The sequence below is a fragment of the Nocardioides sp. LMS-CY genome, assembly GCF_018732145.1.
GTDB classification, from domain to species: domain Bacteria; phylum Actinomycetota; class Actinomycetes; order Propionibacteriales; family Nocardioidaceae; genus Nocardioides; species Nocardioides soli.
Genome location: NZ_CP076104.1, coordinates 4,717,672 through 5,179,044, shown reverse-complemented (window position 1 = coordinate 5,179,044; position 461,373 = coordinate 4,717,672). Strand labels below are relative to the sequence as shown.

The window sequence follows — 461,373 nt, the reverse complement described above, 5'->3', positions numbered from 1 at the left end:
CGACGAGGGTGACACGATCGAGTACTCGTTCCGCGTCACCAACACCGGCAACGTGAGACTCGACCCGGTGACGGTCTCCGACCCGAAGGTCGGCCCGGTCACCTGCCCGAGCGGTGCCCTCGACCCGGGCGAGTCGTTCGACTGCACCCCGGTGACCTACACCATCACCGCGGCCGACCAGGGCCTCGGCCGTGTGGACAACACCGCCACCGCGACCGGGACGGCGCCCAGCGGCGGCACCGTGCAGGACACCGACTCCACCACGACGCCGGTGCAGCCGACGGTCACCAACGTGAAGGTCACCAAGACCGTCGACGACGCCGCGCCGCGCGAGGGCGACGTCGTGACCTACACGCTCGCCGTCACCAACACCGGTGCCGCCGCGGCTCGCGACGTGGTCGTCGTGGACGTGCTGCCGGCCGGCGTCACGCTGGTCTCCGCCGACGCGCCGTGCACGACCTCGGGGGTGACGGTCCGCTGTGAGCTGGGCACCGTGCCCGCCGGCCAGACCCGGTCGGTCGACGTCCGGGTGAAGGTCGCGCCGCTGCCGACCTCGGGGGCCGACCACCAGCACCTCTTCGACGTGCAGAAGACCGAGGTGCAGGTGGACGTCGAGCCCGGCGCCCAGGCGACCGGCACGGTCACCTGCCCGAGCGGGTACGTCGTGACCGACGGCTCGGGCCGCGTCGACCACGTCGACCAGGGCACCGGCACGCTCGCCGACGTCGCGATGACCGAGAACCACGCGGTCGGCGACGACGGCTGGACCGCGCGGTTCCTCAGCGAGGCGACCGGTCGCGCGCAGGCGAAGGTCTTCGCGGTCTGCGTCGCGCGTGACAGCGAGGTCGTCTCCGGACACCGGCACTCGCTGGTGATCGACGGCCAGCAGTCCGAGACCCGGAGCCTGCCGACCGGCCGCACCACCATCGCGATGGGCTGCGTCTCCGGCCAGGTGCCGATCCAGCCGGGCTACGCGCTCGACGACGCGGCGCCCGTCGTGACGACGTACCCCGACGGCGAGCACGGCTGGACCTTCGCCGTCGACAACCCGGGCGGGGCCTCGGCGGGCACGTTCACGCTCCGCTGTCTCGACGTCCTGGTCGGCTCCGCCCACGGGCACCAGCACCGGCTCGCGCTCGACGAGGTCCGGCAGACGGCCACGGTCCAGCCGGGCGAGGTCGCCGAGGTCACGCTGAGCTGCGCGGCCGACGCCAAGGGCATCGTGGCGGGGTACGACGTGGACCCGGGCCTGGTCGTCCTCGGCAACGACCCGCGGCCGATCGTCCGGGTGTTCAAGCTCTACAACCCGACCGCCGAGCCGCTCGACGCCCGTCTCTACCTGCTCTGCCTGGCCAACCGCACCGAGCGTGGCGCCGACGCGGACGGCACGGTGGTCAACACCGCGACGGTGTCGACGAGCACGACGGAGACCTCCACGACGGACAACGCCTCGAGCGTGACCTTCCAGGTGGACACCTCGCCGGCGAGCACCCCGCCGGCGCCGTCGACGCCGGCCGGGCCGAGCGGCCCGTCGGTGCCGCCCACGGTGATCCCCGGCCTGACCCCGGTGGTGCCGAGGGCACTGGTGGCGCGCGCTGCCGTGACCGCGACCGTCGGCTGCGCGGGCACCACCGCCTGCACCGGCCGGGCCACGCTGGTGGCCGCGAAGCGGGTGAAGGTCCGCGGCACCGTCGTGCGGAAGGGTGCGGTGCTGGCCAAGGCGTCGTACTCCGTCGAGGCGGGCTCGCAGACCAAGCTGCGGCTGGCCAAGACCCGCCTCGGGAAGGTCGCGCTGAAGGGTGCGAAGGTACGCCGCGCCGCCCTGCGCGTCGGTGGCGAGAGCTTCACGGTGCGGCTCCACCGCTGAGCCCGGCCCCGAGCTCGGGCATGCGGCAGGATGAGCCGCATGCCCGAGCTCGTGCACTACCGGGTGGCCGACGCGGTCGCCACCATCACCCTCGACTCCGAGCACAACCGCAACGCGCTCTCCCGCCGGCTGGTCTCCGAGCTGTTCGAGTGCCTGGAGCGGGCCGAGTCGGACGCCGAGGCGACGGTCGTGCTGATCACCTCGGCCGGCCGGGTGTTCTGCTCCGGCGCCGACCTCTCCGAGGCCGCCGACGGCGGCATGGACGAGGGCGCCCGCAGGATCGTCGCGCTGCAGCGCCTGATCGTGAGCATGGACAAGCCGGTCGTGACCCGGCTGGCCGGACCCGTGCGGGCCGGCGGCATCGGCATCGTGGCCGCCTCCGACATCGTGGTCGCGAGCGAGGACGCGACGTTCGCGCTCACCGAGGTCAAGCTCGGCCTGGCCGCGGCGATCATCTCGCTCACCGTGCACGCCCGGATGAACCCCCGCGCGGCGTCCCTGACGACGCTCGGCGGCGAGGTCTTCACCGGCGCCGAGGCCGCGGCGTACGGCCTGGTCACGACGGCCGTGCCCTCCGACCGGCTCGACGAGGAGGTGGGGAGGGTCTGCGCGTCGCTCGCGACCGGGGCGGCCCAGGGCCTGCGCGAGTCCAAGCGCATCCTCAACCGCGACCTGCTCGCCCGGATCGACGCACACGGCGAGGAGATGGCCGAGCTGTCCGCCCGTCTGTTCGCCTCCGACGAGGCGCGTGCCGCGATGACGGCGTTCCTGTCCCGCAAGCGGTAGCCGGCCGGGTAGGCTAGTCGACTCGCTGCAAGAGGGGACAGGCGTGTCGGAAGAGCTGGTCGAGAGGGAGATCGCGACCGAGCAGGGGTTCGTGGACCGGGTCTATCGACAGCTGGAGGTGTCGGCCCGGGCCGCGCAGGAGCTCGCCCGCGAGGGCCACAGCCGGGGCCGGCTCGGTCACGAGGGCGGGCTCGTCGAGCGCGACGCGATGGTGTTCCAGGCCGCGCGCCGGATCGCCCAGCTCGACGCCGCCCACGAGGGCCTGGTCTTCGGCCGCCTCGACATGCTGCCCGACCTCGACCCGGAGCCGCGCTACATCGGCCGCATCGGCCTGCGCGACGACAACCGCGACTCGCTGCTGATCGACTGGCGCGCCCCGGCCGCAGCGGTGTTCTACCAGGCCACCGCGGCCGAGCCGCAGCGCGTCGTACGCCGCCGCGTGCTGCGCGCCGCCGGCCGCACGGTCGTGGGCGTCGAGGACGAGCTGCTCGACGCCGAGGTCGAGACCGACCTCCCGATCGTCGGCGAGGGCGCGCTGATGGCCCAGCTCTCGCGGGCCCGCGACCGCTCCATGCACTCGATCGTCGCGACCATCCAGGCCGAGCAGGACCGGGCGATCCGGGCGCCCGGCCGCGGCGTCGTCTCGATCTCCGGGGGCCCCGGCACCGGCAAGACCGTGGTCGCGCTGCACCGCGCGGCGTACCTCCTCTACAGCGACCGGCGCCGCTACGAGACCGGCGGCGTGCTGGTCGTCGGGCCGAGCGGCGTGTTCATGCGCTACATCGAGCGGGTGCTGCCCAGCCTCGGCGAGACGGCGGTCGCGCTGCGCTCGCTGGGCGAGGTCGTCGACGGCGTCCGGGCGACCCGGCACGACGAGCCGGCGGTCGCCGACGTCAAGGGCGCGGCCGTGATGGCCGAGCTGATGCGGCGCACGGCCCGGCAGCAGGCGCCCGGCAGCCCGCGGGAGTTCCGGATCTTCTGGCGTGACGACACGATCGTGCTCGACCGCGGCCAGCTCGGCGCGATCCGGCGCAACCTGATGTCCCAGGGCCACCGCAACCGCCAGCTGCCGCGGGTGGCCGGTGCGCTGCTCGACGCGATGTGGCGCCAGGTGCGCGGCGAGCGCGGCCGGGAGCGCGGCCGCGAGGCCTTCGACGACGACCTGCTCTCCGACCACTCGTTCGTCGACTTCGTGGCGGCCTGGTGGCCGCCGCTCGACGCGAGCCAGGTCTTCGGGTGGCTGCGCGAGCCGGAGTTCCTGGCCCGGGTGGGCGACGGCGTCGTCGGTCCGGAGGAGCAGCGGCTGCTCTCGAAGTCGTGGGCCGACGCCACCGGCTTCTCCGTCGAGGACATCCCGCTGCTCGACGAGCTCCGCTACGCCATCGGCGACGTCCCCGCCCGCACCGACGACGAGGGCACCCTCGACGACACCGGCCTGCTCGAGGGCGGCATCGACGTCCAGGAGCTCTTCACCGCGGCCGACCGCGAGTTCGCGCCGTCGGGCCGGGCCTGGGCGCCGCCAACGCACAAGATCGAGGACGACCCCTACGCGCACGTGCTCGTCGACGAGGCCCAGGACCTCACCCCGATGCAGTGGCGGATGGTCGGCCGGCGCGGGCGCACGGCGTCGTGGACGATCGTCGGCGACCCGGCCCAGTCCTCGTGGCCGGTGCCCGCCGAGGCCGAGGCCGCGCGGGCCGCCGCCCTCGAGGGCAAGGAGCGCCACGAGTTCCACCTCTCCACGAACTACCGCAACTCCGCCGAGATCTACGCCCACGCCGCGGCGTACGCCGAGCGGGTCGGCCTCGACGCCGACCTCCCCACCGCCGTCCGTTCCACCGGCGTCGAGCCCGAGGTGCGCACCGGCGTCCCCGAGGGCGACCTCGAGGCGGCCGCCCGCGCGGCCGTCACCGACATCGCCGCCCGCGTCGAGGGCACCGTCGGCATCGTCGTCCCCGTCGCCCGCCGCTCCGAGGTCAACGCCTGGCTGGCGTCGTGGCCGGAGGTCGCCGCCGACGCGTCCGGCGCCCGCGCCGCCATCGACTCCGCGGTCACGCCCTCGGGCGACGACCGGATCGTCGTGCTCACCGGCCTGGACACGAAGGGCCTGGAGTTCGACGGCATCGTCGTGGTCCGCCCCCAGGAGATCGAGGACGAGTCCGCCACCGGGCGGGCGACGCTGTACGTCGTGCTCACCCGGGCGACCCAGCTGCTGACCACCCTGGGGTGAGCGAGGGCGGTTCCGAGGCTCGGGCCTCGGTCGGCCGTGTCTCCGCGCCGCCGTAGAGTTCCGGCATGAACGCCACGACCTCTGCCCGGGAAGCCATCGCGGCCGTCCAGGAGCACGAGGCCTGGGCGATCATCCGGCGCTCCACGCGGGCCGGTGACCGCGACACCGTCGGTGTGGTCGGCGGCCGCCGCAGCGTGGTCGAGTCGATCCTCGACGTACCCCTGGCCGAGGGGGTGCCGGACGACGGACACATCGCCGACCGCCTGGTCGCGATCCCCTTCCGGCAGGTCGCCGAGCGCGGCTTCGAGGCCCACGACGACGGCACGCCGCTCGTGGTCGTCGACGTCGAGTCCGAGCTGGAGTTCACCGTCGCCGAGGTGATCGACGCGATCGACGACACGGGGGTGGAGTTCGCCGACCGGGGCGGCTTCGAGACCGACGACGACGACTACGCCAAGCTGGTCTCGTCGATCATCACCGACGAGATCGGCCAGGGCGAGGGCGCCAACCTCGTCATCGGGCGCCACTACCGCGCGACCGTCGCCGACTGGGGCGCCGACCGGGCGCTCACGGTGTTCCGCCGGCTGCTCGAGCGCGAGCGCGGGTCGTACTGGACCTACGTCTTCTTCACCGGCGACCGCTACCTGATCGGCGCGAGCCCGGAGCGGCACGTCTCCATCCACGGCGGCGACGTGCGGATGAACCCGATCAGCGGCACGTTCCGGATCCCGCGCGAGGGCGACGTCCGCGGCGCCGGGCTCAAGGGCCAGCTCCTCGACTTCCTCCACGACGAGAAGGAGATCTTCGAGCTCTTCATGGTCGTCGACGAGGAGCTCAAGATGATGTGCGACATCTGCAACGAGGGCGGCCAGGTGCTCGGCCCGTTCCTCAAGCCGATGAGCCGCCTGATCCACACCGAGTACCTCCTCGCCGGCCGCACCAGCCGCGACCCGCGCGAGGTGCTGCGCGACACGATGTACGCCGCCACCGTCACGGGCTCGCCGGTCGAGAACGCCTGTCGCCTGATCAAGCAGTACGAGTCGGAGGGCCGCGGCTACTACGGCGCGGCGCTCGCGATCCTCGGCCGCGACGACGAGGGTGGTCCCGTCGTCGACAGCCCGATCGTGATCCGCACCGCCGACGTCGGGCTCGACGGCCGGCTGACGGTCACCGCCGGGGCGACGCTGGTGCGCGACTCCGACCCGGCGTACGAGGTCGCGGAGACGCACGCCAAGGCCGGCGGCATCCTCAGCGCCTTCGGGCTGGTGCCGCCCGCACCGACGCCGAGCGTGAACGTCGCGGAGCTCGTCAACGACGAGGACGTGCTGCTCGCGCTGAACGCGCGCAACCGGCGGCTCTCGACGTTCTGGCTCACCGACCAGGGCGGCGCCGCGCCGGACCCGCGGCTAGCGGGCAGGTCGGTGGTGATCCTCGACGGCGAGGACGACTTCGTGAACATGCTGCGCCACGTGCTCGGCGTCGTCGGCATGACCAGCGAGGTCGTGCGGCACGAGGACTACACGCCCGGGTGCCTCGACGGCTTCGACCTCGCGATCATCGGACCCGGCCCGGGCGACCCGCGCGACGGCGACGACCCGAAGATGGCCAATCTGCGCGCGGCCGTCGCCGAGCTGATGGCCGCCGAGCGGCCGTTCCTCGCGGTGTGCCTGGGGCACCAGGCACTGTGCCACCACCTCGGGATCCCGCTGGCCTACAAGGACATCGTCTTCCAGGGCACCCAGTCGCCGGTGTCGATCGGCGGGCGGACGGAGCGTGTCGGCTTCTACAACACCTTCGTCGGCCGCCTCGGTGCTTCCGGGGCGCCCGACGGGGTCGAGGTCGAGGCGGACGTCCAGACCGGTGACATCCACCTGGTCCGGGGCCCGCACTACCGCGGCATCCAGTTCCACGCGGAGTCCATCCTCACCGAGCACGGTTTCGAGGTGCTCCACGAACTGGTGGCCAGCCTTCTCGTGGATCCCGACCACAACGCGTCGGCCCGAGGCTAGGCTGTGCAACCACGGCGGAGCCGTTCGTGGGCCCGGTGAAGACTGCCCCCCAGCTTCATCGGGCCCTCCGTCACTCCGGCCGCGGGGCGCTCGCTTGCGAGCGGCCCGCGTTGCCGGAGGGAGGTTGAGGAGCGTCGGCGGGGCCGCGCTTGCGCGGGACCGCGACGCGTCTCGAAACCCAGTCGGATGTCCTTGATGAATCGCCTTCTCGACGTAGTCGTGGTCGACCACCACGACTCCTACACGTGGAACCTGGTCCACCTCGTCGCCGCCGTCACCGGGTCGCTGCCGGCCGTCGTGCAGCACGACGAGGTGTCGGCCGCCGAGGTGCTCGCGTTCTCCCACGTCGTGCTGTCGCCGGGCCCGGGGCACCCGGCCTCGCCCGCGGACTTCTCCGTCGGCCGCGAGGTGCTGCGCCGCGCGACCCGGCCCGTGCTCGGCGTCTGCCTGGGGATGCAGGGGCTGGTCACGACGTACGGCGGCACCGTCGACCGGGTCCGCCCCGCGCACGGCGACGTGGCGTCGGTGACCCATGACGGCCGGGGTGTCTTCGCCGGCCTGCCGTCGCCGCTGGCGGCGGTGCGCTACCACTCGCTCGCGGTGCTGGAGGTCCCCGCGTGCCTCGAGGTCACCGCGCGGTCGGAGGACGGCGTCGTGATGGGGGTGCGGCACCGGACCCTGCCTCTGGAGGGCGTGCAGTTCCACCCCGAGTCGGTGCTCTCCGAGCACGGCGAGCGGCTGGTCGCGAACTTCCTGGGTGCCGCATGACCGACCCGGTCCCCGACTTCCGCGCGGTCGCCGCCGCGCACGCCCGGTGCTTCTGGCTCGACGGCGGCGGGGCCCGGGAGTGGTCGGGCCGCCGCTCGATCCTCGGGTGGCTCGACGACGACGACGTCTCCCTCACCTACGACGCGGGCGCGCGGGTCGTCCGCCGGCACGTAGGTGGCCGCTCGGAGGTCGTGGGCGACGACGTGTTCGACGTCCTCGCCGCGGAGCTCGCCGCCGGGCCGGCCGACGCCTCCTGGTTCGGCTACCTCGGCTATGCCTGCCGCCCCGACCTCCCCGCCGCGACCGGCGGCGAGCTGCCCGACGCCGTCTGGATGCGGCCGAGCCACGTGCAAATGTTCGAGCATGAGGTCGACGGGGATGGTGGTTTCGAGGCTCAGGCGCGGGGCGCCTTCGCACCTCAACCACCGATGAGGGTGGTTGAGGTGCGAGGAGCGCCAGCGACGAACCTCGAAACCGCCACTCCCGCCACCTACCGCACCGGCTTCGCCCGGGTCCAGGAGCAGCTCCACGCCGGCAACACCTACGAGGTCAACCTGACCTACCGGATGGCGACCGAGAGCGACCTCGACCCGGTGTCGGCGTACCTGCGGCTGCGCGGGCTCAACCCCGCGCCGTACGCCGGCTTCCTGCAGCACGACGTGCCGGGGGCACGGGCGTGGCTGCTCAGCTCCAGCCCGGAGCGGTACGCGCTGGTGTCGACCGACCGGACGCTGGAGACCAGGCCGATCAAGGGCACCACGCCCCGGGGGGCGACCGCGGCGCAGGACGAGGAGGCGCGGGAGCGGCTGCGCACCGACCCGAGGTTCCGCGCCGAGAACCTGATGATCGTCGACCTGCTGCGCAACGACCTGTCGATGGTCTGCGAGCCGGGCACGGTCACCGTGCCGACGCTGATGGACGTCGAGTCCTACGAGTCCGTGCACCAGCTGGTCAGCACGGTCCGCGGGCGCCTGCGCGACGAGGTCTCGACGATCGACGCGCTGCGGGTGCTCTTCCCCGCGGGGTCGATGACGGGCGCGCCGAAGCTGCGCACGATGCAGGTGATCGAGCAGGTGGAGCAGACGCCGCGGGGTCCGTACGCCGGCGCGTTCGGCTGGATCGGTGCCGACGGCCGGGCCGACCTCGGGGTGGTGATCCGCAGCCTGGCGACCGCCGGCGACGGGCGCTACCTGCTGGGGACCGGTGGCGGCATCACGGTCCGCTCCGACGTCGACGAGGAGTGGGCGGAGTCGCGCTGGAAGGCCGAGCGGCTGCTCCGGGTCTTCGATCGCCCGTAGGCATCGATCCGCCGCGGACGGCTACCGTGGCGGCATGGAGAACGGACACGTCATCGTGCTGTTCGGGGCCACCGGCGACCTGTCCCGGCGCAAGCTGCTGCCGGGCCTCATGCACCTCTGGCAGGCCGGCCTCATCGACGACTCGCGGATCGTCGGCACCTCGCTCGAGGACATCGACACGGCCGAGTTCGTCCGGATCGCGCGCGGTGCCTGCGACGAGTTCAGCCACCGCGGCCTGACCGCCCAGGAGTGGAACGAGTTCGCGGGACTGCTCAGCTACGTGCCGCAGTCCGCCGGCCCGCCCGCGCTCGCCGAGGCGGTCCGTGCCGCCGAGGCCGACCTGGCCCGGGGCGGCCGGCCGGTCGACTTCCTGCACTACCTGAGCGTCCCGCCCAAGGCGGCGCTCGACGTCGTGCGCCAGCTCGACGAGGCCGGGCTGGTCAAGCAGTCGCGGATCGTGATGGAGAAGCCCTTCGGCACCGACCTCGAGAGCGCGCGCCGGCTCAACGACCGGCTGCACCAGGTCTTCGACGAGAGCCAGATCTTCCGCATCGACCACTTCCTCGGCAAGGAGGCGGCCCAGAACATCCTGGCGTTCCGCTTCGCCAACGGCCTCTTCGAGCCGATCTGGAACCGCAACTTCATCGACCACGTGCAGATCGACGTGCCGGAGACCCTCGGGCTCGAGGGCCGCACCAAGTTCTACGAGACCACCGGCGCCTACCGCGACATGGTCGTCACCCACCTGATGCAGGTGCTGGCGTTCATGGCGATGGAGCCGCCGACCTCGCTTGCGCCCGACCCGATCAGCGACGAGAAGCTCAAGGTGTTCCGCTCGATGCGCCCGATCGAGCCGCACCACGTCGTCCGGGGCCAGTACGCCGGGTACCGCGAGCATCGGGACACCGCCGACGACTCCGACACCGAGACGTTCGTGGCGCTCAAGGTCGAGATCGACAACTGGCGCTGGGCGGGGGTGCCGTTCTACCTGCGCACCGGCAAGAAGCTCGCCGAGGGCGCCCGGATCATCTCGATCGCGTTCAAGGAGCCGCCGCTCGCGATGTTCCCGGCCGGCTCCAACGCCGGCACCCAGGGGCCCGACCACCTCACCTTCGACCTCGCCGACCAGTCGCGGATGTCGCTCTCGTTCTACGGCAAGCGCCCCGGGCCGGGGATGAAGCTGGAGAAGCTGTCGATGCAGTTCGCGACCCACGAGACCTCCTCGGCGTACGCCGTGCTCGAGGCCTACGAGCGGCTCATCTACGACGCGCTGCGCGGCGACCACACGCTCTTCACCACCGCGGCCGGCATCGAGACGCTCTGGGAGCGGTCGACGCCGCTGCTGCAGAACCCGCCGCCCGTGCGCACCTACACGCCCGGCTCGTGGGGCCCGAACGCGATCCATCAGCTGGTCGCGCCGCACGCCTGGCGGCTCCCCTTCGAGCGCTCCTGGCGCGAGCAGCAGGCCGCCCGCCCGTAGCTGCGGCTTCATCAAGGGATGCAGACGAGGCGGCACTTCCCTGGGTGCGCACGTCGTGGGGAGCGCGGATCCGCCCCCATCCCTTGATGAAGCGCCGGGCGACGGGCAGCGGCCGCCCGGGCGTCAGCCGGCGGAGCGGGTCCGGTGGCCCTGGTCGGTGTAGGTGACCGACCCGAGGTCGACGGTCCGGCGGGCATTGGCGAGGGCGGCCACCATCACGGTGCCGAGCGGTCCGCGCCGGTCGAAGATGGCGGCGCTGCCGACGGCGATGCCGTCGTGCTCGACCCGGTCCGTCGCGAGCAGGCCGATCTCGACGCCCTCGGGCTCGCGGGCGAGCGTCATCGTGATGTCGGTGTTGATGTACTCGACGCCGCGGGTGCCCCAGTTGATGACCATGCTGGTGCCGTCGGCGCTGGCGGCCGCAGCCTGGAAGCCGGTCAGCGGCTCGTCGGGGAGGATCGGCACCGCGGTGCTCCAGGTCGCCTTGCGGTCGGCGTTCTGGTGCTCGAGGAAGTTCTGCGACCAGCCGACCGACGAGCGCACGAACGGCGCCCGCGGCTCGGTCGCCGGCGGCACCACGTCGACCGGCGGCGGCGACGGGCGCTCGTTCGGCGCCCAGATCTCGCCGTCCGTGGACTCGGACGGCTTGAGGAACGTCGCGGTGCCCCGCGCCACCCGCTCCCCGCCCTGCGAGAGGATCACGTCGACCAGGCAGATCCGCCGGCCCTCGCGCTCGATCTCGGTCGTCAGGGTGCACGGCACCATCCGGGCCGGCTTGAAGAGGTCGACCGCCCACCGCGCTGGCCGCAGGTCGGAGCGTCCCGCCTCGGCCAGCGCGCCCTCGGCCGCCCAGGCCAGCGCGCCGCTGAGGGCCACGCCGTGCATCTGGTCGTCGCTCCACATGCTGCAGGCGAGCGGCTCGGGGACCAGGGCCGCACCGGACCGGGTGAAGAACGAGATCGTGTCGGTCACCGGCTCATTGTCGGGGTAGTCCGTCACGAAATGGCTGTCGTTCGGTGTGAGGTTCGACCATTCCGTGACGGACTATCGCGGCCGCGAGGTCGGTGCCTGTCGCACCAGCTCCGCCATCAGCGCCTGCGTGCCCGCGACGACCGCGTCCTCGTCGTACGGCGTGACCTGGACCGCGTTGACGTTCTGCACGAGGCCGGCGGTCTGCACGAAGCCGGTGACCAGGACGCCGGACTTCTGGGTCCGCACGACCATCCGCGCCGACTCCGCGCCGTCGATGTCGACCGGCTCGAGCTGGGCGCCCGCGGCGCCCATCGTGTCGAGGGCGTCGTCGAGCCCGCCGGCGAACCACTGATAGTTGACGTCGTACGCCGCGCCGCCCTTGCGCTCGGGGGTGAACGTGCACTGCGGCGCGGTGATGCTCCCGGTGCGCTCGGTCACGGGTGCGCCGACCAGTCGGCCGACCGTCTCGGCGGTGAGCCCGTCGCACGGGCTCCAGGCGACGTTCGCCGCCGCGGACTCGGCCGCGGACGGCGTACCGGAGGATCCGCCGGAGCAGCCGGACAGGGCAAGTGTGAGGGTGGCCGCGGTCATCGCGGCGAGCGGAAGCGCGCGCATCAGGCCGGGGTCCAGTCCGGGACCGGGCTCGCCGAGCCGGGCAGCCACATCGTCAACTGGGCGCCACCACCGGGGGCCACGCCGACCTCGGCGGTGCCGGCGTGCCGCTCCGCGACCTGCCGCACGATCGACAGGCCCAGGCCGGAGCCCGACATGCCGCGCGACTCCGGAGACCGGTAGAAGCGGTCGAAGACGTGGGGTCGGTCGGCCTCCGCGATGCCGGGCCCCTCGTCGGCGACCGTGAGCGTGCCGTCCACGAGCGTGACCGTGACCGTGCCGCCCTCGGGGCTCCACTTGGCGGCGTTGTCGAGCAGGTTGGTCACCGCCCGCTCGATGCCGGGGTCCTCGCCGACGACGTACCACGGCGCGAGGTCGACCTCGAAGGTCAGCCCCGACGCCCGACGCCGCACCCGCGCGATCGCGCGCTCGACCACCTCGGGCAGGTCGACGGGCTCCACGACGTGGGTGAGGGGCTCGTCGCGGGCCAGCTCGACCAGGTCGCCGATCAACGTGGTGAGCTCCTCGATCTGGGCGCGGACGTCGTCGAGCAGCTCGGCCTTGGCGTCGGGGGGCAGCTCCATGCCGCTCGCGCCGTCGGCCTGGGTGAGCAGGTCGATGTTGGTGCGCAGCGACGTCAGCGGCGTGCGCAGCTCGTGGCCGGCGTCGGCGACCAGCTGGCGCTGCCGGTCGCGGGAGGCGGCCAGCGCCGCGAGCATCTGGTTGAACGCCGAGGCCAGCCGGGCGATCTCGTCGTCCCCTTCGACCGGGAGCGGGCGCAGGTCCTCGGTGCGCGCGATCTCCTCGACGGACGCGGTGAGCCGGCGCACCGGGCGCAGGCCGTTGCGGGCGACGGCCCAGCCCGCCAGGCCCGCGCCGATGACGCCGGCGCCGCCGAAGAGGAACATCACGGTGCCGAGCTTGGCGAGCAGCGTCTCCTGGGAGTCCAGCGACTGCCCGATCACCATCGTGCTGCCGTCGTCGCGATGCACCGCGGCGATCCGCCAGCGGGTGCCCTCGCCGCTGACGGTGCGGACCGACGTGCTCTTCTCGCCCCGGGAGACCGCGATCTCGGGCCCGCCGATCAGCTGCTGCGGCTGGTCGGCCTCCTTGCCGCGGATCAGGCCGCTGCCGCTGCCGTCGAGGCAGGCGACCCAGACGTTGGTGGCGCCGAAGTAGTCGGCCGGGAACGTGAAGTTGCGGTCGCAGAGGGTCTGGGTCGGGGTGCTCTCGGCCCGGTGCAGCAACGAGTCGTCGAGGGTGGCCTGGAGCTGCATCCGCACGGTGACGTAGGCGCCGAACGCCACCAGGGCCACGGTGGCGCCGGCGGCGAGCGTGGTCAGGATCGTCACCCGAGAGGCGAGCGACCTGCGGTAGTGCCAGCGGCCGTCGGTGCCGGCCGGGGGAAGAACGGTCACGATTCCTTCAGCACGTAGCCGACACCGCGCACGGTGTGGATCAGCCGGGGCTCGCCCTCGGCCTCGGTCTTGCGGCGCAGGTAGCCGACGTAGACCTCCAGCGAGTTGGCGGTCGTCGGGAAGTCGTAGCCCCACACCTCCTCGAGGATGAACGACCGCTCCAGCACCCGGCGCGGCCGGCGCAGGAACATCTCGAGCAGGGTGAACTCGGTGCGGGTCAGCTCGATCCGGCGTCCGCCGCGGGTCACCTCGCGGGTGGCGATGTCCATGGAGAGGTCGGAGAACGCGAGCACCTCGTCATCGTGCTCGTCGCGGGGGACGACCCGGCGCAGCAGCGCCCGCAGCCGGGCCAGCAGCTCCTGCAGGGCGAAGGGCTTGGTGAGGTAGTCGTCGGCGCCGGCGTCGAGCCCCTCGACCCGGTCGCCGACGGCGTCGCGGGCGGTGAGCACGAGGATCGGCAGGTCGTTGCCCGCCTGGCGCAGCGCCTTGGTCGCCTCGAGCCCGTCGAGGCGCGGCATCATCACGTCCATGACGACGACGTCGGGGTCGGTGGCCGCGATCGCGGCCAGCGCCTCGGCGCCGTCGGAGGCGAGGGCGACGTCGTACCCGTTGAACTCCAGCGACCGGCGCAGCGACTCGCGGACCGCCTTGTCGTCGTCGACGACGAGGACGCGCGGCTTGGGCACGGACTTGCTGCTCACGACGCTACTCTGCCAGTCGAGCCTGAGCCGGTACTGAGAACCGCCGGGTCAGAGGTACGCCGCGGCGGCGCGGGCCGCCCGGGCGGCGTACCCGCCGCCGAAGTGGCAGGCGTGCACGAGCAGCGGGAAGATCTGGTGCAGCTCGGCGCGCTCCTGCCAGCCGTCGGCCAGCGGGGTCGTCTCCTGGTAGGCGTCGAGCACCCGAGGCAGGTGGGGGAGCCCGAAGAGCGACAGCATCGCCAGGTCGACCTCGCGGTGGCCGCCGTACGCCGCCGGGTCGATCAGCCAGGCCCGGCCGTCGACGCCCCAGAGCACGTTGCCGTTCCACAGGTCGCCGTGCAGCCGGGCGGGCGGCTCGTCGGGGACCAGGTCGGGCAGCCGCGCGACGACCGCCTCGATCGTGGCGGCCTGCTCCCCGTCGGCGTGGCCGCGGTCGCGGGCGAGCTTGAGGTAGGGGAGCACGCGGCGCACGGCGTAGAACTCGGCCCAGGTGTCGGCGGTCCGGTTGGGCAGCGGCAGCCTGCCGATGTAGCCGTCGTGGTCCGCGCCGAAGCGCTCCGCCCCGGCGGCGTGGGTGGCGGCCAGCTCGCGGCCGAAGGCGAGGGCGGCGTCGACGGAGTTCTTGCCCGGCTCGATCCACTGGACGATCAGGCACTCGTGGTCGGCGCCCAGCACCTCGGGCACCGCGGCCCCGCCCGCGGCGGCGAGCCAACGCAGGCCCTCCGCCTCGTCGGTGAAGAAGTCCTCCGGTGCGTGCGGCAGCGTCTTCATCAGCGCGGAGCTGCCGTCGCTGAGGCGCAGGCGGGTCGCGGTCGCGATGTCGCCGCCGGCGACCGGGGCGGTCGCGATGACCGACGTGCCGAGGAGCTCCTCGGCACGCCGGGCGATCAGCGGTTGCCGGGTCACGGCTCGGTGGTGTCCCAGGGTCGCTCGCGTCGCAGGGCCTCGACCAGCGCGGTCGCCGTGAGCTCCACCATCGCCAGCACCTCCTCGAAGCCGTCGTCCCCACCGTAGTACGGGTCTGGTACGTCGTCGCCGGGGTGCAGCGGATCGAGGTCGCGGAACATCCGGATCCGGCCCCCCGGTCCGCCGATGTTCGCGAGGTTGTCGGCGTCCATCGCGAGGTAGAGGTCGGCGTCGTCGGGGCCGGCCCACTGCCGCGCCCGGTGCCGGGTCGCGTCGTACCCCGCCGCGGTCAGGGTGGCGGCCGCGCGCCGGTCCATCGGGTTGCCGACGTGCCAGTCACCGGTGCCCGAGCTGGTCACCTCCACCAGGTCTGCGAGCCCGGCGTCGGCCAGTCGCTGCTCGAGCACGACGTGGGCCATCGGGGAGCGGCAGATGTTGCCGAGGCAGACCAGCTCGACGCGGTAGCGGCCGGGCTCGCGGCTCGCGGGCAGACTGCTCATGCTTCCCGCTCAGGCCTCCGCCGCGTCGCCGAAGATGAGCCCGACGATCCAGGTGACGATGGTGATCACGATCGCGCCACCGACGGCGTTCCAGAACCCGTCGACGTAGAAGTCGATGTCGAAGAGCCCGACCAGCCACTCGGTGAAGAGCAGCATCAGCGCGTTGATCAGCAGCAGGAACAGCCCGAGCGTGATGATGATGAACGGGATCGACAGGATCTTGATCACCGGGCTCACGAACGAGTTGACGATGCCCAGGATCAGCGCGACGAACACGAGTGGCCAGAAGTTGTCGCTGATCTCGTCCCAGCCCGACGAGCCGGTGAAGCCGATGCCGTCGAAGATCAGGCACGCGGCGCCGAGCGCGACCAGGTTGGTGGCGAGCCAGCCGATGAACTTGAGGAGTCCCACGGGGCCCACCCTAGATGGGTGCGAGTCCGAGGGCCTGGAGGATCGAGGTCTCGGCGTCCTCGAGGTGGCGCACCAGGAAGGCCGATGCGGCCTCGACGTCGCCGCGCTCGAGCAGCATCACCAGCTGGGTGTGGCTGTCGGCCTGGTCGTGGGCGTTGCGGCGGATCCGGTCGACCTGGGCCAGCGCGAGGCGGAGCTCGACCATCAGGCCCTCGGCCATCGCGACCAGCCGCGGCGAGTCGGTGAGGCCGACCAGCGAGACGTGGAAGGCGAGGTGCCGCTCGTTGAGCTCCTGGTACGACGCACCGGCGCGGACCGCGCCGGTGTAGCTGACCAGCGAGGTGCGGACGCCGTCGCGGAGCGCCTCGTCGGCGTCCGGCCAGCGGCGTACTCCGGCGCCCTCGAGCACCTGCCGGGTCCGGCAGATGTCGCGCACCGAGTCGGGGTCGGTGGCGGCGACCGAGACGCCCCGGTTGGGCTCCCGGACGGCCAGCCCCTCGGCGACCAGCACGCCGAGCGCCTCGCGCACGGTCGGTCGGGAGACGCCGAGCGACTCGGCGAGCGCGACCTCGCGCAGCGGGGTGCCCGACTCGAGCTCGCCGTCGAACACCGCCCGCCGCAGCTCGTCGGCCACGCGGTCGACGGTCGAGGCGAGCTCGACGTGGAGGGTGCTGAACGGCCCGGGTGCGGACATGGCGCCCATTCTGCTCTACACTCCGCTTGTCATATTGTCCGACAATCAGGCAATACGAGGATCGGGGGATCTCAGTGGAGGGACTGGCCTGGGGCCGCAGGTACGTCATGGTCGAGCCGACCCACTTCCGGGTCGAGTACGTCATCAATCCGTTCATGGATCCCGCCGACCAGCCCGACCCGGCGCGGGCGATGGCGCAGTGGCGCGGCCTGGTCGCCGCGATCGAGCGGCACGGCGGCGTCGTCGAGGCGCTGCCGCAGCGCGCCGACGCCCCCGACATGGTCTACGCGATGAACCTCGGCCTCGGCCTGGAGCGGGCCGGCGGCGCCCCACACGTGGTGCTGTCGCACATGCGGTACGCCGAGCGCCGGATGGAGACCCGCTCGGCGCAGCCGTGGTTCGCGGCGCACGGCTTCGCCACGTCGTACGTCGGGAGCGACGGGGTCGGCCCGCACCTCGAGGCGGGCGACGCGTTCGCGTTCGGCGACGCGCTGATCGTCGGCTACGGACCGCGCACCGAGGAGCTCGCGCTCAAGCACCTCGCCATCGAGCTCGGGGTGCGGGTCCGCGGCGTGCGGATCACCCACCCCGGCATGTACCACCTCGACCTGGCCTTCTGCCCGCTCGACGAGCACCGCGCCCTGGTCTGCCCGGCCGCCCTCGACGAGGCGTCGGCGGCGGCCCTGCTCGACCTGGTGCCCGAGCCGCTGGTGCTGACCGAGGAGGAGGCGCTGACGACCTTCTGCGCCAACTCGATCGTGATCGGCTCGACGGTCGTGATGCCCGCCTGTCCCGACCGGGTCCGCGCGCAGCTGGAGGAGTGGGGCTTCGAGATCGTGCTCGTCGACGTGTCGGAGTTCCACAAGGGCGGTGGCTCGATCCGCTGCCTGACCAACCCGGTCGACGTCCGGATCGGCCGCGACCTGCCGGCCGTGCCGGGTGGTGAGGTGGTGCTGGCGTAGGGGCCGCCGTTTCCCCGGTCGGCCGGGGAAGCGGTGGCGACACGCCGGTGGTGTACGGCGTGTCGCCGCCGTTTCCCCTGACCACCCCGCGCGGGACCGCCCGCTACGGTCGAGGCGTGTTTCCGGTGGGTGGGGTGGGGGTGATGCTGGCCCTGATCGCGGTGGCCGGTGCGCTCTGCGCGCTGCTGGCGCTGGCCCTGCAGCGGCGGCTGGGCTGGCTGACCGCGTGGTCGATCGCGGGCTTCCTGTGGTCGCTGGCGATCATCGCCTCGGTGACGCTGATCCCGGCCCACGGGGCGCCCGGCATCGTCGCGGCCGAGGGGCGGCTCGAGACCTGCTCGTGGGACCTCGGCGGCCCGGCCCCGGACGGCTTCTGGATCTTCGCCGGCGGGCAGCGGATGCTCAACACGCTGATCTTCGTCCCGGCCGGCGCCCTGCTGGTGCTGGCCGTCGCGCGCTGGCGGGCGGCGTGGGTGCTGGTGCCGCTCGGGCTCGCCGGACTCGCGGCGTACTCCGTCGCGATCGAGGGCACCCAGCTCGCGCTGGCCCGGATCGACCGGGCCTGCGACGTCACCGACGTCGTCGACAACGTCACCGGGGCGGCCCTCGGCGTCGGCATCGGGATCGTGCTGGCGCTGGTGCTCCGGCCCTGGAGGTACCGCCGCCGGGCCTAGCCCGGGCATAGCCTGACGGCCATGAGCGCCCCCCAGCCCCGAGCGAACGTGGCGGAGATCCCGCCGTACGTCGCGGGCAAGCCGCCGACGGTCCGACCCGGGATGACGTCGTACAAGCTGTCCTCCAACGAGAACCCCTACCCGCCGCTGCCCGGCGTGATCGAGGCCGTCCAGGCCGGCGTCGGCGCGATGAACCGCTACCCCGACATGGGCAGCGCCGCGCTCTACGCCGCGCTCGCCGAGACCTTCGACGTGCCGGTCGAGCACCTCTCGGTGGCGACCGGGTCGGTGGGGCTGATCTACCAGCTGGTGCAGGCCTTCTGCGATCCCGGCGACGAGGTCGTCTTCGCCTGGCGGTCCTTCGAGGCCTACCCGATCGCGGTCACCGCCGCGGCCGCGACGGCGGTCACGGTGCCGGTGCTCGCCGACGGCCGCCACGACCTCGACGCGATGGCCGCCGCGGTCACCGAGCGCACCAAGGTCGTCCTCGTCTGCACGCCCAACAACCCGACCGGGCCGGCCGTCACCCAGGCCGAGCTCGACGCGTTCCTGGCGCAGGTGCCGTCGCACGTGCTGGTGGTGGTCGACGAGGCGTACGTCGAGTTCGTGCGGATGGCCGACCCCGTCGACGGAGTCGCGACGTACCGCCGCCACCAGAACGTCGTGCTGACCCGCACCTTCTCCAAGGCCTACGGGCTCGCGGGCTTCCGGGTCGGGTACGCCGTGGCGCCGGCCCCGATCGCGGCCGCGCTGCGGGCGGTGTCGCTGCCCTTCGGCGTCTCGACCGTCGCCCAGGCCGCGGCGATCGCCTCGCTCGAGCGCCGCGACGAGCTCCTCGAGCGCGTCGACGCGCTCGTCGTCGAGCGCACCCGGGTGGTCGCGGCGCTGCGGGCCGCGGGCTGGGAGGTGCCGGAGGCGCAGGGCAACTTCGTGTGGTTCGACCTCGGCGAGCGCACCCTCGACTTCGCGGCCGCGGCGGACGCGGCCGGCATCGTCGTCCGCCCCTTCGTCGGGGACGGCTGCCGGGTGTCGATCGGTGAGACCGAGGCCAACGACCGGCTGGTCGCGGTCGCCGCGGCGTTCAGGCGCTGACGGCCGCCGGCTCCCGTGCCGGCCGGCGGTCGATCTCGCGCCAGCGGCGGTCGACGGCCGGCAGCATCGTCACGGCGAAGTACGCCGCGCCGGTGATCAGCAGCGCCGGCGACAGTCCGAGCCCGGCGACCAGCAGGCCGCCCAGGAGCCCGCCGAACGGCATCAGCGCGAAACCCATCGCGGTGCTCAGGGAGGTGACCCGGCCCACGAGGGCGTCGGGGATCCGCTCGTACATCACCGCACCCAGGATCGGGTTGATGAAGCCCGAGGCGAACCCGCTCGCCGCGCACACGGCGAGCACCGTCCACAGCGGCACGTCGAGCGCCAGCACCACGTAGCGCGGCGCACCGCAGATCAGGAACGCGAGCAGGTAGGTGCGGTAGCGGGGCAGTCGGTCGGCCCAGGCGGACGCGCAGACCGCGCCGATGGCCGCCGCGCCCCCGAACGTGGCGAACAGCAGCCCCACCGTCGCCGCGCTGCCGGTGGTCGCCTTCGCCCAGACCGGTACCAGGACCGCGGCGTTCGCCAGGTCGAGCAGGTTCGTCAGCGAGACCATGATCGCGATGCCGAGCAGGATCCGGTCGCCGCGCAGGTGGCTCCATCCCTCGCGGAGCCTGGTGGCGTACGCCGCCGGAGGCTGGTCGACCACCGTGGCGGCCGGTCGGGCGAGTGTGGACGTCGACCAGGCGAGCACCGCGGCCGAGACGCCGAAGCTGAGCGCGTCGACGACCAGCGCGTCGGCCGCGCCGACGAGAGCGACCAGCCCGCCGGCCGCCGCGGCCCCCAGCAGGCTGGCGGTCCGCTCGACCGTGGAGTGCAGGCCGGTCGCCCGTTCCAGGGGCACGCCCGCCTCGGTGACCAGCGCGGGGGTGAGCGCGGCCTTGGCGGCGTCGCCCGGGCCGCGGAGGCCGCCCGCGACGGCGACCAGCAGCAGGAACAGGGGGAACGGCAGCCACCCCGACTCGTGGAGCAGCGGGATCGCGCCGACCGCCACCACGGAGAGCAGGTCGCAGGTGATCGCGACCCGGCGGGCGCCGAGCCGGTCGATGACGGGTCCGCCGAGCACCTTGAGCACGACCAGGGGGAGCATCTCCGCGAGCGCCACCAGGCCGGTCCGCGTCGCGCTCCCGGTCGTCGTCAGCACGAGCCACGGCAGCGCGACCATCGAGATCCGGGTGCCGGTGAGCGAGACCGCCTCGGAGACCAGCCAGCCGTAGAGCGGGCGCCTCACGGTGCCAGGCTCCGTGGGTGGCGGTAGGTGTTCACGTTGACCATGAACGGCGCCGCCTCCGGGTCGTCGTCGTCCTCGACCTCGTCCAGGATCGCGAGCAGGCGGTCCGTCAGCGCGCTCGCCCGGGCCGGGGTCAGCCGGAACACCCGGTCGCTCATCGTGCCGGCCTCGCGCCACGGCGCGGGCAACAGCGACAACTGCTCGACGGAGGCCTGGAGATTGCCCGCGTAGTTGATCGCGACCGCCTGGAGGTAGGCGTCGTACGTCTCGTGCTCCTCAGGGGTGGTCGCCGATGCGGTGTCGACCTCCGTCAGCTGGTGCCGCGCGCGCCACCACCGCTCACGCCCGTTGCCGCGCTCGGGGTCGTCGACCACGAAGCCGTGCTCGGCGAGCTGCCGCAGGTGGTACGACGTCGTCCCGGTGTTCAGCCCGAGCCGTCCCGCCAGGGTCGTCGCCGTCGCCGGCCCGTCGAGGCGCAGCAGGCCGAGCATCCGCAGGCGGACGGGGTGGGCCAGCGCCTTGAGCGCCTGGGGGGACGGGGTGACCGAGCTGACGTCCATGCGATCACGGTACGACTGCAGAGGTCTCTTTGCAAAGAGATCTCTGCAATTAAGGCGGTCCCGCTCCCACGTGGCCTGCCCGGTACCGTCGTCCGAGATGCACCTCCGAGAGCACGCGATCGTCCTCCTGCTGACGCTGGTGCTCGGAGTCGGTCTCGCCGCCGCGGGGAGCGCGAGCGCCGAGACCGTGCTGCCGGGCGGCACGCTCGCGCCCGGGGCCGTGGCGCCGGAGCCGACGGCGGCCGAGCGGGTGCTCGACCGGATGACGCTCCGGCAGCAGGTCGGCCAGCTCTTCATGGTCGGCACGGCCGCGGACCGAGCCGACCCGCGCACCCGCGCCCAGGTCCGCCGCTTCCACGTCGGCAACGTGATGCTGACCGGGCGCAGCTACCACGGCGTCCGTCCCCCGGCCCGGGTCTCCCGCGCGATGCGCGCCCAGGTCTCCGAGCGGAGCACGGCCGGGGTGGGCCTCTTCGTCGGCACCGACCAGGAGGGCGGCCTGGTCCGGGTGCTCCAGGGGCCCGGGTTCGCCCCGATGCCGACCGCGCTGGTGCAGGGCGGCTGGGCGCCCGCACGACTGCGGTCCGCGGCGTACCGCTGGGCGCGCGAGCTGGGCCGGGCCGGGGTGAACCTCGACCTCGCGCCGGTCCTCGACACCGTCCCGAGCCCCCGGGCCGCGCGGCACAACCCGCCGATCGGCGTCTACGACCGGCAGTTCGGCTACACCCCGCGGGTCGTCTCGCGGCACGGCGTCGCCTTCGTGCGCGGCATGGACCGCGGGCGGGTGGCGACCGCGGTCAAGCACTTCCCGGGTCTCGGCCGGGTGCGCGCGAACACCGACACCAGCGCCGACGTCGTCGACCGGGTCACCCGTCGCCACGACCCGTACCTCGCGCCGTTCCAGGACGCCGTCGACGCCGGTGCGCCGTTCGTGATGATGTCCACCGCGCGCTACGCCCGGCTCGACCCGACCCAGCCGGCGGCGTTCTCGCCGTACGTCGTCACCACGATGCTGCGCGGCGACCTCGGCTTCGAGGGCGTGGTGATCTCCGACGACCTCGCCCACGCCCGTCAGGTGGCGCGGGTCCCGCCCGGCCGGCGCGCGCTGCGCTTCGTCGCGGCCGGCGGCGACATGGTGCTCACCGTCGACCCGGCGCCGCTGCCGGCGATGTACGGGGCCGTCCTCGCCCGGGCCCGCACGCACTCCGGCTTCCGTGCGCTGGTCCGGGCCGCCGCCCTCCGCGTGCTCACCGCCAAGGAGCGGCAGGGGCTGCTGCCGCACGCACGGGGTACCGGTCGCTCATGAAGCTGATGAGGACCGTGGCCTTGGCCGGCATCGCCAAGAAGCTGTACGACGAGTCGCGCAAGCCCGAGAACCAGGCCCGCATCCGCGCCGCCGCCGAGCGGCTCCGCGAGCGGCGCGGCCGCCGGCGCTGAGGTGGTCCGGCGGCTGCGGGGGTGGTTTCGAGGCTCGGGCCTGGCGGCCCTCGCACCTCGACCACCGTGGGCGGGGCCTGGCGGTCCTCGCGCCTCGACCACCGTGGGCGGGGCCTGGCGGTCCTCGCGCCTCGACCACCGTGGGCGGGGCCTGGCGGTCCTCGCGCCTCGACCACCGTGGGCGGGGCCTGGCGGTCCTCGCGCCTCGACCACCGTGGGCGGGGCCTGGCGGTCCTCGCGCCTCGACCACCGTGGGCGGGGCCTGGCGGTCCTCGCGCCTCGACCACCGTGGGCGGGGCCTGGCGGCCCTCGCGCCTCGACCACCGTGGGCGGGGCCTGGCGGCCCTCGCACCTCAACCACCGACGGTGGTTGAGGAGGTTGCGCTAGCAACCGTCTCGAAACCCCGTGGGCCGGGCGCTACAGCGACAGCTCCGGCTTGATCCGGGCGATCGACCAGCGACGCCGGCGCCGGGCGGCCACCGACGTCAGCGCGAGGGCGAGCACCAGCCAGCCGACGAGCACCAGGACGTCGTACCAGGCGAGCCCGGAGAGGCCGCCGTACATGAGCTGGCGGAGCCCGTCGACGGCGTACGACATCGGCAGTACGTGGTGGACGCCGTGCAACGGGGTCGGGATCGTCTGCCATGGGAACGTGCCGCCGGCGGTGACCAGCTGCAGCACCATCAGCGCGAGGCCGAGGAACTGGCCGGCGGGGCCGAGCCAGGCGTTGAGCGCGTGCACGATCGCGATGAACGTGATCGAGACCAGCATCATGAACAGCAGGGTCGGCACCACGTGGGCGGGCTCGATGCCGACGCCCAGGGTCACCACGGTGAGGACGACGGCCATCTGCGCGAGGCCGAGCAGGGCGGGCGGGTACCAGCCGCCGAGGGCGACCCGGAGCGGCGCCTGGTTCGCGGCGATCGCGCGGTCGGAGAGCGGGCGGACCAGCAGGAACAGCACGTAGCCGCCGATCCACGCGGCGAGGGCGAGGAAGAACGGCGCGAGGCCGGCGCCGTACGAGCCGGCCTCGGCGCGGGCCCGGTCCACGATGCCCACCGGGTCGGCCAGGGTGCCGGCCGTGGAGGCGACCGTCGTGTCGGACAGGTCGGGGATCTGGTCGACGCCGTCGGTGAGACCGGACGCCAGCCGGTCGGCGCCCTGGTCGAGCCGCACGAGGCCGCGGCGCAGCGACTCCGAGCCCGACGCGAGCCGGCCGGAGCCCGTGTGGGCCTGGGCGATCCCCGACGTGAGCGCCGGCGTCGCGTCGGCCAGCCGGTCCGCGCCGTCGGCCACCTGACCGGCGCCGGAGGCGAGTTGGTCGAGCCGCGCGGACGCCGTGCGGACCTTCCCGGTCACAGTGGCCAGCGGCACGTTCAGGTCGTCGTAGACGGCGAGGATCGCCTGGCGCTGCTGGGCGTCGAGTCCCTGCTCGCGCATCCGCTGCACCAGGTCGCGTCGGCCGTTGCGGTAGAGCGCCGACACGTCGCCGGCGACGGTCGCGGCCTCCCGGCCGAGCTGCGCGATCTCGTCGTTCCCCGCGGCCACCCGGGCCGCGCCGTCGGCGAGCCGGCGGGTCTGCGAGGGCAGCGCGGAGGTACGCCGCTCCAGCGTGCCGAGACCCTGGTCGAGCCGGTCGGCGCCGCGGGCCAGCTGCCGGGCTCCGGAGCGCGCCGTGTCCAGTCCGTCGGCGAGTCGTTGGGCGCCGTCGGCCGCGTCGACCAGCCGGGCGCGGATGTCGCCGAGACTCCGCAGGAACGTCGTCGCCGCGCGCTCGGTGACCTGGCTCGAGATCGCCGCGCGCACCTTGGTGGTGACCGTGTCGGCGATGGTGCCGGCGAGGTAGGAGTTGGCGTCGTTGGTGGTCATCACCAGCCGCGCCTGCTCCGGATCGAACCGGGCCGGGCTGGTCAGCGCGGCCGAGAATCCCGCCGGGATCGTCAGCGCGAAGTCGTAGCTGCCGTCCTCGACGCCGGAGGCCGCCTCGTCGGCCGACACCTCGTGCCACTCGAAGTCGCCGGAGTCGATCAGCTGGTCGGCGATGTCGCGGCCGAAGCGCACCTCCTCGCCCTCGAGCCGGGCGCCGGTGTCGGCGACCACCAGCGCGGCCGGGACGCGGGTCAGCCCGCCGTACGGATCGTGGTTGGCGTAGAGGTAGAGCCCGGCGTAGAGCGTCGGGATCAGGATCATCGCGAGCACGGCCAGGCGCGGCAGCCGGCCCGAGGTGATCCGGCGCAGCTCGGTGAAGGCGATCCGGAAGGAGGTCACTCCGCGCCTCCGATCGTCCCGGCCGGCACCGAGAGCAGGTGCCGCGAGGTCTCGCCGACCGTGACGAGCACGCCGTACCCGCGCCGGGCCAGCTCCGCCGTCACCGGCTCCCACTGGGCAGGTGTGACCCCCCAGCGGTCCGGCAGGGTCAGCACCAGGAACCGGACGCCGGTGCGCAGCGCGGCCGAGCGCAGCAGCAGCGCGGTCCGGCGATCCGCCGGCACGTCCTCGGTCCGGCGGCCCAGCTCGACGTCGGGCGCCCAGGCCCGCACCGCCCGGCGCCGGGCCGGCTGCCCGGCCATCGCGAGCTCCTCGCCGAGGATGGTGCCGAAGGGCACCTGCTCGTCGGGTTCGCTCACCCCGGGGACGTCCACGAGCGCCACCCCGGTCTGGCGGGTGCGGTCCAGGACGGAGGAGTCGAGCGTGGCCGTGCCCGCGTCGGGCCGGAACCGCCCGGCGAGCACGAGGGCGAGGGCGGTGTGGGCGTGGCCCGGCTCGCCGACCAGGGCCCGCACCTCGCCGGAGCGGAGCTCCACGTCGGTGGCGGGGAGCAGCGGCCGGGGCCGACCGCGGACGAGGATGCCGGACGCGCGCAGCACGTGCTGGGTCATGGCATGACGCTACGTCCGGGTGGACGCACGCGGAGTGGTTGAGAGTTCATCTACCATGGGTCGCATGGCCTATGCGAGCGAGGGTGAGTTCAAGCGCGACGCGACGTACATCCCGGACCGGATCACCAAGAACGCGCGCCGGCCCGAGCACGGCCCGGTCGACGGTGAGCTGTGGCCGGTCGAGGCGGGCCGCTACCGGCTGGTCGCGGCGAAGGCCTGCCCGTGGGCGACCCGCACGATCATCGTGCGGGAGCTGCTCGGGCTCGAGGACGTGATCTCGCTCGGCACCCCCGGGCCGACCCACGACGAGCGCAGCTGGACCTTCGACCTCGACCCCGGCGGGGTCGACCCGGTGCTCGGCATCGAGCGGATCCAGGAGGCCTACCTCGAGCGCTTCCCGGACTACCCGCGCGGCATCACCGTGCCGGCGATCGTGGACGTCCCGACCGGCCAGGTCGTCACCAACGACTTCCCGTGGATCACCCACGACTTCTTCTTCGAATGGCGGGAGTTCCACCGGGCCGACGCGCCGAACCTGTGGCCGGCCGAGCTCCGCGAGGAGATGGAGCAGGTCATGCGGCGCATCTACACCGAGGTGAACAACGGGGTCTACCGCTGCGGCTTCGCCGGCTCGCAGGAGGCCTACGACGCGGCGTACGACCGGCTCTGGACCGCCCTGGACTGGCTCGAGGAGCGGCTCGCCTCCCGTCGCTACCTGATGGGCGACGCGCTGACCGAGGCCGACGTGCGGCTGTGGACCACGCTGGCCCGCTTCGACGCGGTCTACCACGGCCACTTCAAGTGCAACCGCCAGAAGCTCACCGAGCTGCCCCACCTCTGGGGCTACGCCCGCGAGCTCTACGCGATCCCGGCCCTCGGCGGCAACACCGACTTCGAGCAGATCAAGCGGCACTACTACGTCGTGCACAGCGACATCAACCCCACCCAGGTCGTGCCGAAGGGGCCCGACCCCGCCGTCTGGCTGGAGCCCCACGGGCGCGGCTGAGTCCGCCTCGGGGCGCCGGCCGTCGCGGACGTTGTCAGGCGAAGCGAGCGCGACGCGCCGGTGTGCGTCGGCGTGTCGCGCTCGTTTCCCCGGGCGACCGGGGAAACGAGGGGCCTGCGGAGGCGCCGGTCAGGCGCGGTCGGCCACGTCCGACTCCGCCGCGGCGCGCAGGTTGTCGAGGGTCCGCTCGATGGAGCGGGCGTGCACCTTCGGGTAGCCGAGGGCGCCGAGGACCCAGCGGGTCGGGGCGTTGCAGTGACTGACGTCCCAGGTCTCGGTGACCCGCGTGCCGCCGCCGTCGCTCTCGGGCAGCGGCTCGAGCTCGTAGCGCCAGCGGTGCGTGCCGAGGTGCCGCCAGGCGATCAGCCGGTCGGCCTCGAACTCGACGACCCGGTTGCGGATCCGGTACGGCGCGCCGATCCGCATGCTCATGCCGAACGTCGAGCCCAGCGCCAGCCGCTCGGGCCCCGCGAGCGACCCTCGCACGGTGCCGGACCCGTCGATCCGGGCGTGCTGGCGCGGGTCGGCGAGGATGTCGAACACGGTCGCCGCCGGTGCGGCGACCGTGATCGAGCGCGTGACGTTGGAGGCGGTCATGCCCCTGACCCTAGGCCGGACCGGCTGGCCTAGGGTCGGGTTGGTCAAGTGGGCGCCGTCGCGAGCGGCGCGGAGTTGATCAACACGGCCTGGGGTCAGAGTCCTAGGGCGTCCGAGTGGATTGGCGGGCTCGTCGGAGGCGCGGGTAGTTTTGCTGTGCACGATGTGCCCCGGGTCACAGGCGCACCACCCCCGCGTCCGCGCCCGGAGCGCCTGACCTCGGCGCACGGAGATCCCGTCCATGCCGACGACCTCGAAGGAGTGCACGTGACCCAACGCAGCAGCGAAGTAGGGGCCGGGGACGGCTTCGGCCCGGACCTCGCCGAGGTCTTCGGTCCGTCCCAGCAGGACGGCGGCCCGGAACTGGTGCAGCTCCTGACCCCCGAGGGTGAGCGCGTCGACCACCCCGGGTTCCGTTTCGACACCGAAGAGCGGGCCGAGGACGAGGTCATCCGCGGGTTCTACCGCGACATGGTGCTGACCCGGCGCATCGACGTCGAGGCCACCGCGCTCCAGCGCCACGGCGAGCTCGGCATCTGGGCCCAGCTGCTGGGCCAGGAGGCCGCCCAGGTGGGCGCCGGGCGCGCGCTGCGCCCCCAGGACTTCGTGTTCCCGACCTACCGCGAGCACGGCGTCGCCTGGTGCCGCGGCGTCGACCCGCTCGACCTGCTCGGCCTCTTCCGCGGGGTCGACCAGGGTGGCTGGGACCCCGACGACAAGAACTTCGGGCTCTACACGATCGTGATCGGCGCGCAGACCCTGCACGCCACCGGCTACGCGATGGGCATGCAGCGCGACGGCGTGGTCGGCACCGGCGACCCCGACCGGGACGCCGCGGTGATCGCGCACTTCGGCGACGGCGCCTCCTCGCAGGGCGACGTCAACGAGGCCTTCGTGTTCGCCGCGTCCTACAACGCCCCGGTCGTGTTCTTCTGCCAGAACAACCAGTGGGCGATCTCCGAGCCGTTCGAGCGCCAGAGTCGGATCCCGCTCTACCAGCGGGCCCTGGGCTTCGGCTTCCCGGGCGTCCGCGTCGACGGCAACGACGTGCTCGCGACGTACGCCGTGACGCAGGCGGCCCTGCAGCGCGCCCGCGAGGGCCAGGGCCCGACGTTCGTGGAGGCCTACACCTACCGGATGGGCGCGCACACCACGACCGACGACCCGACCCGCTACCGGCTCTCCGACGACCTGGAGCGCTGGAAGCTCAAGGACCCGATCGCCCGGGTCGAGGCCTACCTGCGCCGCAACGGGCTCGCCGACGACGACTTCTTCGGCGCCGTGCAGGCGGAGGCCGACGACCTCGGTGTCCGCCTGCGGGAGGGCTGCCGGGCCCTGCCCGATCCGTCGCCACTGTCGATCTTCGACCACGTGTACGCCGAGCTGACCGAGGAGCTCGAGGTGCAGCGCGACGGCTTCGCGGCCTACCTCGAGAGCTTCGAGGGGGTGCGCTGAGATGGCTCAGACTCAGAAGGTGACCCTCGCGAAGGCGCTCAACATGGGCCTGCGCAAGGCGATGGAGGACGACCCCAAGGTCGTGCTCATGGGCGAGGACATCGGCAAGCTCGGCGGCGTCTTCCGGATCACCGACGGGCTGCAGAAGGACTTCGGCGAGGACCGGGTCATCGACTCGCCGCTCGCGGAGTCCGGCATCGTCGGCACCGCCGTCGGCCTCGCGATGCGCGGCTACCGCCCGGTCGTGGAGATCCAGTTCGACGGGTTCGTCTACCCGGCGTACGACCAGATCGTCTGCCAGGTCGCGAAGATCCAGTTCCGCTCGCAGGGCAAGCTCAAGATGCCGATGGTCATCCGGATCCCCTTCGGCGGCGGCATCGGCGCGGTCGAGCACCACAGCGAGTCGCCGGAGGCGCAGTTCGCGCACACACCCGGGCTCAAGGTGGTGGCCTGCTCCAACCCGGTCGACGGCTACTGGATGATCCAGCAGGCCATCGCCTCCGACGACCCGGTGATCTTCCTGGAGCCGAAGCGGCAGTACCACGCCGACAAGGCCGATCTCGACGACACCGCCACCCCGGAGCCGCTCTTCACCTCGCGGGTGGTGCGGGCGGGCAGCGACGTCACCGTGCTCGCCTACGGCCCCACGGTGAAGACCGCGCTCAAGGCCGCCGAGGCGGCCGCCGGCGAAGGACGCTCGCTCGAGGTGATCGACCTGCGCACGCTGTCGCCGCTCGACATGGCGCCCGTCTACGAGTCGGTACGCCGGACCGGCCGGGTGGTCGTGACCCACGAGGCGCACGTCAACCTCGGCATGGGCGCCGAGCTCACGGCCCGGATCACCGAGGAGTGCTTCTACTCGCTGGAGGCGCCGGTGCTGCGGGTGGGCGCGTTCGACACGCCGTACCCGCCCTCGCGGATCGAGGAGGACTACCTCCCCGACCTCGACCGGGTGCTCGACGCCGTCGACCGATCGATGGGGTTCTGATCCGTGGCCGAGTACCTGCTCCCCGACGTGGGTGAGGGCCTCACCGAGGCCGAGATCGTCAGCTGGAAGGTCAAGGTCGGCGACGAGGTCGCCGTCAACGACGTCGTCGTCGAGATCGAGACCGCGAAGTCGATCGTCGAGCTGCCGTCGCCGTACGCCGGCACCGTGACCGCGCTGCTCGTGCCCGAGGGCGAGACCGTGCCCGTGGGCACCCCGATCATCGCGATCGGCGCCGAGGCGTCGGCGGCCGAGCCCGCCGCTGTCCCCGAGCCGCCGGCGGAGATCGACCTGTCCAACCCGGCCGCCTCCGGCGGTGGCGAGGGCGAGTCGCTCGTGGGCCGCAACAAGGCCGACCGCGGTCCGGTCCGGCGCGCACGCAAGGTGTCGTCGGGCGCGGCGGCCGCGCAGCTGCAGGCGCAGGCGGCCTTCGGCCCCGGTGCCGCGCCGATGGTCGAGGCCGAGCCGGCGCCCGAGCCGGTGCCGGCGCAGTCCGTGGCGCGGGCGTCCTCGGCCGACGTACGGGTGCTGGCCAAGCCGCCCGTGCGCAAGCTCGCCAAGGACCTCGGCGTCGACCTGGCCACGCTGGCCCCGTCCGGCCCGAACGGCACGGTCTCTCGTGAGGACGTCGAGGCGGCTGCGGCGGCCGGGACGTCATACGGTGAGAGCCAGGGGACACACCGTCCGTATGACGTCCCGCAGGGCGAGCGGGAGTGGCGCGAGCCGGTCAAGGGCGTGCGCAAGATGATGGCCCAGGCGATGAGCCAGTCGGCGTTCACCAGCCCGCACGTCACCGAGTGGGTCACCGTCGACGTCACCCGGACAATGGAGCTCGTCGAGCGGCTCAAGTCCCGCCGCGAGTTCCGCGAGCTGCGGGTCAGCCCGCTCCTGGTGCTCGTGCGGGCGTGCATCCTGGCGATACGGCGGACGCCGGAGATCAACTCCTGGTGGGACGAGGCCGCGCAGGAGGTCGTCTACAAGCGCTACGTCAACCTCGGCATCGCCGCGGCCACCCCGCGCGGGCTGGTCGTGCCGAACGTCAAGGACGCCGAGTCGATGTCGCTCGTCGAGCTCGCCTCGGCTCTCGGGCAGCTCGTGGAGACGGCCCGGTCCGGCAGGACGCAGCCCGCGGAGATGAGCGGCGGCACGTTCACGATCACCAACGTGGGTGTCTTCGGCATCGACGCCGGGACGCCGATCATCAATCCGGGCGAGTCGGCGATCCTCGCCTTCGGCGCGATCAACAAGCGGCCTTGGGTCGACGAGGCCACCGGGGAGATCGTCGCCCGCGACGTGACCACCCTGGCGCTCTCCTTCGACCATCGGCACATCGACGGCGAGCTGGGGTCGCGGTTCCTGGCCGACGTGGCGGGTCTGCTGGAGGATCCGGGGACGGCGCTGCTGTTCTGAGTCGCCGCCGTTTCCCCGGCTGCCCGGGGAAACGGCGGCGACACGCCGGGCCGCACCGGCGTGTCGCGCTCGCTTCGGCTGACAAGCCCCGTAGACGACTGTCGTGACCGAACGCGAGATCACCGAGCCCGTCGACCTCTGCCTGCCGAACGGCCGTCTCAACCCGGCGGCCGTCGGCTGGGCGCGGCGACCGCTGGTGCGTCCCAACCTCCGGGGCTGGGGCCGGGCGAAGCGCTGGGAGTACTGGGGCGTCGTCACCGACCGCTTCTGCCTCGGCCTCGTCGTCTCGTCGCTCGACTACGCCGGCGTCTGCTCGCTGTGGGTGCTCGACCGCGAGACCGGCCGCACCTGGGAGCGCGAGGCGGTGCCGCCGCTCGGCCGCGGCGTCGCGATCCCGCGGGGGTACGGCGGGGTCGCGTCGGTGACGTCCAGGGCGCTGCGCCTCGAGGTCTCCGACAACGCGCTGCGGGCGACCGCGCCCGGGGTGGACGTCGACCTCACCGTCGCTCCGGGCGCCGAGGTGCTCGGTGTGGTGGTGCCGTGGAGCAGCCGGCGCTTCCAGTACACCGTCAAGGACGTCTCCCGCCCGGTCGGCGGCAGCCTGCGGCTCGACGGCACGGCGTACGACGTGAGCGGCTGGGCGGTGCTGGACCACGGCCGGGGCAAGTGGCCGTACGCCGTGACCTGGAACTGGGCCGCGGGCTCCGGGGACGGTCGCGGACTCACCCTGGGCGGGAAGTGGACCGACGGCACCGGGATCACCGAGAACGGCCTCTTCGTCGACGGCCGGCTGCACAAGATCGGCGCCGACCTGGTGTGGGAGTACGACCGCGGCGACTGGCTGCGCCCGTGGCGGATCCGCGGTGACGGGGTCGACGCGACGTTCACGCCCTTCCACGAGAAGGTGTCGCGCACCAACCTCGGCGTGGTGGCCAACGAGACCCACCAGTGCTTCGGGCACTGGTCGGGCTGGGCGAGCGCCGACGGCGAGCGCGTCGAGCTCGACGGCCTGGTCGGCTGGGCAGAGGAGGCGCGCAACCGCTGGTGAGGTCAGTGGCCGGCCCGGTCGAGGGCCTCGGCCGTGAGCTTGCGGCCCAGGTCGATCATCTCCGCCGCGCGGTGGAAGTCGAGCGACCTCGCGGCCGACACCGGGACCGTCACCAGCACGTCCGGCGGCAGGCCGGCCATCCGGTAGCGCGTGACGATGCCCTGCATCGCGTCCATCGACAGCCCGACAACGTCGGAGATGCGCAGGTCCTCGAACGGGTCGTGCGGCTCGGCATCCCGTTCGCGCCCGACGGTACGACGTACCCGTTCCACCAGCTCGCCGCGCCAGGTCGAGGGCGCCGCCTCGCGGGCGGGGGTGTTGGGCTCGCGCGCGCTGCGGTCGCCCGACAGCGAGATCGCGACGGTGAGGTCGGCCGCGGCGGCGGCGGTCGGCTCGATGGGGACCGGGTTCATCAGGCCGCCGTCGACGAGGAGGCGGCCGTTGACGACCACCGGTGTGATCACGCCGGGGATCGCGATCGAGGCCCGGAGCGCGGAGACCAACGGACCGCGCTGGAACCACACCTCGCGCCGGGCGCGGAGGTCGGTCGCGACCGCGGTGAAGGGGATCGGCAGGTCCTCGATCAGCCGGTCGTCGACGATCCGCTCGACCTCGGCGAAGACCCGCTCGGCGGCGATCGCGCCGCCCGCCGACCACTTCGGGTCGAGCAGCCGCACGACCGCACCCTGGGTCAGTCCGCGGGCCCAGGTCGTGTACTCGTCGAGCACGCCCGCGGCGTACAGGCCGCCCACCAGCGCCCCCATCGACGAGCCGGCGACCGCGATCATCTCGTGGCCCCGCTCCTCGAGCTCGGCGATCGCGCCGATGTGCGCGTAGCCGCGAGCGCCGCCGGAGCCGAGCACGAGGGCGACGCGCATGCCCCGAGCGTACGGCGGGCTACGGCTCGATGCCCGTGACCTCCCAGCCCGGCGGGGCGATCGGGTGCAGCATCGCGTCGGTGCCGCCGTCGACGAAGAGCACCGCTCCGACGATCGCCGCCGCGGCGGCGGAGAGCAGGAAGCAGATCGTGGCGGCCACCTCCTCCGGCCGCCCGGTGCGGCCGATGGCGTTCGGGTACGCGTCGATCGCCGGGCCGAGGAGCGGGTCGGCGCGCATCTGCTCGACCATCGGCGTCTCGGTCGCGCCGGGCGCCACCGAGTTGAGCCGGATCCCCGCGCCCGCCCACTCCGGCTTCACGCCCTCGCGGCGCGCCCACCACGCAAGCGCCGCCTTGCTGGAGGGGTAGACCATCACCGAGTCGACCCGCGCCGCCTCCGCGCGGGCCGTCGGCTCGTCGCCGCGCAGGCAGGCCTGGGCGACCGGGGCGTTCCAGCCGGGCATGCCGGTGATGGAGTTCGACGCCAGCAGCACGACGCCCGCGCCGCCGTCCGCCGCGCCGCGGGTCAGCTCCTCGTGTAGGCCGGTGACCAGCGCGATCGCCCCGAAGAAGTTGATCGACACCAGCAGCGCGGAGTCGACGCCGGTGCGCCCGGCGATGCCGGCCGCCGGCACCAGCCCGTGGAGCGTGTCGGTGAGCGCGCGTACGCCGTCGACCGCCCGCACACGGCCGTCGGGCGTCGACAGGTCGGCCACCACGTCGACCCCGTCGGTGGCCGTGCGGTCGATGCCGATCACCCGGTGCCCCTGGTCCCGCAGCTGCCGGGCGGTCGCCGCCCCGATACCCGATGCCGCCCCGCTCACGGCGTACGTCCTCATGAGCGGTGACTGTAACGCGTTCTAGGTCGGTGCTGTAACGCCGGGTTAGCAGCTGTCTCCACCAGGTTGCAGCACCGTGGGAACAGTCGGTAACCCGGCGTTACAGGTAACGCCGCGCCCGGTCAGCCGGCGACCCCGGCCCCGCGTCGAGCAGCGCGGCCAGCTCGTGCTCGAGCACGGCGCCGACCCGCTGGCAGAACGCCTCGGGCTCGTCGGCCGCGTCGGGAAGCTCGGCGACGATCCGGTCGACGATGCCGCGATCGCGCAGGTCGAGGGCGCGCACCTTCTGGGCCCGCGCCATCTCGGGAGCGTGGTCGAGATCGCGGTGCACGATCGCGCTGGCGCCCTCGGGCGGGAGCGGGGAGAGCCACGCGTGCTGGGCGGCGATCACCCGGTCCGCGGGCAGGAACGCCAGCGCGCCGCCGCCGTTGCCCTCGCCGAGCATCAGGCAGAGCGTGGGGGCCTGCACGGTGACCAGCTCGTTGAGGCAGCGGGCGATCTCGCCGGCCATGCCGCCGTTCTCGGCCTCGGCCGACAGCGCCGCGCCGCGGGTGTCGATCACGGTCACGAGCGGCAGGCCGAGGTCGGCGGCCAGGCGCATGCCGCGCTGGGCCTCGCGCAGCGCCTCCGGGCCCATCGGGTGCTCCTCGGTCTGGCCGCGCCGGTCCTGGCCGAGGAAGACGCACGGCGCCTGGCCGAACGTCGCCAGCGCGATCAGCAGGCCGGGGTCGCGCTCGCCCTGACCGGTGCCGTTGAGCGGGATCACGTCGCTGGCGGCGTACCGCAGCAGCCGCCGTACGCCGGGCCGGTCGGGCCGCCGCGAGCGCACCACGGCGTCCCAGGTCTCCACCTCGGGCAGCGGCGTGAGCGGCACCGGCGCCGGCACCGGCTTGATGCCGTGCCGGGGCGCCAGCAGGATCGCGAGCGCGCGGTCGAGGATGCCGGCGATCTCCTCGGGGGGCAGGACGGCGTCGATGATGCCGCGCGCGTAGAGGTTCTCCGACGTCTGCACGCCCTCGGGGAACGGCTTGTCGTAGAGCGCCTCGTAGACCCGGGGCCCCAGGAAGCCGATCAGCGCGCCCGGCTCGGCCACCGTCACGTGACCCAGCGAGCCCCACGACGCCATCACCCCGCCGGTCGTGGGGTGGCGCAGGTAGACGAGGTAGGGAAGCCCGGCCGCCTTGTGCGCCGCGACCGCCTCGGTGATGCGCACCATCTGCACGAACGCCGGCGTGCCCTCCTGCATCCGCGTGCCGCCGCTGACCGGGCCCGCGAGCAGCGGGAGTCCCTCACGGGTGGCCCGCTCGATCGCGGTGACCAGTCGGTCCGCGGCGGCGCGCCCGATCGACCCGGCGAGGAAGCGGAACTCGCCCATCACGACCGCCACCCGCCGACCGTGCATCAGGCCCTCGCCGGAGAGCACCGACTCGTCGACGCCGCTCTTCTCCCGAGCGGCCGCGAGCTCCGCGGCGTACTCGTCGGAGATGTCGCCGTACGTCGGCGCGGTGTCCCATGAGGTCCAGGAGCCCTCGTCGAGGACCAGGTCGATCAGCTCGTTGGCGGAGAGGCGAGCGGGGCGCGGCGCGGTCGTCATTCCCCGAGGCTAGTGCTCGATCGTGTGCGTGCTGACGTCATCTCTTGCCGTTCCTGGCGCCCGGGATTGGCAGGAGATGTGCCTGCCCGGGGTCAGTCCCGCGCCCGCCAGGCGTCGAGGACCGCGGCCTCCCGCTCGCGCGTCAGCCCCGTGACGGCGGCGTCCGGCGTGGCCCGCTGCCACGCGAGCGTGTCGCGCGCGGTGTCCGCCACCGGGCGCAGCACCAGGCCGGCGGCGTACGACGGCGCCGGGTCGTGGCTGCCCAGGCCGTCGTACTCGGGCCGGGGGAGCCACAGCGGCAGCGCCTCGGGACCCATCCACGGCTGCACGCCCTGGTCGGCGAGGAACTCCTGGGGCACCCAGGTCAGGTCGGCGTCGCCATCGACGCCGTCGGCGACGCGGGCGAGGAGCGCCCCGAGCGGCAGCACCTCGCCGACGCCGTCGTAGTCGCCAGCGGTGCGCTGCTCGGCGCAGGTGACGATCCACGCGGCCAGGTCGCGCGCGTCGATCACCTGCATCCGGTCCTCCGGCCGGCCGCCGGCGAGCGCCTCCCCGCCGTCGGCGAGCCGTGCCGGCCAGTAGCTGAATCGGCCGGTGGGGTCGCCCGGGCCGACGATCAGCCCGGGCCGGATCACGGTCCACGACGCGGCGCCGTCGCGGACGATCTGCTCGCACGCGACCTTCATCGGCCCGTAGGCGTCCGGGTCCTGTGTCAGGTCGACGTCGTCCGGCTGCGGGTCGCGCAGCGGCAGCGAGCCCGGTCGGCCGCCGGGCGTCGAGACGTCGGCGTACACGTTGACGGTCGAGACGAAGACCCAGTGCGCGGCCGGCCAGGCCGCGACGGCGCCGCGCACCCACGACGGCATCCGGCCCACGTCGACGACCGCGTCGTACGCCGTGTCCGCGAGCTCGACGGGCACCGCCTCGCCGCGGTCCCAGCGGACGAACGCCGCGCCGTCGGGAACCGGTCCCGACGACCCGCGGTTGGCGCACGTGACGTCGTGGCCGCGGGCCACCGCCTCCGCCGCGACCGCCTTGGACAGGAACACCGAACCGCCGAGCACCAGGATCTTCACGGCCGCCACGCTGTCGAGGATCCGCTCGCGGGGCAAGCGATTCCGCCCAGGGCAGACGGGTCGCGGACCGTCAGGAGACGCGCTCCGGCGTGGTCGACCCGAGCAGCCAGTCGTCGAAGAAGCCCGACAGGTCCTCGCCCGACCGCTCCGACCACCACGTCGTGATGTCGTCGTAGTCGGCGTTGCCGTTGTCGTGGGCGGCCGGCCACTCCCGGACCAGCCGCCAGAAGAGGTCGTCGCCGATCCGCTTGCGCAGCTCGTCCCACATCAGGCCCGGGGTCGTGTAGATGTTGGACGCCCCGAAGGCGGCGGGGTCGTAGTCGGCCGGCGGCCCGAAGCTCCGGCGCAGCTCGCCGTCCTGCTCCGCCCAGTAGTCCATGGTCTGCTCGAGCGGCTGGTCCTGCGCCTGGTCCTGCCAGGTGGCCTGGAGGAACATCGCCATGCCCTCGCTCATCCACACGTCGCGCCAGTCGACCGGGGTGACCTGGTCGCCGTACCAGTGATGGGCGATCTCGTGCACGAGCACCTCCGGCGAGGTGGCGTACGCCGTGTCGCCGAGGGTGATCATCGTCTGCGTCTCCATCCCGCTCCGGGAGTCGACGACCACGAACCCGAGCGAGTCGAAGGGGAACTCCCCGAGCCGCGCCTCCAGCCAGGCGAGGGCCGACGGGGCGAGGCGCAGCCGGTCGAGGAGGTCGTCGCGGCCGGGCGGGGTCCAGTACGTCATCGGCACGCCCGACGCCGAGCGGTCCTTGGTCTCCACCAGATCGCCGATCGCGATGGTGACGAGGTACGACGCGGCCGGCTCGTCCAGCGTCCAGCGGGTCACCGTCTGCCCGTCCCGCTCCGCCCGCGAGCGGAGCCGGCCGTTGGCGACGCCGACCCACGGAGTCGGGACGGTGATCCGGAAGTCGTAGAGCGCCTTGTCGGAGGGCTGGTCGTTGACGGGGTACCACGAGTAGGCGCCGTACGGCTCCTGCATCGTCCAGACCTCGCCGTCGGCGGTCGTGGTCCAGCCGACGGTGTCGAAGTCGCTGCGCTTGGTCGGTGCCGGCACCGGGCGCGGGACGCCGGAGTAGTCGACGACCAGCGTGTAGCGACGATCCTCGCGCACGGGGTGGGAGACCACGAGGTCCTTGCCGGTGTGGGCGAACTCGGCCGCCTCGCCGTCGACGGTCACGCGAGCCACGGTGAGGTCGCCGGAGAGATCCAGCTGGAGCCGGTCGGCGTCCCCGGTCGAGCGCAGCCGCAGCCGTTCGCGGCCCTGCAGGGTGCTGGTGGCGGGGTCCCAGGTGAGGTCGAGCCGGTAGTGGAGCGCGTCGACGCCGGGGTCGCCGACCTCCGGGTAGACCCGGTCCTCCACGGGGTCGCTCGCCCCGAGCGGGCGCCCGGGCACCGACGGGGACGACGGCTCCGGCGAGGGTGCCGCCGACACGGCGGCGCCGGGCCGGTCCTGGTCGGACGTGCAGGCGCCGAGGAGCAGGGCCGCGGCGAGGGCGGCCGCGAGCGCGGACCGAGGCCTCACTCGCCGCCCCGCAGCAGCGGCCGGGCGAGCTTGCGACCGTGGTGGATCTGGGCCTTCACGGTGCCGAGCGGCGCGCCGACCTGGCGGGCGATCTCCTCGTAGGAGAGGCCGTAGACGTCCCGCAGCAGCAGCGGCTCGACGAACTGCGGGTGGTCCCGCTCGATGGTCTCCATCGCCTCGAGCAGGTCGAGGCGGGTGCCGGCGATGACGCTGGTGGTGCGCGGGTCCGGGCGCTCGATCGCGGCGTGCTCCGTCGGGTCGTGGGGCGTGGCCTGCCTCTTCATCCGGCGGTACGTCGAGCGGGCGCTGTTCATGGCGACGACGTGCAGCCAGGTCGTGAACCGGCCCCGCCCGTTCCACGTCCCGATCTTGGCGGCCACGTTGATCAGCGCGTCCTGGCAGGCGTCCTCGGCGTCGGGCAGGTGGGGCAGCACCCCTCGACAGACGTTGAGTGCGCGCGGCCGGACCGCAGCGAGCAGCGTCTCCAGCGCGTCGCGGTCACCCGCCTGGGCGCGGCGCGCGAGCTCGTCGATCTGGTCGGGACCCAGTCCCTGGTCGGTCATGCGGCAAACCCTTCCCCGTCGTCCGCACCATTGTGCTGGACGACGGGGAAGGGTGACCGACTCGTTACTTCACCTCGGAGCGCAGCACCATCCAGACGCCGACGGTCAGGGGGATGACCAGCCAGACGAGGCCGGTCACGCCGAGCTGGGCCCACTGCTCGCCACTGACGCTGCCCTCGAAGAGCGATCCCTGGGCGTAGTTGAAGTCGAGCCACGGCTGCTTGTCGGCGAACCACTCCTGGGTCTCGGCCAGCACGGTGGTCACGGTCGGCAGCACCAGGCTGTAGACGAAGTAGCCGACGATCGCGCCGGGCGAGTTCCGGATCAGCACGCCGAGCATGAAGCCCACCGCCATGCCGAGGATGTTGGCCAGGATGATGTAGCCGAGCTCCTGCGCGGAGACGTTCCACACCGTGTCGACGCCGGCGATCGCGCTGCCGACCACGTTGCCGAGGGCGCCGATCGCGGCGGCGAGCAGCATCGAGGTGACACCGACGACGAGCGCGACGAGCGCCTTCGCCCGGATCACCCGGCCGCGGTGCGGCACGAGCGTGAACGACGTGAGCCCGGTGCGCTGGCTCCACTCGCTGGTGACGGAGAGGATCGCCACCATCGGGAGGATCACGGCCATCGGGAAGCCGACCGCGGTCGCGAACGCCTCGTAGTCGAGCTGGTCGTCGGGTGCGAACAGGATCGTCGCGGTGGTGGCGACCACCGCGAGGATCGCGATGCCGGCCATCAGCCAGAAGCCGGAGCGGGTGTCGAACGACTTGCGCAGCTCGACGGCGACGATCCGGGACATGGGGATGCGGGCGGGAGCGGGCCGCGCCCTGGTGGCGACCGTCGTCTCGACGGCTTCCTCGACAGTGCTCGCGGTCATGCTGCAACTCCTTCTCGCTGGGTCTCTGCGGTGAGCTCGAGGAACATCTCCTCCAGTCCGGCGCCGTCGGCGGCGCGGAGCTCGGTGAGGGCGACGCCCGCCCCCAGGGCGACCTGGCCGACCACGTCGGGGTCGGCCTCGACGCGGAGCGCGTCGGTCAGATGGGAGAACGTCAGGCCGGCCGCGGCGAGGGCGTCGGCGAGGGTCGGTACGTCGCGGGTGCGGACCAGCGTGCCCGCGGACGCGAGCAGCTCGGCCTTCGTGCCCTGCGCGACGATCCGGCCCTGGCCGATCACCACGAGGTCGTCGGCGATCACCTCGATCTCGTGCAGGAGGTGCGACGAGAGCAGCACGGTGCCGCCCTGGTCGGCGTACCCGCGCAGCAGGTCGCGCATCCAGCGGATGCCGGCGGGGTCCAGCCCGTTGGCCGGCTCGTCGAGGATCAGCACCTCGGGCTCGCCGAGCAGCGCGGTCGCGATGCCGAGCCGCTGCCGCATGCCCAGCGAGTAGTTGCGGACCCGGCGGCCGGCCTCGGTGGGGGTGAGGCTGACCCGGTCGAGCATCTCGTCGACCCGGCGGCGGGGCAGACCCATGGTGCGCTGGGCGATGGTGAGGATCTCCCGGCCGGTGCGGCCGGCGTGCTGGGCGGACGCGTCCAACAGGACGCCGACCTCGAGGCCGGGGTTCGGGAGGTCGGCGAACCGGCGCCCGCTGACCTCGGCGGTGCCGGACGTGGCCGGCGTCAGGCCGACCATGATCCGCATCGTGGTGGACTTCCCCGCGCCGTTCGGGCCGAGGAAGCCGGTGACGCGGCCGGGCCGCGCGGTGAAGGAGACGTCGTCGACGGCGGTGAAGCCGCCGTAGCGCTTGGTGAGGGAGTCGACCGTGATCATGGGCTCGAGCCTCGCGGCTGCGGCGGGTGCGCCGCATCGGGGAGATCGCGGCACCGACCCCTGAGGCGACCCCGAGTCGTCTCAGGGGCGACCCCCGAAGGCAGGAGCCGGCGTTTGGGATGGCGTTTGGGATGATGCGGCCGTGCCCATGCCCGCCCGACTCGGTCGCTACGCCGTGCGCCGCCGCATCGGCGCCGGGGCCTTCGCGACCGTCTGGCTCGCCTACGACGAGCAGCTCGACTCGCCGGTGGCGGTCAAGGTGCTCGCGGACAACTGGACCGAGGACCAGGCCGTGCGCCAGCGCTTCCTCGAGGAGGGGCGCTTCCTGCGGAAGGTGGAGTCGCCGTACGTCGTCGCCGTCTACGACGCGGGCGAGCTCGACGACGGGCGGCCCTACCTCGTGATGTCGTACGCCGACCAGGGCACGCTCGCCGACCGGCTCGGCATCGACGGACTCGCACCCGCGCAGGCGCTGGACGTCGTCCGCCAGGTCGGCGCCGGCCTGCAGACGCTGCACGAGCGGGGCGTGCTGCACCGCGACCTGAAGCCGGCGAACGTGCTCTTCCGCGCCGTCGACGGGCGGCTGCACGCGATGGTCGCCGACCTCGGACTGGGCAAGTCGATGGAGGTCTCGTCGCGGCTGACGGTGATCGCCGGGACGCCGTCCTTCGTGTCGCCGGAGCAGGCCCAGGGCGAGCCGCTCGACCCGCGCTCGGACCTCTACTCGCTCGGGGCGCTCAGCTACCTGCTGCTGAGCGGGCGCGCGGCGTTCTCCCACGCGTCGCTCGCGGCCGCCGCGGCGCCGGGTCCGCCGCCGCCGCTCTCGACGTCGGAGCGCCCGGTCTCCGAGGCGGTGTCCGCCGTCGTCGCCCGGGCGCTCGCGGTCGACCGGGAGGCGCGGTGGCCCGACGTCGCGTCGTACGTCGGGGCGCTCGCGGACGCGCTGGGTCCGGACGTCGAGGGTGCGGACGCGGCCGCGTGGCTGCCGCTCGACCCCCAGCTGACCCAGGCCGCCGGAGCCCCGTCGCTGCTCGCGGGCCCCGAGCCGCTTCTCGGGCCGCCCGCGCCCTCCCATCGGCTGCGCCGGTGGCTGCTCGGCGGCGTGGCCGCGGCGGCGGTGCTGGCCGCGTCGGGCGCCGCGGGCTACCTGGTCGCCCAGCGTGCCGACCCCGAGGTCACGGTGACCGACGACGAGGCGGCGCTCAGCGTGACGGTGCCGGCCGCGTGGGAGCGCACGGTCGCCACCGACGGCTGGCGGCCGCCGGGCGTGGACGCCCGCTTCCCGGCGCTGTCGGTCGCCACCGGCCCGGACTGGGCCGATCCCGGGTCGAGCGTCGAGGGCGTGTTCCTCGGCGTGCTGCCCGGTGACGAGCTGCCCGTGCAGCTGCCCCAGCACCCCGAGTGCGCGGAGGCCGGGGAGCGGGTCACCGACTCGGGCGGGCTGGGCCCCTCGGCGACCGTCGTCCACCGCGACTGCCCGGGCGGGTACGTCGTCGAGCGGGTGGTGCAGGTCACCGACGACCAGCTGCTCTGGGTGCAGGTGCGCAGCGCCGATCGCGGCGCCGTCAACCGGGTGCTCGACGACGTCGACGCGCACGGCATGTGAGTCCCGCTCCGCCTCGATGGCCCGGCGTCAGTAGCGGGCCGACGCCGCGACCCGCTCGACCAGGTCGGCGAGTCCCGGGCGGTCGACCTCGCGCCCGGTGACCGCGACCGTCGCGAACGCCTCGGTCGAGCCGCGTTGGGGCAGCCAGCGCTCGATCGCCACCCGCAGGTGGCCGTCCTCGATGTAGGTCGCGGTGAAGCCGTCGTCGGTGCGCTGCTCGATCACGACGTGCTCGATGTTGCCGTTGGCCTCCGCGTCCTCGAGCGCGTTGATCCGGCTCTCGCGGGCCACCGCGACCGAGACCCGGTCGCCGGCGTCGATGCCGATCCGCAGCTTGTAGGTGAAGCCGGGGTTGCCGCGCTTGGTGAAGTTCCAGTCCGGTCCCTGGAGCGCCACCCGCAGCCAGCCGCGCGGCACGTCGGCGGTCATCCGCTCCCCGGCGGCGGCGAACCGTCGGGGCCGCAGCGGCAGGTCGGTCGGCAGCGGCGCGACGCCCGGGTCGGGCACGAGGTGGTACTCGTTGACGGGGTACGACGGCGAGACCGCCGGCAGCGGCCGCGCGCCGGACGACGTGGCGGGCTCGTCGAGCAGGGCACGACCCACGGCGTACCCGGTGGCCCCGCCGACGAGCACGAGCACGAGCGCCAGCCCGATCCAGCGCACCCTCATGCGGGCCACCGTATCGGCGCGTCAACGGGTCCCGCCGGACGCCTCGATATGCCAGAGTGTGACTGGGTCCAGGCAACCGGAGGGCACCGTGAGCGACAGCTGGTTCGACCGTCATCGGGAGCGACTCGACTCTGCCGTCGCGGCGATCGCGAGCCGCGAGTTCTACTCGGCCTTCGACGAGTCGCCCTCGCCGCGGGTCTACGGCGAGGAGGCGGCGCCGGCGGGGCGCGCGGCGTTCGACGCCTGGCTGGACGGCGACTTCCCGCTGACGGCGGCGGGTGCGGAGGGCACGGTCGCGACCGAGCGCTCGCCGTACGGCTTCGGGCTGGGGGTCCGGTACCCCCACGTGACGGACCCCGACGCGCTGCTCGCGGCCGCGGCCGCCGGCATGCGACCCTGGCGCGACGCCGGCCCCGACGGCCGCACCGCCGTCTGCCTGGAGATCCTCGACCGGCTGCACGCGCGGATCTTCGAGCTCGCCAACGCGGTGCAGCACACGAGCGGGCAGGCGTTCGTGATGGCCTTCCAGGCCGGCGGCGCGCACGCGCTCGACCGGGCGCTCGAGGCGATCGCCTACGCCTGGGTGGAGATGACTCGCACGCCGCGCACCGCGCTGTGGGAGAAGCCGGGCCGCGGCGAGCCGCTGCGCCTGGAGAAGACGTTCACGATCGTGCCGCGCGGTGTCGCGCTGGTGATCGGGTGCAACACGTTCCCGACCTGGAACTCCTGGCCCGGTCTGTTCGCCTCCCTCGTCACCGGCAACGCCGTCGTGGTCAAGCCGCACCCGTCGGCGGTGCTGCCGCTCGCGATCACCGTGCAGGTGTGCCAGGAGGTGCTGGCCGAGGCCGGCTTCGACCCGCGCCTCGTCCTGCTCGCGGCCGAGGAGCGCGGCCAGAAGCTCGCCGCGACGCTGGCGCGACGGGCGGAGGTCCGGATCATCGACTACACCGGCGGCAACGCCTTCGGCGAGTGGCTCGAGGACCAGGCGCACCAGGCGGTGGTGTTCACCGAGAAGGCCGGCGTCAACACCGTGGTCATCGACTCGACCTCCGACTTCGCCGGGATGTGCCAGAACCTCGCCTTCTCCTTCTCCCTCTACTCCGGCCAGATGTGCACGGCCCCGCAGAACGTCTTCGTCCCCGCCGGCGGCATCGAGACCGACACCGGCCACAAGAGCGTCGACGAGATCGCCGCCGGCATCGGCGCCGCGCTCGACCGGCTGCTCGGCGACGACGCCCGCGCGGTCGAGCTGCTCGGCGGCATCGTCAACGCGGACATCCCCGCGCGCGTCGAGCGAGCCGCCGGCCGCGGGCGGGTGCTGGTGCCGAGCCGCGAGGTCCGGCACCCGGCGTACGCCGACGCGACGGTCCGCACCCCTTTGCTGGTCGGGCTCACCGCCGACGACGCCGACACCTACACCAGCGAGTGCTTCGGTCCGGTCGCCTACCTGATCGAGACCGCGGACACCATCGAGTCGCTCGCGCTCTTCGACCACACCGTCGCCCGGCACGGCGCGATGACCGCCTCGGTCTACTCCACCTCCGAGGAGGTCGTCGACGACATGCGCGAGGCCGCGCTCGAGGTTGGCGTGGCGCTCTCGGAGAACCTCACCGGCGGCGTCTTCGTCAACCAGTCCGCCGCCTTCTCCGACTTCCACGGCACCGGCGCGAACCCCGCCGCCAACGCCAGCTACACCGACGGCGCCTACGTCGCCTCCCGGTTCCGGGTCGTGCAGTCGCGCCGGCACGTGTGACTCGACGGGCCGTTCCGACGGTCGGTGGTTTCGAGACAGGCGCTGGCGCGCCTTCCTCAACCACCGGCTTCGGTGGTTGAGGAGGTTGTGCTAGCAACCGTCTCGAAGTCGCTCGCCCGCGTTGGTGGGTTTCGAGACAGGCGCTAGCGCGCCTTCCTCAACCATCGGCTTCGGTGGTTGAGGAGGTTGTGCTAGCAACCGTCTCGAAACCACGCACCCACATTGGTGGGTTTCGAGACAGGCGCTAGCGCGCCTTCCTCAACCATCGGCTTCGGTGGTTGAGGAGGTTGCGCTAGCAACCGTCTCGAAACCCACCTCGTCGTGGCCGATTCGGCGCATCTTCGCGCCTCGACCACCGATGAGGAAGGAAATCTCGCGGGGTCTGTCGATTTCGTGATGCCTGGTTCGTGGTGAGGGTGAGAGCCCGTTCCACCGAGGAGACGACGATGACCGACCTGACCACCCGGAGCCGCTGGCTGGCGCTGTACGTGCTGTGCCTCGGTGACCTCATGATCGTGCTCGACTCCAGCATCGTGAACGTCGCCCTGCCCTCGATCCAGGAGGACCTCGGGTTCTCGCAGTCCGCGCTGGCGTGGGTGGTGAACGCCTACCTGCTCACCTTCGGCGGCTTCCTGCTGCTGTCGGGTCGCCTCGGCGACCTGCTCGGCAACCGGCGGGTGTTCCTGGGCGGGGTCGTGTCGTTCACGGTCGCGTCCGTCGCCTGCGGGCTCGCCCCGTCGGCCGGCCTGCTCGTCGTCGGCCGGGCGGTCCAGGGGCTCGGCGGCGCGGCGGTCTCGGCGGTCGCGCTCTCGCTGATCGTCGGCCTCTTCGCCGACCCGGCGGAGCGGGCGCGGGCGATGGGCGTCTTCGGGTTCGTGATGTCGGGCGGCGGCGCCGTCGGCGTCCTGCTCGGTGGCGTGCTCACCGGGCTCTTCTCGTGGCACTGGATCTTCCTGGTGAACGTGCCGATCGGCGTCGCCGTCTGGGTCGCCGCCCGACGGGTGCTGCCGGCCGACGAGGCCGTGGCGCGGCGCGGCCGCATCGACCTGCTCGGTGCCGTGCTCGTGACCGGGGCGCTGATGACGTCGGTCTACGCCATCGTCGACAGCCGGTGGGGCCTGCTGGTCGCGAGCGCCGCGCTGCTCGCCGCGTTCGTCGCGTGGGAGTCGCGGACCGCCGAGCCGCTGGTGCCGCTGCGCCTCTTCCGGCTGCGCAACGTGGCCGTCTCGCAGGTGGTGGGCGTGCTGTGGGCCGCGGCCATGTTCGCCTGGTTCTTCCTGGCCGCGCTCTACCTCCAGCAGGTGCTGGGGTACGGCGCGCTCGAGGTCGGCCTCGCCTTCCTGCCCACCAGTGCGGTGATGGCCTTCTGCTCACTGCGGGTCTCCGACCGGCTCGTGATGCGGTTCGGCATCCGCCCGCCGCTGGTGGTCGGCCTGGGCCTGGCCGCGGTCAGCCTGGCGTTGTTCTCCCGGGCCCCCGTCGGTGGCAGCTTCCTGGTCGACGTGCTGCCCTCGATGCTGCTGCTGGGCGCCGGTGCCGGCATCGCCTTCAATCCGGTGCTGCTGGCCGCCATGGGCGACGTCGAGCCGCACGAGTCCGGGCTCGCCTCCGGCGTCGTGAACACGTCGTTCATGATGGGCGGCGCGCTCGGCCTCGCGGTCCTGGTCAGCCTGTCGACCGCCCGCACCGAGTCCCTGGTCGCGAGCGGCGCCGCGCCGCTGGAGGCCCTCAACGGCGGCTTCCAGATCGCGTTCGCCGCCGGTGCGGTGGCCGCTGCGCTGGCCGCGATCGTCGGCGGTGTCTTCCTGCGGCCGAAGCCGATGGCGGCGCCGGGCGAGGCGGAGGTCGCCGAGGAGCTGAACGCCGCCTGACGGTCAGCCGACCAGCAGGCCGACCCCGAGGCTCACGAGCCCGGCGGCCAGCACCACGGCTCCGGCCGGGATCATCACGACCAGGCGGTTCGGATGGTGCCGGCCGGCGCCCATCGAGGAGAAGAAGAACCCGCCCGGCATCAGCAGGGCGGCGATGGCGGCGCCGGTGCGCGCGAGCCAGTCGAGGAGGCCGCTGAGGTCCGCGGCGTCGGCGTACAGCTGGCACAGCAGCGCCACGATCAGCAGCACGCCGGCGTGGGCGTGGCCGGCGCGGGCGAACTTCTCCTGGAACGGCGTGACGCCCGCCTTCCCGCGCACGACCTGCAGCAGGTAGAGCCCGCCGGACTCGACGGTGACCAGGCTCAGCAGCAGGATCCCGGCAAGGATCCGGCTCTCGTCGGAGAGCATCATCTCGAACTCCTTAGATAGTTAACTCTCCAAAAGTGTTGGATAGAACGCTATCCAATGTCAAGATCGTCCCGTGTGGATCTCCGAGCTGTCGCAGCGCAGTGGTGTGCCGGTCGCGACTGTGAAGTACTACCTGCGGGAGGGGCTGCTCCCTCCCGGCGAGGCGCAGGGCGCGACCCGCGCGGTGTATGACGAGTCGCACGTGCGACGGCTGCGGCTGATCCGCGCCTTGATCGACATTGCCGGGCTGGGGCTCGACCGGGTGCGGGAGGTGCTCGAGGCGGTCGACGACGACCGGAGCGACCTGATGGCGCGGATCGGCGTCGCCCACATGGAGCTCTCGTCGCCCCCCGCGACGGAGCCGAGCGATGCGGCCCGCGAGCGGGTCTCCCGGCTCGTGCGCCGCCGGCGCTGGCACACGGACCCGGGTGCCAGCCACGCGACGGCCCTGGCCGCGGCCCTCGACACCGCGGCCGCGGCCGGCCAGCCGATGTCCGACGAGACGCTCGACGTCTACGCCGCGGCGGCCGCCGACGTCGCGCGCCGCGACCTGGCGACCACCCCCCGCCGCGACGCCGAGGACGCCACGACGTACGCCGTGATCGGCACCCTGGTCAACGAGCCGATCCTCATCTCGCTGCGCCGGATGGCCCACGAGAACCTCGCCCGTCGGCGACTGGCCCGGGCCCGTTAGCGTCGGACCGTGTCGAGCATCCTCATCCGCAACGCCCGCCTGATCCCGATCGGATCCGGGGAGCACGCCGCCGATGCGCCCGTCGACGTCCTGATCGAGCGCGGCACCGTGGCCGGGGTCGGCCCGGACCTGGATCGTCCGCGGGGCGTCGACGAGATCGACGCCGCGGGGCGGTGGATCATCCCGGGCCTGTGGGACCAGCACACCCACCTCGCGCAGTGGACGCTCGCGTCGCAGCGGCTCGACCTCGCCGGGGCGCGCTCGCCGGAGGACGCCACCCGCGCGGTCGCGGACTGGATCGCCCAGCACCCCGGCCTGCCCGTCGTCGGCTGGGGCCACCGCTCCGCCGGCTGGGACCGTGAGGTCACGGTCTCCGAGCTCGACGCGGTGTCCGGCGACACGCCGGTCGTGCTGATCAGCGGCGACGGCCACCACGCGTGGCTGAACACCACGGCGCTGATGCACCTCGCGATGCCGGTGCGCGACTCGGTGGTGCGCGAGACCGAGTGGTTCGCGGTCTACCCCCGCCTCGCCACGCTCGTCGGCAGCGACGGCACCTCGCCCGAGGCCTACCGACGCACGCTCGACGCCGCGGCGGCGCGGGGCGTCGCGGGCCTGGTCGACTTCGAGTTCGGGGCGAGCCGCGAGGAGTGGGCCGAGCGCTGGGGACAGGGCTGCGACCGGCTGCGGATCCGCTGGGCGACGTACGCCGACACCCTCGACGACGTGATCGCCGCCGGCCTGCGCACCGGCGACCCGCTCTCCGCCGACCCGCGCCTGACGATGGGCCCGCTCAAGATCATCAGCGACGGCTCGCTCAACACCCGCACCGCGTGGTGCTGCGAGCCGTACGGCGACGCGCACCGGCTCGAGTACCCCTCCGGCCAGCCCAACCTCTCGGGCGCCGAGCTCCGCGAGCAGCTGGCCCGCGCGCACGCCGGCGGCCTCGAGATCGCCACCCACGCGATCGGCGACGCGGCGGTTCGCGAGGCGCTGGCGGCGTACGCCGAGACCGGTGCCCGCGGCGCGATCGAGCACGCGCAGCTGTGCCGACGCGACGACGTACGCCGGATGGCCGAGCTCGGCGTCCGGGCCAGCGTGCAGCCGGCCCACCTCCTCGACGACCGCGACGTGACCGACCGGATCTGGGGCGCGCGGTCGGAGCGCTGCTTCGCGTTCCGGTGGATGGTCGACGACGGCGTGGAGCTCGCGCTCGGCTCGGACGCGCCGGTCTCGCCGCTGGATCCGTGGCTCGCGATGGCGTCCGCGGTACACCGCAGCGCCGACGAGCGCGGGCCGTGGCACGGCGAGCAGGCGCTGACCGTGCGCGAGGCGCTCGCCGCGTCGGTCGACGGCCAGCCGACCGTCGGCGTCGGGTCGCGGGGCGACCTGGTGCTGCTCGACCGCGACCCCCTCCTGCGCGACCTCGGCCCCGCCGACACCGCCGAGCTCGGCGCGGCGCTGCGGGCGATGCCGGTCGCGACCACGGTCGTCGCCGGGCACGTCGTCCACGACGACCGCTAGCGGATCGCCTCCAGCACCAGGTCGGCAACGGCCCGCTGCTCGGCCGCGAGCGGGTGGTAGGCGAGGGCCCGGTCGGCCGAGGTCACCCGCCCGTTGATCCACGGGTCGGCGGCGCAGATGTCGTGGCCCTCGGTGGCCGCCCAGACGTCGACGTACTCCGCGTCGGCCGTCTCGGCGGCGGCGCGGACCGCCTCGGTCAGTCGATGGTTGACGTCGCGGGCGAACGCGTAGTCGCCCGCGGCCAGCGGCAGGTCGGGACAGGTGCCGGAGGCCGGCACGATCTGCGGGTAGCCGACCAGGAGCACCCGGGCCTCGGGGGCGCGCTCCCGGACGTCGTCGACGACCCCGACCAGGCGGTCGCGGATCGTGGTCAGCGTCGGCTCGAGCTCGCCGGCGAAGCGAGCGGCGCACGGTCCGCCGGCCGGGTCGTCGGCCGCGAGCCGGGTGCAGCCGCCCAACAGGGTGGCGAAGAGGCTCCCGTCGTTGCCGCCGAGGCCGATCGTGACCAGGTCCGTGCGCGGCCGCACCGCGTCCAGCTGCGGCGGCACCGACCCGGTCATGCCGCGCTGGGCGGCCCGGACGTTCGCGGTCGACGCGCCGCTGCAGCTGACATCGGTCAGCGCCGTGCCCGGCAGCGCCTCGGCGACCAGCGCCGGGTAGTTGACTCCCGAGCGCAGGCAGATCGTGCCGGTGTCGGTCGGCGCCACGAGCGGCGCCGCCGTGTAGGAGTCGCCGAGCGCGACGTACCGGTCGTACCTCGCCGGCGAGGCCGTCGGGTCGCCGGTGGCCCGGGCCGGGAGCGGCGCCGGGTCGTCCCCGGCGTTGCTGCAGCCCGCGAGCACCGCCAGCGCGAGCAGCAGCGCGGCGGCGGGGGAACGCATGGCCTCGACCGTAGCCGGGCGGGTGCGAGCCACTGGTCGACGGGCACGAGGTCGGGTACGAAGGGAGCATGGCGGCCACCGACGTACCCGAGGAGCCGACCGGCAGCGAGTCCCTCCTCACCGTGCTGGTGGCGCTGGCCGCCAACGGGCTGCTCGCGGTGGCCAAGTCGGCCGCGGCCGCGCTCACGGGGTCGGCGGCGATGGTTGCGGAGGCCGCGCACTCGTGGGCCGACACCGGCAACGAGATCTTCCTGCTGATCGCCGAGCGCAGCGGCAGTCGGCCCCGCGACGAGGAGCATCCGCGCGGTTACGGCCGTGCGACGTACGCCTGGTCGATGATCGCGGCCTTCGGTCTCTTCACCGCCGGGGCGGTGGTGTCGGTCTGGCACGGCCTCACCGCCCTGCGGTCCGGGTCCGACGGCGAGGCGAGCTTCACGGTCAACTACGTGGTGCTCGGCATCGCGTTCCTGCTCGAGGGCACGTCGTTCGTCCAGGCCAGCCGCCAGGTGCACGGGGCGTCCCGGCGCTTCGGCACCCACCCGCTCCGGTACGTCGCGCGCACGTCGAACCCGACGCTGCGCGCGGTCTTCTTCGAGGACTTCTCCGCGCTGATCGGCATCCTCGTGGCCGCGGCCGGCATCGGCCTGCACCAGCTGACCGGCAACCCGGCGTACGACGCGCTCGGGTCGATCGCGATCGGTGTGCTGCTCGGCTTCGTCGCGGTCTTCCTGATCCGGCGCAACATGGACTACCTGCTCGGCGAGGCTCCGACCGCCGACACCCGGTCGCGCGTGATCGCCCGGCTGCTGGAGCATCCCCAGATCGAACGCCTCACCTACCTGCACCTGGAGTACGTCGGGCCGCAGCGGCTCTTCGTGGTCGCCGCGGTCGACCTGGTCGGCGACGACACCGAGGACCACCTCGCGATCCGGCTGCGCGCGGTGGAGGCCGACATCGAGCGCAACCCGCTCATCGAGGACGCGGTGCTCACGGTCGCCCCGCCCGACGAGGCGTCGCTGGCACCCTGAGCGCCGTCAGGCGCCGTCAGGCGCCGCGCAGGTAGGCCAGCACCGCCGAGACCCGACGGTCGGAGGCCGGGTCGAGGCGCAGCTTGGCGAAGATGCCGCCCACGTGCTTGCGCACCGCGGCCTCGCTGACGACCAGCTCCTCGGCGATCGAGCCGTTGGTGCGGCCCTCGGCCATCAGCGCCAGCACCTCGCGCTCGCGCGCCGTCAGGGTGGCCAGCGGCCCGTCGTCGCGGCGCCGGCCGAGCAGCTGGCGCACCACCTGCGGGTCGACGACGGTCTCGCCGCCGGCGACCCGGTCGAGGCTGTCCAGGAACTCCCGGACGTGGCCGACCCGGTCCTTGAGCAGGTAGCCGACGCCGCTGGTGGCCGTGTCGGGCGCGGCCTCGAGGAGCTCGGGTACGTAGGCCTCCGCGACGTACGCCGAGAGCACCATGACCGCGATCTCGGGGTGCTCCGCACGGATCCGCGCGGCCGCGCGCAGGCCCTCGTCGGTGTGGGTGGGCGGCATCCGGATGTCGGTGACGACGACGTCGGGCAGCTCCCGCGCGACGTACACCAGCAGGGCGTCGGCGTCCGCCACCGCCGCGACCACCTCGTGTCCGGCGCGCTCGAGGATCCCGACCAGGCCCTCGCGCAGCAGCGCCGAGTCCTCGGCGAGCACGATCCTCAGGCGGCGCACGGTGCCGCCATCCGCACCTCGGTCGGGCCGCCGGCCGGGCTGGTCACGCGCAGCTCGCCGCCGAGCGCGTCGAGGCGCACGGCGAGCCCGGCCAGCCCGCTCCCAGTGCCGCGGTCGAGGACCGCGCCACCGCGTCCGTCGTCGACCACCGTCAGCACGAACGTCTCGGCCTGCCGCCAGCCGTGCACCTGCGCGCGCCGCGCGCCGGAGTGGCGGACCACGTTGGTGAGGGCCTCGCTGACGACGAAGTACGCCGCGGTCTCGACCGGCTCGGGCAGTCGCTCGTCGAGCCGGATGTCGACCGACACCGGCACCGGCGATCGGTCGGCGATCTCGTGCACGGCGGCGGCGAGCCCGTGGTCGGCGAGCACCCGCGGGTGGATGCCGCGCACCGTCGCCCGCAGCTCCTCGAGCGCCTCCTCGGCCTGCCGGTGCGCCTGCCGGACCAGCGTGAGCCCGGGACCGTCGGGTACGTCGAGCTCCGCGCTGCCCAGCGTCATCGTCAGCGCCACGAGCCGCTGCTGCACGCCGTCGTGCAGGTCGCGCTCGATGCGCCGCCGCTCGGTCTCGAACGCGTCGACCAGGTCGACCCGCGACCGGCGCAGCTCGGCCACCGCGCGGACCAGCTCGGCGTCCCGCGGCTCGAGCAGCAGCCGGGCCAGGGCGGCCTGGGCGACCGCGAGCAGGCCCACGACGTACGCCGAGACCGCGAGCGCCACGAGCCCGACGGCGACCGCGAGCCACGACTCGGCGGTGCTGTCGACCGACCAGCCGAGCACCTCCATCCGGTCGACGCGCGAGAGCCACGGCGCCAGCAGCAGCACGACCGGGACCGTGATCGCGACCAGCGCCACCACGAAGTCGATCGGCCAGAGCACGACCGAGACCAGGAACGCGTAGCCCACCTCGGGCCACGACACCGCGAGCCCGCGACCGGCCCGGAGCCGCTCGCTCCACGACATGCCGGACGGCGGCGCGGCCTGCACGAGCCGCAGCCGGGCACGCTCGACGACGCCCAGGAGCCCCGCCAGCACGGGGATTCCGGCCAGCACGACCAGTCCGACGACCAGGACGGCCGTGACCGCACCGACGACCAGGGTGGTCGCCAGGACGACGAGCACCGCGATGCCGATCGGGATCGTGCTGACGACGTACGCCAGCGCACCCCACGGCCAGCGTGATCCCAGGTAGCGCCACGGATCCGCGCGCAGGGCGGTCCACGCGTCCGGCGTCCGGGTCATGCCCCGACCCTAGGGCTCGACGCCTCGCGTGGGGGTAGCGCACGCGCTACCCCGGGTGTCGCGCGCAGGCCAGGGATCCGGACGGCGAACGCGGCTGGGATGGGGCCATGACCACGTTCCCGGCCGTCCTGCTCGACGGCGTCACCCGCACCTACCGATCGCGAGCGGGGGAGGTGCACGCGCTCCGTGGGGTCACCCACGCCTTCGAGCGCGGCACGTTCACCGCCGTGATGGGGCCGTCGGGCTCCGGCAAGTCGACGCTGCTGCAGGTGGCGGCCGGACTGGACCGGCCCACCCGCGGCGACGTCCGCATCGGCGGCAAGCCGCTCGGCCCGATGAGCCAGACCGCGCTGACCCGGATGCGACGTACGTCGATGGCGTTCGTCTTCCAGTCCTACAACCTGCTCGACGCGCTCAGCGCCGCCGACAACGTCGCCCTCCCCGCCCGGCTCGCCGGGCGCCGGGTCGACCGCGACGCGGTGCGCCACGCGCTCGGCCAGGTCGGGCTCGCCGAGCAGGCGCGCCGGCGGCCCGCGGAGCTGTCCGGGGGACAGCAGCAGCGCGTCGCGATCGCGCGGGCGCTGCACCTGCGGCCCGAGGTGCTCTTCGCCGACGAGCCCACCGGTGCGCTGGACCGCGCCTCCGGCCGCCAGGTGCTCCAGCTGCTGCGCTCGCTCTCCGACGAGCAGGGCCAGACCGTGGTGATGGTGACCCACGACCCGCTGGCCGCGTCGTACGCGCACGGCACGCTGTTCCTCGCCGACGGGCAGGTCGTCGGCCGCCTGGACCGGGCCGACGCGAACCAGATCGCCGCCGCGATGAGCGAGCTCGAGCGATGACCGCCCGGCCCGTGATGCTCGGGCTGAGCCGGCAGACGGTCCGGCAGTCGTGGCCGCCGTACGTCGGCGCGTTCGTCGCCCTGACCTGCGGTGTCGTGCTGATCGCGATGGCCGTGAGCCTCGCCAGTGCCGTCGACGTCAGCTCGCGCCGGCCCGGCGTGACCGCGGCGGAGCGCGCCCAGCTCGACGACCTCGCGTCGATGATCGGGGTGATGTCGGGGGTCGCGCTCTTCATGGCGATGTTCGTCGTCGCGAGCACCTTCGGGTTCGTGGTCGCCGCGCGCCAGCGCGAGCTCGGCCTGCTCCGGCTGGTCGGCGCGACGCCGCGCCAGGTCCGCACGATGGTGCTGGGGGAGTCGGCGGTGGTCGCCGTGCTGGCCACCGTCGCCGGGTCGCTGCTGGCGACCGTCGTGACGCCGGTGTTCGTCGCCCTGCTCGAGGCACAGGGGCTGCTCGCGGTCGACCTGACCATGCCGGCGCCGTGGATCGCCTGGTCGGTGGCGGCCGGCTGCGGTGCGGGCGTCGCGCTGCTCGGCTCGTGGCGGGCCTCGAAGCGGGCCGCGCGGGTCGCGCCCGTGGCGGCGTTCCGCGAGGCGGGGCTCGAGCGTCGTCGGCCCAGCGTGGTGCAGATCGTCGTCGGCACGGTCTGCCTGGTCGGACCGGTCGCGGTCTTCTTCGTGGCCGACGAGATCAGCCCGCTCTTCGCCCTGGTCACCGGGATCCTGCTGCCCGAGGTGGTGGTGATCGGCCTGGTCTGCTTCGGCCGGCTGCTGTTCCCCTGGCTGTCCGGGCTGCTGGCCCGGCCGTTCGCACGCCGCGACATCGCCGCGCGGCTGGCGGGCGACCACGTCCGCACCGGTGCCCGGACGCCGGCGGCGCTGGCCGCGCCGATCCTGGCGATCTCGGCGATCGCGGGCTCGATGATCGTGACGCTGAGCTTCACCGCCGACTGGACCACCGCGCTGGACCGTGCCCAGCTGCACGCGCCGGTCGTGGTCGAGACCGGCGGCGACCGCGCGGTCGCGAGTCGGCTGGTGGCCGATCCCGGCGTGGCGGTGGCCGACCCGCGGATCGTGGTGGGCGAGCACGAGGTGATCGACGTCCGCCTCGCCGAGAGGTCGCGCGGCCTCGCCGCGGTCCGCGGCAGCCTCGACGACCTCGGCGACGACCGGGTCGCGGTGACCGAGACCTACGCGATGGACGCCGGCGTCGGCATCGGCGACCCGATCCGGATCCGGGTCGACGGCGAGCCGGTCCGGCCGCGGGTGGCCGCCGTGGTCGGGGACGCCCCGGACCTGTACGCCGAGGTGCTCGTGCCGCCCGCGCTCGGTGGCGCGAAGGCCGGCCGGGTGGTGCCCGACGTGGTCTTCGTCGACCCCGGTAGCGCCGACCTCGACGCCGTGCTCGCCGGCACCGGCGCGATCGTGCTCGGCGCCGACGCGTGGATCGACCAGGTCGACGCGCAGACCCGGGCCGGCAACCAGGTCGGGCTGTGGGTGCTGCTCGGGCCGGCCGGCCTCTACGCCGCCATCGCGATCGTCAACGCCGTGCTGGTGGGCGTCTCCCAGCGCCGCCGCCAGCTGCGCACGGTCGGCCTGCTCGGCGCGACCGGCGACCAGCTGCGCCGGATGGTGATCTGGGAGGCCGGCCTCGTCGGCGCGGCCGCCCTGCTGCTCGGGGCACTGGTGACCGGCTTCGTGGCCTGGCTGATCCGCTACGCGACGACCCGCGACGTACCGGACGTGCCGATGACCGTGCCGTGGCTGCCCCTCGTCGCGATCGTCGCCACCTGCCTGGGGCTCGCGGTGGTCGCCGCCCTGGCCGGTGCCCGGGCCGCCGTCCGGGCCTCGGCCTGACGGTTCGGGGTATCCCTGCACCAAGGCCGTCGACGAAATTCGGGGCAAACCCTTGACGACGAATATGTAAGTGCGCTGAACTAACAAACGTGACCCAGACCTCACCGGTCGGCCGACCCCTCCGGCCCCGCGGCAAGCTCCTTCAGGAGGACGCTCGCCGGCACCACCGCTCGCTGCTGCTCCAGCAGCTGTTCCGCGAGGGGCCGGCGAGCCGCGCCGACCTGGCCCGGACCACCGGGCTGACCCGGGTCACGGTCTCCGACCTGGTCGGTGAGCTGGTCTCCGGCGGGCTGGTCGAGGAGCTCGGGGCGCCGGCCCAGAGCCGGGTCGGCAAGCCGCCGACGCTGGTCGGGCTGAACGCCGACTCCACCCACGTCGTCGGCATCGACCTCTCGGCCACCGATCGGATGACGGGCGCGGTCGTCAACCTCGCGGGCACGGTCCGGGCCCGCCACGAGCTTCCGCTCGACGGCGCCGTGGGCGCTGCCGCCGTGGCGCTGGTGCACCGCCTCGCCACCGAGCTGATCGCGATGACCGACCGGCCTGTGCTCGGCGTCGGCGTCGGCAGCCCCGGCGTCGTCGACGCCGCCGGCACCGTGATCGACGCGCCCAACCTGGCCTGGACCGACACCCCGCTCGCGGCCAGCCTCGCCGATGCCCTCGGCCTGCCGGTCTTCGTCGCGAACGACGCCAACACCGCCGTGCTCGGCGAGCACACCTTCGGCGCCTCGGGCGACGGCGGGCTGATGGTGCTCCGGGTCGGCACCGGTGTGGGTGCCGGGCTGATCCTCGAGGGCTCCCTGCTCCACGGCCACCTCGGCGCCGCGGGCGAGATCGGGCACGTCGTCGTCGACCCCTCCGGCGATCGCTGCGCCTGCGGCCGCAGCGGCTGCCTGGAGACCATCCTCGCCGTGCCCCACCTGCGCAGGCGCCTCGCCGGTCACGACCCCGTCGAGGTGCTGACCCGGGTGGGCGAGCAGCTCGGCGCGGCCCTCGCGCCGGTGGTCGGCACCCTCAACCTCCACGAGCTCGTGCTGAGCGGCCCGCAGGAGCTCCTCGACGGGCCGCTGCGCGAGGCCGCCGACCGCAGCATCCGCGAGCGGACCATGCCGGTCAGCTCCGCGGGCCTCGTCGTGCGCACCTCCGAGCTGGGCGAGGACGTGGTGCTCGTGGGCGCCGCCGTCCTCGTGCTCGCCGGACAGCTGGGCGTCTCATGAGCGCCCCCACAGACACGGCCGTCATCCCGGCGGACCGGCACCCCAGGACCCGGCTCGGCGCCGTCCCTGGACCACCACCACTGGATCACCCACCACTGGATCACCACTGATTCATCACTTCGGGTAACGCAAGAGAGGAACACTGCGGTGCGGATCAAGAAGACCCTCGCGGTCGCAGCGATGGCCACGCTGGCCACGGCGACCCTGGCTGCCTGTGGCGGCGACGACTCGGACGGCGGCTCGTCCAGCGACGGTGGGCCCACGACGGCGGACATCCGCGTCTGGCTCAACGGCACCGACACGCCGCAGGACGCGCGCGACTGGCTGAAGAAGACCTTCGAGGACCAGAACCCCGGCTCCACGCTGACCATCGAGCAGCAGGAGTGGGACGGCCTCGTCGAGAAGCTCACGACCTCGCTCTCCAGCGCCTCGGAGACCCCGGACGTCGTCGAGATCGGCAACACCCAGGCCCCGACGTTCACCTCCGCCGGTGCGTTCTCCGACCTCACCGACCAGCTCGACGACCTCGGCGGCGACGACCTGCTCCAGGGCTTCGTCGACGGCGCCACGGTCGACGGCAAGACGTACGCCGTGCCGTACTACGCCGGCTCGAAGTACATCTTCTACCGGAAGGACCTCCTCCAGAAGGCCGGCATCGACGTGCCGACCACCATGGACGAGTTCGTCGACGCGGCGATCGCCCTGAAGAAGGCGAACCCCAAGCCGGCCAACTTCTCCGGCTTCTGGTTCCCCGGCCAGGACTGGCGCAACGGCGCGACGTTCATCTGGGACGCCGGCGGTGACCTGGCCACCGACGACGGCGGCGAGTGGAGCGGCTCCCTGGAGTCCCCCGAGTCGATCGCCGGTCTCGAGACCGCCCAGAAGCTCTTCACCGAGGCGTCCGGCGCCCCCAAGGACGGCAACGAGGCCGACCCGTGGACGCCGTGGTGCGCCGGTGAGGTCGGCATGATGTCGACCCCGGGCTGGGTGACCGGCCTGATCAACGACCCGAAGTCCGGCTGCCCCGACACCCTCGGCAAGCAGATCGGCGTCTTCGCGATGCCCGGCAGTGACGGCGAGCCCGCTCCGGTGCTGCTCGGCGGGTCCGACATCGCGATCTCGGCCAAGTCGGCCAACCAGGAGCTGGCCCAGAAGGCCGTCGCGCTGATGCTCAGCGACGACTACCAGACGATCATGGCCAAGGCCGGGCTGACGCCGGCCAAGACCTCGCTGGCGCCGCTGCTCGGTGACGACGAGTTCGCGCAGGCCACCATCGCCGCGGCGTCCAACGCCAAGCTGACCCCGGCCGCCCCCGGCTGGGCGAACGTCGAGGGCTCGCGGGTCCTGGAGGACCTGTTCAGCGCGATCGCCCAGGGCGGCGACGTGACCGAGCTGGCCCAGAAGGCCGACGAGCAGATGAACTCGCAGATCAACGGCTGACGCACCGCTGCCGGTCCGGCGGACCGGGCCGGCAGCGAGCCAGACCCAACGGACGGCTGGGGCGGCGGATCCGCCGCCCCGGCCGCGCCATGCCCGGACCCGACCCGTCGGGCCCGCGATGATGAGAGGAGGAGGCCGGATGAACGGGAGCGCACCGCGCGCACGTCGTACGCCGTTGCCGTACGCGCTGCTGATCCCGGCGACGGTGGCGCTCGCCGTGGCGCTCGGCTATCCGCTGGTCCGCCAGGTGGTGCTGTCGTTCCAGGACTTCGGCCTGGCCCAGCAGTTCGGCCGGCCGCCCGAGTGGGTCGGGCTCGGGAACTACCGCGAGCTGGTCACCGACCCCTACCTGTGGCGGGTCACCCTGCGCTCGCTGGTCTTCTGCCTCGTCAACGCGGCGGTCACCATGGCGATCGGCGTCGGCCTCGCCCTGCTGATGCGGCACATGACCTCGTGGGTGCGGGTGCTGCTGCAGACCGGACTGCTGCTCGCGTGGGCGATGCCGGTCGTGGCCTCCCTGACCGTTTGGCAGTGGCTCTTCGACACCCAGTACGGCATCGTCAACTACCTGCTCACCAAGCTCGGCCTCGACTTCCAGGGCCACCCGTGGCTGCTCGAGCCGCTCTCCTTCTTCTTCGTCGCCACCGTGATCGTGGTGTGGATGAGCGTGCCGTTCGTCGCCTTCACCGTGTACGCCGCGCTGACCCAGGTCTCGGAGGACCTGGTCGAGGCCGCGGAGATCGACGGCGCCAGCCCGCTGCAGCGGCTGCGGCACGTCGTACTCCCCGCGATCCGCCCGGTACTGCTGGTCGTCGGGCTGCTCCAGGTCATCTGGGACCTGCGCGTCTTCACCCAGATCTTCATCCTCCAGCAGGCCGGCGGCTCGACCCGCGACACCAACCTGCTGGGCACCTACATCTACCGGCTCGGGATCGGCGGCGGGAAGTTCGGCATGGCGGCGGCGGTCGCCATCTTCATGCTGCTGCTCACCGTGATCCTGACCGCGCCGTACGTCCGCGCCATGCTCAAGCAGGAGAGTGAAGACTGATGTCGCGCACCCCTCGCCGTTCGCTGCGGATCGGCGCCAACGTCGTCGGCGTCGTCGCCTTCCTGGTCGCGATCTTCCCGGTCTACTGGATGGTGAACAGCTCCTTCCTGAACCGCAACGAGATCCGCAACCCGGTCCCGACCTGGGTCCCCTTCGGCGGAAACCTCGACAACTACCGCACGGTCTTCGAGACCGACCAGTTCCTCAACGCGCTGAAGATCAGCCTGATGGTGACGGTGCTGACGATCGTGGTGGCGCTCGCGTTCGCGTTCGTCGCGGCCGTAGCGGTCTCCCGGTTCCGGTTCCGGGGCCGGATGTCGTTCATCGTCACCCTGCTGGTGATCCAGATGATCCCGGTCGAAGGCCTGTTCATCTCCCAGTACAAGATGCTGGAGGCCATGGACCTGCTCAACACGGTCATCGGCCTGTCGCTGGTCTATGTGTCGCTGGTGCTGCCCTTCACCATCTGGACCCTGCGCGGCTTCGTGACCGGCGTGCCGTACGAGCTGGAGGAGGCCGCGATGATGGACGGCTGCTCCCGCACCCAGGCGTTCTTCCGGATCACCTTCCCGCTGCTCGCGCCCGGCCTGGTGGCGACCGGCGTCTTCGGCTTCATCCAGGCCTGGAACGAGTTCACCCTCGCCCTCGTGGTGATGACCCGCGAGGACCAGCGCACGCTGCCGCTGTGGCTCTCGACGTTCACCGACGTCAACCGCGGCACCGACTGGGGCGGCATCATGGCCGGCTCCACGCTGATCGCGGTACCCGTGATCGTGTTCTTCCTCGTCGTCCAGGGCCGGATGGTCGCCGGCCTCACCTCCGGCGCGGTCAAGGGATGAGCTCCTCGCTCGAGACCCAGGCGCTGGCCGTGCAGCTGCCGGCCTTCGCCGGCACCACGCTGCCGGGGGAGTACGCCGACCTGCTGGCCGCCGGCCTGGGTGGGATCTGCTACTTCGGCAGCAACACCGCCGACGGCCCTGACGCCGTCGCGGCGCTGAGTGCCGCGATCCGGGCGGCCAACCCGCACGCGGTGATCGCCGTCGACGAGGAGGGCGGCGACGTGACCCGCCTGCACGCCCTCGACGGCAGCCCGGTGCTCGGTGCCGCCGCGCTCGGGGCGGTCGACGACCTCGACCTGACCCGCGACACCGGCCGCGCGGTCGGTGTGTCGCTGGCCGCGGTCGGGATCAACCTCGACCTCGGTCCGGTCGCCGACGTCAACACCGACCCGGACAACCCGGTGATCGGCACCCGCAGCTTCGGCACCGACCCGCGGGCCGTCGCGGCCCACGTCGCGGCCTGGGTGGCCGGCCTGCAGGAGGCCGGGGTCGCGGCGTGCGCCAAGCACTTCCCGGGCCACGGAGACACCGCCCAGGACAGCCACCTCGAGCTGCCCACCATCGAGGTCGGCCTCGACACCCTCCGCACCCGCGAGCTGGTGCCGTTCGCGGCCTCGATCGAAGCCGGCATCGCGTCGGTGATGACCTCCCACATCGTGGTCCCCGCCCTCGACCCGGACCTGCCCGGAACCCTCAGCGCCCCGGTGCTCGGCCTGCTGCGCGACGAGCTCGGGTACGACGGCGTCATCGTCAGCGACGCCCTCGACATGGCCGGCGCGTCGGCCGGCCGCGGCATCCCGGAGGCGGCCGTGCTGTCGCTGTCCGCCGGGGCCGACCTGCTCTGCATCGGCCCCGAGAAGCCAGCGTCCCTGGTGCGCGCGACGCAGGCGGCCATCGTGGCCGCCGTGCACGACGGGCGGCTGTCCGCGGAGCGGCTGCGGTCCGCGGCCGCCAGAGTGGCGCAGTTGCGGGGCTATGGCACGCCTGGCGTGCCCGCGCTCGCCGTTTCCGCGCAGTTGCGCAGTTGCGGCGACCACCAGCTGGCCGGTGCCCGCCGCTCGCTGACCGTCGAGGGCGAGCTGCCCGACCTGCGCGGCGCGGTCGTGGTCAGCGTCGCGACGCCGGCCAACATCGCCGTCGGCGAGGTGCCGTGGGGCCTGGCGCCCGACGCCACCGTCGCGCCGGGTGAGCGGCTGGACACCGACCGGCCGGTGATCCTCCAGGTGCGCGACGCGCACCGCCGGCCGGAGATCGTGACCGAGGGCGCTGCGACCATCATCGAGTGGGGGTGGCCGGGTCCGTACGACGGCCCGGTGCCCAGGATCCTGACCCGCGGCTACTCCCGACCGGGAGCCGCCGCGGTGACCGAGCTGTTGCGAGAGGCAGGGTGGGACCGGTGAAGCTCGGTCTGGACATCGGGGCGACCAAGACCCTCGGTGTGGTGCTCGACGACGACGGGAAGATCCGGGCCGAGGTCCGCGAGCGCACCGAGCGCGGCGCGGGCGGCGTCGTCGAGTCGGCCGGTCGCGTCGTCGACGCGCTGCGGGCGGCCACCGGCGACCCGCTCACCGGGCCGGTGGGGGTGGGCGTCCCCGGCCTCGTCGACGTCGAGCACGGTGCGGTCAAGCACGCGGTCAACCTCGGCCTCGACGGCGACTTCGTGCCGCTCGGCGACCTGCTCGGCGAGCGCCTCGGCGTCCGCGCCGTGGTCGAGAACGACGTCAACGCCGCCAGCCTCGGCGCCACCGCGCTCAGCGGCGACCAGGACCTGATCTACCTGAGCATCGGCACCGGTCTCGCGGCGGGCCTGGTCCTCGACGGCCGGCTCCGCCGTGGCGTGCACGGCGCCGCCGGCGAGATCGGGCACGTCCCGGTCGATCCGCAGGGCGCGCTGTGCTCCTGCGGCCAGCGCGGCTGCCTCGAGACGATCGCCTCCGGATCGGCCCTGGCCGCGGCCTGGCCCTCCGGCGACGTACCGCCCGCCCAGGCGCTGTTCGCGGCCGCGCAGGCCGGTGAGGAGAAGGCAATCCAGGTGCGCGACGAGTTCGCCGCCGGGGTCGCCAGCGCGGTGCGGGTCCTGAGCCTGGCCGTCGACCCGGCCACGATCGTCCTCGGCGGCGGGGTCGCCCAGCTCGGCGACCCGCTGCGCGTGGCGGTCGCGCAGGCGCTGCTCGACCAGGCGGCCAGCTCGCCGTTCCTCGCCTCGCTCGACCTCGCGGGCCGGATCCGCGTGGTGCCCGCCGACTACCCCGTGGCCGCCGTCGGCGCCGCGCTGCTGGGCCGATGAGCTCCGTCACGGGCCGGCCGGCCCTGGGCAGCGGTGCGTCAGCAACCGATTCCGCCGTCCGATCGGTTGCCTGCTCACCGCCGCCCGGCCGCCGCCCTGGCCAGCGGTGCGTGAGCAACCGATTCCGCCGTCCGATGGGTTGCCTGCTCACCGCCGCCCGGCACGAGGAGGGCCGATGAGCTCCGTCACGGGCCGGCCGGCCCCGGGCAGCGGTGCGTCAGCAACCGAATCCGCCGTCCGATCGGTTGCCTGCTTACCGCCGCCCGGCCGTCGCCCTGGCCAGCGGTGCGTGAGCAACCGATTCCGCCGTGCGATGGGTTGCCTGCTCACCGCCGCCCGGCACGAGGAGGGCCGATGAACACCGTCTCCGGTCTCGTCGACATCCAGGTCAACGGCGCCGCCGGCATCGACCTCACCGCCGAGCCGCACCGGCTCTGGGAGGTGGCGGCGGCGCTGCCGGCGTACGGCGTCGTCGCGTTCGTGCCGACCATCATCACCAGCGACCCGGCGGCCCGTGAGCAGGCCCTCGCGACGTACGCCGCCGGGCCGCCCGCGGGCTGGGTCGGTGCGGAGCCGCTCGGACTGCACTTCGAGGGCCCGATGATCGCGCCCGCCCGCAAGGGCGCGCACCCCGAGCACTGGCTGCGGGCGCCCTCGCTCGAGTTGGTCGACGGCTGGTCGCGCGAGGCCGGCGTCGCGATGGTCACCATCGCCCCCGAGCTGCCGGGGGCGATCGACGTCGTCGAGCGGCTGGTGGCCCGCGGCGTCGTCGTGTCGGTCGGCCACACCGCGGCCGCGACCGCCGACGTGGTCGCCGCGGTGGAGGCCGGCGCCCGGTGCGTGACCCACCTCGGCAACGCGATGGCGCCGCTGCTGGCCCGCGAGCCCGGCCCGGTCGGCGTTGCGCTGGGGGCCGACGGACTGGTCGCCGGGGTGATCGTCGACGGTCACCACCTCGACCCGCACTTCGTGCGCGCCGCCTGGCGTGCCCTCGGCCCCGAGCGCTTCGTGTCGGTCTCCGACACCACCGCCGCCCTCGGGCTGCCCGACGGCCCGGCCCGCCTCGGCGACCAGGACGTGATCGTCTCCGCCGGCACGGTACGGCTCGCCGACGGCACGCTCGCCGGCTCGGCCGCGTCGCTGCTCGACTGCCTGCGCCTGCTGGTCGCCCAGACCGGCTGCACCCTCGACGAGGCGGTCGCCACCGCCACCACGACCCCGCTCACCCTGCTCGGGCTGCCGCCGCGCGAGGAGCGGATCCGGCTCACCGACGACCTGCGCCTGGAGGTCGACTGATGGAGGTCGTGCCGCTCTCCTCCGCCGCCGAGGCCGGTGCGGTCGCCGCCGACGCGGTCGAGGCGCTGGTGCGCCGCCGGCCCGACGCCGTGCTCGGCCTGGCGACCGGGTCGAGCCCGCTCCCGACGTACCAGGAGCTGATCCGCCGCCACCGGACCGGCGCCGGCCCGGCGTACGACGCGGTGCGCTGCTTCACCCTCGACGAGTACGTCGGGCTCCCCGCCGGCCACCCGGAGACCTACCGGGAGACGATCTTCCGCGAGTGCACCGACGGCCTCGGCATCGCCCGCGACCGGGTGCGCAGCCCGGACCCCTCGCCGGACGGTCTCCCCGACGCCGGCCCTCGCTACGAGGCCGCGATCGAGGCCGCGGGCGGGGTCGACCTGCAGGTGCTCGGCATCGGCGGCGACGGTCACCTCGCCTTCAACGAGCCCGGCTCCTCCCTCGCCTCCGCCACCCGCCTGAAGACCCTCACTGCGCGGACCCGGCAGGACAACGCCCGCTTCTTCGGGTCGGTCGACCAGGTCCCCCAGCACGTGCTCACCCAGGGCCTCGGCACCATCCTGCGCGCCCGGCACCTGCTCTTCGTCGCCACCGGCGCGGCCAAGGCCGACGCGGTCGCCGCCGCCGTCGAGGGCCCGGTCTCCGCCTCCTGCCCCGCCTCGGTTCTCCAGCTGCACCCGCACGCCACCGTGCTGCTCGACCCCGCCGCCGCAGCCCGCCTGACCCGGCTCGACTACTACCGCGAGGTGTACGCCGGCAAGCCGGACTGGCAGGGGCTCTGAGGCGGCGTCGGGATACCCGGTGCACCGGGTATCCCGGCACTTCTCGGCCGATGCAACACCCGAGAAGTGCCGGTTCTGCCCGAGAGGCTCCCCGCGGCCTAGCGAAGCTAGGGTGACGGCGTGCCTGACGACTTCCGCCGCGACCGCGTGGGTACGGCGCTGGCCGGCACGAACCCGATGGTGCTCCGACGGATGCGGGCCGGGTTCGCCGTGATCGGGGACGTGCAGCACCTGCCGGGCTACTGCGTGCTGATCACCGACACCCCGGGCGTCGACCAACTCACCGACCTGACGCCCGAGCGGCAGCTGGTCTTCCTCGACGACATGGCCGTGCTGGGCCGCGCGGTGGCGGCGGTGTGCGCGCGGCGCGACCCGCAGTTCAAGCGGATCAACCTCGAGATCCAGGGCAACACCGACGCGTTCCTGCACGCCCACGTCACGCCGCGCTACCACTGGGAGCCGGACGACATCGTCGGCTGGCCGGCCGCGCTGCACCACTGGACGGAGCGGGTCGGACCCGAGCACGCGGTCGGCCCGCAGCACGACGAGCTGCGCGCGGAGCTGGTCGCCGAGCTCCTGGTGGCCGTCACCGGAAGTTCTTCGGGTGGCCCGCACCCCGGGCACGCACCTCGCGGCGTTGCCGTCGCTTGCTGGACGAGCAAGTAGAGCCGCGCTCCGGCGCCTTGCGATGCACGCACCCCGAGCACGGGCCACCCCCGAGGAACTTCCAGCGACGACCACTAGTCCGAGGCGGCTGACGCCAGCCGGGCGGCGAGCGACCGCAACGCCGAGCGCAGCTCCGGCGAGCCCACCACCTCGAACGGCACCGGGAGCATCGCGAGGCGAGCGGCGTACCAGTCCGGGTCGTCGGTGGTGGCGACCATCCGGGTGCGGTCGCCCTCGGCCGACAGCAGCGCGAAGCTGCGCGGCACCCAGCGCCGGACCTGCTCGACCGGCGCGTCGACCAGCACCTCCGCGGCGTACCGCCAGCCCTGCGAGAAGTGCTCCTCGACGACCCGCAGCGCGTCGATGCCCGCGGGAGGAGTGAAGGTCTCGGGCAGCGCCGACACGTCGGCGACCCGGTCGACGCGCAGCACCCGCTGGGCGTCGCGGCTGCGCGACCAGCAGAGCAGGTACCAGTGGCTGTGCCGCAGCACGACCGCCCACGGCTCGACCACCATCTCCGAGATCCGCTCGCCGATCCGGTAGTCGAGCATCAGCGTGCGCGACGCCGCGCACGCCGCGACCAGGCGCTCGAGATGCTCGTGGGGTGCGATGTCGCCGGCCGACTGCGGGTGCGGTACGGCGGGCCGCTCCGGCAGCACGCGCAGGATCTTGGCGAGCGCGCCGCCGACGACGTCGGCCGGGTCGGCCGCGCGGGGGTGGCCCTCCAGCGTGGCCATCACGAGACCCGTCGCCTCCGCCGCGGTGAACATCAGCGGCGGCAGCCGCAGGCCGCGGCCGACCCGGTAGCCGCCGTACGGCCCGCTCGCCGACTCGATCGGGAGGTCGGCCTCGCGCAGGATCGCGACGTAGCGCCGGGCCGCCCGGCCGGTGACGCCGAGCCCGGCGCCGAGCTGGTCGGCCGTCATGCCCGGGCGCGCCTGGATCAGCTCGAGCGTGCGCAGCGCGCGGGCGGTCGGGGAAGTAGATCGTCCGGGAATGCCCCTAGTGTGCCGGACATGACGACCTCCCCGAACGTCTTCCGGACCGAGACCCCGCTGGCCGGCACCGAGATCGAGGCCCTCGTCGGGTCGCTCAACCGGATGCGCACCTACCTGCTGTGGAAGTGCGGCGGCGTCGACGACGCCGGCATCCGCGCCACGCTCGGCACCTCGACCCTGACGCTGGGCGGCCTGCTCAAGCACCTGTCGGTCGTCGAGGCCATCACGTTCTCCTGGAAGCTGCACGGCCGGCGTCCGTTCGCGCCGTTCGAGGACGCCGACTGGGACGACCCCGACTGGCACTTCCGCGTCGAGGACGACGACACCCCCGCCTCGCTCGAGGCGCTCTACCGAGCATCGGTCGCGAAGGGGCAGGCGCTCGTCGACGAGGCGATCGCGGAGGTCGGGCTCGGCGGGGACGCCGACATCGCGGACGACGAGGGCCGGCACGCCAACGTGCGCCGGCTCGTCTACGACATGATCGAGGAGTACGGCCGGCACGTCGGCCACGCCGATCTGATCCGCGAGTCCGTCGACGGCCTCGTGGGCGAGGACCCCGGGCCGGAGTGGTCGGCCTAGCGACGCCCTCGGGTCAGGGTTGCGCTCTCACGCGAGCGCGACGGTGAGCGCCAGGACGGTCGCGGGGTCGTCGAGCCGGTCGCCGTACAGCTCGCGCAGCTGGCCCATCCGGTAGCGCACGGTCTGCGGGTGCACGAACAGGTCGGCCGCGACCTCGTCGCGGCGGCCGTGGTGGAGCAGCCACGAGCGCAGCGTGTCGGCGAGCTTCTCGGCCGTGCCGGGCCGCAGGGCGGCGAGCGGGGCGAGCACCTGGGCGCGCAGGTCCGCCCGAGCGGAGGGGTCGGCGTCGAGCACCAGGGGCACCAGGTGTGCCTCGGTGTCGAGTTCGAGCCCGGCCGCCCGGGCACGCAGGGCCCGGTCGTACGACGCGCGCACCTCGAGCCACGGTCTCGGCGGCCCCGCCGTGCAGCCGCGGGTGCCGAGCGTCCGCAGCAGCGCCGCACGCCGGTGCCCGTGCGCGTCGGGCACCAGCAGCAGCACCGCCTCGTCGAGCTCGGGCGGCTCGGTGGCCGCGATCGTGCCCGGGGAGACGGCGGCGAGCACCGGGCGCACCTGGGCCTCGGGCACGATCACCGCGGTCAGCGTCTTCGGCGGCTCCCAGCCCGCGCGCTCGGCCGTCGCGAGCACGGTGTCGGCCGGGGAGCCGGTGAGCAGGTGGTGGGCGATCCGCTCCAGGCGGCGCTGCCGGACCCGGCCGGTGGTGGCGAGCTCGTCGTTGTGGCCGGCGACGCTCGCGGCGGAGAGCTCGTCGATGTAGGCGAAGACCAGCTCCGCGAAGGCGACCAGCGTCTCGCCGTCGAGGCCGTTGCGCACCGCGGTCGTCGACATCTCGCGCCAGGAGACGCGGGCGCCGATCCGGTACGCCGCGAGGATCGCCTCGGTCGAGCGGCCGCTGCGGGCCTCGCCGCGGCCGAGCTGGTAGGCGCCGTCGACCGCGGGCGCGGTGGGTGTGGTCAGGTCGGCACCGCGCCGGCCGCTGGCGAGGGAGAGGAACCCGCCCAGCGCGAGCTGCACCGCGTTGCGGATCGTCTCGCCCATCGGCCCGCTGAACGCGTCGGTGTAGCTGGGCACCTCGTCGATGATCGCGGCGACGACGTGCTCGGCGACGTCGGCCAGCTCGGCGCGCATCCGCTCGACGGCCCGGGGTGGGAGCCGGAGCCCGTGATCGGCCGTGCGCCGGGGAGTGGCCATGGTCCAGTTTTATCACCAGCGAACAATGCCGACCCCGATCTTCACGTCCTACGGTCATGATCTTGCGCGTCGCGCGCAGCAGACTGTGGTCATGAGCATCGCCCTCCCGTCCGGAACGACCCGGTCCCGTCGTGGTCGATCCCTGCGCGAGGGGCTGCGCCGGGTCGCCGAGGCCGCGGTCACGCCGCTCGAGCTGGGCGACGTGCTCGACGTCTTCCACCCGCTGCGCCGCGGCGCCGACCTGCGGGCCCGCATCGTCGAGGTCCGCCCCGAGACCCACCAGTCCGCGACCGTGCTGCTCCAGCCGGGGCGGGACTGGGCCGGCCACGTGCCGGGGCAGTACGTCCGCGTGGGCGTCGACGTCGACGGCGTCCGCCTGTGGCGCACCTACTCGCTCACCCACGGCCCGCGCGCCGACCGCCGGATCAGCATCACCGTCAAGGCGATCCCCGGCGGCGTGGTCTCCAACTACCTGGTCCGTCGCGCCCGGCCCGGCCAGATGATCCAGCTGCACCAGTCCGAGGGCGAGTTCGTGCTGCCGCAGCCGATCCCCGCGAAGCTGCTGCTCGTCACCGGCGGCTCGGGCATCACGCCGGTGATCGGCATGCTCCGCAACCTCTTCTCGCGCGCCGAGCGGCCCCAGACCGACATCGTGCTGCTGCACTCCGCGCTCTCGCGGGCCGAGGTGATCTTCGGCAGCGAGCTGCGGCAGTACGACGCGGCCGGGTGGCTGCGCCTCGTCGAGCTGCACACCGACACCCACGGGCTGCTCGACGTGGCAGACCTCGACCGGCTGGTGCCCGACCTGGCCGAGCGCACGGCGTACGCCTGCGGTCCGGCCGGCCTGCTCGACGCGCTCCAGGAGCACTTCGACGCGCGCGGGCTGACCCTTGCCACCGAGCGCTTCCGCGCGCAGCTGGTCGAGGCAGGCGACGGCGGCACCGTCACCTTCGCCGGCGGCACCCCGCTGGAGGCCGACGGCGCCACCCCGATCCTCGACGTCGCGGAGAACGCCGGCGTGCTGATGCCCAGCGGCTGCCGGATGGGCATCTGCATGGGCTGCGTCCTGCCGCTGAAGGAGGGCGCCGTCCGCGACCTGCGCAACGGCGCGCTCACCACCGCCGTACCCGGCGAGACCGGGCCCGGCGGCGTACCGATCCAGACCTGCATCAGCGCGGCCGCCGGGCCGTGTGTGATCGACCACTGACCCCGGCCCGATTCGAGGAGTCGCATGACCGCCATCACGAAGAAGCCCGTGAACCCGACGGCCCATCTCACCCCCGAGGACATCGAGCAGATCGGCATCGAGCTCGACGCGATCCGTCAGGACATCCTCGACGAGCGCGGTGCGAGCGACGCGGCGTACATCCACCGGGTCGTCGACGTGCAGCGCCGGCTCGAACTGGCGAGTCGCGCGGTGCTGCTGTTCTCATCGCTGCCGCCGGCCTGGATCGTCGGCACGATCGGCCTGTCGGTCGCCAAGATCCTCGAGAACATGGAGATCGGCCACAACGTCATGCACGGTCAGTGGGACTGGATGCGTGACCCGAAGATCCACTCGACGACGTGGGAGTGGGACAACGCCTCGACCGCGGACGGCTGGAAGCACTCGCACAACGAGATCCACCACAACTTCACCAACATCGTCGGCAAGGACAACGACCTCGGCTACGGCATCATGCGCGTCGACGAGGACCAGCGCTGGCACCCGGCGTACCTCGCCCAGCCGCTGTGGAACTTCATCAACGCGTGCTTCTTCGAGTACGGCATCGCGGCGTACGACCTCGAGCTGGGCCGCAACCTGCGGCTGCCGAAGGAGAGGCGCAGCGACGAGTTCAAGCGCAACCTCAAGAACACGCTGAAGAAGATCCGCAAGCAGGCCACCAAGGACTACGTCGTGCACCCGGCGCTGTCGATCCCGACCGGGTCGTTCCTGCCGACGCTCGCGGCGAACTTCACCGCCAACCTGGTGCGCAACATCTGGTCGCACTCGGTGATCATGTGCGGCCACTTCCCCGAGGGCGTCGAGACCTTCGAGAAGAAGGCGATCCCGGCCAACGAGACCCGCGGCGAGTGGTACCTGCGCCAGATGCTCGGCTCGGCCAACATCTCCGGCTCCAAGGCCATGCACATCATGACCGGCAACCTCTCGCACCAGATCGAGCACCACCTCTTCCCCGACCTGCCGAGCAACCGGTACGCCGAGATCGCCCCCCGGGTGCAGGCGCTCTTCGAGAAGTACGACCTCAACTACCACACCGCGCCGCTGCCGCAGCAGGTCTACTCGGCCTGGCACCGGGTGGTCCGACTGTCGCTGCCCAACGGCTGGCTCGCGACGACCACCGTCAAGAACCTGCCCGAGCAGGCGAAGCTGCTGTGGGCGATGTCGACCAAGGGCCCCAAGGTGCGCCGCGCCGCCCAGGCCCGGCTGGAGCAGCAGGCCCGTCGCCAGGCGGCCGCCGCGGCGGCCTGACGCTGCACTGTTCGGGATAGTCCGTCACGTTCTGGTCGTCGAAAGCCGGTGACGGCAACCAGAACGTGACGGACTATCCCGACGCTGCGAGTCCGTACTGGATCATGGCCCCATGCGATTCACCGAGCACGAGCTGACCGCGGCGCTCACGGGAGCGGCCAAGAGCGTGCTGGCCGCCCAGGACAAGGACGTCCGCAAGGGACGCCGCACCGCCGACGAGGCCTGGGAGGCGCTCGGGAGGTTCCAGCGGTTCCAGATCCTCGACGGGCTCGGCGACCAGCTGCTGCCGGTGCTGGTCGCACTCCCGGACGTCGACGTCGAGCCCGGCACTCGCCCGGCGTTCACCGACGCCCAGATCACCGCGGCGGTGGAGGAGCGGCTCGGCGAGGAGGGCGGCAAGATCCGCCGGGCGGTGCTGCTCAAGGCCCGGGTCGCGCTCGTGCAGGTGGCGCTGGCCCACGTGCCGCCGCGGCAGGACCCGGACGCGCTGATCGTGCCCGACCACCTGTGAGCGACCTCGCTTGTGACGCCGGGTCGTCCGCTGCTCCCACGGTGTTGCAGCATGGTGGGAAGAGTGGGTAACCCGGCGTTACAGCCGATTCGGTGATTCACCGCCCCACTCCGCCACGCCACAATGACGGGCGTCGGACGAGCAGGGAGGTGACGTGGCCGGGCACCTTCGCGCCCGCCGGTGGACCCTGGTCGCGTGCCTGGTCGTCATCGGCGTCCAGGCGGTCCTCCTCGCCACGCTGCTGCAGGGCGCCCGCGAGCCGCACCGGGTCCCGGTGCTGGTCACCGCACCGGCCGTCGTGGCGCACGAGCTCGCGGTCGAGGCCGATGCGCTGCCCGGCGCGCCGTTCGCGGCGGACTGGACCGACGACCCCGACGAGGCCCGGGCGGCGGTCCGCGACGGCACCTCCGTGGCAGCCATCCTCGTCGACCTGCGCGAGACCCGCGACGTGCTGCTGGTCAACCCGCGCCACGATCCCGACCTGACCGACGCGGTGACCGACCGCCTGGTCGCGGTCGAGAAGGCTCGCGGCCGGACGCTCGAGGTGCGACCCGTCGTGACGTCGGGCGCGGACGCCGCCGAGCGCATCCGGCGGTACGTCATGCTGTGCGGCCTGCTCGGGTTCGGGTACGCCGTGGTCGTGTCGCTGATGCGCGGGCCGGTCGCCGCGACGACCGGCCGCGGGGTGCTCCGGCTGCTGGGGCTCGCGGCGGCGTCCGTCGCCGGGGCCGGGCTGCTCCAGCTGCTGCCCGCGACCCGGCTGCCCGGGGACGACCTCCGGGTCGTGGGCATCGGCGCGGCGTACGTCTTCATGACGGGCGCGGTCACCCTGGCCGTCGAGGCGCTGGCGGGCCTCGTCGGCATCGCCGCCGTGGCGGCCCTCTACTTCGTGCTGGCGACCCCGCTGCTCGCCGGCACCAGCCACTACCTGCTCCCGGCGCCGTGGCCGGAGGTGTCGCCGTGGACGCCGACCGGGTCCGCCCAGCGGGCCCTCGCCGCGGTCGCCTACCTCGACCCGGGCCGCGCGACCCAGCCGGCCCTGGTGGTGGGGGCCGCCGCCGTCGTCGCCGTGCTGGTGCTGGTGTTCAGCGCGCAGTTCCGGCGACCGCCCCGGGCGACGTCGAGCACCGCGATGCCGCGTCGGCACTGGCGGCTCTGGGTGGTCGGCTCGGTGCTGCCGCTGGCCGTGCTGATGGCGGTCGCGGTCGCCTACCTGCCGGCCGACGTCGCCACGGCGAAGCGGCTGCCGAGCGTCGCCTCCGAGACGACGTGCGTCGACCGGGCGGGTCGGCCGCGCAGCGTCCGCGACCTCAACCACCAGATCTCGACGCTCCAGGGCACGCCGGCGTTCCAGGGCGCCGACGTCGGGGCGGACGTCCGACTCCAGGACGGGCGCTTCCTGCTCGTCTTCGGCGACACGCTGCGCGGCCCGTCGTTCGACGGCCCCTCGCTGGCCCGCAACTCGATGCTGCTGTGGGACACCGACTGCGTGTCGGTGGTGCTGCCGCCGTCGAAGGGCGCGCTGATCCCCGACCGGCTGGACGGCGTCGGGTACTGGCCGATGTCGAGCGCGGTGGCTCATCGACCGGGGTACGACCTCGTCCTCGTCTCGACCCAGCGGGTGAGATCCACCGGTGGCGGCTCCTTCGACTTCGCCAACCTGGGGCCCGCGCTCGCGGTCTTCGTCGTGCGGGCGGGCGGCGCGCCCCAGCTGATCGCGACGAAGGATCTCGGCGCCGACGACGCCGACCCGGCGCGGCCGGCGTGGGGCGCGGCGCTCGCCGTCGACGACGGCTGGGTCTACGCCTACGGCACCGCGCGTCCCGGGCAGGACGGCGTCTTCGGCTTCTCCCTCCACGTCGCCCGGGTGCGCCCCGACGACGTGCTCGACGCGGCGAAGTGGCGGTTCTGGGACGGGTCCGGCTGGCAGCGCAGCCCCGACCGGGCGGCCGCGCTCGTGCCCGCCGAGGGCGGCGTCTCGCAGACCCTGAGCGTCTTCCACCAGGGTGGCCGGTGGTACGCCCTGAGCAAGCGGGACGGCGACCTCGGCGACCAGCTCGTGTTCTGGACCGCGCCGGGGCCGACCGGGCCGTTCGCGCCGACCGACCCGGTCGCGACGATCGCCTCCGACTCGGCCGCGGGCGCCGTGACCTACATGCCGCTGGCCCACCCGCGGATCCTTCCGGAGCGGGGCACCATGGTGGCGTCGTACAGCCGCAACAACACCGACTTCGACAAGATCCGCGCGGACCCGACGCTCTATCGGCCGACCTTCCTGCGGGTGCCGCTCCCGGACTGAGCGGGCGGTGCGGCGGGGCCGGGCTCCGGCTCGGCCGCGGACTCGCCCTCGATCGAGACGTGGGGCAGCAGCCGGTCGAGCCAGCGTGGCAGCCACCACGCGGCGCGGCCGAAGAGCACCAGTGCGGCGGGCGCCAGGGTGACCACGAGGATCCCGGCGAGCAGCACGGCCACCGACAGCCCCACGCCGAACTGCTTGATCGTCGGGTCGTCGTTGAGGATGAAGCTGGCGAACACCGACGCCATGATCAGCGCCGCGGCCGTCGTGATGCGCGCGCTCGACGCGAGCGCCGACCGTACGGCGGCACGGGCCTCCTCCCCGGCGTGGTGGTGCTGCTGGACGTGGCTGACCAGGAAGACCTCGTAGTCCATCGACAGCCCGAAGAGGCCGGCGAACATCATCAGCGGGACGTAGCTGGCGATCGGCACGCTGCTGTCCGCCGTGTCGATGCCGAGCAGCGAGATCCCCCAGCCCCACTGGAACGCCGCGGTCAGCACCCCGAACGCGGCCGCCGCCGAGAGCAGGTTGGTGACCGCCGCCTGGAGCGGGATCAGCAGCGACCGGAAGGCGACCATCAGCAGCAGGAAGCCGAGCAGGATGACCGTCCCGATCACGAGCAGCAGCCGGGCCGAGATCAGCGACGCGAGGTCGACGTACGACGCCGTGTAGCCGCCCACGTGGGAGATGACACCCGCCCCCTTGTTGGTCTCGGGCAGCACGCTGTCGCGGACCACGCCGACCAGGTCCGCGGTGTCGTCGGAGGCGGGTGAGGTCGACGGCACGGCCGAGAGCAGCACCACGTCGCCCTCCTTGTTGATCTGCGGCGGCGTCAGTGCGACCACACCCGAGGTGGCGGTCAGGCTCTTCTGCAGCGCAACGACGCGGGGGTCCGTGCCGCGGTCGTCGCCCCCGGCCTGCGTCATCATGTCGGTCAGCTCCTTCTTGAGCTGCTCGGCCTGCTGCTGCTCCTGCTCGGCCTGCTGTTGCTCGGCCTTGAGCTCGTTCGCCTGCTGCTGCAGCTCGTCGCCCTGGCGCTGGAGCGCGGCCCCCTGCTGCTGCAGCCGGTCGCCCTGACGCTGGAGTGCGGCGGCCTGCTGCTCCAGCGACGCCTTCTGGCGCTGGAGCGCGTCGGCCTGCTGCCGCAGCTGGTCGGCCTGCCGGGTCAGCGCGGCGGCCTGACCGGCCAGGCGCCGAGCACGCTCGCCGAGCACCCGGGCCCGTGCCGTCAGCGGAGCCAGCCGGTCGTGGACCACGGTCTGGCGCTTGCGTACGTCGGCGAGACGCTCGCGCAACCGGTCGACCCGGGCCGGATGGCCCTGGGCACGGTCGATCCGCCGCTCGAGCAGGCGCTCGCGCGCCCCGAGCCGCACCAGCTCGCGCGCGAGCGGCCGGATCCGGTCGGCCAGCTCGCGGGCCTGTCGCTCCAGGGCCGAGCGCTGCGCCTGCAGCCGCGCCTGCTGCGTCTCGAGTCGCTGCTGCTGCGCCTGGAGCGCGGTCGCCTGGCTCTCGAGGTCGGCCTGTTCGCGCTGGAGCTGACCGGCCTGTCGCTCCAGCGCCGCCTGCTGGTCCTGCAGGCTCGCCTGCTGCTGCTCGAGCTGTCGCTGCTGGGCCTCGAGCTGTTGCTGCTGCTTCGGGAGCTGCTTCTGCTTCTTCTCCAGGTCCTGCTGGAGCGACTGCGCCTCGTCGTACTTCTTCGTGTACTCCTCGCTCGGCGCCGCCACGGGATCGAACGCCGAGGCGACCTGGAGCGGGCCGTTGTAGCCGACGCCGAACCCGTCGGTGATCAGGTCGTAGGCCTGCCGCTCGGTCGTGTCGGGCGAGGTCGCGCCGACGTCCTCCTGGCCGAGCTCGAGCGAGAACACCGGAATGATCAGCGGCACCAGCGCCGCCAGCGACACCACCGTCACGATGACCGGGTGGCGGCGTACGACGCCGGCCCAGCGTGCCCACAGACCGGTGCCGTGCTTGCGCTTCGGGCGCAGGAAGGCCGGCAGCGACAGCCACCTGATCCGGTGCCCGAGCAGGCCGAGGAACGCCGGGAGCAGGGTGATCGCGACCAGCACCGCGGCGACCACCGCGATCGCGGACGCCAGGCCGAGCGTGCTCACCAGCGGGATGCCGGCGACGCCGAGCGCCAGGAGCGCGATCACCACCGTGCATCCGGCGAAGACGATCGCGCTGCCGGAGGTCGCCACCGACTCGGCCACCGAGTCGACGACCGACCGGCCGTCCCGCAGGTGGTCCTGGTGTCGGGTGATCAGGAAGAGCGCGTAGTCGATGCCGACGCCGAGGCCGATCATGGTGGCGAGCGTCGGCCCGCTCGACGGGATCGCGAAGACGTGGCCGAGCAGCCCGACCACCGACAGCGCCACGACCAGGCCGACCACGGCGGTGATGATCGGCAGTCCCATCGCGACCAGGCTGCCGAGCACGAAGCTCAGGATGATCATCGCCGCGACGATGCCGACGATCTCGCTGGTCTCGGAGTCGTCGGTCGAGAGCGTCGAGCCGATCGACCCGGCGGCCGCGATCGTCACCCCGGCGTCCTGCGCGGGCTTCGTGGCGTCCACGATGCCCTGGGCGATCTCCGGCGTCAGGTCGCCCGAGCCGATGTCGAGCAGCACCGGCGCGAACGCCGTCTGCCCGTCCTTCGCGACCAGTCCGGCGTTGTGGCCGGCGCTGCTGAGCGGGCTGGTCGCGCTGGAGACGTGCGGCTCCTGGCGGATCGCCTGCACCGACTCGTTGACGGCCTGCTTGTAGGCGTCGTCGGTCAGCTTGCCCTTCGAGACGTCGAAGACGATCGGGTTGACGCCGTTCTGCTGCGGTGGGAAGCGATCCTGGAGCAGGTCCTTCGCCGCCTGGCTGTCGGTGCCCGGGAGCGACAGGTCGTTGTTGGTCTGCGCTCCGATGCCCGCGACGACCCCGCCCACGCCGAGCACGATCAGCACCCAGACCGCGATGACCACCAGCCCGTGCCGCGCGCAGAAGTGGCCGAGCCGGCGCAGCAGTCGTGCCACGGCATCCTCCCTCCGCGCCCGTCGAGCATGGTCGACGCGGGAGTGGGTCCGGCCGCGAGCGGTGGGCGGGTCCCCGATCTGCGGTACGACGGATTCTCATCTCGCACCCCTCGATCCGGACCCGGCAGCCGCCTAGCCTGCGAGAGGTGGGACGCCTGCTCGCTCTGGCGCGGTCCGCTCCGGCCGCGATGGCGGTCCTGGTCGGGGTGGCGGCGGTCTGGGGCGCGAGCCGGGGCGGGTTCACCGACCTGTTCGTCTACCGGTACGCCGGCCAGCACGTGCTCGACGGGCTCTCGGTCTACGGCTCCCGCGACCCGGTGATGGGGCTGCCGTTCACCTATCCGCCGTTCGCGGCGGTGCTGATGGTGCCGCTGGCCGTGCTGCCGACGTGGGCGGCGGCCGCGCTCCTGACGGGCGCGTCGGCCGCCGCGCTCGCGGCCGCCGTGCACGTCGTACGCCGCGCGCAGGGTCGGCCGACCGACGGGTGGCTCGTCGTTGCGCTGTGCGCCGCCGCACTGGCGCTGGAGCCGGTCTGGCAGAACGTCGTCTTCGGGCAGCTCAACCTGCTGCTGATGCTGGCGGTGCTCGTGGACGTGCTGCGTCCCGAGCGCCGGCTCTCCGGCGTGCTGGTCGGCATCGCCGCGGGGGTGAAGCTGACGCCGCTGGTCTTCGTCGTCCTGCTGGTGCTGATCGGGCGCCGGGCGTCGGCGGCGCGGGCGGCGCTGGCGTTCGCCGCCACCGTCGCGGTCGGGTTCGCGGCGATGCCCCGGCCGGCGGCGTCGTACTGGACGCACGGCCTGCTCGACCCGACGCGGATCGGCCCGCCGGCCCTGGCCCACAACCAGTCGATCGACGGGGCGCTCACCCGCCTCCTGGGCGGCCCGCGGCCGACCGTTGTGTGGCTGGCGGTCGCCGGCCCGCTCGCCCTCGGCGTGCTCTGGACGGCCGCGCGGTGGTGGCGCCGCGACCGCGTGCTCGGCACCGGCCTGGCGGCCCTCGCCATGCTCCTGGCCTCGCCGATGTCGTGGTCGCACCACTGGGTGTGGGCGGTGCCGGTCGCGCTGGCGCTCTGGGGGCGCAGCCGCTGGGCGGCCGCGGCCTGGGTCGCCGTGTTCGTGGCGCGGCCGATGCTGTGGCCGCCGTGGGGCGACGGTCGTGAGTACGCGTGGAGCCCGATCGAGCACGTCGTCGGCAACGCGTACGTCGGGGCGGCGCTGGTCGTCTGTGCGTGGGCGGCGGTCTACTCGTCGCCGGTGAGGTTGAAGGCCCGGAGCCGCCGCCCGCTCAGCCAGGTGCCGCCGACCACGACCACGACCGCCGCGACCACGGCGTACACGACCGAGAGGCCCCCCACCAGGGACAGGCCGGCCAGCTCATCGACGATCTCGCCGGACCAGCGGGTGATGCTCAGCCAGCGCACCCCGTCGAGCAGCCCACCCAGCAGCCCCTCCCAGATCAGCAGGTAGACCAGGCCGATCACGACGGCATGCCGGGTGAGCACCGAGAGCAGCGCGAAGAGCGCGCAGTACGCCGCGCCGCCCACCGCCGCCCCGACGGCGAATCCGAGGGCCAGCGACGGATCGCCCGTCCGCACGACCAGGCCGGCGACGAGCATCGGCACGGCGCCGAAGGCCAGGCTGCATCCGATCGCCACGACGAGCTTGCTGCCGATGATCGTGTAGCGCGAGATGGGCTTGGCCAGCAGGTAGGAGATCGACCCGTCGTCGATCTCGGGGGCGAGCAGGCCGGAGGTGGCCAGCAGTGCGACCAGCGGCGCGATCACGGCCAGCCCGAGCCGGTCGAGGGTGTGCTCGCTGGCCGTCTCGTCCTGGCCGACGAGCGCGCGCACCAGGACGGCCAGGGCGATCAGCACCAGCGCCAGCACGAACAGCAGCACGCCCCGCCACTGACCGAAGATGCTGCGCACGCCCAGCCGGGCGATCGTTCGCGAGATCACCCGGGACGTCACGGGGCCACCAGGTAGGAGAAGACGCTCTCGAGCGACTCGTCGGTCGGGGTCACCTCGTGCAGGCGTACGCCGTGCTCGCGGGCGAGCCGTGGCAGCACCTCGCTGAATCGACCGAAGTCGGACGCCTCAAGCTCGATCCCGCCCTCGGAGCGCAGCCGCGCGCCACAGACCGACGGCTCGGCCAGCAGTACCGAGGCCAGCAGCCGGTCGTCGCCGGTGCGGAGCACGAACCGGTTGGGCCGATCGGTCATCAGCCGCCGGATCGCCCCGAAGTCCCCGGACGCGGCGTGCCGCCCCGCGACGACGACCTCGATCTGGCGGGCCACCTGCTCGACCTCCTCGAGGATGTGCGAGCTGAAGAGCACGGTGCGGCCCTCGGCGCCCATGGTGCGCAGCAGCTCCATCAGGTGGATCCGCTGCCGCGGGTCCATCCCGTTGAACGGCTCGTCGAGCAGCAGCACGGCGGGGTCGTGCACGAGCGCGGAGGCCATCTTGATCCGCTGCCGCATCCCCTTGGAGTAGGTGGAGATCCGGCGGTCCTGTGCGTCGGTCATCTCGATCAGGGCGATCGCCCGCTGGGCGGCGGCGCCGGCGTCGGCGAGGCCGTGCAGCTCGGCGTTCGCGACCACGAACTGCCGCCCGGTCAGGTAGTCGAAGAGCGCCTCGCGCTCGGGTACCAGGCCGATCCGGCGGTAGACGCGCTCGTTGCGCCACAGCGGCTCGTCGTCGAGTGTGACGCTGCCTGCGGACGGCGCGAGGAAGCCCGACATCAGCGCGATCAGCGTGGACTTGCCGGCGCCGTTGGGGCCGAGCAGGCCGGTGACGCCGGGGCCGATCGTCATCGTGACGTCGTTGACGGCGACGACGTTGCGGAACCAGCGGGAGACGTGGTCGATACGGATCTCCGTCATGTCCTGATCCTCCGGTAGCGGAGCATCAGGATGCCGATCGATCCCGCGACGAGGAGCACGGTCGCGACGCAGTACAGGACGCCCATCGCGGTGCCGTCCGGTGGCGTCCTGGTCGCCGCGGGGGAGTCGAAGAGGAAGACCTGCACGCCGTTGACGAGGGTGTACGGCGAGAACAGCCCGGCGACCTCGCCGACGGACTCGTGGCCGGAGTCGTAGGAGATGCCCTGGATCGTCGCGACGACCGTGTAGCTGACGAGCAGCACGACGATCACCGCGGCCACCGCCAGCCCGCGCCGGATCGTCAGCGCCGCGACCACGGCTGCCGGCCCGGCGAGGCAGGCCGACAGCAGCACGGCGCCCACGATGGCCGCGAGGAAGCGCCCGGTCTCGCGGCCGAACGGCAGGTCGGCGAGCAGCCCGCCGACGTACATCAGCAGCAGCGGAGCGGCGATCAGCACGAACGTCGCGACGGTCAGCGACGCGATCCGGACCAGCACGTAGACCGACCGCCGCATCGGCCGGGCGAGGTAGAGCGTGATCGTGCTGAACCGCAGGTCCCGCGAGATCAGCGCCGGCGCCTGGGCGGCCACGAAGACCGAGATCAGCACCTGGGTGGTGAGCGGGTACGTCGAGTACGCGACGATCTGCTCGTCCAGCCCGAGGAGGTTCCGGGCCTGCACCAGCACGCCGACGAGGATCAGCGCGGGCAGCAGCATCAGGCCGAGCAGGCCCATCGGCAGCACCTTCGAGCGTGCCGACCGGCCGAGTCCGTAGGTGTTGCGCAGTCCGGTCAGGAAGAACGCCTCGGCGACCTTGCGCTCGCCGAGGCGCGGGCCGGCGTACGGCCGGTAGCCGAGGTCGTGGATGACCCCGGTGGGCGCGGCCTGCGGTTCAGGTGGGCTGGACACTGCCGGCACCTCCCTCGCGGAAGACGTCCTCGATCCGGTGGTGGCGCTCCTGCAGGCGCACCAGCCCCAGGCCGAGGTCGACGGCCAGGTCGCGGACGACGTCGGCCGTCCGCTCGTCGCGGATGTCGACCTCGATCAACGCGTCGCCCGCGGGTCGCGCGGCCAGGCCGGCGTCGACGAGTGCCTGGCCCAGCACCTGATCGGCGTCGTGGCGCCCCTGCACCTCCACGAGCAGGCTCCCGGTGGCGTGCAGGAAGTCGGTGGTCGCCGACGACTGGAGCAGGCGGCCTCCGTCGAGGACGACGACGTGGTCGCTGATCCGCTCCAATTCGCCGAGCAGGTGGGAGGTGACCAGCACGGCGATCCCGAACTCGGTCCCGATCCGGCGCACCAGCGAGAGCATGTCGTCGCGCGAGGACGGGTCGAGGCCGTTGGTCGGCTCGTCGAGCAGCACCAGCCGTGGGTCGTGCACGAGCGCCTGGGCGAGCTTCGCGCGCTGCTTCATGCCGGTCGAGTAGCCGCCGATCGGCCGGTAGCGCTCCTCCGCGAGCCCGACGTGGCGCAGCACGTCGGAGGCGCGCTCCCGCGCCGCGGCGTACGGCAGGCCGGACATCTGGCCCAGGTGCACGACCAGGTCGCTCGCGGACACGTCGGCCGGCAGGCAGTCGTGCTCGGGCATGTAGCCGACCAGGCTCCGGATCCGGCCGCCGTCGGTGGCGACGTCGTGGCCCAGCACCCGTGCCGTCCCGCCGGTCGCCGGCACCAGCCCGAGCAGGATCTTGATCAGCGTCGACTTGCCCGCGCCGTTCGCGCCCACCAGTCCGGTGACGCCCTCGCCGACGGTGACGTCGAGACGGTCGAGCGCGGTGACCCCCGGGTACTCCTTGGTCAGACCCGCGGTCTCGATCACGCCCACGCGCCCCAACCTAGCCCGGCCCCGGTGGTTGAGGTGTGAACGTGCGCTCACGGTGGTTGAGGGAGGCGCGTCCACGGTGGTTGAGGGAGGCGCGTCCACGGTGGTTGAGGAAGGCGCGCCCACGGTGGTTGAGGAAGGCGCGCTAGCGCCTGTCTCGAAACCACCTGTCCCGCGTCGGGGAGTGTCGTCGTCCTCCCGGCGGCGCCAGTATGGGCGCGCGTCCTCCGCCGTCAAGGATTCCCTGCGGCGGCTTCGCCGTCCTTGACGGCTCCTCCCGCGCACCCAGTTGGCGCCTAGCGGGAGGACGCCGACCTGTGGTCGGGACGCGCGTTGGCTGGGTGGGTTTCGAGACGGTTACTAGCGCAACCTCCTCAACCACCGTCGTCGGGGGTCACGGTGGTTGAGGAAGGCGCGCTGGCGCCTGTCTCGAAACCACCCGTCGGGGCGTCGGGCTGTGGTCGGGACTGGGTCGCGTTGGTCGTGGTGGTTTCGAGACGGTTGCTAGCGCAACCTCCTCAACCACCGTCCTCAGGATCACGGTGGTTGAGGAAGGCGCGCTAGCGCCTGTCTCGAAACCACCCCTCCGCAGACATCGACTCGGGTGTGGATGAACGCGCTGGATCGTGACCTGTTCGTGACCCAGAGCCCTGTGGAACAAGGGGATTCCGGCCTTGAGTGTCGGTGGCGGGTGCTTGAGTAGGGGTCATGACAGCACAGGCCACGCCGCGGCACCGGGTGTCGACGACGACCGCGCGGATGCGCGATCTCGCCGACGCGGTGGCCGATGCGTCGGTGTGGTCGATGGACCCCGCCGAGGCCGGCGCGACGCTGGTCGCGCTGACCCGGCTGGCGGCGCAGGTCAGCGAGCTGCAGGCCCGGGTCGCCGCGCACGCCGACACCATCCACGTCGGCGAAGAGGTCGGTGCGTCGTCGGCGGCGAACTGGCTGGCCCACACCACGAAGACCACGCGGGCGGCGGCGTACGGCGCGGTGCGGCTCGGCCACGACCTCCAGGCCCACGCGTCGACCCGTGAGGCGCTGGCGGCCGGGGAGATCGACGTCGAGCAGGCGCGGGTCGTCATCCGGTGGGTCGACCGACTCCCCACCGACCTCGGCGCCGAGACCCGGGAGAAGGCGGAGGCGCACCTGCTGGCCGAGGCGCGTCATCACGACGCCAAGGCACTGAGCCGGCTCGGCCGGCGGCTGTGGGAGGTCATCGCCCCCGACGATGCCGACGCCCACGAAGCCGAGATCCTGCAACGGCAGGAAGTGGCCGCGCTGCGGGCCTGCTCGCTCACGATGGCCGACGACGGCGACGGCACCACCCGGGGCCGGTTCACGCTGCCGACCTACCACGCCGCCGCACTCAAGAAGATGCTCATGGCCCTGGCCGCACCCAAGCACCTCGCGGCCACCCAGGGCCCCGGCATCGAGCGCAGGCCCGGACCCGAGGCACTCGGCCGGGCGCTGTGCGAGCTCATCGAGCGCTACCCGGTCGACCGACTCCCGGCCACCGGCGGCGTCAACGCCACCGTCGTGGTCGTCATCGACGAAGACACCCTCACGGGCCGGCTGGAGAAGGCCGGCGTGCTGGACACCGGCGACCGCATCAGCCCCGCGATGGCGCGCCGGCTTGCGTGCGAGGCCGGGATCATCCCCGCCGTCCTCGGCGGCAACAGCGTTCCCCTGGACCTGGGCCGGCGGAGCCGGTATCACACCGAGCACCAACGGATCGCCATGTTCCTGCGCGACCGAGGTTGCCGCGCCGAAGGCTGCGACCGCACCACCGGCCTCCACGCCCACCACCTACAACACTGGGCCGACGGCGGCCACACCAACCTCCACGATGGCGCCTCCCTGTGCGCCTGGCACCACACCCTCATCCACGACCCCACCTACCAGACGACGTACCTACCGACCGGGAAGGTCCAGTTCCATAGACGCACCTGAGATCACCGTCTCGTCGGTACGACGCACCCCTCGGCCGCGCTGACCGCGGCAGATCCGCGCACATGGAGGCCAGGAGCGCGGGCGGCGCTGCGTCCTAGCCCCGTGCCTTCTTGACGAGCGTGCGGATCACCTTCTCCTCGGCCGGGCCGACCTCGAGCACCGCGAATGACGTCACCCACATCGCGCCGTCGTCGAGCTGGGCAGCCTCTTCGAACCCGAGGGTGGCGTAGCGGGACTTGAACTTCGAGGCAGGCTTGAAGAAGACGACGACCTTGCCGTTGCGGGCGTAGGACGGGAAGCCGTACCACGTCTTCGGGTCCAGCTCTGGCGCGACGTCGAGCACGATCCGGTGGATCGCCTCGGCGAGACCGCGGTCGGGCTGCGGCAGCGCCATGATCGCCTCGACGCAGGCCTCGGCCTCATCGGCCTTCTTCGCGCCGCCCTTCTTCTCTGCGCGCAGCTCGGCGGCGCGCTGCTTCATGGCGGCCAGCTCGTCCGCGGAGAAGCCGGAGTCGGATGTGTTGCTCGTGCTCTTGGTAGCCATGGCCCGACTGTAGAACCGTCTCGTCAGCGGAGACTTCTCGAATCCTGACCGCTTCTCGACAGTGGCGATTCGTGGACAGAGACCCCCTGATGGCAGTCGGCGTCACGCCTCGTAGATCGGGCTCGCCGGCTTCGGCCCGATCGAGGGCACGCTCATCGGCTGATGGGTGCGCCCGGCAGGCGGCGGATAGACGCACGGGCCACTTCGAGTGCGGCAGATGAGCGCGTCGGGGAAAGCGTTCGAGTCGTCTGCCTCGGACCATGCCATGGGCCGTCGTCAGACACACGACCCTGCCTGACATGCCGTCGTCTCCTGACGGAAGGCGACTCACGCACCCGACAAGGCTGTCCCCATCCGGCGGCTCCGCGACACTCAGGTCAGGTACGACGAAGCCTGGCGCCGACCGGGAGCGTTGCTGCTTTCGGCGGTGGGACGCCCCCTGAGCGCGAGTGCCAACGACCTACCCCAGCGCCGCGCTCACCACAGACCTGGCCTCCTCCTGCACCGCGGCGAGGTGCTCGGGGCCGCGGAAGGACTCGGCGTAGATCTTGTAGACGTCCTCGGTGCCGGACGGGCGGGCGGCGAACCACGCCGACCCGGTGGTCACCTTCAGGCCGCCGAGCTTCGCGCCGTTGCCGGGCGCCTCGGTGAGCTTCGCGGTGATCTCCTCCCCGGCCAGCGTCGTCGCGGTGACGTCGTCGGGCGACAGCGCGGCGAGTGCCGCCTTCTGTTCGCGGGTGGCGGGTGCGTCGATGCGGGCGTACGCCGGCTCGCCGTGCCGCTCGACCAGGGCGGCGTAGTGGGCCGAGGGCGAGCGACCGGTGGTCGCCAGGATCTCCGAGGCGAGCAGCGCGAGGATGATGCCGTCCTTGTCGGTGGTCCAGACCGAGCCGTCCCGGCGCAGGAACGACGCGCCCGCGGACTCCTCGCCGCCGAAGCCGAACGACCCGTCGATCAGTCCCGGCACGAACCACTTGAAGCCGACCGGCACCTCCACCAGCTCGCGACCCAGCGAGGCCGCGACCCGGTCGATCATCGACGAGGAGACCAGCGTCTTCCCGATCCGAGCAGACGCGGGCCAGTCCGGCCGGGCACCGCCGAAGAGGTGGCCGATCGCGACGGCCAGGAAGTGGTTGGGGTTCATCAGCCCGGCGTCCGGCGTGACGATGCCGTGCCGGTCGGAGTCGGCGTCGTTGCCGGTCGCGACGTCGTACCTGTCGCGCTGGGCGATCAGCGAGGCCATCGCCGACGGCGACGAGCAGTCCATCCGGATCCGGCCGTCCCAGTCGAGGGTCATGAACCGCCAGGTCGCGTCGACCAGCGGGTTCACCACGGTCAGGTCGAGCCCGTGCCGGTCGGCGATCTCGCCCCAGTACGCCACCGACGCGCCGCCCAGCGGGTCCGCGCCGATCCGCACCCCGGCCGCCCGGATCGCGTCGAGGTCGACGACGTGGGGCAGGTCGTCGACGTAGGTGCCCAGGAAGTCGTACGCCGAGGCGGCGGCCCGGGCGCGCGCGAACGGCACCCGTCGCACCTCGGCGAGGCCACCGCGGATCAGCTCGTTGGCGCGCTCGGCGATCGCCGACGTCGCGTCGGAGTCGGCCGGCCCGCCGTGCGGCGGGTTGTACTTGAAGCCGCCGTCGCTCGGCGGGTTGTGCGACGGGGTGACGACGATGCCGTCGGCGGTCCCGCCGCCCCGGTTCGCTCGGAGGATCGCGTGCGACACCGCCGGCGTCGGCGTGTAGCCGTCGCGGTCGTCGACCAGCACCGTCACGTCGTTGCCGGCCAGCACCTCCAGCGCCGACGCCCACGCCGGCTCCGAGAGCCCGTGGGTGTCGCGGCCGAGGAACAGCGGCCCGTCGTACCCCTGTGACCGCCGATAGTCGACGATCGCCTGGGTCGTCGCGAGGATGTGCGTCTCGTTGAACGCCGTGCGCAGCGAGGAGCCCCGGTGTCCGCTCGTGCCGAACGCGACCTGCTGCTCGGGGTCGTCGGGGTCGGGGACGCCGGTGTAGTACGCCGTGACCAGGTGTGCGACGTCGACGAGGTCCTCGGGGAGCGCGGGCGTGCCGGCGCGGGGGTGGGCCATGGCCCCATGGTGGCCGAAGTCAGCCCGATGACTCCAGGCTCACGGTCTGGCCGCGCGCCCACTGCCCCGGGGTGATGCCGTACTCCCGGCGGAACGCGTCGACGTACGCGGACGCGCTCGCGTAGCCGACGCGGTGCGCGACCTGGGTGACCGAGGCTCGTCCGAGCAGCGCCCTCGAGGCCTGGAGCCGGGTCCGGGTGCGCCACACCGACCACGGGACGCCGTACTCGCGCAGGAAGTCGCGCTGCAGGGTCTTGGTGGTGGTGTGGAGTCGGCGCGCCCACCCCACGAGATCGGAGGGCGCGCCCGGGTCGGCCAGCAGGCCGGCGGCGACCTGACGGGCGAGCCCGCGACCGCCGCCGCCGGGCAGGAGCGGGACCGCTCGGCCAAGACCGGCGAGCAGTCGTTCCTTGGCGGCCATCGCGTCGTCGTCGCTGACGCCGCTGCGGCACAGGCCGCGGACCGTGTCGGCGAGCTCGCGGTTGATCGGGACCGCCGCGGCGGGCACCTCGGCCAGCAGGGGCGGCGCCTGGCGCAGGCAGACCAGGTGCACGGACTGCCTGCCGCAGGTCGTCACCTCGACAGCGGTGCCGCGGCGGACCCAGAACGCCTCGTGCGGCCCGAGATGGGTGGTGCCGCTGCCGCGCCGGGCTGCCAGCACCCCGTCGGCGGACCAGAAGAGGCGGTGGCGGTAGTCGTCACGCTCCTCGGCGAAGTGGATCCGCGCCGCCGTCCGGTGGTGCAGCACCAGGATGCCGGTGGGCGGCCCGAGGGCGTAGCCGTACTCCCGCACGTCCGAGTCGTGTGACCCGAGCTGTCCTGTGAGCGACATCGGTTGTCCTCTCGGCGACACCACCTGATTGAGGTAAGCCTAGCCTTACTTATATGTCCATGCGTCCTCCCACCCGTGGCCTGCGCCGCGCCATCCCCACCCTCGTCGCCATCGCCCTCGGACTCTCGCTCGCCGGGTGCTCCGACGCGGAGTCCGCCGAGAAGTCAGATGCCTCGACCCGGGTCTTCAGCGCCGACAACGGCGACATCACCATCCCGGCCGACCCCGACCGCATCGTGGCCACCGGGTACGCCGTACCGGTGCTCATCGAGGCGGACGCGGACCTGGTCGGCATCTCGGAGTGGTCGCGTGGCGTCGCGATGATGACCGAGGCGGATCGCGCGACGTACGAGGAGCTGCCGAAGGTGGCCGGAGAGGTCGCCGCGGAGACCAACTACGAGGCGGTGGCCCAGGCCGACCCGGACCTGATCGTGATCGGCGTCCCCCAGCCCGCCCTGGTCGACCTGGACATGGAGAAGCTGGAGTCGATCGCGCCCGTCGTCGTGATCGGCCCGAGCATGCCCGACTCGTGGAAGACGATCAGCGAGAAGCAGGCCGATGCCGCCGGCGCCACCGACGGCTTCGAGCAGGCGCGGGCGGCCTACCTGGCCAGGGCGCAGGAGCTCGAGGAGAAGTACGCCGACGCGCTCGCCGGCGTCGAGTTCGGGCACGTCGGGGCGTACGGCGACGTCGCGGCCGGGCAGTTCCACCGCGAGTTCGCCGGCTCGTGGGGCACGAACGTCGCCACCGACATCGGGGTCACCTACTACGGCGGGGTGGCGAAGAAGGGCGGTGGCTCGGAGGACGTGTCGGAGTACCCCGCGATCGAGGAGCTGCCCGAGAGCCTGGGCGACGCCGACGCGATCACCTACAGCCTCGACATCTCGGGCGAGGTGTCCGAGGCCGTCCAGTACGTCCTGGACTCCAAGCTCTGGAAGAACCTGCCCGCGGTCAGGGCCGGCAACGTCTTCCCGACCCAATACACCGAGGCCGCCACCTACACCTCCGCGCTGATGACGCTCGACTCCCTGGACGCGCAGCTGGAGAAGCTGAAGTGACCGACGCCGACCATGAGCACGACCATGAGCACGAGGACGACTTCACCAGGGCCGATCCCGGCCCGCGGGTCGCGGCGTTCCACGCCGACGGACACGGGGTGAAGCGGATCGGCTACCCGATCCTGGTCACGCGCGGCACCGTCGTACGACGAACCGAGCTCAACCCCTCCATGCTGCGCCTCACCGTCGGTGGCCCGGAGTTCGCCGGCTTCCACAGCCACCAGGCCGACGACCACGTCAAGATCGTCTTCCCGTTCCCCGACGGCACCCGCAACGACCCGGTGGTCAACGACCACTCGGAGCTGGACTGGCCGCGGCCCTACCCGCCGGCGCGCAAGTACACCGTGCGGCGCTACGACCCCGACGCCTGCGAGGTCGACCTCGACGTGGTCCTCCACGCCGGCGGCGTCGCCTCGGAGTGGGCGCGCACGGCGGCGGTCGGAGATCCGGTGGTGGTCGCCGGCCCGCCCGGAGCCAAGGCGTTCGCCCACAACTACGACCACTACGTGCTGGCCGTGGACCCCACGGGTCTCCCGGCGCTCGCGCGCTGGTTGGCGGAGTCGCCGGCCGACGTGAGCGCTGATGTCGTCATCGACCACGACCACGACCACGAGCGGGACTACCCGCTGGCGTCGCGGGACGGGGTGTCGATCACCTGGCTCGACCGCAGCGGCGGGTCGCGGCTGGCCGAGCACGTGCAGGCGCTGGCCCGGGCCGACGGGCGCACCTTCGTCTTCGCGGCCGGGGAGGCGGGCGACATCAAGCCGTTGCGCCGGTGGGCGCGGGAGCAGGGCCTGGACTCACTGGTGACCGGGTACTGGAAGCGCGGCGTCGCCGATCTGCAGGAATGAGTGACCCCGGCCGGAGGCTCTCCGGGCTCCTGCTCGCGCTGGCGGCGGCGCTCGTCGCGGCCGCCGCCAGCCTCGCCGTCGGCACCCGCACCGTGCCGCTCGACGAGGTGGTCCGGGCGTTCACCGACTACGCCGCCACCGACGACCACATCGTCGTCCGCGACCTCCGGCTGCCGCGCATGTGGTTGGGCATCGCGGTCGGCGCCGCGCTCGCGGTGTCGGGCGCCCTGGTGCAGACGCTGACCCGCAACCCCCTCGCCGAGCCGGGCATCCTGGGGGTCACCGCGGGTGCGTCCTTCGCGATCCTGCTGGCCACTGCGCTGTGGCAGGCCGACGCCCAGGCGGCGCAGTTCGTCGCCGCCGCGGTCGGCGCCCTGGCCGCGACGGCGGTCGTGTACGCCGTGGGCGGCAGCTCGCCCCTGCGCCTGGTGCTGGCCGGGGTCGCCCTCAGCGCGGTGCTGGGCGGCCTGGGACTCGGCATCCGGCTGGCGCTGCCCGACGTGTTCGACGACTACCGATTCTGGTCGGTCGGATCGCTGGCCGGCCGCGACCAGGTGCCGCTGGAGCTACCACTGCTCGTGATCGCGGTCGGCCTGGCCGCGGCCCTCCTCCTCGTGCCGCCGCTCGACGCGATGCTGCTCGGCGACGAGGTCGCCCACACCCAGGGCACCCGGGTTGCCCGCACCCGGACCATCACGCTGGTGGTCCTCACGGTGCTGGCGGCGGCGGCGACCGCCATCGCCGGCCCGATCCTCTTCGTCGGCCTGATCGTGCCGCATCTGGTCCGTCGCCTGACCGCCGGCTCGGTCGGCTGGCTGCTCGCCTACTGCGTCGTACTCGGGCCGGTGCTGATCCTGGTCTCCGACGTCGTGGCTCGGCTGCTGCTGCCGACGGGAGAGGTCCCGGTGGCCGTGGTCACCGCCTTCGTCGGCGGCCCGGTGCTGATCTGGGTGGTCCGCCGCTACGGGACGGTGGACCCGTGAGGTCGGCCCTGGGCCAACCCGGCGGCCCCCGGCTGGTCGTCGGGTGCGTCGGCATCGTCGTCACCGGCCTGCTGGTCGCGTTCGTCACCCTGATGCACGGGGCGACCTGGAGCACCCCGGGGGAGACGCTGGCCGGCCTCCTCGGCCATGGCGAGCAGACGTTCGTCATCACCCGGTGGCGCGCTCCGCAGGTGTCGGCAGCCCTCGTCTTCGGGGCTGCGCTGGGACTGTCGGGAGCGGTGTTCCAGAACCTCACCCGCAACCCTCTCGGCAGTCCCGACATCATCGGGCTCGAGGCCAGCGCGTTCACCGGGGCGCTCGTGGTGACGGCGTGCCTGAGTGGGACGGCGGCCCAGGTGGCGACCGGGTCGGTCGTTGCCGGCCTGGCCGCTGCCGTCGTCGTCTATGCGCTCGCCCGGAAGGGTGGGTTCAGCGGGATGCGGCTGGTGGTCATCGGCATCGCGGTCAACGCGATGGTGACCGCGACCAACCAGTGGCTGGTGATCCGTGCGGACCTGGAGGTGGCGATGGCGACGACCGCGTGGAGCGCGGGCTCGTTGAACGGCACCGACTGGCACGACGTGCGGCTGCCGTTCGTGCTCATCGCCGCGTTGGCCGTGGGCCTGGCCCTGTCCGCGCGCACCATGCACCAGGCGGCCCTCGGTGACGACCTGGCCACCACGTCCGGCGTCCGGCTCGGCCCCCATCGCTTGGCGCTGGTCGTCCTGGGGGTGGGCTGCACCGCGACCGTCACCGCGGTGGCCGGGCCGATCTCGTTCGTGGCGCTGGCCGCGCCCCAGATCGGACGCCGGATCACCGGCAGCGCGGGGGTGCCCCTGCTGCCCGCGGCGCTGACCGGTGCGCTGCTGCTGGCCGTCTCCGACCTGCTGGCGCAGACGCTGACCCGTCCCGTGCCGCTGCCGGTGGGCATGATCACCACCGCGGTCGGTGGCGCCTACCTGATCTGGCTCCTGGTGATGGAAGTGAGGAAGCGATGACCGGCCTGGTGGCGCACGACCTCACGCTCGGCTATGGCGAGCGGGTGGTCTCGACCGGACTGAGCCTGGCCGTACCGCCCGGCCGGCTCACGGCCGTCATCGGCCCGAACGCCTGCGGCAAGTCGACGCTGCTGCGCGCACTGGTCCGCCTCCAGGAGCCGCGGGCCGGGCGGGTCGAGCTCGACGGCGTCGACCTGCGCCGGCTCCGGCCGCGGGAGGTCGCCAGGCGCATCGGCTTCCTGCCGCAGCGCATGGTCGCACCGGAGGGCATCTCGGTCACCCACCTCGTCCGCCGTGGCCGGTACCCGCACCGCGACTGGCGCTCGACCTGGACCGACGTCGACGAGGCAGCGGTGACCCGCGCGCTGCTCGACACGGGAGTGGAGGACCTGGCATCGCGGCGGATCGAGGAGCTCTCCGGCGGTCAGGCGCAGCGGGTCTGGTTGGCGATGGTGCTCGCCCAGGAGACCGAGCTGCTGCTCCTCGACGAACCCACGACCTTCCTCGACCTCGCCCACCAGTACGACCTGCTCCGGCTCCTCGCCAGGCTGCGTGACGCCGGCCGCACGGTCGTGGTGGTGCTGCACGACGTCAACCAGGCGGCCCGGTTCGCCGACCACCTGGTGGCGATGCAGGCCGGCCGCGTGGTGGCGGCGGGAGCCCCCGCCGAGGTCGTGACGGCCGACCTCGTCGAGCAGGTCTTCGGGCTGGCCTGCGAGGTGGTGCCGGATCCGGTCGCCGGTTCGCCGATGGTCGTCGCGCACTGAGCGGCGCCGCCGGCGACCACGGGACGGCTCAGCGCGACCCGCCGCCGTCGCCGTCCTCGCGCTGCCGGTCCTGGCGGCGGCGGCGCTTGATCTCCGCCCGGGCGAGCAGGTAGGCCAGCAGCACCGGCCAGACGTAGCGCGCGACGTCGAGGACGCGCTCGACCCAGCCCGGCATCGACCAGTCCGGCAGCGGCAGCGAGGGCAGGTCCGGCAGCGGCAGCGAGGGCAGATCGGGGATCGGGAGGGAGGGCAGGTCCGGGAGCGGGATCGACGGCAGCGGCAGGGAGAACGCGAAGCGCGCCAGCAGCGCCGCCACCACGATCGGCACCACGACCTTGGCGACTCCTCCGGTCGCCTGGATCAGCGCGTACCGCTCCGGGTGGGCGCGCACCGCCTCCTCGTGCCGGGCCGCCTTCGAGTCCGGCTCCGGCACCAGGTCGACGCCGTCCTCGAGGAGTCCGTCCTCGGTGACCAGGGTCGCCCGTCGCGGAGCGCCGAGCGCGGTGAAGCGGACGGTCAGCCGGCCCACGGGCGCCTCCAGACGGATCTTCTCGTCCATCGACCTCTTCTCGGCGGCCAGCGCGTCGTCGACGTACCACCGCACCCGCCGGGTGAAGCCGTCGTCGGCCTCCACGCGATGGGCGCGGCCGTCGACGGTCGACGTCCAGATCTGCGTTGCCACCCCGTCAGCCTCGCCGGTACGCCGCGGCGGCACATCGGCCGCGGGTCCACGGCGCCGCGACTTTGGTCGGGGCCGGGGTCGGTCAGGGGTAGGTGATGCCGACCGCCTGCTCGCTGAGCTGCCAGAGCCGCCGCTGGGCGGTCTCGTCGTAGGAGAGCCGGTTGCTCCTCGTCACCCGGGGGTGGCCGCCCCACTCCAGGAGCCCGTCGGGCCCGACGTACGTCGCTCCCGGGAGGTCGGCCGTCGCGGCCATCAGCGTCGGCCACGCGCCCTCGGCGGGGGTGTTGGGCGAGACCAGCCTGATCGCGCCGTCGAGGATCGTGGCGATGCCGCCGGAGGAGCGGCCGTACTGCCCGTTGGCGGCCAGGTGGGTCGACGCGAAGCCGGGGTGCGCGGCGAGCGCCTTGACCGGCAGCTCGGCGCGGCGCAGCCGGCGGTCGAGCTCGTAGGTGAACAGCAGGTTGGCCAGCTTCGTCTGCCCGTAGGCCGGCCAGCGCCGGTACCGGCCCCGTGGCGCCCGGGGATCGTCGAGCGGCGCGGACCGGGCGACCCGGTGCATCTGCGAGGAGACCGTCACGACCCGGCCGCCCTCCGAGGCGACCAGCTGCGGCAGCAGCAGCCCGGTGAGCAGGAACGGCCCGAAGTGGTTGGTCGCCAGCTGCAGCTCGAGGCCGTCGGCGGTGCGGTGGTGGGGCGTGCCCATCACGCCCGCGTTGTTGACCAGCACGTCGATCGCCCCGAGGCCCGCGACGGTCGCGGCGGCACGGCGTACCGACGACAGGTCGGCGAGGTCGAGCTCCACCGACTCCAGCTCGGCACCGGGCACCTCGTCGAGGATCGTCCGCCGGGCCTCGACGAGCTTGTCGGGGTTGCGGCCGGTGAGCACGACCCGCGCGCCGCGCCGGGCCAGCTCGAGCGCCGTGACGTGGCCCAGGCCGCCGACCGTGGTGCCGGTGACCATGATCGTGCGGCCGCCCTGGTCGGGCAGGTCGGCCAGCGTCCAGCGGTCGGCCCGGGTCACGGCGTGGTCGCCATCGCATCGAGGATGCGTCGGCCCAGCTCCTGGTCGCCCTCGACCTCCACCGTGCCGGACTCGGGCCGGCAGCGGCCACCGGCGAGTCGGATCAGCGCCTCGCGCTCCATCCGGAGCAGCACCGTCGGCGGCGCGGGTGGGTGGGGCAGCCGCTCGCCGCGCCCCGCGTCGGTGACCCCGAACGCGAACGGCGAGCTGCCGTCGAGCTCGAGCACCACCGTGGTGCCGGCCGGGGCGCCGAGGCGCTTGGCGACGACGTACCCGAGGCTCTCGGCGAGGTACTCCGCGGTGTGCCGCGCGGCGGGGGAGTCCATCCCGCCGGGGCGGTCGACCGCGCGGCGGATGTCCTGCTCGTGCATCCAGACGTCCAGCGGGCGGTTGCGCAGCAGCGTGCGCCAGTCCCACGGCACGCCGCCGAAGATCGGCTCGGGCTTGCCGGCGGCGTCGGTCGGCGGGTCCGCGAGCAGCGTGGTGTGCCGGGCCGTCGCCGCCGCCCGGATCTCGTTGATGATCGCGTCGGGGCTCGCATCGCGGCGGTTGACCACGCCCACCTCGGTGTAGAGGCCCAGCAGGCCCTTCACGTGCGGCGGCTCCCCGACGTCCGCGGTCTCCTCGGGCTGTCCGGCGAGGACCCCCTCCAGGTGAGCGACGTGCGACGCGACGGCCCGGACATCCCAGCCCGGCAGGTCGGTCGGCGCCGACCAGTCCTCGTCCGTGAGCTCCTCGAGCAGGTCGGTGAAGTCGTTGATCGCCTGCCACCACACGTCGACGTAGCCGGCCAGCAGCTCGCGGTCACCCATGCCTAGCACCCTAACGACCGGGTACGACGCCCGCTCACCCTCGGGCGAGAGAGAGCGCGATCGCGAGCATCGTCACGCCGATGAGCACGTCGAGGACCTGCCAGGCCCGGGGCCGGGCCAGCCAGCGGCTCGCGTAGCGGGCGCCGAACCCGAGCCCCGAGAACCACAGCACGCTCCCCACGCAGGCCCCGGCCGCGAACCACCAGCGTCCCGTCGGCCCCTCGTGGTTGGCGATCGTGCCGAGCAGCAGCACGGTGTCGAGATAGACGTGCGGGTTGAGCCAGGTCAACGCGGCGGCGCGTGCGGCGACCCCGCGGCGGCTCACCGTCACCCGGTCGGCGGCGTGCAGGGTCTCGGCCCGGCGGGCGCGCCACAGCGACGCCACGCCGTACCAGGTGAGGAACGCGACGCCGAGCCAGCGCACCACCTCCAACACCCACGGCGCACCCTCGACGATCCGCCCGATGCCGGCGACGCCCGCGGTGATCAGCACGACGTCGGAGAGTGCGCAGATCGCGACGACGAGGCCGACGTGCTCGCGCGCGAGACCCTGTCGCAGCACGTAGGCGTTCTGGGCGCCGATGGCCACGATGAGGGAGAGGCCGGTGAGTAGACCGGCCAGCGACGAGTCGAGCACCCCGCAACGCTAGGGCTGGCGCGCGATGTAGACCAGCGAATGTTTCTTCAAGACCATTAGCATCGCTTCATGGACCTCGCGCCCGCCCAGCTCGATGCCCTGGTGGCGATCTCCGACCACGGCACGTTCGAGGCGGCCGCGCGCCACCTGCACGTGACCGCGTCGGCGGTGAGCCAGCGGATCCGCGCGCTCGAGTCGGAGGTCGGTCAGGTCGTCGTGCAGCGCGCCACGCCCTGCCTGCCGACGCCTGCGGGTGAGGCGCTCGTGCGCCTGGCCCGGCAGACCCGGCTGCTGCACGACGAGGTGCGCGATGCCCTCGCGCACGGCCACGTCGGCATCGTGGACCTGCCGGTCGCGGTCAACGCCGACTCGCTGGCGACGTGGTTCCGCGGTGTCCTGGGCGAGCTGGCGGGCTGGCCCGACGTACGCCTGCGGCTGCACGTGGAGGACCAGGCGTTCTCCGCCGACCTGCTGCGCAGCGGCGGCGTGCTGGCCGCGGTCACCTCCGAGCCCGTGGCCGTCCAGGGCTGCTCGGTCGAGCGCCTGGGCCACCTGCGCTACGTGCCGGCCGCGACCTCGGAGCTCGCCGCGCGGTTCCGCCGTGGCCGCGGCCCGGACTGGGCGGCGATGCCGATGGTCGTCTTCAACGAGAAGGACACCCTGCAGCACGATCTGCTCGCGGCCCGGGGCGCGGGCGAGCCACCGGTGGTGCATCGGGTGCCGACCTCGGCGGACTTCCTCGAGGCGGTCCGGCTCGGGCTCGGCTGGGGCATGATCCCCGCGCCCCAGCTCGACGATCGCCTCGTCCCGCTGGGCAGCCGCCTGCACGTCGACGTGCCCCTGCACTGGCAGCGCTGGCGCCTCGACTCGCCGGTGCTCGACCGCCTCACCGAGGCCGTACGCCGAGCCGCCGGCCGGACGCTCAGGCGCGGATGAGCGGCACCTGGAGGTAGGCCTCCCGGCCCGGCCCCCAGTGCAGCGTCGCGGTGCCGCGCGGGCCGGGCGGATACCACGCGGGGAACTGCCCGGTCAGCGGGTTGCGCGGCCACAGCCAGCGCCCGGCGACGACGAGCCGCAGCTGGTCGCCGGCGCGGAACCGGGTCGCCGACGGCCCGAGCTCGACGTCGACCTCGTGGACGCCCTCCCGACGCGGCACCCGGAGCCAGCCGGTCGTGACGCGGTCGCGCCCGAACCCGTAGGAGCCCTCGAACGGCACATAGCGGCCGTCCCGCCACAGCTCCACTCCCGTGACGAGAGTGAGCTCCGTGCTCGCCTCGACCGGCAGCCGCAGCCGCATCGGGCCGACGATCTCGACGTCCTCCGGCGCCGTCCAGCCGATCCGGAACCCGCCCCGGCGGGCGGCGAACCGGTGCGAGCCGGGCGCGGTCGCCGGCGCGGGCGACAGGCCGGTCGTGGTCAGGTGCAGCCGCGTCGCTGCGGCGTCCGGCGGCGGCCACGCGGTCTCCGCCCGGACGCTGCTGACGTCCCTGCTCTCGTGGACCTCGAGCCGCACCCGCGGGAGCGGCGGGTCGTCGCCGTCGTCGAGATGGCGCCGCAGGAAGGCGCGCTGGTCGCGCCGGGCCTCCTGGCCGTAGAACGTCGCCCACTTCCCGCCTCGATGGGTCCACAGGTGGCGCTCCGCGGAGCCCAGTCGCTCGAACCCGCGGATCGACCCGCGCGAGTGCAGGTTGTTGTCGGAGAAGCTGCCGCAGACCAGCGCGGGGACCTCGATCCGCTCGACCGCCGGCACGAGCGAGGCCCAGAACTCGTCGTACTCGGGGCGGCTCCGGCTCTCGCGCGCGAGGTCGTAGGCCAGGCGGGTGCGCCGCAGGCCCGCGGACCAGATCTTGAGGAAGCCGTCCTCCCGCACGCCGCCCGGCCGCAGCAGGTCGCGGTAGGCGTCGGTGAAGCCCTCCCACACCACGATCGCGCGCAGGCCGCGCGGCCGCAGCGCGGCGGCCTTCCACTGGGAGATCGCCAGGTAGGAGACGCCCATCGTCGCCACGCGGCCGTTGCACCACGGCTGGGTGGCGGCCCACTCGACGAGGTCCGCGACGTCCTCGCCCTCCTGGTCGGACAGCAGCCTGCCGGTGCCGTCCGAGGTCCCGGCGCCGCGCAGGTCCGCGTTGACGGCGACCCAGCCGTTCTCGACGCACCAGACCGGGTCCGGCGCTTCCCAGCCGGTCAGGCGCGAGAACGAGACCGGCGCCGGCTGGCGCAGCATCCGGTAGGGGCGCGGGATCGTCCAGCCCCGCCTGCCCCGGGTCGGCAGGTTGTCCTTGCCGTAGGGATGGGCGCAGAGCACCACCGCCCGCGGCTCGCCGTCCGGGGGCCGGTGGACGTTGACCCGGAGCACCGTCCCGTCCCGCGTGGTGACCGGCACGTCGTGGTCCACGACCAGCAGTCCGTCCGGCACCTCGGTCACCGTGATGGGCGGCCTGCGGATGCCGCGCAGTCGCGCCTTCCGGTACGCCGCGGCCCCGGGCCTCTTCCACGGCCGGTCGTCCGCCGGGGCGTCGTCGCTCATGAGTCGACGCTAGAGGTCGGCCGCCCGCCAGCGAACCCGCACCGCCGCGCCGGCACCTGCGATGACGGCGGCGCCGCCCGCCACGACCGACCAGGTGAGCTGCTCGCCGAGCAGCAGCGCGGCCCACGCGATCGTCAGCACCGGCTGGATGAGCTGCACCTGGCTCACCCGGGTCATCGGGCCGATGGCGAGCCCGTGGTACCAGGCGAAGAACCCGAGGTACATGCTCACGACCGCCAGGTAGGCGAACGCCGCCCACTCCCGCGCGCCGGCGTCCGGCGGCTGGTGGACCGCGGCCGCCGTCGCCGCGACCACCATGACCGGCGCCGCCAGCACGAGCGCCCACGACACCGTCTGCCACGCCCCCAGTTCGCGGGAGAGCAGCCCGCCCTCGGCGTACCCGATCGCGGCGGCGAGCACGGCGCCGAAGAGCAGCAGGTCCGGCCAGCCCAGGCCGCCGAGGCCACCGCCCTGCAGCGCCGCGAACCCGACGGCGGCGACGGCGCCGCAGGCGGCCAGCACCCAGAACGTCGCCGGCGGGCGCTCGTGTCCGCGCAGCACCGCCAGCACGGCGGTGGCGGCGGGCAGCAGCGCGATGACGACGGCGCCGTGGCTCGCGGAGGCCGTCGTCAGCGCGAAGGAGGTCAGCACCGGGAAGCCGACCACCACGCCGCCGGCGACCACCGCCAGTCGCGTCCACTGCCGGCCGCGCGGAAGGCGTTGTCGGGTCATCGCGAGCGCGACTCCGGCGAGCGCCGCGGCGACCACGGCCCGGCCGCACCCGACGAAGACTGGGGGCAGCCCGCCGTCGACGGCGACACGGGTGAACGGCACCGTGAACGAGAACGCCAGGACGCCGAGGAGGCCCCACCGGACGCCGGCCCGGGGCGGATGTAGCGCGGCGGCTCGAGGGAGAGTAGCGCTATCGTAGTGACTCATGACCGACGATAGCAGTTCGCGGATCGTCGCCACCCTGCGCTCGTGGATCGCCGACGCCCCGCCCGGCGCACGGCTCCCGTCGACCCGCGCGCTGGTCGCCGAGCACGGCGTCAGTCCCGTCACCGTGCAGAAGGCCCTGCGCACCCTCGCCACGCAGGGTGTCGTGGAGAGCCGGCCCGGGGTGGGCACGTTCGTGCGGCAGGTGCGTGCGGTCCGGGCGCACGACCACGGGTGGCAGACCGCGGCGCTGGGGTCATCGCCCGAGCGCGACCCGCGGCTCTCGACCGCGCTCCGCACGATGCCGAACGACGTGGTCGCCCTGCACTCCGGTTACCCGGACCGGGCACTGCTGCCCGAGCGGCTGGTCCGGGCCGCCACCACGCGGGCGGCGCGGGGCGATGCGGTCGTGGACCGCCCGCAGGCCGCGGGCCTGCCCGATCTCCAGGCCTGGTTCGCCTCCGAGCTGGGCGCCGTCACGCCGGCCGACCTGACGGCGCCGGCCGCGTCCGACGTCATCGTCACGCCGGGCAGCCAGAGCGGCCTGAGCATCGCGTGCCGCGCGCTGGTCGGTGCGGGTCGGCCGCTGCTGGTCGAGTCCCCGACGTACTGGGGCGTGATGGGCGCGGCCGCCCAGGCGCGGGTGCAGCTGGTGCCGGTGCCGAGCGGTCCCCACGGCCCCGACCCTGCCGAGCTCGACCGGGCGTTCGCGACGACCGGCGCCCGGGCGTTCTACGCCCAGCCGAGCTTCGCCAACCCGACGGGCGCGCTGTGGTCGCCGGACCTGGCCGGCGCGGTGCTCGACGTGGTCCGCGCCCACGGTGCCTTCCTCGTCGAGGACGACTGGGCCCACGACTTCGGCATCACCGCCGGCCCGGCACCGCTCGCGGCCCGCGACGACAGCGGCCACGTGGTCTACCTGCGCTCGCTGACCAAGAGCGTCTCGCCGGCGGTGCGGGTCGCCGGTGTCGTGGCCCGCGGCCCGGCCCGGGAGCGGCTGCTCGCGGCGGCGCAGGCCGAGTCGATGTACGTCAGCGGCCTGCTCCAGGCCGTCGCCTTCGATGTCGTCACCCAGCCCGCGTGGCGCACCCACGTCCGCGGGCTCCGCCAGCAGCTGGCCGCCCGCCGCGACCTGCTCGCTGCCGCCGTGCGCGAGCACGTGCCGCAGGCGACCTTCGAGCTGCCCGCCGGCGGGCTGAACCTCTGGCTCCGGCTGCCCGACGGCACCGACGTACGCCGCCTCGCGCGCGACTGCGCGGCCGCGGGTGTCGCCATCGCGCCCGGTGACGAGTGGTTCCCCGCCGAGCCCGCCGGCGCCTACGTGCGCCTCAACTTCTCCGGCCCCGACCCGGGCTCCTTCGAGCGCGGCACCCAGGTGATCGGCCGCGCCCTGAACGCCGACCCGGCGCCAGATTTCAGTCCAGGCTGAAATCTGGCGCCGGCTCGGGTGAAATCTGGCGCCGGCTCGGCTCAGAAGGCGGACTCGTCGAGGTCCATCAGGGACAGGTCGGTCGACTCGGCGAGGACCCGCTCGGCGGAGATCTTCGGCAGCACGTTCTGGGCGAAGAACTGCGCGGCCGCGACCTTGCCCTCGTAGAACGCCTGGTCGCGACCCGGGTCGCCGCCCAGCTTCTCCAGCGCGACCTCGGCCTGGCGCAGCAGCAGCCACGAGCAGACCACGTCGCCCAGCACCATCAGCAGGCGGCTGGTGTTGAGGCCGACCTTGTAGATGTTGCGGACGTCGTCCTGGGCGGACATCAGGTCGTTGATCAGGTGGCCGACGATCGCCTGGGCGTCGTCGAGGGCCGTGGCGAGCAGCGCGCGCTCGTTCTTGAGCCGGCCGTTGCCGGCCTCGCGGTCGATGAACTGCTTGATCTGGCCGGCGAGGTGGCCGAGCGCGGCGCCCTGGTCCTTGACGATCTTGCGGAAGAAGAGGTCCTGGCCCTGGATCGCGGTCGTGCCCTCGTAGAGCGTGTCGATCTTCGCGTCGCGGACGTACTGCTCGATCGGGTACTCCTGCAGGAAGCCGGAGCCGCCGAGGGTCTGCAGCGACTCGGTGCCCAGCAGTACCCACGAGCGCTCCGAGCCGTAGCCCTTGACGATCGGGAGCAGCAGGTCGTTGACCTTCTCGGCCAGCTCGTCCCGCTCCCCGGCGTGCTCGGCGACCATCACCTGGTCCTGCCACGTGGCGGTGTAGAGCACCAGCGCGCGCATCGCCTCGGCGTACGACTTCTGCGTCATCAGCGAGCGGCGCACGTCGGGGTGGTGCGTGATCGTCACGCGCGGCGCGGTCTTGTCGGCCGACTGGGTGAGGTCGGCACCCTGGACGCGCTCTTTGGCGAACTCGAGCGCGTTGAGGTAGCCGGTCGACAGCGTGGCGATGGCCTTGGTGCCGACCATCATCCGGGCGTTCTCGATGACCTGGAACATCTGCGCGATGCCGTTGTGGACCTCGCCGAGCAGGTAGCCGACGGCCGGCTCGCCGCCGCCGACACCGGGGTCGCCGAAGGTGAGCTCGCAGGTGTTGGACACCTTGATGCCCATCTTGTGCTCGACGTTGGTGACGTAGGCGCCGTTGCGCTCGCCGAGCTCGCCGGTCTCGAGGTCGAAGTGGTACTTCGGCACGATGAAGAGGCTCAGGCCCTTGGTGCCCGGGCCGCCCGCGCCCTCGACGCCGATCGGCCGGGCCAGCACCATGTGGATGATCTGGTCGCTGAGGTCGCCCTCGGCGGAGGTGATGAAGCGCTTGACGCCCTCGATGTTCCAGGTGCCGTCGTCGTTCGGGGTGGCCTTGGCGCGGCCGGCGCCGACGTCGGAGCCCGCGTCGGGCTCGGTCAGCACCATCGTGGTGTTCCAGCCCTTGTCGACGACCAGCTGGGCGATCCGGCGGTCGCGCTCGTTGCCGTTGCGCCACAGGACGCCCGCGAACATCGGGCCGGCGCCGTACATCCAGACGGCCGGGTTGGCGCCCAGCACCAGCTCGCCCATCGCCCAGCAGATGCTGGACGGCGCGGGGGTGCCGCCGAGCTCGGCGAACGTCGTGAGCCGCCAGTACTCCGCGTCCATCCACGCCTGGTAGCTCTTCTTGAACGACTCCGGCAGCGGCGCGGTGTTGGTCTTCGGGTCGAACACCGGCGGGTTGCGGTCGGCGTCGACGAACGACGCGGCGAGGTCCTCGCGGGCCAGCCGGTCCACCTCGGCGAGGATCTCGCGGGCGGTCTCCGTGTCGACCTCGGCGAACGGACCGGTGCCCAGCACCTGGTCGCGGCCGAACACCTCGAAGAGGTTGAACTCGATGTCGCGGATGTTGCTCTTGTAGTGGCTCACTGCCCCCACCTTCACCTGGATGTCCGGGAGATCCGGAGTCTACTCGTCGGTAACTTCCATGGTACGTACCCACCAGTAACCCCGCAAGGCGGGTTCGCCCGGGCGCGGCGGATTGGCATGAAGCACGATTGATCTGGCAAAGTTGATCGAGTCAGTAAATAAAGCCGATTCAGGGGTGCGGACCGAACATGCGCAAGCTCATCGTCCTGGCGGTCGTCGGGCTGCTCGCGCAACTCATCGACGGCTCGCTCGGCATGGCGTACGGCGTCACGTCGTCCACCCTGCTGCTCGCCGCCGGCGTCGCGCCGGCCGCGGCGTCGGCCGCCGTCCACTTCTCCGAGATCGGCACCTCGCTGGTCTCGGGGTTCTCCCACCACAAGCTCGGCAACGTCGACTGGCGGACCGTCTCGATCCTCGCCGTCCCCGGCTTCGTCGGCGCCTTCGCCGGCGCGACCTTCCTGGCCAGCCTCGACGGCGACGTCGCGAAGCCATGGGTGGCGGCCATCCTGCTCGGCCTCGGCGGCTATGTGATCTGGCGCTTCCTCGTCCTGGGCGGTCGGCGCCCGACGTTCAAGTCCCGGCCCTCGGCCGGCTTCCTCGCTCCGATGGGCGTGGTCGGCGGCGCCCTCGATGCGATCGGCGGCGGTGGCTGGGGTCCGGTCGGGACCACCACGCTGCTGTCGTCGGGTCGGCTCGAGCCGCGGAAGGTGATCGGGTCGATCGACACCTCGGAGTTCGTGGTCGCCGTCGGCGGCTCGCTCGGCTTCATCATCGCGCTCGGCTCGCAGGGCATCGAGTGGTCGTACGCTGCGGCGCTGCTCGCGGGTGGTGTCGTCGCCGCGCCGATCGCCGCCTGGCTGGTCCGCAAGCTCGCCGCGCGGGTGCTGGGCGTCGCCGCGGGAGGCCTGATCGTGCTGACCAACAGCAAGACGATCGCCGAGGCGCTGGGTGCGTCCGGTGCCCTGGTCGCGCTGCTGGCCGCGGTCGTCGGCGTGCTGTGGGTGACCGGGATCGTCTGGGCGGTGCGGCAGGAGCGCCTGGCCCGAGCCGGCGCCGACGAGCCCGAGCTGGTCGCCGCCTGAGGCTCCCGTCACAGGCCCCGTCGCGGCGGGGCGCCGAAGCACCCCAAGGTCGAGTGAACCAGTCGACACATCTGACACACTTGACCCATGCGAGTTTCCGCCAAGTCCGACTACGCCCTCCGCGCGCTGATCGAGATGGCGTCGCGGGTGGACGGCCGGGCGGTGAGCGCTGAGGAGCTCGGGCGGCTCCAGGAGATTCCGCACGGCTTCCTCCAGGCGATCCTCGCGGACCTGCGTCGCGCCGGCGTCGTGATGTCGCAGCGCGGCCAGTCCGGTGGCTGGCGGATGGGGCGCCCGGCCGCGGACGTGTCCGTCGCCGACGTCATCCGGGCGGTCGACGGGCCGCTGGTCTCCGTCTACGGACTGCGGCCGGAGGCGGTCACCTACAACGAGACCGCCGACGTGCTCCAGCACGTCTGGATCGCGGCCCGTGACTCCCTGCGCGACGTCTTCGAGCAGGTCTCGATCCAGCAGCTCGCCGACCGGCAGCTGCCCGACGCGGTCACCGCGCGCACCGCGCACGAGGAGGCCTGGCAGCCGCACTGACGGCAGCCTCGCTCCGATCAGGCGTCGGCCAGCCGGCGCCTCGGCCTGCGGCGCTTCCTCTCCAGCTTGGCGTTGCGCTCCGCGAGCGCCCGCTCCTGCTCGCGCAGCCGGGCCACCTCGACGAGCGTCGCCGAGAGCAGCGCCGAGGCCCACCACAGCTGGTCCTCGCCCTCGGTCGGGGTGTCGCCGTCGAGGTCACGGCCGGTCGCCTGGGCCAGCGACCGCATCAGGTGTGGTGGCAGGCCGGGGGCCGGCAACGGCAGCCGCGCGGCGTCGAAGCCGACGAGCTCCCCGAGCGCCGACCAGATCCAGGCCCGAGGCTCGACGTACGTCGGCGCGACCAGCACGTGCACCCGTTCGGCGCCGCCGACCGCCCGCGCCCAGCGCCGGGCGAGGTCGGCGAGCTCGTGCCGCTCGGCGTCTGCCCGGCGGGCGGTGACGACGACGTGCACCTCGTGCCCGTCGAGGGTGTCGAGCAGGAGTGCGGCCTGGTCGTCGGTGCAGGCGGCGAGCAGCTCCTGGCTGAGCAGGATTGGGCCGCTTCCCCGGCGGGTGCGCCGGCAGATCTCGGCCCAGGTGCCCTCGACCTCGCGGCGCTGGTAGCCCCACGCCCGGTGGTCGCGGCGGATCTCGACCGCGGCCCGGAACATCTCGTCGTCCGTGATGGTCGGGTGTTGGACGCCCATCTCGGTGAGCGACTCGGAGTGCTCGACGAGAGCGGTCTCGACGAAGCCACCGCCGCTGCCGGGGAGTCCGATGTGCAGGTACGCCGTACGTCGCGCCATGGCGTCACGGTCCCAGTCGCAGGCGGCCCGGCGGTGAACCTCCCGGTGAACGGGGCGTGAAGGTCTCCCGACCGCACCGGGATATCTAGAACATGTTCCAGTTCGCGCCTAGGATGCCGCCATGATCACCTCCGACGCCATCACCTGGAACGCGCCGAACGACGACCACCCGGCGCGCGCGGCCTCCCAGCGCTCCTACTCGGCCGTCGCCAAGGGCGATCTTGCTGAGTGGCTCACGGTGTACGCCGAGGACGCCGTGATCGAGGACCCGGTCGGCCCGTCGATGTTCGACCCGGAGGGCACCGGACATCGTGGCCACGAGGGCATCTCGGCGTTCTGGGAGAAGGCGATCGCGCCGATCGCGACGTTCGAGTTCGAGATCAACGACTCCTTCGCCAACCCGGGCGGCAACACCTGCGCGAACATCGGGCGGATCAAGACGTCCTTCCCCGACGGCAGCCACACGACGACCGACCTGATCATGGTGTACGTCGTGCACGACGACGGCCGGGTCGCGTCGATGAAGGCCTACTGGGAGCCCGACCGCACGATGGCGAGCTTCACGTCCGCCTGATCCCGGTGTGACCGCGCGCCGCCCGGCCGCGTCGTAGTGGATGGAGCACCATTCACCGGACACGCAGCGAGGGCGGGATGTCGAAGGATCGGGAGTTCGAGCAGTTCGCCGTGGCGAGGACGCCGCAGCTCTACCGCTCGGCGTACCTGCTCTGCGGCGACCGGCACCGCGCCGAGGACCTCGTCCAGGAGACCCTGGCCAAGGTCTACGTGAAGTGGGGCCGCCGGATCGACAACCCGGCGGCATACGCGCAGACCACGCTCGTGCGCACCTACATCAGCCAGCAGCGGCGGCGTAGCAGCCACGAGGTGCCGTACGACGACCTGCCGGAGTCGGCGACCGTCGACCCCGCGGAGGCCGCGGACCTGCGGATGGGTCTGCAGGACGTCCTCGACGGGCTGGTGCCGCTGGACCGTGCCGTCCTGGTGCTCCGCTACAGCGAGGACCTCGCCGTCGCCGAGGTCGCCGACCTGCTCGGACTCAGCCCGGGCGCGGTCAAGAACCGGAGCATGCGGGCGCTCGAGCGCGCCCGGGAGAGGGCGTCGCGATGAACGAGCAGCAGATGGTGGCCCTGGTCGAGCGGGTCGGTGAGACCCTCGAGCCCGACGTAGGACGGCTGGTGGCGGGGGCCGCGGCACGGGGGCGGGTACGACGCGGCCGGCGGCGGCTGGCGGCGGCGGCCGGAGCGGCTGTCGCCGTCGTCGCGACCGCCACGGCCGCGCCGCTCCTGGTCGTGGGCGGCGGCACCGGGGCGGGTGTCGCCACGGCGCCGGGCGAGTCGCCGCGGGAGCTCGCGGTCGCCGCCGGCGACATGAGCGCGGCGCTGGCGACGCTGCTGCCGGGTTCGCGCGTCGTCGCGGACGACCAGCCGTACCAGTTCCAGGTCCAGCGGGGGGTGGTGCGCTGGCGCGGCGGCACGGTCACCGTGGCGATCGACACCCGCAGCGCCGGGGTGTCGACGCCCGCCCGGGAGCGGTGCCTGGCGTTCGCGGGTGGCCCGCCCTGTGCGGCGATGCCCGGGGGGGTCTGGCTCTTCGAGCACGGACGGACGGAGTTCGACGCGCGCACCGGCGAGGAGCAGCCGCTGCAGGACCACGTCCGTGCCTACGTGCCCGGCGGCTTCGTCGTCGACGCATACGACGACGGCGCGGCGTCCGTAGGCCGGAGGCTGCTGCGCACGCTCGCGCTCGACGGCGTCTGGTGGGTCGCCCGGCCCGATACCCAGTGACGGTGTGGTCGTTCCCGGGCGACCGGAACAACCAGAACGTCACTGGGTATCGCCCGGGTGGCGCTCAGGTCGAGGCGTGCCGGGCGCACCACTCGACGAGCGGGCGCAGCGTCCGCCAGTCATCGCGGACGATGTCGAGCACCTCGGGGGTGTGGATCACCGGCTCGAAGCCGAGGGAGTGGCCCGCGGTCAGGGAGCGGTGCCGGAGCAGCTCGATGCGCGGGTGCTCGGTGTCGTACCCGCGGGGGCTGGTCTTGAGCCGGTCGCCGCCGATCTCGAAGCCCTTCCTCTCCAGCGAGCGGACGATCTTCTCGAGCTCGGGGCCGAAGCGGTCGTGCGCCACGGCCTCGCGGAACGCCGCCAGCCGGGGGCCGCTCGCCTCGTAGAACCCGCCGCCGGTGCGGACGCCGCGCGGCGAGAGCTCGACGTACCAGCCCGTCGCCTCGCCGACCCGCACGAACGCGCCCTGATGGGTCTTGTACGGCGTCTTGTCCTTCGCGAACCGGACGTCGCGGTAGGGCCGGAACACCTTCGCGCTCTGCCCGTCGGGGGCGAACTCGCCGGTGAGCTCGGCGCACAGCGCCTCCATCGGCCGGCGGACGGACTCGGTGTAGACCGCCTTGTGCTTCTCCCAGAACGACTTGGTGTTGTCGACCTCGAGGTCGTCGTAGAAGTCGAGCCCCGCGACGGGGAATCCGGTGAAGCCGTCACTCACGCCTGCCAGCGTAGACAGCCGGGGCGAGCGCGGGTCAGTCGAGGTCGGCGGTGACCTGTTCGTCGCCGGAGGAGGAGCGGGCGGTGACGGTGATCGCGTCGCCGCCACAGCGCGGCGGCTCGAGGAACGCCTGGCCCTTCGGCGACTCGTAGACCACGACCGCGCCGTCGTCGGGCGTCCATCGCAGCAACGCGGCGGGCTCGCCCTGCCGCTGCGGGTCGCGCACGAAGTACGCCGCGCCGTGGCACTCGACCAGGCTGCCGGCCAGGCCGGGGCCGAGGTCGGCGTACTCGTCGCCGATGCTCGCCTGGAAGTGGGCCTCCTCGATGCGCCGCTCGCGCGGGATCTCCGACCAGACGGCGCCGCCGTCGGTGAGCACGCCCTCCCAGCCCTTGCACGCGGTGACGCCGGGGAAGGGGGTGGCGGTGCCGCCGGCGACGGTGACGACCGTGCGGCAGGACGGCCGGGAGTCGTCGAAGGTCATCATGGAGTCGCCGTCCTCCGACACGTGGGCGGTGCTGAAGCCGTGCCGCTCCGGTGCGCACCACGCCACCGTCGAGCGCCGGCTCTCGAGGTCGACCTCGGCCAGGCAGTAGGCCCCGTCGTCGACGGTCGCGTGCAGGAGCCGGTCGTCGCCGAGGGCCCAGGTGCCGCCGCTGGTGGTGGGTACGTCGGAGTCGCCGTCGACCGAGAACGTCCGGCCGCTCTCGAGGTCGACGACCGTGGCGCGGCCGGCCCGCCGCTCGGCCCGGTCCTGGAGCACCACGACCGCCCAGTCGTCGTCGAGCAGGGCGTCGCTGACCCGCCACCCCGCCGTACCCCCGCCGCTGCCGGTGGTCGGGCCGGTCAGCTCCCAGCTCGACCCGTCGCCGGTCACGGTGAGGGTCCACTCGCCGTTGCGGGTCACGGGGTCGTCGACCGGGCCGTCGACGGGGCGCCAGTCCAGCGGCTCGATCGAGCCGGGGCTCTCGCTGGGGGTGCTGCCGGTGGTCGGCGGCTCCGGCCTCTCGTCGTCCGATCCGCAGGCCGACGCGGCCAGCGCCACGATCGCGGCGCACGCCAGCAGCCGGGGTCGCATCAGACCCCCACGTTGTGCATCGGGTGGGCCTGGTTGGCGCGGTAGCTCTTGTAGGCCTGCCGCCACTGGACCCGGGCGATGAAGGGCTCCGAGGGGTCGAAGCGCTGCTGGTTCCAGGGCTCGAAGTAGCCGAGCCGCAGCGGGCGCTTGCCGGACTTGTCGTAGCCGCGCCCGACCTGGAAGTGGCCGGACGCGTCGTCGTCGAGGTAGGGGTAGTAGGCCCGGCGCAGCACGGGGTGCAGCACGACGGGCGCCCGGTAGTCGTGGATGTGGCGCATCATCAGCAGTTTCCACTGCTTGAAGGACCAGTCGCCGACATCGAGGGTGATGTAGGGCCCGGCGCGTCCCGGCCGGTCGTATCCCGTGGCGCGGTTGACGACGCGCACGATGTCGGAGATCGAGGTGCCGTCGCGGGTGGTGCCGAGCCGGCGGGCCCAGTGGCGCTGGGTGCGGACCTCGCCGTCCCAGCCCCATGCGATCGCCTGCATCGTGGCGGGTCCGCACCAGTAGGTGCGGTTCTGCTCCCGGGCGCGGCCGGGCTTGATGACGGTGGACCGGCGGGGGTAGTCGGCCGTGGTCTTGCGCTGCGCGGCGAGCCGGGTGGTGTCGCGGGCGGCGCGGGCCTCCGGGTGGGCGGCCAGGAAGCCGCGCGGGAGCGGCGTGCCCTGGATCTCGTGTCGCAGCAGCCAGACCTTGGCCACCGACCGCGCGGCCGCGGTCAGCTCGGCGCGCTCGGCGGCGGCCCGCTCGGCCGGGCTCATCCGGGCCATCCGGTCGAGGGTGGCGGCCGCGTCGAGGTCGCCGGTGGTGGTCGTCGCCGGGGCGCGGCCCGACCGTCGAGCCGCGGCGGCGACCCGGTCGCGTACGTCGGCCTCGGTGTCGCTGGTCCAGCCGACGCCCAGGCAGTACCGCTGGCCGTCGAGGTCGGCGCAGCGCACGGCGTCGGCGGTCGCGGCGACGCCGGCCTTGCTGCCGGGCCGGCCGATCGTGCGCCCGGCCGCGACCACCCGGTCGATCTCGGCCCGCATCGCGGCGGTGACCCGGGAGGGGCCGGCGGCGTTCGCGGTGCGCAGCGAGCCGCCCGGCGTACGCCCGGTGTCGGTGGACGGCCGCAGCGATCCGGGGCCGTCGTCGCCGCGGGGCACGAACGGGGCGAGGGCGAGCAGCAGGGCCAGTGCGCCGATGCCGACGGCGACCGAGCGGGGGCGAGACATCGAGAACCTCGAGACCGGACGGGGAAGCGGTCCGTCCCACTGTCACCGTGCGTCACTGGTCTAGTCAAGTTCCCCATGGGTCACAGCGGCGGCGGAGTGGCGGTCGCGCCCTATCCGTTCGATCGCTGGGATTGCCGGCGAGTAGCGATGGGGTCGGGGTGCACGGCCCCAGCAATTGAACGGATGCGCCCGGGAGGCATCGAGCGGAGGGCCAGGCTCGACGAGGCTCGAACTCGTGACATCGACGTTGGGCGACATCGACGTTGGGCAGAGTGTCGCGCTCGTGGGCGCGACGTTCGTCGGGATGTGGAGCGGATGACGAGGCTCGAACTCGCGACATCGACGTTGAGCGGAGTGTCGCGCTCGTGGGCGCGACGTTCGTCGGGATGTGGAGCGGATGACGAGGCTCGAACTCGCGACATCGACCTTGGGAAGGTCGCGCTCTACCAACTGAGCTACATCCGCATGACCCGCGGGTCTGCCGGGTCGCGGAGATACTAGTCGATCGGCGCGAGCGTGGCGCGCTTCGGGTCCAGCCCGTCGCCCGAGGAGCGTCCGGTGAGGCGGCGGTGCACCCACGGGATGGCCATCCCGCGCACCCAGGTGAGGTTCTCGCGGCGCTGCTCGGCCCTTGTCGGTGGCGGGCGGTCGGGCAGCGGCAGCGGCTCGAGCCCGTGGGGTACGCCGAGGGTGTCGAGCACCTCGATCGCCATCCGCTGGTGGCCGGCCGGGCCGAGGTGCATCCGGTCGGGGTCCCAGTAGCGCCAGTCGCGGTAGTCCCGCATCGTCCAGAAGTCGACGACGGTGGCGCCGTGGGTGCGGGCGGCGGTGCGCACCAGCTCGTTGTAGAGCGCGAACCGGCCCCGCAGTGGCCGGTAGATCGCCGACCCGCCGGGGTCGAACGCCGTGAACACGACCAGCCGGGCACCGGTCGCCGCGAGCCGACCGAGCGCCGCGTCGTACCGCTCGACGATCCCGTCGAGGTCGACGCGTGGCCGCAGGATGTCGTTGGCGCCCGCGTAGATCGTCACCAGGTCGGGCTCGAGCGCGACGGCGGGGTCGAGCTGCTCGTCGAGGATCGCGGGGAGCTTCCGACCACGGATCGCCAGGTTGGCGTAGCCGAACGACCGCCCGGTCGACGCGGCCTCGTGGCCGAGCACCTCCGCGACCCGGTCCGCCCAGCCGCGCACGCCGTTGGGACGCGCGGGGTCAGGGTCGCCGACGCCCTCGGTGAAGGAGTCGCCGATCGCGACGTACCGCTGGAAGCTCACCGTCTCATTGTCCGGGGTGGCCCGCGGGCGGCCACCGGTAGGGTGCCAGCGTGCTGCTGTCAGATCGCGACATCACCGCCGAGATCGACGCGGGGCGGATCGCCCTCGACCCCTACGATCCGGCGATGCTGCAGCCGTCGTCGATCGACGTCCGGCTGGACCGGTTCTTCCGGGTGTTCGAGAACCACAAGTACCCGCACATCGACCCCGCCGCCGATCAGTCCGACCTGACCCGGATGGTGGAGCCGGAGGGCGACGAGCCGTTCATCCTGCACCCCGGGGAGTTCGTGCTCGGCTCGACGTACGAGGTGGTGTCGCTGCCCGACGACATCGCGGCGCGGGTGGAGGGCAAGTCCTCCCTCGGCCGCCTGGGCCTGCTGACGCACGCGACCGCCGGGTTCGTCGACCCCGGCTTCTCCGGGCACGTGACGCTTGAGCTCGCGAACGTCGCGACCCTCCCGATCAAGCTCTACCCGGGCATGAAGATCGGCCAGTTCTGCTTCTTCCGGCTCTCCTCTCCCTCGGCGCACCCGTACGGCTCGGAGAAGTACGGCTCGCGCTACCAGGGCCAGCGCGGCCCGACGCCGTCGCGGTCGTTCCAGAACTTCCATCGGACGCCGATCTAGCCATCAAGTGAAGTTAGGCTAACCTAACTTCATGACCACGACCTCGGCGTCCGGCACGGAGCAACCGCAGCTGTCGATGATCCTCGACGAGGTCGAGGTGGTGCGGGTGGAACGGCTCTCCCCGTCGTTCGTGCGCGTGGAGTTCGGCGGACCCTGCCTCGAGCACTTCGGGGTCGAGGGGCAGCCGCTCTACGACCAGCGGATCAAGCTGGTCTTCCCAGGTGTCCCGGGCGGCCCGGTGCCGTCGTTCGAGGGCGTCGACGACTCCTGGTGGGAGACCTGGCTGGCTCGGCCGGAGGCGGAGCGCGGCCACATGCGTACCTACACCGTCCGCGACCTCGTGGGCAGCGGCCCCGACACCCGGCTGGTCGTCGACATCGTGGTGCACTCCGACGACCACGGCGAGACCGGCCCGGGCTGCGACTGGGCCGCGCGCGCCGCGGTGGGGGACCGGGTCGTGGTGCTCGGCCCGCGGCGCGGCCAGTTCTACGGCGGCATCGAGTTCGAGCCCGGTACGGCGGGCCGCCTGCTGCTCGTCGGCGACGAGACCGCGGTGCCGGCCGTGTGTGCGATCCTCGGCCAGCTGCCGTGGGACGCGGTGGGTGCGGCGTTCCTGGAGATCCCGACCGCCGCCGACGCCCAGACCGTGCAGCACCCGGAGGGCGTCCGGGTGGTCTGGCTGCCCCGGGCGGGCGCGGCCCACGGCGAGCTGCTGCACCCGGCGGTGCTGGACCACCTCGGTGTGGGCGCCGCGGCGGTGGCGGGCGCGGAGGCCGACGAGGTCGATCCCGACCTGTGGGAGACCCCGACGTACTCCTCCTCCGGGGAGGACGTCGACTCCGCCGCGACCGTGGTCGGCCACGACCTCGACGACCTCTACGCCTGGATCGCCGGCGAGTCCGGCGTGGTCACCGCGCTGCGGCGGGTGCTGGTCAAGGACCTCGGGGTCGACCGCCGCCAGGTGGCCTTCATGGGCTACTGGCGCCGCGGTGTCGCGATGCGGTCGTAGCTGCGGGCCGGCGGTTGCGGGACCGGGATAGTCCGTCACGTTCTGGTTGCCGACGATCGGGATCGACAACCAGAACGTGACGGACTATCCCCGCCGCCGACCATCCCCGCCGCCGACCATCTCCGCCGCGGACCATCCTCAGTTGTCGACCCGGTCGGCGAGGCGGCGCAGCCGCTGGGCGAGCAGGTGCCGGTGTGCGGTGGCGGGGATCTTGGGGGTGCTCGCGCGGGCGATGCGCTCCGCGAGCTGCTGGCGGTTGATCTCGGCGTCGAGCGTGCCGGTGCTGTACTCCATGACGGTGCTCCTCTGCTGATCTGGCTGCTGGTGGGGTGCGGCCGAGGCGCTCAGACCTCGGCGAGGACGATGTCGCCGCTGACGGTGCGGGCCCGGACCTCGACGTGGTCGGCACCCTGCTCGGGCTTGCCGGCGCCGGTCAGGTTCGAGCGGATGTCGCCGGTGACCGTCGAGATGTCGGTCCACACCGGGACGCCGGAGGGGACGCCGACCCGGACGTCGCCGGAGGCGCCCTTGACGCTGACCCGGCCGCGCTGGGCCCGGGAGACGACCAGGTCGCCGGAGCCGGTGGTGAGCGACACGTCGTGGCTCGACTCGACGACCTCGAGGTCGCCGGACCCGGTCTTGACGACCGTCTGGCCGTGCGCGCCGCCCACGCGGACGTCGCCGGACCCGGTCGAGATCGACGTGACCCCGGCGGTGGCGCCGATCACGACGTCGCCGGAGCCGCTCTTGACCTTCAGCGCGTCGCCGGCCGTGTCGATGCGGATGTCGCCGGAGCCGGTCTCGGCGAGCAGGGGGCCGGTCGCGGCCTCGACCTGCATGTCGCCGGAGCCGCTCTTGACCTGTCCGGTGTCGATCGTGCCGCGGACGCCGATGTCGGCACTGCCGGTGCGGACGACCGCGTCGCTGCCGGTCGGGACGGTGATGCGTACGTCGAGCCGGGAGTCGCTGCCGAACAGCCCGCCGCGCTGCCGGGGCGCGACGACGCTGATCCGGCGGCCGTCCTGGCGTACGTCGACCTGGTCGGCGTCCCGGCCGGCGATCTCGACGTGCGTCTGCTCGGTCTCGGTCGCGGTGACGTCGACGCGGCCCTTGCCGATCTCGGCGAACAGCTCGACGGGGTGTGGTGTGTCGAAGTGGTGCTCGGTCATCGTGGTCTCCTGCGCGAGGGTGTGTTCGTCCGCGGGGCCGGCCGTGCCGGTCCCGGGATGGGGTGGATGGTGGGGTGGGGTGGCTCGCTAGACCCAGCCGGACATGCGCTTGCCGGGGCGCTTGCCGCCGCCGAACGGGTCGTTTCCGCTGACGAAGGGGATGCTCGAGAGGTCGAGGTCGACGTTGATCGCCCCCTCGCTGCGGGTGGCGGCCCGGACGACGTTGACCAGCCAGGTGTTGAGGGAGTGGCCCGAACGGGCCGAGAGCTCCTCCGCCTTGGCCTTGACCGACTCCGGGATGCGGAGCGTGATCCGGGCGACGCCGCCCTCCTCCTCGGCGTCCTCCGCGGCCGGCGGCGCCGGGGGCGGAGGCGGCGGGGGTGCGGCCGGCGGGGCGTGCACCGCGAACTCCAGCTCGCGGCCGTTGAGGCGTACGTCGACCCCGCCCGAGGGCAGCTCGGCGGTGATCTCGGCGGCGGCCTGCGAGATCGCCTCCATCAGCGCGAGTCGGGCCGCCGGATCGAGCGCGAACGCGAGCCGGTCGGTGACCTCGCGGGCCTCCGGCCCGGCGGCGTCGGCGGCCGCGAGCAGGTCGCGACGGAGGCTCTCGACGTACGGCGTGATGTCCATGTGCACCACGATGACACCATCGTGATGTCACGTCAACCCTTCGGTGACATCATTTGGTGCCGCGTTGACATCACCCGGTGCGGGCGAGGCGGGGCCGGGTTTGTCGGTGAAGGCTGCTGGGCACGACGTCCGGTGGTTCCTCCGGGGCTTTCGCCGCCGGATCGGCGCACGAAAGGCAGGCCGCATGTCGAGTCCGACCGCGATGGCCAGCACGATCATCGACGCGCAGTTCGTCGACTACCTGCTGATCTTCATCTACTTCGCCGTGGTGCTCGGGATCGGGCTGCTCGCCCGCCGGCAGATCTCCGACTCCCTCGACTTCTTCCTCTCGGGCAGGTCGCTGCCCGCGTGGGTGACCGGGCTGGCGTTCATCTCCGCGAACCTCGGCGCGGTGGAGATCATGGGGATGTCGGCGAACGGTGCCCAGTTCGGCATCCCGACCGTCCACTACTTCTGGATCGGCGCGATCCCGGCGATGCTGTTCCTCGGCGTCGTGATGATGCCCTTCTACTACGGCTCCAAGGTCCGCTCGGTGCCGGAGTTCATGTTCAAGCGGTTCGGCACCGGCGCCCACCTGGTCAACGCGATCTCGTTCGCCGTCGCGCAGCTGCTGATCGCCGGCATCAACCTGTTCCTGCTCGGCAGCATCATCCACGCGCTGCTCGGCTGGCCGCTGTGGGTGGCGCTGATCGTGGCCGCGGCGATCGTGCTCTCCTACATCACGCTGGGCGGACTGAGCGCGGCGATCTACAACGAGGTGCTCCAGTTCTTCGTGATCGTCGCGGCGCTGCTGCCGCTCACGCTGATCGGCCTGCACCGGATCGGCGGCTGGGACGGGCTCAAGGACGGCATCACCAGCGCCGCCGACGCCCACCCGGACACCATCGCGCCGGCCGCCGATCAGCTGAACTCCTGGCCCGGTACGGCGCTCACCGGCTTCTCCTCGGACTTCTGGTCCGTCGTCGGCATCGTCTTCGGCCTCGGGTTCGTGCTGTCCTTCGGTTACTGGACCACCAACTTCGTCGAGGTCCAGCGGGCGATGGCGTCGAACTCGATCTCCTCGGCCCGCAAGACGCCGATCATCGGCTCCTACCCGAAGATGTTCGTCCCCTTCATCACGATCCTCCCCGGCATGATCGCCGCGGTGCTCGTGACCGAGATCGCCGACGTCAAGGCGGGCGAGACGGTCGCCGGCGGCGCCTCCGGTGAGGGAGTGACGTACAACGACTCCCTGCTCTACCTGATGCGCGACGTGCTGCCCAACGGCCTGCTCGGCGTGGCGATCGCCGGCCTGCTCGCGGCGTTCATGGCCGGCATGGCCGCGAACGTGTCGGCGTTCAACACCGTCTGGAGCTACGACCTCTGGCAGCGGTACGTCGTCAAGGACCGCGGCGACCAGTACTACCTGGTGGTCGGCCGGATCGCGACGGTGGCCGCCGTCATCATCGCGATCTTCACCGCCGGGCTGGCGTCGAACTACTCGAACGTCATGAACTACCTCCAGACGCTGTTCGGGTTCTTCAACGCCCCGCTCTTCGCCACGTTCATCGTCGGCATGTTCTGGAAGCGGATGACCCCGACCGCCGGCTGGGTCGGCCTGGTGGCCGGCACGCTCGCAGCGGTGCTCGTCGGCGTCGCCAGCGAGGACGCGCTCGGCTCGCTCAGCCAGGGCTGGATCAGCATCAGCGGCCAGGGCGCGTCGTTCGTCGCCGCGGGTGCGGCCTTCGTCGTCGACGTGGTGCTCAGTGTCGTGGTCTCGGGCTTCACCAGGCCGAAGCCGGTCGAGGAGCTGCGCGGTCTGGTCTACTCGGAGACGCCGCGGGAGGATCTGGTGGATCCCGAGGAGGCGTCGCGCCCGTGGTACCAGCGGACCCTGCCGCTCGCCGGCATCGCGCTGGTCATGGTCATCATCCTGAACGTGATCTTCTGAGGAGCCCGACATGCCACGCACCCAGCACACCGCTGGCGCCTTCGACATCCGCAACATCATCGGCGGGCTGATCGGCCTCTACGGGATCATCCTCGTGCTCATGGGGATCTTCGGCGACAAGGAGCTCGACAAGACCGGTGGTGTCAACGCCAACCTGTGGGCCGGCCTGGTCATGCTCGTCATCGGGATCGCGTTCCTCACCTGGGCGCGGCTGCGGCCGGTCCGGGTGCCCGAACATCCGGAGTCGGGAGAGCCGGACGCCGGGTAGGCGGTCGCCGGGTTTCGGCGCTGTGCTCGTTTCACCGGCTGGCCGGGGAAACGAGCACGACACGCCGATGGGCACGGGGGTGGTCAGGGAAGGCGACGGGGACACGCCGGTGACGATCGGCGTGTCCCGCTCGCTTTGCCTGGCGGCCTCGTCAGAGGTCGAAGAGTGAGCCGGCTCCGTGGATGTCCGCGTCGGTCTTCGGCTGGTGCGCCTGGACGTCCTGTGGCGCCTTCGGTTCCTCGTCCTTCGTCTCGGCTTCGTCCTCCGGCTCCGGTACGGCGGGCTCGTCCCCGGCCGCCGCGGTGGCGGCCTGGCTGAGGGCGACCGGGTCCGGCTTGTCGTCGGCCGCGGGCTCGGGTGCCGCGATGTCGAAGAGCGAGCCGCCCTCGGGGATCACGTTCGCGGCCGGGGCACTCGGCTCCGCCGCCGCGGCCGGCTCGGGAGCGGGCTCCGCCGCCGGCGCCGGCGGCTCCGGGGCGGCCTCCGGGGCGGCGATGTCGAACAGCGACCCCCCAGACGAGGCGGGCGACGAGGCGGGCGACGAGGCGGGCGGAGCGGCGGGCGGAGTCTCGGGCTCGGCCGGACCGGCGTCGGGCTGGCCGCCGCCCAGATCGAAGAGCGACCCTCCCGACGAAGCGGGCTCGGCAGGCGCGGCCTGGTCTCCGCCGAGGTCGAAGAGCGAGCCGCCGGAGGAGGCGGGCTTCGCGGCCTCGGCCTCCTCGGCCGGGGCCCGCTCCGGGCTGGCGGTCGCCGGCGCCTCGCCGAACATCGAGCCGGCGTCGTCGAAGAGCGACGAGCCGCCGCTGGCCTTCGCGGCCGGGCCGGCATCGGCGGTCTCGACCACGGTGTCCTCGGTGACGGCCGCAGGAGCGGCGGCAGGAGCGGCGGCAGGAGCGGCGGCCGGAGTAGCAACAGGAGCGGCGGCTGCCGAGCCCGGCGCCAGCTTGGTCGCCATCTCGCCCTTCACCGAGGCCAGCAGCATCTGCGCCACGTCGAGGACCTCGACCTCCTCGCGCGCCGCGCCGGCGGCCTGCTGCGCGGTGAGCCCGTCGGAGAGCATCACCCGGCAGAAGGGGCAGCCGACCGCGATCTGGTCGGCGCCGGTGCCGACGGCCTCACGGGTGCGGTTGACGTTGATCCGCTCGCCGAGCGTCTCCTCCATCCACATCCGCGCGCCACCGGCGCCGCAGCAGAAGGACCGCTCGGAGTTGCGCTCCATCTCGACGTACTCCGCGCCGGGCAGCACCTGGAGCAGCTCGCGCGGCGGCGAGTAGACGCCGTTGTGGCGGCCGATGTAGCACGGGTCGTGGTAGGTGATCGAGCGCTTGTGCGCGCCCGCGCCCTCGCGCACCGGCGTCAGCCGGCCCTCGCGCACCAGCCGGTTGAGCAGCTGGGTGTGGTGCACGACCTCGAGCTCGACGCCGAACTCCCGGTACTCGTTCTTGAGCGTGTTGAAGCAGTGGGCGCAGGTCGAGACGACCTTCTTGACCTTGTACTCCTGGAAGGTCTCGACGTTCTGCTGTGCGAGCCCCTGGAAGACGAACTCGTTACCGGCGCGCCGGGCCGGGTCGCCGGTGCAGGTCTCGCCGTTGCCGAGTACGCCGAAGGAGACGCCGGCCAGGTCGAGCAGCTCGGCCACGGCGCGGGTGGTCTTCTTCGCGCGGTCCTCGTAGGCGCCGGCGCAGCCGACCCAGAACAGCCAGTCGACCTCGTCGAGCGACTCGATGCCGCCCTGATCGGAGGGAGCGCCGACGACCTTGACCTCGAAGGGCAGGTCCTTGGCCCAGTCGAGGCGCGCGGACGGCGACATGTTCCACGGGTTGCCCTTGTTCTCCAGGCCCTTGAACAGGCCGTTGAGCTCCGCGGGGAAGTTCGACTCGACCAGCACCTGGTAGCGCCGCATGTCGACGATGTGGTCGACGTGCTCGATGTCGACGGGGCACTGCTGCACGCACGCGCCGCACGACGTGCACGACCACAGCACGTCCTCGTCGATGACGAAGTCGCCGTCGGCGGGGTTGTAGAACCAGTCCGTCACCTCGGCGCCGGCGCCGGCGGCCGCCTCGGCGTCGGTCTTGCCGACCAGCGCGCGGGGCTCCGTGCCCGCGGGCGCGCCCGCGTGGGCGTAGGCCTCCTCGCGCAGGCCCATCATCAGCAGCTTCGGCGACAGCGGCTTCTCGGTGTTCCACGCCGGGCACTGCGACTGGCAGCGACCGCACTCCGTGCAGGTCGTGAAGTCGAGGATGCCCTTCCAGCTGAAGTCGGTGATCGAGCCGGCGCCGAGCACCGAGTCCTCGTCGAGGTCGTCGATGTCGTCGAGCGAGACCGGCCGCCCGCCCGAGGTCAGCGGCGCCAGGGCGCCCAGCGCGGTGCGGCCGGAGCCCTCGCGCTTGAACCAGATGTTGAACCAGGCCGTGAACCGGTGCCAGGCGATGCCCATCGTCAGGTTGCGGGCGACGACGATGAGCCACACCATCGCGAGCGCGATCTTGAACACCGCGACGCCGTAGATGATGTTCTCGAGGCTGCCCGGTGCGGCGGGGTAGAGCAGGTCCCCGACCCAGGAGGCGATCGGGTAGTGGCTGCGCCCGGCCTCCTCGTCGAGGCGCCACTCCGCGCCGCGGACGAAGAGGATCGCGCTGCCCTCGAGCAGGGCGAGGTACTCGACGAAGTAGGCCTGCCACTGCGTCGAGCCGAAGAAGCGGCTGCCGCGGCCCAGGCGCCGCGGGTGCTTCACCTGGCGGTAGACGATCAGGACGATGATCCCGACCGTGCTCAGCAGGCCGATGAGCTCGCTGAACCACTCGTACGGGTACCAGTGCCCGATGATCGGCCAGGCGAAGTCGGGCTGGAAGAGCTGGAAGTACGCCGCCGCGACGGCCGTGCTGAGGAAGATGAACGCCGCGAAGACGAACCAGTGCATGACGCCGATCCACGTCCACTGGAGCATCCGCGTGTGGAGCACGGTCTCCTTGAGCATCGTGAGCGTGCGGGCGAGCGGCTGGTCGGTGCGCCCCGCCGCCGGTTGGCCGAGCCGGATCACGCCCAGCATCTTGAGGACCGCGGGCACCAGGATCGCGAGCGCGACCGCGGTGAGCCCGAGGCTGACGACGACGGCGAAGGTCTGCATTTTGGAGCGGGACTCCCTTGTGGCGGCTCGGTGGCGGCAGTCGGGCGGCGCCGTACGGCGCTCGGTGGAGCCTATTCCCCGTGCTCCGCGACGTCAGGCCCGCGGGACGTGAGAATGATCCTACCTGCAAGTAACTTCCGGGAGCTCACGTCCGTGCGGTCAGGCCGGTGACCTTCCCGCGCCGGGAGAACGTCACGGTCACCCGCACCCTCGGGTCACTCCCGGTGCGTGCGCAGAAGTGGTACGTCGAGCCGAGCCGCTGGTAGGGCTGCCCGACCGCCCGGAGCACGTCCTTGGTCGACATGCCCGGCCGGACCCGCGACTCCACCCTGCGGAGCGGCTTGCGCAGCTCCGGGTTGCGGCACGAGTCGGGCGCGACGCCCACCGCGCGCTCCCACGTCTGCAGATAGGCCTCCGCGCCGCGCGCCATGTCGTCCCGGATCCGGGCGCCGTCGCCGCGCCGCTGGGCCTCCGCGACCTTGCCGAGGTCGGCGATCCAGTCGGGGTAGAGGCCGTACTGCGCCACGCCGTCGACGTTGATGTCGTAGACCCGCTCGCCGGCCCGCTGCCGCTCCACGCTCACCCCGCCCAGCCCTCGGAACGGGTAGGTGACGGGGTTGGCCACGTCGGAGCCACGCGGGTCGCCCTGCGCGCCGAGGCCGTTCATGTCCGCGCCGTACCCGATGCCCCAGTAGTAGCGAGGGTCGGCCCATCCGACGTGCCGACGCCACTTCTCGACGAACCCGGTCGAGTCGCCGGCGTACGGCGTGATGAAGCCGCCCTGCCGGTAGATCCGGGGATAGGCGTCGGGGGTCGACCAGGAGTGGCTCGAGATCACGCCGTGGTAGCCGAGGTCGTCGATCTGGTCGAGCGCGGTCGCGCGGGCCTTGACGCTCATGTGGTCGGGGTCGAAGAGCAGGTGGCGCTCCGCCAGGCCCGCGATGGTGTGCTCGCCCAGCGTGGTCAGCCCGCGCGCGTTGCAGTGGTGCGCCCGGCCGTAGAGGGGCAGCGCCACGCGCAGGGTGCCGAACAGCGACCCGATCGCGCCGAACAGCGCGTCCTGCTGCTGCGCGGAGATGCTCGGCATGGCGACCTGGTCGCGGTCGTGCGACTCGCCGTCGGCGGGCTCGCAGTGCCGCATGTCCCAGAACGACCCGGTCTCGAGGAAGTTCGCCGCGTTGACGGCCGTGCCGACCGCGCCGTTGTCGCCGGCCACCCCGGCCAGGGCGTTGTCGAACTTGTTGACCAGCTCCATCTGCCGCACGCCCATCGCCCGCACCCGGTCGAGCTGCTCGTCGATGTCCCCGATGTCGCACTGCGGGACGTCGAGCTTCATCGTGCAGCCGAAGGGCACGCTGGTCTCGATGCCCATGACCACCGCCAGCTTGCCGGCGTTGATCACCTTCCGCGCCTGGAAGGGATTGGTCACGATCCGGTAGAAGCCGCGGTCGGGCCCGCCGGACTGCGCGTCGACGTAGTCCTGCAGCCGGTACATGTCGTCGGCCTGCCGGGCGATCGACCGCATGTCGTCGCACGCGGCGTACTCGGGGCCCTTCTTCAGCGGGTAGAGCCGGCACAGCTGGTCGTTCTCGACGAGCAGGTTGACGAAGATCCGCTGCCCGCCGCGCCAGGCCCGCTCGAGCCAGCGATAGTAGGTGCCCTCGTGGGTCAGCGACTCCGGCGCCGGCCAGTCCCGGAAGGTCGGCCACCCGACCGGGTCGTGGTGGGGCTCGCCGGAGAGCACCGACTCCAGCACGCCGCCGTACCCGCCGGTCGCGGTGTGGTCGGGACAGTCGACGAGTGCGTACGGCGCGCCGTACTGATCCCAGGGCTTGCCGCAGTGGGCGGCGCCGCCGAGGAACTCGAAGGCCATGCCGTGGGTGTGCGCGTCGACGTACCCGCGCACCTCCTGGTACGGCGTGACGCCCGCGTGGGGCCGGCCGGAGACGTCGATCTGCGACTCGGGGTACGCCGTGCATCCGGTCGTCCGGGTCAGCCGGAAGCGGCGGGCGCCGTCGATGCTCAGCGGCACCTCGTCGTTGGTGAAGGTGAACCAGGGTCCGGACTTCCGGGCCGTCCACACGGTCCCGGTGCCGGGCCGGTCCGCGCGGGCACCGCCGGCCGTCACGAAGGCGCGGTCGGCGTCGTAGAGGAGGTAGTCGCCGAGATCGGTGGGCTTGAAGTAGATCGGGGCGCCGGCCAGGTCGTAGCAGCCGTTGGCCATCGCGTAGCGGTCCTGCGGATGCTGGGTGCGCGGCCGGGTGACCCGGGCGGAGGTGAGGTCGGGATCTGGCAGCGCCCGCTCTCGCGCGACGTAGGCCGCGCTCGCGGTCCGCTCGGCCGCGGTCGTCGGGTCGCGGGTCGCCGCGCCCAGCTCGCCGGCCCGTGAGACGGCGTTCTGGTCCTGCTCCCGGGCGCCGAGCGCGGCCTGGGCCGCGCCGTAGCGGGCCGACAGTGCGCCCTCGCGCACGCCCGCCGCGCCGCCGAGGACGGCGGCCCCGGTGAGCAGGGCGCCGGCGGCGACCACGGCGATCACGACACGGCTGACGGGGCGCGGGTTCGTCACGCCTGACTCAACGAGCGGGCTACCCCGGGGGTACGGCGGGCTCGGGCTGCCGCCGTCCGAGGCCGGCGACCGCGACCAGGATCAGCGCGGTGCCCACGATGCCGGCGACGCCGAGCCGCTCGTCGAGCCAGACCGCGGCGACGAGCGCGGCCGTCACCGGCTCGAGCAGCGTGGCGATCACGGCGGCGCTGCCCGGGACCGTGCGCAGCCCGGCGTAGAACAGCCCGTAGGCGAGCGCCATCGTGAAGACGCCGAGGTAGAGCAGCGTCAGCGTCACGGTGGCGTCGCCGGAGCCGGTCGTGAGCGAGCCGCCCAGCGCGGCCACCAGCAGCAGGGCGACCGCCCCGACCGTGGTCGTCGCGGTCGTGAGGGTCAGGGGGCTCGTGGTGTGCGTCAGGGAGCGCCCGATCGCCGTGGTCGCGGCGTACGTCGTGCCGGACCCGACCGCCAGCAGTACGCCCAGCGTCGGGTGCGGGCCGGGGTCGTGGGCGCCCGCGGCCAGGCTGACCAGCACCAGCCCGGCCAGCGCCAGCACCAGCACCGCGACCTGGCCGAGCGTCGGCGCCGAGCGTCGGCGTACCGACTCGGCGACGGTCAGCAGCACGGGCGCCAGGCCCAGGCTGACCACGGTGGAGACCGAGACGCCGACCGCGACCACGGAGCCGAAGTAGAGGGCCTGGTACGCCGCGGTGCCGCAGCCGGTCACGATCACCCGGGTGGGGTGCGTGCGCACGAGCGTCCCCAGCCCCCGCAGCTGGCGCAGCGCCAGCAGGACGACGAGCAGGACCGCCGCCGCGATCACCATCCGCCAGGCACTGATCGTGAGCACCGACATCGGCACCCGGTCGCGGATCACCTGGACGCCGAGCCCGCCGGTGCCCCACAGGATGCCGGCGAGGCAGATCTGCACCAGCCCGAGACCGGCGCGGGGCGTCGGCGTGCTCACCCGGCCATCCAACCCGACCCGGTGCCCGGCGTCGCCCGGATTTCGGCCGCGTCGCTCGGGTGTCGGTGGTCGAGAGGTATCGGTGGTTGAGAGGTGGCGGTGGTTGAGGTGCGAGGGCCGCCAGGCCCGAGCCTCGAAACCACCGGGACGCCCCGGCACAGGGCCGTCGGGTCAGCGCTCGGTGGAGCGCCCGCTGATCCGACGGGTGAGCGCGGTCGCCGTGGCGGTGACCGCGCCGGCCAGGCGCTGCTGGTCCCCTTCGTCGCGGGGGAAGGTCACCGCGACGGCGGCGACCGGGTGCTCGTTGTGGTCGAGCACCGCGACCGCCACGCTGGCGAGCCCGGGCGTGACCTCGCCGTCCTCGACGGCGTACCCGCGCTGGCGCGTGTCGGTGAGCACCCGGCGCAGCGCGCTCAGCGAGCGCGGCCCGGCGCCGTGCCGGTCGACGAAGTCCGCGGCCTGGGAGTAGAGCGCGCGCACCTGGGGCGCGGGCAGCCGCGCGAGCACCGCACGACCGCTGGCGGTCAGGTGCGCGGGCAGCCGGACACCCACGTCGGTGACCAGCGGCGGGCGGCCGGGCGCGCGCTCCTCCACGACGTACAGCACCTCGCGACCGTGCAGCACCGCCAGGTGCGCCGACTGCCCGACCCGGTCGACGAGCGTCGCGAGCGGCCGCCGGGCGAGCCGCTGGAGGGGCTCCTGGCGCGCGTAGCCGCTGCCGAGCTCGAACGCCGCGAGTCCCAGCCCGTAGCGGTGCTCGTCGGCGAGGTGGACGACGAAGCCCTCGTCGATCATCGCGTTGAGCAGGTGGTACGTCGTGCTGCGCGGCAGCTCGCACGCGCGCATGATCCGGTCCAGCGCCACCGGGTCGGGCTGGCCGGCGAGGAAGCGCAGCACCCGCATCGCGCGGGTCGCGGCCGGCACCTGGCTCATGGCCGCAGGGTACGGCGTGGCCGCTCCGGCGCCCGCTCAGGTGCCGCGGTGGGTACCGGTGCCGGGCTGGTAGCCGTCGGACCGGTGGTCGACGTCAGGGTCGATGGCGTCGGCCTCCCGCACGGCGTCCTCCTGGCGGGCCTCCTCCATCTGCAGCCCGCGGCGGGCCTCGGTCGCCTCCTGCTCCGCGCGCTCGGCCTCGGCGCGGGCGATGTCCGCCCGGCTTGCCGCGGCGGCCGCGTCCCGCTGCGAGTCCCGGACCGCGCCCGCCTGACCGGCGGCCTCGGCCCGCACCTGCGCCGCGCGGTGGCGCTGGTGGGTACGCCGGCGGCGGGTGGTCAGGATCGCGGCGGCCGCGACCAGCAGCACGACGACGATGACGGTGATGACGATGGCGGTGGTCATGGTCCCTCCTCGGGCAAGGCTCTCCCCACGCCGTACCCCGCGGCGCGCGGCGCACTCCTCCGGGACTCGGGCTCCGGTTCAGGACAGCGGGCGCTCCCCGCGCACCGGCACCAGCGGCGCCGCCACGAGGGGGAACAGGGCGGCCAGGGCGAAGGCCGCGGCGTACCCGAGGTGCGCGATCGCCAGGCCCGCGACCGGTGGCACGGCAGACGCGGCGAGGTACTGGGCGGTGTTCTGTGCGCCCAGTGCGCGTCCGGTCCAGAACGGCCCGGCGCGCTCGGCGACGGCGGTGAACGCCAGGCCGTTGTCGGCGACCGTCACCAGGGTCGCGACGATCATGAGCACCACGGCGACCGCCAGGTCCAGCGCCGCCGCGAGGCCGAGCAGGGCCAGGACGGCCGATGCGACCAGTGCCACGCAGCGCAGTGGCCGCATCCGCGCGCCGACGACGTCGGAGAGATGACCGGCGGCGATCCGTCCGAGCGCGCCGGCCACCTGGGCCACCGCGACCACGACACCGGCCGCGGCGGTCGACCAGCCGCGGTCCTGGACCAGCCAGACCAGGGCGAACGTCCACACCAGGAACTGGGGGACGACCAGCAGCACCGAGACGCCGTGGATGCGCGTGAGGTAGGAGTCGACCCGGTAGGGGTTCGCGGCGACGGCGCCCTCGCGGCGTGCCGGACGCGGTGGGTCGACGACGGTCGCGGCGACCAGCAGCGCAGCGAGTGCGCACGCGACGGTCGGCACCCAGAGCGCGGCCTGGACGCCGTGCGCCTCGGCGACCACCGCGATCGAGATGGCGGCGACGCCCACGCCGACGGGCTGGGCCATCTGCCGGATGCCCATTGCGAGTCCGCGGCGCTCGGGCGGGAACCAGCCGACGACCACCCGCCCGCTGGCCGCGTTCGTGCTGGCGGCCGCGGCGCCGGCCAGCAGCAGCGTGACGACGAGCGGGGCGAGGCCGCCGGTCAGGGCGCTGGCGACCCCGGCGACGACGGTGGACCCGAGGCCGGTGAGCAGCACGAACCGCTCGCCCCGCCGGTCGGTGACCCAGCCCCACGCCACGAGCGTGAGCATCACGCCGATCAACGGTGCCGCGGCCACCACGCCGGCCTCGGCGAGGCCCATGCCCTGCTGCCGGTGGAGGGTGGGGATCAGGAACGCCGGGCCGTGGACCATCACCGCCGCCGCGGCCTGCGCCCCTGTGCTGGTGGCGAGCATCGTCCACCGGCGGCCGGTGCCGATGCCGGCGGGGCCGGCCGGCGCGGCCTGCTGACGAAGGGACACAGCCCTCAGTCAACGCCGCGTCGGCCGGTCGGGCAGGCGCCGTCTTGCAGAATGACCGCGCCGCCGTCCTGTCCGCTCAGGTCGGGTTGCCGCCCCTGCCGATCCGCAGCCGGGCGGTCGCGAGGTCGAGCACCGCGCCGGTGCCGTCGAGCAGCGTCACCCGGAGCCCGATCACCTTCAGGCCGTTCGCGAGCCGCTGGACGATCAGCGGCTCCAGTCTCGCGACGCCCGGGATCTCGAGCGGACCGGCGTCGGGGAAGTACCGCCGCTCACCGTCGACGGTGACCGCTCCGAGGGAGGAGCCGTCGCTGCTGCGGGAGACCTTCCTGCCCCGCCGCTCGACGGTCGCCTGGGCGACCACGCCCTCGATCCGCAGGGCTCCGGCCAGGTCGACCTCGGCCACCGTCGCCCTCGAGAACCCCCAGGCCTCCGCGCCGGTCTGAGCGCCCAGGCCCTCGCTGGTCATCGCGCCGACCTCGATCTGGCCGGCGAGGTCGAGGCCCGCCAGCGAGGACCTCCGGACCGTGCCGCCGGTGCCCTGGCAGGGCACCCGCTGCACCGGGTTGCGGCCGAGGCCGACCAGCTCGCCGCCGATCGAGCCGCTCACGCCGTACGCCGAGCCGGCGAAGACGCCGTGGCGGGCCCCGCTGAAGATCTCCGCGCCCGCGTGGGCGACGCGGACGCGGGTGTCGGTCCGGAGCAGGTGCACCAGCAGGCCGTTGGCGAAGGCCCGGGCCCGGTCGCTCCGCTCCCGGGTCCAGGTCGAGGCCAGCGAGATCGTCGCGACGTCGGGGATGGTGACCGGGCGGCCGGGCAGGGGCAGCTCCAGCTCCTGCGGGGCTCCGCCGGGCGGGGTGAAGGTCAGGCCGCCGACGTCGGTGGAGGTGTCGGCGTGGAAGCCGGTCCCGTCGTGGGCGGCCCGGGCGGTCGTGGTGATCGCGGAGAGGCTGAGGGTGCCGAGCGGCGAGTCGCTGAGCACGACCTCGCCGACCCGGTGCCGAGTGGTGATGGCGACCTCGCCGCCGCTGCGACTGGTCCAGGTGCGGGTCCGGCTGCCGGCGACGGCGCCGAGGCCGGGGATCCGGACCGACGCGAGGTCGTTGCCGCGGTCGATGCCGGTCTTCGTGGTACAGCCGATCACCGCCAGGGCGGTGGCGCCCGCGGCTGCGGGGAGCCGGCCACCCTTCACGTCGGTCGCGAAGCCGGAGCCGCGCAGCGCGAACTCCGTGGCCGTCCGCCCGACGCCTCGATCGGCGGCGGGCCCGGCGGCCCGCGCGGACCAGGCCGGTGCCGACAGCGCGATCGGAGCGAGGAGTGCGACCGTCGCGATGGCGACACCCGTCCGTGCGGTCCGGGTTCTGAGCTCTGGCATGGGGCATCCCTCCGCTCGGGTCAACGTGCAGGACTGGAACGCGTTACTGTGATCGGGGTCACGGATGGGACCGCTCCGGTTTCGTCTCGGATCCCAGACGGCGAGGGGATCCGGCGCCCTGGTGGGGGTGCCGGCGGGCGACGAGGATTGCGGGCATGACCTCCGGTATCACCCCCGACCGACCGACCGTCGAGGTCGGCGTCGGTCCCGTCTCCTTCGCCGATGTGCTCGCCGTCGCCCGCGACGGCGCCGCGGTCCGGATCGGCGGTGACGCCCTCGCCGCCATCGACCGCGCCCGTGCCGTCGTGGACGAGCTGGCCGCCGCGCCGACCCCGGCGTACGGCGTCTCGACCGGCTTCGGCGCGCTCGCGACCCGGCACATCCCGACGGAGATGCGCGCCCAGCTGCAGCGATCGCTGGTGCGCTCGCACGCCGCGGGCTCGGGTCCCGAGGTCGAGCGCGAGGTGGTGCGCGCGCTGATGCTGCTGCGGCTCTCGACGCTGGCGACCGGCCACACCGGCGTACGCCGCGAGACCGCGGAGCTGCTCGCGGCGCTGTTGACCCACGCGATCACGCCGGTGGTGCGGGAGTACGGCTCCCTCGGCTGCTCGGGCGACCTCGCGCCGCTGGCCCACTGCGCGCTCGCGCTGATGGGCGAGGGCGAGGTGCGCGACGCGGCCGGCACGCTGATGCCCGCGGCCGACGCGCTCGCCGCGGCCGGGCTGACCCCGGTCGAGCTGGTCGCCAAGGAGGGCCTGGCGCTGATCAACGGCACCGACGGCATGCTCGGCATGCTGGTCCTGGCGATCCGCGACCTGCGGATGCTGCTCCGCACCGCCGACATCGCCGCCGCGATGTCGGTCGAGGGGCAGCTCGGCACCGACCGGGTCTTCGCGCCCGAGCTGCAGGCGATCCGGCCACACCCCGGCCAGGCCGCGTCGGCCGCCAACCTGACGACGCTGCTCGCGGACTCCGGGGTCGTCGCGTCGCACCGCGGCCCCGACTGCAACCGCGTGCAGGACGCCTACTCCCTGCGCTGCTCGCCGCAGGTGCACGGCGCCGCGCGCGACACCGTGGAGTACGCCGCCACCGTCGCCGGCCGCGAGCTCGCCTCGGCGGTGGACAACCCGGTCGTGCTCGCCGACGAGTCGCGCGTGGAGTCCAACGGCAACTTCCACGGTGCCCCGGTCGCGTACGTCCTCGACTTCCTGGCGATCGTCGCCGCCGACGTGGCATCGATCAGCGAGCGGCGTACCGACCGCTTCCTCGACAAGGCCCGCAACCACGGGCTGCCGCCGTTCCTCGCCGACGACCCGGGCGTCGACTCCGGCCACATGATCGCGCAGTACACCCAGGCCGCGATCGTGTCGGAGCTCAAGCGGCTCGCGGCGCCGGCCTCGGTCGACTCGATCCCCTCCAGCGCCATGCAGGAGGACCACGTCTCGATGGGCTGGTCGGCCGCCCGCAAGCTGCGCCGCTCCGTCGACGGGCTGGCCCGGGTGGTGGCGATCGAGGTGCTGACCGCCGCCCGCGCGCTCGACCTGCGCGGCCCGCTGACCCCCTCGCCGGCCACCGGGTCCGTCGTCCGGCTCCTCCGGGAGTCCGGCATCGACGGCCCGGGCCCCGACCGCCATCTCTCGCCCGAGATCGAGGCGGCCGTCGCGCTGGTCGCCTCGGGCGCGGTGCTGGAGGCGGCCGAGGGTGTGGTCGGGCCGCTCCGCTGACGCTCGGGCGGCCGATCGCTCAGGTCGCCGCCGGGTCGGTCGATGGGCCTACCGCGCCGGGTCGACCGCCGATCCGGCGAGGAGGGTCTCACTGTGTCCAACTCATCGTCCGCACTCCGTCTCGCGCGCCTGACCGGGCTGTCGCTGCGCACGCGGCTGCTCGCCGCGTTCCTCGTGGTCGCCCTGGTCAGCGTCGTCGTCGCCGGCTTCGCGCTGACCCGCATGAGCAGCATCAGCGACCGGGCCGAGGCGGTCTACGAGCGCGGCACCGTCCAGCTCGACGCGACCCGTGGCCTCCAGGTCCTCTGGTGGGAGTACGCCGCCCACGACGCGCGCACCGCGATCGAGTCGATCCCGGCGGACACCCTCGCCAAGGAGCAGCAGGCGGTGCAGCGGACCTCTGAGGCGCTCGTGCAGCGGGTCCAGGCGGTCCAGGCGATGGACCTGCCGGCCAGCGTCGCGGACAACATCCGCGACTTCACCGCCGCCGTCGAAGGCAACAACGCCGTGCTGCAGCTGCTCAAGAGCGGCGAGCTCCCGCCGGCCGAGTTCGCGGCGGCGCTCGCCGACCTCGACACGTACGCCGCGCAGGCCGAGGAGTCGATCACGGCCGCCAACGCCGCCGAGCAGCAGGAGGCCGCCGAGCAGGCGGCGTCCGCGCGGGAGGCGTTCGAGTCCGCCCGCACGACGACCATCGTCATCATCTGCGTGGGCCTGCTGCTCTCCGTCGGCCTCGGGATCGGTGCCGCGCGCAGCGTGGCCGGCCCGATCGCGGCGACCCGCGAGGTGCTGGCCCGGGTCGCCGACGGCGACCTGACCGTGCGGGTGTCTGAGTCCGGAGCCCGCGAGATCACCGAGATGAACCGTTCGCTCAACTCGACCCTGGACGCCTTCGGCAAGGTGATGGTGCTGGTGCATGACTTCGCCCAGCGGCTGGCCGGCTCGTCGTCGGCGCTGCGCGGCACCGCCGGCGCCATCGCGGCCAACGTCGAGGGGGTCGCCCAGCAGGCCGAGGTGGTCTCGTCGTCGGCCGGCGACGTGTCGCGCAACGTCGGCACCGTCGCCTCCGGCTCGGAGCAGATGGAGTCGGCGATCCGCGAGATCGCGCAGAGTGCCAACGCGGCCGCCCAGGTGGCGGGCAACGCCGTCGGCGTCGCCGCCGCCACGACCGAGACGGTCGGCAAGCTCGGCGCCTCGTCGCAGGAGATCGCCTCGGTCGTCAAGGCGATCACCTCGATCGCCGAGCAGACCAACCTCCTCGCGCTCAACGCGACCATCGAGGCCGCGCGCGCCGGTGAGGCGGGCAAGGGCTTCGCGGTGGTCGCGGGCGAGGTCAAGGAGCTCGCTCAGGAGACCGCGCGGGCCACCGAGGACATCTCGCGCCGGGTCGAGACGATCCAGTCCGACACCAGCGGCGCCGTCGAGGCCATCGGTCAGATCAGCGCCGTCATCGCGGAGATCAACGACTTCCAGATGACCATCGCCTCCGCCGTCGAGGAGCAGACCGCCACCACCAACGAGATGAACCGCAACGTGCTCGAGGCGGCCAACGGCTCCGAGGGGATCGCCAGCAACATCTCCGGGATCGCGGATGCGGCGGCCCAGACCCTCGCCGGCGTCACCGACGCCGAGCGCGCGGCCGGCGAGCTCGCCGACATGGGCGCCCAGCTCGAGGAGGCGGTCGGCCGCTTCCGCGTCTGACCCCTCCGTCTATCCGCTCGGCTGCTCGGCTGCTCGGTCGGTCGGCGTGGTCTTGTGGGTGGCGGTGGGGGATAGCCACAGGCGGTGTGGTTGTTCCCGGTGGCTGGGAACGACCAGATCGTCGCTGGGTATCGTCCGGTGACAGTCGGGGGCGTCTCGCATCCGAGACGGCTCGGGGCTGGTCGGTCTGGCGGGAGGCCCGGCGTACCTCGTTCACTGGAGGCATGCCGACCTCGAACCCCCGCCTTCCGATCCACGCCGCGCACGGCACCGAGCTGAGCGCCCGGTCCTGGCAGACCGAGGCGCCGCTGCGGATGCTGATGAACAACCTCGACCCGGAGAACGCCGAGCGTCCCGAGGACCTCGTCGTCTACGGCGGCACCGGCAAGGCCGCCCGCAGCTGGGAGGCGTACGACGCCCTGGTGCGCACGCTGTCGACGCTGGCCGACGACGAGACGATGCTCGTGCAGTCGGGCAAGCCGGTCGGCGTCATGAGGACCCACGAGTGGGCGCCGCGGGTGCTGATCGCCAACTCCAACCTGGTCGGCGACTGGGCCAACTGGGAGGAGTTCCGCCGGCTCGAGGACCTCGGCCTGACCATGTACGGCCAGATGACCGCCGGCTCGTGGATCTACATCGGCACCCAGGGCATCCTCCAGGGCACGTTCGAGACGTTCGCGGCCGTCGCGGACAAGCTCGCCCGAAGGGCCGCGTCGGTCCCTGAGGAGCCGCGAGGGACGAGCGGCGTCTCGAAGGGCGAGGGCACCCTGGCCGGGACGATCACCCTCACCGCCGGCCTGGGCGGCATGGGCGGCGCGCAGCCGCTCGCGGTCACGATGAACGACGGCGTCGCGATCTGCATCGAGTGCGACGACGCCCGGATCCAGCGCCGGATCGACCACCGCTACCTCGACGTACGCGCCGCGTCGCTGGAGGAGGCCGTGCAGCTGGCGGTGGAGGCGCGCGACGCGCGGCGTCCCCTGTCGATCGGGGTGCTCGGCAACGCGGCCGAGATGGTGCCGGCGCTGCTCGAGCAGAACGCGCCGATCGACATCGTGACCGACCAGACCTCGGCGCACGACCCGCTCTTCTACCTGCCCGTCGGCGTGCCGTTCGAGGAGTGGCAGGCGCAGCGCGAGTTCGACCCGGCCGGCTTCACCAAGGCGGCGCAGGCGTCGATGGCCGCGCACGTCCGGGCGATGGTGGAGTTCCAGGACCGCGGTGCCGAGGTCTTCGACTACGGCAACTCGATCCGTGACGAGGCGCGCAAGGGCGGCTACGACCGGGCCTTCGAGTTCCCGGGCTTCGTGCCCGCCTACATCCGACCGCTGTTCTGCGAGGGTAAGGGCCCGTTCCGCTGGGCCGCGCTCTCCGGCGACCCGGCCGACATCGCCGCCACCGACCGCGCGATCCTGGAGCTGTTCCCGGAGAACGAGCGGCTGCGGAAGTGGATCACGATGGCCGGCGAGCGGGTCTCGTTCCAGGGCCTGCCGGCGCGGATCTGCTGGCTCGGGTACGGCGAGCGCCACCTGGCCGGCCTGAGGTTCAACGAGATGGTGGCCTCGGGCGAGCTGAAGGCACCGATCGTGATCGGCCGCGACCACCTCGACTGCGGCTCGGTCGCCTCGCCGTACCGCGAGACCGAGGCGATGCTCGACGGGTCCGACGCGATCGCCGACTGGGCGCTGCTGAACGCGCTGGTCAACACGGCGTCGGGGGCGACCTGGGTGTCGATCCACCACGGTGGCGGGGTGGGCATGGGCCGGTCGATCCACGCCGGCCAGGTCTGCGTCGCCGACGGCACCGAGCTGGCCGCGCAGAAGATCGAGCGGGTGCTCACCAACGACCCGGGCATGGGCGTGATCCGGCACGTGGACGCCGGCTACGACCGGGCCGCCGAGGTCGCGGCCGAGCGCGGCGTACGGATCCCTATGTCCGAGCTCGCTTGACCCGAGCTCGCGAGGGGCAAGCGAAGAGCGAGGAGGTTGAGGAGGCTCGGCCGGGCCCTGAGCGGAGCGAAGGACCGGCGAGCCGTCTCGAAACCCGGAGGGCTGAACCGGCGGTCCGGCTACCCCGCCGGCGGTCCGGCTATCCCCGTGGCGTCGTGACCGGCATCGGCTCCGGGACCGGCGCCGGGGCGACCCGGGCGGTCCGCGACCGCCAGTACGCCTTGCGGACGCAGCCGGCGGCGAGACCCGACTGCTGCATCCCGGCGAGGTCGCCGTGGCTGTAGCGGGCCCGGAAGACGCCGTCGGGGTCCGGCAGGCCGTTGGAGGGGTACATCAGCTGGTCGGGGTGCTTCTTGACGTGCCGCAGCCCGAAGGCGTGGCCGATCTCGTGGAGCAGCACCTGGCCGACGGTGAAGGCCGGGCCGTCCCAGGCGGGGTACTGGGTGCCGTTGGACCACTGGTCGGTGTTCAGCGTGACGCCTGCGGACTGGGTGAGCCAGACCTTCCGGTGGCCCTTCCGCGCGATGGCGGCCCGGCCCCACAGCGGCCCGCCGAGGCCACCGACCGTGGTGCCCCGGAACTGCTTGATCCGGTCCTCGCGGGCCCAGGCGATCACCAGGTCGACGCCCTTGCGCAGCTTGGTGCGCTTGTGGCGAAACGGCACGACCTTCGTGGTGCCGGCGTACTTCACCTTGATGCCGGTGGCCCAGGCCACCTGCTCCATCGCCTGCTTGGCCAGCTCGCGGCCGGTCGGTCCGACCTCGGCGTCGTTGACCTGGTAGCGGATCACCTGGCAGGGGTTGAACAGGTACCGGTATCCGCGGGTCTTGGTGAAGCCGTGGAACTTGGCCTTGCCGCGCGGCTCCCACGACGGGCGCACGTGCACCTTGGTCGCTCGGTTGAACGCGTGCCGTCCGCCGGCGTGGAGCCGCACCCGGTGCGTGCCGTACCACTTGAGGGTGCCGGTCACCTGGAACCGCCCGGACTTCTTGCTGTGTCCGCGGGCGAAGGTGCGCCAGCCACCCGGGAACTTCGCCTGCAGCTGCAGCGAACGCTTGCCGCCGCGCACCTTGCCCTTGGCGGTGAGCCGGACGTCGTCGGCGTCGGAGTACGTCGTGTGGTGCCATCGGACCTTCTGCCCGGCCCGCTGGAGCGGGTCGGGCCCGGCGGCACCCGCGGTGCCGACCGGGAGGGCGATGAGGGACGTGGCGAGGAGGAGCAGGCACGCGAGCGGTGCCACCCGGAGACGAGTCACGGGGCGTCCATGCCCGCTCTCCGGTGGCAGGAAACCTCGGGAGCGGACAAGGAGACGTGCCTAGTAGACGCGGCGCCGGGTGCCGCCGATCGGGACAAGGTTGAGCACGAGGCCGACGATCGCGAGGATCGCTCCGATCGTCGTGAGGATCGGGATGCCGGCCAGCAGGCCGATGAGCAGCAGGATGACGCCGAGGACGATCATGTCTTTCCCTCCCTGGTCGTGGCCCGGGGGTGTGGGCCACGACGGGCGGTACCCGACGTCGTCGCGGGCAAACGCTCGGGCGGGTGTCAGCGGGGGCTGTCGAGGACCATCGTGATCGGCCCGTCGTTGACCGAGGTCACCCGCATGTCGGCGCCGAAGACGCCGCGCTCGACCCGGGCGCCCAGCCCCTCGAGGGCGCCGCAGACCGCGTCGTACAGCGGCTCGGAGACCGGGCCCGGCGCCGCCGCCAGCCAGGTGGGACGCCGCCCCTTGCGGGCGTCGCCGTACAGCGTGAACTGGCTGACGACGAGCACCGGCGCGCCCACGTCGGAGGCGGACTGCTCGTCGCGGAGGATCCGCAGGTCCCAGATCTTGCGGGCGACCCAGGTCACGTCGGCGGGGCCGTCGTCGTGGGTGACGCCGAGGTAGGCCAGCAGCCCCGGGCCCTCGAACCCGCCGACGACCTCGCCGCCGACGGTGACGTTCGCGCCGAGGACACGCTGGACGACCGCCCTCACTGCGCGTCTCTCACTGCGCGTCGAGCGCTGTGATCGCGTCGTGGATCGACAGGGTGCGGCGGGCCGATTCGACGTGCAGGTTCTCGACCATCTTGCCCTCGTAGGTGACGACGCCGGAGCCCTGGCCGTCCTCCCAGGCCCGGATCAGCCCGCGGGCGTCCGTGACGGCCTGCTCGGACGGCGCGAAGGCGCTGTTGGCGCCCTCGACCTGGCCGGGGTGGATCAGCGTCTTGCCGTCGAAGCCCATCTCGCGGCCCTGGCGGCACTCGGCCAGGAACCCGTCGGTGTCCTTCACGTCGTTGTAGACGCCGTCGAGGATCGCGATGCCGGCCGCGCGCGCGGCGAGCAGCGCGGTGTGCAGACTGGGCAGGATCGGGGCGCGGCCGGGCACGTGCTCGGCGTACAGCTCCTTGACGAGGTCGTTGGTGCCGATCACGAAGCAGCTCAGCCGTTCGCTCGCGCGGGCGATGCTGAGCACGTCGAGGATCGCGATCGGCGTCTCGATCATCGCCCAGAGCTTCGTGTGGTCGGGGGCGCCGTGTCGCTCGAGCGCGTCGACGAGTCGATGCACCTCGGCGGCGCTGTCGACCTTCGGCACGACGACCGCGTCGGGCCCGGCCTGGGCCGCGGCGGCGAGATCGGCCTCGTGCCACTCGGTGCCGCTGCCGTTGATGCGGATGGTGAGCGTACGCCGGCCGTACTCGCCGCTCCGCGCGGCCGCGGCCGCCGCCTCGCGGGCGGCGGACTTGGCGTCGGGGGCGACGGCGTCCTCGAGGTCGAGGATCAGGCCGTCGCAGGCGATCGACTTGGCCTTCTCCAGCGCCCGCTCGTTGGAGCTGGGCATGTAGAGGACGCTGCGCAGCGGAGTGAAGTCGCTCATGCCTGGACCTCGATGGCGTCGTACTGCGTCTTGAGCTCGGGGTCGATCGCGGCCAGCTGCTCGGCGAGCTCGACCATGACCAGGCATTGCTTGAGGGAGGCGTCGTCCTCCATCTTGCCGTCGAGCATCACCGCGCCGGTGCCGTCGCCCATGGCGGCGACCACCCGGCGGGCGTGTGCGACGTCCTCGACGCTGGGTGAGAACACCCGGTTGGCGATCGCGATCTGCTTGGGGTGCAGGCTCCAGGTGCCGACGCAGCCGAGCAGGAACGCGTTGCGGAACTGGTCCTCGCACGCGGCGACGTCGGCGATGTCGCCGAAGGGGCCGTAGTAGGGGTAGATCCCGTGCATCGCGCAGGCGTCGACCATGCGGGCGATCGTGTAGTGCCAGAGGTCCTGCTGGTACGAAGGCCGTGGCGCGTCGGGGTTGTCGACGTCCCGATCACCGCGCACCAGATATCCCGGATGCCCTCCGCCCACGCGGGTGGTCTTCATCCGGCGGTCGGCGGCCAGGTCGGCCGGGCCGAGGGAGACTCCCTGCATGCGCGGGCTGGCGCCGCAGATCTCCTCCACGTTCGCGACGCCGCGGGCGGTCTCGAGGATCGCGTGCACGAGGATCGGCCGCGTCAGACCGGCCTTCGCCTCGAGCTGGGCGAGGAGCCGGTCGACGTAGTGGATGTCCTCGGCGCCCTGGACCTTCGGCACCATGACGACGTCGAGCCGGTCGCCGATCGCCGGGATCAGCGTCGTCAGGTCGTCGAGCACCCACGGGCTGTCGAGGGAGTTGATCCGGGTCCAGAGCTGGGTCTTCGCGGCCGGCCCACCGAGCCCCTCGGTCTGGCGGGCGATCTGCACCAGGCCCTCGCGCGCCGCGACCTTGTTGTCGGCCTTGATCGCGTCCTCGAGGTTGCCCAGCAGCACGTCGACCGTGCCGACCATGTCGGGGATCTTCGCCGCCATCTTCGGGTTGCTCGGGTCGAAGAAGTGGATCGCCCGGCTCGGCCTGGCGGGGATCTCGGTCAGGGGCGTCGGCGCCCCGACGGCCAAGGGTCGGAAGAAGTCCTTCGCGCTGCGCGGTCCGCTCATGGCGCGGAACGTAGCAGCGGATCGCTACTCGCAGGTATGACCGATCTGACACCGTTGCGGGTTTCATCGTCAGCTGGTGAAACCCGCAACGGATGGGAGTCAGCTGTAGGTGTAGAAGCCGCGGCCGGTCTTGCGGCCGAGCAGGCCGGCGTCGACCATCCGCTGCAGCAGCGGCGGCGCGGCGTACAGGGGCTCCTTGAACTCCTCGTAGAGCGACTCGGCGACGGCCTTGGTGGTGTCGAGGCCGATCAGGTCGGCGAGGGCGAGGGGGCCCTGCGGGTGGGCGGCGCCCAGCACCAGGCCGCGGTCGATGTCCTCGGCGGAGGCGAAGCCGGACTCGTACATCCGGATCGCCGACAGGATGAACGGCACCAGCAGCGCGTTGACCACGAAGCCGGCCCGGTCCTGGCAGTCGATGGCCTGCTTGCTCAGCGACCCCTCGACCCAGGCGCGCGAGCGCTCGGTCGTATCGGGCGAGGTCAGCAGCGAGGGGACGAGCTCGACGAGTTGGAGTACCGGCACCGGGTTGAAGAAGTGGATGCCGATCACCTGGGTGGGGCGCGAGGTGGCCACGCCGAGCTTCATGATCGGGATCGAGGAGGTGTTGGACGCCAGGATCGCGTCGGGTGCCGCCACGATCGAGTCCAGCCGCTTGAAGAGGTCGACCTTGGCGGCCTCGCTCTCGACGATCGCCTCGACGACGATGTCGCGGTCGGCGGTCGAGTCCAGATCGGTCTCGACCCGGATCCGGGCGAGCACGTCGGCGGCCGTCCCCTCGGCGGCGCCGAGCTTGCCCTTCGCCTCGGCGCGTTCCAGCGACTTCTCGAGGCGGCCGAGCGCGGCCTTGGCGGCGTCGTCGCTCGACTCCACCACGACGACGTCGTGGCCGGCGCGAGCGCTGACCTCGGCGATGCCCGACCCCATCAGGCCGCCACCGATCACTGCCACGTTCTTCATGTGTCTCCCTCTCGACGGGTGCTGCGTCGATTCCACCAGTGCCGGCGACGGGGCGCGTCGGCGGGGCCGGTCCGTGGGACACGCAGCGCGGCGCGGGCCGCCCGCCGGACCTCCCATGCGGCCACGGTCGCGTCGAGGTCGCGGGGCATGGTGATCAGCGGCGGCCCCTCCTGCAGTGAGTAGCGGGCCCGGATCACGCGCTCGTTGAAGTCCTCCAGCACCCGGCGCACCTCGGCCTCGTCATTGACGGCGTCGAGCCGGTCGTCGAGCTCGGCGTCCTCCTTGCGCAGCGCGAGGCTGGGCGGCAGGACGGTGATCTTCTCCCGCTCGACGAGCTTCTTCAGCCACCAGTCGGGGTCGTGGTGGGTGCCGAGGTCCTGGATCGGCTTGCCCGCGCCGGGCAGGTCGTCGAAGTCGCCCCGCTCCATCGCCTGCTGCACCTGCAGGTCCACCCAGGTGTGCTGCTGGCGGATCCGGGCGGCGGCCGCCGCCGAGCCGGTACGCCGGCCGACGCGCGCGGGCCTGCCCTCCGGCCTCTCCTCGCTCTCGGGCATGGGCTTCTCACCTCCTGCCCTGTCGACGATAGCGAGCCGCTGCCAGCGCCGATCGGTCACGCCGGGCGGTCGAAGACGTGCTTGGTCAGGGCCTGGACGTCGCGGTCGAGGTGGTCGAGTCGCTGGTCGATGCGCCGGAACTCGGAGGTCATCACGTCACGAAGCGATCCGACCTCGGTGGTCATCACGTCGCGGAGTGATCCGACCTCGGTGGTCATCACGTCGCGGAGTGATCCGACCTCGGCGCCCATCTCCGAACGGAGTGAGCCGACCTCGGCGCCCACGTGGGAGCGGAGTGACGCCACTTCGGTGGTCATCACGTCACGGAGTGACCCCACCTCGGTGGTCATCACCTCGCGGAGTGACCCGACCTCGGCGCCCATCTCCGAACGGACGGAGCCGATCTCGGAGCGGAGCGATCCCACCTCGGTGGTCATCACGTCACGGAGTGATCCCACCTCGACGCCCATCTCGGAGCGGACGGAGCCGATCTCGGAGCGGAGCGATCCGATCTCGGTGCGCAGCACCCGGTGGAAGGAGGTGGTGACGATGCCGAGCAGGGTGAAGGTCGCCGTCAGGAACCCGATGATGAGCGTCCATGACTGGGTCTCGGTCATGCCCGGCGCTCCCTTCGGCTCGGCTCCTGGCTGCAGTCTGCCATCGGCGTCCGTACGGCGCGATGCCGTCGGCGTCGCCTGTGGACGACGTCAGCGCAGGGCGGGGTTCGGCTCCTCGGCGACGTGCCGGGGCAGCATCGTGAGGGCGACGGCGGCGAGCAGGGCGGCGACCGCGCAGACCGCCCAGACGGTGAGGTAGCCGGAGAGGGCGGCGTGGCCCTCCTCCGGGTCGTCCAGGGAGCCGGTGGCCGACAGCGCGATCGCGAAGATCGCCGAGGCGATCGCGCCGCCGACGGTCTTGGTCGCATTCGTCATGCCGGTGGCGAAGCCGGTGCGCTCGGGCGGCGCCGCCGCGGCGGCCGCGGCCGGCAGCGAGGCGACCAGTGCGCCCGACCCGAGCCCGATCACCGCCATGTTGACGAGCGCCTGGAGCGTCGTGTCGTGGAGCGGCAGCCACATCGCGTAGCCGACCGCGACCAGCAGCGACGACACCACGAGCGATCCCCGGGGCCCGAAGGCGCGGGCGGTCAGCGGCAGCGAGAAGGCGCCGATCGCCATGAAGATGACGTAGATCCCGATCAGCGTCGACACGAAGCCCGCGCTGGCGCCGAGGCCGTACCCGGCGACGTCGGGGTCGGTGCGCGCGAACGTCGAGAGCGGGATCTGGGCGCCGAGCACGGACATGCCGAAGAGGAACGCCGTGAGCTGCACCGGCCACTGGCCCGGGGCGCGGAGCAGGCGCACGTCGATGATCGGCTCCGCCTGGCGCAGCTCGTAGCGGGCGAACGGCACCTGCAGCGTCAGCCCGGCGACCACCAGCAGCCAGGCGAGCGGGCTGCCGACGCCGTCGAGCCGCACCACGATGAGGCCGGCCATCACCAGGCCGAGCGAGGCCGAGACGAGGCCGAGACCACCCCAGTCGAGGCCGCCGGAGGAGGTGCCCTCCATGTCCTCGATGCCGAACCAGATCACGGCGAAGCAAACCGTCACGGCGATCGCCGGCAGCATCAGCAGCACGGTCATCGACGTCGCCTCGACGAGCGCCCCGCTGGTGAGGGCGCCGATGATCACGGCCAGCTCGAGCGCGCCGACGAGGATGCCCGCCGCCCGCCGGGTGAGCTGATGCTGGCGGCCGGTGCCGGCGGTACGCCGGTGGATGATCGCGACCTCGAGTGGCAGCCACACGACGTACGTGCCCTGGAGGGCGGAGCCGATCAGGAACGTCGTGAACGACGGCGCGAACGCCATCACCCACGAGCCGAGCGCGGTCACCGCCGTGGAGAGCAGCAGCACCTTCTTGTGGCCGACGATGTCGCCCATCCGGGCGAGCGGGGGTACGACGAGCGCGGAGACGATCAGCTGCGCGGCCTCGAACCAGTTGACGTCGGCGTCCGCGATGCCGAGGTGGTCGGCGATGTCGCTGAAGATCGGGGTGTAGTAGCCCTGCAGGATGCCGCTGGCCAGCTCGACGCAGACCAGGAAGCCGACGATCGTGGCGAGGCCGCGGACCCGCGGATCGCTGGTGACGGTCATGGGATCCTCTCGATCAGGCGCTGGTACCACCGCACGCCGTCGACGAAGGCGTCGACCCCGAGGTGCTCGTCGTAGGAGTGGATCGACTCGCGCTGTGCCTTGGTCATCCGGAACGGGGCGAACCGGTAGACGCGGGAGCAGATCGTGGTGAAGAACCGCGAGTCGGTGGCGGCCATCATGACGTACGGCGCCGGGATCGCGTCGGGAAAGACGTCGCCGATCGTGGCCTCGATGAGTCGGAAGGCGTCGTCGTCGATGGGGGAGACCGGGCTCGGCTCGTTCTGGTCGACGACGCTGACCTGCACCTGGTCGTCCGCGATCGTCGTGCGGACGTGCTCGAGCACGCCGGCGACGGTGTCGCCGACCATGATCCGGATGTTCACGCCGGCCCGGGCGGTCGAGGCGATCACGTTGAGCGCGGGCGAGCCGGACAACGTCGTGATCGCGAACGTCGTACGCGTCATCGCCGCGGGCTCCGGTCCGGCGGCGATCAACGCCCGGGTCAGCACCGGACGCAGCCGGGCGGCGTTGGCCAGCAACGGTCGCAGCGCACGCGACGCATGCGGCGCCATCCTGCTCAGCAGCTCGATGGTCGGGTCGGGGACGCTCGCGGCCATCTGGTGCTTGTCGAGCCGCGTCAGCGCCTTCGCCAGCCGGACCGTCGGACCGTTGCGGGCCGGTGTCGACGCGTGGCCGCCGCGGCCGTCGACGCGCAGCTCGAGCGAGGTCACGCCCTTCTCGGTGACGCCGACGACGCCGACCGGTGCCGCGACCCCCGGGAACGCCTCGGCGGCGATCGCGCCGCCCTCGTCGAGGACGAACCACGGGCGTACGCCGCGGCGGGTCAGCTCCTCCGCGGCCAGTGGCGCCGCCCGGCCCGAGACCTCCTCGTTGCAGCCGAACGACAGCCACACGTCCTGCGCGGGCACGAACCCCTGCTCGAGCAGGGTCTCGACCGCCTCGCAGACCGCCACCAGCTGGCCCTTGTCGTCGAGCGTGCCGCGGCCCCAGATCGCGCCGTCGTGGATCTCCGCGCCGAACGGCGGGTGCTGCCAGGGCGCGCCGTCGTCGACGGGTACGACGTCGAGGTGCGCCATCAGCACCACCGGGCGGTCGTCGCCGCGCCCGCGCCAGTGGAAGAGCAGGCCGTGGGTGTCGATCCGTGTCAGCTCGAGGCGCTCGTGCAGCAGCGGGAACTGCCGCTCGTGCTCGGCGACGAACTCGTCGAACGCCCCGGAGTCGACCAGGCTCCAGTCGGGGTAGGAGACCGTCGGGATGCGGATCAGGGACTGCAGCTTCGCCACGGCGCGATGGGTCGTCACGTTCGGAGACTAGTGACCCGGATCTCAAATCCGGGTCGCTAGTGTCGTGCGGCGGGTCTCGGATGCGAGACCATAGCGGCCCGGCGTGCGTTGACCCCCGACCGCTACGCCGATGGACTGGCCTGGTGTCCCTCCTGATGTCCACCCTGGCGTCCCCAGCGCCCGCGATGCACGACGTCCGCGACCGGCTTGCGGGCCCGCCGGGTCGGCGACCCCGCGGCTCCGCCGTCGGCCGGGTGCCCTATCGTGACCACGCCGATCGGGTCGAAGTCGGGATCGATCCCGAACGCCGCGCGGACGGCGTCCACCCGTGGCGTCGGCACCCCGATGAAGCACGACGCCAGCCCGGCGTCCGTCGCGGTCTGGAGGATCAGCAGCGCCGCCATGGCGGCGTCCATGTGCCAGAACGGCATCGGCCAGCGCGCCTCGTCGCGGTCGGTCCAGCCCTTGTCGGGCTCGGCGTACCGGCGCAGGTACGCCGCCTTGCTCGAGCACGGGACGATCACGACCGGCGCCCGCATCATGCCGGTCAGCCACTCGTCGGGGTCGTCGACGTCGTCGGCGGTGGCCTCCCAGTAGCGGCGTACGTCGGCGGGCTCGTCGAGCACGAGGAAGGCCCAGCCCTGGCTGAAGCCGGCGCTCGGTGCGCGGGTCGCGTTGCGCAGCGCGCGCTCGATGATCGCGGGGTCGACGGGCTCGGTGGCGTAGTTGCGGACCATCTTGCGGTGACGTACGACGTCCTGGAACTCCATGCCGACCAGTATGAGGAGAGCCGTGCCTGACGACTTCGAGCGGATGTGGAGCGACCTCGCCCCGGTGGGGCGGTCGGCGGCGTCCGGGGGCTACTTCCGGCAGCCGTTCGCGACGGCGGAGCGGGAGCTCGCGGCGTGGTTCGAGGAGCAGTGCCGGGCGCGGGACCTGCGGGTCGAGCGCGACGACTTCGGCAACGTGGTCGGCTGGTGGGACCTCCCGGTGGTTGAGGAGGTTGCGCAGCAACCGTCTCGAAACCCCGGGCCCGCCGTACTCACCGGCTCGCACCTCGACTCCGTACTCGACGGCGGGGCGTACGACGGACCGCTCGGCGTGGTCTCCGCGCTGGCCGCGGTCGACCTGATGCGCTCGCGCGGCGTGATGCCCGGGCGACCCGTGGGGGTCTCGGTGTTCATCGAAGAGGAGGGGTCGCGCTTCGGGCTCGCCTGCCTGGGGTCGCGGCTCGCGACGGGTGCCGTGTCGTGGGAGACGGCCCGAGCGCTTCGGGACCGGGACGGCGTGGCCCTCGGCGACGTGATGGCGGGCGGCTCGTCGTCGCTGCTGGCCGACGTCGGGACGTTCGTCGAGCTGCACGTCGAGCAGGGTCGCGACCTGGTCGACCGGGGCGCGGCGGTCGGGGTGGCGAGCGAGATCTGGCCGCACGGGCGCTACCGGTTCGACTTCACCGGTGCGGCCAACCACGCGGGCACCACGCGGATGGAGGACCGGCAGGACCCGATGCTGACCTACGCGATGACCGCGCTCGCCGCCAACAAGCAGGCGCGGCTGGCCGGACAGCGGGCGACCTTCGGGCGGGTAGCCGTCGAGCCCAACGGCACCAACGCCGTGCCGTCGCGCGTCACCGCCTGGCTCGACGCCCGCTGCTCGAGCGACGACGCGCTGGCCACGCTGGTGGAGGCGATCACCCAGCAGGCCTCCGACCGCGCCGGCCGCGACGGGACGGCGCTGGCCGTCACCGCGGAGTCGGTGTCGTCGTCGGTGGTCTTCTCGCCCGACCTGGCCGCGGCCGTGGCCGCCGACCACGAGGGCGGCGACTGGCCGATCATCCCGACCCAGGCCGGCCACGACGCCGGCATCCTCTCCGCCGCCGGCATCCCGACCGCGATGCTCTTCGTACGCAACCCGACCGGCGTCTCCCACTCGCCCGAGGAACACGCCTCCATCGCCGACTGCCTCGTGGGGGTGTCCGCCCTGGCCGACACCCTCGAGAGGCTGACCCGGTGACCTCCTACCTGCTGGAGCGGGCCTGGGTCGACGGCGCCGTGCGCGACGACGTGCTGGTGGAGATCGTGGACGGGCGGTTCGTGCGGGTTTCGGCTGCCGACAGCCGAAACCCGCACGACACGCCGGAGCATGACGGCGAGTCGCGCGGGTCTTGGCTGTCAGCAGCCGAAACCCGCAGGCTCCCCGGCCTCACCCTCCCCGGCCTCGCCAACTGCCACAGCCACGCCTTCCACCGGGCACTGCGCGGACGCACCCAGCGGGAGCGGGGCACGTTCTGGACGTGGCGCGACCAGATGTACGGCGTGGCGGAGCGACTCACCCCGGACAGCTACTTCGAGCTGGCCCGGGCGACCTACCGCGAGATGGCGGCCACGGGGATCACGACCGTGGGGGAGTTCCACTACCTCCACCACCAGCCCGACGGCACGCCGTACGCCGACCCCAACGCGATGGGCCATGCCCTGATCGCCGCGGCCGCCGAGGCCGGGATCAGGATCGCGCTGCTGGACACGTGCTACCTCAGCAGCGGGTTCGGGCGGCCGGTCGAATCCGTTCAATTGCGCTACTCCGACGGCTCCGCGGAGGCCTGGGCCGCCAGAACCGCGCAACTGAACGGAGACGACCGCACCGTGATCGGCGCCGCGATCCACTCGGTGCGGGCGGTACCCCGCGAGGAGCTGCCGACCGTGGTCGAGGCGGCGACGGGCGGACCGCTGCACGTGCACCTGTCCGAGCAGGTCGCCGAGAACGACGCCTGCCTCGCGACGTACGGCGTCACGCCGACGCGGCTGCTCCACGACGCCGGCGCGCTCGGCGCGCACACCAGCGCGGTGCACGCCACCCACCTGACGCAGGCCGACATCACCCACCTCGGTGAGGCGGGCGTCAACGCCTGCCTCACCCCCACGACCGAGCGCGATCTCGGCGACGGCATCGGCCCCGGTCGCGCCCTGGCGAAGGCCGGGGCGACGATCACGCTCGGGTCGGACAGCCACGCCGTCATCGACCTCTTCGAGGAGATGCGCGCGCTGGAGATGGACGAGCGGCTCGCCACCCAGCAGCGCGGCCACTGGACCGCCGCCGAGCTCCTCGCGGCGGCCACCGCCCACGGCAGCCTCGGCTTCGACGACGCGGGGGCGATCGCCGTCGGCCGGCGCGCCGACCTGGTCACGATCGACACGAGCACCATCAGGACGGCCGGCGCCGGCGCCGACGAGCACGCCGCCGCGTTCGCCGCCACCGCCGCCGACGTGACCCACGTCGTCGCCGGGGGCCGGGTGATCGCCACCCGCGACGACCACGAGCAGATCGGCCGCGAGCTCGCGGCCGCGATCAGGAAGGTCCACGAGCAGTGAGCAGCACCCTCATCACGAACATCGGCGAGCTGGTCACCAACGACCCCGAGGCCGACGACCTGCTGGGGACGCGACCGGACGCCGCCCTCGTCGTCGACGGCACGCAGGTCCGCTGGGTCGGGCCCGCCGCCGACGCCCCGGCCGCCGACGAGCGCGTCGACGTCGGCGGCCGCGCCGTCCTGCCGGGCTTCGTCGACTCCCACTCCCACCTGGTGTTCGGCGGCGACCGCGCCCAGGAGTTCGCCGCCCGGATGGCGGGCACGCCGTACGCCGCGGGCGGCATCCGCACCACGGTCGCCGCGACCCGTGCCGCCACCGACGAGCAGCTCACCAGCCACGTCGCCCGGCTGGTCGCCGAGATGCGCCGGCAGGGCACGACGACGGTCGAGATCAAGAGCGGCTACGGGCTCAGCGTCCACGACGAGGCGCGCAGCCTGGCGGTGGCGCGGCAGTTCACGGAGGAGACGACGTTCCTGGGCGCCCACGTGGTGCCCGAGGGCGACCCGCAGGAGTACGTCGAGCTGGTCACGGGCCCGATGCTCGACGCGGCGAAGGACCACGCCCGCTGGATCGACGTCTTCTGCGAGCGGGGTGCGTTCGACGCCGACCAGGCCCGGGCGATCCTTCGGGCCGGCGCGGCCGCTGGGCTCCGGGGCAGGCTGCACGCCAACCAGCTGACGTACGGCGAGGGCGTCCGGCTCGCCGCGGAGCTCGGGCTGGTCGCGGTCGACCACTGCACCTACCTCAGCGACGCCGACGTCGCGGCGCTCCGCGACAGCGGCACCATCGCCACGCTGCTGCCCGGCGTCGAGTTCTCGACCCGCCAGCCCTACCCGGACGCCCGCCGCCTCCTCGACGCCGGCGTCGACGTCGCGCTCGCCTCCGACTGCAACCCCGGTTCCTGCTTCACCAGCTCGGTGCCGTTCTGCATCGCGCTCGCGGTGCGCGAGATGGGGATGACCCCGGCCGAGGCCGTCCACGCCGCGACGTACGTCGGCGCCCGCGCGCTCGACCGTGACGACGTCGGCGCGCTGGTGCCCGGCCGCCGGGCCGACCTCGTCGTGCTCGATGCCCCGAGCCACGTGCACCTCGCCTACCGGCCCGGCGTACCGCTGGTGACCGCCACCTGGGTGGGCGGCCGACCCACGTAGGCCCACGACCTAAGGCGCCCACCGCCCCGGATAAGGCACCTACCCGATGTGCGGGCCTACCTCAGACGGCGAACCTCGTCAGCATCAACGAGGAGCTGAGGAGCCCACACCATGTACGACAACACCGTCCACCGCGACTACGTGAAGACCGAGATGGAGTACCGCCTGGGGCGGATCCGCGCCGACATCGCCGGCCGTCGCCAGCGCCGCGCGCTGTCGCGCCGGCACGTCGACACCTGGCCGGACGACGCCGGCGACGTGACGAACACGCACCCCCGCTGACCGGCCGCCCGCCATGAGCGGCGCCGCGCCGGCGACTATTCAGGAGCACGACACCACCGAACACGAGATCATGGGAGGCGTGGCAGCACACACCAGCCGAACCCTGGTCGGGCGAGACGCCGAGCTGACGGAGCTCTCTTCGTTGCTCGGCGTCCGTTCGTTCCCGGGCGGTGGCGCGCCGGGCGGCGGCGCGCCGGGCGGTGGCGGTACGCCGGGCGCCGCGGTGCTCCTCTCCGGCGACGCCGGCGTCGGCAAGACCCGGCTCCTCGTCGAGCTGCGCGACCTCGCCTTCGCGGCCGGCTGGCAGGTCTTCGCCGGGCACTGCCTCGACTTCGGCGACTCCGCGCTGCCCTACCTCCCCTTCTCGGAGGTCCTCGGCCGGATCGCGGCGGAGCTGCCCGACGCGGTCGAGCAGGTGGCGACCCAGTACCCCGCCCTGGCCCGGCTCCAGCCGGGGCGGCGGGTCCTGGGCTCCTCCGACATCGCCACCGACCAGGCGGCGGCTCTCGACCGTGCCGATCTCTTCGAGGCCGTGCACACGCTCCTGGAGACCGCGGCCGGCCGGGCGCCGGTGCTGCTCGTCGTCGAGGACACCCACTGGGCCGACCAGTCGACGCGCGACCTCCTCAGCTTCCTCTTCTCCCGCCCGTTCGAGGGGCCGGTCGCCATGGTCGCGTCGTACCGCGCCGACGACCTCCACCGGCGGCACCCGCTGCGCCGCCAGGTCGCCGAGTGGTCCCGCATCCGGGGGGTGCAGCGGCTGGCGCTCTCCCCGCTGCCCGAGCCCGCGGTGCGGGCGCTGATCCAGGAGCTCGTCCCGGACGGCCTGGCCGAGCAGGAGCTCGCGGACATCATCGAGCGCGCCGACGGCAACGCGTTCTTCGTCGAGGAGCTCACCAGCGCCGCCGCCGAGCCGGGGCGCTGGGTGCCGGCGGACCTCGCCGACGTGCTGCTGGTCCGGCTCGACCGTCTCGACGAGACCGCCCGGCAGGTGGTGCGCACCGCCAGCGTCGCCGGCCGCCGGGTCTCCCACGACATGCTCGTCGCGACCGCCGGCCTCGAGGCGGACGCGCTCGACGACGGCCTGCGCCGGGCCGTCGAGATGAACGTCCTGGTCCCCCAGGGGGAGCGCTACGCCTTCCGGCACGCGCTGCTCGGCGAGGCGGTGTACGACGACCTGCTGCCCGGCGAGCGGGTCCGGCTGCACGCCAGGTACGCCGAGGCGCTCCAGAGCGGCGCCGCCCGCGGCACGGCCGCCGCGCTGGCCCGGCACGCCCGGTTGGCCACCGACCTCGACACCGCGCTCACCGCGAGCATCCAGGCCGGCCGCGAGGCGTGGGACGTCGGCGGGCCGGACGAGGCGGCGTACCACTACCAGCAGGCGCTCGAGCTGCTCGAGGACCCGCGGCGGTGCGAGCGGGCGGACGTCGACGTGTCCAAGCTGGTGACCAGCGCCGCCGAGGCGCTCAGCGAGAGCGGCGACCCGCAGCGGGCGGTCGCGCTGATCCAGGAGCAGCTCGACCGGCTGCCCGACGACGCGCCGCCCGAGTGGCGCTCGCGGATGCTCACCACCCGGGCCGGCATCCTGATCGTGGTCGACACCGACGAGGACCCGGCGGAGATCTCGGCCGAGGCCCTGGCGCTGGCGCCCGAGGGCGAGAACCACTGGCGCGCCCGCGCGCTGACGACGCATGCCCGGGTGCTCGCCGGGATGGGCCGCTACGACGAGGCCCAGGCCGCCGGCATGGAGGCGCTCGCCCTCGACGAGCGGCTCGACCTCAACCAGCTCGCCTCCGAGGCGATCACGACCCTCTCCGGCCTGAAGAAGACCGGCCCCAAGGAGGGGCTGCGGGAGGCGCTCGTCGACGCCGTCGCCCGCGCCGAGGAGGCCGACGCGGTGCACGCGGAGCTGCGCGCCCGCTTCCTGCTCGGCCGATCCTTCGAGGACTGGGCGGAGTTCGACGGGTCGGAGCAGTGGTTCCGCAGCGCCATCGAGAGGGCGGTCGGCACGGGCCTGACCTGGGCGCCGTACGCGCTCGAGTCCCGGGTCCAGCTGGCCTGGATCCGCTGGGTGCGCGGGGCCTGGGACGACGTGCTCGACCTGACCGACCTGCGCGGGGAGACGCCGCCGCCGATCCCGCGGGCGATCCTGTCCGCGCTGCGGATGAGCGTCGAGCAGGGCCGGGGCGCCGACGTCGCGGCCGAGGCCCGCAAGCTGCGGCGGTTCTGGGCCCGGGAGGGCGCGGTCGCGATCCACTCGGCCGCCCTCGAGATGGTCCAGGCCGGGCGCGCCGGCGACGCCGCGGGCGCGGTGCAGGTGTACGACGACGTCGTCGCCGTGCTCGGCCGCACCTGGCACGAGTGGTTCAGCGCGCGGATCCGCTTCGGCGCGATCGCCGCGGGCGCCGTCGCCCGGGCGATGACGACGATGTCCGGGGCCGAGCGGTCGGCGTACCTCGAGAAGGTCGAGCGGATCAGCGACGACGGCCACATCGTGGTGCAGCGCTACGACGACCCGTCCGGTCACTGGGGACCCGAGGGGCGGGCCTGGAAGAAGCGCCTCGACGCCGAGACGCTGCGGGTGCGGTGGCTGGCCGGGGTCGACGCCCCGCCGCAGGACGTGCTGGTCGGCAGCTGGCGCGAGACGGTCACCTGCTTCGAGGACTTCGGCCACGTCCACGAGCTGGCCCAGATGCGCACCGTGCTGGCCGGGATCCTGCGCGCCACCGGCGACACCGCGGGTGCCCGCGAGCAGGGCGACCTCGCCCGAGCGGTCGCCCACGAGCTCGGGGCCCGGCCCCTGCTCGACGACCTGCTGGCGATCGGCTCGGCGCCGGTGCGCTCCGAGTCGGCGCCCGACGCGCTCACGCCGCGCGAGACCGAGATCCTCGCGCTGGTCGCCGACGGACGCTCCAACGGCGAGATCGCCCGGCAGCTGTTCATCAGCGCCAAGACCGTGTCGGTGCACGTCTCGAACATCCTGGCCAAGCTCGACGCCGCCAGTCGCACCGAGGCCGCCGCGATCGCGCGGCGCCGCGGCCTGCTCTAAGCACGGTCTGGCCAGGGCCGACCTGACCTCTGCCGCGGCCGTCCGCGGCCGGATGACCGAGACCTTCGTCACAGTTCTCGGGCGGTTGTGGGTGGGCCCGACATACTCGCCTGTCGCCGCGGTGACTTCAACCGGGTTCGCGCCAATCGTTACGGTTCCGACCGATGTGGTCAGGTCTTGCCCAACAACCATCGGTCGGTTGAGCGAAGAGCGCCGATGTAGGCGTATCCGCGTCGCCCGCACGATGTCCGCACAGTGATGCCCGACACCACCGCCTCCTGCGGTTTCCAAGGTCGGGCACGACCAGGAGGCGGGCAATGCGCGGAGTACTTCGGAATCTGACGGGACTGGCGGCGGTGGCACTCGTGGTCGCCGGGTGCGGCGGCGACAGCGGTGGCGGATCGGACGACGGCGAGCTCAAGATCGCCGCGATCTTCTCCGGCCCGACCACCGACGCCGACTACAACGCGTTGGGCCTGGAGGCGCTGAAGGTCGCGGAGAAGGACGGCGCCGAGGTGTCGTACTCCGAGAGCGTCGCGGTCCCCGACATCGAGCGGGTCCTCCAGGAGTACGTCGCGGACGGCTACGACGTGATCTGGACGCACGGCTCGCAGTTCTACGAGGCCACGGCCAAGATCGCCGGCCAGAGCCCGGACGTGAACTTCATCGGCGAGTTCGATGGTGCGCCCGAGGGTCAGCCGGAGAACGTCTGGGTCATCGACCGCAACTTCCACACGGTCTTCTACCCGATCGGCACGCTGGCTGCGAACCTCAGCAAGAGCGGCAAGGTCGGCTACCTGGGCGGCCTCAGCCTCCCGTTCTCCTACGCCGAGGTGCACGCGGTCGAGCAGGCCTTCGAGGACAGCGGCAAGTCCGTCAGCCTGAACCCGGTGTGGAGCGGTGACTTCAACGACACCGTGAAGGCGCAGCAGCTGACGACCCAGCTCCTCTCCGGCGGCAACGATGTCGTCATCACCTCGCTCAACCTCGGTGTGGTCGGCGCCTTCAAGGCGGTCAACGACACCGACCCGGGCTCGGCCTGGCTGACCGTCAAGTACACGGACAAGTCGCAGAACGGTCCCGACCACTACGCGGCCACCGTGCTCTACGACTTCACCGGCCCGCTCACGGAGATCCTCGACGACATCGAGGCCGACACGACGACCGGCCACTACGTCATCGGCTTCGGCAAGGGCGCGAGCGTGGAGATGGGCGACCAGCTCCCCGACGACGTCAAGGCCGCGGTCGACGAGGCCGTCGCCGGCATCACCGACGGCTCGATCGAGGTCGAGCTCGACCAGGCCGAAGTGAAGTGACCGAGCAGCAGCCGCCCCGCTTGGAGATGCGGGGCGTCGTCAAGACCTTCGGGCCGGTCGTGGCCCTCGACTCGGTCGACCTCGAGGTCGGCCGGAACGAGGTGCACGGCCTGCTCGGAGGGAACGGCGCCGGCAAGACGACGTTGATGAACGTCCTCTACGGGCTCTACCGCCCGAACGCCGGCGAGGTCCTCCTGGATGGTGCGCCGGTGTCCATCGGCTCACCCCGGGACGCCATCGACGCCGGCGTGGGCATGGTCCACCAGACGTTCCTCCAGGTCGACAACTACACGGTGACCGAGAACATCGTGCTCGGCACCGACGTGTCCGGCCCCCTCCGCCTCGACCTCGGTGAGGCGCGGGAGCGGATCCGCGAGCTCAGCACCCGGTTCGGCCTGACGGTCGACCCCGACGCCGTCGTGGAGGAGCTCCCGGTCGGCGTCCGGCAGCGGGTCGAGATCCTCAAGGCCCTCTACCGCGGGGCGCGGCTGCTGATCCTCGACGAGCCGACGACCAACCTCACGCCCCAGGAGGTCGACGACCTCTTCGGGTCGATGCGGGCGATGGTCGACGACGGCATGAGCGTCGTGCTCATCACCCACAAGATCCGCGAGACGCTCAGCGTCTGCGACCGGATGACGGTGATGCGCGACGGCCGACGGGTCGAGACCATCGAGCGCGCGGACACCGACGCCGACCACCTGGCCCAGGTCATGGTGGGCGGCTCGGCCGACCCGGGCGACCTGATCGACGCGACCGCGCTCGGCGCGGTCGACGCGGAGGAGGTCGAGACGGTCGTCTCGTCGGTCCGCGAGGAGATCGGTGTGACGGCTCAGGGCCTGGTCGTGGTCAACGACCAGGGCCACGAGCTGATCCGCGGCTTCGACCTCGACATCTGCGAGGGCGAGATCGTCGGCATCGCCGGCGTCGCCGGCAACGGCCAGGTCGAGCTCGCCGAGGCACTGGCCGGCGTCCGCCCGGTGCGGTCGGGCTCGGTCCAGGTCGGCGGCCGGTCGATGTGCGGCCTGCCGACGGCGGCCTGGCTCGACCACGGAGTGGCCTACGTGCCCGAGGACCGGCACCGCGACGGCATCCTGCCGACCGCCAGCATCACCGAGAACCTGGTGCTCGGCTCGCAGCGCAGTCCGCGCATCCGCAAGCACGGACTGATCGACTGGGGCGCCGCGAAGCAGCGCGCCGTGGACGCCATCGAGCAGTTCTCGGTGCGCGCCAACGGACCGGGCACGCCGGCCGGCGACCTGTCGGGCGGCAACATCCAGCGGGTCATCCTCGCGCGGGCGTTCGCCCACCAGCCGCGGATGCTGATCCTGCACAACCCCACTCGCGGCCTCGACCTCGGCTCGACCCGCTTCGTCTACGAGCAGGTCCGCGCCGCGACGGCCGCCGGGTGTGCGGTGCTGCTCATCTCCGAGGATCTCGACGAGGTGATCGCCCTGTCCGACCGGGTGATCGCGCTCTACCAGGGATCACAGGCCGGCGAGTGGCCGCACGGCTCGGTGGACGCGTACGAAGTCGGCCGCAGCATGACCGGACTGGGAGAAGCGCGTGTCTGAGACCATGACCCCCGCGCCACCGGCGGCCCCCGCGCCGCCGGCTGCGCGACCGACCAACCGCGTCGTCGAGGCGCTGTGGCTGCTGGTGCCGTACGCGGTGTCGGTGCTGCTGGCCTTCGTCGTCGGCGGCCTGATCATCCTGGCCATCGGCCGGGACCCGATGGCGGCGTTCGAGTCGGTGCTGACCACCAGCTTCAACACCCGCTTCGGCACCGTGGAGACGCTGCACAAGTGGGTGCCGATCCTGCTGTGTGCCTATGCCTTCGCGATCCCGCTCGCCACCGGCAAGTTCAACATCGGCGCCGAGGGCCAGCTGCTGGTCGGCGCGACCGGTGGCGTCGCGCTGGGCATCCTCTGGTCGGACCTGCCGACCATCGTGCTGCTGCCCTGCGTGCTGATCGCGGGCGCCCTCGGTGGCGCGCTGTGGTCGGGCATCGCGGCGTTCCTGATGGTGAAGTTCAACGTGAACGAGATCCTGAGCACGGTCGTGCTCAACTTCATCTCGTTCCAGCTCATCGACTACGTCGCCAGCCACGTCTGGCCCGACCGCGGCGCCGGTCACCCGGCGACCGTCCGGGTCGGTGACGGCGCGCTGCTGCCGGGCATCGGCGAGGCGCCGCCGTTCCACTCCGGTGTGCTCATCACGCTGGTCCTGGTCGTGGCGATCGCCGTCTTCATGCGGCGTACCCCGACCGGCTTCGAGCTGCGCGCCGTCGGCGCCAACCTGCGCGCCGCGCAGGTGCACGGCATCAAGACCTCCCGGCTCGCCGGTGCCGGCCTCGTGGTCGGCGGCGCGGTCGCCGGCCTCGCCGGTGCCATCGAGGTGGCCGGAGTGCACGGCAAGATGCTCGAGGGGATGCAGTCGAACTTCCTGATCCTCGGCATCATCGTGGGACTGATGTCCCGCGGCAGCATGCTCGCCCTCCCCGTCGTCGCGTTCGGCATCGCCGTGCTCGAGGTCGGTGCGGGCTCCATGCAGCGGACCGCGCAGGTGCCCGTCGAGATGGTGCTGATCATCGAGGCGCTGATCCTGCTGTTCCTGCTGTTGTCCGACATCGTCCGCGCGAAGATCCGGGGGCAGTGACATGGGTGAGATCACCGAGTTCCTCACGCTGATGATCCCGGCGATGGTGCCGTTCCTGCTCGCCGCGCAGGGCACCGTGCTGAGCGGCCGGGCCGGCGTCTTCAACGTCTCGCAGGAGGGCCTGATGGTCCTCGGCGCGGCCGTCGGCTTCCTGGTCAGCTTCAAGGTCGGCAGCAACACCGTCGGTCTCGGCGCCGCCTTCGCGATCGCCGCCCTGTTCGGCCTGGTGCTCGCCTACATGACGACCCAGCTCCGGCTCGACCAGTTCGTCGTCGGCCTCGCGCTCTACTTCGCCGCACTGGGTGCCGCCGGTCTCCTCTACCGCGAGGTGATCGGCGTGACCATGGAGCCGCCGCTGATCCCGACGCTCGACGACTACCCGATCCCGCTGCTGTCGAAGATCCCGTTCCTGGGCGAGGTGCTGTTCGACCACGACCTGGTCGTGTACGCCGCGTTCCTGATCTCCGCGGTCATCTACTGGTTCATGTACAAGACCCGCAGCGGGCTGGCGTTCCGGTCGATCGGTGAGAACCCGAAGGCGGCGGACAGCCTCGGCATCAACGTGACGTGGGCGCGCACCTGGTCGACCGTGGTCGGCTCGGGCCTGGTCGGTGTCGCGGGTGCGTACCTCCCGATGGTCTACACCGGCCTCTACACCGAGGGCATGGTGGCCGGCCGCGGCTGGCTGGTCATCGCGCTGGCGTTCCTCGGCGGCTGGCGTCCGCACCTCGTGGTCGCGGGCGCGGCGTTCCTCGCCGGCATGGAGGTGCTCGCGCTCCGGGCCCAGGTGGCCGGGATCGGCATCCCGCACCAGTTCGTGCTGATGCTCCCGTACGTCGCCACGCTGCTGGTCATGGTGTTCGCGTTCCGCTGGGCCCGGCAGCCGGCGTTCCTCGGCCGCAACTACGACCGGGAGAGCCGCCTGGTCGGCTGAGCCCGGCCGCGCGTCCTGGTGTAGGCGATCGTCGGCTCGGGTACCGCTTGTGGGTCGGTCCGCTGCGCAGCAGACTGACCACACAAGCGGTACCCGACCCAGGAGGACGCGATGACCCCGGAAGAGCCCCTCAGCGACGACGAGATGACGACCACCGGTCCCGGCGGGAGTGGTGGGGTCGGCGGCGATGCCGACGGCACCGATGGCTCCGACAGTGATGGTTCGGACAGCGACGGCTCGGACGGCGACGGGACCGACGGTGACAGCACCGATGGTGACGGCACGGACGGTGACGGCACCGACGGCGACGGCTCGGACAGCGACGGCACCGACGCCTGAGTGAGCGCACTCGACCTGCTCAGCGGTGACGCCCGGACCTTCCGGACCTCGGTCTGGGCGTCCCGCGTCCATCTCCACCGGACCGACCCGGCGGACCTGATCGGGCTCCTCTCGCTCGACGACGCCGACCACCTGCTGACCGCGACCGCGATCCGCACGCCGTCGATCAGGATGGCCAAGGACGGCAGCGTGCTGCCCGAGGCGACGTACACCCGCAGCGCCACGATCGCCGGCAGGGCCCTGTCCGGGCTGGTCGACGTCCGCAAGGCGCTGGCGCTCTTCGACGACGGCGCGACCGTCGTCTTCCAGGGGCTGCACCGCTACTGGCCGCCCCTGACCCGCCTCCTCGCGGACCTCGAGCTCGAGCTCGGCCACCCCTGCCAGGCCAACGCCTACCTGACGCCGCCGGGCGCTCAGGGCTTCGCGGTGCACGCCGACTCCCACGACGTCTTCGTCCTCCAGACCGCGGGCTCCAAGCTGTGGGAGGTGCACGGCGACGACGGTGCCCAGGAGGTGCTGCTGGAGCCCGGGGTGTCGATGTACCTGCCCACCGGCACCCCGCACGCCGCCCGCGCGCAGGAGACCGCCTCGCTGCACATCACGCTGGGCATCAACCAGCTGACCTGGCGTGGGCTGCTCGAGCGCACCATCGCGCCCGTGCTCGAGGAGGTGCGCGACGAGCACCTGCCGGCCGGCTTCCTCGACGACCCGGCGCTGCTGGCCCCGGGCCTGGCGAGCCGTCTCGAACGGCTCGCCGACGCCGTCCGCGCCCTCGACGCGGACGCCGCGGTCGAGGCCGAGGCACGCCGCTTCCTCACCTCGCGGCCGCCGCGCCTCGCGGGCGGCCTGCACGACGTCCTCGATCGCGACGCGATCGTCGCGACCACGACCCTGCGCCGCCGGCCGGGCCATCCCTGCGTGCTGCTCGACCGCGACGACACCGTCGAGGTCCTGCTCGGCGACCGGTCGCTGACGGTGCCGGCCCGGATCCGTCCGGCGCTCGAGGAGGTCCGCGGCCGCGAGAAGCTCACCCCGGGCGATCTGCCGCTCGACCCCGAGAGCAGCCTGGTGCTGTGTCGCCGGCTGGTCCGCGAAGGGCTGCTGGAGATCGGGTGACGACCCGACCGGAGCCGCGCTGCGCGGCCCAGAGCCTGCTGCGTGACGAGCCCGTGGCCGGCACCGCCACCCATGTCCGCACCTGGCTGCTGCTCGAGCACGTCGGGCCATGGGGCGACCGTGCGCTGCGGGACGCGCGGCTCCCCGAGGGCCTCGGCGCGGAGCTCGAGCGGCGCGCGAGGGAGCACCGCGCCAAGGTGCTGCTGATCCGCCGGTTCAGCTCCAAGCCCGACTCGCCCGACGGCGTACGCGCGTTCGCGGCGTACGCCGACCCGGTGCGCCCCCGCCTCGAGTCGGGCCTCCTCGCCGACCCGCGCGAGGTGCTCGACGTCGACCTCGGATCGCTGCGTCGCGGCGGCACGTCGGGCCTCGCGGCGTACGCCGGCTCGATCTTCTGTGTCTGCACCAACGGCCGCCACGACGTCTGCTGCGCCGAGCGGGGCCGGCCGGTGGCGCGGGCGCTGGACCGCGCCCGCCCCGAGGAGACCTGGGAGGTCTCGCACATCGGCGGCGACCGGTTCGCCGCCAACCTGGTGGTGCTCCCGCACGGCCTCTACTACGGCCGGCTCGACCCCGCGTCGTCGATCGCGGTCGCCGGCGCCCACCTGTCCGGCGAGCTCGACCTCGACCACCTGCGCGGCCGCGCCTCCCACCCGATGGGCGTCCAGGCCGCCGAGGCCTTCCTGCGCCGCGAGCTCGGCGCGACCCGCATCGACGACGTGGCGCTGGTCGAGCGGTCCACCGACGGCGACCTGACCCGGGCGACGTTCGCGGTCGCGGGGGCGACGTACGACGTCGTGGTGCGCACCTCGCGCGAGCCGAGCACCGCGACCCGCCTCACCTGCAAGGCCGGCCGGGACAGCCCGGTGCCGGCGCACGAGCTGGTCAGCGCGGCGCGCCGCTCGTAGGCCGCGCCGGGACGTCATACGGACGGAGGAAGGGGACGCACTGTCCGTATGACGTCCGGGCGGAGCTCCCCGGACGAGTTGACGCGTGTCAATCCGAGGCCCTACCGTCCCGAATAGAACACGTTCCACTGCGGGGGGAGAGCCGATGGCGCGACCTACGACGGCGGTCATCGGCGCGGGCATCAGCGGCCTGACCGCCAGCAAGATGCTGGGCGACTACGGCGTGCCGTACACCACGTTCGAGTCCTCCGACCGGGTCGGCGGCAACTGGGCCTTCGGCAACCCGAACGGGCACAGCAGCGCCTACCGCTCGCTGCACATCGACACCTCGAAGCACCAGCTGTCCTTCCAGGACTTCCCGATGCCCGAGCACTATCCGGACTTCCCGCACCACACCCTGATCAAGGACTACCTCGACGCGTACGCCGACGCGTTCGGCGTGCGCGAGCGCATCGAGTTCGGCAACGGCGTGGTGCACGCTGACCGGCTGCCGGGCGGGTGGGAGCTGCGGACCCAGCGCGGCGAGACCCGGCGCTTCGACCTGCTCGTGGTCGCCAACGGCCACCACTGGGACCCGCGGACCGCCGACTTCCCCGGGGAGTTCTCCGGCGAGACCATCCACTCCCACCATTACATCGACCCGTGGACGCCGCTGCACCTGATGGACAAGCGGATCCTGGTCGTCGGCCTCGGCAACAGCGCCGCCGACATCACCGTCGAGCTCTCGCAGCGGGCGCTGCGCAACGAGGTCACGCTGTCCACGCGCAGCAGCGCCTGGATCGTGCCGAAGCTGCTGTACGGCAAGGCCGCCGACATGAGCTACCGGACCATCCCGCAGCTCCCGCTCTCGTGGCAGCGCAGGTTCGCCCAGTGGGGGCAGCGGTTCACGGCGTCCGACCCGACGCTCTACGGCCTGCCGGAGCCGAACCACAAGTTCTTCGAAGCGCACCCGACCCAGTCCGGTGAGCTGCCCCTGCGCCTGAAGTCGGGCGATGTGACACCCAAGGGCAACATCGCCCGGCTGGACGGCGAAGTCGTGCACTTCGAGGACGGCACCAGTGCCGACTTCGACGTCATCGTCTACGCCACCGGCTACAACCTGACCTTCCCGTTCTTCGACCCCGACTTCATCAGTGCGCCGGAGAACCGGATCGACCTCTACCGCCGGATCATCAGGCCGGGCATCGACGACCTGCTCTTCGCCGGCTTCGCGCAGGCGACGCCGACGCTGTTCCCGTTCGTGGAGAGCCAGGCGCGGCTGATCGCGGCGTACGCCATCGGCGAGTACGCCCCGCCGTCCGAGGCCGAGATGTACGCCGAGATCAGGGCCGACGACGAGCGCTACATGGGGCACATGCTCGACCGGCCGCGACACACCCACCAGCTCGACTACTTCGTCTACGAGCACCAGATGCGCACCAAGGAGCTGCCGCAGGGCCGCCGGCGCGCCCACGCGAGGCGGGCGTCGTGACCGCGACCAAGGGAGACCAGCGGCGTACGGCGCTGCTGGCCGCGCTGGAGGAGCACCTGTGCGACGGCAGCTCGCTCGACGCCATCAACATCGCGGACATCTCGCGCCGCGCCGGCGTCACCCGCTCGGCGTTCTACTTCTACTTCGAGAACAAGGCCGCCGCCGTCGCCGCGCTCTACGAGGAGATGTACGCCGACGGCTTCGACGCGGCCGCCGTACTGGGTGGTGACGGCACCGTGCGCGACCGGATCTCCATGGCGATCCGGGCGATCGTCGCGGGCTGGGGCCAGCGCACGCATCTCTACCGGGCGATCCTCGACGCACGGGCCGTCAGCCCGGCGGTCCGCGACCAGTGGGACGCGTTCCAGGCGTCGTACGCCGACGTCGTCGCCGAGCTGATCGTCGCGGAGCGAGAGTCCGGCGCCGCGCCGGAGGGCCCCGATGCGCGCGCCGTCGCCACCGCGCTGCTCGACCTCAACGACCGCACCCTGGCCCGGGTCGTCCACGCCGGCGACGGCCTCGACCTCGACGGGCACCTCGACGCGGTCGTGCACGTCTGGTTGGCCAGCATCTACGGGAGGACCACGTGAAGCACCACGACGTCACGTTCCGCTCCGCCGGGGTCGCGTGCCACGCCGCGCACGTCACCGGTGCGGGCGACGGCCTCGCGACCGATGCCGGTCGCCCGGTGGTCGTGATGGCACACGGGCTCGGCGGCACCGTCGACTCCGGCCTGATGCCGTTCGCGGAGGCGCTCGCCGCCGCCGGTCTCGACGTGCTGGCCTTCGACTACCGGGGGTTCGGGGCATCCGCGGGCGAGCCGCGGCAGACCGTCTCGATGGCCGGCCAGCTCGACGACTACCGTGCCGCGATGGCCGCCGCCGCACGGCTGCCCGGAGTCGATCCCCGACGGCTGGTGCTCTGGGGAGTCTCGCTCTCCGGAGGGCACGTGCTCGCCGCGGCCGCCCATCGCGACGACGTCGCCGCGGTGGTCTCGCTGACGCCGCTCGTCGACGGCCGGGCCGCCGGCCGGCACGCGCTGGCGCACCACCGACCCTCGGCGCTGGCCCGCTCGACGGTGCTCGGCCTCCGGTCGAGGCTGGGCAGGCCGCGGACGATGCCGGTCGTCGCCCGCCCCGGCGCGCTCGGCGCACTGACGCTCGACGGCTGCCTGGAGGACTACCTCTCGATCGCCGGCCCCACCTGGCGCAACGAGGTCGACGCCGCCGTCGGGCTCGAGCTCGGCAACCACCGGCCGGGGCGATCGGCGCGCGACGTACGCGCCCCGCTGCTCGTCCAGATCGCCGACTACGACCGCAGCGCGCCGCCGCGGGCCGCCGCCAAGGCCGCCTTCGCCGGCCGCGCGCAGGTGCGGCACTACCCCTGCGACCACTTCGACGTCTGGCCGGGCAAGGCCTGGCACGGCCCGGCCGTCGAGCACCAGGTGGCGTTCCTGCGTCGGGTGCTCGGCCGACCGGGATAGTCCGTCACGTTCTGGTTGTCCTGGGAGCCCGGAGGCAACCGAAACGTGACGGACTATCCCGCCTAGCCACCCAGGTCGGGCAGCGGGATCCGCTCCAGGAGCGTCGGCGTGTAGGCGTCGAGCATCTCGATCGTGTGGTCGGCCATCCGGGCGTACACGACCGGGTCGAGGGTGGTGCCGCGGACGTCGATGCCGGTGGAGAACCGCACCTCGCCGTCGGTGAGGTCGAGCTCGAACTTGCCGACGGCGAGCCCGTAGTTGATCGCCGTCACCGCGACCGCCGCCTCGGTGCGGGCGTCGGGCGCGACCGTGGTCGGCACGATGCCGTAGAAGAGCGCCTGGCCCTGGTCCGCCTCGATCTGGATGTAGCACTGGTAGGTGCGCTCGCCCTGGAGCTCGAGCGACCAGATCAGCTTGCCGGGGATCTGGGTCAGGCCCCACCCGCGGTCCAGGACGACCTGGGTGATCGCCGCCTGGATGGACTCGACGGTGCGATCGATGCTCTCCTGCGCGTCGGACACGGCGGGATGCTCCTCACGTAGTGGGCAGGGTGGGAGTGACGGTAGTCGTCACCGGTGTCGTGGGCGGAGTCGGTGTGGTCGGCGTGGGGGTGGGCGTGCCCGTGCCGCCGCCGGTCGGCAGGGACACCTTGGTGGTCCAGCTGGTCTTGGCCTTGGCCGAGTCGAGGAGCTTGGCCACGAGTGCCGAGCTCATCTCGTAGCTCTCGGCCACCTTCTCGCCGTCCTCCCACTTCCAGTGGACGCCGTTGCCCGGCTTGGGCTTGCCGTCCTTGTCCATGTGGGCATGGATGACGATCTCCGGGATCCCGTCGATCTCCTGGCTCACCGAGAACTCGTCGACGTGACCCTTGTCGAAGGAGCTCTTGTAGGTGTCGCGGACGACCCCCGCCTTGAGGGTGGAGAAGGTCGCGAAGATGTAGTCGGCCCACGCCCCGGCGATCTGCTTGCGGAAGGGGACGCCGGACTGGTTGTGGTCGAACGACTTCAGCTTGGCCCGGGCCTCGGCGAGCGTGTACGTCGTGCCGGACTGGGGCTTCTGCTCGTCGGCGAGCTCCTGCGGCGTCTTCTTCTTGACCTTGGTCTTGGTCTTGTCGCGCCGGATGATGCCGCCGACGCCGGGCGTCACTGCGCGCCGCAGTCGTCCGAGGGGATGCTCGGCGTGCTCGGGCGCACCGGCGGGCGCGTCGTGGCTGCGGCGTACGGCGAGGGGCACCGGGCTCGCCGGAGTCGACCTCGCGCTCGTGGCGGACCGCTCGTCAGCGGCGGGCCTGCCCGCGCGATCGTGCGTCGTGGACGGCACCTGGTGCTGGGTCATGGGTCCTCCTCGAGATCGGCCCGCTCTCCCGCAGGCCAGCCTAGGGCGCCGCGGCGCCCGGGACCGGAGAATCCCGATTCCCGCTCTTCACCCTTGTTGACGGATGTTCAACAAGGGGTCCACCATGAGGCGATGGCCACCGTGCAGACGTCCGACACCCGGGCCCTGACCGACGAGCGCTTCCGGAAGATGAGCCCCGGCAACCAGGACAAGCTGCCGCCCGTCGACCCCGCCGTGCTCCCGCCGGGCCCGCGCTGGCCGGTGCTGATCCAGACCGCCGGGCTGCTGCGCTTCCGGCACTGGTTCCACCCCTACCTGCGCCGCCGGTACGGCGACGTCTTCACGGTCCGGCTCGCCCCCGGCGGTCGGCCGCTGGTGTTCTTCACCCGGCCCGAGCACGCGAAGGAGATCTTCGCCGGCGACCCGGAGATCTTCCACGCCGGCAAGGCCAACGGCATCCTCGGCCCGATCATGGGCGAGCACTCGCTGCTCCTCCAGGACGGCGCCGAGCACAAGCGCGCCCGCAAGCTGCTGATGCCGGCGTTCAACGGCCATGCCCTGCGGGACTACCAGTCGCTCGTCACCGAGGTCGCCCGGGCCGAGGTCGGCGGTTGGCGCAGCGGCGAGTCCTTCCGCTCGCTCGACCGGATGAACGCGCTCACCCTCGAGGTGATCCTGCGCGTCGTCTTCGGGGTCACCGACGAGAGCCGGCTCGCGCAGCTGCGCCCGCGCGTCAACGCGACCGTCAACATCAGCCCGGCGATCCTGCTGGGGTGGGGCTACCCCCGGCTCCAGCGGTTCGGCCCGTGGAAGGCGACCGTCGACAACCAGCGCGAGCTCGACGGGCTGATGTACGCCGAGATCCGCGAGCGGCGCGCGGCGCCCGACCTGGCCGACCGCACCGACGTGCTCTCCAAGCTGATCCTCCAGGGTGAGAGCGGGGACCAGCCCGGTGACCGCCTGAGCGACAGCGAGCTGCGCGACCAGCTCGTCACCCTGCTGCTCGCCGGTCACGAGACGACGGCGACGGCGCTGGCGTGGTCGCTGTACGAGGCCGGCCGCGACCCGGAGCTGCTGCGCCGCTGCCAGCGCGCCGCGACCGAGGGCGACGACGACTTCCTGGAGGCGGTGCTGAAGGAGTCGATGCGCCTGCACCCGGTGATCCCGATGGTGGTGCGCACCCTGATGGCACCCGTCACGATCGCGGGCTGGGAACTGCCCCGCGGCGCCACCGTCGGGCCGTCGATCATCATCGCCCACCAGCGCGAGGACAACCACGACGACCCGTGGGAGTTCCGGCCCGAGCGGTTCCTCGGCCACAACCCGCCCACGAACACCTGGATCCCCTTCGGCGGCGGCGTGCGCCGCTGCATCGGCGCCGGCTTCTCGCTGATGGAGGGGGTGGCCGTGCTGCGCGAGGTCTTCACGGCGTACGACGTGGAGACGGTTCGCCGCGACCAGCCCAAGGTCCGCAACATCACCAGCGTCCCGCGGTACGGCGCGCAGATCCGGGTCACTGCGCGGAGGTGACCCGACGGCGCCGTAGCCCGAGCAGGTACGGCATGCCGGAGCCGGCCACGGTCAGGGTCCTGCCGAGCCGCGCGAGCAGGGACGGGTCCGCGACCTGCTCGGTCACCGGACCGGCCAGGTCGGCCATGTCCACGGCGTACGCGCGGGTCGGCCCGATGCCCTCCAGGTCGTCGAGGACCTCGCGTTCGGGCACGGAGGACGCCTCGTCCTGAAGCCCGTGGAGGTCCTCGGACAGCAGGACGTACTCGGGGATGTCCACCCGGTTCTTGAGCATGCGGTGCACGAGGATGACGTCGATCCCGACGAGCTTGCGCCGCTGCCTGATCGTCTGCGTGGCCACCTCGCCGATGTGCGCGGTGAACTTCAGCCTCAACCGGTCGACCTCGGTGCACCCCTGGCAGGGGCACAGGTTCCGGGCGACGTACCGGCGCTCGAGGTGGAAGGCGCGGTGCATCGCCGTGGCGACCTCGAAGGTCGTGGCGACCGCGGCGGCGGGGGCCAACGTGTCGGCCGGGAGGGCCAGGAAGGCGGCGTCGCCCTCGACCTCGATCAGGTCGAACCCGGGCGCGGCGTCGATCACCCGCTCCAGCAGCCTCGACGTGTTGACCTCGGCGTGCGCCAGGCTCATCCGGTGGGTCCGCATGTAGTCGGTGTAGCCGCCGATGTCGGCGATGAGGAGCAGCGATCTCTGCGTCGCCGACTCGTGGGACCTAGTGGTCGTCACTGGAAGTACCGCGGGCCACCCGAAGAACTTCCGGTGACGGCCACTAGTCATGCGTGCCTCCTGAGGGTGGGGCGGTCGGTGGCTCCCCGACGCCGCTGCGGGGAGTGAACCGGTCGAGCATCGAGTCGACCGTCGTCCTCGCGTCGGTGGCGCTGGGCGGGAAGCCCTGCACGGCGGCGAGGAAGTGCTCGGCGCGCAGGGCCTGGAGTCGGAGTGCGCGGGTGGCCCGGACGGCCGCCGTCCGGGCGGTCCGCCGTAGCAGCGCGATCTCGCCGAACCCCTCTCCTGGCCCCAGCGCCGTGATCACGCTGCCGTCGCCGACCACCTCGGCCGCGCCCGACTCGATGACGAAGTAGTGGTCGCCGACATCGCCCTGGTCGAAGACCGTGGCGCCGGCGGGCACCTCGAGCGGCTCCAGGCCGCGCGCGAGCTGCTCGATGGCGGGCAGGGGGAGGGCGCCCAGCATCGGCACGCGTTGCAGCATCGCGATCTCGCGGTCGCGCACGCGGATGGACCGGTCCATCCGCCGCAGTCGGGGCCAGGCCAGCGCGGCGCACACGGGACACAGCGCCCCGACGAGCGCCAGCGTCGGCCGTACGCCGACCCGGTCGACGGCCAGCGACGTCACGATCGCGCCGACACCCATCGACACCGCGACCAGGCTCTCCAGGACTCCGAAGACCCGGGCGAGGACCTCGTCAGGGGCGATCCGGCCCAGGAGGGTGAAGCCGCCGAGGTCGATCAGGGCGTTGCCGACCCCGACGCAGGCGAGCAGGCCCAGCGCCGCCGCCTGCCGGGGGACGAGGCCGATCAGGACGACCGGCGTGCCCCACAGCGCGACCCCGACGGCGAACCAGCCCCCGAGGCTCCGGGTGTCGACGAGGAGCGACGCGGCCAGCGAGCCGAGCACGGCACCCGCTCCGATCGCGGCGGTGAGCAGGCCGACGCCGGTCTCCCCGGTGTCGAGGAGGTCGATGGCGACCACGACGGTGAGCACGGTCAGCGCGCCGCGGGTCAGGGTCTGCGCCACGGCGAGGGCCATGATCAGCGCGAGGTCGCCGTTGCGGCGGACGGCCCGGAGCCCCGTCGCGGCGGAGCGCAGCAGGCCGTCGTCCTGCGGGGCGGCGGTGCGTGGGGGTGCGTCGTACCGCAGTCCCAGCAGCAGGAGGGCCGCCCACAGCGACGCGGCCGAGGCCACCGCGAACACCGCGGTCACGCCCGCGAGCTCGAGCAGCAGCGCCGCCAGCAGCGGTCCCGCCAGGGTGGCCGTGGAGTCGAGCAGCCCGCGCACGACGTTGGCGCTGGCGAGCTCGTAGCCCGAACGGCACAGCGACGGGAGCAGCGCCGAGTGCGCGGGTCGGTAGAGCGTCGCGGCCATCGTGGACAGCACCGCCAGCAGGTAGACGACGTACGTCGGGCCGGAGAGTCCGACGACGAGCGCGGCGGCGGCCGTGGCGACACCGCGCAGGGTGGACACCACGATCAGCAGCCGCTCCCGGCGGCCGCGGTCCGCCAGCGGCGAGAGCAGGGGTGCCACGAACGCGGCCGGCGCCATGCGGAGGAGCCCGACCAGTCCGACGGCGGTCGCGCCCGCGTCGCGGTAGGCGACGATCCCGAGCCCGACGGTGAACGCCCACTCCGCCGTCCAGGCGCCGAGGAAGCTGAGCTGTGCCCGGCGGAGGTCGGGGTTGCGGGCGTTGCTGGCGATCGCGGCCGCGGCCCGGCTCAGCCTGCCGCGGGGCTGGGGCTCGGGTGGCCGCACGTCAGCCAACGCTCGCGCGCTCTCGTGCTCGAGCGCGCCGCAGCCGGCTCCACGCGGGAACCGGCCGCTGCGGCACGCTCATACTCGGCAATGGTGGAACGGCCGCCGTCGCGGAGGATCACCACAATTGGCGGTTCTCGGCGGCCCGAACCCTCAGGCCGTCGCGAACGTCAGGCAGTCGGCCGGGTCGTCACCGGCCCCGATGTTGACGCTCGCGGCCCGGCACTCGAGCTTGTCGTTGTGGATGCAGTCGCTGCGGTGGCAGGCGCCGACCTGGCCGTGCGCGGCGACGCCCGCGTCGTGGGCGCCGTTGGAGACGAACGTCCCGCAGCTGGTGCCGTCGGTGACGGTGATGGCCCCGGCGTGACAGTCGTGGTCGTGGTTGTACGAGCAGCCGTCGACGCTGCACATGCTGATGATCGGGAGCTGCATGGTGGTCATGGCGATCCTCCGAGACGGTCCGATCGCACCACCGTGGACCCGACCCGCGGACCGTGTCCAGCCAAGTGAGCCTTACCTACCCTGCGGCCAGCCAGTCGCCCCAGCTCCCGCCGCGCAGCAGGGCCCCCGGACCGGGCAGCATCGCGCCGCCGGCGAGGCTGGCGGGTGCCGGGGTCGGCTCCACCCGTACGTCGGCGCCGGTCCGTGCGACGAGCCGGCGCGCCTGGTCGACGAGGCTCTCGACCTGCGGGCCGGCGAGGTCGACATCGCCCTCGACCGCGCCCGTGGCGAGGTCGAGCAGCAGCCGCGCCACCTCGGGGGTCGCGACCGGCTGCGTGGGCACGTCGATGATGTGCGCGACACCGTCCTGGGTGCTCCACTCCAGCATCTGGCCGGCGAAGTCGAAGAACTGGGTCGCCCGCAGCACGACGACACCCGGCGCGGCCTCGCGGTAGGCCGCCTCCTGGGCGAGCTTCGCGACGTAGTAGTCGTAGTCGGGCGCTCGGTCGACCCCGACGATCGAGAGGACGACGCTGCGGCGCACGCCGGCAGCGGTCGCCGCCGCGCCCACGTTGCGGGCGACCGCGGGGAAGAACGAGCCCGCCTGCTCGACCGGACAGGCGGTCACGTCGACGACGGCCTCGACCCCGGAGAGCGCGGCCTCCAGGCCGGCGGGGGCGAGCAGGTCGAAGCCGGTCCTTCGGGACAGCTCGACGACGTCGTGTCCCTCCCGGCGAGCGAGCGCGGTGAGCTGCGAGCCGATCCGGCCGGTGGCTCCGGCGACGGCGATCCTCATGGTGGGCTCCTTTTGGCATCTAACGCGGATATGACATATCCGTGATTAGATCACTAACGCGGACAGTTGTCATCCGTGAATTCGTCCTACGATGGGCGCCATGAAGATGTCCGGTGGGGTCGAGTGGGCGATCCACTGCTGCGTGCTGCTCAGTCAGGCCGACGGTCCGGTGCCCGCGCCGCGACTCGCGGAGTTCCACGGCATCTCGCGCACCTACCTCGCCAAGCACCTCCAGCACCTCTCCCGCGACGGCCTGGTGAGCTCGACCGAGGGGCGGGTCGGCGGCTACGTCCTGACCCGCCCGGCCGAGCAGATCACCGTGCTCGACGTGGTGCTGGCGATCGAGGGACGCGAGCCGGCCTTCCGGTGCACCGAGATCCGGCAGAACGGACCGCTCCCGGCCTCGCCCGCCGCCTGCAAGCGGGCCTGCGGCGTCGCGCGGGCGATGCACGCGGCCGAGCAGGCCTGGCGCGAGTCGCTGACGGGCGTCACGATCGCCGACCTGGCCGCCGGCGTCCTCGTGGACGCCGGCCCCGACACGTTCGTGCGGCTGCGGGAGTGGCTGAGCGCGTCGTGACGCACCCTCGCTGGGCTAGATGAGTAATTCCAAGGGATCGTGCAAGCGAGCGGCGCTCAGCGCCGCGCCGGCCAGGCGCCGGCGCGACGACAGACTGGATGTCTCTCGAGCGCTGGCAACGCAGCCAGCGTGGATGCTGAGCGTCGCGTAGCGTGCGAGACCTTGGAATTAGTCATCTAGGCGCGCAGTGCTGCCCAGGCGAGGCAGGCCAGCGACGCGGTCGAGGTGACGGCGCGCGCGGCGTTCCACCGCACCCATGCGGTCTCGAAGTCGGTGCGCGAGCCACCTGCCGCCAGGGCGTCGTTCAGCGGGACGTTGCCGACCGCCGTGATCGCGACGGTGCCGAGCGCGAGCACGAGGCCGGCGACCGCCCAGCCCCGGGCGCCGGGCGGGCCGACCGCGACCGCCGCGGCCGCGAGCGCGGGTGCACCGAGGAAGGTGGCCAGGAAGACGGGGTTCACGATCGCGACGTTGATGTGGTTCATCGACGACACGAACGTGCGGTCGTCGACCCGCGCGAGTCCGGGCATCACCCCGCTCGCCCAGGTGTAGTAGGTGCCCGCCTGCAGCCCGGTGGCGAGCGTCGCGGCGAGCAGGATCGGGTGGCGGAGCTGGTCCAGGAGATCGGTCATGACGTCAGCCAACCCTCGCTTGCCGAGACGATCCATCGTCGTACGGCGCCCTTCCATACGCGAGCGTCCAGATCTACGCTCGGACCATGGACGGACTGGCGGCCCTGCTCGACGGCCCCCGGGCCCGCGGCGCGTTCCTGCTGCGGTGCCTGATGGAGCCGCCGTGGTCGGTGCGGTTGGAGGACGAGTCGCCGCTCACCGTGACGGCGGTCGTCGGCGGAGAGGCGTGGGCGGTGCCCGACGACGGCCCGCCCTTCCGGCTGGGGCCGGGCGACGTGGTCGTCACCGTCGGCACCGACCGGTGGACCATCGCCGACTCCCCGACCACGCCGGTGCAGGCGGTCATCCACCCCGGGCAGCACTGCACGACGCCCGACGGCCGGCCGCTCGCGGAGGAGATGCACCAGGGGGTGCGCAGCTGGGGCAACAGCGCCACCGGTTCGACCGTGATGCTGACCGGCGCGTACGCGCTCGAGGGCGAGGTGAGCCGGCGGCTGCTGCGCGCGCTGCCCCGCTTCGTCGTGCTGACCGAGGACGAGCTCGGCTCACCGCTCGTGCCGCTGCTCGCCGACGAGATCGTCAAGGACGCGCCCGGCCAGGACGCCGTGCTCGACCGGCTGCTCGACCTGGTGCTGATCGCGGTGCTGCGCGCGTGGTTCTCCCGCCCCGAGGCGGCGCCGCCGTCCTGGTACGTCGGGCAGTCCGACCCGGTCGTCGGGCCGGCCCTGCGCCTGCTCCAGCACCACCCGGAGCACCCGTGGACCGTCGCGTCCCTGGCCGCCGCCGGCGGCGTCTCGCGCGCGGCGTTCGCCCGCCGCTTCACCGACGTCGTCGGCGAGCCGCCGATGGCGTTCCTCACCGGCTGGCGGCTGGCCCTCGCTGCCGACCTGCTGCGCGACCCGGCGGTCACCGTCGCCAGCGTCGCCCGCCTGGTCGGCTACTCCACGCCGTTCGCGCTCAGCACCGCCTTCAAGCGCGAGTACGGCGTGAGCCCGCGCGAGCACCGCGCGACCGCGTGAGGGCAACTGGGATAGTCCGTCACGTTCCGGTTGCCGATGCGCGCTCGAGGCAACCGGAACGTGACGGACTATCCAGAACTGCTAGCGATCGAACGCCGCGCGGACCTCGGCCTCGGTCAGCCCGTAGTCCTCGAGTCGGTAGGAGTGCGACGGCGCGGCCTTGCCCGACCTCGCCTCGCGGTCGATCTCCTCGATGGCGGTCCGGGTTTCCGGGGTCCAGTCGAGGCCGAACGCCTCGTAGACGCCGCGCGTGACGCCGAGCGGGTCGGCCCGCAGGTCGGAGAAGGACACGTCGACGAACTGGTCCGAGGGGTAGCGCGACCGCGCGTCGTGGAAGGCGTGGTAGCCCCGCGACCAGAGGTCCAGCTGGGTCTCGCCGATGGTGCGGCCGATGAACGTCGTGCTATGGCCCGCGGTCGTCTCGGCCGAGAGCGAGCACGACGACGCGATGCACACGACCGGGTCGCGGTGCGTGTAGACGACCAGCGCATCGGGGTAGGCGGTCATCAGCGCGTCGAGCGCGGTCATGTGCGACGGGTTCTTGAGCACCCAGCGCTTCTCGGGGTCGTTGAGCCCGACCAGCTGGAGGTTCTGCCTGTGCCGGGCGTAGGCGTCCGTCCAGTCCTGCTGCTGCAGCCACGACGTGTAGCGCGGCACGTTCGCGAGCGACTCGTAGGAGTTGGACTTGCCGGTCTGCCGCAGCAGCCGCCAGCACTCCTCGACCGTGGTCGCGTCCATGTAGTGGATGCCCATGTACTCCGGGCTCTCGACGTGGTGCGCCGAGAACGCCTGCTGCATGGCCAGGAAGATCGGGTCCTGCTCCCAGGTCTCCCGGGGCGGCCGCGGCTGGGGGTACTGCGTCAGCCACATCTCCAGGCCCTGCGCCATCGGGTCGGCGTGCAGCAGCCGGTGCAGCGCGGTGGTGCCGGTGCGCGGCAGGCCCGTCACGAAGATCGGCCGTTCGATGGGCACGTCGCGGTGCTCCGGGTGGGCCGCGAACTGCGCCTGGGTGAGCAGTACGCCGACGAGGGCGCTCTTCACCTCCGAGCGCTGGAAGTAGTTGCCGCGCGGCGTGAGCCCGGCCTCCGGCGACGACAGGTCGTCGACGAGGACCCGCAGCCCGTCCTCGTGCTCGCCGCTCCCGAAGTCGTCCATGCCGGTGGTCCGGACGGCGGCCGCGACGATGTCGTCGTAGCTGCCGACGTCCGGGCGCTCCCGGGTCATGATGTTGTCGCTCATCGGTGCCCCTCCTCGGGACGTCATGCGGACGGTGGAGGGGGACACACTGTCCGTATGACGTCCACGGTGGTCGTCAGTCGTGGAACTCGCCGCAGTCGACGGTGAGCATCTGGCCGGTGACCGCCGAGGCGAGGTCGCTGGCCAGGAAGAGCGTCGCGCGGGCGACCTCCTGCGCCGAGGCCAGCCGCTTGAGATCGGTGGGCGCGGCCTTCGCGGCGTACACCTCCTCGTGCGTGGTGCCCTCGACCGCCGCGAGGAAGTCGAAGTAGCCGCGGTTGACGTCCTCGTAGATGTACGACGGCGCCACGCTGTTGACCCGGATCCCGCGCGGGCCGAGCTCGGTGGCCAGCGACGAGGCGAGGTGCTCCAGCGCGCCCTTGGACAGCTTGTAGCCGGCGTACTCCGGCTGCGAGGAGAAGGAGACGCAGGAGTTGAGCATGATGATCGAGCCCTTCGACGCCGACAGCGCGTCGGCGAAGAGCGCCGAGAGCCGCAGCGGCGCGAACACGTTGGTCTCGTTGGCCCGGGCCAGGTCCTCGGGCTTGATCCGGGTGATCGGGTCCATCGGCGGGATCGCGAACGCGTTGTTCAGCAGGCAGTCGACCCTGCCGAACGCCTCGAGCGACCTCTCCACCAACGCCGCGCGGGACGCCTCGTCGGTGATGTCGGTGGGGACGACGACGGCGCGCCGGCCGAGCGACTCGACCACCGACGCCATCTTCTCCAGGCGCGAGGCGGTGCGGCTCGCGAGCACGAGGTCGGCGCCGAGCCTGGCCGCCTCCTCGCCGAGCGCGCGGCCGAGGCCGGGACCGACCCCGGACAGCACGATCACCTTGTCCTTCAGCAGCGGGACGGGCTGGTAGCGCTCCTCGATCGAGGTGTCGTGGGCCTGGGCGTAGCCAAGCTCTGTCGAGTTCTGGGTCAACTCAGCATCCTTCGGGCAACGGAGCGCTGCCGGGCGGTGATCCGCGCGGCGTACTCCTCGGCGGTGAGGGGGGTGAAGTGCGGGAGCCGGGTGGGTACGTCGGCGAGCGGCATCACCTCGGCCACCGGGCCGTCCGTGGGACCGAGGTCGCGCTCGAGGCGCTGCCAGCGCAGCATGAGTGCTCCGGTGCGGTGGCCCGTGGTCTCGAGCCAGTTCGCGATCGGCGTGCCGCCGGGCGGCGTCTCCGAGATCACGAATCGCATCATGCCGTCGGGGTCGGTGACCGCCTGCGCCTTGGTGAGCGAGGTCTGGTGGGTCTCGTAGTCGGTGGAGGCGTACCAGTCCGAGCCGATCTGGATCGCCTGGTAGGCGCAGTCGGAGCACTCCGGCACGGTGATCACCAGTGCCTGGTCCTCGGCCAGGTCGTAGTGGCCGATCGAGGACCGCTGCGACGACAGCCCGCCGGGCGTCGACTGCGGGGCGGTCGGCCGGTTGGCCGGTTCCTGGTACTGGAAGAAGTGCGGGAACGCGAACCAGGCCTGGATCGAGCCGACCAGGCTGCGCGCCGCCACCTCGTAGCGCTTGGCGAGCCGGTTCCGCTCCAGCGGCCTCGCGGGCCGGCCGAGGGTGTCGACCCGCTCGATCGTGAGCAGCCCGCGCTCCTCGGTGTCCCAGTCGTTGAACACCTCGCGCACGATCAGCGTCTTCGCGCCCGGCTCGGCGACGTAGCGGAACTCGAAGCTGCCGTCGGCCGCGATGTCGAGCTCCCGGTCGTCGAACGCCATCAGCGACGACGCCGCCGAGTCGGCGGAGTAGGACCCGCCCATCACCTGGAAGGACAGGTCGGCGCTCGTGCCGCGGCGGCCGCGCACGACGTACTCGACGCCCTCCTTGACGTAGGCGTTGAAGTAGATCGCGTCGGGGTTGTCCAGGGCCTGCCGGGAGAACTGGTGGGTGGGGTTGATGAACAGCGGCCGGTCGAGGTCGTGGTCGAAGGCCATCTGCATGGCCATCCGGATCCGCCCGGCGAGGTAGTCGTAGCCCTCCAGTCGGTCCTGCTCGGTCCTGATGAACGGCGCGTTCGCGACCAGCTCCTCGGCCTCCGCGATCGCGTCCTGGAGGACCTTGGTCAGATCCAGGCTTGCGCTGCTCATTGCCCCAAACCCCCGTGGGTCAGGGTCCGCAGGCCGCCGGCGGACCGTAGGACGATCGCCGAGTCGGCGCCAGTTTCCGCCCCCGCTTCGCTCCTCTGGAAACTGGCGCCGACTCGGCTCGGGCGCGTGGCTGTTGTCATCGGTCCACCTTGGCGATGATGCTCTCGGCGTACCGCTCGAGGTGCTCGACCTTCTTCTCGAGTGGCTCGGTGTCGGGGCCCTTGATGTAGGGCATCCGGAAGCCGACGATGCAGTCGGTGACGCCCTGGTCCTCCAGGCGCTTGATGCCGTCGAGGGTGTAGGCGTCGTAGGAGATCACGTGCACCTCGAAGTCGTCGCGGGTGTCGCCCTCCTCCCGGCGGATCTCGGCGAGGCGGGTCAGCAGCCGGTCCAGCTCCTCGCCGTCGCCGCCGGCGTGCATCCAGCCGTCGCCCTTGCGTACGGCGCGGCGCAGCGCGGCGTCGGCATGGCCGCCGACCAGCAGGGGCACCGGCTCCGGTGCGGCCGGGCACAGCTTGAGGGCGTCGACGTCGTAGAAGTCGCCGTGGTACTCGAAGAACTCGCCGCCCGTCAGCCCGCGCAGGATGTCCATGCACTCGTCCATGCGCTTGCCGCGCTTGTCCCACGAGACGCCGAGCGCGTCGAAGTCCTCGGGCCACGGCGAGATGCCCACGCCGAGTCCGAGCCGGTTGCCCGACAGGAACGCCAGCGACGACGCCTGCTTGGCGACCAGCACCGGCGGCCGGATCGGGAGCTTGAGCACGAACGGCGTGAGCCGCAGCGTCGTCGTGTGCGCGAACAGGTGTGCGCACAGCACCATGGTCTCGATGAACTCCTTGCCCTCGAGGAACTCGCGGTCCCCGGTGTCGGTGTAGGGGTACTTCGAGTCGGAGTCCTTCGGATAGATCAGGCTGTCGGCCACGGTCATGCTGGTGTAGCCCGCGGCCTCGGCGGTCTGGGCCAGGGGCGCGTAGTACTCCGCGCGGGTCATCGCCTCCGCGTAGCTGAATCGCATGAGCACACACTAGAACGTGTTCCAATTTCGTGCCAGAGTTCAGCCGTGGACCTTCAGGAGATCAGCGACCGCCTCGAGATCGAGGGCGTGCTCATCCGCTACACCCGTGCCATCGACGCCGGCGAGTGGGACGTGCTCGACACCGTCTTCACTTCCGATGCCGAGATCGACTACACCGAGTCGGGCGGGATCGCCGACACCTACCCCGCCGTGAAGGCCTGGCTGGCCGAGGTGCTGCCGGCGTTCTTCCCCAAGCGGATGCACACGCTCGCGCAGGTCGCGATCAGCTTCCCGGAGCAGGCGGGCGAGGGGAGTCCGGGCGACCAGGCGCTGGCGACGGCGTACTTCCACAACCCGATGCCGCTGCCCGGCACGGGAGACGCCGACGGCCGCGGTGAGAAGGTCGCCGAGTTCGGCGGGCTCTACCACCACACGCTGGAGCGCACCGCCGACGGCTGGCGCAGCCGCAAGCTGCACGAGGAGATCGTCTGGAAGCGCGGGATCTGAGCGGGGCCGAGGCCCCCGCTTGGTCGGGTTGTGCCGCTCCCGGAGAATGGGGAGGACAGCACACCTTCCGGGAGGAGACCACGTGCCGGAGCGACTGCCGGAGCGACCGCTCGACGAGCACCCGATCGCTGCCGGGCTGATCGCCCTCGTCGGCGTCGGCGTCGTCGTCGGCCTGGTCCTCGGCCTCGTGGTGTTCGCCGGCACCAAGGTGCTCGGCCTGGGCGGCGGTTCGGAGGAGTCCGGCGTGGACGGCCACGCCACGATGTACCTGCCGACGCCGGTGAAGACCACCGCCTCGAGCGACCCCCAGATCACCCTCGCTCCCGGCGTCGGGCCCTCGAACTCGGATGTCTCCCCGTCGGAGTCGCCGAGCGAGTCGCCCGAGCGCGAGATCACGCTGTCGGCGTCGGTGACCGAGGTGTCCCCGATGCAGCAGTTCGAGCTCACCGGCGTCTATCCCCAGGGGGAGGGCGCGATCCTCACCGTGCAGCGCTTCGAGGGCGGCGGCTGGGTGGACTTCCCGGCCACCGGCTCGGTCGCCGGCGAGCAGTTCCAGATCCCGGTGCAGGCCAGCCTGCCGGGGGTGAACCGGTTCCGCGTCGTCGACTCCGACTCCGGCCTGAGGTCGGGCGAGGTGCGGGTGACGATCACTGGCTGAGCCGTCACCGGCAGGCGAATGCCGCCTCGGGTGCCGCTTCGGAGAGGGTTTCGACCGGGGCCGTACGCCGGCGGAACCGGTCGAGCACGGCCGGCTGGCCGGCCAGGATGCCTGCGAGCACCAGCAGCAGTCCGAGCGCCTGGGCGGTGCCGAAGGCCTCACGCGCGAGCGCGACGCCGATGACCGTGCCGGCGACCGGGTTGAGCAGGCCGACCAGCGAGACGGCGGCCGCTGGCAGCCGGCGCAGGCCGCGGAACCACACGACGTAGGCCACGACGGTGCCCACCAGGCCTAGGTAGAGGAAGCCGCCGATCGCGGGGAGGTCCATCGGTGGCGGGGTGCCCTCGACGAGGATGGCGACCGGCAGCAGCGCCAGACCGCCGGCGACCAGCTGCCAGGCGGTGAAGGTCAGCAGGTCCACCGGCGGCGTCCAGCGCTTGATCAGCACGAAGCCCAGCGATGACATGGCGACGGCGCCGAACGATGCGGCGACGCCGATCGGGTCGACCGCGAAGTCCGCGCGCAGCACGAGCAGGGCGACCCCGACGACTCCGACCGCCGCGCCGCCGAGCGAGGCGAGGCGCGGTCGCTCGCCCACCAGCAGCCACGCGACCAGCATGATCATGATCGGCGCGGTGGCGGTGAGTGTGGCGGCCATGCCGCCGGGGAGCCGATAGGCCGCGACGAAGATCAGCGCGAAGAAGGCGCCGATGTTGAGCGTGCCGAGCACGAGGCTGCGCCACCACCACACCCCGGTCGGGAGGTGCGGGCGGAAGACGAGCAGGAGCAGTCCGAAGGGCAGCGCCCGCATCATCGCGCCGAAGAGCGGGCGGTCCGGTGGCAGGAAGGTCTCGGTCACGTAGTAGCCGGACCCCCAGGCGACGGGGGCGATCGCCGCGAGCCCGAGGACGCGCCAGTTACTTTCCATGGAAGACATAATAGTTTCCGGGTGAGATATATTCCAGTCCATGGCAGCTGAGCGCACCGTGATCGTGGGCCATGACGGCTCGTCCACCAGCGACCTGGCCCTGGCCTGGGCGCTCGACTACGCCGGGAGCGTCGGCGCCGACGTCCGGGTGATCCGTGGCTGGTCGATCTCGACCGCACCGCGGCCCGCCTCGATGAGCGGTGGCTACATCCCGCCGATCGAGGAGTTCGAGGCGGCCGTCGTCGCTGAGCTCGAGCGCGACGGTGCCCGGGTGGTCGCCGAGCGCGGGGTCGACGTCGACGTCACCTTCGAGGGCTACCGCGGCGCACCCGCGAACGGCCTGGTCGAGGCCTCCCGCGACGCCGACCTGCTGGTCGTCGGCGCCCGCGGGCTGGGCGGCTTCCGGGGGCTCGCCCTCGGCTCGGTGAGCGACCAGTGCGTGCGGCACGCCGCCTGCCCGGTCGTGGTGATCCGGGACGAGCACTCCGCCGACATCGAGCGCTCGCGGCAGCTCGACGGCGGCCTCGGGGCCTGACCCCGGTGGACCAGCCCGAGCTCGACCACGTCGGCCGGATCGTCGCCCAGTGGACCCGGGAGCGGCCCGACCTCGACGTCACCCCGCAGGGTGTCATCGGCCGGCTGCACCGGCTCGCGGCCCGGCTCACTGACGAGCTGGTCACGGTCTACGGGCGCTTCGGGCTCGGCGAGGGCGAGTTCGACGTGCTCGCCACGCTGCGCCGCTCGGGTGCGCCGTACGAGCTGACGCCCGGTGAGCTCGCCACCCAGACGATGGTCTCGTCGGGCGCGGTGACCAAGCGGGTCGACCGCTGCGTCGAGCAGGGCTGGGTGACCCGCCGGGTCAGCGACAGCGACGCCCGGGGCCGGATGGTCGCGCTCACCCCGGCGGGCGTGGCGCTGATCGACGAGGCGTTCGGCGCCCACATGGCCAACGAGCACCGCCTGGTCGCGATGCTCGACGGGGCGGAGCGGACCCGACTCGCCCAGCTCCTCGAGAAGTGGGGCCGGGCCCTCGACGCCTGAGCGCGGAAGATCCTGCACGTCGGTGGTTGAGGTGTGAGGCCGCCAGGCCCGAGCCTCGAAACCACCAACGCCCGTCAGCGTGCCGCGGCACCGGTGATCCGGACGAGCCCGGTTCGAGTCGCGAGGGCCCGACCCCTCACGTGCGTCGGTGGAAGCGGATCTTGCCGGTGGGGAGGTGGGTGGCCTGGTAGGTGGGGTCGTGGATGAGGGTGTGGTGCCAGGCGCACAGGGAGGCGCTGTCGGTGAGGTTGGTGTGGCCTCCGTCGACCCAGCGCTGCTGGTGGTGGGCGTGGAGTCCGATCGTGCGGTCGCAGCCTTCGGCGCGGCAGCCTCGGTCGCGCAGGAACATCGCGATCCGTTGGTGCTCGGTGTGGTAGCGGCTCCGACGGCCCAGGTCCAGCGGGACCGAGGCGCTGCCGAGGACGGCGGGGATGATGCCGGCCTCGCAGGCGAGGCGGCGGGCCATGGCGGGGCTGATCCGGTCGCCGGTGTCCAGGACCCCGGCCTTCTCCAACCGGCCCATCAGGGAGTCCTCGTCGATGACCACCACGACGGTGGCGTTCACACCGCCGGTGGCCGGGAGCCGGTCGACCGGGTAGCGCTCGATCAGCTCGCACAGCGCCCGACCGAGTGCCTCGGGACCGGGCCTGCGTTCGATGCCCGGGCCCTGGGTGGCCGCGAGGTGCTTGGGTGCGGCCAAGGCCATCAGGATCTTCTTGAGGGCGGCGGCGTGGTAGGTCGGCAGCGTGAACCGGCCCCGGGTCGTGCCGTCGCCGTCGTCGACCATCGTGACCGAGCAGGCCCGCAGCGCGGCCGCCTCCTGGCGTTGCAGGATCTCGGCCTCTCGGGCGTCGGCCTCCTCAGGCGCGATGACCTCCCACAGCCGACGCCCCAGCCGCCCCAACGCCTTCGCGTCGTGATGACGCGCCTCCGCGACCAGATGCGCCTCGGCCTTCGCGAGGGTCTCGGGGCCGAGGTCGGTGGGGAGTCGGTCGACCCACCGGATGACGACCCGCGCCTGCTCGACGTCGATGTCCCCGGCCGCGAGTGCATCGCGAGTGGACGGGTGGGTCTCGAGGTCGTGGCCGAGCCGCACCGCGCCGTACGCCGCCGCCCGCGTGGTCTTCGTGGTGTGGGCCAGCCAGTTCGCCGCCGACGACGCGCCAACCTCTTCGCCGACGTGGATGGTGTCGGCGTGCGCGGCCACCCGGGCCTGCAACTCGCCGACCTGCGCGGCCAGCCGGGTCAGCTCGACCAGCGTGGCGCCGGCCTCCGCGGGGTCCATGGACCACCGAGGCATCGGCCACCGCGTCGACGAGGTCGCGCATCTGCGCGGTCGTCGTCGACACCCGGTGTCGCGGCGTGGCCTGTGCTGTCATGACTCCTACTGAAGCATCGACCACCGACACTCGAAGCCTTGAATCCCCTTGTTCCACAGGGTTCTGGGTCACGAACAGGTCACGATCCGGGGCACTTTTCCACACCCGGATCGGATGTCTGTGGAGGGGTGGTTTCGAGACAGGCGCTAGCGCGCCTTCCTCAACCACCGTGGCCCCGAGGACGGTGGTTGAGGAGGTTGCGCTAGCAACCGTCTCGAAACCACCACGACCAACGCGACCCGGTCCCGACCACAGCTCGGCGTCCCGACGGGTGGTTTCGAGACAGGCGCTAGCGCGCCTTCCTCAACCACCGTGACCCCCGGCGACGGTGGTTGAGGAGGTTGCGCTAGCAACCGTCTCGAAACCCCGCTGCGTCGGTGGATGCGGCGGGTCGGGTGCTGGGTGGTGGTCTGGTCGTTGAGGGTGACGGTCGGAACGCGCATGACTCTTCCATCCCCCACGAGGGGGGCGAGCATCCCCCAGGGCAGGATCGGGACCATGGAGTCTCCCGAGTTCACCGAGTACGACACCCGGCTCGCGGCGTACGCCGTGGTGGTCGACGACCGTGACCGCGTGCTGCTGGCGCTGTGGAACGAGCCCGACGAGCCGCTGTGGACGCTCCCGGGCGGCGGCGTCGACCTGCATGAGGCGCTCCTGGACGGCGTGGTGCGTGAGGTGCGCGAGGAGACCGGGTACGACGTCGAGCCCGGCCGGCTGCTCGGCGTCGACACCATGGTGATCGCGCCGCACGACCGGATCACCCGGACCGATCGCTGGCACAAGGGGGTTCGGGTGGTCTACGAGGCCCGCATCGTCGGTGGCGAGCTGACCGCCGAGGTGAACGGCACCACCGACGAGGCGCGGTGGTTCCCTCGCGACGAGGTGGCCACGCTGCGCCGGGTCGGCCTGGTGCGGAAGTTCGTCGGCTGACCCGGCCGCGAGGCCCGGGGACTCAGGCGGTCGGGATCACCAGCACCGCCCAGGCGACGACCGGCGCGATCACCACGATCGACATGCCCCACTGCATGAGCCGCTTGAAGACCATCTCGCGCTGGTCGGGGTCGGCGTTGGCGACGACCAGCGCGCCGTTCGTCGAGAACGGGCTGCAGTCCACCACCGAGCTCGAGATCGCGAGCGCCGCGATCAGCCCGACCGCGTTGACCTGGTCGGTGAGCAGGAAGGGCACCGCGAGCGGGATCAGCGCACCGATGATGCCGGTCGTGGACGCGAACGCCGAGACCACGGAGCCGATCAGGCAGATCAGCAGGGCGGCCAGCAGCGGTGCCCCGACGTCGGCGACGCCGTCGCCGAGCCAGTCGACGACGCCCTGGTTCTCGAGGAGCGTGACGTAGGTGACGATGCCGCCGATGAGCAGCACGGTGCCCCAGCTGATCTTCTCGACGGCGCCCTTGGCCGAGGCGGGGAACACCAGGGTGAGCGCGACGGCGATCGTCAGTGCGGTGAAGCCCACGTCGAGGTCGAAGCCCAGGGCGCCGATCATCAGGGCGACCAGGCCGAGCAGCGTCAGCGAGCGCTGCGGGTCGAGTCGGGTGACGTCGTCGTCGCCCCCGGAGCCGGCGGTGGTGCGGCGGGCCTCGACGGCCGAGTGCGGGGTGCCGGAGGACCGGCCGTGCGTGGCGGCGTACGACGCCTGCTCGGCCTCGGCGCCCATCCGCGCGAGCGCGGCCTCGTCGCGACCGCGGGCCAGCAGCCGGCGGCCGCCGAAGGCCAGGTAGGTCACCAGTGCGATCAGCGTGGCGGCCAGGAAGGTGGAGACGAAGAGGAACAGCTGGTTGCCCGGCAGGTCGTTGTCGTCGACGACGCCGTTGGTGATCGAGCCGAAGATGCCGATCGGGGAGAAGCTGCCAGCGGTCGCGCCCTGGACGACCATCATCCCCATCATCACGGGGTGGATCCGGTAGCGAGCCGCGAACCCCATCGCCACGGGCGCGACGATCGCGACCGCGGCCGGGCTCACCGCGCCGATCGAGGTGACGACGGCGCAGACCAGGAACATCGCCCACGGCACCAGCGCCACCCGGCCGCCGACCGCGCGGACGGCCCCGTGCACGATCCAGTCCACGGTGCCGTTGTTCTTCGCCAGCGCGAAGAGGTAGGTGACGCCGACCAGGATGACGAAGAGGTCGCTCGGGAAGCCGAGCAGGACGTCGTCGGTGGAGACGTCGTAGACGCCGAGGCCCACGATGAAGGCGGCCACCAGGGCGAGGGCACCCATGTTGACCCCGCGCAGGGTGGCGACGAGGAAGACGATCGCGAGGACCGCCAGCGAGACGATTTCGTGGGACATGGCTCCCTTTCCGAGTCAGGGGCTCCGGCGACCGGGCGGGCCGATCCGCAGCAGAGGCGGGACCGTGACCCGCGTCATAACGGGGTGATTGTTACCAGTGGCTAGGCCACCTGTCCAATGAGCCTTCATCCCCTATGCTGTGCCGCATGTCCGAGCCGGGGTCCCGCGCGAGCCTGCCGCCGCTGCGTCGTGAGCGTCTCTACGAGAGCCTGGCGGCGCACATCTCCGACTTCATCGAGGCCCAGGGGCTGGTCGGCGGTGACCGGCTGCCGCCCGAGCGTCAGCTCGCCGCCGAGCTCGGGGTCAGCCGGGCCACGCTGTCGCGCGCGCTAGCGGCGCTCGAGACCCGGGGCCGGATCGAGGTCCGGCACGGCGTGGGGGCGCTGGTGCGCGAGCCGGCGGGCGAGGCGGCCGGCGACCGGTTCGACTCCGCCGTGGCCGCACGTCCCCGGGCCGAGGCGGTGGCGGCCCGCGAGGCGATGCTGGCCGGCATCGCCCGGGCGGCGGCGGTGAACCCCCAGCAGTCGCTGCGGCTGGCGATGCTCGCCGACGACGGTCGGCCCCGCTCGTTCGAGCACACCTGGCGCTGCATCCGCCGGCTCGCGGAGTCGCCGCTGCTCGCGGACCTCGACGACCTGCTCGCCGCGCACGCCCCCGATCCCCTCGACGGCGTCGAGGTGCGCGCCGGGCTGGACGCGGTCGCCGAGGCGATCATCCGCGGCGACGCGAGCGCGGCGGCCATCGCCTGCGCCGGGCTGCTCGGCGATCCCGGACCGCCCGACGGCCCGGGGGTCTGATCGCGGTGGACGGTGTCGACCAGACGCTGGTGGTGCTGGCGGGCTTCGGTGCGGGGATCCTCACCTCGAGCGTCGGGGTCGCCTCGCTGCTGAGCTTCCCGATCCTGCTCGCCGTCGGCCTGCCGCCGGTGACCGCCAATGTGAGCAACACCATCGGCCTGGTGCCCGGCGGCCTGGGCGGGGCGGTCGGCTACCGCGAGGAGCTGCGCGCCGAGCCGGCGATCACCCGGCAGGTGATCGCCCTGACCGGAGTCGCCGGCGCGGTGGGAGCGGCGCTGCTGCTTGCCCTGCCGCCGGGTGTCTTCGAGGCCATCGTCCCGTGGCTGATCCTGGTGACCTGCCTGGTCGTGGGCGCCCAGCCGCGGATCTCGCGCTGGCTGGCCGTACGCCGCGAGCGGGCCGGCCACGACGGGTCGCCGCGGGTCCGGCTGTCGCCGGTCACGATCCTCTTCGTGCTGCTGACCGGCGTCTACGGCGGCTACTTCGGCGCCGGCGCGGGGGTGATGATGATCGCCACGCTCGCGCTCGGGCTCGACATCGACCTGCGGGTCATCGGCGGCATCCGGACCGCCTCGCTGCTGGCCTCCAACCTGGTCGCCGCGGTGATCTTCACCGTCGTCGCCGACGTCGACTGGGCGGTCGTGGGACTGCTCGCGGTGAGCTCGATCGTCGGCGGGTACGTCGGCGCCCGGGTCGCCCGGCGGATGTCGGTCTCCCTGCTGCGCAGCCTGGTCGTGGTCGCCGGGGTGGTCGCCTCCGGGGCGCTGCTGTTCGGCTGACCCTTCTCCGAGCGGTCGGGCGGTGGCGGGAATGACCCGCCCGGCACTTGCGTTGGGACAAGTAACCAAAGTTGAGTTGATCAGACTCAACTTATTTGTCAAACTCGCTGCGGCGGCGGACGATGGCCGCGTAGCAGGACCCAACACCGGAGGTAGGAAAGAAATGGCACGTGCGGTCGGCATCGACCTCGGCACGACGAACAGCGTCGTCGCCGTCCTGGAGGGTGGCGAACCCACCGTCATCGCGAACGCGGAAGGCGCCCGGACGACCCCGTCGGTGGTGGCCTTCGCCAAGTCCGGCGAGGTGCTGGTCGGCGAGGTCGCCAAGCGCCAGGCCGTGACCAACGTCGACCGGACCATCCGGTCCGTCAAGCGGCACATGGGCACCGACTGGAACGTCAAGATCGACGACAAGTCCTTCACCCCGCAGCAGATCAGCGCGTTCGTCCTGCAGAAGCTCAAGCGCGACGCGGAGGCCTACCTCGGCGAGACCGTCACCGACGCGGTGATCACGGTCCCGGCGTACTTCTCCGACGCGCAGCGCCAGGCCACCAAGGAGGCCGGCGAGATCGCGGGCCTCAACGTCTCGCGCATCGTGAACGAGCCGACCGCGGCGGCGCTGGCCTACGGCCTCGACAAGGGCGAGGGCGACCAGACCATCCTCGTCTTCGACCTGGGCGGCGGCACCTTCGACGTGTCCCTGCTCGAGGTGGGCAAGGACGACGACGGCTTCGCGACGATCGAGGTCAAGGCGACGTCCGGCGACAACCACCTCGGTGGTGACGACTGGGACGCCCGCGTCGTCGACTGGATGGTCAAGAAGTTCAAGGACAACAACGGTGTCGACCTCGGCGCCGACAAGATCGCGAAGCAGCGCCTGCAGGAGGCCGCGGAGAAGGCGAAGATCGAGCTGTCCTCGTCCGCCGAGACCACGATCCACCTGCCGTACATCACCCACGGCGAGTCCGGCCCGCTGCACTTCGAGGAGAAGCTCTCCCGCAGCGAGTTCCAGAAGCTGACGGCCGACCTGCTCGACCGCACCAAGGCGCCGTTCCAGTCGGTGCTCAAGGACGGCGGCGTCGCGGTCTCCGCGATCGACCACGTCGTGCTCGTCGGCGGCTCGACCCGGATGCCCGCGGTGACCGAGGTCGTCAAGGAGCTGCTCGGCGGCAAGGAGCCCAACAAGGGCGTCAACCCCGACGAGGTCGTCGCCGTCGGCGCCGCGCTCCAGGCCGGCGTGCTCAAGGGCGAGGTCAAGGACGTGCTGCTCCTCGACGTCACCCCGCTGAGCCTCGGCATCGAGACCAAGGGCGGCGTGATGACCAACCTCATCGAGCGCAACACCACCATCCCGACCAAGCGGTCCGAGATCTTCACGACCGCCGACGACAACCAGCCGTCGGTCGAGATCAAGGTCGCCCAGGGCGAGCGCCAGATGTGGTCGCAGAACCAGCCGCTCGGCAACTTCGAGCTGACCGGTCTGCCGCCGGCCCCGCGCGGCGTGCCGAAGATCGAGGTCACCTTCGACATCGACGCCAACGGCATCGTGCACGTGACCGCGAAGGACCAGGCGTCCGGGCGGGAGCAGTCGATGACGATCTCCGGCGGCTCCGCGCTGTCGAAGGACGACATCGACCGGATGATCAAGGAGGCGGAGCAGTACGCCGAGGAGGACGCCAAGCGGCGCGCCGCGGTCGAGACCCGCAACCAGGCCGACCAGCTCGTCTACACGACCGAGAAGTTCCTCGCCGACAACGCCGAGAAGCTGCCCGACGACGTGAAGACCGAGGTCCAGGCCGACGTCGACGCGCTCAAGGCCGTCCTCGAGAACGCCGACGCCACCGCGGAGGAGCTCCAGGCGGGCATCACCAAGCTCGGTGAGTCCAGCCAGAAGATGGGCGCCGCGATGTACGCCGCGGCCGAGGCCGACCAGGCCGCCGCCGGTGGCACTGCGGGCGCTGGCGGCTCGACCGGCGAGTCCGACGACGACGTCGTCGACGCCGAGATCGTCGACGAGGACCCGGAGGGCGAGACCAAGTGACCGAGGAGCGTTCGGTCGGCGGTGAGCAGTCCACCGAACCCGTCGAGGAGACGGTGGACCAGGCACCGCCGGCCGGCGGCCCGGCCGGTGCCGCCCCGAGCGGCGGTGGCCGACCCACCGAGTCCGACCAGGAGGGCGTGGAAGGGGCACCGCCGGCGGACGCCGGCCTCGAGGCCACGGTCGCCGAGCTGACCAACGACCTCCAGCGGCTGCAGGCCGAGTTCGTCAACTACAAGCGCCGCGTCGAGCGGGACCGCGAGCTGGTCAAGGAGAACGCGACGTACGCCGCACTCGCGCCGATCGTCGAGGTGCTCGACGCCGTCGACCGGGCCCGCGAGCACGGCGAGCTGGACCCGGGCTTCAAGGCCGTCGCCGACCAGCTCGAGCGGGTGGTCTCCGGGGTCGGGCTGACCAAGTTCGGCGCGCCGGGCGACGCCTTCGACCCGACGTTCCACGATGCGCTCAGCCACATCGGGGAGGATCCCGAGGTCGAGGTCACCACCTGCAAGGTGGTCGCCAAGGCGGGCTACCGCATCGGCGACCGGGTGGTCCGCGCCGCCCAGGTGCTGGTGGTCGACCCGCCGAGCGGCCCGACTGCGTGACGGCGCCGAGCACCGGATGGAACGAGGGAAGGGAGGTGCGCGATGAGCAACGCTGACGGCTTCCGGGCCGACTGGGCGCAGAAGGACTTCTACCAGGAGCTCGGCGTCGCCAAGGACGCCACGGCCGACCAGATCAAGAAGGCCTACCGCAAGCTCGCGCGCGCCAACCACCCCGACTCCAACCCCGGCGACACCGCCAAGCACGACAAGTTCAAGGCGGTCGCCGAGGCCTACGACGTGGTCGGCGACCCCGAGAAGCGCAAGAAGTACGACGAGATGCGGTCGGCCTACGCCGGCGGCTTCCGCGGCGGCTTCAGTGGCGGCGGGTTCCCGGGCGGCGAGGGCGGCTTCGACCTCAACGACCTGCTCCGCGACCGGGCCGGCGGGTCCGGTGGCGGCTTCGGCGACATGTTCGGCGACCTGTTCGGCGGCGGCGCGGGCCGCCAGGGCGGCCGCGCCCGCCGGGCCTCGCGGGCCCAGAAGGGCGCGGACGTCGAGACCTCGGCCACGATCAGCTTCACCGACGCCATCGACGGCGTCACCGTGTCGCTGCGGCTGACCGCCGACTCCGCCTGCCCGGACTGCAAGGGCACGGGCGGCAAGCCCGGCACCAAGCCGCGGGTGTGTCCCGAGTGCGAGGGCGCCGGGTTCGTCGTGGCGTCCGCGGGCGGCGCCTTCTCGATCAACGAGACCTGCCCGAGGTGCGGCGGGCGTCAGCTCATCTACGACGAGGCGTGCCCGACCTGCCACGGCAGCGGTCGCGGCCTCTCGGCGCGCACCATCCAGGCGCGGATCCCCGCGGGCGTCAAGGACGGCCAGCGGATCCGGCTGCGGGGCAAGGGCGCACCGGGCGAGAACGGCGGCGCGGCGGGCGACCTCTACGTCACCGTGAAGGTGTCCCCACACCGGCTCTTCGGCCGCAAGGACGACAACCTCACCATCGACGTGCCGGTCTCCTTCGACGAGCTCGCGCTCGGCGCGGAGATCAGGATCCCCACGCTGGGCGGCACGCCGGTGACCCTCAAGGTGCCGGCCGGTACGCCGAACGGGCGGACCTTCCGGGTCCGGGGCCGGGGGGCGCCGAAGTCCGACGGCAGCAAGGGCGACCTGCTCGCGACCGTCGAGGTCCAGGTGCCCGCGAGCGTCGACGGACCGGCCCGCGAGGCGGTCGAGGCGTACCGGTCCGCGACCGCCGGGCGCCCGCTGCGGACCAAGCTGTTCGAGGAGGCGTGACGTCGTGGCCGGCAAGCGACCGCCGTTCCAGCCGCCCGGCCCCGACGCCGCCGTCTTCGTGATCAGCGTGGCGGCCGAGCTGAGCGGACTGCACCCGCAGACCCTGCGCACCTACGAGCGGATGGGTCTGATCGTCCCGGCGCGCACCGGCGGCGGCGGTCGTCGCTACACCCACCGCGACATCGAGCTGCTGCGCGAGATCAGCGACCTGACCTCGTCCGGGATCGGGATCGAGGGGGTACGCCGGATCCTCGAGCTCGAGCACCGGGTCGCCGCGCTTGTGCAGCGCAACGAGGAGCTCCAGGCGGAGCTGGCCGCGGCCCGCGACGCGCTGCGGCAGGCCGCCGTGGCCCGGACCTCCGACTCGTCGCCGAGTCGGCTGCCCGCGCTGCGCCAGCCGGAGCCGGGCCAGTCGGTGGTGGTCTGGCGCCGCGGGCGCTGAGGCTTAGACGCGACGAGGTCCCGCCGGACGCTGTCCGGCGGGACCTCGCTGGTGTGCGGATCAGGCTGCGATCACGGCACGACGTGCACGACGATCGGGGTCGAGTAGATGTACTCGGCGAACGATGCGGTCTCGGTGTAGAACGCCTGGTAGGTGTAGTCGCCCACGGGGAGCTCCTGGACCTTGCCCAGGAAGCTGTACCCGCCGAACTCGAACGTGCCGTCGGCGGCGACGCCGTCCATGCAGCAGTAGTCGGGCGAGGAGCTGCCGCCCTTCTTGTTGCCGTCCTTGTAGATGTCGACCCAGCCGGTGGTCGCCGGCTTGTCCTTGTACTGCACGGTGCCGGTCAGCGCGGGCAGGTCCCAGCTGTTGGTGGCCTTCGAGATGGTGAACTCGGTCGCCGACACCGAGATGGCCGAGTTGTAGACCTTGACCGTGGTCGACTTCTTCTTGCCCTTGTACTTCGCGGTCACGCTGTAGGTGCCGGGGGCGTTCGTGCTCGACAGCTGGTAGGACGCCTTGCCCTTCTTCAGCTTCTTGGTCGCGGCGGCGGTGCCGTTGACCGTGAAGGAGACCTTGCCCTTGGCCTTCTTCTTGCCCTTGCTGACGACCGCGGTGACCTTCACGCCCTTCTGGCCGACGTGGGAGTACTTGGCCGAGCGCTTGAGCTTGACCTTGACCTTCTTCTTCGCCTTCTTGGCCACGGCCTGGCCGTGCTGGGCCGCCTGGGTGGCGCCGGCCTGGCCGGCGCTCGACGGCGCTGCCTGGGCGGAGGTGAGGGCGGCGGTCGGCAGGCTCAGGGCCAGCGCCGCGACGACCGCGGTGGCGGTGCGACTGATGAGGTTCATGCTGGAGGCTCTCTACGCTCGGGTGATCGGACGCCCCGAGGGCTGTCCTCCCCCGAGACCCCCGGTGCTTGCCCCGGGGCGGACTAGTCAAAACGGGTGGTCTAGACCACTTCGGACAAGAATTGTCCGTTGGGTTGAACTTGAGTGGAATGGACTCAAGTTTGTTGACGTTGCTTCAGTGAATGGCCACGAAACGGTGGCCGAGGCACGAGATCAGCAGGAGAATCACGCCCATGAGCCAGTTCGGCGCCGAGAAGTTCACCACCCGCAGCCGCGAGGCGATCGAGGCCGCCCAGGTCGCGGCGACCACCGCGGGCAACTCCACCGTCGAGCCCGTCCACCTGCTGGTGGCGCTGCTGCTCCAGGAGGGCGGCACCCCCGCGTCGCTGGTCGGCAAGGCCGGTGCCGACCCCGCCGCCCTGGTGCGCGCGGCGGTCGCCGTCCGCGACGGCCTGCCGACCGCCAGCGGTGCGAGCGTGCAGACGCCCAAGGGCTCGCCGGCGCTCACGCGGGTGCTGGCGAGCGCGCTCGACCTCGCGGGCAGTCTCAACGACGAGTACGTCGCGACCGAGCACCTGCTGATCGCGATCGCCACCGTCGAGAGCCCCGCGCAGCGGGTGCTGACCGACGCCGGCCTGACCGCCGACGGGCTGCGGGAGGGCCTGACCGCCGTCCGCGGCAACCGCCGGGTGACCAGCGAGGACGCCGAGTCGACGTACGAAGCGCTCGAGAAGTACTCCGTCGACCTCACCGCCGCCGCCGAGGAGGGCCGCCTCGACCCGGTCATCGGCCGCGACGCCGAGATCCGCCGGGTCGTCCAGGTGCTGAGCCGGCGCACCAAGAACAACCCGGTCCTGATCGGCGAGCCCGGCGTCGGCAAGACCGCCGTCGTCGAGGGGCTCGCCCAGCGCGTGGTCGCCGGCGACGTGCCCGACTCGCTCAAGGGCCGCCGGGTGCTGAGCCTCGACCTGGCTGCGATGGTCGCGGGCGCGAAGTACCGCGGGGAGTTCGAGGAGCGGCTCAAGGCCGTGCTCGACGAGATCAAGTCGGCCGAGGGACAGGTCATCACGTTCATCGACGAGCTGCACACGGTCGTCGGCGCGGGCGCCGGCGGCGACTCCGCGATGGACGCCGGCAACATGCTCAAGCCGATGCTGGCCCGCGGCGAGCTGCACATGATCGGTGCGACCACGCTCGACGAGTACCGCGAGCGGATCGAGAAGGACCCCGCGCTGGAGCGCCGCTTCCAGCAGGTCTTCGTCGGCGAGCCCAGCGTCGAGGACACCATCCAGATCCTGCGCGGCATCCAGGAGAAGTACGAGGCGCACCACGGCGTCCGGATCACCGACGCCGCCCTGGTCGCGGCGGCGACCCTCTCCGACCGCTACATCACCGGGCGCCAGCTGCCCGACAAGGCGATCGACCTCGTCGACGAGGCGGCGTCCCGGCTGCGCATGGAGATCGAGTCCTCCCCGGAGGAGATCGACCAGCTGCGTCGCCAGGTCGACCGGCTCAAGATGGAGCAGTTCGCGCTCGAGAAGGAGAGCGACGACGCCTCCCGCGAGCGGCTCGCCGCGCTGCGCCAGGACCTGGCCGACCAGGAGGAGCAGCTGCGTGGGCTCGAGGCCCGCTGGGAGCGGGAGAAGTCCTCGCTCGAGGGCGAGGGCGAGCTGCGCCGCCAGCTCGACCAGCTCCGCGTCGAGGCCGAGAAGCTCCAGCGCGACCAGGAGTACGAGAAGGCCAGCGAGCTGCTCTACGGCCGGATCCCCGAGCTCGAGCGCCGGATCCACGAGGCCGCGGACGCCGAGAAGGCCGAGACCGACAGCGCCCCGCTCGTCGGCGAGGAGGTCGGTGCCGAGCAGGTCGCCGAGGTCGTCGAGGCCTGGACCGGCATCCCGGTCGGCCGGATGCTCGAGGGCGAGACCGCCAAGCTGCTCCGCATGGAGGAGGTCATCGGCGAGCGGCTGATCGGTCAGCGGGCCGCGGTCACCGCCGTCAGCGACGCCGTACGCCGCTCCCGGGCCGGGCTCTCCGACCCCAACCGGCCCACGGGCTCGTTCCTCTTCCTCGGCCCGACCGGCACCGGCAAGACCGAGCTCGCGAAGTCGCTGGCCGACTTCCTCTTCGACGACGAGCGCGCGATCGTGCGCATCGACATGAGCGAGTACTCCGAGAAGCACTCGGTGGCCCGTCTCGTCGGTGCCCCTCCGGGCTACGTCGGGTACGACGAGGGCGGCCAGCTGACCGAGGCCGTGCGTCGTCGGCCGTACTCGGTCGTGCTGCTCGACGAGGTCGAGAAGGCGCACCCCGAGGTCTTCGACATCCTGCTCCAGGTGCTCGACGACGGCCGGCTCACCGACGGCCAGGGCCGCACCGTGGACTTCCGCAACACGCTGCTGATCCTGACCAGCAACCTCGGCTCGAACTTCCTCGTCGACCCCACGCTCGACGTCGCCAAGAAGCGCGAGTCGGTGCTGGCCACGGTGCGCGCGTCGTTCAAGCCGGAGTTCCTCAACCGGCTCGACGAGGTCGTGATCTTCGAGGCGCTGACCCGCGAGGAGCTCACCCACATCGTCGACCTGCAGCTCGCCCTGCTCGAGAAGCGGCTCGCCGTCCGGCGGATCACGATCTCGGTCACCGACCCGGCGAAGCGCTGGCTGGCCGACACCGGCTACGACCCGGCGTACGGCGCCCGGCCGTTGCGCCGCCTGATCCAGACCGCGATCGGCGACCCGCTGGCGAAGATGCTGATCGGCGGACAGGTCGCCGACGGCGGCAGCGTCACCGTCGACCGGTCCGACGAGGGCCTGACGATCACGGCGACTGCCTGAGCGGGTCGTCCGCCTCCGGAGGGTGTCCACACCCCGGAGAGGCGGACGACCCGTCGGGCGGCGCCCGGCCGCGTGATGGAATGGGCCGCGTGACCGAACCGACCCGCGACCGCCCTCGCCAGGTGACCCTGGCGGGCTGGCTGCTGATGATCGGCTCGGGCCTCGTCGTCGTGCTCGTCTACCAGCGCGTCGCCGGCCTGCACTCGCTCGAGACGCAGGCGGCGGTCGACCGCTTCCTGTCGGAGCCGCCGGGCTCCGACCTGGGCCTGTCCTCCGACGCCGTGATCACGCTGATGCGCACGCTCGCGATGGTCACCGGCGGCTGCGCGGCCGCCGCGGCGATCCTGGGCTACCAGGTGCTGCAGCGCAGCCGCGCCGCCCGGCTGGTCGTCACCGTCCTGGCCGTGCCGCTGTTCTTCGCCGGACTGGTGACCGGCGGGTTCCTGACCTCGGTGGTCGCCGCATCGGCGACGATCCTGTGGCTCCAGCCGGCGCGCTCGTGGTTCGACGGGACCATCGCGCCCGAGCGTCGTACGGCGTCGGCGTCGGCGCCGTCGGCCTCGCCGGTCCCGCCGGCCTCGTCGGCTCCGCTGGCCCCCATGCCGCCCGGTGCCCAGCCCGTCGCCCCTTCCGCCACGCCGCCGCCCGCGAGCGACCCGGCTCCGCGGCCGCGGATCGTGGTCCTGGCCTGCGTGCTGACCTGGGTCTGCACGGCGGCCACGGTCGTGGCGCTCATCGCGAGCGCCGTGGTGCTGGCGATCTCGCCCGACGAGATGCTCGACCAGGTGCACCGCGACAGCCCGGAGCTGGCCCAGCAGGGGATCTCCGACGACCTGCTGATCGCCGCGACGTACCTGCTGATCGCCGGTGTCGTCATCTGGTGCCTGTCGGCGGCGGTCCTGGCGGTGCTGGTGCTCCGCCGGGTCGACTGGGCGCGGATCGTGCTGATCGTCTCCGCCGTGACCGCCGCCGCGCTCTGCCTGCTCGGCACGGTGATGGGCGCGATCCTGCTGGTGCTGCCGCTGCTCGCCAGCGTGCTGTGCGCCGCGCTGCTGGTGCGGCCGGAGGCCCGCCAGTGGTTCGCGCGGCGGGATGCCCTCTGACGAGGCGCGACCGCTCGACCTAGCGCGCCAGGTCGGCCTTCACCAGCCGGGCCACGCCCTCCTCGATGACCGCCGACTCCTTGCAGAAGGCCCAGCGGACCTGGTGCCGGCCGGCGTCGGAGTCGTAGAAGGCCTGGGCCGGGATCGCGACCACGCCGGCCCGCTCGGGCAGCGCCTGGCAGAAGGCCCGGCCGTCGGGCCAGCCGAGGTCCGCGATGTCGGTGGTGGCGAAGTACGTCCCCTCGGGCACGCGGACGTCGAGACCGACCTCGGCGAGCCCGGAGCAGAGCAGGTCGCGCTTCTCGCGCAGCTCGGCCGCCAGCGCGACCGGGAAGTCGGCGGCCTCGTCGAGCGCGTAGGCGACGGCGGGCTGGAGCGGCGAGCCCGAGGTGAAGGTCAGCCACTGCTTCGCCGCCAGCAGCGCACCCACCAGCTCGGCCGGGCCGCTCGCCCAGCCGACCTTCCAGCCGGTGAACGAGTACGACTTGCCGGCGCTGGAGAGCGTCAGCGTCCGCTCGAACATGCCGGGCAGCGTGGCCAGCGGGACGTGCACGTGGTCGTCGTACACGAGGTGCTCGTAGACCTCGTCGGTGATCACCACCAGGTCGTGCTCGACGGCGACGTCGGCGACCGCCTGCAGCTCGGCGCGGGTGAGCACCGTGCCGGTGGGGTTGTGCGGCGAGTTGAGCAGCACGAACCGGGTCCGCGGCGTCACCGCCGCCCGCAGCTCGTCGGGGTCGAGCCGGAAGTCGGGTGCGCGCAGCGTGACCGGGCGGCGTACGCCGCCGGCCATCTGGAGCATCGCGGGGTAGGAGTCGTAGTAGGGCTCGAGCACGACGACCTCGTCGCCGGGGTTGACCAGGCCCAGCAGCGCGGCCGCGACGCCCTCGGTGCAGCCGGTGGTGACGGCGACCTGGCGGTCCGGGTCGAGCTCGATCCCGTAGTGGCGTTGCTGGTGCCGGGCGATCGCCTGGCGCAGGGCCGGCAGGCCGGCCCCGGGCGCGTACTGGTTGTGGCCGTTCTCGAGTGCCTGCACGGCGCGGGCGATCACCTCGGGCGGCCCGTCGACGTCCGGGAAGCCCTGGCCGAGGTTGACCGCCCGGGTGCGGGCGGCGAGCGCCGACATCTCGGAGAAGATCGTCGGTGGGATGCCCTCGAGGCGGTGCGCGAGCATGTGCCGACCCTAGCCGGGCACGAGGCACGAGTGCCCGGCGCGGGGAGGCAGGTTGAGCAAGCCCGCGGCCGAGGGACGAGGCCGCGACGGCGCGTCGAAACCCAGTCGCGGATGCGGTTGCAGTCGTCGCGTGGGGAGGCAGGTTGAGCAAGCCCGCGGCCGAGCCAGTGAGAGGCGCGACGGCGCGTCGAGGCGAGGGCCGGGACGCCGATACGCTCGGGCCCGTGGACGAGACCCTCACGACCGACCTTGCCCGTGACGTGGACGCTCGGTGCCGGCTGACCGGGGAGTTCACGCTCCGCTCGGGCCAGCAGGCGACGGAGTACTTCGACAAGTACCTCTTCGAGGCCGACCCGCACCTGCTGCTGCGCGTGGCCCGGGAGATGGTCGAGCTGCTGCCGGCCGGCACCGACCTGCTCGGCGGGCTCGAGCTCGGCGGGGTCCCGATCGCGACGATGGTCAGCAGTCTCACCGGTCGGCCGGCGCTCTTCGTGCGCAAGAAGGCCAAGGAGTACGGCACCTGCAAGCTGGCCGAGGGGCCCGACGTCGCGGGCCGCAGCGTCACCCTGATCGAGGACGTGATCACCACCGGCGGCGCCGTACGCGACGCGGCCACCGCGCTGCGCGCGGCCGGCGCCGTCGTCGAGGTCGTGGTCTGCGCGATCGACCGCAGCCCGGAGGGCGCGAACCCGCTCGCGGACATCGGTCTCGAGGTGCGGCCGGTGCTCACCAAGGCGCAGCTGGACGCCGCTCGCGGGTGAGTCTCGCGGCGGCGGCCCAGGGCGGCGAGGACCTCGGCGTCATCGGGTCGGCCGCCGTCGACCTGATGGCGGCGATCGGCGCGCCGGGCGTCGGGGTGCTGCTCGCCGTCGAGGCGGTCTTCCCCCCGATCCCGAGCGAGATCGTGCTGCCGCTCGCGGGCTTCGCCGCCAACCAGGGCACCTTCTCCCTCATCGCCGCGCTCGCCTGGGCGACCATCGGGTCCATGGTCGGCGCGCTGCTGCTCTACGAGGCGGGCCGGCGGTTCGGCCGCGACCGGGTGCTGGCGATCTGGCTCCGGCTGCCGTTGGTCGACGAGCACGACTTCGCGCGCACCGAGGCGTGGTTCGACGAGCACGGCCAGAAGGCGGTCTTCTTCGGCCGGATGGTGCCGCTCTTCCGGAGCCTCATCTCGATTCCCGCCGGCACCCAGCGGATGCCGTACGGCCGGTTCGTGCTGCTCACCCTGGCCGGCAGCACCCTCTGGAACACCGCGTTCATCGTGGGCGGCTACCTCCTCGGCGAGGAGTGGCACCGCATCGAGGAGGTCGCCGGCTGGCTCCAGCTCGCCGTCGTGGCCGCGGTCGTCGCGGCGGGGGCGTGGTGGCTGGTGCTGCGGATCAGGCGCCGTCGTTCTGCTGCGGATGGTGGGTCGTCGGCAGGCCCATGATGTCGAGGTCGGGGACGCCGTCGCCGTCGTTGTCCTCGGCGCGCTTGCCCGACGTACGGCGGTGCCGCCACCACTCGTAGGCGATCGGCACGACGGTGAAGGCCAGGATCACCAGGATCGCCTTGTCGATGTTCTCGCCGAGACTCGGGAAGGCCTGGCCGAGGGTGAAGCCGAGCAGCAGGATGCTGCCCACCCACAGCACGGCACCGATGAAGCTCCACACGAAGAACCGGCGCCGATCCATCCGGGTCACCCCGGCGACGACGGTGATGAACGTGCGCACGAACGGCACGAACCGGCCGATCACCAGCGCCTTGTTGCCGTGCTTCTCGAAGAACGCGTGGGTCTGGTCGAAGTACTTCTTCTTCAGCAGCCGGCCGTCGCGCTCGTAGAGCGGCGGCCCGATCGCGCGCCCGATCTCGTAGCCCACGACGTTGCCGAGGAAGGCCGCGATCGTGAGCAGCACGAACGCGATCAGCAACTCGACGATCGGCGGCGTGCCGAACATGTCGATGCGGCCGGAGTTCAGGAAGAGGCCCAGGGCGAAGAGCAGGGTGTCGCCGGGCAGGAACGGGAAGAACAGCCCGCACTCGACGAAGATGATCGCCAGGCTGACCCAGTAGAAAGCGCCCCCGAAGCGGTCGAGGAGCCAGTTGGGGTCCATCCAGTCCATCCCGAGCAGCATCGGCTGCGCGAGCAGGACGTCGATCACGCGATAACCGTACCTGTCGGGTCCTGACCGCTCCGTCATCGCCTAGCGTTTTCACCCATGGCGGTGCAGAGCGATGCGCAGGATGACGAACGTGCGCCGTACGACCCGATGCCGCACGGCCCCGCCGAGGTCGGCGTCGGGCCGTGGGTCGGGCCGTGGCCGGAGGGGGAGCGGTACGACGCGCGGCTGCTCGCCGAGGGCGACCGGCGCAACGTCGTCGACCGCTATCGGTACTGGACGGTCGAGGCGATCGTGGCCGACCTCGACACCCGCCGGCACGACTTCCACGTCGCGATCGAGAACTGGCAGCACGACTTCAACATCGGCACGATCGTCCGCACCGCCAACGCCTTCCTCGCCGCCGAGGTGCACATCGTCGGCAACCGCCGGTGGAACCGCCGCGGCGCGATGGTGACCGACCGCTACCAGCACGTGCGGCACCACGCGACCGCCGCCGAGCTCGCGGCGTACCTGCGCGAGCACCCCGACGGCCCGGTCGCGTTGTACGGCGTGGACAACCTGCCCGGCTCGCTGCACCTGGAGACGACCTCGCTGCCGCGCCGGGTCTGCTTCCTGTTCGGTCAGGAGGGGCCCGGCCTGTCCGATGCGGCCCGGGAGGCCTGCGACGCGACGTTCTCGATCGCGCAGTTCGGCTCCACCAGGTCGATCAACGCCTCCGCCGCCGGCGCGATCGCCATGCACTCCTGGGTGCGGCAGCACGCCGACCTGTCCGGCGAGGACGCCTGGCGGGGTTGAGTCCCAGCCCCGGTCAGCGGCGGGTCTTGGCCGCACACACCACCACGAAGGAGGTGCGGTCGACCGGCGTGAACGCGTAGATCCACTCCTTCGTGGACACGCGGCGCGATCACCGATTGCCGGCCGCCCCCGATGCGTCGGGCGCCCGATGGTCGAGAAGATCGCGGATCGCCGCGATCGCGGCAGCCCCGTCGGCGACCACGGTGCCCACGTCGGCGGGCAGCTCCCAGGGATCGACGAGCACGAGCGGGACGCCGGTGCGCCGGGCGAGGGCGATCTCGCTCAGCGTGCCCCAGCTGCACCCGATCGCCAGCACGGCGTCCGCGGCGCGGACGAGGAGCCCGTTGCGCAGCTCGCCCAGCCCGGTCGGCAGCAGGTAGGTGTGCTCCGGACTCCCGGCAGCGCGGTCGGTGCCGGGCATCAGTCCGATCGCGACCCCACCGACGTCCCGGGCGCCGCGCGCGGCGGCCTGCATCACGCCGTGGTGACCTCCGGTGAGGAGCACGGCCCCGCCCTCGCCCAGCAGGCGGCCCGCGACCTCGGCGTGCCGGAGGTCGGCGGCCCGGGCGCCGTCGGCCGGGCCGACCACGGCGACGTACCGGCCGTTGAGGACCATGGCGCCACGCTACGACCCCGCCCGCCCGAGACGGCCTGCCGGGCGATCGAGGGGTAGCCACTAGGGTCGGTGGCAGAGATCCGACGTCCGTCCGAGGAGCGCAGTCAGATGCCCATCGTCACCCCCGAGAAGTACGCCGAGATGCTGGACGCCGCGAAGGGAGGAGCGTTCGCGTTCCCGGCGATCAACGTGTCCTCCTCGCAGACCCTCAACGCGGCCCTGAAGGGCTTCGCCGACGCCGGGTCCGACGGCATCATCCAGGTCTCGACCGGCGGCGCGGAGTACCTCTCCGGCCCGTCGGTGAAAGACATGGTCGCCGGCTCGGTCGCGTTCGCGGCGTACGCCGCGGAGGTCGCCAAGAGCTATCCGGTCAACATCGCCCTGCACACCGACCACTGCCCGAAGGACAAGCTCGACGGCTTCGTCCGGCCGCTGCTCGCGATCAGCGAGGAGCGGGTCGCGCGCGGCGAGGCGCCGCTGTTCCAGTCGCACATGTGGGACGGCTCGGCGGTGCCGCTCGACGAGAACCTCATCATCGCCGAGGAGCTGCTCGACCGCTGCCTCAAGGCCAAGGTGATCCTCGAGATCGAGGTCGGCGTCGTCGGTGGCGAGGAGGACGGCGTCGAGAACGCCATCAACGACAAGCTCTACTCGACCCCCGAGGACGCCATCGCCACCGCGCGGGCGCTCGGCCACGGCGACCGGGGCTACTACATGACCGCGCTGACCTTCGGCAACGTGCACGGCGTCTACAAGCCCGGCAACGTCAAGCTCCGTCCCGAGGTGCTGCAGGAGGCTCAGGCCGCGGTCGCCGGCGAGTTCGGCCTCCCGGCCGGCTCGAAGCCCTTCCACCTGGTCTTCCACGGCGGCTCCGGCTCGTCGGCCGAGGAGATCGCTGCGGCCGTCGACTACGGCGTGGTGAAGATGAACGTCGACACCGATACCCAGTACGCCTTCACCCGCCCGGTCGCCGCGCACATGTTCCAGAACTACGACGGGGTGCTCAAGGTCGACGGCGAGGTCGGCAACAAGAAGACCTACGACCCCCGCTCGTGGGGCAAGGCCGCCGAGGCCGGCATGGCCGCCCGGGTCGTCGAGGCCTGCGAGAACCTGCGCTCGGCGGGCAAGTCGATCGGGTGACCGAGGACCGCGCCGGGCTCGCCCGGTGACCCGACGCAGGGCGGCGACCGCGGTCGCCGCCCTGCGTCGTCTTCGGTCTCGGCCGGCCTACTCGGGGGAGGCCGCCGCGGCCGGGAAGCCGGTGTGCCGGGGCCGCTCGTAGCAGAGCACGGCGACCAGGCCGACCAGCAGCACGGCGGCGGGCAGCAGCATCGACTGGGCCATCGCGGACGCGAAGTCGTCCATCACCTGCGCCGGCATCGCCCCGGAGCCGGCCGCCTCGGGACTGCCGGCCCCGCTGAGACCGAAGTGCGCCAGTCGGGAGTCCATCAGCACCGCGATCGCGGCCGCGCCGAGCACGCCGCCGACCTGGCGGGTGGCGTTGAAGACCCCGGCGCCCGCGCCGGCCTGCTGGATCGGCAGGTTGCGCATCGCGGTCGCGGAGACGGGCGACCAGATCGTGGCGTTGCCGACGCCCATCAGGATCATCGGCAGCACCAGCTGCCACAGGTGGGCGTCGGGCGTCATCTGGGTCGAGAGCCAGAAGAACGACGTCGCGATCATCGTGAAGCCGAAGCCGGCGATCACCCGCGGGTGCACCGCGTCGGTGAGCCTGCCGACCGGCCGGGCCAGCACGATCACCATGATCGCCATCGGCACCAGCAGCGACGCGGCCTCGGTGGGGGAGTACCCCCGCACGGCCTGGGCGTAGATCATGAACGGGAAGCCGATCGAGGTGATCGAGAAGCCCATCACGCTGATCGCGACGTTCGACAGCGAGAAGTTGCGGTCGCCGAACAGGCCCAGCGGCACCAGCGGCTCGCGGGTGTTGCGGCGCTGCCACAGCACGAACGCCGCGAGCACGACCAGTCCGCCGACGATCATCGCGATGATCCATCCGGACCAGGCGTGCTGGTGGCCCTCCTGGATGCCGAACACCAGCAGGAACATGCCGACGCCGGACAGCGCGACGCCGAGCCAGTCGAAGGAGTGCTGGTGGGTCTCCAGCACCGGCACCAGCCGCAGCGCGAGCACGAAGCCGACGATGCCGACCGGGACGTTGATGAAGAAGATCCACTCCCAGCCCAGCCCGTCGACCAGCACGCCGCCGAGCAGCGGCCCGACGACCATCGAGACCCCGGAGGTGGCGCCCCACAGCGCCATCGCCTTGCCCCGCTGCGCGGCCGGGAAGATCCGGGTGATCACCGCCATCGTCTGCGGTGTCATCATCGCCGCGCCGAGGCCCTGGACCACGCGCGCCACGACCAGCGACTCCACGGTCGAGGTCAGCCCGCAGGCCAGGGAGGCGGCCGTGAACACGGCCAGGCCGATCAGGTAGATGCGCCGGGGGCCGAACCGGTCGCCGAGTCGGCCGGTGATCAGCACGGGCACGGCGTACGCGAGCAGGTAGGCGCTGGTCACCCACAGGACGGAGTTCACGTCGGCGCCGAGATCGGTGATGATCGCCGGCGTGGCCACCGAGACGATCGTCATGTCGACGAGGATCATGAAGAAGCCGAGGCACAGCGCGTAGAGCGCCGGCCAGGGCCGCTTGCCGCCGACGAGCTCGATCGGGGCGGCGGTGGGGGTCTCGGTCACAACGGCCAGTCAACACCCGACCATGGACAATTGGCTCCATGAGCTCTCTCAGTGGTCAGGACCTGATGGCGGGACCGCCGCCCACGCTGCTCCCCGAGGACCCGGCCGCGGCCGACCTGGTGCCCGGCGCGGATGCGATGGACGTCGCCCGCCGGCACCCCGAGTCGCCGTACGCCTGGGCCGCGCTCGCGACGGCGGCCGCGGAGGCCGAGGACGACCCGGTGACGATCTACGCCTATGCGCGGGTCGGCTACCACCGCAGCCTCGACCTGCTGCGGCGCAACGGCTGGAAGGGCCACGGGCCGGTGCCGTGGGAGCACGAGCCGAACCGCGGCTTCCTCACCTGCCTCGCGCTGCTCGCTCTCGCGGCCCGCGCGATCGGCGAGGACGCCGAGTGGGAGCGCTGCTCGACGTTCCTGCGCGACTCCAGCCCGACGGCGTACGACGAGCTGCTCGGCGACCAGGACTAGGAAACCGCTAGGAAACTGCTGAACAACGCGTTGTTCGGCAGTTTCCTAGCCGCCCTTCGCGACCCGGATCAGATCGGCGGCCGCGCCGGCCGGCCGCCGGTGCCGGAGCCAGACGGCGCGGAGCTCGCGGGACAGGTCGAGCCCGGACACCGCGACCGGGACCAGCTGGCCGGTCGCGATCTCGGCCGCGACCGCGAGCTCGCTGAGCACGGCGGGGGCGGTGCCGGCCGCGGCGGCGGCCTTGACCGCCGCCGTGCTCGCCAGCTCCAGCCGGGACGCGCCGAGGTCGTGCCCGGCGAGCGCCAGCGCGCGGACCAGCGTGTCGCGGGTGCCCGAGCCCTCCTCGCGCAGCACGAGGTCGCCGGCGACCAGCTGCTCGGGCGTCACCGGCGTGCGCCGGCGGGCCCAGGGGTGCCCCGGTGCCACGACGACCACGAGCGCGTCCCGGGCGACCGTCGTCGCGGCGACCGCGCGCGGCACCGTCGGCGACTCCACGAACCCCAGCGGCACCTCGCCGCTGCCCACCCGGGCCAGCACCTCGACCGAGTTGCCGACCTCGAGGCTGACCCGCAGGTCGGGGTGGGTGCTGCGGAAGCGCGCCAGCCAGGCCGGAGCGAGGTGCTCGGCCACCGTCAGGCTCGCCGCGACGGTCAGGTGCGCCGCGCGGGCCTCGGCCAGCGAGCGCGCGCCGAGCGTGACCCGGTCGACCCCGGCGAGCGCGTCGCGGGCCCAGGCGACCACGACCTCGCCCTCGGTGGTGAGCCGTGAGCCGCCGGGCGTACGGACCAGCAGTCGCAGCCCGAGCTGCCGCTCCAGGCGGCTCAGCGAGCGGCTGGCGTTGGGCTGGGCCATGCCGACCGCGCGGGCGGCGGCACCGAGCGAGCCGGTCTCGGCGACCCGGACCAGCAGGTCCAGGGCGGTCAGGTCCGGGCGCTCGGGCATGCGCCGATGATATGGCCAGCGGTCTACTCATATCAGCAGAGCATGGGTCGAGGCCGGATCGACGGCTACCGCCGACCGGGCTCCGCCGGAAGGCTGGAGCCATGCTCAGCCGACACGTCGCCGCCCTGCCGGGTCTCGGTCTCGCCGCCGGCGGTGGCGCCGTCGCCCTGGCGGCGCACGCCGCGGTGCCGCAGCTGAGTCCGACGCTGGTGGCGATCGTGCTGGGCATCGGGTGCAGCATCGTGCTCGCGGGCCGAGGGGGCGTCGCGAGCACGATGCGGCCGGGGCTGCGGGTCGCGTCCCGCCGGGTGCTGCGGGTGGGCGTCGCGCTGCTGGGTCTGCAGCTGGTGCTGCCGGAGATCCTCGCGCTGGGCTGGCCGATGCTCGTGGTGATCGCCGGCGTCGTGCTGCTCGGCATCGCCGGCACGCTGGCGCTGGCCCGGCCCCTCGGCGTACCTCCGGAGCGGGCGCTGCTCGTCGCCTGCGGGTTCTCGATCTGCGGGGCCGCGGCGGTGGCGGCGGTCGAGGGGGTACGCCGCTCCCGCGACGAGGACGTCGCAACGGTCGTGTCGCTGGTGGTCGTCTTCGGCAGCGTGGCGATGCTGGCGCTGCCGCTCGGCGCCGTCGCGCTGGGCCTCTCGGCGACGGCGGCCGGTGCCTGGGCCGGCGCCTCGGTCCACGAGGTCGGCCAGGTCGTGGTGGCCGGCGGCCTCGTGGGCGGCGTCGCCCTCCAGGTGGCGGTCGCGGTCAAGCTCGGCCGGGTGCTGATGCTCGCGCCGGTGCTGGCTGCCCTCTCGTGGCGGTCGCGCCGGGCGCCCCACGACGGCGTACGCCGGCCGCCGCTCGTGCCGGGCTTCGTGCTGGTCTTCGTGGCGGGTGCGATCCTGCGCACCGCCGCGCCGGTGCCCGCCGGGGTGCTCGACGCCGCCGCACTGGTGCAGTCGGGCGCCCTGGCCGCGGCGATGTTCGCCCTCGGGTGCGCGCTGGAGGTCGCGGTGCTGCGTCGCACCGGCGGCCGGCTGCTGGGCCTGGCCGCCGCGGCGACCGGCCTGGTGGCCCTGCTCGGCCTGCCGGCAGCGCTCGTCGCTGGCTAGATGACTAATTCCAAGGCCTCGCACGCTGCGCGACGCTCATCATCCGCTCCGGCGGCGTTGCCGACGCTTGAAAGACGTCCAGTCTGCCGACGCATCGGCGCCTTGCCGGAGCGGCGCTGAGCGCCGCTCGCTTGCACGATCCCTTGGGATGAGTCATCTAGTGGCCATCACCGTTGATTCACCAAGGGTCTACGCACCCAGTGCACGCACCTCGCGGCGTTGCCGTCGCTTGCTGGACAAGCAAGTAGAGCCGCGCTCCGGCGACGCTCCTATGGGACGTCAAGTGGTGCTGCCGGCTTGGAGGAGTCGGTAGAGGTCTCGTGCGATGTATCGCTTGAGGCAGCGTTTGATCTCGCGGGGTGTCTTGCCCTGGGTAGTTCGTCGGGCCACGTAGTCACGGGTGCGTTGGTCGTGGCGGCAGCGGGAGAGGGCGACGGTGTGCAGGGCGCGGTTGAGCTGTCGGTCGCCGCGGCGGTTGAGGCGGTAGCGGGTGGTGACCTGGCCGCTGTTGGCTGGGATGGGTGCGACCCCGGCCAGCATCGCGAACGCCGCTTCGGAGCGGACTCGGCCGGGGTGGGACCAGTCGCACAGCACGGTCGCGGCGACGATCGGTCCGACGCCGTGCTGGGCGAGGAGGTCGGGTCGCCAAGACCGCACGATCGCCAGGATGGCTCGCTCGTGCTCGGCGGCTTCTTCGGTGAAGGCTTGGATCCGGCGCGCCAGGGTGCGCAGCATGGTGACCGCGGTCCGTGTCTCGACGTCCCACGAGGCGCGAGTGCGCAGGTTCCGTGCGACTGCGGGCATGGCGGATGCCTTGAGACCGCGGAATCGTTCCCGCACAGGCTCCGGTGCGGCAATGACCAGGCTGAACAGCTGTCGTCGGGCGTCGCTGGCCGCGTCCACGGCGGAGCGGCGGACGGTGAGCAGCATCGAGAGGGAGTGACGCTCTGCGGCCTGATCCCCGCCGTCGCGCGGGCCACCCAGCTTGGTGCGGGAGAGCGCCTCACGGGCTGCGCGGATCGCGTCGAGGGGATCAGACTTCGCGCCGTTGCGGCGCTTGGTCCGGACCGGTCGATCGAGTTCGATCACCAGTTCGTCTCGCGTGCGGAGGTGGCGGGTCAGGCCGGCGCCGAAGCTGCCGGTGCCTTCGATCGCCCACGCGCGCAGGGTGGCATGCTCGTCGGCGAACTCCGTCAGCTGGGCGTAGCCGTCGGGAGTGGCGTCGACGGTGATCTGGTCGAGCACACCGCCGGTGCGGGCATCCACCGCAGCTGCGGAGTGTGTGTGGACGTGGGTGTCGACGCCGATGACGACATCGACCACCTCACGCAGGTCGGTCACACTGGTCATGCGTTCTCTCCTATGCCGGAAGGGACGTGGTTCCGGTCCGGGACGGAGATTCGGCGGGACTGTGATGAGACACGACGGGCGACGATAACGCCCGCCGGTCAAGCTCCTAATCAGGCCAGCTCCTCCGACCGGGCCGGGGCCGGTGACCACGAGCGGACGAGTCGCCAGAAAGGCACGAGGCCAGCCTTGCCAAGAGTCACGCCCGCGGCCACCGAGGACAGCCCAGCACGATCAGGCTGCGTACGCGATCCTCACAGCCTTGCGAGGCACGCACCCTGAGCACGGATACCCCCGACGTATCAACAGCGATGACCACGAGGGTGTTGAGGCTAGGCCGGCCGGGTCAGCAGCGACCGCACCTTGTCGGCGCCCAGCGCGAGGAAGAGCGTCGGCAGCCGCGGCCCGCGGTCGGCGTCCACGAGCAGGTTGTAGAGCAGTCGGAAGAAGTCCCTCTGGTCCTGCTTGACCTGGTCGGTCGGGGCGTCGTCGAGGCCGAGGCCGCGGGCGAGCTTGGGCACGCCGTAGATCAGCTCGGTGGTCGGCTCGAGCTCGAGGTGGTCGGGCAGCCGGTCGAGCAGCTGGCCCAGCCAGAGCTCCTCGTCCTCGGAGAGTGCCGCGAGCCGTTCGGCGTCGGCGGTCTCGCGCACCGTCGTGCGGTCCGCGCTCGGCACGAAGTCGGCCATCCAGGCCATCGCCTTGCCCAGCCGCGGCTGTAGGTCGGTGACCGAGTCGTGCGCGTGGCCGACGTCGCCGACGATCCGGCTGATCAGCTCCGCGCTCCCGGCGGTGACGTCGGCGACCGACGAGAGCAGCCGGAACGGCACCACGACCGGCGGGGTCGGCAGCGTGCCGGCCGCGGCGGTGGCCGAGGCCCGCTCGAACGCCAGCACCTGGGCGTCGCGCTTCACCCCGTCGACGGCCTTGCGACCGAGCGCGTCCCATTCGTCGTAGAGCCGCACGACCTCGGGTCCGAAGTCGATGGTGAAGGCCTGCTTGGGCTGCCGGCGCACGTAGAGCCAGCGCAGGATCGGCGCCTCGAGGATCCTCAGCGCGTCGGCCGCGGTCGGTACGCCGCCGGCCGAGGACGACATCTTCTGCACGCCGGCGAAGCCGACGAAGGCGTACGCGACGTACGACGGGGCGCGGAAGTCGAAGACCCGCTTCACCAGCTCCTTGCCGACGGTGTACGACGAGCCGGGGGTGGAGTGGTCGAGCCCGCCCGGCTCGAAGTCGACGCCCTCGTAGGCCCACCGCATCGGCCAGTCGACCTTCCAGACGAGCTTGCCCTCGTGCTGGGTCGCGACGTTGGTGACGCCCGCGAACCCGCACGAGGAACAGGTGTAGGACAGGTCGGTGGTCTCGTCGTCGTACGCCGTGATCTCGACCGTGTCGCGGCCGCACTCGCGGCAGTAGGGCTTGTAGGGGAAGCGGGCGAGGTCGCCGGTGCCGGTCTGCTCGTCCTCCTCGGCGACGGACTCCTCGAGGGCCGCGGCCTCCTGGTCGCTCTCGGCGACCGGCTCGGCCTTCTTGGTGCGGTGCCTGCCCAGCACCTCCTCGATGACGTCGCGGTGCCGGATCGCGTGCAGGACCTGCTCGGTGTAGGCGCCGGAGCGGTACTGCTCGGTCTGGGAGACCTCCTCCATCTCGATGCCCATCTCGGCGAGCGCCGAACGCAGCGGCGCCTTGAAGTGCTCGGCCCACGACTCGTGGCACTCCCACGGATCGGGCACGGCGGAGAGTGGGCGGCCGATGTGCTCGGCCCAGGAGGGGTCGACGCCGGCGGGCACCTTGCGGAAGCGGTCGAAGTCGTCCCAGCTGTGCAGGTGACGCACGGCGACGCCGCGGCGGCGGATCTCCTCGGCGACGAAGTGCGGGGTGATGAACTCGCGCAGGTTGCCCAGGTGGATGGGGCCCGACGGGCTGGCGCCGGACGCGCAGGTGATCCGGCGGTCGGCGCCCCCGGTCTCGTGCGCGTGGCGGATCGCGTCGTCGGCGGCGCGGGTGACCCAGTCGTGCGGCTCGCCGGACTGCGCGCCTCGTGCCATCGGTGCTGCTCCTGCTGTGGTGGGGACGTCGGGGCCTCAACGCTACCGGTCGCCCCGGTCCGGAAATGACCCGGACATGACCCGGGACCCGACCCGGGGCACGGCCCGGGGCACGGCCCTGAATGACGGAGTGCCGGGACCACCGCCCAGTGGCAGTCCCGGCACCTCCTGCACGCGCCGAAGCCCCGCTCGACCTCATCCCCCGATGTGGGTCGTGCGGCGTGGTCGCGCCCCGAGATGAACCTCGCGGCCCCACCTCACGGCGCTTGCGCGCGTGGCGGGATCATGGCACTGACATCTCCGTGCCAGCCCGAGCAAAGTGGCCGCTGGCACTAACATGCCAGGATGGCCCGCCACCGGACCCTGCTCAGTGCGCTGGGCTACGCCGCCGACGTCGACCGGCTCTACCAGCGGCTGCGGCCGCAGTCCGGCCGCGACCTGGACCGGGTCGCCGCGGCGATGTTCCGCACCCCCGACGAGCTGATGGCGGAGGCCGGCCCGCTGGTCGAGGCCGGTCTGGTCCACCTGGACGACGGCCGGCTCGAGGTGGCCGCCCCGGTCGAGGTGCTGCGCGGCGTCGTCGAGTCCCAGGCGGCGTCCGCCGGTCGCGCCCAGCGCCTGCTCGACAGTGTCGGCCAGGCGATCGAGGTGCTTGCGGCGGAGCAGCAGCTGTCGTCCAGCGCGGACGACGCGACCACCGAGCCGGTGCGCGGCGAGCTGTGGGTCGGCGGCGACGTCTTCAGCCGGGTGCGCAGCCTGCTGCTCGACCACGACGGCGACCTGCTCTGGCTGCGGCCCGACCAGTGGCGCGGGCCGCGCGAGGACCGGATGATCGACCTGGTCGCGACCGTCGTCGCCCGGGGCCGCCGGTCACGGGCGATCTACCCGATCCGCGCGCTGCACGACGCCCCCGAGGTGCTGGCGGCCCGGCTCCGGGTGGGCGAGCAGGTGCGGGTGCTGCCCGAGCTGCCCACCCGCCTGCTCGTCGTCGGCGACACCCACGCCGTGATCCCCGAGCCCGTCGGCCTGGCCGACCTGCCGCTCTCGGTGCTGCGCCAGCGAGGGGTGATCGAGGCGATGCGGATGTGGTTCGAGGAGCTCTGGGGGCGCGCGGCGGTCCCCGCGCTGGAGGAGGCCGAGCCGCTGGTGGACCTGCGCCGGTTCCTGCTCGAGCAGCTCGCCGAGGGCGCGCACGACGAGCAGATCGCGCGGAAGCTGGGCATCAGCCTGCGCACGGTCCGGCGCCGCGTGGCCGCGCTGATGACCGAGCTCGGAGCCGACTCGCGGTTCCAGGCGGGGGTCGAGGCCGCCCGGCGCGGCTGGCTCTGAGCGATACCCAGTGACGATCTGGTCGTTCCCAGGCGACCGGAACAACCAGATCGTCACTGGGTATCGGGACGGCGGGCCGGGCTCTAGTCGCGGTCGCGGTCGCGGGGCAGCAGGAGGTGGTACGCCGTGGTCTCGACGCGCCAGGTGCGCTGGCGCTCCGGGCCGTAGATCTCGCCGTCGGCGCTGCACCAGAAGGGACCGCCGGAGACCGACACCCGCTCGCCGCGCAGGTAGGTGACGTCGTCGCGGTGGTGATGGGTCGCGGACCCGAGTCGGAGCCCGTAGAGCACGCGCGCCAGCGGGCCGGTCGAGCGGGAGATCATCACGTCCAGGCGGCCGTCGAACGGGTCGGCCTCGGGGGTCAGGTGGGTGCCGCCGCCGACCGACGGACCGTTGCCGACGGCGACCATCAGCACCGGTTCGTCGACGTCGCAGGCGACCTCGCCGTCGACCTCCACCCGCAGCCGTACGGTCGGCGGGTCGATCGCGGTCCGCACCGCGCCGATCGGGTAGCCGAGCCGGCCGAGGTTGACCGGGCCGAACCCGAGCGAGCCGAGGCGGTTCTTCCAGGCCGCGCCCCGCCGGCTCGCCTCCGCGCCGGCGCCGACGTGCACGTTGTTGACCACGACCTCGCCGACCTCGTCGACGACCAGGTCCATCGGCCGCGGCGCACCGGCCAGCACCACCCGAGCTGCCTCCGCGGGCTCGAGCGGCAGGCCGGTGCCGCGGGCGAAGTCGTTGCCGGTGCCGAGCGGGATCAGCCCGAGCACGGCGTCCTTGAGCTCCCGGCGCCGGTGCAGCGCGGAGACCACCGCGTGCAGGCTGCCGTCGCCGCCGGCGACGACGATCCGCCGCGAGCCGGCCCGGTGCAGCACGCCGTCGAGCTCTCCGGGCTTGCTCGTCGACGCGACCTCGACCGACGCCCGCTCGCGGAGCACGGCGAGCGCGGGCGCCAGTCGCTCCTCGTCCGAGGTGCCGGCCTCGGAGTTGGTGATCACCAGGAGCGGGTCCATTCCGCGGACCCTAACCGACGGCTCGGGCTCCCGAACCATCCTTTGGTAGCGTGTGGCCGCAAGAGCTCCGGTGCACTTGTGCCGGGGCTGCTTCGTTTTCTAGAGGGAGAACGCATGCCGGCGATCGCCATCATCGGAGCCCAGTGGGGCGACGAGGGGAAGGGCAAGGCGACCGACCTCCTCGGCAGCCGCGTCGACTACGTCGTGAAGTTCAACGGCGGCAACAACGCCGGCCACACCGTGGTCATCGACCGGGGTGACAAGCAGGAGAAGTACGCCCTGCACCTGCTGCCCAGCGGCATCCTCACGCCCGGCTGCACGCCGGTGATCGGCAACGGCGTCGTCGTCGACCTCGCGGTGCTGTTCGAGGAGCTCGAGGGGCTCGACGCCCGCGGCGTCGACACCAGCCGGCTGCGGGTCAGCGCCAACGCGCACGTGATCGCCGACTACAACCGGACCCTCGACAAGGTGACCGAGCGGTTCCTCGGCTCCCGCCGGATCGGCACCACCGGGCGGGGCATCGGCCCGACGTACGCCGACAAGATGAACCGGGTCGGGATCCGCATCCAGGACATCTTCGACGAGAAGATCCTGCGCCAGAAGGTCGAGGGCGTCCTCGACCTCAAGGGCCAGATCCTCACCAAGGTCTACAACCGCCGACCGGCCACCGTCGACGAGACGGTCGAGGAGCTGCTGGCGTACGCCGAGCGGCTCGCCCCGATGGTCTCCGACACCGGCCTGCTGCTGAACCAGGCCCTCGACCGGGGCGAGACCGTGCTGCTCGAGGCGGGCCAGGCCACCCTGCTCGACGTCGACCACGGCACCTACCCGTTCGTGACCTCCTCGTCGGCGACCTCCGGCGGCGCGTGCACCGGCTCGGGCATCCCGCCGACCCGACTGGAGCAGGTCATCGGGATCGTCAAGGCCTACACGACGCGCGTCGGCGAGGGCCCCTTCCCGACCGAGCTGCACGACGACGCGGGCGAGCACCTGCGCAAGGTCGGCGCGGAGTTCGGCACCACCACCGGCCGGCCCCGCCGGTGTGGCTGGTACGACGCCGTGATCGCCCGCTACGCCGCGCGCGTCAACGGCGTCACCGACTTCGTGCTCACCAAGCTCGACGTGCTCACCGGCCTGGAGCGGGTGCCGGTCTGCGTCGCCTACGACGTCGACGGCACCCGCCACGACGAGATGCCGGTCAACCAGACCGACTTCCACCACGCCGTACCCATCTACGAGTACCTCGACGGCTGGTGGGAGGACATCTCCGAGGCCCGCACCTTCGCCGACCTGCCCGCGAACGCGCGGCGCTACGTCGAGGCCGTCGAGGAGATGTCCGGTGCCCGGATCTCGGCCGTCGGCGTCGGCCCGTCGCGCGCCGCGACCGTCGTCCGGCACGAGCTGATCTGAGGCCGCCGGCGTGAAGACCCTCGTCATCGGCACCGGTGGCCGCGAGCACGCGCTGGCCCTGGCGCTCGCGCGCGACCCCGCGGTGCGCGAGGTGCACGCCGCGCCCGGCAACCCGGGCATGGCGGCGGTCGCGACCCTGCACGACGTCGACCCGATGTCCGGCACCGCCGTCGCCGACCTGGCGTTGTCGCTGGGCGTCGATCTGGTCGTCGTCGGCCCGGAGGCGCCGCTGGTCGCGGGAGTCGCCGACGCCGTCCGGGACCGCGGCATCGCGGTCTTCGGCCCATCGGCCGCGGCGGCCCGGCTCGAGGGCTCGAAGGCGTTCTCCAAAGACGTGATGGAGGCGGCCGGGGTGCCCACGGCCCGGGCCCGTACCTGCACGACCCCGGCCGAGGTGGCGGCGGCGCTCGACGAGTTCGGCGCGCCGCACGTCGTCAAGGACGACGCGCTCGCCGCGGGCAAGGGCGTCGTCGTCACGCGCGCCCGCACGGAGGCGCTCACGCATGCGAACGCCTGCGGGTGCGTGGTCGTCGAGGAGTTCCTGGACGGACCCGAGGTCTCGCTGTTCGCGATCTGCGACGGCACGACCGCCTACGCGCTCCAGCCGGCCCAGGACTTCAAGCGGATCTTCGACGGCGGTCGCGGCCCCAACACCGGAGGCATGGGCTCCTACACGCCGCTCACCTGGGCGCAGCCCGACCTCGCGTCGGTCGTGCTCGAACAGGTCGTCCGGCCGACGCTGGCCGAGATGGCGCGTCGCGGCGCGCCGTTCGTCGGCTGCCTGTACGTCGGACTGGCGCTGACCGCGACCGGCCCGCGGGTCATCGAGTTCAACGTCCGCTTCGGCGACCCCGATATCCAGCCGGTGCTCGCGGTGCTGGAGTCGCCGCTGGGCGAGCTGCTCGCCGCGGCCGCGAACGGTCGGCTCGCCGACGTACCGCCGCCGCGGTTCCGCGACGCCGCCGCCGTCACCGTGGTGCTGGCCTCCGCCGGCTACCCCGAGTCCTCGTCGAAGGGCGACGTCATCACCGGCGTCGACCGGGCCGCAGCCGGCCCCGGTGTCGACGTGATCCACGCGGGCACCGCCCGTGCGGGCGACGACCTGGTCACCGCCGGCGGCCGGGTGCTCGCCGTCCGCGCGGTCGGCACCGACGTGGCCGACGCCCGCGCCAAGGCGTACGCCGCCGCCGACCTGGTCTCCTTCGACGGTCTGCAACGGCGCGGCGACATCGCCGCCGAGCCGCTCGGTGTCGTCGAGGGTGCCTCCGTCCGTTGAATCGGGACTTCTGCCGGTTGAGTCCGGACTCTTCTCCCGATTCAACCGGCAGCAGTCCCGACTCAACCGTCATGGGAGGATGAGGCACGTGATCGTGCCCAACGTCCTCGCCACTCGCTACGCCTCCGCCGAGCTCGCGGAGATCTGGTCTCCGGAGCACAAGGTCCGGCTCGAGCGGAGGCTGTGGATCGCGGTGCTCGAGGCGCAGCGCGACCTCGGCATCGAGGTGCCGGAGGGGGCGATCGAGGCCTACCGTGAGGTCCAAGACAAGGTCGACCTCGACTCGATCGCCGCGCGCGAGCGGGTCACCCGGCACGACGTGAAGGCGCGGATCGAGGAGTTCTCCGCGCTCGCCGGGCACGAGCACATCCACAAGGGCATGACCAGCCGCGACCTGACGGAGAACGTCGAGCAGCTGCAGGTCCGCCAGTCGCTCGAGCTGGTCCGCGACCGAGCCGTCGCGGCGCTGGCCCGGCTGGGCCGGCTGGCGGCCGAGCACGAGGCGACCGTGATGGCCGGCCGCAGCCACAACGTGGCCGCGCAGGCGACCACCCTCGGCAAGCGGTTCGCCACGGTCGCCGACGAGATGCTGATCGCCCTCGACCGCGTCGAGGAGCTGATCGCCCGCTACCCGCTGCGCGGCATCAAGGGCCCGATGGGCACCGCCCAGGACATGCTCGACCTGCTCGACGGCGACGCGTCGAAGCTGGAGCGGCTCGAGGAGCGGGTGGCCCATCACCTCGGCTTCGAGCGGGTGCTCACCAGCGTCGGCCAGGTCTACCCGCGCAGCCTCGACTTCGACGTCGTGAGCGCCCTGGTGCAGCTGGTCTCCGGCCCGTCCAACCTGGCGACCACCATCCGGCTGATGGCCGGCAACGAGTTGGTGACCGAGGGCTTCCAGGAGGGCCAGGTCGGCTCCTCGGCGATGCCGCACAAGATGAACAGCCGCTCCGCCGAGCGGGTCAACGGCCTCGCCGTGGTGCTCCGCGGCCACCTCTCGATGGTCAGCGAGCTCGCGGGCGACCAGTGGAACGAGGGCGACGTCTCCGACTCCGTCGTACGCCGGGTGGCGCTGCCCGACGCGTTCTTCGCCGCCGACGGGCTGTTCGAGACGTTCCTGACGATCCTCGACGAGTTCGGGGCGTTCCCGGCGGTGATCCAGCGCGAGCTGGACCGTTACCTGCCGTTCCTGGCCACCACGAAGGTGCTGATGGCCGCCGTACGCAACGGCGTGGGCCGCGAGGCCGCCCACGAGGCGATCAAGGAGGCCGCGGTCGGCACCGCCCTCGACCTGCGCCGGGGACAGGCGGAGAACGACGTGTTCGACCGGCTCGCCGCCGACGACCGGCTCGGCCTGACCGCCGAGCAGCTGGCCGGCCTGGTCGCCGACCCGATCACGTTCACCGGCGCCGCGCTCGGCCAGGTCGAGGCCGTCGTGCGCCGGATCGCCGAGGTCACCGCGCGGCACCCCGAGGCCGCCGCCTACGCCCCCGGCGCGATCCTCTAGCGCCCCCAGGTCACGACGTCGCGGACCGCGTCGGGCGCGCTCTCCCGCAGCTCGTCGTCGGGCTCGGAGCCGAGCGCGTCGTTGACCGTCGAGAAGGCCATCCGGAGCGCCACGAACGTCGTGATCGCGAAGATCCGGGCGTCGTCGTGCCCCGCGTCGCGCAGCGCCTGCACGTCGTCGGCGGTCGTGCCGTTCGGGTCCCGGGCGACCTGCCGGGCCCAGCGAGCCATCGCCCGCTCGGAGTCGCTCAGGCGCTCGTCGGACCCGGCGAGGACCGCGGCGGCCAGCTCGGGGTCGGCCTCCTCGCTGAGCTTGCGGCCCCAGGCGAGCGAGCAGTAGGAGTCGCCCAGCGTGGCCGCGCACGCGGTCACCAGGATCCCGCGGTCGCGCATGGTCAGGCCGCCCTGGCGGGCGACCGCGCCGAGCAGCTCGAAGAGGGCGTCGTGCGCGTCGGGGTGATGGGCCCACGCCCGGTTCAGGTTCATCACGTAGCCGTAGTCGCGGACGTCGGCGTCGTACAGCGCCTGGATCCGCGGCGTCGGCGCCGGCTCGCTCAGGAAGCTCATGCCTCAGTGTGCTGGCGGAGCGCGCGCACCGCCATCGCCAATGAGGCGGAGAGCAGCACCAGCCCGGTCAGCAGGGCGGCGCGCAGCCCGGCGCCGCCGTCGTACGCCGCGGCCGTGAGCTGGTAGACGGTCATCGCCAGGGCGGCGCCGATCGAGGCGCCCATCCGTTGCCCGGTCTGCAGCGCGCCACCGGCGGCGCCGCCCATGCGCGGCGGCACCTCCTCGAGCGAGAGTGTCATGTTGGGGGAGACCACCCCGCCGCCGCCCAGGCCGGCCAGGAAGGTCGCCGGGACCGCGGCCAGCCACAGCCGGTCGAGCGAGGTGTCCGGGACCAGGAGGGCGACCAGCACGACGCCGGCCATCATCGTGAGCAGCGCCAGCACCGTCACCCGACGGTGCAGCGTCGAGACGATCCGGCCCGAGAGCGGCGCGGTGATCGCCGAGCCGACGGCGAAGGGGCACATCAGCAGTCCGGCCTCGAGCGGCGAGAGCCCCAGGTCCTCCTGGTAGTGGATCGACAGCACCAGGAAGAAGCCGGTGAAGCCGGTGAAGTAGAGCGTCCCGACGGCCACGCCGTTGGCGTAGCCGGGGGTACGCCGCAGCAGCGCGATGTCGAGCAGCGGAGCTCCGCCGGTGCGCACCAGCCGCAGCTCGCGGCGGACGAACAGCCACGCGAGCGGGACCGCCCCGACGAGGAGGAGCAGCGGCAGCCGGTCGCCGCCCTCGACCGCCACCGTGGGCAGCAGCACGCACAGCACCGCGGCGCCGAGCAGGGCGGCGCCCAGCAGGTCGAGCCGGGCCCCGGTCTCGCGGCGCTCGCGCGGTCGCTGCGGCACCAGCCGGGCGACGGCGACCATCGCGGCCAACCCGATCGGCACGTTGACGAGGAAGATGTAGCGCCACCCGTGCTCCTCGCCGAAGGCCCCGATGATCAGTCCGCCCAGCACGGGGCCGGTCGCGGACGAGATCGAGACCACCAGACCGAACAGCCCGAACGCCCGGGCCCGCTCCTGGCCGCGGAACAGCTGCTGGATCAGCCCGGAGTTCTGCGGGGTCAGCAGCCCGGCGCTGGCACCCTGGACGAGGCGGCCGACGACCACCCAGGCGGCGTTCGGCGCCAGCCCGACGCCGGCGCTCGCCACGATGAACCCCGCGAGCCCGATCAGCATCAGCCGCCGCCGACCGTAGGCGTCGCCGAGGCGGCCGCCGGTGACGAGCGTCAGTCCGAACGCCAGCGCGTACCCGGAGACCACCCATTGCACGGTCGCGAACGACGTGTGCAGCCCGTCTCGGATCGAGGGGAGCGCGACGTTGACGATCGTGACGTCGAGCAGCGCCATGAACCCGATCACCAGCGAGACACCGAGGATCCGCCAGCGATCGGGATGCGGTGCGTCGGTCCCGGTGGCCGTGCTGGTCGCCAGGGGCTCCTCGGTCACCCCGTCCTCGTTCCCCGGTCACCCGGACGGCATGCCAGGAGCGCTCGTGACCGGACGCGAAATCCGTGCCGTAGGTCGTGCTCCGAGTGCGTGCCTCGCCAGGCGGCGGAGCGCAGGGCTACCGGGCGTATCTCAAGCTCTGCCAACGCGGCGAGGGGCGTGCTCGGGGTGCGACATAGGGTGCGGATTTCAAGTTCGGGTCGCTAGGCGCGGGCGTGCCCACCCCAGTTGGCGAGCTTGGTCGCGACCGCGTGCAGGTCGGCGCGCCAGACCGCCTCGTCGACCGGCGGCAGGATGTCGTCCCACTCGACGGCGTACGAGCCCTTGATCTGGGAGAAGCCCTCCGGCCGCGCCAGGAACCACACGTGGAAGTGCGAGCAGCCGTCACCCCAGCGGTTGACGTGCACCCGGCCGACGTGGGGCAGCCCCTGCATGATGCGGACCAGGCGGTTGGCGATCCGGCCGAACTCGGCTGCCTGGTCGTCGTCGAGGTCGCCGGTGTCGAGGTGGTCGCGGCTCCACAGCGTGAGCACCAGCGGCAGTCCCGACGGCGTGGGGTCGGTGAGGAGCTGCCAGTTCTCGTCCTCCCAGACCACCCGCTCCGGCGCGAAGCCCGCGCACGCCGGGCACGGACCACCGCCCTCGTCGCCCAGCCGTGGTGCCTCGGGCGCGGGTGCGGAGAGCGGCTTGGGCGCGACCGCGCCGTCGACCACCTCCCAGGGGAAGATGTCCCATCCGCTCATCTCGGGAGCGGGCAGGCGACCATCGGCGGCAGCGGCCACGACGCGGGCGTGGATCTCGGGTGCGGACTCCGGCATGACCTCACTCTGCCAGCCGGTCGCCGGCGGCGGGGCGGGACCCCGGACAATCCCGCCCCGCCCCGGTCAGCGCCGGACGCGAACCCGCACCGCCGCCGTCCAGGAGCCCTGCCCGGCGGTGTTGACGGCGGCGACCCGGAAGTGGTGCGCGCCGCGCTTCGGCGTCCGCACCGTGGCGGCGAGTCGCGCGGAGCGGCCGTCGCGCACGGTCACCCAGCGCTTGCCCGACCGGCGCTGCACCACGTAGTCGGTGACCGGGGCACCACCCGTGGTGGCCGGTGCCGCCCAGCGCAGCTGCACGCTGCGGCCGCGCACCGTGGCCTTCAGCGACCGCGGTGCGGACGGCGCGACCGCCGTCGGCTCCGGCTGCGGCTGGGGCCCGGGGGTGGGCTGCGGCTCGGGCTGCGGGTCGGGCTGTGGGTCGGGGCCCGGCGAGGTCTCCGGCGCGGTCGGGACCGCCGACACCGGGTCGGAGGACCAGCCGGGACCCTCGGCGTTGTACGCCGTGACCCGGAACCGCACCTCGGTGCCGTTCGCCAGTCCGGTGGAGGTCCAGGCGAGCTCCGCCGCGGTGACCCGGGCGACCCGGTCCCACTGCTCGCCGTCGGTGGACCGGGAGACGTGGTAGCCGAGGACCGGGGTGCCGCCGTCGTCCTCCGGCGCCGTCCAGGTGAGCGTCACCGTGCCGTCGCCGGGCTCGGCGCGCAGGTCGCGGGGGGCGCCGGGCGGGGCGGCCTCCTGCTCGGTCGCGTAGCCGAGGTCGACGACCAGCTCCTCGTCCTCGCCCAGCTCGAAGGCGAGGGACTCCTCGTCGAGCGTCGACACGTAGCCGGCGGGCGCGTAGTGGCGGAAGCTGTAGGACTCGCTGACCAGCCGCGCGATCCGGTAGTGGCCCTGGTCGTCGGTGTCGGAGCACGGGTACCACTCGAGCGCAGGGGAGCGCACGCACACCTCGGCGCCCGGGAGCGCCGGCTCGCCGGCGTCGCGCACGCCGTCGCGGTCACGGTCGTGGAAGACCACGCCGCGCACCACGCCGTCGGGGCCGTCGACCCCGAGGTGGACGGTGCCGGTGCCGTTGCGGCCGACGTCGACCACGGCTGCGGATGCCGGGGTGGTCTGGTCCCAGCCGTGCCAGGGCGACACGGAGAGCTCGATGGTGCCGTGGGGGAGCGCGGGGAGCCGGTAGGTCCCGTCGTCGTCGGTGAAGATGCAGTGGTCGGCCTTGAAGTGGCGGTCCACCGCACACACCCGGGTGTCGGCGAGACTCGGCTCACCGGCGTCGCGCGCGCCGTCGCGGTCGCGGTCGTGGAAGACGTGCCCGGTCACGGTCGCGGTGCCGGTGACCACGCCGAGGTCCAGCTCCTCGACGGTCTCGTCGGACGAGACCGCGGCAACGCGATGACCGGTCGAGTAGGAGCCCTCCGGCAGCGACGGGGAGAGATCGATCGTGCCGGCGATCAGCGCCCCGATCTCGTAGGCCCCGCCGCTCCCGCTGGTCACGGAGTCGGGGTGGCACGCGCCGCCCATCGGGATGTTGCCGCAGGCGATCTCCATGCCGGAGAGGGGAGCCTCGCCGGCGTCGCGAACGCCATCGCGGTCGGCGTCCTCGTACACGACGCCCCGCACCTTGGCGTCGCCGTCCTCGGGGAAGGGGCGACGGTCGGTCAGGCCGAAGTCGACCTTCCCCCAGCCGGCGCCGTTGCGGATCTGGACCACCTGCGGCTGCAGGTCGGCCGGCGTCGTCTGGATGCGCGGTCCGACGCCGAGGGCGATCAGCCAGGTGCCGTCGGTGAGGCCGTCGAAGGTGAAGCGGCCGACCCCGTCGGTCCCGGTCCAGGTGCGCTCGAGGCGTCGGGTGCCGTCGAGGCGGTACGCGGAGAACCCGACGTAGGGGTACGTGTGGGCATCGATGCCCCGCTCACCGTCGTCCCGCCTGCCGTTGAGGTTCGCGTCGTCGTAGATGGTGCCCCGGATCTCGGGGACGTCGAGCTGCTCGAAGTCGTCGGTGGTCACCGTGGTCTGCGGGCCGTCGGTGGAGAGGTTGTCGTCCCCGTCGACCGCCTGCACGGTGAAGGTGTACGTCGTGCCGGGGGCCAGGCCGTCGACGACGTGCGTGCGCGCCGTGGCGCCGAGCGTCGCGATCTGGGTGCCGTCCCGGTAGACCCGGTGGCCGGTGACGCCCTGCTCGTCGGTCGCCGCCTCCGTCCACCGCAGCGTCAGCGAGGTGTTGGTCACGTCACGGGCGACCAGTCGCGTGGTGTCCGGCCAGGTCGGGACGGTCGCGGCCGTCGTGACCCGCAGGGTGGGTCCGTCGGTGCTCCAGCCCCCGGCTGCGTCGCCGGCCTCCACGGAGAAGGTGTACGTCGTGCCCGGCTGCAGGCCGGTGACCTGGAGGGTGCGCTGCGAGCCGGGGACCGTCGCGACCGTCGTCGAGCCGCGGCGTACCCGGTAGCCGGTGACCGCCACGTCGTCGGTGGCGGCGGTCCAGGAGAGGGTCAACGACCGCGCCCCCACGTCGGAGGCGGCCAGCTCGGAGCCGGACGGCCAGGTCGGCGGCTGCTCCGCGGAGCAGCCCGGGTTCGGCGCCAGCACGCGGGTCGTGCCGCCGACCTGGGCGACGTGGGAGGTCTCGGTGGCCTCGAACGAGATCGCGCCGACCGGGTCGGTGCGGGTGGCGAGCACCTCGCCGTCGGCGACGCGGACGAGGCGGCTGGTCATGAAGCTGGCGTCGTTCTGGGTCACCAGCGCGAACATCGACCCGCAGGGGCTGAAGTGCCAGTGCGCGGTGCCGGTGAGCGTCTCGGAGAGGACCGCGCGGCCCCCGCGCAGGTCGACCAGGGTGGCCTCGACGGAGCTCTGCCCGCTGACGTAGGCGAGCAGGAAGCCGTGCCCGGTGGGGCTGAAACCCCAGCCGGCGGCGCCGAAGCGCTTGCCGGCGCTGCCGGGCACCGAGAACGAGTAGGTGGTGCTGTACGCCGTGCGCCCGGTCGCGTCGAACACCAGGACGCTGGTGGTGGTGCCGCTGGTGCTCCACAGGTGGATGATCCCGAAGTAGGCCCCGTCGGGGCTGAAGCCCAGCTCGGCGTCGCCGACCTGCACCGTCTGCTGGATCACCGCGGTGGCGGGCTTGGTCGCGGTCAGGTCGTAGACCTGGACCTCGAGCAGGCCGCCGACGACGCGATGGGTGACGAACCGCTGCTCGTCGGGGCTGAACCCCCACTTCGTGGCCGCCGTGGTGAGGGTGAGCACGGTGGACGAGTCGTCGACCCGGCGCACGGTGAGGGTGGTCGTGGGCGGTGCGCCCGTGGCGGTGACCCGGTAGCGCGGCTGGTGGTCCTCACCGGGGGCCGACGAGCTGCCGTCGAGCTCGACGTTCGGGGCGACGAGGCCGGCCGGGGTCTCGTAGTCGCCCTTCTCCGTGCAGCCGCAGTCGCCGGCGGCGGTGGTGGACACCGGGACGGACGCCGTCGTGGGGGAGGCGGCGTACGCGCCCGTCCCGGTGGTCAGGGTGGCCAGCAGGAGCGCCACGACCAGGCCGAGCGTGCCGCCGGACAGCAGTCGTCGCCAGGCGTGGGTGGGCGTCGTGGAACTCGTGTGTCGGGATCTGCTGGTCACGAATCGTCTGTTGCGTCGGGGCACCCGACCGGTTCGCTGGTCTGGACCACCGCGGCCCTAGAATCCGCGGTGTGGCCGACCTGAACATCCCGCCCGCGCCCGCGATCGAGGGGGCCACCCACCTCCACTCGGGCAAGGTGCGCGACCTCTACGAGCTGCCCGGCGGCGAGCTGCTCATGGTCGCCAGCGACCGGATCTCGATCTTCGACTTCGTGCTCGACACGACGATCCCCGACAAGGGCGAGATCCTGACCCGGATGTCGCTGTGGTGGTTCGACCAGCTCGCCGACCTGGTGCCCAACCACGTGATCTCGACCGACGTCCCCGAGGCGGTCAGGGGCCGTGCAGTGGTGTGCGAGCGGCTGTCGATGTACCCGGTCGAGTGCGTGGCACGGGGCTACCTCACCGGCTCCGGCCTGCTCGACTACCGCGCGACGGCCAAGGAAGGGCACAGCGTCTGCGGGATCGCGCTGCCGGAGGGCCTCGAGGACGGAAGTCGCCTGCCCGAGCCGATCTTCACCCCCGCCACCAAGGCCGAGCTCGGCGACCACGACGAGAACGTGTCGTACGACGCGGTCGCGTCGACGATCGGCGCCGAGCGGGCCGCGGAGCTGCGCGACCTCACGCTCGCGGTCTACGGGCGCGCCGAGTCGATCGCCCGCGAGCGCGGGATCATCCTGGCCGACACCAAGCTCGAGTTCGGTGCTCGCCCCGACGGCACCACCGTGCTCGCCGACGAGGTGCTCACCCCCGACTCGTCCCGCTTCTGGCCGGCCGACGAGTGGCGGCCGGGCCGCACCCAGCCGTCGTACGACAAGCAGATCGTGCGCAACTGGGCGCTCTCGCCCGAGTCCGGCTGGGACCGGTCCACCGGCGAGGCGCCGCCGGCGCTGCCCGACGAGGTGGTCGAGCGCACCCGCAGTCGGTACGTCGAGGCGTACGAGCTGCTCACCGGCCAGCGCTGGTAGCAGCCGACTCCGGAGGAGTCGGGTCGAGAAGTGTCGGCGGAGTGCTGGTCGACCTTCGTGACTCGTGAGTAGGTTGACGGCATGACGACGTACAACCTGGCGAGCCTCCTCGAGGACAGTGCGGCGAGCTACCCGGACCGGGCGGCGATCGTGTTCGCCCCTCCCGGTGGGCCGAGTCGGAGGCTGTCCTACGCCGAGGTCGACGCGTTCGCCAACATGGTCGCCAACCTGTTGGTCTCGCGCGGGATCGGTCCGGGCGACAAGGTCGCGCTGACCTGTCCGAACCTGCCCTACTTCACCGTCGTCTACTACGGCATCCTCAAGGCCGGCGCGGCCGTGGTGCCGCTCAACGTGCTGCTCAAGGCGCGCGAGGTCGCCTACCACCTGGGCGACTCCGACGCCCGGGCGTACTTCTGCTTCGAGGGCACGCCGGAGCTCCCGATGGGCGAGGAGGGGTACGCCGGGTTCCAGCAGGCCGACGGCTGCGAGCACTTCTTCGTGATCACCGCAGACCTGGCGGCTCCGTCGCCGATCGAGGGCGTCGAGACGATGGCCCAGGCGATGGGCGGCCAGCCGGCCACGTTCGAGGCGGTCGCCACCGACGAGGACGACACCGCGGTGATCCTCTACACCTCCGGCACGACCGGCCAGCCCAAGGGCGCCGAGCTGCGACACCGCAACATGCGCGACAACGCGCTCTCGGGCGAGGCGCTCTTCGGCGCCAGCGCCGACCGCCCGGACACCTACCTGTGCGTGCTGCCGCTCTTCCACTCCTTCGGCCAGACGGTCTGCCAGAACGGTCCGTTCGGGTACGGCGGCACGATCGTGATGCTGCCGCGCTTCGACGCGCGCGGTGCGCTGGACCTGATGAAGCAGGAGCGGATCACCTTCTTCGCCGGGGTGCCGACGATGTACTGGGGCCTGCTCGGCGCGCTCGAGAGCGCCCAGGCCGACGGCCTCGACGTGACCCAGCTCGCCGACAACCTGCGGATCGCCGTCGCGGGCGGGTCGGCGCTGCCGGTCGAGGTGCACAAGGAGTTCCAGAAGCGTTTCGGCGTCACGATCCTCGAGGGCTACGGGCTCTCGGAGACCTCGCCGGTGGCGTCGTTCTCCAAGCACGGCGAGCCGGTGCGGGTCGGCTCGATCGGCGTGCCGATCCCCGGTGTCGAGATGAAGCTGATCGACCCCGCGTCGACGCGCGGGGCCTGGCGCGACGTCGAGGGCGCCGACGAGATCGGCGAGATCGCGATCAAGGGCCACAACATCATGAAGGGCTACCACGACCGCCCCGAGGAGACCGCCGAGGCGATCGACGACGGGTGGTTCCGCTCGGGCGACCTGGCCCGGCGCGACGAGGACGGCTGGTACTACATCGTCGACCGCTCGAAGGACATGATCATCCGCGGCGGCTACAACGTGTACCCGCGCGAGATCGAGGAGGTCCTGATGAGCCACCCCTCGGTCTCGCTCGCCGCGGTGATCGGCGTGCCCGACGAGAGCCACGGCGAGGAGATCAAGGCCGTCGTGATCAAGGCGCCCGGCGCCGAGATCACCGAGGACGAGCTGGTCGCCTGGAGCAAGGAGCAGATGGCGGCCTACAAGTACCCGCGGGTCGTGGCCTTCGTCGACGCGCTCCCGATGACCTCGACCGGCAAGATCCTCAAGCGCGAGCTGTCGTAGGAGGTCGGTGGTTTCGAGACAGGCGCTAGCGCGCCTTCCTCAACCACCGTGATCTCCAGCGTGGACCGGTGGTTTCGAGACAGGCGCCAGGGCGCCTTCCTCAACCACCGTGATCTCCAGCGTGGACCGGTGGTTTCGAGACAGGCGCTAGCGCGCCTTCCTCAACCACCGTGATCTCCAGCGTGGACCGGTGGTTTCGAGACAGGCGCTAGCGCGCCTTCCTCAACCACCGTGATCCCCAGCGCGGACCGGTGGTTTCGAGACAGGCGCTAGCGCGCCTTCCTCAACCACCGTGATCCCCAGCGCGGGCGGGCGGTCTCGAGACAGGCGCCGGGACACGTGGATCACGGTGGTTGAGGAGGTTGCGCTAGCAACCGTCTCGAAACCACCGCAGGCGGTCTACTCGAACGGGTTCGGCAGCGCCCCCGGCAGCTTGGCGAGCAGCTCGCGCGCCTGGGCGGCGACCTTATGCTCGACGAGCACCTCGTAGCGGGTCGCGACGACCTGGGTGATCGAGGAGAAGTCCCGCTGCCCGCGGGTCAGGGCGTAGCCGAGCAGCGCCCAGATGACGCCGAAGACCGCGCCGAGGGCGACGGTCGAGAGGATCATCGCCAGCACGTTCTCGTCGACGAAGAACGAGAAGATCAGGCCGACGAAGAGCCCGAGCCAGAGGCCGGACAGCACGCCGCCGAGGGCCACCCGGCCGGTCGTCAGCCGTCCGGTGATCCGCTCGACCCGCTTCAGGTCGGTGCCGACGATCATCAGGTGCTGCACCGGGAACTGGTTGTCGGCGAGGAAGTCCACGGTCTTCTGGGCGGCCGCGTAGTCGTCGTACACCGCCAACGACTGCGGGAACTCGAGTCGCAGCGGGTTGGCTCCGGGGACACCGGTCGACATGCTCATGGCTCCCAGTGTGCCCGAGTTCCCGGTGTCCTGCCCGCGCCGTACCTCCCGCTCCGAGCCCGTGCCGCCCGGCGCGGGGCGGCCCTCGTAGACTGGCGGCGTGCCGCGAGTAGTCGTCGACGTGATGCCCAAGCCCGAGATCCTCGACCCGCAGGGGAAGGCCGTCCTCGGCGCCCTGCCCCGGCTGGGGTTCCAGGGGGTGACCGACGTCCGCCAGGGCAAGCGCTTCGAGCTCGAGTTCGACGGCGACGTCGACGACGCGGTGCTCGCCGAGGTCGAGAAGATGGCCGAGACCCTGCTCTCCAACCCGGTGATCGAGAACTACGTGGTCCGGGTGGAGGAGACGGCGTGAAGGTCGGCGTCGTCACCTTCCCCGGCTCCCTCGACGACGTCGACGCCCAGCGCGCGGTCGTCATCGGCGGCCACGAGGCGGTCGCGCTGTGGCACGGCGACCACGACCTGCGCGGTGTCGACGCCGTGATCCTGCCGGGCGGCTTCTCGTACGGCGACTACCTGCGCTGCGGCGCGATCTCCCGCTTCTCCCCGGTGATGGCCGAGGTGATCGAGGCGGCGGGCCGGGGCATGCCGGTGCTCGGCATCTGCAACGGCTTCCAGATCCTCTGTGAGTCCCACCTGCTGCCGGGTGCGCTGATCCGCAACGACCACCGCAAGTTCGTCTGCCGCGACCAGCGGCTGCGCATCGAGAACAACCGCACGCCCTGGACCTCGTCGTACGACGAGGGCGCCGAGATCACGGTCGTCCTCAAGAACGGCGAGGGCGGCTTCGTCGCCGACGCCGACACCCTCGACCGGCTCGAGGGGGAGGGGCGGGTCGTGGCCCGCTACCTCGACGTCAACCCCAACGGCTCGATGCGCGACATCGCCGGCATCGCCAACGACCGCGGCAACGTCGTCGGCCTGATGCCCCACCCCGAGCACGCGGTCGAGTCGCTGACCGGCGCCGGCACCGACGGGCTCGGCTTCTTCACCGGCCTCGTCGAGGCGGCCTTCGCATGAGCACCATGAGTCCGCTCCGCCTCTTCCGGCGGGTCGCGATCGCCGAGGCCGTCACCTGGGCGCTGTTGCTCGTCGGCATGTTCCTCAAGTACGTCACCGAGACCACCGAGCTCGGCGTCCGGATCTTCGGCATGGCCCACGGCGTGGTGTTCGTCGCCTACTGCCTGACCACGGTGGTCGTCGCCGTCGACCAGCGCTGGTCGGCGGGTCGCGCCCTGCTCGGCCTGGCCGCCGCCGTCCCGCCGTTCTTCACGGTGCTCTTCGACCGGTACGCCGAGAAGCGGGGCGCGCTCGGCACCGCCTGGCGGCTCACCGCCTCCGAGCCGCGGGGCGGCCTGGACCGCCCGGTGTCCTGGCTGCTGCGCAACCCGGCCCGGGGTGCGGTCGCCGGCGTGATCGCCGTCGTCGCCCTCACCGGCGTCGCGCTGCTGGTCGGTCCGCCCGCCAGCTGACGCCGCACCCGGCACGGGCGGTGGTGAGCGGCGTGGCGGGGTTTCATCAAGGGATGAGGGCGACGTCGCGGTTCCCCGGCTGAGCTCACCTGGGGAGGCGTCGGTCCACCGTCATCCCTTGATGAAGCGCCCCGTCTGCGGAGACGGTGGTCTCGAGGCTCAGGCGCCAGGGCGCCTTCGCACCTCAACCACCGTGGCGGGGCTCAGCGCTTGCCGGCCTGGAGGGCGGTCCAGGTCTGGGTGCCGGCGACGCCGGAGACCTCGACCTTGACCTTGCGCTGCCAGGCGCGCAGCGCCCGGTCGGTGGTCGGGTCGAAGACGCCGGTGGCGCGCACGGCGCGGAACTCGGCCTGGCCCCGGCCGGCGGCGACGAGGGCGCGCTGCAGACGGCGGACCGCCGGGCCGGTCGAGCCGAACTTCACGACCGGGGTGTCCCCGGCGCTGAGCAGGGTGACCCAGCTGCGCTTCGTCCAGGCCGGGCGGACCTTCTGGCCGTGCTGGCTCTGCCAGGCGTTGACGGCGGCGACGGTCGCCTTGCCGTAGCGGCCGTGGATCGTGCCGGCGTACACGCCGCGCTGCTGGAGCAGGCACTGCAGCGCCTTGACCTGCCGGCGCGCCGGGACGTACGTCGCGGTGGCCGGCTTCAGCGCCGCGTAGGCGCGGGAGACGAGTCGCACGCCACCGCAGTTGACCTCCCGCTCGGCGACCGAGCCGGTGCCGAGGTCGAGGTAGTTGCGGTCGATGTTGATGGTGACGCCGCCCCACTTCTCGTTGTGGCCGCCCTGGTACTGCTTCACCCGGGCCTTCGCCCAGCCGTCGGGGCGGATGTAGCTCGTGGAGGTGTTGGCGGCGCCGTCCCAGCGGGCGATCCAGATCTGGTCGGGCAGCGCGTACGCCGCGGGCCGGTTGACCCGCGCGTTGTCGAGCATCTTGATGCCCGAGCCGGCGCTGGAGTAGACGCCCGAGACGTAGCCGAGGGCACGGATCTGGGTGCTCCAGCCGCTGAGGAACGACAGCGCCGACTCGCGGCACGGCGTGTTCGCCATGTTGAAGCCCTCGAGGTCGTACCACAGCGTGCTGCCCGCCACGATGCCCAGCCCGCCGGCGACGCCGACCGACTGGGTGGCCTGGGCGACACCCTGGTTGTAGGCGTTGACGAACGTGCCGGTCGCCGGGTCGCGCGTCGGGTCGATCGTCGGGTCGTTGCCCCACCGCGGGAACCGCGGCTGGCAGGAGGCCTGCGGACCGAGCGTGATCGGCAGCAGCTTCCAGCCGTTGGCGAGCTGGGTGCTGATCCACTGCGGCGTCAGGTTGGGCTGCTCGCGGCAGAACCGCGACGCCCCGTCGATGTAGATGCCGACCGCCAGGAACGGCGAGCTCTGCAGCCAGGTGTCCATCGTCGCCTGGTTGGGCGCGTGGCACTGGTCGAAGCCGTAGCCGGTGAAGTTGCCCGGCGTCACGACGTTCTGGCGCTGCGCCTTCCGGGCCTGCCGCGCCGGGGCGGTCGAGCCGGGGGCGGAGGCCGCCGAGACGACCGGGCCGGACGCCGCGGTCGATCCGGCGCCGGAGCCCGCGACGACGGCGAGCGTGCTGGCGGCCAGCACGCCCGCCAGCGCGGCGGCACGGAGGCGAGAGGTACGGCGGGCGACGGTGCGGGCCGGGCGAGGCATGAGGTTGCTCCAGAGAAAGCCAGGGAAAGGACGGCGGTGCCTCGCGGCGAGGCCACGTCACCATAACCTCACGAATCACACGAGTAACAGGCCTCCTGGGTAACTACAACGCTGTAATTGTCGCGCTCAGGCAGCGTCGGCAACCGCCACCTCGACCTCCGGCTCCGGGGCGGGCTCCGGGGCGGAGGCAGCGGCCGGGGCGGGGCCCCGTCGGGTGCGCACCACGACCAGGGACACCAGCAGGGCGAGCGCCGCGAAGGACGCCGAGGTGAGGAAGGCCGCCTGGAGGCCGGGCACGAACCGCCCGGGCACCGCGCCCGCGGCGTACACCGACACGATCGCCGCGACACCGACGGCACCGCCGAGCTGCTGCGTGGTCTGCAGCAGGCCCGAGGCGGCGCCCGCGTGCTCGGGCTCGACGCCGCCGAGGACGAGCACGGTGACCGGCATGAACACCAATCCGGCGCTGACGCCGTTGAGCAGCATCGGCACCAGCACGGCGCCGGTGTAGGTGTCGCCGGTGCCGACCGAGCTCAGCAGCGCGAAGCTGACGGTCAGTCCGGCGGTGCCGGCCACCATCAGGGTGCGCGGGCCGAACCGGGCCAGCAGTGCGGGGGTGACCCGCGAGACCGCGAAGATGCCCAGGGTCAGCGGCAGGAAGGCGAAGCCCGAGGCCAGGGGGCCGAGTCCGAGCACGGTCTGCAGGTACTGGACGACCAGGAAGAACATGGAGAACTGGCCGCCGACCACCAGCGCCATCACCGCCAGGGCGCCGAGCCGGCTCCGGCTGCGCAGCAGGTGCGGCCGGATCATCGGGTGCGCCACGCGGCGCTCGGTGCCGGCGAGCACGGCGAGCAGGGCCAGGCCGAGCGCGAAGCCGCCGATCGTGCGGGCCGAGAGCCAGCCGTGCTCCGGCGTGCCGATCAGGGCCCAGACCAGGGACACCGCGCCGAAGGTCGCCGTCACCGCGCCGACGACGTCGAAGCGGCCGGGGCGCCGCTGGGTCTCGTCGACGAAGCGCGGCGCGATCAGCAGGACGGCGATGCCGATCGGCACGTTGATGAACAGCGTCCATCGCCACGAGCCGACGTCGGTCAGCACGCCGCCGAGCAGCAGGCCGAGGGAGGCGCCACCGGAGGAGACGGCGCCGAACAGCGCGAAGGCGCGGTGCCGCGCGGCCTCGTCGGGGGCGCTGGTGGTGAGCAGGGCGAGCACGCTCGGTGCGGCCAGCGCGGCGCCGACGCCCTGGAAGGCGCGGGCGGCGACCAGCTGGCCCGGGGTCTGGGCGAGACCGCCCAGCGCGGAGGCCAGGGTGAAGACGGCCAGGCCGACCTCGAAGACCTTGAGCCGGCCGAGGACGTCGCCGAGCCGGCCGCCGAGGAGCAGTAGCCCGCCGAAGGTGAGGGTGTAGGCGTTGAGGACCCACGAGAGGGACGCCGGGCCGAAGCCCAGGTCGGCGTCGATGCGGGGCAGGGCGACGTTCACGACCGTCGCGTCGAGCACGATCATCAGCTGGGCGACCAGGACGATCGCGATCCCGGTGGCGGCCCGGCCGGCGTTCGGCGGGAGCTCGGTGGGCAGGGTGGGGCGAGAGGACATGGGTGGTGGTCCTGTTCTGGCCGGATGGGCCGAGGTACAGTAGATCCGGAGGGTGGCTCCGCTTCCCGAACGACGATACGGAGACAGTCTCCGTTTAGCAAGGGCCTGGGTGAGATTTCCGTGCGTGCCGACGCCAAGCGCAACTACGACCGCATCGTCGAGGTGGCGCGCGAGGTCTTCCGCGAGCAGGGGTACGACGCCTCCCTCGACGAGGTCGCGAAGCGCGCGGGCGTCGGCCCGGGCACGCTCTACCGGCACTTCCCCCAGCGGGAGAACCTGCTCGACGCGATCTTGCAGTCGTGGGTCGACCGGGTGACCGAGGCCGCCGACCAGGCGCTCGCCCAGGAGGGCCCGGACCGCGAGCTGCTGCTCGGCTGGTTCCAGGAGTACGTCGCGCTGATCAGCCAGCACAAGGGCGGCCCCGCCAAGATCACCTCCGCGATGGGCGATCCCGACTCCCCGATCATCACCAAGTGCCAGGTGCTCGCCGAGGCGAACCAGCGGGTGATCGACCGGCTGCGCGAGGGCGGCGCCCTGCGCGAGGACATCGAGACGCTCCAGGTCTGCCGGCTGGTCGGCGGGATCGCGACGGTCGCCGACCAGGGCGACCTGGACGCCCCCGCCGTGCGCCCGATGCTGGAGGTCGTCGCGGACGGCCTGCTGAGGTAGCCCGCCCCGGAGAGCCCTACGACACCTCGCCGATCGGGGCGGGGGCCGCGCCGTCGTGGGCGAACCCCACGGCGCTGACCGAGGCCCGCGCCCCGGCCGGTGCGGTCAGCCGCAGTCGCAGCTGCAGGTAGCGACCGGGACGGTCCAGCTCGCTCGCCCGTACGCGGCGCCATGCCGACCAGGTGTGGTCGGGCCGCGGCCGGTCGCCGGTCCGCACGCTCAGCACCAGCCGGGCGGCACCCGAGCGCTGGACGACCGCCGAGGTCCAGTGGACCTTGGCGCGTGCGTCCTGTACCGCCGACGAGAACGTGCCCGACCCGCCGGCCGGGAGCACCAGCCGTCCGAACCCGGCGTCGCCGATCCGCAGGTCGCCGGCGACCCGGCCGGTCCGGAAGTCGAGGGCCGTCTGCAGGGCGACCCCCGGGCCGCGGGTGCGCAGCGCCACCGGGCGGCTCGACGCGCTCCGGCCGCGGGCATCGGTGCTCCCGACGGTGAGCCAGTAGGTGCTCCTCGGCCGGAGCCCGGTCAGCACGACCTCGTGGCGCCGCACCAGCCGGTCGTCGACTCGGGACCGCACGCGCAGCGTCGAGGGCTGGGTGAAGCGGACGACGGAGGCGGCGGGTGTGCGGGTCGACCAGGTCACCCGCGCCGTGCCGTCCGGCAGTGACAGCGCGCGCATGCGCGTCGGCGTCGGCGCGCGCCGGTCGAGCGCCGCCGTCCGGAAGGTCGCCGGGGGCAGCCCCGCCCGCGGCCAGACCCGGGTCCGCCCGTCCGGGGCCCGCGACACCACGCGGTAGTGGTAGACGCGCCCGGCCGCGAGGCCCGGGATCGTCAGCCGGTGGCGAGTGGTCCGATCGGCGGTCGACGCGACCCGGTCCAGCGACCCGGCGCTGGTGCCGTACCGCACCGTCGACGTCGCCGGGGTGCCGGTGCGCCAGGCGACGGTGGTGCCGTCGGCGGTGGTCGACGCGACCCGGGCCGCCGCGGGGCTCGCGGAGCCGCCGGCGGCGTACGAGGCCGACCACGATCCGGCCGACGCCGCGAACGTGGCGTACTCCTGGCCCTTCACGGTCATCGGCGTGACGGGGACGGCGGCGCCGTCGCGCGTCAGGCCGCTGAGCGTCGTCCCGCCGGGTCCCGAGGTCGGCAGCATCGCCGTCAGTCGGGAGGCTCCGCTGCCGACCCGGATGGAGAACGACAGCGTCGAGCCGGACCATGCCAGGTCGGCGAACGACGACCCGTTGCGCCCATCGGTCCAGGTGAGCAGCTGCCGGGCGGAGATCACCGGCACGCCGCGGGCCTGCGCCGACGCGAGCAGCTGCGAGCTCTCGAACGTCGTCGCCGCGTCGGTGTGCATGTTGGCCGTGAACGCGCCGTAGTAGCCCGGTGCGCCCAGGGCCCGGTCGAGCAGCGTGTTCGGGGTGAACGGGAAGCTCTGCTCCGACTCGTCGGTCATGAAGGTTTGCGTCTGGTAGACGTCGACCATCGATCCGTCGGTGTCGGTGAACCGCATCGGGATGCCCGAGCCGTTCATGAAGCCGGGCCGGTCCTGCACCCAGCTGCCCGGCCAGAAGTAGTAGTTCGTGTCGAGGCGGATGCCGTTGGCGAGCTCGGCCTTCGGCTGCGAGCTCCAGTCACTGAAGACGATGCAGTGGGTGCGGGTCGTCGCCGGTGCGAGGACCCCGCCGTACTTCGACCGCCAGGCACTCAGCTGCGAGCTGTAGCCGCTCTGCAGGTTGGCGAGGGAGGTGAAGTCGTTGCAGTCGGTCGTGTGGTGCAACCCGACCTCGAAGCCCTGGCCCTGGTACGTCGTCGCCTGGGCGTTGCTCAGCGGCGTCGACGTGTAGACGTACGACGTGAACCGTGGGCACGTCCACGCGGCCACCGAGCAGCCGGCCGGGCTGGCGGCGAGGTAGGCGTCGAAGCGACCGGCGGTGCCGCCGGTGCCGTGGTCGTCGCCGGTGGCGACCACGACCGCCTTGTGCCGGTCGGGGAAGTACCAGAAGCGGGGCAGCGGCATCCGGTCGCGGCGCATCACCGTGAGCAGGTTGGCCAGCAGTCGCTGCTGCTCGTCGGCCTGGGGGATCTGCACCTTGGCGAGGTTCACCCAGTCGGACGTGCCGCTGCCGCCGAAGTAGAGGTCGTCCGAGCGGATCGGCGCCTGGCCGTCGCGCTCCTGCCCGGCCCAGGCCGGGTTGCCCTGGTGGGTCTGGACGACGGACCGCGCGAGGTCGTAGGCGAAGGTGGCGACCTGGCCGCCGTTGGGGCCGACGCTCCGCCAGGCCACGGCGGGCAGGCCCGTCGACGCCGTCGCCGACGAGTAGAGCGCGGCGACCGCGGTCGCCCCGGCGAGGGCGTAGCGGTTGGCCGGGCCGTGGAACTGCATGGTCTCGCTGGTGATGCCGGCGCCGGGTGCGGTCGCCGGGTCGACGGCCAGGTAGCCGTCGGCGACGGTCCCGGACTGGGCCGTCAGGCCGGCGAGCCCGAGGAAGCGGCTGTCCGGGCGCATCAGCACGAGGTCGCCGCCGGCCGTCACCCAGTCGGTCACCGCCGCCACCTGGGCGTCGGTCACGGGCACCTCGCCGACGACGAGCGCCCCGTACGACGCGAGGCCGCTCGCCGTGAGCGCGGCCGGCCCCACGGTGGCGAACTCGTTGAGCCCCTCGGCCCGCATGATCTCGGCGAGGTAGGTCGAGACGGGGTTGCCGGAGCTGGTCACGACGGCGATCGGGCCGCCCGGGCCCTGGTCGGGTGCGGGTGGCGCGGGCGCGGCGGTCTGGAAGGACCAGGTCGTCGGCGGGGCGACGTTGCCGGCCGCGTCGCCGGCCCCGCTGACCTGCACCGAGTAGGTCGTCGACGACGCCAGTGCCAGCGCGGGCTGGAAGACCAGGCGCATGCCGCCCGAGTCCAGCGTCGTGGTGCCGCTGACGAGAGTGCCGGCCGGGTTGCGGACCTCGACGGTGCCGGTGCCGGCCTGCAGTGGCTCGCCGTACGTCGCGGACACCACGGCGTTGGTCGGGGCGCCGGTCGACCCGGGTGCGGGCGACCGGTCGATCAGGTTCGGAGCGGTCGTGTCCGCCGCGGTCTCCTGGAAGACCACGTCGACCCAGTAGTTCTCGTTGTTGTAGGTGTTGTTGGGGAAGACCCCGGCCGTGCCGGTGTAGCGGTAGAGCCCGTTGCCGCCGTCGGTGCCGTTGGCCAGGGCCGTCAGCGGGCCCCGGGTCGTGGCCGAGCTGAAGTAGCCGGAGGAGACGGCGTACCTCGACGGGGTGAAGTACGACGCGACGTACGTCGTGCCCGCCTGCACGGCCACGGGGCTGGCGAAGGTGGCCTGCTGCCAGCCGCTGGCGGTCTCGCCGGCGAACGTCACGGTGGCCAGCTTCGTGCCGGTGCCGGTCCACAGCGTGCCGACGTGCGTGCCGCTGGTCTGGGTCGGCTTGTAGTAGCGGATGCCGGTGATGTAGCCGGCCTGGCTGGTGCGGAACCGGACCCCGAGCTCGACCGACGCCGTGTCGGGGTCCGTCGCCGCCGGCGTCGCCGTCGCGGGCCAGATCGTGCAGGGGCAGGCGCTCGAGGTGGCGGCGGTGGTGAAGCTCCAGCTGGTGGGGTCCATGGTGTTGCCGGCGGTGTCGGTGGCGCCGGTGAGGGTGGTGGTGTAGGTCGTCGACGGCTGCAGGCCCGCGCTCGGGGTGAGGGTGGCGGTCTGGGTGCCGGCGTTGTAGGCGGTGGTGGCGGTGATCTGGGTGCCGGCGGGGTTGCGCAGCACGAAGTTGATGGAGCCGCTGGTGACGGGCTCGCTGAAGGTCGCGGTGGGGGCGACGGAGGTGGCGACGCCGGTGGCGCCGTTGGCGGGGGTGCGGCCGGTCACGGTGGGCTTGGTGGTGTCGGCGGCAGCCGTGGTGAAGCTCCAGGAGGTGGGGTCCATGGTGTTGCCGGCCGCGTCCGCGGCCCCCGAGACCGCGGCGGTGTACGTGGTCGACGGCTGGAGGGCGGCGTTGGGGGTGAGGGTCGCGGTCTGGGTGCCGGCGTTGTAGGCGGTGGTGGCGGTGATCTGGGTGCCGGCGGCGTTGCGCAGCGTGAAGCCGATCGAGCCGCTGGTCACCGGCTCGCTGAAGGTCGCGGTCGGGGCCACGCCCACGGCGACGCCGGTGGCGCCGTTGGCGGGGGTGCGGCCGGTCACGGTGGGCTTGGTGGTGTCGGCGGCGACGGTGCTGAAGCTCCAGCTGGTGGGGTCCATGGTGTTGCCGGCGGGGTCGGTGGCGCCGGTGAGGGTGGCGGTGTACGTGGTCGACGGCTGGAGAGCGGCGTTCGGCGTGAGGGTGGCGGTCTGGGTGGTGGCGTTGTAGGTGGTGGTGGCGGGGATCTGGGTGCCGGCGGGGTTGCGGAGCACGAAGCCGATGGAGCCGGAGTTGACGGGCTCGCTGAAGGTCGCGGTCGGGGCCACGCCCACGGCGACGCCGGTCGCGCCGTTGGCGGGGGTGCGGCCGGTGACGGTGGGCTTGGTGGTGTCGGGGCCGTTGTCGAAGACGACGTCGACCCAGTAGTTCTCGCTGTTGTAGGTGCCCGTCGGGAACGACCCCGCGGTGCTGCCGTAGCGGTAGACGCCGTTGCCGCCGGAGGCCCCGTCGCGCAGCGCGGTCAACGGGCCCCGGGTGAAGGCCGAGGTGAAGTACGCCGAGCTCACGGCGTAGCGGGACGGCGCGAAGTACGACGCGACGTACGTCGTGTTCGCCGTCACCGCCACCGGGCTCGGGAAGCTCGCCTGCTGCCAACCGCTCGCGCTCTCGTTGGTGAAGGTCGCGGTCGCCAGCTTCGTGCCGGTGCCGCTCCACAGCGTGCCGACGTGCGTGCCGGTCGCCTGGGTCGGCTTGTAGTAGCGGATGCCCGTGATGAAGCCGTTCTGCGCGGGCTGGAACTTCACCCCGAGCTCCACGGAACTGGTGTCCGGGTCGGTCTTCTGAGGCACGGCCGAGGACGGCCAGATCGTGCAGGGGCAGCCGCCCGAGCCGCCGCCGGAACCGGCGCCGGCGGTGACCGTGATGCCGGGCTGCGGCGTCTCGATGTTGCCGGAGTCGTCCGTCGCCCGGCTGCGGATCCGCAGGGTCGCGTCGTTGTTCGGCGTGAACGTGTAGGTCCACGTCTCGCGGCCGGTGGCGCGGTGCCACGTCGTGCCGCCGTCGGTGGTCACCTCGACGCCGCCGACCCGGCCGCCCCCGGTGTCGGCGGCGGTGCCGCTGACCGTGACCGGGCTGCCCACGGGCACGGTCGCGTTGTCGGCGGGTGCGGTGATCGCGGAGGTCGGCGCGGTCGTGTCGGTGGACGCCGTGGCCGCGGTCAGGCCGCCCTGGAGCGTGGTCGGCTGCACGCCCATGTCGGCGAGCAGGTTGACCGTCGCCTGGCGGGCCGCCGTGTCGGCCGCGGCCGAGCCGCGGTCGTGGTTCGCGTCGAGCGCCCACGACCACTGGATCGTGCCCGCGCCGAACACCAGCGCCCCGCTCGGCGCGCGGTACATGGTCATCGCGTGGGTCGCGGTGCCGTCGGCGTAGTTGGTGCCCCAGTCCTGCAGGACCTGGGCGTTGCCCGTCGTCTGGGACAGCCGGAAGAGTCCCGCCGGCCGGGCGCCGTTGTCGGCGTCCTCGTCCCACTCGTAGCCGATGACGTTGCTGCCGACCGTCGTGGTCTGGTTGGTGCCGAGCGTGGCGACGCGGGTGTTGCGCCAGAACCGCATCTTCCCGTCGGCCGACCCGACGACCATGTTGATCGCGCAGCAGTTGGAGGTGAAGATCGTGCCGCTCAGGGCGTTCTCGGGGCGGCCGCCGTCGGCCGGCGGGCTGAACCGCGGATCGCGCCAGGTGCCGGTCCAGGTCGGCGGGTCCTGCGGGTCGAGCCGCGCGTCGGCGTGGGTCTCCTTGTAGGTGACCAGCGTCCGGTACGGCGTGCCGGCGCCGTCGATGCTGTTCTCCCAGCGCGTCTTCCAGAAGATCTCGTTGCCGCTGAAGAAGGCCAGGTTCACGCCCGCGGCGCGCGCCGCCTCGACGTTCGCCCGCTGCTGGCCCGACCAGTACTCGTCGTGCCCGACGGACAGGAACGCCTCGTGCTCGAGCAGCTCCGCGCCGCGGCGGTCGGTGTCGGCCCCGGAAGAGTAGCTGACGTCGTACCCGTTGGACTCCAGCCAGCGCACCATCGGGTACTCCGCGTTGAAGACGAAGTCCTCCGGGGCGTTGTCGCGGGTCGTGAACGGGCGGTTGTAGCTGACCTTGTAGGCGCGCCCGGCCGGCGATCCGGTGTAGAGGCTGTTGCCGCCGTAGGCGTTGTAGGCCTGCCAGGTCGTGTCGGAGGTCTGGACGAGCAGGTCGGACCCGGAGCCGTCGTCGCGGACCACGAAGAAGACGTGGCTGGAGCCGGCCGGGCCGTCGGTGCGGACCAGCTTCGCGAAGTAGATGCCCGAGACGGCGGTGGCGGGCACGGTCCACGACGCGTTCTGGGTCCAGTTGCCGCAGTCGACGAGCCCGGTGGCGGGCGCGGTGACGCAGTTCGGCTGGTTGGTGTTGATGCTGGTCGGGCTCACGCTGGTGATGAACCGGGCGCCGAGGCCGCCGTAGTAGCCCATCCGGTAGATGTCGAGGCGGTACGACGTGGCGGCGGTGTCGATCTTGAAGCCCTGGGTCTCGCCGACGTTGACGCTCATCTGGGTCGCGAAGCCCTGGATGGAGGCGCTGCCGGCCCCGGTGATGCCCCACTCGCTCTCGGGGTTGCCCGGCCTGGTGTTCTCGCAGGCGACCGGGCTCGCGACCGGGGCGTCGCAGGGTGCGGCCACCGCCGCCGGCGTCGGCAGCACCACGCTCAGCCCGGCGGCCACCAGCACCGCGGCCAGCGCGACCAGCCCACTTCGCGACCGCTGCGTCCGAGCCGTCCGTCGTCCGTCAGCACCCATGGGCTCGCCCCGTTCCTCCGGCCCCGGACAGGTGCCCGGGGCTCCCGGACTGCTCGCACGCTAGGCGCGCGCCGCCGCCAGGTGCGGCGCCGGCGGACGAGTTACCGAGCATGGGGGAGCACCCGGGCCGGTGCGGTGCCGGTGCGCGTCCGGCTCGCCGGTAGATTGGCCGCGTGCTCGACACCGTCGCCGTCGCCACCGAAGACCCCCACCGCGAGCAGCCGTGGGCCGACCTCGGCCTCAAGGCCGACGAGTACCAGCGGATCCGCGAGATCCTCGGTCGTCGCCCCACCAGCTCCGAGCTCGCGATGTACTCCGTGATGTGGAGCGAGCACTGCTCCTACAAGAGCTCCAAGGTGCACCTCAAGCAGTTCTCCGAGCTCAGCCAGGAGACCCCGGTCGGCAAGATGCTGGCCGGCATCGGGGAGAACGCCGGCGTCATCGACATCGGCCAGGGGTACGCCGTCACCTTCAAGGTCGAGTCGCACAACCACCCGTCGTACGTCGAGCCCTACCAGGGCGCGGCGACCGGCGTGGGCGGCATCGTCCGCGACGTCCTCGCGATGGGCGCCCGGCCGGTCGCGGTGATGGACCCGCTGCGCTTCGGCCCGCTCGACGCCGACGACACCCACCGGGTGCTGCCCGGGATCGTCGCCGGCGTCGGCGGCTACGGCAACTGCCTGGGCCTGCCCAACATCGGCGGCGAGGCGGTCTTCGACGAGAGCTACCTCGGCAACCCGCTCGTCAACGCGCTCTGCGTCGGCGTCCTGCGGCACGAGGACCTGCACCTCGCCAAGGCGTCCGGCGTCGGCAACCAGGTGATCCTCTACGGCGCGCGCACCGGCGGTGACGGCATCGGCGGCGTCTCGGTGCTCGCCTCCGAGACGTTTGACGCCGACGGCCCGGCCAAGCGGCCCAGCGTGCAGGTCGGCGACCCCTTCATGGAGAAGCTGCTCATCGAGTGCACGCTCGAGATCTTCGCCGCCGGCCTGGTCGCCGGCATCCAGGACCTCGGCGGCGCGGGCCTGTCCTGCGCCACCTCCGAGCTCGCGTCCGCCGGCGACGGCGGCATGCACGTCGAGCTCGACCGGGTGCCGCTGCGCGACTCGACGCTCGCTCCGGAGGAGATCCTGATGAGCGAGTCGCAGGAGCGGATGATGGCGGTCGTCGAGCCCGGCGACGTCGACGCGTTCCTGGCGATCTGCGCGAAGTGGGACGTCGAGGCGGTCGTGATCGGTGAGGTCACCGAGACCGGCCGGCTGCAGATCGACTGGCACGGCGAGCGCGTCGTCGACGTACCGCCGCGGTCGGTCGCGCACGACGGCCCGACGTACCACCGTCCCTTCGCCCGCCCCGACTGGCAGGACGACCTGCAGGCCGACGCGGCCGAGGCGCTGCCGCGGCCGACGTCGGGCGACGACCTGCGCAAGACGCTGCTGACGCTGGTCGCGAGCCCCAACCTCTGCGACAAGTCGTGGATCACCGACCAGTACGACCGCTACGTCCGCGGCAACACCGTGCTCGCCCAGCCCAGCGACAGCGGCATGATCCGCGTCGACGAGCAGACCAACCTCGGCGTCGCGGTCTCCACCGACTGCAACGGCCGCTTCGCCAAGCTCGACCCGTACGCCGGTGCGCAGCTCGCCCTCGCCGAGAGCTACCGCAACGTCGCGACCGGCGGCGCGGTGCCGCTGGCGATCTCCGACTGCCTCAACTTCGGCTCGCCCGAGGACCCGGCGGTGATGTGGCAGTTCGCCGAGGCCTGCCGCGGTCTCAAGGACGCCTGTGCCGAGCTCGGCATCCCGGTCACCGGCGGCAACGTCAGCCTCTACAACCAGACCGGCGAGACCGCGATCCTGCCCACGCCCGTAGTGGCGGTGCTCGGCGTGGTCGACGACGTCACGCGGCGTACGCCGTCGGCCTGGTCGGCCGGTGGCGAGCGGGTGTTCCTGCTCGGCGAGACCCGCGAGGAGCTCTCCGGCTCGGAGTGGGCGCACGTCGTGCACGGCCACCTCGGTGGCCTGCCGCCCGCGGTCGACCTCGAGGCCGAGCGCGCGCTGGCCCGGCTGCTGCACGCCGGCGTCGGACTGCTGACCTCGGCCCACGACCTCTCCGACGGCGGCCTCGCCCAGGCGCTCGCCGAGGCGGCAATGCGCCACGGCGTCGGCGTCTCGGTGACCGTGCCGGGCGACGCGTTCGTCGGCCTCTTCAGCGAGTCGACCGCTCGGGCGGTCGTCACCGTCCCCGACGGCGCCGCGGAGCGGCTCGTCGAGCTGGCCGAGGAGCACGGCGTGCCGATCGCCGCGCTCGGCGTCACCGGCGGCGACGCGCTCGTGGTCGACGGCGTCTTCGACGTCCCGCTCGACGAGCTGCGCGCCGCCTGGACCGCGACCCTGCCGGCCGCGCTCTCGTGAGGCGCGTCCCGTACGGCGACCACCCGTCGCAGTTCGGGATGCTCTCGGTGCCCGACCGGAGTCCGGTCGGGGTGGCCGTGCTCGTGCACGGTGGCTTCTGGAAGCCCGACTACGGCATCGAGTACGCCCTGCCGCTGGTGCCCTCGCTGCTCGCGCGCGGCTGGGCGACCTGGGTCGTGGAGTACCGCCGCGGCACCGGTGCGGGCGACACCCTGCACGACGTGCGCGCCGCGATCCGGGCGCGTCCCGACCTGCCGGGCCCGGTCGTCGGGATCGGACACTCCGCCGGCGGCCACCTCGCGACCTGGGCCGCCGGGCACGGCGGACTCACGCAGGTCGTCTCCCAGGCGGGCGTCCTCGACCTGCGCGCGGCGTACGACGACGGCCTCGGCGACGGCGCGGTCGGGCGCTTCCTCGGCCACCCGCCCGGGGCCTCGGACGACGACGTCGACCCGATCCGGTGCGTCCCGCTCGGCGTACCGCTCTGGTGCGTGCACGCCACCGCCGACGACATCGTGCCGATCTCGCAGTCCCGCGCCTACGTCGCGGCCGCCCGCGCCGCCGGCGCCCCCGCCCACCTGATCGAGGTCGAAGGCGATCACCTCACCGTCATCGACCCGGACTCCGACCCCTGGGCCCGTACGCTAGCGATCCTGCCTCGAGGTTGAATCCCGACTCAACGTTTCGGCGAGGCGGACGGCGGCGTGGAGGACGAGGTCGGTGAGGTCGGGGTCGGTGACGGCGCGTTCGGGGGCCTGTCCGAGGGTGAGTGCGGCGGGCTGGGTGAGCCAGGCCCAGGCGCGCCAGGGGTCCATCCGGGCGGCGAGCAGGGGCTCGAGCACCGGGGCCAGGTCGGGTCGCAGCTCGCCGTCCGGCAGCAGCTGGAAGGCCGGGACGATCGTGCGCTCCTCCACCGGTACGACGAGCAGCCGGTGGGTCTGGGCGGCCTTGTGGACGGCGTACCGGGTCGCGTCGACCGACGCGCCGCGCACCTCGGCGAGGGTGTCGTAGGTGAACCACGGGCTCGCGAGCAGCTCGGTGCGCAGCCGGGCCTGGCGGGCGAGCACGACCAGTCCGACGGGGACGGCGTGCTCGGGCTCGGAGCCCACGCTGTGCAGGAGTCGGTCGAGCTCGTCGAGCCGGTCGGGCTCGGTCCACACCGCGAGCCCGGAGGGGTCGCGGGTGAAGGTCGGCAGCCCGGCCTCGCCCAGATGCGCGGCGAGGCCGAGGTCCTCGAGCCAGGTGGCGAGGCGATCGCCGTCAGCAGGTGTCACCGGACCAGCCTGCCCTATGGGCGGCGCGACCCATACTGGGGGCATGAGCCACGAGGAGATCACCCGCGAGCACTTCGAGCAGCCGTCCTGGGACGAGCGGTACGCCGGGCCCGAGCGCACGTGGAGCGGCCGGCCGAACGCCGTCCTGGTGGCCGAGGCGGGCGAGCTGCCGGTCGGGCGGGCCGTCGACCTGGGCTGCGGCGAGGGCGGTGACGCGATCTGGCTCGCCGAGCGGGGCTGGCAGGTCACCGGTGTCGACTTCTCCGCCGCCGGGCTCGCGAAGGCTGCCGAGCATGCCGCCGAGCGCGGCGTCGCCGACCGCATCACCTGGCGGCAGGCCGACCTGCGCACCTGGACGCCCGCCGGCGAGCAGTGGGACCTGGTGACCTCGCACTTCCTGCACCTGCTCGACCAGGGCATGGTCGACGCCACTCGCCGGATGGCCGACGCCGTCGCTCCCGGGGGCACCCTGCTCGTGGTCGGCCACCACCCCGACGACAGCCACACGGGGCTGCGGTGGTCGGTGCCCGGTGTCCTGTTCAGCGCCGACGAGCTCGTCCCGGCACTCGACCCGGACCGGTTCGAGATCCGGGTCGAGGCTCGCGAGCGCACCGAGGCCCGGCACGAGGAGACCCACGCGGTCACCGACGCCGTGCTGGTCGCCCGACGCGTCGGCTGAGGTCGTTCCGACGGTCCGGTCTAGACCGGATCCGAGCGCTTCCGGGCTCGATCCGTCCCGCGGTCGCGGCCACTGGCAGAATGCCGCTCGCAGTGGGGATCGCGGGCTCTGTCGCCCGTGTGTGGGGCGTCTAGAAGTGGTGAAGCAATTGAGTGCGCGTCGAGTCCGGGCGTTCTCGCCTCTCCTGATCGGCGTGCTCGCCGCACTGACGACGGCGCTGCTGCCGCCGGTCCCGGCGACCGCCGCACCGGCCGCCCCCGCCGACCGGACGGCCTGCACGATCAACGGCACGCCCGGTCCCGACGTGCTGCGTGGCGGCCCCGGCCGCGACGTCATCTGCGGCTGGGGCGGCGACGACGTACTGATCGGCGGCGGCGGTGACGACGTGCTGCGCGGTGGTGGCGGTGACGACGTGCTGCGCGGCGGCGACGGCGACGACCTCCTCCAGGGCGGCCGCGGTGCCGACCGGCTGTACGGCGGCGCCGGGGACGACGTGCTGCGCGGCTACGTCGGCGACGACCAGCTGTACGGCGAGGCCGGGGACGACGAGCTGCGCGGCTACCGGGGCCGGGACCGGCTCGACGGCGGGCCCGGCGTCGACCGCCTGTTCGGCGGACCGGGTAGCGACCGCCTGATCGCGCGCGGCGACGACGGCGCCGGTGACCGGATCTCCTGCGGCCGCGGCGAGGACGTCGTGGTGGCGGACTCCGGAGCCCAGGTGCAGGAACGCTGCCAAGCGGCCCCTGGCAACCGGGCCCCGACGCAGCTGCGGCTGGTGCCCGCCCGGGTCGCGGAGAACCAGTCCGCCGGCACCGAGGTCGGCCGCCTGCAGGCCGTCGACCCCGACAGCGGCGACGCGCACGAGTTCACCCTGGTCCCGGGGGCCGGCGCCGACGACAACGCGGCGTTCGTGCTCGACGGCGACCGCCTGCTGACGGCCCGGCCCTTCGACTTCGAGGCCGCGCCGCGTCTGTCGGTGCGGGTGCAGGCGACCGACCGCGGTGGGCTGAGCCTCGCGGCGTCCCTCACCGTCGAGGTGACCGATGTCGCGGAGAACCGGGCGCCCACGGCGGTCGGCGACGCCTACGCCACCGACGAGGACGTCGACCTGCGGCTGCCGACGACCGGCACCGGCGGCCCCACCGCCAACGACACCGACCCCGACGGCGACCCGCTCACCGTGGTCGCCGTCGACCAGGCGTCCGGCGGTACCGTCGAGATCGCCGCTGCCGAGATCGTGTTCCGCCCCGCGCCCGACCGCTGCGGCACCGGCTCGGCCGGCTTCCGCTACACGGTCTCCGACGGGCGCGGGGGCAGCGACTCGGCCCGGGTCGACGTCGACCTCCGGTGCCTGCCCGACCCGACCGTCGTCCGCGACGACTCCGCGACGGTGGACGAGGACGCGCCGGCGACCACGATCGACGTCCTCGCCAACGACACCGACCCGGACGGCGACCCGGTCGCGATCGACTCGGTCACCCAGCCCGCCCACGGCACCGTGGTCGTCACCGGCGGCGGCTCCGCACTCACCTACCGGCCGGCGGCGAACTTCTGCAGCCCGCCGGTGGACACGTTCACCTACACGGTCGTCGACGGACCGACCGCCACGGTCTCGGTGAGCGTGGACTGCGTCGACGACGCCCCGGTCGCCGTGGCCGACACCCTCGAGCTGACCGAGGACGACCCGGCGACAGCCGCCGACCCGCTCGCCAACGACACCGACGTCGACGGCGGGCCGATGTCGATCGACTCGGTGACCCAGCCGGCGGCGGGCACCGTCGCGATCACCGGTGGTGGCGCGGACGCGACGTACGAGCCGGACGCCGACGCGTGCGGCCCCGACAGCTTCACCTACACGCTGTCCCCCGGCGGCTCGACCGCGACCGTAGCGGTGGAGGTGGCCTGCGTCGACGACGCGCCCGTCGGGGTGGCCGACACCCTCGAGATCGCGGAGGACTCCGGCTGGACCGTGGTGCCCGTGCTCGCCAACGACACCGACGTCGACGACGGCCCGATGGCGACGACCGGCGCCACCGGCGCGAGCCACGGCCAGCTCGACCTCATCGCGGGCACGATCTCCTACCGACCGGCGGCCGACTACTGCGGCTCCGACAGCTTCACCTACACGCTCTGGCCGGGCAACACCACCGTCCCGGTCACCGTGACCGTGACCTGTGTCGACGACCCGCCCGTCGCGGTGAGCGACAGCGTGACGACGACCGTCGACACGCCGGTCGAGCTGGACGTGCTGGCCAACGACACCGACGTGGACGGCGGCCCCATCGCCGCGGAGGTGGTCAGCGGCCCGGCGCACGGCTCGCTCCTGCTCGACGACGACGGCACCGGCACCTACAGCCCGGCCGAGAGCTACTGCAACACCAGGCCGGGCCCCGCCCCCGACACCTTCGTCTACCGGCTCGTCCCGGGTGGTGCGACCGCCACCGTCTCGGTGACGGTCACCTGCTCCGACGACCCGCCGACGGCGGTCGACGACACCCTGCTCGTCGCGGAGGACGCCCCCGCCACGCCGGTGGCCGTGCTGGCCAACGACACCGACTCCGACGGCGGCCCGATGTCGGTCGGCGCGGTGACCCAGCCCGACCACGGCGTGGTCGTGATCACGGGTGGCGGCACCGGGCTGACCTACGAGCCGGCCGTGAACTACTGCGGCCCCGACAGCTTCACCTACACCCTGTCGCCGGGCACCTCGACCGCCACCGTCGAGGTGACGGTCGGCTGCGTCGACGACGCCCCGGTCGCCGTCGACGACACGGTCACCGTGGAGGAGGACGCTGCCGCATCGGCGCTCGACGTGCTCGCCAACGACACCGACATCGACGGCGGCCCGAAGCGGGTCGACGCGGTGGTCAGCGGCCCGGCGCACGGCACCGTGCTGATCACCGGAGGCGGCAGCGGGCTGACCTACGCGCCCGAGGCCGACTACTGCAACGACCCGCCCGGCACCGACCCCGACGAGTTCACCTACAAGCTGAACGGCGGGGACACCGCCGTCGTCGAGGTCACGGTGACCTGCGTCAACGACGCCCCCGTCGTACCCACGCTCACGCTGGCGGGGCCACGCGCCGCCATCGGCAACACCACGCTGGTCGTCGATGCCCCGACCGCGGCGTACGGCGCGGTGAGCAGCCCGGCGAAGGCCGTCACCGTCGACCTGCTGGCGGCCGCCACCGACATCGACGGCCCCGGCCCGCTGGCGATCACGGCCGCGACGATCACCACCGACCTGGGCGGCACGGTCGACCTGCGCGCCGACGGGACCTTCCGCTACGACCCGCCCGGCTCGGCGAGCTGCACCGGCACGGACTCGTTCGACTACACGGTCTCCGACGCGGCGAGCCCGCTGGCGACCACCACCGCCACCGTCGAGATCGCGGTCGCCGACTGCGTCTGGTACGTCGACAACACCGCCCCGGCCGGTGGGGACGGCACCGCCGCGGCGCCGTTCGACACCCTCGCCGAGGCCGAGACGGCCTCCGGGGCCGACGACACCGTCTTCGTCTACGTCGGTGACGGCACCAGCAGCGGCCTCGGCACGGGCTTCCGGATGGACCCGCGAGAGCGGCTGCTCGGCGAGGCCGCCGGCCTGACCGTCTCGGGTGTCGCGCTCGTCGCGCCCGAGCCCGGGGCGCGGCCGCTGCTGACCGCCAGCGGTGCGGACGTCATCGCGCTCGACGACGCCAACGTCGTGCGCGGCCTCCAGATCGACCCAGCGGGCGGTGGCGGCGTCATCGGTGCCGCCGGCGACACCGGCGGCGGCACGCTCGCTGACCTCCGGATCATCGACACCGGCGTCGCCGGCACGGGGCCCGCGCTCGGACTCACCGACACCACCGGCACGTACGCCGTCTCGGACCTGGTCGTGGACACCTCGGCGGCGACGAGCCCGCCCGCCACCGCAGTCGGGATCCGGCTGGTCAACGCCGGCACGGTGACGTTCGCCGACGCCGGCACGATCCGGCTGGTCACGAAGGGCGCCAAGGCCCTGGAGGTGAGTGGCACCGCACTCGGGAGCGGGTCGGTCTTCGACGCGATCACGGTCACCGGCTCATTCTCGGGTGCCGTCATGATGACGAATGCGACCGGTACGACGACCTTCGCCGGCCTCGACCTGACCACCACCGGAGGAGCGGCAGCCGCCTTCGCGCTCAGCAACGCGGGCACCGTGCAGGTGCCCGCCGCCGCCACCGCCGACGTGGACGCGACCGGTGGGCCCGCGGTCGCGGTGATCGGCACCGGCGGCGCGGTGCTGCACTTCGACCGGGTCCGCTCGACCGGCAGCGCCACCGCCGGGATCGGCCTCTCCGGACTCGGCAGCGGTGTCTTCAGCGCCGCGGCCACCAGCGCCGTCAGCGGAGCGGCCGGGGTCGCGTTCGACCTCGACGGCGGCTCGGGCGACGTCACGTACGCCGGATCGATCGACGACGGCGACGGCAGAGCGGTCGAGATCACCGGGCGCAGCGGCGGCGCCGTGACCTTCAGCGGCTCCGTCACCGACGCTGCCGACGCCGGCGGCGGCATCGCGGTCTCCGGCAACACCGGCGGCTCGACGACGTTCTCCGGCGCCGCCAAGCAGCTCGACACCGGTGCCGAGCCTGCGGTCACGATGCAGGCCAGCAGCGGACACACCCTCTCGTTCACCGGTGGCGGGCTCGTCATCCGCGCGACCAGCGGTGCGGGGCTGCGCGCCGTAGATGGCGGCTCGATCGCCGTCACCGGCAGCGGCAACCGCATCGCCACGACGACCGGCACCGCGCTGGACGTGTCCGGCACCGCCATCGCCACCGCAGGCGTGACCTTCCAGAGCATCTCGGCCACCGGCGCCCCCGTCGGGATCCGGCTCGACGACACCGGCACCACGGCCGGCGCCGGCTCGCTCACCGTGACCGGCGACGGCGGCAGCTGCACCACCTCGACCCGTGCGACGTGCTCGGGCGGCGAGATCGCCGACGCCGCCGGAGGAGACGACACGGGCGCCACCCCCACCGGCACCGGCATCGTGCTCAACCGGACCCGCGCCCCGTCGCTGACCAGGATGTGGCTCCACGGCCACGCCAACTACGCGATCCGGGGGACCGGGGTGGTCGGCTTCACGATGGCCGACAGCGTGGTCGACGGTGCCAACGGCACCACCCCGGCCGGTCCCTACTACGACTCCGCGATCTTCTTCGACGGACTGACGGGGTCGGCGTCGATCACCCGGACGCTCATCCAGGGCGGGGCCGGCAACAACCTGCGGGTCAGCAACGGCACCGGGACCCTCGACCGGCTGGTACTCGACCAGGTCGAGCTCGGTCTCTCGGGTGCCACGCCGACCAACGACGCGGTGCTGCTGCAGACCTCCGGCACCGCCGGCATGAAGGTCACCGTCAAGAACAGCTCCTTCTTCAGCGCCGCGGGCGATCTGCTGCAGCTCGACCACAGCGGCACCGGACCGGCCGACCTGGTGCTCACCGGCAACACCTTCAGCAACGGTCACCCGGCGATCGCCGAGGCGGGCGGCGGCGTCACCCTGACCCAGAGCGGCGGCAGCGGCGTCATGAGCGCGACGGTCACCGGCAACAGCTTCCGGGGCGCCGTGGGCAATGCCTTCACCGCGGTGAAGGGGCTGGGTCCCTCCGTCCAGACCGGGACCTTCCAGAGCAACACGGTGGGCGTCGCCGGCGGCGTCGGCTCGGGCTCCCTGGTCGGCAGCGGGGTCAAGATCCAGTCGCTGGGTGAGGGGTCGAGCACCTGGGCGGTGCGCTCCAACCAGATCCGGCAGTACGGCGCGAGCGGCATCGAGATCCTGGCCGGCGGTGGCGGCATCGCGACCGGCGGTGCGATCGACGCGAGCATCGCCGACAACAACATCACCCAGTACGACCTGGGCAACCCGTCGGCGTACGGCATCCACCTCAACCTGGGCACCGTGGCCGGGGCCACCTTCAGCGGCTGCGCCGCGATCACCGGCAACACGGTGAGCACCGGCGGCGCGACCACGGACGTCCGGCTCCGCCAGCGCTACTCGACGACGCTCCGACTGCCCGGCTACGCGGGTGCGTCGGCCGACTCGACCGCGGCCTCGGCCTTCGTGAACGCCAACAACATGGGCAGCAACGCCGTCCAGGTCGACATCAGCAGCCCGCCCGGTGGCGGCGTCGTCGGCGGCGTGACCTGCGCGCAGCCACCGGCCTGACGAGAGGACAGCACACTTCCATGGCAGAGCCCTTCCTCGCCGAGATCCGGCTGATGTCGTTCGAGTTCGCCCCGAAGGGGTGGGCGCTGTGCAACGGCCAGTTGCTCCCGATCAACCAGAACCAGGCACTGTTCTCGCTGCTCGGCACGACCTTCGGGGGCGACGGGCGGACGAACTTCGCGCTGCCCGACTACCGGGGACGCACCCCGATCCACGTCGGCGCCGGGCACACCCTGGGTGAGCGGGGCGGCGAGGTCGGTCACATCCTCTCGATGGGCGAGCTCCCCGCCCACACCCACCGGGTCCGGGCCTCGAACCACGCGGTGCCCGGCGCGACCGCTCCCGACGGGCGCTACCTGGGCCGGGCCAACAACGCGTACACCGCGGGCCCGCCGAGCACGACGCTGCGCCCCGACACCGTGACCGCGGTCGGTGGCAGCCAGGCGCACCTCAACCTGCAGCCGTTCCTGACCATCAGCTTCTGCATCGCGCTGCAGGGCATCTTCCCGTCCCCGACCTGAGGAGGACTCGTGGCACAACCGTACGTCGGCGAGATCCGCATGTTCGCCGGCAACTTCGCGCCGGCCGGGTGGCAGTTCTGCCAGGGCCAGCTGCTGCCGATCTCCGAGTACGAGACCCTGTTCCAGCTCCTCGGCACGACCTACGGCGGCGACGGCGAGTCGACGTTCGCCCTGCCGGATCTCCAGGGACGGATCCCGATCCACCAGGGCAACGGCTACCACCTGGCCGAGACGGGGGGCGCCGAAGAGGTGACCCTGACGATCACCCAGATCCCGAACCACAGCCACGCCTGGCTGGCCGTCGGCGACCGCTCCGGCACCCTGACCAGCCCGGCCGGAGCCCTGCCGGCGCCGTCGGCCAACGTGACGCCGTACCTCAACGAGGCTCCGGACGTGTCCTTCGCCGGCGCCGCGGCCGTGGCCACCGGCGGCAGTCAACCGCACACCAACCTGCAGCCCTACCTGTGCGTCAGCTTCATCATCTCGCTCTACGGGATCTTCCCGTCCCCGACCTGAGGAGAGTCATGGCCGACCCGTTCGTCGCCGAGATCCGGATCTTCCCCTTCAACTTCGCGCCCAAGGGATGGGCATGGTGCGACGGTCAGCTGCTGCCGCTGTCGCAGAACACGGCGCTGTTCTCGCTGCTCGGCACGACCTACGGCGGCAACGGCAAGTCCAACTTCGCGCTCCCCGACCTGCAGGGCCGGGCGCCGATGCAGCCCGGTCAGGGCCCGGGCCTCAGCGACCGGATGCTCGGCGAGGCCGGCGGCAGCGAGACGGTGACCCTGCTCGAGAGCGAGATGCCGGCGCACTCCCACTCCCTCCGGGCCAGCACCGCGGATGCCGCCGACACCAACGAGCCGACCCCGAGCGCGTCCTATGCGACCTCGTCGGGAGGGCGCCTCTATCAGCAGAACGCCGACACCGAGCTGGCCCCGGACACGCTGTCGGTCGCCGGCGGCGACCAGCCGCACAACAACATGCAGCCCTACCTCACCTGCTACTTCAACATCGCCCTGCAGGGCGTCTTCCCGCCACGGACATGACGATGACCGACGACGTCGCCACCGAGCGCCGGATCCGACTGCGGCCCGCCACCGAGGGCGACCGCGAGTTCCTGGTCCGGCTCTACGGCTCGGTGCGGGCCGAGGAGCTCGACCGGGTCGCGTGGCCGCCGGGGCAGCGGGACGCCTTCGTGCGCATGCAGTTCGATCTCCAGGACCGGCAGTACCGCCAGCACAACCCGCGCGGCACGTTCGACGTGGTCGAGGTCGAGGAGCGCCCGGCCGGTCGGCTGTACGTCGACCGCCGCGCCACCGACATCCGGATCGTCGACATCGCGCTGCTCCCCGAGTACTGCGGCCGCGGCATCGGGACCCACCTGGTGCGGGAGGTGCTCGACGAGGCGGCGGCCTCCGGTCGGACCGCGAGCATCCACGTCGAGGTCCACAACCCGGCGGCCACCCTCTACGAGCGCCTGGGGTTCGCGGCCGTGGCCGAGGTCGGCGTTTACCGCCGGATGGAGTGGCGGTCGTGATGACGCACCTGGGCTCAGGCGAACGCGGCCTCGTAGCGCAGCCCGCCGTCCCGGGGCCCGAGCGGCACCAGGAAGAGATCGAGGTCGCCGAGGTCGGCGTGCCGCAGGGCGTAGGTGCCCTGCGGGAGCACAACGTCGGCCGGGCCGGAGAAGAACAGCGAGAACTGCTGCCGCGACCGGCCGTCCGGCCCGGGTCCGCCGGCCTCCTGGCTCTCCCACGTCTCGCTGAGCTCCAGACGGGCGTTGCGGTCGGCGAGCGCGACATCGAAGGAGTCGCCCACGTGCGGAGCGAAGAGATCGTGCGTGAGCCACTGCGGTCCGGACACCCGCCGATGCTATGCCCCCGCCCGACGAGAGGAGCACCCGTGCCGCCCCTGACCCGCCGCGTCCTGCTCGGCTCGACCGCCCTGGTCGCGCTCGTGCAGCCCCTGATCGATCCCGTGCAGGCCTTCGCCGCCGGCCGGACCGGCGAGCGGCTGTACCGCCGGGGCCGGTTCAAGCGCCGCCGCGGCCGGCGCTTCCGGCTCAGCGACGGCGCCGTCACCTACCGGGCCAAGCTGGTCAAGGTGCGCAACCTGCCCGACGGCACGGCCGGCGACCAGGAGCAGTTCAGCCTGCTCTTCCGCACCTCCCGGCGGCTGCCGGCCGACGGGGGCACCTACATCCTGCAGCGCGCGGGCTTCGCGCCGACCGCGCTGTTCGTCGTCCCGCTCGGAGCCAGCGGCCGGCTCTGCGAGGCCGTGATCAACAGCGCCCCGCGGAGGCGGCGCCGGCGCTGACCGCGGCGGGACGTCATCCGGACGGTGCAAGCGGGTGCTCCGTCCGGATGACGTCCCACCGCCGCCGGCCCACGAAAGAGGCCAGTTCCCGTCCTCAATCGCGGCCTAGCCTGGCGACATGAACACCAGTGCCCGGATGCTGCGGCTGCTCTCGCTCCTCCAGACCCACCGGTACTGGCCCGGCGGCGAGCTCGCGGACCGCCTGGAGGTGAGCCCGCGCACCCTGCGCCGCGACATCGACCGGATCCGCGAGCTCGGGTACGACGTCGACGCCGTGCGCGGGGTCAGCGGCGGCTACCAGCTGCGGGCGGGCAGCACGCTGCCGCCGCTGCTGCTCGAGGACGAGGAGGCGATCGCGATCGCGGTGGGCCTGCACACCGCCGCCTCCGGGGCGGTCGCCGGGCTGGAGGAGACCGCCGTGCAGGCGCTGGCCAAGGTGATCGCGTTGATGCCGCCGCGGTTGCGCCGGCGGATGGAGGCGCTGCGCTCCCAGACCGACGGGGTCCCGTGGGGCGGGGGACCGGTGGTCGACGCCACGGTGCTGAGCGTGCTCGCCCAGGCCTGCCGCGACGACGAGCCGGTCGGCTTCGTCTACACCGCGCGTCCCCGCGACGGGCGCGCGGCCGAGCCGACGCAGCGGCGGGTCGAGCCGCACCGGCTGGTGTCGCTCGGCCGCCGCTGGTACCTCGTCGGCTACGACCGCGACCGCCAGGACTGGCGCTCGTTCCGGGTCGACCGGATGCGCGACGCGACCACCACCGGCCACCGCTTCCGCCCGCGGGAGCTGCCCGCCGCCGACGCCGCGTCGTTCGTGCAGGCGGGGATCCGCTCGGCGCCGCAGCGCTACGACGTGCGGGTCCGGTTCGCCGCCGATGCCGACACGGTCGCGGCGTACGTCGGCCGGTGGGCCACCGTCGAGCCGGCCGGGGCCGGCTGCGTGATGCACATGCCCAGCGACAGCCTGGACTGGCCGCTGATGGTGCTGGCCCATCTCGACAGCGAGTTCACCGTCGAGGGACCGGCCGAGCTCGTGGACGCGGTGGCCCGGGTCGGGGAGCGATTCGCCCGGGCGGTCCCTCGGGGTGGCGGGCCGGGGCGTGGGTCCATCAAGGGATGAAGGCCGACCCGCGCTCACCCGGGCGAGCTCAGCCGGGGATGCGCGGTTTCGCCCTCATTCCATGGTGAACCTGTGACCCCAGGCGCACCCGACCGGCCCCGACCGGATGGTGCCGGCCACTGCGGATCGTCGTGGCTCGACGGCTACGCCATCGTGCTGCTCGGGGAGCCGATGGCACTCGCGTTCGGGTCGGGCCGCAGGTCGCCGGCGACCACCGGTAGGTACCGCTCCCAGGCGGCGGGCCGCGGCACCGCGCGCACGCTCGTCGACAGCGTCGGGATCAGCGCGACCAGGGCGGTGAGGGCGCCGAGCACGGCGATCGCGGGGCCGCCGCCGAGGCCCGTGAGCAGTGCGCCCGCGATGAAGGGCGCGAGCGGCATCGCCGACATCGACACGAACTGCATGGTCGACTGCACGCGGCCCTGGAGCTCGACCGGCGTCACGGCGATCCGGTAGGAGCCGATGCCGGCATTGCCCGCGGGGTTGAGGAGGAGGCCGAGCGCGAGGGCCGCGGCGACGACCGCCGGGCTGTTCCAGAGCGCCATCGGTACGACGAGGGGCACGAAGCTCCACGCGATCGCGACGGTCAGGCGGCCGGTCGGCAGCCGGTCGATGAGCCACGGCGCGACGATCGCGCCGAGGATGCCGGCGACGCCGGCGGCGGTCTCGACGAGACCGATCTGGAAGGCGGGGACGCCGCCCTCGATCAGGCGCAGCACCGCGGCGAAGAAGAGCGCGTTGACGGCCAGGTTGGTCAGCGCCGACCACACCGTCAGCACCCGGAAGAGCGGCCGCGCCCGGATGAACGTGAAGCCCTCGGCGAGGTTCCGGCGCAGCGTCGGCCGGCCCGGCGTGCCGGCGGGCCGCGCAGGGGCGGACAGGTCGGCGCGGATCCGGCCGAGCAGCACCCACGACACGGCGAACGTGACGGTGTTGACCGCGAACGGCAGCCACCGCGTCACGGCGTACAGCACGCCGCCGAGCGGGGCGCCGACCAGCGCCGCGATGTGCTGGCGGGCCTGGTTCTGCGAGAGCGCGGTGGGCAGGTCCTCGGTGTCCACGATCGCGCGCACGGCCGAGATCTCCGCCGGCCCGAAGAGGCCGGCCGCGGCCCCGGTGAGGAGCGCGACGACCAGCACGTGGGGCACGGTCAGCGCGCCGGCCAGGCCGGCGGCCACGAGCGAGGCGTAGAGCAGCACGCCCGTGCCGCTCGCCGTGCGCATCACGCGGCGCCGGTGGACCCGGTCGGCGAGCACCCCCGCCGGCAGCAGCGTGCCGGCCAGGCCGAGCAGGTAGAGCGCCTCGGCGGCGGCCGCCGCGAGTGCCGAGCCGGTGAGGGCGTAGGTGATCAGCGGGAAGACGAACGTGCTGATCCGGCTGCCCAGCTCGCTGATCGTCTGGCCGACCCAGAGCACGGTGAAGTCGTGGTTGCGAGCGAGGGTCCGATAGCTGCTCATATCCGCAACATAACTTGCGCAAGTAATAGTGCGCAATAGTTCGTGCGAAATTCTGGCTAGACTGGCGACATGCCGTTCCAGTCCCGCGGGCAGCAGGTCCACGACCCGAAGATCTTGCGCGCGATCGCGCACCCGCTGCGCAATCGGATCCTGGCCGAGCTGTCCGCGAGCGGGTCGATGCGGGCGGCCGATCTGGCGCGGGAGCTGGACATCCCCGCCAACCAGGCGAGCTTCCACCTGCGCCAGCTCGCGAAGTACGGCCTCGTCGAGGACGACCCCGACGCCGCCCGCGACCGGCGCGACCGGGTCTGGCGGCTGACCTCCGAGCACGGCCTGATGGTGAGGATCGACGAGCTCGAGCAGCAGCCGGGCGGCCGGGCCGCCTCCGCGGTCTTCCGGCAGAACGCCGCCGCGTGGGGACGCGCCGTCGTCGACGCGGCGTACGACGACGCGAACCGGAGCCCGGACGCCTTCCGGACCGTCAACGAGCAGGCCCTGCGGCTCACCCGCGAGGAGGCCGAGCAGCTTGCGCAGGAGATCGACGAGGTGGTGGCCGGCTGGGCCGACCGCCACCGCGGTCGTGCCGACGAGCGGGCGACATACCTCTGGTTCTCGGTGCTCCAGCCGCACCCGCAGGTCCACGTGGAGGGGGACGCCTGATGCCCCCTCGCCTCCGGCCGGCCGACCCCGCCGAGGTCGCCGCCGCGCTGGCCCGCGTCCAGGCCGGTGCGCCCGATCGGGCCGACCTCCGTCTGCTGACCAAGCACTTCCTCGCGGTGCTCGAGCAGCGCGCGCCCGGGCACTCCGTCGAGGTCCGGGTGCCGCCGTACGCCGCGGTGCAGGTGATCCCCGGTGTCCGGCACACCCGCGGCACCCCGCCTGCCGTGGTCGAGACCGACGCGGGCACCTGGATCGCCCTGGCCACCGGCGAGCTCGCGTGGTCGGACGCCGAGTCCACCGGTCGGGTCGTCGCCTCGGGCGAGCGTGCCGACCTGACGCCGTACCTGCCGCTCGGATAGCCCGCCGGTCGGATAGTCCGTCACGTTCTGGTTGCCCCAGGGCGGTGACGGCAGCCATTTCGTGACGGACTATCCCGACGATCTAGGGTCGGGCACATGAGCGACGACATCCGCGGCAAGGTCCAGGCCATCCTCCCGAGCGTCCGGACGGACCTCGAGGACCTGGTGCGGATCCAGTCGGTCAGCGCGGACCCGGAGCGGCTCGGGGAGGTCGAGCGGAGCGCGCAGCGGACCGCCGAGCTGTTCGCGGCCGAGGGGGTCGACGTCGAGATCGTGCGCGCCTTCGAGGGCGCGCCGCCCGCTGTCGTCGGCGAGAAGAAGGGGCCGGAGGGCGCGCCGACCGTGCTGCTCTACGCCCACCACGACGTGCAGCCCGAGAACGACCACGCCGACTGGGACTCCGCGCCCTGGGAGCCGACCGAGCGCGACGGCCGCCTCTACGGCCGCGGCGCGGCCGACGACAAGGCCGGGATCATGGCGCACGTCGGCGCGCTGCGTGCGCTCGGCGACGACCTGCCCGTGACGGTCCGGCTCTTCATCGAGGGCGAGGAGGAGGTCGCGAGCGCGACGCTCCCGCAGCTGCTCGAGCAGTACCAGGACCGGCTGAAGGCCGACGTCATCGTGATCGCCGACTCCGGCAACTGGGACATCGGCGTGCCCGCGCTGACCACCAGCCTGCGCGGCCTGATCCGGGTCGACGTGGAGCTGCGCACGCTCACCCACGCGGTCCACTCCGGCATGTGGGGCGGCCTCGCGCCCGACGCGATCATGGCGCTGATCCGCGTGCTGAACTCGCTCTGGACCGAGGACGGCGCCCCCGCGGTCGCCGGGCTCGTCAGCGGCCCGGCCGCCCCGGTCGAGTACCCGGAGGACCGGCTGCGCGCCGAGTCCGGCGCCATCGACGGACTCTCCTGGGTCGGCCAGGGGTCGGCGGTCGAGCGACTCTGGACGCAGCCGGCGATCACGGTCACCGGCTTCGACGCCCCGAAGGTCGCGGGCGCCTCCAACACGCTCAGCCCGGTCGCGCGCGCCCGGGTCACGATCCGGATCGCGCCCGGCGACACCGCCGAGAACGCCGTCGCGCGGCTCGAGGCGCACCTGCGCGCGCACGTGCCGTGGGGCGCGTCGCTGGGCACGACCGTCGTCGACACCGGCGAGCCGATCGCGCTGCCGGCCGACGGCCCGGCGTACGACGCGGCGCGCGCGGCGTTCACCGAGGCCTGGGACGGCACCGCGCCCGTCGACATGGGCGTGGGCGGATCGATCCCGTTCATCGCGGAGTTCCTCGAGGCGTTCCCGGAGGCGAGCGTGCTCGTCACCGGCGTGGAGGACCCCGACACCCGTGCCCACGGTGCCAACGAGGGTCTGCACCTCGCGGAGTTCGAGCGGGTGGTGCTCGCCGAGGCGCTGCTGCTCAGGAACCTGGCGCGCTGACGCCGGCCGCGGCGGGCAGCCGCACCCGGAAGGTGCTGCCCGTCCCGAGCGCCGACTCGAGGTCGACCCGGCCGCCGTGCCGTGCGGCGAGCCGGCGCACGATCGCGAGCCCGAGGCCGGTGCCCGACTGCTGCGCCGCCTCGGGGTCCGCGGACCGGTAGAACTCCTCGAACACGTGCTGCTGGTCGGCGGCGGAGATGCCGATGCCGTCGTCGGTGCAGGTGAGCACGACCTCGCCGTCGTCGGCCTCGAGGCGTACGTCGACGTGGCCGCCGCCGCGCGTGTACTTCACCGCGTTGCCGACGAGGTTGGCGACGACGTGCTCGAGCTCGTGGGCGATCCCGAGCACCGGGGCGGGGCCGCCCGGCAGCGTGGTCGTCATGGTGATGCCCCGGGCCTGGGCCGGCCCGGTGTTGAGCTCGACGATGTCGGCGACGACGGGGGTGAGGTCGACCGGCCCGGCTCCGTCGAGGCCGGTGGCGTCCGCGGTGCGGTGCAGCACCAGCAGCTCCTCGACGACCCGTGAGAGGCGGGTGCTGCCGCGTCGGATCGCGGCGATGGCTGTGTGCGAGAGGTCGGAGAGGTTCGGGTCCTCCGCGAGGATCTCCAGGTAGCCGACGATGCTGGTCAGCGGCGTGCGCAGCTCGTGGGAGACCGTGGCGACCAGGTGGCTCTTGTACTCGGCGAGCTCCTGGAGCTCCCCGACCAGCTGGTGCTCCCGCTCGAACATCCGAGCGCTCGCGAGCGCTCGGCCGAGGTCGCGGCCGATGTCCAGGGCCATCGCGGCCTCGACCTCGCTCCACTCCGCGCCGCTCCGGCCGCGAGTCATGCCGATCCAGCCGAGGCACTCCCCGCCGGAGCCGAGCGGGGCCAGCAGCAGGGACCCCGCCGAGGTGGTGGAGAGGAACGCCATCACCTCGGCGTACGCCCCCGCGCCGAGCGGCTCCGGCGACTGCCGGTCGGGGGCGAACACGCCCACGTCCTGGCGGTCCCAGAGCGCCTCGGCGTACTGCTCGAGGAGGGCGATGGTCGTGGACGGCGGGATCACCGGGTCGTGGTCGTGGACGGCCCGCGGCTGCTCGCCGACCAGCTGGGTCCACAGCGCCTGGACCCGGAAGCCGTCGACGATCGCGGTCGCGCTCTCGGTCAGCGCCCGGGCGGCGGACATCGACGCCGAGGCGCGGCGCACGATGTCGGCCGCGGCCGCCGCCAGCCGCACCCGCTCGGCCATCCGCTCGCGCTCCAGCGTCGCGGCCACCGCCCCGCCGGCCTGGCGGGCGTAGACGTCGAGCAGCGCGCGCTTCCCCTCGTCGGGGATCAGGCCGTCGCGGGGCACGTCGAAGCCGAGGACCGCGAGCAGCCGGCCGCCGTCGTCGTACAGCGGCGCGACCAGCAGGTCCTCGGGGTGCCACGCGTCGTCGGGTACGTCGCGGGGCCCGTCGGAGGTCCAGCCCCACTTGTCGATGTCGAGCCCGTGCCGGTCGTGGCGCACGAACGTGAGCCGACCCCAGTCCTCGCCGTTGCGCATCGCATCGAGCAGTGGCTCGACCGGGGCCAGGGTGTCGAGCAGGGCGTCGCGCGCCTCCTGCGGCCCGACCACGCACAGCAGCTGGAGGTAGCCGTCGTCGCGGACCGCGCTCACGCCCACCACGTCGAAGCCGGCGACCTCGGCGATCGCCTCGATGATCGACTGCAGCGCCTCCTTGGACCGGTCGTCGGACCAGCGGGAGCCGCGGACCGGCCGCTCGTCTCCGGTGATGTCCGTCATGAGTCCGTCGAGTCGGTCATCGATCGGTCCCGTCAGGCGGCCGGCAGGTGCACCCGGAAGGTGCTGCCGTGGCCGAGCTCCGACTCGATCTCCAGGCGGCCGTCGTGGCGGTCGACGATCCGCCGCACGATGGCGAGACCGAGGCCGGTGCCCGGCTGGGAGATCGCGAGCGGGTTGGAGGAGCGGAAGAACTCGGTGCCGAGGCGCTCCCGGTCCGCCGCCGAGATGCCGATGCCCTCGTCGGCGCAGGTCAGCACGACCTCCGCCCCGACGTGCTCGAGGCGCACCGTGACGCTGCCCCCCTCGGGGGTGTACTTGACGGCGTTGCTGAGCAGGTTGGCGGTCACCCGGTCGAGCTCGTCGGCGTCGCCCAGGGCGACCACCGGGTGGTCCGGCAGCTCGACGCGCAGGTCGATCCGCTTCTGATCGGCGGCGAGGCCGACCAGGTCCACCACGTCGTCGACGACGTCGCGCAGGTCGACCGGGCGGGCGATGACGGGGTTGTCGGGGTCGCCCACCTTCGAGAGCAGCAGCAGGTCGTCGATGACCTTGACCATCCGCTGGGCGCCCCTCTCCATCGCGGCGAGCGACCCCTTCGCCGTACCGGAGAGGTCCGGCGACGACTCGAGCATCTCCAGGTAGCCGAGCACCGACGAGAGCGGGTTCTTCAGCTCGTGGGCGACGGTCGCGATCAGCTGGCCCTTGTAGGTGTCGAGCGCCCGGAACTCCTCGACGAGGCGGTGCTCGCGCTCGAAGGTGCGGGCGTTGAGGATCGCGCGGCCGAGGTCGTGGCCGATGTCGAGCGCGGTGGTCGCCTCCGACTCCGTCCACTCGGGGGCGCCGGGGAGGCGGGTCAGCACGAGGTTGCCGACGCACTCGGGGCCGGCGCCGAGCGGCACGAAGAGCAGCGAGCCCACGTCGATCCGGCGCATGAAGTCGACGACGAGCCGGCCCTGCGTCTCGTCGAGCGGCGGGCCGAACTCGCGCCCGGGTGCGATGATCGACGTCTGCTGCAGCCGCCAGGCCTCGTGCGCGGCGGCCTCGGCGATCTCGCGCAGCTCTCGGGTGAGGACGATCTCGGAGCCGTCGGTGGAGTAGATGTGGCCCAGCCCGTCGTCGCGCTGGCTGAACGTCTGGATCCACATCCCCGCTGCGCGGAAGCCCTCCACGAGCGCCTCGCGGCTGTCGGCGAAGATCCGCTCCAGGCTGAGCTGGGCGGTGGCCCGGCGGACGATCCGGCGCGCGGCCTGCGCCATCCGGACCTGCTCGGCGAGCTCCTCCCGCTCCAGCGCGACGACCACGGCGCGGCCGGCCTGCTCGGCGTACTTGTTGAGCACCGCGCGCTGCGCCTCGTCGGGGCGCCGCCCGGTCACCGGCAGGTCCATCGCGAGGCTGCCGCGGAGCACCCCCGCGTCGTCGTACAACGGCGCGAGCAGCAGGTCGAGCGGGTGCCAGGCGTCGGGGTGGTCGATCGGCTCGATGTCGGGCACCCAGCCCCAGGTCTGGCCGGCGGAGGGGTCGAGGCGCTCGTGGGGCACGAACCTGAGCAGCCCCCAGTCGTCGGCCTTCGTGAGCTCCTCCAGCATCCGGGCGACGGGGCTGCGGGTGCCCTCGAGCTCGGCCCGCGCCTGCTCGTTGCCGGCGATCGCGACCGACTCGAGCATGCCGTCCTCGCGGACCACGCTGATCGCGGCGATGCCGAATCCCGCCAGCTCGGTGACCCCCTCCGCGATGAGCTGCAGGGCATCGCGCGACGCGGCGTCCGCCAGTCGCGGACGCCGTTCGCGGGGTGCTGCGGGGGTGTCCCGAGGCATCGGTCCTCGTCTTCTCCGGGGTTCCCGCCTCATGGTAGAGGTCGGCTCGCGGCGAGACGGCCGGACCGGTGAGGTCGCCTCGACTGGGTGGCGCGGCGAGTCCGCCCTAGACTCGGGTCGTGCCCTTCCAATCCAGCCCCCGCAGGGGTGGCGACGGCAGGCTGACCGCGGCTCTCGACCCCCATGAGCAGGGACCTCAGGACGCCTGCGGGGTGTTCGGCGTGTGGGCTCCGGGTGAGGACGTCGCCAAGCTGACCTACTTCGGGCTCTACGCGCTGCAGCACCGCGGCCAGGAGTCCGCGGGCATCGCGGTGAGCAACGGCCGGCAGATCCTGGTCTACAAGGACATGGGCCTGGTCTCCCAGGTCTTCGACGAGACCACGCTCGAGTCGCTCAAGGGCCATCTCGCGATCGGCCACAGCCGATACTCCACGACCGGCGCGAGCACCTGGGAGAACGCCCAGCCGACCTTCCGGCCCACCGCCGACGGCTCGATCGCGCTCGGCCACAACGGCAACCTGATCAATACCCACGAGCTCGCGCAGATGGTCGTGGACCTGCCCGGCCCCGACGACGAGCTCGAGCTGCACACCCGGCCGGTCGAGTCGTCGACCAACGACACCGGCCTGGTCACCGCGCTGCTCGCGCACCACCCCGACACCTCGCTGGAGCAGCGCGCGCTGGAGGTGCTGCCGCTGCTGCGCGGGGCGTTCTGCTTCGTCTGGATGAACGAGGACACCCTGTACGCCGCGCGCGACCCGCAGGGGATCCGCCCGCTCGTGCTCGGTCGCCTCGAGCGCGGCTGGGTGGTCGCCAGCGAGGACGCCGCACTCGCCACGATCGGCGCCAGCGTGGTCCGCGAGGTCGAGCCCGGCGAGATGATCGTCATCGACGAGAACGGTCTCCGCTCGCACACCTTCGCCGAGCCCGCGCCCAAGGGCTGCGTCTTCGAGTACGTCTACCTGGCCCGCCCCGACGCCACGATCAGCGCCCGCTCGGTCCACGAGTCGCGGGTCGAGATGGGGCGCCAGCTCGCCCGGGAGTACCCCGTCGAGGCCGACCTGGTGATCCCGGTGCCCGAGTCGGGCACGCCCGCCGCGGCCGGGTACGCCGAGGAGGCCGGGATCCCGTTCGGCCAGGGCTTCGTGAAGAACGCCTACGTCGGACGCACCTTCATCCAGCCCAGCCAGACGCTGCGCCAGCTCGGCATCCGGCTCAAGCTCAACGCGCTGGAGCACATGATCCGCGGCAAGCGCGTCGTGGTCGTCGACGACTCGATCGTCCGCGGCAACACCCAGCGCGCCCAGGTGCGGATGCTCCGCGAGGCCGGGGCGCTCGAGGTGCACGTGCGGATCTCCAGCCCGCCCGTGAAGTGGCCGTGCTTCTACGGCATCGACTTCGCCACCCGCGCGGAGCTGATCGCCAACGGCCTGACCCCCGAGGAGATCGCCGCGAGCATCGGCGCGGACAGCCTCGGCTACATCTCGCTCGCCGGCATGGTCGCCGCCACCGGACAGTCGGCCGACCGGCTGTGCCAGGCGTGCTTCACCGGCGAGTACCCCGTGCCGCTGCCCGACGAGAGCCTGCTCGGCAAGCACCTGCTGGAGGCGACCCTGAGCTCGCCGACGGTCGGCAAGGCCCTGCCCGTCCTCAACAACCCGTGACCAACGGCCGGCACCGAGCCGGCCGTGAGTAGGAGCGTCGTGTCCGACCACAAGCCCAACGCGTACGCCGAGGCCGGGGTCTCGATCGAGGCCGGCGACAAGGCCGTCGAGCTGATGAAGGTCTGGATCGACAAGGCCCGTCGCCCCGAGATGATCGGCGGCATCGGCGGCTTCGCGGGCCTCTTCGACGCCTCCGCCCTGAAGTCCTACGAGCGGCCGCTGCTCGCGACCTCCGCCGACGGCGTCGGCACCAAGGTCGCGATCGCCCAGGCACTCGACAAGCACGACACGATCGGCTTCGACCTGGTCGGCATGCTCGTCGACGACCTCGTCGTCTGCGGTGCCGAGCCGCTCTTCCTCACCGACTACATCGCGACCGGCCGGGTGGTGCCCGAGCGGATCGCGGCGATCGTGAAGGGCATCGCCGAGGCCTGCGTCGAGGCCGGCTGCGCCCTGCTGGGCGGCGAGACGGCCGAGCACCCCGGGCTGCTCGGCCCCGACGAGTACGACGTGGCGGGCTCGACCACGGGCGTGGTCGAGGCCGACCGGCTGCTCGGCCCCGGGCGGGTCCGCCCCGGCGACGTCGTACTGGCGATGGAGGCCTCCGGTCTGCACTCCAACGGCTACTCGCTGGTGCGGCACGTGCTGCTCGCGACCGCGGGCTGGTCGCTCGACCGGCACGTCGACGAGCTCGGCCGGACCCTGGGCGAGGAGCTCCTCGAGCCCACCCGGATCTACGCGAAGGCCTGCCTCGCGCTCGCCGACCGGACCCGCACCCACGCGATGTCCCACGTCACCGGCGGCGGCCTGGCCGCGAACCTGGAGCGGGTGCTGCCGGTCGAGCTGACCGCGACCATCGACCGGGCGACGTGGACCCCCCAGCCGGTCTTCGACCTGGTCCGCCGGGTCGGCGACGTACCCCAGCCGGACCTCGAGATGACCCTGAACTGCGGTGTCGGCATGGTGGCGCTGACCGACCCCACCGACGCGGACGCAGCGATCGCGGTGCTCGGCGAGCACGGCGTCCGGGCCTGGATCGCGGGCGAGGTGAGCGCCGCCGCCGAGCGCGGCGGCACCGTCGAACTGGTCGGACAGCACCCCGGCTGGTGAGTTTCCGTGTGACTGGTCCGACTTCCGGTCGAACCGATGTGCGGGAACAGCCACCCAGCAGGTAGCGTTGGCCCCACGAGAACTCTTGAGACAGCCCGGGAGCCGAGAGCCCCGGCCGAGGTGCGAGGGGGTCGGACCCTATGGGGCGCGGCCGAGCGAAAGCCAAGCAGACGAAGGTCGCTCGCGACCTGAAGTACCGCACGCACGAGACGGACTTCGGTGCGCTTGCGCGTGAACTGCACGGGCAGAGCGAGCGAGATGACAGCGACCCGCCCGAGCCGGACGGGCTCGACGAGTGGTCGGACTACTCCGACTCGCGTCGCGACTGATTCTTCTCTAGCCCACCTGGCTGGTCCTCGGTGGGTGGGGCGACGGGCGCGGGTTCACTCTCCTGCGTGAGTCCGGTGGTCGAGGTGCGAAGGCGCGCTGGCGTCTGAGCCTCGAAACCACCTGGATGCGGGCATGCTCCGGGTGGTTGGTCGGGGCGGCCGCGCGGTAGCCGACCGGCTCCCGCCGTCAAGGACCTCGCTGGCGCTCGGCCGCTGCGCGGCGGCCTGCGGCCGTCCTTGACCGCGGGACCCTGCCGGTCGGCCGACGGGCGCGGTTGTCGGCACGGGCTCCGCCCGCGCCGCCGCTGACGCGGCCGCCCTCTTCCCCCGAGAACCATCACGCCGCGTGGAGGCGCGCCCGGGGACGCATCAGGTGTCACACCGGCACCCCGCCTCCCACCTGGCAGTCGATACCCGCACGACACGCCGTGTCGGCCCGGCGTGTCGTGCGGGTTCCGGCTGCCAGCAGCCGAAACCCCGCGACGACTACCGCGGCAGCCACATCCCGCGCAGCCGACCGACCTCACGCATCCGCCGCTCGGCGAGCCGGTCGGCGGCGATGGCGGGAGGTACGCCGTCGGACGCGGCGAGCTCGAGGACCCGCAGGGTGGTGTCGAAGATGCCCGTGGTGCGCTGGTGGGCGCGCTCGAAGCTGAACCCTTCGAGACGCTCGCTGCGCGAGCTCCTCAGGGACCGCCCTTCCGGATCCTCGCTGCGCGAGCTCCTCAGGGACCGCCCTTCGAGCTCGTCGGCGACCTGGATCAGGCCGCCGGCGTTCACGCAGTAGTCCGGCGCGTAGAGGATGCCGCGCTCCTCGAGCGACTTCTCGACGCCGGGGTGGGCGAGCTGGTTGTTGGCGGCGCCGCAGACGATCCGCGCCGAGAGTGCCTCGACGACGGTGTCGGTGAGCGCGTCGCCCATCGCGCAGGGCGCGTAGACGTCCAGCTGCGCGGCGACCAGCGCGGCCTCGGACGCCACCACCCGCACGGTCGGGAACTCCGACCGCACCCGCTCGACCGCCGGCTCCGACACGTCGGTGACGACCACCGAGGCGCCGTCCTCGACCAGGTGCCGCACCAGATGGCTGCCGACCTTGCCGACACCGGCGACACCGACCACCCGGCCCTCCAGCGACGGCCCGCCCCAGGCGACGGTCGCGGCCGCGCGCATGCCCTGGAAGACGCCGTACGACGTGAGCACCGAGCTGTCCCCGGCGCCGCCGTGGGCGACGGTCCGGCCGGTCACGAAGGAGCACTCGCGGGCGATGTCGTCCATGTCCACGGAGAAGGTGCCGACGTCGCACGCGGTGTAGTAGCGCCCGCCGAGGGACTGGACGTGCCGGCCGTAGGCGCGCAGCAGCGCCTCGCTCTTCGTCGTGGCCGGGTCCCCGATGATGACCGCCTTGCCGCCGCCGAGGTCGAGCCCGGCGAGCGCCGCCTTGTAGGACATGCCGCGCGAGAGGTTGAGCACGTCGCGCAGGGCGTCGGCGGTCGAGGCGTACGGGTGGAAGCGAGTGCCGCCCAGCGCCGGACCGAGGGCGGTCGAGTGGATCGCGATGATGGCCTTGAGGCCGGTGCCGGGGTCGTGGGCGAAGACGACCTGCTCGTGCTCGGACCCGGGTTCGAAGACGTCGGACATGGTGGTCCTGCTTTCTGGATCGGCCACGGGGTGGGTGGCGCAGTGGTCGGCACGCAGGGGTGGCGCGTGCCCTGCATCACACGGTAGTCCGGGCCTCCGGCCGCATGAAGACCAGGTCGCCGTGGGTCCCGTAGCCGGCGATCCGGCCACCGTGCCGGGTGCCGTCGAAGGCCACCAGCAGCCAGGAGTCGCCGACCGGCACCAGCGTCGGCCACGGGATGTTGGTCGGGTACGGCGCGGCCAGCGTGCCGGTCTCCCGCAGGTCCAGGTCGAAGACCGGGTAGCGCTCGCGCAGCCGCCGCCGGCTGTCCCGCCCGTCGCTGGCCAGCACCCGCCAGCCGTCGCCGAGCCGGACCAGCGTGGTGCCCTCGGTCGCGGTCCGGTCGGCCGCGGCGGCGCGCAGCGTCAGCGCGTCGAGTGAGGGTCCGCTCGCGAGCGCGGGATGGAAGACGAAGAACGCCGGGGCGCTCACGAAGCCGACCAGCCACTCCTCGCCGTCCCGCACCAGGTGCGGGTCCCACACCCCGACCGAGCGCAGCCCGTCCGTCGGCAGCACCAGCGGCCGGGTGTCGAGCAGGTGTCGTCCGCCGAGCAGGTCGGCCGAGGTCTCGGCCAGCGTGATGCCGACGGTCGCGCCGGGCCGGCGGCGGTCGAAGTCGCCCCACGTGCTGGTCGCGACCAGCCACCGGTCGCCGTCGCGCACCACGTGGGTGGCGTGGTCGCCGTACGCCCCGGGCGCGTCCGGCCGGCGGAAGAAGAGGTCCGACACGTGCTGGAGGTCCAGGCTGTCGACGTCGAGCGACCAGACCGACGTGTGGGCGGTGTCGAAGAAGCCGGGACCGGCACTCGTGGCCGACAACAGCACCCGGTCGCCGAGCCGGTACGGCGCGCCGTCGGTGTGGCTGACCAGCCGAACGTCGCGCAGGCCCAGCTGGCCGAACCGGCCGGCTCGCGGGGCGTCGCTCCCGAGCTCGCCCAGCCAGGCCTCGTCGCGGGTGTCGATCCGGCTCCGCAGGTCGACCTTGGCCCGCGCGGTCCAGGCGCCGCCGCCCCGGGTGAGCGCGGTGACGTGGGTGCCGGTCAGCGCCAGGGCGACCTCGTGCACCGGGCCGTCGGGCCGCGCGAGACGACGGGAGCGGTGCTCGGTGGTGCGCCCGCCGGTCGTCACCTCGAGCCAGACCGAGTCGCCGTCGTACCGCGCCACCAGCCGGTCGGAGCCGGACGCCAGCTCGAGCGACCCCGGGCCGGACACCGCGGCGTACGGTGCCACGACCTCGTCGAGCGACGAGCCCGGCACGACCAGGTCGACGGGGCGGCGACGGGCGACGACCTCGAAGCGGGGGAGCACCGCAGGATTCTCCCAGTCGCGGTCAGCCGTCGCGGGCGGTGGCCTGCTGGAGGGCCGACACGGCCAGGTCGACCTCGGCGGTGAGCTCGTCGAGCAGCTGCGCCGTGTCGTCGGTGCGCCCGGCGTGGCCGAGCGTCTCGAGCCGCTCGGCGATCGCGGCCACCCGCGGCAGGCCGAGGTTGAGCGCGCTGCCCTTGAGCTGGTGGGCCGAGGTGAGCAGCGCGTCGGCGTCGGCGCGCTCGACGGCGCCCCGGATCGCCAGCACCTGCCCGCCGACGCGGCCCATGAAGGACGCCGCGGTGCGCTCGAAGAACGACGTGCCGTCCTTGACCAGCGCCGCCAGCACCTCCACCCGCTCGGGGTCGAGGACGCCGGGTGGGGCGACCGCCTCGACCGACGACGGGCACGGCACGATCGGGGCCGCGGGCGGCAGGCCGGCCCAGGTCCGCAGCGCGCGCTCGACCTCGGCCACGTCGACGGGCTTGGTGAGGTAGTCGTCCATGCCGGCCTCGAGGCAGCGCTCACGCTCGCCCTCGAGCGCCGACGCGGTCATCGCGATGATCGGGACCCGCTGCCCGGCCGGCTCACGGGCGCGGATCCGGCGGGTCGCGTCGAAGCCGTCGAGCGTCGGCATCCGGCAGTCCATGAGCACCGCGGCGTACCCGTGCTCCCCGGTCAGCCGGTCCACGGCCGCCGCGCCGTCGTCGGCGACGTCGACCGTGCAGCCCAGGTGCTCGAGGAGGCCGGTCGCGACCAACTGGTTGACGGCGTTGTCCTCCACGACCAGCACCCGGAGGCCGAGGTCGGCACCGGCTGCCGCGCCGCGCTCCCCGGAGGAGGGGTGCGGGCGCGGGGCGAGCACGGCGAGCAGCGCGTCCTGCAGCTCGAGGTGCCGCACGGGCTTGCTCAGGCAGGTCCGGATCCCCGCGTCGGCCACCCGCTGCCGCGACACCTGCTCGGAGCTGAGCAGCAGCATCTCCGCGGGTGGCACCGCGGGGTCGGCCCGCACCAGCCCGGCGAGCTCGAGCCCGTCGATGTCGGGCATCCGCTGGTCGAGCACGATCACCTCGAACGGATCGCCGTGCCGCGCGGCCTCGCGCAGTACGTCCAGCGCGGCCTCGGAGGAGGCGACCGTGACCGCGCGCATGTGCCAGGCGGCCAGCTGGTGCTCGAGGATCATCCGGTTGGTCTCGTTGTCGTCGACGACCAGGATCCGGCGCCCGCGCAGCTGACCGGACCCGGCCACGTCGCGGTCCGCCGCGCTCGCGACCCGCCCGAGCCGGGCCGTGAACGAGAAGGTGCTGCCGACGTCCGGCTCGCTGCTCACCCACAGCTCGCCGCCCAGCGCGGCGACGAGCTGGCGGGAGATCGCGAGGCCGAGCCCGGTCCCGCCGTGTCGGCGGGTGGTCGACGGGTCGGCCTGGGTGAACGCGTCGAAGACCGACTCGCGGGCGTGCGGCGCGATGCCGACCCCGGTGTCGGTGACGTCGACGCGGAGCACCACGTCGCGCGGGGTCTGGCGCTCCACGTGGGCCTCGATCACGACCTCGCCGCGGTCGGTGAACTTCACCGCGTTGCTCCCGAGGTTGCTCACCACCTGGCCGAAGCGCACCGCGTCGCCGCGCACCACGAGGGGGACGTCGGGGTGGCACGCGACGACCAGCTCGAGTCCCTTCTCGTGGGCCGGCCCGCTGAGCACCGACGCGACCTGGTCGAAGGCGGCGCGGACGTCGAAGTCGGCCACCTCCAGCTCGAGCTTGCCCGACTCGATCTTGGAGAGGTCGAGGATGTCGTTGATGATCCCGAGGAGGGTCATCCCGGCGTTCTGCAGGTTGGCGGCCAGCCGGCGCTGGTGCTCGTCGAGGTCGGTGCGCAGCAGCAGGTCGGTCAGGCCGATGACGCCGTTCATCGGGGTCCGGATCTCGTGCGACATGGTCGCGAGGAACTCCGACTTGAGCCGGGAGGCCTCCATCGCGTCGTCGCGCGCCTCGGCGAGATGGGCGGCGCTGCGCTCGCGCTCGGCGACCACCGCGAGCTGGTGTCCGATCTGGGTCATCAGCTCGCGGGAGTTCTCGTCGGGCGGGATCTCGTCGGCGACCAGCTCCACGACGCAGACGACCTCGTGGCCGAGCAGCACCGGCATCGCGACCAGCCGGTGCGTCGCGGCCAGTGCCGACGGGATGCCCACCGCCACCTCGCGGGCCGCGCGGGCGACCTCCGCCAGGGAACGGTCCGGCTCGACGGCGACGCCGTCGCCGCGCATGTCGAACAGCTCCGGCTCGTCCCCCGGCCCGTCGTACAGATAGGCGCAGATCGTCGCCCAGGTGGTGTTCTCGGGGACGCCGGCGCCCATCATCACCAGCGCCTCGCGCAGGCTCGTCGCGCGGTTGGCGGCCATCGCCATCTGCTGGAGCAGGAAGAGCCTCCGCGTCGCCTCCGCCGCCTGCTCGTCGGCGGTGTGGAGATCGGTGATGTCCTGGGCGGTTCCGCTCATCCGGACCACCGTGCCGTCGGTGGCGCGCCGCACGACGCCGCGTCCGCGGACCCACCGCACCGCGCCGTCGCGCCGTACCACCCGGTGGTCGAACTCGTACTCGCCCACGGTGGACTCGGCGGCCTCCTGGATCGACGCCGCGGCGTGCTCGCGGTCGCCGGGGTGGACCAGGCGCAGGTACTCCTCGAAGTCCGGGCTGGTGCCGGACGGCACGTCGAAGATCCGGCACAGCTCGTCCGACCAGTGCACTCGGTCGGTCGCGACGTCCCACTCCCAGCTGCCGATGCGCGCGATCCGCTGCGCGGTGGCGAGCTGGTGCTCGCGCTCGACGAGTGCGTCGTGCCGCACCTTGCGCTCGGTGTGCGCCGTGACCCGGTGCAGCCAGCCCAGGCGGGTGCCGTCGTCGTCAGCGACCGGCGTGCAGCTGATCAGGCCCCACACCGAGCTGCCGTCGGGCCGCAGGAAGTAGGCGTCGACGTTGTCGACCCCCGTGCCGGTCGCGATCATCCGGGCCAGGGACCGCAGGAAGTCCTGCTGGCCCTGCGCGTCCATGGTGTCGACGACCGGGAGCCCCGCCATCTCCTCCGGGGCCCGGCCGAGGATGCCGGCCATCGCGTCGTTCGCCCAGCTGGTCACGCCCGCGTCGTCGATGAGCCACAGCCCGTCCGGGTTGGCCTCGAAGAGCCGTCGCAGCAGGGCGGGGTCGGCCCCCGGCCCCTTCTGACGCCCGCCGGTCATGGGTCATTCTTACCCGACCCGGGTGGGCCGGCGGGCAACACCATCTGCACGCTGGTACCGCGACCGGTGGCGGCGGTGATCGTGAGCGCTCCGCCCAGCTCGGCCGCGCGCTCCCGCATCGACCGCAGCCCGATCCCGGTGTCGTCGGCCTCGGAGATCCCGCGACCGTCGTCGGCGACGGTCAGGCTGAGCGCGTCGTCGTCGAGCCGCTCCAGCCGCACCGAGCAGTGGCCGGCGTCGGCGTGCCGGTGGGCGTTGAGCACCGCCTCGGCGGCCACGTGGTAGATCGTCACCTGACGCCGGCCGTCGATCAGGTCGGGCCGGTCGGCCGCCACGTCGATGTCCATACCGGTGCTGCTGAACCGCCGGGCCAGCGCGTCGAGCGCCTCGCCGAGCCGGCCCTCCTCCAGCGCCGGCGGCAGCAGGGACCGCGACATCAGCCGGATGTCCTGGGCGCGGTGGGTCAGCTCCTCCTGGAGGTGTCCGAGCAGCTCCGCGTCCGCCGCGGTCAGCGTCGACGTGCGCATCATCCCCGCGAGCGCGAGCGAGATGCCGGCGAGGGACGGACCGAGGCTGTCGTGCAGCTCACGGCGCAGCAACCGGCGCTCCTCCTGGCGTACGTCGAGCAGCCGACTGCGGGCCCGCTCCAGGTCGGCGTTGACCAGGGCGAGGTCGAGGGCGCTGGCGACCAGCCCGGAGATCTGCCGCACCAGCTGCAGGGTGCGCAGGTCGAGCCGCTCGCCCGGGGGCGGGCCCAGCCACAGCGTCCCGACCTGCCGCCCGCGACTGTGGAGCGGCACGGCGACCAGCCCGTCGGCCGGGGTGCCGGCCGTCACCGACAGCTGGGCGTCCATCGCCTCGACGACGACCGTGGCGAGGCGCAGGCTGCGGCGCAGCCCCTCGGTGAGGTCCTCGAGCACGCTCCGGTCGTCGCCCGGCCCGGCCTGGGCGCCCAGCCGCTCGAGCAACTGGCCCGCGTCGGACGCCGACCCGTAGACCAGCCGCTCCACCCGCTGCTGCAGCCAGCCCCGCACCGGCATCGCCGCCAGGGCGAGCAGGGCGACGGCGAACAGGCCCGCGTCTTCGCGCTCCACGGGCAGCAGCTGGCCGCCCAGCCACACGAGCACGACGTACGCCGCGATCACGAAGAGGGTGAGCAGCGCGCCGACGGTGGCCCGGGAGACCGCGAGGTCGAGGTTCCAGGTCGGCCGGCGCACCACGACGAAGATGGCCGCCGACAGCGCGAGCATCGCCGCGGTCAGGCCGGCGGCGCCGAGGGTCAGCGTCAGCCGGCCCAGGCTCAGCCCGATCTCGAAGCTGACGTAGGCCACCGTCGTCGTCAGCACGCTCACCAGCACCCAGCGCAGCGCCCGGCGGTCGCCCCCGGAGCTGCGCCGCACGCGCGCCGCGAGGTCGGCGACCGCCACGAGCCCCAGCAGCACGTAGACGGGGACGGCCCAGTCGTCGTAGGCCTGCGCCGCCTCGGCGACCCAGGTGCCGCCGGTGAGCGGGTTCGGGGGAGCGTCGGCCGTCTGCGTCAGGTAGCGCACCACCCCGGCCGAGATCGCCACCGCGGCTGCCAGCAGCGCCAGCACCCGCCGCAGCCCGGTCGGGGTCCGCGGGCCGATCAGGCACGGCACCAGCAGCACGCACGCCAGGACCCCCGTCACCCAGCCGGTGACGACGAGCTGGCTGAGCCAGGCGTACGCCGGCACGTCCGGGTGCTCGACCCCCAGTACGGCGTACTGGATACCGAACGCCGTCAGGCAGAACCCCAGCCCCACCAGCTCGAGCGCCCACCCGATCAGGTGTCCGCTCCGCACCACCACGAACGCCCCGAACGACGCGTAGACCACCGCGATCAGCAGGTCGGAGGGGTAGAACTGCCGGTGCACCACGAACGGCGGCCCGGGCGAGCCGATGTTGACGGTCGCCAGCACCAGCGAGACCAGGCCGAGCGCACAGACCGCCCCACCCACCGCCAGGGCGAGCGTCCGCTGCCCTCGCCCGGTCGCGGGCGCGACCCCGACGTCCAGCACGGCACCCTCCCCACCCACGCGACCGACCGTTGCGGGCTCATCGTGCCGCAGCCCGGCCGGGGGCGTCATCCGGATCGAGCAAGCGGATGCCGCCGGCCGACGTGAGGGCCGCGGGCCGGGGTCAGGTGGCCGGACCGGTCACCGGGGCCGGCTGCCCGCCGGGTGCCGACTCCAGGTACGCCGCCAGGTCGTCGACGTACCGGCTCCGCCAGTCCTCGTTCAGCGTGGTCGACTGCCGTCGCAGTGCGAGGACGGCGTCCGCCGCGGGTGCCGCGGCGCCGCGGATCAGCTCGGAGGCGCCGGCGACCGCGGCGGCCTGGTCGCGGACCCAGTCCTCGTAGACGAACCGGTGGGGCCGGATGCCGTTGGCCGCGAACCACGTCTCCCAGCCGAACGCGTCGGCGACGGCGTTCTGGTGCAGGGTGTTGATCAGCGCGAAGTCGTAGTGGGGGCGCGCGCCGTTGCCCGGATCGGTGCTGCGCCAGCAGTCGGTCTGGTAGGCGATCGCCCAGGACACCGCCTGCGCGATCACGTCCCTGCGCTCGGTGAGGATGAAGTGCTGCAGCCGCGGGAAGTGGCGCCGGAGCAGGTCCAGGTCCGTTCCGGTGTCGCCGTGTCGGGCGCGCAGCCTCGCCATCAGCCGCGCCAGGTGCCGCCACATCAGGTTGATCCCGGCCACGCCGTTCGGGGTCGCCGCGCGCGCCGTCACGTGCTCGAGGTAGGCGTCGTAGGAGGTGAAGGCGTGCGTTCGTTGCGCCTCGGCCTCGACCTGCATGTTGAACGGCTCGACGATCGGCCTGCCGAGCTCGCCGGTGTGCTCCAGGAGGGTGGAGAGCAGCGTGCTCCCCGTCCGCTCGACACTGCAGATGATGTAGTTGACCACGCGTGCCGCCTCGTGTCGTGCGTTGGAAGTTGTTGAACGGTTGGCGTGCTCCCGGTGCGTGCGCGGCCAGGCGCCGGAGCGCCGCCATACCCGCTCGTCTCGCAAGCGACGGCAACGCAGCAGAGCGCGTGCCATGGGTGCGCGAAGCGCACCAGAACCTCCGACGCACGGCACTAGGTGCCGGCCACGTGGGTCGGGACGCCGGACGCCCGGGGGTCGGGCCGGAGCGAGACGCGGTGCGCGAGGAGCCGGTCGGTCGCCGGGTCCTCCGGCGGGGCGAGGTCGAGGACGGGCCAGAGCCAGTCGGCGTAGGCCTCCCGGGCCGCCGGACCGCGCTCGTCGCGGAACTCGGCCGGGAGGGGTCTGGACCGGCCCGCCACGTCGTCCAGCTGGACGGCGGCGACCTGGACGGCGTACGGGTCGGCGCCGGTCCGCTCGGTGCCGACCATCACGCCCGAGCGCCGCTCGAGGACCAGCCGGGCGGCGGCGCGGCCCACCTGGCGGGCCACCTCGAGGTCGATCCGGCTCGCCAGGGCGTGCGCGCTGCGCTGCTGGGTGCCGAGGACCTCCCCGCGGGCGGGTATGCCGAGCGCGTCGGTCAGGGCCCGCGCGAGTCGGCGTGCGACGCCGCCGTAGAGCGGCTTGCTGTGGTTCTGCAGGTGGTAGCCGCCCTCGTCGTCGCGGAAGGCGAAGCCCTCGCTGCACACGACGAAGGCACGGCCCCGGGACGCGAGGGCGTCGCCGACCGCGGCCACGATGTGCTCCTCCGGCACGGTGCTCTCGGGCACGAGGCACAGGTCGGGGGCGAGGTCGGGGGCCAACCTCGCGACGGTCGCCCCGGCGGCCGCGGCCAGCCAGCCGGTGCCTCGCCCCATCGTCTCGACGATCCGGATCGGGTCCACCGACGCGATCGACCGGTGATCCCGGGCGATCCCGGAGACGGTGAGGGCGAGGTAGCGAGCGGCGGAGGCGAACCCGGGGGAGAAGTCGACGCCGTAGAGGTCGTTGTCCACGGTCTTGGGGATGCCGACCACGGTGAGGTCGTCGCCCTCGGCGCGGGCCCGGGAGGCGATCGCGCCCAACAGCGCCATCGTGCCGTTGCCGCCGGCCAGCACGAGCGCGGTGGCGCGCGCCTCGCGCAGCCGTCGGACGATCGCGTCGACGTCCGCCGGGGTCGTCTGCCGCCGGCCGCTGATCAGGTCCAGTCCGGTCGACGGCCGGCCTCCGCGGGCGCCGCCCGCCCGGCTCGCGAACGCGCCGTCGACCAACCCGGTGGGTCCGCCGACGACGGTCAGGACGTCGTGGGTGTCCCGCAGCTCCTCGTGGCAGGAGCGCACACTGAGGTCCACCGCCACCGTCGGCGCGCCCGCCATGCCGACCACGACCGTCTCTCGCACCAGCCCCCCAGGAACGCCTCCGTGACGAATGCCCCACGCGGTCGGAGGGGCATGCTCTAGCGTTCCATCTCGGCGGCGCCGACGGGGAGGAAACGGGATTGAGCTCCACTCGACCGGAGGCCCCCGTGGCGCGGCTGGGTCCGGGCTGGGCCCGGATGGACGCCGCGTCGCCGGTGTGGTCCGTGGCGTTCGGCAGCTCGGCGATCGGCGACTTCCTCGCCGGCGCGGGCGCCGACGGCCTGATCCGCCTGTGGGACGCACGCTCGGGTGCGCTGCTCGTGGAGCCGCTGGCCGGGCACGTCGGCTCGGTCCTCGCGCTGTCGGTCGCTCCGGCCGACGGCCCGACCCTGATCGTCTCCGGTGGCGTCGACGGGACCGTCCGGCTGTGGGACGCGGACTCGCCCGGGGCTGCACCGGTGGCGCTGACCGGCCACGTGGGCGGTGTCCGGGCCGTCGCCTTCGGCCGGGTGGACGACGAGATCCTGCTCGCCAGTGCGGGCGCCGACGGCACGGTCCGGCTCTGGGACCCCGTCCGCGGCCGGCCGCTGCGCGAGCCGCTCCGGGGTCACTCGGGCTCGGCGCTGTCGGTGGCCTTCGCGCGCCGGGCAGGGCGCTCGGTTCTCGCGTCGGGCGGAGACGACCTCACCGTCCGTCTCTGGGACGTCGGCACGGGAGCGCCGATCGGGGAGCCGCTCTCCGGCCACCACGGGAGCGTCCGGGCGCTGGCCGTGTCGGAGTCGAGCGACCGCGACCCGGTCCTCGCGTCGGCCGGCGACGACGGCACCATCCGCCTGTGGCGGCTGGGAGACGGGACCCAGCTGGCGCCGCCGCTGCAGGGGCACACGGGGACCGTCCGGGCCGTCGCGTTCACCCGGATCGCCGGGGTCGAGGTGGTCGCCTCGGGGGGCATCGACGGGACGATCCGGATGTGGAGCCCCGTCGACGGGAGCGCCCTTCCCGACCTCGTGACCGACGTCGGTGGCGGTGACCTCCGCGGCATCGCGTTCGGCGCCTGGGCCGGGCTGCCCTGGCTGGCCGCGGGGTTGGGTGGCGGCTGCGTCGCCTCCGCGGTCGAGGAGCAGTTCGACCCCAGGGACGTCGCACGGGCCGCGCTGAGCCGGGCCCCGATCGTCTCGGCGGACGACGTCCTGTCCGGCGACGAGCTCGGCCGGCGGATCCTGGCCCGGCACCTGCTGGGGGTCCTCGAGCAGCTCACCGACCCGTCCGAGGCGAGCGTCCAGCGCAGCGTCGTCGTCAGCATCGACGGACGGTGGGGCGCCGGGAAGACCACCCTGGCCCGCGTCCTCGTGGACGAGCTGCGGGCCGACCGCGCCGCGGGTCGCGAGCGCAGCGCCGGTCGGGTCGCCCTCGACGACCCCGTCCCGATCTGGTTCGACGCGTGGCGTGAGTCGGCGGTGGCGCCGCACTGGTGGGCGCTCGCCTCGGCGGTCAACCGCGGCATCCGCGCCGAGCGCAGCGCCCCGGTGCGCCTCGCCATGTCGCTCAGCGGCGTCGCGCAGCGCATCGTCCGCTCCCCGGTCTCGGTGACGGCCGTCGCGCTGGTCGCGGTCGTCGTCGGCGCCTCGATGCTCCTCGGGCACGCGGCGCCCGACCGCATCGACGACACGCTGACGACGCTGGCCGGCTTCCTCACCACCGTGACCGCGCTGGTGGCCACCGCCGCGGTAGCGACCCGATCGCTGTTCTGGGCCTCGCCGGTGCTCGGGAAGCTGCACCTCCGGGCCGAGACGAACCCGCTCGGGGAGGTCGCCGACCTGGTGCGGACGCTGCGCCGATGGAGCCCCCGGGTCGGCGCCGAGACCTGGGTGGGACTGGCCGCCGCGTCGGCGTCCGCGGTTGCCGGTGTCGCCGCGGTCGGGCTGGCGGCCCTGCTGCCCTGGACGGGCGACCGCGTGTGGGCGTGGGTGGCTGTCGGGGTCGCCGCGTGCCTCTCCCTCGTGACCGGGATGTGCTGGGCCTGCCGCTCCTCGCGTCGGCTCGCGCCCCGGCGTCCGATCGTCCTGGTCGTCGACGAGCTCGACCGGTGTGGCGCGGCGACCGTCGTCGCCTATCTGGAGACCATCCACACGCTGTTGCGCGATCAACCGGACCTGATGTCCCCGCGGTGGTACGGCAGGTCGAGCACGCCGCCGCTGATCGTCCTCGTCCCCGCCGACGGTCGCTGGATCCGGGCCGCCTTCACCTCGGCGTACGAGGAGTTCGGCGGGCTCGGCTCGCCCACCCGCAGCCTGGGCGGCGACTTCCTGCAGAAGCTGTTCGACCACACCGTGCTGGTGCCGGAGCTGACCGTGGAACAGGCCACCCGGCTGCTGCGCGCCATCACCGCCCGGCCGGGTGCCCAGGCCCCGCCCCGCCGCGGATCCGGGAGCCCGGCGCCGGGCCCGGCGGCCACGCCCGTGCCCGGCCTCGGGGCGCACCCGAACGGGGTCCCCGGCGGAGTCCCCGACGGGGCGTCCGACGGACTGCTGGACGGGCTGGAGTCGGCGGCCGGTCCGGCGCAGACGCACCGGCGCGAGGAGCACCTGCTGGCCGACTACGCCGACATCGTGCCGGCGAATCCGCGGCTGATCCGGCGCGTCGCGAACGCCTGGGCGATGCTGGAGGCGTTGAAGCTCCACCTGGGGCACGACGAGCCCGACGACGTCGTCGTCCGCGCCGCGATCCTCTTCGTGGCCTACCCGAGCCTGGTCGACCAGCTCCTGGACCGACCGATGCCGCCCGAGATCCACGCACCGGGGGCCGCGCCGGCCGACCCGGCCGCCGATCCCTGGTCGCGTCCCGACGTCGTCGGGGTCCTGCGCCGACGCGACGGCACCCTCGTCGACGCCCGGTCGATCGGTGCCTGCTACGGGAAGCTCTTCCCGGCCGCGCACCCCGCCTGAGCGAACGGGACGGGGCCCGACGGCCGGAGCCGAGCCTCAGCGGACGACGACCACCGTCTTGAGCCCCTGGCGGGACTCGGCCAGCTCGAACGCCCGGGGCGCGTCCGCCAACGCGATCCGGTTCGAGGCCAGCGCCTCGAGGTCCACGCGCCCCTCCTCGGCGAGGCGCAGCGCCCGGGGAAGGGCGTTCCCGGTCCGCTGGGCGAAGTGGACGGTCAGGCCCTTGCGGCGCGCCACGACAGTGGAGATGCCGATGCGGTCGGCGGCGGGGATGCCGACGACGACCACGCGGCCACCGGGTCGGGCCACCCGCAGCGCGGTCGCCATCGACTCCTCGCCGCCGGCGACGTCGAAGACGACGTCGGCCAGGCCTCGGGCGCCCTGCGCCACCAGCGCGTCGACGTCGTCGCCCGGGCCCACCGCCGCGTCGGCGCCGAGGTCGAGGGCGGCGGCCCGCCGATGGGGCAGCGGCTCCACGGCCAGCAGGTGGCCGGCGCCGGCGAGGCCGCCGAGCCGGACCAGGAGCAGGCCGATCGGGCCGCAGCCCACCACCGCCACCGTCGAGCCGACGCCGACCTGTCCCAGCTCGACGGCGTTCAGCGCCACCCCCAACGGTTCGAGCAGCGCGGCCGCGACGTCGGAGACCTGGTCGGGGACCGGGTGCAACAGCCGCGTCGGCCAGGCGACGTACTCACGCATCGCCCCGTCCGTGGCGCCGTGCCCGGCGAAGCACGCATCCGGACACAGATTGCCGAGACCACCGGCGCAGGTGTCGCATCGCCCGCACGGGTGGTTGGGATCGACGGCCACCCGCAGCCCGTCGAGCTCCCCGCCCAGCACCGTGCCGGAGAACTCGTGGCCGAGCACCAGCGGGCGCCCGATCCGTGCCGCGGCGATACCGCCCTCGGCGTACCAGTGCAGGTCCGAGCCGCAGATGCCGACCGCCGACACCGCGACGAGGCTCTCGCCGGGCCGAGGCACGGGCCGGTCGCCCTCGCCCACCCGCACGCTCCGTCTCGCGAACAGTCGAGCCTCCAGCAAGCGGTCACCTCCGACGACGGCTGAGGGATCGGGGTGGTCCCTCGCCCGGTGCGACACATTCTCGGGCACGGCGCCGGGCCACGGGCCCGATCGGCGCAGACCGCTCGGAGTGACCCGCGCCGGCGTACGTCGTTGACGGGTCATGCCCATCCGCCTGATCGTCGTCGCCCTGCTGGCGAGCCTGCTCGCGCCCCTGCACCCGGATGCGGTCGCGGCCGCGACCATGCCCCGGTTGCGGGTCGAGGTGCTGTCCAACCGGGCCGACCTGGTCAGTGCCGGCGACGCGCTGGTGGCGGTGTCGGTGCCGCGGGGCGTTCGACCCGGAAGCGTCACGGTGACCGCGGGCCGGCGGGACGTGACCGCGCGCTTCGTCCGGACCGGCCCCCGCGCGCTGACCGGCCTGGTGACCGGGCTGCGGGTCGGTGCGACCACGGTCCGGGCGTCGGCCGCGGGCGCGCGCACGGGTCGCATCGAGATCACCAACCATCCCAACGGCGGGCCGGTGTTCTCGGGACCGCAGACCCGCCATTACCGCTGCCAGGAGACGGCCCGCGACCGCAGGTGCAACGAGCCGGCGACCTACGACTACCTCTACCGGTCCACCGACCCGCTGCGGACGGCGCTCCAGCCCTACGACCCGGACCAGCCGCCCACGGACGTCGCGACGACCACCACCGACGCCGGGGTGACCGTGCCCTTCGTCGTACGCCGCGAGCGCGGCTTCCAGGACCGCGACCGCTACACCATCCTCACGCTGTTCCAGCCCGGCCGGCGGTGGACGGCGACGGCGCCGCAGGAGCAGTGGAACCACAAGCTCCTCGTCACCCACGGCGGCGGCTGCGGTGCGTCGTACGCGCCGGGCGAGCCGCCGCTGGTGGACTACTCGGGCACCCTCGACGGCGTCCCCGGCGTCACGTCGAGCTACCTCGCCGCGCTGGGCCAGGGATTCGCGGTGCTCTCGACCGCCCTCGACAACACCGGCCACAACTGCAACGTCGCGCTGAACGCCGAGTCCGTGCTGATGGCCAAGGAGCGGCTGGTCGAGCGCTACGGCCGGCTGCGCTACACGATCGGCACCGGCTGCTCGGGCGGCTCGATCGCCCAGCACACCGTCGCCAACGCCTATCCGGGCATCTACCAGGGGCTGATCACGACCTGCTCCTACCCCGACACCTTCACGGCCGGCGCGCAGTTCGCCGACTACCACCTGCTCCGTCTCTACTTCGAGGACCCGTCTCGTTGGGGACCGGGCGTGCTCTGGCTGCCGACGCAGATGGCGCAGGTCGAGGGACACCTGTCCCACCTCAACGCAGTCGTCGCCGACGAAGGGCTCTTCAAGTCCGCGCTCGACCCCGAGCACGACTGCGTCGGCACGGTCCCGTCCGTGCCGGGCGACCCGTCGACGCGCTACGACGACGAGACCAACCCGGGCGGCGTCCGCTGCTCGGTCCTCGACCTGCTGATCAACCAGCTCGGCCCGCGGCCCCGGAGCGCCTGGGGCGCCGAGGAGAGCCGGGTACGCCGCGGGTTCGGGGGGCTCCCGTTCGCCAACACCGGCGTGCTCTACGGGCTCTCCGCGCTGCGTGCCGGGGCGATCACCCCGGCCCAGTTCGTCGACCTCAACGTCAAGATCGGCGGCATCGACGTCGACTCCCGGCCGACGGCGGCGCGGATCGCCGGTGACCCGGCCTCGATCCGGCGGGCCTACCGCACCGGGCTGATCAACGAGGCCGACCACCTCGACGAGGTCGCGATGATCAACCACGGCGGCCCCGACCCGGGCCTCGCACACGACTACGCGCACGCGTTCTGGACCGAGGAGCGACTGCTTGCCGACCAGGGTCACACCGGCAACCGGGTGATGTGGTTCGGCCCGGTGCCCCTCATCGGCGACGTCGGCTGGGCGACCGAGGCGCTCACGAGCATGGACGCCTGGCTGGCCGCGATCGAGGCCGACCGGTCCCGCCGGCCGCTGGCCCGCAAGGTCGTCGCAGACCGGCCGGCCGACCTCACCGACCGGTGCGTCGTCGGCGCGCTCGCGCAGCTGTGCGACGTCCGGGAGCTCCAGGTGCTCCAGACCCGGCTGTCGACGCCGCGCCAGGAGGCCGGCGGTCCGCTCGCCAACGACGTCGTCGCCTGCCGCCTGAAGCCGCTGGACCGTGCCGAGCTCGGCGCCCCGCTCCCGTTCACCGACGCCCAGTGGGCGCGGCTGGCCGCGGTCTTCCCCGCCGGCGTGTGCGACTGGTCCCGGCCCGGGCGCGGGCAGGGACCGGCCCGCACCTGGCTGCGGTACGACGCGCGCGGCGGCGGCCCGGCGTACGGCGGCCGCGAGCTGCCGGCGCTCCCGGCCCGCTCCGCGACCGGTGTCGTCAGCCCGTCGTGGCGCCCGATGCTCCGCCGGTGAGGCCGCCCACCAGCTCGGAGACCTCCGTCGCCCAGGGCCCGAGCTGGGCCGGCGAGACCCGCTGGCGCAGCTTGGCGTACTCCTCGACCACCGCGGCGAGCAGTTCGACCATGCCGATCGGCCGGTCCCGTCCGGCCGCGAGGAAGGCCGCGCTCAGGGCGGCGTTGCGGATCGAGCCGCCACTGATCTCGAAGGAGCGCGCCAGGTGGTCGAGGTCGACGTCGCCGCGCGGCGCGTCGGCCAGGCAGCGCTCCCAGATCCGCACCCGGTCGTCGGGGCTCGGCATCGGGAAGGAGACCGTGGTGTGGATGCGGCGCAGGAACGCGTCGTCGATGTTGCCCTGGAAGTTCGAGGTGAGCACGACGAAGCCGTCGTAGGTCTCGAGCCGCTGTAGCAGGTAGGAGACCTCCATGTTGGCGTAGCGGTCGCGGGCGTCGGTGACGGCCGAGCGGCTGCCGAAGAGCGAGTCCGCCTCGTCGAAGAGCAGCAGGTAGTTGCCGGCGTGCGCGGCGGAGAAGATCTGCTCGAGGTTCTTCTCGGTCTCGCCGATGTACTTGCTCACCAGCGCGGACAGGTCGACGCGGAAGAGGTCGACGCCGAGCTCGTGCGCGATCACCTCGGCGCTGGTGGTCTTGCCGGTGCCGGAGTGGCCGGAGAAGAGCGCCACGACGCCCGGTGAGGGGTAGAGCGGCAGGTGCCACTCGTCATGCACGCGCGCCCGGTGCCGGTAGCGGTCGACCAGGGCGCGGAGCTGGCGCTCCTGCGGCGGCGGCAGCACCAGGTCCGACCACGTCGCCCGGGGCTCGACCCGCCGGGCGTGCTGGAGCAGCGACCCCGAGGCGAGCCGGCGCAGGGCGCGCACCGGGTCGGTGTCCGCGTCGGCGACCAGCTCGAGGGACCGCAGCTGGCTGGCGCTCGGACGCCGCGCCGGCAGCTCGGCGTCGCCGAAGACCGCGCTCCACTCGGCGGCGTCGACCTCCGGGCCGGCGGCGACGACCTCGGTCCAGCGCTGCCGGGGGAGTGACTCCAGGGCCACCGGCTCGGCCGCGCAGACGGCGATCGGCAGGTGTCCGGCCCGGTCGATCCACCGCCGGGCGAGCGGGCCGATCGGCTCGGCGCGCTCCTCGGAGCGCGGCGGCAGATCGAGGACCAGGCCGGCTCCCACCACCGTCGCCTGGGCCACCAACGCCTCCCAACCCCGCTCGTCGGGCGGGGGTACGGCGACCAGGAAGGCCACCCCGGCGGTCCGGTCGGTCGCGGCCTGGACCCGGCGTACCCGGTCGGGACCGCTGACCAGCACCCGCTCGCCCCCCGCGGCCCGGTCGGCCGCAGCCACCGAGACCTCGAGGTCCGCCGGGAGGTCGGGGTCGAAGGAGAGGTCGCCGACCAGCGCCCACGCCACCCGCCGGGCCAGCTGCACGGTGCTGCCGCCGAGCGGGCCGCCGCCGACGACCCGCACCAGGGCGGCGCGGCGCAGGGGCGCGTCGTCACCGACCGCGGTCACCGCGTCGTCGCTGAGCATCGAGCGCAGCATGCCGACGGTGAGCGGTCCACCGAGGAGCTGCCCCACCGCCTCGTCGAGCTCGGCGGCGGCGGCGAGGGCGAGCACCGTGGCGTCCGGCTCGGCCAGGCCGGCGTACCGCGCGATGCGTCCGAGCACGGTGTCCTGCTCCAGCTCCGCGAGGAGGTCCTTGCGCGCGTCGGCGATCAGCGGCTCGTACGCCGCCGCCACCTCCTCGCGGGTCGGTCCCTGCCGCTCGGGCCGACCGGCGAGGCGGTCGAGCTCGCCCGGCAGCAGCACGCCGTCGCTCTCCCCCTGCAGGCCGCCCACCAGGGCCGTCCGCTCCGCGAGCAGGCGGCCGAGGCGCTCCCAGGCCTGCCCCACCCGGTCAGCCTCGTCCGCTGGCGGCGGTGAGCTTCTTGGCGATCAGCGTCTGCCTCGCGGCGAGCACCGCCTTGAGCTGGTCCGTGGTCCGGGACTTGAGCTTCGACCGGGCGCCGCCGTCGAACGCCTCCTGGAGCTCGACGATGATCGCCGACTGGTCGATGCCTCCGAGGAGCTCGCGGACGAGCAGCGGCGCGAGCCGGTCGGCCACGGTGTTCGGCAGGTGGTTGTCGAAGATGTGGGCGCCGAGCACCTTGACCGCGAACGAGTTGGAGTTGCCGCCCCAGAAGAGGCCGATCTCCAGTGCGTCGGACAGCAGCTGGTGCACCTCGCGGTCGGAGCTGTCCGGCCCGTTCGGCAGCTCGTCGAGGAGCGCGCGCTTCAAGGCGGCGTCGCACTCGACGTCGAGGGCGATGCGGCGGTTCTCGCGTGCCGACTGGTGATAGGTCTTCTGCCCGTGGCGGCTCTTGTCGTACGTCGGGCCGCGCTGGCCGGACTTCGCGTCCCAGCTCTCCTGCAGCTTGCCGTCCTTCTCGGCCTGCTTGACCGCCTTCTGCACCTCGGTGAAGCGGCTGACCGTCGCGTCGATCTCGGGCTTGGAGAGCAGCCCGGTCAGGGCGGCGCGGATGTCGGCGGGCGTGATCTGCAGGATCTTCTGGCCCATCTCCTTGTCGATGTACTCGGGGAGCCCCTTGTAGTTCTGGGCGCCCTTGTAGTCGACGGAGGTCATCTTGCTGCCGAAGGCCATGTCGAGGTCGATGCCCGTGACGCCGGTGACATTGCCCTTGCCGTCGTCCTGGACGAAGTAGTTGCCCATGTGGCGGTCGAGCTGTCCGCAGATCGCGTCGAGCAGCTGGAGCTTGTTGAGGCCGCGCTGGAGCACGGGGTCGTAGAGGTCGACCGATCCGGGATCCTTCTCGTCGCCCGCGACGTGGTACTTCACGTCGACGGCCTTCGTGCCCTTCGAGCTCTCGAGCACGGTGCCGAGGACGCTCTTGCCGTCCCCGTTCTTGTGCACGGCGAACTCGGCGCGTGCCGTGACGCCGGCGTTGAACAACTGGTCGAGGCGGTAGAGCGCGATCGACCGAGCGCCGTAGTTGGGGTCGACCTGCCGGATCCCGACCTCGGTCTCGTGCCCCTCGGACTTCGCGTTGAAGCCCTTGTCCTCCTTGAAGAACCCGGACATCTCGCCCGACTCGGTCTTGAAGTGGAGCTCCGAGACCTGGTTGACCTGGCCGCCGTCCTGGCGACCCGTGCCGGTGACCTGGTTCGTGCTGAGCCCCAGGGAGCTCAGCCACCCCTGACCGTCCTTCGCGCTGAGCAGCGAGACCTCGTGGCCGACGCGCGGATCCAGCAGGGCCACGGCCTGGCGGCGCCCGGACTTGGTGCGGTCGTCCTCGGTGCGGTTCTCCTCGATGTCGTTGTTGAGACCGCCGAACCGGGACCGCTCGAACTTGGCGTCCTCCTTGGTGCTGTCGTTCGACTTGCGCCAGTCCTTGACCGCCGACTGGATCTTGGCGAGCAGCTTGAGCATGCCCGGCTTGGCCTTCATGAGGACCATGGGGTCGGGGTTCTTGCCGCCGGCGAGGAGCTTGGTCTCCTCCAGCTCGTAGGCCTTCGTGCCGGCGACGATCTTGTCCCAGTTGGTGAGGAGCCCGATCGCCTTCCGGAACTTCCCGGAGGTCATGCCGCCGCCCTGTTGCTCCAACGCCTCGGCCGTGCCGCGCAGCTTGCGGCGGGCCGGGCCGCCCTCCTGCACCGTGTGGGCGAGCTCGTGCGCGAGCGTGTGCCGGCCGGCCGCCGAGGTCGGGTCGTACTCCCCGCGCGCGAAGAAGATGTCGCGCCCGGTGGTGAACGCGCGGGCGGACATCTGCCGGCTCAGCTCGTCGGCGCGGGCGTCGGTGTGGATGCGCACGTCGCCGAGGCTGTGGCCGAAGCCGGCCTCCATCTCGCGGCGTACGCCGCTGTCCAGCGCGGACCCGCCGCCGCGCGCGGACTCGATCGCGCCGGTGGCACCCTCGTCCAGCGTTCCGCCCGCCGCCCCGATCGTCCCCGTCGTGCCGGCGGCCGGCGCCCGGCGCACGCCGTCGTCGTGGCCGCACCCGGGCGCGTGCTCGTGGCGCTCCGCGAGCCTGCCGAGCACCCGGGCGGCGACCGCGTCGGCCTCCAGCTCGGCGCGGTCGTCGGCCGCCCCGACCTCGAGCGACCGACGCACCGGGGGAGCGGGCTCCGCCTGCTCGCTCCGGTCGAGCAGTGCGGACATCGCTCGACCTGCCGGCAGCTGCGCAGCGAAGGTGGCTCGGCGCACGGGGATCCTCCAGGGGGCTCGGGGCGGCGACCACGCTAGCGAGCGGACGCCCCTCCTCACACCCGAATGGGTGAAAAGGGCTGGTCGGTCTGGGCCACTCCGACCCCAGGGTGCCCCGGCCCGATCCGGGTGGTTGACGGCGGCGGCAGCGTCGGGGAACGTTCCTCCATGGAGCGCGTGCCCCACGAGAACGTCGCCACCGTGCTGGTCGACCCAGGGGTGCTGCACGAGCTCGAGGTGCACCTGATGACCCTCGACCTGCGGGTCTGGCCCATCGCCACCGCCCCGATCTGCGCCGACGGCCCGCGTCGGGCGTTCCAGGAGCGGCGGCGGCTGCTGATGGCCCGCCGCGGCGCCTGGGACCACGCCGCCGACTGGACTCCGGTCTGGATCTCCTTCGGCGACAGCTGGTACGACGGCGCCGAGCCGCTCCCGTGGGCGGCCCACCAGACCCTCTACCGCACCCTGGAGCAGTACGCCGAGCGGGTCCGCTACCGGCCCGGCCTCGGCGGGGTGCCGCGGCTCGCCGTACCTCGGGAGCGCATCGCCTGACGCCGGGGGCGGGGCCGGATGTGACGAGGGCCCCGCCGGAGACCGGCGGGGCCCTCGCTGCAGGTTCGGAGCCCTGCGTGCTCGTGGGCAGGGGCGGGGTCGAACCGCCGACCTTCCACTTTTCAGGCGGACGCTCGTACCAACTGAGCTACCTGCCCGAGCGACGCACACCCTACAGGAGCGTCCGCCGACCGACGAAAACCGGGCGTCCGAAGGTCGGGTGGGATTCGTGCGACGTGCCGTCCCGCCCTATGCTGCTGGGTGCGTCTGGCCCCCATCGTCTAGCGGCCTAGGACCCCGCCCTTTCACGGCGGTAGCGCCGGTTCGAATCCGGTTGGGGGTGCGAGCGCCACGGCCACCGGCGCCGATTGGGAAGCTGGGTGGTTCGTGGGTTAGAGTTCCACGGCTCCAGCAATGAAGCACCAGCACCACACCTGGCCCCGTAGCGCAGTTGGTTAGCGCGCCGCCCTGTCACGGCGGAGGCCGCGGGTTCGAGTCCCGTCGGGGTCGCCATTGAAAGGCCCTCTGATCAGCGGAAACGCAGTCAGAGGGCCTTTCGCCTGCAGAAGCCCTGCAGAAGCCGTGCAGAATCTCGGTGCAGCGGCGCGAGAGGCGGAGGTTGGCCGGGTCCGGATGCCCGTCGATCTGCAGAACGCCGGTTGCGAGCACCTCCCCTGGCAGGCTGGCGACTGCCGGCTCCGCCCTACGTCTCCGGCCTCCTTGCCGAGTCGCGCAGAAGGTTGCGCAGTAGGTCGCGCCGAAGCCTGTGCGGAGCTGGTCGCCGATCGAGGAGGGTTCCGTCCGGTGCGGTCGTCGCCGCCTACACTCAATCCATGACCGCGCACCGCGACGAGCTCATCCACCTGATCGAGGGTCTGCCCGACGATCAGGTCGAGCTCGTGCTCGCGGACGTCCGGCGCCTGGTCTCACCGACGCCGGTCGGAGAGTGGCCGCCGAGGTTCTTCGGCATCGGCGAATCTCGAGATGGCCGCACGGACAACGCACGACGTGTCGACGAGGTACTCGCTGAGGGATTCGGCGCCCGCCGGTCGTGATCATCTGCGACACAGGCCCGATCTTCGCCGCGGCCGACCGCAGGGACGCCGACCACCATGCGTGCGTTGAGCTGTTCACCGGACTTCGCCTGGCTGGTCGACGGCTGCTGTTGCCGCAGACCGTCATGGCCGAGGTCGGCTACATGTTGGAGGCCAAGGTCGGAACCTTCGTCGATTCGGTTGCCAATGGGAGCTTCGAATTGGTCAACCTGACCCGGTCGGATACCGCGCGCATCGCTGAGCTCGTGGCTCGCTACGACGATCTCCCGCTCGGTACCGCGGATGCGTCAGTGATCGCGCTCGCCGAGCGGTTCGGTGTCGCCGAGATCGCGACGCTCGATCGCCGGCACTTCCGAGTCGTCCGCCCTCGCCATGTGGAGGCGTTCCTGCTGCTGCCGGAACTCTCGCCCTGAGAGCCAAGGCTCGAGATGCGTGCTGACCCGCGCAACCATCGGCGGGGACCGGCCCCGTCACGGCGGAGGCCGTGGGTTCGAGTCCCGTCGGGGTCGCTCAGCCGAGATGGCGAGAGGATGCCCCGGACCACCTGGTCCGGGGCATCGTCCATTTCCGGGCCGGACGCCGGGCCGCCGCGCTTCGTGCGACCCGCCACAATGGCGCCATGCCGGTGGAGATGTCGCCCGAGGACTTCGACGCGCTCGTCGACCGCGCCCTCGACGGGATCCCGGACGAGATCGCCGCGCTGGTCCGCAACGTCGTGGTGCTCGTGGAGGCCGAGCCGCCCGAGGGCGAGCCCGACGACCTGCTCGGCCTCTACGACGGCATCGCGCTGACCGAGCGCTGGGGCGACCCGATGATGAGCCTGCCGGACCGCATCTTCATCTTCCGCAACCCGCTGCTCGACATGTGCGGGAGCGTCGAGGAGCTCGAGGACGAGGTCCGGATCACGGTCGTGCACGAGGTCGCGCACCACTTCGGCATCGACGACGACCGGCTCCACGACCTGGGCTACGCGTGACCCGGCCCGCGTCGTACGCCGCGGGTCACGAGGCGCTGCTGCGCGGGCGCGCCGAGGGCGCGTTCTTCCACGGCAGCGGCGCCTCGCCGCGCTCCTGCCGGACGAACTCGCTGAGGAACCAGCGCTGGAAGCGCTGCTGACCCGGCGTCCGGGCGAGGGAGAGCAGGCGCTCCTCGCGGCAGAAGGCGTCGGCGAGGTCGAGCAGCTCGATGAACCGGCCGATCGTGGCCGCGGTCTCGCGCGGCATCGCGACATGCAGGTCGGCGGCGGCCGCGCCCGAGGCGAGCGCCTGCTCGATCTGCTCGGCGCCGATGCCCTCGCGCAGGTCGCGCTCGAGCGAGCCGAAGAGGTCGGAGAGGTCCTTGGCGAGTGGGTAGTCGGACTCGTGGGCGAGCGCGAGCAGCCGCACCTCCCGCCGCAGCTCGCGGTAGTGCCGCTGGAACTGCACGAACGACCGCAGGGGTACGCCGACGATGTCGATGTGCATCTCGTCGGGCGATGGCTCGGGCTTGGTCGGGGGCTGGTGGCCGGTGATCCTGCCCGCGACCGGCACCCCACCGGGCCGGGTGGCCGGAGCGAACCAGACGGTCTTCCCGTCGTCCTCGAGGTCGACCCCCCACGCGGTCGAGCAGCGGGCGACGATGCCGAGGCCGCGGCCGAACGTGAGCAGCACGTCGTCCTCGACCCGTACCTCGTCCGTCGGCATGACCGGCTGCTCCACCGACCCGTCCTGGACCTCCACGCGCGGGTGCTCGCGCGTGCCCCGGACCCGCACGGTCAGCTGCGGCTCGGCGTGCAGCAGGGCGTTGGTGACCAGCTCGGAGACGCCGAGCTCGGCGCACTCGGCCAGGTCGTCGCGGCCGATCTCGTGGCAGGTGCCGACCACCCAGCGGCGTGCGTCCTGCACGCTGCGGGGCCCTGGACCCAAGGACAGGGCGGGCCTGTTCAGAGGCACGGTCGTCTCCACGAGAGGCTCATGAGGGCATGCTTGATCACGGCAGTGCCGCTGACGGCTCGTCTACCCCCGCGAATCCGCACCGAAACCTGGCCCGTGGGGCCGATTCCGGTGGTCCAGACATCTGGTCGGCACGGAACTGGTCGTCGGCCGTCGCTGTGACGGACCAGACCCGGCGGGAATGGCCCGATCCGGGCCGCGACCGGAACAATGGGCACGGCGGAGGGTGTTCTGACAGCACGGTCCACAGCGGTAGTGAGAGGTTCACGATGGCAACGCAGCCGAGCACCGAGGTCGTCGAGCAGCCGAGCGGCAAGCACCGGGTGGTGGTCATCGGCTCCGGGTTCGGTGGGCTGTTCGGCACCAAGGCGCTGCGGCACGCGGATGTCGAGGTGACGATGGTCGCGAAGACCACCCACCACCTCTTCCAGCCGCTGCTCTACCAGGTCGCCACCGGCATCCTGTCCCAGGGCGAGATCGCCCCGCCGACGCGCGAGATCCTCAGCGGCCAGCGCAACGCGCAGGTGCTGCTCGGCGAGGTCACGGCGATCGACCTCGACGCCCACACCGTGACCTCCACGGTCCTGGGCCGCTCGACGATCACGCCGTACGACTCGCTGATCGTCGCCGCCGGCGCCGGCCAGTCCTACTTCGGCAACGACCGCTTCGCCGAGTTCGCACCGGGCATGAAGAGCATCGACGACGCGCTCGAGCTGCGCGGGCGGATCTTCGGCGCCTTCGAGCTGGCCGAGATCGGCGCCAGCCGCGGCGAGAACGTCGACCACCTGTTGACCTTCGTCGTCGTCGGCGCCGGCCCGACCGGCGTCGAGATGGCCGGGCAGATCGCCGAGCTCGCGCACCGCACCCTCAAGAAGGACTTCCGAGCGATCAACTCGCGGCACGCACGGGTGATCCTGGTGGACGCCGCGCCGCAGGTGCTGCCGCCGTTCGGCAGGAAGCTCGGCGAGAAGACCAGGTCCGAGCTGGAGAAGCTCGGCGTCGAGGTCGTGCTCGGCGCGATGGTGACCGACGTCGACGAGCGCGGCATCGCGATGCAGTTCAAGGACGGTCGCGTCGAGCGCATCGACAGCGTCACCAAGATCTGGGCCGCGGGCGTCGCCGCGAACCCGCTCGGCCGCACGCTGTCGGAGCAGACCGGCGCGCCGCTGGACCGGGCCGGCCGGATCGCCGTCAACCCCGACCTCACCCTCCCCGGACACCCCGAGGTCTTCGTGGTCGGCGACATGATCGCGCTCGACAACCTGCCGGGCGTCGCGCAGGTGGCGATCCAGGGCGCCAAGTACGCCGCCAAGGAGATCGACCGCCGACTGCGGTCCAAGCCCTCGCTGGGCCCGTTCAGGTACTTCGACAAGGGCTCGATGGCGATCATCAGCCGGTTCCGTGCGGTGGCGCTGATCGGCCGGTTCCGGTTCACCGGCCTGATCGCCTGGCTGATGTGGCTGGCGCTGCACCTCATCTACATCACCGGCTTCAAGAACCGCCTGACCGCGCTGCTGCACTGGTTCGTCTCGTTCATCGGCCGCGGCCGGTCCGAGCGCACCACCACCGAGCAGCAGATCTTCGCCCGCAGCGCGCTGGGGCGGCTCAAGCACGGCGCCGCCGACCTGGTCTCCGACCCCGGGGCGTACGACGCGGCCCGGGCGCTTCTCGAGACCACGCGTCGCGCGGAGCTCGAGGAGCGAGCGGCCGAGGAGGCCCGGCTCACCGACTCCGGCGTGCGCGGCGTCCGCGTCGAGCACCAGGTCGGCTGACCGCTACTCGGCGTACGACGGGGGCGTCTCCGCGGCGTCCCCGGTCGGGAACGCCAGCTCGCGCGCCCAGCGCGGCAGGATGAACAGGCCCTCCGCCTCGACGGTGACGCCCTCGGCGTCCTCGATCCGGCCGTGCGCCCAGGTCTTGATGCCCTCGGTGCGCTCGATCCAGGCCTCCGCCCGCAGGTCGCCCAGGGGCGTCGCCCGCCGGTAGTGCAGGGTGAGCGTCGCGGTCATCCCGGGGCGACCCCCGGCGCCGGCCGCCTCGCCGAGCATCTGGTCGAGGATCAGCGCGGACACGCCGCCGTGCACCAGGCTCGGCGGGCCCTCGTACGCCGCGCCGAGGTGGAACTCGCACCGCACCCGGCCGGTGCTCTCGCGCTCGATGGCCAGCGGCGGGGCGATCGCGTTGCGCAGTCCCACGACCGAGTTGCCCCACGGCCGACCGTGGCCGGTCGCGTTGAAGCGCACGCCGTACGGGCCGTCGAGCTGGGAGCGCCGCAGCCGCGCCACGATGTCCTCGAGCTCGGCCTGCACCGCCCGGATCTCGTCGTCGTCGACCTCGGTGCGGATCGTCGCGTCGACGAGCTCCCGCACGACCTCGGTGAACGGCCCGTAGAGCCCCACCTCGTGCTCGATCTGCTCCGGGGTCATCTCGTCCTGCTGGAATCCACCCACCGCTCGATCCTAGAACACGTTCCATTTGATGGAATCGGAGCCATGACCTCCCTGGACCTTCCCGACGTCGCCCTCGCCGCCTCCTGGGCGGAGGCGATCGGCGAGTTCCATCGGGCGGGCGAGCAGCACGTCCACGGTGCGGGGCTGTGGGAGTTCGAGACGCTCGACGTCACCGAGGACGGCTGTCGCGCCGTCGTCGAGCACCTCGTCGCGCAGGCCGATCCGGCCACGCCGCTGCCCGACGACAAGGTGCACTGCACCTACTTCTGGATCACCGACCGCGACGGGCCCGACCGTGAGGTCGTCGGCTTCCTGGCGCTGCGGCACACCCTGAACGCCTGGCTGCTCGAGGAGGGCGGCCACATCGGGTACGGCGTACGCCCCTCGCGCCGTCGGCAGGGCCACGCGTCCCGCGCCCTCGCCCTGGCCGTCCACCGGGCCGCCGACCTCGGACTCGACCGCGTCCTCGTCACCTGCGACGACGACAACGTGGGCTCGCGGGGCACGATCGAGCGCGGCGGCGGGGTCTACGAGGACACCCGCAACGGCAAGCGCCGCTACTGGATCGACACCGGGCTGACCCGCTCCTGATCCGGTCCGGAAATGGAGTGAACCGCCGGCGTCTCGGGTCACCGACGGTTCAACCTCGCAGAGGCTATGCGCTCCCGATCGTCGTGGGTAGTGCCCGGGGCAAAGCCTGGGGTGCGCCTGGCCCGTTCGGAGGACGGCGGCTTCGCCGGACCCTGGGGTCGCCCGCGGTCGGTGGGCCCCGTGGGACTCGAACCCACAACCCGCGGATTAAAAGTCCGATGCTCTGCCAATTGAGCTAGGGGCCCGGGGGTTCTAACTTTCAATCGACGGAACCCTCTACGGAACCCTCTACGGAACTAGAACCCGGCCGAGAGCCTACTGGTCGGCCTCCGAGCCTGAGGCATCCCGGTTGCAACGCGGTCCTGGCGCAGAGCGAAGCACCGCGCTCAGTAGGAGGGTCTGCGCCGCACCCAACGCGCCGCCTTCGGCTGCCCGCTGTTCTACGCGAGAAGGAACCAGGAGATCAGCCTGACGTTGTGGCGAGCATGTCCACCGTGGTGTCGAGGTCTGTGTGGCTACGCGTTCGACGCGACAGATCCGTTGTCGCGCGTCACGTGTCCCGCCCGCTGACACAGCGAAGTGGCCGCAAGACGTGAGGATCAGTCATATCGTGTGCGCCGTGACGAAGGTGTTCGTGAGCCACGCGTATGGCGACAAAGACTTCTGCGACGGGTTCGTCGACAACGTACTGATTCGCGGCATCGGACTTCATCCGAAGACGGACATCTTCTACAGCAGCGAGCGCGACACGGGTGTGCCGACCGGAGCCGACCTGCTCCCGTTCGTGCGAAAGGAGGTTGGCGCGTCGACGTTGGTCATCGCAATCGTGACGCCGCTGTACCCCACTCGCCCGGTCTGTGTGGCGGAACTCGGTGCGGCCTGGGGCAAGGCCGGAGACCAGCACTTCTTCCCGCTCCTCGCCCCTGGGGTCGCCGTCGGTGACCTGGACGGGGTATTGCCGTCGACCCTTTGCTCGGCGATCGATGATCGAGCGGCGCTGATGGAACTCTATGAGCGGATCAAGACGCTGCATGGCGCGCCGAACGACAGCGCTTCGTACTCAGTGGGCGTAGAGAAGTGGTTGGCAAGCGTCGGACGCCTTGCAGTAGATCTCACCGATCCCGAGGTGCCGCCCTCGGTAAGCGAGTACAAGGCGCTTTCAACTCGGCTGGATGCGGTAGTTCAGGCCCTTGCGGAGTCGGAGTCCCAAGTCGAGGAGTGGCGCCGCAAGTGCGAGCAGGCGCTTGAGGCCAAGGACGCGGCCGAAGCACGCGTGATCCTCGTGGGCGACGACGTCCGCGCGCAGATCGAACATGCCGTCAACGAACATCAGGAGACGATCGGCGATCTCGGCTCTGATGCTGCCGCTGACGTGATCTTTGACTACCTTCGCGGAGAGGTAACGCCGTACCCGAATCCCATGGAGGTGGGGAGCGACTACCGTGACGACTTCGACACAGCCATCAAGCGGCGCCTTGTTCGTGACGATGGCGACAACTTCTTCTCGCCGAACACAGACAAGCGTGCCGTAATGCGCGCTGTGGAGCGAGCCCAGGAACTTCATGACCTTCTGGAACGGATTCACGACGACGAGCAGAACGCAGCGTGGTTCTTCGACGAGTATCAGGTCGAGCCTGACCTAGGTGACCTAGATGCCTGGAAGCGCCTTCGGAAGTAGCCGACAGAGGCGCACCGGCAGGACGGTCGCCAGGCCGCCGCTGCTTCCGCCTCAGAAATCGGTGAAGTCGTCGTCGTAGTCGTCTTCACCGAGAGCAGGCGAAGACTCGGGCGGCAGGTTGAGGAAGTCGTACACCTTGCTGATGTCGTAGTAGGGGCCGTTCTTCTTGTTCTTGACCTTGCCCATGAGCCGGAGCGCTGCGATGTCGCCCCGGTCCTTGAGTTCCTTGCGGATGCGCCAGCGGGTGGCGGCGGAGCCTTCGAGAGCAGGCTGGGTGATGCCGATGCGGATGGTCAGGTTCTTGAGGTTGTTGCTGGAGGACGCGCTGGCAGCGCCCTTTCCGCCTTCGCCTCGGTAGCAGAGGCGCCACGTCGCGGCGCTGCCTCCGGCAGCGAGGTGTCGGTCGAGGCATTCGGCGAGCAGGCGGGCGGCGAAGCGCGTGAGGCGCGCACGACGTTGGGTGGACCATGTGTTGACGCCGGGCAGAAGCACGGTTGTCGGTGCGATGACCGAGTCGAAGTCGACGGGCTCAATCGAGGTCGTCTCCATGGGGTAGGCGCCGGACTCGGCAAGTGCGTACTGGTTGGCGACGAGCAGGTAGCGGCCGCCCCTGTGTAGGGAGTGCACGGCGGACGAGCGGGTGAGCAGAACCTCGTCGTCGTGGAGGGGGCGGCGCTTGCTGCCGTGCCGGGGCGCGACGGTAGGAAGCGTCTCGACGAGGTCGTAGGGACTCTGGGGGTCGTCGCCGTGGCGGACCTGGGCGGCGAAGACGATGGCGGCGATGGTGTTCTTCGCCCGGTGCAGAGCGTTCGCACCGCTGGCGGTGGTGAAGGTGGTGATACTTGCGATGCCGGTGACGTCGGTGATGACCTTGCCTGCTTCACGGCGAAGGTCCTCCACGGTCTCTAGCCCACGGCGACGTGCCGAGGCGAGGACGTCTTCGAGGTCGTTGCCGAGGTCGAGGTCATCCAGCGTGTCGTACTCGTCCCACCAGGCGACGGCCTCGTCGGCGGCCTGGGTGAGCGCGATGACGACCGCGTTCGTGACCGGGACGCGCTGCTGACGGGCCTTCTTGGCGGTGGTGGTGCGGGTGGAGGCGGCGGTTGTCATGGGATGCTCCTGAACGGTTGTGTCCGGGCTTGCGATACCGGACGGGTCTGAACTGACACGTCCGGTATCGGCACCTCCGAGGCGACAAATGCTCCGATACGAGAGCGCTCGCCACAGCCGTCAGCCGACGACGCCGTCCGAGGTCGGCAGCCCCTTCAGGGCGGCCTGGCGACCGAAGGTCCACCAGGTGATGGCGTTCATCGTGAAAGCAGCGGCGACTTGATCGACGTACTGCTCACGGGAGCGCTGCCGCATCGCGTGCTGCTTGTGCTTGAGCGTCGCCTTGTACCAGGCGTTGACGCTCTCGGCGTTGTTGCGGGTGCCGAAGATGTCCCAGAAGCGCCGGTCCTCCACACCCAGGGGACGGAGGTCGTGCATGGCACGCTGCGGGCCGCTCGCCGGTCGCCCATTGGCGATGGCGATGGGCTCCCAGACAGACTCGAAACGGTGGGCGCCGTGCTCGGCGTCGGCGCACGGCAGTTCCCAGGTGGTCGGGACCTCCCACACTGGGGCGGCGTCGCCGAGAAGGGTCTCGGCTCGTCGGGGGATGGCGCGGACGGCGCGTGCAGGCTCGCGCTTGTAGATGGCGCCGTCGGCAGGGTCGGTGTAGGTGTCCCAGAGCACGCCGCCATCGACCCACAGGTCGTGGACACGGCAGCACGCCTTGACCGTCTCGGGGAGCGGCTTGAAGCGGTGAAACTTCGAGCGAGTCATGCTGCGTTCCCCGCTGACCCACTGCACGGTGGTGCCGAGCGGTAGCCGACGACTCTGCGCGTGCGCTTCGAGCGCAGCCTCCGAGGTGATCTCACGCGCGGTGTGGCCGTCGGAGGTCCTGTTCTTCGTCCCGTTGGCTCGAGCGACCGGCTTGGTGACGACCAGGACGTTGTAGAGGGCGGCGATGCGGTGCAGGTCCTTGCCGGAGAGGGCCTTGTCCCACACGACGGTGTGCAGCCGGTGCCCGAGGCGCTTGATGAGGTCTTCGACCATCGCGGTCGCCGTGATGCTCTCCCCCTGGATGGTCTGGCGCACGGCAACGATGACTCGACCCGCGTCGGTCCAAGTGCCGATGAAGACGTTGTTGATGCCGACGACGCTCTTCTCGTCGACCTCGCCGTAGCGCAGGCAGACGTCCTGGACGCGCGCCTTTCCCTTCGCGGCGCGGCTTGCGGAGTACACCCAGGTCTTGGCGTTGGGGTCCCAATGCGGGGCGACCTTGCTGTACGGCTGCACCCAGGTGCCGTCACCGAACACCGAGCAGCGCCGGTCGGGGTTGGCGAAGTCGGGCAGGCCCGCGTCCTTGGGGAACTGTCCCTGGCGGAACGCCTGTCCGATGGAGACGCTGGTGAACTGCTCGGAGAGGCGGGCGAGTGGGTCGTTCAGGTCGGTCCAGTCGATGAGGACCTCGCCATGTTCCTTGCCCTCCGGGAGCACGACGACGCCGTCGTACTGGGCGAGACGGCGCACGTACTTGTCCTGGACCGGACCGCTGGGCGGCTTGAACGGGATGTTGACGTCCTTCTTCACCAAGGCGCGGTACTGGTCGCAGCAACGGTCCCAGACTCCCCGGCCCTGGAGAGCGTGGAGCGCTGCATTCTGACTGGCGAAGACGCGGGACGCCATGAGGATGAGGAACTGCATCAGCGGCGGGTAGGTGTACGACGCCCCGGCGGGGACCTCGTGGAGCAGGCCCTCGTGCTGGACGGAGGCGATGGGCTTGAAGGTGAAGATCGCGGTGAGGCGGTCCTCGTCGTTGAGGTCGGCGAACGGACGGGTCTTGGCGTTGTAGGTCATGCGCCGGGTATCGGCGTGATTCCGACACAACCGGTCGCTCGTCGAGAGACCGCGTTCCCGGTTTCGTCGAGCCGCGTTCCCACGGCCCAGAGACCGGACGTCCTGTCCACCTCGACGTCTAGCGTCCATCTCCGTGACCAGCACAAACGCCGCCGCGACGCCTGCAGGAGCACCTGAGTCGGGGCCGACTCTCGCTGACCAGGTCGAGGTTGCCCTGAGTGCATGGGAGACCGGCGGCGAGTTCTCCGAGCAGACCCTGCTGCGCACCACCGAGACGGTCCGGCGCTTCGCGAAGCGACTGGTTGTGTCCGGCGTGCGCCGGGCGGAAGACATCACCACGAACGACTGCCTGGGCTTCATCGACGCCATCACCAGACACGGCACACCGCCGGAGTTGACCACTCGCCACGCGCGCCGTGTCGCGGTTCGGATGCTGTTCCGGACCTGGCGCGAACTCGGGTACGAGGTCGGCGACCCGACCCTCGACCTGGAACTCCCGGCGAGGACCAGTCGTGCCGCACGGCCACTGGCCGAGGCCGAAGTCGTGCTGTGCCGTGCCGCCGCCCGTCTCGGGGCTGCGGGCGGCACGTCCCTGCAGCGGGCGGTCTGCTGGGCACTCGCCGAGGCCACGGCGGTCACGAGCGAGGTCTCCGCCATCCGGCTGTGCGACCTGGACTCGCTCGACGCGCCACGCTTCGTGGAACTTCCCGGCACCCGCCGGGTCGACGCCCGCGTCGGGGAACTGACTGACTGGGGTGCTGCCGTGGTCGCCCGCCAGGTCGCCCTGTTCCGCGAGCAGGGTCTCCCGGTGACGACGCTGCTCACCTACCGGGGTCGCGGCAAGCCGGGCCAGCACGTCGCACAGGCGGCGGTGTGCAACGCCATCGGTGCCGTCCTCGACGCCGCCGGGCTCTCCGGTGAGCAAGATGTCCGGCCCGCCAGCGTCCGCAACTGGGCAGGCAGGCGGCTCTACGACGCGGGCATGCCGCTGGAGCGGGTCGCCCGCCGCCTCGGGTCGCGCACACTCGACGCTGCCGCTGAGGACCTCGCCCTCGAATGGCGGTGACCATGGCGCCATCCGTCCGATACGCCGGCTCGGTCGACCGCATCCGTGCGGTGCTGCGACACCGTGCCCTCTACGAGATAGGTGCCGAACTCCAGCCCGCCCACGGCGTCGGCCGTCGCCCACAGCACCCCGCCTACCTGCTGCTCATCTACGCCGCCCTGGCCCGCGTGCTGCGCTCCGGAATCCGGGTCGAGACCGACTTCCTCCATGGGGACCTGTGGGACTTCGTCGTCTACGAGTCGCGCGCAACGCTTCGTCGTGAAGGGCTCGACCTCCCGCCACCAGGCAGGAACCCACCAGCCTGGCACCACTGGCGGCGTCTGCGTGATGACCACTTGGCGACCGACGAGGGCATCGCCACGGTCCAGCGGCTGCACCTGCCCCGCGCTGTCGACCTGGCCCGCCGCATCGGCATGCTCGACCCGCGCGGTCCGGGCAGCCTCACCCATCCCTCGCATCTGCGGGCCGTCTACGGCGACGGCACCATCGTGCGGCCCATCTACGCGCCGCCGAAGAAGGTCTTCGTCGAGGGCGAGAACGGCGAGACGGTCGTGAAGTTCGTCGACCCGCACACCGGGGAACTCGTTGACCGCCCCGGCCGCCGCTACGACCCCGACGTCGCGCTGCATCAGGGTCACGCTGGACCGGCCCTCGGCCACGGCTACGTCGGCTGGCACACCAGGGGAACCGGCACCTACCAGAGGGTCATGCTCCACCTCGGGTACGTCGACCACCCCGGCGGCGAGGCCGGAACAGCCATCCAACTCCTGCGCGACATCCACCGCGTCGCCGGAAACGGCATCGAGGTCGTGATATACGACGGCGCCTTCCGAGGCGGCCACATCGACGAGGTAATGACCAAGTTCGGCTACCAGGTCATCGCCAAGCAGCCGACCTACACCGACGACGACCTCGTCACCGCCGCCATCGTCAAAGGCCCCGACGGTCGACGCGTCCCCAGCATCCCGCTCGGCGTCGTCACCCACGAGCCCACGACGGGCCATTGCCACCACACGCTGGCGGCCATTAACGGCGCCGTCGTCGAGATCGACCTCGACGACACCGGAGACCCCGTCGTCCGGTCCACGCCCCAACGCACGGCGGTCAAGCGCGCCCGACGCTCCGACGGCCGGTACTACTTCAACGTCGGCTACCGCATCGACTGCCCACGCGGCACCTTCGAGACCTGGCTCAGCCCGCACGCCAAGAACCCCGGCGACCCCAGGCCCGAAGCACTGCGCGTCTTCCCCGACGGCGACGCCGACACCTTGCGGTTGCGCGGGCTTCGGTCCGACGCCGAGTCGGTGCACAGCGTCTTCAAGCGCACCCTGATCGCCGACCGCGCCATGTCTCGCGGGTGGCGACGCGGTCTGATCGACTACTACGCGTTCGCCTGGTACTCGAATGCCCTGGCCGAGGCCGCGTGGCGAGCGGCCCAGGCCCCCGATAACGTCCGCTACCTGCGGCAACGGCGATGAGGAGGGAATCGGCACCAGCGCCGCGCAGAGGCTCGCTCGTCGACGATGCCAGAGAATGTCGGACCCTCGTGAGACTGTTTGACCATGACTTCCGGTGACACCATCTCGCTCTTCGCGGGAGCGGGCGGCTTGGACCTGGGCGCTGCCCAGTCAGGGTTCACCATCGCGTCGGCCGTAGAGATCAACGCCGACGCCTCGGACACGTTGGAGAAGAACTTCCACAGCGAGTCGACGAGCGTCATCCGGGACGACATCACGACGGTCTCGACCGACGAGATCCTTGAGCGGGGCGGTTTCCGTGAGGGAGACCGACCGGCGCTGCTCATCGGCGGGCCGCCGTGCACGCCGTTCTCGAAGTCAGGCTTCTGGCTGGACTGGAAGCGCGCCGGGCTCGACCCCGCCGCCAGCCTCCTGCAGGAGTACACCCGCGTGCTGCGGGAGGCCCGTCCGCGAGCCTTCCTGCTGGAGAACGTCTACGCCCTGACCTACAACAACAAGCAGTCGCGGCCCGCGTTCGAGCGCCTCCTCCGGGAGATCGACGAGGCCGGATACGACTGCAACTGGCAGGTTCTGAACGCCGCCGACTACGGCGTCCCGCAGGCCCGTCCGCGATTGATCATCGTCGGGGTCGAGAAGGGGAGCATCGTTCCCGAACTCCCGGCGCCGACCCACACCGGCAAGTGGGAGCGCCGAGCGACCGGCCACAAGGACGGCCTGCCGCACGTCACCGTCGGCGAAGCCCTCACCGACCTGCGCACCGTGCCCGAGGAAGGCGAGGTCGTCGGCGGTCGCTTCGGACACCTGCTCCCCGAAATCCCGCCCGGCGACAACTACCTGCACTACACCGAGAAGCGGGGCCACCCGGAGCCTCTCTTCGAGTGGCGGAGCCGCTACTGGTCCTTCCTGCTGAAACTCGACCCCACTCGGCCGTCGCCGACCATCCAGGCGCAGCCCGGTCCCTACGTCGGTCCCTTCCACTGGGAGAACCGTCGCCTTCGCGTGGCCGAGATGCGCCGACTGTTCGGCTTCCCCGACGACTACGAGTTCGTCGGCAGCCGCGCTTCCGTCCAGGCGCAGTTGGGCAACTGCGTGCCGCCGCCGCTGGCTCGGCAGGTGCTGGAGCAGGTCGCCAAGGTCCTCTGAGGCGCTACTGCGCCGTCGTCACGCCGTCGGACCAGAGCCGGTTGACGCGCTGCATCGCGGCGATCTTGTGCGGGTAGGTCTCGTCCGGGGTCAGGCCGGCCGACCGGCGGAACCGGAACTCCCATCGACCCGTAGTGGCGAAGAGGCACGCCGCCAGCACATCAAACTGTTCCGGCGCGTACAGGCGTCCTGACGGGTCGTTCTTCTGCGCCCGCGTCTTCTGGACCTCGACCTTCGGGTCCCCGACGGCGTCGTCCGGCCCGGTGGCTCGGGCGTAGACATTCGGGCTGGCGTTCTTGCACTCCACGCGCAAGACGGTGCCGTCGAGCAGCGTGACCTCGAAATCGGGCGGGCCGTCCTGGTCGACCTGCACCACGTGCGCCACCTGCGGGTCGTTCCGAAGGGCCGTCTCCAGGTGATGCTCTGCCACGCCTCCCTTGACGGCCACCTTCAGGCGCCCTCGCTGCTCGATGATGCTCAGCAAGGTGGCGTGGTCCAGGTCGAACTCGCTCTCCAGCGCATGCCGGGTCCCGGACGAGGTGGCGACCGGTGCCGCTTGGGCGGCGACGGCCGCGCGGTAGCGCAGCGGCGGGTCGAGGGCGAGGTCGGTCGCCTCCCGTTCGAACCGGACGTAGTCCAAGAAGCGGTCTGGGGTGAAGGCAACCAAGGTCTCCAGCCCGTCGCTGGCGCGTGGGGTGGCGCGCCGGACGCCCGGACGGGCGTCGCGCTCCCAGGTGATCCAGGTGTCGTCGAGTGCGGCGTCGACGTGGTCGTCCTTGAACTCCACGGAGATGCCCATGGGGAGCGGGTCGTAGAGCGCGGGGTCGACGCCGACGAACAACTCGGACTGGAGGTGGACGCCGACCATGATCGTCACGTCGACCATCGCGATGTCGCGCCCGATGGGGTGCTCCTCAGCGACCCACGACTCCTCGGCGCCGTACCGGATCTGGAAGCGGTGCTCATCGATCGGTCGCCCCTTGATCGGGGCAGGATTGCACCGGAACGGGTAGACCATGATCCCGATCCGCTCGCCCTCGGATGTCTCGACTCCAAGGAACACCGGTGCACGGTTGTGCCCGCTCGCGTGGAGGAGCCGACCACCCGACTGGTGTACCGCGTCGGCGAGGAACTCGACGATGTCCCGCTTGCCTGATTGCCGGTAGGTCCGCGCGTACGAGCGTCCCGCGATCTCCACGACAGCGGAGTCTTGCCTACATTCGCCTGCGACGCCCGCCTTTGCTTGACATCGTGTACGCGTGTCGTTCCCGCACTGGCGCTATTACCCGACGAACGAGCAGCCACCTGACTGGCTCCATCGACTCGTCGATGCACTCGCCACCTACCGGGACGACATCTCCACCCTCGAAGGGAACAGGCCGACGAGCAACGAGGTCCTCGCGACCATCGCGCCTGCGCTCGCCTCGCTCGGCTACACGGTCGAGACAGGGCGTGAGCGAGTCGGGAAGATCCGACGTCCCGTCCTGTTCGGGGAGAACGGCATCCCGGCGCTGACCTACGAGGTTGACGCCGCCCACGACGAGCACGGGATCGTCGTGGAGGTCGAGGCTGGACGAGGTGCCCGGTCGAACGCCGACTACCGCGATCTGGTCCGCTCCAGCCTGATCGTCGATGCGCAGTTCCTCGTGCTCGTCCTGCCGATCGAGTACCGCTTCAGCGCTGGGCAGCGGACCGGGATCGAGTTCGCCTACCGCAACACCAGCGACCTGCTGATGGCCGTCTACGCGAGCCAGCGCCTTCGGTTCCCGTTCGAGGGGATCGCCCTCATCGGATACTAGGAACCCAAGGTCACTGCGTGGCCCGTCACGTCGAGGCTGAGTCATCCAGCGCTGAGCGAATCCTGCGGACGACCGCATCCGCGCTCTCGTGCTCCCAGGCCCGTACGACGGTCCATCCGGCATCATCCAGGAGCCGATCGGTCTCTGCGTCACGGTCCTTGTTCCGAGCGATCTTGGTCGACCAATACCCCGCGTTCGAGCGCGCGGCTGTGCCGTGCTCGGGGCAGCCGTGCCAGTAGCAGCCGTCGATGAAGACGGCCACCTTCGCGCGGGTGAACACCAGGTCAGCACGCCGATTCAGGCCGGGCAGGGGACGCACGTCGACGCGGTAGCGGAGCCCCTGCGCGTGCGAGGCGCGCCTCACCGCCATCTCGGGCTTCGTGTCCCTGGACCGGTTCCCCTGCATCACGGCGCGCGATGCGGGCGTCGATGCCCAAGGCTCGTAGGTCCCCGCCATGCTTCAAGCCTGCCACCGGTTGCTCGTGGTAGCCGATCTCCGATTAACCACGCACCGCCATATCCCTTGCGCGTGTCCGGCTGCCGTCCTGGGTCAACGGAACCCCTGGGACCCGGCTCGGCGAGCCCCTAGCGTGCGATCGCGACGCCCATCTGACGCCAGGAGGCACCCCATGACCGCCAATCCGACCGCTGAAGCCGAGGCAAGCCCAGACGACGAGCCCGAGGTCCACGCGGACGATGTCGCCCACCCGCTCTCGGCGTACGTCCACGGCGTGCTGACGATTCACTTCGACGGTGGTGCGGCCGTCACCCGAGAGGCGTCGCAGTTAGACGCCCGTGGATTCCTCGCCAAGCAGAAGGAGGCTGAGAGCAGCGATGCGGTCACCTGGGAGACGCGGAGTTGGTTCCACTGGGCCAGCAGCCGTGTCGTGTTCTCGTCGTTCGACGCCGATCGTGATCAGACCTGGGCCATTCGCGCTGGTGACCGTCGCCGACTCGCGAAGACGGGCCACGACCGAGGTGTGGTCGCGTCCCTCGTTGAGTTCTGGGCGAGCCGCGACGAGCGGCGGGAGCCGCTCTACTCGATCCGGGCGATGGTGTTGCTGCACCAGACGGCACTCAGCGGGGTAGAACGTGGCACGTGGGAAGCGGTCGCCCGCGCGTACGAGGGCGAGCGCGGCGCCGCCTTCCTGGCGCGGACCTACCGCGACGCTCGAGGGCGAGTCTCGATCCCGGTGGACGTCAACGACGAGGACGTCGTGGACGACGAGGCGCAGCCAGACGAGGCCGATGGGGACCCTGGCGCTGTGCGGTCCGATGACTCGCCGACGGACAGCGACGAGGTGGCTCCGACCGTCGGCGACCTCGACGTCGCCGAGCCGCTCGACCAGCCTCGCGACGCGGACCCTTCCCCCGACGACGACGTGGACGGCCGGAACCCGGAATGAGCACACTCGCGCCACCTCGCGCTGAGCCCGAGACGACGGCCGCGCCCAATCTCGGCGACGAGCCCGAAGCCGATCCAGCCGATGAGCGTCTCTGCGAGTGCCCCAACGACCACACGACCGAGCGACGCGCCTGGAAGCGGCTCGTGCGACACCGCGACGACAACAGTGACGACGCCTGCCCCGAGGCCGCGCGCTGGTGGACCCGAGTGACATACGAGTGCGGCTGTGTCGACGTGCTCGCACTCTGCACGCACTGCCTCGACACGTGGCTCGACGACTCCTACGTGACCGTCACCGTCCTCGGGCAGGCCAGCGGCCCTCTCGGGCCGGGCGACTGGCCAGGGGGCTCGTCGGGCACTGCCTGACGACGTGGATTCGTGATGGCCGACGAGCGTCAGCCGGTGCGGTGGTTCCTGGACATCGACGGCACCATCTCACCGTACGGCCTGACGAAGCCCTGGCGCGGGCCGAGACTCTACGGCGGCCCGGCCGACTCGGACCTCGCCGTCCCGTATCGCTCCAGACTCATCAAGTCCATCCAGCGCCTCCACGACAGCGGGCTGGTCGAGGTCGTCTGGCTCACAACCTGGGACACCGAAGAGATCGACGCGTGGACCAAAGTCGGCCTGGGGCCGTTCCCGAGCGTCCGGCGGCACAAGGCTGGACGGGACCGCTGGTGGAAGGCCGACGCCGTCCAGACGTGGATGCGCAAGCACCCGGAACGCCGGGTGGTCTGGACCGACGACGACATCTCCCTCGGCGGCCTGCGCGGCCTCGACAAGAAGCGCCTCCTCTGGATTGCCCCGCACCCGGCCTCCGGGCTCACCGACAAGCACATCACCCAGATCCAGGCATGGGTCGACGTCGAAGGCGACTCCATCCGATGAGTTCAAGCGCCGGAGAGTCGTCGTCCTCAGGACAGCGACGCCGGATCCGGGTCCCTTGGCCGGTCGACGTGCTGACCGCCATTGGCTACGCACCACACGAGGCTGAGCCGCTCACCAAGCAACTACCGCACGTCGCTGAGGCCACAATCCCGATGGTCCTGGCCCTCGCCCATCCGCGCGAAGAGGGCTGGACGCCAGCCGGTTACGTCGTCTACCTCACCCACGACCTATCACCAGGCGACGCTCTCCGGCTCGCAGAGACTGGCCGCGACGTCTTCGCACTGCTCGCAATCCTCGACGCCGTCGGAGGGACCAACCCGCAGTGGCTCTGGTACCCACACGTGATGGACGTCGCGCTGGCCTGGGCGACTCGCCCCACGATCCCGCACGCACGGCTGCGTGCATACATCGAAGCAGGGGTGACTCCCGAGGAAGCCCAGACCTTCGAGGCCGAGCCGGACACCCGTCCCAGTGCCGAGCAACTTGCCTGCCTGACTGCGCTCCGAGCTCCTGCATCCAACTGGCGGCGATGCTCGAGCGAAAGGTCACCATCGTGACTACGTGACCGTGTCGTCGCCTCCACCCACGTGTCGGTCAGCATGGCGGAAGTCGACGCCACCTCGACCACAGGTCGAGCATCGCAGGAGTCCGACCCTGGGACGGTCAGTCGTGAAGATCCACGCGTCGCACGCACCGCACTGCCAGGTCATGCAATCCGCTTGGACGTGACGAAGCATCTCCCACGCCCCATCTGCGTCGAAGCAGTCGATGACCGGAGGATCCAACGATCGACCTCGCCGAGCCAACCTGCCAAGTCGTAGCGGGCGACCACAAAGTCGTCCTGGCCGAGAACGTAGACGTAGTCGTCGACCTGCACCGTTGCGACCATGCGGCCGCATCCCCGTGTCGTAGTAGTTCAACGACCCGGCCCACGGTCCACCAACGAGTTCGACCAGTGCAGTGCTCGCTTGCGTGACGCTCACCCATAGATCTTTGCCGACTCCGCCTTGCCGAGTGTTACGTCGGGGCCACCGGCGGCGGTTCCGGATCACGGGAACGGGGTGCGGACGAGCAACGGCCGCCGACCGCGCTCCAACACCTGCTTGAAGGATAACTATCCGCGTATTATTATCCGCACATGCCACGAACGACTCTGTCTGATGAGGAGAAGGAACTCGGCAGAGCACTTGGTGCAGAGATCCGCCGCCGACGCGGCGAGCGACCGGCGTCGGCGCTGGCATCGTCGAGCGGCGTCAACCTGGATACGTGGAGGCGCGTAGAACAAGGCCGGGTGCCCACGCCAGGGTTCTTCCTCGTAGCGGACATCGCTGGCGCCTTGCGGGTCGGATTGGACGAGTTGGCGACCGCTGCTCGGCGGACGGGCGAGGCGGGGGACGAGGCGTGAGTACGTTGTACGCCGTCCCGATCCGGCAGGTCGTCCCGGCCGGGTCGTCGGTCGACGCTGGCGCTTCGCCACCAACGGGGCTCGTCACGCTCGAAGGCGAGTCGTGGTGTCGCACCATCGAGTGGCGTGATCACTCGTGGCTGGGCTCGGCTGCGTTCTGGGTCGAAGAGACCAGATGCAGCCCGTCTCCATCCTCGCTGCGGGTGGGACGAAACCTCGTGGAGGAAGTAGCCCTGTGCCTGCTGGGTGGCTACGGCGTCAATGAGGCGATGTGCACCAGCGCCTTCTGCGCGGTCCGTGACGCAGGGCTGTTGGAGACGTCCAGTCCGCCTTCGGCAGCGGACATCGAGCAAGTCCTACGCGCCCCGATGAGGGTCGAGGGCTATGCCCGACCGGTCCGTTACCGGTTCCCCGCCCAGCGTGCCGCTCGGGTCGCCTCAGCCGTCACTGCCCTCGCGCAGACGCAGGACGACCCTTCTGATCTGGTGCCGCGTGACCTGCGATCCTTCTTGACCACCTCCAGGGTGTGGGGCCAAAGACGGCCTCCTGGGTCGTCCGCAACATCACGCGCAGCGATGACATCGCCATCATCGACGTCCATGTCAGACGCGCGGGCGTTGTTGCCGGGGTCTTCGATCCGACGTGGGTCCTGCCTCGCGACTACCTCCGGTTCGAGGAGGCGTTCTGCGCCTGGGCGAGCGTCGGAGGAGTCCCCACCGCCGACATGGACCTGTGCATCTGGTCGACCCTGGCGCGCCTCGGTACTACCGCGCGCCTGTTGTTCGGCGTCGAGCGGTTGACCGACTTGGATCAGTAGCCACATCCGTGTCGGTGAGGTCGTGTAGTTGTTGTCACCCAAGGTAGAGCGCACCTGCGACACACGGGAGGGTTGGTATGAGCGGTAGTGGTGGTGGCGGCGGTGGAGGTTCACGCCGACCAGGCAGCACCGGTGGCGGAAACGGCAGCGGTGGAGGACTCGGCGGGGGGTCGACGTCCGGGTCCGGCGGAACCGACTGCTCTCAGTTGATATACGAGACCGCCGTGAGTTCACCGGACCCAGCCGTTCTCTCGAACGTCAGGTTCGGGGACGTGTGCGACGTGGTTCTGTTGCAGAACCCGTCCCGAATCGCGGTGATGACGCGGCCGAACGGGGAGGTGTTGGGGGGCATCGCGAACCGCTGGGAGGAACTGATGGGATGCCTGAGCCAGGGCGTCCAGTTCGTCGCCGAGGTCAGGTCGGTCGTCTCGCCGGTTCGGGTCCTTGTCCGGCCAGCCTTCTGAGGCGCCCCTTCAGCGCGCGGCTGAGGTTGTCGTCGTCGGCGGCACCTACCGCGAGACCTGTCTAGAGCCGACGATCGATTCGCTGCGGGGCTCGGGCCTGCGCGCAGCGGCAGTTCTCGCCAGCCTCGGCAGCACTTGCTCGTTCATCACGTGCATCGACGACGCCTCCGCCGGTGAAGCCGCAGCGATGTCGCACGACCTCGGCATTGTCACCAGGTCGGTGACCAGGGCGGCACCGGTGACGTTCTGTTACGAGACACCGGTCTCGACAGCGCAATGGCACTACGGCGGCGACCTGGCGACGCTCGACGTGACTGGCTCGGCAGTCGTCGCTTTCGGAATGGTGGATGCCGACTGGAAGGTCACCGCCGACCGGCTCGTGATCGACCCTCAGCACGGCGATCTCTCCGAGATGCTCAACGCCACCAGCGTTGCAGAGGCAGTCGCCGTCGTGCTCAACGGCCACGAGGCGACGCGCCTCACCGGGCTCCCGCCAGACGAGGCAGGCTCCTACCTCCTCAGGAGCGGAGCCGCCGTGGTGGTCATCAAGCAGGGCGCGCTCGGGGGCATGGTCTTCCACGGTTCCGTCGTGGAGGTGTACGGCCCGATACCCACCAAGGTCACGAGGACGCTGGGCTCGGGTGATGCCTTCACTGCCGGGTTCGCGCACGCCTGGTTCGAGGATCCCGGCAACCCGCTCGCAGCCGCACAGTTCGGCGCCCGGACGGCCGCTGCGCACTCGCTCACCGACGTTCCGCAGGTCCCCCAGGACCTGCTCGACTCGCTCCCAGCGCCGTTGGACTACCCCCTCGGTGCGACCCCGAGGATCTACCTTGCGGCCCCGTTCTTCACCACGGCCGAGCGGCTTCTCTTGGAAACCGTGCGCACCGCCCTCTTCGACGCAGGACTGAACGTCTTCTCGCCCCTACATGACGTCGGCGCCGGGTCCGACGAGGTCGCCCCACAGGACCTGGAGGGCCTCGGCTCCTGCGACGCCGTCTTGGCGCTGCTCGATGGCGCCGATCCGGGGACCGTGTTCGAAGCGGGGTGGGCGACCCATGCCGACATCCCGGTCGTCGGGTTCACCGCCCAGCCAGACGTCCACGACCTGACCATGCTGCGCGGAACGGGCGCCGAACTCAGTTCGGATCTCACCTCGGCCGTCCATCTCGCCGCGTGGGCCGCGATTCGACGAGCATCCAGCCGAACCGGTCGGTCGTGATGAGTCGGGTTCTGCTGCTCTCCGGAGGCGTGGACTCGGCATGCATCGCCGCCTGGCAACGGCCCGAACACTGCCTGAGCATCAACTATGGACAGAAGGCCGCCGCCGCCGAGCAGCGCTCTGCAGCCGCGATCGCGGCGCACTTGGAACTATCGTTCACTCACATCACTGTGGATGCGGCTGCCGCCAGTGCTGCCATCCCGTCGCCGGGGCCAGCATCTGACGACGACGCCGTGCTCTGGTGGCCCTACCGCAATCAACTTCTGATCACCTTGGCAGCCGCTTGGGCGGTCGCACACGGGCATATCGAGGTGCTCATCGGGACTGTCGCCGGGGACGGCGACCGACACGCAGACGGGCGCCAAGAGTTCTACGACGCCATGACGGCCCTACTGCAGGTGCAGGAAGGAAGCCTGGCCGTTGCGGCTCCCGCCATCAGCCTCAGCACGCCCGAACTCATCGACGTGTCCGCCGTCGACGACAGCACTCTCGGGTGGACGCACTCCTGCCATCTGGGTGACGTCCCCTGTAGCCGCTGCGCGGGATGCACAAAGCGCGCCGAGGTGCTGTTGCGGGCAGGTCGCCTGCAATAGCGGGCATGCGCAGTGCCGCAGCGCCGATCAACGCGCTCCGCCGCCCTTGGCTGTCCGGACCGTCCCATTCGGCACACGGACCGCTGTTCCGTACGCGATGATCAGGGCGCTATGAAACTCTCGCGGGTCGCCATCCAGAACTTCCGGTCGTTTCCTGAGAAGTTGGAGTTGCCAGTTGCAGAGGGCATGAACGCGCTGGTGGGACCGAATAACTGCGGAAAGTCGAACTTCCTTCGGGCTGTGGGAATGGCGCTCGACCCGGACTACCCGTTCGATACCGCCAGCGACGTGCCCGGTCAGAGGAAGTTTGCATTCCCGAGGACGACGCTCACGTTCCACTGCGATGGAGTGACCTCGTCCGAGAGGACGCTCCTCAAGTACGCAGAGGAGTACGAGCGTTCCGTAGTGGGCGAGAACAAGGCGACATACGCCCAGGACGGACAGATTCGGTTCGTCGTGACGTATCGAGGCAATCAAGACACTGGCACCTCGCGGCAGGAGTACCTCGCAGCGCGTGGTGTCGGTGACAGACGCGGCGATGCCGCGCTCAACGCGAAGGCGATCAGGCAACTTCGCAAGGTTGTGCGATTTGCGACGATCGACACCGGCGAGTCGCTGACCAGCGTGCTGAACGGGAAGTTCCGGGACATCCTCCACGGCGTTCTGAAGGAGCACTTGAAGCCGGAGTTCGCTGCGGCTACCGAAGCGCGGGGAAAGTACATCAGTGGACTGCAGGAGGATCTGCTCACGCCCCTGAGGGACCGTCTGCTCGGGATCACGACTCGCCTGTTCCCGGAGGTGTGCAGTGTCGGCCTCTTGCCCACTGTGTCCGAGATCGACGAGACGCTGTCGAACGTGGAGATCCGCATCCGGGACTCGGTGGACACGCCGCTACACGCCAAGGGTATGGGCGTCACTGGGGCTGTCCTGATCGCGCTGCTGCGTTACCTCGCCGACGCGAGCAAGCAGTCGCTGATCTTTGCGATCGAGGAGCCAGAAGCGTTTCTGCATCCAGGGGCACAAGAAAGCCTGCGGGATGACTTGGAGGCCCTTGCGGAGCGCAACGACGTGAGTCTGCTCGTCACCACGCACTCTCCGTTCATCCTGTCTCGTGCCGCGAAAGCGCAGGTCGTGGCTATCGCGAAGGACGGGGACGGCGTCTCGCGCGTCGAGGCAACTGCCGCCGGGAGCGAATCGCAGGCGACTGCGATCAGTGGGCTGTTCCGTGATTCGACGGTTCCCGAACTCTTGGATCGGTACGCAGCGATTCCTGCGACGGCGGAGGCGATTCTCCTCGTGGAGGGCACCACCGATGCGGACTTTCTCGCTACGGCGGCAAGGGTCTTCGGCTTCGCCGACGACATGGCGCGCATACATGTCCTCGCGACTGGCGGCACCGACAATCTGGCCGCGCAGGCGGTGCTCCTCCGCGCGGAGGCATCTCAGCCGGTGTGGTGCTTGCTGGATTCGGACGAGAACGGACGCAAGGCTCGAGACCTGCTCACGAAGCGATTCGGAATGCCTAAGGGCGACGTGCTGGAGTACTCGAGGTTCCTAGGGGGACTCCAGGATGCTGAGAGCGAATGGCTGTTCTTCCCCGCCTTCATGCAGCGCTTCGTTGACGAGCACGACGAAGAACTCGTGCTGAAGTCGAAGCAGAAGATCCAGGGCGAGTTCCGGTACGACTTCACCCCGACAGGCAAGAGCCTCTTCCCGTCGTGGGTCGACCGGAACGCGAACGCAAAGAACATGGCTCGCTGGTCGGGCGTCGTCGAAACGCTGACCGAGCGTCTTGGCGAGGAGGCGAAAGCCTCCTAACCTCACGCTGGGGCCCGACTAGGTTTCCCCTCGGTCCTTCTCCGCTCACGTCCGCTTGAGCGCAGCGAGTTCCGCTTCCAGGTCCGCGACGCGCTTCTCCAGCGCCGCCCTTGTCGGACGGGATGTTGAGCGCGGCGGTGGCTGGTGAGGGGCCTTGTGCGGCTCGGCGAGCAGGCCAACCGCTTGAGCGTCGATGATCGTGGCTGGATCGAGCCCGCACTCGGGGCAGTTTGTCGACATTGTGAAGGCCCGACCGGCGTCGGTGTAACTGCGGTGGGCGGTTCGCTCAACCACATGCCCACAGAACAGCCGGAGCCGCCAGCGCATCAGGTCCTCCGGCGGCCGGTTCTCCGACATCGACCGGAGCAGGGTCCCGATTTCCCGAGCCTTGTCGGGGGACAGCGGCGGACTTGGGCAGCACTTGCCGCAGTGGGTCGTAAGCGAGCCCGATACGCGATGGCGATGGGAGCCACATGAGCCGTGGCGCTCCTTGTACCGCACCTCTTCAGCGTCGTAGCGCACGCGTTCTTCGGCAGTGAAGTACATCGTCCCCTTGCTCGGCCAGTACTCGGCGTCCCGAAAGGGCAGGCCGCATCCAGGGCAGGGTGCACCGGCGGTGTACTCGGTCCAACTCAAAGGTGGTGTCGTGCACGTGACGGCCTCGCGGATTCGCTCGGCATCCTGCTGGCGTCGTTCGTGCTTCTTTGTCACCACTCCACTGCGCGTCCAGGTCGCCGGTCCGGGTGTAGTCCGAGAGTTCGACCATTCTGCCACGCTACGGCAGCGGTTCGCTGAACGGGTGAACCGCAGGTGCCTGGAGGCGGACGTTCCCCAAGGGCAGGCGGTTACGCAGAGCCCAGTCGGCTGTGCTTAAGCGGAACGACGGACCGATGTGGAGCGGCTGAGCAGCGTCATGGAGTCGAGCAGGTGCGACTCGGGCTGGCCCTGAACTTCGATGGCGCAGGCGTGAACTGTGCTCGCGCCACGGCTGCGAGCGTTGGCAGCGGCGACCTCGAACTCGATGAGTGAGGCTGCCACTGTGCCGACGAGCAGAACGTTGCGGCCACGAAGCCCATGGGTCCACACGTGGGTCTCAGCGTGGGCTCGTTGGATCAGCGAGACGGCACCGAGAAGACGCTGTGCCGCGTCGCCGACGGCCATGAGAACTGGCTGTTCGAACTGACGAGACCAGTCGCTGATCTGCCTGGCGTAGTTCTCGATCTGAGGAAAGGCGACCACGTCGTTGTCGGTGTCTTGTGCGTGCAGAACCGCCGTGAGCAGCGGGGGCTGAGTCTGGCGCATGTGGAAAGTATCTTTCTTTGCTTGGTCTCTCCTGGGGAGGCTGGCCGTGGTGGTTGGAAACTTTCTTTCGTACTATCGGAGCATGCCACCCGCCACCGACATGACCGTGCCGCAGGCGGCACGTGCACTCGGTTGCAGCGCTCCCACGGTGCGCGTGTTGGTGGCCGACGGATTGCTTGCCGCCACCGCAACCAAACGAGGAAAGAGAACTTTCCTCGCAATTAACCCCGCCGATGTGGACGCCTATCTCACGGAGCACGGCGGGTTCAGTCGCCGCACCCGTCGCCAGCCTGAATCCGGTGGCGACTACCAGGTTCTGCTTGCCGAAGTCAGGGCCTTGCGTGAAGCCGTCGACGCCCGCAACTCCGACGCGGCGAGCGTCGAGGTTGTTGCGCTCCGCGAGGCCCTTCACCTTCAGCGAGCGGCCATGGCGGCGTTGCAGGAGGCGGATGACGCGCGGGCCCAAGGGGTCCGGCACCTGCGCGAAGCGATGGAGTCGTTCGACGACGCAGACATCAAGCGCAAGCGTGCGATCACCCTGCTGGACGAGGTCGTCGGGTCCTTCACAATCCCCGGCAATGCCCAGGACCTCGGCGACTGAGACAGGACATCGGAGCCGGTGCTTGGCGGTCTCAGTGAGACGGCCTTGCGTCGGCGGGGCGCGACCCCCGCCGGGCGGGCCACTACGGACGCGCGAGACCGCCCAGAGCAGCGCAAGCAGCGCCGACGAACTTCTGGGGGAGTCCGGCAGATGTCAGGAGGCCCCTAGCCTCTCCCTCGACCGTGTCCTTGTCCGAGCCGCACCAAGTGCCCAACTCGCGGCCGGTGCCCATGTACGTCGCGACGCACTTACTACGGGCCGCGCTCACCAACGCACCCTCGGCCAGCAGTCGGACCTTGGGAGCCTCCTTCCGGCTGCCGGTCGGCGGAAAGTCCGCTCGGCGGACCGCGACCGCGTCCGGCTTCAATGAGTCAACCTTCGTGCGGATGTTCTCTGCCATGTCGAAGAGCCGGGTAGCGAGGTCAGCCTCGTCGTTGGTGATCTCGAATCTGTCCGCGACAACCGGGGTTCCACTGCTGTTGTCGACGACGACCCCGTACGCGGTGGCCTTCGACTCGCCCTGCATCGCCACCGCCAAACCGATCACTCGCACGGCAAAGACCGTACCCTGCCTCTGTGCTGCCGGTCGGCTCCCTCATCGACAACCGCTACGAGATCCTCGACGCTCTTGGCTCCGGCGGTGGCGGTGAGGTGTACCGCGTCCGCGATCACCACGAGGGTGACGAAGTTGCCCTCAAGATCATCAACCCCGCGACACTCACGCCGCTCGGTGGTTGGGCAGAAGCGCAGATCCTGCGTCGGCTCAGCGACAACCACATCCTCCCCATCAGGAACGCGTTCGCCCAGGCAGGCCACCCGATCGTTGTCACCGAGATCGCCCACCAAGGCACGGTTGATGACCGAATCACGGCAGAGCCCGTCGGCCTCGACACCCTCCAGGCGATCCGATGGATCCGACAGGCGTGCCAAGGCATCAGCCGGGCACACGACCTGGGTCTGGTGCACAACGACATCAAGCCCGGCAACCTGTTCCTGACCGCGAACAACGACTGCCGCGTCGGTGACTTCGGCTTCGCTGGGCTCATCGATCCCGGCACGGGGAGTGCGCCCGTCTACGGCGGCACCTTCGAGACCATGGCCCCCGAGGTTGCGGCCTCATGGGGACCCCTTGCTCGCGCGACAGTGGCGAGCGACGTGTACTCCCTGGCGGCGACCGCCTACTGGATGCTCGCCGGACAGCCACCGCACGACCTCACAGGTCTCGCCACCCAGGCAGAGGTGCTTTCCCGCGTCAGTACGGTCCCCGCGCGTCGCCTGCGGGACGTCGCGCCGCATGTCCCCGATCCCATCGCGCGGGTCGTCGACCGGGCGCTGTCCATGACTCCGACCGACCGCCCATCGACGCCTCATCAGTTGAGCGCCGACCTGGGCCGCCCCGTGAACGGCCGCCGGTGGCGACGCACCGATGAGCACGGCTCCAGTCTCGGCCACCTGGCCTGCTGGCGCGGGACCGCCTCCGGGCACGGTGGCGCGTACCTGCTGTGCATGACCCAAGGGGCCAGAGCCGCGCAGCGAGTGCTTACGGCAGTGCACGCCACCAGTGGTAACAGGATCTCCAGGGGATGCGCCACCGCTACGCAGGCAACGTGGCCGGGCGTCGTCCGGCGCGTGATGCGGGCATTGGGCTAACGCCGTCACCAGCCGATACCCCTAGGAGCCGGTGAGGGAGGCCGATGCCACAGACGGGGGCGTTCCCGAACAGCCCGAGCCCCGTTCCGACGATGACTCACCCTCGTACCGGCTCTGACCAGCGCAGACGAACGACAACGCTGTGTTATCGCTGGTCACGATTGAAAGTTGGAACCCCCAGGGGCCCGGGGTTCAGGAGATCGATGGGGGTGGCCCCGGCGTCGTTCCTGACCCAGTGCCGCGAGTATTCCATGCCGTGACCTGTCCGCCACGTGCCCGGTTCGGCAAGCGATCCGGCCCCGTTGACCGACAGGCCAGAGACTGACCGCCCGGACCGGACGATGCAGGTGCACCGGTCCGAGCGCGGCGCCCGCGTCGCGATTCGCGCGGCGTGGGCTTCATCGCACGGCCAAACCGGACGATCGAGGTACAGAACACAGCGCCGAGGGATAGCGTCGACCCGTCCAAGCGTTTGGGCGCCTTCTGCCGCGCCATGATCAGGTGGGGAAGACGTGACGCGTTCTACGCTGGTGGTCCGGTCGATGCTGTGCGGGATCGCTGCGCTGGTGGCCTTCGTGCCGGCGGTCCAGGCGGTCGCCGTGAGCGGTTCCGGGGCCCCCGCCGGAGTGCGGTGCACCATCGTCGGCACCAAGGGTCCCGACCGGATCGTCGGTACGCCCGGCGATGACGTCATCTGTGCGCGCGGCGGCGACGACGTCGTTCACGGTGGTGGCGGGAACGACATCATCTACGGCGGCAGGGGCGACGACCGGCTCTACGGCGGCAGCGGCGACGACCGGCTCTACGGCGGCAAGGGCGACGACCGGCTCTACGGAGGCAAGGGCGACGACCGGCTCAACGGCCGCCGGGGCAACGACCGGCTCTACGGCGGCAGCGGCGACGACCGCCTCGACGGCCGCGACGGCGCCGGCTTCTCCGACCGCCTGCAGTGCGACGGTGGCAGGAACGACGTCGCGCTGGCCGATGCCCGCGACGTCGTGTCTCCGACCTGCGAGCAGGTTCGCCGGCACCCGCCCGCGCCCGAGACGCCGGTCCCCCCGAGCCACGTCAACGTCGCACCGACCGCCGACGCGAAGACGCTGGGCGGCGTGGCATTCGGCGACTCCACGACGCTGACGCTGTCGGGAAGCGACGCAGACGGCGACAGCCTGACCTTCCACGTCGTCCAGCCGGTACACGGCTCGGTCGACACGACCGCCCCGGCCGCCACCTGCAGCGGGACGACGCCGAGCACCTGCACCGCGACGGTCGTCTACACGCCGGCCGTGAGCTTCAGTGGGTCCGACAGCTTCACCTACCGGGTCAACGACGGAGCGGTCGACTCGGCTCCCGCGACGGTCGACGTGACGGTCGACCCGGCCCCCAACAACGCCCCGGCGGCCGACGCGAAGAACGTCGCCGGCGTGCCGGAGGACGGCAACCGGTCCATCGACCTCTCGGGCAGCGACGTCGACGGCGACCCACTCACGTTCGAGGTCACCCAGCCCGCCCACGGCTCGCTCACCACGCTCACCCCCGCGCCCGACTGCGACACGAGCACGCCGAGCCACTGCACCGCCACCGTCGGCTACACCCCCGACGCCGACTACCACGGCAGCGACAGCTTCACCTACACCGTCGACGACGGCACGACCAGCTCGACGGCCGCAACCGTCACCATCACCATCACCCCCGTCAACGACGCACCCCAGGCGGTCGGCGACACCGGGACCGTGGCCGAGGACGGCGACACGTCCATCGACCTCTCGGGCAGCGACGTCGACGGCGACCCACTCACCTTCGCAGTCACTGAGCCCACCCATGGCTCGCTCACCACCCTCGCCCCCGCTTCCGACTGCGACGCGAGCACGCCGAGCCAGTGCACCGCCACCGTCGGCTACACCCCCGACGCCGACTACCACGGCAGCGACAGCTTCACCTACACCGTCGACGACGGCACGACCAGCTCGACGGCCGCAACCGTCACCATCACCGTCACCCCCGTCAACGACGCGCCGGTCGCCACGGACGGCGAGGTGGGCGGGCCACAGGACACCGACCTGTCGGTGCCTCTCGACACGCTGGTGTCCGACGTGGAGACCAGCGCCGCGGACCTCACCTACACGATCGTCACCAACCCGTCACACGGCACCCTGGGTGGCAGCGGCGCCACGCGGACCTACACGCCGACCGCCGGCTACACCGGCTCCGACAGCTTCACCTACTCGGTCACCGACCGCGGTGACCCGGACGACTGCACGACGGGCGCGCCCGGCTGCGACGCGGTCAAGACGTCGAGCATCAAGACGGTGTCGATCTCGGTCTTCCCGGCCGGATGCTTCACCGACGATGCGAAGGCCGACTTCGAGGCGGGCACGGCCGCCGGCTGCGACGCCTCGACCGTCCCCGGCAGTCTGCAGCTGGGCGCGAGCGCCCCCGTGGTCGATCAGTCCAACGGGACGGTCGGCACGTCGGGCGTCGGCGTCACCACCACGACGTGGGCCGGCCAGACGTTCACCCCGAGCCTGAGCGGTGCGCTGACCCGGCTGGACGTCCACATGTTCTGCAGCGGGTGCACGGGCACGACGCCCGACCTGACGGTCTCGATCCGCGCCACCAGCGGCGGGCTGCCGACCGGCAGTGACCTCGCCACCGGCACGATCACGGGCTTCTCCTCGGGCGCGGACGTCAGATACACCGCTACCTTCGCGACGCCGTACTCGGTCACGGCGGGTACGCAGTACGCGTTCGTCGTCCGCCCGACCGCCAACCCGTCGCCGGGGACCTACGCCCTCACGCGCTCGGGTTCGTCGACCGCGGGCGCTGACGTGTACGCGGGCGGCACGCGGGTGGCCGGAGCCACGAGTGGCACGGTCTGGTCCATCCCGCTGACCGGAGGTGTCAGCACGGACGCCGGCTTCCAGGTGCACATCCTGACGGGCACCGGTTTCCAGACCTCGGGGACGTTCACGTCCTCGGTGAAGGACGCCGCCCCGGCCGCCGGCCAGCGGGCGGAGTGGTCGGCGCTGACCTTCGACGCCGACGCACCCGCCGGCACCACGGTGAGGTTCCAGGTCGCGGCGAGCAACTCGAGCACCGGTCCCTTCACCTTCGTCGGCCCCGATGGCACCGCCGACACGTACTTCACGACCAGCGGTGCCAGCCTGGACCAGTTCGACGGGATGCGATACCTGCAGTACCGGGCCTACCTCTCGACCACCGACGACGCGGTGACGCCGGCGCTGCACTCGGTCACCGTCTGCTACGTCCTCACCCCGACGCCACCCCCGCCGGGGTGAGGGGCGAACACGCTCGCGGAGCGGCGGGTCCGACCCGCCGAGGCTGAGCCGGTCAGCCGGAACCCGCATCGCGAGCCGGATGGCTCGCGACGCCCGTCGCGCACCGATCTGCCACGCAGGGGAGCGGGGCCGCCGCTCCGGATGTCATCGACCTGCCCGCGGCCGGAGATCACCACCCGTTCGGGGGTGGTGTGCCCCTCTCCTCCGGACCCCTACCTTCCGGCGCATGAGGTTGCGATGCTCCGTGGCCGCGATGGCGTGTGCGTTCCTGGTGGTGCTGGCCGGCTGCGGCGGTGAGGGCGACGGCACCGGCCTGCCGTCGCCGACCCGGACGCCGAGCGTGGAGCCGACGCGCACGCCGACCCGGACCCCGGCGCTCCCGAGCGGATCTCCCGGGGCGAGCGACACTCCGGAGGCCTCGGCGCTGCCGAGCGAGTCCGCCACCAGCCCGAGCACCCCGAGCACCCCGAGCGACTCCACCCCGAGCAGCCCGGAGGCCTCGGATGGACCGACCCCCTCGCGGACGCCCACCGAGCGTCCGTCCCGATCTCCGGACCGGACGCCCCGGCCGACTGCCACGATCACCGTCACCGACAGCCCGACCTCCACGCCGACTCCCACGCTGACGCCGACGCCCACGACGGACGCCCCGTCGACCGCGCCGGCCAGCGAGCCGCCTGCCTCCGCCGACGCCGAGACGGACGCCGAGATGGACGCCGAGACGGACGACACGACGGACGACGGTGTACCTACCTGGCTGTGGTGGGTGCTGGGCGCCGTCGCCCTGCTCCTCGCGATCGGCGTGCCGCTGCTCGTCCGGCACCGGCGGCGGGCATCGTGGGCCGCCGACCTGGCGGCGTCCGAGGCCGAGGTGGCCTGGTTCGGCAGGCAGCTCGTGCCCGAGCTCCGGCACGACCTCGGTGCCTGGACCGCGAGCAACGCGGCCCGCGTCACCGAGGCCGAGGACCAGCTGACCGCTCTGGCCTCCCGCGGCCGCGACGACACCGACCGCGCCCGAGCCCTGGAGCTCCGGGACGCGGTGCGGCGCGCCCGGCAGGACGTCGAGGCGATGACCACGACACCGGGCCCCGCGCAGGAGGCCCTGGACGCCGTCCAGACCCGGATCGAGACCGCGCTGGGAGATTGAGTCCCGACTCAGCCGATGCGGTCGTGGATGAGGGGGGTGGGCTGGTACGGCGTGTCGGTGGGTGCGATGTCGTAGCCGTGGTCGAGGGAGGTCTGGGCGCGGTCGATGCGGTCGGGGTCGTCGGTGTGGAGGGTGAACAGGGGTTGGCCGGTGGTGATGGGGTCGCCGGGGCGGGCGTGCCAGGTCACGCCGGCGCCGGCCTGGACGGGGTCTTCTTTGCGGGCCCGGCCGGCGCCGAGGCGCCAGGCGGCCAGGCCGACGGCCATGGCGTCCAGTCGGGTCAACACCCCCGAGGTGGGTGCGGTCACGGTGTGGGTCTCGCGGGCGGTGGGGAGCGGGGCGTCGGGGTCGCCGCCTTGGGCGCGGATCATCTGTCGCCAGGTGTCCATGGCGGTCCCGTCGGCGAGCTTGTCGGCCGGGTCGACGTCGCCGCGGCCGGCGCTGGTGAGCATCTCGCGGGCCAGCGCCACCGTCAGTTCCACCACGTCGGCGGGTCCGCCGCCGGCGAGTACCTCGACGGACTCGGCGACCTCGATGCCGTTGCCGGCGGTGTAGCCGAGCGGGGTGGTCATGTCGGTGAGCAGCGCCACCGTGCGCACCCCCGCGTCCTGTCCGAGCGCGACCATGGTCTCGGCGAGCTCGCGGGCGGAGTCGAGGGACTTCATGAACGCGCCGGTGCCGACCTTGACGTCGAGCACCAGCGCGCCGGTGCCCTCGGCGATCTTCTTCGACATGATCGAGGAGGCGATCAGCGGGATCGCCTCGACCGTGCCGGTCACGTCGCGCAGCGCGTAGAGCTTCTTGTCCGCCGGGGCCAGCCCGTCCCCGGCCGCGCAGATCACCGCACCGACCGACTCCAGCTGGGCGAGCATCTCCTGGTTCGACAGCCCCGCCCGCCAGCCCGGGATCGACTCCAGCTTGTCCAGCGTGCCACCGGTGTGGCCCAGCCCCCGCCCCGACAGCTGCGGCACCGCCACCCCACACGCCGCGACCAGTGGCGCCAACGGCAGCGTGATCTTGTCGCCCACCCCACCGGTCGAGTGCTTGTCCGCGGTCGGCCACGACAGCCCCGAGAAGTCCATCCGCTCCCCCGAGGCGATCATCGCCCCGGTCCACCGCGAGACCTCCCGCCGGCCCATCCCGTTGAGCAGGATCGCCATCAACAACGCCGACATCTGCTCATCGGCCACCCCACCCCGCGTGTAGGCATCGATCACCCAATCGATCTGGCTGTCGCTCAACTCCAACCGGTCACGCTTCGCGGCGATCACCTCGACGGCGTCATGACGCATGGGCGGTCTCCTTCGTGCTTGAGGTGCGGGGGTCGACGCAGCGTATGCTGAAATCGATTTCACGCCAAGGTTCGGAACGGAGTTGGGCACCATGATGCGGCGGGTCGAGGAGGTCGAACGGCGACCGAGGTGGGTCTACGGCAGCGGCGGCGAGCCGGATCCGCGCTTCACGCTGGCGAACGAGCGCACGTTCCTGGCCTGGATCCGGACGGCCATCGCCGTGTCGGCGCTCGGCTACGCCCTGCGCAGTCTGGCCGGGGGACAGCTCGACGCCGCGATCGGTCGGGTGCTGCTCGCCCTCGCCTCGGTGGCGTGCCTGGTCGGCTGGCTCCGCTGGGCCCGCGCCGAACGTGCCCTGCGGCTCGAGCGCGGGCTGCCCGCTCCGATGGGTGCGACGGCGATCGCGGTCCTGCTGGCGGCCGGGCTCGTCGTCCTGGCGATCGGGGAGTGGCACTGATGGCGGCCGATCCGGGGCTCGCCGCGGAGCGGACGGCGCTCTCGCGCAGCCGGACCCGGCTCGCGGCGCTCGCGGCGGTGTTCTCGTCGATCCATCTCGTCGTCGAGGCGCGGCCCGGTGGCTGGTTCCAGCTCCTGCTGGCGGTCGCCGCTCTCGCGGTCGCGGTGCCCGCCGGTCTCCTGGCGGTGGTTCGCTCGCCACGACGAGACGGGACCGACCTGCTGCTGGTCGCCGCCGCGGTGGCCGCGGTGGCCGGCGTCGCCGCCGCGACCTGACGGCCGGGGTTGCGGCGGGAAGGGGATTGCGGCACGATTCTGAAATCGATTTCAAGGAGGTTGGTGTGGCGGAGAGCTTTGCCGGGGTCGTCGGTCGGACGGTGGCGGAGTCGCAGCCGCACTGGCCGCCGAGGCCCGGCGTGCCGGGCTCGGCTCCCGACGTGGTGATCGTGGTGCTCGACGACGTCGGCTGGTCGGACTTCGGCTGCTTCGGGTCACCGATCCGGACGCCGCACTTCGACTCGCTCGCGGCCGCCGGGCTCCGATACACGAACTTCCATGTGACCCCGCTGTGCTCGCCGACCCGGGCATCCCTGCTGACGGGGCTCAACCACCACAGCGTGGGCATGCGGTTCCTCTCCGACGCCGACACGGGCTTCCCGAACTCGCGAGGGCGGGTGAGCGCCGACGTCCCGATGCTGCCGGCGGTGCTGCAGGAGCACGGCTACGGCACCTACCTGGTGGGGAAGTGGCACCTGACGCCACACCACGAGGTCACGCCCGCCGGGCCGCATCGGGACTGGCCGCTCGCCCGCGGGTTCGACCGGTTCTACGGCTTCCTCGACGGATGCACCGATCAGTACTTCCCCGAGCTCTACGAGGACAACCGTCAGGTCCCGCCGCCGGATCGACCCGGCTATCACCTCTCCGAGGACCTCGTCGACCAGGCGGCCACCTTTCTCGCCAACCACGTCGCCTTCCGGCCGGACGACCCGTTCTTCCTGCAGGTGGCCTTCGGCGCCGCGCACGCTCCGATGCAGGCGCCCCGCTCCTACATCGAGCCGTACGTCGAGGTCTTCGCCGACGGCTGGGACGTCGAGCGCGAGCGACGGCTGCGTCGCCAGGTGGAGCTGGGGGTGCTCCCGGAGCACGCCCGGCTGACCGAGCGGGACCCCAACGTGCCCGCGTGGGCCGAGCTGTCCCCCGAGCGGCAGCGGCTCTACACCCATCTGCAGGCCACCTACGCCGGCATGATGGAGCACACCGATGCCCAGTTCGGCAGGCTGCTCGCGGTGCTGGAGGAGTTCGGCCGCCGCCAGAACACGCTCGTCCTCGTCATGTCCGACAACGGTGCGAGCCGCGAAGGCGGCACGCACGGCGCCGTCGACTGCAACTGGCCCTACTCGGGCCTGAGCGAGCCGGTCGAGGCACAGGTGCAGCGGCTCGAGCTGCTCGGCGGCCCGGACGGCCCGGCGCACTACCCGGAGGGCTGGGCGGGTGTGGGCAACGCGCCGTTCCGCAAGTACAAGCAGTACGTCGACCTGGGTGGCGTGCGCTCACCGCTGATCGTCGCGCCACCGGCAGGGGCGGCCGGCGACGGCGAGGTCCGCACGCAGTTCGTCCACGTCGTCGACGTGATGCCCACCGTGCTCGAGCTCGTCGGGCTGGGCGACCGGTGCGCGACCCACGGTGCCTCCTTCCGACCGACGTTCGTCGACCCGAGTGCGCCCGCTCAGCGCCGCACCCAGTACTGGGAGATGCTGGGGCACCGGGCCCTGTGGCGCGACGGCTGGAAGGCCGTGACGGTCCACGAGCCGGGGTCCGACTACGACGCCGACACCTGGCGGCTCTACGACACCGTCGCCGACCCCAGCGAGTCCACCGATGTCGCCGAGCAGCATCCGGAGCTGCTCCGCGAGCTGATCGACTGCTGGTGGGAGGAGGCGCGTCGCCACGATGTCCTGCCCCTCGACGACCGGCCGCTCGTGGAGCTGCTCGGCTTCCGCTCGCCGTTCGGCCAGACCGCGCGCAAGAGCCTGGAGCTGCCCGCCCGGACCGGGCACATCCCGTTCGCGACCGGACTGACCGGCTCGGAGCGCTCCTTCGAGCTGGTCGCCTGCCTGGCGGGCTACCGCGCCGATCACCAGGGCGTCCTCTTCGCGAGCGGGTCGGCGGGCCGCGGGTACGTGCTGTACGTCGCCGACGGGCGGCTGGTCTTCGAGCACCACGGGTTCGGGAGCGACGTCGAGGTGCGCTCGGTCTCGCCGCTCCCGACCGGCGACTGCGAGCTGGGCGTCCGGCTGGAGCGCGATCCGGACAGCCGGGCCTCGCGGGCGACGCTGGTCGTGTCCGGCGCCGACGCGGGCTCCGCGGACATCGAGACCACCAGCGCGCATCTCTCCTTTTGGGGAGCCGACATCGGGCGCGACCCGGTCAGCCAGGTGGGCACCGGCTACCAGGGCGAGAACCCGTTCTCGGCCGGGGTGCTCCGCAGCGTCAGGCTGACCTACCACGACCGCCCGCCGATCGCCGAGATCGCGGCCGCGCTGGAGCACATCGAGTGAGCCGACTGCGACCTGTCGGCCATCCGGCAGGCACTAGTGGCCATCGCCGTTGATTCACCAAGGGTCTACGCACCCAGTGCACGCACCTCGCCGCGTTGGCGACGCTCGGTAGACAACCAGGTATGCCGTCGCGCCGCCTTGCGAGGCACGCACCCTGAGCACGGATACCCCGACGTAATCAACGGCGATGACCACTAGCATTCCCTGATCATGACCACGATCTCGGACGTCGCGCGGCTCGCCGGGGTGTCACCCGCGACGGTCTCGCGCGTCCTGAACCGCCCCGAGATCGTGGTCGCGGCGAAGCGGGAGAAGGTGCTGGCCGCCATTCAGGAACTCGGCTTCGAGCCGAGCGCCTCGGCGCGCAGCCTGCGCACGGGGTCGAGCCGGTCGATCGCGCTGCTCGTCGGCGACATCTCCCAGTCGTTCCACGGCACCTTGGCCAAGTCGGTGGCGACCGAGGCGGAGGCCGCCGGGTACTCGCTGCTCCTCGGCGACCTCGACCATCGGCGCGACCGCCTCCTGGACTTCCTGCGCTCCATCGTGAGGCGGAACGTCGACGGGGTGGTGATCGCCACGGCGGAGGACATCACCGATCCCGAGGTGAGCGCGGCCATCGGGAAGCTCGTCGCCTCCGGGGTCGCCGTGGTCTCCACCGTGCAGGGCGTTCCGGACCTGAAGGTGCCGCGCGTGGCGATGGACTACCGCGCCATGGGCGACCACGCCATACGGCACCTCGTCGAGCAGGGCCGTCGCCACCTGGTCTATGCGGGCGCCGGCAGGAGTCCGTACAGCCAGATGGTGGAGTCGGGGGTGCGCGATGCCGCCGACGGGGCGGGCGCCCATCTCGCCGTCGTCGACGCGGCCTTCCAGCTGGCCCCGGCGCGTGAGGCGATCCGCGGCCTCCTCGCCGGGGGCGAGCGGATCGACGGTGTCGTCGCGGCGAACACGCCGATCGCGATCGGCGCGCTCCGCGGCCTCGCCGAGGCCGGCCTGTCGGTGCCCGGGGACGTCGCGCTCATCTCCTGCGAGTCCGTGCCGACCGCCGACTTCGTCTCGCCGTCGTTGAGCACCATCGGGTGCGACCTCGCGGAGTACGGCCGGGCCGCCGCGCGTACCGTCATCGGTGCGATCGAGGGTCGCCCGGTCGACGACGACATCCAGCTCGCCTTCGAGCTGGTCGTGCGGGAGTCGAGCGCGTCGCCCCGCGACCACGAACCCGTGGCCTGACACGCCCCGGGACCGGCGATCCCCGATCTTCGCCACGGTCTCGACCGCCGGGACCCTTGACAGCGACGGGTTCACCGGTTTGAATCCTGAAATCGATTTCAGTAGAGCAGGTCTCACTCCCAAGGAGCAACGGCATGGTGGGAATCCTTTTCAAGCGCTCGGGCTCGCAGGCGACCCGCGCCCGTCGCGTCGCGCTCGTCGCGGCGGCGGTGCTCGTCGCGGCGGCAGCCTTGAGCTCGTGTGGTGACCGGGAGACCGCCAAGTCGGCCAGCGAGGGCTCCTCCATGGAGGTCCAGATGGCCTGGCTCCCGAACGTCCAGGGCGCCGGCGAGTACGTCGCCGAGGCGAAGGGCTTCTACGAGGACGCCGGGCTCGAGGTGCACCTCACCCCCGGTGGTCCCAACGCCAACCCGGTGCAGCTGGTCGCCGCCGGCAAGGCCGAGGTCGGCGTGACCTACGCGCCGACGCTGATGCTCGCGCGCAACGAGGACATCCCGGTGAAGGCGTTCGGGGCCGCGATGCAGAAGGCGCCGCTGGCCTACTTCTCGCTCGAGAGCGAGAAGATCAGGTCGGTCGCCGACCTCAAGGGCAAGACCATCGGCATCCAGGTCGGCGGCGAGGCGTTGCTGGAGTCGATGCTGCAGAACAACGGGATGCAGCTCTCGGACGTCAAGACCGTCACGATCGGAGCCGACTTCACCCCGCTCACCCAGGGACAGGTCGACGTGCTCTCCGCGTGGGAGATCAACCTCGAGCAGATCGCGCCCGCGGAGTCCTTCGGGCTGAGCAAGCTGATGCTGTTCGAGAACGGCACCCGGTTCCAGTCGAACTACTACGTCGCGACCGACGACACCCTGAGCGGCGACACCGCCGACCTCACCGCCTTCGTGCAGGCCTCGGCCAAGGGCTGGGCCTACGCCTTCGAGCACCCCGAGGAGACGGTCGACATCCTGATGGACATCAACCCGGCCCTCAACCGCGACCTGCAGCTCGAGCAGCTGACGGAGTACCTGCCCGACTACGTGATGAGCGGCGAGGCGACCACCCACGGGTTCGGCTGGATGGACGAGGCGATGTGGAAGAGCACCGTCGCCGACTTCCAGTCCTTCGGCATCATCAAGGACGACCTCGCTCCCCAGGACATGTACACGATGGACGTGCTGGAGGCGGCCGACCTGGGTGCGGAGAGCTCGAAGTGACCGCGGCGCCCGCCCTCGCCGGCTCGGCGGTCCGGCTCGCGGACATCTCGGTGGAGTTCGTCCGGGACGGCAAGCCCTTCACCGCCCTGCGCGGCGTCGACCTCGACGTGGCCGACGGCGAGTTCGTCGCCCTCCTCGGTCCGTCCGGCTGCGGGAAGTCGACGCTGCTGCGGGTGGTCAGCGACCTGTTGGCGCCGGCGACGGGCACCGCGGAGGTGCTCGGTGGACCGCCGCGTCAGGCCAGGGTGGCGCGCGACGTCGGCTTCGTGTTCCAGGACTCCGCGCTGCTGCCGTGGAAGAAGGTCATCGACAACGTGCGGCTGCCGGCCACCGTCGGCCCGCGCCGCTCCCGGCAGATGACCGGACTGACCCCCGAGGAGGCCCTGGCCCTGGTCGGCCTCACCGACGCCGCCGGCGCCTATCCGTCGCAGCTCAGCGGCGGCATGCGACAGCGCGCCTCGATCGCCCGCGCCCTGGTCACCGACCCGCGGCTGCTGCTCATGGACGAGCCGTTCGGGGCCCTCGACGAGATCACCCGGGACCGCCTCAACGTCGAGCTCCTCGACATCTGGCAGCGGTCCCGGGCGACCGTCCTCTTCGTGACGCACAGCATCCCCGAGGCCGTGTTCCTCGCTCAGCGGATCGTGGTGATGGCCGCGAATCCCGGCCGCGTCCACGAGGTGGTGGATGTGCCGATGCCCTACCCGCGCGACGTCGGCCTGCGCGAGACGCCCGAGTTCAACCGGATCGTGTCCCACCTCCGCCGCGCCCTCGACTCCCAGAGGTGACAGAGGAATGACCACCATGTCTGTGACCGCAACCCGCAACCGAGCCCGCGCGAAGTCCGGCGTTCCGTTCGGGCGCGTGCTCATCCCGTTCGCCGGCGCGGCGCTCGTCATCGCGCTGTGGGAGCTGACCGTCCGCGTGTTCGCGGTGCCGATCTACCTCGTGCCGGCGCCCTCCGACGTATGGACCGCGCTCGTCGAGAACCGGCAGATCCTGATCGACAACCTGTGGCCGACGGCGACCGAGGCGTTCCTCGGCTTCCTGCTCGGCAACGGCGTCGCGATCCTGCTCGCGGTCTGCTTCGTCTACAGCGACCTGGTCTACCGGGCGTTCTATCCCGTGTCGGTCGCGCTGCGGACGATCCCGATCATCGCGGTCGCTCCGGTCTTCGTGATCATGTTCGGCAACGGCATCAGCTCGAAGGTCCTGATCGCCGCCCTGATCTGCTTCTTCCCGACGCTGGTCAACATGGTCGTCGGCCTGAAGTCGGTCGATCCGCAGACCATCGAGCTGATGAAGGTGCTGTCGGCCCGGCCCTGGGAGATCTTCTTCAAGGCCCGCTGGTACGCCGCGCTGCCGTTCCTCTTCTCCTCGCTCGAGATCGCCGCGACGTCGTGCGTCCTGGGCGCGATCGTCGCGGAGTGGATCGGGTCGGAGAAGGGCCTCGGCAACCTGATCATCCAGGCGACCTACGACTTCCGGACGCCGTTCCTGTACGCCGCCATGGCGGTCTCGTCCGCCCTCGCGGTCGCCGGTGTGCTGCTCATCGCCCTGCTCAAGCGGCTCGTCGTGCGGTGGAAGTGACGCCGCGATGAGTACCCGTCGGCGCAATGTGATCCTGATCCTCAGCGATCAGATGCAGTACCGGCGTCAGGGCCGTCTCGACCCCGAGTCGTCGACGCCGCACCTGGACGGCCTGGCCGAGGCGGGTGTGGACTTCTCCCACTGCTTCGTGTCCAACCCCCAGTGCACGCCCTCGCGCACGTCGTTGCTCACCGGGCTGCATCCGCACGAGGCCGGCGTGATGACCAACTACGGCTTCTTCGACCACGCCGGCCACGTCGACGACACCCACGACACCGTCGGTCAGGCGTTCGCGCGGGCCGGCTACCGCACGGCGTACTTCGGGAAGAGCCATCTCGGCTTCCCGCTCCAGCGCCTGGGGTACGACGTGGTCGAGGACCATGGCGGGGTCGTGGGCGGGCTCGCCGAGGTCGACCGGTCCATCGCCGCGGATGCCTGCGACTTCATCCGCAGCGCCCCTCCGGGCCAGCCGTTCTTCCTCACCGTCTCGTTCCACGAGCCGCACCCGCCGTTCGAGCTGGTCCCCGGGTTCGAGCCCGCGCAGGAGTCCTTCGCTCGGCCGGCATCCATGCGGGACCCGCTCGACGGCCGTCCGGAGTTCCAGCTGCGTCGGCAGCGGTCCGACGAGGGAGCGATGACCGAGGGGCGGTACGACGACGAGGTGCGTCGCTACCTCTCGATGATCGCCCACCTGGACTCGCTGGTCGGCGAGATCGTCGCCGGCCTCCGGGAGGCCGGTGCCTGGGACGACACCGTCGTGGCCTTCACCTCCGACCACGGCGACCTGATGGGCGCCCACGGGATGCGGCTCAAGGGCACGCTGCCCTACGACGAGCTGTTCCGGGTCCCGTTGATCGTCAAGGGCGTCGACTCGCCGGACCTCGGCGTGGTCGACGACCTCGTCAGCAACGTCGCGATCCCGGCCACCCTGCTCGACCTCGCCGGCGTCACTCGCACGGGCGCCTGGCACGCACGCAGTCGGCTGCCGATGCCGTCGCTCGTCGCCTCCGGCTCGGGGGAGGCCGCGCCGGAGATGGTCTTCGCCCAGCACTACGCCGCCTACTGGGGCGTGCACCCCTTCCGCCTGGTCCGGACCCGCGAGTGGAAGCTGGTGCAGTACTACGGACCCGACCGCTCGCTCGAGCTCTACGACCTGCGGTCGGACCCGTCCGAGCAGCGGAACGTCGTCGACGAGCCCGACCACGCGGACGTCGTCGCGTCGCTCGCCGGCGCACTCGACTCCTGGTGGGTCGCGACGGGCGGCCGGGACTTCGACTACTACGAGTCCGAGGGCTTCCGGCGCGCGGGCGCGAGCGACCTCCTCGACGACAACGTGAAGTGGGCGATGACCTGACGGCGTCAGCGCGGCGCACCCGGCGGCGGTCCCGCTGAGTCGCGGACGACCAGCTCCGTCTCGAGGATCTCGACCTCCACGGGCACGTCCTCGGTCAGCATCCGCCGCACCACGGACCCCGCACGCCGTCCCATCTCCAGGGCCGGGATGCGCACGGTGGTGAGCGCGGGCTGGACGATCGTCGAGAAGGACTGGTCGTCGGCGCCGACGACCGACACCTCGGCGGGAACGTCGACGCCCAGGTCGTGCAGGGCGGCGATCGTGCCGAAGGCCTGGGGATCGGATCCGCAGGCGACGGCCGTGATGCCCATGCGCGACCAGGCCAGCCACCGGTCGCGCACCAGCGCCCGGGCCGCCTCGGCGTCGACCGGGGACTCGGCGTGCACGACCTCGCACTCGGGTGACGACGCCCGGACCGTCTCGACGAACGCGTTGCGACGCGCGTGGATCGTGCGTGAGCCGCCCTGGAGGTCGAGGTAGGCGAACCGCCGGTGGCCGAGGCCGGTGAGGTAGCGCGCGAGCTCCGCTGCGGATCGGTCCACGTCGACGTTGATACGTGGGTAGTCCGACTCGACCTCGGGAGCGTCGAGGATCAGCACCGGGCACCGGGGTCGTAGCTCGCGGATCCGCTCCGGCTCGACCGTGGAGACGACCAGGGCGTCGGGTCCGAGCGCCAGCATCTGCGAGAGGTTGGCGCGCGCCGCCGAGCTCTGCAGGTCGGTGGCGACCGTGATCACCTGGTAGTCGGGGTTGAGCTCGCGCAGAAGGCCGGTCTGGACGACGGCGAAGAACGGGTTCACGTCGGGCGCGGCGTACCCGATGATCCCCGTGCGTCCGGTCGCGAGGCTGCGGCCGCGGCCGTCGATGCGGTAGCCGAGCTCGTCGGCGGCCGCCAGCACCTTCTCGCGGGTCGCGGCACCGACCCGGCCGGTGTGCTTGCCGTTGAGCACGAGGGAGACGACGGACGTCGACACCTGCGCGGCGTCGGCGACCTCCTTCGCGGTCACCCGCTGCCGTCCCGGACCGCCTGGACTGCTCGCTGCCGACTCCACCCGACCTCCCGTCGTGTCGGGCACATTCTGGCAGAGCGCGCCCGCCCGCGGGGCCGGCGGCGCTCGCTCGGTCGGCCGATCATCAACCGCTTGATGTCTGGCTGTCAAAGTTCATGCACCGCTTGAGTCAAGCGCTTGACTTCGCGGCAATGAGAGACCTAGCCTCGACGGCGTTCTCACCCACCCCTCACGATCGAGGAGACCCATGCGAGCGGCAGTACTGGTCGAGCACGGCAAGCCCCTGCAGGTGCAGGAGGTGCCCGATCCCGTCCTGGACGACGACGGCGTGATCATCCGCGTCGGCGCGACCGGGGTCTGCCGCAGCGATCTGCACGTCGCCCGGGGCGACTGGGCGTGGCTGGGCACCAGCTTCGACCTGCCGCTCATCCCCGGCCACGAGGTCGCCGGGGTCGTCGTGGCGGCCGGCCCGCAGGTGCGTGGCTTCGAGGTCGGCGACCGGGTGATCGTGCCGTTCCACCTCGCCTGCGGTCACTGCGACCAGTGCCGCCAGGGGCGCGGCAACCTGTGCCGGAGGCTCCGGTTCCTCGGGGGCGGGGTGGACGGGAGCTTCGCGGAGCTGATGGCCGTGCCGGTCGCCGACGTCAACTGCATCGCGCTGCCCGACGCCGTCAGCGACGCCACCGGCGCCGCGCTCGGCTGCCGCTACATGACCGCCTACAGCGCGGTGCGGCGCATCGCCGGCGTGCGCGTCGGCGAGTGGGTCGCGGTGTACGGCGCGGCCGGCGGCATCGGCCTCTCCGCGGTCCAGATCGCCGCCGCGTACGGCGGCCGCGTGATCGCGATCGACCGGGGCCGGGAGCGGCTCGAGCTCGCCCGGGAGGCGGGTGCGGAGCTGGTCCTCGACTCGGCCGACCTGGGCGACCCGGGCGACCTGGTCGAGGCGGTCGTCGACCTCAGCGGCGGTGGCGTCGCGGTGTCGCTCGACGGGGTCGCGACCGCCGCGACGACCCAGGCGTCGGTGCGCTCCCTCGACGTCGGCGGCCGCCACGTGCAGGTGGGCATGACGGGCCCCGCCGACTCCGGGGCGATCGAGGTGCCGGTGGACCTCATCGTCGCGAAGGAGCTGTCCTTCCTCGGCGTGACCGGCAACCCGCACCCGGCGTACGACGAGCTGCTCGCCCTCGTGGCCGCGGGTCGGGGGCGTCCCGAGGAGCTCGTCACCGAGCGGCTCGGACTCGGAGAGCTGCCCGAGGCGCTCGGTCGCATGGAGGACTTCCAGGTGTCCGGCTTCGTGCTGGTGGACCCGCAGCAATGAGCCAGGGGTCCAGGATCGCCGTGCTCGGGGCGTCGGTCGCGGGAGTAGCCGCGGCCGAGGCCGTGCGCGGCGCCGGCTTCGAGGGCGAGGTCCACCTCTACGACGCGCAGTCGGTGCGGCCCTACGACCGGCCGCCGCTCTCCAAGGGCCTCCTGAGCGGGACCCAGGAGGTCGACGCGATCGCGCTCAGGTCCGACCAGGACTGGGCCGACCTGGACGTCGACCTGCGCCTGGGGCACGCCGTGCGGGCCGTGGATGCGGACCGGACGGTCACCACCGACGCGGCCACGACGACCTACGACGGCGTGGTGGTGGCCACCGGCACCCGCCCTCGTCGCGCCCCGTTCCCCATCAGCCCGGAGGTCCGCAGCCACGTCCTGCAGACGTCCGGCGACGCGCTCCGGCTGCGCGCGGACCTCGGCGACGCGAACGACGTCGTGATCATCGGCGGCGGATTCGTCGGGCTCGAGGTCGCCGCGGCGGTCGTCGCCCTCGGCAAGCGCTGCACGGTCGTCGAGGTGAGCGAGCTGCCCCTCGGGTCGGCCGTGGGAGCCGACGTGGCCGGATTCGTGCTCGACCGCCACCGCGCCGCCGGGTGCGAGCTCCGACTCGGCGCCCGGGTCCGCGACGTCGTGCCCGCGGGCAGAGGCCGCGCCGAGGTCCGGCTGCTCGACGGTGGCGCGGTCGAGGCCGACCTCGTCGTCCTGAGCATCGGCGTCGAGCCCGCCGCCGACCTCCTCGCGGCCACCGGGCTGGACCTGTCCGACGGCGTGGAGGTCGACGGGTACTGCCGGACCGACCTGCCCGGGATCTACGCCTGCGGGGACGTCGCCAGCTCCTACAGCCATCTCTACGGGCGTCGGTTGCGGATCGCGCACTGGACGACCGCGCGCGAGCAGGGCGCGTGTGCGGGTGCGAACCTCGTCGCCGACCTGGCCGGCCACGCCCCGGCCCCGTTCCTCCATGTGCCCTACGTGTGGTCCGACCAGCTGGACCTGAAGATCCAGACCGTAGGTCGCCTCCTCGACGGCGCCACGACCCACGTCGAGCATCGCGACGCCGACTCGATCGTCGTCGCGTTCCGGCTCGGCGACGACCTCGTCGGCGGGGCGACGATCAACCGGGCCCGCGACGCGATGCTGATGCGACGGACCCTGAGCACCGCGCTCGCCGAGTCCTCGAAGCGTGTCGGCGCATGACCGACCGCATGACGGAGACGGAGCCCCGACGACCCGCAGTCGCGGGCACCGCCCCGCCGTCCCGGGCCAGCCACTCGCACGACCTACCGACCGGAGCAACGCCGTGAACCACGCACCGACCACCGACTTCGACCCGACCCGCCCCGAGGTCCTCGGCGACCCCTATCCGCACCTGGACGCGCTGCGGGAGTCGACGCCCGTCGCGTACGCGCCGGCGATGGATCGCTGGCTGATCACCCGCCACGAGGACGTCTTCGCGTGCCAGCGCAACCCCGGTCTCGGTCGTAGCTACCGCCAGCGGTTCACCGACGAGGAGTTCGGCCGGCCGCCCCAGGACCCGCGCTGGCGCAACTTCTGGCAGGCCGAGAAGTGGAGCCTCCTGGAGCTGGAGCCCCCCGCCCACACCCGCATCCGGAGCCTGGTCTCGTCGGCGTTCACGCCGAAGACGGTGCTGGGCCTCCGGGAGCCCGCGGCCAAGCGCTCCGAGGAGCTCCTGGTCGACCTGCGCGAGCGGCCGCAGTTCGACCTGCTGACCGACTACGCGCAGCCCTACTCGGTGTCGATCATCTGCGAGCTCCTGGGCGCCGAGCGGGCCCACGAGGCGATGTTCCTGCACTGGGCGCACGCGATGGTCAAGATGTACGAGGTCAACACCACGCCGGAGGAGGCCGTCGAGGCGGACCGGTCCGCCGGCGACTTCATCCGCGCGGCGCAGGACCTGATCGACCACAAGCGGAGGAACCCGGCCGACGACCTCGTCTCCAGGCTGGTCCAGGCGGACGTCGAGGGCGAGAGACTGACCGACGAGGAGCTCGTCTCCACGATCATCGTGCTCCTCAACGCCGGGCACGAGGCCACGGTCAACACCACCGGCAACGGGATGACGACGATGATCGAGCACCCCGACCAGTGGCGCCTCGTCACGTCGGGAGAGGTGCCCGCGCGCCAGGCGGTCGAGGAGCTGATCCGCTTCGACCCGCCGCTGCAGCTCTTCGAGCGCTGGGTCCTCGACGAGGGCATCGAGGTCGGCGGGGTCGAGCTGCCCTGGGGCTCGCGGATCGCGATGCTCTACGGCGCGGCGAACGGGGACCCGCGCGTCTTCGAGCGGCCGCGCGAGCTCGACATCACCCGCGAGGGCGCGTCGCGGCACGTGAACTTCGGCGGCGGCGTCCACGCCTGTCTGGGCTCCCCGCTGGCGCGTGTCGAGCTGGAGGCCAGCTTCGCGAACCTGGCCCGCCTGGTGCCCGACCTGCAGCTCGCCGAAGCCCCGGAGCGCACCGGCGCCTTCGTGATCTGGGGCTACCGGGCGGTCCCGGTGACCTCTCCCGGGCACGCCGGCTGACCCGTGGGCGGCCGCAACGCACCCCGTCTCGGCAACCAGTCTCTCTGGAGCAAGGAATGAGCATGAGCAACCCCCAGCACCTCGTCGTCGACGTCCCGGCCTGCAAGGGCCATGGGCTGTGCTTCTTCGGCTGGCCGGACCTCTTCGACCTCGATGACGACGGCATCGCCGTACCGCTGCTGGACGAGGTTCCGGAGGGGCAGCTCGACGAGGTCCGCAAGGCCATCGCCGCGTGCCCCGAGCGGGCCATCGCGCTGCGCCCGGCGTGACCGTGCGCAGCCACACGGAGCAGGCGCCGACCCGAGACGGGGTGCGGCTGGCGACCGACGTCCATCTACCGGCTGACGGACCGCGCCCCGAAGGCCTCACCTTCGTGCTCCGCACGCCGTACGGGCGTCGCGGTGGCTTCGACGCGGTGCCCGAGCTCGCCGCGTACCTCACGAGCCTCGGACACGTCCTCGTCTCCCAGGACGTGCGGGGGAAGTTCGACTCCGAAGGCCAGTGCCGCCCCTTCCGGCAGGAGCTCGACGACGGGCGCGACCTGGTCGAGTGGATCGCCGAGCAGCCCTGGTCCACGGGCCGGCTGGTCCCGACCGGCGAGTCCTACTGCGGATTCACGGCGCTCACGGCCGCGGCGAGCCGGCATCCGTCGATCATCGGCGTGATGGCCGGCATGACGACCTCGCGGGTGGTGACGGACTGGCTGTACCGCGACCGCGCCTTCCGGCTCCAGCTCAATGCCGAGTGGATCGCCATGTCGTTCGGCCAGCGCGCACTCCCCGAGACCCTGCCGTGGGCGATCGACGACTGGGGACGGGTCTCGGACGTCACCGACGTCGACACCCGCGGCGCGGACCTGAGCGCCCTCCGAGAGCTGCGCTCGGTCCCGATCGATCGCGACGGCGACACCGAGCTCGCCGGTGGGCTGACGGACCGGTGCGCCGGTGTGGCCGACGTGCCGATCGTGCTGTGGACCGGCTACTGGGACCCGTTGGCGCGCGGGACGATCGAGGAGTTCAGGTCCGCCGCCGCATCGCGTCCCGGGCAGGCGCACCACCTCGAGCTCGCCCCGACCGATCATCTCGGCAACCCCTGGGAGGCGGCGCTCCGCCGGGCGTCGACCCAGGCCGACCGGGCGAGCTCCCTCGTGGGCTGCTACCGACGCAACCTGCCGCACCTGCTGGCGGCGGTGGACGGCGCGACCGGACGACGGGGTCCGCGGGTCACCTATCAGGACCAACGGGGACAGGCGTTCCAGTCAGCGCACTGGCCACCGGTGCCGGGTGACGTCGCCGTCGCCCGGTTCGACGAGCCGGTCGTGGTGCCCGCTCCGGCGCCCCTCCCGGACCTCCCCGACAGCGGCGAGACCTTCGTCTGGGGCTCGCTCGCGGCCGACTTCCCCGACGAGCGGGCGACCACCGAGCGCGACGACGTCGTCGTGGTGAGGTTCGATGCCGACGAGGTGGCCGGGTCGCTGGAGCTCGCCGGCGAGGTCCGGTGGAACGGCGCTGCGCGGATCGTCGCCACCCTGGCTCAGGAGCAGCCGGACGGCCGGATCCTCCGCGTCGCGGAGGGCGTCGCCGCCCGGCCCGTCGGGCACGACGCCGGATCGGGAGGGCCGGAGCCGCTGCTCCTGGATCTCGGCCCGGCCTGCCATCGGGATGCCGGCGGAGCGGGCGGCGACCGCTCGTGGGTGCTGATCCTCGCCCAGGAGGCCTACCCCCGCTACCTCCCCGTCGCGCAGGCCGACGCCTGGATCGCGGGGCCCGCGGACCGACACCTCCCGAGCCCGGCCGAGAGGTCCGACCAGCGGATCGTCCTCACCGACCTCACCCTCCGGACCGTCGAGGGTCTGCCGTAGCGCAGCATCGGGGTCCGGCCGGCGACGAGCGATCACGGCCCCAGCCCACCGCGGTCGACCGCGATCGGCCCTGCTGGACGTGCCGGGTCGAAGCCGGAGGGCCGGCTCGAGCCCCGACGAACCTAGCTTCGCTAGCGACTCCTGACGGCTTTCTTGACCGTGACGACTGCGCTGCCCTGTGCCGCGGTGGTCAGCGATGTCGGAGCGAGCCGGCCCCGGATCCGGTGCTTGCCGACGCTCGGCCGGGCCGTCAGGCGAACCGAGGCGCGCCCGTCGCGCACCGTCACCGTCCGCAGCTTCTTGCGGCCGTCGTAGAAGGTCACCCGCCCCAGCGCGACGCCGCTGACGACCGCCGTGGCCTGCACCCGGGGCTTGGTCCCGACGACGTAGGTCGTGCGGTTCAACCGCACCCGGAGCTTCGTGGTCACCGGCCGTGGGACGTAGAAGCGAAGGCGGTACCCGAGCCCGGACTCGGTGACGAAGTACATCAGGTTCCGCCCCGCCGGGCTGAGGAACTGGGGGTAGCTCGACGAGGTCCAGACCGCGACGGTGCCGGCGGCGGTTCCCGTCGACCGGTAGATCGACGACCGGTCGCCCGCGTAGCGATCGGTCCATCCGCGGAAGTAGAGATGCCCGCGGTGGGTGACCACCGGGGATCGGTTGTAGGTGCTGCTGAGCAGGTTCAGGCCCCCGCGGTCGCCGGGCCGGGCCGCCCACAGCTCGAAGTTCTGCGATACCACCGCCCGGTCGGCGAAGGGCTGCGCGATGCCGGTCGCGGTGTTCGTGAGGTCGCCGACCGCGGTCGGGGTCGAACCCGTCGTGCGCCACAGCGTGGTCCGTTGCGCGCCCTGCCGGGTGGCGGTGAAGTAGAGACGGTCACCGGCGATGCTGAACGACCCGAACGCCGTGTCGCGCGTGCCCGTGGCGAGGTCGGTGAGCCGCCTGGTGCCGTCGGCGGTGCCGTCGGTGACCCACAGCTCCCGGCCGTGGTATCCGTCGTCGGCGACGAAGTAGACGTGTGTCGACGTGGCCATGAACAGCAGCGGCTCGGACGACGCACTGCCGGCCCGGATCTCGGAGAGGCGGCTGGTGCCGGCCGCGGTGAGGTCGGAGCGCCACAGCTCGAAGTCGTTGCCGCCCGTCGAGTTCGCGTAGTACACGACCCCGTCGAGCGCGGCGCCCTGGATCCCGACGTTGTAGAAGGCGCTCTTGCCGCCCAGTTCGCGCAACGACGACTCGGTGTCCCTCATGCCGTACAGGGAGGCGGCATTCACGATGAAGACACCGTCGGTGTCGGCGACCAGGCCGGATCGGAAGTATGGCACCGAGGTGCTCGCCGCCCGAGGCGGCGAGGTGCCGTCGGTGTACCACAGCGTGTACGGGATCGAGCCGGTCAGGAAGTAGAGCCGGTTACGGGTTGCGACCATCTCGGTCGGACCGGCCCCGAACGTCGTGTCCGAGCTGGCGTCACCCGGTGTCAGGTCGGCGAACAGGGTGGTGCCCGCCGCGGTGCCGTCGCTGCGCCACAGCTCTCGCCCGTGGACGTCGTCGTCGGCGAAGAAGTACGTGTAGCCCTGGAACTCGACCATGGACGCGTCCACCACGGAGGTGAAGTACGTGGACGGCGTCAACGTGGTCGTGGCAGCCGACGCGCGAGCCGCGTGCGAGCCGGTGGAACGAGAGGCCCCTGGAACCGCGGCTTCCGCGGTCGGTGCCGCCAGGACGCCCACCAGGACACCCACGAGGACACGCACCCGGACACCCACCCGGACACCTGGGGCGATCCGGGTGCGCCTGACCAGCGGATGGTGCATCGCGACGTCCTCCCACGGTGGGGTCCGGGATGTCGAGGACGGTAGAGCCCGACGGCTCCGGTTGGGTCCCGTTCGGTGCGACCCGGACCCGACTTCCCCTGTTTGCGGTACCCGATCGGACTATGGAACGGCGGCCGACCGGCTCGCGTTCCTCACCCGATTCGGGTGTGTCAGGGGCGCGACGCCGGGTCGACGCTGGAAGGCGTCCGGGCGACCGGGACGCCGACGGTGAGGAAGCGGGAGGGCAACGGGATGGGCAACGGGATGGGCACTGGGATGAGCAAGGGCTTCGCAGGGAAGGTCAGCCTCGACGTGCGCGACTCGGTGGCGGACTGGTCGCCGTACGAGCTCACACGCGCGCCCGAGGGGGCCCCCAACATCCTGGTGATCCTGTACGACGACACCGGCATGGCGTCGTGGTCGCCGTACGGCGGGCGCATCAACATGCCGACCATGGACCGGCTCGCCGCCAACGGCCTCACCTACACGCAGTGGCACACCACGGCGCTGTGCTCGCCCACGCGCTCGACGTTCCTGACCGGCCGCAACCATCACGCGAACGGCATGGGCAACATCATGGAGGGCACGAACGGGTTCCCCGGCCTCTGCGGGCGCATCCCCGAGGAGTGCGCGACGATCGGACAGGTGCTCCAGCAGAACGGCTACTCGACGTTCTGGATCGGCAAGAACCACAACGTGCCCGAGGAGGACGTCTCGTCGGGCGGCAGCAAGTCGCAGTGGCCGTTGGCGATGGGCTTCGACCGGTTCTACGGCTTCCTCGGCGGCGAGACCAACAACTGGTACCCCGACCTGGTGGAGGACAACCGGTTCATCGAGCAGCCCTACTCGCCGGAGGAGGGCTACCACCTCTCGAAGGACCTCGCCGACCAGGCGATTCGGATGATCCGCGACCAGCAGTCGTCGAACCCGTCGAAGCCCTGGTTCACGTGGTTCTGCCCGGGCGCCAACCACGCCCCGCATCACGCGCCGCAGGAGTACATCGACAAGTACCAGGGGGTCTTCGACGACGGCTACGAGGCCTACCGCGAGTGGATGCTCGCCCGGATGATCGAGCGCGGGATCATGCCCGCGGGCACCGAGCTGACGCCGTTCAACCCGATGCCCGAGGACCAGGCCAACCCCGCCGACTACGTGAAGCCGTGGGACTCGCTCTCCGCAGACGAGAAGCGGCTGTTCAGCCGGATGGCCGAGGTGTTCGCCGGTTTCAGCGAGTACACCGACGCGCAGATCGGCCGGATCGTCGACTACCTCGAGGAGACCGGCCAGCTCGACAACACGCTGGTCTTCTACTGCGCCGACAACGGCGCGTCGGGCGAGGGCTCGCCCGACGGCTCGGTCAACGAGAACAAGTTCTTCAACGGCTTCCCCGACGACCTCGCCGAGAACCTCGCGAAGATCGACGTGCTGGGCTCGCCGGAGACCTACAACCACTACCCGACCGGCTGGGCGGTGGCGTTCTCGACGCCGTTCCAGATGTTCAAGCGCTACTCGCAGTTCTCCGGCGGCACCTGCGACCCGATGGTGATCCACTGGCCGAAGGGGATCGAGGCCCGGGGCGAGATCCGGCACCAGTACCACCACTCGACGGACATCGTGGCGACCATGCTCGACGTGATCGGCCTCGAGATGCCCGAGGTGTTCCGGGGCGTGACCCAGCGCCCGCTCGACGGTGTGTCGATGCGCTACAGCTTCGACGCCGCGCCCGACGCGCCGACCCGCAAGCAGGTGCAGTACTACGCCATGCTCGGCACCCGCGGCATCTGGAAGGACGGCTGGAAGGCGTCCGCGATCCACGCCCCGCTGAGCGGCCACGGCCGGTTCGACGAGGACCGCTGGGAGCTCTACCACGTCGACGCCGACCGCTCGGAGTCGAACGACGTGGCCGCCGACCACCCGGAGCGGCTGCAGGAGCTCGTCGAGGCCTGGAACGCCGAGGCCGAGCGCAACCACGTGCTGCCGCTCGACGACCGCTCGGCGCGCGACCAGCTGACGATCGAGCGCCCGCAGGCGGAGCCCCCGCGCACCCGGTACGTCTACTACCCCGACACCGGCGCGGTGCCCGAGAGCGTCGCCGTCAGCGTGCGCGGCCGGTCCTTCAAGATCATCGCCGACGTGCGCCTCGACGACGGCGCCCAGGGAGTGCTGTTCGCGCACGGCTCGCGGTTCGGCGGCCACGCGCTGTTCCTCAAGGAGAACAAGCTCCACTACGTCTACAACTTCCTCGGCATCCCGCCCGAGCAGGAGTTCGTCTCCGAGCCGCTCACCGCCGGTCCGCACTCGCTCGGGATGGAGTTCACCCGCGAGAGCGCCGGCGAGCACGGCGAGTCGATCGGCACCTGCCGGCTCTACGTCGACGACCAGGTGGTCGCCGAGGGACCGATGCGGGCCCAGGTCGGCAAGTTCACGCTGTGCGGCGACGGGCTCTGCGTCGGGTTCGACAGCGCCGACGCGGTGAGTCGCCACTACACGAACCCGTTCCCGTTCACGGGTGGGGAGCTGCTCGGCGTCGCCGTCGACGTGAGCGAGGAGAGCTACCTCGACCTCGAGCTCGAGGCGGCGGCGATGCTCGCGCGCGAGTAGCCGCCGACCGCGACCACCCGGCCGATCGGCACGGGTCAGAATGGGGGCGTGACGAGGACCGATACGCCTCTACCCAGGGTGAACGCCGACTTCCTCGTCCGTCCGCGACTGCTGGACATGCTCGACGAGTGGTCGCCGATCTCGCTGATCCTGGCGCCGTCCGGTGCGGGGAAGGCGGTGCTGGCCGTGCAGTGGTCGGTGCACGCCCGTGCGGCGGGCCACGACGTGATCTGGCTCGACGGGGAGGTCGACGACCCGGCCGACGTCGTGGCGGCCCTGGTGCGGTACGCCGGCGTGCCGGCCGGCGTCGACGACGCCGCGACGCTCCGGCGGCTGCGCCGCGACCTGCAGGCGCGTGAGCGCCGGCTCGCGCTGGTCGTCAACAACGCCGAGCCGATCGTGTCCGCCATCGGGGACGAACTGGTCGAGATCGTCCGCGACTGCCGCGAGGTGCACCTGGTGCTCTGCCTGCGGCGCCGCCTCGACCCGGTCGCGAAGGCCCTGCTCGAGACCGAGACGCGCGTCGTCGGGCTGGGTGACCTGCAGTTCACCGTCGAGGAGGTCCGGGCCCTCGCGCAGCAGTTCGACCTCGACCTGCCGGAGGACGAGGCGGACGCGATCCGGGCCTCGGTCGGCGGCTGGGCGGCCCTGGTCCGCACCGGCCTGGAGTCGCTGCCCGATCTCGAGCAGCAGCGGGTGACCGCCTGGTCGCCGCGCCACGTGGCCTGGTTCGTCGGCGCCAACATCGAGCCCGCATTGCCGCCGACGGCGCTCGCCGCCCTGGTCCGCACCGCACTGGTCGAGCAGCCGACGTACGGCGCCGTGCTCGCTGCGACCGGACCGCTCGACGACGTGGCCCGGGCCGCGCTGGAGGACATCGGCATCCTCGACCCGCTGGTCAGCGAGGGCGAGCCGTTGGTGCGGCTCCCGCCGGTGCTGCGCGACTTCTTCGGCAGCCGCTACGACGAGCGCGTGCTCGGACCGGCGGCCGCGGTGCATCAGCAGGTCGCGCGGTACTGGCTGGGGGAGCGCGATCCCCAGCGGGCTCTCCACCAGGCCGTGTCCGGCCGCTGCTGGGCGCTGGCGGTCGAGGTCGTCGAGGACCACTGGTGGGAGATCGCCGACGCCGACCTGCGCGAGGTCCCGGCCAGTGAGGTGCGGGGGCATCCGTCCGCCGAGATCGGCCGGCAGGCGGCGCTGCCCGACGACGCGACCCCGTTGTCGCCCGCGGCCCGGTCGGCCGAGACCGAGCTGCGGTCGGCCGCGATGGACGAGCTCGTCGACCGGGCCGGGGACCCCGAGGTCCTGGCGCTGCTGACGCTGCTGCTGGTCCGCGACCGGCGTCGGGGGGAGCACGAGTCCGCCCTCGATCTCGCGAACCGGGTGGAGGCCGTCCTCGGGTCGCCCGGGGTCGCGGACGGGTCGCCGCCGGTACGCCGCGCGGCACTCGAGGCCGGTCGTGCCCGGCTGATGTCGGGTGAGTTCGGCGCCGCGAGCCGCGTGCTGCTGATCGCCGACGAGGCGGCGGAGGAGCGCGTCCTGAGCGCGGCCGCGAGCGGTGACCGGGACGCGACGAGGCAGTGGCTGCACCGCCACGATCCGGTCGGCGTCGCGGGCCGCATCGCGCTCGCGTTCGACGCGTTGCACGTCCTGGACCGGCCGCGGACCAGGGACGCGCTGGACCGGCTGTGGGCGGGGGGCGTCGTGAACGACGACCTCTGGCCGTTCGTCGCCTGGCTCGAGGCCGAGCACGCGCTGCTCTGGAGCGGCCGCAGTCGGCTGCGCGCCGAGCTCGCCGCGCTGCGGGAGGCAGCGCTACGACGACCGGAGACTCCGTGGCTCCAGGGCCTGCTCGACGCCGCCGAGGTCGACCTGTGCATCTCGCTCGGGCGCACCGCGGTCGCCGACCGGCTGCTCGCCGAGGCCGACCCCGGATCGGTGCCCGCCCTGCTCGCGCGGGCCCGCCTGGAGAGGGTGGCCGGCAAGCCGGACCAGGCGCTCGAGGTACTCGACGCCGTCGCGGCGGCCGGGATGCCGACGACCGCGTTGGAGATCGAGGCGCTGGTGCTGCGTGCCTGGTGCCTCGACGGGTCGGCCGCGGGGGCCGAGGACGCCCTTGCGCGAGCGCTCTACGCCGCGCGGCGCGACCGCATGGTGCTCCCGTTCGCGCACGTGCCGACGTCCCTGCTGGAGCGGCACCGGCGCGCGGTGTCCGGATTGGGGCAGGTCATGGTCCTGCTGCGCGAGGCCGGGGTCCGTGCGCCGTACGACCTCGTCGACGAGCTGCCGGCCATCTCGCCGCGCGAGCTCGCCGTGCTGGAGGCGCTCGCCCGCGGGCTGTCGCTGGAGCAGGTCGGCCGGGAGCTCTTCGTCTCCCGCAACACCGTCAAGACCCAGGTCGCCTCGCTCTACCGCAAGCTGCAGGTCCGAGATCGCACCGAGGCGGTGCGGAAGGCGAGCCGGATCGGCCTGCTCGACTGACGCCGGGTATCCAGGGTCAGAGCCGCTCGTCGAGGTGGTCGAGCAGCAGACGTACGGCGACGGTGAGCGGCTCGTCGTCCAGCGGCTGCGGGGCGTCGAGGAGAAGCCGCTGGAGCAGCCCGCGGAGCTCGACCTCGGAGATCTCGAGCTCGTGCGCCACGTCGCCGTCGGCACCCCGCCCGGTCAGCCGCCGCTCACGGACGTCGAAGGCCAGCCGGCCCCGGCTCAGCTCCTCGATCTGCTCGTCGATCCGGTCGTGCAGGCTCATGGCCGTCTGCTGCGGACGACGTGGAGCGCGGCCTCGAGATCGGTGCGCTTCGGGACCCAGCCGCGGCCGAGCTCGTCGGCCCACAGCGCGAAGACGGCCGCCCGCTCTCCCGGCTCCAGCGACTCGATGATCTCCTGCACGGCCCGGTTGTCCTCTGCTTCCACGGCTGCCTGTCCTCCTGCACGTCAAGCGGCCGACGCCGCCGTGGGGACGGTGCGGCGCCGGCCCGAGGAAGACTCGCGAGCGCGCCGTTGCTTACGGCGTCTCGGTGGACCCGGTCGGCTGGACTGGACCAGTCTCAGCTCCGGAAGACGAGCTCGTCGTTGTCCGGGTTCGGGTCGGCGTTGTCGGCGGCCGAGACCCGGGCGACGACGTCGAGCTCGCCGGACACGACGAGGTCGATCGCGAACGTGCCCCGCTGTGGCGGTGAGACCGAGATCCGGCAGGTCAGCTCCGTGAGGTCACCGTCGATGTGTCGCTGCTCGCACGGCGAGTCCCGGTCCGTCATCGGCAGGTACGACGACTGGTCGTGCACCCAGAAGCTCTCGAGGCGGTGCACGCGGAGCGTGATGACGGTGGGATCCAGCCATGCTCTGACCGTCATCTGCACGTGGTGGTGCGGGTCGTAGTAGGTGTGCGAGCCGTCCTCGATCGTCAGATCCTCCTGGGTCTTCGGATCGACCGTGGGGGTCTCGGTCGGAGTCTCCGTGGGCGTCTCGGTCGGGGTCTCGCTCGGCTCCAGGGCGGGCGGCACGACGGGGGGCGACGTCGGCGTGGCGGTCGGCGTCGGGCTCGAGCTCGGTCTGGCGGTCGGGCTCGGTGTCGTGCTGGGCTCCGAGGTCGGTCTCGGGTCCGGGCGCGTCGACGGGTCCGGGGTGCGGGTGGGCACCAGCGCGGGAGCGGTCGTCTCCGCCGGGGGCGGGAAGGTGATCGTCGACTCGGCCGACGCGGACGTCGGCGAGGCGGTCGGGGAGCTGGTCTGCGGTGCCGGGATGGTGCCCGCGCTCTGCCCGGGCGGGCCGGCGGAGATCGTGTCGTCCGGCTCGTCGCCCTGCGCGAACAGCGCGAAGCCGATGCCCGCGAGGGCGGCTACGGCGGCTACCGCGCCGGCCACCGCCAGTGAGGTGCGCAGGCCGCGGCCCCCGAACAGCCCGACGGCGGCGCCGGTGCCCGCACCGGCCGTGGTGCCGAGGTACGCCGCCGCCGACGCCCCCAGCAGGGCCGGGGCCAGCACGGCACCCAGGTCGGCGCCCAGGGCGTTGAGCTCGAGGAAGCCCGCCGTGCAGTCGGGGCATCCGGCGAGATGCTCCTCGAGTCGTTGCCGCCGCCGACCGCGCACCCGACCGCGCACGTACGGCGCGAGCTGGTCCCGGAAGGGCCGGCAGGCCTCGTCGCGCACGGCGCCCAGGTGCGCCTCGAGGTAGGCGCTCCGCAGACCCTCGCGAGACCGGAAGGCCAGGGCCGCGACCGCGTTCGCCTTCAGCCCGAGCAGCCGCCCGACCGTCTCGTGGTCCTCGCCCTCGACGGCCGTGTGCCACAGCACGGCCTGCCACCGCTCGGGCAGCGCCGCGAAGGCGTTCGCGAGGACCACGGACTCCTGACGCTGCTCCGTCGCGTCGGGCAGCGGGGCGTCGAGCTCGTCGGCGTCCTCGACCCAGGCGTGCCGGCTGTCGCGGCGCACGTGGTTCACGTAGACGTTGTGGACCGTCCGGAGCAGGTAGGGACGGAACGCCACGGACGGGCCGCCGCCGGCCCGGATGCTCTCCAGCAGCTTGGCGAACGCCTCGGCGACCAGATCCTCCGCGGTCGTGGGATCGGCCAGGCCGCGGGCATACCGGGCCGCCGCGTCGTGGTGCCGCACGTAGAGCTCCGCCACGGCCTCGTCGTCCCCGCTCCGAGCAGCGGAGATCAGGTCGAGGTCACTGGCGGACTCACGTTCCAAGAACGCGGTCATCGGGGTCGATCTCCTCATGGCGCCTGGTGTCGGGGTCATCTACGCCACGGCGCCGTGACGTGGACACAGCCTCCGTCAGCATCCCCCTCGGCGAGGGTGCTTGCCCCCGATCGGACCACAGGAGGGCGGGATTCACCCACTGGTTCACCCGCTCGTTCCCGGGTTCGACAGCGACGGTCTAGACCGCGTGCTCCCCGGTGTGCGGAAGCCGTAAGGAACCCGTAGATCAGGGGTCTCTAGCAGCGGTCGGACCCTTGCGTCCGACGCTCGGAAGGCTACGGCGACACGGATGTGGGGAAACAGATGGGCAAGACCCGGCGACGCAGGACACTCGCGACCAGAGTGATCGCAGCGGCCGCGATGGCGCTGGCGGTGATGACGACCGGACCGATCGGGGTGGCCGACGCCGCGCCCGCGCAGTCACAGGTCGGCATCACCAAGGAGAGCAGCCTCGACGGGTCCTCGGTGACCCCCGGTGCGCAGTTCACCTACACGCTCACCGTCCGGTGCTCCGGCCTGACCACGGGCTGCGTCAACCAGACGGTGACCGACGTGCTACCCGAGGGGCTGGACGTCACCTCGCTGCCCCCGTCGACCGAGACCCGTGAGGTCGACTACGACGCGTCGACGCGCACCCTGACGGTCCGCTTCATCGAGCCGCTGCAGGAGCCGGTCGGCGCGATCGGCCTCAACGACGGCGCCACCCGGGCCTTCGACATCGGCATGCGCCTGCCCGCCAACACCACGATGCTCGACGGCGCGGAGATCACCAACCGGGCGACCACCGTCGCCGACAACGCGCCCGAGGACTTCGACGAGAACGTGCTCCCGGTCTCGGTGCCGCGCGAGGTCAAGCCGGTCGCGACCAAGACCTGGGCCGACGGCTCGGCCATCGCCGGCAGCGGCGAGCAGACCACCGTCACCCTCGGCGTGCGCAACGCCTCGTCGAGCTCGGTGAGCGTCGCCGAGCTGCGGGTCACCGACGTGACGCCGGCGACGTACGAGCACTTCGACCTCACGAACGTCGAGCTCCTCTCCTTCCCGGCCGGTGCGGACCGCGCCCAGCTGCTGGTGTGCACCGCCGCCGGCTCGAGCTGCGCCGCCGAGTCCGACTGGTCGGCCGGCGCGGTCGCCTCGGCCGCCGGCGCGCTCGCCCTGCCCGGCGGCGTGACGGCAGGTGCCGTCACCGGGGTCCGCGTGGTCTTCACCGACAGCTCCGGCGACCCGCTGCCGTACGACGCGACCGGCGGCCAGGTCCGCCTCGGCCTCGCGCTCCGCGACACCCTGCGCTCCAGCGGCGACGACCTCACGCCGACGACCAAGCTCACCGTGAGCAACTGCGCCGTGCCCGGCGCCGTCGACGAGACCGACACCCTGACCAGCGGTGCCTCGGTGTGCGCGCCCTTCGACGTGCTGCCTGACACCGTGCTCGTGCACACCCAGAAGTCCTTCTTCGCCGACACCAACGGCAACTTCACCCGCGACACCGGCGAGTACGCCGTGGTCGGCGAGGACTCCCCGGTCTCCGCGACCGTGTCCGTGCGCAATGACTCGGCCTTCCCGCTCCGGCACATCCGGATCACGGAGCCCGACGCCGGAGCCGCGACGTCGGAGTTCGACAAGCTCGACCTGACGAAGGTGCGGCTGCGCTTCCCGACCGGTGCCACGACCGCGCACCTGGTCGTGAAGTACGACGACGGCAGCGCCGACCTCGAGCAGGACCTCTCCGCCACCGCCACCGTCGACATCAGCCGGACCGGCACCCGCGTGAAGAGCATCGAGGTCGTCTACACCGGTGTCGACGGCGACGGGAAGCCCTCGATCGCGATCGGCGCCACGGCGTACCTCGACGTGCACGGCACGCTCAACGACGATGTCACCAACGACGACCTGCCCAACGGCACGTCGCCGGGCGTCGTCAACTGCGCGGCGTACCGCGCCCAGGCGGACACCTCCGACAGCACCGGCACCACGTCCGGCAACGCCTGCGCGTCGCTGCCCGTCGAGGCCCGCTCCAGCGGCGGCAGCGGCGTGAAGTCGGTCGGCCAGACCTCCGTGCCCCCGGGCCAGCCGATCCCGTTCACGCTGACGCTGACCAACAACGGCAACGTCCCGCTCGTCGACCCGGTCCTCAACGACCCGCCGACCGACGGCGCCGGCAAGCCGCGCACCACCGACAACCCGTTCACCGTGCTGTCGCTGGTCTCCGCCACCGTCCGCAAGGACGCCGGCACGCCGGACGTCGACCTCGAGGTCTTCGACCCCGACGCGGACACCTGGGTCCCGTACGCCGCCGGCAACACGGCCCTGCTGGCCCGGGCCACCGGCGTCCGCGCCCTCGTCGACGGTGAGCTCACCCCGACCAAGCGGGTCTTCGTCGACCTGGTCACGGAGCGCCGCGCGGGCGTGCCCGACGGCGTCACGCTGAGCAACTGCTTCGCCGCCGGTGCGGTCGGCTGGACCGGTCCCGCGGTCTGCTCGGCCGAGGTGACCACCGCCCCGGCCGCGAGCGGCGCGGTGCTCAACAAGTCGATCTCGCCCGGTCAGCTGCCGGCGCCGATCCCCGGCGTCCCGCAGCAGACCGCGCAGGTGCGTCTGACCGTCGCCAACACCGGCAACATGAGCGCGAAGCGGCTCCAGATCACCGATGCGGACGCCGACTTCTTCGACGCCGTCAACTTCGGGCAGGTGCGCTCCGTGACCTACCCGATCGGCGCCAACCGGCTCCAGGTCGACGCGCTGACCGACGGCGGTTGGGTCACCGGCACGCCGGTCTCGAGCGGCTACGCCCTCCCGGCCGGCGTCGCGGCCGGCGACGTCATCGGCGTGCGGCTGACGTTCACGAACTCCGACGGCGGCTACTCCCTGCGTCCCTGCGAGGGCACGCCGACGCCGACGAACTGCACGGGTGCCGTGGTGCTCGACGTGCACCCGCGCAGCACGCTGCGCTCGGACGCCGAGGCCATGCCGCCGGCCGAGCTCGACAACAGCGCGACCGCCGGCTACGAGACCCGGCTGCAGACCCCGGGCACGCTCGCCCCGATCGACCCGGTCGAGGCCACCCTCGACCTGGTCGAGGGCGACCCGCAGCTCGACGTCGAGAAGACGCCGAACAGCGCCATCGCCCCCGGTGAGAACGCACCCTTCCGTCTCGAGGTGACCAACTCCGGCACGGCCGACCTGCCGAACGTGGTCGTCACCGACCTGCTGCCCGCGGGCCTGACCTTCGACGAGAGCTACCAGTCCGGCGTCGGCTACCGGATCGTCGACGTGCAGGTGCCCGCCGGCACCGAGGACCCGCCGACGCCGACGTTCACCACGACGAGCGACGCCGGCCGGATCTCCGAGCTGCACTGGTCGTTCGGCGACTGGGTGATGCGGCCCGGCGCGAGGTTCGCGATCGAGATCCAGGTGCGGCTCGCCCCCGGCGTGACCGAGGGCCTGGTCAACACCAACCGGATGGGTGCCTCCTCGTCGGCCGACGACCTGGCCTGCGCGGCCGGCACCGGCACCTCGACCGACGGCACCTTCGGTACCGGTACCTGGTGCACCGACTCGGCGGCGGTCACCACCAAGGCCGGCGCGGCCTTCGAGGCCCGCAAGTGGGTCGCGGGCAACGACGCGCTCGGCTGGTGGGACAACCGCAACCACGAGCCGGTGGCCGTCGGTGCCTCGGTCTGCCCCTCGCTGACCGAGGGCGGCCGGACCTACACGGCGTACCCGTGCGTCGCGCTGGTCAACCCGGGCGACCGCTACGACTACCTGCTCCGCATGGTGAACGCCGGCACCGAGCCGGCCACCGACATGCGCATCATCGACCGGTTCCCGGTGCAGGGCGACAAGGGCGTCGTGCTCAGCGGCACCGACCGCGGCACCCAGTGGGACAACCGTCCGCGGCTGGCCACCGAGCCCGTGCTCGTCGGCAGCGGCGCGTTGACCACGACCTACGCCGACAGCGAGGCGGGGGTCTGCACGGCCGACCTCTCGATGACGAACGCGTGCGGTCCGGAGATGTGGGCCGACGACTTCAGCGCCGACGTGGTCGCGGCCCAGCTGCGGGTCCACTGGGGCACGCCGCTGGCGCCGGGGGCCGGGGTGAGCATCTCGTTCTCGATGAACACCCCGCTCGAGGTCGCGCAGGTCGCCGACCCGACGATCGCGTGGAACTCCTTCGGGCACGCCGAGACCACCAAGCGCGCGAACGGCAGCACCCGGGTGCTGCCGCCGACGGAGCCGATCCAGGTCGGCGTCGCGACGGCGTACGGCACGCTGCACGTCGAGAAGGAGCTGCTGGCCAACCCCGGTGACCTGCCGGTGGACGACCGGGAGTTCGAGATCGACTACTCCTGCGAGATCGAGCCGATCGGCAACCCGGCCCAGGTCGTCGCGACGGGCACGCTCACGCTGCGACCGGGTGAGTCCGACGAGGTCACCGGGCTGCCCGGCGGCGCGACCTGCGAGGTGTGGGAGGCCGACGCCTACGGGGGTGTCACCAACTACCCCGAGGACGACCCCGCGGTCGTCACGATCGACCCGCAGCTCGGGTCCGACCCGGCCCCGGCGGCGAGCGTCACGGTCACCAACAGCTACCCGCTCGCGGAGATCGAGGTCGCCAAGCTCGTCGAGGGCGACGCCAAGGCGTACGGCGCGGACACGACGTATCCCATCGAGGTCACCTGCGCCATGGACGGCGTGACGGCCACCGGGTTCCCCGTGACCGTCGACCTGGTCGGCGACGACAGCGAGACGCTCGACGCGCCCGTCGGCTCGACCTGCACCGCCACCGAGCTGGACGACGGCGGCGCGACCTCCTCCGACGTGGACCCGTCGGCCGGGCTGCTGGTCACCGCCGGCGCCACCGGGACGCTGTCGCTGACCGTCACCAACACCTTCGACCAGGGCCACCTGCAGATCCTGAAGCGGATCACCGGCACCGGTGAGAAGCTGCCGAAGGGCCCGTTCGAGTACGAGGTGGCGTGCACGTTCCAGGGCGAGGCCATCGCCCCGGTGACGGTCACGGTGCCGCGCCCGGCCGGTGAGACGGAGCTGGTCGCGGACGTCCCGCTGCTGCTCCCGATCGGCGCCGAGTGCACGGTCACGGAGACCGACGCCGGCGGCGCCGACGCCACGCCGGCGCCGGTGACGGTGACCATCGTCGAGAACGCCGACGACAACACGGTCAGCGCCACGTTCACCAACGAGTTCTCGGCCGGCACCATCGCGCTGAGCAAGGCCCTCGCCGGGGCGGGCGCGACCGCGTCGTACGCCACCGGTGCGGTGTTCGACGTGGCCGTGACCTGCGCCATCGGCGCCCCGACGAACGTCCTCTACTCCGGCACCCTCGCGATCCGCGGCGGTGAGCGCATCCAGGTGCGCGACCAGGCGGGCGACCCGCTCCTCCTGCCGGCCGGCGCTCGTTGCTGGGCGGTGGAGACCGGGACCGGCGGTGCGAGCGGCCACACGGTGAGCGCCGGGTCCTTCGACACGGGCGTGACCGTGCTGCCGGGGACTCCCAGCGACCTCCAGGACCTGGAGATCAAGGTCGTCAACACGTTCGACCTGACCTCCGTGGTGCTCGACAAGGTCGTCACGGGCGACGCTGCGCGGTACGCCGCCGGGCGGGAGTTCCAGGTTGCCGTGACGTGCGTGCTGCCGCAGGGCGGGGTCAAGACCCCGATCCTCACGGACGCGCCGTTCACGATCGCCGCCGGCAAGCCGGTGACGGTTCCGGACCTGCCGGTCGGCGCGGAGTGCTGGGCGGTCGAGACGGACCAGGGCGGCGCGACCGCGTCGGTCGTCGACCACGCCGGTCCCGCGGCACCGCTAGTGCTCGGCACCCAGCCGGGCACGATCGGGATCGACAACCGGTTCGACGCCGCCGAGCTCGTCGTGACGAAGAAGGTCGTCGACGGACCGGCCGGGCCGTACTCCTTCGAGGTCACCTGCACCACCGACCTCGGCCCGGTCGAGCTCCGCGACCGCGACGCGGCGTTCGAGCTCCGTGACGGCCGGAGCCGCACGATCGAGGTGCCGCTCGGCGCGACCTGCACGATCACGGAGGTCGACGTGCCGAAGGCGGCGACGGTCACCTTCCAGGAGGGCAAGCCGAAGGACGGCAAGGCCGACGGCAAGGTCGTCGTCGACCGGGACCGTGAGGTGACCGTGGTCAACACCTTCGACGGCACCGTCGACGGCAACCTCGACGGCCGCGGCGACAAGGGTGACGGCGAGGACGGCGACGTCGCCGGCACCGGCGCCGGCGCAGGTGACGACGGGATCCTGCCCAACCTGGGCGGCCCCGCGCTCGGCCTCCTCGGGCTCGCCGCGGTGCTGTGCGCGGGCGGCGCGACGCTCGTGTGGCGCAGCCGGCGGACCGGCCGGGCCTGAGGCTGGACCAGACCCGGTCCGGGACGGCCACTCCGGCCGCCCGGACCGGGCGGGTCCGCCGCTCGGCGGCCCGCCACGTGCGGCACTTCCGCCGCGCCGCACGCCCCTGATCCGGCTTCGCCGGGCGCCCGAATCGCCCAATCGCAAGGTTTCCGCAAGACGACTGCGAGTCGCTTGGACGGTGTCGTCCGGGTGGCTACAGTCGTTCTCACAAGCCGCGCTGGTGACCCGAGACGCCAGCGCGGCTTGTTTCTATTTCGCCGGGTTCGCTCGTTCCACCGAACTCGCGGTGGGGTGGGCCCGCCCGCCCGTGATGACGCTTCATCACGGGATGAAGACGGAGCTGCGCCTCCCCAGGTGAGCTCGCCCCGGAGGTGCGGCCTCGCCTGCATCCCTCGATGAAACCCCCATCGTCCCCAGCGCCCCCGGGTCGACCGTTTCCGGTAGCCGTTCCGGTCCCGGTCGGCGGCGCTTTCCCGGGCGGCCACGTCGCCGTGGGGCGACCTTCATCCGCGAGTTGAGAAATCCCGCCCGAGGCGGTTTCGTCCGGATCGAGGATTGGTAACGTGTGCCACGCAACAGGTGCAAGTTCCAGCAGGTCTGACGCCCGCGGAGTTTGTGAGCCAACGGCGTTTCCTCTTTCGTGGGCCTGCCACTCACGAGAAGTCGGAGCGACGTGTCACCCGCACCTGGTGCGGGACCGTCGATGTGGCGGTCTCTCGCCCCGACAGAGGAGTAACGAGCAGATGGCTCAGGGCACTGTGAAGTGGTTCAACGCGGAGAAGGGCTTCGGCTTCATCGCGCAGGATGGCGGCGGCGACGATGTCTTCGTCCACTACTCGGCCATTCAGACCCAGGGTTACAAGTCCCTCGACGAGAACCAGAAGGTCGAGTTCGAGGTCACCCAGGGTCCGAAGGGTCCGCAGGCGGAGAACGTTCGCCCGCTGTGATCTGACGCCGTTCACACGGACGTCGACAGGAGGCTCCACCCGCGAGGGTGGGGCCTCTCGTCAATTTGGAGTCGCCCACTCGGAGCAGGCGCGATGGCCCGGACGGGTCAGATTTCGCCGGTGGCGTTTGTTCGCCGTGACCGTCGGGCACGCTTGACGTTATGCGGAGGTCAGCAACGACGACAGGCGCGGGGAGTGATGAGGTGCACGATCAGTTCGACATCTCCCTTGAGGACTCCGACCTCCTCGGCGAAGTCGAGCTCACGACCAACTTGATCATCGCGGCGAGCGAGACCGACAGCCGGCTGTCGACCGAGGAGATCGACCGGATCCTCGGGGTCGTCCCCAGGCCGCGTCGGGAGACCTGATCGCGACCCTTGGGTCCCGATACCCCTGCTGGGTATCATGTGGTCATGAGCGAGCACCAGCACGGGTACATCCATCGCAAGGATGACTACCTCCGCCGCCTGCGCCGGATCGAGGGCCAGGCCCGCGGCCTGCAGCGCATGGTCGAGGAGGAGCAGTACTGCATCGACATCCTCACCCAGGTCTCGGCCATGACCAAGGCGCTCCAGGCGGTGTCGATCGGGCTCGTCGAGGAGCACCTGTCGCACTGCGTGATCGACGCCGCGCGGTCCAGCGACGCCGAGGCCCAGGAGAAGATCACCGAGGCCGTCGACGCGATCAGCCGCCTGGTGAAGTCGTGAGCACCACCCACGGTGGTTGAGGTGTGAGGGCCGCCAGGCCCGAGCCTCGAAACCCACCGCCTCCACGGAGGTTGAGGTGTGAGGGCCGCTAGGCCCGGAGCCTCGAAACCCACCGCCTCCACGGAGGTTGAGGTGTGAGGGCCGCTAGGCCCGGAGCCTCGAAACCGCACTGTCTGGCCGCGTCCGGGTGGTTTCGAGACGGTTGCGAGCGCAACCTCCTCAACCACCGTCATCGGCGGCACCCGCCACCCGCGCTCAGCAGGTGGCGAACAGCACCGGCCCGTTCGAGAGGTCGGAGAAGACGTAGGAGCCGGCGCGGGGCGCGAGCTCCAGCGTGACCAGGGCGCCGTCGGCGGTCGCTGAGCGCACCGCGAACCGGTCCGCGAAGTCCCCGCCCTGGCCCGGTGCCGGGCCGGCGGCCAGCCTCGCCCGCGTGTCCGCGTTGACCTCGGCCCGGTCGTGGTCGGCGAACCCCATCACCACCCGGACACCGCCGCCGGGCTGCACCGACATCGCGAACGCCGTCACCGGGTCGACGTCGCCGGCCTCGGCGAGGAGCCGCTCGGCGGTCGCCCGGTCGCCGGCATCGGCCTGGCCCATCGCGAGCGCCCGACACGCCCGGTCGCCGTCGTACGCCGCGGCGGACAGCGGCTCTCCGGAGGCCGCGACGACCTCCCGCAGCGCCGCGCTCGGCCCGCCGTCGCCGAGGTCGGCCACCACCTGCTCGAGGTAGTCGGCCCGGTCGCTGGTCAGCACCAGCCGCTCGTCGGCGTCGAGCGCGACGTACTGGAGCTCCGGGGTGAGGTCGGCGCCGATCCCGGGCAGCAGGGTCTCGCCGCCCGTCCAGACGCCGTCGTCGGTCGCGGGCGCCTCGAACCCGCTCTGGTCGAGGTGGTCGGCCACCGCCTCCACGTCGGCGCGCTCCGGCAGCCGCACGATCACGACCGCGCCCCGGCTCGACTGGCTGAACAGCTCCCACTCGGCGCTGGCCGGCGAGAACCCGAAGCGGGTCTGGAGCACCGGAGCGGACTGCACCAGGGCGGAGGCCGAGGTCAGGTCGTCGTCGAAGGCGTCGTCGAGGAACGTCCGCACGTCCGCGGCGGAGGAGTCGGCGTCGACGCCGGAGCCCACCCGTTCGCGGACCGCGGCCCAGTCGGTCCACGAGAGCCGCTCGGCGTCGGCCGGGGCGTACGCCGCGGCCCGCTCGAACGTCGTGCGGCCACGGTCGCGCCACCAGCGCACGGTGCCGACGGCGGCTGCGGCGAGCAGGGCCACGGCGAGCACGACGACGACCACCGTGGTCACACGTCTCGGCACGGGGCCACTCCTCATCCGGGGCCGGGTGATGTGACACTAGCGGCATGGCCACGAAGGACGTGCTCGCCGCCGGTGCCGTGGTCTTCCGTTCGGGCAAACAGGTGCTGCTCGTGCACCGACCCCGGTACGACGACTGGTCGTTCCCCAAGGGCAAGCTCGACGAGGGTGAGCACGTCGCGGCGGCCGCGGTCCGGGAGGTCGCGGAGGAGACCGGGCTGCACGTCCGCCTCGGGCCGCCGCTCTCGCCCCAGCGCTACCCCGTCAGCGGCGGCCGCACCAAGCAGGTGTCCTACTGGGTCGGTCGCGTGGTCGGGAGCGACGACGTCTCGTCGTACCGCCCCAACGACGAGATCGACGCCGTCGAGTGGGTGCCCTACGACGAGGCGATGGACCGGCTCAGCTACGAGTACGACCGGGCGACCCTGAAGGAGGCGCGGCCGCGGCACCGCCGGACCCACGCGCTGGTCGTGCTCCGCCACAGCGAGGCGCGCTCGCGCAAGGAGTGGGACGGCGAGGACCGGCTGCGCCCGCTGGCGCAGGAGGGACACGTCCAGGCGGAGCAGCTGGTGCCGGTGCTCGCGGCGTACGACGTGACCCGGGTCGTCACGTCGAGCAGCACGCGCTGCGTGGACACCGTGGCGCCGTACGCCGCCACGACCGGGTGGCGGCTGGAGTCCGAGGACGGGCTGAGCGAGGAGGACGCGACCGCCGAGTCGGTGCTCGCGATCGTCGACGCCCTGGCCGCGGCGGACGAGTCCGCGGTGCTCTGCACCCACCGGCCGGTGCTGCCGTCGGTGCTTGATTCTCTCGGCCTGCCGGAGGCGAAGCTCGAGCCCGCGGCGATGCTCGTGGTCCATGTGCGCCAGGGCACGGTGACCGCAACCGAAGTGCACCGGATCGGCTGACGTCAACCGCTTCGGGGGCTTGTTCACGCGTTCGCCGTCCCCGAAGCGGCTGCCGGTCTCCGACTGGGCGACTTGAGTTCACCGGTCGTTCACCGACGGCCCCGGAACCGTCCACCTCGGCTGCCTAACTTCGCTGCTGTCAGAGAAGAAAAGACAGGAGCTTCGAAGTGATTCGCACTTCCATCCGCCGGGCGGTCGTCCCCGGCATCGCCGCCCTGGCGCTCGCCCTCACCGGCTGCGGCGCCGCGAACGATGACAGCGGCGACAACGGCGGCAGCACTGACAGCGCAAGCGCCGGCGCCAGCCTCAGCGGCGAGCTCGCGGGGGGCGGCGCCAGCTCTCAGGAGTCGGCCCAGACGGCGTGGCGCGCCGGCTTCCAGTCCGCCAACCCCGACGTGACCATCACCTACGACGCCGTCGGCTCGGGCACCGGCCGGGAGAACTTCATCAGCAAGGCGTTCTCCTTCGCCGGGTCCGACTCCTACCTCGACGACGACGAGGGCCAGCTCAGCGCGGCCGCGGAGCGGTGCGGCGGCGAGGACGCGATCGAGGTGCCGGCGTACGTCAGCGCGATCGCGATCGTCTTCAACCTGCCGGGCATCGACTCGCTCAACCTGGACGCCAAGACCCTCGCGCAGATCTTCGACGGCAAGATCACCACCTGGGACGACCCGGCGATCGCCGCGCTCAACGACGGCGTGGACCTCCCGGACACCAAGATCAGCCCGGTGCACCGCTCCGACGACTCCGGCACCACCGACAACTTCACCGACTACCTGAGCAAGGCCGGCGACGGCGCCTGGTCGCACGACCCCGACGGTGTCTGGCCGATCAAGGGCGGCGAGGCGGCCGAGGGCACCTCCGGCATGGTCGCGGCCGTCAAGGGCGGTGAGGGCACGATCGGGTACGCCGACGAGAGTCAGGCCGGCGGGCTCGGCCTGGTGTCGGTCCAGGTCGGCAAGGAGTTCGTCGCACCGTCCGCCGAGGGTGCCGCGAAGGCGCTGGCCGTCTCGACGCCGGTCGAGGGCCGCGCGGACGTCGACATGGCGATGGACATCGACCGCACCACGACCGAGTCCGGTGCCTACCCGGTGCTGCTCGCGTCGTACCTGATCGCCTGCCAGACCTACGACGACGCCGCCGAGGCCGACCTGGTGAAGGGCTTCCTGTCCTACATCGTGTCGGACGAGGGCCAGCAGGCCGCCGCGGAGCAGGCCGGAGCCGCGCCGCTCGAGGCCAGCCTGGCCGAGCGGGCCGCCGGCATCGTCGGCGCGATCTCCGCGAAGTAGTCCGACCGGACGTGTGGCGGCCCGGGCCCGGGCCGCCACACGCTCGTGACACAACCCCATGGAGAACAGGAGCCCCGTGTCCGTCACCGCACCGCCCCAGCCACGGCCGGCCAAGGCCGTGGTCCGGCCGGGCGACCGGATCTTCGCCGGCGCCGCGCGGGTCGCCGCCCTCACCATCATGCTGGCGCTCGCCGGCGTCTTCGTGTTCCTCGCGATCGAGGGGCTCCCGGGGCTCAGCGCACCCGCGCACATCTACGCGCCCGCGGAGGACTTCTGGTCGTACGTCGGGCCGCTCGTCTTCGGCACCATCCTCGCGGCGGTCGTCGCGCTGATCATCGCGGTGCCGTTCTCGATCGGCGTCGCGCTCTTCATCTCCCACTACGCACCACCGCGGATCGCGGCGCCGGTCGCCTACGTGATCGACCTGCTCGCGGCGGTGCCCAGCGTCGTCTACGGCCTGTGGGGCGGACTCGCCCTGGCGTCGGCGATCCGCCCGGTCATGGACTGGCTCTACGAGAACCTCGGCTTCCTCCCGTTCTTCGCCGGCCCGCCCTCGGTGACCGGCCGCACCATGCTGACCGCGGGCATCGTGCTGGCGATCATGATCGTCCCGATCACCACCGCGATCTCGCGGGAGGTGTTCGCCCAGACGCCGCGGCTGCACGAGGAGGCCGCGATGGCCCTGGGCGCGACCCGCTGGGAGATGATCCGGCTCGCGGTCTTCCCCTACGCCCGCTCCGGAGTGATCTCCGCGGTGATGCTGGGCCTGGGACGCGCGCTCGGCGAGACGATGGCGGTCGCGATGGTGCTCTCGGCGAGCCCCGTGGTCACGCTGAACCTGATCTCCGACACCAACCCCGCGACGATCGCCTCCAACATCGCCTCCAACTACAAGGAGGCGACGCCGGACAAGCAGGCGCTGCTGATCGCGACCGGTCTGGTGCTCTTCGCCGTCACCTTCGCGGTCAACTTCGCCGCGCGATGGGTGATCGGCCGCAGCGAGAGGAACGTCGCGCGATGAGCACCACGACCCCCCTCGAGCCGGACACCTTTGCGATCAGCGCGAACCTCGCCCAGCCCCGCCTGCCGCGGTGGGCGGTGGTCCTGGTCGGCGTGATCTCGCTCGGCCTCGCCGGCCTCGTCACGCTGCTGACCGGGTGGAGCCTCGTCGGCGGCCTGGTGCTCGCCATCCTGCTGATGGTCGCCGGCCTGCCGACCTGGTCGCTGCTCGTCGAGGGCCGCCGCGCGGCGGCCGACCGGTTCGCGACCGCCCTGGTGTGGGCCGCCTTCGCGGTCGTCCTGGTCCCGCTGGTCTGGCTGATCTGGATGGTCGTCGACCACGGCCTCTCCGCCATCGACCGCGAGTTCCTCACCTACGACATGCGCAACGTCGTCGGCTCCGGCGGCGGCATCTACCACGCGCTGTGGGGCACGATCCTGGTCACGCTCGCGGCGACCGTCATCTCCGTGCCGATCGGCCTCTTCACCGCGATCTACCTCGTGGAGTACGGCCGCGGCAAGCGGCTGGCCCGCGCGACGACGTTCCTGGTCGACGTGATGACCGGCATCCCGTCGATCGTCGCCGGCCTCTTCGCGCTCTCGCTCTTCGTGCTGATCTTCGGCCCGGCGATCCGGATCGGCTTCGGCGGCGCCGTGGCCCTGTCGCTGCTGATGATCCCGACCGTGGTGCGATCCGCCGAGGAGATGCTGCGGCTGGTGCCGAACGACCTGCGCGAGGCGTCGTACGCCCTCGGCATCCCGAAGTGGCGCACGATCGTCAAGGTGGTGCTCCCGACCGCGCTGGGCGGCATCATCACCGGCGTCGTGCTCGCGATCTCGCGGGTGATCGGCGAGACCGCGCCGCTGCTCGTGGTCGCCGGCGCGACCGACTCGGTGAACTTCAACCTCTTCGACGGCCGGATGATGACGCTGCCGGTCTACATCTTCAGTCAGTACAGCTCGCCCGGCGTGGTGCCGGTGGGCATGGAGGGCGACCCGCCGGGCTACGCCCGGGCGTGGGGCGCCGCGCTCGTGCTGATCGTCATCGTGATGGTGCTCAACCTCGTCGCGCGCATCATCGGCACCTACTTCGCACCCAAGACCGACCGGCGCCGCTGAGCGCACCCGTTGAGAGAGAGCCCATGGCCAAGAGCATCGACGTCTCGGACCTGAACATCTACTACGGCGACTTCCTCGCCGTCGAGGGCGTCAACATGACCATCCGGGCCAAGGCGGTGACCGCGTTCATCGGTCCGTCCGGCTGCGGCAAGTCCACGTTCCTGCGCACCCTCAACCGGATGCACGAGGTGATTCCGGGCGCGCGGGTGGAGGGCAAGGTGATGGTCTCGGGCCAGTCGCTCTACGACCCGACGATCGACCCGGTCGCCGTACGCCGCCAGATCGGGATGGTCTTCCAGCGGCCGAACCCGTTCCCGACGATGTCGATCTACGACAACGTCATCGCCGGCTCGAAGCTGAACGCGAAGAAGATGAAGCGGTCCGAGGCCGACGCCATCGTCGAGAAGTCCCTCAGGGGAGCCAACCTCTGGAACGAGGTCAAGGACCGCCTCGACAAGCCCGGCATGAGCCTCTCCGGCGGCCAGCAGCAGCGTCTGTGCATCGCGCGGGCGATCGCGGTCGAGCCCGAGGTGCTGCTCATGGACGAGCCGTGCTCGGCGCTGGACCCGATCTCGACCTCCGCGATCGAGGACCTGATCCACGAGCTGAAGTCGGAGTACACGATCGTGATCGTGACCCACAACATGCAGCAGGCGGCCCGGGTCTCCGACGAGACCGGGTTCTTCAACCTCAAGGCGGCCGGCCAGCCGGGACACCTGGTGGAGTTCAACCCGACCACCAAGATGTTCACGAACCCCGACGAGCCGTCCACCGAGGCCTACATCTCCGGCCGCTTCGGCTGATCCGCGGCGAAACCCTCAGGTCCCTCCCGGGCCGGCCGATGAGCCGGTCGCAAGTGTCGCTCCGCACGCGATGGGGGACTGGTGCCACGCACAGCAGTCGTGATCGAGGACGACGCGGACACCGCGTCGCTCCTCGAGCTCGCCCTGACCTCCCAGGGCTTCGAGGTGCGGATCGCGAGCGACGGGCAGCACGGCGTGGGGCTCGTCGCGGAGCTCGCTCCCGACCTGGTCACCCTGGACGTCGGGCTGCCCGGGATCGACGGCCTCGAGGTCTGTCGTCGGATCCGGCCGATGACCGACGCGTACGTGATCATGGTGACCGCGCAGGCCGACGAGATCGACCGGTTGATCGGGCTCGAGACCGGGGCCGACGACTACCTCGCGAAGCCGATCAGCGTGCGCGAGCTCAAGGCCCGGGTCAACGCGATGTTCCGCCGTCCGCGCCGGCTGGTCGAGCCCGCGGCCTACGACGAGCCGGACGGCCCCGCCGACGGCGCGGATGCCGTCGAGGGCGCCGTCCAGCACGAGGTGCTGCGCCACGGTGACCTCGTGGTCGACGTCGACGCACACCGGGTGTTGCGCGACGGCGAGGAGGTCGGCCTGACGCGGACCGAGTTCGAGCTGCTGGTGACCCTGATGCGCGCGCCGTCGCGGGTGTGGCCGCGCACCGTGCTCATGCAGCGGGTCTGGGGCCAGACGTGGGGCGAGACCCACCACGTCGAGGTCCACATGGGCAACCTGCGGCGCAAGCTCGGCGACCGCCGCGGCCAGGTGCGGTTCGTGGAGACCGTGCGGGGCGTGGGCTACCGCCTGCGCTCCGCCAGCTGAACCAGGACGCCGCGCCGCGGCGCGGCCTCGGACTCGTCGACCAGCTCGCCCACCCGGAACCGGGTGCCCGGGCCGTTCATCGTGACGTCCGGTCCGGTCGCCACCAGTCGCGGCGGCACCCACGGCCGGAAGTCGCGTGCCCCGGTGATCGCCGGGATCCTCCCGTTGTTGTCGTCGTCGGCCGCGGCGGCCACCAGCGCCACCATCGCGGTCGTCGCCCCCGTCCCCGTGTCGACCCGGCGACAGTGCCGGCCGGTGCGGTGCCTGCCGTGAACGCTCATGCGCATCGGACTTCCCTCCCCCTGGGACCCGTCCGGCCGATCGGCCGGACGGTTCGATCCTGATGTCCAGCAATCAAACGCCGTCCGCCTCAAGATGCCGGGCGTTCAGGGCACGGATTCCTACAAGGGAATTGCAAGGGGGTCGCCGCGGGGGGATACCCAGTGACGAAGTGGTCGTTCCGACCGCCCCGGAACAGCCAGATCGTCACTGGGTATCGGCCCGATCGCCGGCAGCATCATGATCGGGCGGTGGGGTGAGGGCTGTGGATGAGCGCTGCGCGGTCGCGCGCGATCGTCCATGGTGGGACGGATGCGAGCCCGGACCCAGCACCTGGTGCCGCCGCCGTTCGACCCGGCGCGGCCGACGCTGGTGCGACCGGTGCGGGTGGATCCGCAGGGACGGGTGGGCCCGACGCGTGCTCAGTCCCGTGGTGGGCGGTGGCGACGGACGACCCGCGGCTACTTCGTGCCGGCGTACGTCGACTCCACGATCCCCGAGCAGCGGATCGTCGAGGCCGCCCACTTCCTCACCGGGGAGAGCTCGGTGACCGGGTGGGCGGCGCTGCGCTGGCACGGTGCCCAGTGGATCGATGGGACGGCGCGTGCGGGGCAGGTCGAACGAGCGGTGCGGATCGCGACCACCCGGGGCGCGATGCGATCGCAGCCCGGGGCCGCGGTCACCTCGGAGTACATCCCGCCACGCGACCGGATGGTGGTCGACGGGCTCCGGGTCGTGACCCCGGTCTGCGCGGTGGCGTTCGAGATGCGCTACGCGCCGAGCCTGGCCGCGGCCGTCCGCGCGTTCGACATGGCGGCCGCCGCGGACCTGGTGTCGAAGGCGGAGCTGCTCGAGCACTTCGAGCTGCTGTACCACTGGATCGGGATCCCCCGGGCGCGGAAGGCGGCGCAGCTCGTCGACGAGAACGCCTGGTCGCCGACCGAGGTCGACGTCCGCCTCGCCTGGCCGCTGGAGCTCGGGCTCACGCCACCGCTCACCAACCGTCCGGTCTTCGATCGGTTCGGCCGGCACCTCGGCACTCCGGACCTGATCGACGTCGAGGCCGGCCTGGCGATCGACTACGACGGAGCGCTGCACCTCGCGGGCGAGCGACGTTCGAAGGACCTGGTGCGCGAGGACGGCTTCCGGGGCGTCGGCCTGGAGTACCTCACGCTCGTGTCCGCGGACCGTCGGGACCGCGGCCGCCTGACGCGCCGGATCCTTGCCGCGAGGTCACGGGCTCCCCACAGCTCGCCGGTCGACCGTGCCTGGACCCTCGAGGCGCCCCCGTGGTGGGTGCCGACGCACACCGTCGATCTCCGCCGCCGGTTGACCGCGGATCAGCGGGAGCGCTTCCTCGGCTACCGGCGTGCGAGCTGAGATCCGAGCGATACCCAGTGACGAACTGGTTGTTCCGAGCGACCCGGAACAACCAGTTCGTCACTGGGTATGCGAAAACCCGGGCGACCTCTACTGGCCGAGGATCGCGTGCAGGATGACGTAGAAGAAGGCGGCGACCAGGCCGGCCATGGGGAAGGTGAGGACCCAGGCGGCGACGATCGAGCGGGCCACGCCCCAGCGTACGGCGGAGAAGCGCTTGGTCGCGCCGGCACCCATGATCGCGGAGGTGATCGTGTGGGTGGTCGAGATGGGGGCGTGGAAGACGAACGCCGTGGTGTAGAGGACACCGGCGGCCACGGTCTCGGCCGCGAAGCCGCGGGCCGGGTCGAGGTGGATGATCCGGCGGCCGAGGGTCCGCATGATCCGCCAGCCGCCCGACCAGGTGCCGAGCGAGATCGCGCCGGCCGCGGAGAAGATCACCCACAGCGGGAGGTCGTCACCCGCGGAGACGTACCCCCCGGTCAGCAGCGCCAGGAAGATCACGCCCATGGTCTTCTGCGCGTCCTGCAGGCCGTGGCCGAGCGCCATCGCCGCCGCGGAGATCGTCTGGGCGACCCGGAAGCCGCGGAACACCTTGTGCTGGTTGCGCTTCCGGAAGATCCACATGATCGCGAGCATCAGCGCGAACGCCGCGCCGAAGCCCACCAGGGGCGAGGCGATCATCGGGATGACCACCTTGTCGAGGATGACCTGCCACTCGATGCTCGAGCCGGACGCGATGGCGGCACCGACGAGGCCGCCGATGAGGGCGTGCGAGGACGACGAGGGCAGGCCGAAGTACCAGGTGATCATGTTCCAGGCGATCGCGCCGAGCAGGCCGCCCATGACGATCACCAACCCGTGGGTGTCGTCCGGGATGGTGATCACGCTGCTGACCGTCTTGGCGACTTCCTGGCCGAGGAAGGCGCCGACGAAGTTCATGATCGCTGCCATGCCGAGCGCGATCCTCGGCGTGAGCGCCCGGGTCGACACCGAGGTGGCGATGGCGTTGGCTGCGTCGTGGAATCCGTTGGTGTAGTCGAACGTCAGGGCGACGACGACGACCGCGATGACGATCGCGAGGTCCATGAGCGGTCAGGACTCCTTGACCGCGATCTGCTCCACCGTGTTGGCGACCTTCTCGAAGGCGTCGATCGCCTCCTCGAGGGACTCGGTGATGTCCTTGAGCTTGAGCACCTCGATGGTCTTGAACTCGCCGCTGAACAGCTTGGCGATGATGCGCCGGTGGTTCTTGTCGCCGGCGTTCTCGAGTCGGTTGACCTCGATCCAGTACTCCTCGAGCGACTGCATCGACCGGAGGTTCGGCATCGCCGCGGAGGTCAGCTCCGCGCACCGCTGGAGCACCTCGACCTGACCCGACAGCTCGGCCGGCAGCAGCCGGACCTCGTAGAGCAGGATCATGTCGACGACCTCGTCCATCATGTCCATGACGTCGTCGAGGCCGGAGGCCAGCGCGTAGATGTCCTCGCGGTCGAACGGCGTGACGAAGGTCGAGTTCACCTTCTTGACGATCGCGTGGGTGGTCTCGTCGGCGTTGTGCTCGGCCTCCCGCATCCGGCGGGCCACGTCGTCGTGGTCGGCGTCCTCGGCGAGCATCTCCGCGAGCAGCGATGCACCGGTGACGAGGTGCTGAGCGGATTCGGTGAGAAGGTCGTAGAACGAGGTGTCGACGGGGCGGAATCGCAAACCCACGGATAACTCCTGATGAGGAGGACCAGAACGCGAACAGCCTAGGGGGTGGCCTGCCGGATCGCGCAAGTGAGGACCCCCCGTGCGGTACGCCGGGAGTGGCCTGCGTCACCGCCGCCGGCGCTGCGCCTCGATCAGGGCCTCCTGGAGGTGCGTGGTGCCGTCGTTGCTGGCCCACAGCCCGTCGCTGTCGAGCACCCACGCGCTGGTGTCGTCGTCGAACGCCAGATCGAGCAGCCCACCGATCGCCGTCACGTTGTCGTCACCGGGCAGCCGCACGAGCACCTCGACCCGGCGGTCGAGGTTGCGGTGCATCATGTCGGCGGAGCCGATCCAGGCGACCGGCCGGCCGCCGTTCTCGAACCAGAAGATCCGGCTGTGCTCCAGGAACCGGCCCAGCACCGAGCGGACCGTGATCGTCTCCGACAGCCCGGGCACGCCGGGACGCAGCGCGCAGATGCCGCGCACGAGCATCTCGACCGGCACCCCGGCCTGCGAGGCGAGGTAGAGCGCGTCGATGACGGCCTCGTCGACCACCGAGTTGGCCTTGATCCGGATCCGCGCCGGCCGGCCGGCCTGCCGATGGGCGACCTCGCGGTGGATCTGCTCGATCAGCCCCGAGCGGACCGAGTCCGGGGCGACGAGCAGCTCGTTGTACGACGCGTTGCGCGACCACCCCGACAGGTTGTTGAAGAGGTGCGCGACGTCCTCGCCGATGCGCTCGTCGGTGGTGATCAGCCCGAGGTCCTCGTACATCCGCGAGGTCTTCGGGTTGTAGTTGCCGGTGCCGATGTGGGTGTAGCGGCGGATGCCGGCCCCATGCCCGGCCTCGTCGCGCACCACCATCGCGAGCTTGCAGTGGGTCTTGAGGCCGACCAGGCCGTAGACGACGTGGCAGCCGGCCTGCTCGAGCTTGCGCGCCCAGCGGATGTTGGCCTCCTCGTCGAAGCGCGCCTTGATCTCGACGATCACCAGCACCTGCTTGCCGCTCTCGGCGGCGTCGATGAGGGCGTCGATGATCGGGCTGTCGCCGGAGGTGCGGTAGAGCGTCTGCTTGATCGCGAGCACGTGGGGGTCGGCGGCCGCTTGCTCGAGGAACCGCTGCACCGAGGTGGCGAAGGAGTCGTACGGGTGGTGCAGCAGTACGTCGTGGCGCCGGGCCGCCTTGAAGACGTCGACGGGCGCGGAGGACTCCACCTCGGCGAGCTGGGGGTGCGTCATGGGCACGAACGCGGGGTACTTCAGCTCCTGGCGGGGCAGGTCCGCGATGTCGTGCAGGCCGCGCAGGTCGAGCGGTCCCTCGAGGCGGAACACCTCCTCCTCGGAGATCCCCAGCTCGGAGATCAGCAGCTCGAGCACCTGGGGGGCGATGGACTCCTCGACCTCCAGCCGTACCGGAGGCCCGAACCGGCGGCGCAGCAGCTCCTTCTCCAGCGCCGCGAGGATGTTCTCGGCGTCGTCCTCCTCGACCTCGAGGTCCTCGTTGCGGGTGACCCGGAACGTGTGCACCTCCAGGACGTCCATGCCCGGGAACAGACGCTTCAGGTGCTCGCCGATGACGTCCTCGAGCGGCACGAAGCGCTGGTTGCCGACCGGCACGAAGCGGCTGAAGATCGGCGGCACCTTGACCCGGGCGAAGTGCTCCTTGCCGGTCTTCGGGTTGCGGATCAGCACCGCCAGGTTGAGCGAGAGGCCGGAGATGTACGGGAACGGGTGGGCGGGGTCGACCGCCAGCGGCGTCAGCACCGGGAAGACCCGCTCCTTGAAGAGCCGCTTGCAGGTCCGCTGCTCCTCGCGGTCGAGGTCGTCCCACCGCACCAGCTCGATGCCGGAGTCGGCGAGGGCGGGCACGATGTCGTCGCGGAACACCCGGACCTGCCGCTCGGAGAGCTCCCGGGTGGCGGTCAGGATCTCCCCGAGCAGCTCCGCGGGCATCAGGCCGCTCGCGGCGGGCACGGCCAGGCCGGCCGCCATCCGGCGCTTCAGCCCGGCGACCCGGACCATGAAGAACTCGTCGAGGTTGCTGGTGAAGATCGCCAGGAACCGGGCCCGCTCCAGCAGCGGCAGCTGCCGGTCCTCGGCGAGCTCGAGCACGCGCTGGTTGAACCGCAGCCACGACAGCTCGCGGTCGAGGAACCGGTCGGCGTACTTCTCGACGGCCTCCAGCGCCTCGTCGTCGGGCTCGTAGGGCGGCTCGACGTCGAACGGCTGATCGGGGATCCCCTCGCCATGGCTGGCGACGGCGTCCGGCGGCAGGCTGTCGAGGGTCATGCCTTCGAGTGTCGCACCAGCGGATGAACAGGGGGTGACGCGCGAACCCGGCGGGTCAGCCCTTGCGCTGCCACCAGTGCCGCTGGCTCTGCAGCTCGAGCAGCTCGGCGCGGACCTGCTCGAGCTCCTGGGCCAGCTCGCGCGCCTTCTCCTCGGCGGCGACCCGCTCGCGCATGGCGTCCTCGGCGATCTCGGCCTGGTGGCGTACGGCGGCCTCGACCGCGCTCCGGTCGGCCGTTCGGTCGGCGACCGCCGCCTCGGCTTCCGCGCGCAGCCGGGCCTGCTCGGCCGCGGCCCGCTCGGCGGCCTCGCGGGCGGCGACGGCCCCCTGGAGCTCCTCGGCCTGCCGGGCGGCGGCCGCACCGGTGGAGTCGAGGATCTCGCGCAGCTTCCGCTCGGCCTCCTGCCGCTCGGCGGCGGCGGTGGCCGCGAGCTCGGCGTGGGTGCGGGCGTCCTCCTCGGCCGCGTGCCGGGCCGCGAGCGCCTCGGTGGCGGCCCGCTCGGCGGCCTCTCGTGCCTCGGCGTGCGCCCGGGCGACGGCGTCGGCGGCGGCGCGCGCCTCGTGGGCGCGCTCGGCGTCCATGGCCTGCTGCTCGGCGCGCTGGTGGGCCGCGGTCTGGTCGGTGACGGCCTGGGCGGCGGCCTCGGCCTGCTCCCAGGCCCGCATCTCGGCCTGCTCGCGCGCCGACTGCGCCTCCTCCGCCCGGGTCGCGGCGGCCGTGGCGGCCTCCTCGGCCGCGGACCGGTCGCCGTGGGCGGCGCTCGCGGCGTCCAGCTGGGTCCGCGCCTGCGCCTCGGCCCGTTCGCGGGCGGTGACGGCCGCGGCGGCGAGCTCATCGGCGGCGAGTCGAGCGGCGTGCGCCTCCTCGGCCCGTGCGGCCTGCTCGCGGGCGGCCTCGTCGGCGGCGATCCGGGCCTCGTGTGCCGCTTGGAGGGCCTCGGCCATCTCCGCGGCGGTACGACGCGCCTCCGCCTCGCCCGCGGCCGCGGTCGCGGCGGCCTCGGCCTGTCGGGTGGCGGCCTCCTCCGCGCGGCCGCGGGCGGCACCGGCGGACTCGGCCGCGGCGGCCTGCTCGCGGGCGGCCTCCTCGGCGGTGGTCCGGGCGCGGTGCGCCTCCTCGGCACTCCGCGCGGCCGCGGCGGCCGCCTCGTCGGCGACGCTGCGGCCGTTCAGGGCCTCGGCCGCGGTCGCCTCCGCAGCCGCCCGGGCCGTCGCCTGGTCCGCCGCCGACCGCTCGGCCTCGGCGCGCGACTCCTGCGAGACCCGCACGAAGTCCTCGTGGGCCTGGGTCGCCTGCGCCAGGCTCTCGGCGAGCTCCGTGGCGCGGGCCTCGGCCGCGGTGCGGGCCTCGTGGGCCTGCCGGGCGCTCGCCTCGGCGGCGCGCACCGACTCCTCGGCCGCCGCGGCCGCGCCGCGCACGGACTGCTCGGCGGCGGCCGACTGCTCCTGCAGCGCCTGCTGGGCCGACGTGGCGGTCGCGCGCAGCGACTCCTGGGTGGAGTTGGCGGTGTCCTGGAGTGCCTGCTGGGTGGAGCCTGTGAGGTCGCGCAGCGATGCCTCGCCGGACGTGGCGGTCTCGCGCAGCGACTCCTGGGTGGAGTTGGCGGTGTCCTGGAGTGCCTGCTGGGTGGAGGCGACGGTGTCCTGCAGCGCCTGCCGCGTCGAGTCGGCCAGCTCACGCAGCGACTCCTCCGCGGCGGTCGCGGCCTCGCGGGCGGACTGCTCGGCGGCGAGGCGGGCCTCGTGCGCGGCGGCGGCGGCCTCGGCCTGCTGTCGGGCTCGCTCCTCGGCCGCGGTGCGGGCCTCCTCGGCGGCGGTCGCGCGCTCGGCGGCCGCGCGGGCGGCCTCCTCGGCCGCGGTGCGGTCGACGGTCTGCTGGGCGGCGGCCTGCTCGGCGGACAGCCGCAGGGCGGTCGCGACCTTGGCGGAGTCCACCAGCTTGTGTGCGGCCTCCTCCGCCTCTTCGCGGGCGCGGACCGCCTCGGTCGCCGCCTCCTCCAGGCGGGCCCGCTCGGCCGCGTGTGCCTCGCCTGCCTCCTCGGCGGCGCGGCGCGCGTCGTACGCCTCCTGCGCCTTCGCCGCGTGCTCCGCCGCCCGCTCGTCGGCCTCGGCACGGGCCCGGGCGGCCTCCTGGGCGGCCTCCTCGGCGACCAGGCGCTCGGCGGCCTGCTCGGTCGCGGCCTGCTCGGCCCGGCGGCGCAGCTCGGCGGCGCGCTCGGCCGCAGCCTCGAGGTCGGCGGCGGCGCGCGCCGCGGTCGGTGGGGTGGCGTCCGCCCCGGCCGGCCGGGGAGCTGCGGGCGGGGTCGTGCCACCGGCGTCCTGCGGCTCGCCCTTGCGTTGCCACCAGCGGGTCGGAGTCGGGTCGTTCGATGTCACAGGGCTGAAGCCTAGTGTCGTGCGTCGGAAGTTGTTGCACGGTTGGCGTGCTCAGGGTGCGTGCGCTGCCAGGCGCCGGAGCGACGCCATACCCGCTCGTCTAGCGAGCGACGGCAACGCCGCAGAGTGCGTGCCATGGGTGCGCGAAGCGCACAAGAACTTCTGACGCACGGCACTAGTGCCGCGTCGAGGACCCGAGCAGCGGGTCCGATCGGTCAGTAGACCAGTGCCTGTGCGTCCGGTGCCAGCGTCTCCTCCACGAACGCCGACGACCCCGCGATGCGTACGCCGGGCAGCAGGTCGGCCTCGGTGATCCCGCGTCGCTGGGCGCACTGGGTGCAGACGGTGACCCGGCCGCCCGCGGCGACCGCCGCGACCAGGTCGCCGACGGGGGCGGCGTGCGGCAGCGCGAAGGCCATCCGCCCGGCCACGCCCAGCCAGGAGCCCTCGCCGGTCAGCCACAGGCTCACCTCGGCTCCCGCACTCACCGCGGTCGCGGCCACGGTGAGGCCCTGGTTGCTGCGTTCGGGTTCGTCGGACCCGCAGGTGACCTTGACGACGAGTGGGCGAGTCATGACCACCACCCTAGAGTTAGCCGTATGCCGTTCGAGCTCCCCGACAACCTGCACCCCGACTGCGGCCCGGTCGCGTGGCTGCTGGGTCGGTGGGGCGGTCGCGGCCACGGCGACTATCCGACGATCGATGCGTTCGAGTACGGCCAGGAGCTGGTCTTCACCCACGACGGCCGGCCGTTCTTCCACTATTTCTCACGGGCGTGGATCGTCGACGAGAACGGCGAGAAGGTCCGCGACGCCGCCCAGGAGGCCGGCTTCCTGCGCTGCAAGCCCGGCGGCCGGGTCGAGCTGCTGCTCACCCACAACACCGGCTTCGTCGAGGTCTGGTACGGCGAGGCCGAGGGCGGCAAGCTCGACCTGACGACCGACGCCGTGGTGCGCACCGAGACCGCCAAGGAGTACGCCGGCGGCAAGCGCCTCTACGGCAACGTGGAGGGCGACCTGCTCTACGCCTACGACATGGCCGCGGTCGGCCAGCAGCTGCAGCCCCACCTGTGGGCGCGGCTGGTGCGCCAGTAGGGAGACGACGTGACCGAGGACCTCGCCGCGCGGCTGCACAGCCTCGGCTACCGGCTGACGCCCCAGCGGCAGCTCGTGCTGCAGGCGGTCGAGCGGCTCGGGCACGCCACCCCGGACGAGATCCTCTCCGAGGTGCAGCAGCACGCCAGCGCGGTCAACGTGTCGACGGTCTACCGGACCCTGGAGGTCCTGGAGGAGCTCGGCCTGGTGCGGCACACGCACCTGTCCGACCGCGCCCCGACATACCACTCGGTGACCGACCACGAGCACTTCCACCTGGTCTGCCGGAATTGTCACCGGGTCGTATCGGTTGACCCGGAGGTGGCCGCGCCGCTGGCCGAGGCGCTACGACAGCAGCACGGCTTCGTCGTCGACGTGGGACATCTGGCGGTATTCGGCGAGTGCGTGGAGTGTGAGACGAGTGAGTAGCCCGTTGCTGAGCCTGCCCGGGGCGGTCGCCGCCGACGGCATCGACCGCGATGTCGCGGCCCACTACGGGTCGTTCAACGGCGAGCAGCGCAGCCTCGAGGCGGGGGAGGGGTTCGTCGACCTCTCCCACCGCGACGTCGTGCGGGTCACCGGACCCGATCGGCTCACCTGGCTGCACTCGCTGACCACCCAGCACCTCGAGTCGCTCGCCCCGCAGGTGTGGACCGGTGCGCTGGTCCTCAGCCCCCAGGGCCACGTCGAGCATGCGTTCTTCGGGTACGACGACGGCGACGATGCCTTCACCGCCCACACCGAGCCCGGCGCGGCCGCGGCGCTCGTGGAGTTCCTCGACCGGATGCGCTTCATGATGCGCGTCGAGGTCGCCGAGGTGACGTCCGAGCTTGCGACCACCTGGCGCCCGCGGCGGCCGGTGGGTGAGGAGGTTGCGCAGCAACCGTCTCGAAACCAGGGTCCGTACGCCGGCTACGAGTTCGTCCCGCGCGACCGGCTCACGGCGTACGCCGAGGCGGCCGGTCCGGCCTGCGGCCTCTGGGCCTTCGAGGCGCTGCGGATCGCGCGCGGCGAGCCGCGGCTCGGGCTCGACACCGACCACCGCACGATCCCCAACGAGGCCGGGTGGGTCGGCCCCGCCGTACACCTCGACAAGGGTTGCTACCGCGGCCAGGAGACCGTCGCCCGCGTGCACACGCTGGGCCGGCCGCCGCGGCGCCTCACCCTGCTCCACCTCGATGGGTCCGAGAACCGGCTGCCCACGGTCGGCGCGCCGCTCGAGCTCGACGGCAAGGCGGTCGGCTTCGTCGGCACGTCCGCGCGCCACCACGAGCTCGGCCCGATCGCGCTCGCGATGGTCAAGCGCAACGTCCCTCTCGACGCGCAGCTGAGCGTCGAGGGCATGCCGGCCGCCCAGGAGGTCGTCGTCGACCCCGAGGTCGGCCTGCACGTGCGTCCGCTGCGCTGAGGGTCGCGGGTCGTCGGCCTCTCAAGGGATGAGGTCGGACCCGCGCCTTCCCGGGTGAGCTCGGCTGGGGAAGCGGCGCGCCCGACCCGCCCCCAGCCTCACGCGCGGCGGTACATCACGTGCGTGTCCGCGTCCGTGTGGGTGAACCCGAGCCCCGCGTAGACCGCCACGGCCGGGGCGTTGTCGGACTCGACGTACAGCAGGATCTCGCCGACGCCCCGGTCTGCCAGGTGGTGCAGGCCGGAGAGGGTGAGCACCTTCCCGAGACCGCGGCCCTGGGTGGCCGGGTCGACGCCCACGACGTACACCTCGCCGAGGCCGGCATCGTGCTGCTTGGTCCAGTGGAAGGCGGCCAGCCGGTCGCCGTCGAAGCCCAGCAGCAGGCCCGCGGGGTCGAACCACGGCTCCGCCATCCGCTCGGCGAGGTCGGCGGCGTCCATCGCCCCCTGCTCGGGGTGGTGGGCGAACGCCGCCGCGTTGACCCGGATCAGCTCGTCGGCGTCGGCCGGGGTGTAGCCACGGATCGTCAGTCCCTCGGGCACCACCAGCTCGGGCAGCGGGACCGCCGCCGACCGCCGCATCACCCACAGCGACCGGACCCGCTCGAAGCCGTGCCGGTCCGCCAGCCGGGCCGCCGCCGGGTGGTCGCCGTGCGACCACGCGCCGAGCTCGCCCGCGCCGTACGTCGCCAGCGCGTCGCCGAGCAGTCGCCCGCCGAGGCCGCGACCGCGGGCACCCGGGCGGACGACGAGGCCGACCTCGGCACCGATCAGCAGCGCGCAGCCGTCGTCGTCGAGCCAGCTGCGTACCGACTCCGGCCGGTGCCGCAGCGCCCGCCAGGTGGCCTCGTCGAGGGGCGCGGCGCCGTCGGCCGTCTCGGCCTCGGCGGTGATGCTGGCGAGCAGGTCGAGGTCGGGCACGGGCCCAGCCTAGGTCCCGCGTCTCGCGTCGAGACACCCGGAATGGCACTCGCAGCCGCGATCCGGCAGCCATTCCGGGTGTCTCGACGGGGCATCCGCGTCCGCCCGGGTCAGGTGCCCGGGTCAGGCGGCGGAGGGCAGCCGTCCCTTCTTGCCGCCCTTCTTCCCCTTCGTGGGCTTCTTGGCCTGGGTCGCCTTCACGGTCAGGGTCTTGGAGTCGGCCGCGGACACGGTGCTGCTGCCCGCATAGCCGGCGGAGAGCCGGTGCTTGCCGGGCTTCAGCTTGACCTTGAACGTCGCCTTGCCCTTCGCGGCGGCCGTGAGGGTCACCGTCGCGATGACCTTCTTGCCGTCGCGCAGGGTCACCTTGCCCGTCGGCCGCGCCCCGGCGGCCGTCACGGTCACCGTGACCTTGACCTTCTTGCCGGCCTTGGCCTTCTTCGGCGCCTTCACGGAGACGGTGGCGCTGCTCTTCGACGGTGCCGGGACCTGCGGGGTGTCCGTCGTCGGCGGCGTACCCGTGCTCGGCGGGTCACCGGCCGCGCCGGTCGCCGGCGTCGAGGTCGCCGTCACCGAGGTGAAGGTGACCGCGGTGCCGGTGCCGCCCTCCTGGACGTAGTCGGGTCGGAGTCCCGTCGACCGCGCCACGAACGTCGCGCCGACGTCGCCGGCGGCGAGGGTGTAGCCGCCGGCGGTCAGGGCGACCGGGGTGCCGTTGCGCAGCAACTCCAGGTCGCTCTCCACCAGCGGAGCCGGCCAGGTGGCGGCCGTGGGCCGGATGGTCTGGCCGACCTTCGGCTGTCCGGTGATCGCGGGTCCGGCCGAGGCGGTGGGTGCCTGGGCCCCGGTGCAGCTCAGCTTGATCACCAGGTCGATCCGCTCCGGCGGCACCTCCATCGCCGCGGTGGTCTCCGGGCCGCAGCCCGCCTTCTCGGCCCGCACCTTGTACCAGCCTGCCTGGACGTCCCACCGGAAGTAGCCGCTGCCGTCGGTCGTCGACGGGTTGGCACGGTTGCTCTCCGACATGACGGTGCTGCCGTCCTCGACGTCGGTGTAGACGCCGTCCTCGGTGTCGGCGCGCATCAGGGTCACGCTGACGCCCTGGATGGGCCGGCCCCACTGGTCGGTCACGATGCCGGACGGGTCGATGTAGACGTTGAACACGACCGGGTCGCCGCCGCACTCGACGGGCACGTTGGTGCTGATCTCGGCGTCGCCGGTGTTGGGCGAGAGCGGCGCAATGCTCGCGGTGTAGCGCCCGGCCGGCGACTCAGTCAGCGGCAGGTGATCGCGGATCACGCGCCCGTCGGCCAGCGTCACCGTGTACGTCGGGTTTGGGACCGCGGCGCAGCCGTCGAGTGCGAAAGCGAGCGTCTCGGCGTAGTTCACCGACGGCACCCCCTCGGCGGAGTGGCCGTTGTTGGTGATGCTGGTGCCCGGCGGTGGCGGGGTCGGCGCCAGCAGTCGGATGGCGGGCGCGATCGTGGTGGTGCCGGCCGACAGGCCGACCGTGGCGCCGCCCCCGATGAGGGAGCCGGTCGGCGGCCACACCCGGAGCTGGTACGTCGCCACCGGCAGGGCGGTGAACGAGTAGCCGCCGTCCTCGTCGGTGTAGGCGTAGGAGCAGCCCGTGCCGTTGGCCCGGCAGGCCTGGACATAGGCGTCCTCGACGGGAGCGCTGTCGGCGTCGCGCAGCACCGTACCGCGCAGGTTGCCGAGCGTGCTCACGAGGCCGCTGTTGCGCACCTGGAAGACGTAGCGACCGGTCTGGCTGGAGCCCTGCGAGTGTGCGACCAGCGAGTCCGCGCCGCCGTCGAGCAGGGCGCCGTTGACGAAGGATCCGGGCAGCTGCACGTAGGTGCCGTCCTGGCCGGTGCCTGCGGAGAAGCCGGCCGCGGCGGAGGTGCCGCCGAGGCCGTCCTCGCCGCCCGACGCCTCACCGGTCTCCCAGAGGAGCTCGTCGTAGTTGAAGGTGATGTCGAAGTCGCCCGCGACCCGGCCGGCGCCGCCGGTGTTCTTCGTGAGCAGCAACTGGAAGGTGTTGAGCTTGTCGGTCCGCTCGTCGTAGTAGCCCACGTCCGCCCAGTTGACGCAGAACGTGTTGCCGTCGGGCGAGGCGCCGTACGTCACCACGTTCGACCCCGCCCCGCCGGTGTCGACGTCGGCGAAGAACGGCGCGATGATCGGCCGGTTGGTCTCACCGGTCAAGTCCGACGGCGTGTACTGCGACTGACCGTCGCCGAACGTCACGTTGCCGTTGTTGTTGACGAAGACCTCGTCGTACGGCGTGCCGAAGAACTTCAGGTCGAAGGGCAGCTCGACGGCGTCGGTGTAGGAGTCGTCGTTGGCCGCCAGGCTGTTGGTCAGGCAGTAGTCGAGTCTCTGGCCGGCCAGCTTGCCGAGCTTGCTGACGAAGGGTGACAGGGTCAGGGTCCCCACGGAAACGTCTGTGTCCGTGGTCGTGATCGAGTTGCTCCCCGTCGGCTCGTCCGGCAGCGACGACCCGCCGCCGTAGAAGATGGGATTGAAGCCGCCGCGCGCGACCCGGAAGGTGACGACGGAGTCGTCGGGGACCGTCGTCCGGAACGTGCCGTCCTCGTCGGTCGTGGTGGTCGCGAACTGGGACCAACCGCCGTCCCAGGCGTAGACCGTGACCGACGCGTCCGCGATCGGGTTCGCCGACTGGTCGGTGACCGATCCGCTGACGATCGGGGCCCGGCCGAGGCTCGTGCTGGCGTCGTGGGCCGTCGGCGTCTCGGTGACGGTGAGGACACCGGGGGCCGAGGGACCGGTGGGCATGTGGGCGCCTCCGAGCCACGCGATGCGCAGGGGCGGGAACGCGTAGCGGCCGTCGTAGCGGAGGGTGTAGCTGCCGGGGTCGAGGGAGTCGAAGTCGAACTCGCCGCCGTCATCGGTGTAGGCGCCATCCCAGCTCTCGAAGTACTCCTCGTCGGCCATCCAGCGGTAGAGCTCGACGTAGACGTCCTCCGCCGGGCTGTCGCCGGGTCCGGTCACGACGCCGGAGATGGAGCTGGCGACCTCCAGTTCGAGGTCGATGCCGGCGAGGTCGCCGGACAGCGTGAAGTAGTCGGCCTCCCGGACGTCGGAGGTTCCGCCGTAGTACGCGCGGGTGTGGCCGGGAGCCGATGCGCGCACGGTGTAGTACCGCGTCGCGCCGCCGCGCACGCCGGAGAAGGCATACGTCCCGTCGCTTGAGATCTCGACCTCGTCCTCCCAGTCCCAGTCGTCCCAGTCGCCCGGCTCGCCGTAGAGCCGGTAGAGCTCGACGTGGCCCTCGTCCAAGGGACCGGACGCGCCGCTGACAGCGCCGCTGACGGACCAGCGGCCGCCCGTCGTCAGCACGATCGGTGCCAGCTGGTTGGCTCCCGCCGTGATGGTGACGTCGACGGCCGCGGTGTCGTAGCTGCCGTCGTCGGGGTATACGTAGAAGACGTAGTCGCCGGGGTGGAGGTACGCGGTGTAGGCGCCGCCCTCGTCGGTGTAGGCCGACGTGACGTAGTTGGTCTCGTCCTCGCCGATCACCAGCTCGATGTCGATGGCCACGTCCGCGATCGGGACCTCGTCGCCGTTGACGACGGTGCCGGTCACCTCCGCCACGCCCGGGTCCGGTGCGGCGTGGAGGTCCGCGACGACCGAGCCGCCGGGCTCGACGGTGATCACGCCCTCGTCGTCGAGGGAGGTCGGGGGCAGGGTGACGCCGCCGGAGAAGGCGCGCTGGTAGCGGGTGCCGTCGGGTTGGAACTCCAGGTAGTAGCTGCCCGGGTCGACCTCGAACGAGAAGGTCGAGAAGTCTTGGTCGACGTACACGTCGTCCAGCCAGTCGAAGGTCCAGCCGAACTCGTCCCACCGGTAGAGGTTGACGTAGCCGTCGAAGACGGTTCCGTCCTCGACGGTGACGGTCCCCGAGATCGTGCCGGGGTCGGCCAGCAGCGCGGCCGAGGGCTTCGGCTCACCGCCGGAGCGGGCCTTCGCCGGCGCCGCGGTCGCGGTGCCGGCCAGGCCGAGGGCCAGGGTGGCGGCCACCAGGGCCAGGCCCAGGATGCGTGCGATGAGTCCGGTCGCGCGGGCGCGCGCAGGCTGAGAAGTCACGATCGTGTCCCCCGTCGTCTGGCTCCAACTGGCCGGAGATTACGAGAGGGCGGGGGCGGGGTGGGCGGATTGCCGGGTGGTCCTCGGATTCGGGGTCGGGTGGTCCAGACCTGCCGCACTCCGCTGTCCCCGACGTGCGGGTACGCCGGGCCCGCACCCCGCGGCGTACCCGATCTGAGCGATGCGGGTCGGGGCGCGCCCGGCCTTCGATGGGCGGTGTGAACCTGCGCGGCGCATGGCGACGATGGCGTGGCCCTCGGACGATGGCCGAGGTCGGCCTGGAGGACGCCATCGCCATGTTCGTGCAGAACCGCCGGGGCCGACGTCTCACCCGTCGCCTGGTCCGCCCGTAGACCTCACACGGTCTGCTCGGCCTGGCTGCCGGTGCGGGCGTCGGCCGCGGCCTCCTGCTCCTTCGCGGGCAGCACGAAGCGGTAGCCGACGTTGCGCACGGTGCCGATCAGGGTCTCGTTCTCCGGCCCGAGCTTGGCGCGCAGCCGCCGCACGTGCACGTCGACGGTGCGGGTGCCGCCGAAGTAGTCGTAGCCCCACACCTCCTGGAGCAGCTGCTGGCGGCTGAAGACCCGGCCGGGGTGCTGGGCCAGGAACTTCAGCAGCTCGAACTCCTTGAAGGTCAGGTCCAGCGAGCGGCCGCCGACCTTGGCGGTGTACGACGCGTCGTCGACCACGACCTCGCCGGAGCGGATCACATGCGCCTCGGGGTCGTCGGCCTCGCGGCGCGCCGTGAGGCGCCCGACGGCGAGCTTGATGCGCGCCTCGAGCTCGGCCGGCCCGCACGTGTGCAGCACCACGTCGTCCATGCCCCAGTCGTGGAGCACCACGGCGAGGCCGCCCTCGGTGCAGACGAGGAGCACCGGCACGTCGGTGCCGGTGGTGCGGATCAGCCGGCACAGGTCGCGCGCGTGGGCGAGGTCCTGGCGCCCGTCGACCAGCAGCAGGTCGGCGTCGGGGGCGTCGAGCAGGGCGCTGCCGGTCGCGGGCACGATCCGAACCTGGTGGCCCAGCAGGGCAAGAGCCGGGAGCACCTCGGCCGACGGCTGGAGCGCGCTGGTGAGAAGCAGGAGCGTGCTCACTGGTGGCCTCCTCCCATGGCGGGCGGGGGCCGAAACGCGACGCTGGGCTTCGGCCGGTGACTCTGGTCGGGAAGAATACCGTGACATGAACGTCGAGACCGCCAGCATCCGGGTGCACTACTGGGCCTCGGCACGCGCGGCCGCCGGCGTGAGCGGCGACGACATCGCGGTCGACGGGCCCGTCACCCTCGATGAGGTGGTACGCCGGGCGGTCGCCCTGCACCCGGGCACCCGGCTGCCCGACGTGCTCAAGGTCTGCTCGACGCTGGTCGGCGACCGGCCGGTGGGCTCCGAGGACCCGGGCCGGGTCGAGGTGCTCCCCGGCCAGACGGTGGAGTTCCTGCCGCCGTTCGCCGGCGGCTGATCGCTCAGCCCGCGGTCGCCCGGACGCGCCGGACGAGGGCCACGACCAACGCTCCGGCGAGTCCGCCGAGGGTGTTGGCCACGACGTCGGCGTACGACGCGATGCGGCCGGAGAGCACCGCCCCCTGGACGAGCTCGACCAGCCCGGCGGCCACGAACGTCCAAGCGGTCCAGTCCCGCCAGTCGGTGCGCGGCCAGGCCAGCGACCCGAGTGCGCTGACGGGCGCGAGGATCAGCGCGTTGCAGAGGAACTCCGCCCGCGGCTGCGTCGCCGTACCCGCGTCGAAGCCGACCGCCCGGCCGAGGTCGCACAGCCACGACGCCATCTCCGACTGGGTGCCCGAGGTGGGGGCCAGCAGGGCGATGGCGAGGAGCACGACGTACGCCCCGAGCGCGATGAGCAGCGCGCGTCGCACCCGACCCGGCAGCCCCATGTGCGCGAACGCTTCCACAGCGCCGGAATGCGCTCGCCCCCGGGTGGGTTGTCCCAGATGTGAGCAGTGGAGCGTGGGTCGCCCTCGCCGCGGTCGCGCTGGCCGTGGGCTTCGGGCTCTACCGCGCCCGCACCGACGGCCGCTTCCGCCACACCGCCCCCACGGTGGTTGAAGAAGGCGCGCTCGCCGGGCCCACGGTGGTTGAGGAAGGCGGGCTCGCCGGGCCCACGGTGGTTGAGGAAGGCGGGCTCGCCGGGCCCACGGTGGTTGAGGAAGGCGCGCTCGCCGGGCCCACGGTGGTTGAGGAAGGCGCGCTAGCGCCTGTCTCGAAACCACCGCACCCGCCCGCCAGCGCCTGGGACGACGTACGCCGCGCGCTCCCCGAGGCCGAGCTGGGCGAGAAGGCCACGTTGCTCCAGTTCTCCTCGGCGTTCTGCGCGCCGTGCCGGGCCACGCGTCGCACGCTCGCCGACGTCGCGGAGGCGGTTCCCGGCGTCGTGCATCTCGAGGTCGACGCCGAGCACCACCTCGAGCTGGTCCGTCGGCTGGGTGTGCTGCGCACCCCGACGACGCTGGTGCTCGACGCCGCCGGCCGCGAGGTGACACGAGCGTCGGGTGCACCGCGCAAGGAGCAGGTCGTCGCCGCCCTCGGGAGGACCTGATGCCCACATTGTGGACAGTCGTCTCGAATATTGATACGCCGATTGTGGCCGGCCGCAACTCGCTCCCTAGTCTGTGTGCCATGTCCTCGACCCTGCTGACGAAGCGCCGCGCAGTCGACCACTGCCGCGTGCGCTCGTCCCTGTGTCGAATGCACTGATCGGCTGCGCCTCAGCTCCCTGCTGACCTGCGTGGCCACCAGTCCACGCACTCGTCCGCAGGAGAGACATGTCCGCCACCACCGCTGCCACCCACGGGGTCGATGCCCGACCGGGGATCGACCCGCGTGGCCCGCAGTTCGCCGCCGCCCTCACCTCGGTCGTGCTGCTCGCCGTGCTGCTGCTCGCGCCCGGCCCGGTGGCGACCGCCCTGCTCGCCGCCCAGGCCGCGCTCTTCGCGATCGGCGCGTCCCGGGGCGTGCAGCACACGCCGTACTCCTGGCTCTTCCGCACCCTCGTCCGGCCGCGACTCGGCGCGCCGGCCGAGCTCGAGGACCCGGCCCCGCCGCGGTTCGCCCAGGCGGTCGGACTCGGCTTCGCCGTCGTCGGGCTCGTCGCGCTGCTCCTCGGCGCCGACCTCGTCGGCCTGGTCGCCGTCGGACTCGCCCTGGCGGCCGCCCTCCTCAATGCCGTCTTCCGGTTCTGCCTCGGCTGCGAGATGTACCTCCTCATCAAGCGCGCGACCGCGCACTGATCCCAGACCCCGCGCCCCTTCCTCGGCGCACAAGAAAGGTAGAAGCACATGACCCGCGAGAACTCCCTTGTCACCGCCCAGTGGGTGGAGGAGCACCTGAATGACCCGAAGGTGGTGCTGATCGAGGTCGACGAGGACACGACGGCCTACGACAAGGGCCACATCAAGGGCGCCATCAAGCTCGACTGGACGACCGACCTGCAGGACCAGATCCGCCGCGACTTCGTCAACAAGCAGCAGTTCGAGGCGCTGCTCTCCGAGCGCGGCGTCGCCAACGACGACACCGTCGTCCTCTACGGCGGCAACAACAACTGGTTCGCGGCCTACGCCTACTGGTACTTCAAGCTCTACGGCCACCAGGACGTCAAGCTCCTCGACGGCGGCCGCAAGAAGTGGGAGCTCGACTCGCGCGAGCTCACCGACGAGCTGCCGAGCCGTGCCGCCACGTCGTACACCGCGCAGGAGCAGGACCGCTCGATCCGCGCCTTCCGCGACGAGACCGTCGAGGCCATCGGGGTGAAGAACCTCGTCGACGTGCGCAGCCCCGACGAGTACGCCGGACGGCTGCTCGCGCCGGCGCACCTGCCGCAGGAGCAGGCGCAGCGCGCCGGCCACGTGCCGACCTCGATCAACGTGCCGTGGAGCAAGGCGGCCAACGACGACGGGACCTTCAAGTCCGACGAGGAGCTCAAGGCGCTGTACGCCGAGGCGGGCCTCGACGACAGCAAGGAGACGATCGCCCTGTGCCGGATCGGCGAGCGCTCCTCGCACACCTGGTTCGTGCTCAAGGAGCTGCTCGGCCACCAGAGCGTGAAGAACTACGACGGCTCGTGGACCGAGTACGGCTCCCTGGTCGGCGTCCCGGTGGCCGTCGGCGACGAGCCCGGCGAGGCCTGAGCAAGTCCCACCACGGTGGTTGAGGTGCGAAGGCGCGCCGGCCGGTCAACGGTGGTTGAGGAAGGCGCGCCAGCCGGTCGTCAACGGTGGTTGAGGAAGGCGCGCCAGCCGGTCGTCAACGGTGGTTGAGGAAGGCGCGCTAGCGCCTGTCTCGAAACCACCACCTACGCAACATCACAGAAGGAAGCAGGAACATGTGCGGAGCAACTGAGGGCGGCCTGTCCCTCGACGGCATCGACGTCAAGAAGGAGGCGATCGTCCAGGGACAGGTCGTGCGCGACGGCGAGCCCGTCGGCAACGCCTACGTCCGCCTGCTCGACCGCAGCGGGGAGTTCACCGCCGAGGTGCCGACCTCGGCCACCGGTCACTTCCGGTTCTTCGCCGGCAACGGCGAGTGGACGCTGCGCACGCTCGCGCCGAAGGCGGAGCCGGTGGACAAGAAGGTCATCGCATCCGTCGGAGACATCGCCGAGGTCGTCGTCAGCATCTGATCGACTGCACGAGCTCGAGCACGCCGGTCCCACTCACGGGTGGGACTGGCGTTTCGGCGCTTGCGTCACCCGGTCGTGGGGTCGAGCACGCGTACGCCGTACCGCTGGAACCCGCGGTCCGCGGTCACGACCGTCGCGCCCTGCTCGAGCGCGATCGCGGCGTAGTAGGCATCCGGGATCTCATTGCCTCGCAGGCGGTGTCCTGCGACGAGCTCGGTGAAGATCGCCCAGTGCCGGGCCGCGGGCCGGACCGCTGTCACTCGCGAGGAACCGAGCAGGGCCTCGGCGAACGCGACTGCCTCGGCGGGGGCAGAGGGACGCTCGAAGACGCGCGGATGAGTGACGATGCGGACCATCGCGCTGAGGGCCAGCTCGCTGATGCCGATCGGCTCGTGACCCATCAGGGCTCGTTCGAGCCAGTTGCGCAGGTCGCGGGCGTGCGGAGAGTCGTCGTTGCGCTGTGCGCCCACGAGTACGTTGACGTCGAGGAACAGCACCTCAGCGACGCGCCTCGCCGAGCAGCTCGGCCATCGCGTCCTTGTCGTAGAGGTCGACTCCCTGCCGCAGCCCACCCGAGTAGGCGAAGTCGGGCAACGCCGACGTGGTCTCGGTCTGCTGCTCTGTGTCGTAGAGCAGCTTGCGCAGGGCCTCCTCCAGGATGGATCCGATCGTCCGGTGCGTGCGTGCGGCGAGCACCTTGGCCGCAGCCAGGAGCTCGTCGTCGATGCTCACCGTGGTACGCACCTGCGCATCTTATCGTCAGACCGATGGCATCAACACATCACAGGTCTCCGAGCTCCCCACGCTCCGCCGACCGAGGTCGGCCGACGGCACGGGCGAGCGACCCGAGATGTCTGGACCACCCCGGTGTGGGTCTGGTGGTCGCGGGAGCGGTCGGTGCCACTCTCAATAGCCCATCTGGGCCACTACCGACTCCCGGGGTCGATAATTCCGGCGCCGTTCGACGAGCATGTGCGTCAGGGCCGTGATCTCCGCCTCCAGGTGTCGAGCTTGCCGGACGCATACCCAATTTGTGTGATTGGATGCTGCGGTACTACGTGAGCAATCAAGGCACTCAAGGGGAGTTCCGCATGAAGAAGTACCTGTCCGGTCTCGTGGCGGCACTGATGCTGTCGGCTGGCCTCGTGGCGCTGGCGGGCCCCGTGGCCCAGGCCGCGTCGGCCCGCGCCTGCGGCGACCAGTATCAGCCGGCCTGCGTGGACACGAAGCCGGAGGCGCCGAAGACAGTGACGACCCCGGCTGGCAAGAAGCCGAAGGTGCCGATCACCATCGGCGCCAACAGCAACGTCAAGCCGGCCGGCAAGGTGGTCGTCAAGCTCGCGGGCAAGAAGCTCCCTAAGAAGCTCCAGGGCAAGGAGATCTCCTTCCAGGTCAAGAAGGGCAAGGTCGTCGTCAAGCTGCCGAAGCTCAAGCCCGGCAAGTACAAGTTCAAGTTCGACTTCGTGCCGAAGGCTGGCACCGCCTTCGAGGCGTCGAAGGGCAAGATCACCGTCGTGGTCAAGAAGCGCTGAGGCGCCGACCACGATCGCCGGGCCCCGTGACCACTCGTCGCGGGGCCCGGGTGCATTTTGTCAGTGGCCGCCGTCGGTGGTCGAGATGTGAAGGCGCGCTAGCGCCTGAACCCTACGGTGGTTGAGGTGCGAAGGCGCGCTGGTGCCTGAGTCCCACGGTGGTTGAGGTGCGAAGGCGCGCTGGCGCCTGAGCCTCGAAACCACCGTACGTCGAGTTGGTCGGTGTGCCGGAGGATCGGATCGGTGTTGACTAGGGTGACCGCGTGAATCGACGCGCTCTGTGGATCGGGCTCGCCGTCCTCGTCGGAGCCGTCGTCCTCTTCGCGGCCTGGGCCGCCTGGACGACCTATCAGGTCAACCGCGACCTGACCGCCGCCGTCGACGACGCGACGGCGCTGCGCGCCGCGGTCGAGGGTGACGACGACGATGCCGCGCAGGCGTCGCTCGGCCGGTTGCGCGACCACAGCGCCGCGGCCGCGGATCGCACCGCCGGCATCACCTGGTCGGTCCTGGAACACCTGCCGGCGTACGGCGACGACGCGCGCGGCGTAGCCGTCGCGAGTGCGGTCGCCCGCGACCTCGCCGACGCGGGAGTGGAGCCGCTGATCCGGGTCTCCGACGACCTCGACTCGATCGTGCCGGCCCAGGCCCGGATCGACGTGGCCGCGCTCGAGGCGCTCCAGGACCCGGTGGCGGCGGGCAAGGCGGCGTTCGACGACGCGCGGGCGCGCCTGGTCGCCGAGGACTCGGCGGGCTACGTCGAGCGGCTGCGGACGAAGTACCGCGAGCTGACCCGGCAGGTCGACGATGCCGCCGCCGTCCTGTCCAGCGCCGACACGGCCCTCCGGGTGCTGCCGACCATGCTCGGCCGCGACGGCCCGCAGGACTACCTGCTGGTCTTCCAGAACAACGCCGAGATCCGCGCCACCGGCGGTCTGCCCGGTGCCGTGTCGGTGGTGCGCGCCGACGACGGGCGGGTCCGGATGACCCGCCAGGTCGCCGCCAACACCTTCGGCCGCACCGACGGGCCGGTGCTGCCGCTGAGCGACTCCGAAGAGGCCGTCTACGGCGAGATCCTCGGCACCTACTTCCTCGACGCCAACCTGCAGCCGGACTTCTCCCGTGCGTCCGACCTGTGGCGGGCCCGCTGGGAGCAGGTCTACCCCGAGCGGCTCGACGGCGTGCTCTCGGTCGACCCGGTGGCGATCTCCTACCTCCTCGGCGCCACCGGCCCGGTCGAGGTCGGCGGCGTGACGCTCACCGAGGACAACGCCGTCGACGAGCTGCTCTCGCGGGTCTATCAGCGGTTCCCCGACCCGGCCGCCCAGGACCGCTGGTTCCGCCGGGTCGCCCGCACCGTCTTCGACAGGGTGTCCACCGGCGTCGGCTCACCGCAGGAGCTGGTTCGAGCCATCGCGGACGGTGTCCGCGAGCACCGGGTGTTCGTGCACAGCTTCGACGACTCCCTCCAGGAGGCCATCGCCGGCAAGGCGGTCGCCGGCGACCTCGTCACCGACCCCGACGCGGCGCCCCAGGTGGGCTTCTACCTCAACGACGGCACCGCCTCGAAGATGTCGTACTACCTGCGCTACGACGTCTCCGTCGATGCGACGTACTGCAACCAGGGCGTCCAGGGTCTGGCCGGCCACGCCACCCTGATGTCCGACGCCCCCGAAGACGCCGCCTCCCTGCCGCCCTACGTCACCGGGAGCTACGCGACATACGGCGGCAGGCCCGGCTCCCAGCTCGTGCAGGTCTACATCTACGGCCCCGCGGGCGGTGAGATCAGCGCCCTCGCCCTCAACGGCAAGCCCCTGCGCGGCCCCGGCCCGAGCCTCGACCAGGGGCGCCCGGTCCTGAACGCGACGCTCCTGCTCGACCCCCAGGAGAAGGTCGACCTGACTTGGCGGATGAAGACGGGAGCCGCGCAGGCTGGGGACACTCGGGTCTCGGTGACCCCGAGCGTGGTCGCGGGATCGACGTCGACGTCCATCGACTCCGCCTGTTGATCGACAGCGATCAGGTGGCCGGCTGCTCCGGTGCATAGCCGTAGCCATATCCATAGCCGTACCCGTAGCCGGCGTCCGATGAGCGGCGTTTCTTCGGCACCATGTTGAGCACGACGCCAACGGGGCGTGCATCGACCTGCTGCAGGCGCTCGACTGCCTGGCTGAGTTGGTCCTTGGTTGTCTTGCCGTAGCGAACGACGAGCAGCGCGCCGTCCGACTGCGAGGCAAGCAGTGCTGCGTCTGTCACCGGCAGCAGCGGCGGTGCGTCGATGATGACCATGTCGTACTTGTCGCGGATCCGCTTGAGCAGGTCGGCCATGGCGTTCGACTGGAGTAGCTCCGCGGGGTTCGGCGGGATGGTGCCGCTGGCCAGCACGTCGAGATCGCTCTCGGTATGCCTCTGAATCGCGTCCTCGAGGGTGACCTTGCCCAGCAGGACGGTGGTCACCCCGACCGCATAGTCGAGCCCGAGCTGTGCGGTGGCCTTAGGGCGGCGGAGGTCGCCCTCGATGAGCAGCGTGCGATGACCGGCCTGCGCCATGGTGATCGCCAGGTTGACCGACGTCGTCGTCTTTCCCTCTGCCGGAACGGCGGAGGTTACGACGAAGATCTTGTCTGGGCTGTCGACCTCCACGAACTGCAGGTTGGTGCGAAGTACGCGAAAGGCCTCAACGCGCGGCGCGTGGGGTTCGTGGGCGGTGATCAGGGGCTGATCTCGGGCGCCGCTGTCGTAGATGATCCCCCCGAGGATCGGCGCCGACGTCGTCGCTCCGATGTCCACGGCCGACTTGACCGATGAGTCAAGCAGCTCGCGGGTCAGCGCCAGGACGATCCCAAGGATCAAGCCGAATCCCAGAGCCAGCGTCAGGTTGCGCACGGGTCGCGGCGAGATCGGTGTGGTCGGAAGATCGGCGGGATCGACAATGGTCGCCTTCACCGGAGCGGTGGCACCGTCGTCGGGTGTTTCGAGTTGACGAATCAGATCGACGAGCGACTCGGCGTAGGCCTGAGCCTTCGCCTGTGCCATGGCGGGTTCTGGGTCGGAGACCGTGACCTCAAGATTGACGGTCTCGGGAACAACCTGCGCCGTCACTTGCGTCCGGAGTTCGGCAGGTTCTTCGTCAAGGTCCAATGCCTTGACAACGGCGGAGGCGAGATCGGAACTCTTGTTCACCAAGTCCGCATACGACGTGACCCGCTGGGCTGAGAACAGCCCGCCCTGATAGACCTCCGATGCGCTGTCGCTCTCCTGGGTCGAGATGAAGAGCTGAGCCGTCGATGAGTACTTGGGTGTCACCAATGCGGTGTAGGTGGCGGCAGCGCCGACGGTGATGGCGGCCACTCCCAGGACGATGGCCCATCGGCGCCTCAGGATGCGCAGATAGTCACGCAGTTCCACACATTCCTCCACGGTCTCGGCACGGGCGCGCGCCTCAGTCTAGGTGAGGCGTGCCCCCTGAACCGGGTCGGTAGACCGCGCGCGGCTTCCTGCGGCATTTCTGCGAGCTCGAACGTACCGAGAGCGACGTCTGTCCCGCCGATTGAGTCACGCCAGCAGGCCCGTCGTGACTCGGCAGATGCAGAAACGGTCATGTGTCGATGCAGACAGTTGGCTCAAGACACTCGCCTGCGGCGATCCGACTGGCAGGATCATGCGTGCTTGCATCAACAGGGAAAGGACGTTCGTGAGGTACCTGGTCACTGGCGCAGCCGGCTTCATCGGCAGCCATCTAAGCGCGACGCTGCTGGAACGCGGGCACTCGGTATGGGGCGTGGACTCATTCACGGACTACTACAGCCGTGACGCCAAGGAGGCCAACCTGGCCTACGTCGGTGAGGCAAGCTCCTTCGAGTTCGAGGAGCGTCGTGTAGGGTCGATTGACTCGAGCGAACTACGCGACGTCGACGCGGTCGTCCATCTCGCGGCGCAGCCTGGGGTACGGGGATCCTGGGACAATTTCTCGATCTACTTGGACGAGAACCTTGCGGAGACGAATAGCCTTCTCGACGCCACCCTGTCCTCCGGAACTCGGCGTGTCGTCATGGCGAGCAGTTCGTCCGTCTACGGAAACTCAACTGCGTACCCAACGTCGGAGGGCGCCCTCACAAGCCCGCGAAGCCCGTACGGCGTGACGAAGAGAGCGTGCGAAGACCTCGCACGTGCCTATGCCATGGACAGTACATTGGAGATCCTCGGACTGCGGTTCTTCACCGTGTATGGACCTGGGCAGCGTCCGGACATGGCAATTCAGCGGCTTCTGGCATCGGCTCTCGGCAAGTCTGACGACATCTTCAAGCTCTTCGGCTCGGGAGAGCAGGTGCGAGACTTCACGTTCGTCTCCGACGTCGTAGACGCGTGTGTTCGTGCTGCCGAATGCGTGGTGGAGCCAGGCTTCGTGCCCGTCAACGTGGGCGGGTCGGGCGAGGTCTCGATGAACGAGCTACTGGATCTAGTGGAGAACGTGACAGGAAACGCTCCCGTAGTCGAGCGGATGGAGGCCCAGCGTGGCGATGTGATGCGGACGGGCGCATCAAGCGCGCTTGCGGAGATGCTCATGGGGTGGAAGCCGACCGTGAGCATCACTGAAGGATTGGCACGCCAAGCCGCATTCGTTCTCGACCCGTCAGCGCGGACCTGGCGCGTCTGAATGCATGATCTTCGGGGTCGAGTCGTCGACCTGTTGGCGACCAGGTGAGCGGGGGCACGTCTGCGGCGCGAGCCGGCGGGATCACGACCATCATCGGGATCGTCAACGCTGGCGTCGGGCTCGTCTTCCAAGCGGTTCTCGCCGCTCAGCTAGGACTGGGCTCGAGGGCCGACGACTTCCAGTTGTGCTGGACGATCGTCACCTTTCTCACCGTCACGATCTTTTCGATGGTCCCCTCGGTCCTGGTTCCGCGGATGCACCGAGGTGCCGACCGCGACTACGCGCTCGGCACGTGGATCTATCCGGCGGGCCTCGGTGGTGTTCTCTCGGTCGTGCAATGTGTCGTCGCGTTCGGCGTGGGTCAGGGCGAACTGCGGACGATGCTCCTGGCTGCCTCTCCAGCCGCTCTCCTCGCGGGCCTCACGGCGACCCCCCAAGCGGTCGCCTACTTGGATCGTCGGTTCGTCGTGGCAGCGGTCGGACCCGTTGCCAACGGTGTCGGGCTAGTAGCGTTCGTGGCTTTGGCGAGGAACGAACTCACTGCCGTTGCATTGGGCGGCGCGTTGACGGTCGGCTACCTAGTGCAGTTTGTCGCCACCGTCATCCCGGTGGCTCGTCGACGCCCGCGTGGTCTTCGAAGCCGAGGTATCGGTCCAGGCGCCTTCACGGGGCTCGCGCTGTACACCGCGGTAGCCAAGTTCCAGCCCGTCCTCGAACGCGGGCTGGCGGTCTCTGTTGCCCCCGGAGCGACAGCTGCGTTGGGTTTGGGGCAGAAGATTGCCCAGGGCCTTCTGATGCTTGCGGCCTTCGGACTCGCGCTGACATCCACCCCCAAGCTCGCGCAACTGGCCGTCGAGCGTAGTCATGACCGCGCCGCGCGTGTCTTTGCTGCCTCCCTTGCCGGTACGCTCCTTCTGACCAGTACGACCCTGGCATTCGCACTGCCTCTAGCCGAACCCATGACGAAGCTTCTCTACGAACGTGGGGCGTTTGACGGCGGTGACACAGTGAAGGTCGCAGCCGTCGTTATCGCACAGCTCCCCTGGGTCGCTGCCTGCGCGCTGGCTGGCGTAGCGACGACCTACCTCTACGTTGAACGTATGTACTTCCGAGTCATGGTCTCGGCGGGACTCGGACTGGCAGCTACCGCGGCCGGGTCGTTCGCCATCAAGCCGTTCGCTCCTGACCTTGCCGTTGCGATCGGCAGTAGCTTGGGGGCAGTTCTCAGCTGTGCTTGGTCGTTCTTTCTGGTGTCGCGATCCGAGCTTCGTCCTCATCTCCGGGCGGCATTGACCGAATATCGCGGTGTGCTGACATCAGCCGTCCTGCTGCTGGCGACCTCAGTGACTGTCTACGGTGGCTTGAGCCTCGCTGAGGGCGTTGCAGCCTTTCTCCCGACGGTGGCGACTGTCGTCATCGTCGCGCTTGTCTGCGCTGGGTGTCTTCTGCTCTCGGCCGTGCGGCGTGAGATCAAGGGGGTGTTGGGTGCCGAGATCTGAGAACGCCCTTGTGTGCGTCTCAGTGGGAACGAGAGCGACGGCTAGCGCGCGCGTCCGCGTGGGGCCACTGCTGGAGCTGGCTCGATCTCAGGGGTGGCAGACGCGCTGGCTCTTCACGGATGGGGCTGTTTGGCCGCTCCGTCTGCTTGTCATGCTCTTTCAGACGCGGCCGTCGGTGGTTGTGCTACAGAAGGTCGCACCACCTCGGTGGGCCTTGCGCGTGCTCCGCTGCGCTAGTCGGTGCCGTCTTGTGTTCGAGATCGATGATGCGATCTACCTGGGGTACCCCGGAGATTCCGTGAAACGCGCGGCGCAGCTGAGGAGCCGCGTGACGGGCGCTGCAGACGCAGCCGACTTGGTGACGACGACGACCGAGCTCCTCGCAATCGACCTCCGAAAGCTCTCAGCGTCGCCTGTCGCCGTTTTCGCAGGGCCGTATCCGAAGCCTCGTCCGAGCAACGTTGTCGAGCGGGAGGGCTTAGTGTGGCTAGGCTCGCCATCGACGTTCTCCAACACGGATGTGGTCCGAGCTGCGGTGAGAAACGAGCCGAGTCTGAGCCTCTGTCTTGTGGGTGCGCCAACTAGCGGCACTCCTCATCCGAACATCTCCATGGTCGTCTGGTCACCGGACGCCGAGAACGAAGCGCTGGCGAGGTCTCGAGTGGGAGTCATGCCCCAATACTCTGACCGCTGGAGCGATCGGAAGGCCGCATACAAGGTGCTGGAGTACCTAGCCGCCGGACTGGTGCCAGTCGCCACGGACTGTGCGCCGGTTCGCGCGGCGCTAGGACCTGAGACTGAAGGTCTCTGTTTTCTCGTCCCGCCCGACAGCGACGCGTATGCGTGGCGCGACATCATCGAGAAGGCAAACAACTTCGTCCCGGACGATGGCTGGCGTGCTGCTCGCGAGCGCGTAGCGAGTCGGCTGGCACCCGAGACGTTCTGCGCGATCGTGTTGGGAGAGGAGTAGGGCCGTGCCTCGGGACAACAAGCGGTTCCTGATGGTGTGCTCGCAGGTGCCGCCGGTCTACGGGGGAGCCGGAACGCAGGCAGTGCTTCTCGCGGAGTCGCTGGCGAGCCATGGCTGGCGAGGACGTGTCGTGTCGCTCGACCAATCGGGTGTGGGTAGCCACCAGATCGACGGACTCGCAGTCACTCGGGTAGCGAAGGGAGTGGTTCCGGATCGGAGGATCCTTCGCCTGGCCACGACCATCGCCCTGGGGGTCTGTGCTGCCTTCTTCGTGCTCCGGGACCGTCCGGCGGTCGTTCACATCCACGGCGCGTACTGGTGGTCGATCCCCCCATCGGTTGCGGGACGCCTGATCGGTGCAGTGGTGGTGGTGAAGTCAACCAGGGACGGAGAGGATGACGCTCTCACCGTCCGTTCGAAGAAGCTTGGATTCTTGCCCGTCGGCTGGCTCTACGGCCTCTCGGTCAACTGCGCCGACGCCTTCCTCGTTCTGAATGCGACCAGCAAGCAGGTCGCTGTCGACGCCGGGTATGGCGCGAAGACGCTGATTGTGACGAACGGAGTTGACGCGCGGAAGTTCGCGAGCGATCCAACTCGACGCAAGGCGGCCAGGGCCCAGCACGGAGCGAGCATGGACAAGGTGATCTTCGTCTTCGTCGGCTACGCGGTGGTCCACAAGGGCGTTCTCGACCTTCTGCTCGCGTGGGACGAGGCGGCCCTCCCCAACGCCGAGCTCTGGCTTGTGGGCCCGACGACCGGTTTCTATCGCGAGCTCGGGGACGAGATTCCCCACCTGATCTCCGTGGGTAGAGCCGTTCGGACGTTTGGTCATGTTCCACATGACGACCTCCCGGCGATCATGGCGGCCGCAGACGTCTTCGTGTTGCCGAGTCACGCAGAAGGGATGCCCAACAGCCTTCTCGAGGCGGCAACGGCGGGATGCACGATTGTCGCCACGTCAATTCCCGGGATCGTTGACGTCGCCGGCGACGCCGATGCATACCTCGTTGCGCCCGGATCGGTCCTCGAGCTGGAAGAGGCCCTTCGAACGGCCGCTGCGAGCCCGCGCAGTCCCGCTGCGATCGCGAATCGGGTCGACATGAGAACGGTGGCCCGGCAGTACGCCGATCTGTACGACCGACTTCGGATCGATCGCGGGTAGCACCATGCCGGTATTTGGTGTGTGTGCCCTAGCGGTCTCCTTGGCGCTGGGCGTGGTGGTCGCGGGCGGCTCGGACGCCGCTCTCTCGGTGGGAACGTTGCTCGCAATCGGAGTTGCCGTCATTGTCGTATATCGGAGACGATCCTCCATCGCGGGAGGAGCGGTCGCGATCGTCATCTTTGCGATGGTGCTTGTGCTGGCCGTCGGATCCATGCCCCGTGACCGGCCCATCTACAACGTCAACCCGACGTTGAGCGTCGAACTCCTGTATGTCGCTGGATTCGCTGCGCTGATATGCGGGTTGATCGCTTCAGGTCGACTCATTCCCTCCGGTGCGCCAAATTCATCCTCCCTCGACTCTCGCCGGCCCCAAAGCAGCCGGGATCAGAAAGATCCGAGCACATTCTCGGCATATCTGTTCATTGGCTGTGCTGCCATTTGTCTCGCGGTCTTGAACTACGCGACCGGTGTCGTCCCGATCCTTTCTGGCGACATCAACGCCGCTCGGCTCAACTCAATCGACTACGGTGTCTTCGGGCGCTTCTGGCCATTAATTCTGCCTGTCCTGCAAACAAACATCATTCTGGCGGGCATTCTGCTAATAGAAGGCGCGGTGCCGAGGAAGTTTCTCGTGCTCGCCTCCGCATCTCTGCTGATCCTGATGCTCAACGGTGGCCGTTCGCTGTTCCTATTTCCATTGGTCGCCGTCGCGCTCTATTGGGTCGAAGTCCGCCGCCCTCGTCTGCCATGGGTCATCGGCGGCCTGTCGGCGGGTGCTGTCCTGTTGGGGGCAATCGGATATCTGCGTGATACAACGTCCGGCGTCGTGACCAACGGGTCTGTTCTTGACTCGCTGGACAGGTCTCTGCAGACCGGTCCGCGGGTTCTGACTCTCCTGATCTCGCAGGAGAACACGAACGGTCAATTCATCGCCGGCGACCTGCTGAACTTCCTCTCGTCGAATCACGAGAGATCCGACCGACTGGTCACCGTTGCCATCGGTCGGGATCCGCTCGTTGTCGGCGGCTCGCCCCCAACGATCTGGGGTGGCCTGTACCTCGACTTCGGCATTGCTGGTGTGTTGGTTGGCGCGTTCTTGCTCGGCCTCCTCTTGGCGGGCGCGCGACGCAGCTTGCATGAACGCGGGACCGCCGCGAGTGCAGTCTGGTTCTCGTTCTTCTGTGCCTACATTCTTCTGGGCGCGTACAGTTATGTGAGTATTCGTCCGTCCTGGATAACTGTCGCAATTCTTTGCTGTGTCCTACTGAGGGGGAGAGGGCTGCATGAGAATTCTCATGGTCTCGAAGTTCGCCGGGTTTCAGGGCGGAGTCGAGCGGCATCTGGCTGATCTTTCCGTTGGCCTTGTGCGTGCTGGACATGAGGTCGATCTCTTCTCAAGCGAGTTGCTTCCAAAGCGAGCACGGGCGTTCGACGTCAATGCTGGATCGGCGGCGGATCGCGCCAAGGCCCTCGTGCAGATGTATTGGAATCGGGCCGCACGTCAGGCGCTGGAAACGAAGGTCGGGGACTTCGAGCCGGATGTCGTTCACATGCACTCCATCTATCACCAACTCAGCCCGTCGGTGCTCGGTGTGTTTGCGGGGCCGACGGTCATGACGCTGCACGACTACAAGCTCGCCGCGCCTTGTTACACCTTGTATCGGGAGGGTCAGGTCTGTCGCGACTGTGTCGGGAGGGCGGTTCCCGTCCCGGCTGTCATCCATCGTTGTATTCAGGGCAGCGTTGCTGCGTCGGCCGCCTGCTCCGTGGAGGCTGTGCTGTACCGCCGGCGGTATAGAAGCGCCGCTGACAGGTTCATCGTGCCTTCGCAGTTTTCTCGTGACGCCATGGTCAGGGCGGGCCTGCCGAGAGAGAAGATTCGCGTCATTCCTTGGGCTAGTACTTCGGCAACGCATTCCGCTCGTAGGTTCGTCGAGCGGGAGCGGGTGAGCCTCCTTTTCATGGGCCGACTCCATCCGACCAAGGGGATACGGGAGCTTCTCGACGCGTGGGCAGAGCTCGGGTCCCCTGCGGGCGGTCGGCTTCGAATCGCCGGCGACGGGGAGCTCGCCGGTCTGGTGGTCGAGAGAACTCGTGTCGATCCAACGATTGAGTACCTGGGGCATGTCGAACCCAACCGCGCATCTGAGCTGGTTGCTGGGGCCGACCTCATGGTCGTCCCGTCGCTCTTCCCTGAGACGATGGGATTGTCTGCTCTAGAGGCGCTTGTGTCGGGAACGCCAATCCTGACCTCCGGTCGCGGTGCGTTGAGCGGGCTCGCTGGACCAGGAGTCCTCGAGTTCTCGGAAATGGAGGCACGTGTGATGGCTCGCACGTTGCGGTTGTTGATCAGCGAGCCCGAACGGCTGGGTTCCATGCGCGAGCAGTTGCAGCGCCGAGATCTCTCGCGCTACAGGCCCGAGAGGATGATCCGCGAAATCGCGGATGTGTATGAAGAACTAGTGAGCGTCTAGCTGCTGGTGTTGATCATGCCGGCGCCGACGGTGACGCCGGTGGCTTCGTCGATGAGGATGAAGGAGCCGGTGGCGCGGTTCTTGGAGTAGGGGTCGCACAGCAGGGGCACGGTGGTGCGGAGCTGGACGCGGCCGATCTCGTTGAGGCCGAGTTCCCGGGTCTCCTGGTCGCGGTGCAGGGTGTTGACGTCGAGGCGGTACTGGATGTCTCTGACCAGGGCGCGCGCCGAGCGGGTGGTGTGCTTGATGGCGAGCTTCTGCCGCGGACGGAGCGGCTCGTTGGTCGGTCGAGCACCGCGTGTTAGCGGGGACTCGGCGACAACCCTGAAGCAGGGTGCCGGAATGGCCCATCTCAGGCACCTGCAGGGCATGATGTCCGGCGTGGATTGCTGCTCAGCAGCGGTCGTCCCGGGGGTGTTCCGGACCGAACGAACTGTGGCCGAGTGGCTGTGGCAGGGTTGTCATGATGCCGGGCAAGTTGTGACTGCCTCGATGGAGTGCCCGGGCGAGATTTGGGAGAGGGCGGAATGGACCGCAAGAAGGCGTTGATCACCGGCATTACGGGCCAGGACGGTTCGTACCTGGCCGAGCTACTGCTCGGCAAGGGCTACGAGGTACACGGCCTGATCCGCCGGGCGTCGACCTTCAACACGTCGCGGATCGACCACCTCTACCAGGACCCGCACGACCCGGAGGCCAGGCTCTTCCTGCACTACGGTGACCTCTCCGACGGTGCGCGGCTGGTGACGCTGCTCCACGAGATCGAGCCCAACGAGGTCTACAACCTCGCGGCGCAGTCCCACGTGCGGGTCAGCTTCGACGAGCCCGAGCACACCGGCGACACCACCGGCGTCGGCGCGATGCGGCTGCTCGAGGCCGTGCGGATGGCCGGCATCGACTGCCGCTACTACCAGGCGTCCAGCTCGGAGATGTTCGGCGCGACCCCGCCGCCGCAGAACGAGGAGACGCCCTTCTACCCGCGCTCGCCGTACGGCGCGGCCAAGGTCTACGCCTACTGGGTGACCCGCAACTACCGCGAGGGCTACGGCATGTTCGCGGTCAACGGCATCCTCTTCAACCACGAGTCCCCGCGCCGCGGCGAGACGTTCGTGACCCGCAAGGTGACCCGCGCGGTCGCCCGGATCCAGGCCGGCCTTGACGACTACGTCTACATGGGCAACCTGGACGCCGTCCGTGACTGGGGCTACGCGCCGGAGTACGTCGAGGGCATGTGGCGGATGCTCCAGGCCGACGAGCCCGACGACTTCGTGCTCGCGACCGGCGGCAGCTTCACGGTCCGGGACTTCGTGGTCACGGCCTTCGAGCACGCGGGCCTCGACTGGGAGAAGCACGTCAGGTTCGACGAGCGCTACCTGCGGCCGACCGAGGTCGACGCACTGATCGGTGACCCGATCAAGGCCGAGAAGGCGCTCGGCTGGAAGGCGAGCGTCCAGGCCGACGAGCTGGCCCGGATCATGGTGGACGCGGACATCGAGGCGCTCGGACACGCCGGCCGCCCCTGGATCGACCAGTGCCGGCTCGACGGCTGGCCCGTCCTGGGCACGGGCGAATGACCAGCGCCGCGGCGTTCGTCCTCGAGAAGGATGCGCCGATCTACGTCGCGGGACACCGCGGCCTGGTCGGCGGAGCCATCTGGCGGGCGCTCGAGTCGCGGGGCCACAGTCACCTGCTGGGCCGGTCGTCCGGTGAGCTCGACCTGCGCGAGCGCGACGCCGTCTTCGACATCTTCGCCGCCGAGCGCCCGGCGTACGTCGTGCTCGCCGCGGCCAAGGTCGGCGGCATCCTCGCCAACGACACCTACCCGGTCGACTTCCTCTCCGACAACCTGCGCATCCAGACCAACGTGATGGACGCCGCTCTCGAGCACGGCACCGAGCGCCTGCTCTTCCTCGGCTCGTCGTGCATCTATCCCAAGTTCGCACCTCAGCCGATCAAGGAGGACTCTCTCCTCACCGGCCACCTGGAGCCGACCAACGACGCCTACGCGATCGCGAAGATCGCCGGCATCCTGCAGGTGCAGGCGGTGCGTCGCCAGTACGACCGGCCGTGGATCTCGGCGATGCCGACCAACCTCTACGGACCCGGTGACAACTTCTCGCCGACCGGAAGCCACGTGCTGCCGGCGCTGATCCGCCGTTACGACGAGGCCCGCGCCTCGGGCGCGGAGGTCGTCACCAACTGGGGCACGGGTAACCCTCGTCGGGAGTTCCTCCACGTCGACGACATGGCGGCCGCGTGCCTCTTCCTGCTCGAGCACTACGACGGTCCGGAGCAGGTCAACGTCGGCACCGGCAAGGACGCGACCATCCGGGAGATCGCCGCCCTCGTCGCCGAGGCGGTGGGGTACGAGGGTGCCACCGAGTGGGACACGGGCAAGCCCGACGGCACTCCGCAGAAGCTCCTCGACGTCACCAAGCTGCACGACATCGGCTGGGACGCCCAGATCGGGCTGCGAGACGGCCTCGCGTCGACCGTGGCGTGGTACCGCCAGCACGTCGGCAGCCTGCGCGAGGCGGGCTGAGAGTCTCCTGGGCGTGGTGGTTTCGAGGCTCAGGCGCTAGCGCGCCTTCGCACCTCAACCACCGTGGGACGGGGTAGGGCTGAGACGCTGGCGCGCCTTCGCACCTCAACCACCGTGGGGTCGGGGCAGGGCTGAGACGCTGGCGCGCCTTCGCACCTCGACCACCGTGGGGTCGGGGTTGTGGGCTCGGGCGCTGGCGCGGGTTCGCGCCTCGACCGCCGCGGGATCGGCAGCCTGCGGTCAGCCGGGGACGGAGGCGATGGCCACCCGACCCGAGCCGGTGACGTCGGCCCGTCCGTCCGCATGGGCGATGAAGAGGGCCTGGCCCTGTCGCAGCGGCTGGGACTGCGTCGCGGTCTCGACGGTGACCTCGCCGTCGAGGACGAGCACGATGCGGGGGCCGTCGATGGCCGGGCCGGCGATCGGCGGTGTGCCGACCCACAGCGAGAACTCCGTGACCGGCGGATCGAAGTAGGCGATCTCGCCGCGGACCGTCGGCTGCCACAGCGGGGGTGGGACCGGAGTGAAGTTCGTGATCTGGAGCAGCTCCGGCACGTCCACGTGCTTGGGGGTGAGCCCGGCGCGCAGGACGTTGTCGGAGGCCGCCATGATCTCGACGCCGAACCCGGACGTGTAGGCGTGGATGACGCCGGCGTCGAGGTACATCGCCTCGCCCGGGGCGAGGACGACGTGGTTGAGGAGCAAGGTGACGAGCACGCCGGGATCGCTCGGGTAGCGGTCGACGAGCGAGACGGTCTGCGCGAAGACCCGGGTCGCTTCGCGGGACACGCTGGTCCGATCCCGCAGGCGCTGACCGGTGCGCAGGTCCTCGCGGTGGCCGCGCTCCTCGGCGCGGATGGCCGCGGTCTTCACCTCCGCGAGGAGCTTCTCGAGTCCGGGGCCCTCCATGGCCAGCATGTCGGTCACGACGCCGCGCAGCGACTGGAAGGCCGGACCGTCCTCGAGGCGCCAGGCGACGTCGTCGGCCCACGGCACGTCGAGCATCCGCAGGATCCGTGCCGAGCTGTCGACGTCGCGGAACCCGGCCATCCCCTCGAACCGCGTCACCGCCAGGATGAGCTCGGGCTTGTGGAACTTGTCCCGGTAGCTCCGCACCGGTGCGTCGACCGGGATCCCGGCGGCGTCCTCGGCGTCGTAGCCGATCCGGGCCCGTTCGGTCGTCGGATGCACCTGGAGCGAGAGCGGCTCGGCCGCCGAGAGCGCCTTGACGAGGAACGGCAGCCGGGGGCCGAAGAGCTTCTGGACCCGGCCGCCGATCATCGCGTCCGGATCGCGACGGATCGCGTCGTTGAGCGGCTCCCCGCCCGGAAGCCGCGACGGGTCGCCGTCGTGGGCCCCGATCCACAGCTCCGCCTGCGGGTCACCGGTCGGCTCGTGCCCGAGGAACCTCGGGATGTGGTTGGGCGAGCCCCAGGCGTAGTCGCGGACCGAGCAGTCGAGCAGGTGCACAGAACGAGTGTCCCCCACGTACGTCGCCGCTGGCGCGGCCTTGCACGAACCTTGAGAGCCGAGCCGTCAGCTGCTGGTGTTGATCATGCCGGCGCCGACGGTGACGCCGGTGGCTTCGTCGATGAGGATGAAGGAGCCGGTGGCGCGGTTCTTGGAGTAGGGGTCGCACAGCAGGGGCACGGTGGTGCGGAGCTGGACGCGGCCGATCTCGTTGAGGCCGAGTTCCCGGGTCTCCTGGTCGCGGTGCAGGGTGTTGACGTCGAGGCGGTACTGGATGTCCTTGACCAGGGCGCGCGCCGAGCGGGTGGTGTGCTTGATGGCGAGCTTCTGCCGCGGGCGGAGCGGCTCGTTGGTCATCCAGCAGATCATCGCGTCGATGTCCTGGGACGGCTTGGGGGCGTTGTTGACCCGGGCGATCAGGTCGCCGCGGGAGACGTCGAGGTCGTCCTCGAGACGCACGGTGACCGACATGGGCGGGAAGGCCTCGGTGACCTCGGTGTCGAACAGGTCGATGCCGGCGATCTTCGAGGTCATCCCCGAGGGCAGCACGACGACCTCGTCGCCCGGCTTGAGGACGCCGCCGGCGACCATCCCGCCGTAGCCGCGGTAGTCGTGGTGCTCGTCGGACTTGGGGCGCACGACGTACTGCACCGGGAAGCGGACGTCGACCAGGTCGCGGTCGGAGGCGACGTGGACGTTCTCGAGGTGGTGCATCAGGGTGGGGCCGGAGTACCAGCCCATGCTGGCCGACCGCTCGACGACGTTGTCGCCCTTGAGCGCCGAGATCGGGATGACCTGGAGGTCGGGGATGTTCAGCTTGGTGGCGAACTGGGTGAACTCGGCGTGGATCTTGTCGAAGACGGCCTGGTCGTAGTCGACGAGGTCCATCTTGTTGACCGCGAGCACCAGGTGCGGCACGCGCAGCAGGGAGAGGATCACCGCGTGCCGCCGCGACTGCTCGGTCAGGCCCTGGCGGGCGTCGACGAGCACCAGCCCCAGGTCGGCGGTGGAGGCGCCGGTGACCATGTTCCGGGTGTACTGCACGTGCCCGGGGGTGTCGGCGATGATGAACTTCCGCGTCGGGGTCGCGAAGTAGCGGTACGCGACGTCGATCGTGATGCCCTGCTCGCGCTCCGAGCGCAGTCCGTCGGTCAGCAGCGCCAGGTCGGTGTAGTCGTAGCCCTTGGACTGGCTGGTGGCCTCGACGGCCTCGAGCTGGTCCTCGAAGATCGACTTGGAGTCCAGCAGCAGCCGACCGATCAGGGTCGACTTGCCGTCGTCGACCGAGCCCGCGGTGGCGAACCGGAGGAGGTCCATGTTCCGGGCCTCCTGCGCAACCTCAGCCTTCGTGAGGTCGGTGGTGAGGTCGCTCATCAGAAGTAGCCTTCCTTCTTCCGGTCCTCCATCGCTGCCTCGGAGAACCGGTCGTCGCCACGGGTCGCGCCGCGCTCGGTGACGCGGGCGATGGCGATCTCGTCGATGATCTTGTCGATGGTGTCGGCCTCGGACTCGACGCAGCCGGTGAGGGTGAGGTCGCCGACGGTGCGGAACCGGACGGTCCGCTCGGCCGCGGTCTCTCCGGCGCGCAGCGGGTTGTAGTCCGACTCGGTCAGGAGCATGCCGTCGCGCTCGAAGACGCGGCGCTGGTGGGAGAAGTAGATCGAGGGGATCTCGATGCCCTCACGGCCGATGTAGTGCCAGATGTCCAACTCGGTCCAGTTGGAGATCGGGAAGATCCGCATGTGCTCGCCCTCGTGGATCCGGCCGTTGTACAGGCTCCACAGCTCGGGGCGCTGGTTCTTCGGGTCCCACTGACCGAACTCGTCACGGTGGGAGTAGACGCGCTCCTTCGCGCGTGCCTTCTCCTCGTCGCGGCGACCGCCGCCGAAGGCGGCGGTGAAGCCACCCTCCTCGAGTGCGTTCAGCAGCGTGCCGATCTGGAGGCGGTTGCGGCTGGTCTTGCCGTCGTCGATGACGATGCCGTCCTTGATCGCCTCCTCGACACTCGCCACGATCAGGCGGGCACCGAGCCGGCTGACCCAGTTGTCACGACAGGCGATGACCTCGGGGAAGTCGTAGCCGGTGTCGACCTGGAGCACCGGGAACGGGATCTTCGCGGGGTAGAACGCCTTCTCCGCCAGGCGCATCATCACGATCGAGTCCTTGCCGCCCGAGAACATCAGGACGGGCTTCTCGAACTCGGCGGCGACCTCGCGGAAGATGTGGATCGACTCCGCCTCCAGCTGGTCGAGCTGACTCAGCCGGTAGTCGGCGTGCGTTGCGGTCATGACTGGATTGCGACCTCTCCTCGGGACAAGCAGCCCACATCGTAGCGATCCGGCCTCGTCAGGGACGAAGTGCCGATCAAGTCGAGTGGCTCGCTTCACTTTACGGCGTCGGGTGGCGTCCCGGCGAAACGGTCCATGCTCGCCCACGTGGGTGGTCACCCGCCTAGGCTCGGGGGGTGAAGATCGCCATCGTCGGCCTCGGGTACGTCGGACTCTCCAACGCCGTCATCCTCGCCCGACGGCACGACGTCTGGGCCGTCGACCTCGATCCCGATCGGATCGACCAGGTCAACCGCCGGGTGTCCCCGGTGGAGGACCCGGAGCTGGAGGAGTACTTCGCCGAGCGCGAGCTCCGGCTGACGGCGACCTCGGACCGGCAGGCGGCGTACGCCGACATCGAGGTCGCCGTGGTCGCCACGCCCACCGACTACGACCCGCGCACCAACTTCTTCGACACCAGCTCCGTGGAGTCGGCCGTCGGGGAGGTGCTCGCGGTCACCCCGTCGGCGGTGGTGGTGATCAAGTCGACGGTGCCCGTCGGGTTCACCCGTCGGCTGCGCGAGGAGCATCCGGGTGCCTGCATCGTCTTCAGCCCGGAGTTCCTGCGCGAGGGCCGTGCGCTCCACGACAACCTGCACCCCTCGCGCATCGTCGTCGGTGACCGTGGTGAGGCGGGCAAGCTGATCGCCGATCTGCTGCTCGAGGGTGCCGAGGACGACGACGTACCGGTGCTGCTCACCGACTCCACCGAGGCCGAGGCGATCAAGCTGTTCGCCAACACCTATCTCGCGCTGCGGGTCGCCTACTTCAACGAGCTCGACACGTACGCCGCGACGCACGGCCTCGACACCGCCCAGATCATCGAGGGCGTGGGTCTGGACCCGCGGATCGGCAGCCACTACAACAACCCCAGCTTCGGCTACGGCGGCTACTGCCTGCCGAAGGACACCAAGCAGCTGCAGGCCAACTACCGCGACGTCCCGCAGAACCTGATCAGCGCCATCGTGGAGGCCAACACCACGCGCAAGGACTTCGTGGCCGCCGACATCCTCCGCCGGAAACCGCGGACTGTCGGCATCTATCGGCTGATCATGAAGGCGGGCTCGGACAACTACCGGATGTCGTCGATCCAGGGTGTGATGAAGCGCATCAAGGCCAAGGGCGTTGAAGTGATCGTTTACGAGCCGACGTTGGAGGTCAACGACTTCTTCAGCTCCGAAGTGGTCCGCGACCTCGACCAGTTCAAGGGCCGCGCCGACGTGATCGTCGCCAACCGGCACACCGATGTGCTCGAGGACGTGGCCGACAAGGTCTACACGCGCGACATCTACGGTCGCGACTGAGTCGATGTCGCGCACCGGCAGCAACGCGTAGCACCTCGTTCCTGGGAAGTGCTACATTCGTGAGCATGGCCGTCCGTGAATTCGGCATCAGGGAGCTGCGGAACCACACGTCGCGCGTGCTCGAGGCGGTGCGTGCGGGTGACGTGGTCTACCTGACCAGCCGCGGCGACCGCGTCGCCGAGATTCGCCCGGCGCACAATCTCCGGCCGATCGAGACTCTGGTCGCGAAGGCGGAGCAGGCGTCGTCCGGCGACACCGGCGCGTTCGAGGAGCTGGTGGACTCGAAGCAGGCCGACGTCGCGGCTCAGGCGGCGAAGGACGAGGCGCTGTGGGGTTGATGCTCGACACGTCGGCCGTCATCGGCTGGGTCGAGCTGCAGGATGCGGCTCTGGTGCGATGGCTGCTGGAGGCCGCCGGTGATGGTGTGCCGGCAATCCATGCGGTGACGCTGGGCGAACTCGAGCGAGGCGTCCTGGAAGCGCCTGACGAGGCCACGAAGGCAAGGCGTGGCGCCACCCTGAGGTTCAGCCGGGAGGAGCTGACGGTGGTGCCGCTGTCGGCAAGCGCCGAGCAGGCGCATCTGTTCGGTGTCGTGAGCTCGGCGGTCAGCAGGAAGGTGTCGCACAACGACTGCTGGATCACGGCTGCCGCGCTGGAGGCCGATGACGCACTCGTCACGATGGACCATCGTCTCGCCGAACAGCTGCGATCGGCCGCGGACGGCGAGGGTCATCTCGCCGACTGGCTCGCAGCCCGCGAACGCACGCTGGAGATCAAGTACTGCAGCAGGTAGCTGGTCCGTCAGCCTCGATCGCGGACCTTCGCGGCGTCGTACTCGACGTCGTCGAGCTCGGCCACGGTGGGCGCCCCGAACATGGGGAGGCCCTGCCCCTTGCGCAGCAGGCCCCAGATGAACGGCACCAGCACCAGCATCGCGACGCCGACCAGTGCGATCAGCATCGGGTGGGTCTCCTCCTTGCCGAGCGGGGCCCAGCCCGCCTTGTCGAGCAGGGCGATGCCCGACATGGTCAGCACGATCACGATCCCGCGCCGGATGATCGACTGCGGCACCCGCGGCGCGATCCGGCTGCCGAGCAGCGTGCCGGGCAGGGAGCCCAGCACGAGCGGCACCAGGATCGACCAGTCGATGCCGTGGATGGCGATGTTCGAGATGGCGGCCGCCAGCACGAGCGGGACCGCCTGCACGAGGTCGGTGCCGACCAGCTTCACGGCCGACAGGCCGGGGTAGAGCATCAGCAGCGCGATCATGATGACCGAGCCGGAGCCGACGCTGGTGATGCCGACGAGCAGGCCGCCGAGGGCGCCGACCAGCAGCGTCGCCAGCGGGCGGATGTGCGGGTTCGGATCGGCCTCGGGCGCCCCGCCCCGGACCCGGCGCAGGTTGATGTAGAGGCGCAGGGCGTACGTCGCGGCGGCCAGCAGCAGCGCGAAGCCGATGCACAGCTTGAGCAGCTCGTCGAGCGTGTCCGGGGACCCGCCCGCGAGCCGGTGGATCACCCACGGGCCGAGCAGCGCCATCGGCACCGACCCGATGATCAGCCACTTCGCGAGGGTCAGGTTGGGTGAGCCCTCTTTCGCGTGCACCACCGCGCCGCCGGTCTTGTAGATCGCGGCGGCGGTGAGGTCGGCGGTCACCACGGTGGCCGCGTCGCCGACGCCGAGGAAGATCAGCGCGGGCGTCATCAGCGCGCCGCCACCCATCCCGGTGAGACCGACGATCACGCCCACGAGGAAGCCGGCCGCCAGGATAGAGAAGAACCCGGTGGTGATCACCTCGCTCATCCGTCGATCCTCCTCGCACCGGTGAGCGCCGGCACGACGACGCGCAGGAGCTCGTCGAGCTGGTGGGCGCACGCCCGGGCCGCCTCCGGCCCACGGCGATAGGGGTCCGGTACGTCGAGGTCCGGGTCGGCCGGGCCGCGGTGCTCCGCGGCGTACGCGATCAGCTCGCGTCCGGCCAGGTCGGCGTCCCCGTTGCGGACGACCTCGGCGAACTGGCCGAGCGTGAACACCTTGCGGAACAGCGCCGGGTGGTCGTCGAGGATGAACTGGCGGTGGGAGCTCTCCGCGGTGAGCACCAGGTCGGCGTCCCGCAGCAGGTCGGTGGTGAGCGGGCGACTGCTGAACGTGTGCCCGTCGCTGCCCCCCGCCTGGCGGTAGATCCCGGCCATCTCCGCGTCGAACGCCCCACCGGCCGAGCCGTGGGTGCCGGCCCCCGAGAAGACCACGGCGCCGTCGGTGCCGGCGAGCTCGCGGGCGGCGAGCTCCATGTACGGCGAGCGGCAGATGTTGGCGGTGCAGACGAAGAGGACGCCGAGGGGGTCGCCCGGGTGGGGTGGTTTCGAGACAGGCGCTAGCGCGCCTTCCTCAACCACCGTGGCGTCCGGCGGTGCCGCGCCTTCCTCAACCACCGTGGCGTCCGGCGGTGCCGCGCCTTCCTCAACCACCGTGGCGTCCGGCGGTGCCGCGCCTTCCTTAACCACCGTGTTGCCCGGGTCGGTGGTTTCGAGGCTCGTCGCTGGCGCTCCTCGCACCTCAACCACCGGGTCGGTGGTTGAGGTGCGAAGGCGCCCTGGCGCCTGAGCCTCGAAACCACCCTCGTCGTCGCGCAGGTCGAGGTAGCCGGCCTCCGCCAGGGCGTCGATGACGTCGTCGAGCGCGTCCTCGATGCTGCGGCCGGTGGTGTCGACGCGGACGTCGGCGTCCTCGGGCTCCTCGTAGGGCGAGGAGATGCCGGTGAACTCGGGGATCTCGCCGCGCCGGGCCTTGGCGTAGAGCCCCTTGCGGTCGCGCCGCTCGCACTCCTCGAGCGGCGTCGCCACATGGACGAGGAAGAAGGCGCCACCGGCGTCCTCGACCATCGTCCGCACCTGCTGGCGGGTCTCGTCGAAGGGTGCGATCGGGCTGCACACCGCGAGACCGCCGTGCCGGGAGATCTCGGCGGCGACCCAGCCGATCCGGCGGATGTTGGTCTCCCGGTCGGCCTTGGAGAAGGTCAGGCCGGCGGACAGGTGGCGGCGGACGACGTCGCCGTCGAGGCTGGTCACCGTCCGGGCGCCCTGCTCGAGGATCCGGTCCATCAGGGCCCGGGCGAGCGTCGACTTGCCGCTGCCGGACAGGCCGGTGAAGAAGAGCACGAGGCCCTGGTCGACCGGGTCGGGTCGCTCCTGGTCGACGATCGCCTGGATGGCGGGTGGGTAGGTGGGTTTCGAGACAGGCGCTAGCGCGCCTTCCTCAACCACCGTGGTGTCGGGCGGTGGCGCGCCTTCCTCAACCACCGTGGTGGCGGGCGGTGGCGCGCCTTCCTCCACCACCGTGGCGGCAACCACCGTGGCGACCGCGCGGACGGGGTCGGGGCCGGCGTAGTTGGCGACGACCTGGAGGCCGAGCGCATGGTCGATCTCGGCGTCGTCGTGTGAGGCGAGCGGGACCGCGATGACGGCGGCGTCCGGCATCAGCGCGGCGGCGGCCAGCGTGGCCCGGATCAGGCCGGTCGGCGGGAGCTCGGGGGTGCCGTGGCCGACGAGCGCGAGGAGCAGCACCGGACCGGCCGATCCGATGTCGTCGATCTGTGCGTCGGTGAGGGCGTCGACGACCGGGACGACGGTCCGTCCGGCGTACTGCTCGCGCACCCGGGCGGGGGAGAGGTAGAGGCGGCGGAACGGCCCGTACTGCGCGTGGGTGAGCGGGGTCACCTCGCCGCCCGGCACGCCGACCCGGGCCAGGGGCAGGCCCTCGGGGTCGACGAGCTCGACGGCGCCGGCCGATGTCGCCGCGTCGGCGACGTCGGCCGGAAGGGTCAGTGTGACCGGACTGTCCGCCTCGCCGAAGGCGACCGTCGGCGCGAGCGCCCCGATCGCCAGCAGCTCGAGGTCGTCGAGCTCCCGGGGCGTGGGGCAGTACTGCGGCGGAGCTGCGTTCGGCACGGCGGCAATCTTGCCATTCCCAGTGAAGTTAATGTGCACCCATGCCTAATGCCCCCGTCGTGGCCGAGCTGGTCCGCTCCGGATTCGTCGAGGGTCACCACCGCGGCGCGGTGGTCTCGCTCGACGCGACCGGCGGCACCGACTGGTCCGTCGGCGGCGTCGACGAGCCGATCCTGCCGCGCTCGTGCAACAAGCCGATCCAGGCGCTCGCCATGGTGCGGCTGGGACTCGACCTGCCCCCGGAGCTGCTCGCGCTCGCCTCGGCGTCGCACTCGGGCGAGCGCTTCCACCTCGACGGCGTGCGCCGGATCCTCGCCACCGCCGGCCTGGCGGAGAGCCTGCTGCAGACGCCGCCCGACCTCCCGCTCGACGACACCGAGCGCGACGCGGTGCTCCGTGCGGGCGGCGAGCGGACCTCGCTGCAGATGAACTGCTCGGGCAAGCACGCGGCGATGCTCGTCACCTGCGCGGTCAACGGCTGGGACCTGGGCTCCTACCTCGACCCCGGCCATCCGCTGCAGCGGGCGATCCGGACGACGTACGAGGAGCTGACGGCCGAGCCCGCCCAGGTGGCGGTCGACGGCTGCGGGGCGCCGCTGCTCTCGGCCTCCCTGACCGGGCTGGCCCGGGCCTTCCGCAGGCTCGCGATGGCGGACTCCGGGCCGGAGCGCCTGGTCGCCGACGCGATCCGGCAGCACCCCGCATGGGTGTCGGGCACGCGCCGGGACGAGCGCGTCCTCCTGGCCGCCATCCCGGGCGCCGTCGCCAAGATGGGGGCCGAAGGATGCTTCGCCCTGGCCCTCGCGGACGGCAGGGCGCTCGCGCTCAAGATCGACGACGGCTCGATGCGGGCCTGGCCGGTCGTCCTGGTGGCCGCGCTCCGGCGCTCGGGCGTCGACGAGGAGGCCGGCGTCGACGGCGAGGCGGTACGCCACACCGGCCGGGTGCCGCTGCTCGGCGGGGGACGTGAGGTCGGGGAGATCCGGGCCTGCTTGCCCGGCTAGCGGTGCTCGTCGGCCCGATCTTGCTTGTGCCACGAGGACTTGTGGACGGCCTCACAGGCCCTCAGCTTGATTCTGCTAGCTGCAGCTAGCACAGTGGAGGCATGGCGAAGGGAAAGGTCGGCAAAACCGTCGAGACCCTCGGCGACTATCTGCGACAGCAGCGTGAGAGCGCCGAGCTGTCGTTGCGTCAGCTCGCCGAGCAGGCCGGCGTGTCGAACCCGTACCTGAGCCAGATCGAGCGCGGCCTGCGCCGGCCGTCCGCCCAGGTCCTGCAGCAGCTGGCCAAGGCGCTGCGCATCTCCGCCGACCAGCTCTACGTGCGCGCGGGGATCGTCAGTCCCGAGGAGTGGACCGGCGGCTCCGTCGAGCTCGCCATCCTCGGCGACTCCGCGCTGACCGAGCGACAGAAGCAGTCGCTGCTCGACGTCTACGCGTCGTTCCTCGCTCTCAACGCGACGACCCAACCGAAGGAGTAACCCCATGCCCAAGTTCGAACTGCCCACCCTCGACCTGGCCGGCTTCGAGCTCCCGGCCGAGGTGGCCCGGCCGCTGTACGCCGGTGTCGGTGCGACCGACGTCGTCGTCGGCTACGTCCGCGAGGCGGTCGCCGACCTCCAGAAGCGGTTCGCCGACGTGCAGCACGACGTCCAGAGCCGCATCTCCGGGCTCGACCTCGAGCCGAAGGCGCTGCGCGACCAGGCCGTCACGGTCGTGACCGCTCAGGTCGACGCGCTCTCCAAGGACGCCCAGGCGCGCCGGGAGGCGGTCGAGAAGCGGGTCGCCGAGCTCCAGGCCGACGCCAACGCCGCGTACGCCGATCTGACCCAGCGCGGCGAGACCCTGGTCCGCCGGATCCGCACCCAGCAGTCGACCGACGAGACGGCCGCCGCTGCGCAGACCACGGTCGCCAAGGCCAAGACGACCAGGACCCAGGCCACGAAGGCCGCGAAGAAGACCACGGCGGCCACCACCAAGAAGGCGACCTCGACGGCCAAGAAGACGTCGAAGGCGCCGAGGAGCAGCGCGAAGGCCACGTCGACCGCGGCGAAGAAGACCGCCGCCAAGGCGACCGCGGCGACCGCCGACGCCGCCGCGAAGGTCGGCGACTGACCTCGTCGGGCGGAGCCCCAGGGCCTCGCCCGACTGCGCCCGACTGCGCCCGGCGGTGATCCGGTGTGGCTCGTCGCCCTGTCTTTCGGATCAGGTGGCAGGGCGACGCGATCGGAGCTGCGCGGTGAGAACATCGGCGTAGCGATCGCAGACAAGTTGCCATGAGTAGTGCGATGTGGCTCGGGCAGATGTCAGCCGCTCCAGGTCGCGCTCGTCATTGAACGCGGCGACCACCGCGTCTACGACGCTCTCCGGTGTGCCTTGACAGAAATGCCCAGTGTCCGCGAGGACCTCGCGGTTGTAGACCGTATCTCGGGCGACCACCCGGCTGCCGAGTGTCATCGCCTGCACCAGGGCCGGGTTGGTACCGCCCACCGTGTGGCCATGGAAGTAGACGCCCGCGTCCCGCCACAGGCCGAACAGCAGGCGGTCGTCGCTGATGTGGCCCTTCACGTGGACCCGTGGGTTGGTGTGCGCGAGCTTGTCCGCTCTCGCCTGCAACGGGTCGCCCGGTGGTGCTGAGCCCACGAGGACAACGTCCACATCGCACTTCTCGATGATCGTCGGCGCCGCATCGAAGAACACGTCGATGCTGTTCTCCGGGACGAACCTGGCGACCAGAAGCACGTACCGTCCGTCCGCGAGATCCGCATCCGACCTCGTGTCGGTGATCGACTCGCCGCCGTACGGGATGAAGGCGCCGGTGCGCCCGAACTCCCTCCTCCAGAAGTCGGCGATCGCCTCGGCATCGAAGACCAGTTCATCCGCGAACCGTGCCGTGAAGCGGGCACCCCAGCGGAATACGGCCTTGCCGAGCCGGCTCCACTTATCGCGGTGCCACTCGATGCCGTCCACGTTGACGACGGTGGGAACCCCACGAAGGCGAAGCAGCGGCAGCCAGAAGCCGTTGGCCACGTTCATGACAAGGGCTACGTCTGGCCTCGTGAAGAAGGCGTGCAGCACCGACGTGAATCCGTAGGTGAGGGTACTCAGCGACTTCGAGTCCATCCCGGCCGTGACCACGGACTCGACGCGCCGATCGATGTCCGGATCGCTGGGGTGAAGTGCAGTTCGACGGCCGTAGACGCGAACGGTCCAGCCTCGGTCCGCGAGATCCGGTGCGATCCTCCGCACCGCTGTCTCGAAGCCGCCGTAGTAGCTCGGATAGCCACGTGTGCCGATGATGGCGACCGTGGGTCGTTGCCGCGCCCGTTTTCTTGAAGAAGAGAATCGCACCCTGGCCCTCGTGCTGTTCGACTTGCTCGATCCTAGGTACAGCAGGTCGTGTTGGTTGGTCGAACGGTACGGACCGTCGACTCGGGCGAGTGTGATCTTCACGCCGTCGTCCAGGGATTCCCGCGTAGGCTGTCTCCCGTGCTGACCGTGATGAACTTCGAGATGGGCGTGATGCTCGTCGTCGAGCTCGTGCTGCTGGCGGTGAAGCTCTTCGCCTTCATCAGCTCGTTGATGTGGTCGGCGGAGCACTACACGGCGGCCGGCAAGCTCACGAAGCCGGCGTGGACGATCATCCTCGGGCTCGGGCTGGCCGTGCAGCTGATCCTCGGCGGCGGGCCGATCGGCCTGCTCAACCTGGTGTTCACGATCGCGGCGTTCGTCTACCTCGCCGACGTGCGCCCGGCGCTCACGAACCTCACCCGCCGGCGCTGACGTACCGCTCCAGGGCCGCGGTCGCGTCCTCGGGGGCGAAGCCGGTCGCCTCGATCTTGGCCAGGCTCAGCGCGCTGTTGAGCGGGCGCGGGGAGAACGCCGTCTTGCCGGCGAAGTACTCCGCGGTGGTCGTCGGCGTCACGTCGCCCTCGTCGCGTCCGGAGAGACGGAAGACGGCCTTCGCGATCTCCGCCCACGACTGCACGGGTCCGCCGTTGCTGAGGTTGTAGGTGCCGTGCGCCGCACCGCTGTCCACCAGGTGTCGAGTCGCCCGGGAGAGCTCCGCGGTGAAGGTCAGCCGGCCGCGCTGGTCGTCGACGACGCTCGGCGAGACGCCGTCGGCCGCCAGCCGCTGCATGGTGCGCACGAAGTTGTTGCCGTCCCCGATCACCCAGGACGTGCGCAGCAGGTAGTGGCGTGGCGCGGTGGCGACCGCGATGTCGCCGGCGGCCTTGGTCTGGGCGTAGACGCCGAGCGGGGAGAGCGGCTCGTCCTCGGCGTGCTCCTCGGCGGTCCCGTCGAAGACGTACTCCGAGGAGTAGTGCACCAGCGTGAAGCCGTGCTCGCGCGCCAGCCGCGCCAGGGTGGCCGGGGCGCCGGCGTTCGCGGCCCACGCCGTACGCCGCCCCTCGGTGGTCTCCGCCGCGTCGACGGCGGTGTAGGCGGCGGCGTTGAGCACGAGCGCGTACTCGTGCCACGGCCACGCCGCGACCGCATCGGCGTCGGTGACGTCCAGCTCATCGAGGTCCACGAGGTCGGAGCCCGGGAAGTCGGCCTGCAGCGCGCGGCCGAGCTGTCCGTGGCAGCCGATGACGAGCGTCTTCTTCGGCTGCATCGGCGTGACGTCGCCGAGGCGGGGGTTGCGCTGGTCCTTCTCCGAGATCTCGGCCTCGGGGGAGTCCAGCGGGATCGGCCACGGGATCGCCGCCGTCTCGTCGGCGAGGTCGAGGGCGGGGTAGGCCGTGGCCGGACGCCAGTGCTCGTTGACCAGGTAGGAGTAGGTGACGCCGTCCTCGAGCGTCTGGTAGCTGTTGCCGACGCCTCGGGGCACGAACACCGCCGTGGCGGGGTCGAGCTCGACCGTGTGGACCGCGCCGAACGTCTCGCCCTCGCGCATGTCGACCCACGCGCCGAAGGCCCGCCCGTTGGCCACCGAGACGAACTTGTCCCAGGGCTCGGTGTGGATGCCGCGGGTGGTGCCGCGCTTGGCGTTGTAGGACATGTTGTTCTGCACCGGGCCGAAGTCGGGCAGCCCCAGCGCGATCATCTTCTCGCGCTGCCAGTTCTCCTTGAACCAGCCGCGGGCGTCCTCGCGCAGGTCCAGCCGGAGCACCACCAGTCCCGGGATCGGCGTGGTCTCCAGGGCCGGCAGGCTCATCACTGCCCCTTCGCGGCGTAGGCGGCCTCGACGGCGTCCTTGTGCGGCCGCCACCAGGCCTCGTTCGCGACGTACCACTCGATCGTCGCCTTCAGGCCCGCGTCGAAGTCCTGGTACTGCGGCTGCCAGTTCAGGTGGTGGCGCAGCTTGCCGGACTCGATCGCGTAGCGACGGTCGTGTCCGGCGCGGTCGCGCACGAACTCGATGTCGTCGACGCTGCGGCCGAAGTGGCGCAGGATCGCCTGCACGACCTCGAGGTTGTTCCGCTCGCCGTCGGCGCCGATCAGGTAGGTCTCACCGATCTGCCCGCGCTCCAGGATCGCGAGCACGGCGGAGGAGTGATCCTCGGTGTGGATCCAGTCGCGGACGTTGCGGCCGTCGCCGTAGACCCGCGGGCGCCGGCCGTCGATGACCTCGGTGATCTGGCGGGGGATGAACTTCTCGATGTGCTGCCACGGGCCGTAGTTGTTCGAGCAGTTCGAGATCGTCGCGCGCACGCCGAAGGAGCGCACCCACGCGCGGACCAGGTGGTCGGAGCCGGCCTTCGACGCGGAGTACGGCGAGGAGGGGTTGTACGGCGTGTCCTCGGTGAACCGCTTGGGGTCGTCCAGGCTCTCCTCTCTCAGGGGGAGGTCGCCGTAGACCTCGTCGGTGGAGACGTGGTGGAAGCGCTTGTCGTGCTTGCGGGCCGCCTCCAGCAGCGTGAACGTGCCGACCACGTTGGTCCGGATGAAGGGTCCGGGGTCGGAGAGGCTGTTGTCGTTGTGCGACTCGGCGGCGTAGTGCACGACCGCATCGGTCTCGGCCACCAGCGGCTCGACCACGTCGGGCTCGGCGATGTCGCCGACGACGAGCGTGACCCGGTCGTCGGGGACCCCCTCGAGCGACTCCTGGGTCGCGGCGTAGGTGAGCTTGTCGAGCACGGTCACGTGCGCCCCGGTGTTGGCGACCACGTGGTGCACGAAGTTGGAGCCGATGAAGCCGGCGCCGCCGGTCACGAGGATGCGGTCCATGCGGCCGATCCTAGGAGCGACGGGTGTGGTGCGCGGCGATTGGGTCGATCACCACCAGTGATCTCCTCCCCAAATGAGGGCATGCGCGGGCAGAAGGCCCCGAATCGGCGCCGAGAACGTGGCCTACTCGCTCGGGTGAGGGTCGAACGGCACCACAGGACTTGTGCAGAGTGTGGGCACGCGGCACCTTCCATGGCCAACCGGCTGTTGGAGCTCGTCGTATATGCGGATCGGACCAGTTGCCACGTCGAGATCACGGATACTGCCTGGCCGCACGACGCGGTCGAATGCGGATGTCGGGCAGTGGCGCATGGGATCGCGCAGCGAAGGCAGACCCGAGACATCGCCCTCAGCTGAGGCTGCGGTACGCCGATCCGGTGCTCCGGGGGCCGTAGGATCCCTGCCCATGCGCGGAATCATCCTTGCCGGTGGCACCGGCTCGCGGCTGCACCCGATCACGTTCGCCGTGAGCAAGCAGCTGATGCCGGTCTACGACAAGCCGATGATCTACTACCCGCTGTCGACGCTGATCCTGGCCGGGATCCGCGACATCCTGGTGATCACGACGCCGCACGAGGCCGAGCAGTTCCGCCGGCTGCTCGGCGACGGCAGCCAGTTCGGCATCGCGATCAGCTACGCCGTGCAGCCGAGTCCGGACGGACTGGCGCAGGCCTTCATCATCGGCGAGGAGCACGTGGGCGACAGCGTCGCCGGCCTGGTGCTCGGCGACAACCTCTTCTACGGCCCCGGCCTCGGCACCCAGCTCAGCCGGTTCCGCGACCTCGAGGGCGCGGCCGTGTTCGGCTACCGGGTGGCCGACCCCACGGCGTACGGCGTGGTGGAGTTCGACGACGAGATGCGGGCGATCTCGCTCGAGGAGAAGCCGGCGAAGCCGAAGAGCAGCTACGCGGTGCCGGGCCTCTACTTCTACGACTCGGGCGTCGTCGAGCGGGCCAAGGCGCTGCGGCCGTCCGCGCGCGGCGAGCTCGAGATCACCGACCTGAACCGCACCTACCTCGACGAGGGCAGGCTCCAGGTCGAGGTGCTGCAGCGGGGCGTCGCCTGGCTCGACACGGGGACCTTCGACGACCTCAACGACGCTGGCAACTACGTGCGGGCGATCGAGCACCGGCAGGACACCAAGATCGGGGCGCCCGAGGAGGCCGCCTGGCGGATGGGCTTCCTCGACGACGAGGAGCTCGCCGCCCGCGCCGAGCCGCTGCTGAAGAGCGGCTACGGGCGCTACCTGCTCGGACTGCTGGACGACTGAGGGCTGCGGTGGTTTCGAGGCTCGGCGCTGGGGCGCCTCGCACCTCAACCACCGTGTCGGCCCGGGTGGGGGTGGTTTCGAGGCTCGGCGCTGGCGCGCCTCGCACCTCAACCACCGTGGGGGCGCCTCGCACCTCAACCAACCGTGTCGACGACGTGGTCCCGCGTCGACGTGCCGACGCATCGGGTCAGTAGGCGCCGCGCGAGCTCAGGACGGCGCCGAGGGTGCGGCCCAGGATCGAGAGGTCCTGGAGCATCGACCAGTTGTCGACGTAGTAGAGGTCGAGTCGCACGGCCTCTGCCCAGGACAGGTCGGAGCGGCCCGAGACCTGCCAGAGTCCAGTCATGCCGGGGCGAACGCGCAGTCGGCGCAGCACGTCGGAGTGGTAGCCCTCCACCTCTCGCGGCAGCGGCGGTCGAGGCCCGACGAGGCTCATGTCCCCACGCAGCACGTTGAACAGCTGGGGCAGCTCGTCGAGCGAGTACCGCCGCAGCCACCTTCCGGGCCCGGTGATGCGCGGGTCCTCCCTCATCTTGAACAGCCCGGACTCGTGACCGACCTGTGCCTTCAGTTCGGCCAGTCGGGTCTCGGCGTCCACGACCATGGTGCGGAACTTGAGGCAGCCGAAGGGCGTGCCGTCGCGGCCCGCCCGGGTCTGGTTGAAGAAGACCGGTCCGCCGTCGTGGAGGCGCACCCGCAGGGCGGCGTACGCCATCAAGGGGCTGAAAGCGACGATCAGGCACGCCGAGCCCACGATGTCGAAGAGCCGCTTGCCCCAGCGTGACGCGTCGGTCGCCCGGGGCGGGTCGATGTGGATGAGCGGCAGCCCGCCGACCGGTCGCATCCGGACCCGCTCGCTGGAGACGTCGGTGACGCTGGGGGCCATCACGACCTGGACCTCGTCGCGCTCCAGGTCCCACGCGATGCGGCGCAGCTGGGTGGGCGAGGTGAGGGCACCTCCGGCGAAGAAGATGACGTCGGCGTCCCTGGCGCGCGCGAGCTCGGTGGCCCGCTCGGTCGCACCGAGGATCGGGATGCCGGCCGAGGTCTCCTCGCCGACGTCCTTGGCGGGCACCAGGGCGCCCGCGACGTGGTAGCCGAGCCAGGACTCGCGCCGGAGCACCGCGGCGACCTCGTCGACGTGCGTGGGCGATCCGGCGATCAGCACCCGGTAGCGGAGCCGGCCCTGGCGGCGGGCCCGGTGTACCGCCCGGCGGAGCAGGTAGCGGCCGAGCAGGAGCACCGGGATGCCGAGGCCGAAGGCGAGCACGAAGAAGCCGCGGGAGAGCTGGAACTTGGCCAGGTAGCAGCCGACCCCGAGCAGGCCGGCGGCGGCGAGACTGGCGTGGAGGACCCGCTTGTACTCGTCGGTGCCCGCGCCGAACAGGTCGTCGCGGTAGCCACCCAGCGCCGCGATCAGCACCAGCCAGCCGAGCAGCGCCAGGGGGCCGACGATCATCACGTCGGCCGACACGTCGGCCGGGTTGTCGAAAAGGTCGAGGCGACTCCGGCCGAGGACGGCCAGTAGGAAGACGCCGGCCATCACGGCGAGATCGAGCAGCAGCGCGGAGATTGGCAGATAGTGCAGGGCGCGGCTGGGCGGTCCGAGCGTTCCGGTCCCCTTGACCGAGAGCAGCGTCATACCAGTCCCCATGAATCATCGCGCCCCGGCGCGCCGTGCGGCCGGGCCCCGTCAACAACGGGTCCGATCCTTTCCCTAATTCTGGGGATGCGCAGGTGATTGACGGAAGTCTTCGACAAGGTTCGGACAACTTTCGATGCCCGTCCTCGCCTCGTAGAGGGGCCAGGCGCGGGAGTCCTCGGGGTGCAGCGCCACCGACGCGCACCAGTCCTCGAAGGACGTGACCGGGGACTCCTCGGGTTCGCCGCCGTCAGTCAGCATCGGGAGCATCGACCCCTCTCTTTCACTCACAGCGCTGCCCCGTCCATCGGCCCGACCCGGTCGGACCTGAGCGATCCGCCGGGAATCGTCCACAACCTGATGGTTGACAACTCGTGGAGTGCGCGCCTACGGTCTTTTCAACCAATCAGTTGAATAAGGAGGTCGCGGTGGCCGACCAGCTGTCCCGGGTGTTCCAGGCCCTGGCGGACCCCACGCGGCGCGATCTGGTCGCGCGGCTCGCCGCGAGCGGTGACGCGACCGTGGGCGAGCTCGCGGCGCCGTACCCCGTGAGCGTCCAGGCCGTCTCCAAGCACCTCAAGGTGCTCGAGGAGGCCGGCCTGGTCAGCCGCAGCCGTGACGCCCAGCGTCGGCCGGTGCACCTCGAGGCGGAGGTGCTGGACCTGATGACCGCCTGGATCGAGCGCTACCGGCGCCAAGCCGAGGAACGGTTCAGCCGGCTCGACGCCGTGCTGGAGGAGATGGCCGCGACGGAGTCGCCGGCCCGAGCAGAAGGAGAGGCATCATGAAGACACGGAACCCGACCCGGATCGAGGCGGTCCCGGACCTGCCAGTCATCCGGATCATCCGAGAGTTCGACGCGCCGCGGGAGCGGGTCTTCCGCGCCTGGACCGACCCGGAGCTGTTCGTCCGGTGGATCGGGCCGCGCAGCATCGACACCACCGTCGACGTGTGGGACGCCCGCACCGGAGGGGAGTGGCGCTACACGGCGCGCGACGGCTCCGGATCCTTCGAGATGGGCTTCTGGGGCTCCTTCCACGAGGTGCGGGCCCCCGAGCGGCTGGTGCAGACGTTCTCGTTCGAGGGTGCCCCCGACGGGGTCAGCCTCGAGGCGATGGCGTTCGAGGCACTCGACGGCGACCGCTGCCGGATCGTCGCGACCTCGGTGGTGGAGTCGATCGAGCTGCGCGACCAGATCGTCGCGAGCGGTATGGACGTCGGGGTGGTCGAGGGCTACGAGAAGCTGGACGCGCTCCTGGAGTCCGAGGCATGAGCACCCCCGCCGAGCGGCACCGCGAGGTGGCGGCGGGGTTCACGCGACGGGTCGAGGGCACGACCGACTGGGGCGCGCCGGCGCCGGTCGACGGCTGGACGGCGCGGGACGTCGTCCGCCACCTCGTCGAGTGGTTCCCCGGCTTCCTGGCGTCCGGCTCCGATGTCAGCCTGCCCTCCGGTCCGTCGGCCGACGACGACCCGGTCGGTGCCTGGCGGTCCCAGGCGGAGGCGGTGCAGGCGCTGCTGGACGACCCGGCGACCGGCGGCCGGGTACTCAGCAACCCGCACATCGGCGAGGTGGCGCTGCCGGAGGCCGTGGACCGCTTCTACACCAGCGACGTCTTCATGCACACGTGGGACCTCGCACGGGCGACCGGCCAGGACGAGACCCTCGACCCGGAGACGTGCGCCGAACTGCTCGCCGGCATGGAGCCGATCGAGGAGGTGCTGCGCGGCAGCGGCCAGTACGGCGCGCGCGTCGACGTGCCCGCCGACGCGGACGTGCAGACCCGGATGCTGGGGTTCATCGGCCGCGATCCGGCGTGGCGCGCACCGTAGGCTGGCGCGCATGAAGGTCCTTGTCACCGGCGGCGCCGGCTACATCGGTTCGACCACTGCGAAGGCGTTGGAGGAGGCCGGGCACACGCCAGTCATCCTCGACTCGCTGCTCACCGGACCGAAGGCCTTCGTCCGCGACCGGATCTTCTACGAGGGCGACGTCAGCGACCGGGCGCTGCTGCGCCGCGTCGTCGACGAGCATCCCGATCTGGACGCGACCATCCACATGGGAGCGCGCATCGTCGTGCCCGAGTCGGTCCTGAAGCCGTACGAGTACTACAAGGACAACGTCGCGAAGTCGCTGGAGCTGTTCGACGAGCTCAACGGCCTCGGCAAGACCCGGGTGCTCTTCTCGTCCTCGGCGTCGCTCTACGCGACCAAGGAGGGCTTCGAGGTCACCGAGGACGACCCGCTGGACCCGTCCTCGCCGTACGCCCGGACCAAGCAGATGATGGAGCAGGTCCTCCAGGACATGGCCCGCGCGACCGATCTGCGTGCGGTCATCCTGCGCTACTTCAACCCGATCGGATCCGACCCCGACCTCGAGTCCGGCATCTACGCCAAGGAGCCCTCCCACGTACTCGGCCAACTCGTGATGGCGGCCCGTGGCCAGAAGGACTCGTTCACGATCACCGGTACCGACCTGCCGACACGTGACGGTACGGGCATCCGCGACTACGTCCATGTCTGGGACCTGGCGCGCGCCCATGTGCGAGCCGTGGAGCGTTTCGACCACATCCTCGCGGAGACCGGGCAGCCCAGCGTGGTGCTCAACGTCGGCACCGGCGAGGGAGTGACCGTGCGCGAGCTGGTCGCCGCGTTCGAGCGCATCTTCGGCCGGCCGGTCCCGATCACGGAGGCCCCGCCGCGGCCGGGTGACGCGGTGGGGGCGTTCGCGAACGTCGACCGGGCCACGCGGCTGCTCGACTGGCGTACCGAGCTCTCTCTCGACGAGGCGATCGCCTCGGCGCTCGCCTGGGGGGAGAAGCGCCAGACGATCCTGGGCTACGAGTGAGGCGAGCGGTCGTCTCCCTGCTCGCTGCCGCGCTGCTGAGCGGCCTGGCGGCTCCGGCGTACGCCGAGCGCGTCGAGCCCGAGCCGGCCCACCGCGAGGGCGGTGCGGCACTGGCCGGCCGGGTGGTCGTGCTCGACCCCGGGCACCAGCTCGGCAATCACAACTTCCCGCGCCGGATCAACCGGCCGGTCCCCGACGGACGCGGCGGTCGCAAGGCCTGCAACACCACGGGGACGGCGACGAACCGCGGCTACCCGGAGGCGACCCTGAACTGGCAGGTCGCCCGGCTGGTGCGGGAGCGGCTCGAGCGCATGGGCGCGACCGTGCGGCTCACCCGGAGCAGCAACAGCGACCGCCGGTGGGGTCCGTGCGTCGACGCGCGGGGCCGCGCCGGCAACCGCCCGCGGGCGGACCTGAAGCTGAGCATCCACGCCGACGGCAGCCTCGCCCGCGGCGCTCGGGGGTTCCACGTGATCGTCGCTCCCGACGCGGCGCGCGGCTCCGGCCGGCTGGCCCGGGCGGTCCGCGCGGAGCTGCGCGGTGAGGGCCTCCGGGTGGCCACCTACCTCGCCGGCGGCGACGGGCTCGACGTGCGCACCGACCTGGCCACGCTGAACCTCTCGCGGATCCCGACCGCGATGGTCGAGCTGGGCAACATGCGCGATCCCGTCGACGCGGCGCGGATGACCTCCGCGCGCGGGCGCGCGACGTACGCCCGGGCCCTGACGGCCGCGGTCGTCGACCTGCTCAGGTAGTGCCGGGCATGGTCGAGATGCCGGGCAGGATCATCGCGACGATGTGCCGGGCCCGGGCCTCGACCTCGACGTCGCTGTCGGCGCGGGCCTCGAGGCGCTCCGAGAGCGCGTGGACCATCGCGGCGCCGTAGATCGTCTCGGTGACCGCGGTGATCGGGATGTCCTCGGCCATCTCACCGCGCTCGATCGCCCGGAGGCAGATCTGCTCGACCTGACGACCGTGGACCTCGTTGACCGCCTCGGCGAAGTCGCCCAGCCGGTCGTCGACGCTGGCGGTGTCGAAGGTGATCCGCAGCGCGGCCCAGCCGGCGGCGCCGTGGAAGTGCCGCAGCAGGTTCAGCGCGAGCTGGGTGAGGTCGCCCGCGAGCGAGCCGGTGTCGACCGCGGTCAGCTCCAGCCCGTGGCTGGCCACCGCGTCGGTCAGCAGCGCGTCCTTGTCGCTCCAGCGCAGGTAGACGGTCGACTTGCCGACCCCGGCCCGGCGCGCGACCGCGTCCATCGTGAAGCCGGACCAGCCGTGCTCGCCGTACTCCGCCAGGGCGGCGTCCAGGATCCGCTCCTCCGCGCCCGGAGTGCGTGGTCGACCTCGTCCCCGCCGCGGTCCCTCCCCCGTGGTCATGGCTGATTCAAACACCAGACAGGGACCGTCGGTATGCCCAATCTGGTCAAATCTCCCGGGATCGGGCCGACGTACGCCGGGGCCGCCTCAGCGCAGCCCGCCGAGCATGACCTCGACGACCTGCTCGACCCGGGTGGAGAGATCCTCCTCGGTGACCTCCCGGTGGTCCAGACGGCGCCCGAGGACGAAGAACAGGGCCGCGCCGTAGATCAGGTCGGTGACCGCGAAGGGCTCGATCCGTGCGCCGATCTCGCCCCGCTCTCGAGCCCTGCGGAAGACCGCCTCGATGACCTCGCGGTGGGATCCGCTCACCTCGCTGGTGAATCCACCGAGCGCCTGCGACGCACTGGCGGTCTCCACGACCATCCGGAACCCGGCCCACCCCTCCGGGTCGGCGAACTCCCGGAACACCCCCGTCGCCAGCGCCGTCAGGTCACCGCGCAGCGAGCCGGTGTCGGCCTCGGCGACCGTGCGGGTGCGTCGGCGTACGGCCTCGGTCAGCAGCGTGTCCTTGTCGGGCCAGCGCAGGTAGAGCGTGGACTTGCCGAACCCGGAGCGACGGGCGACCCCGTCCATCGTGAAGCCGGACCAGCCATGCTCGGTGTACTCCTCCAGCGCCGCCTGCAGGATCTTCTCCTCGGCGCCGGGCGACCGTGGGCGCCCCCGGCCCCGTCGCGCCCCATCCCCCATGGTCATATGGGAATTGAACACGCGACGGATGCGGTCGGAAATGGCCCGGATCGGCCATTGTGGGAGAGGCGTGCTGGTGGTGGGGACGCCCGCCGACGCACGCCGAGGCCGCCGTCCCCGAGCGGGACGACGGCCTCGGCGATGCTGCGTGCGGGCGATCAGTAGCGGAACGTCACCGTGGCCCGCCGGTTGAGCGCGCGGCCCGCGGAGGTGGTGTTGTCGCCCACCGGCTGCCGCTCACCCATGGCGCGGACGACCACGCGCACCCGACCCGGGAGGTCGAGGGCGGCGCAGGTCGCGGCCGCTCGCTGCTTCGACAGCGCCAGGTTCCAGGCCGCCGACCCCTGGGCGTCGGCGTGGCCGACGCAGGTGACCGAGGCGGCCTTCCCTGCCGACCTGCCGACGCGGGAGAGCCAGGTGCGGTCGGCGGCACCGACCCGCGCCGACTCCGGCGCGAAGCGGACGGTGCGCACGAGCGTGAACCGCTTGCTGACGACCCGACTGGACCGCTCGGCGTGCAGGACGCCGTCGGCGGTGCGGGCGACGAGCCGAGCCGTGACCTTGGTGCCGCCCGGGGTCGCGACGAGTGCCCGGCCGACGCTGTTGAGCTTCACTCGGCCGTGCGTGCCCTTCCAGGTGCCCTTGCCGATCACCGTCGTGGTGCCCCCGACGCGTGCGGTCAGCGTGACCGTGCAGGAGCGGACCTTGGTGCGCTTCGCCTGGCAGGTGACCGGGACCGACGCGGCGGCGCCGGCGCTGGCCTTGGCCAGGCGGGGGAGCTTCACCGCGACGCCCGGTGAGACCGGAGCCGTCGGGGTCGTCGTGACCGGGGCGGTCACCTCGGCGACGTACGTCGTGTCGACGAACTGGTCGTAGGCGTCGCGGATCCGGAACGTCACAGGCGAGGCCTTGCCGGTGAAGCCCGGCCTGGGCACGAACGAGATGGTGTTCGTGGCCGGGTCGAGCAGGTAGGTGCCCTCGGGGACGACGACCGTGTTGGTCTCGACCCCGCCGCTGAGGAGCGCCGCGCGGCCACCGGCCGGCACCCGGAGCGTCACCGACTGCTCGCCCTTGCCGGTGGACGTCAGCGGCTGTGCCTGCGGGCCGGCTGGGGGCGTCACGCTCGGGCCGTACGTCGCGTCGGCGTGGCGGCCGAACCCGTCCTTGACCCGGAAGGTCACCGGGGTCGCGGCGCCGGCGAAGCCCGGCACGGGCGCGAAGGTGATGCGGCCCGTGACCGGGTCGAGCGTGTAGGTGCCCTGCCCGGGAACCGTGACGGTCGTCGTCTCGACGCCGCCGTCCACCAGCGTGATCGTCTGGTCCGCCGGGACGGCGATCGTGACGGACTGCGGCCCCTCCGCGCTCCCCGACGAGGTCTGCGGGGTCGCGGTCGGGCCCGGCGGGAGCGCGATCGACTCGGCCGCCTGGCCACCGGTGAAGCCGAAGCCGTCGGTCGAGCCGAGCTCGTAGACGTTGACGCCGACCGGCTCCGGAGAGCTGATCGAGTGCTGGCCGGCCGGCACCTGGAGCTGGGTCGCCGAGAAGTCCGAGCCCGCGACCGCGACGAAGTCCTCGGCCGGCACGACGTCGCCGTCGACGCGCACCTGGCCGACGCTGGCGGTCGGGGCGACCAGGTTGAGGTACGCGGTCATCCCCGCGGTGCCACCGAGGTCGGGTGCCGCCACGACGTACTCCGTCAGGTACTGGCCGGCCGGTGGAACGCTCATCATCAGCGGGTCGCCGGTCGTTCCGTCGTAGTTCGTGCTGTTGCCGTACTGCGAGACGAAGCTCGGCTCGCTGGTCTCGATCAGCACGCCGGCGAGGCTCGCGTCGGTGGCGTCCTCGGGAAGGACCGCCTCGTAGAACTCACCGGCGTCGAGGGTGGCCTTCTCGGCACCGCCGACGCGGACCACGGTGTCGTCGTGGTCCGCGAGCACCCGGTAGGTGTCGCCCTTGGTCCGGGTGGCGATGCGGGCGCTGACGAAGGTCTCGCCCCACGCGGAGGTCGGGGTCATCTGCTGCAGGAGCGGATTGCAGGCGAAGAAGCCTGTGGGGACGTTGGAGCACCCGGTGCCGGCCAGCACCGCGACCGGGCGGTCGGCCTCGACGAGCGTGCCGGTGACGTCCTGCGCGGCGGTGGTGCCGCTGAGCTGGTAGGTCTGACCCTCGTCGAGCGTCACGGCGTACGACGTGCCGGCGGCGCGCGCGCCGAGCGTGGTCTGCGGGGTCACCGTGAGGGTGGTGCCGTCGGCCGTGGCGACGACGGTCAGGTGGCTGGCCATGGAGACCGTGGTGCCCAGGCCGCCGTAGGCCAGCGGCCGGTAGGTGGTGCCGAGCGCGTCCACCGGGAAGGCCTGGTAGCCGGTCGATGCACCCGAGCTGTAGACCACGCCGTAGACCGAGATCGGCGCGGTGGAGACGATGTGGATCCCCTGGTCGGCGACGCCGTCCGCGTCGTCGACCTGCAGGGTGTTGGGGATCGTGAACGCCTCGACCTGTCCCGCGACCAGGCTGCGCGTCTCGATGAGGGACCCGTCGGTGCGGGAGAAGGTGACGGTCCCGTCGGCCGTGGGCGAGGCGTACAGGGTCTGCTCGACCGACGCCTCCCCGAGCGTGATCGGGATCGCGGTCCAGAACTCGGTGCCGACGGTGTCGACGACCTGGACGATCGGAGGTGCTGCGGAGGCGGACGCCGATGTCGCCGCGCCCGCGGCCGACAGCGACGCTGCGGCAAGGGCGAGGGCGAGGACGGTCGTGACGCGGGTGGGTGTGCGCACGGTTGCTCCTGGCTGAGTGAGTGGTGACCCACGTGGCATCGGCGGTCGGCGCCGACACCTGAGCGGTGCGCGGGCGGTTCTCGTCGCCCGATACCCTCGCCAGGTGCCTGTGACCGCTCAGCCCGACCTCGACGGGTGGTCGCGGCGGCACACTCACCACTGGGCGGACTGGACCAGTGAGGCGCTGACGACGGCCAAGCGCGATCGGGTCGTCAGCCTCGTGGTCCCCGCTCGCAACGAGGCCGCGACCGTCGGCGACGTCGTCGCCAAGGTCCGCGGCGCCCTGGTCGAGACGGTCGAGCTCGTCGACGAGATCGTCGTGATCGACTCCGACTCGACCGACGAGACCTACGCCGTGGCCGCCGACGCCGGCGCGATCGTGCACCGCTCCGCCGAGATCCGGCCCGACCTCGGCTCCCGTCCGGGCAAGGGCGAGGCGATGTGGAAGTCGCTCTTCGTCACCCGTGGCGAGCTGATCGTCTTCATGGACGCCGACCTCGTCGACTGGGACACCCACTTCGTGCCCGGACTGCTCGGCCCGCTGCTCTCCGACGACCGGGTCGAGCTGGTCAAGGGCTTCTACGAACGGCCGCTCGTCTCGGGAGAGTCCGTCGTCCCGTTCGAGGGCGGCCGGGTCACCGAGCTGGTCGCGCGGCCGCTGATCCGGCTGCTCTTCCCTGAGCTGGGTGGTCTGCACCAGCCGTTGGCGGGGGAGTGGGCGGTGCGTCGGTCGCTCTTCGAGAGCCTGCACGTGCCGCACGAGTACGCCGTGGAGCTGGCCGCGCTGGTCGACACCCAGCGCAGCCGCGGCCTCGACGCGATCGCCCAGGTCGACCTCGGCGTCCGCGCCCACCGGCACCAGTCGCTGCGCGACCTCAGCGGCATGGCCACCCAGATCCTCGCGGCCGCCCTCGCCCGGGCGGGCACCGGTCCGCAGGTCGAGGAGCGGCCGCCGGCGGCGTCGGTGGGGGCGCCGTGACCCTGCGGCTGGGCCGGCACACCTTCGACGACGACGCCACGCTGATGATGGCGATCGTCAACCGCACGCCAGACTCCTTCTACGACAAGGGCGCCACCTGGGCCGAGGACAAGGCGTTCGAGCGGGTCGCGCTCGTCGCGGAGCAGGGCGCCGAGATCGTCGACATCGGCGGCATCAAGGCCGCGCCGGGCATCGAGATCTCCGAGGCCGAGGAGAAGGACCGCGTCGTCGACTTCGTGGCCCGGGTGCGCGCGGCGTACCCCTCGCTGGTGATCTCCGTCGACACCTGGCGCGCGTCGGTCGGCGCCGCGGTCTGCGCGGCCGGCGCCGACGTGATCAACGACGCCTGGGGCGGCGCCGACCCCGAGCTCGTCGACGCGGCCGCCGAGGGCGGCGCCGCGATCGTCTGCACCCACACCGGCGGCGTGACGCCACGGACCCGGCCCTACCGGATCGAGTACGACGACGTGGTCGCCGCGGCGATCGCCGACACCACGGCGTACGCCTCCCGCGCGCTCGACGCGGGTGTGCCGCGGGAGTCGATCGTGATCGACCCGGCCCACGACTTCGGCAAGAACACCTTCCACTCGCTCGAGGTCACCCGTCGGCTCGGGGAGCTGGTCGACACCGGCTGGCCGGTGCTGGTCTCCCTGTCGAACAAGGACTTCGTCGGCGAGACGCTCGACCTGCCGGTGGGCTCGCGGCTGGTCGGCACGCTGGCGGCCACGGCCGTCTGCGCGCTCGCCGGCGCGCGCATCTACCGCGTCCACGAGGTCGTCGAGACCCGGCAGGTCGTCGACATGGTGTCGTCGATCGCCGGGCGCCGCCCGCCGCGGCGGGCGATCCGGGGGCTGCAGTGAGGGCCGTCCTCGTGCCGGGGGTGCTTGCGCTGCTGCCCGAGTACGCGTCGCTCGACGACCCCGTGACCGAGCTGCGGGCCGTGTGCCTGGACGCCGTGCGCTGGCTGGGGTCCGACGTCACCGTGCTGGCCGACGATCAGGGCGCCCGGGTGGCGGCGTACCTGCTCCAGGCGTCGGGTGGTTTCGAGGCTCAGGCGCAGAACGCCTTCGCACCTCAACCACCGTTGCCGGTGGTTGAGGTGCGAGGAGCGCCAGCGACGAGCCTCGAGCCCACCACCCGTGCGACCTCCTACCTCGTCGTCGGCAACGGGTCCGCCTGCCGCAGTGAGAAGGCGCCGGGCCACCTCGACGAGCGGGCGCACGACTTCGACGCCGCCCTGGGGGCCGCCCTGGCATCGAGCCACCGGGACTGGCCCCCGCTCGACCTCGGGGAGAGCCTCCTGGGGAGTCTCGACGGGATCCGGCGGCTGCGCGGGGTGCTGCCGGCGGAGTATCGGGCGACCGTGGACTACGACGCCGACCCGTTCGGCGTGCAGTACTGGGTGCTGCGGTGGTCGTGGTGAGGTGGTCGTGGTGAGGTGGTCGTGGTGAGGTGGTCGTGGTGAGGGTGCTGGTCGGGCCCGACACCGACGACCTCGACGAGCTGTACGCCGTGCCGGCCGACCGCACCGACGGGCCCTGGCTGCGGGTCAACATGATCACCACGCTCGACGGCGCCGCGACCGGAGACTCCGGCCGGAGCGGCTCGATCAACAACGCCGTCGACCAGCAGGTCTTCGACCGGCTCCGCGCGCTCGCCGACGTGATCGTGGTCGGCGCCGGGACCGCCCGCGTCGAGGGCTACGGGCCCGCCGACCGGCCGATCGTCGTGGTCAGCCGGAGCGGCGAGGTGCCGGAGGGGCTCCGTGGCGCGCCGCCCGGCTCTGTGCTCGTCGAGCCGCTCGGCGATGCGGCCACCTTCAAGCGCGGGCTGGCCGACCGCGGCTGGTCGAGCATCCTCTGCGAGGGCGGGCCGTCGCTGCTGCGCGACCTGCTCGCCGCGGGCGTGGTCGACGAGCTGTGCACGACGACCGTGCCGCGCGTCATCGGCGGGGAGCATCCACGGATCGTGGCCGGCCCGCCCGTCGACGTACCGCTGCGGCTGCACACCCTGCTCGAGCAGGACGGCACCCTGCTGGCGCGCTGGCTGGTCTGAGCCGGGGCCGCGGTCGCGCCATCGCTCACTCCAACCGGTGCCGCCAGGCGGGCGACGTCACGTGGATCGCCACGCCCGCCATGCCGGCGACGAAGAGCAGGATCGTCGCCTTGGCGAACCAGTCGGGCAGCAGCGTCGAGACCAGGACCGTCGCGACGTGCAGGATCAGCGCGAACGGGATCCAGCGGGCGACCGTGCGGGCGCGGAGCAGGGCGATTCCGAGCAGCAGCTCGCCGGCGAGGAAGCCGACGATCCAGGCGTACAGGAAGACCAGAAGACCGGTGTTGTGGGCCACTTCGTCGAGGCCGCCGTCGACGATGGTGTCGGTCTCGACGAGGGCCCGGAAGAAGACCATCAGCATCGCGAAGCCGGCGGTGCCGATGAAGCCGAGCTCCAGCACCACCGCGCTGACCAGGCCGAGCATCCGACCGCGGTGCTCGAAGAGCGTGACGATCGCGGGGAGCCCGAGTGTCAGGCAGACCGAGGCGACGAAGTAGATCGCCGCGGCCGCCATCCAGACCCCGCCCCGCTGCTGCACCACGCGCAGCGTCTCCGCCGTGCCGTCGCTCGACGGCAGCAGGATGCTGCCGAGCGCCAGGGCCAGGGCGCCGGTGAGCAGGAGCGCCGCCGAGACCGGCAGCCAATCCGTCCGCACTGCCACACCGTAGAGGCACGACGGATCGCCCAGCCACGAATCGCCGAGCAGAGAGCCGCTCAGCTACACCACGTGGGTGAAGGAGCCGGTGAGGGATTCGGTGAGGCGGTGCACCTGCTCGACCGCCGAGTCGGTCGGGATCAGCTGCACCTCGTCGCACCCGAGGTCCTCGATCCGGCGCAACAGGTCGCGCAGCTCCTCGGGGGAGCCCGCGAACCCGGCCGAGGCGGCGAGCGCGTCGACGTGCCGCTCGGGGATCCAGTTCATGTAGTGGCGCAGGTGCCGGCGGAGCTGCTCGCGCGCCTCCTCCGGTGGGCCGAGCGCGAACCAAAACGACGTGGTCAACCGCGGCGCGGGCCGCCCGGCCTCCGCCCAGGCGGATCGGGTGAGGTCGAAGACCCGCGACATCTCCGCCAGGTCGACGTCGAGCGACATCCCGGCGAGGCCGTCGGCCCAGGCCGCGGCGCTGCGGATCGTGCGCGGGCCGAGGGTGCCGACCAACAGCTCCGGCCCGCCGGCCTGCACCGGCAGCGGACCGATCGGACGGGTCGCCTCGACGACCTGCTCACCGGCCCACACCTGCTTCATCACCGCCACCCGTGCGGCCATCTCGGCCATGGTCTTCGTGGTCGGCGAGGCGCCGGCCGCGCGGTAGTCCTCCTCGCGGCCGCCGACGCCGAGGCCCACCGTGAGCCGTCCGTCGCAGAGCTGGTCGCCGGTGGCGAGCGCCTTGGCGAGGGAGACCGGGTCGTGCAGCTGCGGCACGACGACCGTGGCGGTCAGGCGCACCCGCGCCGTCCAGGCGGCCACCGCGCCGAGCAGGGTCAGCGAGTGCGGGTTGTCGAAGGCCATCCGCTCGCCCCAGCACAGCGACGACCATGGCCCGTCGTCGATCGCCCGCGACCACGATTCCAGGGTCGTCGCGCCCGAGGCCCAGACGTCGGGCTCCATCACCGGCAGCGTCATTCCCACCTGCATGACGGTCACCCTCCCACGACCGCCTCGAAGATCCGTCCGTTCTCGGGAACATCGTCGAGCGCGGTCGAGCGTCGCGCTCCGGTCGCGCGGGCGGGGTCGGTCTCGTCGAGCTCGGTCACGCCGCACCACCGCCACGGCAGGCCGGCGGCGCCGGTGACGTACGGCGCGTCCATCAGCTGGAAGTGCAGGTGCGGCTCGGTGGTGTTCCCGGTGTTGCCCACCTCGGCGAGCTGCTGCCCGCCTGCTACCCGGTCTCCGACCCGTACGACGGCGGAGCCGTGGCGCAGGTGGGCGTACGCCGACCACACGCCGTCGCCGTGATCGACCACGACGTGGTTGCCGAGGATCCTCGACGCGCCACCGAGCTCGCGGAAGAATGCCTCGACCACCATCATCCAGGCCAGCGTCGGCCAGGTGTCACGACCGCGGTGGTCGCGCAGCCGGTCCCGCACCGTCACGACCGTGCCGGCGGCGACGGCGTACACCGGCTCACCGTAGGACGAGTACGCCGTGGCCGGCCGCGTGCGCAGCCTCCACCCGAGCCTCGGCTTCACGACGGTGCGACTCGGGTGCAGCAGGTCGACGGCGTACGCCTGTCCGTAGGAGCGCACCCCGTGGCTGGGCACCCGGCTGCCCGGTCCGTTGACGGCGACCCAGCGTCCGTGCACGGGCGGTCCGGTCTCGACCGGACCCCGACCGGCCCGCGGCGGACCGACGAAGGCCAGCGCGAGGATGGCCACCAGCACGACGAAGGTGGCGGTCCACGGTGTGTCCAGGACCGTCGAGGTGAGCACCACGCCGGCCACGAACAGCGCCAGCCAGAGTCGGCGCATCCGCGCGACGCGGCGCCGGACGGAGTCGAGCGGGGTGTTCATCGGTGTGCTCCTCGGGCGATCGACATCAGGAACTCCTCGGGGCGGCGGGCGACGAGGTCGCCCTCGCGCAGGTTCGTCACGGGGCGTTGGGGCGACCCTGGACCGGAACCGTCGTGCGCGCACCGGCGAGGTCGGCCGGGAGCGGGAGCACGGACCAGACCGTGCCTCCCCGCGGGCGGACCAGCAGGCTGACCTGCGAGAGATCGGCGGCCGGCCCGGCCGGGCACGAGACCTGGAAGCCGCAGTCCGGGGGCGCGCCCGGGTGGGCCCGAGCGACGTCCGGGCGTGAGGTGCGGAGCACGGCGTCGGGCGGCCATTCGTGGCCGGCGGCGTCGCGGAACGCGAACTCCAGCTCCGAGTCGGTGTTGACGAAGTAGGCCCAGCCGGCCACGTTAGCGGCACCGCCCTCGGCCCGGCTCACCTCGTCGACGTGCCACTCGAGATGGTGGTCCCACCCTGGATATCGGCGGTCGAGCTCGGGCACGGACAGGCCACGGAAGGCGCCGCGCAGCCGCTCCATGACGCCCCGATCGGCGACCGCCGCCTCGAGCACGGACTCGGCGCGACGACGTACGTGCAACTCGGCGTCCTGCACCAGGTCGTCGACACCCGCCGCCGCTCGGAAGCGAGCCAGCGCCTCGAAGTAGTCGGTCAGCCCCGGTGTCGGCAGGTCCAGGCTCAGGGTGGGACCACGGTGCGCGACGTACCCGCGACGATTCGTCCGGTACGGCGAGTCGGTCGGCGACCGGCGGATCACCTTCGTCAGGGAGCCGACGTACTCGGTCTCGGACCGGTGGATCGCGTGGAGCACGAAGGCCTCCGGCAGCCGGTCGGAGTCGACCCGGTGGTCCGCCGGCACGAAGCTGCCCCACTGCTGCGCCCGCTCGTCGACCAGGGGGAACGGGTCGCGGACGAGCAGCCGGGTGCCCGAGGTCGTCCGGGCCGTGTGCGGCCGGAACTGGACGGCCCGGTCGTCGAGGCGGACGACGGACTTCACGTGCGGATCCGGCCGGACCCGCGTCGGGTCCGCGAGCGGGTGGCTGAACGCCGCCCGGGCGTGGTCGGGGACATCGAGGTACCACGGGAACGACACGACGTTGACCTCGGAGTCGCCGGGCAGGAAGTCGTGGATGCCGGACGCGAAGTCGCGCGGCAGCCAGTACTCGTCGAGGTCGAGGAACGCGATGTGCGCGTAGCCCTCGCGGGCCGCCTTCCTCGCCTGCCTGGTGTAGGCGCGGTACTGGAAGTACTTGCCACGGTGGACCGAGTCCTTCAAGAGGTCGTCCGCGTCGCGGAGCTCGACCCGGTCATCGACCGCGCGGAGGGCCCGCAGGATCTGCAGCGACGGATCGTGGGACCCGTTCACCCAGATCTCGACTCCGTCGAAGCCGAAGCGGAGGTGGTGAAACACCCAGTCCACGAGGTAGGGACCCTCGTTCATGGCGATAGCACACAGCTTCACGCCCCCGAGCATCGGGTCACTGTACCCGCCGGAGGCCCGCATCCCGGTCGGCGTGGGGGGCTAGGTCTCCTCGCCCTCGCCCTCGCCGTTGCCACGTCGGGCCGGCTGGGGCAGCCCGCGCGCGTGCCGCGGCAGCCAGCTTCGGGCGGCGTGGTCGACGATGTGCACGCCGGGCGGCGCCTCGATCCGGAAGACATGGTCGAGCTCGTCGGCACGGCCGTCGCGGAGCGTGGAGTGGACGTGGTACTCCCGCACCTTGCGCGGCGACCGGTTGTCGGTGAAGGCGCTCGGGTCGGTCCAGTGGGCGAACTCGTCGTGGTCGAGCCACTTCAGCTCGACGAACGTGCCGAGCGGCATCACCAGGCGCTCCATGTCGTCCGGGTGCTGCCAGACCTCCCAGTCGAAGCCCTTGACGAACGTGTACGCGGGCCCGACCGGGTGGATCCACGGCTCCATGTTGCGCGAGCTGGCGTCGAGGTAGCCGACCGACTCGGACTCGATGTAGAGGGGCAGGCGCGGGAAGAGCACCATCACCTCCTCGCCCTCGAGCTGCCAGGACAGGTCGCGCACGGCCGCGACACCCTCCGGGGTGAGCACCATGTCGCCGTCCCACTTCATGGCGTACGTCGTGGTCACGTGCGAGAACGACCAGTTGTAGAAGTGGGTGAGGCTGTGCACCGAGTCGGCGGGGGTGGCCAGGTGCTCGGGGCCGCAGCGGCTGACGACGAAGGGGTACGACGTGAGCGTCACGCGGTCCGACGCCCCGAGATCGGCGACGATCCGCTGTGCGGTCTCCAGAGTGCCGTCGGAGGACTGGTTGTCGACGATGACGACGTGGGGCACGGCCTCCAGCAGCGGCGGCAGCACCCAGGGCAGGTTGTGGGCCTCGTTGCGCACCCGGAGCACCGCGGTCAGGCCGGGACGCTGGGGGCGGTGCCAGGGCCAGTGGATGTCGTACGCGGGTTCGCCCTCGCGGTTGTGGGTGACCCGTCCGTCGGAGGCGGCTGAGTCGGCAGCGGGCCGCGGGGTGCCGATGCCGGTCGTGAGTGCGGTCATGGTGGGTCAGTTCCCCCGTCGCAGGAGGTGGCGCTGGCGGCGCGCCGCAGGCTCGGCGGTCGCGGCGGACTCGGACCTGGCTTCGAGGGCCTCGGCGACCGCGTGCTCGAGGGTCCGGGCGTGGCGCTTGCGGAGCTTGCGGCCCACCGCCTGGGTGGTGGAGTCGGCGATCGCCTCCGCCTGCTCGTAGAGGTCGAGGTAGTCGGCCCGCAGCTCGTCGGACGCGGCGTGGGCCTCGGCGTCGTCCTTGCCGTCGGCGAGCCGCTCGGCGAGCTCCTGGGTACCGTCCATCAGCACCTTGAGGCGGCCCCGGATCGGTACCTCAAGATCGGCCGAGCGCACCCGGTAGAGCGACGGGTCGATCAGGTCGTAGACCCCGCGCAGGTCCTTCGCCGAAGCCGACAGGACGGCGTCGAGGGCGAAGTCCTCGCCGAGCCGGTGCACGGGGACGGTCCAGTCGGAGAGCAGGTCGTGGTAGCGGACGAACGCACGGGCCTTTCCGCGCGTCGCGCGCTCGGTGTGCAGCACCAGGTTGACCCAGGAGGCGGCCCGGCTCTCCAGACTGACTCGCGAGGAGTAGTGGTGGTGCTTGCTGCCGATCACCTCGGCCGGCGGCCGCAGCATGCTGATGAAGACCGGCGTGACGCCGAGATGCAGCGCGGCGCTCTCCCACAGGCCCAGGAACCACACCAGCCGCGGATCCTTGAGGACGACCTCGTCGGCCTCCTCGAACTGGCGCTCGAGCCACGTGCTCGCCTGGCGCCGGAAGCGCTCGTGCGTGCTCTGCTTGCTCGTGGAGAACCAGGCCCGCGGGCGGGCGTCGGACACCGTGACGTTGGCCCGCTGGAGCAGCCGGTCGTGGAAGTCCACCAGCCACTGGGACTCGCCGAATCCCTTGGGGTTCGTCTCGTCGGCCGGCACCTCGGGTTGCGGCACCCGCATGCCCAGCTGCTGGAGCGTGCAGGCCATCACGCTGGTGCCGCTGCGACCCGATCCGACGATCATGACGACCCGCCGGCCCGACGTCGCCGGGCTTGCGATCTCGGTCATGAACTCTCCCTCTGGTCGTCCCAGGCGCGGCACACCGACGTGCGCCGCCAGTTGGGGTCACGCCCTTGAATGTACCTATCATGGCGCTGCCCCTGCCGAGATCTACTGACCGCCCGTCGGGTGCAGAGCTCGACTGACCGATTGGACCTCATGACTTCCTTCCGTACTTTCGCCGCTGCGCTGGCGCTCACCGTCGGAGCCGGCCTCGCCGTTGCCGCCGTCGAGGCGCCGGCCGGCGTCGCCGCACCCGCCAGCAAGGCGCACGTCCAGAAGAAGAAGGCCAAGCAGCGCGTGAAGGTCGAGCTGACCCCGCCGATCTCGGCAGCGGGCAAGCGACCTGGCAAGGCCGACGCGGCCAAGGTCGTCGTCGCCGGCACGTTCCGGCCGAAGAAGGCGGGTCGGACCGTCGTGCTCGAACGCAAGGCCGGCAAGAAGTGGGTCAAGGCGGGCGCCGCCCGTCAGGATGCGACCGGGGTGGTGGAGATCGCCGGCCCGTTCCTCGTGAAGGGCAAGGCCGTCACCTACCGGCTCCGGGCCACCGGCTCCGGTATGCCGAACACGGTGAGCAAGTCCGTCTCGACCTGGGCCTGGACGGGCAAGGAGCTGTTCACCGACGAGTTCGACGGCAACGCGCTCGACTCCTCCGTGTGGAGCTTCCGCGAGCAGGACTACGGCCACGCCGGACAGCGCACCTGCTCGCGTACCGAGGCCACCAACACCAAGGTGGGTCAGGGTGTCGCGCGACTCGTGGTCGGCAAGGACAGCACGAAGAACGGCCGCTGCAAGTACGCCGGCAAGTCCTACGCCTGGCGCACCAACGCGCTGATCGGGACGGAGACCGGCTTCAGCTTCAAGTACGGCTACGCCGCGGCTCGGGTCAAGTTGAACGCGCTGCGGGGCCAGCACTTCGGCTTCTGGCTCCAGCCGACCTCGCGGACGGCCAACCGCGGCAATGCCAAGAAGACCGGTGCCGAGATCGACGTCGCCGAGTGGTTCGGCAACAACCACCCCTCCGGCGGCCTCTCCAGCTACGTGCACTACTACCCGCACGGCGGGAACGGCAAGAAGGTCGGCTCCTGGATCAAGCAGGTCTCGCAGTACGGCAACGGCTGGTCGAAGAAGTACCACGTCTTCTCCGTGAAGTGGACGCCGAAGTCCTACACGTTCTACATCGACGGCCAGGTCACCAACGTGATCAAGGAGGGCGTCTCCGGCCGTGATCAGTACCTTCTGCTCAGCCAGCTGAGCTCGGACTACCAGCTCAAGTACCTGGCGAACGAGAAGAAGCTGCCGCAGGGCTCCTCCGTCGACTGGGTGCGGGTCTGGAGCCTGTGAGCCTCCCCGTTCGCGTGATGCGGGCGCATCGACCGGTCGCCGCGGCCTTCCTGGCCGCGGCGACCGCCGCGTTGAGCCTCTCCGGGTGCACGGCCGACGAGAAGGGCGACAGCGGCGACGGACCGCAGATCGAGGCGCGCCTGCTGCCGCCGATCGTCGACCCGGGTCCGAAGCCGCGGAAGCCCAAGCAGGCCGACGTGGCGATCGAAGGCACCGTCGATCCGGTCGACGAGGGAGGCACGGTCACCCTCCAGGTCCACGACGGCGACGCGTGGACGGACCTCGACTCGGCCGAGCAGGATGCCGAGGGCAGCGTCGGATTCACCGCGCCCAACCTCGTCGACGGTGAGACGCAGAGCTACCGCCTGGCCGTCGGTGAACACCACAGCGACGACCTCGACACGGGCGTCTGGCAGGACAAGCTGGAGTTCGAGGACCAGTTCAACGGGGACTCGCTCGGCTCGACGTGGCACCACCGGCTGCAGGGCTACGCCGCCGAGTCGCGCTCGTGCTCGCGACCCGACACGAGCATGGTGGACGTCAGTGGCGGCGTGGCAGCCCTCTCGGTCGACCTCGATTCGGAGCGGTCGGACCGGTGCAGCTACGACGGCACGAAGTACGACTATCGCCTGAACGCCAACATCGGCACGCAGGGCCAGTTCTCCTTCCGCTACGGCTACGCAGCGGCGCGGATGAAGTTCCACGAGAAGCGCGGGCAGCACGCGGCGTTCTGGATGCAGCCGGAGCATCCGGCCGACGGCGGAGACCCGCGTGATGCGGGCGCCGAGATCGACGTCGTCGAGTGGTTCGGGCACCCCCATCACTCCGGGCTAGCGAGTTACGTCCACTATCGCGACGAGGACGGGCCTCAGAAGATCGGTGACTGGATCACCGACCCCGACCAGTACGGCGACAAGTGGTGGAAGAAGTACCACGTGTTCTCGGTCGAGTGGTCGCCGGAGGGCTACACCTTCCGGATCGATGGCCAGGTCACGTCCGTGATCGACGAGGCGGTATCCGGCGTCCCGGAGTTCCTCATCCTCAGCAATCTCAGCTCCGACTACGAGCTCGCCAAGCTGCCCTCCGAGTCGGACCTCCCACAGACCTCCTACGTCGACTGGGTACGCGTCTGGAACCTGTGAGGGGAAGTGGAGCCAGCATGGTCCACCCCCTGCCCGGCCGCCGCCGGTGTGACGGCAGCCGAACCGATGTGCGGGAATGGTCGCCCTCAGGGGTATCGCCAGACCTGCACCCAGTCGACCTTGAAGCTGTGCGGGTCGGTGTCGTATGCGTATCGTCCGTTTTCGTCGTCGTCGACCAGCTGAGAGAGGATCAGCTGCATGCGGCCTTGATTCACGTGCACGGTGGAGTCATGGACAGCCTCACCGTCGACGAAGAAGTCGTACCGGCCGGCCCGCCACCGCAGCGCATAGATGTGCCACTCCGCCGACCAACTGGTTCCCGGAGGCGGAGGAACCAGCTCCCAGTCGTCTGTCGCCGGGAGGTCGTCGTCGACGGGGTGCACATCATCAGCACATCGCACGGTGTTGGACCCACTCCGGGGGGTACCCCACGTTGTCCTTGTACCGCACCTGATGCTGCATCTGGCCGCTCTTGCGCGCATCGCCGAAGTACTCCATGACGTCGACCTCGCCGCCGCCGCACCAACCCCCGGCCGGGTCGACCGTCCACAACGACGAGTGCGCGCGCTGGCCCTCCTGCGCCTTCGCCCGGGCCGCGATCCACACGGACTCGTTGCCCGTAGGCGCCTCTATCTGCGTCTTGCTCGCAATGCTGCTCGACCACACGGGCATCGCGACAAGTCGCAGGCGGCGCCAGGCCGCGAGTCTCGTAGGACCCGGAGGTCGGTGTAGCTGCCGCCACCCTGCTGTTGTACCTGGACGGCACTCCAGCTGTGCCGCTCGTAGTCCTCCTTGTGTCCGCATTCTGCGGGATCACCGAAGGGCGGCAAGACTGGATCGGTCTGGCCGATCGTCGTGCATCGCAGCGCCCACTTCGTCTGGTCGATGGAGGTGCCGGAGAAGTCATCGAAGATCTCCGGAGCGGGTCCGGGCGCGATCGTGGTGACCGGACTGGTCACCCAGGCGCCGGTCGGTTCGAGGATGGCGGTGTGGTACTCCAGGCTTCCCCAGAGCGGCTGCACCCAGAGTTCGTCCGTGCCCGGGTTTCGTGTCCAGGACTTCACGATGGTCCATGGGTCTTGCGTTCCGACGGGCCTCGAGTACAGGCGGATCTCCCGTGTGCCCGACTGGATGTTGTAGTCGATCTTGCCGGACTGTGCCGCGCGTTCGACACCCTCCGGTCCGCTCCGGTCACCGGTCTCCACGATCTTGGGAGTGCTCGCCTGCACGGCGGTGACCTGGTCGACGGAGTTGTCCTGCACCACGGTGCGGGCAGGGGCGCTCGCGTACTGCCACAGGTGTCCGTCGTTGGTGGACAGTTGGCGGGTGAAGACGTAGAAGCTGACGACGTTGGATCCTGGTGGGACGGTCACATTCTCGAAGTGGTACCAGCCGTCCGACGTGTTGGTCTGGATTTCGTCCGCATAGCCGGGCACCCACCGACCCGTACCGCACCCAGTCACCGGAGATTCCGGACGTGTTCAAACCGGTCCGGGGAGGGTACGTCCACGATGATCGGGATGTTGGCGAAACGCGAAATCTCACCTCGGCGAAGGTCGTGAGAGAGCGCCGCCACAGGGGGAGGTACTTCCGCCGGCCGAACGTGAACGTCGGAGCCGCCGCCGGACCTTCGACTTCCACCATGCGTTCGCGGCTATATCGGGCCCTCGTCTGCTCCAGCCAGCGTCGCCATCGTTCGGGCGGGGATCAGGCGGGGTCGTCCTTGCGGACTCCCCAGGACACCAGCCCGCGCACCTGCTTGACGGGCGGCGCTCCGGCCGCGTCGACGAAACCGGCGTCCGTGGCGGGGATGTGGATGGCGGGGTAGCACGCGGCCAAGGCGGCCTCGTAGTCCCCGGGCTCGGTGCTGGTGCGCAGTGCCCGCGAGTGCGCGGCGGTGCGCAGCACGCGCACGGCGCCGCCGTCGGACAGGTCGACGTCGACGCAACCGAGGTGCTCGAGCTCCATCCGCCGCAGCAGCTGGGCGAGGCTTCTGCCGACCGGGAAGACGGCGACGCCGGGCAGCGTGACTCGGAAGGTGGCGTCCGAGCGCCGGCTCGGCGCGTCGGCCAGGCGCACCCGCGGCTCGGCCGCGTACGCCGCTCGCACGAGCCGCAGGTCCAGGCCGGGGTCGGCGAGGATCGGCCGGCGGTCGTCACTGAGCGCGGACCAGTCGGCGACGAGGGTGACCACGACGTCCGGCACGCCGCCGGTGAGCTGGGCGTCGACCGCGACGCACACGTCCTCGTACGACACGCCTGCCACTGGCACGATCACCTCGACGTACGGGACCTCGTAGGAGCGCGGCATCTGCAGGCGGTGTCCGCGGAACTCGGGCACCTGCTGGGCGAGGAACGGCTTGTTGTAGCGGTTGACCTGCTCGGCGCCGCGCATGACCGTCGTCGCGCCGAGGTGGAGGCTGTGGGCGTCGCGATCGGGCACGAACACGGCACCGGCCTCGCGGAGTCGGTAGCCGAGCACGATGTCCTCGCCGAGGACGAGGCCGACCGGCAGGCCACCCGACTCGCGCAGCAGATCGCGACCCACGCTGGCGGACGCGCCGGTGTGCACTCGCATGGCGCGTGGGCCCGCCGTGCTCAGGGAGTCGGTCTCCGCAAGGATGCGCTCGACCCAGGCGTGTGGGTCCACGGGGCCGTCGGCGAGATCGTCGACGGGCGTCCCCGCGGCGATCGCCGCCCGGAGATCGGCGGGCTCGATGGCGGCCAGAGCATCGGCATCGGCGAAGGACTTGTCGCCGAGCACGACCGCGTAGTCCACGAGGTGGTGCCAGCGCAATTGCGCCTCGACCTCGTGGCGGGCGGGCACCATGTCGGCATCGAGCCAGTGCACGATGTCGCCCTCGGCGACGTCGGCACCCGACTGGCAGGCGGCCGCGCGTCCCCAACCGTGGGTTGTCGCCACGACTCGGGTGCGCTCGGGCCGAACCTCGGGGAGGGCGATGCCCTCACCCGAGTCGTCGACGACGATGACCTCGAGCAGGTGCTCGGGGTAGCTCTGGGCTGCCAGGCCGGCGAGCACCCACGGCAGCGCGGGCGCCTGGTACGCCGGGATCACCACGGTCACCGACAGCCGCGGCTCCCAGTCGCCCAGCCGCGGGGGAGCGAGCGGTCGCCAGTCGTTGGCGCTCAGCCGGGGCTGGCGGCTCACCCCCTCGCCTCCGCGGGCAGCTCCCCGTCGGCGTACTCGAGCAGTGCGCTCGGCCGGAACCCGTCCCACGACTCCTCGAGCCGGTCCTCGGAGAGGTAGTAGTCGAGCCCGGGGTCCCAGGTGTGGCCGGCGGCCGTGCGCCGGAGCAGGTACCCGAGTCCGTGGCTGCGGTAGATCGACTGGCCCTGCTGGCGGGCGGCGTCGAGCAGCTGCGCGTCGACGTAGCGGCGGACCCGCCGGAAGCCGCCGGCCTCGGCGAGCGAGTCGCGGTCGGTCATGATCGAGCCGCCGGCGACGAACTGGGCGATCCGCTCGCTGTCGTCGCGGCGCCGCACGGTGCGGTCGATCGGCGCCAGGTAGGCGTACTCGACGGTGGTACCGACGATCTCGGCGCCGGAGTAGTGCCGCGCGAGCAGCAGGTCGGCGACGAAGTCGGGGCCGTACCAGTCGTCGTCGTCCATCTTCAGCACCAGGTCGCCGGAGGCCGCGGCGACGGCGCCGTTGAGCACGTCGCCGAAGAACGTCGGCTCGTCGAAGCCGCGCAGCGCGAACCGGTCGCCGACGTGCGCGCGCACCAGGCCCGGGTCGGCCTCGAAGCCGTGGGCGGCCACGACGACCTCGACCTCGGCGCCGCGCTGCTTGGCCACCTGGCGCAGCGCGTGCTCGAGCATGTGCTCGCGCTTGGTGGCCAGCACCACGCTGACGCTCGGAAAGGGGCGGTACGGCAGCCCGGCCGCGGCGGCGAGTCGGCCCCGCCAGGCGATCGTGGAGTGCTCGAGCAGGCCCGCTCGCCGCAGGCGCACGCTGTGCTCGTCGCGGGGCAGCGAGGCCGTGAGGTCCGGCCCGGCCAGCAGCAGGTCGGCGATGCGGTCGCCGAGCGCGGCCCGGGCGCCGGCCGGCACGTCGTCGGCGACCAGCGGCACGCCCGCGGCGGCCAGGCCCGCGACCGTGTGCGCGAGGCGCTCCGGGGCGGCCTGTGGCCAGCACACCCGGACGCCGCGATGCCCGCGCAGCAGCCGCACCGCGGTCGGGGTGACGCCGCCCTCGGCGCGCAGCTCGTGGTCGAGCCCGTCGCCGCGCAGGGTCAGGACCTCGGCGGAGGCCGATGCCAGCGTGACGATGCCGTGCTCGGGATCCTTGAGGTAGCCGGCGGGGTTGAGCACCGCCTCGTCGACCGGTGCGCACAGCAGCAGCGGGTCGGTCGTCGTCGCCGGCGGGCGGTCGATCACGTGGTGGGCGGGCAGCGCGCCGGTCTCGCCGAGCACCACATCCGGCGGGATGGTGCGGTCGGGGTCGGCCGCCTCGGCCGCCCGGCCCAGCACCTGCAGGCTCGGGTCGGCGGGTGGTGCCACCGCGGGGTCGGGCCTGGTGGTGGCGGCCACCAGCCCGGCGTACGCCGCGCGCCCGGGGGCCGCGACCCGTCCCAGTTCGCGGAGCACCAGCTCGGCGCGCACGCCGCTCTCGAAGCGGGCCACGGTCAGCGCCGCTCCGCTGGCGACCCGGCGGGCGTTCAGCGCGGTCAGCGCCGGCCACTCGGGGCGGGGCACCAGCGCGACCGGCTGCTCCGCCTCGGCCAGCCAGCAGGCGACCACCCGGGTACGGCCGAGGCCGGGCAGCACCGAGGCCCACCGGCGCAGCGACAGCACGTCGGTGCAGGCGAGCACGACCAGTCCCCACCGGTGGGGCAGGTCTGGCAGGGCGTGCCCGGTCGTGGACTGCGACACGCCCGCCGGCAGGCCCTGGAGCCGCACCTCGGGGTCGTGGAGCACCACGACGGGGTCGGAGGCGCCGTCGATGAGCTTCGTGAGTGCCGCGTCAGCCATCGTCCGGATCCTAGGACACGGCTGTGGTCGGGGTGGCCCCGGTGCTCTGCGGGAATACCCGGTGGGCCGGGTACTCCCGCACTTCGCGGCCGATGCGACACCCGAGAACCCCAGGGAGTGCCCGAGAAGTCCCACGGAGGCGCGACCGCCGGTGGCGCGCTCGACTGCCGTGCGCCGCAGCGTAGGGTCTGCGCCGTGACGGGGACGGAGGCGGAGCCGGTCCAGCGGCGCGCGGCGCGGTTGGTGCGCTCGGGGCTGCTCGACGTCGAGTTCTACGGCGCCCTCGTCGGCCGGTCCTTCGACACCGACGACGACGCGGCGGTCCACGCCGTCGCCGAGGGGATGCCCCGGCGCCTGAGCTTCAACCCGTTCGTGGACTTCGCGCGGCTGCCGCAGTCGGTACGCCGGGCGTTCCGCGCCGGCAAGGTCGGCGTGGTCCTCAAGCACCTCGAGGCCGAGGGGCTGCCGGCGTACGACGAGCGCACCCGCGCCACGCTGCTCGAGGTCGCCCGGAGCCTGGGCGCCCGCGGCCGCACCCCGCTGCCCGACCCCTTGGTCGACTGGGATGCCGAGCGATCCCGGCTGGCCGAGCGCGTCCCGGGCCGCACGTCGGTGGTGATCCCGACGTACGACGACTGGTTCATGACCGTGCGCGCCGCGACCGCCGTGCTCACCGAGAGCGGCGCCGCGGACGTCGAGGTCGTCGTCGTCGACAACGGGTCGCAGCCGCACGTCGCGCTCGCACTGGCCGGCGCGCTCGTAGGCGACGACGCGGTCCAGGTGGTCCACCTGCCGCAGAACACGAACTTCGCCGGCGGCTCCAACGTCGGCTTCGCCCGCTCGACCGGCGACCGCGTGGTGTTCCTCAACAACGACACCCGCGTGCGGCACGGCTGGCTGCCGCCGCTGCTGGCGCCGCTCGACGACCCGCAGGTCGCCGGAGCCCAGTCGCTGCTGGTCTTCCCCGACGACACCATCCAGGCCGCGGGCACGGTCTTCCCTGCCGAGGGCCTGCTGCCGAGCCACCTGCTCGTCGGTCATCCCCGGCAGGACGCCGACGCCGTCGAGGGGCGCCGGTTCTCCGTCGCGACGGCGGCGGCGCTGGCGATGCGGGCCGAGGACGTCGTGGCGCTGCGCGGCTTCGATCCCGCCTACCGCAACGGCTTCGAGGACGTCGACCTCTGCCTGCGCGCCCTAGAGCTGCGCCCGGGTGGCTTCCGGGTCGCGACCGGCTCGGTCGTGACCCACTACGAGAGCCAGTCGCCGGGCCGGTTCGCCAAGGCCATGGACAACCGCCGGCTGTTCGTCGAGCGCTGGCGAGGCCGGCTGCCCGCGCCCGAGCCCGAGGTGTACGCCGAGCTCGGCTGGCGGCTCGCGTTCCCGGTGGCCGACGACGGTCAGCCGGTGCCGGTGGCCCGGCCGGTGGTCACCGGACGGCTGCGGCGCGATCCGGACCGGCTGCGCTGGGGGCTGCGCATCCCGTCGACCGGCGGCCACTGGGGTGACGCGTGGGGCGACACGCACTTCGCGGAGGAGCTGGCCCGCGCGCTGCGCCGCCTCGGCCAGGACGCCGTGGTGCACCGGCGCGACGCGCACGACGCGCCCAGCACGGCGTACGACGACGTGAGCCTGGTGCTGCGCGGCACCTACCCCGGTCGCCCCGCTCCGGAGCAGACCTCCGTGCTGTGGGTGATCAGCCACCCCGACGAGATCGCCGACGACGAGCTGACCGGCTTCGACCTGGTCTGCGCCGCCTCGACGACCTGGGCGCGGGAGCGGTCGCGCGCGCTGGGCCGGCCGGTGCGGCCGCTGCTCCAGGCGACCGGGCTGCCGTCGGTCGACGGTGGCGGCGACCGGTCGCCGACGGCGGTCTTCGTCGGCAACGCCGAGGACCGCACCCGACCGATGGTGCACTGGGCGGTGGAGGCCGGCGTGCCGGTCGCGGTCTACGGCCGCGGCTGGGACGACCTGCCTGCCGACGCGTGGCGGGCCGAGCAGCTGCCCAACGACCGGCTGGGGGAGCTCTACCGCGCACACGCCGTCGTGATCGCCGACCACTGGCCCGACATGGCCCGGCACGGCTTCGTCGCCAACCGGGTCTTCGACGCCGTCGCCAGCGGCGCCCACGTGCTGTGCGACGACGTGTCCGGCGTGGGCGAGATGTTCCCCGGGCGCGTGCGCGTGTGCCGGGGTCCCGCCGACCTGCGTGCGGCGTACGACGCCGCGCTCGCCGCGCCGGCGCTGCCGGTCGCCGAGGCGGGCCTCTCCTTCGACGACCGGGCGCGCGAGCTGCGGCAGGCGGTGCGGGAGCTACGAGGCTGAGGCGTCCAGTGGCCGCCGTGCCTGCGGCAGCCAGGTCTGCACGACGTGCTCGATGACGTGCACGCCCTCGGGTGCCTCGATGCGGTGCAGCCCGGGGATCTGGCGCCAGTCACCGGAGCGCACGGCGTCGAACGTCATGTACTCCCGGCGCTTGCGCTGGGTGCGTGCGCTGGTGAGGAAGGCGTCGGGGTCGGTCCAGTGGCCGAACTCGTCGTCGTCGAGGTGCTTGAGCTCCACGCACGAGCCCTCGGGCAGGTTGTGGTGCGGCGTGCCCTCCGGGTACAGCAGGAACTCCCACTCGAACGCCTTGGCGTAGGAGAAGCCCGGCAGCACGGGGTGCCCGAAGTGCTCGCGGTTGCGCATCGCCAGGTCGAGGTAGGCGACCCGGTCGCTCTCGACGTACAGCGGGTGGCGGGGGAGCCGCAGGTTGATCCGGCGGTGCTGCACCTGCCAGCCGAACGCCGACAGCGCCCGCTCGCCGTCGCGGGTGAGCGCCATGTCGCCGTCCCACTTCACGACGTACGACGTGGTGGCCAGCGACTCGGCCCAGTTGTTGTAGTGGACCAGGCTGTGCGCCGACTCCGGCGGCGTGTCGAGGTGCTCGGGGCCGCAACGGCTGAGCCGGTAGGGGTACTCGACGACCCGCAGCCGGTCGGACAGCCCGTGGCGGGAGGCGATCTCGACGGCGATGGCCGGCGTCTCGTCGGTCGAGCGGTTGTCGACCAGCAGCACCTCGTCGGTGGCGCGCAGCAGCTGGGGCAGCGACCACGGCAGTGAGTGCGCCTCGTTGCGGACGCGGAGCACCGCCGTGACGCCCGGGGTCGGCACGCCGGTGCGCCGGGCCGGCTGGCGGCCCGGGAGCTCGGCCTGGAAGGGGACGGCGCTCAGGCCGGACGTCGACGCCACGGCAGGCCCCCCTTCCGGGTGGGGAGCAGGTGGGGGCGGCCGCCCGGCTCGCGATCGCGGGTGAGCTCGCGGCGCTCCTTCTCGAAGCGGTCCTTGGCCCGGCGCAGGCGGCGCTCGGCTGCGCGCACCGACGAGTCGGCGATCTCGGCGGCCTGCTCGTAGAGGTCGATGAAGGCGAGCCGGAGGTCGTCGAGCTCGCGGTGGAGCAGCTCGTCGTCCTTGCCCTCGACCAGTCGATCGAGGGCGGCGCTGGTGGCGTGGATCAGCTCCTGCACCGGCTCGGGCAGCAGCAGCTCGCCGCTGGGCCCGGGGCGGGGCGTCTTGTCGACGAAGTCGTGCACGGCGCGCAGGTTGCGAGCGTTGGCCTCGACGACCGACCGCAGCCCCCATTGCTCGCCGAGGGCGTAGACCGGGACCGTCCAGTCCTCGAGGAGGTCGGCCTGCCGGACGGCCACCCGGCGGCCGCTCCGGGTCGCCCGCTCGGTGTGCAGCACGAGGTTGAGCCACGAGATCGCCTGGCCCAGGGGGCTTCGGTCGTCGCGCCCGTGGGAGATCACCTGCCAGGGCGGGGCGACCATCAGCAGGTACGCGATGTCGACGTCGAGCCGAGCGCCGGCTCCGGACCACAGGTCGAGGAACCAGGGCAGGCCGGCGTCCTCGATCACCAGTTCGTCGACGTCGCCGGTCAGCAGGCCGTCGAGCCATCGCTCCACGCGCTCACGGTGCTGGTCCTGGGTGCTCATCCGCCCGGCGTCGAACCACGCCTCCGGGCGCGCGTCGTCGGTGGCGACGTTGGCCCGGGCGAGCAGCCGCTCGTGGAGGTCGGAGACCCAGCGTGCGGAGTCGGGCTCGAGCGTCGGCGCGTGCATGCCGAGGATCCGGAGGACGCCGGCCGCCGCGGCCGGGCCGGTCGGCTCCGCGCCGAGCACGAGGACGGCGTTGCGCCGCGCCTGCGCCATGGTCTCCCCCGAGAGCTGTCGAGCTAGGCGGACCACCGGCTGGCCCCCGTCGAGCGGTGGCGGTCGGTGCGCCCGGTGTCCGGTGCTGTTGTGGACATGTGCCTGCATGATACAGAGGACGTACGGAGGGTGCCCATCGGTTGCATCCTTCTCCCGACTCTGGGGTACGCCGCGGTCGTGGCGCCCGCCGGCGGCCACGTCGAGTAGCGCCGCTGATCGGTCGATCAGTGACTCGCGATGGCCACGGCCGTGGATCGCCGCCAGGGTGTCCTGCATGAATGACACCCCCGAGGCGCGGGGCTCGCTGAGACCGAACTCGCTGAGCCTGGCAGCCATCGTGTTTCTCATCATCGCCACCGTCGCCCCGATGTCGGGCACGATGGGCGCCCTGCCGCTGGCCTTCGGCCTCGGCACGGGCGCCGGCACGGCCGCGGCGTTCGCGATCATCGCCGTCGTGCTCGTGCTGTTCACGGTGGGCTACATGGCGATGAGCCGTCACATGTCCAGCGCGGGTGGCTTCTACGTCTACATCGGCAAGGGCCTCGGCGAGCGGGCGGGGCGGGGCGCCGGATACCTGGCGCTGTTCGCCTACAACGTCTTCCAGGTCGCGATCTGGGGCACCTTCGGGTTCTTCTGCAACATCTTCACCGCGGACAACTTCGGGTTCGAGCTGCCGTGGGTGGTCTGGGTGCTCGGCGGGATCCTGGCGATGGGCGTCCTGGGCTACCTGAGCATCGACGTGAGCGCCAAGATCCTGGGCGTCGCCGTGGTTCTCGAGGTCGCGATCATCCTGCTGATGAACGTGTCGATCGTGGTCCAGGGCGGCAGCGCGGGCCTGAACGTCGCCCCGTTCACGGCCGGGGAGTTCCTCGCCCAGAACCCGGCGATCGGACTGATGTTCGCCCTGAACCTGTTCATCGGCTTCGAGGCGACCGCCATCTACTCCGAGGAGGCGCGCGAGCCGCGCAAGACCATCCCGCGCGCGGCGATCCTCGCCGTCGCCATCATCGCGACGTTCTACATGTTCACGTCCTGGTCGCTGGCGATGGCCTGGGGGGTGGACGACGTGGCGACGGTGGCCCTGGAGGATCCCGGCAGCTTCGTCTTCGGTGCGGCCGACCAGTACCTCGGCGGCTGGAGCGTCAACACCATGCTGGTCCTGTTCCTGATCAGCACCTTCGCGACCAACCTGGGCTTCCACAACGCGATCGCCCGCTACCAGTTCTCCCTGGCCCGTGACGGCTGGGCGCCGCGCAGCCTGATGCGGATCCACCCCCAGCACGGGTCCCCGCACGTGTCGAGCCTCGTGCAGACGGTCGTCGCCGCCGTGGTCGTCCTCGCCTTCAGCCTGGCCGGTGCCGACCCCTACGAGCAGATGTTCACCTGGCTGATCGCCCTGGGCGCGGTGGGCCTGATGGCACTCATGGCGCTGACGTCGCTGTCGGTGATCGTCTACTTCCGTCGTACCGGACTCGAGCGCAACCCGTGGGTCACGCTGGTCTGCCCGGCCCTGGCGTTCCTCGCGCTGGCCGCCGAGGTGGTGCTGATGATCCGCAACTGGGACCTGCAGACGATGGACGCGGGCGGCCTCGTCCCGTGGCTGCCGGCCCTGCTGCTCGTGGCGGCGTTGATCGGTGTCCTGTGGAAGCCGGGGCGGCCGCCCGCCTGGCTCCGGGAGGACGACTCGGCCGGTGCCCCGGCCGAGGTGGTGCACGACACGGGCCGGCCGGCATGAGGTCGGACGGCATGAGGAGGACCGGAGACATGGCAGTGCAGACGTCCGACGCGGAGCGACCGGCGGCCGGGTCGACGACCCGGATCGAGATCGCGCCGAGCTCGGCCGAGGCGGTCGAGCTGGCGCCGGGTGACCTGCTGCGGGTCATCGACGTCGAGGGCAGCCAGGTCGCCGACCTGGTGGCCTACGACGCACACGACCACGCCGTGTCCTTCTCGCAGGGCTTCACCCGCCTCCTGTGGGACCGGGTCGACGTGCGGCTGGGCGACAGCCTGCTGTCGGCCGGCGGCGTCGCCCTGCTGACGGTGGTCGAGGACACCGTGGGCGTGCACGACCTGCTGTTCCCGCCGTGCAACACGATGATGTACGAGCGGGTCTTCGGCGTCAGCGGCAAGACCGGTTGCCGCGAGCACCTGACGACCGCGCTCGCGCCGTACGGCATCGGCTTCGCGCAGGTGACCGATCCGTTCAACGTCTTCATGCACACGCGGATCGGCGCCGACCAGCACATGACGATCCTGCCGCCGACCAGCCGGCCGGGCGACCGGCTCACGCTGCGCGCGGAGCGTGAGCTGGTGGTGGCGGTCTCGGCGTGCGCCGGGGACACGAACGACTGCAACGGCGGCCGGCTCACCGGGATCCGGCTCGAGGTCGTCAGGAGCGTGCCGGCCACGCCGGCGGAATGACCGCTCCGGGCACGACGGCGTGGTGCTGGCGCGCCAGGCTGACCGCCAGCTCGACGAAGCTGGTGACGGCAGGGCTCGGGTCGCCGCGCCGTCGGGCCACGGCCACGGTGGAGTAGCTCGCGTCGGACAGCGGCACGAACGCGACGCCGGGGTGGCGGTAGTAGCGCGTCGACGAGCTCGGCACGGTGTCGACGACACCGAGGTGCGCGACCGCCGCCAGGCCCTCCGAGACCGAGCTCATCTGCGCACGGGTCTGCGGCGGCGCACCCCACAGGTCCCCGCAGGTCCAGAAGTCGCGCCAGCGCCCCGGCGTGCCGGACCGGGCGGTGACGAACGGCTCGTCGGCGAGGTCGCGCACGGAGACGGACGGTGCGGCGGCGAGCTCGTGCTGTGCGGGGACGGCGGCGCAGCGTGGCTCGTCGATGAGAGGCGTGCAGTCGAGGGCGTCGTCGTCGAACAGCGGGTGCAGGAGGGCCACGTCGACGGTGCCGCTGGTCAGCGCCTCGGCCTGCGAGGTCATCGAGAGTTCGTGGAACTCCACGGCCACCGACGGCAGCGCCTCGCGGTAGGCGCCCATGATCAGCGGCGTCAGCTCCGCGGCGGCCGCCCCGAAGAGCCCGATCCGTAGCAGCCCCGTGTAGCCGTCGGCGATCGCCTTCAGGTCGGCCTGGAGGTCGTGGAGACCGGTCAGGACCACGGCGGCGCGCTCGACGAACCGCTCGCCGGCGGCGGTCAGCCGGACCCCGGTCGACCCCCGGTCGAACAGCCGCGTGCCCAGGGAGCGCTCCAGCCGAGCGATCTGCTGGCTGAGCGCGGACTGGGTGATGAACGCGCGCTCCGCCGCCCGCCCGAAGTGCAGCTCCTCGGCCACCAGCAAGGCGTAGCGCAACTGCCGGACCTCCACGCCGGGATCGTAGACCACCGACGGGGACGGGACCTGCCGATCGGGTGAGGGCCCGACCCAGCCTTCGGTACGCCGACCGACGCGCCTCAGCCGGAGGTGGAGCCCACCGAGACGGCGACCACGGAGGTGCGCAACGTCGTGGTGCCGGAGAGCCTGCGGCAGACCACGCCTACCTGCTGCGTCTGCGACTTCACCGGCGAGAGCCCCATCAGCAGCACGCGGAGGGTCGTCACGTCCGTGTCGGGCTCCTCGACGATCAGGCGGTCCACCTCGGTCGTCCCCACGTTGAGGACGCACTCGGCCGAGGAGCCGACCGGCGCGACCAGGTCGACGGTCGCGTGGGCGAGGATGTGCCCCCGCTGCGGCATCGGCATGGCCGCCTCGCCGCAGGCGTTCCAGGCGCTGCCGGGGGTGCAGAGACCACGGCCCGCCACCCCGAGACCGGCGATCTGCGCGGCGGGCACCATGCCGAGGGTCGTGGTGTCGAGGTCCGCGGCCGTCAGGGAGCCGTCGGCGACCTGGTCACCGGTGACGGAGCCGGGGGCGAGGTGGTCGCGGGTGACCGAGCCGGACGCGAGCTGGTTGCGACCCACCGAGTCCGGGGCGATGTGGTCGCGGGCGACCGAGCCGGACGCGAGCTGGTCGCGACCCACCGAGCCTGGCGCGAGCTGATCGCGGGCGACGGCGCCGGGGGCGAGGTGCTGGCGCGCCACCGAGCCGGGCCCGAGGTGTCGTCCGCTCAGCGCGCCGGCGCGGACGTGCCCGGAGCGGACCGCTCCGCTGGCGAGCTTGACCGGACCGACGGCCCGCTTGGCCAGGTCGGCGCGCTTGACCTGTCCGTCCTTGATCGAGGCGGACACGACGCTGTTCTTGGGCATGATCCGGGCGGTGGCGTACGCCGTGGTGCCGGCGACGGCCAGGCTCATCGCGAGCGGCACCACCGTCCGGGAGGCGAGCAGACGCGAGCGATTCATCATTCCTCCGATGTCAGGGATCCGACGGACCAGACGACGTTGTCGGTGTCGCCGCCGGGCCAGAACTCGATGCGCTTCAGCTCGAGCCCCTCGGGCACGAGCAGCACGGTGCACCCGGTGGCGTGACCGCCGGCGGGCACCTCGTCGGGTGCGTCGCGGCACGGTACGAAGCGGGTGGCGCCCTCGATCACCGGCGCGATCACGAGCGTGCCGTCCGTCGCTCGACCGCTGGGGTCGCGAGGGAACGTGATCGGCGTCGACCCGCTGTTCTCGAGGGTGTAGTCGACGAGGTAGGCGTCCGTCGCGCGCGCCGGCTCGTCGAGGACCAGCCCGGCGTCGGCCAGCGTCTCGTGGTCGGTGGCGCGCACCGCGTCGACGCTGATCCGGTAGGTGTCGGCGGGCTCCGTGTCCTCGACCTCCACGTAGTGGGGGACCTCGACAGCCTCGCCGAGCGCATGCTCGGCGGAAGACCCGTCGGAGCCGCAGCCGGTGAGGAGCACGAGCGGGAGGGCGCACCACAGCGGGGCGCGCGGGATGCGTGCCGCCATCAGGCGCGGACGCCGGGGTCGAGGACGGGAACGGCGAGACCGTCGGCGACGGTACGACGGACGTGAGCGCGGGACACATGGCCTCCTGTGCTGGGGCCGGGTGGCTCCCGGCCGGAGACAGCAGGGTGGCCCGACGGCGCCGTCGCCGGATCGGGAGCGACTCCCTAGTTCTGTCCGTCCTCGCCGTCGTCCGGTCGGGCGGCGCGGGCGGCCTCGCGCCGGTTGGCGACGCCGAGCTTGGCGAGGACGGCGGAGACGTGGTGCCCGACGGTCTTCGTCGAGAGGTGCAGCTCGCGGGCGATCTCGGCATCGGTCATCCCCCGGGTGAGCCCGGTCAGCACCTGCGCCTCGCGCGGCGTGAGCCCGTGCCGATCACGGGTGGCGGAGCGGTGGCCGCCCAGGGAGCCGCGTTCCGCGACCGCGCGCGCGGCCCAGCCGGTCGCGCCCAGCCGCTCGAAGTCCTCTGCAGCCCGCACGAGCACCGCCCGGGCCGACGCCCAGCGTCGCCGCCGGCGCAGCTCGCGGGCGAGGGCGAGCCGCGCCCGCGCGGCGTCGTGCAGGGTGCCGGCCCGGTCCAGGTCGTCGGCGGCGTCTCCGGCTACGGCGACCGCCTCGTCGGCCGGCCCACCGCGCCGCAGGCCGAGCAGTGCGGTGCCGTGGGCGGCCACGGCACCCGCCCACGGATGCGGCTGGGCCCGACCGCCGGCGTCGAGCTCGCCCAGCAGCAACTCGGCGGCGTCGAGGTCGTTCGCGGCGATCAGCGCGTGGAGGAGATCCATCGCGACCGGGAACACGCCGGGGTCGACGACGCCGGCGCGCCGACAGCGCTCCCAGACCTCGCCCAGCCGGGCCACGGCGGCGGTGCCGTCGTCCGCGAGCACGGCGGCCATGCCACAGGTGACCTGGGCGTCGAGCACGGTCCAGCGCTTGCCGATGCGCTCGCCGGCCGCGATCGCCGCCCGCGCGGCCGGCAGCGCGGCGCCGGGGTCGCCGCGCAGTGCCGCGAGCCGGGCGCGGAAGGCGTCGGGCTCCGGGGACTCCAACAGGTCGGTCTCCCCGCTGGCCAACCACTGATCGAGCAGGGTGCCCGCCTCGTCGACGTCCCCCGCGCGCAACGCGGTCTCCACGAGCAGCCGTTGGAGATCGTGATGACGCAGGTGCGCGCCGGCCCGCGCCGCCCGCTCGAGCTCGGCGGCCAGCAGCGTGCGGGTGACGTCGAGCTCGCCGCGCCAGGCGTGCCGCACCTGGGTCTCGGCGGATCCACCGGAGACGGGCAGGGCGCGCAGGGCGCGACACCACACCAGCCCGGTGTCCGCAGCGGGATCGAGGGCGTGTGCCTGCTCTGCCAGCTCAAGGGCCTCGGCGATCTCGGCGACCTCGATGACCGCCATCGTCGCCGACTGCAGCGAGAGCGCGTGGGCGCGCAGCGGGGCCGGTAGCTCGGGCTCGGCCAACGCCCGCTCGATGATCTGCTGCATCCCGGCCGCGGAGCCGACGTCGGTTTCCAGGAGGAAGAGCCGGGCCCGCGCCCGCGCCTCGCCGGCCGGCAGCCGCTCCAGCTCGCGTTCGAGCAGGTCCCGGAGCCGGTCGCCGGACCCGAGGTGGGCGAGCGCATCGGCGAGTGCGAGCACCCGGTCCGGTCGCTCGCGCGCGCCGTTCGGGGTGCGGGCGAGCGCGAGCTCGGCCAGCTCCACTGCGGTCTCGCTGGCACCCCGTCGGCTCGCCGCGGTCGCCGCCTCCGCGAGCTCGGCCGCGAGCGTGCGGTCGGCGCCGGTGGTACCGAGTCCGCGGTGGCGGACGGCGAGGTCGGCGTCGCGGAGGCAGTCGGCGAGGCGACGATGGACGCGCCGGCGACGCGTCGGGGCGGCGGTCTCCAGCGCGGCCGCGCCCAGCAGCGGGTGCCAGGGGCGGGCCTGACCGGTCACGGCGTCGACGGCGAGCACCCGGCTCCGGCAGGCCTCGTCCAGGGTGCTCTGGTCGCTGAGCCGCACCACGTCGTCGTCGCCGAGCGCGGGCTCGAGCGCGGCGGCGAGCAGGACGGTCGCTAGTGGTTCAGGCATCGTCAGCGCCCGCTCTCGGAGCAACATGTCGGGGTCGTCGGCGCCGAGGGATCCACCGGGGGGCGGGAGCCCGCGCTGCCGCAGCACGTGTGCGATCTCCAGCGCCAGGAGCGGGCTGCCCCCGGTCTCCGCCGCCAGGCGGGACACCGCCCAGCGCGGCAGCCGCAGCCCCACCCGCCCGGCGACCATCTGGGCGAGGGCGTCGGCGCCCAGGGGGCCGACCTCCAGGCCGACGTGTCGGTGCCGCCGCAGCGTCTCCTCGAGCGTGGTGGGTGCGGAGTCGGTGCGCCGCACCACCAGCCAGCGCAGGTGGGTGGTGCGCTGCCGCAGCACGTGGCAGAGCGCACGCACCGAGGCGAGGTCGGCCCACTGCGCGTCATCGAGGGCGACCAGGACGGGTCGCTCCGCGGCGAGGTCGTCGAGGAGGGTCCGGGTCGCGGTCTCGACCACCGCCGGGTCGGGCGGGCCGGCCGCCGTACGGCGCAGCAGGACGACCTCCAGCGCGGCGGCCAGGGGCGCGTCGAGGCCCGAGGTGTCGAGTCCGCGCAGCAGCTCGCGGAGCACGGCATGGCTGCGGTCCCGCTCGCCCTCCCCGGGCCGCGCGACGAGCACCCGGTAGCCCCGCCGCGGCGCGCCCGCCACCGCGCGCTCAAAGAGCACGGACTTGCCGATGCCGGCCGGTCCGGTGATCACCAGGCCCTCGGGCCCGGAGTCGCCGAGGAAGCCCTCCAGCGCGGCCGACTCGGCGTCGCGACCGACCAGTGGCGGTCCGTCCCCGAGCTCCGACATGTCGTGCACCCTAGTCACGGCCGGCCGGGTGCGGGTCCGCTCTCGTCGTACCTGACCTGGCTGTCGTGGAACGGGCCTTGGCCTCAAGGGGTGGGCGCAACACCTGAGTGATGGAGGGGTGTTGCATGCCGCGTGTGCCGTTTGTGGTGCGAGGGGTGTTCTGGGACGGGATTCGTGCCGGGTTGTTGATCGAGGAGGCCGCCGCGGTGGCTGGCGTGTCGACCACCACCGGGCGGTCCTGGTTCCGTGAGCGTGGGGGCGTGAAGCCACCACCAGCGCCTGCGGGTAGGTCCGGCAGGCTGACGTTCGAAGAGCGCGAGAAGGAAGAGCGCGAGAAGATCGCGGTGCTCCGTGCCGCGAAGATGTCCGGGGCCCAGATCGCCCGAGAGCTTGGCCGGCATCGCGCCACGATCAGCCGCGAGCTGCGCCGCACGCCGCGGGGGCCGAACAACTGGCGCCGCCCGGAGTACCTGGCCTCGGTCGCCCAAGAGCATGCAGACGAGCGCGCCAAGCGGCCCAAGGAGGCGAAGCTGGCCACCAACCTGCGGTTGCGGCGAGAGGTCCAGGCACGGTTGAAGAAGAATCACAGTCCCGAGCAGATCGCTGCCCGGCTGCGTGAGGACTTCCCCGACGATCCGGAGATGTGCCGGAGATGTGGGTGTCGCACGAGACCATCTACCAGTCGCTCTACGTCCAGGGCCGCGGCGGCCTGAAACGAGAGCTGACCAGGCATCTTCGCACCGGTCGGAGCCTGCGCAAGCCGCGGCGGCAGCCCGATGAGCGGCGGGGCCGGATCCCGGGCATGATCAACATCAGTGAGCGCCCGCCCGAGGTCGAGGACCGCGCCGTGCCGGGTGATTGGGAAGGTGATCTGATCCTGGGGTCGACCGAGTCCGGCTCGGCGATCGGAACCCTGGTCGAGCGGGTCACGGGCTTCACGATGCTGCTGCACCTGCCCGGCGACCACACCGCCGAGACGGTCGCGGAGGCGATGGTCGTCAAGATGAGCGGGCTGCCCGATCAGCTGCGCCGCACGCTGACCTGGGACCAGGGCAGCGAGATGGCCAGCCACGTCCAGATCGCCGAGGCCACCGGGCTCGACATCTACTTCTGCGACCCGCATTCGCCCTGGCAGCGGGGCAGCAACGAGAACACCAACGGGCTGCTCCGCCAGTACTTCCCCAAGGGCACCGACCTGTCCAAGTGGGGCCCGGGCTACCTCGACAAAGTCGCCGCCGAGCTCAACAACCGCCCCCGCAAACGACTCGGCTGGCGCACCCCCGCCGAAGCCCTCGACAAACTACTGTCGGACCAGCCAGATCCACCTGCTGTTGCGCCCACCGCCTGAATCCACCGGCCCGGACGGAGCACTCCGGTCAGGTACGACGGGGCGACCGCGCTCCGGTCACCGTCCGGTTCGTGGGGTCGTGAGATGGCGGTCGTGGTGTCCGGGCGCGGTGATGGTGAGCGTGGCGTGGAGGCGCTTGCCGACGGCCGCGGGCCGGACGGTGTAGGTGCGTCGGGTGGCGTTGCGGAGGCGGGTTCCGTCGGCGTACCAGGTGATGGTGACCTTCGCGCGGGCGATGAGCTGGTTGCGGTAGCGGGAGAGCCCGGCGAGGCGGACGGTGTCGCCGACGCCGCGGCTGCCGCGGATGGTGAGGCGGGAGTCGGGTCGGGGGAGGTGACCCTTGAGCACGCGTCGGGGGAGGCGGGTGACGGTGGTGCCGGGCTGGTGGCCGGGTGCGGTGGTGGTGATGACCAGCCGGATCCGGTGGAGCCGGTCGCCGGGCCGGGGGGTGTAGCGGGCGCGGGTGGCGGTGCTGATGTCGACCCAGGATCTGGGCAGGTGCTTCCAGGCCTTGCCGATCTTGCGGCTCGTGCGCTGCCACTGGTAGGTGCTGGTGGCGCCCGGGATGTCAGGCGGTGTGGCGACGACCCGGACGGCCGTACCGATCCGGGGCCGTTCGGCGGGGGTGACGAGGGTGTCGACGTCGGGCAGCCGGGGGAGATCCGTGACCGGACCGACGGGGTCCGGTGTCCAGCGGGCGTGGGCGACGATCGGCACGGGGGTGCCGTCGGTGCTGGTGCCGGGCAGGGTGGTGGTGGCGGTGACCGGGATGCCGGTGCCGTCGGCGGCGGTGTTCCAGCCGACGAAGGTGTGGCCGGCCCGGGTCGGGGCGGTCGGCAGGGTGCGGTCGCCCCGGGTCGGGGTGTCGGCGTAGACGGTGACCGGGTCGGGGGTGGTGCCGGTGCCGCCGTTGAGGTCGAAGGTGATCCGGTAGTGGCGGTCGGACACCTGCGTCTGGACGTTGGCGGTCGGCACGGTCAGGGTGCCGTGGTTGACCAGGATCCCGGTGCCGGTGATCGTGGCCGCGGTGGCGGGACCACCGGTGACCAGGCCGTTCGGGCCGATCTCGAACAGCGGTGACGCGGTGGTGCTGGCCGCGGGGACGGTCTGCGTGCCCGACGGCAGCCGGAGGACACCACCGGACACGGTCAGCTTCAGGTGGAGCGCTGCGCCCTTCCCGGGGCCGACCGGTTCGGCACCCGCGCCGGGGACCGCGGTCACGGTGCCACCGGTCAGGGTCGTGACGCCGCCCGCACCGACGTTCCCGCCGCCGATGCCGGCGCCGTTCGGGCCGCCGGTGGCGGTGACGGTGGAGTTGTCCTTGGCGACGGTGAGGCCGCCGTCGCCCAGGTCTCCGCCGCCGATGCCGGCGCCGTCCGGGCCGCCTGTCGCCGTGATGGTAGAGGTGCCGGTGGCGATGGTGACGCCGGCGTGTCCGTCGTCTCCGCCGCCGATGCCGGCAGCGTTCGGGCCGCCGGTGGCGGTGATGGTGGAGGCGTCGTTGGCGGTGGTGGTGCCGCCCGCGCCTCCGTCGTCCCCGCCACCGATGCCCGCGCTGTTCTCACCGCCGATGGCGGTGATGGTGGACGTGTCGTTGCTCGTGGTGGTGCCCCCGTCAGCCATGTATCCGCCACCGATGCCGGCGCCACCGTCGCCGCCGGTGGCGGTGAGCCGGGCGCGGCCGTGGGTGGTGAGGGTGGCGCCGGTGTTCTGGATGCCCGCGGTGTAGGTGGCGGCGCTGGCGTCGACGATCAGGTGGCCGGGGGTGCCGGCGATGGAGGTGTCGGTGACGTCGAGGGACTCGCCGCTGTCGATGACGATGTTGCGGACGGTGAGGTCGTGGCCGGCCAGGTCGATCCGGGCATCGCAGGCGACGGTCAGGGTCGCGGCCGGGTCGGTCAGGGAGTCGGTGAGCGCGACGACGGTGGGGGTGGTCGCGTTGCCGTTGCAACTGTTGAGCAGCGTCGCGAGGTCGCCCAGGTCGTCGCCCGGGGCCGCCAGCGCCGGGGCGTGCAGTCCGGCGCCGAGGGTCAGGCCCGAGACGACGACCGCCGTGGCCAGGCCCGCGGACACCACCGTGCGCGGCCGGCGAGGAGTTCCTGGGGGTGGCAAGGCGGTCATCGTCGAGAGCTCCCTGGTGAGGCGATCGGTGTCCCCCAGCGCCGCTGTCACAGGGCGCGGGGACGAGCGTTGCTCGACGGCGTCGGCGACGCCGTGGACGAGCCGGATACTAGCGACGAAACGCGTCCGTTACCCAGGGTTGCTCAGAAGCGCCGCCGCAGGCGCGGGACCTACTTGCTCGCCTTACGCGCCCGGCTCGTGATCTTGGCGCGCTCGTTCTGGTCGAGCACCACCTTGCGGATCCGCACGGTCTCCGGGGTGACCTCGACGCACTCGTCCTCGCGGCAGAACTCCAGGCACTGCTCGAGCGACAGCTTGCGCGGCGGGATCAGCTTCTCGAAGTTGTCGGCCGTGGAGGAGCGGATGTTGGTCTGCTGCTTCTCCTTGGTGATGTTGACATCCATGTCGTCGGCGCGGGAGTTCTCGCCGACGATCATGCCCTCGTAGACCTCGGTGGTCGGGTCGACGAACATCACGCCGCGCTCCTGGAGCGACGTCATGGCGTACGCCGTGGCCGCGCCGGCCCGGTCGGCGACCAGCGAGCCCGAGGCGCGCGAGCGGATCTCGCCGGCCCACGGCTCGTAGCCCTCGGAGATGTGGTGGGCGATGCCGGTGCCGCGGGTGGCGGTGAGGAACTCGGTGCGGAAGCCGATCAGGCCCCGGGCCGGCACCAGGAACTCCATGCGCACCCAGCCGGTGCCGTGGTTGGTCATCTGCTCCATCCGGCCCTTGCGGGTGGCGAGCATCTCGGTGATCGTGCCGAGGTACTCCTCGGGCGCGTCGATCGTCAGCCGCTCCACCGGCTCGTGCAGCTTGCCGTCGACCTCGCGGGTCACCACCTGGGGCTTGCCGACGGTGAGCTCGTAGCCCTCGCGGCGCATCTGCTCGACCAGGATCGCCAGCGCCAGCTCGCCGCGGCCCTGCACCTCCCAGGCGTCGGGGCGCTCGGTCGGGAGGATCCGCAGCGACACGTTGCCGACCAGCTCGGAGTCGAGCCGGTCCTTGACCAGGCGCGCGGTGACCTTGGCGCCCTTGACCCGGCCGACCAGCGGGCTGGTGTTGGTGCCGATGGTCATCGAGATCGCCGGCTCGTCGACGTGGATCAGCGGCAGCGCGATCGGGTTCTCGGGGTCGGCCAGGGTCTCGCCGATGGTGATGTCGGGGATGCCAGCGACCGCGACGATGTCGCCCGGCCCGGCCGACTCGCCCGGCTTGCGCTCGAGCCCCTCGGTGACCAGCAGCTCGGTGACGCGGACGTTCTTGGTCTCGTCGTCGCGGCGGATCCAGGCGACGGTCTGGCCCTTGCGCAGCGTGCCCTGCTTGATGCGCAGCAGCGCGAGGCGGCCGAGGAACGGCGACGCGTCGAGGTTGGTCACGTGGGCCTGCAGCGGCGCGCCCTCGTCGTACGTCGGCGCCGGGATCGTCTCGAGGATGGTGCGGAACAGCGGCTCGAGGTCGGTGCCGTCCGGGAGGCTGCCGTTCGCCGGCTGCTCGATGCTCGCGATGCCGGCCTTGCCCGAGGCGTAGACGACCGGGAAGTCCAGCGCGTCCTGGCGGTGGCTGTCGTCGAGCAGGTCCATGAAGAGCTCGTAGGTCTCGTCGACGACCTCCTCGATGCGGGCGTCGCCGCGGTCGACCTTGTTGACCACGAGCACGACCGGCATGCCGGCGTTGAGCGCCTTGCGCAGCACGAAGCGGGTCTGCGGCAGGGGGCCCTCGGAGGCGTCGACGAGCAGCACGATCCCGTCGACCATGGACAGGCCGCGCTCGACCTCGCCGCCGAAGTCGGCGTGGCCGGGGGTGTCGATGATGTTGATGGTCATGCCGTCCGGGGCGTCGAAGTCCGCGGCCGACGGACCGGCGTAGTGGATCGCGGTGTTCTTCGCGAGGATCGTGATGCCCTTCTCGCGCTCGAGGTCACCGGAGTCCATGACCCGCTCGGCCACGCTCTCGGCCTCGTGTTCGGTGAAGGCTCCCGCCTGGCGGAGCATCGCGTCGACGAGCGTGGTCTTGCCGTGGTCGACGTGAGCGACGATCGCGACGTTGCGGAGATCGGTGCGGGGAGTGGCCATGCGCCTGCTGGGTCCGTTCGGGTTGGCTGAGTCGGCCCGACCGGGCCTCGGAGATTCTACGGGCGCCGGCCCCCTCGACCCGCATCGTGCCGCGTGGGACGACGCGGATACCCTCGGCTGGGTGAACACGCCCGTCGCCACGACCACGAAGGTCCGCGCCCTCCTCGGTGAGGTGCTGCGCTTCCTGACCGTCGGTGGCGCCGCCACGCTGGTGTCGCTGGTCGGGTTCAACGTCCTCGTTCACGGACTCTTCATCGGGGCCGCTCCGTTGGCGAACCGGCCGATCATGACGTTCGTGCTGGTCAACGTCGTGGCGGGCGTCGTGGCGTACGTCGGCATGCGCGCCTGGGCGTTCCGGGACCGTCAGGTGCAGGACCCCGCGACCGGGCTGATCCGGTTCTTCGGGCTCGGCGCGCTCACGATGGTCGTGCCGGTGGTCTGCTTGTGGGTGAGTCGGCACCTCCTCGGGCTGACCGGTCCCGTGGCCGACAACGTGGCGGCGAACGTCGTCGGGCTCGGCCTCAGCGTCGTGGCTCGATTCTTCGTGTTCCGGCGCTACGTCTTCGGGCAGGTCGCGGTGCCCGAGCCCTGCAGGCCGGCGGCATGAGCCGGGGCGACCACATCTTCGTCCGCCGGGGCCGCCGCTACACCCACCACGGCATCGACTGCGGCGACGGGACGGTGATCCACTACGTCGGCGGATGGGGGTCGATCCGGCGCATCGAGCGGACCTCCTGGGAGACGTTCGCCTGCGGCTCGGAGGTGTTCTCGCGCGAGTACCGCCAGCGCCTGTCGGTCGAGGAGATCGTGCGCAACGCGGAGTCGCGCCTGGGCGCCAACGGCTACCACCTGGTGCGCAACAACTGCGAGCACTTCGCGACCTGGGCCTCGACCGGCTCCCCGGCGAGCCGCCAGGTGCGCCGGTGGGCGATGGCCGCGCCGGGCGCCGTCGTCTCGTTCGGCGTCGCCGACGCCGCCGGCGTCCACCTGGCGCTGGTCGGCGGCCTGGGGGTGGGCGCCTACGCCCTCACCCGTCAGAAGCGTCGCGCCGACTCCACCGAGGACGTCTGACGCGACGGTGTCCCCGGGCGCACCTACGGTGGAAGCATGTCTCGGATCGCCGCCATCGGCCTCTCGCCCGACCGGGTGCCGTCGTGACCTGCCGCTTCGTGCCGCCGTACCTCCTCGCCCGGGTCGCCCCCGCGAGCCTGGCGATCGATGCGGCCCTGCGCGCGGGCCGGACGGTCCCCGTGCCGGCCCGCTCTCCGGTGCTCGCGGCACCCGCGCCCGCCTGGACGGTGCACTCGGCGGACCGCACCACCGACCTGCCCGGCCGGGTGGTGCGCTCGGCCGGCTCCGCCGCGTCCGGTGACGTCGCGGTCGACGAGGCCGCCGACGGGATCACCGGGGCGCTCGCGCTCTTCGCGGAGGTCTACGGCCGCGCGTCGTACGACGACGCGGGCGCGCCGGTCAGCCTGACGGTGCACTACGGGCAGGACTACGACAACGCCTTCTGGGACGGCGTACAGCTGGTCTTCGGCGACGGCGATGGCCGGGTCTTCGGCCGGTTCACCCGGCCGGTCGACGTGCTCGGACACGAGTTCACCCACGCCGTCACCGAGCACACGGCCGGGCTGGTCTACCGCGACCAGCCCGGTGCGCTGAACGAGTCGGTCTCCGACGTCTTCGCGTCCTGCCTCAAGCAGCGGCTGCTCGGGCAGACCGCCGACGGCGCGGACTGGCTGATCGGCGAGGGCCTCTTCCTCCCGGGCGTCCGGGCGCGGGCGCTGCGCGACATGGCGGCGCCGGGCACGGCGTACGACGACCCGGCGCTGGGCCGGGACCCGCAGGTCGGCTCGATGGACGACTACGTGTCGACCACCGACGACAACGGCGGCGTGCACCTCAACTCCGGCATCCCCAACCGCGCCTTCCAGCTCGCCGCCGTCGCCCTCGGCGGCGCGACCTGGGAGGGCGCCGGGCGGATCTGGTACGACGCGCTGACCGGCGGCGCGGTCGGCCCCGACACCGACTTCGCGGGCTTCGCCGCGGCGACGATCCCGGCGGCGGGCGCCTCGGCCGACGCGGTGGGCGCCGCCTGGGACGCCGTGGGGGTCGCGCCCTCCGGATCGGGCGCCATCGCCGGCGCCCCGGCGCCCGGCACCGTGCCGTCGCGGCGGGTCTCGGTGCGACGTACCGGCGGCTTCGCCGGGCTGCGCACCGTCGGCGAGCTCGACCTCGACGGCGACGATCCCCGCGGCCCGGAGGTCGCCGCGCTGGTCGACCGGGTCGACCTCGCCGCGGTCGCCGGCGGCCCGCCCCGGCCCGACCGGTTCGTCTACGACTTCGACCTCTGCGGTGACTGCGCCACCGTGCCCGAGCAGCACCTCACCGCCGACCTGCGCCGCCTCGCCGACCTGCTCCTCGACGACTCCCGCACCGACCCGCGTGGCGCCCGCTGGCGCGACTGACGGGATAGTCCGTCACGTTCTGGTTGCCCCAAGGGCGCTTCGACAACTAGAACGTGACGGACTATCCCGGCGACGCCAGGCCCCCGCGGCCTCAGCCCTCGCGGTGGACCTTGTGCTGTGCCGCCTGCGCCCGAGGCCGGATGACCAGCTCGTCGACGTTCACGTGCGGCGGCCGGGTGACCATCCAGGTGATCGCGTCGGCGATGTCGTCGGCGGTGAGGGGCGCGGCGACCCCGGCGTACACCGCGTCGGCCTTCGCCCGGTCGCCCTCGAAGCGGACCAGCGCGAACTCGTCGGTCTTCACCATGCCGGGCGCGATCTCCATGACCCGCACGGGCTGGTCCCACAGCTCCAGCCGCAGCGTCTCGGTGACGACCTGGGTGCCGTGCTTGGCGGCGGTGTAGCCGGCCCCGCCCTCGTAGGCGATCCGGCCAGCGGTCGACCCCACGTTGAGGATCGCCCCGGCGCCCGTGGCGACCAGTGCCGGCAGCAGCGCCTTGGTCACCTGCATCAGGCCGATCACGTTGACCTCGTACATCCGCCGCCAGTCGTCGCCGTCCGCCTCCGCCACCGGGGCCGCCCCGAAGGCGCCGCCCGCGTTGTTGACGAGTACGTCGAGTCGGTCGCCGACCACGGACGCCAAGTGCGCGACGGACTCCTCGCTCGTCACATCGCACGCCACCGCCGTGCCGCCGATCTCGTCGGCCAGTTCGGCGATCCGGTCACCGCGTCGCGCGGCGCAGTACACGTGGTAGCCGGCGGCGGCCAGCCGACGGGCGGTGGCCGCTCCGATGCCGCTGCTGGCGCCGGTGACGACCGCGGTCCGGGACGGGGTCGGGAGGGAGGTCATGTCGCCATTCTCGACGACCCGGCGCCAGGAACACGTTTCATCCTGCCTCCGGCGAGGGATGCTCTCCGGTCGTGCCCTGAGACGGCCGGAAGGAGAGACGGTGCGTACCCCTGCTGCCCTCGTCGGGCTTCTCGGCGGGCTGGCCTGGCTCGGCTCCCTCGCGCTGGCGCGCCACGACCGGACCGGCCTGGCCGAGGTCGTCGAGTGGGTCGGCCTGGCGCTCCTGCTCGCCGCCGCCGTGGCGGCCGGCGCCGGCCTGGTCTCCCGCTCGACGAGATGGCTGCGGGTCACCGTGGGCGTCTGCTTCGCACTGCTCGTCTGGTGCCTGGTGCAGCTGGTCGCCGGGAGCGGCGACGAGCGGCTCGCGCACGCCGGCCTCGGCCTGTTCGCGGTCGTCGTGGCCAGCATCGTGATGGCCCGCCGGCCGCACCCGGCCCCCGCCGCCGGCGGGCACCGAGCCCGGGGCGCCCACGCACGCTGACTGGACCGGCGGGAATTCCCCGCGCCGGATCGGTGTTCACCCGTGTCGGACCGTCAATCGAGATGACCGAGGTGCCCGTGGAGCCGATCCGGCGTGTGGCGATGATCAGCCTGCACACCTCCCCGCTCGACCAGCCCGGCACCGGCGACGCGGGCGGCATGAACGTCTACGTCATGGAGCTGGCGCGCCGCCTGGCCGGCCAGGGCATCGAGGTCGACATCTTCACCCGGGCCACCAGTTCGGCCCTCGACCCGATCGTCGACCGCGGCGACGGCGTGGCCGTGCGGCACATCCACGCCGGCCCGTTCGAGGGGCTGACCAAGACCGAGCTGCCCGGCCAGCTCTGCGTCTTCGCGCGCGAGGTGCTGCGCGCGGAGGCCGCGCAGCCGGTGGGTCACTACGACGTCGTGCACTCCCACTACTGGCTCTCCGGCCAGGTCGGCGCGCTCGCCCGCGACCGCTGGGGAGTGCCGCTCGTGCACTCGATGCACACGATGGCCAAGGTCAAGAACGACGCCCTCGCCGCGGGCGACACCCCGGAGCCGTCGGCGCGCATCATCGGCGAGGAGCAGGTCGTCGGGGCGGCCGACATGCTCATCGCCAACACCGACCTCGAGGCCAAGCAGCTGATCAACCTGTACGACGCGGAGCCCGCCCGGGTCGAGGTGGTGCACCCCGGTGTCGACCTCGACGTGTTCCGGCCCCACGACCGGGCGCGGGCGCGTGCGGACCTCGGGCTCCCCGTCGACGCCGCCGTCCTCCTGTTCGCCGGCCGGATCCAGCCGCTCAAAGCGCCCGACGTGCTGCTCCGGGCGGTCGCCGAACTGCTCGACCAGCGTCCCGGGCTCCGCTCGCGGCTGGTCGTCCCGGTCGTCGGCGGCCCCTCCGGCAGCGGGCTCGAGCACCCCGAGTCGCTCGCCCAGCTGGCGACCGCGCTCGGCCTCGACGGCGTCGTCCGGTTCGTCCCGCCGGTCGCGCAGGACGAGCTCGCCCGATGGTGCTCGGCGGCCACCCTGGTCGCGGTGCCGTCGTACAACGAGTCCTTCGGTCTGGTCGCCGCCGAGGCCCAGGCCACCGGCACGCCGGTGGTCGCCGCCGCGGTCGGTGGCCTGACCACCGTGGTGCGCGACGGCCACAGCGGGCTGCTCGTCGACGGACACGACCCGCGCGCCTGGGCCGACGCGCTGCGCCGGGTGGTGGAGGACGACGCGCTCCGGCTCCGGCTCGAGGGCGGCGCGCTCGCCCAGGCCCGGCGGTTCTCCTGGCGGCACACCGCCGAGGGCACGCTCGCCGTGTACGAGCGGGCGCGGGCCGAGATGGCACAGTCGCTGGCATGAGCAGCGTCCCCGACCCCCGGCAGGTGATCCGCGACCATCTCGCCTCGGCCGAGGTGGCCTACGACGAGGTCGCCGACGGGGTCTTCTCGTTCTCGCTGCCGGGCGAGAAGAAGCTCCAGACCGCCGTCCGCCTCGACGTCGGCCCGCACGCGCTCGGCGTCCACGCGTTCGTCTGTCGCCGGCCCGACGAGAACCACGAGCGCGTCTACCGCTGGCTGCTCGAGCGCAACCTGCGGATGTACGGCGTGGCGTTCGCGCTCGACCGGCTCGGCGACATCTACCTCGACGGGCGCCTCCCGCTCGCGGCCGTCACCCCCGAGGAGCTCGACCGCCTGCTCGGCTCGGTGCTGACCTACGCCGACGAGTCGTTCAACGCCATCCTCGAGCTCGGGTTCGCCACCTCGATCCGCAAGGAGTGGGAGTGGCGCAAGCTCCGTGGCGAGCCGACCGCGAACCTCGAGGCCTTCCGCGGCTGGCTCGAGGGTTGAGTCGGGACTTTCGACCAGTTCAGCCCGGACTTCTGGTCGCCGGCCTGACCAGAACTCCCGACTCGGGTGGCCAGAGGTCACGACTCGACGGTCAGGCCGGGGCACTCGTCTGCGCGGCGGCCGGGCGGGCCTTGCGCCGGGCGACGGCCACGCCGACCAGGGCGAGCGCGCCGCCGACGTACGCCATCGAGGGCGGGGTCTCGTCGAGGAAGACCAGACCCATCACGATGGTGATCGGCGGGACCAGGTAGGTGGTGACGCCGAGGTTGCTGGCGCTCATGTGCCGCAGGGCGTAGGCGTATGTGGTGAACGCGATCGCGGTCGGGAAGACCCCGAGGTAGACCAGCCACAGGCTGGACGACACCGGCGCCTCCCGGGCCTGGTCGACCAGCTGCCCGATGAAGGGCAGGCACACGATCGCGCCGACCGTGCATGCGAGCCAGGTGACCTGGATGGCCGGCAGCCGGGCGACCAGCGGCTTCTGCAGGATCAGGCTGATCGAGTAGACCAGCGCGGAGAGCAGGCACAGCGCGACGCCGAGCATGTCGTGGTTGCTGCCCTCCCCGGACGACTGGGCGGTAGAGAGGCTGATCAGCCCGACGCCGGCGAACGCCAGGGCGAGGCCGCCGGCGAGGTAGGCGGTGAACCGCTCGTTGAGGAAGATCGACGCCAGCACGGCGATCAGCACCGGCGAGACCTGGATCAGCATCGCGGCGGTGCCGGCGTCGACCCGGCGCTCTCCGGCGTTGAGCGCGACGTTGTAGACGCCGAACCACAGCACGCCGATCGCGATGATCGACACCCACTGCCGGCCGGTCGGGCGGGGCAGGCCACCGGGCAGCAGCAGTGCGACGACGCCGAGGCAGAGCGTGCCGACGAGGAGCCGGCCGAGCGAGAGGGCGCCGGGGGAGAAGTCGTGGCCGAGGTGTCGGATGCCGACGAACGCCGACGCCCAGAACACCAGCGTGACCCCGACCGCGGCCAGTGGCAGCCAGGTCGCCGGCGCGCTCGTCGGCTGCTGGCTGGACCGGGTCGTCGTACTCGTCACCGACCCAGATTAGGGACGACCGCCGACACCCGACACGCGGTTTCCGGACGTGGTTGCGCGATCCGCTGCCAACGTGGGCACGACCCGTGTTCTCTGCCGGCTCAGAGGTCGATCTCGACACGCCCGTCGCCGCTTCGTCCCTCAGCGGCGGGGCTGCTCGATCCGTCCGCGCCCACGCGTCGGGCTCGTCCCTCGCCCGTCGCTGCGCGGCCGGCGCGCTCGACCTCCTCGCCTTCGGCTCAGAGGTCGAGCTTGTAGCCCAGCCCGCGCACGGTGACGAGGTACTTGGGCTCGCTCGGGTCGGGCTCGATCTTGGCCCGCAGCCGCTTCACGTGTACGTCGAGGGTCTTGGTGTCGCCGACGTAGTCGGAGCCCCACACGCGGTCGATGAGCTGGCCGCGGGTGAGCACCCGACCGGGGTTGCGCAGGAACATCTCGAGCAGCTCGAACTCCTTGAGCGGCAGCCGCTGGGCGGCGCCGTCGACGGTCACGACGTGGCGCTCGACGTCCATCCGCACCGGGCCCGCCTCCAGCGTCGCCGGGGCGAGGTCGGGCTCCTGGCCGCGCCGCAGCACCGCGCGGATGCGCGCGACGAGCTCACGCGGGGAGTAGGGCTTGGTCACGTAGTCGTCGGCGCCGAGCTCGAGGCCGACCACCTTGTCGACCTCGTCGTCCTTGGCGCTGACCATGATCACGGGGACGCTCGAGCTCTGCCGGATCTGGCGGCACACCTCGGTGCCGGGGATGCCCGGCAGCATCAGGTCGAGCAGCACGATGTCGGCACCGTTGCGGTCGAACTCCGTCAGGGCGGCGTTCCCGTCGGCCGCGATCGCGACCTCGAATCCTTCCTTGCGGAGCATGTAGGCGAGGGCCTCGCTGTAGCTCTCTTCGTCCTCCACGACGAGTACCCGGGTCACCGGCTTGCCTCCTGGCTCTCCCTGACGGAGAGGTAGCGGGGGAGGGACAAGGTGAACGTGGACCCCTGACCCTCGACTGACCATACGTGGACGTCCCCGCCGTGCGTGGCGGCCACGTGCTTGACGATGGACAGGCCGAGGCCGGTGCCACCCGTGGAGCGGTGCCGGGCCGGGTCGACCCGGTAGAACCGCTCGAAGATCCGGTCGATCTCGTCGGCGGGGATGCCGATGCCCTGGTCGACGACGGAGATCGAGACATGCTGGTCGTCCACCTTGGTGGAGACGAGCACCGTGGAGCCCGGCTCGGAGTACGACACCGCGTTGGCGACCAGGTTCGCGACCGCGGCCGTCACCTGCTCCTCGTTGCCGAGCACGTCGAGGTCGTGCGTGCCGCTGGTCACCACCGAGATCTGCTTGGAGGCGGCGTCGATCGCGCTGGTGTCGACGGCGATGCGGATCACCTCGGCGATCGAGACGGGCACCGGCGTCTCCAGCGGGTCGTCGCCCTGGAGCCGGGACAGCTCGATCACCTGCTGGACCAGCCGGGTGAGGCGGTCGCTCTCGGTCAGCATCCGCGCCGAGAACCGCTTGACCGCATCGGGATCGCCGGCCGCGTCGTGCACGGCGTCGGCCAGCAGCCGGATCGCGCCGACCGGCGTCTTCAGCTCGTGGCTCACGTTGGCGACAAAGTCGCGGCGCACGGCCTCGACCCGGCGCTCGCGGGTGCGGTCCTCCACCAGCGCGAGCACCAGCCGCGCGCCCAGGGGTGCGACCCGGGCGGTCACGTGCCGCGACGGAGAGCCCGCCCGTGTCATCACCAGCTCGGTCTCGCGGATCTGCCCGTCGCGACGTACCTGCTGCACCATGGCGGCCAGCTCGCTCGACACCAGCTCCTGGCCGCGGACCAGACCCATGGAGTAGGCGGGGGCCGAGGCCTTCAGCACGGTGTCGCTGTCGTCGACGACTACGGCGCTGCTGCGCAGGACCGAGAGGACGGTGGCGACGCCCGGGGGTACGACGGGCTCGTCGGTCGCCGCGACCGGGTGCTGCTCGCGGTCGCTCACGTGCCAGGCGAGCACGGCGCCGCCGGCGACGACCGCGCCGATGAGTGCGGCGAGGAACGCCTGCGTCGTCGCATCCACACCATGAATCGTACGAGTGGATTCACCCGGGGTTGGTCTCCGGACGGCCTCGCTCGCCATAAGTTCATCCCGCGTTCACGGGCCGTCCCCCGTGGGTCATCTCGGCTGCCTAGGCTCGCCGCCATGCGAGAGGCCTTCAGCGAACAGCTCGACACCATGTTCCAGGACCTGGCGACCATCTGCGGCGACGTCGAGACCGCGGTCCGCCTGGCCACCGAGGCGTTGCTGCGCGGCGACGCCGAGACGGCAGAGCGGGTGATCAGCGGCGATGTCGAGATCGACCTGGCGCGCGAGCGCGTGGAGGATTCCGCCTTCCTGCTGCTGTCGCTGCAGCAGCCGGTCGCCAGCGACCTGCGGACCGTGGTCGCCGCCCTGCGGATGGTCAGCGAGCTGGAGCGGATGGGCGACCTCTCCGTGCACGTCGCGAAGATCGCCCGCCTGCGGGTCCCCAACCTCGCGGTGCCCGACGCCGTCACCCCGCTCATCGAGCGGATGGCCGCGGTCGCGGAGGACATGGTGGTCCGGGTCTCCAAGATCATCACCGACCGCAACGTCGACGACGCCCTCGCCCTCGTGCACGCCGACGAGGAGATGGACCAGCTGCGCCGGGCCAGCTTCGCCGAGCTGCTCTCCGCCGACTGGTCCCACGGTGTCGAGGCCGCCGTCGACGTCGCCCTCCTGGGCCGCTACTACGAGCGGATCGCCGACCACGCCGTCTCGGTCGCCAACCGGGTCGTCTTCGTCGTCACCGGGGAGCACCCGGGCGCGGTCGACCGCTGACCGCTCGGTTCATTGATGGGCCTGGCCCGATGAGTCCTGGCCCGATGGGTCTGGCCCGATCTGTCGGTCTCGATGGGTATCGCTGTTGGGGTCGGGCTGGTCTCGTGGGGGCTGGGCCGGGTTGGTGCGGGTCCGCCCCGGTCGGAGTGCCGGTGGCAGGTGCCGGTGGGTATCGCTGTTGGGGTCGGGCTGGTCTCGTGGGGGCTGGGCCGGGTTGGTGCGGGTCCGCCCCGGTCGGAGTGCCGGTGGCAGGTGCCGGTGGGTCGATACCCAGTGACGATGTGGTTGTTCCCAGGCGCCCGGAACGACCACAACGTCACTGGGTATCGCTCGCAGGTGCCGAGCGGGGAGAGCTGCCTCTCGGCTCGCTGGATTTCGACGCGCCCGTCGCGACCTCCTTCGTCGGTCGCGGGGCTTGCTCAATCTCCGTGACCCGACGCGGCCCGCGACTTCGTCGCGGGCCGCTGGTCACCGACCCTGGTTGGCGACGGCGGCCGCGGCCTCGGCGGCGGCCGCGGGGTCGAGGTAGCGGCCGCCCGGGACGGTCGGCCGCAGCGACTCGTCGAGCTCGTAGACCAGCGGCATGCCGGTGGGGATGTTGAGGCCGGCGATGTCCTCGTCGCTGATGCCGTCGAGGTGCTTGACCAGCGCGCGCAGGCTGTTGCCGTGGGCGGCGACCAGAACGGTCCGGCCGGCGCGCAGGTCGGGGGCGATCGCGGACTCCCAGTAGGGCAGGAACCGGGCGATGACGTCCTTGAGGCACTCGGTGCGGGGCATCTCGTCGCCCAGGTCGGCGTAGCGGACGTCATCGGCCTGCGACCACTCGTCGGCGTCGTCGATCGGCGGCGGGGGTACGTCGAAGGAGCGCCGCCAGAGCATGAACTGCTCCTCGCCGTACGTCTCCAGGGTCTCCTTCTTGTTCTTCCCCTGGAGCGCGCCGTAGTGACGCTCGTTGAGGCGCCAGGAGCGCTTGACCGGGATCCAGTGCCGGTCGGCGACGTCGAGGGCGGCCGCGGCGGTGTTGATCGCGCGTCGCAGCAGCGAGGTGTGTACGACGTCGGGCAGGATGCCGGCGTCGCGGATCAGCTCGCCCGCGCGCACGCCCTCGGCGCGGCCCTTGTCGTTGAGGGGGACGTCGACCCACCCGGTGAAGAGGTTCTGGGCGTTCCATTCGCTCTCGCCGTGGCGGAGCAGGACGAGCTGGTAGGTCATGGCGCCTTCCGGAGGAGGGGTCAGTGCTCGACTTCGGGGGTCGGAGGCCCGCAGTCCTCGACCGGGGTGCCCGTCTCGGCGGTGGCGTCCAGGCCGGCGTACTCGTCGCAGTCGGGCACCGACGGCACGTCCATCGTCACGGAGGTGCCGCCGCCGAACGAGAAGGTCAGCGACAGGAAGGCGCCCACCTCGTAGTCGCCCTCGACCGTGATCGGGGTGTCGGCGTCGGCCAGGTTGACATAGCCGCTCGGGGCGATCTCGATCGGGTCGAAGTCGCCGATCGTGAGGTCCTCGCCCTCGATCGCGTCGACGGTGGCGGACTCGGTGGTCTCCTTGTTGACGAACGTCGTGATCAGCGTGCCCGATCCGTCCTCCGCGCTCACCACCACGGCGGAGAGCACGTCGACGTTGCCGCTGCGGTCGTTGGTGCCGGCACCCGGCGTGTAGACGCGGTCGGTCGCGTAGTCGAAGCCGCAGGAGGTCAGCGCCGAGGCGGCGAGCACGAGCGCGCCGGCGGCGGTGAGCAGACGAGCGGAACGGCGAAGCTGCATCTTCAGGGCCTTCACGAGGGGGCAGGGGGTTGTTCGGCGACAGCCTAGCGGTCGCCGACGGGCACGATCGGACGGGTCGGTACCCGGCTCAGTGGCTGAGCCCGACGGCGCTCCCGAGCACGAGCAGACCGGCCAGGGCGAGCATCGTCCAGGCCAGCGAGACCATCAGCAGGCGGGGGGCCCCGATCCGCAGCGCGATCCGCAGCGGCAGGTGGCGGTAGCCGTCCTCGTGGTCGGCCACCAGCCCCGGCAGCGCGCAGAGCACGTGCACGCCGACGCCGAGCAGCGCCGCGACCACGACCATCGCGACCTGGGGCGGGGCGCCCTCGGCCTGTCCGCCCCAGCCGCCGTACGACAGGAACGCCGGGTAGAGCGCGTACGACGCCGCCCACGTCACCCACGAGAACCAGCCCTTGCGCAGCATCAGGCTGCCGAGCAGGCCGATCACCACCGAGCCGAGGTAGCAGCAGCCGGCCACCACCCCGTTCGAGATCGCCAGCGGGATCAGCACGAGGACCCCGCACACGAAGGCGAACCACGCGTTGCCCGGGTCGAGGAGGCCGTCGGCGATCGGCTTGCCGCTCGGCGCCCGCCGGGAGTCGCGGCGACGGTCGACGAGGTCGTTGAACCAGCCCAGCAGCGCCTGGCCGACCAGCGCGGTGGCGAGCACCAGGCCGACCTCGCGACTGGGCCGGCCCGCGAGGGCCGCGGCGATGGCGAGTCCCCCGGCGGTGAGGGCGCCGAGCCGTGGGTGGGCCGCCCGGAGCAGCAGCACCGGCGTCGCGTCGGTCAGCGCACGGCGTCCGCCCGGCCGGCGCCGCCACGGCCGGCGCGGCTGCCGTGGCGGGTCGTCGAACCCGTCGCGACCGGGCAGCTCGGTGGTGACCGGCGCGCTCGCGGGGGCGTCGGCGGAGTCGCTCCCGGACTCGGACGGCGCGGCCGGTTGCTTCCTCCGTCGGCGCAGGGTGGGCGACATACCCGGCAGTATCGTCCAGCGGGCGTCGGGCCATGCCTCACTGGCCCCACGAGTGTCGCGGCGGGTCTCCCGGACCGGCCGGCCACCACACCACCTGCGGTTCTGTCAAGCCGGCAATGTGCCCCTGACCTGCGCAAACGATCTCGGCGTCCCTTCGAGAACGTGTTAGAATCTTCACCTAGGAAGGGGTACCTGACATATGACTTTCACCGTCGGCGAAACGGTTGTTTACCCAAATCACGGGGCCGCGGTCATCGAGGACATCGAGACCCGGACCATCAAGGGGGAGGACAGGCAGTACCTCGTACTTCGCATCGTCGCCCAACAGGATCTCGTCGTCCGGGTGCCGGCGTGCAACCTCGACCTGGTCGGTGTCCGCGACGTCGTCGACAAGGAGGGTCTCGACCGGGTGTTCGACATCCTGCGCGCGGCGCACGTCGAGGAGCCGACCAACTGGTCGCGGCGCTACAAGGCGAACCTCGAGAAGCTGCACAGCGGTGACGTGATGAAGGTGTCCGAGGTCGTGCGCGACCTGTGGCGCCGGGAGCGCGACCGCGGTCTGTCGGCCGGTGAGAAGCGGATGCTGGCGAAGGCGCGCCAGATCCTGGTCTCCGAGCTCGCGCTCGCCGAGCACACCAACGAGGACAAGGCAGAGGCGCTCCTCGACGAGGTGCTCGCCTCCTGAACGCCGCTGACGAGGCCCCCGGATCTTCCGGGGGCCTCGCGCATTTAGGTTGGAGCATGTGGAGTACGACGAGCCGACACCCGCGCTGGGCACCGTGGTGGACGAGGGCCGCGGACGGCTGCCGTACACCCTGATCCACGGTGAGGCGCTGGTCGCCGCGGCCGCGTGGGCGCTGGGCGAGGCCGGCGTGACGCCGGTCGACGCGGGTACGTCGTGGGCGGCGCTCGTCGCGTCGGGCGAGCCCTTCGTGCTGCACGACCCGCTGTGCCCGATGACCCCGCCGTCGTTCGTCGCCGACTGTGTCGCGCGCGCCGTCGAGCGTGGCTGCGTGGTGGTCGGGGTGCGCCCGGTCACCGACACGGTGAAGGTCGTCGAGGGCGGCGCCGTCGGCGAGACCGTCGACCGCGACCTGCTGGTCACGGTCGCGTCCCCGATCGTGCTGCCCGCCACCGTCGTGGCGGCACTCTCCGGACTGCCGACCACGGACTTCGGCGAGCTGGTGGCCGACCTGCGCCGGCGCTACCCGGTCGAGCTGGTCGAGGCGCCGCCGGCGGCCCGCCGGGTGGGCTCGGCGGACGACGTCCGCGTGCTCGAGGCGCTCACCGCACCCTGATCGGGCCGGTGGTCCGGCCGCCGGATCGGCTCAGGCCAGGCGCAGCGCGAGGTCGAGGTCCTCGGGGAAGGTGACCTTCAGGTTGGCCGGGCTGCCCGGCACGCGCGCCACCGGCAGCCCGGTGTAGCGCGACCAGCAGGCGGCGGTGTCGGTGCCGTCGAAGCCCTCCGCCGCCGCGGCGGTGTAGGCGGCCAGCAGCTCGCGCGCCCGGAACGCCTGCGGCGTCTGGACCCCGTCGAGCTCCCCCGGCAGCGCGCGGGCGTCGAGGGCGACCAGACCCGTCAGCCGGACCCCGGGAAGGGCGCCGCCGGTCTCGCGGGCGGCGGTGATCGTGGCGGCGAAGAGGTCGCGGCCGGCCAGCGGCCTGGCCCCGTCGTGGATGGCGATCACGTCGAGCTCGCCCGCGCCGATCTCGGGGGCCAGCGCCTGCAGCGCCGCCCACTCCGAGCCGTGCCGGGTGGCGCCGCCCTCGACCAGTCTCACCTCGCCCTCGCCGAGATGGGGTGCGAGCGCGGCCGCCACGTCGGCGGCCTCGCCGGGGCGCACCACCACGAGGACGCGGCGTACGTCGTCGAGCGCGAGTGCGTCGCGCACCGACCAGGCGAGCACGGGGCGGTCGCCGAGCGGTAGCAGCACCTTGTTGGAGCCGGCACCCACCCGGGAGCCGAGGCCGGCGGCGAGGATCACGACGGCGGCGGGCATCCGGCGAGTCTACGGAGGGGGAGCGGCCGGGCGCGCCCAGACCACCGCGGTCGCGATCGCGGCGACCCCCTCGCCGCGTCCGGTCAGGCCGAGCCCGTCGGTGGTGGTGGCGGAGACGCTCACCGGGGCGCCGGCGGCGGTCGAGAGCGCGGCCTCGGCCTCGGCACGGCGGGGTCCGAGGCGCGGCCGGTTGCCGATCACCTGGATCGCGACGTTGCCGATCTCGAAGCCCGCGGCGCGCACCCGGGCCGCGGTCTCGGCCAGCAGCGCAACGCCCGCGGCGCCGGCCCACTGCGGCTCCGACGTACCGAAGTGGGAGCCCAGGTCGCCGAGCGCCGCGGCCGACAGCAGCGCGTCGCAGGCGGCGTGCGCGGCCACGTCGGCGTCGGAGTGACCCTCGAGGCCCTGGGGCTCGTCGGGCCAGGCCAGGCCGGCGAGGTGGAGCGGCACGCCGTCGACCAGTCGGTGGACGTCGGTTCCGACGCCGACCCGGGGGAGTTCCTGCACACGCAGATCATGCCTGAGCCACAATCGGTCTGGTGAGGACGTCCCGCGGCAGCTGGTCGGTCGCCGGCTTGGCGGCCGGGTTCGCCGGCCTCGCCGCCAGCTACGGCGCCGCGATGGTGCTGACCACCCGCGACGCACCGCTCACCGCCGTGGCCGAGGGAGTCGTGCGGCTCACGCCCGGCGTGGTGGTCGAGCGGGCGATCCGGTTCCTGGGGCACTGGGACAAGCCGTTCCTGCTGCTGGTGATCCTGATGCTGTGCGCGGTGCTGTTCGCCTGGGCCGGGCGGCTCGCGCGCCGCTCGTGGTGGGCGCCCGTCGTCGTGTACGCCGGGCTCGCCCTCGTGGGTGGGGTGGCCGTGTGGTCGCAGCCCCGCACCGGCACCATCGACCTGCTGCCGGTCGCGGTCGGGTTCGCGACCTGGCTGGTGTGCCTCTCGCTGCTCACCGAGCCGCTGCGCCGGCACGAACGGGCCGAGGTGGCCGCGGCCGCCGCGCCGACGACGGTCGCGACGGGGACGGCCGACCACACACGCCGTGCCTTCCTGCTCCGCACCGGGTTCGTCGTCGCCGGCGCCGTCGTGGCCGGCGCCGTCGGCCGCGTCGTCGGCAGCGGCCGCCGGCACGTGGAGGAGGCCAGGCGGCTGCTGCGGCTGCCGGGAGTCACCGAGCCCGAGCTGCCGGCCGGGGTGCGGGTCGGGCTGGAGGGGCTGGAGCCCTGGGCCACGCCGGCGACCGACTTCTACCGGATCGACACGGCGTTCGTCGTCCCGACCGTCGACCCCGCGGGCTGGCAGCTGCGCATCCACGGCATGGTCGATCGCGAGATCGTGCTGAGCTACCGCGACCTGATCGCGCGGCAGGTCACCCAGGCGTGGGTGACGCTCAACTGCGTCTCCAACCCGGT

409 protein-coding genes, 5 tRNA genes and 2 pseudogenes (2 of these 416 cut by a window edge) are annotated in these 461,373 nt (G+C 72.1%); 229 read left to right on the top strand and 187 right to left on the bottom strand.

The features are described 5' to 3' along the window. The 7 genes from KM427_RS24410 to zwf form a co-directional block, all read left to right on the top strand. Nucleotides 1–1,867: the 3' end of a CLIPPER-2 domain-containing protein gene (locus KM427_RS24410; protein WP_215525643.1), read on the top strand. The gene continues 2,990 nt to the left of window position 1, outside the view; the window shows 1,867 of its 4,857 coding nt (coding positions 2,991–4,857); its start codon lies off the left edge, out of view; the stop codon is at nt 1,865–1,867. 39 nt (nt 1,868–1,906) lie between these two features. Beyond that, nucleotides 1,907–2,653: an enoyl-CoA hydratase-related protein gene (locus KM427_RS24405; protein WP_353846978.1), complete on the top strand. Its 747-nt coding sequence runs from the start codon at nt 1,907–1,909 to the stop codon at nt 2,651–2,653. A gap of 43 nt (nt 2,654–2,696) precedes the next feature. Continuing rightward, the gene (locus tag KM427_RS24400) at nt 2,697–4,883 is read left to right on the top strand and encodes a HelD family protein (protein WP_215525641.1); all 2,187 of its coding nucleotides are present in this window, start codon (nt 2,697–2,699) and stop codon (nt 4,881–4,883) included. Nucleotides 4,884–4,948: 65 nt separating this feature from the next. After that, entirely contained in the window at nt 4,949–6,892 is a 1,944-nt protein-coding gene (locus KM427_RS24395) for an anthranilate synthase family protein (protein ID WP_215525640.1), read from the top strand. A gap of 195 nt (nt 6,893–7,087) precedes the next feature. Continuing rightward, complete coding sequence (locus KM427_RS24390; RefSeq protein WP_215525639.1) at nt 7,088–7,660, top strand: anthranilate synthase component II; 573 nt, start codon at nt 7,088–7,090, stop codon at nt 7,658–7,660. Then, nucleotides 7,657–8,958, top strand: a complete 1,302-nt coding sequence (locus KM427_RS24385; protein WP_215525638.1) for an anthranilate synthase component I family protein — start codon at nt 7,657–7,659, stop codon at nt 8,956–8,958. Before KM427_RS24390 ends, KM427_RS24385 begins: the two co-directional genes overlap by 4 nt. A 34-nt stretch (nt 8,959–8,992) precedes the next feature. Further along, complete coding sequence (zwf, locus tag KM427_RS24380) at nt 8,993–10,438, top strand: glucose-6-phosphate dehydrogenase (protein WP_215525637.1); 1,446 nt, start codon at nt 8,993–8,995, stop codon at nt 10,436–10,438. Between the two features lie 123 nt (nt 10,439–10,561). On the opposite strand, the gene KM427_RS24375 is transcribed toward zwf, so the two are convergent. The 8 genes from KM427_RS24375 to KM427_RS24340 all read right to left on the bottom strand — a co-directional run bounded on the left by KM427_RS24375 (nt 10,562) and on the right by KM427_RS24340 (nt 16,652). After that, nucleotides 10,562–11,410 carry an acyl-CoA thioesterase domain-containing protein gene (locus tag KM427_RS24375; RefSeq protein WP_252274851.1) on the bottom strand — a complete coding sequence of 283 codons (849 nt, stop codon included), beginning with the start codon at nt 11,408–11,410 and terminating at the stop codon, nt 10,562–10,564. Nucleotides 11,411–11,482: 72 nt separating this feature from the next. Further along, entirely contained in the window at nt 11,483–12,025 is a 543-nt protein-coding gene (locus KM427_RS24370) for a DUF3558 family protein (protein ID WP_215525635.1), read from the bottom strand. After that, nucleotides 12,025–13,440, bottom strand: a complete 1,416-nt coding sequence (locus tag KM427_RS24365; RefSeq protein ID WP_215525634.1) for a HAMP domain-containing sensor histidine kinase — start codon at nt 13,438–13,440, stop codon at nt 12,025–12,027. The genes KM427_RS24370 and KM427_RS24365 overlap by 1 nt, the downstream gene beginning before the upstream one ends. Next, entirely contained in the window at nt 13,437–14,141 is a 705-nt protein-coding gene (locus KM427_RS24360; RefSeq protein ID WP_183595105.1) for a response regulator transcription factor, read from the bottom strand. Before KM427_RS24360 ends, KM427_RS24365 begins: the two co-directional genes overlap by 4 nt. A gap of 48 nt (nt 14,142–14,189) precedes the next feature. Beyond that, complete coding sequence (locus tag KM427_RS24355; RefSeq protein WP_215525633.1) at nt 14,190–15,047, bottom strand: fructosamine kinase family protein; 858 nt, start codon at nt 15,045–15,047, stop codon at nt 14,190–14,192. Continuing rightward, nucleotides 15,044–15,547, bottom strand: a complete 504-nt coding sequence (locus KM427_RS24350; protein ID WP_183595107.1) for a low molecular weight protein-tyrosine-phosphatase — start codon at nt 15,545–15,547, stop codon at nt 15,044–15,046. The genes KM427_RS24355 and KM427_RS24350 overlap by 4 nt, the downstream gene beginning before the upstream one ends. Nucleotides 15,548–15,556: 9 nt before the next feature. After that, nucleotides 15,557–15,958 carry a phage holin family protein gene (locus KM427_RS24345; RefSeq protein WP_183595108.1) on the bottom strand — a complete coding sequence of 134 codons (402 nt, stop codon included), beginning with the start codon at nt 15,956–15,958 and terminating at the stop codon, nt 15,557–15,559. A 10-nt stretch (nt 15,959–15,968) separates the two neighbouring features. Next, nucleotides 15,969–16,652, bottom strand: a complete 684-nt coding sequence (locus KM427_RS24340; protein ID WP_183595109.1) for a GntR family transcriptional regulator — start codon at nt 16,650–16,652, stop codon at nt 15,969–15,971. A gap of 74 nt (nt 16,653–16,726) precedes the next feature. On the opposite strand from KM427_RS24340, the gene KM427_RS24335 reads away from it, so the two are divergent. From KM427_RS24335 to hisC, 3 genes are all read left to right on the top strand, one after another. Then, the gene (locus KM427_RS24335; RefSeq protein WP_252274849.1) at nt 16,727–17,614 is read left to right on the top strand and encodes a dimethylarginine dimethylaminohydrolase family protein; all 888 of its coding nucleotides are present in this window, start codon (nt 16,727–16,729) and stop codon (nt 17,612–17,614) included. A 116-nt stretch (nt 17,615–17,730) separates the two neighbouring features. Continuing rightward, the gene (locus tag KM427_RS24330) at nt 17,731–18,288 is read left to right on the top strand and encodes a VanZ family protein (RefSeq protein WP_183595110.1); all 558 of its coding nucleotides are present in this window, start codon (nt 17,731–17,733) and stop codon (nt 18,286–18,288) included. 21 nt (nt 18,289–18,309) lie between these two features. Further along, nucleotides 18,310–19,380: a histidinol-phosphate transaminase gene (gene hisC / locus KM427_RS24325; protein WP_215525632.1), complete on the top strand. Its 1,071-nt coding sequence runs from the start codon at nt 18,310–18,312 to the stop codon at nt 19,378–19,380. Here the strand turns inward: hisC and KM427_RS24320 are convergent. Both KM427_RS24320 and KM427_RS24315 read right to left on the bottom strand, forming a co-directional pair. After that, a complete protein-coding gene (locus KM427_RS24320; RefSeq protein ID WP_215525631.1) occupies nt 19,370–20,611 on the bottom strand; it encodes an MFS transporter in 1,242 nt (413 codons plus the stop codon). The genes hisC and KM427_RS24320 overlap by 11 nt on opposite strands. After that, on the bottom strand, nt 20,608–21,171 hold the full coding sequence (locus KM427_RS24315; protein ID WP_215525630.1) for a winged helix-turn-helix domain-containing protein: 564 nt from the start codon (nt 21,169–21,171) through the stop codon (nt 20,608–20,610). The genes KM427_RS24320 and KM427_RS24315 overlap by 4 nt, the downstream gene beginning before the upstream one ends. 97 nt (nt 21,172–21,268) lie before the next feature. On the opposite strand from KM427_RS24315, the gene KM427_RS24310 reads away from it, so the two are divergent. Together KM427_RS24310 and KM427_RS25785 are read left to right on the top strand one after the other, a co-directional pair. Continuing rightward, on the top strand, nt 21,269–22,477 hold the full coding sequence (locus tag KM427_RS24310) for a glycoside hydrolase family 3 N-terminal domain-containing protein (RefSeq protein ID WP_215525629.1): 1,209 nt from the start codon (nt 21,269–21,271) through the stop codon (nt 22,475–22,477). Next, nucleotides 22,474–22,608 carry a hypothetical protein gene (locus KM427_RS25785; protein ID WP_281374860.1) on the top strand — a complete coding sequence of 45 codons (135 nt, stop codon included), beginning with the start codon at nt 22,474–22,476 and terminating at the stop codon, nt 22,606–22,608. Before KM427_RS24310 ends, KM427_RS25785 begins: the two co-directional genes overlap by 4 nt. 418 nt (nt 22,609–23,026) lie before the next feature. Here KM427_RS25785 and KM427_RS24305 read toward each other — a convergent pair whose 3' ends face one another. Next, the gene (locus KM427_RS24305; RefSeq protein ID WP_215525628.1) at nt 23,027–24,877 is read right to left on the bottom strand and encodes a YhgE/Pip family protein; all 1,851 of its coding nucleotides are present in this window, start codon (nt 24,875–24,877) and stop codon (nt 23,027–23,029) included. Beyond that, nucleotides 24,874–25,488, bottom strand: a complete 615-nt coding sequence (locus KM427_RS24300; protein WP_215525627.1) for a hypothetical protein — start codon at nt 25,486–25,488, stop codon at nt 24,874–24,876. The genes KM427_RS24305 and KM427_RS24300 overlap by 4 nt, the downstream gene beginning before the upstream one ends. Nucleotides 25,489–25,552: 64 nt before the next feature. On the opposite strand from KM427_RS24300, the gene KM427_RS24295 reads away from it, so the two are divergent. Then, nucleotides 25,553–26,494, top strand: coding sequence for a glutathione S-transferase family protein (locus tag KM427_RS24295; protein ID WP_252274847.1), 942 nt, complete (start codon nt 25,553–25,555; stop codon nt 26,492–26,494). 129 nt (nt 26,495–26,623) lie between these two features. Here the strand turns inward: KM427_RS24295 and KM427_RS24290 are convergent, their stop codons facing one another. Further along, entirely contained in the window at nt 26,624–27,091 is a 468-nt protein-coding gene (locus KM427_RS24290; RefSeq protein WP_215525625.1) for an SRPBCC family protein, read from the bottom strand. Between the two features lie 363 nt (nt 27,092–27,454). On the opposite strand from KM427_RS24290, the gene pdhA reads away from it, so the two are divergent. The 4 genes from pdhA to KM427_RS24270 all read left to right on the top strand — a co-directional run bounded on the left by pdhA (nt 27,455) and on the right by KM427_RS24270 (nt 31,989). Next, nucleotides 27,455–28,546, top strand: coding sequence for a pyruvate dehydrogenase (acetyl-transferring) E1 component subunit alpha (gene pdhA, locus KM427_RS24285; RefSeq protein WP_183595297.1), 1,092 nt, complete (start codon nt 27,455–27,457; stop codon nt 28,544–28,546). 1 nt (nt 28,547) lies between these two features. Further along, nucleotides 28,548–29,534 carry an alpha-ketoacid dehydrogenase subunit beta gene (locus tag KM427_RS24280; RefSeq protein ID WP_215525624.1) on the top strand — a complete coding sequence of 329 codons (987 nt, stop codon included), beginning with the start codon at nt 28,548–28,550 and terminating at the stop codon, nt 29,532–29,534. A gap of 3 nt (nt 29,535–29,537) precedes the next feature. After that, complete coding sequence (locus KM427_RS24275; protein ID WP_215525623.1) at nt 29,538–30,941, top strand: dihydrolipoamide acetyltransferase family protein; 1,404 nt, start codon at nt 29,538–29,540, stop codon at nt 30,939–30,941. A gap of 103 nt (nt 30,942–31,044) precedes the next feature. Next, complete coding sequence (locus KM427_RS24270) at nt 31,045–31,989, top strand: DUF2804 domain-containing protein (protein ID WP_215525622.1); 945 nt, start codon at nt 31,045–31,047, stop codon at nt 31,987–31,989. Between the two features lie 2 nt (nt 31,990–31,991). On the opposite strand, the gene KM427_RS24265 is transcribed toward KM427_RS24270, so the two are convergent. From KM427_RS24265 to KM427_RS24230, 8 genes are all read right to left on the bottom strand, one after another. Then, on the bottom strand, nt 31,992–32,867 hold the full coding sequence (locus KM427_RS24265) for a patatin-like phospholipase family protein (RefSeq protein ID WP_215525621.1): 876 nt from the start codon (nt 32,865–32,867) through the stop codon (nt 31,992–31,994). Nucleotides 32,868–32,886: 19 nt separating this feature from the next. Then, nucleotides 32,887–33,705 carry an SDR family oxidoreductase gene (locus KM427_RS24260; RefSeq protein WP_252274845.1) on the bottom strand — a complete coding sequence of 273 codons (819 nt, stop codon included), beginning with the start codon at nt 33,703–33,705 and terminating at the stop codon, nt 32,887–32,889. Between the two features lie 100 nt (nt 33,706–33,805). After that, entirely contained in the window at nt 33,806–35,299 is a 1,494-nt protein-coding gene (locus KM427_RS24255; RefSeq protein WP_215525620.1) for a carboxyl transferase domain-containing protein, read from the bottom strand. Between the two features lie 92 nt (nt 35,300–35,391). Next, a complete protein-coding gene (locus KM427_RS24250; protein WP_252274843.1) occupies nt 35,392–36,384 on the bottom strand; it encodes an NAD-dependent epimerase/dehydratase family protein in 993 nt (330 codons plus the stop codon). Between the two features lie 61 nt (nt 36,385–36,445). Beyond that, nucleotides 36,446–37,900, bottom strand: a complete 1,455-nt coding sequence (locus tag KM427_RS24245; RefSeq protein ID WP_215525619.1) for a M1 family metallopeptidase — start codon at nt 37,898–37,900, stop codon at nt 36,446–36,448. Continuing rightward, complete coding sequence (locus tag KM427_RS24240; protein ID WP_215525618.1) at nt 37,897–38,463, bottom strand: RNA polymerase sigma factor; 567 nt, start codon at nt 38,461–38,463, stop codon at nt 37,897–37,899. Before KM427_RS24240 ends, KM427_RS24245 begins: the two co-directional genes overlap by 4 nt. A 64-nt stretch (nt 38,464–38,527) precedes the next feature. Beyond that, nucleotides 38,528–39,343, bottom strand: a complete 816-nt coding sequence (locus KM427_RS24235; protein ID WP_183595125.1) for an ABC transporter permease — start codon at nt 39,341–39,343, stop codon at nt 38,528–38,530. Further along, entirely contained in the window at nt 39,340–40,236 is an 897-nt protein-coding gene (locus KM427_RS24230) for an ABC transporter ATP-binding protein (protein WP_215525617.1), read from the bottom strand. The genes KM427_RS24235 and KM427_RS24230 overlap by 4 nt, the downstream gene beginning before the upstream one ends. A 148-nt stretch (nt 40,237–40,384) precedes the next feature. Here KM427_RS24230 and KM427_RS24225 point away from each other — a divergent pair, with 148 nt between their 5' ends. Then, on the top strand, nt 40,385–41,842 hold the full coding sequence (locus KM427_RS24225) for a serine/threonine-protein kinase (RefSeq protein ID WP_252275448.1): 1,458 nt from the start codon (nt 40,385–40,387) through the stop codon (nt 41,840–41,842). Between the two features lie 27 nt (nt 41,843–41,869). On the opposite strand, the gene KM427_RS24220 is transcribed toward KM427_RS24225, so the two are convergent. Next, nucleotides 41,870–42,511, bottom strand: coding sequence for a hypothetical protein (locus tag KM427_RS24220; RefSeq protein WP_215525615.1), 642 nt, complete (start codon nt 42,509–42,511; stop codon nt 41,870–41,872). Between the two features lie 88 nt (nt 42,512–42,599). On the opposite strand from KM427_RS24220, the gene paaN reads away from it, so the two are divergent. Both paaN and KM427_RS24210 read left to right on the top strand, forming a co-directional pair. Continuing rightward, entirely contained in the window at nt 42,600–44,264 is a 1,665-nt protein-coding gene (paaN, locus tag KM427_RS24215; RefSeq protein WP_252274841.1) for a phenylacetic acid degradation protein PaaN, read from the top strand. A 446-nt stretch (nt 44,265–44,710) separates the two neighbouring features. Then, complete coding sequence (locus tag KM427_RS24210) at nt 44,711–46,135, top strand: DHA2 family efflux MFS transporter permease subunit (protein WP_215525613.1); 1,425 nt, start codon at nt 44,711–44,713, stop codon at nt 46,133–46,135. 3 nt (nt 46,136–46,138) lie between these two features. Here KM427_RS24210 and KM427_RS24205 read toward each other — a convergent pair whose 3' ends face one another. Continuing rightward, complete coding sequence (locus tag KM427_RS24205) at nt 46,139–46,546, bottom strand: hypothetical protein (protein ID WP_215525612.1); 408 nt, start codon at nt 46,544–46,546, stop codon at nt 46,139–46,141. A 70-nt stretch (nt 46,547–46,616) separates the two neighbouring features. Here KM427_RS24205 and KM427_RS24200 point away from each other — a divergent pair, with 70 nt between their 5' ends. Beyond that, nucleotides 46,617–47,237 carry a MerR family transcriptional regulator gene (locus tag KM427_RS24200; protein WP_215525611.1) on the top strand — a complete coding sequence of 207 codons (621 nt, stop codon included), beginning with the start codon at nt 46,617–46,619 and terminating at the stop codon, nt 47,235–47,237. Nucleotides 47,238–47,246: 9 nt separating this feature from the next. Further along, a complete protein-coding gene (locus KM427_RS24195) occupies nt 47,247–48,761 on the top strand; it encodes an amidohydrolase (RefSeq protein ID WP_215525610.1) in 1,515 nt (504 codons plus the stop codon). Here KM427_RS24195 and KM427_RS24190 read toward each other — a convergent pair. After that, complete coding sequence (locus tag KM427_RS24190; RefSeq protein ID WP_215525609.1) at nt 48,758–49,642, bottom strand: SGNH/GDSL hydrolase family protein; 885 nt, start codon at nt 49,640–49,642, stop codon at nt 48,758–48,760. The two genes, KM427_RS24195 and KM427_RS24190, sit on opposite strands and share 4 nt — an antisense overlap. A gap of 68 nt (nt 49,643–49,710) precedes the next feature. Between KM427_RS24190 and KM427_RS24185 the strand changes: the two genes are divergently transcribed. Beyond that, nucleotides 49,711–50,670 (top strand): cation diffusion facilitator family transporter, encoded by a 960-nt coding sequence (locus KM427_RS24185; RefSeq protein ID WP_215525608.1) that lies wholly within the window; start codon nt 49,711–49,713, stop codon nt 50,668–50,670. 16 nt (nt 50,671–50,686) lie between these two features. Here the strand turns inward: KM427_RS24185 and KM427_RS24180 are convergent, their stop codons facing one another. Together KM427_RS24180 and KM427_RS24175 are read right to left on the bottom strand one after the other, a co-directional pair. Continuing rightward, entirely contained in the window at nt 50,687–51,340 is a 654-nt protein-coding gene (locus tag KM427_RS24180; protein ID WP_183595299.1) for a response regulator transcription factor, read from the bottom strand. After that, the gene (locus tag KM427_RS24175; RefSeq protein WP_215525607.1) at nt 51,337–52,590 is read right to left on the bottom strand and encodes a sensor histidine kinase; all 1,254 of its coding nucleotides are present in this window, start codon (nt 52,588–52,590) and stop codon (nt 51,337–51,339) included. The genes KM427_RS24180 and KM427_RS24175 overlap by 4 nt, the downstream gene beginning before the upstream one ends. 107 nt (nt 52,591–52,697) lie before the next feature. Here KM427_RS24175 and KM427_RS24170 point away from each other — a divergent pair, with 107 nt between their 5' ends. From KM427_RS24170 to KM427_RS24120, 11 genes are all read left to right on the top strand, one after another. Next, a complete protein-coding gene (locus KM427_RS24170; RefSeq protein ID WP_215525606.1) occupies nt 52,698–53,429 on the top strand; it encodes an ABC transporter ATP-binding protein in 732 nt (243 codons plus the stop codon). Next, nucleotides 53,426–55,285 (top strand): FtsX-like permease family protein, encoded by a 1,860-nt coding sequence (locus tag KM427_RS24165; protein ID WP_215525605.1) that lies wholly within the window; start codon nt 53,426–53,428, stop codon nt 55,283–55,285. Before KM427_RS24170 ends, KM427_RS24165 begins: the two co-directional genes overlap by 4 nt. Nucleotides 55,286–55,374: 89 nt before the next feature. Continuing rightward, nucleotides 55,375–56,502, top strand: a complete 1,128-nt coding sequence (locus KM427_RS24160) for an ROK family transcriptional regulator (protein ID WP_215525604.1) — start codon at nt 55,375–55,377, stop codon at nt 56,500–56,502. A 147-nt stretch (nt 56,503–56,649) separates the two neighbouring features. Continuing rightward, complete coding sequence (locus KM427_RS24155) at nt 56,650–57,942, top strand: extracellular solute-binding protein (protein ID WP_215525603.1); 1,293 nt, start codon at nt 56,650–56,652, stop codon at nt 57,940–57,942. A 139-nt stretch (nt 57,943–58,081) separates the two neighbouring features. Continuing rightward, nucleotides 58,082–58,990, top strand: coding sequence for a carbohydrate ABC transporter permease (locus tag KM427_RS24150; RefSeq protein WP_215525602.1), 909 nt, complete (start codon nt 58,082–58,084; stop codon nt 58,988–58,990). Continuing rightward, complete coding sequence (locus KM427_RS24145) at nt 58,990–59,829, top strand: carbohydrate ABC transporter permease (RefSeq protein ID WP_183595141.1); 840 nt, start codon at nt 58,990–58,992, stop codon at nt 59,827–59,829. Before KM427_RS24150 ends, KM427_RS24145 begins: the two co-directional genes overlap by 1 nt. Further along, nucleotides 59,826–61,229 carry a glycoside hydrolase family 3 protein gene (locus KM427_RS24140; protein WP_215525601.1) on the top strand — a complete coding sequence of 468 codons (1,404 nt, stop codon included), beginning with the start codon at nt 59,826–59,828 and terminating at the stop codon, nt 61,227–61,229. The genes KM427_RS24145 and KM427_RS24140 overlap by 4 nt, the downstream gene beginning before the upstream one ends. Next, nucleotides 61,226–62,116 carry an ROK family protein gene (locus KM427_RS24135; RefSeq protein WP_252274839.1) on the top strand — a complete coding sequence of 297 codons (891 nt, stop codon included), beginning with the start codon at nt 61,226–61,228 and terminating at the stop codon, nt 62,114–62,116. Before KM427_RS24140 ends, KM427_RS24135 begins: the two co-directional genes overlap by 4 nt. A 354-nt stretch (nt 62,117–62,470) precedes the next feature. Then, nucleotides 62,471–63,412 carry an N-acetylglucosamine-6-phosphate deacetylase gene (locus KM427_RS24130; RefSeq protein WP_215525599.1) on the top strand — a complete coding sequence of 314 codons (942 nt, stop codon included), beginning with the start codon at nt 62,471–62,473 and terminating at the stop codon, nt 63,410–63,412. After that, on the top strand, nt 63,412–64,197 hold the full coding sequence (locus tag KM427_RS24125) for a glucosamine-6-phosphate deaminase (RefSeq protein ID WP_215525598.1): 786 nt from the start codon (nt 63,412–63,414) through the stop codon (nt 64,195–64,197). Before KM427_RS24130 ends, KM427_RS24125 begins: the two co-directional genes overlap by 1 nt. A 120-nt stretch (nt 64,198–64,317) precedes the next feature. Then, a complete protein-coding gene (locus tag KM427_RS24120; RefSeq protein WP_215525597.1) occupies nt 64,318–64,863 on the top strand; it encodes an HIT family protein in 546 nt (181 codons plus the stop codon). 74 nt (nt 64,864–64,937) lie between these two features. Here the strand turns inward: KM427_RS24120 and KM427_RS24115 are convergent, their stop codons facing one another. Next, nucleotides 64,938–65,789, bottom strand: coding sequence for a helix-turn-helix transcriptional regulator (locus KM427_RS24115; RefSeq protein ID WP_215525596.1), 852 nt, complete (start codon nt 65,787–65,789; stop codon nt 64,938–64,940). 90 nt (nt 65,790–65,879) lie between these two features. On the opposite strand from KM427_RS24115, the gene KM427_RS24110 reads away from it, so the two are divergent. Continuing rightward, nucleotides 65,880–66,440 (top strand): mycothiol transferase, encoded by a 561-nt coding sequence (locus KM427_RS24110; protein WP_215525595.1) that lies wholly within the window; start codon nt 65,880–65,882, stop codon nt 66,438–66,440. Between the two features lie 27 nt (nt 66,441–66,467). On the opposite strand, the gene KM427_RS24105 is transcribed toward KM427_RS24110, so the two are convergent. Next, a complete protein-coding gene (locus KM427_RS24105; RefSeq protein ID WP_183595147.1) occupies nt 66,468–67,631 on the bottom strand; it encodes a PucR family transcriptional regulator in 1,164 nt (387 codons plus the stop codon). A 91-nt stretch (nt 67,632–67,722) separates the two neighbouring features. Between KM427_RS24105 and KM427_RS24100 the strand changes: the two genes are divergently transcribed. From KM427_RS24100 to KM427_RS24085, 4 genes are all read left to right on the top strand, one after another. Then, complete coding sequence (locus tag KM427_RS24100; RefSeq protein WP_183595148.1) at nt 67,723–68,838, top strand: ferredoxin reductase; 1,116 nt, start codon at nt 67,723–67,725, stop codon at nt 68,836–68,838. A gap of 24 nt (nt 68,839–68,862) precedes the next feature. Further along, complete coding sequence (locus KM427_RS24095) at nt 68,863–70,104, top strand: fatty acid desaturase family protein (RefSeq protein WP_183595149.1); 1,242 nt, start codon at nt 68,863–68,865, stop codon at nt 70,102–70,104. A gap of 112 nt (nt 70,105–70,216) precedes the next feature. Further along, nucleotides 70,217–70,615, top strand: coding sequence for a hypothetical protein (locus KM427_RS24090; RefSeq protein ID WP_183595150.1), 399 nt, complete (start codon nt 70,217–70,219; stop codon nt 70,613–70,615). Nucleotides 70,616–70,769: 154 nt separating this feature from the next. Then, nucleotides 70,770–72,914, top strand: a complete 2,145-nt coding sequence (locus KM427_RS24085) for a DUF5005 domain-containing protein (protein ID WP_215525594.1) — start codon at nt 70,770–70,772, stop codon at nt 72,912–72,914. Here KM427_RS24085 and KM427_RS24080 read toward each other — a convergent pair. Continuing rightward, nucleotides 72,875–75,931 carry an MMPL family transporter gene (locus KM427_RS24080; RefSeq protein ID WP_215525593.1) on the bottom strand — a complete coding sequence of 1,019 codons (3,057 nt, stop codon included), beginning with the start codon at nt 75,929–75,931 and terminating at the stop codon, nt 72,875–72,877. The two genes, KM427_RS24085 and KM427_RS24080, sit on opposite strands and share 40 nt — an antisense overlap. Before the next feature lie 188 nt (nt 75,932–76,119). Here KM427_RS24080 and KM427_RS25670 point away from each other — a divergent pair. Next, a pseudogene (locus tag KM427_RS25670) lies at nt 76,120–76,890 on the top strand (glycosyltransferase 87 family protein); the annotation flags it as partial. 281 nt (nt 76,891–77,171) lie between these two features. Here the strand turns inward: KM427_RS25670 and KM427_RS25665 are convergent. From KM427_RS25665 to KM427_RS24060, 4 genes are read right to left on the bottom strand one after another with little or no spacing between them, the layout of a single operon-like run. Continuing rightward, nucleotides 77,172–77,900, bottom strand: a complete 729-nt coding sequence (locus KM427_RS25665; protein ID WP_252274837.1) for an ABC transporter permease subunit — start codon at nt 77,898–77,900, stop codon at nt 77,172–77,174. Continuing rightward, the gene (locus tag KM427_RS24070) at nt 77,897–78,811 is read right to left on the bottom strand and encodes an ABC transporter ATP-binding protein (protein WP_215525591.1); all 915 of its coding nucleotides are present in this window, start codon (nt 78,809–78,811) and stop codon (nt 77,897–77,899) included. Before KM427_RS24070 ends, KM427_RS25665 begins: the two co-directional genes overlap by 4 nt. Continuing rightward, nucleotides 78,808–79,719: an ABC transporter permease gene (locus tag KM427_RS24065; RefSeq protein ID WP_215525590.1), complete on the bottom strand. Its 912-nt coding sequence runs from the start codon at nt 79,717–79,719 to the stop codon at nt 78,808–78,810. The genes KM427_RS24070 and KM427_RS24065 overlap by 4 nt, the downstream gene beginning before the upstream one ends. After that, nucleotides 79,703–80,635, bottom strand: a complete 933-nt coding sequence (locus KM427_RS24060; protein ID WP_252274835.1) for an ABC transporter ATP-binding protein — start codon at nt 80,633–80,635, stop codon at nt 79,703–79,705. The genes KM427_RS24065 and KM427_RS24060 overlap by 17 nt, the downstream gene beginning before the upstream one ends. A 705-nt stretch (nt 80,636–81,340) precedes the next feature. Between KM427_RS24060 and KM427_RS24055 the strand changes: the two genes are divergently transcribed. After that, complete coding sequence (locus KM427_RS24055; protein WP_215525589.1) at nt 81,341–82,585, top strand: HNH endonuclease signature motif containing protein; 1,245 nt, start codon at nt 81,341–81,343, stop codon at nt 82,583–82,585. Nucleotides 82,586–82,679: 94 nt separating this feature from the next. Here KM427_RS24055 and KM427_RS24050 read toward each other — a convergent pair whose 3' ends face one another. The 3 genes from KM427_RS24050 to KM427_RS24040 form a co-directional block, all read right to left on the bottom strand. Next, a complete protein-coding gene (locus KM427_RS24050) occupies nt 82,680–83,129 on the bottom strand; it encodes an iron chaperone (RefSeq protein ID WP_215525588.1) in 450 nt (149 codons plus the stop codon). A gap of 460 nt (nt 83,130–83,589) precedes the next feature. Next, nucleotides 83,590–85,218: a phosphoglucomutase (alpha-D-glucose-1,6-bisphosphate-dependent) gene (gene pgm, locus KM427_RS24045; protein WP_215525587.1), complete on the bottom strand. Its 1,629-nt coding sequence runs from the start codon at nt 85,216–85,218 to the stop codon at nt 83,590–83,592. A gap of 19 nt (nt 85,219–85,237) precedes the next feature. Continuing rightward, complete coding sequence (locus tag KM427_RS24040; protein WP_215525586.1) at nt 85,238–86,050, bottom strand: AraC family transcriptional regulator; 813 nt, start codon at nt 86,048–86,050, stop codon at nt 85,238–85,240. A 53-nt stretch (nt 86,051–86,103) separates the two neighbouring features. Between KM427_RS24040 and KM427_RS24035 the strand changes: the two genes are divergently transcribed. From KM427_RS24035 to KM427_RS24015, 5 genes are read left to right on the top strand one after another with little or no spacing between them, the layout of a single operon-like run. Then, nucleotides 86,104–87,108 (top strand): ABC transporter substrate-binding protein, encoded by a 1,005-nt coding sequence (locus tag KM427_RS24035; RefSeq protein ID WP_252274833.1) that lies wholly within the window; start codon nt 86,104–86,106, stop codon nt 87,106–87,108. Further along, nucleotides 87,105–87,959: a siderophore-interacting protein gene (locus KM427_RS24030; protein ID WP_252274831.1), complete on the top strand. Its 855-nt coding sequence runs from the start codon at nt 87,105–87,107 to the stop codon at nt 87,957–87,959. The genes KM427_RS24035 and KM427_RS24030 overlap by 4 nt, the downstream gene beginning before the upstream one ends. Further along, the gene (locus KM427_RS24025; RefSeq protein WP_215525585.1) at nt 87,956–88,942 is read left to right on the top strand and encodes a FecCD family ABC transporter permease; all 987 of its coding nucleotides are present in this window, start codon (nt 87,956–87,958) and stop codon (nt 88,940–88,942) included. Before KM427_RS24030 ends, KM427_RS24025 begins: the two co-directional genes overlap by 4 nt. Further along, nucleotides 88,939–89,940, top strand: a complete 1,002-nt coding sequence (locus KM427_RS24020) for a FecCD family ABC transporter permease (RefSeq protein WP_215525584.1) — start codon at nt 88,939–88,941, stop codon at nt 89,938–89,940. The genes KM427_RS24025 and KM427_RS24020 overlap by 4 nt, the downstream gene beginning before the upstream one ends. After that, complete coding sequence (locus KM427_RS24015; protein ID WP_215525583.1) at nt 89,937–90,707, top strand: ABC transporter ATP-binding protein; 771 nt, start codon at nt 89,937–89,939, stop codon at nt 90,705–90,707. The genes KM427_RS24020 and KM427_RS24015 overlap by 4 nt, the downstream gene beginning before the upstream one ends. A 28-nt stretch (nt 90,708–90,735) precedes the next feature. On the opposite strand, the gene KM427_RS24010 is transcribed toward KM427_RS24015, so the two are convergent. The 4 genes from KM427_RS24010 to KM427_RS23995 all read right to left on the bottom strand — a co-directional run bounded on the left by KM427_RS24010 (nt 90,736) and on the right by KM427_RS23995 (nt 93,859). Then, a complete protein-coding gene (locus KM427_RS24010; protein ID WP_215525582.1) occupies nt 90,736–91,389 on the bottom strand; it encodes a hypothetical protein in 654 nt (217 codons plus the stop codon). Between the two features lie 82 nt (nt 91,390–91,471). Next, nucleotides 91,472–92,410: an oxidoreductase gene (locus tag KM427_RS24005; RefSeq protein WP_215525581.1), complete on the bottom strand. Its 939-nt coding sequence runs from the start codon at nt 92,408–92,410 to the stop codon at nt 91,472–91,474. Continuing rightward, complete coding sequence (locus KM427_RS24000) at nt 92,407–93,222, bottom strand: maleylpyruvate isomerase family mycothiol-dependent enzyme (RefSeq protein ID WP_215525580.1); 816 nt, start codon at nt 93,220–93,222, stop codon at nt 92,407–92,409. The genes KM427_RS24005 and KM427_RS24000 overlap by 4 nt, the downstream gene beginning before the upstream one ends. A gap of 34 nt (nt 93,223–93,256) precedes the next feature. Next, nucleotides 93,257–93,859: a LysE/ArgO family amino acid transporter gene (locus tag KM427_RS23995; protein WP_215525579.1), complete on the bottom strand. Its 603-nt coding sequence runs from the start codon at nt 93,857–93,859 to the stop codon at nt 93,257–93,259. 69 nt (nt 93,860–93,928) lie between these two features. Between KM427_RS23995 and KM427_RS23990 the strand changes: the two genes are divergently transcribed. Continuing rightward, nucleotides 93,929–94,795, top strand: a complete 867-nt coding sequence (locus tag KM427_RS23990; protein WP_215525578.1) for a LysR family transcriptional regulator ArgP — start codon at nt 93,929–93,931, stop codon at nt 94,793–94,795. Here the strand turns inward: KM427_RS23990 and KM427_RS23985 are convergent. Then, nucleotides 94,782–96,386: a CocE/NonD family hydrolase gene (locus KM427_RS23985; RefSeq protein WP_215525577.1), complete on the bottom strand. Its 1,605-nt coding sequence runs from the start codon at nt 96,384–96,386 to the stop codon at nt 94,782–94,784. The two genes, KM427_RS23990 and KM427_RS23985, sit on opposite strands and share 14 nt — an antisense overlap. A gap of 9 nt (nt 96,387–96,395) precedes the next feature. Next, nucleotides 96,396–97,325, bottom strand: a complete 930-nt coding sequence (locus KM427_RS23980) for a DMT family transporter (RefSeq protein WP_215525576.1) — start codon at nt 97,323–97,325, stop codon at nt 96,396–96,398. On the opposite strand from KM427_RS23980, the gene KM427_RS23975 reads away from it, so the two are divergent. Then, on the top strand, nt 97,324–98,751 hold the full coding sequence (locus tag KM427_RS23975; protein ID WP_215525575.1) for an aminotransferase-like domain-containing protein: 1,428 nt from the start codon (nt 97,324–97,326) through the stop codon (nt 98,749–98,751). The genes KM427_RS23980 and KM427_RS23975 overlap by 2 nt on opposite strands. Nucleotides 98,752–98,792: 41 nt before the next feature. Here the strand turns inward: KM427_RS23975 and KM427_RS23970 are convergent, their stop codons facing one another. Then, the gene (locus KM427_RS23970; RefSeq protein ID WP_215525574.1) at nt 98,793–100,649 is read right to left on the bottom strand and encodes an acyl-CoA dehydrogenase; all 1,857 of its coding nucleotides are present in this window, start codon (nt 100,647–100,649) and stop codon (nt 98,793–98,795) included. A 188-nt stretch (nt 100,650–100,837) separates the two neighbouring features. On the opposite strand from KM427_RS23970, the gene KM427_RS23965 reads away from it, so the two are divergent. After that, nucleotides 100,838–101,731, top strand: a complete 894-nt coding sequence (locus tag KM427_RS23965; RefSeq protein WP_215525573.1) for a sulfite exporter TauE/SafE family protein — start codon at nt 100,838–100,840, stop codon at nt 101,729–101,731. Nucleotides 101,732–101,818: 87 nt separating this feature from the next. Next, the gene (locus KM427_RS23960) at nt 101,819–102,277 is read left to right on the top strand and encodes an RrF2 family transcriptional regulator (protein ID WP_183595175.1); all 459 of its coding nucleotides are present in this window, start codon (nt 101,819–101,821) and stop codon (nt 102,275–102,277) included. Between the two features lie 17 nt (nt 102,278–102,294). On the opposite strand, the gene KM427_RS23955 is transcribed toward KM427_RS23960, so the two are convergent. Further along, nucleotides 102,295–103,062: a hypothetical protein gene (locus KM427_RS23955; protein WP_215525572.1), complete on the bottom strand. Its 768-nt coding sequence runs from the start codon at nt 103,060–103,062 to the stop codon at nt 102,295–102,297. A gap of 121 nt (nt 103,063–103,183) precedes the next feature. On the opposite strand from KM427_RS23955, the gene KM427_RS23950 reads away from it, so the two are divergent. The 3 genes from KM427_RS23950 to KM427_RS23940 all read left to right on the top strand — a co-directional run bounded on the left by KM427_RS23950 (nt 103,184) and on the right by KM427_RS23940 (nt 104,864). Further along, nucleotides 103,184–103,636, top strand: coding sequence for a nuclear transport factor 2 family protein (locus KM427_RS23950; protein ID WP_215525571.1), 453 nt, complete (start codon nt 103,184–103,186; stop codon nt 103,634–103,636). 77 nt (nt 103,637–103,713) lie between these two features. Continuing rightward, nucleotides 103,714–104,187 carry a SigE family RNA polymerase sigma factor gene (locus KM427_RS23945; RefSeq protein WP_215525570.1) on the top strand — a complete coding sequence of 158 codons (474 nt, stop codon included), beginning with the start codon at nt 103,714–103,716 and terminating at the stop codon, nt 104,185–104,187. After that, nucleotides 104,184–104,864 (top strand): hypothetical protein, encoded by a 681-nt coding sequence (locus KM427_RS23940; RefSeq protein WP_215525569.1) that lies wholly within the window; start codon nt 104,184–104,186, stop codon nt 104,862–104,864. Before KM427_RS23945 ends, KM427_RS23940 begins: the two co-directional genes overlap by 4 nt. Nucleotides 104,865–104,928: 64 nt before the next feature. Here KM427_RS23940 and KM427_RS23935 read toward each other — a convergent pair whose 3' ends face one another. The 5 genes from KM427_RS23935 to KM427_RS23915 form a co-directional block, all read right to left on the bottom strand. Further along, nucleotides 104,929–105,579, bottom strand: a complete 651-nt coding sequence (locus KM427_RS23935; protein ID WP_215525568.1) for a DUF2461 domain-containing protein — start codon at nt 105,577–105,579, stop codon at nt 104,929–104,931. A 34-nt stretch (nt 105,580–105,613) separates the two neighbouring features. Further along, entirely contained in the window at nt 105,614–106,657 is a 1,044-nt protein-coding gene (locus KM427_RS23930) for a hypothetical protein (protein ID WP_215525567.1), read from the bottom strand. After that, nucleotides 106,657–107,871, bottom strand: a complete 1,215-nt coding sequence (locus tag KM427_RS23925; RefSeq protein ID WP_215525566.1) for a C39 family peptidase — start codon at nt 107,869–107,871, stop codon at nt 106,657–106,659. The genes KM427_RS23930 and KM427_RS23925 overlap by 1 nt, the downstream gene beginning before the upstream one ends. Nucleotides 107,872–108,260: 389 nt before the next feature. After that, nucleotides 108,261–108,336, bottom strand: a tRNA-Gly gene (locus KM427_RS23920). A 32-nt stretch (nt 108,337–108,368) separates the two neighbouring features. Continuing rightward, complete coding sequence (locus tag KM427_RS23915) at nt 108,369–109,142, bottom strand: SGNH/GDSL hydrolase family protein (RefSeq protein WP_215525565.1); 774 nt, start codon at nt 109,140–109,142, stop codon at nt 108,369–108,371. A gap of 50 nt (nt 109,143–109,192) precedes the next feature. On the opposite strand from KM427_RS23915, the gene dcd reads away from it, so the two are divergent. Then, nucleotides 109,193–109,768 carry a dCTP deaminase gene (gene dcd / locus KM427_RS23910; protein WP_183595184.1) on the top strand — a complete coding sequence of 192 codons (576 nt, stop codon included), beginning with the start codon at nt 109,193–109,195 and terminating at the stop codon, nt 109,766–109,768. Nucleotides 109,769–109,799: 31 nt separating this feature from the next. After that, entirely contained in the window at nt 109,800–110,777 is a 978-nt protein-coding gene (locus KM427_RS23905) for a siderophore-interacting protein (RefSeq protein ID WP_252274829.1), read from the top strand. Nucleotides 110,778–110,915: 138 nt separating this feature from the next. On the opposite strand, the gene KM427_RS23900 is transcribed toward KM427_RS23905, so the two are convergent. From KM427_RS23900 to KM427_RS23890, 3 genes are all read right to left on the bottom strand, one after another. Then, nucleotides 110,916–111,071, bottom strand: a complete 156-nt coding sequence (locus tag KM427_RS23900; protein ID WP_183595185.1) for a hypothetical protein — start codon at nt 111,069–111,071, stop codon at nt 110,916–110,918. 50 nt (nt 111,072–111,121) lie between these two features. Continuing rightward, nucleotides 111,122–111,946 (bottom strand): DUF4097 family beta strand repeat-containing protein, encoded by an 825-nt coding sequence (locus KM427_RS23895; protein WP_183595186.1) that lies wholly within the window; start codon nt 111,944–111,946, stop codon nt 111,122–111,124. An 87-nt stretch (nt 111,947–112,033) separates the two neighbouring features. After that, nucleotides 112,034–112,576 (bottom strand): pilus assembly protein HicB, encoded by a 543-nt coding sequence (locus KM427_RS23890; protein WP_215525564.1) that lies wholly within the window; start codon nt 112,574–112,576, stop codon nt 112,034–112,036. A gap of 202 nt (nt 112,577–112,778) precedes the next feature. Between KM427_RS23890 and KM427_RS23885 the strand changes: the two genes are divergently transcribed. Together KM427_RS23885 and KM427_RS23880 are read left to right on the top strand one after the other, a co-directional pair. After that, nucleotides 112,779–114,506, top strand: a complete 1,728-nt coding sequence (locus KM427_RS23885; RefSeq protein WP_215527741.1) for a sodium:solute symporter family protein — start codon at nt 112,779–112,781, stop codon at nt 114,504–114,506. Between the two features lie 10 nt (nt 114,507–114,516). After that, a complete protein-coding gene (locus KM427_RS23880) occupies nt 114,517–114,774 on the top strand; it encodes a hypothetical protein (RefSeq protein WP_215525563.1) in 258 nt (85 codons plus the stop codon). Between the two features lie 151 nt (nt 114,775–114,925). Here KM427_RS23880 and KM427_RS23875 read toward each other — a convergent pair whose 3' ends face one another. From KM427_RS23875 to KM427_RS23845, 7 genes are all read right to left on the bottom strand, one after another. Continuing rightward, entirely contained in the window at nt 114,926–117,904 is a 2,979-nt protein-coding gene (locus KM427_RS23875; protein ID WP_215525562.1) for a (Fe-S)-binding protein, read from the bottom strand. Between the two features lie 145 nt (nt 117,905–118,049). Further along, nucleotides 118,050–120,470 (bottom strand): amidohydrolase family protein, encoded by a 2,421-nt coding sequence (locus KM427_RS23870; RefSeq protein ID WP_215525561.1) that lies wholly within the window; start codon nt 120,468–120,470, stop codon nt 118,050–118,052. Nucleotides 120,471–120,489: 19 nt separating this feature from the next. After that, nucleotides 120,490–121,416 carry an EamA family transporter gene (locus KM427_RS23865; RefSeq protein WP_252274827.1) on the bottom strand — a complete coding sequence of 309 codons (927 nt, stop codon included), beginning with the start codon at nt 121,414–121,416 and terminating at the stop codon, nt 120,490–120,492. A gap of 171 nt (nt 121,417–121,587) precedes the next feature. Beyond that, a complete protein-coding gene (locus KM427_RS23860; RefSeq protein WP_215525560.1) occupies nt 121,588–122,349 on the bottom strand; it encodes an IclR family transcriptional regulator in 762 nt (253 codons plus the stop codon). Between the two features lie 36 nt (nt 122,350–122,385). Continuing rightward, nucleotides 122,386–122,754: a hypothetical protein gene (locus KM427_RS23855; RefSeq protein WP_215525559.1), complete on the bottom strand. Its 369-nt coding sequence runs from the start codon at nt 122,752–122,754 to the stop codon at nt 122,386–122,388. A 78-nt stretch (nt 122,755–122,832) separates the two neighbouring features. After that, on the bottom strand, nt 122,833–124,044 hold the full coding sequence (locus tag KM427_RS23850; protein ID WP_252274824.1) for an MFS transporter: 1,212 nt from the start codon (nt 124,042–124,044) through the stop codon (nt 122,833–122,835). Nucleotides 124,045–124,120: 76 nt separating this feature from the next. Then, nucleotides 124,121–125,416: a choice-of-anchor P family protein gene (locus KM427_RS23845; RefSeq protein ID WP_215525558.1), complete on the bottom strand. Its 1,296-nt coding sequence runs from the start codon at nt 125,414–125,416 to the stop codon at nt 124,121–124,123. Between the two features lie 167 nt (nt 125,417–125,583). Here KM427_RS23845 and hutH point away from each other — a divergent pair, with 167 nt between their 5' ends. The 3 genes from hutH (at nt 125,584) to hutU (ending at nt 130,790) form a co-directional block, all read left to right on the top strand. Further along, on the top strand, nt 125,584–127,140 hold the full coding sequence (gene hutH / locus KM427_RS23840) for a histidine ammonia-lyase (RefSeq protein ID WP_215527739.1): 1,557 nt from the start codon (nt 125,584–125,586) through the stop codon (nt 127,138–127,140). Between the two features lie 93 nt (nt 127,141–127,233). Next, the gene (locus KM427_RS23835) at nt 127,234–128,841 is read left to right on the top strand and encodes a methyl-accepting chemotaxis protein (protein ID WP_252274822.1); all 1,608 of its coding nucleotides are present in this window, start codon (nt 127,234–127,236) and stop codon (nt 128,839–128,841) included. A gap of 224 nt (nt 128,842–129,065) precedes the next feature. Next, a complete protein-coding gene (gene hutU / locus KM427_RS23830; RefSeq protein WP_215525557.1) occupies nt 129,066–130,790 on the top strand; it encodes a urocanate hydratase in 1,725 nt (574 codons plus the stop codon). A 139-nt stretch (nt 130,791–130,929) separates the two neighbouring features. Here the strand turns inward: hutU and KM427_RS23825 are convergent, their stop codons facing one another. The 11 genes from KM427_RS23825 to KM427_RS23775 all read right to left on the bottom strand — a co-directional run bounded on the left by KM427_RS23825 (nt 130,930) and on the right by KM427_RS23775 (nt 140,467). Further along, nucleotides 130,930–132,045: a matrixin family metalloprotease gene (locus KM427_RS23825; RefSeq protein WP_215525556.1), complete on the bottom strand. Its 1,116-nt coding sequence runs from the start codon at nt 132,043–132,045 to the stop codon at nt 130,930–130,932. 60 nt (nt 132,046–132,105) lie between these two features. Beyond that, nucleotides 132,106–132,249, bottom strand: coding sequence for a hypothetical protein (locus KM427_RS23820; RefSeq protein WP_183595197.1), 144 nt, complete (start codon nt 132,247–132,249; stop codon nt 132,106–132,108). An 86-nt stretch (nt 132,250–132,335) separates the two neighbouring features. Continuing rightward, nucleotides 132,336–132,767 (bottom strand): D-aminoacyl-tRNA deacylase, encoded by a 432-nt coding sequence (dtd, locus tag KM427_RS23815; RefSeq protein WP_215525555.1) that lies wholly within the window; start codon nt 132,765–132,767, stop codon nt 132,336–132,338. A gap of 10 nt (nt 132,768–132,777) precedes the next feature. Further along, entirely contained in the window at nt 132,778–133,611 is an 834-nt protein-coding gene (locus tag KM427_RS23810) for an HpcH/HpaI aldolase/citrate lyase family protein (RefSeq protein ID WP_215527737.1), read from the bottom strand. A 32-nt stretch (nt 133,612–133,643) separates the two neighbouring features. Next, the gene (locus KM427_RS23805; RefSeq protein ID WP_215525554.1) at nt 133,644–134,732 is read right to left on the bottom strand and encodes an HpcH/HpaI aldolase/citrate lyase family protein; all 1,089 of its coding nucleotides are present in this window, start codon (nt 134,730–134,732) and stop codon (nt 133,644–133,646) included. Nucleotides 134,733–134,831: 99 nt separating this feature from the next. Further along, nucleotides 134,832–135,689, bottom strand: coding sequence for a 3-hydroxybutyryl-CoA dehydrogenase (locus KM427_RS23800; protein ID WP_183595201.1), 858 nt, complete (start codon nt 135,687–135,689; stop codon nt 134,832–134,834). Further along, nucleotides 135,686–136,243, bottom strand: a complete 558-nt coding sequence (locus KM427_RS23795; RefSeq protein ID WP_215525553.1) for a DnaJ family domain-containing protein — start codon at nt 136,241–136,243, stop codon at nt 135,686–135,688. Before KM427_RS23795 ends, KM427_RS23800 begins: the two co-directional genes overlap by 4 nt. Before the next feature lie 56 nt (nt 136,244–136,299). Continuing rightward, nucleotides 136,300–136,860 carry an apolipoprotein A1/A4/E family protein gene (locus tag KM427_RS23790; RefSeq protein ID WP_215525552.1) on the bottom strand — a complete coding sequence of 187 codons (561 nt, stop codon included), beginning with the start codon at nt 136,858–136,860 and terminating at the stop codon, nt 136,300–136,302. A 90-nt stretch (nt 136,861–136,950) separates the two neighbouring features. Next, nucleotides 136,951–138,393, bottom strand: coding sequence for an MFS transporter (locus tag KM427_RS23785; protein ID WP_215525551.1), 1,443 nt, complete (start codon nt 138,391–138,393; stop codon nt 136,951–136,953). Next, a complete protein-coding gene (locus tag KM427_RS23780) occupies nt 138,390–139,715 on the bottom strand; it encodes a M20/M25/M40 family metallo-hydrolase (protein ID WP_215525550.1) in 1,326 nt (441 codons plus the stop codon). The genes KM427_RS23785 and KM427_RS23780 overlap by 4 nt, the downstream gene beginning before the upstream one ends. A 104-nt stretch (nt 139,716–139,819) precedes the next feature. Beyond that, nucleotides 139,820–140,467 (bottom strand): nitroreductase family protein, encoded by a 648-nt coding sequence (locus tag KM427_RS23775; protein WP_215525549.1) that lies wholly within the window; start codon nt 140,465–140,467, stop codon nt 139,820–139,822. Nucleotides 140,468–140,489: 22 nt separating this feature from the next. On the opposite strand from KM427_RS23775, the gene KM427_RS23770 reads away from it, so the two are divergent. The 15 genes from KM427_RS23770 to KM427_RS23700 all read left to right on the top strand — a co-directional run bounded on the left by KM427_RS23770 (nt 140,490) and on the right by KM427_RS23700 (nt 157,772). Next, entirely contained in the window at nt 140,490–141,710 is a 1,221-nt protein-coding gene (locus KM427_RS23770; RefSeq protein ID WP_252274819.1) for an allantoate amidohydrolase, read from the top strand. Then, entirely contained in the window at nt 141,707–143,065 is a 1,359-nt protein-coding gene (locus KM427_RS23765; RefSeq protein ID WP_215525548.1) for a formimidoylglutamate deiminase, read from the top strand. Before KM427_RS23770 ends, KM427_RS23765 begins: the two co-directional genes overlap by 4 nt. Then, nucleotides 143,062–144,216, top strand: a complete 1,155-nt coding sequence (hutI, locus tag KM427_RS23760) for an imidazolonepropionase (protein ID WP_215525547.1) — start codon at nt 143,062–143,064, stop codon at nt 144,214–144,216. The genes KM427_RS23765 and hutI overlap by 4 nt, the downstream gene beginning before the upstream one ends. Before the next feature lie 111 nt (nt 144,217–144,327). Beyond that, a complete protein-coding gene (locus tag KM427_RS23755) occupies nt 144,328–144,498 on the top strand; it encodes a hypothetical protein (protein ID WP_215525546.1) in 171 nt (56 codons plus the stop codon). Nucleotides 144,499–144,577: 79 nt separating this feature from the next. Beyond that, the gene (locus KM427_RS25780; RefSeq protein WP_215525545.1) at nt 144,578–147,547 is read left to right on the top strand and encodes a helix-turn-helix transcriptional regulator; all 2,970 of its coding nucleotides are present in this window, start codon (nt 144,578–144,580) and stop codon (nt 147,545–147,547) included. Between the two features lie 317 nt (nt 147,548–147,864). After that, nucleotides 147,865–148,863, top strand: coding sequence for a BMP family protein (locus KM427_RS23745; RefSeq protein WP_183595211.1), 999 nt, complete (start codon nt 147,865–147,867; stop codon nt 148,861–148,863). Next, nucleotides 148,860–150,437 carry an ABC transporter ATP-binding protein gene (locus KM427_RS23740; RefSeq protein ID WP_215525544.1) on the top strand — a complete coding sequence of 526 codons (1,578 nt, stop codon included), beginning with the start codon at nt 148,860–148,862 and terminating at the stop codon, nt 150,435–150,437. The genes KM427_RS23745 and KM427_RS23740 overlap by 4 nt, the downstream gene beginning before the upstream one ends. Next, the gene (locus tag KM427_RS23735) at nt 150,430–151,521 is read left to right on the top strand and encodes an ABC transporter permease (protein WP_215525543.1); all 1,092 of its coding nucleotides are present in this window, start codon (nt 150,430–150,432) and stop codon (nt 151,519–151,521) included. The genes KM427_RS23740 and KM427_RS23735 overlap by 8 nt, the downstream gene beginning before the upstream one ends. Nucleotide 151,522: 1 nt before the next feature. Further along, on the top strand, nt 151,523–152,455 hold the full coding sequence (locus KM427_RS23730; RefSeq protein WP_215525542.1) for an ABC transporter permease: 933 nt from the start codon (nt 151,523–151,525) through the stop codon (nt 152,453–152,455). Between the two features lie 111 nt (nt 152,456–152,566). Further along, entirely contained in the window at nt 152,567–152,794 is a 228-nt protein-coding gene (locus KM427_RS23725) for a hypothetical protein (RefSeq protein WP_183595213.1), read from the top strand. Next, complete coding sequence (locus tag KM427_RS23720; protein ID WP_215525541.1) at nt 152,795–153,910, top strand: cupin domain-containing protein; 1,116 nt, start codon at nt 152,795–152,797, stop codon at nt 153,908–153,910. Continuing rightward, nucleotides 153,907–154,818, top strand: a complete 912-nt coding sequence (locus KM427_RS23715) for a ferredoxin family protein (RefSeq protein WP_215525540.1) — start codon at nt 153,907–153,909, stop codon at nt 154,816–154,818. The genes KM427_RS23720 and KM427_RS23715 overlap by 4 nt, the downstream gene beginning before the upstream one ends. Nucleotides 154,819–154,963: 145 nt before the next feature. Next, entirely contained in the window at nt 154,964–156,289 is a 1,326-nt protein-coding gene (locus KM427_RS23710; RefSeq protein WP_215525539.1) for a flavin-containing monooxygenase, read from the top strand. Beyond that, on the top strand, nt 156,286–156,879 hold the full coding sequence (locus KM427_RS23705; protein WP_183595217.1) for a TetR/AcrR family transcriptional regulator: 594 nt from the start codon (nt 156,286–156,288) through the stop codon (nt 156,877–156,879). Before KM427_RS23710 ends, KM427_RS23705 begins: the two co-directional genes overlap by 4 nt. Beyond that, a complete protein-coding gene (locus KM427_RS23700) occupies nt 156,876–157,772 on the top strand; it encodes an alpha/beta hydrolase (RefSeq protein ID WP_215525538.1) in 897 nt (298 codons plus the stop codon). The genes KM427_RS23705 and KM427_RS23700 overlap by 4 nt, the downstream gene beginning before the upstream one ends. A 62-nt stretch (nt 157,773–157,834) precedes the next feature. Here the strand turns inward: KM427_RS23700 and KM427_RS23695 are convergent, their stop codons facing one another. Continuing rightward, nucleotides 157,835–158,293, bottom strand: coding sequence for a YbjN domain-containing protein (locus KM427_RS23695; protein WP_215525537.1), 459 nt, complete (start codon nt 158,291–158,293; stop codon nt 157,835–157,837). A gap of 13 nt (nt 158,294–158,306) precedes the next feature. Continuing rightward, complete coding sequence (locus KM427_RS23690) at nt 158,307–159,107, bottom strand: hypothetical protein (RefSeq protein ID WP_215525536.1); 801 nt, start codon at nt 159,105–159,107, stop codon at nt 158,307–158,309. Nucleotides 159,108–159,239: 132 nt separating this feature from the next. On the opposite strand from KM427_RS23690, the gene KM427_RS23685 reads away from it, so the two are divergent. Further along, on the top strand, nt 159,240–160,637 hold the full coding sequence (locus tag KM427_RS23685) for a cytochrome P450 (protein WP_215525535.1): 1,398 nt from the start codon (nt 159,240–159,242) through the stop codon (nt 160,635–160,637). Here KM427_RS23685 and KM427_RS23680 read toward each other — a convergent pair. The 4 genes from KM427_RS23680 to KM427_RS23665 form a co-directional block, all read right to left on the bottom strand. Beyond that, the gene (locus KM427_RS23680) at nt 160,621–161,361 is read right to left on the bottom strand and encodes a DUF2652 domain-containing protein (protein WP_215525534.1); all 741 of its coding nucleotides are present in this window, start codon (nt 161,359–161,361) and stop codon (nt 160,621–160,623) included. The genes KM427_RS23685 and KM427_RS23680 overlap by 17 nt on opposite strands. Before the next feature lie 43 nt (nt 161,362–161,404). Then, nucleotides 161,405–163,123 carry an MFS transporter gene (locus KM427_RS23675; RefSeq protein WP_215525533.1) on the bottom strand — a complete coding sequence of 573 codons (1,719 nt, stop codon included), beginning with the start codon at nt 163,121–163,123 and terminating at the stop codon, nt 161,405–161,407. Nucleotides 163,124–163,276: 153 nt separating this feature from the next. Further along, on the bottom strand, nt 163,277–163,564 hold the full coding sequence (locus KM427_RS23670) for a DUF1540 domain-containing protein (protein WP_183595223.1): 288 nt from the start codon (nt 163,562–163,564) through the stop codon (nt 163,277–163,279). A 76-nt stretch (nt 163,565–163,640) separates the two neighbouring features. Beyond that, nucleotides 163,641–164,360, bottom strand: coding sequence for an SDR family oxidoreductase (locus KM427_RS23665; RefSeq protein WP_215525532.1), 720 nt, complete (start codon nt 164,358–164,360; stop codon nt 163,641–163,643). A gap of 100 nt (nt 164,361–164,460) precedes the next feature. Between KM427_RS23665 and KM427_RS23660 the strand changes: the two genes are divergently transcribed. Continuing rightward, nucleotides 164,461–164,937, top strand: coding sequence for an RrF2 family transcriptional regulator (locus KM427_RS23660; protein WP_215525531.1), 477 nt, complete (start codon nt 164,461–164,463; stop codon nt 164,935–164,937). 176 nt (nt 164,938–165,113) lie between these two features. On the opposite strand, the gene KM427_RS23655 is transcribed toward KM427_RS23660, so the two are convergent. Then, nucleotides 165,114–165,569, bottom strand: coding sequence for an anthrone oxygenase family protein (locus tag KM427_RS23655; RefSeq protein WP_215525530.1), 456 nt, complete (start codon nt 165,567–165,569; stop codon nt 165,114–165,116). Nucleotides 165,570–165,655: 86 nt separating this feature from the next. On the opposite strand from KM427_RS23655, the gene KM427_RS23650 reads away from it, so the two are divergent. Further along, nucleotides 165,656–166,588 carry an AraC family transcriptional regulator gene (locus tag KM427_RS23650; RefSeq protein WP_183595227.1) on the top strand — a complete coding sequence of 311 codons (933 nt, stop codon included), beginning with the start codon at nt 165,656–165,658 and terminating at the stop codon, nt 166,586–166,588. An 81-nt stretch (nt 166,589–166,669) separates the two neighbouring features. Here the strand turns inward: KM427_RS23650 and KM427_RS23645 are convergent, their stop codons facing one another. From KM427_RS23645 to KM427_RS23630, 4 genes are all read right to left on the bottom strand, one after another. Further along, nucleotides 166,670–167,827: a sulfotransferase family protein gene (locus KM427_RS23645; protein ID WP_252274817.1), complete on the bottom strand. Its 1,158-nt coding sequence runs from the start codon at nt 167,825–167,827 to the stop codon at nt 166,670–166,672. A gap of 73 nt (nt 167,828–167,900) precedes the next feature. Continuing rightward, nucleotides 167,901–168,752 (bottom strand): SDR family oxidoreductase, encoded by an 852-nt coding sequence (locus KM427_RS23640; RefSeq protein WP_215525529.1) that lies wholly within the window; start codon nt 168,750–168,752, stop codon nt 167,901–167,903. Then, nucleotides 168,749–169,906 carry a hypothetical protein gene (locus KM427_RS23635; protein WP_215525528.1) on the bottom strand — a complete coding sequence of 386 codons (1,158 nt, stop codon included), beginning with the start codon at nt 169,904–169,906 and terminating at the stop codon, nt 168,749–168,751. Before KM427_RS23635 ends, KM427_RS23640 begins: the two co-directional genes overlap by 4 nt. 136 nt (nt 169,907–170,042) lie before the next feature. Continuing rightward, nucleotides 170,043–170,921, bottom strand: coding sequence for a TIGR03619 family F420-dependent LLM class oxidoreductase (locus tag KM427_RS23630; protein WP_215525527.1), 879 nt, complete (start codon nt 170,919–170,921; stop codon nt 170,043–170,045). 45 nt (nt 170,922–170,966) lie between these two features. Here KM427_RS23630 and KM427_RS23625 point away from each other — a divergent pair, with 45 nt between their 5' ends. Together KM427_RS23625 and KM427_RS23620 are read left to right on the top strand one after the other, a co-directional pair. Continuing rightward, complete coding sequence (locus KM427_RS23625; protein ID WP_183595230.1) at nt 170,967–171,428, top strand: nuclear transport factor 2 family protein; 462 nt, start codon at nt 170,967–170,969, stop codon at nt 171,426–171,428. Between the two features lie 82 nt (nt 171,429–171,510). Then, nucleotides 171,511–172,086, top strand: coding sequence for a hypothetical protein (locus KM427_RS23620; RefSeq protein WP_215525526.1), 576 nt, complete (start codon nt 171,511–171,513; stop codon nt 172,084–172,086). A 4-nt stretch (nt 172,087–172,090) separates the two neighbouring features. On the opposite strand, the gene KM427_RS23615 is transcribed toward KM427_RS23620, so the two are convergent. Then, entirely contained in the window at nt 172,091–173,014 is a 924-nt protein-coding gene (locus KM427_RS23615) for an EamA family transporter (protein ID WP_252274815.1), read from the bottom strand. A gap of 40 nt (nt 173,015–173,054) precedes the next feature. On the opposite strand from KM427_RS23615, the gene KM427_RS23610 reads away from it, so the two are divergent. Both KM427_RS23610 and KM427_RS23605 read left to right on the top strand, forming a co-directional pair. Further along, a complete protein-coding gene (locus KM427_RS23610; protein ID WP_183595233.1) occupies nt 173,055–173,549 on the top strand; it encodes a universal stress protein in 495 nt (164 codons plus the stop codon). A gap of 5 nt (nt 173,550–173,554) precedes the next feature. Beyond that, entirely contained in the window at nt 173,555–174,055 is a 501-nt protein-coding gene (locus tag KM427_RS23605; RefSeq protein WP_183595234.1) for a MarR family winged helix-turn-helix transcriptional regulator, read from the top strand. 136 nt (nt 174,056–174,191) lie between these two features. Here the strand turns inward: KM427_RS23605 and KM427_RS23600 are convergent, their stop codons facing one another. After that, entirely contained in the window at nt 174,192–175,340 is a 1,149-nt protein-coding gene (locus KM427_RS23600; protein ID WP_252274813.1) for a DUF222 domain-containing protein, read from the bottom strand. A gap of 592 nt (nt 175,341–175,932) precedes the next feature. On the opposite strand from KM427_RS23600, the gene KM427_RS23595 reads away from it, so the two are divergent. Beyond that, nucleotides 175,933–176,364: an NUDIX hydrolase gene (locus tag KM427_RS23595; RefSeq protein ID WP_215525524.1), complete on the top strand. Its 432-nt coding sequence runs from the start codon at nt 175,933–175,935 to the stop codon at nt 176,362–176,364. 22 nt (nt 176,365–176,386) lie between these two features. Here KM427_RS23595 and KM427_RS23590 read toward each other — a convergent pair whose 3' ends face one another. After that, a complete protein-coding gene (locus KM427_RS23590) occupies nt 176,387–177,742 on the bottom strand; it encodes an SLC13 family permease (protein ID WP_215525523.1) in 1,356 nt (451 codons plus the stop codon). A 146-nt stretch (nt 177,743–177,888) separates the two neighbouring features. Here KM427_RS23590 and KM427_RS23585 point away from each other — a divergent pair, with 146 nt between their 5' ends. The 6 genes from KM427_RS23585 to KM427_RS23560 all read left to right on the top strand — a co-directional run bounded on the left by KM427_RS23585 (nt 177,889) and on the right by KM427_RS23560 (nt 183,636). Next, nucleotides 177,889–178,539, top strand: a complete 651-nt coding sequence (locus KM427_RS23585) for a FadR/GntR family transcriptional regulator (RefSeq protein ID WP_246391530.1) — start codon at nt 177,889–177,891, stop codon at nt 178,537–178,539. A gap of 5 nt (nt 178,540–178,544) precedes the next feature. Then, the gene (locus KM427_RS23580; RefSeq protein ID WP_215525522.1) at nt 178,545–179,318 is read left to right on the top strand and encodes a sulfite exporter TauE/SafE family protein; all 774 of its coding nucleotides are present in this window, start codon (nt 178,545–178,547) and stop codon (nt 179,316–179,318) included. Nucleotides 179,319–179,481: 163 nt separating this feature from the next. Then, a complete protein-coding gene (gene dnaK, locus KM427_RS23575) occupies nt 179,482–181,359 on the top strand; it encodes a molecular chaperone DnaK (RefSeq protein WP_215525521.1) in 1,878 nt (625 codons plus the stop codon). Beyond that, a complete protein-coding gene (gene grpE, locus KM427_RS23570; RefSeq protein WP_252274811.1) occupies nt 181,356–181,961 on the top strand; it encodes a nucleotide exchange factor GrpE in 606 nt (201 codons plus the stop codon). The genes dnaK and grpE overlap by 4 nt, the downstream gene beginning before the upstream one ends. A gap of 42 nt (nt 181,962–182,003) precedes the next feature. Next, nucleotides 182,004–183,194: a molecular chaperone DnaJ gene (dnaJ, locus tag KM427_RS23565; RefSeq protein ID WP_183595241.1), complete on the top strand. Its 1,191-nt coding sequence runs from the start codon at nt 182,004–182,006 to the stop codon at nt 183,192–183,194. Between the two features lie 4 nt (nt 183,195–183,198). After that, nucleotides 183,199–183,636, top strand: coding sequence for a heat shock protein transcriptional repressor HspR (locus tag KM427_RS23560; protein WP_183595242.1), 438 nt, complete (start codon nt 183,199–183,201; stop codon nt 183,634–183,636). 71 nt (nt 183,637–183,707) lie between these two features. Here KM427_RS23560 and KM427_RS23555 read toward each other — a convergent pair whose 3' ends face one another. Beyond that, nucleotides 183,708–184,484, bottom strand: a complete 777-nt coding sequence (locus KM427_RS23555) for an Ig-like domain repeat protein (RefSeq protein WP_215525520.1) — start codon at nt 184,482–184,484, stop codon at nt 183,708–183,710. Between the two features lie 233 nt (nt 184,485–184,717). On the opposite strand from KM427_RS23555, the gene clpB reads away from it, so the two are divergent. Both clpB and KM427_RS23545 read left to right on the top strand, forming a co-directional pair. Continuing rightward, nucleotides 184,718–187,315: an ATP-dependent chaperone ClpB gene (gene clpB, locus KM427_RS23550; RefSeq protein ID WP_215525519.1), complete on the top strand. Its 2,598-nt coding sequence runs from the start codon at nt 184,718–184,720 to the stop codon at nt 187,313–187,315. A gap of 89 nt (nt 187,316–187,404) precedes the next feature. After that, nucleotides 187,405–188,418 (top strand): hypothetical protein, encoded by a 1,014-nt coding sequence (locus tag KM427_RS23545; RefSeq protein ID WP_215525518.1) that lies wholly within the window; start codon nt 187,405–187,407, stop codon nt 188,416–188,418. A gap of 19 nt (nt 188,419–188,437) precedes the next feature. Here KM427_RS23545 and KM427_RS23540 read toward each other — a convergent pair whose 3' ends face one another. Further along, a complete protein-coding gene (locus KM427_RS23540) occupies nt 188,438–189,592 on the bottom strand; it encodes a pyridoxal phosphate-dependent aminotransferase (protein ID WP_215525517.1) in 1,155 nt (384 codons plus the stop codon). 224 nt (nt 189,593–189,816) lie between these two features. Between KM427_RS23540 and pyrE the strand changes: the two genes are divergently transcribed. Beyond that, on the top strand, nt 189,817–190,353 hold the full coding sequence (gene pyrE / locus KM427_RS23535; RefSeq protein WP_215525516.1) for an orotate phosphoribosyltransferase: 537 nt from the start codon (nt 189,817–189,819) through the stop codon (nt 190,351–190,353). Then, nucleotides 190,350–191,021 carry a DedA family protein gene (locus tag KM427_RS23530; RefSeq protein WP_215525515.1) on the top strand — a complete coding sequence of 224 codons (672 nt, stop codon included), beginning with the start codon at nt 190,350–190,352 and terminating at the stop codon, nt 191,019–191,021. The genes pyrE and KM427_RS23530 overlap by 4 nt, the downstream gene beginning before the upstream one ends. Here KM427_RS23530 and KM427_RS23525 read toward each other — a convergent pair. After that, nucleotides 190,972–191,733 carry a DedA family protein gene (locus KM427_RS23525; RefSeq protein ID WP_252274809.1) on the bottom strand — a complete coding sequence of 254 codons (762 nt, stop codon included), beginning with the start codon at nt 191,731–191,733 and terminating at the stop codon, nt 190,972–190,974. The genes KM427_RS23530 and KM427_RS23525 overlap by 50 nt on opposite strands. Nucleotides 191,734–191,790: 57 nt before the next feature. On the opposite strand from KM427_RS23525, the gene KM427_RS23520 reads away from it, so the two are divergent. Continuing rightward, nucleotides 191,791–192,489, top strand: coding sequence for a TrmH family RNA methyltransferase (locus tag KM427_RS23520; RefSeq protein ID WP_502887144.1), 699 nt, complete (start codon nt 191,791–191,793; stop codon nt 192,487–192,489). A gap of 109 nt (nt 192,490–192,598) precedes the next feature. Here KM427_RS23520 and KM427_RS23515 read toward each other — a convergent pair whose 3' ends face one another. After that, nucleotides 192,599–193,105, bottom strand: coding sequence for an SLOG cluster 4 domain-containing protein (locus KM427_RS23515; RefSeq protein WP_215525514.1), 507 nt, complete (start codon nt 193,103–193,105; stop codon nt 192,599–192,601). A gap of 108 nt (nt 193,106–193,213) precedes the next feature. Between KM427_RS23515 and fbaA the strand changes: the two genes are divergently transcribed. Then, nucleotides 193,214–194,245, top strand: coding sequence for a class II fructose-bisphosphate aldolase (gene fbaA / locus KM427_RS23510; RefSeq protein ID WP_215525513.1), 1,032 nt, complete (start codon nt 193,214–193,216; stop codon nt 194,243–194,245). 87 nt (nt 194,246–194,332) lie between these two features. Here the strand turns inward: fbaA and KM427_RS23505 are convergent, their stop codons facing one another. Continuing rightward, a complete protein-coding gene (locus tag KM427_RS23505; protein WP_252274807.1) occupies nt 194,333–195,823 on the bottom strand; it encodes a DHA2 family efflux MFS transporter permease subunit in 1,491 nt (496 codons plus the stop codon). 38 nt (nt 195,824–195,861) lie between these two features. Between KM427_RS23505 and KM427_RS23500 the strand changes: the two genes are divergently transcribed. Further along, on the top strand, nt 195,862–196,293 hold the full coding sequence (locus KM427_RS23500; RefSeq protein WP_183595249.1) for a DUF3151 domain-containing protein: 432 nt from the start codon (nt 195,862–195,864) through the stop codon (nt 196,291–196,293). Nucleotides 196,294–196,338: 45 nt separating this feature from the next. Here the strand turns inward: KM427_RS23500 and KM427_RS23495 are convergent, their stop codons facing one another. Then, a complete protein-coding gene (locus KM427_RS23495) occupies nt 196,339–197,235 on the bottom strand; it encodes a LysR family transcriptional regulator (protein ID WP_215525512.1) in 897 nt (298 codons plus the stop codon). Nucleotides 197,236–197,336: 101 nt separating this feature from the next. Here KM427_RS23495 and KM427_RS23490 point away from each other — a divergent pair, with 101 nt between their 5' ends. Continuing rightward, nucleotides 197,337–198,329, top strand: a complete 993-nt coding sequence (locus KM427_RS23490; RefSeq protein ID WP_215525511.1) for a YeiH family protein — start codon at nt 197,337–197,339, stop codon at nt 198,327–198,329. Between the two features lie 279 nt (nt 198,330–198,608). On the opposite strand, the gene KM427_RS23485 is transcribed toward KM427_RS23490, so the two are convergent. Further along, nucleotides 198,609–199,679, bottom strand: coding sequence for an IS110 family RNA-guided transposase (locus tag KM427_RS23485; protein WP_215525510.1), 1,071 nt, complete (start codon nt 199,677–199,679; stop codon nt 198,609–198,611). A gap of 329 nt (nt 199,680–200,008) precedes the next feature. Continuing rightward, nucleotides 200,009–201,724 carry a lysine--tRNA ligase gene (gene lysS / locus KM427_RS23480; protein WP_215525509.1) on the bottom strand — a complete coding sequence of 572 codons (1,716 nt, stop codon included), beginning with the start codon at nt 201,722–201,724 and terminating at the stop codon, nt 200,009–200,011. Between the two features lie 345 nt (nt 201,725–202,069). Between lysS and KM427_RS23475 the strand changes: the two genes are divergently transcribed. Beyond that, complete coding sequence (locus tag KM427_RS23475) at nt 202,070–203,053, top strand: helix-turn-helix transcriptional regulator (RefSeq protein ID WP_183595253.1); 984 nt, start codon at nt 202,070–202,072, stop codon at nt 203,051–203,053. Nucleotides 203,054–203,136: 83 nt separating this feature from the next. Here the strand turns inward: KM427_RS23475 and KM427_RS23470 are convergent, their stop codons facing one another. After that, nucleotides 203,137–204,066, bottom strand: coding sequence for a diacylglycerol/lipid kinase family protein (locus tag KM427_RS23470; protein WP_252274804.1), 930 nt, complete (start codon nt 204,064–204,066; stop codon nt 203,137–203,139). Nucleotides 204,067–204,180: 114 nt separating this feature from the next. Here KM427_RS23470 and KM427_RS23465 point away from each other — a divergent pair, with 114 nt between their 5' ends. The 3 genes from KM427_RS23465 to purB all read left to right on the top strand — a co-directional run bounded on the left by KM427_RS23465 (nt 204,181) and on the right by purB (nt 208,259). After that, on the top strand, nt 204,181–205,476 hold the full coding sequence (locus KM427_RS23465; protein WP_215525508.1) for an adenylosuccinate synthase: 1,296 nt from the start codon (nt 204,181–204,183) through the stop codon (nt 205,474–205,476). Between the two features lie 10 nt (nt 205,477–205,486). Then, nucleotides 205,487–206,752 (top strand): phosphoribosylamine--glycine ligase, encoded by a 1,266-nt coding sequence (gene purD / locus KM427_RS23460; protein ID WP_183595255.1) that lies wholly within the window; start codon nt 205,487–205,489, stop codon nt 206,750–206,752. Between the two features lie 88 nt (nt 206,753–206,840). Further along, the gene (gene purB, locus KM427_RS23455) at nt 206,841–208,259 is read left to right on the top strand and encodes an adenylosuccinate lyase (RefSeq protein WP_502887143.1); all 1,419 of its coding nucleotides are present in this window, start codon (nt 206,841–206,843) and stop codon (nt 208,257–208,259) included. Here the strand turns inward: purB and KM427_RS23450 are convergent. From KM427_RS23450 to KM427_RS23435, 4 genes are all read right to left on the bottom strand, one after another. After that, the gene (locus tag KM427_RS23450) at nt 208,256–208,825 is read right to left on the bottom strand and encodes a carboxymuconolactone decarboxylase family protein (protein ID WP_252274802.1); all 570 of its coding nucleotides are present in this window, start codon (nt 208,823–208,825) and stop codon (nt 208,256–208,258) included. The genes purB and KM427_RS23450 overlap by 4 nt on opposite strands. Beyond that, on the bottom strand, nt 208,822–210,264 hold the full coding sequence (locus KM427_RS23445) for an MFS transporter (protein WP_252274801.1): 1,443 nt from the start codon (nt 210,262–210,264) through the stop codon (nt 208,822–208,824). The genes KM427_RS23450 and KM427_RS23445 overlap by 4 nt, the downstream gene beginning before the upstream one ends. Nucleotides 210,265–210,467: 203 nt before the next feature. Then, nucleotides 210,468–211,082, bottom strand: coding sequence for an HIT family protein (locus tag KM427_RS23440; RefSeq protein ID WP_183595258.1), 615 nt, complete (start codon nt 211,080–211,082; stop codon nt 210,468–210,470). A gap of 66 nt (nt 211,083–211,148) precedes the next feature. Beyond that, nucleotides 211,149–214,697: a fibronectin type III domain-containing protein gene (locus KM427_RS23435; protein WP_215525506.1), complete on the bottom strand. Its 3,549-nt coding sequence runs from the start codon at nt 214,695–214,697 to the stop codon at nt 211,149–211,151. Nucleotides 214,698–214,768: 71 nt separating this feature from the next. Between KM427_RS23435 and KM427_RS23430 the strand changes: the two genes are divergently transcribed. Beyond that, complete coding sequence (locus tag KM427_RS23430) at nt 214,769–215,665, top strand: phosphoribosylaminoimidazolesuccinocarboxamide synthase (RefSeq protein WP_215525505.1); 897 nt, start codon at nt 214,769–214,771, stop codon at nt 215,663–215,665. Nucleotides 215,666–215,746: 81 nt separating this feature from the next. Beyond that, a complete protein-coding gene (locus tag KM427_RS23425) occupies nt 215,747–217,345 on the top strand; it encodes a long-chain-fatty-acid--CoA ligase (protein WP_215525504.1) in 1,599 nt (532 codons plus the stop codon). Between the two features lie 399 nt (nt 217,346–217,744). On the opposite strand, the gene KM427_RS23420 is transcribed toward KM427_RS23425, so the two are convergent. Beyond that, nucleotides 217,745–218,242: a YflT domain-containing protein gene (locus KM427_RS23420; RefSeq protein ID WP_215527729.1), complete on the bottom strand. Its 498-nt coding sequence runs from the start codon at nt 218,240–218,242 to the stop codon at nt 217,745–217,747. 106 nt (nt 218,243–218,348) lie between these two features. On the opposite strand from KM427_RS23420, the gene purS reads away from it, so the two are divergent. The 3 genes from purS to KM427_RS23405 are packed head-to-tail and all read left to right on the top strand — an operon-like array spanning nt 218,349 to nt 219,717. Next, entirely contained in the window at nt 218,349–218,600 is a 252-nt protein-coding gene (gene purS / locus KM427_RS23415; RefSeq protein WP_183595263.1) for a phosphoribosylformylglycinamidine synthase subunit PurS, read from the top strand. Continuing rightward, the gene (gene purQ / locus KM427_RS23410; RefSeq protein WP_183595264.1) at nt 218,597–219,265 is read left to right on the top strand and encodes a phosphoribosylformylglycinamidine synthase subunit PurQ; all 669 of its coding nucleotides are present in this window, start codon (nt 218,597–218,599) and stop codon (nt 219,263–219,265) included. Before purS ends, purQ begins: the two co-directional genes overlap by 4 nt. Then, a complete protein-coding gene (locus tag KM427_RS23405; RefSeq protein ID WP_246391531.1) occupies nt 219,262–219,717 on the top strand; it encodes a DUF3817 domain-containing protein in 456 nt (151 codons plus the stop codon). Before purQ ends, KM427_RS23405 begins: the two co-directional genes overlap by 4 nt. A gap of 203 nt (nt 219,718–219,920) precedes the next feature. On the opposite strand, the gene KM427_RS23400 is transcribed toward KM427_RS23405, so the two are convergent. After that, a complete protein-coding gene (locus KM427_RS23400; protein ID WP_215525503.1) occupies nt 219,921–221,387 on the bottom strand; it encodes a glycoside hydrolase domain-containing protein in 1,467 nt (488 codons plus the stop codon). A gap of 126 nt (nt 221,388–221,513) precedes the next feature. Continuing rightward, the gene (locus KM427_RS23395) at nt 221,514–222,986 is read right to left on the bottom strand and encodes an MFS transporter (protein WP_215525502.1); all 1,473 of its coding nucleotides are present in this window, start codon (nt 222,984–222,986) and stop codon (nt 221,514–221,516) included. Nucleotides 222,987–223,106: 120 nt separating this feature from the next. On the opposite strand from KM427_RS23395, the gene KM427_RS23390 reads away from it, so the two are divergent. Beyond that, nucleotides 223,107–223,655, top strand: a complete 549-nt coding sequence (locus KM427_RS23390; RefSeq protein ID WP_215525501.1) for a TetR/AcrR family transcriptional regulator — start codon at nt 223,107–223,109, stop codon at nt 223,653–223,655. A 16-nt stretch (nt 223,656–223,671) separates the two neighbouring features. Here KM427_RS23390 and KM427_RS23385 read toward each other — a convergent pair whose 3' ends face one another. Then, nucleotides 223,672–230,589: a N,N-dimethylformamidase beta subunit family domain-containing protein gene (locus KM427_RS23385; protein ID WP_215525500.1), complete on the bottom strand. Its 6,918-nt coding sequence runs from the start codon at nt 230,587–230,589 to the stop codon at nt 223,672–223,674. 173 nt (nt 230,590–230,762) lie between these two features. Between KM427_RS23385 and purL the strand changes: the two genes are divergently transcribed. Together purL and KM427_RS23375 are read left to right on the top strand one after the other, a co-directional pair. Continuing rightward, nucleotides 230,763–233,003, top strand: a complete 2,241-nt coding sequence (purL, locus tag KM427_RS23380; protein WP_215525499.1) for a phosphoribosylformylglycinamidine synthase subunit PurL — start codon at nt 230,763–230,765, stop codon at nt 233,001–233,003. Further along, nucleotides 233,000–233,671, top strand: coding sequence for an alpha/beta hydrolase family protein (locus KM427_RS23375; RefSeq protein WP_252274799.1), 672 nt, complete (start codon nt 233,000–233,002; stop codon nt 233,669–233,671). The genes purL and KM427_RS23375 overlap by 4 nt, the downstream gene beginning before the upstream one ends. Here the strand turns inward: KM427_RS23375 and KM427_RS23370 are convergent. Next, on the bottom strand, nt 233,648–234,277 hold the full coding sequence (locus tag KM427_RS23370) for a hypothetical protein (RefSeq protein ID WP_183595270.1): 630 nt from the start codon (nt 234,275–234,277) through the stop codon (nt 233,648–233,650). The genes KM427_RS23375 and KM427_RS23370 overlap by 24 nt on opposite strands. Before the next feature lie 43 nt (nt 234,278–234,320). On the opposite strand from KM427_RS23370, the gene KM427_RS23365 reads away from it, so the two are divergent. From KM427_RS23365 to KM427_RS23340, 6 genes are all read left to right on the top strand, one after another. Further along, nucleotides 234,321–234,956, top strand: coding sequence for an SAM-dependent methyltransferase (locus tag KM427_RS23365; RefSeq protein WP_183595271.1), 636 nt, complete (start codon nt 234,321–234,323; stop codon nt 234,954–234,956). A 193-nt stretch (nt 234,957–235,149) separates the two neighbouring features. After that, complete coding sequence (locus KM427_RS23360) at nt 235,150–241,152, top strand: Ig-like domain-containing protein (protein ID WP_215525498.1); 6,003 nt, start codon at nt 235,150–235,152, stop codon at nt 241,150–241,152. Nucleotides 241,153–241,172: 20 nt separating this feature from the next. Beyond that, entirely contained in the window at nt 241,173–241,673 is a 501-nt protein-coding gene (locus KM427_RS23355; protein WP_215525497.1) for a phage tail protein, read from the top strand. Nucleotides 241,674–241,682: 9 nt separating this feature from the next. Further along, entirely contained in the window at nt 241,683–242,189 is a 507-nt protein-coding gene (locus KM427_RS23350) for a phage tail protein (protein WP_183595274.1), read from the top strand. 8 nt (nt 242,190–242,197) lie between these two features. After that, a complete protein-coding gene (locus KM427_RS23345) occupies nt 242,198–242,719 on the top strand; it encodes a phage tail protein (protein ID WP_215525496.1) in 522 nt (173 codons plus the stop codon). Between the two features lie 2 nt (nt 242,720–242,721). After that, the gene (locus tag KM427_RS23340) at nt 242,722–243,210 is read left to right on the top strand and encodes a GNAT family N-acetyltransferase (RefSeq protein WP_215525495.1); all 489 of its coding nucleotides are present in this window, start codon (nt 242,722–242,724) and stop codon (nt 243,208–243,210) included. A gap of 14 nt (nt 243,211–243,224) precedes the next feature. On the opposite strand, the gene KM427_RS23335 is transcribed toward KM427_RS23340, so the two are convergent. Next, nucleotides 243,225–243,536, bottom strand: coding sequence for a DUF6916 family protein (locus KM427_RS23335; protein ID WP_215525494.1), 312 nt, complete (start codon nt 243,534–243,536; stop codon nt 243,225–243,227). A gap of 39 nt (nt 243,537–243,575) precedes the next feature. Here KM427_RS23335 and KM427_RS23330 point away from each other — a divergent pair, with 39 nt between their 5' ends. Beyond that, nucleotides 243,576–243,989, top strand: coding sequence for a DUF6916 family protein (locus tag KM427_RS23330; protein ID WP_215525493.1), 414 nt, complete (start codon nt 243,576–243,578; stop codon nt 243,987–243,989). A gap of 118 nt (nt 243,990–244,107) precedes the next feature. Further along, complete coding sequence (locus tag KM427_RS23325) at nt 244,108–245,106, top strand: helix-turn-helix transcriptional regulator (protein ID WP_215525492.1); 999 nt, start codon at nt 244,108–244,110, stop codon at nt 245,104–245,106. A 143-nt stretch (nt 245,107–245,249) separates the two neighbouring features. Here KM427_RS23325 and KM427_RS23320 read toward each other — a convergent pair whose 3' ends face one another. Further along, nucleotides 245,250–246,563, bottom strand: a complete 1,314-nt coding sequence (locus tag KM427_RS23320) for an MFS transporter (RefSeq protein WP_215525491.1) — start codon at nt 246,561–246,563, stop codon at nt 245,250–245,252. Nucleotides 246,564–246,632: 69 nt separating this feature from the next. Between KM427_RS23320 and KM427_RS23315 the strand changes: the two genes are divergently transcribed. From KM427_RS23315 to KM427_RS23305, 3 genes are all read left to right on the top strand, one after another. After that, complete coding sequence (locus tag KM427_RS23315; RefSeq protein ID WP_215525490.1) at nt 246,633–247,223, top strand: helix-turn-helix domain-containing protein; 591 nt, start codon at nt 246,633–246,635, stop codon at nt 247,221–247,223. Then, a complete protein-coding gene (locus tag KM427_RS23310) occupies nt 247,223–247,582 on the top strand; it encodes a sterol carrier family protein (protein WP_215525489.1) in 360 nt (119 codons plus the stop codon). The genes KM427_RS23315 and KM427_RS23310 overlap by 1 nt, the downstream gene beginning before the upstream one ends. 96 nt (nt 247,583–247,678) lie before the next feature. Next, nucleotides 247,679–249,016 carry a dipeptidase gene (locus tag KM427_RS23305; protein WP_215525488.1) on the top strand — a complete coding sequence of 446 codons (1,338 nt, stop codon included), beginning with the start codon at nt 247,679–247,681 and terminating at the stop codon, nt 249,014–249,016. On the opposite strand, the gene KM427_RS23300 is transcribed toward KM427_RS23305, so the two are convergent. Together KM427_RS23300 and KM427_RS23295 are read right to left on the bottom strand one after the other, a co-directional pair. After that, entirely contained in the window at nt 248,997–250,784 is a 1,788-nt protein-coding gene (locus KM427_RS23300; protein WP_215525487.1) for a GAF domain-containing sensor histidine kinase, read from the bottom strand. The two genes, KM427_RS23305 and KM427_RS23300, sit on opposite strands and share 20 nt — an antisense overlap. 32 nt (nt 250,785–250,816) lie before the next feature. Next, on the bottom strand, nt 250,817–252,598 hold the full coding sequence (locus KM427_RS23295; protein WP_183595284.1) for a sensor histidine kinase: 1,782 nt from the start codon (nt 252,596–252,598) through the stop codon (nt 250,817–250,819). Between the two features lie 119 nt (nt 252,599–252,717). Between KM427_RS23295 and purF the strand changes: the two genes are divergently transcribed. The 3 genes from purF to KM427_RS23280 all read left to right on the top strand — a co-directional run bounded on the left by purF (nt 252,718) and on the right by KM427_RS23280 (nt 255,701). After that, nucleotides 252,718–254,262 carry an amidophosphoribosyltransferase gene (gene purF / locus KM427_RS23290; protein WP_215525486.1) on the top strand — a complete coding sequence of 515 codons (1,545 nt, stop codon included), beginning with the start codon at nt 252,718–252,720 and terminating at the stop codon, nt 254,260–254,262. A gap of 39 nt (nt 254,263–254,301) precedes the next feature. Then, entirely contained in the window at nt 254,302–255,372 is a 1,071-nt protein-coding gene (gene purM / locus KM427_RS23285) for a phosphoribosylformylglycinamidine cyclo-ligase (protein WP_215525485.1), read from the top strand. A 140-nt stretch (nt 255,373–255,512) separates the two neighbouring features. After that, nucleotides 255,513–255,701 (top strand): DUF3073 domain-containing protein, encoded by a 189-nt coding sequence (locus KM427_RS23280; protein ID WP_183595287.1) that lies wholly within the window; start codon nt 255,513–255,515, stop codon nt 255,699–255,701. A gap of 486 nt (nt 255,702–256,187) precedes the next feature. Here the strand turns inward: KM427_RS23280 and KM427_RS23275 are convergent, their stop codons facing one another. The 6 genes from KM427_RS23275 to KM427_RS23250 form a co-directional block, all read right to left on the bottom strand. Further along, nucleotides 256,188–257,339 (bottom strand): Glu/Leu/Phe/Val family dehydrogenase, encoded by a 1,152-nt coding sequence (locus KM427_RS23275; RefSeq protein WP_215525484.1) that lies wholly within the window; start codon nt 257,337–257,339, stop codon nt 256,188–256,190. A gap of 76 nt (nt 257,340–257,415) precedes the next feature. Continuing rightward, entirely contained in the window at nt 257,416–258,687 is a 1,272-nt protein-coding gene (locus KM427_RS23270; RefSeq protein ID WP_215525483.1) for a hypothetical protein, read from the bottom strand. Between the two features lie 22 nt (nt 258,688–258,709). Next, entirely contained in the window at nt 258,710–261,919 is a 3,210-nt protein-coding gene (locus KM427_RS23265; protein ID WP_215525482.1) for a response regulator, read from the bottom strand. Beyond that, a complete protein-coding gene (locus KM427_RS23260) occupies nt 261,916–263,976 on the bottom strand; it encodes a sensor histidine kinase (RefSeq protein WP_215525481.1) in 2,061 nt (686 codons plus the stop codon). The genes KM427_RS23265 and KM427_RS23260 overlap by 4 nt, the downstream gene beginning before the upstream one ends. Before the next feature lie 103 nt (nt 263,977–264,079). Continuing rightward, nucleotides 264,080–264,841, bottom strand: a complete 762-nt coding sequence (locus KM427_RS23255; protein WP_215525480.1) for a Stf0 family sulfotransferase — start codon at nt 264,839–264,841, stop codon at nt 264,080–264,082. A 173-nt stretch (nt 264,842–265,014) separates the two neighbouring features. Then, nucleotides 265,015–266,238 carry a 6-phosphofructokinase gene (locus tag KM427_RS23250; protein WP_215525479.1) on the bottom strand — a complete coding sequence of 408 codons (1,224 nt, stop codon included), beginning with the start codon at nt 266,236–266,238 and terminating at the stop codon, nt 265,015–265,017. A 98-nt stretch (nt 266,239–266,336) separates the two neighbouring features. On the opposite strand from KM427_RS23250, the gene KM427_RS23245 reads away from it, so the two are divergent. Further along, entirely contained in the window at nt 266,337–269,141 is a 2,805-nt protein-coding gene (locus KM427_RS23245) for a P-loop NTPase fold protein (RefSeq protein ID WP_215525478.1), read from the top strand. A 36-nt stretch (nt 269,142–269,177) separates the two neighbouring features. Here KM427_RS23245 and KM427_RS23240 read toward each other — a convergent pair whose 3' ends face one another. After that, on the bottom strand, nt 269,178–270,143 hold the full coding sequence (locus tag KM427_RS23240) for a zinc-dependent alcohol dehydrogenase (protein ID WP_215525477.1): 966 nt from the start codon (nt 270,141–270,143) through the stop codon (nt 269,178–269,180). 181 nt (nt 270,144–270,324) lie between these two features. Here KM427_RS23240 and KM427_RS23235 point away from each other — a divergent pair, with 181 nt between their 5' ends. Continuing rightward, nucleotides 270,325–272,586 (top strand): DUF6351 family protein, encoded by a 2,262-nt coding sequence (locus KM427_RS23235; RefSeq protein ID WP_215525476.1) that lies wholly within the window; start codon nt 270,325–270,327, stop codon nt 272,584–272,586. Here the strand turns inward: KM427_RS23235 and KM427_RS23230 are convergent. Further along, nucleotides 272,552–274,471: an ATP-binding protein gene (locus tag KM427_RS23230; protein WP_215525475.1), complete on the bottom strand. Its 1,920-nt coding sequence runs from the start codon at nt 274,469–274,471 to the stop codon at nt 272,552–272,554. The two genes, KM427_RS23235 and KM427_RS23230, sit on opposite strands and share 35 nt — an antisense overlap. A gap of 4 nt (nt 274,472–274,475) precedes the next feature. Further along, the gene (locus KM427_RS23225) at nt 274,476–276,734 is read right to left on the bottom strand and encodes an eCIS core domain-containing protein (protein WP_215525474.1); all 2,259 of its coding nucleotides are present in this window, start codon (nt 276,732–276,734) and stop codon (nt 274,476–274,478) included. Nucleotides 276,735–276,947: 213 nt separating this feature from the next. Here KM427_RS23225 and KM427_RS23220 point away from each other — a divergent pair, with 213 nt between their 5' ends. After that, nucleotides 276,948–277,331, top strand: coding sequence for a hypothetical protein (locus KM427_RS23220; RefSeq protein ID WP_215525473.1), 384 nt, complete (start codon nt 276,948–276,950; stop codon nt 277,329–277,331). 84 nt (nt 277,332–277,415) lie between these two features. On the opposite strand, the gene KM427_RS23215 is transcribed toward KM427_RS23220, so the two are convergent. Next, nucleotides 277,416–277,489, bottom strand: a tRNA-Phe gene (locus tag KM427_RS23215). Nucleotides 277,490–277,601: 112 nt separating this feature from the next. Here KM427_RS23215 and KM427_RS23210 point away from each other — a divergent pair. The 5 genes from KM427_RS23210 to KM427_RS23190 all read left to right on the top strand — a co-directional run bounded on the left by KM427_RS23210 (nt 277,602) and on the right by KM427_RS23190 (nt 279,362). Next, nucleotides 277,602–277,674, top strand: a tRNA-Glu gene (locus KM427_RS23210). Between the two features lie 93 nt (nt 277,675–277,767). Then, nucleotides 277,768–277,844, top strand: a tRNA-Asp gene (locus KM427_RS23205). A 320-nt stretch (nt 277,845–278,164) separates the two neighbouring features. Beyond that, complete coding sequence (locus KM427_RS23200) at nt 278,165–278,386, top strand: hypothetical protein (RefSeq protein ID WP_183592112.1); 222 nt, start codon at nt 278,165–278,167, stop codon at nt 278,384–278,386. Next, nucleotides 278,383–278,799 (top strand): type II toxin-antitoxin system VapC family toxin, encoded by a 417-nt coding sequence (locus tag KM427_RS23195; protein WP_215525472.1) that lies wholly within the window; start codon nt 278,383–278,385, stop codon nt 278,797–278,799. The genes KM427_RS23200 and KM427_RS23195 overlap by 4 nt, the downstream gene beginning before the upstream one ends. Before the next feature lie 206 nt (nt 278,800–279,005). Continuing rightward, entirely contained in the window at nt 279,006–279,362 is a 357-nt protein-coding gene (locus KM427_RS23190; RefSeq protein ID WP_183592110.1) for a metallopeptidase family protein, read from the top strand. A 25-nt stretch (nt 279,363–279,387) separates the two neighbouring features. Here the strand turns inward: KM427_RS23190 and KM427_RS23185 are convergent, their stop codons facing one another. Further along, complete coding sequence (locus KM427_RS23185; protein WP_252274796.1) at nt 279,388–280,269, bottom strand: ATP-binding protein; 882 nt, start codon at nt 280,267–280,269, stop codon at nt 279,388–279,390. Nucleotides 280,270–280,586: 317 nt separating this feature from the next. On the opposite strand from KM427_RS23185, the gene KM427_RS23180 reads away from it, so the two are divergent. Continuing rightward, on the top strand, nt 280,587–282,089 hold the full coding sequence (locus KM427_RS23180; RefSeq protein ID WP_215525471.1) for an NAD(P)/FAD-dependent oxidoreductase: 1,503 nt from the start codon (nt 280,587–280,589) through the stop codon (nt 282,087–282,089). 3 nt (nt 282,090–282,092) lie between these two features. Here the strand turns inward: KM427_RS23180 and KM427_RS23175 are convergent, their stop codons facing one another. After that, nucleotides 282,093–282,767, bottom strand: a complete 675-nt coding sequence (locus KM427_RS23175; RefSeq protein ID WP_215525470.1) for a PaaI family thioesterase — start codon at nt 282,765–282,767, stop codon at nt 282,093–282,095. A gap of 42 nt (nt 282,768–282,809) precedes the next feature. Between KM427_RS23175 and KM427_RS23170 the strand changes: the two genes are divergently transcribed. Further along, nucleotides 282,810–283,358: a GNAT family N-acetyltransferase gene (locus tag KM427_RS23170; protein ID WP_215525469.1), complete on the top strand. Its 549-nt coding sequence runs from the start codon at nt 282,810–282,812 to the stop codon at nt 283,356–283,358. Between the two features lie 172 nt (nt 283,359–283,530). On the opposite strand, the gene KM427_RS23165 is transcribed toward KM427_RS23170, so the two are convergent. After that, a tRNA-Lys gene (locus tag KM427_RS23165) sits at nt 283,531–283,603 on the bottom strand. Nucleotides 283,604–283,977: 374 nt separating this feature from the next. Here KM427_RS23165 and KM427_RS23160 point away from each other — a divergent pair. Continuing rightward, the gene (locus KM427_RS23160) at nt 283,978–285,036 is read left to right on the top strand and encodes a toll/interleukin-1 receptor domain-containing protein (protein ID WP_215525468.1); all 1,059 of its coding nucleotides are present in this window, start codon (nt 283,978–283,980) and stop codon (nt 285,034–285,036) included. 51 nt (nt 285,037–285,087) lie between these two features. Here the strand turns inward: KM427_RS23160 and KM427_RS23155 are convergent, their stop codons facing one another. Both KM427_RS23155 and KM427_RS23150 read right to left on the bottom strand, forming a co-directional pair. Continuing rightward, a complete protein-coding gene (locus KM427_RS23155; RefSeq protein ID WP_215525467.1) occupies nt 285,088–286,146 on the bottom strand; it encodes a hypothetical protein in 1,059 nt (352 codons plus the stop codon). A gap of 120 nt (nt 286,147–286,266) precedes the next feature. Further along, a complete protein-coding gene (locus tag KM427_RS23150; RefSeq protein WP_215525466.1) occupies nt 286,267–288,081 on the bottom strand; it encodes a hypothetical protein in 1,815 nt (604 codons plus the stop codon). Between KM427_RS23150 and KM427_RS23145 the strand changes: the two genes are divergently transcribed. The 3 genes from KM427_RS23145 to KM427_RS23135 all read left to right on the top strand — a co-directional run bounded on the left by KM427_RS23145 (nt 288,071) and on the right by KM427_RS23135 (nt 291,624). Continuing rightward, nucleotides 288,071–289,003, top strand: a complete 933-nt coding sequence (locus tag KM427_RS23145; RefSeq protein ID WP_215525465.1) for a site-specific integrase — start codon at nt 288,071–288,073, stop codon at nt 289,001–289,003. The genes KM427_RS23150 and KM427_RS23145 overlap by 11 nt on opposite strands. A gap of 2 nt (nt 289,004–289,005) precedes the next feature. Continuing rightward, a complete protein-coding gene (locus KM427_RS23140; RefSeq protein ID WP_215525464.1) occupies nt 289,006–290,481 on the top strand; it encodes a hypothetical protein in 1,476 nt (491 codons plus the stop codon). An 84-nt stretch (nt 290,482–290,565) separates the two neighbouring features. Next, a complete protein-coding gene (locus KM427_RS23135) occupies nt 290,566–291,624 on the top strand; it encodes a DNA cytosine methyltransferase (protein WP_215525463.1) in 1,059 nt (352 codons plus the stop codon). Between the two features lie 4 nt (nt 291,625–291,628). Here the strand turns inward: KM427_RS23135 and KM427_RS23130 are convergent, their stop codons facing one another. Further along, entirely contained in the window at nt 291,629–292,594 is a 966-nt protein-coding gene (locus KM427_RS23130) for a hypothetical protein (RefSeq protein WP_353846990.1), read from the bottom strand. On the opposite strand from KM427_RS23130, the gene KM427_RS25650 reads away from it, so the two are divergent. Beyond that, nucleotides 292,478–292,780: a hypothetical protein gene (locus tag KM427_RS25650; RefSeq protein WP_252274791.1), complete on the top strand. Its 303-nt coding sequence runs from the start codon at nt 292,478–292,480 to the stop codon at nt 292,778–292,780. The genes KM427_RS23130 and KM427_RS25650 overlap by 117 nt on opposite strands. A 103-nt stretch (nt 292,781–292,883) precedes the next feature. Further along, nucleotides 292,884–293,423, top strand: coding sequence for a hypothetical protein (locus KM427_RS23125; protein ID WP_215525461.1), 540 nt, complete (start codon nt 292,884–292,886; stop codon nt 293,421–293,423). A 25-nt stretch (nt 293,424–293,448) separates the two neighbouring features. On the opposite strand, the gene KM427_RS23120 is transcribed toward KM427_RS23125, so the two are convergent. Continuing rightward, nucleotides 293,449–293,880 (bottom strand): very short patch repair endonuclease, encoded by a 432-nt coding sequence (locus tag KM427_RS23120; RefSeq protein ID WP_215525460.1) that lies wholly within the window; start codon nt 293,878–293,880, stop codon nt 293,449–293,451. A gap of 172 nt (nt 293,881–294,052) precedes the next feature. On the opposite strand from KM427_RS23120, the gene KM427_RS23115 reads away from it, so the two are divergent. The 9 genes from KM427_RS23115 to KM427_RS23075 all read left to right on the top strand — a co-directional run bounded on the left by KM427_RS23115 (nt 294,053) and on the right by KM427_RS23075 (nt 302,035). After that, nucleotides 294,053–294,829: a hypothetical protein gene (locus KM427_RS23115; RefSeq protein ID WP_215525459.1), complete on the top strand. Its 777-nt coding sequence runs from the start codon at nt 294,053–294,055 to the stop codon at nt 294,827–294,829. Then, nucleotides 294,826–295,194: a hypothetical protein gene (locus KM427_RS23110; RefSeq protein WP_215525458.1), complete on the top strand. Its 369-nt coding sequence runs from the start codon at nt 294,826–294,828 to the stop codon at nt 295,192–295,194. The genes KM427_RS23115 and KM427_RS23110 overlap by 4 nt, the downstream gene beginning before the upstream one ends. 15 nt (nt 295,195–295,209) lie before the next feature. Then, complete coding sequence (locus KM427_RS23105) at nt 295,210–295,716, top strand: HAD domain-containing protein (protein ID WP_252275446.1); 507 nt, start codon at nt 295,210–295,212, stop codon at nt 295,714–295,716. Nucleotides 295,717–296,854: 1,138 nt separating this feature from the next. Further along, complete coding sequence (locus KM427_RS25875) at nt 296,855–297,121, top strand: helix-turn-helix domain-containing protein (protein WP_215525456.1); 267 nt, start codon at nt 296,855–296,857, stop codon at nt 297,119–297,121. A gap of 526 nt (nt 297,122–297,647) precedes the next feature. Beyond that, the gene (locus KM427_RS23095; protein ID WP_215525455.1) at nt 297,648–297,938 is read left to right on the top strand and encodes a hypothetical protein; all 291 of its coding nucleotides are present in this window, start codon (nt 297,648–297,650) and stop codon (nt 297,936–297,938) included. A 224-nt stretch (nt 297,939–298,162) separates the two neighbouring features. After that, a complete protein-coding gene (locus tag KM427_RS23090) occupies nt 298,163–298,402 on the top strand; it encodes a hypothetical protein (RefSeq protein ID WP_215525454.1) in 240 nt (79 codons plus the stop codon). Next, a complete protein-coding gene (locus KM427_RS23085; RefSeq protein WP_215525453.1) occupies nt 298,383–299,624 on the top strand; it encodes a PfkB family carbohydrate kinase in 1,242 nt (413 codons plus the stop codon). Before KM427_RS23090 ends, KM427_RS23085 begins: the two co-directional genes overlap by 20 nt. After that, on the top strand, nt 299,579–300,217 hold the full coding sequence (locus KM427_RS23080) for a 7-cyano-7-deazaguanine synthase (protein WP_252274787.1): 639 nt from the start codon (nt 299,579–299,581) through the stop codon (nt 300,215–300,217). The genes KM427_RS23085 and KM427_RS23080 overlap by 46 nt, the downstream gene beginning before the upstream one ends. 111 nt (nt 300,218–300,328) lie before the next feature. Beyond that, complete coding sequence (locus KM427_RS23075; RefSeq protein WP_215525452.1) at nt 300,329–302,035, top strand: ATP-dependent nuclease; 1,707 nt, start codon at nt 300,329–300,331, stop codon at nt 302,033–302,035. A 45-nt stretch (nt 302,036–302,080) separates the two neighbouring features. Here the strand turns inward: KM427_RS23075 and KM427_RS23070 are convergent, their stop codons facing one another. Together KM427_RS23070 and KM427_RS23065 are read right to left on the bottom strand one after the other, a co-directional pair. Then, nucleotides 302,081–302,581 carry a hypothetical protein gene (locus KM427_RS23070; RefSeq protein ID WP_215525451.1) on the bottom strand — a complete coding sequence of 167 codons (501 nt, stop codon included), beginning with the start codon at nt 302,579–302,581 and terminating at the stop codon, nt 302,081–302,083. A 324-nt stretch (nt 302,582–302,905) separates the two neighbouring features. Further along, nucleotides 302,906–303,337 (bottom strand): phosphotransferase family protein, encoded by a 432-nt coding sequence (locus KM427_RS23065; RefSeq protein WP_215525450.1) that lies wholly within the window; start codon nt 303,335–303,337, stop codon nt 302,906–302,908. 82 nt (nt 303,338–303,419) lie between these two features. Here KM427_RS23065 and KM427_RS23060 point away from each other — a divergent pair, with 82 nt between their 5' ends. Further along, complete coding sequence (locus KM427_RS23060; RefSeq protein WP_215525449.1) at nt 303,420–303,938, top strand: helix-turn-helix domain-containing protein; 519 nt, start codon at nt 303,420–303,422, stop codon at nt 303,936–303,938. 82 nt (nt 303,939–304,020) lie between these two features. On the opposite strand, the gene KM427_RS23055 is transcribed toward KM427_RS23060, so the two are convergent. Then, a complete protein-coding gene (locus tag KM427_RS23055) occupies nt 304,021–304,491 on the bottom strand; it encodes a hypothetical protein (RefSeq protein ID WP_215525448.1) in 471 nt (156 codons plus the stop codon). A gap of 23 nt (nt 304,492–304,514) precedes the next feature. On the opposite strand from KM427_RS23055, the gene KM427_RS23050 reads away from it, so the two are divergent. The 3 genes from KM427_RS23050 (at nt 304,515) to KM427_RS23040 (ending at nt 310,034) form a co-directional block, all read left to right on the top strand. Next, nucleotides 304,515–305,588 (top strand): serine/threonine-protein kinase, encoded by a 1,074-nt coding sequence (locus KM427_RS23050; RefSeq protein WP_215525447.1) that lies wholly within the window; start codon nt 304,515–304,517, stop codon nt 305,586–305,588. 512 nt (nt 305,589–306,100) lie between these two features. Beyond that, nucleotides 306,101–308,887: an Ig-like domain-containing protein gene (locus KM427_RS23045; protein ID WP_215525446.1), complete on the top strand. Its 2,787-nt coding sequence runs from the start codon at nt 306,101–306,103 to the stop codon at nt 308,885–308,887. Nucleotides 308,888–309,113: 226 nt separating this feature from the next. Beyond that, nucleotides 309,114–310,034: a nucleotide exchange factor GrpE gene (locus KM427_RS23040; RefSeq protein ID WP_215525445.1), complete on the top strand. Its 921-nt coding sequence runs from the start codon at nt 309,114–309,116 to the stop codon at nt 310,032–310,034. Nucleotides 310,035–310,042: 8 nt separating this feature from the next. Here KM427_RS23040 and KM427_RS23035 read toward each other — a convergent pair whose 3' ends face one another. Beyond that, on the bottom strand, nt 310,043–311,326 hold the full coding sequence (locus tag KM427_RS23035) for a thymidine phosphorylase (RefSeq protein ID WP_215525444.1): 1,284 nt from the start codon (nt 311,324–311,326) through the stop codon (nt 310,043–310,045). Between the two features lie 91 nt (nt 311,327–311,417). Between KM427_RS23035 and KM427_RS23030 the strand changes: the two genes are divergently transcribed. The 8 genes from KM427_RS23030 (at nt 311,418) to KM427_RS22995 (ending at nt 319,716) form a co-directional block, all read left to right on the top strand. Further along, on the top strand, nt 311,418–311,783 hold the full coding sequence (locus KM427_RS23030) for a YidH family protein (protein WP_215525443.1): 366 nt from the start codon (nt 311,418–311,420) through the stop codon (nt 311,781–311,783). Continuing rightward, nucleotides 311,783–312,058, top strand: coding sequence for a DUF202 domain-containing protein (locus KM427_RS23025; RefSeq protein WP_183592103.1), 276 nt, complete (start codon nt 311,783–311,785; stop codon nt 312,056–312,058). Before KM427_RS23030 ends, KM427_RS23025 begins: the two co-directional genes overlap by 1 nt. Nucleotides 312,059–312,123: 65 nt before the next feature. After that, entirely contained in the window at nt 312,124–314,343 is a 2,220-nt protein-coding gene (locus tag KM427_RS23020) for an arylsulfatase (protein ID WP_215525442.1), read from the top strand. Between the two features lie 210 nt (nt 314,344–314,553). After that, nucleotides 314,554–315,573 carry a LacI family DNA-binding transcriptional regulator gene (locus KM427_RS23015; RefSeq protein ID WP_215525441.1) on the top strand — a complete coding sequence of 340 codons (1,020 nt, stop codon included), beginning with the start codon at nt 314,554–314,556 and terminating at the stop codon, nt 315,571–315,573. Nucleotides 315,574–315,707: 134 nt separating this feature from the next. Next, nucleotides 315,708–316,772, top strand: coding sequence for an ABC transporter substrate-binding protein (locus KM427_RS23010; protein WP_215525440.1), 1,065 nt, complete (start codon nt 315,708–315,710; stop codon nt 316,770–316,772). Beyond that, nucleotides 316,769–317,560, top strand: a complete 792-nt coding sequence (locus KM427_RS23005; protein WP_215525439.1) for an ABC transporter ATP-binding protein — start codon at nt 316,769–316,771, stop codon at nt 317,558–317,560. Before KM427_RS23010 ends, KM427_RS23005 begins: the two co-directional genes overlap by 4 nt. A gap of 16 nt (nt 317,561–317,576) precedes the next feature. After that, nucleotides 317,577–318,362 carry an ABC transporter permease gene (locus tag KM427_RS23000; RefSeq protein WP_215525438.1) on the top strand — a complete coding sequence of 262 codons (786 nt, stop codon included), beginning with the start codon at nt 317,577–317,579 and terminating at the stop codon, nt 318,360–318,362. A 7-nt stretch (nt 318,363–318,369) separates the two neighbouring features. Beyond that, nucleotides 318,370–319,716, top strand: coding sequence for a sulfatase family protein (locus KM427_RS22995; protein WP_215525437.1), 1,347 nt, complete (start codon nt 318,370–318,372; stop codon nt 319,714–319,716). A 5-nt stretch (nt 319,717–319,721) separates the two neighbouring features. Here the strand turns inward: KM427_RS22995 and KM427_RS22990 are convergent, their stop codons facing one another. Beyond that, on the bottom strand, nt 319,722–320,723 hold the full coding sequence (locus KM427_RS22990) for a LacI family DNA-binding transcriptional regulator (RefSeq protein WP_215525436.1): 1,002 nt from the start codon (nt 320,721–320,723) through the stop codon (nt 319,722–319,724). A 250-nt stretch (nt 320,724–320,973) separates the two neighbouring features. Between KM427_RS22990 and KM427_RS22985 the strand changes: the two genes are divergently transcribed. From KM427_RS22985 to KM427_RS22965, 5 genes are all read left to right on the top strand, one after another. Further along, nucleotides 320,974–322,044, top strand: coding sequence for an alcohol dehydrogenase catalytic domain-containing protein (locus KM427_RS22985; protein WP_215525435.1), 1,071 nt, complete (start codon nt 320,974–320,976; stop codon nt 322,042–322,044). Continuing rightward, a complete protein-coding gene (locus KM427_RS22980; RefSeq protein WP_215525434.1) occupies nt 322,041–323,243 on the top strand; it encodes an NAD(P)/FAD-dependent oxidoreductase in 1,203 nt (400 codons plus the stop codon). The genes KM427_RS22985 and KM427_RS22980 overlap by 4 nt, the downstream gene beginning before the upstream one ends. A gap of 103 nt (nt 323,244–323,346) precedes the next feature. Then, nucleotides 323,347–324,585 (top strand): cytochrome P450, encoded by a 1,239-nt coding sequence (locus tag KM427_RS22975; RefSeq protein WP_183592093.1) that lies wholly within the window; start codon nt 323,347–323,349, stop codon nt 324,583–324,585. A gap of 62 nt (nt 324,586–324,647) precedes the next feature. Next, the gene (locus KM427_RS22970; protein ID WP_183592092.1) at nt 324,648–324,854 is read left to right on the top strand and encodes a ferredoxin; all 207 of its coding nucleotides are present in this window, start codon (nt 324,648–324,650) and stop codon (nt 324,852–324,854) included. A gap of 2 nt (nt 324,855–324,856) precedes the next feature. Beyond that, nucleotides 324,857–326,446, top strand: coding sequence for a CocE/NonD family hydrolase (locus KM427_RS22965; RefSeq protein WP_215525433.1), 1,590 nt, complete (start codon nt 324,857–324,859; stop codon nt 326,444–326,446). 131 nt (nt 326,447–326,577) lie between these two features. Here KM427_RS22965 and KM427_RS22960 read toward each other — a convergent pair whose 3' ends face one another. Continuing rightward, nucleotides 326,578–328,035: a hypothetical protein gene (locus KM427_RS22960; protein ID WP_215525432.1), complete on the bottom strand. Its 1,458-nt coding sequence runs from the start codon at nt 328,033–328,035 to the stop codon at nt 326,578–326,580. Between the two features lie 453 nt (nt 328,036–328,488). Here KM427_RS22960 and KM427_RS22955 point away from each other — a divergent pair, with 453 nt between their 5' ends. Both KM427_RS22955 and KM427_RS25645 read left to right on the top strand, forming a co-directional pair. Further along, nucleotides 328,489–330,861 (top strand): arylsulfatase, encoded by a 2,373-nt coding sequence (locus tag KM427_RS22955; protein WP_252274785.1) that lies wholly within the window; start codon nt 328,489–328,491, stop codon nt 330,859–330,861. A 78-nt stretch (nt 330,862–330,939) separates the two neighbouring features. Next, complete coding sequence (locus KM427_RS25645; protein WP_252274783.1) at nt 330,940–333,342, top strand: helix-turn-helix transcriptional regulator; 2,403 nt, start codon at nt 330,940–330,942, stop codon at nt 333,340–333,342. Nucleotides 333,343–333,358: 16 nt separating this feature from the next. Here KM427_RS25645 and KM427_RS22945 read toward each other — a convergent pair whose 3' ends face one another. The 3 genes from KM427_RS22945 to KM427_RS22935 form a co-directional block, all read right to left on the bottom strand. After that, nucleotides 333,359–333,610, bottom strand: coding sequence for a hypothetical protein (locus KM427_RS22945; protein WP_183592088.1), 252 nt, complete (start codon nt 333,608–333,610; stop codon nt 333,359–333,361). Then, complete coding sequence (locus KM427_RS22940; RefSeq protein ID WP_183592087.1) at nt 333,607–333,774, bottom strand: hypothetical protein; 168 nt, start codon at nt 333,772–333,774, stop codon at nt 333,607–333,609. Before KM427_RS22940 ends, KM427_RS22945 begins: the two co-directional genes overlap by 4 nt. 134 nt (nt 333,775–333,908) lie before the next feature. Beyond that, nucleotides 333,909–335,564: a sigma-70 family RNA polymerase sigma factor gene (locus KM427_RS22935; protein ID WP_215525431.1), complete on the bottom strand. Its 1,656-nt coding sequence runs from the start codon at nt 335,562–335,564 to the stop codon at nt 333,909–333,911. A gap of 342 nt (nt 335,565–335,906) precedes the next feature. Between KM427_RS22935 and KM427_RS22930 the strand changes: the two genes are divergently transcribed. The 4 genes from KM427_RS22930 to KM427_RS22915 all read left to right on the top strand — a co-directional run bounded on the left by KM427_RS22930 (nt 335,907) and on the right by KM427_RS22915 (nt 343,608). Beyond that, nucleotides 335,907–341,951 carry a DUF5979 domain-containing protein gene (locus tag KM427_RS22930; protein WP_215525430.1) on the top strand — a complete coding sequence of 2,015 codons (6,045 nt, stop codon included), beginning with the start codon at nt 335,907–335,909 and terminating at the stop codon, nt 341,949–341,951. A 746-nt stretch (nt 341,952–342,697) separates the two neighbouring features. Further along, nucleotides 342,698–342,901, top strand: coding sequence for a cold-shock protein (locus KM427_RS22925; RefSeq protein WP_183592084.1), 204 nt, complete (start codon nt 342,698–342,700; stop codon nt 342,899–342,901). 203 nt (nt 342,902–343,104) lie between these two features. Continuing rightward, nucleotides 343,105–343,269 carry a hypothetical protein gene (locus tag KM427_RS22920; protein WP_183592083.1) on the top strand — a complete coding sequence of 55 codons (165 nt, stop codon included), beginning with the start codon at nt 343,105–343,107 and terminating at the stop codon, nt 343,267–343,269. A gap of 45 nt (nt 343,270–343,314) precedes the next feature. Continuing rightward, nucleotides 343,315–343,608, top strand: a complete 294-nt coding sequence (locus KM427_RS22915; protein ID WP_183592082.1) for a metal-sensitive transcriptional regulator — start codon at nt 343,315–343,317, stop codon at nt 343,606–343,608. Between the two features lie 255 nt (nt 343,609–343,863). Here the strand turns inward: KM427_RS22915 and KM427_RS22910 are convergent, their stop codons facing one another. After that, entirely contained in the window at nt 343,864–344,925 is a 1,062-nt protein-coding gene (locus tag KM427_RS22910) for a hypothetical protein (RefSeq protein ID WP_215525429.1), read from the bottom strand. A gap of 44 nt (nt 344,926–344,969) precedes the next feature. On the opposite strand from KM427_RS22910, the gene KM427_RS22905 reads away from it, so the two are divergent. The 6 genes from KM427_RS22905 to KM427_RS22880 all read left to right on the top strand — a co-directional run bounded on the left by KM427_RS22905 (nt 344,970) and on the right by KM427_RS22880 (nt 350,868). After that, entirely contained in the window at nt 344,970–345,830 is an 861-nt protein-coding gene (locus KM427_RS22905; protein WP_215525428.1) for an NUDIX hydrolase, read from the top strand. Nucleotides 345,831–345,997: 167 nt separating this feature from the next. Beyond that, nucleotides 345,998–347,119 (top strand): phosphate ABC transporter substrate-binding protein PstS, encoded by a 1,122-nt coding sequence (gene pstS / locus KM427_RS22900; protein WP_215525427.1) that lies wholly within the window; start codon nt 345,998–346,000, stop codon nt 347,117–347,119. 76 nt (nt 347,120–347,195) lie between these two features. Next, entirely contained in the window at nt 347,196–348,140 is a 945-nt protein-coding gene (pstC, locus tag KM427_RS22895) for a phosphate ABC transporter permease subunit PstC (protein WP_252274781.1), read from the top strand. After that, nucleotides 348,137–349,237: a phosphate ABC transporter permease PstA gene (gene pstA / locus KM427_RS22890; RefSeq protein WP_183592077.1), complete on the top strand. Its 1,101-nt coding sequence runs from the start codon at nt 348,137–348,139 to the stop codon at nt 349,235–349,237. Before pstC ends, pstA begins: the two co-directional genes overlap by 4 nt. Before the next feature lie 23 nt (nt 349,238–349,260). After that, a complete protein-coding gene (pstB, locus tag KM427_RS22885; RefSeq protein WP_215525426.1) occupies nt 349,261–350,040 on the top strand; it encodes a phosphate ABC transporter ATP-binding protein PstB in 780 nt (259 codons plus the stop codon). Between the two features lie 81 nt (nt 350,041–350,121). Next, complete coding sequence (locus KM427_RS22880) at nt 350,122–350,868, top strand: response regulator transcription factor (protein WP_252274779.1); 747 nt, start codon at nt 350,122–350,124, stop codon at nt 350,866–350,868. Here the strand turns inward: KM427_RS22880 and KM427_RS22875 are convergent. Continuing rightward, nucleotides 350,844–351,155: a hypothetical protein gene (locus tag KM427_RS22875; protein WP_215525425.1), complete on the bottom strand. Its 312-nt coding sequence runs from the start codon at nt 351,153–351,155 to the stop codon at nt 350,844–350,846. The genes KM427_RS22880 and KM427_RS22875 overlap by 25 nt on opposite strands. 304 nt (nt 351,156–351,459) lie before the next feature. Here KM427_RS22875 and KM427_RS22870 point away from each other — a divergent pair, with 304 nt between their 5' ends. Then, nucleotides 351,460–352,527, top strand: coding sequence for a hypothetical protein (locus KM427_RS22870; protein WP_215525424.1), 1,068 nt, complete (start codon nt 351,460–351,462; stop codon nt 352,525–352,527). Nucleotides 352,528–352,617: 90 nt separating this feature from the next. Here KM427_RS22870 and KM427_RS22865 read toward each other — a convergent pair whose 3' ends face one another. The 5 genes from KM427_RS22865 to KM427_RS22845 form a co-directional block, all read right to left on the bottom strand. Beyond that, a complete protein-coding gene (locus KM427_RS22865) occupies nt 352,618–353,616 on the bottom strand; it encodes an inorganic phosphate transporter (protein ID WP_183592073.1) in 999 nt (332 codons plus the stop codon). A gap of 6 nt (nt 353,617–353,622) precedes the next feature. Beyond that, nucleotides 353,623–354,240, bottom strand: a complete 618-nt coding sequence (locus KM427_RS22860) for a DUF47 domain-containing protein (RefSeq protein ID WP_215525423.1) — start codon at nt 354,238–354,240, stop codon at nt 353,623–353,625. Nucleotides 354,241–354,345: 105 nt separating this feature from the next. Beyond that, nucleotides 354,346–356,508, bottom strand: coding sequence for an RNA degradosome polyphosphate kinase (locus KM427_RS22855; RefSeq protein WP_215525422.1), 2,163 nt, complete (start codon nt 356,506–356,508; stop codon nt 354,346–354,348). 55 nt (nt 356,509–356,563) lie between these two features. After that, nucleotides 356,564–358,885 (bottom strand): coiled-coil domain-containing protein, encoded by a 2,322-nt coding sequence (locus KM427_RS22850; protein ID WP_215525421.1) that lies wholly within the window; start codon nt 358,883–358,885, stop codon nt 356,564–356,566. Nucleotides 358,886–359,100: 215 nt separating this feature from the next. After that, nucleotides 359,101–359,460, bottom strand: a complete 360-nt coding sequence (locus tag KM427_RS22845; RefSeq protein ID WP_215525420.1) for a DsrE family protein — start codon at nt 359,458–359,460, stop codon at nt 359,101–359,103. 24 nt (nt 359,461–359,484) lie between these two features. Between KM427_RS22845 and KM427_RS22840 the strand changes: the two genes are divergently transcribed. Genes KM427_RS22840 through ygfZ form a run of 3 tightly spaced genes read left to right on the top strand, consistent with a single transcriptional unit; the run spans nt 359,485 to nt 361,387 of the window. Further along, entirely contained in the window at nt 359,485–359,979 is a 495-nt protein-coding gene (locus KM427_RS22840) for a heme-binding beta-barrel domain-containing protein (RefSeq protein ID WP_183592069.1), read from the top strand. 9 nt (nt 359,980–359,988) lie between these two features. Continuing rightward, nucleotides 359,989–360,408 carry a Fur family transcriptional regulator gene (locus KM427_RS22835; protein ID WP_183592068.1) on the top strand — a complete coding sequence of 140 codons (420 nt, stop codon included), beginning with the start codon at nt 359,989–359,991 and terminating at the stop codon, nt 360,406–360,408. Beyond that, on the top strand, nt 360,401–361,387 hold the full coding sequence (gene ygfZ / locus KM427_RS22830; RefSeq protein WP_215525419.1) for a CAF17-like 4Fe-4S cluster assembly/insertion protein YgfZ: 987 nt from the start codon (nt 360,401–360,403) through the stop codon (nt 361,385–361,387). The genes KM427_RS22835 and ygfZ overlap by 8 nt, the downstream gene beginning before the upstream one ends. A 98-nt stretch (nt 361,388–361,485) precedes the next feature. On the opposite strand, the gene mshD is transcribed toward ygfZ, so the two are convergent. The 3 genes from mshD to KM427_RS22815 form a co-directional block, all read right to left on the bottom strand. Beyond that, a complete protein-coding gene (gene mshD, locus KM427_RS22825; protein WP_215525418.1) occupies nt 361,486–362,307 on the bottom strand; it encodes a mycothiol synthase in 822 nt (273 codons plus the stop codon). A 123-nt stretch (nt 362,308–362,430) separates the two neighbouring features. Next, the gene (locus KM427_RS22820; RefSeq protein ID WP_215525417.1) at nt 362,431–366,417 is read right to left on the bottom strand and encodes a carboxypeptidase regulatory-like domain-containing protein; all 3,987 of its coding nucleotides are present in this window, start codon (nt 366,415–366,417) and stop codon (nt 362,431–362,433) included. A gap of 356 nt (nt 366,418–366,773) precedes the next feature. Beyond that, nucleotides 366,774–367,511, bottom strand: a complete 738-nt coding sequence (locus KM427_RS22815) for a response regulator transcription factor (protein WP_183592064.1) — start codon at nt 367,509–367,511, stop codon at nt 366,774–366,776. Nucleotides 367,512–367,596: 85 nt separating this feature from the next. Here KM427_RS22815 and KM427_RS22810 point away from each other — a divergent pair, with 85 nt between their 5' ends. Continuing rightward, nucleotides 367,597–367,875 carry a MoaD/ThiS family protein gene (locus KM427_RS22810; RefSeq protein WP_183592063.1) on the top strand — a complete coding sequence of 93 codons (279 nt, stop codon included), beginning with the start codon at nt 367,597–367,599 and terminating at the stop codon, nt 367,873–367,875. Nucleotides 367,876–367,879: 4 nt separating this feature from the next. Here the strand turns inward: KM427_RS22810 and KM427_RS22805 are convergent, their stop codons facing one another. Continuing rightward, complete coding sequence (locus KM427_RS22805; RefSeq protein ID WP_215525416.1) at nt 367,880–368,308, bottom strand: VanZ family protein; 429 nt, start codon at nt 368,306–368,308, stop codon at nt 367,880–367,882. 59 nt (nt 368,309–368,367) lie between these two features. On the opposite strand from KM427_RS22805, the gene KM427_RS22800 reads away from it, so the two are divergent. The 4 genes from KM427_RS22800 (at nt 368,368) to KM427_RS22785 (ending at nt 371,049) form a co-directional block, all read left to right on the top strand. Further along, nucleotides 368,368–368,970 (top strand): TlpA family protein disulfide reductase, encoded by a 603-nt coding sequence (locus tag KM427_RS22800; protein WP_215525415.1) that lies wholly within the window; start codon nt 368,368–368,370, stop codon nt 368,968–368,970. Between the two features lie 226 nt (nt 368,971–369,196). After that, a complete protein-coding gene (locus tag KM427_RS22795; RefSeq protein ID WP_183592060.1) occupies nt 369,197–369,661 on the top strand; it encodes a DUF4395 domain-containing protein in 465 nt (154 codons plus the stop codon). A 48-nt stretch (nt 369,662–369,709) separates the two neighbouring features. Then, the gene (locus KM427_RS22790) at nt 369,710–370,558 is read left to right on the top strand and encodes a sulfurtransferase (RefSeq protein ID WP_215525414.1); all 849 of its coding nucleotides are present in this window, start codon (nt 369,710–369,712) and stop codon (nt 370,556–370,558) included. 194 nt (nt 370,559–370,752) lie between these two features. Next, nucleotides 370,753–371,049 (top strand): DUF1416 domain-containing protein, encoded by a 297-nt coding sequence (locus KM427_RS22785; protein ID WP_183592058.1) that lies wholly within the window; start codon nt 370,753–370,755, stop codon nt 371,047–371,049. Nucleotides 371,050–371,114: 65 nt separating this feature from the next. On the opposite strand, the gene KM427_RS22780 is transcribed toward KM427_RS22785, so the two are convergent. Both KM427_RS22780 and KM427_RS22775 read right to left on the bottom strand, forming a co-directional pair. Further along, nucleotides 371,115–371,546 (bottom strand): TA system VapC family ribonuclease toxin, encoded by a 432-nt coding sequence (locus KM427_RS22780; RefSeq protein WP_215525413.1) that lies wholly within the window; start codon nt 371,544–371,546, stop codon nt 371,115–371,117. Between the two features lies 1 nt (nt 371,547). Beyond that, nucleotides 371,548–371,793, bottom strand: coding sequence for a ribbon-helix-helix protein, CopG family (locus KM427_RS22775; protein WP_215525412.1), 246 nt, complete (start codon nt 371,791–371,793; stop codon nt 371,548–371,550). Nucleotides 371,794–372,140: 347 nt separating this feature from the next. On the opposite strand from KM427_RS22775, the gene KM427_RS22770 reads away from it, so the two are divergent. Together KM427_RS22770 and KM427_RS22765 are read left to right on the top strand one after the other, a co-directional pair. Next, nucleotides 372,141–372,581, top strand: coding sequence for a hypothetical protein (locus tag KM427_RS22770; protein ID WP_215525411.1), 441 nt, complete (start codon nt 372,141–372,143; stop codon nt 372,579–372,581). A 263-nt stretch (nt 372,582–372,844) separates the two neighbouring features. Beyond that, nucleotides 372,845–374,590 carry a DUF4012 domain-containing protein gene (locus KM427_RS22765; protein ID WP_215525410.1) on the top strand — a complete coding sequence of 582 codons (1,746 nt, stop codon included), beginning with the start codon at nt 372,845–372,847 and terminating at the stop codon, nt 374,588–374,590. 10 nt (nt 374,591–374,600) lie between these two features. Here the strand turns inward: KM427_RS22765 and KM427_RS22760 are convergent, their stop codons facing one another. Continuing rightward, on the bottom strand, nt 374,601–375,989 hold the full coding sequence (locus KM427_RS22760) for a tyrosine-protein kinase domain-containing protein (RefSeq protein ID WP_215525409.1): 1,389 nt from the start codon (nt 375,987–375,989) through the stop codon (nt 374,601–374,603). Between the two features lie 286 nt (nt 375,990–376,275). On the opposite strand from KM427_RS22760, the gene KM427_RS22755 reads away from it, so the two are divergent. From KM427_RS22755 to KM427_RS22730, 6 genes are all read left to right on the top strand, one after another. Next, nucleotides 376,276–377,238, top strand: a complete 963-nt coding sequence (locus KM427_RS22755; RefSeq protein ID WP_215525408.1) for an NAD-dependent epimerase/dehydratase family protein — start codon at nt 376,276–376,278, stop codon at nt 377,236–377,238. A gap of 44 nt (nt 377,239–377,282) precedes the next feature. Next, nucleotides 377,283–378,737 carry a lipid II flippase MurJ gene (locus tag KM427_RS22750; protein ID WP_215525407.1) on the top strand — a complete coding sequence of 485 codons (1,455 nt, stop codon included), beginning with the start codon at nt 377,283–377,285 and terminating at the stop codon, nt 378,735–378,737. Nucleotides 378,738–378,987: 250 nt separating this feature from the next. Further along, nucleotides 378,988–379,707 carry a glycosyltransferase gene (locus KM427_RS22745; protein ID WP_215525406.1) on the top strand — a complete coding sequence of 240 codons (720 nt, stop codon included), beginning with the start codon at nt 378,988–378,990 and terminating at the stop codon, nt 379,705–379,707. A gap of 4 nt (nt 379,708–379,711) precedes the next feature. Beyond that, a complete protein-coding gene (locus tag KM427_RS22740) occupies nt 379,712–380,869 on the top strand; it encodes a glycosyltransferase family 4 protein (protein WP_215525405.1) in 1,158 nt (385 codons plus the stop codon). 40 nt (nt 380,870–380,909) lie between these two features. After that, nucleotides 380,910–382,217: an O-antigen polymerase gene (locus tag KM427_RS22735; protein ID WP_215525404.1), complete on the top strand. Its 1,308-nt coding sequence runs from the start codon at nt 380,910–380,912 to the stop codon at nt 382,215–382,217. Then, the gene (locus KM427_RS22730; protein ID WP_215525403.1) at nt 382,165–383,343 is read left to right on the top strand and encodes a glycosyltransferase family 4 protein; all 1,179 of its coding nucleotides are present in this window, start codon (nt 382,165–382,167) and stop codon (nt 383,341–383,343) included. Before KM427_RS22735 ends, KM427_RS22730 begins: the two co-directional genes overlap by 53 nt. On the opposite strand, the gene KM427_RS22725 is transcribed toward KM427_RS22730, so the two are convergent. Next, nucleotides 383,340–383,714 carry an elongation factor 1-alpha C-terminal domain-related protein gene (locus KM427_RS22725; RefSeq protein ID WP_252274777.1) on the bottom strand — a complete coding sequence of 125 codons (375 nt, stop codon included), beginning with the start codon at nt 383,712–383,714 and terminating at the stop codon, nt 383,340–383,342. The genes KM427_RS22730 and KM427_RS22725 overlap by 4 nt on opposite strands. Nucleotides 383,715–383,870: 156 nt before the next feature. Here KM427_RS22725 and gmd point away from each other — a divergent pair, with 156 nt between their 5' ends. After that, entirely contained in the window at nt 383,871–384,917 is a 1,047-nt protein-coding gene (gene gmd, locus KM427_RS22720; protein WP_215525402.1) for a GDP-mannose 4,6-dehydratase, read from the top strand. Then, nucleotides 384,914–385,885: a GDP-L-fucose synthase family protein gene (locus KM427_RS22715; RefSeq protein WP_215525401.1), complete on the top strand. Its 972-nt coding sequence runs from the start codon at nt 384,914–384,916 to the stop codon at nt 385,883–385,885. Before gmd ends, KM427_RS22715 begins: the two co-directional genes overlap by 4 nt. A 240-nt stretch (nt 385,886–386,125) precedes the next feature. Here the strand turns inward: KM427_RS22715 and manA are convergent, their stop codons facing one another. From manA to cysD, 3 genes are all read right to left on the bottom strand, one after another. Continuing rightward, entirely contained in the window at nt 386,126–387,355 is a 1,230-nt protein-coding gene (manA, locus tag KM427_RS22710) for a mannose-6-phosphate isomerase, class I (protein ID WP_215525400.1), read from the bottom strand. Nucleotides 387,356–387,421: 66 nt separating this feature from the next. Beyond that, nucleotides 387,422–388,729, bottom strand: a complete 1,308-nt coding sequence (gene cysN / locus KM427_RS22705) for a sulfate adenylyltransferase subunit CysN (protein WP_215525399.1) — start codon at nt 388,727–388,729, stop codon at nt 387,422–387,424. Beyond that, entirely contained in the window at nt 388,729–389,643 is a 915-nt protein-coding gene (gene cysD, locus KM427_RS22700; protein ID WP_215525398.1) for a sulfate adenylyltransferase subunit CysD, read from the bottom strand. The genes cysN and cysD overlap by 1 nt, the downstream gene beginning before the upstream one ends. Before the next feature lie 176 nt (nt 389,644–389,819). Here cysD and KM427_RS22695 point away from each other — a divergent pair, with 176 nt between their 5' ends. From KM427_RS22695 to KM427_RS22685, 3 genes are all read left to right on the top strand, one after another. Continuing rightward, a complete protein-coding gene (locus KM427_RS22695; RefSeq protein ID WP_215525397.1) occupies nt 389,820–390,986 on the top strand; it encodes a nucleotide sugar dehydrogenase in 1,167 nt (388 codons plus the stop codon). Between the two features lie 65 nt (nt 390,987–391,051). Continuing rightward, the gene (locus tag KM427_RS22690) at nt 391,052–391,324 is read left to right on the top strand and encodes a type II toxin-antitoxin system Phd/YefM family antitoxin (RefSeq protein WP_286674397.1); all 273 of its coding nucleotides are present in this window, start codon (nt 391,052–391,054) and stop codon (nt 391,322–391,324) included. Next, on the top strand, nt 391,324–391,779 hold the full coding sequence (locus KM427_RS22685) for a type II toxin-antitoxin system VapC family toxin (RefSeq protein ID WP_252275443.1): 456 nt from the start codon (nt 391,324–391,326) through the stop codon (nt 391,777–391,779). Before KM427_RS22690 ends, KM427_RS22685 begins: the two co-directional genes overlap by 1 nt. An 8-nt stretch (nt 391,780–391,787) precedes the next feature. Here KM427_RS22685 and KM427_RS22680 read toward each other — a convergent pair whose 3' ends face one another. Both KM427_RS22680 and cysC read right to left on the bottom strand, forming a co-directional pair. Beyond that, the gene (locus KM427_RS22680; protein ID WP_215525394.1) at nt 391,788–392,789 is read right to left on the bottom strand and encodes a sulfite exporter TauE/SafE family protein; all 1,002 of its coding nucleotides are present in this window, start codon (nt 392,787–392,789) and stop codon (nt 391,788–391,790) included. After that, nucleotides 392,786–394,933, bottom strand: a complete 2,148-nt coding sequence (cysC, locus tag KM427_RS22675; protein WP_215525393.1) for an adenylyl-sulfate kinase — start codon at nt 394,931–394,933, stop codon at nt 392,786–392,788. The genes KM427_RS22680 and cysC overlap by 4 nt, the downstream gene beginning before the upstream one ends. 41 nt (nt 394,934–394,974) lie before the next feature. On the opposite strand from cysC, the gene KM427_RS22670 reads away from it, so the two are divergent. The 3 genes from KM427_RS22670 to KM427_RS22660 all read left to right on the top strand — a co-directional run bounded on the left by KM427_RS22670 (nt 394,975) and on the right by KM427_RS22660 (nt 397,047). Further along, nucleotides 394,975–395,937, top strand: a complete 963-nt coding sequence (locus KM427_RS22670) for an asparaginase (RefSeq protein ID WP_215525392.1) — start codon at nt 394,975–394,977, stop codon at nt 395,935–395,937. A 101-nt stretch (nt 395,938–396,038) separates the two neighbouring features. Next, the gene (locus tag KM427_RS22665) at nt 396,039–396,413 is read left to right on the top strand and encodes a helix-turn-helix domain-containing protein (protein WP_215525391.1); all 375 of its coding nucleotides are present in this window, start codon (nt 396,039–396,041) and stop codon (nt 396,411–396,413) included. A 4-nt stretch (nt 396,414–396,417) separates the two neighbouring features. Next, on the top strand, nt 396,418–397,047 hold the full coding sequence (locus KM427_RS22660; RefSeq protein WP_215525390.1) for a hypothetical protein: 630 nt from the start codon (nt 396,418–396,420) through the stop codon (nt 397,045–397,047). A gap of 90 nt (nt 397,048–397,137) precedes the next feature. Here the strand turns inward: KM427_RS22660 and KM427_RS22655 are convergent, their stop codons facing one another. Beyond that, complete coding sequence (locus KM427_RS22655) at nt 397,138–398,385, bottom strand: glycosyltransferase (protein WP_215525389.1); 1,248 nt, start codon at nt 398,383–398,385, stop codon at nt 397,138–397,140. A gap of 36 nt (nt 398,386–398,421) precedes the next feature. Between KM427_RS22655 and KM427_RS22650 the strand changes: the two genes are divergently transcribed. Beyond that, nucleotides 398,422–398,715, top strand: coding sequence for a DUF2516 family protein (locus KM427_RS22650; protein WP_215525388.1), 294 nt, complete (start codon nt 398,422–398,424; stop codon nt 398,713–398,715). Here KM427_RS22650 and KM427_RS22645 read toward each other — a convergent pair. Both KM427_RS22645 and rfbB read right to left on the bottom strand, forming a co-directional pair. Next, entirely contained in the window at nt 398,699–400,093 is a 1,395-nt protein-coding gene (locus KM427_RS22645; protein ID WP_215525387.1) for a sugar nucleotide-binding protein, read from the bottom strand. The two genes, KM427_RS22650 and KM427_RS22645, sit on opposite strands and share 17 nt — an antisense overlap. Then, on the bottom strand, nt 400,093–401,106 hold the full coding sequence (gene rfbB, locus KM427_RS22640) for a dTDP-glucose 4,6-dehydratase (protein ID WP_215525386.1): 1,014 nt from the start codon (nt 401,104–401,106) through the stop codon (nt 400,093–400,095). Before rfbB ends, KM427_RS22645 begins: the two co-directional genes overlap by 1 nt. Before the next feature lie 406 nt (nt 401,107–401,512). Here rfbB and rfbA point away from each other — a divergent pair, with 406 nt between their 5' ends. After that, nucleotides 401,513–402,376: a glucose-1-phosphate thymidylyltransferase RfbA gene (gene rfbA / locus KM427_RS22635; protein WP_215525385.1), complete on the top strand. Its 864-nt coding sequence runs from the start codon at nt 401,513–401,515 to the stop codon at nt 402,374–402,376. A 187-nt stretch (nt 402,377–402,563) separates the two neighbouring features. Here the strand turns inward: rfbA and KM427_RS22630 are convergent, their stop codons facing one another. Further along, nucleotides 402,564–404,018 (bottom strand): sugar transferase, encoded by a 1,455-nt coding sequence (locus tag KM427_RS22630; protein WP_215525384.1) that lies wholly within the window; start codon nt 404,016–404,018, stop codon nt 402,564–402,566. 428 nt (nt 404,019–404,446) lie between these two features. Between KM427_RS22630 and KM427_RS22625 the strand changes: the two genes are divergently transcribed. Genes KM427_RS22625 through KM427_RS22605 form a run of 5 tightly spaced genes read left to right on the top strand, consistent with a single transcriptional unit; the run spans nt 404,447 to nt 407,621 of the window. After that, nucleotides 404,447–404,806, top strand: a complete 360-nt coding sequence (locus KM427_RS22625; protein ID WP_215525383.1) for an ArsR/SmtB family transcription factor — start codon at nt 404,447–404,449, stop codon at nt 404,804–404,806. Next, nucleotides 404,803–405,291, top strand: coding sequence for an SRPBCC family protein (locus tag KM427_RS22620; RefSeq protein WP_215525382.1), 489 nt, complete (start codon nt 404,803–404,805; stop codon nt 405,289–405,291). Before KM427_RS22625 ends, KM427_RS22620 begins: the two co-directional genes overlap by 4 nt. Then, on the top strand, nt 405,288–405,851 hold the full coding sequence (locus tag KM427_RS22615; protein ID WP_215525381.1) for a TIGR03086 family metal-binding protein: 564 nt from the start codon (nt 405,288–405,290) through the stop codon (nt 405,849–405,851). The genes KM427_RS22620 and KM427_RS22615 overlap by 4 nt, the downstream gene beginning before the upstream one ends. A 10-nt stretch (nt 405,852–405,861) precedes the next feature. After that, complete coding sequence (gene galE / locus KM427_RS22610; protein WP_215525380.1) at nt 405,862–406,866, top strand: UDP-glucose 4-epimerase GalE; 1,005 nt, start codon at nt 405,862–405,864, stop codon at nt 406,864–406,866. Then, nucleotides 406,863–407,621, top strand: coding sequence for an N-acetylmuramoyl-L-alanine amidase (locus tag KM427_RS22605; RefSeq protein WP_215525379.1), 759 nt, complete (start codon nt 406,863–406,865; stop codon nt 407,619–407,621). The genes galE and KM427_RS22605 overlap by 4 nt, the downstream gene beginning before the upstream one ends. On the opposite strand, the gene KM427_RS22600 is transcribed toward KM427_RS22605, so the two are convergent. The 3 genes from KM427_RS22600 to KM427_RS22590 all read right to left on the bottom strand — a co-directional run bounded on the left by KM427_RS22600 (nt 407,614) and on the right by KM427_RS22590 (nt 411,707). Then, complete coding sequence (locus KM427_RS22600; protein WP_183592021.1) at nt 407,614–408,240, bottom strand: TetR/AcrR family transcriptional regulator; 627 nt, start codon at nt 408,238–408,240, stop codon at nt 407,614–407,616. The genes KM427_RS22605 and KM427_RS22600 overlap by 8 nt on opposite strands. A gap of 87 nt (nt 408,241–408,327) precedes the next feature. Continuing rightward, entirely contained in the window at nt 408,328–408,936 is a 609-nt protein-coding gene (locus KM427_RS22595) for a TetR/AcrR family transcriptional regulator (RefSeq protein WP_183592020.1), read from the bottom strand. 152 nt (nt 408,937–409,088) lie between these two features. Continuing rightward, nucleotides 409,089–411,707, bottom strand: coding sequence for an OmpA family protein (locus KM427_RS22590; RefSeq protein WP_215525378.1), 2,619 nt, complete (start codon nt 411,705–411,707; stop codon nt 409,089–409,091). A gap of 103 nt (nt 411,708–411,810) precedes the next feature. On the opposite strand from KM427_RS22590, the gene KM427_RS22585 reads away from it, so the two are divergent. Genes KM427_RS22585 through KM427_RS22570 form a run of 4 tightly spaced genes read left to right on the top strand, consistent with a single transcriptional unit; the run spans nt 411,811 to nt 414,741 of the window. Further along, nucleotides 411,811–412,686: a glucosyl-3-phosphoglycerate synthase gene (locus tag KM427_RS22585; RefSeq protein ID WP_252274775.1), complete on the top strand. Its 876-nt coding sequence runs from the start codon at nt 411,811–411,813 to the stop codon at nt 412,684–412,686. After that, nucleotides 412,683–413,546, top strand: a complete 864-nt coding sequence (gene folP, locus KM427_RS22580) for a dihydropteroate synthase (RefSeq protein WP_215525377.1) — start codon at nt 412,683–412,685, stop codon at nt 413,544–413,546. Before KM427_RS22585 ends, folP begins: the two co-directional genes overlap by 4 nt. An 11-nt stretch (nt 413,547–413,557) precedes the next feature. Continuing rightward, nucleotides 413,558–414,109 carry a class III extradiol ring-cleavage dioxygenase family protein gene (locus tag KM427_RS22575; RefSeq protein ID WP_252274772.1) on the top strand — a complete coding sequence of 184 codons (552 nt, stop codon included), beginning with the start codon at nt 413,558–413,560 and terminating at the stop codon, nt 414,107–414,109. A gap of 38 nt (nt 414,110–414,147) precedes the next feature. Then, nucleotides 414,148–414,741, top strand: a complete 594-nt coding sequence (locus tag KM427_RS22570) for a dihydrofolate reductase family protein (RefSeq protein ID WP_215525375.1) — start codon at nt 414,148–414,150, stop codon at nt 414,739–414,741. A 25-nt stretch (nt 414,742–414,766) separates the two neighbouring features. On the opposite strand, the gene KM427_RS22565 is transcribed toward KM427_RS22570, so the two are convergent. The 6 genes from KM427_RS22565 to KM427_RS22540 form a co-directional block, all read right to left on the bottom strand. After that, nucleotides 414,767–415,396, bottom strand: a complete 630-nt coding sequence (locus KM427_RS22565) for a hypothetical protein (RefSeq protein ID WP_183592012.1) — start codon at nt 415,394–415,396, stop codon at nt 414,767–414,769. A gap of 63 nt (nt 415,397–415,459) precedes the next feature. After that, entirely contained in the window at nt 415,460–416,374 is a 915-nt protein-coding gene (locus KM427_RS22560) for an LLM class flavin-dependent oxidoreductase (protein ID WP_215525374.1), read from the bottom strand. A 5-nt stretch (nt 416,375–416,379) separates the two neighbouring features. Further along, nucleotides 416,380–417,249, bottom strand: a complete 870-nt coding sequence (locus tag KM427_RS22555) for a M23 family metallopeptidase (RefSeq protein WP_215525373.1) — start codon at nt 417,247–417,249, stop codon at nt 416,380–416,382. A 76-nt stretch (nt 417,250–417,325) separates the two neighbouring features. Then, nucleotides 417,326–418,690 (bottom strand): glycosyltransferase family protein, encoded by a 1,365-nt coding sequence (locus tag KM427_RS22550; RefSeq protein ID WP_215525372.1) that lies wholly within the window; start codon nt 418,688–418,690, stop codon nt 417,326–417,328. 81 nt (nt 418,691–418,771) lie between these two features. Beyond that, complete coding sequence (locus KM427_RS22545; protein WP_252274769.1) at nt 418,772–419,767, bottom strand: glycosyltransferase family 2 protein; 996 nt, start codon at nt 419,765–419,767, stop codon at nt 418,772–418,774. Between the two features lie 6 nt (nt 419,768–419,773). Next, nucleotides 419,774–420,817 carry a sulfotransferase family protein gene (locus KM427_RS22540; RefSeq protein ID WP_215525371.1) on the bottom strand — a complete coding sequence of 348 codons (1,044 nt, stop codon included), beginning with the start codon at nt 420,815–420,817 and terminating at the stop codon, nt 419,774–419,776. A gap of 150 nt (nt 420,818–420,967) precedes the next feature. Here KM427_RS22540 and KM427_RS22535 point away from each other — a divergent pair, with 150 nt between their 5' ends. Then, nucleotides 420,968–422,152 (top strand): family 16 glycosylhydrolase, encoded by a 1,185-nt coding sequence (locus KM427_RS22535; protein ID WP_215525370.1) that lies wholly within the window; start codon nt 420,968–420,970, stop codon nt 422,150–422,152. Next, nucleotides 422,149–423,294 carry a glycoside hydrolase family 16 protein gene (locus tag KM427_RS22530; RefSeq protein WP_215525369.1) on the top strand — a complete coding sequence of 382 codons (1,146 nt, stop codon included), beginning with the start codon at nt 422,149–422,151 and terminating at the stop codon, nt 423,292–423,294. The genes KM427_RS22535 and KM427_RS22530 overlap by 4 nt, the downstream gene beginning before the upstream one ends. 86 nt (nt 423,295–423,380) lie before the next feature. Here the strand turns inward: KM427_RS22530 and KM427_RS22525 are convergent, their stop codons facing one another. The 5 genes from KM427_RS22525 to KM427_RS22505 form a co-directional block, all read right to left on the bottom strand. Further along, on the bottom strand, nt 423,381–423,677 hold the full coding sequence (locus KM427_RS22525) for a glycoside hydrolase family 16 protein (RefSeq protein ID WP_215525368.1): 297 nt from the start codon (nt 423,675–423,677) through the stop codon (nt 423,381–423,383). Between the two features lie 4 nt (nt 423,678–423,681). Further along, entirely contained in the window at nt 423,682–423,900 is a 219-nt protein-coding gene (locus KM427_RS22520) for a hypothetical protein (RefSeq protein ID WP_215525367.1), read from the bottom strand. Between the two features lie 23 nt (nt 423,901–423,923). Further along, entirely contained in the window at nt 423,924–424,730 is an 807-nt protein-coding gene (locus KM427_RS22515) for a hypothetical protein (RefSeq protein ID WP_215525366.1), read from the bottom strand. A gap of 271 nt (nt 424,731–425,001) precedes the next feature. Next, complete coding sequence (locus KM427_RS22510) at nt 425,002–426,462, bottom strand: glycosyltransferase family 2 protein (protein WP_215525365.1); 1,461 nt, start codon at nt 426,460–426,462, stop codon at nt 425,002–425,004. Next, nucleotides 426,459–428,285, bottom strand: a complete 1,827-nt coding sequence (locus KM427_RS22505) for a glycosyltransferase family 2 protein (protein ID WP_215525364.1) — start codon at nt 428,283–428,285, stop codon at nt 426,459–426,461. Before KM427_RS22505 ends, KM427_RS22510 begins: the two co-directional genes overlap by 4 nt. Nucleotides 428,286–428,480: 195 nt before the next feature. Here KM427_RS22505 and KM427_RS22500 point away from each other — a divergent pair, with 195 nt between their 5' ends. Continuing rightward, nucleotides 428,481–430,607, top strand: a complete 2,127-nt coding sequence (locus tag KM427_RS22500) for a glycosyltransferase (protein WP_215525363.1) — start codon at nt 428,481–428,483, stop codon at nt 430,605–430,607. On the opposite strand, the gene KM427_RS22495 is transcribed toward KM427_RS22500, so the two are convergent. Beyond that, nucleotides 430,596–431,513: a glycosyltransferase family 2 protein gene (locus KM427_RS22495; protein ID WP_215525362.1), complete on the bottom strand. Its 918-nt coding sequence runs from the start codon at nt 431,511–431,513 to the stop codon at nt 430,596–430,598. The two genes, KM427_RS22500 and KM427_RS22495, sit on opposite strands and share 12 nt — an antisense overlap. Continuing rightward, nucleotides 431,492–432,472 (bottom strand): sulfotransferase family protein, encoded by a 981-nt coding sequence (locus KM427_RS22490; protein WP_215525361.1) that lies wholly within the window; start codon nt 432,470–432,472, stop codon nt 431,492–431,494. Before KM427_RS22490 ends, KM427_RS22495 begins: the two co-directional genes overlap by 22 nt. Before the next feature lie 274 nt (nt 432,473–432,746). On the opposite strand from KM427_RS22490, the gene KM427_RS22485 reads away from it, so the two are divergent. Continuing rightward, nucleotides 432,747–434,207 carry an APC family permease gene (locus tag KM427_RS22485; RefSeq protein ID WP_215525360.1) on the top strand — a complete coding sequence of 487 codons (1,461 nt, stop codon included), beginning with the start codon at nt 432,747–432,749 and terminating at the stop codon, nt 434,205–434,207. Between the two features lie 29 nt (nt 434,208–434,236). After that, complete coding sequence (locus KM427_RS22480) at nt 434,237–434,893, top strand: DUF1989 domain-containing protein (protein ID WP_215525359.1); 657 nt, start codon at nt 434,237–434,239, stop codon at nt 434,891–434,893. On the opposite strand, the gene KM427_RS22475 is transcribed toward KM427_RS22480, so the two are convergent. The 4 genes from KM427_RS22475 to KM427_RS22460 all read right to left on the bottom strand — a co-directional run bounded on the left by KM427_RS22475 (nt 434,862) and on the right by KM427_RS22460 (nt 440,168). Next, a complete protein-coding gene (locus KM427_RS22475) occupies nt 434,862–435,797 on the bottom strand; it encodes a LysR family transcriptional regulator (protein ID WP_215525358.1) in 936 nt (311 codons plus the stop codon). The genes KM427_RS22480 and KM427_RS22475 overlap by 32 nt on opposite strands. Before the next feature lie 86 nt (nt 435,798–435,883). Then, nucleotides 435,884–436,771, bottom strand: coding sequence for a hypothetical protein (locus KM427_RS22470; RefSeq protein WP_215525357.1), 888 nt, complete (start codon nt 436,769–436,771; stop codon nt 435,884–435,886). Beyond that, complete coding sequence (locus tag KM427_RS22465) at nt 436,771–437,319, bottom strand: hypothetical protein (RefSeq protein ID WP_215525356.1); 549 nt, start codon at nt 437,317–437,319, stop codon at nt 436,771–436,773. Before KM427_RS22465 ends, KM427_RS22470 begins: the two co-directional genes overlap by 1 nt. A gap of 164 nt (nt 437,320–437,483) precedes the next feature. After that, the gene (locus KM427_RS22460; protein WP_215525355.1) at nt 437,484–440,168 is read right to left on the bottom strand and encodes an AAA family ATPase; all 2,685 of its coding nucleotides are present in this window, start codon (nt 440,166–440,168) and stop codon (nt 437,484–437,486) included. Nucleotides 440,169–440,293: 125 nt separating this feature from the next. On the opposite strand from KM427_RS22460, the pseudogene KM427_RS22455 reads away from it, so the two are divergent. Further along, nucleotides 440,294–441,516, top strand: a pseudogene (locus KM427_RS22455) (IS30 family transposase). A gap of 57 nt (nt 441,517–441,573) precedes the next feature. Here KM427_RS22455 and KM427_RS25775 read toward each other — a convergent pair. Further along, nucleotides 441,574–443,637: an InlB B-repeat-containing protein gene (locus KM427_RS25775; protein WP_215525354.1), complete on the bottom strand. Its 2,064-nt coding sequence runs from the start codon at nt 443,635–443,637 to the stop codon at nt 441,574–441,576. 170 nt (nt 443,638–443,807) lie between these two features. Beyond that, the gene (typA, locus tag KM427_RS22445; RefSeq protein WP_215525353.1) at nt 443,808–445,709 is read right to left on the bottom strand and encodes a translational GTPase TypA; all 1,902 of its coding nucleotides are present in this window, start codon (nt 445,707–445,709) and stop codon (nt 443,808–443,810) included. 121 nt (nt 445,710–445,830) lie between these two features. Here typA and KM427_RS22440 point away from each other — a divergent pair, with 121 nt between their 5' ends. The 3 genes from KM427_RS22440 to KM427_RS22430 all read left to right on the top strand — a co-directional run bounded on the left by KM427_RS22440 (nt 445,831) and on the right by KM427_RS22430 (nt 448,180). Further along, a complete protein-coding gene (locus KM427_RS22440; protein WP_183591997.1) occupies nt 445,831–446,316 on the top strand; it encodes a GtrA family protein in 486 nt (161 codons plus the stop codon). After that, entirely contained in the window at nt 446,313–446,780 is a 468-nt protein-coding gene (locus tag KM427_RS22435; RefSeq protein WP_183591996.1) for a lecithin retinol acyltransferase family protein, read from the top strand. The genes KM427_RS22440 and KM427_RS22435 overlap by 4 nt, the downstream gene beginning before the upstream one ends. A gap of 83 nt (nt 446,781–446,863) precedes the next feature. Next, on the top strand, nt 446,864–448,180 hold the full coding sequence (locus KM427_RS22430) for a protealysin inhibitor emfourin (protein WP_215525352.1): 1,317 nt from the start codon (nt 446,864–446,866) through the stop codon (nt 448,178–448,180). A gap of 91 nt (nt 448,181–448,271) precedes the next feature. Here the strand turns inward: KM427_RS22430 and KM427_RS22425 are convergent, their stop codons facing one another. Next, complete coding sequence (locus KM427_RS22425) at nt 448,272–449,030, bottom strand: SDR family NAD(P)-dependent oxidoreductase (RefSeq protein WP_215525351.1); 759 nt, start codon at nt 449,028–449,030, stop codon at nt 448,272–448,274. Nucleotides 449,031–449,130: 100 nt separating this feature from the next. On the opposite strand from KM427_RS22425, the gene KM427_RS22420 reads away from it, so the two are divergent. From KM427_RS22420 to KM427_RS22410, 3 genes are all read left to right on the top strand, one after another. Then, nucleotides 449,131–449,511, top strand: a complete 381-nt coding sequence (locus tag KM427_RS22420) for a hypothetical protein (RefSeq protein WP_215525350.1) — start codon at nt 449,131–449,133, stop codon at nt 449,509–449,511. Between the two features lie 62 nt (nt 449,512–449,573). Next, the gene (mshA, locus tag KM427_RS22415) at nt 449,574–450,848 is read left to right on the top strand and encodes a D-inositol-3-phosphate glycosyltransferase (RefSeq protein ID WP_183591992.1); all 1,275 of its coding nucleotides are present in this window, start codon (nt 449,574–449,576) and stop codon (nt 450,846–450,848) included. Then, the gene (locus KM427_RS22410) at nt 450,845–451,336 is read left to right on the top strand and encodes a type III secretion system chaperone family protein (protein WP_183591991.1); all 492 of its coding nucleotides are present in this window, start codon (nt 450,845–450,847) and stop codon (nt 451,334–451,336) included. The genes mshA and KM427_RS22410 overlap by 4 nt, the downstream gene beginning before the upstream one ends. A 91-nt stretch (nt 451,337–451,427) precedes the next feature. Here the strand turns inward: KM427_RS22410 and KM427_RS22405 are convergent, their stop codons facing one another. The 3 genes from KM427_RS22405 to KM427_RS22395 all read right to left on the bottom strand — a co-directional run bounded on the left by KM427_RS22405 (nt 451,428) and on the right by KM427_RS22395 (nt 454,443). Next, the gene (locus tag KM427_RS22405) at nt 451,428–452,384 is read right to left on the bottom strand and encodes a DMT family transporter (protein WP_252274766.1); all 957 of its coding nucleotides are present in this window, start codon (nt 452,382–452,384) and stop codon (nt 451,428–451,430) included. A gap of 239 nt (nt 452,385–452,623) precedes the next feature. Next, nucleotides 452,624–453,301, bottom strand: a complete 678-nt coding sequence (locus tag KM427_RS22400) for a response regulator (protein WP_183591990.1) — start codon at nt 453,299–453,301, stop codon at nt 452,624–452,626. Further along, entirely contained in the window at nt 453,298–454,443 is a 1,146-nt protein-coding gene (locus KM427_RS22395; RefSeq protein ID WP_183591989.1) for a sensor histidine kinase, read from the bottom strand. Before KM427_RS22395 ends, KM427_RS22400 begins: the two co-directional genes overlap by 4 nt. 123 nt (nt 454,444–454,566) lie before the next feature. On the opposite strand from KM427_RS22395, the gene phoU reads away from it, so the two are divergent. Next, on the top strand, nt 454,567–455,223 hold the full coding sequence (phoU, locus tag KM427_RS22390) for a phosphate signaling complex protein PhoU (RefSeq protein WP_183591988.1): 657 nt from the start codon (nt 454,567–454,569) through the stop codon (nt 455,221–455,223). A gap of 468 nt (nt 455,224–455,691) precedes the next feature. On the opposite strand, the gene KM427_RS22385 is transcribed toward phoU, so the two are convergent. The 3 genes from KM427_RS22385 to KM427_RS22375 all read right to left on the bottom strand — a co-directional run bounded on the left by KM427_RS22385 (nt 455,692) and on the right by KM427_RS22375 (nt 457,962). After that, nucleotides 455,692–456,435, bottom strand: coding sequence for a phosphoglyceromutase (locus KM427_RS22385; protein ID WP_215525349.1), 744 nt, complete (start codon nt 456,433–456,435; stop codon nt 455,692–455,694). A 20-nt stretch (nt 456,436–456,455) separates the two neighbouring features. Further along, nucleotides 456,456–456,986 (bottom strand): hypothetical protein, encoded by a 531-nt coding sequence (locus KM427_RS22380; RefSeq protein WP_215525348.1) that lies wholly within the window; start codon nt 456,984–456,986, stop codon nt 456,456–456,458. Between the two features lie 88 nt (nt 456,987–457,074). Next, complete coding sequence (locus tag KM427_RS22375; protein ID WP_215525347.1) at nt 457,075–457,962, bottom strand: UbiA family prenyltransferase; 888 nt, start codon at nt 457,960–457,962, stop codon at nt 457,075–457,077. 199 nt (nt 457,963–458,161) lie between these two features. On the opposite strand from KM427_RS22375, the gene KM427_RS22370 reads away from it, so the two are divergent. Both KM427_RS22370 and KM427_RS22365 read left to right on the top strand, forming a co-directional pair. Then, nucleotides 458,162–458,647, top strand: a complete 486-nt coding sequence (locus KM427_RS22370) for a CarD family transcriptional regulator (protein ID WP_183591984.1) — start codon at nt 458,162–458,164, stop codon at nt 458,645–458,647. Nucleotides 458,648–458,705: 58 nt separating this feature from the next. Further along, nucleotides 458,706–459,260, top strand: coding sequence for a 2-C-methyl-D-erythritol 4-phosphate cytidylyltransferase (locus tag KM427_RS22365; RefSeq protein WP_252274764.1), 555 nt, complete (start codon nt 458,706–458,708; stop codon nt 459,258–459,260). 30 nt (nt 459,261–459,290) lie between these two features. Here the strand turns inward: KM427_RS22365 and KM427_RS22360 are convergent, their stop codons facing one another. Both KM427_RS22360 and ispF read right to left on the bottom strand, forming a co-directional pair. Then, nucleotides 459,291–459,962, bottom strand: coding sequence for an IspD/TarI family cytidylyltransferase (locus KM427_RS22360; protein WP_183591983.1), 672 nt, complete (start codon nt 459,960–459,962; stop codon nt 459,291–459,293). Nucleotides 459,963–459,971: 9 nt separating this feature from the next. After that, on the bottom strand, nt 459,972–460,469 hold the full coding sequence (gene ispF / locus KM427_RS22355; protein WP_215525346.1) for a 2-C-methyl-D-erythritol 2,4-cyclodiphosphate synthase: 498 nt from the start codon (nt 460,467–460,469) through the stop codon (nt 459,972–459,974). Between the two features lie 32 nt (nt 460,470–460,501). Between ispF and KM427_RS22350 the strand changes: the two genes are divergently transcribed. Further along, a protein-coding gene (locus tag KM427_RS22350) for a molybdopterin-dependent oxidoreductase (RefSeq protein ID WP_215525345.1) crosses the window boundary here: on the top strand, nt 460,502–461,373 show its 5' portion. It continues 697 nt past the right edge of the window; the window shows 872 of its 1,569 coding nt (coding positions 1–872); its start codon is at nt 460,502–460,504; the stop codon falls past the right edge of the window.

Excerpts from the sequence above, each read along its gene's own strand:
- KM427_RS24405 (WP_353846978.1), top strand. The coding sequence starts at position 1,907 with ATGCCCGAGCTCGTGCACTACCGGGTGGCCGACGCGGTCGCCACCATC.
- KM427_RS24395 (WP_215525640.1), top strand. The coding sequence starts at position 4,949 with ATGAACGCCACGACCTCTGCCCGGGAAGCCATCGCGGCCGTCCAGGAG.
- KM427_RS24390 (WP_215525639.1), top strand. The coding sequence starts at position 7,088 with ATGAATCGCCTTCTCGACGTAGTCGTGGTCGACCACCACGACTCCTAC.
- KM427_RS24385 (WP_215525638.1), top strand. The coding sequence starts at position 7,657 with ATGACCGACCCGGTCCCCGACTTCCGCGCGGTCGCCGCCGCGCACGCC.
- zwf (WP_215525637.1), top strand. The coding sequence starts at position 8,993 with ATGGAGAACGGACACGTCATCGTGCTGTTCGGGGCCACCGGCGACCTG.
- KM427_RS24370 (WP_215525635.1), bottom strand. The coding sequence starts at position 12,025 with ATGCGCGCGCTTCCGCTCGCCGCGATGACCGCGGCCACCCTCACACTT.
- KM427_RS24350 (WP_183595107.1), bottom strand. The coding sequence starts at position 15,547 with ATGAGCAGTCTGCCCGCGAGCCGCGAGCCCGGCCGCTACCGCGTCGAG.
- KM427_RS24340 (WP_183595109.1), bottom strand. The coding sequence starts at position 16,652 with ATGTCCGCACCCGGGCCGTTCAGCACCCTCCACGTCGAGCTCGCCTCG.
- hisC (WP_215525632.1), top strand. The coding sequence starts at position 18,310 with ATGAGCGCCCCCCAGCCCCGAGCGAACGTGGCGGAGATCCCGCCGTAC.
- KM427_RS24315 (WP_215525630.1), bottom strand. The coding sequence starts at position 21,171 with ATGGACGTCAGCTCGGTCACCCCGTCCCCCCAGGCGCTCAAGGCGCTG.
- KM427_RS24310 (WP_215525629.1), top strand. The coding sequence starts at position 21,269 with ATGCACCTCCGAGAGCACGCGATCGTCCTCCTGCTGACGCTGGTGCTC.
- KM427_RS25785 (WP_281374860.1), top strand. The coding sequence starts at position 22,474 with ATGAAGCTGATGAGGACCGTGGCCTTGGCCGGCATCGCCAAGAAGCTG.
- KM427_RS24300 (WP_215525627.1), bottom strand. The coding sequence starts at position 25,488 with ATGACCCAGCACGTGCTGCGCGCGTCCGGCATCCTCGTCCGCGGTCGG.
- KM427_RS24295 (WP_252274847.1), top strand. The coding sequence starts at position 25,553 with ATGGCCTATGCGAGCGAGGGTGAGTTCAAGCGCGACGCGACGTACATC.
- KM427_RS24290 (WP_215525625.1), bottom strand. The coding sequence starts at position 27,091 with ATGACCGCCTCCAACGTCACGCGCTCGATCACGGTCGCCGCACCGGCG.
- KM427_RS24280 (WP_215525624.1), top strand. The coding sequence starts at position 28,548 with ATGGCTCAGACTCAGAAGGTGACCCTCGCGAAGGCGCTCAACATGGGC.
- KM427_RS24265 (WP_215525621.1), bottom strand. The coding sequence starts at position 32,867 with ATGCGCGTCGCCCTCGTGCTCGGCTCCGGCGGCGCTCGCGGCTACGCG.
- KM427_RS24260 (WP_252274845.1), bottom strand. The coding sequence starts at position 33,705 with ATGAGGACGTACGCCGTGAGCGGGGCGGCATCGGGTATCGGGGCGGCG.
- KM427_RS24255 (WP_215525620.1), bottom strand. The coding sequence starts at position 35,299 with ATGACGACCGCGCCGCGCCCCGCTCGCCTCTCCGCCAACGAGCTGATC.
- KM427_RS24240 (WP_215525618.1), bottom strand. The coding sequence starts at position 38,463 with ATGACCGACCAGGGACTGGGTCCCGACCAGATCGACGAGCTCGCGCGC.
- KM427_RS24235 (WP_183595125.1), bottom strand. The coding sequence starts at position 39,343 with ATGACCGCGAGCACTGTCGAGGAAGCCGTCGAGACGACGGTCGCCACC.
- KM427_RS24230 (WP_215525617.1), bottom strand. The coding sequence starts at position 40,236 with ATGATCACGGTCGACTCCCTCACCAAGCGCTACGGCGGCTTCACCGCC.
- KM427_RS24225 (WP_252275448.1), top strand. The coding sequence starts at position 40,385 with ATGCCCGCCCGACTCGGTCGCTACGCCGTGCGCCGCCGCATCGGCGCC.
- KM427_RS24220 (WP_215525615.1), bottom strand. The coding sequence starts at position 42,511 with ATGAGGGTGCGCTGGATCGGGCTGGCGCTCGTGCTCGTGCTCGTCGGC.
- KM427_RS24210 (WP_215525613.1), top strand. The coding sequence starts at position 44,711 with ATGACCGACCTGACCACCCGGAGCCGCTGGCTGGCGCTGTACGTGCTG.
- KM427_RS24205 (WP_215525612.1), bottom strand. The coding sequence starts at position 46,546 with ATGATGCTCTCCGACGAGAGCCGGATCCTTGCCGGGATCCTGCTGCTG.
- KM427_RS24190 (WP_215525609.1), bottom strand. The coding sequence starts at position 49,642 with ATGCGTTCCCCCGCCGCCGCGCTGCTGCTCGCGCTGGCGGTGCTCGCG.
- KM427_RS24185 (WP_215525608.1), top strand. The coding sequence starts at position 49,711 with ATGGCGGCCACCGACGTACCCGAGGAGCCGACCGGCAGCGAGTCCCTC.
- KM427_RS24175 (WP_215525607.1), bottom strand. The coding sequence starts at position 52,590 with ATGACCCGGACGCCGGACGCGTGGACCGCCCTGCGCGCGGATCCGTGG.
- KM427_RS24170 (WP_215525606.1), top strand. The coding sequence starts at position 52,698 with ATGACCACGTTCCCGGCCGTCCTGCTCGACGGCGTCACCCGCACCTAC.
- KM427_RS24165 (WP_215525605.1), top strand. The coding sequence starts at position 53,426 with ATGACCGCCCGGCCCGTGATGCTCGGGCTGAGCCGGCAGACGGTCCGG.
- KM427_RS24150 (WP_215525602.1), top strand. The coding sequence starts at position 58,082 with ATGAACGGGAGCGCACCGCGCGCACGTCGTACGCCGTTGCCGTACGCG.
- KM427_RS24145 (WP_183595141.1), top strand. The coding sequence starts at position 58,990 with ATGTCGCGCACCCCTCGCCGTTCGCTGCGGATCGGCGCCAACGTCGTC.
- KM427_RS24140 (WP_215525601.1), top strand. The coding sequence starts at position 59,826 with ATGAGCTCCTCGCTCGAGACCCAGGCGCTGGCCGTGCAGCTGCCGGCC.
- KM427_RS24130 (WP_215525599.1), top strand. The coding sequence starts at position 62,471 with ATGAACACCGTCTCCGGTCTCGTCGACATCCAGGTCAACGGCGCCGCC.
- KM427_RS24125 (WP_215525598.1), top strand. The coding sequence starts at position 63,412 with ATGGAGGTCGTGCCGCTCTCCTCCGCCGCCGAGGCCGGTGCGGTCGCC.
- KM427_RS24115 (WP_215525596.1), bottom strand. The coding sequence starts at position 65,789 with ATGACGGCCGACCAGCTCGGCGCCGGGCTCGGCGTCACCGGCCGGGCG.
- KM427_RS24110 (WP_215525595.1), top strand. The coding sequence starts at position 65,880 with ATGACGACCTCCCCGAACGTCTTCCGGACCGAGACCCCGCTGGCCGGC.
- KM427_RS24105 (WP_183595147.1), bottom strand. The coding sequence starts at position 67,631 with ATGGCCACTCCCCGGCGCACGGCCGATCACGGGCTCCGGCTCCCACCC.
- KM427_RS24100 (WP_183595148.1), top strand. The coding sequence starts at position 67,723 with ATGAGCATCGCCCTCCCGTCCGGAACGACCCGGTCCCGTCGTGGTCGA.
- KM427_RS24095 (WP_183595149.1), top strand. The coding sequence starts at position 68,863 with ATGACCGCCATCACGAAGAAGCCCGTGAACCCGACGGCCCATCTCACC.
- KM427_RS24090 (WP_183595150.1), top strand. The coding sequence starts at position 70,217 with ATGCGATTCACCGAGCACGAGCTGACCGCGGCGCTCACGGGAGCGGCC.
- KM427_RS24070 (WP_215525591.1), bottom strand. The coding sequence starts at position 78,811 with ATGACGGAGATCCGTATCGACCACGTCTCCCGCTGGTTCCGCAACGTC.
- KM427_RS24055 (WP_215525589.1), top strand. The coding sequence starts at position 81,341 with ATGACAGCACAGGCCACGCCGCGGCACCGGGTGTCGACGACGACCGCG.
- KM427_RS24050 (WP_215525588.1), bottom strand. The coding sequence starts at position 83,129 with ATGGCTACCAAGAGCACGAGCAACACATCCGACTCCGGCTTCTCCGCG.
- pgm (WP_215525587.1), bottom strand. The coding sequence starts at position 85,218 with ATGGCCCACCCCCGCGCCGGCACGCCCGCGCTCCCCGAGGACCTCGTC.
- KM427_RS24040 (WP_215525586.1), bottom strand. The coding sequence starts at position 86,050 with ATGTCGCTCACAGGACAGCTCGGGTCACACGACTCGGACGTGCGGGAG.
- KM427_RS24035 (WP_252274833.1), top strand. The coding sequence starts at position 86,104 with ATGTCCATGCGTCCTCCCACCCGTGGCCTGCGCCGCGCCATCCCCACC.
- KM427_RS24025 (WP_215525585.1), top strand. The coding sequence starts at position 87,956 with ATGAGTGACCCCGGCCGGAGGCTCTCCGGGCTCCTGCTCGCGCTGGCG.
- KM427_RS24015 (WP_215525583.1), top strand. The coding sequence starts at position 89,937 with ATGACCGGCCTGGTGGCGCACGACCTCACGCTCGGCTATGGCGAGCGG.
- KM427_RS24000 (WP_215525580.1), bottom strand. The coding sequence starts at position 93,222 with ATGGGTGACCGCGAGCTGCTGGCCGGCTACGTCGACGTGTGGTGGCAG.
- KM427_RS23990 (WP_215525578.1), top strand. The coding sequence starts at position 93,929 with ATGGACCTCGCGCCCGCCCAGCTCGATGCCCTGGTGGCGATCTCCGAC.
- KM427_RS23985 (WP_215525577.1), bottom strand. The coding sequence starts at position 96,386 with ATGAGCGACGACGCCCCGGCGGACGACCGGCCGTGGAAGAGGCCCGGG.
- KM427_RS23975 (WP_215525575.1), top strand. The coding sequence starts at position 97,324 with ATGACCGACGATAGCAGTTCGCGGATCGTCGCCACCCTGCGCTCGTGG.
- KM427_RS23980 (WP_215525576.1), bottom strand. The coding sequence starts at position 97,325 with ATGAGTCACTACGATAGCGCTACTCTCCCTCGAGCCGCCGCGCTACAT.
- KM427_RS23965 (WP_215525573.1), top strand. The coding sequence starts at position 100,838 with ATGCGCAAGCTCATCGTCCTGGCGGTCGTCGGGCTGCTCGCGCAACTC.
- KM427_RS23960 (WP_183595175.1), top strand. The coding sequence starts at position 101,819 with ATGCGAGTTTCCGCCAAGTCCGACTACGCCCTCCGCGCGCTGATCGAG.
- KM427_RS23955 (WP_215525572.1), bottom strand. The coding sequence starts at position 103,062 with ATGGCGCGACGTACGGCGTACCTGCACATCGGACTCCCCGGCAGCGGC.
- KM427_RS23950 (WP_215525571.1), top strand. The coding sequence starts at position 103,184 with ATGATCACCTCCGACGCCATCACCTGGAACGCGCCGAACGACGACCAC.
- KM427_RS23945 (WP_215525570.1), top strand. The coding sequence starts at position 103,714 with ATGTCGAAGGATCGGGAGTTCGAGCAGTTCGCCGTGGCGAGGACGCCG.
- KM427_RS23940 (WP_215525569.1), top strand. The coding sequence starts at position 104,184 with ATGAACGAGCAGCAGATGGTGGCCCTGGTCGAGCGGGTCGGTGAGACC.
- KM427_RS23930 (WP_215525567.1), bottom strand. The coding sequence starts at position 106,657 with ATGCGACCCCGGCTGCTGGCGTGCGCCGCGATCGTGGCGCTGGCCGCG.
- KM427_RS23925 (WP_215525566.1), bottom strand. The coding sequence starts at position 107,871 with ATGTCTCGCCCCCGCTCGGTCGCCGTCGGCATCGGCGCACTGGCCCTG.
- KM427_RS23905 (WP_252274829.1), top strand. The coding sequence starts at position 109,800 with ATGACCACGACCTCGGCGTCCGGCACGGAGCAACCGCAGCTGTCGATG.
- KM427_RS23900 (WP_183595185.1), bottom strand. The coding sequence starts at position 111,071 with ATGGAGTACAGCACCGGCACGCTCGACGCCGAGATCAACCGCCAGCAG.
- KM427_RS23895 (WP_183595186.1), bottom strand. The coding sequence starts at position 111,946 with ATGACCGAGCACCACTTCGACACACCACACCCCGTCGAGCTGTTCGCC.
- KM427_RS23890 (WP_215525564.1), bottom strand. The coding sequence starts at position 112,576 with ATGGACATCACGCCGTACGTCGAGAGCCTCCGTCGCGACCTGCTCGCG.
- KM427_RS23885 (WP_215527741.1), top strand. The coding sequence starts at position 112,779 with ATGGCCAGCACGATCATCGACGCGCAGTTCGTCGACTACCTGCTGATC.
- KM427_RS23880 (WP_215525563.1), top strand. The coding sequence starts at position 114,517 with ATGCCACGCACCCAGCACACCGCTGGCGCCTTCGACATCCGCAACATC.
- KM427_RS23875 (WP_215525562.1), bottom strand. The coding sequence starts at position 117,904 with ATGCAGACCTTCGCCGTCGTCGTCAGCCTCGGGCTCACCGCGGTCGCG.
- KM427_RS23860 (WP_215525560.1), bottom strand. The coding sequence starts at position 122,349 with ATGAGCCAGGTGCCGGCCGCGACCCGCGCGATGCGGGTGCTGCGCTTC.
- KM427_RS23855 (WP_215525559.1), bottom strand. The coding sequence starts at position 122,754 with ATGACCACCGCCATCGTCATCACCGTCATCGTCGTCGTGCTGCTGGTC.
- KM427_RS23845 (WP_215525558.1), bottom strand. The coding sequence starts at position 125,416 with ATGCCAGAGCTCAGAACCCGGACCGCACGGACGGGTGTCGCCATCGCG.
- hutU (WP_215525557.1), top strand. The coding sequence starts at position 129,066 with ATGCCGACCTCGAACCCCCGCCTTCCGATCCACGCCGCGCACGGCACC.
- KM427_RS23820 (WP_183595197.1), bottom strand. The coding sequence starts at position 132,249 with ATGATCGTCCTCGGCGTCATCCTGCTGCTCATCGGCCTGCTGGCCGGC.
- KM427_RS23810 (WP_215527737.1), bottom strand. The coding sequence starts at position 133,611 with ATGCCCAGCTCCAACGAGCGGGCGCTGGAGAAGGCCAAGTCGATCGCC.
- KM427_RS23805 (WP_215525554.1), bottom strand. The coding sequence starts at position 134,732 with ATGAGCGGACCGCGCAGCGCGAAGGACTTCTTCCGACCCTTGGCCGTC.
- KM427_RS23800 (WP_183595201.1), bottom strand. The coding sequence starts at position 135,689 with ATGAAGAACGTGGCAGTGATCGGTGGCGGCCTGATGGGGTCGGGCATC.
- KM427_RS23795 (WP_215525553.1), bottom strand. The coding sequence starts at position 136,243 with ATGCCCGAGAGCGAGGAGAGGCCGGAGGGCAGGCCCGCGCGCGTCGGC.
- KM427_RS23790 (WP_215525552.1), bottom strand. The coding sequence starts at position 136,860 with ATGACCGAGACCCAGTCATGGACGCTCATCATCGGGTTCCTGACGGCG.
- KM427_RS23785 (WP_215525551.1), bottom strand. The coding sequence starts at position 138,393 with ATGACCGTCACCAGCGATCCGCGGGTCCGCGGCCTCGCCACGATCGTC.
- KM427_RS23775 (WP_215525549.1), bottom strand. The coding sequence starts at position 140,467 with ATGGAGTTCCAGGACGTCGTACGTCACCGCAAGATGGTCCGCAACTAC.
- KM427_RS23755 (WP_215525546.1), top strand. The coding sequence starts at position 144,328 with ATGTACGACAACACCGTCCACCGCGACTACGTGAAGACCGAGATGGAG.
- KM427_RS23745 (WP_183595211.1), top strand. The coding sequence starts at position 147,865 with ATGCGCGGAGTACTTCGGAATCTGACGGGACTGGCGGCGGTGGCACTC.
- KM427_RS23730 (WP_215525542.1), top strand. The coding sequence starts at position 151,523 with ATGGGTGAGATCACCGAGTTCCTCACGCTGATGATCCCGGCGATGGTG.
- KM427_RS23725 (WP_183595213.1), top strand. The coding sequence starts at position 152,567 with ATGACCCCGGAAGAGCCCCTCAGCGACGACGAGATGACGACCACCGGT.
- KM427_RS23710 (WP_215525539.1), top strand. The coding sequence starts at position 154,964 with ATGGCGCGACCTACGACGGCGGTCATCGGCGCGGGCATCAGCGGCCTG.
- KM427_RS23690 (WP_215525536.1), bottom strand. The coding sequence starts at position 159,107 with ATGACCCAGCACCAGGTGCCGTCCACGACGCACGATCGCGCGGGCAGG.
- KM427_RS23685 (WP_215525535.1), top strand. The coding sequence starts at position 159,240 with ATGGCCACCGTGCAGACGTCCGACACCCGGGCCCTGACCGACGAGCGC.
- KM427_RS23670 (WP_183595223.1), bottom strand. The coding sequence starts at position 163,564 with ATGACCACCATGCAGCTCCCGATCATCAGCATGTGCAGCGTCGACGGC.
- KM427_RS23665 (WP_215525532.1), bottom strand. The coding sequence starts at position 164,360 with ATGAGGATCGCCGTCGCCGGAGCCACCGGCCGGATCGGCTCGCAGCTC.
- KM427_RS23660 (WP_215525531.1), top strand. The coding sequence starts at position 164,461 with ATGAAGATGTCCGGTGGGGTCGAGTGGGCGATCCACTGCTGCGTGCTG.
- KM427_RS23655 (WP_215525530.1), bottom strand. The coding sequence starts at position 165,569 with ATGACCGATCTCCTGGACCAGCTCCGCCACCCGATCCTGCTCGCCGCG.
- KM427_RS23650 (WP_183595227.1), top strand. The coding sequence starts at position 165,656 with ATGGACGGACTGGCGGCCCTGCTCGACGGCCCCCGGGCCCGCGGCGCG.
- KM427_RS23645 (WP_252274817.1), bottom strand. The coding sequence starts at position 167,827 with ATGAGCGACAACATCATGACCCGGGAGCGCCCGGACGTCGGCAGCTAC.
- KM427_RS23635 (WP_215525528.1), bottom strand. The coding sequence starts at position 169,906 with ATGAGCAGCGCAAGCCTGGATCTGACCAAGGTCCTCCAGGACGCGATC.
- KM427_RS23630 (WP_215525527.1), bottom strand. The coding sequence starts at position 170,921 with ATGCGATTCAGCTACGCGGAGGCGATGACCCGCGCGGAGTACTACGCG.
- KM427_RS23615 (WP_252274815.1), bottom strand. The coding sequence starts at position 173,014 with ATGGAAAGTAACTGGCGCGTCCTCGGGCTCGCGGCGATCGCCCCCGTC.
- KM427_RS23610 (WP_183595233.1), top strand. The coding sequence starts at position 173,055 with ATGGCAGCTGAGCGCACCGTGATCGTGGGCCATGACGGCTCGTCCACC.
- KM427_RS23600 (WP_252274813.1), bottom strand. The coding sequence starts at position 175,340 with ATGGACCCCGCGGAGGCCGGCGCCACGCTGGTCGAGCTGACCCGGCTG.
- KM427_RS23595 (WP_215525524.1), top strand. The coding sequence starts at position 175,933 with ATGGAGTCTCCCGAGTTCACCGAGTACGACACCCGGCTCGCGGCGTAC.
- KM427_RS23590 (WP_215525523.1), bottom strand. The coding sequence starts at position 177,742 with ATGTCCCACGAAATCGTCTCGCTGGCGGTCCTCGCGATCGTCTTCCTC.
- KM427_RS23585 (WP_246391530.1), top strand. The coding sequence starts at position 177,889 with ATGTCCGAGCCGGGGTCCCGCGCGAGCCTGCCGCCGCTGCGTCGTGAG.
- dnaK (WP_215525521.1), top strand. The coding sequence starts at position 179,482 with ATGGCACGTGCGGTCGGCATCGACCTCGGCACGACGAACAGCGTCGTC.
- dnaJ (WP_183595241.1), top strand. The coding sequence starts at position 182,004 with ATGAGCAACGCTGACGGCTTCCGGGCCGACTGGGCGCAGAAGGACTTC.
- KM427_RS23555 (WP_215525520.1), bottom strand. The coding sequence starts at position 184,484 with ATGAACCTCATCAGTCGCACCGCCACCGCGGTCGTCGCGGCGCTGGCC.
- clpB (WP_215525519.1), top strand. The coding sequence starts at position 184,718 with ATGAGCCAGTTCGGCGCCGAGAAGTTCACCACCCGCAGCCGCGAGGCG.
- KM427_RS23540 (WP_215525517.1), bottom strand. The coding sequence starts at position 189,592 with ATGCTCGCGCACCGCCTCGAGGGCATCCCACCGACGATCTTCTCCGAG.
- KM427_RS23520 (WP_502887144.1), top strand. The coding sequence starts at position 191,791 with ATGGCGGTGCAGAGCGATGCGCAGGATGACGAACGTGCGCCGTACGAC.
- KM427_RS23515 (WP_215525514.1), bottom strand. The coding sequence starts at position 193,105 with ATGGTCCTCAACGGCCGGTACGTCGCCGTGGTCGGCCCGGCCGACGGC.
- fbaA (WP_215525513.1), top strand. The coding sequence starts at position 193,214 with ATGCCCATCGTCACCCCCGAGAAGTACGCCGAGATGCTGGACGCCGCG.
- KM427_RS23500 (WP_183595249.1), top strand. The coding sequence starts at position 195,862 with ATGAGCTCTCTCAGTGGTCAGGACCTGATGGCGGGACCGCCGCCCACG.
- KM427_RS23495 (WP_215525512.1), bottom strand. The coding sequence starts at position 197,235 with ATGCCCGAGCGCCCGGACCTGACCGCCCTGGACCTGCTGGTCCGGGTC.
- KM427_RS23490 (WP_215525511.1), top strand. The coding sequence starts at position 197,337 with ATGCTCAGCCGACACGTCGCCGCCCTGCCGGGTCTCGGTCTCGCCGCC.
- KM427_RS23485 (WP_215525510.1), bottom strand. The coding sequence starts at position 199,679 with ATGACCAGTGTGACCGACCTGCGTGAGGTGGTCGATGTCGTCATCGGC.
- lysS (WP_215525509.1), bottom strand. The coding sequence starts at position 201,724 with ATGGCACGAGGCGCGCAGTCCGGCGAGCCGCACGACTGGGTCACCCGC.
- KM427_RS23475 (WP_183595253.1), top strand. The coding sequence starts at position 202,070 with ATGGCCCGCCACCGGACCCTGCTCAGTGCGCTGGGCTACGCCGCCGAC.
- KM427_RS23470 (WP_252274804.1), bottom strand. The coding sequence starts at position 204,066 with ATGGACCCGCTCCTGGTGATCACCAACTCCGAGGCCGGCACCTCGGAC.
- KM427_RS23465 (WP_215525508.1), top strand. The coding sequence starts at position 204,181 with ATGCCGGCGATCGCCATCATCGGAGCCCAGTGGGGCGACGAGGGGAAG.
- KM427_RS23450 (WP_252274802.1), bottom strand. The coding sequence starts at position 208,825 with ATGAGCTTCCTGAGCGAGCCGGCGCCGACGCCGCGGATCCAGGCGCTG.
- KM427_RS23440 (WP_183595258.1), bottom strand. The coding sequence starts at position 211,082 with ATGCCGGAGTCCGCACCCGAGATCCACGCCCGCGTCGTGGCCGCTGCC.
- KM427_RS23425 (WP_215525504.1), top strand. The coding sequence starts at position 215,747 with ATGACGACGTACAACCTGGCGAGCCTCCTCGAGGACAGTGCGGCGAGC.
- KM427_RS23420 (WP_215527729.1), bottom strand. The coding sequence starts at position 218,242 with ATGTCGACCGGTGTCCCCGGAGCCAACCCGCTGCGACTCGAGTTCCCG.
- KM427_RS23405 (WP_246391531.1), top strand. The coding sequence starts at position 219,262 with ATGAGCACCATGAGTCCGCTCCGCCTCTTCCGGCGGGTCGCGATCGCC.
- KM427_RS23400 (WP_215525503.1), bottom strand. The coding sequence starts at position 221,387 with ATGCCTCGCCCGGCCCGCACCGTCGCCCGCCGTACCTCTCGCCTCCGT.
- KM427_RS23395 (WP_215525502.1), bottom strand. The coding sequence starts at position 222,986 with ATGTCCTCTCGCCCCACCCTGCCCACCGAGCTCCCGCCGAACGCCGGC.
- KM427_RS23385 (WP_215525500.1), bottom strand. The coding sequence starts at position 230,589 with ATGGGTGCTGACGGACGACGGACGGCTCGGACGCAGCGGTCGCGAAGT.
- KM427_RS23365 (WP_183595271.1), top strand. The coding sequence starts at position 234,321 with ATGAGCCACGAGGAGATCACCCGCGAGCACTTCGAGCAGCCGTCCTGG.
- KM427_RS23355 (WP_215525497.1), top strand. The coding sequence starts at position 241,173 with ATGGCAGAGCCCTTCCTCGCCGAGATCCGGCTGATGTCGTTCGAGTTC.
- KM427_RS23345 (WP_215525496.1), top strand. The coding sequence starts at position 242,198 with ATGGCCGACCCGTTCGTCGCCGAGATCCGGATCTTCCCCTTCAACTTC.
- KM427_RS23340 (WP_215525495.1), top strand. The coding sequence starts at position 242,722 with ATGACCGACGACGTCGCCACCGAGCGCCGGATCCGACTGCGGCCCGCC.
- KM427_RS23325 (WP_215525492.1), top strand. The coding sequence starts at position 244,108 with ATGAACACCAGTGCCCGGATGCTGCGGCTGCTCTCGCTCCTCCAGACC.
- KM427_RS23320 (WP_215525491.1), bottom strand. The coding sequence starts at position 246,563 with ATGAGCAGCTATCGGACCCTCGCTCGCAACCACGACTTCACCGTGCTC.
- KM427_RS23315 (WP_215525490.1), top strand. The coding sequence starts at position 246,633 with ATGCCGTTCCAGTCCCGCGGGCAGCAGGTCCACGACCCGAAGATCTTG.
- KM427_RS23310 (WP_215525489.1), top strand. The coding sequence starts at position 247,223 with ATGCCCCCTCGCCTCCGGCCGGCCGACCCCGCCGAGGTCGCCGCCGCG.
- KM427_RS23305 (WP_215525488.1), top strand. The coding sequence starts at position 247,679 with ATGAGCGACGACATCCGCGGCAAGGTCCAGGCCATCCTCCCGAGCGTC.
- KM427_RS23300 (WP_215525487.1), bottom strand. The coding sequence starts at position 250,784 with ATGACGGACATCACCGGAGACGAGCGGCCGGTCCGCGGCTCCCGCTGG.
- KM427_RS23295 (WP_183595284.1), bottom strand. The coding sequence starts at position 252,598 with ATGCCTCGGGACACCCCCGCAGCACCCCGCGAACGGCGTCCGCGACTG.
- KM427_RS23280 (WP_183595287.1), top strand. The coding sequence starts at position 255,513 with ATGGGGCGCGGCCGAGCGAAAGCCAAGCAGACGAAGGTCGCTCGCGAC.
- KM427_RS23275 (WP_215525484.1), bottom strand. The coding sequence starts at position 257,339 with ATGTCCGACGTCTTCGAACCCGGGTCCGAGCACGAGCAGGTCGTCTTC.
- KM427_RS23265 (WP_215525482.1), bottom strand. The coding sequence starts at position 261,919 with ATGACCGGCGGGCGTCAGAAGGGGCCGGGGGCCGACCCCGCCCTGCTG.
- KM427_RS23235 (WP_215525476.1), top strand. The coding sequence starts at position 270,325 with ATGCCCATCCGCCTGATCGTCGTCGCCCTGCTGGCGAGCCTGCTCGCG.
- KM427_RS23225 (WP_215525474.1), bottom strand. The coding sequence starts at position 276,734 with ATGTCCGCACTGCTCGACCGGAGCGAGCAGGCGGAGCCCGCTCCCCCG.
- KM427_RS23220 (WP_215525473.1), top strand. The coding sequence starts at position 276,948 with ATGGAGCGCGTGCCCCACGAGAACGTCGCCACCGTGCTGGTCGACCCA.
- KM427_RS23200 (WP_183592112.1), top strand. The coding sequence starts at position 278,165 with ATGACCGCGCACCGCGACGAGCTCATCCACCTGATCGAGGGTCTGCCC.
- KM427_RS23190 (WP_183592110.1), top strand. The coding sequence starts at position 279,006 with ATGCCGGTGGAGATGTCGCCCGAGGACTTCGACGCGCTCGTCGACCGC.
- KM427_RS23180 (WP_215525471.1), top strand. The coding sequence starts at position 280,587 with ATGGCAACGCAGCCGAGCACCGAGGTCGTCGAGCAGCCGAGCGGCAAG.
- KM427_RS23170 (WP_215525469.1), top strand. The coding sequence starts at position 282,810 with ATGACCTCCCTGGACCTTCCCGACGTCGCCCTCGCCGCCTCCTGGGCG.
- KM427_RS23155 (WP_215525467.1), bottom strand. The coding sequence starts at position 286,146 with ATGACAACCGCCGCCTCCACCCGCACCACCACCGCCAAGAAGGCCCGT.
- KM427_RS23140 (WP_215525464.1), top strand. The coding sequence starts at position 289,006 with ATGGCGCCATCCGTCCGATACGCCGGCTCGGTCGACCGCATCCGTGCG.
- KM427_RS23135 (WP_215525463.1), top strand. The coding sequence starts at position 290,566 with ATGACTTCCGGTGACACCATCTCGCTCTTCGCGGGAGCGGGCGGCTTG.
- KM427_RS23120 (WP_215525460.1), bottom strand. The coding sequence starts at position 293,880 with ATGGCGGGGACCTACGAGCCTTGGGCATCGACGCCCGCATCGCGCGCC.
- KM427_RS23115 (WP_215525459.1), top strand. The coding sequence starts at position 294,053 with ATGACCGCCAATCCGACCGCTGAAGCCGAGGCAAGCCCAGACGACGAG.
- KM427_RS23110 (WP_215525458.1), top strand. The coding sequence starts at position 294,826 with ATGAGCACACTCGCGCCACCTCGCGCTGAGCCCGAGACGACGGCCGCG.
- KM427_RS23105 (WP_252275446.1), top strand. The coding sequence starts at position 295,210 with ATGGCCGACGAGCGTCAGCCGGTGCGGTGGTTCCTGGACATCGACGGC.
- KM427_RS25875 (WP_215525456.1), top strand. The coding sequence starts at position 296,855 with ATGCCACGAACGACTCTGTCTGATGAGGAGAAGGAACTCGGCAGAGCA.
- KM427_RS23075 (WP_215525452.1), top strand. The coding sequence starts at position 300,329 with ATGAAACTCTCGCGGGTCGCCATCCAGAACTTCCGGTCGTTTCCTGAG.
- KM427_RS23070 (WP_215525451.1), bottom strand. The coding sequence starts at position 302,581 with ATGTACTTCACTGCCGAAGAACGCGTGCGCTACGACGCTGAAGAGGTG.
- KM427_RS23065 (WP_215525450.1), bottom strand. The coding sequence starts at position 303,337 with ATGCGCCAGACTCAGCCCCCGCTGCTCACGGCGGTTCTGCACGCACAA.
- KM427_RS23060 (WP_215525449.1), top strand. The coding sequence starts at position 303,420 with ATGCCACCCGCCACCGACATGACCGTGCCGCAGGCGGCACGTGCACTC.
- KM427_RS23040 (WP_215525445.1), top strand. The coding sequence starts at position 309,114 with ATGAGGTTGCGATGCTCCGTGGCCGCGATGGCGTGTGCGTTCCTGGTG.
- KM427_RS23035 (WP_215525444.1), bottom strand. The coding sequence starts at position 311,326 with ATGCGTCATGACGCCGTCGAGGTGATCGCCGCGAAGCGTGACCGGTTG.
- KM427_RS23030 (WP_215525443.1), top strand. The coding sequence starts at position 311,418 with ATGATGCGGCGGGTCGAGGAGGTCGAACGGCGACCGAGGTGGGTCTAC.
- KM427_RS23025 (WP_183592103.1), top strand. The coding sequence starts at position 311,783 with ATGGCGGCCGATCCGGGGCTCGCCGCGGAGCGGACGGCGCTCTCGCGC.
- KM427_RS23015 (WP_215525441.1), top strand. The coding sequence starts at position 314,554 with ATGACCACGATCTCGGACGTCGCGCGGCTCGCCGGGGTGTCACCCGCG.
- KM427_RS23010 (WP_215525440.1), top strand. The coding sequence starts at position 315,708 with ATGGTGGGAATCCTTTTCAAGCGCTCGGGCTCGCAGGCGACCCGCGCC.
- KM427_RS23000 (WP_215525438.1), top strand. The coding sequence starts at position 317,577 with ATGTCTGTGACCGCAACCCGCAACCGAGCCCGCGCGAAGTCCGGCGTT.
- KM427_RS22995 (WP_215525437.1), top strand. The coding sequence starts at position 318,370 with ATGAGTACCCGTCGGCGCAATGTGATCCTGATCCTCAGCGATCAGATG.
- KM427_RS22985 (WP_215525435.1), top strand. The coding sequence starts at position 320,974 with ATGCGAGCGGCAGTACTGGTCGAGCACGGCAAGCCCCTGCAGGTGCAG.
- KM427_RS22980 (WP_215525434.1), top strand. The coding sequence starts at position 322,041 with ATGAGCCAGGGGTCCAGGATCGCCGTGCTCGGGGCGTCGGTCGCGGGA.
- KM427_RS22970 (WP_183592092.1), top strand. The coding sequence starts at position 324,648 with ATGAGCAACCCCCAGCACCTCGTCGTCGACGTCCCGGCCTGCAAGGGC.
- KM427_RS22960 (WP_215525432.1), bottom strand. The coding sequence starts at position 328,035 with ATGGTCGAGTTCCAGGGCTACACGTACTTCTTCGCCGACGACGACGTC.
- KM427_RS22945 (WP_183592088.1), bottom strand. The coding sequence starts at position 333,610 with ATGAGCCTGCACGACCGGATCGACGAGCAGATCGAGGAGCTGAGCCGG.
- KM427_RS22935 (WP_215525431.1), bottom strand. The coding sequence starts at position 335,564 with ATGACCGCGTTCTTGGAACGTGAGTCCGCCAGTGACCTCGACCTGATC.
- KM427_RS22925 (WP_183592084.1), top strand. The coding sequence starts at position 342,698 with ATGGCTCAGGGCACTGTGAAGTGGTTCAACGCGGAGAAGGGCTTCGGC.
- KM427_RS22915 (WP_183592082.1), top strand. The coding sequence starts at position 343,315 with ATGAGCGAGCACCAGCACGGGTACATCCATCGCAAGGATGACTACCTC.
- KM427_RS22905 (WP_215525428.1), top strand. The coding sequence starts at position 344,970 with ATGGCCACGAAGGACGTGCTCGCCGCCGGTGCCGTGGTCTTCCGTTCG.
- pstA (WP_183592077.1), top strand. The coding sequence starts at position 348,137 with ATGAGCACCACGACCCCCCTCGAGCCGGACACCTTTGCGATCAGCGCG.
- pstB (WP_215525426.1), top strand. The coding sequence starts at position 349,261 with ATGGCCAAGAGCATCGACGTCTCGGACCTGAACATCTACTACGGCGAC.
- KM427_RS22875 (WP_215525425.1), bottom strand. The coding sequence starts at position 351,155 with ATGCGCATGAGCGTTCACGGCAGGCACCGCACCGGCCGGCACTGTCGC.
- KM427_RS22870 (WP_215525424.1), top strand. The coding sequence starts at position 351,460 with ATGCGAGCCCGGACCCAGCACCTGGTGCCGCCGCCGTTCGACCCGGCG.
- KM427_RS22865 (WP_183592073.1), bottom strand. The coding sequence starts at position 353,616 with ATGGACCTCGCGATCGTCATCGCGGTCGTCGTCGTCGCCCTGACGTTC.
- KM427_RS22855 (WP_215525422.1), bottom strand. The coding sequence starts at position 356,508 with ATGACCCTCGACAGCCTGCCGCCGGACGCCGTCGCCAGCCATGGCGAG.
- KM427_RS22845 (WP_215525420.1), bottom strand. The coding sequence starts at position 359,460 with ATGACTCGCCCACTCGTCGTCAAGGTCACCTGCGGGTCCGACGAACCC.
- KM427_RS22840 (WP_183592069.1), top strand. The coding sequence starts at position 359,485 with ATGCCGTTCGAGCTCCCCGACAACCTGCACCCCGACTGCGGCCCGGTC.
- KM427_RS22810 (WP_183592063.1), top strand. The coding sequence starts at position 367,597 with ATGAACGTCGAGACCGCCAGCATCCGGGTGCACTACTGGGCCTCGGCA.
- KM427_RS22805 (WP_215525416.1), bottom strand. The coding sequence starts at position 368,308 with ATGGGGCTGCCGGGTCGGGTGCGACGCGCGCTGCTCATCGCGCTCGGG.
- KM427_RS22795 (WP_183592060.1), top strand. The coding sequence starts at position 369,197 with ATGTCCGCCACCACCGCTGCCACCCACGGGGTCGATGCCCGACCGGGG.
- KM427_RS22790 (WP_215525414.1), top strand. The coding sequence starts at position 369,710 with ATGACCCGCGAGAACTCCCTTGTCACCGCCCAGTGGGTGGAGGAGCAC.
- KM427_RS22785 (WP_183592058.1), top strand. The coding sequence starts at position 370,753 with ATGTGCGGAGCAACTGAGGGCGGCCTGTCCCTCGACGGCATCGACGTC.
- KM427_RS22770 (WP_215525411.1), top strand. The coding sequence starts at position 372,141 with ATGAAGAAGTACCTGTCCGGTCTCGTGGCGGCACTGATGCTGTCGGCT.
- KM427_RS22730 (WP_215525403.1), top strand. The coding sequence starts at position 382,165 with ATGGTCTCGAAGTTCGCCGGGTTTCAGGGCGGAGTCGAGCGGCATCTG.
- KM427_RS22725 (WP_252274777.1), bottom strand. The coding sequence starts at position 383,714 with ATGCCCTGCAGGTGCCTGAGATGGGCCATTCCGGCACCCTGCTTCAGG.
- gmd (WP_215525402.1), top strand. The coding sequence starts at position 383,871 with ATGGACCGCAAGAAGGCGTTGATCACCGGCATTACGGGCCAGGACGGT.
- KM427_RS22715 (WP_215525401.1), top strand. The coding sequence starts at position 384,914 with ATGACCAGCGCCGCGGCGTTCGTCCTCGAGAAGGATGCGCCGATCTAC.
- cysN (WP_215525399.1), bottom strand. The coding sequence starts at position 388,729 with ATGAGCGACCTCACCACCGACCTCACGAAGGCTGAGGTTGCGCAGGAG.
- cysD (WP_215525398.1), bottom strand. The coding sequence starts at position 389,643 with ATGACCGCAACGCACGCCGACTACCGGCTGAGTCAGCTCGACCAGCTG.
- KM427_RS22690 (WP_286674397.1), top strand. The coding sequence starts at position 391,052 with ATGGCCGTCCGTGAATTCGGCATCAGGGAGCTGCGGAACCACACGTCG.
- KM427_RS22685 (WP_252275443.1), top strand. The coding sequence starts at position 391,324 with ATGCTCGACACGTCGGCCGTCATCGGCTGGGTCGAGCTGCAGGATGCG.
- KM427_RS22680 (WP_215525394.1), bottom strand. The coding sequence starts at position 392,789 with ATGAGCGAGGTGATCACCACCGGGTTCTTCTCTATCCTGGCGGCCGGC.
- KM427_RS22670 (WP_215525392.1), top strand. The coding sequence starts at position 394,975 with ATGCCTAATGCCCCCGTCGTGGCCGAGCTGGTCCGCTCCGGATTCGTC.
- KM427_RS22665 (WP_215525391.1), top strand. The coding sequence starts at position 396,039 with ATGGCGAAGGGAAAGGTCGGCAAAACCGTCGAGACCCTCGGCGACTAT.
- KM427_RS22660 (WP_215525390.1), top strand. The coding sequence starts at position 396,418 with ATGCCCAAGTTCGAACTGCCCACCCTCGACCTGGCCGGCTTCGAGCTC.
- KM427_RS22645 (WP_215525387.1), bottom strand. The coding sequence starts at position 400,093 with ATGAGCCTGCCGGCCCTGGAGACCACGCCGATCCCGGGACTGGTGGTG.
- rfbB (WP_215525386.1), bottom strand. The coding sequence starts at position 401,106 with ATGGACCGCATCCTCGTGACCGGCGGCGCCGGCTTCATCGGCTCCAAC.
- rfbA (WP_215525385.1), top strand. The coding sequence starts at position 401,513 with ATGCGCGGAATCATCCTTGCCGGTGGCACCGGCTCGCGGCTGCACCCG.
- KM427_RS22630 (WP_215525384.1), bottom strand. The coding sequence starts at position 404,018 with ATGACGCTGCTCTCGGTCAAGGGGACCGGAACGCTCGGACCGCCCAGC.
- KM427_RS22620 (WP_215525382.1), top strand. The coding sequence starts at position 404,803 with ATGAAGACACGGAACCCGACCCGGATCGAGGCGGTCCCGGACCTGCCA.
- KM427_RS22615 (WP_215525381.1), top strand. The coding sequence starts at position 405,288 with ATGAGCACCCCCGCCGAGCGGCACCGCGAGGTGGCGGCGGGGTTCACG.
- galE (WP_215525380.1), top strand. The coding sequence starts at position 405,862 with ATGAAGGTCCTTGTCACCGGCGGCGCCGGCTACATCGGTTCGACCACT.
- KM427_RS22600 (WP_183592021.1), bottom strand. The coding sequence starts at position 408,240 with ATGACCACGGGGGAGGGACCGCGGCGGGGACGAGGTCGACCACGCACT.
- KM427_RS22595 (WP_183592020.1), bottom strand. The coding sequence starts at position 408,936 with ATGACCATGGGGGATGGGGCGCGACGGGGCCGGGGGCGCCCACGGTCG.
- KM427_RS22560 (WP_215525374.1), bottom strand. The coding sequence starts at position 416,374 with ATGCAGGTGGGAATGACGCTGCCGGTGATGGAGCCCGACGTCTGGGCC.
- KM427_RS22555 (WP_215525373.1), bottom strand. The coding sequence starts at position 417,249 with ATGAACACCCCGCTCGACTCCGTCCGGCGCCGCGTCGCGCGGATGCGC.
- KM427_RS22550 (WP_215525372.1), bottom strand. The coding sequence starts at position 418,690 with ATGAACGAGGGTCCCTACCTCGTGGACTGGGTGTTTCACCACCTCCGC.
- KM427_RS22545 (WP_252274769.1), bottom strand. The coding sequence starts at position 419,767 with ATGACCGCACTCACGACCGGCATCGGCACCCCGCGGCCCGCTGCCGAC.
- KM427_RS22540 (WP_215525371.1), bottom strand. The coding sequence starts at position 420,817 with ATGACCGAGATCGCAAGCCCGGCGACGTCGGGCCGGCGGGTCGTCATG.
- KM427_RS22535 (WP_215525370.1), top strand. The coding sequence starts at position 420,968 with ATGACTTCCTTCCGTACTTTCGCCGCTGCGCTGGCGCTCACCGTCGGA.
- KM427_RS22505 (WP_215525364.1), bottom strand. The coding sequence starts at position 428,285 with ATGGCTGACGCGGCACTCACGAAGCTCATCGACGGCGCCTCCGACCCC.
- KM427_RS22490 (WP_215525361.1), bottom strand. The coding sequence starts at position 432,472 with ATGGCGCAGGCGCGGCGCAACGCCGTCCTCGTGCTCGGCGCGGAGCCG.
- KM427_RS22485 (WP_215525360.1), top strand. The coding sequence starts at position 432,747 with ATGAATGACACCCCCGAGGCGCGGGGCTCGCTGAGACCGAACTCGCTG.
- KM427_RS22480 (WP_215525359.1), top strand. The coding sequence starts at position 434,237 with ATGGCAGTGCAGACGTCCGACGCGGAGCGACCGGCGGCCGGGTCGACG.
- KM427_RS22470 (WP_215525357.1), bottom strand. The coding sequence starts at position 436,771 with ATGAATCGCTCGCGTCTGCTCGCCTCCCGGACGGTGGTGCCGCTCGCG.
- KM427_RS22465 (WP_215525356.1), bottom strand. The coding sequence starts at position 437,319 with ATGGCGGCACGCATCCCGCGCGCCCCGCTGTGGTGCGCCCTCCCGCTC.
- KM427_RS22460 (WP_215525355.1), bottom strand. The coding sequence starts at position 440,168 with ATGTCGGAGCTCGGGGACGGACCGCCACTGGTCGGTCGCGACGCCGAG.
- KM427_RS25775 (WP_215525354.1), bottom strand. The coding sequence starts at position 443,637 with ATGACCGCCTTGCCACCCCCAGGAACTCCTCGCCGGCCGCGCACGGTG.
- typA (WP_215525353.1), bottom strand. The coding sequence starts at position 445,709 with ATGGCCACTCCCCGCACCGATCTCCGCAACGTCGCGATCGTCGCTCAC.
- KM427_RS22435 (WP_183591996.1), top strand. The coding sequence starts at position 446,313 with ATGAGCCGGGGCGACCACATCTTCGTCCGCCGGGGCCGCCGCTACACC.
- KM427_RS22425 (WP_215525351.1), bottom strand. The coding sequence starts at position 449,030 with ATGACCTCCCTCCCGACCCCGTCCCGGACCGCGGTCGTCACCGGCGCC.
- mshA (WP_183591992.1), top strand. The coding sequence starts at position 449,574 with ATGACCGAGGTGCCCGTGGAGCCGATCCGGCGTGTGGCGATGATCAGC.
- KM427_RS22410 (WP_183591991.1), top strand. The coding sequence starts at position 450,845 with ATGAGCAGCGTCCCCGACCCCCGGCAGGTGATCCGCGACCATCTCGCC.
- phoU (WP_183591988.1), top strand. The coding sequence starts at position 454,567 with ATGCGAGAGGCCTTCAGCGAACAGCTCGACACCATGTTCCAGGACCTG.
- KM427_RS22385 (WP_215525349.1), bottom strand. The coding sequence starts at position 456,435 with ATGACCTACCAGCTCGTCCTGCTCCGCCACGGCGAGAGCGAATGGAAC.
- KM427_RS22380 (WP_215525348.1), bottom strand. The coding sequence starts at position 456,986 with ATGCAGCTTCGCCGTTCCGCTCGTCTGCTCACCGCCGCCGGCGCGCTC.
- KM427_RS22375 (WP_215525347.1), bottom strand. The coding sequence starts at position 457,962 with ATGTCGCCCACCCTGCGCCGACGGAGGAAGCAACCGGCCGCGCCGTCC.
- KM427_RS22370 (WP_183591984.1), top strand. The coding sequence starts at position 458,162 with ATGACTTTCACCGTCGGCGAAACGGTTGTTTACCCAAATCACGGGGCC.
- KM427_RS22360 (WP_183591983.1), bottom strand. The coding sequence starts at position 459,962 with ATGCCCGCCGCCGTCGTGATCCTCGCCGCCGGCCTCGGCTCCCGGGTG.